Here is a 461,373-nt window from a genome sequence, read left to right as displayed (position 1 = left end):
GCATGCTCTAACGGGGTAACACCATCATGGTCTGGAATATTTACATCTGCACCGTGCTCAATAAGAAGGCGAATGACTTGTTGCTGTGTTTCGTTTCCGTTACTTAGTACGATGGCTTCCATTAAAGCTGTCCATCCGAGGTTATTTACATGATTTACATCAATAGTTGTTCGAGTGAGGAGTTCTTTTATAACGTCAATATAGCCATGTTCTGAGGCTGGGATAAGAGCTGTTCCGCCGTAACGATTTGTAATCATAGGATCTGCACCAGCATCAATTGTTAGCTTTAAAATGTCTAAGTAACCTTCCGCACCGGCGTATAGAAAGGGATTGTTTTTCATGTCATCTTGGATGTTTACGTCAGCACCAGCTTCGATAAGCATTTTTGCGGTTTTTACATCATTTTTGTATGTTGCAATCATAAGCGGAGTGCGTCCTTGATTATCCGTCGCATTTATATTTGCGCCTTGTTTTAGTAAAGATATAACAGTATTCGTTTCATTTTTTTCAGTAGCTGCTAGTAGTGCAGTCTCTATGTTTGTCATCTCCTTTTTTACTTCTTGTTCTTGCGAGCATCCTTGTAAAAAAATTACGCAACATATCATACTGAATGTTTTTTTGAACATGGAATTTCAACCTCCTAATTTCAACTGTAAAATAGGAACATTAAATTTTTATAAACTGACGCTAAAATTACTATAAAATCGCTTGAGTATTTGAACATATATTTTTATGCTTATGAATATGAAGGATGGGTAAAGTGAGGATGTAAATGATGTCTATTAAAACAAGGTTTTTATTTTCTTATATTGCTGTAATTCTCGTTTCTATTATGCTCATATTAGTCGCGGGATTTTTAATTGTTTTTTCGATAACAGGTGACTTGGAAGCAGTGAAAAATTTCTATAAAAGTTCTTACATTCAAAAGCCGCTTACAGCAGAAGAAGAGAATGCCTATCTTGAATTAAAATTAGCGGCAAAGCAACATCAATCTCAATTATTAGATGAATCGTTCGTTTCATTAATTGAAAAAGAAGGCGTGAAAATAATTGTAAGAAAGGGAGAAAACATTTCTTATGCTACAAAGGGTTTTGAAAGTTCGACTTTAACAGAAGCCCTTCCGAAATTTGAAGCAGCAAATATTAATAGTCGTGGTACAACGGAACTAGGTGATACATTTTATCGATATGTAAAATTTGATTTTTATTTTGCAGAGAAAGAAGAAGGGAGTATATTTGTACTAAAAAAGCAAAGTTCATTTGTAGATCTTACACAAAAATTATTTCCAATCTTATTCGTATCGCTTTTACTATTAGCTATTTTACTTATTGGGCTATTAAGTTATCTCGTTTCAAGAAGTGTAATAAAACCAATTTTTGTATTGAAAGGCGCAACAGAGAAAATTAAAGAAGGAAATTTAGATTTTCAAATGCCAGTTACATCGCACGATGAAATAGGTCAATTAAATCAAGGATTTGAGGAAATGAGGAAGAAGTTAAAAGAATCGATTGAAGTACAAACGCAGTATGAAGAAAATCGAAAAGAACTTATTTCAAACATATCGCATGATTTAAAAACACCGATTACATCTATTATCGGATATGTAGAGGGAATAAAGGACGGGGTAGCAAATACGCCAGAAAAAATGGATAAGTATTTAACGACAATTCACACGAAGGCAAAACATATGGACACACTCATTGATGAACTCTTTTTGTTTTCAAAGCTCGATTTGAATCGAGTTCCATTCCAATTTGAGACAGTTGAATTAAATACGTTTATGCAAGAATTAATAGAAGAGATGCAGATGGATTTAAGTGAAGAAGGTATAGAAGTTAACTTACAATTACATTCATCGCCATTATATGTAACGGCTGATTGCGAAAAGATAAATAGAGTTATATCAAATTTAATTCATAATAGTGTGAAGTACATGGATAAAGAAGAGAAGAAAATTACTGTAACAGTATCGAGTGATAACAATAAAGTTATTGTGAAAGTGATGGACAATGGATCAGGTATAGAATCTGATACGCTACCGTATATCTTTGAACGTTTTTATCGTGCAGAACAATCGCGAAATTCTAGCACAGGTGGAAGTGGACTTGGTTTAGCAATAGCGAAGCAAATTGTTGAAGAACATGGCGGGGAAATTTGGGCGGAAAGCGAGCTTGGTAAAGGCACAAGCATTTTGTTCTCATTGGAAAAAGTAGAGGAATGTGGTGAGTAAATTGAAAAGAATTTTACTAATAGAAGATGAAGTAAGTATTGCAGAATTACAGCGAGATTATTTAGAAATTAATGATTTCCAAGTTGATGTAGAGCATTCAGGAGAAACAGGTTTACAAATAGCACTGCAAGAAGAATATGATTTAATTATTTTAGATATTATGCTCCCGAAAATGAACGGATTCGAAATTTGTAAACAAATACGTGCTGTAAAAGATATTCCGATTCTACTTGTTTCAGCAAAAAAAGAAGATATAGATAAAATTCGCGGACTCGGATTAGGAGCGGATGATTATATAACGAAACCGTTTAGTCCAAGCGAATTAGTTGCAAGAGTAAAAGCACATATTGCTCGTTATGAAAGATTATCAGGAAATGTAAGTAAGCAACGTGATACGCTATACATTCACGGAATTTCTATCGATCAACGGGCGAGGAAAGTTTTTATAAACAATGAAGAAGTGGCATTTACAACGAAGGAATTTGATTTATTAACATTCTTTGTAACACATCCAAACCAAGTATTAAATAAAGAACAGTTATTTGAACGCATTTGGGGATTAGATTCCGCTGGTGATTTAGCCACTGTTGTCGTCCACATTAGAAAGCTACGTGAAAAAATTGAAAGAGATCCTGCCCACCCGCAATATATTGAAACAGTATGGGGAGCTGGTTATCGTTTTAATGTGTAGGGAACCTGCCGAGTAATTGGCAGGTTTTTTTGTATGTTATTCGAATGAAAAGGAAGGAATAGGTAATTTATGTTAAAATGTAAAGAGAAACAAAACAGAGGAGAGCATGAGGGGCGTGCTATATGTTGGGGGATATATTAAAAGATAATAAATCAAACAAGGCTTTAAAGATTGGAACTAATATCGTACTTATCTTATTGATTATTGGTGCAATACAAATGTTTTATGATGAAGATTCTACGAATGATCATTTTGGTTGGTTCTTTTTTGTGATCTTTTGGGTAATTAAAAGCATTTCTAGCTCTAAGGTAAGTTTAAAAGATAGAGATAAAAAGTCGGTATTACTTGATGTGGGTTTAGTTGTTATTTCTTGTATTTTTTTAGTTGTTTTTAGTGTGAAATATTTCTTTTGAAAAAAGCTCATAGTCTTATAGAGGCTGTGAGCTTTTTGTCAGTGTTTAGGTTTTCTTAATAATAACGGTACTAACGATTTATAAAATGTTTGAGTAGTAGAAGTAAACTGAGTAGCCTCTTCTAAAAAAGGATAATGGTTGCTGTTTTCAAATGGAATGAAGATAGAATTACGTATCCCATCATGCATCTTGATAGAATACTGAATTGGGCACTGTACATCATATCTTCCGCATATAATAAGTGTCTTTGTTTGGATGGAAGGTAAATACTCTCTTAAATCAAATGAAGGATATTCATTGACGAAAGCATTCATCCGGCTAACGGACATTGTTTTTTTGATTGGTTTACAAAAATAAGAGTTGTAGTTTTCTGGTTTATACAATGATAATTTTGTTCTCTTAGTAGATAGTTCTTTCCGTTCTTCACTTGTAAGGTGAGGGCTTTTTAAGTTTTCGATGAGCTCTTGCATATAATGAAATTGTGAATGTTCGGGATGATAAATGCAAAATGGTGTTTCGGTATAGTTACTTGCTGCAGCTCCTACTACGGCTAATGATTGTAAGGAATTTGGATATGTAATCGTATATAAAAGTCCAAGCATACCACCTGTTGAATGGCCAGCGAAATGCCATGTTGGAAGTTGTAATGCTTCTCGTATGGCTTCCAAGTCGTGGATTGTTTCAATCATGCTTAATTCGTTTTCTGACTGGGCGGTTACAGAGCTACCAGTATCTCGTAAATTAATGAGAAATACACGATGCGTAGCAGTAAAAACATCCGCAAAGTAATCACCAGTTTCATTAAATTGTGAATAGTGATGTGTAATACAAAGCGATTCGCCATCTCCTTTTGTAAAGAGTTCAAATGTGCCACGTTTCGTGTGGATCATTTGTCGTTTCCACATAATATCACGACCTTTTCTCATAAAAGTTGGGCCAGGCTGTTATGAAATGAAAATATATCGGCGCATCTCGAAATATATCAGCGATTATTAAAATATATCGACTTACCGACAGAAACCGACAATAAATAAAAGGAGGCTATTCAAAAACGAGCCTCCTTTTCGTTTAGTACAAAGATTTTGTCATATTATTCCGAATAATTTCAAGGGATTTCGCTACAGTTAATGCGTTTTTTTCTTCAATTTCTGGTTTACGGGGGATAGGTTTATACATGTTGTCTGGATCTTCCCATGTGAGGGGAAGTTCTGTTTCTGCTTGTCCTTTCCAAGCTTCAATCCATTCTGGAGGGAGATAACCTGAGATGTTTTGGATGTTGTTCATTTCGAGCCAAATGAGTGCCCAAGCTCTTGGAACGACGCGCCAATGGTCATAGCCACCACCGCCGACAGCGATCCAGCGACCGTCGCAATATTCATTAGCAATTTCACGAGCGAGTTTCGGTATTTCGCGGTAAATATTCATGGTCGCACAAAGGTGTGTAAGTGGGTCGTAGTAATGTGCATCAGCACCATTTTGCGTTAAAATAATATCCGGTTTAAAGTATGCTGCAACTTCTTTTACAACAGTTCGATATGATTCTAAGAACGATTCATCTTCTGTAAAAGCATCGAGTGGAACGTTAAAAGAATAACTATAACCATTACCTTGTCCACGTTCGTTTACAGCGCCAGTTCCAGGGAATAAATAGCGACCAGTTTCATGTAATGAAATGGTGCATACGTTAGGGTCATCATAAAATGACCACTGTACACCATCACCGTGATGAGCGTCTGTATCAATATATAGGACGCGTAAACCGTATTTCTTCTGAATATACTTCATTGCGATAGAACTGTCGTTATAAATACAAAAGCCAGATGCTTTACCACGGAAGCCATGATGTAAGCCGCCTCCTAAGTTAAGCGCGTGTTTTACTTTTCCGGAAAGAACAGCATCGACAGCTGTTAATGTACCACCAACGAGCAATGCGCTTGCTTCGTGCATATTTGGAAACATCGGTGTATCTTCTGTTCCAAGTCCATATGTCATCGCAATTGATTTTTCTAACTTTCCTTCTCCAGCACGTTTTACCGCATTTATGTACTCCTCTGTATGAACGTAGGCAATCTCTTCATCTGTAGCCATCCGTGGTGAGATGATTTGGGAAGAAGAGATGAAACCGCCCTTTTGTAATAAATCATACGTAAGTGTGACGCGCAGTTGGTTAAAAGGATGATCAGGGCTAAATGAATAGCCCCGAAAGTCATCCGAATAAATAAACGCGCTACTCATGCTTGCATCCCCATGATGTTCGGCCATAATACGCGATAGCCTTCTGCTTCAAGTGCATCAATCACTTTTAGAGGATTCATCGTTTGAATGCGGAAAACAAGTACTTTATCATTCTCATCTTTTGCTGGATAGACGAGAACGCTCACGATATTTATTTGTAAATCACTAAAAATAGCAACGACTTTTCCAAGAATACCAGGTTCGTTTTTTACTTGAATTTCAATTTGTGAACTCGGTTGATGTGCCCCTGTTAATTTCACTAACGTGTGCAGTACTGTAGATTCTGAGATGATACCAACTAACTTACCAGCCTTTGTAACAGGAAGGCAGCCAATTTTATTTTCAAAAAATAAAGTAGCAATTTCCTCAACGAAATCGAGAGGGTGGCAAGTCATTACAGGATGTTTCATAATAAGTTCAAGCGGTTGCTGTAGCATATCGAGTGAAACTTGTTCATCTAGAATAGACGGACTTGCATCTCTTACATCCCGATCAGAAATAATGCCTACGACGTGATTATTTTGATCGACAATTGGAATGTGCCGAATGCCTTTCGTGCGAATCGTTCGGATTGCTGTTTCGATTGTATCGTTTGGATGTAGTGTAACTACATTTTGATTCATAATTTCTTCTACAATCATTCCAGTTGCCCCCTTTATTAATACATAAAACGATTGTGAAAACGTAGACGATCAAAAGCTTGAATAGAATCCGTATCAACGCGTTTACCGATGCGGACCATTAAACAGTTGGCGGGATGTGAACAAATTTCAGGATCGTCTGTAGCCATCCATTGTAACCCGCCGGCATTCATCATCTTTTCCATTACTTTTCGGTATTCCCACACATTCAATCCTGTTTGTTTCAAATCCCAGTGCCAATAATATTCAGTCGTCAATATAATGTAATCTTCCATATAATCGTCCATCATAGAAACCTCTAGTAAGTTCTTTCCGACAGAACTCCCGCGGAAGGCTGGGACTACTTCAATTGCCCCGAGCTCAATTAAGTTTTCCATTTTTCCTTCTGACCATCGTTCAAGTGGATCAGGATATAAATATGTAACATATCCAACAATCATTTGGTCATGTCTAGCAATAATGAGTCGAGCTTCTGGTAATTTAGAAATTTCGACAATTGCTTTATATTGCTGTTCAGCAGGACGAAATGCAACTAAATCTGGATGAAATTCATACATTTCAAGATTATGTGTAGAGACAGGACCTTCAATAATTAAAGTGCCTTTCGCTGTTTTTAAGTTTCTAGCATTGTATATTTTTTTATGAATCAATGTATTGCTCACCACCTTGAGGGTTTGTGAATCTATTAATATCGTACTTTATAATATATGCGATGTGAATCGAATTTTGTCATTAAAAATTTGTCTAAAAATCAACAAATATACTGAAAATTTTAAATAATATCATTATAATAGATAATAGAATACATAGGAGGGGGATGTAAAGTATGAAAGTAGAAACGCTTCCTGTCATTAAAGGAGAAAATAATTTGCCGAATTATGATGAGGCATACGCGAATTTTAACTGGGAAGAGGTTAATAAAAACTTTACTTGGAATGAAACAGGCCGAGTAAATATGGCGTATGAGGCAATTGATAAGCATGCGAAATCCGATCGAAAGAATAAAGTAGCTCTTTATTATCAAGATGGATCGCGAAAAGAGAAATATACATTTAAGGAAATGAAGGATTTTTCTAATAAAGCAGGGAATGTCCTGAAAAATTATGGCGATGTAGAAAAAGGCGATCGCGTTTTTATTTTTATGCCACGTTCTCCAGAGTTATATTTCGCACTTTTAGGTGCAGTGAAATTAGGAGCAATTGTTGGACCGTTATTTGAAGCATTTATGGAAGGTGCGGTTCGCGATCGTTTAGAAGATAGTGAAGCGAAGGTGTTAATTACAACGCCTGAGTTATTAGAGCGTGTACCATTAAATGATTTACCTGCTTTAAAAACAGTTTTCCTTGTTGGAGATAATGTAGAAGAAGGCGGTAAAACGGTAGCGTTCAATCCTTTATTTGAACAAGCTTCAAAAGAATTACATATTGAATGGTTAGGCCGTGAAGATGGTTTAATTCTTCACTATACGTCTGGTTCTACTGGTAAGCCAAAGGGTGTGCTTCATGCGCAAAATGCAATGGTTCAGCATTATCAAACGGCGAAATGGGTATTAGATTTAAAAGAAGATGACGTATATTGGTGCACAGCTGACCCGGGCTGGGTAACGGGAACTGCTTACGGTATTTTCGCACCGTGGTTAGTTGGAGCGTCAAATGTTATTTTAGGTGGACGCTTTAGTCCAGAAGCTTGGTATGAAGCACTGCAAGATTACGGTGTGACGGTTTGGTACAGCGCACCAACAGCGTTCCGTATGTTAATGGGAGCTGGACAAGACGCAATTAAAAAATACGACTTATCACAAGTTCGTCACGTATTAAGCGTTGGTGAGCCGTTAAATCCAGAAGTAATCCGCTGGGGTATGAATGCATTTGGACTTCGTATTCATGATACGTGGTGGATGACAGAAACAGGTGGACAAGTTATTTGTAACTACCCTTGTATGGAAATTCGCCCAGGCTCAATGGGTAAACCAATTCCAGGTGTGAAAGCAGCGATTGTTGATAATGAAGGAAATGAAGTTCCTCCATACACAATGGGTAACTTAGCAATTGCGAAAGGTTGGCCATCTATGATGCGCGGGATCTGGAATAACCAGCAAAAGTATGAATCTTATTTCATGCCGGGAGATTGGTACGTATCAGGTGACTCTGCCTATATGGATGAAGATGGATACTTCTGGTTCCAAGGACGTATTGACGATGTAATTATGACTTCAGGTGAGCGCGTTGGTCCGTTTGAAGTAGAAAGTAAATTAATCGAGCATGCTGCTGTTGCAGAAGCAGGTGTAATTGGTATTCCTGATCCAGTGCGCGGCGAAATTATTAAAGCATTTATCGCACTTCGAGCAGGATACGAACCATCTGATGAATTAAAAGAAGAAATTCGTCAATTTGTAAAGAAAGGCCTAGCAGCTCATGCAGCGCCAAGGCAAATTGAATTTAGAGATAAATTACCGAAAACGAGAAGTGGTAAAATTATGCGCCGCGTATTAAAAGCGTGGGAGTTAAACTTACCAACAGGTGACTTATCAACGATGGAAGATTAAGAGAGGAAGGTCTGAACGAAAAATGTTCAGACCTTTTTTTATGTTATTATTAACTTATATATATAAGTTGAAGGGGGAGTATGATGAAAACAGAAAAAGAAAAGATGATACTAGGAGAAATGTACATACCGGCTGATCCAGTTTTAGTACAAGAAAGAGAGCAAGCACGTATATTAACGAGAAAATTAAATGATACGCCAGAAGAGCAATTAAAAGAGCGTAGCGAAATCGTAAAAGAATTATTTGGAACGACAGGAGATAATATTCATCTTGAATCTTCTTTTAGATGTGATTACGGTTATAACATTCACGTTGGCGAAAATTTTTACGCGAACTTTGACTGTACAATTTTAGACGTATGCCCGGTAACAATCGGAGTGAACTGTATGTTAGCTCCAGGTGTTCACATTTATACAGCAACACACCCGCTTGATCCAGTAGAGCGCATAAGCGGATCAGAATACGGAAAACCAGTTACAATTGGCGATAACGTATGGATTGGCGGAAGAGCAATTATTAATCCAGGTGTAACAATTGGAGACAATGCGGTGATCGCATCTGGTGCTGTCGTAACGAGAGATGTACCTAATAATGTAGTAGTTGGCGGGAATCCCGCAAAGATTATTAAAAAAATAAAATAATATGTGAACGAAGTGCCTTCCTCGTCTGTATACATTTGTGAAAGAATAGATGAGGGAGGCTTTTTTATGTCTAATAAATTACTTCTTGCGACGTTATAAAGGATTGACAAGAAGAGAAACCGGACCTCTATTTGACACGCCTATATAAATGATGGTATAAAGAAAAGTATATGAATAATTGAGCGTGGAAAGGGAGAAGTAGTGATCATTTCCCTGTTTTAGAGAGCTGATGGTCGGTGAAAATCAGCACATAGATGATCGCGAATTACGCCCCTAGAGCATCTTTTTTCGATTGAATTGTATTCAAAAGGGAAAAGACGGTGCTAAGCCGTTATGTAAATAAGGTGGTAGGCTTTTTTGCCTGCAACTAGGGTGGTAACGCGATAATCAAAATCGTCCCTTATTTGAAGGGGCGATTTTTTTATGTTTTCAACCTTCACGCCAGTAATGAACTTAAAGGAGAGTATGTAGGATATGGGTATTTTACAAGATCTTGAATTTCGCGGTCTAATTAATCAGCAAACAGATGCTGAGGGCCTTGAGCAATTATTAGAAAAAGAAAGCGTTAAATTATACTGTGGTTTCGATCCGACAGCAGATAGCTTACACATCGGTCATATGTTACCAGTATTAATGTTACGTCGTTTCCAATTAGCTGGTCACCAACCAATCGCACTTGTTGGTGGTGGTACTGGTATGATTGGTGACCCAAGTGGTAAAAAAGCAGAGCGTACATTAAATACGAAAGATACAGTTGCTTACTACACAGAAAGCATTAAAAACCAACTTTCAAACTTCTTAGAGTTCGAAAACGTGGACAACCCAGCAACAATGGCTAACAACTATGACTGGCTTGGTAACTTAGATGTAATTTCATTCTTACGCGATATCGGTAAAAACTTCGGTTTAAACTATATGTTAGCAAAAGATACAGTAGCATCTCGTTTAGAAACTGGTATTTCATTCACTGAGTTCAGTTACATGATTTTACAATCATACGACTTCTTAAACTTATACCAACACCATAATTGCCGTCTGCAAATCGGTGGTAGTGACCAATGGGGTAACATTACAGCTGGTCTTGAATTAATCCGTAAATCAGAGGAAGATGCGAAAGCATTCGGTTTAACAATTCCACTTGTTACTAAATCTGACGGTACGAAGTTTGGTAAAACAGAAGGTGGCGCAATTTGGTTAGACCCAGAGAAAACAACTCCTTACGAGTTCTACCAATTCTGGATTAACACAGATGACCGCGATGTTGTTAAATACTTAAAATACTTCACATTCTTATCTCATGAAGAAATTCTTGAGCTTGAAAAGCAAGTAGCTGAAGCGCCAGAAAAACGTGCAGCACAAAAAGCATTAGGTTCTGAAATGACAAAACTTGTTCACGGCGAAGAAGCATTAGAGCAAGCAATCAAAATTTCAGCTGCACTATTCAGCGGTTCTGTAGCAGAACTAACTGCAAGCGAAATTGAACAAGGATTCAAAGACGTACCATCTGTAGAACGTACTGCAGAAGATACAGTATTAATCGACTTACTTGTAGAAAGCAAAATCTCTCCATCAAAACGTCAAGCACGTGAAGATGTAACGAACGGCGCAATCTACGTAAACGGTGAGCGTACACAAGCGTTAGACTACGTTGTAACAGAAAACGACCGCATCGAAGGTAAATTTACAATCATTCGCCGCGGTAAGAAGAAATATTTCTTAATTCGTTACTAATAAATAAAAAGCTTTGGGGAAATTCCTCAAAGCTTTTTTGTTTTAATCTCCTTTTCGAGTTCATACGGAAATCACATGTAAGCGGTATGATAAATGTATAACAACTAGAAAGGAGTGGTAAAACAAAATGTCACTAGAAGCGCTCATTATTTTTTCTTTGCTAAATGCGGGTCAGCTTGCAGAGAATTCGAAGGTTGATATACATAAAGAGCAGAAAGATGCTTATGTATATGTTCAAAAAGAGGAAAATAAATAACTTTATTTTATATATAAACTTCAAAAGCCAATCCATTGGATTGGCTTTTTGTCAGGTTGTTGGAAAAAGAGCGTACATTTTTCTCTTTTAAACATTAGCTAAAATTTGATCATAGCACGAAGTAATAAGTGCTTCCAGATTTTTTAAGTCATTAACGTTATCAATAAAAATTCTACTCACTCCCTGTGATTTTGGGGCTTGCCGGATGCCCTTAAAAAGAACAAGAAGGCAATATTGAGTATCAGTTTAATGGTCATAGAGATGTTAATGGGCATGAACAAGAATACCATTGCAAAGATGGAGATGTGAAGTTTTGTCTTTATGATAAAATAAATCAAAAAGCGTTGTTTTCTATGGACTTCTTTAAAAAGAGGCCTCCAATTATGAAAAGTAAAGAGGATGAAAGGGCAATAAAATTAAATTTATTATATGTTATTGATGATTCGTTGAGAGACAAAAGAATATCCACTTTTTATGTTAAAAAACTTCAGAAGAATGCGCTTGATAAGGAAATGAATTGCATTCATGTAGACCCAAACGTTAAAGTTGATATATTTGAAAATAACATGGCTAACGCATTAAGTCTAAGGAAATCAGAAAAATTTTACGACAACTTAAGCACTCCCGAGATGCCTATTAAACGTAAATATTAGTAAAATAAAATAATATTGAAGCAATACGAGAGCATCTATTTGGTTGCTCTTTTTATTATGTATGGAAGATAGAAGCTGGAAAGTAGAATTAAACAAAAAATCTTTTTTTGAAAAAAAAGAAGGAGTCTACTTTTTTTCTGTAAATAGAAAGGGGCAAGTAATTTTATTTATAGAAAAGGGGTAATTACATGGAAAGTTTATTAGAAGGGTTTTACATGTCTTTATGGACAATAGCTTTTGTCTCATTTTTGGTTTTGACACTTTATTGCTACGGAACTAAACAAAAGGCAGGTATCAAGTTTCGAGAATACATGGATGTAATGGGAAGTTTGTTGACTAGCGGTGGAGGTACAATTACTGTAATTATTTCAGTAGTACAAAATAAAGGTGCTTTATTGATTTATGTTGGTTTAATCGGATTATATGTAGGGGCTTTTAATTCGTTTAAGAAAATGATGGACATGTACGATAAAGTATCAACGGTAAAAGAGGAAGAAGAGGAAAAGGGTTTGTAAGTAAAATAAAAAGCATCCATAACGGGTGCTTTTATTTTGGAAGGATTGAGATAAATGACATGGTGAACATTCTTTATAGGATGTAGCGTTGGTATGACATTAACTGTATTAATCATGAAAGGTGTTATCGAAGCGAACTCATCCATATTAAAAATGAAATGTGCAGGTGATGATAAATTTAAAACTCATATCCAAGGTTATGGGATGTGAATTCGAAGGTTATAAATAAAAAAACAGGCTCATGAAATCTTCAAGAGGGGGAGCATTTGAACTTTTATTAATCTGATAAAATAACAAGTTGATTTTTATGATACAAATGGGCATTAGTATTTAAAAATTCTCTAACTTTCCCGCCATTCATACGAGGTGAACATAGTGAGCATACCGCAATATGTTGTCCGGCTTTTATATCGTCTGGTGAAAGTGTTCCAGCATCGAAAAAAATAGATGGTGAAGGAATTTGTTCTATTCCTTTGCTGTTAATTCCCTTTTTTCCCCAGCGAAGGTTTATAGCATATTTATCTGATATTTCTATATACCGCACACTGTCTACAATACCCTCTATGCAAATAGGGTGTCTGTTTTTCCATTCTAGTTGTTTTATGTAATTGAATGCTTGTATATAACGATTTGGTTCGTAATAAAAATCACTCCACTTTATTCTTTTTCCATGCATTTCAATTTCAATAATAGAGTGTAGTTCGGTTTGTTTTTCTAGAATATTCCGTAACTCAATTATCTTTTTCATGGTTGATAAGTATGAGTTTAAGCTCCCGCTAGAATGATAAGTTCTATCTTTTTTATTCAGTGCCTTGTTTTGATCATTCTTTGGCTTTGTAGTTTGATTTTTCAATTCTTCTAAAGGCTCATGGATCATATTTAAGCGAAATAAAAAAGTTTTATCCTCTACACTTTTTAAAATGTCATCATCGGAATCACGTGCGATAACTTTAATCTGACCGAGTGTATTGTATGAACAGAATTCCTCGTGGTTTATGCCGCCTTTTCGGTAAAAAAGCGCTGGAATATCTACTTCATTTCTCATATGTCTTGTGCGATGCGCCACAGGTATTCTACAAACTCCACATTCTAATTCTTGTTTTAAATGCTTATTTACAGGTTCATCTATTTCTTGCGCTGAAACCTTTTCATTCAAAATTGTCGAGTAAGCTTCTTTCATTGTTACTGCCATTTTCCTCTCCTCCTAATAAAGAAAATTTAACACCATCATAAATTGTATTTATATAGGATATTTTACCATTATCAGCATTCGAAGTGGCTAAGTTTGGAATTTAATATTTGACGTATGAAAGAAAGTTGGTATCTGAAGATAATCTGATTTTTATTACGTTATTTTGAAAAGAGGGGGGTTATTTAATTATAAGTAGATTCTTTTTGCGCTTTTTTTAGGGGTATTAATATAACTCAAAGAAAACTTATCCATATTCAAAATGAAAAAGAAGAACGTTAATCCTTATAATAAGGCGTTCTTCTTTTATTTTTTATTCCTCGTCTTCTAAATCGCGTAAGCTATTAAGTAATTCGGTAAAAGACGAACAAACAGGATAAATTGCTTTTTCGATATCTTCTTCTTCGTGTTCCCAAAATACAACAGTTGGTGATTCAGGATTGTTTCGATAGTCAAAACATAAGTGATTTCCAAATGAATCTTTACCAAAAGGATATGTTTTATTTGCTAATCGATCTTTTATATCTTCATAAACTTGAATAATTGAATTTCTACTTTCTAAATCAAAAGTTAAAAGCTTACTAAATACATTTTCATCCCGTCCAGGCACATCAAATATTTTAGGTCTCGGATAACCTCCATCGTATTTCTTTACACATGCAATGAAATCTTCAGGAAATTTAATACCAAAATATTTTTCTGCTTTTTGGATTTCTTCATCTGTAATTGGTGTTTTACTCATAAAGGACCATGTAATATTCTTCATTTTAATACTCCATATTAAAGGAGGGCTGTTTTCAATGCTTCTTCAAGCATTGTATTGAAATCATTATATGTGTTCATCACTGTTCCAGATGGTTTATCAAGTTCTAAATAAGTACTGTCAGATAAGTTTTTACAAAACCACGCAATATTTGAATCTCCAAAGAAAAGATACTCTTTTTGAAATTCATTTTCATACCAAATCTCATTCGTTTCTATAAAGCCGCAAATTTGTTCATCTTTTTCTGTTTCTAGTAAAGAAGAATCGACTCCATAAAGTACCAGCCCATTAAAATCTAAACCATTTACAGTTTTAAGAAACTCTACGTATTCACGCGGTAAATCAATACTAATTTTCTCTTTTGCATGTTCTCTTAATCTCTGAATTTCAGTATCCGTTGCGGGTGTATTCAATTTATCATTAAAACTTTTCTCTATTTTTTCAATTTCTAAAACTAGATTTTTCCACATACAAAAACCTCTTTCTAAATTTATTTATTCCCCTTTAGGATAGATGTTGTATTTTGGGATAGGCCAGCTTATGTCTACACTATCTCCTGGTTGCAAGCCTTTAGTTAATGTACGTTGTGTATTAGTTATAACTTTATGATATGGATGATTTTGTATTAAAGTTAAATTTTCAAATGTATTTGTTCCTCCATCGTCTAAGGGGAGGTTATGATGTACCTGCCACCCTTTTGGGTTGTTTCCTCTTTTCATCCTTTCTATATCAGCATCTGTTATCCCCGCTTTTTTGAGTTCTTCCAATTTAACAGGGTCATTTACCAATGCATTAAGAAAATCTTTTCTCACACTTCTATCAAATTCCTTCCGAAGTTGTTCAGCTTCTTCTCTAGTTCTCTTAGAATAAGTAATATCTGCAACTTTGACATCGTCGAGATGTACATCTTTTCCATATAATTTACCAACAAAAGTGTCTCCATCTGTGTTGCTTTTAGTATATTGATAAGGCGATAGTTTATCCTTAGCTGTTTGATAAGTATCAACAAGGCTAGTTTTTAAAGAATTCCCCCCAACACCAGCATAAGCAAAACGGTTTCCGGTGTTCAATTTAAAATTATTTAATGTATACAATGCATCTCTGTATGCAGGGGCAGTAGTTAGAAGCGATTTTCCTTTTGTAAGACTTGTAACAGCTGCTATTTTTCCTACTTGTCCAACTTTATCCAGACCTTTGCTACCAATAAAACCTGTGAGTAGCGAGGTGACCGCATAAGCTGCATAATGTTCTCTACTTTTCATATCCCCATTCCATAATTCATTCATGAATGAATCGGATAGGGCATTCCATGCCACAGGTAGGGTTTCTTTATAATTTACGATTGCATCTTTCATGTTTAACCAGGTCTCTTTATCTCCTAAAGCGACAAATCCGTCCCATGCGTCTACAACCCCATCTACAACCCCAGTAGAAATCCCAGTCCACGCATCATTCAAGTCCTTTTTATTTCTATCCCAAAAGGTCTCTTCTGATTTTGGCGGAATTTTGCTACACATTGCACCTTCTTCTAGTGTAACATCTTGATTATCCGCATTGCGGAATTTTTCAGCAATCCTTTTCAATTCTTCTTCCACATTTGTGATTGCATTGATAGAGGTAAATGCTTTTGGTCTTGCATCATTGAACATTTGGATGAAATTTTGATTAGAAGCACCTATCCATTGATAACATAAATAATCAATTTGATTACATAAGTCGTTATGTATGGATTCTAACGCGTTTCTAGTGTTATTTGCACGGTTTGCAACTTCTTCTAGCATTTCGGGTGTTACTTTGATTTGAACCATATAGCCCCTCCTCTCCCTAAAATTTACCAATGAAATTATACCATATAGGCATTTTTCTGTTACAGGGATTTTGGGTGAAATCTAGTATGGCTCTTTATTATGTATTGGATGTAGAAGGAGCCGGCGATATTAGATAATTCACCTAATAAAAAAGTGAACGAGTGTGAAAAATATTCGTTCACTTTTATTTTACCCTTTATAAATGCAATTCATAATTTCCGTCCGTACTATCGGGCTTTCTAAAAATTTCCTCGAATGGATCAATCTTTTTTGAGAAACCATTTTTTAATGCAAAGTGGTAACCTTCTTCAGTTATAACTTCTTGTAATACTAATCGTTCGAATCCTTTTTCTTTAGCGAATGTTTTAAACCATTCAAGAACAATACTTCCCTTACCTTGATTACTTGGTGTAATGTTTATAGCAGTAATCGCCAAGTATGGATCGGGGAAAAATTCGCTTCTAAGGTTAATGGTGACTTTAGATTTTTTAGAAGAAATATCTAAAGAATACTTAGAAAGGCCTTCTATGAACATTATTTCATCTTGCACTAATTCTTCTAATAACAATTTAAATTTTTGAAAGTCTTGTACATGGAGAGGGATCTTGTTGGATTTTTCTTTCAAAACAAGTAACTCCTTTTACCATCTATTTTGTGTACTTATCCATTTCTATACACACGCCAGCCTTTTTTATTGTGACCCCAAACTAGCCCCAATTACATTCTTTTTTATGCCTTATCTTGCATTATTAAATAAAATAAAAAAAGCCCAGGCTCCTTGATAAACAAGGTTCCTAAGGCTTTTAATAATACTCTTTGCAGAGTACCGAGATTAACGAGAGTAGAACTCTACGATTAATGCTTCGTTGATTTCAGCTGGTAACTCAGCACGCTCAGCGTGACGAGTGTAAGTAGCTTCTAATTTGTCAGCATCGAAAGTTAAGTATTCTGGTACGAAGTTGTTAACTTCGATCGCTTCTTTAACAACAACAAGGCTGTTAGATTTTTCGCGAACGCTGATAGTTTGACCAGGTTTTACACGGTAAGATGGGATATCTACGCGAGCGCCATCAACCATGATGTGACCGTGGTTTACTAATTGGCGAGCTGCACGACGAGTGCGAGCTAAGCCCATACGGTAAACTAAGTTGTCAAGACGAGCTTCAAGAAGGATCATGAAGTTTTCGCCGTGCTTACCAGGCATTTTACCTGCTTGGTCAAATGTGCGACGGAATTGACGCTCAGTCATGCCGTACATGTGACGAAGTTTTTGTTTCTCTTGTAATTGTAAACCGTATTCTGAAAGTTTCTTACGTTGGTTAGGACCGTGAGGACCTGGTGCGTAAGGGCGTTTTTCTAATTCTTTTCCTGTGCCGCTTAGAGAGATTCCAAGACGACGAGACAGTTTCCAAGCTGGACCTGTATAACGAGCCATAGTTGACTCCTCCTTTAAAAATGTTTTTATTTACGTAAAATAAAAACAGACGTAATCGATATTTACGGGCATTTTGTTTTCATGTACCTTCGCTCCAGCAGCAGGGAGTTACGAGATACACCTCCGTAGAGGAACAAAATACAAACGATAAACTCACATTACAAGGCTGCCTTTTTATTTTACACAAACGCTATTATATCTTTTACCCAGAGTTTCGTCAAGCGAGTACGTTTTTGTTTTATGCATATAAATTTTGGAAATTAATATAAGAAGGAATTTAAAACAATATAAAAGAAGAGATAGAAACACAAATAAAACGCTTACATAAAATGTAGTAAAAACGTTCATCAGTTTTTTACTGGTGAATATGCGGTAATAAAAACATAAAGGGGATGTTTTTATGAAAAAGAAGCATATGGAGACAGCGTTAATTCATCACGGTTATACACCTGAGGAACATAAAGGAAGTTTAACACCACCTTTATTTCAAACCTCTACGTTTACATTTGAGACTGCGCAGCAAGGAGAGGCGAGTTTTGCGGGAGTGGATCCATCTTATATTTACTCAAGGCTTGGAAATCCGACTGTGAAATTATTTGAAGAACGTATGGCGGTGTTAGAAGGAGGAGAAGAAGCACTTGCCTTCGGATCTGGTATGTCAGCTATTTCAGCAACTTTAATCGGTTTTTTAAAGGCTGGAGATCATATTATTTGTTCAAATGGATTATATGGGTGTACGTACGGTTTTTTAGAAGTGTTAGAAGAAAAATTTATGATTACGCATTCGTTTTGTGAGATGGAGACAGAGGTTGATATTGAAAATAAAATTCGTCCAAATACAAAGCTTATTTTCGTTGAAACACCGATTAATCCAACAATGAAATTAATCGATTTAAAACAAGTTATTCAGGTTGCGAAGCAAAATGGTTTACTTGTCATTGTTGATAATACGTTTTGTTCACCTTATTTACAAAGACCGCTTGAGCTTGGCTGTGACGCTGTTGTGCATAGTGCGACAAAATATATTGGTGGCCATGGTGACGTTGTAGCGGGTGTAACAATTTGTAAAAAGAAAGCGTTAGCTGAAAAGATTCGCCCGATGCGAAAAGATATCGGCGGCATTATGGCGCCGTTTGATGCATGGTTATTATTACGCGGGTTAAAGACGTTAGCGGTAAGAATGGATCGTCATTGTGATAATGCAGAAAAAATTGTATCGTTCTTAAGAAAACATGATGCGGTAGAAGGTGTTTGGTATCCAGAAGGGGAGTTAGCATCTCGTCAAATGAAGCGCGGGGGCGGTGTTATTTCTTTTTCAGTAAAAGGCGGAAAAGAAGAGACGCAAGCATTTATTAATGACCTCCACTTTATTACAATTGCGGTGAGTTTAGGAGATACAGAAACGTTAATTCAGCATCCAGCAACGATGACGCACGCTGCGATTCCAGCTGAACTAAGAAAAGAAATGGGCATTTTCGATAATTTAATACGCTTATCGGTCGGTTTAGAATCTTGGGAGGATATCGTTTCTGATTTAGAGCAAGCATTAAAGAAAATATCTACTGTTAATCAATAAAAAAAGAGTGAGCTATCGGTTTTGTACAGGACGTACTAAATCGATAACTCGCTCTTTTCTTTTTACATATGTTTTAGGAGTGTTTCCACAAACTTTTCTAAATAGCGCTGATCTACTTCATCAAAACGATTCTTTTCAGGACTATCAATGTCAAGTACACCAATGACAGCTCCTTCTTTCACAATCGGTACAACGATTTCTGAATTAGAAGCACTATCGCAAGCGATGTGACCTGGGAATTGGTGAACGTCCGCTACAAGCTGAGTTGTTTTCGTTTCAGCTGCTACGCCGCAAACGCCTCGTCCAAATGGAATGCGTACGCAAGCAGGCATTCCTTGGAACGGTCCAAGGACAAGCTGATTTCCTTCTGTTACGTAAAAGCCAACCCAATTAACGCGATCTAAAAATTGGTTTAATAATGCGGACGCATTTGATAAGTTTGCGACTACGTTTGATTCGCCAGTTAATAACGCATCCAGTTGTTTAATTACTGTCTCATATTGCTGCACACGAGATCCTGCATAACTTTCTTTAGTAAACATGGAAACAGCTCCTTTTTTATCGAGATGTGTAAAATATTAGCAAAATACGATGTATTTCACATGACTTTGTCGATAGAAAATTAAAGGAATTTGTCTTAAAAGTCAAGAAATTTAAACTATAGCTGTTCATTGAGAGGAAGTGAGCGCATGAAGCAGACGAAACAAAAAGTAATTGATGCGGCAATATCGTTGTTTAATACGAAAGGTTATGATGGAACGTCGGTGCGAGACATTGCAAAGCGAGCGGATGTGAATGTAGCGAATATTTCATATTATTTTGCTGGGAAGCAAGGTTTATTAGAACAGCTTATTACTGATTTTTTAGAAGGGTATATTCATGTGATTGAAATTTCGTTTGAACAGAGAGAGTATTTGTCGGCTAAAGATGTGATGGTGCAAATGGTGCGTGGGATGTTACGATATCAATTTGAAAATAGAGAACTAACACGTTTCTTCTACCGAGAGCTTTCGCTTGATACGACATTAATTCGTGAAGTGATGACCGTTTATTTTTCTAAAGAAAGATATTATATAGAGCAAATTATTAGACAAGGACAAATGAAACAAGAATTTCAGAAAGTATCATTTACAATGTTTATGACGCAATTAAAAGGCATGATAAATATGCCGTTTTTATATCCACAATATATATCAGAAGTACTGCATTCTTTCCCGTCCGAGACATTTTTCATAGAAATGTACACGAAAGAGATTGAGCAATGGATGGAACAAGCATTATGTAAAGTGAATATGTACCATGAATGGCCAAGAGCTGTTCATATGTGAAGAATCCCCACCTAACGAACTGAGGTGGGGATTCTTATGTTTACTTTTCTTTGCCATAAATTGTTACATAATAGCGCGATAATTGTTAATGCAGCTCCAGCAATTTCAATTTTATCGACTGTATAACCTCGAAACATAGAACCAATCAGTGCAAGGATAGGAACTAAATTCATAAATAATATGCCGTTAATAGATGAAATATAGCGATTTCCCATATTCCAGCAAAATACAGCGATAACCCCTGCGATAATCGCCATATAAAAGAGCTCAAAACGAACACTCACAACTGTACGCAGTGACGGCATAGTAACTATATTTGTATACGTTAAGAAAGTAACAATAACGATGAGTGAAATGGAGCCAAATAAACAAGTTAATGTCGTATATCGAAGTGGTGACCAAGATTGAAAACGAGCACCCCCGTTTGTATAAATGACCCAGCAAGTAACGCCGCATAGCATCAATATATTTGTCGATAAGTGGCTTGCAGCTCCAAATAATAAGTGAATATTTCCTTTTGAAATGACGAGCATAACACCGAGTAATGCAACGAACATACCAAGGAATGTGTAGTTTTGTGGGCGCTTGTTTTTTGTTATCCATTGTAATGATAAGGCAATTAGTGGCATGAGAGACTGAATCATCGCTGCATGGATTGCTCCAGAAGGCCCGGCAAGTTGTTGTCCGTAGAAAACGAGAAAACCATATCCTGCGAAACCGACTGTCCCGTAAAAGAACAGAGAAAGTGTTCTTTTTTCTAAGCGGAGTGAAGTCTTCCCTTCAGTAATTAATAGCAAAATAAGAAAAATAATAGCTGCTGATCCATAGCGAATCGTTGTGAAGAAGAACGGATCGATAAATTGCAGGGCATTTGCCATTACAGGAAACATAAATCCCCAGGCAGTGACGGCGAGTAAGCATAGAAAGGATCCGAGTAGCATTTGTTTTTTGTTCAAGAGTATCTTTCCCCTTTACATTTCGTTATAGTAAGTTGATGAAATAAGTATAAAGAGTAATTGTTTATAGGAGGAAATATCGATTTCTTATAACGGTTATAACTTTTTGTTAGAGGTGTGTACGATGGATTTGGAGGCAGTACGATCTTTTATCGAAGTGAAGCATACGCGAAGTTTATCAAAGGCAAGTAAGATTTTACATATATCTCAACCAGCGCTTAGTAAGCAAATTCAAAAGTTAGAAGCGGATTTAGAGGTTACTTTACTTAAGCGTTCTGCGCAAGGAGTGGAGTTAACGGAGGCAGGAGAGTTATTTATAAAAAGAATGCTACCGATTTTGGAACAAATAAATGAAGTGAAAACAGAAATGAGGGGGTATCAAGAGAACCGAAAGTTTTCAATTGGTATACTACCGAGTTTAGCAGAGCATTACATATTAGAGTGTAAAGATGTATTAGGTGATGAGTTCGAAGTAGAGTGGCAAATCGGACATACGGAAGTATTAAGAGATTTATTTAAAGCGCGGGAGATCGACGCGATGTTCATCGATTCAGTAGTAGAAGGTGCTACGTATATAAAAGAAGTGCAACAAGAGAAAATTGTTTGTGTCATTTCAAATAATCATCCGTATAAAGAGAAGAAAGTCATTCAAATAGAAGAGCTGCAAAATGAAAAATTAATTGTATATCCAGAAATATGCGATGTAAGGAAAATGATTATGAACATGTTTCATGAGAAAGGTGTAAAACCAACTATAGCTGTGGAAACATCTTACGCAGAACCGATGCTTGCAATGGTAAAAGCTGGCCTTGGCATCACTTTACTTCCAGAAAGGGCAGTAGAGCAGTCTGTAAGGCAGGGAAATGTACATGGAATTTCTGTTGAACCACCACTCATGCGGAAAATTTATTTCGTATCTCATACGAAAGATTGTTTGTTATTACAATCATTTGAGGATAGGTAGTGAGGTAGGCGGAATATTGAGAAAGATTACAATCGCATTGAAAGAAACATGAAATTTTAAAAAAAACTAGGTCAAAAACAAGCCATTACATGGTATGATTAGTACATTGTTAGTTGTTAAATATAGGGGAATTCCCTTTTTATACATAATGCCTTCCATTTCATAAACGGAACGGACAAAAAAAGAGATATAACTAGGAGGCTTTTTTGCATGGATTCTATCCTGACGATCGTTATCATTGTAGTAAGCTCTATTCTAGTGCTGCTCATGATAGAGCTTGTGATAAGAAATCGTTCATATAAAGATATTGAAGCACTGGAGCAGTGGAAACAAGAGATAAAAGATAAACCTGTGGCAGATGAACTAAAACGGGTAAAAGATTTAAACATGACGGGTCAAACAGAAGAACTGTTTGGTAAATGGCGTGAAGAATGGGATGAAATTGTATCAACAACCCTTCCGAAAGCTGACAAAGATTTAGCGCAAGCGCGAAAATTCGCCTCGCAATTCTCCTTCCGAAAAGCAAAGCATGCGATGAACGAATCCATAAGTGGTTTAGATGACGCTGATAATCGTATTACAGGTGTTTTAAATGAATTACAGCAATTGTTAGAAAGCCATGAGAAAAATAGCTCGGAAATTGAAGGGTTACGTGATACATATCGTAGTATGAAAAAGAGTGTTCTTGCTCATAGACATATGTATGGTGCAGCAGAGCAGAAAATCGAAGAGATGCTAGACGCTGAATCTAATAAATTTAAAAGTTTTGAAGAAGCAACAGATAATGGTGACTACTTAAAAGCGAGAGAAATTGTTATTAGTTTAGAAGAAGGTTTAGCTGGTTTAGAAATCATTATTCACCAAATTCCAGATTTATTAGTAGAGTGTCAAGCGACGCTACCAGTTCAACTGGAAGATTTATTACAGGGTCATAATGATATGGTAAGACAAGGTTATGTATTAGAGTATTTGGAAGTCCCTAAAGAAGTTCGTGATATGACGACACAACTAAACACATGTTTAATGGATATACAGGAGCTTCATATAACAGAAGCGGCTGAAAAAGTGGAAGACTTAAAAACTCGTTTAGATGGTTTCTATGATCAACTTGAGCAAGAGGTGCATGCGAGACATTATGTGGAGCAAAAAACACTTTCTGTTTATGAAGACTTAGAAGAAATACGTATCGAAACGATTGAAACGAAAACAGAAACACAACTTGTGAAACAAAGCTATCAATTGCAAGATAAGGATATTGAATCTCAAAAAGTAATTGAAAAGCAAATGCACATTTTAACGAAACGTTTTGAAATGCTACAATTACGCGTTGCTGAACAAGATATTGCCTTCTCTATTATTCGTGAGGAACTAGAAGAGGTTTATGAGCAATGTGAAACATTAAAAGTACTTCATGCAGAATATAAAGAAATGCTGCAAACGATGCGTAAAGAAGAATTTGAAGCGCGTGAGAAGTTACAAGAAATGCGAAATACTATTTTCGAAACGAAACGCTTTATGCAAAAGTCGAATTTGCCAGGTCTTCCAGAGAGTATTATGGAAGATTTAAAAAGAGGGCAAATGGCAATGCAAGCTGTATATGAACAATTAGAAGTGAAGCCGTTAAATATGAACGCTGTAAATAGCAGTTTAGAAGAAGCATACACAACTGTGAACGGTGTAGCTGAAATGACAGAAGAGTTAATTGGACAAGCGTATTTAGTTGAAAAATTAATTCAATACGGTAACCGTTACCGCAGTCATGATGAAAGCCTTGCAGAAAGCTTAAATTATGCGGAGAAATTATTCCGTGAATATCAATACGATGCAGCTTTAGAACAAGCAGCTTCTGTACTAGAGCAACTTGAACCTGGTGTTGTTCAAAAAATAGCTGAATATGTAGACAATGAACAAACCCTTTCATAAAAGGGTTTGTTTTTTTGTGTAATTTTGCAGGCGATGTTGCTATAATGAATAGCGGAATACAGTAAGGTTATTCGTTTCAAAATAAAGTGAAACTGTAATCAGTGGGGGTATCTCACTAATTATTATTATTCACTAATCGGGATAAAACGGAACCTTTGCGTAGTCTTAGCGTAATGACACGTATTTATGATATGATTATATGATGTGATAGCGCTGAAAGGGGAAGAACGATGATCTATTTTGATAATAGTGCGACGACGAAGCCATATCCAGAAGCTCTTCAATCGTACGTGACGGTTGCTGGGAAATATTTTGGTAATCCTTCTTCTATTCATTCGCTTGGAGGAGAGGCAGAGCGTCTATTAACACAATCAAGAACGATTGCAGCGCAGCTTCTTCACGTTAAACCTTCTGAAATTATTTTCACATCAGGTGGAACGGAAGGGAACAACCTTGCGATTAAAGGGATAGCGATGAGGAATCGTTCGCGCGGCAAACATATCATTACAACAAATATTGAACACGCGTCTGTGTTTGAGGCATATAAGCAATTAGAAGAACTCGGATTTGATGTAACATATTTACCGGTTAACGAGCACGGTGTCGTATCGGTAGAGGATGTAAAACGAGCACTTCGTGAAGATACGATTCTTGTGTCAATTATTCATGTGAACAACGAAACTGGAGCAATTCAGCCCGTTGCTGAAATTGGAACGTTATTATCGAATCATCCGAAAATAAGATTCCATGTAGATCATGTACAAGGGATAGGAAAAGTACCGCTTGATTTATATGCTTCTCATATTGATCTTTGCTCAATATCTGGACATAAATTCCACAGTGTAAAAGGAACGGGTCTTCTTTATATACGTGATGGCGTAAGATTAGATCCGATTTTATCAGGTGGTCAACAAGAGCTTAAGTATCGCTCTGGTACAGAGAATTTACCTGGCATTGTAGCAATGGTGAAAGCACTTCGCATGACAATGGAACAAGTGAAAGAAAAGGTAGCTCATTTGCAAAGTTTACAAGCAGAGCTTGTCAGCTTCTTTAAAGAGATGGAAGATGTGACGATTAATACATCGCTTGCATATGCAGCACCGCACATTTTAAATGTATCATTTGTTGGTTTAAAACCAGAAGTAGTCGTTCATGCTTTAGAAGAGAACGGTGTATATGTATCGACGAAGTCTGCTTGTTCTTCAAAAGCAAATGAAGTGAGCAGAGTGTTAGTGTCAATGGGAGTGCCGCATGCAGCAGCTGCAAGTGCTATTCGTATTAGTTTGGCACCAGACAACACGATGGAAGAAGTAAAACAATTTGAAGGTATTGTGAAAGAGACGATGCCAAAATTATATGAAGTGATGAGGTAAAGAAATATGATGACATATGAATATATTTTAGTGCGTTACGGAGAAATGACGACAAAAGGTAAAAACCGTTCTAAATTTGTAAGCACATTAAAAGATAACGTGAAGTTCAAACTGAAAAAGTTCCCAAATATTAAAATTGATGCAACGCATGACCGTATGTACATCCAGTTAAACGGTGAAGATCATGAAGCAATCTCTGAAAGATTGAAAGACGTATTTGGTATTCATAAGTTTAACTTAGCGATGAAAGTACCATCAGAATTAGAAGACATTAAAAAAGGTGCATTAGCAGCGTTCTTACAAGTAAAAGATGATGTGAAAACATTTAAAATTACAGTGCACCGTTCTGATAAGCGCTTCCCAATGAAGACGATGGAGTTACTTCCAGAAATCGGTGGGCACATTTTAGAAAATACAGAGGATATCACAGTAGACGTCCATAATCCAGATGTGAATGTACGTGTAGAAATTCGCAGTGGTTACAGCTATATTATGTGTGGTGAGCACATGGGAGCTGGCGGTTTACCAGTTGGCGTTGGCGGAAAAGTAATGGTACTTCTTTCTGGTGGTATTGATAGCCCAGTAGCAGCGTACTTAACGATGAAACGCGGCGTATCTGTGGAAGCAGTTCACTTCCATAGCCCACCTTTCACAAGTGAGCGTGCAAAACAAAAAGTAATCGATTTAGCACAAGAGTTAACGAAATACTGTAAACGTGTAACGCTTCACCTTATTCCGTTTACAGAAGTGCAAAAAACGATTAATAAAGAAATCCCATCTAGCTATTCAATGACGGTTATGCGCCGTATGATGATGCGTATTACAGAGCAGATTGCTGAGGAGCGTAACGCACTTGCAATCACAACTGGTGAAAGTCTTGGACAAGTAGCAAGCCAAACATTAGATAGCATGCATACGATTAACGAAGTAACAAACTACCCAGTTATTCGTCCGCTTATTACGATGGATAAATTAGAAATTATTAAAATTGCTGAAGAAATCGGCACGTATGATATTTCAATTCGTCCATACGAAGATTGCTGTACAGTATTCACACCAGCTAGCCCGGCGACGAAGCCGAAGCGTGAAAAAGCAAATCGATTTGAAGCGAAATACGATTTCACACCGTTAATCGAAGAAGCTGTAGCGAACAAAGAAACAATGGTATTACAAACGGTTGAAGTAGTGGCGGAAGAAGAAAAATTTGAAGAACTTTTCTAAAACCATAAATTACCATATTTAAAACGTGTATGAAGTCATGTTATTTATCACACTCTATACTCACAAGGAGGTGATATAACATGTCACGTAGCACAAATAAATTAGCGGTTCCTGGTGCTGAATCAGCATTAGACCAAATGAAATACGAAATCGCTCAAGAGTTTGGTGTTCAACTTGGAGCTGATGCAACAGCTCGCGCTAACGGTTCTGTTGGTGGTGAAATCACTAAACGTCTAGTTTCACTAGCTGAGCAACAATTAGGCGGTTACCAAAAATAATCCCATATGATGGCTTAGAAAGAGCGGGTTCTCCCGCTCTTTCTTTTTGTTGTTCATATTAGTATAAATTCATTTCGACAAAAGCATAAAAAAATTGTCAAAAGAAGAGGGTTCAAAATTTACTGAAAATTCTTTATTATATAAGGGAGGCATAAAGAAAAAGGAGGATGTTTATGAAGAGAGAGGAATTGTTGGCACCACCATCTTATAATTTAGTTTCAGAAATAGAGAAATATACAGACGATAAAGAGAAGCTTGCTTTAATTTGGCAAGATGATAAAGGGAATAGACGAGAAGTTACATATTTTGAATTAATGCAAGGGGCAAATAAAATTGGAAACGCTTTTATAAAAAGTGGCTTACAAAAAGGGGACAAGCTCCTTATTATGATGCCGCGTTTAATTGAAGCGTACATGACGTATATCGCTGCGATTAAAGCGGGATTTGTCGTAATTCCAAGTTCGGAAATGTTGCGTAAAAAAGATATTGAATATCGAATTGGACATGGCGAAGTAAAAGCGATAGTAAGCTATGAGCCGTACATTGGACAGTTTGATGATATAGAAGCAATGGAATCCCTTCAAAAATTCGTCCTGAGTGAGCAGTCAGTAGACGGGTGGATCAATTTAAAAACAGCATTAGAAACAGAAAGTGACATGTTAGAAATGGCGAAAACAGATAAAGAAGATATGGTCTTTTTATCTTACACGTCTGGGACGACAGGAAACCCGAAAGGTGTTGTTCATACGCACGCGTGGGCATACGCTCATTTACGTACAAGCGCCCCGAATTGGCTCGGAATTGAAGAGAATGATGTTGTATGGGCAACGGCTAGTCCAGGGTGGCAAAAATGGATTTGGAGCCCGTTTTTAGCAACTCTCGGTTCAGGGGCAACAGGATTTGTGTACAACGGTAAGTTTGAACCGAAAACGTATTTAAATTTATTAGACGATAATAAGGTGAATGTGCTTTGTTGTACACCGACTGAGTATAGATTAATGGCAAAGGTAGAAGATTTAAGCGAGTACAATTTAGAGGCGTTACATAGCGCTGTATCCGCAGGTGAGCCGTTAAATAGAGAAGTCATTGGAACATTCCAAAAGCACTTTGATATTACAGTAAGAGACGGCTATGGGCAAACGGAAAATACACTACTTGTTGGTGTAATGAAAGGGATGGATATTAGACCAGGATCAATGGGGAAACCAACGCCAGGTAACCACGTCGATATCGTAAATGAGGAAGGTATTCCAGTTAAAGTAGGCGAAGTTGGTGATATTGCAGTTCACATTGAAACGCCGGCACTCTTTAAACAATATTATAAAGACAATGAGCGTACAGCGATGCAATTCCGCGGTGATTATTATATTACAGGTGATAAAGCGAAGAAAGATGAAGATGGCTACTTCTGGTTTGAAGGACGTGGTGATGATATCATTATTAGCTCTGGTTATACAATCGGGCCGTTTGAAGTAGAGGATGCGCTTGTAAAACATCCTTACGTAAGAGAATGTGCGGTTGTCGCAAGTCCTGATGAAATTCGCGGAAGTGTCGTGAAGGCATTTATCGTATTAAGAGAGAATATAGAAAAGAACGAAGAAACATTAATTCCAACACTCCAACAACACGTCAAAGAACTCACTGCACCATATAAATACCCTCGCAAAATTGAATTTGTAGATGAACTACCAAAAACGATTTCTGGAAAAATTCGCCGTATTGAACTTAGAAAACAAGAGATGGAGATTCCGTCAAAATAATTTTGAAAACAGTGAAGTAAATAGTTGAATGAAATGTAAAACAATGATAATATAAAAACGAACACAAGTTCGATTTTATAAACTTAAAAAAGAGGTGTCCGTATGATTTTAGGTATTAATCCGTACTTAGTTTTAGATGGTAGTGGGCAAGAAGCTGTACAGTTTTATAAAGAGGCTTTAGATGCAAAAGTAGAAGTCATGCAAACTTTTGGTGACATGCCTGAAAATCCAGAATACCCGATTCCAGCTGAAGCGAAAGAGCGCGTTTTACACGCTACTTTAAAAGTTGGTAATACGGATCTTATGATTTCTGATACATTCCCAGGTCAAGGACATGCAATCGGATCTCAAGTAACAATCGCAATTCAAATTAGTAATGCAGAAAAAGCAAAAGAAGTATTCGATAAGTTACAAGAAGGTGGAGAGGTTATCATGCCACTTCAAGAAACATTCTGGAGCCCAGCATACGGACAAGTAAAAGATAAATTTAATATTGAATGGCAAGTTACAACGTCTACTACTGAACAAAAGTAATTTTTAGAAAAGCACCATGTTTTGAAATGGTGCTTTTTTTTATACAATAAAAAATAAAGGAGATGGGATATATGGGAGAAATTTGGTATGGCGGTACCATTTACACAATGAGAGAAGAAAATGAAAAAGTGGACGCTGTTTACATTGAAAACGGTACGATCGTTGATTTTGGAAGTAAAGAAGAGTTAGAAAACCAATATGCCGCGGTTACATTGCACGATTTAAAAGGCAAAACAATGATCCCAGGTCTCGTTGATAGCCATATGCATCTTATTGGGCATGGAGAGAGATTACTCCGTCTAGATTTATCAAATTGTACATCTTATGGTGAAGTGCTTACTCTTGTTCAGAAGCGAGTGAAAGAAGCTCCAAAGGGCTCTTGGATTATTGGAGAAGGATGGAATGAAAATAACTTTACAGATACGAAAGATGTTCACGCGCGTGATTTAGATGAAATTTCGAAAGAACACCCCATTTTATTAAAGCGAGTTTGTCGTCACGTTACATGGGTGAATTCATACATATTGCAAGAAGCGAACATAACAGAAGCGACGCAAAATCCAAAAGGCGGGAAAATCGGTAGGGATTCATCAAATAAGTTAACAGGACTTTTATATGAACAAGGACAAGAATTAATTAAACATGTTCAGCCTGAAATTGATGAAGCGTATTTACAAAGAGCTTTGCAAACAGCGATTAAAGATTGCTGGAAATACGGACTTGTTGGCGGGCATACGGAAGATTTAAATTACTATGGTGGTTTTAGAAAAACGCATAATGCGTTTTCTCACGTTATAAAAAAAATGCCATTTAAAGCACATTTGCTCGTTCACCATGAAGTAGCACATGAACGAAAAGAATATGAAAATGAACATTATATTGAATTTGGGGCAATGAAAATTTTTTCTGACGGCTCTTTTGGAGGAAGAACAGCATTATTAAGTGAACCGTATGAAGATGCAAAGGAAACGGATGGGGTTGCAATTTTCTCGCGTGAAGAACTTGCAGAATTAGTGAAGAAAGCACGAGACTTACATATGCCAGTTGCGATTCATACTATCGGTGACTTGTCGCTTGAATATGTTATTGATGCACTCGAATTATATCCACCAGCAGAAGGGTTACGTGACCGTATTATTCATTGTCAGCTTGCTCGTGAAGAGTTGATAGAAAGAATGAAAAACTTGCAAGCCATTATCGATATACAGCCAGTCTTTCTTTCATCAGATTTTCCATCAGTCATTGAAAAACTGGGAGAACGCCGTCTTCGTTATGCGTATGCTTGGAAGACATTACTGGAAGCAGGACTACATTGTAATGGTGGCTCAGATGCTCCTATTGAACAAGTAAATCCGTTTCTAGGCATATATAGCGCTGTTACACGTAGAAGTTTTATTGACGGTGTATGCTATATGCCTGAGGAAAGATTAACGGTATATGAGGCTGTTTCTTTATTTACAACAGGGAGTGCCTATGCGATCGGAAAAGAAGCGAAACGAGGGCAAATTACAAAAGGATATGAAGCAGACTTTACAATATTAGACCACAATATTTTTGAAATTGAGGCAGAAGAAATAAAAGAAGTACAAGCAGAAATGACCGTAATAGATGGCCGAGTTGTCTATAGAAAAGATGTGTAAAAATATATCAGCGATTTTCGGAATATATCGACCGTAACTCGAAATATATGAGCGATTATTAAAATATATCGACTTACCGACAAAAACTGACAAGAATAACGGCCGGATAGTAAGAGATTATTGTTCGCGTCAATCGGGGGAAATAAATAACCGCAGAATTATGGAATTCCATAATTCTGCGGTTATTTTAATCCTATAAAAACGTTCTCTGTACTTTTTCCCAGAACGAATTATTTTTTAATTTAACTGTTTTAATTTGTTTATCGCTTAAGCGTACAACAGCTTTTTCCACTTGTTTAATGCTAAGCGCTTCGTTATCCATGCCGATAACAGGATAATCGTTACCGTCTGGTCTTAGTTTTAAAGTTAATGTACGTTCGTGATTTAAAATGAACGGTGAACCGAGCGTACGGTAAGTGTTGTTGTTTAAAGATGCTAGTTCGCTTACTTGGAAACATGGAATAAGTGGGTCAACAACTGCACCATGCAATGATTTATTGTAAGCAGTACTTCCTGTTGGGGTAGAAACTACTAAACCGTCTCCTCTAAATGTTTCGAAATATAAATCATCAACGTGAACATCTACAACGAATGTTTTAATAATGCTAGAACGTAATGAGAACTCATTTAAACAATGGAAAGATGTACTGTGATCTACATCTACCTGAATTGTTGGATATTTTCGCACTTCAATTTCATTTTTTGTAATTTCTTGAAGGGCTGTATCAACGTGATCAATGTGGAAATCGCAGTAGAACGAAGTTTCATCTTTCGTAGAAATCCCTGCGTATAAGCAATCTTCCCTAAAACCAGTTTTACGAACGGCTTGTAAGAAGGTTGCATCATCTCCAACACTGACGATAGCGTTTGCATTTTTTGGATGATCTAATATGGTAAATCCATTCTCTTCTAAAATACGATAGATTGGTTTCATTTTTTCAACGAGCGTTGCTTTGTCATCACCATAAAAGAAAAATAAATTGCGACGATCTGCCATTATGTATCCCTCCACTGCAGTTAAATTTTCTGTTTTTCGTGCTACATATCATTAGAGTCCGTTCCCTGATGATATGTTCAAATAATATATTTCGATACAAATTGTCAAAATACCTTTTTATTTTTAGAAAAATTTTTATATTCAATCTTATGGAACTCTGTTTAATGATGAATAAAGTTGTCGATAATGGGTACGGAGTGAAAGGATGATACGTATGAAGTGGCTCGTAATTGGAATAATAATTCTTCTCCTTTTTATTTTGCTTATACTATTGTCGAAAATATCGCTTAAGGTGACATTTTTATATTCAGAAATGGAAAAGCAATGTTTATTTCAAGTGAAAATATGGATGATTCGATATACATTTGATGTATTGGAAAGAATTGAAAAACAGCAGAAAAAAACAGGACAGAAAATCGAAAAAGCTGAAGAGGACGGCGGACTAGATAATAAAATTATGGCGCAACTTGACAGTATTGGGGAACTGATAAAAAGGCTTCAAAAAGTTCATACTATCGTTAAAGATTTTCTCAAACGAGTGAAAATCAATGGTTGGAAATGGCATACGCAAATTGGAGCAGGCGACGCAGCTAGTACTGGAATTGTCACTGGATATGCATGGGGGACAAAAGGAATGGCTGCTGGAGTTGTCGGACAATATATGCATATTGTCGATGTACCAGAATTTGAAATTACTCCTGTTTTTCAAGGGAAGGGATTTGCATCGAGATGCGAGTTAACAGCATCTTTTCGTATATTTCGTACTATAAAAACAGCGGTGAAATTGCTCATATTTATGAGGCAGCAAAAATCTGGTATGACAGAAAAATCTGTTCAAGCATAGGGGGGATATAGAATGGACCATCCAATTCAAGGTTTAATGACAACCGCAATGCAGCATTTAAAACAAATGACCGATGTAAATACAATTGTTGGTGACCCAATTAAAGCGGCAGATGGAAGTGTAATTCTTACTGTTTCGAAAGTAAGTTTCGGATTTGCTGCTGGTGGAAGTGAATTTGGTAGGGTAGAACATTCAGGCCGTCATCCATTTGGCGGAGGAAGTGGAGGAGGAGTTTCTATTAATCCTGTTGCCTTTCTTGTTATAAATGGAGATGGTGTAAAAGTATTACATTTAGATAAGCAAACGCATGTCATCGATAAAATAATTGAATTAGCGCCACAAGCTGTTGATAAAGTGAAAGAAATGATGGATAAACGAAAAGAAGATGATCCTGAATTTCAAATTTAACGAATAAAGAAGCTAATCAATAGGTTAGCTTCTTTTATTTTTTGTAAATAAAGCGATTTTATTTGCATTATCGATAGGGACAAACTATCATTTACATTGTACATATTTTGTTTAAATAAGGGAGGATTTTCAAGTGGCAAACGTAACTTTTAAAGGTAATCCAATGACTTTAGTTGGGACAGAAGTTAAAGTTGGCGATCAAGCGCCAAACTTCCAAGTATTAGCAAACGACTTATCTCCAGTAAGTTTAGAAACATACAAAGGCGAAGTAAAATTAATTAGTGTTGTACCTTCAATCGATACAGGTGTGTGTGATGCACAAACACGTCGTTTTAACCAAGATGCAGCAGGTATTGAAAACGCAAAAGTATTAACAATTAGCGCTGATTTACCATTCGCTCAAAAACGCTGGTGTGCAGCAAACGGTTTAGAAAATGTTGTAACACTTTCTGACCACCGTGACCTTTCATTCGGTGAAGCTTACGGCTTAGTAATGAAAGAACTTCGTTTACTTGCTCGTGCAGTATTCGTAGTAGATAGCAACGACAAAGTAGTTTACGTAGAATACGTAGGCGAAGGTACAAGCCATCCAAACTATGAAGCAGCATTAGAAGCAGCTAAATCTGCAAAGTAATGTGAAGGAAATGACCTCTTATAAAGAGGTCGTTTTTTCTCATATATCGCTGCGTAACGGTGCCGATATATGAGAAAAAACGTTATATCATATATAACTTGAGAGGGAGCTCTTTACAGGAGGTCGCTTTTTCTTTTTGGAAAAAATCACTTTGTGGTATGATATAAGTTATGTGTAAAAGAGAGAAGGAGGAATGTACGTGAGTCAGACAGTGGAAACATTATTTTCTATTTTTGATTCTTCTGCGGTAGTTTTACGTAAAGAATTAGATGTGACATATTTAGAGGCGCTTGTAGAAACAGGTGATAACTTGTTTGAAGGAGCGATTTTACAAGAGGAATTATCCGAATCAGCAATTGAAAGGCTGAATCGTGAATATAGTACGTTTAATGAAGAAACATATAAAGGTGAAGAAATTCGTAAAGCATTTCAGTTAGCCATCTTAAAAGGAATGAAAGAAGGCGTACAAGCCAATCATGAAATGACGCCTGATGCAGTTGGGATGTTCATGAGTTACTTATTCCATAAATTTATGCAAGGTCAAAACGAAATTACAGTTTTAGATCCTGCAATTGGAACAGGAAATTTAATGACTACAGTGTTTAATAGCGCCAAAGAAGGACTAACAATGAGTGGATTTGGTGTAGAAGTGGATGAAGTGCTAATTAAACTTGCTTTAGTAAATGCAAATTTACAAAAGCATGCAATCGAATTCTTCCATCAAGATGGACTAGCACCACTTTATATCGATCCAGTTGATGCAGTCGTTTCAGACTTACCGATTGGTTACTATCCAAACGAAATCGGTGCCAGTGAATATAAATTAAAAGCAGATGAAGGAATGTCGTATGCTCATCACTTATTTATTGAACAAAGTGTGAAACATACGAAAGAGGGCGGGTACTTATTCTTCTTAGTACCAAACTTCATTTTTGAAAGTGACCAGGCACCAAAATTACATGCATTTATTAAAGAAACATGCTTTATTCAAGGGTTATTACAGCTACCTGTTTCCATGTTTAAAAACGAGAAAAATGCAAAAAGTATATTTGTTCTCCAAAAGAAAGGCTCTAATGTAACAATGCCAAAACAGGCGTTATTAGTGGAGTTGCCTAAATTCTCTAACATGAAGGCGATGGAGAACATTATGGATCAATTAAATACTTGGTTTGCAACACATAAATAAAGCTGGGTATATGTAACAGAGTTAGTGATTCATGTAGTACAGTTTTATATAATATGTCATATTTTTAAATATATACTAGATTTAACTGAATTTTTTTGAAATCTGTAATATATATTTTTTCTTGGTGTTACAATTTTTTCACTTGAAATATATGTCGGACGATGTTTAAATTAAAATCGTGAGTATAAAATTTGCTAATGATGAAACGTTTTCATATTTAGTAAATTTGATTAGATAAAATCGAGCGGTTTGTGGAAACATCCACACAACTACCAAGAGAAAAAGGGGCGAAAGACTAGATGTCAAAAATCATCGCGATTAACGCAGGAAGCTCTTCCTTAAAATTCCAATTATTTGAAATGCCAAGTGAAACAGTATTAACAAAAGGTTTAGTAGAACGTATCGGTTTAGAAGATAGTATCTTCACTATTACTGTAGATGGCGAAAAACAAAAAGAAATTACAAACATTCCAGATCACGCAGTAGCAGTTAATATGCTTCTTAAAAAATTAACTGAAAACGGAATCGTTAAATCTCTAGATGAGATTGGCGGTATCGGTCACCGTGTTGTTCACGGCGGCGAAAAATTTGCTGACTCTGTTTTAATTACTGATGAAGTATTAGCTGATATCGAAGAATTAAGCGATTTAGCACCACTTCATAACCCAGCAAACGTTGTTGGTATTAAAGCATTCCAAGAAGTATTACCAAACGTACCAGCAGTAGCAGTATTCGATACAGCATTCCACCAAACAATGCCGGAATCTGCATTCCTATACAGCTTACCATATGAGTACTATGAAAAATTCGGTATCCGTAAATACGGTTTCCATGGAACTTCTCATAAATATGTAACTGAGCGTGCGGCTGAATTATTAGGTCGTCCAATTGAAAGCTTAAGCTTACTTTCTTGTCACTTAGGTAACGGTGCAAGTATCGCAGCAGTAGAAGGCGGTAAATCTATCGATACTTCTATGGGCTTCACTCCACTTGCTGGTGTAACAATGGGTACACGTTCTGGTAACCTTGACCCTGCTTTAATTCCATACATCATGGAAAAAACAGGCCAAACAGTAGAAGAAGTAGTTAACGTATTAAACAAGAAGAGTGGTATGTTAGGTCTTACTGGTTACTCTAGTGACCTACGTGACATCATTGCGAAAGAAGAAGAAGGCGACCACCGTGCGAAAGTAGCACTTGATGTATTCGTAAGCCGTATCCACAAATACATCGGTTCTTACACAGCTCGTATGAAAGGTGTAGACGCAATCATCTTTACAGCTGGTGTAGGTGAGAACAGTGCGATTATTCGTGAGCGCGTATTAGAAGGCCTTGAGTACATGGGCGTATACTTCGATGTAAAACGTAATAACGTATTCGGTGAAGAAGCATTCATCAGCTTCCCACACTCTCCAGTAAAAATTATCGTAATTCCAACTGACGAAGAAGTTATGATTGCTCGTGACGTACTACGTCTTGGAGATATTGGTTAATATATGAAAAGAAAGACGAGATCCTACAGGATTTCGTCTTTTTTCTTTTGGATGTATTTTAAAACACCATCCGGATATAATATTTTTTCTTTCTGAATGAATGCCGTAATAGGAATCCATTTCGCATACGCTACTGTTTGCTCATCTTGTATATTTAATATTTTCATTTCATATAGTGATGTGTCTAATAAACGCAAAGAATATAGTTGAATGATTTCATGACCAATGCCCCCATCTAGATGAAAGACATTTTCTAAACAACCTAAATAATTGATGATTTCTATCTCCGTATGAAGCTCTTCTGTAAACTCCCGAATAACAGTATGTGCTGATTTTTCACCAAGTTCAATGGAACCGCCAAGAGGACGATAATATGTTTCGCCTTCTGTATGATATTCTTGTACGAGAAGGCGATCTTGGTGTACAGCAAGACCGAAAGCTTTTGCACGTGGATACATATAGAATCACTCCTTATTTGTTTTGTATAAGGACGATTATAATGTATGGTGTGATAAAAGTATCGTGTATTTAAGTGTGTGGTCTAACTGTAATTCCATCAAATAAGTCTTTCCAAAATGCTTCATTGTATTGGTATACATCCATAATAGGACATTTCATAATGCAAGTACGTTGTAATCCCCAATCTTCTTGGGTGATAGTTGGTATATCGGCAGGAATTAGTAATAGGACAGAGAATGTATGTGTAACGATTTGAGATAAAATTTGTTCTAGGGAACATGCTTCTTTATATGTTCCTCCAGTTCGAATAAACAATATGGATTCTGCCGTTTCAATTGTAGTTAGAAAACGATTAATTCGATGTTCATAGTTTAACTTAATTTCTGTATAAGAAGGCCAATAATTTGGTGTGTTTACATCTGTTTTAAAGTCATGACAGGAGTCAATTTCATAAAGGTTGTCCCTTAATCTTAATTTGGCATCATCATCCCAAAATGAGATGAAGGATAGATTTTCGAAATTTAAAAAACGGTCAAATCGATTTTGTAATAATAAATTTACTTTCGTTAATGAAGGACTTAGCATAAAATCAATAACGCCAAAAAATGGTGATAATTCTAATTGATATAATGCCCAAGCAGGCCAACAGTTTTGTCCTAAGCTGAATACTGCGTTATAGTTTTGTTTTAGATTGGATAGATTCATGTGAAGTATCTCATCCTTTTTGCTATTATTTTATGTCACTCATAAAGGGTATGTGAAAAGAGATATACAAGCATATTTGTAAAGAATAAGCAGAAATATGTTACAATAGAAAAAAATCGAACGAGGTGGTTGTTACGATGCGATCGAAGCGAGAACAAGCCATTTTAGACAATATAAAAGAATGGGAAGCGCAATTAGTTGAGCAAGAAGCGACCGATTTTCAAAAAGTGTTTGATAAATGGTTACATACTACAGTTGCGAAATTACCTGAGAAAAAGCGAAAAGAATTCTTCACGAAAGCAGATGGATGGCTCTTTCATTTGCATGCATTTATTCAAAGTTCACAAGCACAGTTAGACGCACGTAATCGGATTTTAGGAACATCGAGATTATTTGATGAATCGATTGAACAGCTTGAAGATTTGAAAGCATTATCTATTGATCAGTTAACATACATAGCAGAGCAGCAAACAGCACGTCATCGTCTATATTCATTTGTGCAAGGCGGGGCGACAGGTGCTGGAGGTTTATTATTATTAACGGCGGATTTTCCGGTTATGATCGCGTTAAATGTGAAGGCGGTCCAACTTATTGCAACATCATTTGGACATGATGTGAACAAGCCATATGAAATGATGCTTGCGTTAAAGGTGTTTCACGCGTCATTACTACCAGGAAGACTTCAGCAATACGCATGGTACAATTTATTGCAAGAGCTGGAACAAGAAGATTCGTTCTTTTATGAAGGAGACGAAGCAGTGTTACAAACAGCTTCTACTGAAGTTGTGTTAAAACAAATTTTGAAGACATTTTCGATTTATGCTCTTCGTCGTAAATTATTCCAAGGTATTCCGGTAATTGGAATGGCAATTGGATCTACAGTGAATTATCGTTTAACAAGAAACGTTACTGAATTTGCAAATAGATTTTATCAAGTGCGCCATATAGTCGAGAAAGAAAAAAGAGCATAAAAAAAAGCGAGAGGCCGAAGCCTTTCGCTTTTTTAATTTGTTGCATGTTTTTTGGACATTGGAACAGATACTGGCTGTTTTTCTGCTGTTTTTTCTGTTTTTGGATAATAAATTAAATCCAATGTTTTTGCCTGTACGGCAATCGAAAGAATAGTAAAAGCAATTTCTGTCCAATTTAAATAATATAATGAAAGCGCAAGAACAATCGCGTCAAAGACGAAGAAAATTTGCCCAATTGTAAAACGAGTTCGTTTACTTAATACAATTGTTAAAATATCGTCTCCACCGGTTGCACCGCCAAATCGCAATATAAAACCGAGTCCAATACCAGCTAACGCACCGCCAACTACTGCAGCTATAAATAAGTTATTTGATAAATCTACCGTAAATGGAGAATAATTTTCCATAAAGGAATAAAATACTCCGAATGAAATTGAACCTAAGAATGAATAGCCAACCATTTTTTTACCTAAAAATGAAGCACACAGTAAAATAATTGGGATATCCATTAATACAGTTGAAATAGATGGTGAAATATCATAAAAGTTTTGAATGAATAGTGCAATTCCTACAAATCCACCTTCTGTTAAGTGGTTTTGAAAGTGAATATGATATAGCGCTGCTGCTAAAATAAATGAACCGATTAAAACCATAAAAATTTCTTTAATAATTTGCCGACTTTGGATGTTCCTCATCGTTATTCCTTCTTTCCGTAGTTAGTAGTCCTTTTTGTGTTGTAAACTAACTACGAGCTCACATGTAGCTTTCAGTTAGTTTACGAAAAAACTAACTACGCTATATGTCGCTGAAGAAATAACGAATAATCCTCTCGTCCATCAATTCTCCCTACCTTCGTTTTAGTTTAAGTCTTAAAACGACTAAACAAAACGTGGAGTAGGATTCGTCATTTAGCAATCCTGCTCTTCTTTGTTTTGTTTAGTTAGTAACAATTAAGTCCTAAACAAAACGCTATGTGTAAGAAGAGTCTTTTTTTTGCCAAATTATCCTTCGGGCAATCATAATTTCCCCACTCTCGTATTTTTTTCGCTAGACTAAAGTATCTGAGCTAAAAAATACGCTACGTGTATGATTCGTCAATACGATGCCACATGCTCCTTCGAGCGATCATGATATCAAAATCCCTTCCTTCAAGATTTATACTATTATATCATACTTTTAAAAAATGTATGCGGATGGAAACCGACAATAAACGGAGGGAATCTACAAAAAATGTTATGTTTAAATATTTTTGTAGAAAAGCCTAAGTTATTTCGGAGGATTGGACAGTTTGTAACGGTTTGTCCAATAAGTAAGAAAAAAAGGGTTTTATTCAGTTGTATTCTTTTCATCACTTTTATCTTTAAAAAACGCATCCCAACTAATCACACTTAAAAAAGTTAAAGCGATAATAACGAAAGCACGCATAAGCTTTAGACCCCCCTTTGTACATAGTATATGAATCATTCGATTCGGAATGTGTCATTTTTTTACAAGTCTTAACTATTATGAGAGTATATTAATATAGATAGATGAAGGGGAGAGTGAAGATATGCTAAAAGACATGTTCAAAAGAAAAGAATTAATATGCATTTCATGTCAGAAAAAAATTCAATATGAAGAAGAGCTTGTTGCTTTTGTAAAGTTGCCGAAAGAAAGAAGTATATTAGTTGGTCCATTCGATGTATGTTTGGCAAAAACAGCACAAGAAATATATTGTAAATCATGTTACGACAAAAAAGCATGACCCAAAGTAATTGAGGGGCATGCTTTTTTCATTGGTGTGCTTTCCCCTCAGATACATTTTGAGTGAGTCGATACCAAAGCCAAAGGTCATTAATGATGGAAGCAAGATCGGCAATTTCTGAATTTAGTTTACAAGAAACTTCGAAATCTTCTTCGTTATTTAAATAATGTTGTTTTGTATTAATATAGTGCTCAAGTTCTTTTATACGCTCAGGAATTTTCCCGCGAACTTGTTCCCATTTTAATAAAATAGCATGTTGCATTTTTTCGGGGATTTCTTCCCAGTCTTCTTGTAAATGCGGAATTTCAATTCCTAGATGTTCGTCGTATAAGAAATACTTTTCCATAAGTTCACCCCCGTTTTCCTGCTTATATTGTACAGAAAAACAGAAAGAAGTTCGACGAAATTGTTTGAAAAAATTTGAAAATGACTCTTGATACATTTTGTGAAAGGTGGTAAAGTGTGAATTATTATAAAAGAAAATGAATATTTATTCTTTAGGGGGATGCAAAATGGAGAAGAAAAAAGTTGTATTAGCATATTCCGGAGGTCTTGATACTTCCGTTGCAATTAAATGGTTACAAGAGAAGAATTATGATATTATCGCGCTTTGTTTAGACTTAGGGGAAGGTAAAGACTTAGCATTTGTAAAAGAAAAGGCACTTTCAGTAGGTGCAATTAAATCATATATGATTGATGTTCAAGAAGAATTTGCAAACGAATATGCATTGATGGCGATGCAAGCACACACATTATACGAAGGGAAATACCCTCTTGTCTCTGCATTATCTCGTCCGCTTATTGCGAAGAAATTAGTGGAAATCGCAGAACAAGAAGGCGCAACTGCAGTTGCACACGGATGTACAGGGAAAGGAAATGACCAAGTTCGTTTTGAAGTTTCTATCCAAGCATTAAATCCTTACTTAGAAGTGATTGCGCCTGTACGTGAATGGAAATGGTCACGTGAAGAAGAAATTGCATATGCAAAAGAAAACGATGTACCAATTCCGATTAATTTAGATAGCCCGTTTTCAATCGATCAAAACTTATGGGGACGCAGCAACGAATGTGGAATTTTAGAAGATCCATGGGCAGCGCCGCCAGAAGATGCATATGAGATGACATTGGCATTAGAAGATACACCGAATAAACCAGAGTTTGTAGAAATCGGATTTGAAGCAGGAGTACCGACTACTTTAAATGGCACTGCATATTCACTTGCAGAATTAATTAAAACGTTAAATGCGCTTGCTGGAAAACACGGCGTTGGACGTATTGATCACGTAGAAAATCGTCTTGTCGGTATTAAATCTCGTGAAGTATACGAATGCCCAGCAGCAATGACGTTAATCACTGCGCATAAAGAGTTGGAAGATTTAACACACGTAAAAGAAGTAGCGCATTTTAAACCAGTGATTGAACAGAAAATAACAGAACTTATTTATAACGGTTTATGGTTCTCACCTTTAAAACAAGCGCTTCATGCATTTTTACAAGAAACGCAAAAGAATGTAACAGGTACAGTGCGTGTGAAATTATTTAAAGGTCATGCGATTGTAGAAGGACGTAAATCTGAATACTCTTTATACGATGAAAAATTAGCAACATATACTGCTCAAGATGAATTTAATCATGATGCAGCAGTTGGATTCATTTCATTATTCGGTTTACCGACGAAAGTATACAGCCAAGTGAATCAAAAGAAGGTGGAAGCGTGAGCAAACTTTGGGGCGGACGTTTTACAAAAGAAGCGGAAGCATGGGTTGAAGAGTTCGGAGCATCCATCTCCTTCGATCAACAATTAGTAAATCAAGATATAAAAGGAAGTATTGCGCACGTCACGATGCTAGCAAAGCAGGGCATCGTGACGAAAGAAGAGGCAGAGAAAATAAAGATAGGTCTTCAATATTTATTAGAAGAAGTGAAACAAAATAAATTACATTTTTCGGTTGAAGCTGAAGATATTCATTTAAATATTGAAAAGATGTTAATTGAAAAAATCGGTGAAGTAGGAGGGAAACTTCATACAGGCCGAAGTCGTAACGATCAAGTGGCGACAGATATGCATTTGTATTTAAAAGAAAAGGTAGAACATATTATAAAAGCTACAAAACAATTGCAAACTGTTCTTGTTCAACAAGCAGAAAATAATATTGAAACCATTATGCCGGGCTATACGCACTTGCAGCGTGCCCAGCCGATTTCATTTGCTCATCATATTCTTGCTTACTTTTGGATGTTAGAGCGTGATGTGAATCGTTATGAAGATTCATTAAAGCGTATTAATATCTCCCCATTAGGAGCAGGAGCGCTAGCTGGGACGACATTCCCGATCGACCGAGAATATAGTGCGGAACTTCTTGGGTTTAATGGAATCTATGAAAATAGTTTAGATGCAGTAAGTGATCGTGATTTCATACTGGAGTTTTTAAGTAACTCATCTATGCTTATGATGCACTTATCACGCTTTTGTGAAGAACTTATTTTATGGAGTAGCCAAGAGTTTCAATTTATTGAAATGAGCGATCAATACGCGACAGGAAGCAGCATTATGCCGCAAAAGAAAAATCCGGATATGGCGGAACTAATCCGTGGTAAAACAGGCAGAGTATACGGTAATTTATTCAGTTTACTTACAGTAATGAAAGGATTACCACTCGCTTACAATAAAGACTTACAAGAAGATAAAGAAGGAATGTTTGATACAGTCAAAACAGTAGAAGGATGCCTTCATATTATGGCGGGCATGCTTGAAACGATGACTGTAAACAAAGAAAAAATGGGGCAAGCTGTGACGCAAGATTTCTCCAATGCAACAGAAATTGCCGACTACTTAGCAAACAAAGGACTACCATTCCGTCAAGCTCATGAAATTGTTGGGAAGTTAGTGCTACATTGCACACAAAAAGGAATTTATTTATTAGATGTCCCGCTTGAAACATATCAAGAAATGAGCTCTTTATTTGAAGAAGATTTGTATGAAGTTCTTTCACCATATGCGGCTGTAAAGCGTCGTAACAGTGCTGGTGGGACAGGGTTTGAACAAATCAAAAACGCTTTGGAGAAGGCGAAGGGGTTAGTTGGAGAGTTTGTTAGAAGTTGATTGATTTTATAGGGAAGAAGGTACGCTAATCTTGATGGAGAGAAGCTTACCTTCTTTTTTTTATAGCCCAAAATTAATCATACTTATGTCGATCTTCTGTAATTCGAATATACTCAATATCCATCAAATCACGAAGCAATGCACCATTACTTAGTTCAACGCCATGTTTCTCTTTAAAATGAGTGCGAATTGTATCTAGCATTTCAATTTCTTTTCCGTTCACGTCTAAAATAATGCGTTCAGAATCATCCATATAGCATCCTCCTTTTTTACACATATATATTTTGTCCGTCTATTTCTAAAAAATGTATGTTAACGTAATGTTAGGAAATAAGAAAGGGATGAAAAATGAGACGTATTTATTTTATAGGGCTAATCTTGTACACGCTAATTGTATTGCATGTTGCATTCCCAAATATCTTTTCATTTGAGGATTTAGAAACAGTACACGTTGCGATATTTATTTTTGCTCTATCTGTAGTAGATTGCTTTATTTCTATATGGATTTCGAAAAGAAAAGATATACAAGGCAAAAAAGAAATGGAACGGAAAAAGAGAAAACGTTCATTTTGGATGATGACATACTGTTTGTCTGTAGTGCTTACTGCTGCTTTTTTTAGTGAGCATATTCCATTAGAAAGATTAAATATTGGATTTGGAGCGTTCGTATTCGCATACTATTTTTTTATGCACTTTCTTCCTTATATAAAAGAAAAGCGAGGAGAAGAGGAAGACCCACTTGTAGAAGAAGCGAAAGAACAAGAGCATAAGAGAATAGAAGGGGATATAAAGAAACTTGGAGAACAAAAATGGTATTTAAAATCAAAAATCATATATGTTCTTTGCTTCATTACGCCGCCAATTGGCTATTTGTACGTCTTCTTACTTCGTAAAAAAATGACAGAAGATGCAAAGCAAACGTATTTAACAGTTGCGACAATCATGATGGCATTATGGTCTTTGAAGTTTCTGCCGCCTTATGTATTGGCAATTACCGTTGTTGTCGTAGCATGTCTTGTGTTTATAGTGAAGTTGATAAAATGAAAAACACCAAGCCTATGTGGACTTGGTGTTTTATCTATAAATTAAAGCTCACCTTGCTCCTCATCACCACGAACAACAAGGACATCGCATTTCGCATAGCGAATAATATGTTCAGAGACGCTACCAATTAGGAAACGCTCAACAGCATTTAAACCAGTCGCGCCACACATAATTAAATCTACTTTATGGTTTGGAGCGATTTCTTTTGAAATTTTAGATTTAGGATTACCAAATTCTAATACAGTTTCAATTTTTTCAAGACCAGCTTCAAGAGCAGTTTTTTTGTAGTCTTCTAATAAGTCTTCTGCAAATAGATTTGCACGTTCAGCAATTGCACGGCTATAAGCCTCTACAGCTGAGTACGCTTTTACATCAACGATATGAGCAATTGTTAATGTTGCATTGTTGCGCTTTGCGACTTGGATTGCTTTCTTAAAGGCTTTTTCTGCTTCTTTAGAACCATCCACCGCGATTAAAATATTTGTATATGTATTATTCATAGTAAATTCCTCCCAATCTGTTTTATAACTGTTTACAACTTAATTATAAAACAAATTTTGGTAACGTGCTTGCCAGAAACGTTACAGAATTTTGAAAACTCTGTTTCAATTCATTTTAGTTGTAATTGGAGCGAGAACTTGTTACATATGAAGTATAGCAATTTAAAAGGGGGCAGTTTTGTGAGACATGCGCTCATTACAGCCGGTACGAAAGGTTTAGGAAAGCAAGTAACAGAAAAGTTATTGGCTAAAGGCTATTCAGTAACAGTAACGTATCATAGCGATATCACGGCTATGGAAACGATGAAAGAAACATATAAAGATGTGGAAGAGCGTCTACAATTCGTGCAAGCAGATGTCACGAAAAAGGAAGATTTACATAAAATAGTAGAAGAAGCGATGAGCCGTTTTGGCAAAATTGACTTTTTAATTAATAATGCTGGTCCATATGTATTTGAACGAAAAAAGTTAGTTGATTATGAAGAAAATGAATGGAATGAAATGATTCAGGGAAATTTAACAGCGGTATTTCATTTATTAAAACTTGTTGTTCCGGTCATGAGAAAACAGAACTTTGGCCGTATTATTAATTACGGATTTCAAGGGGCGGATAGTGCACCGGGATGGATTTATCGTTCAGCTTTTGCCGCAGCGAAAGTAGGACTTGTTTCATTAACGAAAACAGTTGCTTATGAAGAAGCGGAGTATGGTATTACTGCGAACATGGTATGTCCTGGTGATATTATTGGCGATATGAAAGAGGCAACTATTCAAGAAGCACGTCAGATGAAAGAGCATAACACACCGATTGGTAGATCTGGAACAGGTGAAGATATTGCAAGAACCATTTCGTTTTTATGTGAGGACGATTCCGATATGATTACCGGTACAATTATTGAAGTGACTGGTGCAGTGGATGTTATTCATAGACATCGATAGAATAAAATAAGATGAAGTTTCGAATAATTGGACAGTTTATCCATTGTGCTGAGAGGTGCGGATAATACTGTCCTTTAATATAAAATTAAATCTATCGGAAAACTTGTATTATTTTTTGTCAAATATTGAGATATTATGTTAAAATATAAGAGCGTAGAAAGCGCTTTAAAAAATGATTCAGGGGTCATTTCATAACTCAAGGGGGAACTAATCATGCGTATCGGTATTCCAACAGAAATTAAAAACAATGAAAACCGTGTGGCAATGACGCCAGCGGGAGCAGTACATTTAGTACAAAATGGTCACGAAGTTTTTGTTCAAAAAGGAGCAGGTTTAGGATCTGGCTTTACAGATGAAGAATACGTACAAGCTGGTGCGAAACTTGTAGAAACTGCTGAAGAAGCATGGAATCAAGATATGGTTATGAAGGTAAAAGAGCCAGTAGCAAGTGAATACGGCTATTTCCGTGAAGGTTTAATTTTATTCACATACTTACACTTAGCTCCAGAACCAGAATTAACGAAAGCATTAATCGATAACAAAGTTGCATCAATCGCATACGAAACAGTACAATTAGACAATCGTTCTTTACCATTACTTGCACCTATGAGTGAAGTAGCTGGTCGTATGTCTGCACAAATCGGTGCACAATTCCTTGAGAAAAACAAAGGCGGTAAAGGTATTTTACTTGCAGGCGTTCCAGGGGTAAAACGCGGCAAAGTAACAATCATCGGCGGTGGTCAAGCTGGTACAAACGCAGCTAAGATTGCAGTAGGTTTAGGTGCAGATGTAACAATCATTGACTTAAGTGCAGAACGTCTTCGTCAATTAGATGATATTTTCGGTAACCAAGTAAAAACATTAATGTCTAATCCATACAACATTGCAGAAGCTGTTAAAGAATCTGACCTTGTTATTGGAGCAGTATTAATTCCAGGTGCAAAAGCGCCAAAACTTGTAACTGAAGAAATGATTCAATCAATGGAACCGGGTTCTGTCGTTGTAGATATTGCGATTGACCAAGGTGGTATTTTCGAAACAACTGATCGTATTACAACTCATGACAACCCAACTTACGAAAAACATGGCGTTGTTCATTATGCAGTTGCTAATATGCCAGGTGCGGTTCCACGTACGTCAACTCTTGCATTAACAAACGTAACAGTACCATATGCAGTACAAATTGCGAACAAAGGCTATAAAGATGCTTGCCTAGGCAACTCTGCATTATTAAAAGGTATTAACACATTAGATGGATATGTAACATTCGAAGCAGTTGCAGAAGCTCACGGCTTACAATACGCTGATGCGAAAGAGCTACTTGAAAAAGCTCCTGCTTTATCATAATAGAAATACATTTGAGACCTTCCTTTTCATAAGGAGGGTCTTTTTTATATGGGGAAATAACATGTGAATAATTGTTATTTATTGGTGTAAATCGATTTTTATTATGATAATTTAGAATTATATAATAAAAGAGGGGATTCAATGGGGAGTAAAAAAAGGAAGCAAAAGCAAGCTAAAAGACAAAAGTACATAAAGAAAAAACAGGAACAGAACATACCTTTTTCACAAAAAGTAGTCATTATGATAGAAAAAACATTCCGGTATATTTGTATGGCTCTGTATGTAATTTTGTGTATGTATTCATTTGGAGTGTTTTACAGTTTTGGGATAACTCCCAATATTATTGAGAGCATTCTAGAATTTATACTTGTTGTAATAGAATTAGCCTTATTTGTTATACTCTTTGCTACAGTATGGCCTAGTCATGAAAGTAAAAAAGATAGAAAAAGAAGCAAAAAATCTTCATACGCTTCAAGCTCATCAAGTGGATTCGGTCACTACAGTAGCAGTGATTGTAGTAGCTCAAGTGATGGTGGAGATTAAGTTAATTTTTCAGAAGAACGACTAACGAAAGGATGGGATGAAATATGGAAACTGTGAACTTAATAGAATTAACAAAAGACATTCAAGATCAACATAAAAACTTCGTCGTTTCAAATATAAACAGTCATTGTTTACGAATCGCTGTATTTACTGGTGAATATGATTGGCACTATCATTCTAATTCGGATGAATTATTTATTGTGCTAGAGGGAGAATTACTTATTGATTTTGAAGATGGAGAAACAGCGGTTTTAAAGCCAAATGATTCTATTTTAATTCCAGCATGTACGATTCATAGAACAAGAGCATTAAAGAGAACGGTAAATCTTTGTTTTGAACATATAGAGGCTGATACGATTAAAGTGGAGCAATTATGAAAAAATTATCTGTAGCCGATTATAGAAAAGTTCTTCCGGTTTTAGAAGGTAATACAAGAACGACGACGTTTGCTTATGCGGTATGTGATCAAATGATAGATGGTGAGGTTTTTATAAACGGGCAATTAACAGCAGGATTAATTATTACAGCTAATGGTATCTATTATTTATTTGGTGATACGGATGATCAAAATTATAACGAAGAGTTATTTTCATATTTAAAAACGGCTATTGAAAAAACAGAGAAGAGATTTACACTGTTCACTTCGAGTGAAGAGTGGGAAATGATGATAGAAGAGCGTTTTAGTAATGTACTTCGGAACATCCCGCGAATGAAATTTCAAAGCGTAACCTTTGAAGAGAGTCAACGAGATTTTAACAAAAATACATATGAAGTGAAGCGTATTGATAGAAGAGATATAGAGCGCAGCAGTGAATTTAAAGAGGAGTACTACAAAGAGTATTGGGGATCAAAAGAAACGTTTTTGAACAGTGGTTTTGGATTTTGTATAGAACAAGATGGGATAATTGTAGCTGAATGTGTCTCAATATTTAGCGGGAATGGTTTTGCTGAAATAGATATTGCAACACATGAAGCGCATCAAGGGAAAGGATTAGCTCAAGCTGTTGCGACAAGGTTCATTGAACATTGCATGCAAAATGACATTATACCGAGCTGGGAATGTTATGTAGACAATATTCCTTCGCGAAAATTAGCTAGTAAATTAAGTTTTTATCATCCAATAGAATATAGTTTGTTTGTACGTAAGAAAACGGGGGAATAAAAATGAATGTAGAATTAACAAGATTTAAAGTTAAGCCTGGTAAGAGTCATCGAGTAGATGAATGGATGCAGCTTCTTAATGACAATTTGAAAGAAGTGCTTTTGACATTAAACGACGAAAAAATGTACGTTGAGACAATTTTCCGGGAAATAAGAGATGGAGAAGAGTACTTATATTGGTATTCTGTGCAAGGAGAAGGTGGTATTTTTGTCGAAAATTCGCATCATGAAATTGATAAAAAGCACTTAGCATTTTGGTATGAATGTATCGATGAAGAAGCACAGTCTATTGATATGAAAACAGAAGTTGTTATGATTCAAGATGTTGTGAAGGAAGCGATGAAATAATAGAATAGTATTTCAGAGAAGCGCATCAAAATGGATGTGCTTTTTATTATGAAACAATTTATAAAAGCTGCATTTGGATGTCTTTAAGTGAAAATAAAGAGGGATACTGAGAATATTTTAGGATAAACTATAAAGGGAAACTTTAATCAGTGTGGGGTTCATCCCCCATCTAACTTCTTGCTTCCGCTGAATTTTGATGTGAGGTCTTACTGCCCGTTAATGCGGGATAAAGAAATAAAAAACACCAAACCAAAAGACTTACCAATATACGGTATAGTCGTAACAGGAAAAACAGAGGATTTACAAAGTTTACAAGGGTCACCGTATATTAAGGCTGCTGTAAGAGGTGTAACAGTTGAGAAATATTGATTACAAGTAATTAATGTGAATAATCAGAAAATTTATGTTATAATATGGGAAAAGGAGGTTTATATGAGGCAAATACATGGAGCAATTTATATTTACATAACAATGTTTTTCGTGGCGATATCCTATGGGTTGGGGCACGTGTATTCGCATCCTATACTAACTTTTTTAAGTGGAGCATGTATGGCGTTTGCGCTTCTTGTCCACCTTTTCTCAGTTTGGATCGTGAAATTTCAATTAAATATTAGTGAGATAGAAGAAGGCACTTTTTGAGTGGCCTTCTTTTTTAATAATATTTTGGAAGCTCTTGTAGCAATTTTTCAATTTCGAATTCGGTTTCTTCACATATAGAAAGTGTGCGTAGTCTGAAAAATAAGCTACGTAAGAAAGATTTTGTATTTCCATATAAAAACTCGTACGATTCAATAGGTAGTGCTTGTTTTTGGACCGGTAATTGAGCTACTAAGTCACGAAGGGCTAATATGAGTATTTCTTCTTTCAGACCATTTTGCAGCATTGCGACAATCGGATAAACGAGACGCTCGTCTTCTTCGTATTTATAGTAAATAGAATGGACAAAAACTTTGTTTAACAAAGTTTTTAATATCTCTTCGTAATGTAAAGTTTCTAGTTTAGGACTATGAACAAGCGCCTCAAATGTATCGGAAGCATGTGCGATACTATGTGCCCAGCCGTGGTCTTGCACATATCCGCGGAAATCATGTTCATTGTTCATATATAGAATTAATTGATCTTTTACAGTTAAAATATCATTCTGTGATAAGAAATTATGAGTTGTATCTGCATCTATAATGAGCGCAATTAATAAGGTCGTAAATGCACGAGTAAATACAGCATCTTCATCATCTGAATGAATCTTATACAATAAATATTTTTCACCGATGCTTTCTAATAATAGTTTCTGTAATTGTGTGTGTGAAAGGTAGCGATTTTTGATGAGATGATAAAAAGTAGAGTAGATGAGTTTGTCCCTTAAGTAGCTATCAGTAACACCGATATGTTCAAGCATACTGGAACTTAAAGAATCAATATGAAGTGTGTTATCTATGATGTAATTATTATTACGAATTTTTTCTAACTGTTGTTGTAACATATAAACCCCCTGTTTTAGAAAATTCTGTATTTTTATAATATAATAAGAGGAAGAAATAGACAATAAATAAGTGCATTTGAATGGAGGGGGCATTATGAAGAGAGCATTATTCTTTTTTATTAGTATTTTCTTTTTAGGAAGCTGTTCCATTTCGTATGTTAATTTTTTTAGCGAGAGCAAAAGTTGGACTGGACAATATAAAGGGCATATTAAGGATGACAGTGAAGATGGAATGTTTACGTTTCAATATAAGGGTGGGGATGGAAAGACAGAATTTAAAAACTTAGAGATTGCTATTAATGGAGCCTTTAGTACAATGACACAAACGTCAGAAGTTCATAAAGGAGCAAGGGTTGAAATAAAATCTTCTTGTGTAAGTTGTGCACCTCTATCTAAAGATGAACCGATAGAAGTTGTAATTAAATGGGATGATAAGTATGAGGAGAAGATGGTGTTAAATTTGAAATAGCCTAAAGTAAGGAGTTAAAAATGAATAGGCATGTGAAAATTGTTATGTTTTTAAGTGTATTTCTAGTCATATTATCAGCTTGTACTACAAAACAAGTAGAGCAGGTAACGGTAAAAGAAGTCCCTAAAGAAGGGTATATCATATTAAGAAATGACACGGTATTTTTTGCCGATGATAAAACGTTTGAAACAAAAGTAGAGTTGCAAAATTATATAGAACAACAAATGAATAAAGAGCATCCATCACATATAGTCTTGAGCTTTAAGGACAAAGACGCATATAAACAGTTAAAAACAGGGGATAAAATAAAAGTATGGTTTTCTCAAATACTTGAAAGCTATCCAGCAAGAATGATTGTAGAGAAATTTGAAATAGTAGAGGAATAAAAAAAGGCAGCATTCACGCTGCCTTTTTATTATTTTACAAATTGTAATTCTTTCGGGAATTTCGTTAAAATTTCTGATCCGTCTTTTGTAATGTAAATATCATCTTCAATACGAACGCCACCTACGTTTGGTACGTAAATACCAGGTTCGATTGTGAAGACCATACCTTCTTTTAATGGAGACTCGTTACCAGCTTTTACATCTGGATATTCGTGTACGCTAATTCCAAGTCCATGACCAAGTCGGTGCGGGAAGAAGTCTCCGTAACCTGCATCTGCGATAACAGAACGAGCAGCGTTATCGATTGCGCCAAGTGTAACACCTGGTTTACATGCTTCAACTGCTTGTAGTTGTCCAGCAAGTACAGTGTTGTAAATGCGAGTTTGCTCTTCAGAAATCTCACCGAATGCTACTGTACGTGTAATATCAGAGCAATAACCTTCAATGATTACACCTAAATCAAATAGTACGAAATCACCGCGCTTCATTTTGTTTGCGCCAGGAATACCGTGTGGAAGAGCAGAGTTTGCACCCGCTAATACCATCGTATCAAATGACATCTTATGTATGCCTTTTGTTTTTAATTCGTGTTCAATAATTGCTAATACTTCTAGCTCGCTACGGTTTTCTTTAATTGCATTTACACCAACTTCAACAGCGTAGTCCGCCATTTTAGCTGCTTCGCGTAAAATAGAAAGTTCTTTTTCATCTTTAATTAAACGAAGTTCGCGAACTTTCTCCTCAGCTGATTTGAAAGCTGCATTTGGGAATAATTTCGTTAATTCTTCGTAGCGCTCTACGTTTAAATGTTCTTTTTCAATTGCAACTGCATTTGCATTGATGCCGCGGTCTTTAATTGCTTTTGCAATCATATCCCATGGTCTGTCAGTATCAGTAAATCCGATAATTTCATGTGCCCAGCCAGCTTTACGTGCTTGACCTTCTTCCATTTTAGGACAAATTAAAATAGGTTCTTTTTCTTGGAATACAAACATACCAAGTAATCTTTCATGCGGTTCACAGTGGAAGTTCGTCATGTAGAAGACGTTCGGTGTAGAAGTTAAGAACGCAGCTTCTACGTTTTTTTCTTTTAGCCATTGCATTAAATTTTCTAATCTAGCATTCATCGATTGGCACCCCCGAGATATTTAATTACAAATATAACTTTAACTCGGAAGAAAGCGTTATGACAAGTAAATAGATGTTAGAAAAGACAGGGAATTGAAAAATCATGTAGAATAAAAAGTGAGAATGTGAATAGGGGAGGAATGTAATAATGAAAGTATCTTATCATGGGCATTCAGTTGTGAAAATTGAGGCGAATGGAAAAGTTATTTTAATTGACCCGTTTTTAACAGGTAATCCGAAAACAGATTTAAAAGCTGAAGATGTAAAAGTAGATGCAATCCTTTTATCGCATGGACACGGTGATCATGTTGGAGATACAGTAGAACTTGCGAAGAAAAATAATGCAGTTGTTGTAGCGCCATTTGAACTAGCAACATTTTTAAGTTGGCAAGGTGTAAATACACATCCGATGCATATTGGTGGTTCACATGAATTTGACTTCGGAAAAGTGAAGTTTACACAAGCATTCCACGGCTCTAGTTATATTGATGAAGCAAATAAGACGATTACATATACAGGTATGCCAGCAGGTATTTTATTTACAGCAGAAGAGAAAACAGTGTACCACGCAGGAGATACTGCACTATTCTCTGATATGAAGTTAATTGGGGAATTAAATAAAGTTGATCTAGCATTTTTACCAATTGGTGATAATTTCACAATGGGACCAGAAGATGCTGTACTAGCGGCAAAATGGATTAATGCGAAAACTGTTGTACCGATGCATTACAATACGTTCCCAGTTATTGAACAAGATCCATATCAATTTGTAGAAAAGCTACAAAATTGTACAGGGAAAGTATTAGAAGCTGGAGAAAGTATTACACTATAGAAAAGAAACCCTTCATTTGAAAAGAAAAGTGAAGGGTTTTTTACGTGTGTAGGACAGCTTTTAATGCTTGTATTTGTTTTGGTGATTCTTTTCTTTTGGTACGTGGTTGTTCAGGTGTTTCATTCAATTCCATTGCAACTTTTTTCCCATCTACGAAAGCTAAAAATACAGCACCTACAACCTCTAAAAATTTTTTCATCATGTGTACGCTCCTTTGTTTTATTTCTTGTCTTCATTGTATAGGGAATCAAGTGGGCGAACTATCGAATGAGATGACAATAGCATTACATTGTTGTAATAGAATGACTGGTGGAATGTAAGAGTCATTTTGTTATAAAAAAAATAGTACAGGTATGCAAAGAGAGAGTGTAACAGTTTTGAAAATATAGTATACTGAAAGTACAACACATGAAGAATTTAGGGAAAAGAAAGTATGGTGAAACCATTTGGCTACCAAGCATAACCAAATTTTAGAACATATTAATAGCCTGCCAGTAGGCCATAAAATTTCTGTAAGACAAATTGCGAAAGATTTGAGTGTAAGTGAAGGGACAGCTTACCGTGCAATTAAAGATGCAGAAAATAAAGGGTATGTTAGTACAATTGAACGTGTCGGAACAATTCGAATTGAACAAAAGAAGAAAGAAAATATCGAAAAACTGACATATGCAGAAGTCGTTAACATTGTCGACGGTCAAGTACTTGGGGGCAGAGAAGGACTACATAAAACATTAAATAAATTCGTAATCGGAGCTATGAAATTAGAAGCGATGATGCGCTATACAGAAGCTGGGAATTTACTCATTATTGGTAACCGTACGAATGCACATCAATTAGCGCTAGAAACTGGAGCTGCTGTATTAATTACGGGTGGATTTGATACGGAAGATCATGTGAAGAAATTAGCAGACGAATTAAAGCTGCCGATTATTTCAAGTAGCTACGATACATTTACGGTCGCAACGTTAATTAACCGTGCAATTTATGATCAACTGATTAAGAAAGAAATTGTACTTGTTGAGGATATTTTAACACCAATTGAAGAAACGTTATATTTAAAGCCACATGATACAGTACAGCAATGGCATGCATATAATGAAGAGACAATGCACGGAAGATATCCAATTGTCGATGAAAATAAAAAAGTGCTAGGAATCGTAACTTCAAAAGACATGATCGGTGTAGCGAAAGAAACACCAATTGATAAAGTAATGACAAAACACCCAATTACAGTGAATGGTAAAATGTCTGTCGCAGCTGCGGCACGTATGATGGTGTGGGAAGGAATTGAATTACTTCCTGTCGTTGAGGAAGGAAATAAACTGCAAGGTATCATTAGCCGTCAAGATGTACTTCAGGCACTGCAAATGATTCAACGTCAGCCACAAGTTGGAGAAACAATTGATGATATTGTAACGAATCAATTTATGACGCCAAAAGAAGCGAAAAATGAGCATCTATATCAATTTTCAGTGACGCCGCAAATGACGAACTCAATCGGAACGTTATCGTACGGTGTATTTGCAACAATTGTGACAGAAGCGACAAATCGCGTTATTCGTGCGCAAAAGAAAAGCGATTTAATTGTTGAAAACTTAACAATTTATTTCGTAAAGCCGGTTCAAATTGATAATGTTGTATCCGTTCATCCGAAAGTATTAGAAATTGGGCGTAAATTTGGTAAGGTTGATGTAGAGGTGCATCATGAAGGTAATGTCGTTGGAAAAGCATTACTTATGGTTCAGTTAATTGATAAATAAAAAGATGGAACAAATCGTTTTGATTTGTTCCATTTTTTTTGTTGTTTTAAATTTGAAAGGCATGATTTTAGATGAGAGTTTTAGTGAAATATGTATGGGGTGGAGTGGAAAAGTAACGCAAGAAAAGACAGAATAGTAATTCAATTTGGTTGTATATTGTGTTATGATTATATTGTAAGAAAATGGATTTGTGGAAGGTGGTATACATTATGTCGTCAGCCGTACTCTTTTTTGGTAGTATCGCACTATTTTACTTTCTTGTAATGATACCGATCCAATATTTATATTTACAAGGTTTACATGAAAAAAAGGAAAAGACAGGATTATCTCAGCGAGAGCTATATGAAAAAATGTCTTTTGGAGAAGAACAATTACATTTTCACGTACAAGGTAACCCATTTAATATACCATCTGCGTTTGTCGCATATATGATTTTAAAAGTTAGAGGACGTAAAAAAGCATCACAATTTTGATGCTTTTTTACGTTGTTTCATAGACTTCTGCTTCTTTAACTGCTAATGGTAAGAAATGTTTGTATTGGCGAAATCCATTAAATACACTTGCACTACCAAATAGAACGAATAAGATACCAACGATAATACGAGCGGTTGAAAGTTCTAAAAAGAATTGGTTTATCCCGAAGAATAAGACGAATGAACCGAGTGCCATTGCGGATTTTCCAGAGAGCCAACCTTTCTCCATTGGGCGGTTTGTACGAAAGTATTTTGTTTTGTAGAAGAGATACAACATAAATGAGACGATAATACAGAAGACTAATACTGGCATAATGAACACTCCCATCGTTTTATGAAAAAAATAGTGGAGAAAAAAGAAATATCTAAACTTTCTAACTTTTATTATAAAGCAATTGTTCGCATGTATGAAATACTTTCCGTTATAATGAGAGATAAAGTGAAGAAGTTGATTAAAAAGGAGATTATACATATGCATGAGCAAATTTTAGGAGCAATTAAAGAGTTTGATACAATTATTATTCATCGCCACGTGCGTCCGGATCCAGATGCATTAGGTTCACAGGGTGGCCTTGGTACAATTCTAAAAGAATCGTTTCCAGAGAAAAATATTTATACGGTTGGGTACAATGAACCGTCGTTAGCATACTTACGAGTAATGGATGATATTGAAGATAGTATATACGAAAATGCGCTTGTTATTGTTTGTGATACTGCGAATCAAGAACGTGTTGACGATCAACGCTATACAAAAGGGAAGATGTTAATTAAAATTGATCATCATCCAAATGAAGATCCATATGGAGATATTACGTGGGTAGATACGACAGCGAGTTCGACAAGTGAAATGATTTATGAGTTTTATAACTATGGAAAAGATAAAGGATTAAAAATAACAAAAGAAGCAGCCCGCCTTATTTTAGCAGGAATTGTTGGAGATACAGGTCGTTTCTTATTCCCAAATACGACAGCAAAAACACTTCGTTACGTAAGTGAGCTTGTTGACATGGGTGTGAAATTCACAGATTTATACAATGAAATGTATAAGACAAAAGAAAAAATTGCTCGTTTAAACGGTTATATTTTACAAAACTTTACGATGGTAGAAGAAGGAGCAGCTTACATTAAATTAACGAAAGAAGTATTAGAAGAATTTGATGTACTTCCTTCTGAAGCATCTGGTGTTGTTGGAGCGCTTGGCAATATTGATGGATTAAAGGCGTGGGTTCTATTTTTAGAGGAAGACGACGTAATTCGTGTTCGTCTTCGTTCAAAAGGACCAGTTATAAACAAATTGGCAATGCAATATAACGGCGGAGGACATCCGATGGCTTCTGGTGCCAAGGCATCTTCTTGGGAAGAAGCGGATCGTCTTTTTGCTGATTTACGTGAGATTTGTAAATAAGGGACTATATGTTAGAACGAAAAGAAGGAGCGGCGCTAAAGCCCTCCTTCTTTATTTTTCCTTTTCTATAGTAATGCTAATTTCAAGCACTGTATCAAAAGATATTGTATCGACTTTAAAACGGTATAGTCGATCGTAATGTTTGTACGTTTTGTTTTCGATTACCTTTTTGAGTAGGTCTTTATTTTTTGCGATACTTTGAATGTTTTTCGTTAAAAGATGCTGGAGATCATTATGGATAGATGTAGTCATATTTTCGAGTGTAAGATTGTCTAAATCGTATTTTTCTCGATTGATAAGTTTTATTTTAATCTCTTGAATGGTTAAGAGCCGTTTATTTTCAGTGTTCAATTTTTCTTGATCTTCGAGAAGGACGTGGAGCTTTGCTTCTTGTTTTTCTATAATTTCTCTTTGTTCTGCTATTTTACTAGCTTGTTCTTCTTGAAAAACACCGTATATGTACAAAAAAATAAACCAGCTCAACACGCCTCCGACGGCAGCACCAGCTAATACTAAGTACCATCTTTTTGCTGTATTGGCACTTGGTACTCTCATACATGTTCCTGCGTTAGCCATTTAATAATAATGAGACCTGTTTGCATACCACCAGTTGCGAAAAAAATAAGGAGAATTTGTTTTACGATATCTTTCATATCTCCGCCAAAGAAACTTCTTTCAAAGCTATAAAAGGTATCGAATGTTCCACCAATTGCTGCAACGAGTGCCCAAATTCTTAAATTTTGGGCGAATTGATTAATGTAAGTTAGAGCTGGTTTTCCGATAAGAAACGCACCAAATCCACCAATTAATGAACCGCCAAGTATAACCCCAAAGGCAATAAAATAACTAATAATAAGCAGAGAGAAAAAAGTATGTTCTCTTACATCCATCGTCATTCCCCTTTCTTCTTCATATATATGGACAAAGTATAAGAAGTATGTTTTGATTTCCGCTTTCCTCATCACCTATAATAAAAGTAGTCAAATAGGTAAAGAGAGGGTACAACAGTGAAGTTTGTGCATTTACAATGTCAAACCGTTTTTAGTTTATTAAAAAGTGCTTGTAAAATTGATGAGCTTGTAGTCAGGGCGAAAGAACTTGGTTTTTCATCGCTGGCTATTACGGATGAAAATGTTATGTATGGCGTTATTCCGTTTTATAAAGCATGTAAGAAACATGGTATACAGCCTGTTATTGGATTAACCGCTTCTATTTTTAGTGAAGAAGAAGAAAGGTCTTATCCACTTGTATTACTTGCTGAGAATGAAATAGGCTACCAAAATTTATTAAAGATTTCTAGCAGTATTATGACAAAATCCAAAGAAGGTATTCCTAAGAAGTGGCTTGCGCATTATGCGAAAGGATTAATTGCTATTTCACCAGGTAAAGATGGCGAAATTGAGCAATTATTACTAGAAGACAATGAGAGTCAGGCTGAAGAAGTAGCTCGCACATATCAAAATATGTTCGGCCATTTTTATATGAGTTTGCAGCATCATGCGATTCAAGATGAGTTGCTTTTACAAGAGAAAATACCTGAATTTATTAGTAGGGTTAATATTCCAGTCGTTGCAACAAACGATGTGCGCTATATCAATCAAAGTGACGCACTTGTTCACGAATGTTTACTATCTGTTGAAAGTGGAACGAAAATGACTGATCCAGATAGGCCGAGGCTGAAAACAGATCAATATTATTTAAAGTCATCGGATGAAATGGAAGCACTATTTTCCCATGCGCCGGAAGCAATCCAAAATACAATGAAAATTGCAGAGCGTTGCCAAGTAGAAATACCGTTCCATGTAAATCAACTTCCGAAGTTTCCTGTTTCGTCTAATGAAACGAGTGATATATACTTGCGTCGTGTTTGTGAAGAAGGTTTACGGAAACGATATGGTGCGCCGAAAGAAGTGCATATAAAGCGTTTAAATCATGAATTAAATGTTATTTCTCGTATGGGATTTAGTGATTATTTCCTCATCGTATGGGATTTTATGAAGTATGCACATGAAAATCATATTTTAACAGGACCAGGTCGTGGATCGGCAGCTGGTTCACTCGTCTCATACGTATTAGAAATTACAGATATTGATCCGATTGAATACGATCTATTATTTGAAAGGTTTTTAAATCCTGAACGTGTGACGCTTCCCGATATTGATATTGATTTTCCAGACGTAAGACGTGATGAGATGATTCGCTATGTGAAAGATAAATACGGTCAGCTCCGTGTTGCGCAAATTGTAACGTTTGGTACGCTTGCAGCAAAAGCGGCAATTAGAGACATTGCCCGCGTAATGGGGCTTCCGCCGCGAGATATTGATATATTTTCAAAACTTATCCCATCAAAGCTTGGTATAACGTTAAAAGATGCATATGAAGAATCACAATCACTTCGTGAGTTTATACAAGGGAATCTTCTGCATGAGCGTGTGTTTGAAATCGCAAAACGTGTAGAAGGTTTACCACGTCATACGTCTATTCATGCGGCTGGCGTTATTATGAGTCAAGAACCGCTAACAGGCAGTGTAGCAATTCAAGAAGGACATAACGATGTTTATGTTACGCAATATCCAGCCGATGCGCTAGAAGAACTTGGGTTGCTTAAGATGGACTTTTTAGGATTACGTAATTTAACGTTACTTGAAAATATTATAAAATTTATCGCGAACAAAACAGGAAAAGAAATCGATATAAGAAACTTACCTCTTCAAGATGAAAAGACGTTCCAATTATTAGGGAGAGGGGATACAACAGGTGTATTCCAGCTTGAGTCAGGTGGTATGCGAAATGTACTTCGCGGGTTAAAACCGAATGAGTTTGAAGATATCGTAGCTGTTAACTCATTATACAGACCGGGACCGATGGAACAGATACCGACCTTTATTGAATCGAAACATGGAAAAAGAAAAATTGAATATTTACATCCGGATTTAAAGCCAATTTTAGAAAGAACATACGGCGTCATTGTATACCAAGAACAAATTATGCAAATTGCATCGAAGTTAGCAGGGTTTTCGCTTGGTGAAGCAGATTTACTGCGCCGTGCAGTGAGTAAAAAGAATCGTGATATTTTAGATCAGGAACGTAAGCATTTTGTCCAAGGTTGTTTGCAAAATGGTTACGATGAGACGTCTGCTGAGAAAATTTATGATTTAATTGTAAGATTTGCGAATTACGGTTTTAACCGAAGTCACGCTGTAGCTTACAGTATGATCGGATATCAGCTTGCCTACTTAAAAGCGAACTATACGCTGGAATTTATGACGGCACTATTATCAAGTGCAATTGGAAATGAAGATAAAATTGTACAGTATATACGAGAAACGAAGCGAAAGGGTTTTCATGTTTTGCCGCCGTCTCTTCAAAAAAGTGGTTACAACTTCCAAATAGAGGGGAATGCGATACGTTACAGTTTACTTTCGATTCGAAATATTGGAATGGCTACAGTGACGGCATTATTAGAAGAACGAGAGAAAAAAATGTTCGAAGATTTATTTGAATTTTGTCTCCGTATGCCGTCAAAGTTTGTAACAGAGCGCAATTTAGAAGCTTTCGTCTGGTCGGGATGTTTTGATGATTTTGGTGTTTCGAGAACGAATTTATGGAAAAGTCTTAAAGGGGCGTTGGAGTACGCAAATCTCGCGCGTGATTTAGGGGATGCTGTTCCAAAATCAAAATACGTACAAGGAGAAGAGCTATCTTTTATTGAACAACTAAATAAAGAGAAAGAAGCACTTGGCTTTTATTTATCAAGTTATCCGACTGCGCAGTATGTAAAGTTATCAAAAGAATTAGAAATTCCATCTCTCGCTCAGGCGATGCGACACAAGAAAAAAGTACAAAGAGCTATTGTGTATATAACAAGTGTGAGAGTGATTCGTACGAAAAAGTTTCAAAAGATGGCATTTATTACATTCTGTGATCAAAATGATGAAATGGAAGCGGTCCTCTTCCCGGAAACGTATATACATTTCTCGGATAAGCTACAAGAAGGAGCAATTGTTTTAGTTGACGGCATGATTGAGCTAAGAAATCATAAGCTGCAATGGATTGTAAATGGACTATATCCGCTAGAGGAAATGGATGTTTATGAAGAAAAGAAAGATGCATCTGTTTACGTGAAATTGCCGTCTCAGTATGAGAAAAAGCTTTTAAATCAGGTTACGAAAATATTGTTCGACTATTCAGGTTTTGCGAAAGTACTAATTTATTATGAAAAGGAACATAAAATGGTACAATTATCTCGAAGTTTATCGATTCATCCAAGTGAAGAATGTTTAGGAGCACTTCGTAAAATTGTCGGGGAAGAAAATGTAGTTGTGAAAATATAATGGACAATTTCCCTACACTTCGATTATTATAGTAGTAGTGTTCGTGGTCAGACCACTTGGAGAAATTGATATCAGCAAGAATAATTTGAGGAGAGTGGATAGTTTGTCAACACTTCGTGAAGAAGCACTTCACATGCATAAAGTGCATCAAGGAAAATTAGAAACTGTATCAAAAGTAAAAGTAGAAAATGCAAAAGATTTAAGTCTTGCATATTCTCCAGGGGTTGCAGAACCTTGTAAAGAAATTTATGACGATAAAAGTAAGGTATATGAATATACGATGAAGGGAAATATGGTAGCAGTTGTGACAGATGGAACAGCTGTACTTGGTCTTGGTAACATTGGACCTGAAGCATCTCTTCCAGTAATGGAAGGTAAAGCTGTATTATTCAAGAGCTTTGCTGGTGTAGATGCATTCCCGATTGCCTTAAATACAAACGATGTAGATAAAATTGTTGAAACTGTAAAATTAATGGAGCCAACTTTTGGCGGCGTTAACTTAGAAGATATCGCAGCACCAAACTGCTTCATTATTGAAGAGCGTTTGAAAAAAGAAACAAATATTCCTATCTTCCATGATGATCAACACGGAACAGCTATCGTAACAGTAGCAGGTCTTGTAAATGCACTGAAATTAGTTGGAAAGAAAATGTCTGACATTAAAGTTGTCGCAAATGGCGCAGGTGCAGCAGGTATTGCAATTATTAAACTTTTATATCGCTATGGTGTACGCGACATTATTATGTGTGACCGTAAAGGGGCAATCTATGATGGTCGTCCTACAGGTATGAATCCGGTGAAGGATGAAGTTGCAAAATATACAAATAAGAATCGTATAGAAGGTTCTTTAGCTGATGTTGTACAAGGTGCGGACGTATTCATTGGTGTATCTGCAGAAGGTGCATTAACAGAAGAGATGGTTCGTACAATGAATGACAATGCGATTATTTTTGCAATGGCAAATCCAGTTCCAGAAATTATGCCAGAATTGGCAAAAGCAGCGGGCGCAGCTGTTGTTGGAACAGGTCGTTCTGACTTCCCGAACCAAGTAAATAATGTACTGGCGTTCCCTGGTATTTTCCGCGGTGCACTTGACGTACATGCGACACAAATTAACGAAGAAATGAAGATGGCAGCTGTACAGGCTATTGCTGAGCTTGTAGCAGAAGACGAGTTAAATGCAGACTATATTATTCCGGCACCATTTGACGCGCGTGTAGCGCCTCAAGTAGCGGCTTACGTTGCAAAAGCAGCAATGGAGACAGGAGTAGCTCGCCGTCAAGTAGATCCAAATGAGATCGCTGAAAAAACAAAACAATTAGCGCTGATTGGTAAAGAATAAGCGAGGAATTTCCATTGACATCATCAAATACAAAAGTATATCTCGAAATTGTAAAAAAAATTCGTTCCATTATGGAAGAGGATGGATTGGTAGCGGGGGATCGTTTGCCGTCTGAGCGCGAGTTAAGTTCACGTTTAAACGTAGGACGTTCCTCTGTAAGAGAAGCATTGCGTGCTTTAGAACTGGTAGGATTGATTGAAACGAGACGTGGTGAAGGGACGTTTATTCGAAACTTTTATGATAACGGTCTTGTACAATTAATTGCTCCGTTCTTACTGCAAGATGAGAAAACAATTCGTGATTTATTACAAACAAAACGATTGCTTGAGAAAGATATGATTCGAATTGTATGTAATTTACCGAAAGAAACGTTTTCTAAAGTACTAAGTAGATTACACCAAGTACTTGAAGAAAATGAAAGCTCAATCCCAACGCTTCATCAAACGTTCTTTAAAACACTTATTGAACAAGTCGATAATTATTTACTATATCGCATTTGGATGATCGTAAATGATTACGTAGCAACTCTTTCTTGTAAAGTTTCAAGAGATTCTATCGATATGTATAGAAAGCTTTATGCTACTTTGGAAGAAAAACAAGAAAATGATGCACTAAAAATTTACGATGAATTAGTAGAGAATATACAGTTTCACTCGTAATGTATAAAATTTGTCGAAATGACCATGACACGTTATGACAAACATTCTACCGCGTAGCGGTTAAAGTTAAACGTAAAGAGTGAGGTTATTAGACAGATTGAGAAGATAAGGCTAACATCAAACTTTGGTGTTAGCCCCATTTTCTTCTTACGCTAACCTTAGCTCTCAACGAAGGGGGTCAAATTGTGCTAAGAGATTTATTCGTGAAAAAGAAAAAGTACGCTGCAATACCTTCAGAACAAGTACGAAAAGATGTGCCAGATGGCGTTATGACAAAATGTCCGGAATGTAAAAAAATCATGTATACGAAAGAACTTCTAAAAAATTTAAAAGTATGTGTGAATTGTGGATATCATCATCCTATGAATGCATGGGAACGTCTTGATAGTATATTGGACGAAGGGTCATTCCGTGAGTATGACAAAGAAATGGTTTCATTAAATCCACTCGAGTTTCCAGGTTATGAAGAGAAACTAGAGAGCGATCGTAAGAAGACTGAATTGAACGAAGCGGTTGTAACTGGTGAAGGAACAATTGATGACATGCTTGTTGTTGTTGCAGTAATGGATTCTCGTTTTCGAATGGGGAGCATGGGCTCTGTAGTAGGAGAAAAAATCGCCCGTGCGGTTGAAAAGGCGTACGACTTACAAGTTCCATTTATTATCTTTACTGCTTCGGGTGGTGCCCGTATGCAAGAAGGGATATTAAGTTTAATGCAAATGGCAAAAACAAGCGTAGCTTTGAAAAAGCATAGTAATGCAGGAGGGTTATTTATTTCTGTTATGACTCACCCAACGACGGGCGGGGTTTCAGCGAGTTTCGCTTCACTTGGTGATTATAATCTTGCAGAACCAGGTGCACTTATCGGATTTGCTGGTAGACGTGTAATTGAACAAACGGTGCGTGAGAAACTACCGGAAGATTTCCAAACGGCAGAATTCTTACTAGATCATGGTCAATTAGATGCGGTGGTGCATCGTGATGATATGAGAGAATCGCTTCGCAAGATTTTAGAAGTTCATCAAGGAGGGGAAATGGCTGTATGGCAGAGCTAGAATTTGAAAAACCAGTTGTTGAGCTAAGAAATAAGATTCGTGAACTGAAAGACTATACGAAAAACAGCCAGATGGACTTCAGTGAGGAGATTCGTATTTTGGAAGAAAAGCTAGAAAATTTAGAGGAAGATATATACGGCAATCTAAAAGTATGGGACCGTGTTCAAATTGCTCGTCATGCAGAACGACCGACAACGCTCGATTATATTGAGCACTTATTTACTGATTTTTTCGAATGTCATGGAGATCGTCTATTTGGCGATGATGCAGCGATTGTCGGCGGCATTGCGAAATATAAAGGGATGCCTGTAACTGTAATTGGGCATCAGCGCGGAAAAGATACGAAAGAAAATATTCGCCGTAACTTTGGAATGCCTCATCCAGAAGGATATCGAAAAGCACTGCGTCTCATGAAACAAGCGGAAAAGTTTAATCGTCCTATTATTTGTTTCATCGATACGAAGGGAGCTTATCCTGGTAAAGCAGCTGAAGAACGTGGACAAAGTGAAGCTATTGCCCGCAACCTATTTGAGATGGCAGGTTTAACGGTACCAGTTATTTGTATCGTTATCGGTGAAGGCGGTAGTGGTGGTGCGCTAGGTCTTGGAGTAGGAGATTACATTCATATGCTAGAAAATTCCACTTATTCTGTTATTACACCAGAGGGTGCAGCGGCAATTCTTTGGAAAGATGCAGGAAAAGCAAAGGAAGCTGCAGAAGCAATGAAAATTACAGCAGCAGATTTGAAAGAATTAGGTGTAATTGATGAAATTATTCCAGAGGCAAAAGGTGGAGCTCACCGTAATCTTTTAAAACAGTCAGAAAATATAGACTTAATGATTAGAAAAACTTTTGAACAATTAAACGGAATTTCGAAAGATGAATTAATCGAAAAACGTTATGAAAAATATATGAAAATTGGGCAAGTTTCGTTTTCAAACGCTTCCATTGGGATAAAATAAGAAAAGCGTGCGTTCCTCTTCGCGAATGCACGTTTTTATTATGAAAAGACACATCTTCTCCATTGTGTTTTTATATTTTTTCGTGTTATTTTATTATAAGGCAAATAATCTTTATGAGGTGAGTACAAATGAAACGTATTGGTGTATTAACAAGTGGTGGAGATTCACCTGGTATGAATGCTGCCATTCGTGCAGTTGTTCGTAAAGCGATTTTCCATGATATTGAAGTATATGGTATTTACCATGGATACGCTGGATTAATTTCTGGTCACATTGAAAAATTAGAACTTGGTTCTGTTGGCGATATTATCCACCGCGGTGGTACGAAATTATATACAGCAAGATGTCCTGAGTTTAAAGACCCAGAAGTACGACTAAAAGGTATCGAGCAATTAAAGAAACATGGTATCGAAGGACTTGTTGTTATTGGTGGAGATGGTTCTTACCAAGGCGCTAAAAAATTAACTGAACAAGGATTCCCATGTGTTGGTGTACCAGGTACAATCGACAATGATATCCCTGGAACAGACTTCACAATTGGTTTCGATACAGCTTTAAACACTGTTATTGATGCAATTGATAAAATCCGTGACACAGCTACATCTCATGAACGTACATATGTTATCGAAGTAATGGGACGTCACGCTGGTGATATTGCATTATGGGCTGGTTTAGCTGATGGTGCAGAAACAATCTTAATTCCAGAAGAAGAGTATGACATGGATGATGTTATCGCTCGTCTGAAGCGCGGTAGTGAACGTGGTAAAAAACACAGTATTATCGTTGTAGCTGAAGGTGTTGGAAGTGCAATTGACATCGGTAAGCACATTGAAGAAGCAACAAACTTTGATACTCGTGTAACTGTATTAGGTCACGTACAACGTGGCGGATCACCAAGTGCACAAGACCGTGTATTAGCAAGTCGTCTTGGCGCAAGAGCAGTTGAATTATTAATTGCTGGTAGAGGTGGACGTTGTGTAGGTATTCAAGATAACAAACTTGTTGATCATGATATTATCGAAGCGTTAGCTCAAAAGCATACAATCGATAAAGATATGTATCAATTATCTAAAGAATTATCCATCTAATCGGCGTAATGTCAGATATTTGGGAACGGTTTCATAATTTTCGGAGGTGCAATATGCGTAAAACTAAAATTGTATGTACTATAGGTCCTGCTAGTGAAAGTATTGAAAAATTAGAGCAATTAATCGAAGCAGGTATGAACGTTGCTCGTTTAAACTTCTCTCATGGTAGCCATGAAGAGCACGGAGCTCGTATTAAAAACATTCGTGAAGCTTCAAAGAAAACTGGTAAAACAGTTGGTATCTTACTTGATACAAAAGGTCCAGAAATCCGTACTCACGACTTCGTAGACGGACAAGCTGAGCTTGTAACAGGTGCAGAAGTAGTTCTTTCTACTGAGCAAGTATTAGGTACTGCAGAGAAGTTCTCTGTATCTTATGCTGGTCTTTATGACGATGTAGACCCAGGTTCTCGCATTCTAATCGATGACGGTCTTATCGAACTAGAAGTAATCGAAAAAGCTGATGGAAACATCCGTACAAAAGTTCTTAACAGCGGAACTGTAAAAAATAAAAAAGGTGTTAACGTACCAAACGTAAGCATTAAGCTTCCTGGTATCACTGAAAAAGACGTAAAAGATATCATCTTCGGTATCGAGCAAAAAGTTGATTTCATCGCAGCTTCATTCGTACGTAAAGCGTCTGACGTATTAGAAATCCGTGAATTATTAGAAGAGCATGGCGCTCAATACATCCAAATCGTACCGAAAATCGAAAACCAAGAAGGTATCGACAACATCGATTCAATCTTAGAAGTTTCTGACGGTTTAATGGTAGCTCGTGGTGATATGGGTGTAGAAATTCCACCAGAAGAAGTACCATTAGTACAAAAACGTCTAATCAAAAAATGTAACGTGTTAGGTAAACCAGTTATTACTGCGACACAAATGTTAGACTCTATGCAACGTAACCCACGTCCAACTCGTGCTGAAGCAAGTGACGTAGCTAACGCAATCTTCGATGGTACAGATGCAATCATGCTTTCAGGTGAAACAGCTGCTGGTCAATATCCGGTAGAAGCAGTAACAATGATGGCTAACATTGCAGTACGTGTTGAAAAATCATTACAATACGAAGATATGTTCAAAAAACGTATTAAAGAGTTCACTCCAACAATTACAGATGCAATTAGCCAATCTGTTGCGCATACAGCACTTGCTCTTGATGTAGCTGCAATCGTAGCTCCAACAGAAAGTGGACATACTGCGAAAATGATCTCTAAATACCGTCCAAAATCTCCAATCGTAGCTGTAACATCTGACGAGCAAGTAGGACGTCGTCTTGCACTTGTTTGGGGTGTACAAGCATTTATGGCTGAGAAGCGCGCAGCTTCAACTGACGAAATGTTAGATACAGCAATTCAAACAGGTATGGATGCAGGTCTAATCGGCCTTGGAGATACTGTAGTAATTACTGCTGGTGTTCCAGTTGCTGAAACTGGTACAACAAACTTAATGAAAATCCACGTTGTTGGTGAAGAAGTTGCTAAAGGACAAGGAATCGGTCGTAAAGCTGCAAAAGGTAAAGTAGTTGTAGCAAAAACAGCTGCTGAAGCTGTAGCGAACGTAAACGAAGGTGATATCCTTGTTACAACAAGCACTGATAAAGATATGATTCCTGCAATCGAAAAAGCTGCTGCTTTAGTTGTAGAAGAAGGTGGCTTAACAAGCCATGCTGCTGTTGTAGGCGTATCAATCGGTATTCCTGTTATCGTTGGTGTAAACGGCGTAACAGCAACTTTAAAAAATGGCCAAGAAGTAACAGTTGATGCAGCACGCGGAATTGTTTATAATGGACATGCGGAAGTGCTATAAGTAATACGGAGAGAAGGATCGGAGTCCTTCTCTTTTTTTTACACAAAAACGAGATAGAGTTAGCTTAAAACGCCTAGAATTGCTTTTAAAAGCTGTTTGTTATGGGTTTTAATATGAAAGGGTATTATATTTCATATGATGTATATAGGCGTTGTGAGGGCGTTAAAAGTGAGTTGTGAGAGAGGTGTAGAACTATGAAGTGGTTACTATTCTTGTTTATTTTAATACCGGCGATTGAGATTACGGTCTTAATCGGATCAAGTCATGTAATAGGTTTATGGTCTACGTTCGCTATGATTGTATTTACAGGTGTAGTAGGTGTGTATTTGGCGAAAAGACAAGGATTTAAAGTGCTTGGAGAGATTCAATCTAAGTTGAATAGAGGGGAAATGCCAGGTGAGGCAGTACTAGATGGTATTTTTGTATTTGTAGGAGGTATTCTCTTAGTGCTTCCTGGTTATGTGACAGATGTGCTAGGGTTTATCTGCGTGATCCCTATTACGAGAGCTTTATTGAAGCCGCTTGTTATGAAGTGGATGGAATGGAAGTTTAGAAAGAACTCTACTATTATCATTCAGAAGTAGCGCTTAGATTATAACGATCTAAGTGCTATTTTTTTGTCTTGTAAGAGGAGGGGAGCTTTCTGATTGAGGCTTTGCTTTACCGCACTATTTGTGGGGGGATGATGAGTGGGGATGAACAAAATGTCCGCTTATTATATTTGCTATATAATTTTCGTTTGAACTCTTGTTGTGCTTCGATTAAACGTGTGATTTTTTAGTGCTATTAATTTGGATGAATAAGATGGTGCGAAATGCAGCCAAATTAAAGTTTTGCTTTTGTATATAAAGGAGCGATTGGTGTAAAGAATTCATATAAAAGGTGGTGATTGTTAGTTGAAGCCTTATTTTATGCCATTTTGTATATTTATTCATTTACATAAAAAGTAATAAATGTAAGTAATAATTATAGATAAAATAGAATAAAAATGTATTTTTAGCTAGAATATGTGTTTTTTTTATGCAAAAAAACAAGAGGATTATCCTGTTTCTGGGTAATGCTCTTGTTGCGTGTGAGTAGTGTGAAAAATAGGTAAAAGGAATAATCAGTGGGAATTTCCCACTGATTATAGCGTGATTTTTTGTATGAATTAGAAACTGTTATTTTGAAGGTGAACCTTTAATATATTTCCACAAGTCATGGAAGACATTAGCTTTGTGTAATGTATTAAGTAGTACTAAGGTGACTGGACCGATGATTAATCCTAAAAAGCCAAAAAGTTTAAAGCCGACAAATAGAGCGACGAGTGTTGCTAATGGATCGAGACCGATGTTAGATGAAAGTACTTTCGGTTCCATAATTTGTCTTTGGACAATCACGACGATGTATAAAATGAGAAGACCAATGGCGAATGCGGTATCGCCAGTGAAAAATACGTATATAACCCATGGAACGAAGACTGCGCCTGTTCCTAAATATGGTAGTAAATCTACAACTCCTGTAATAATCGCAATAGTAATGGCGTATGGTACGCGTAATATTAAAAGTCCGATCAGTACAATAACGGTTGTCATAGATACGAGTGTAAGTTGTGCTTTCACAAAACCGAATAAAGCTTTTTTTAAGTCGACAAAAATAGTTTTTCCGTAGCCATGTACACGATTTGGTAGTAATTTTCTTGCTTTTTGAGCAAGACGGTGCCAATCGTAACTAATGAAGAAAGTGGCTAATAAAATGAATACAAGGACAGTTAAAGTTGTTGGCAGTGCACTAATGAAATTCGTTAACCCGCTTATAATGGCGGTTAAAAGTTCTTTCATTTGTGTTGTTGCCTCTGTTCCTAAGTTTTGAATGTTTTGTGTAATTGTATAGCGCTGTGGTTCTCCAAGATGATTAAATTTAGAGATTAAATCATCGTAGAGAGGCATAATATGATTAAGTGCAAATTGCTGGGCGAATGTAACGATATCTGGAAACTTTACTGTAACAATTTGTAGTAAGTATGTTGTGGCAGATATTGCTTCAGTCACAAGATATGTAACAAGTCCAACGATAGCTCCAAATACGAGAATTAAGCTAACGAGTACTGCTAGTGCGCGAGGAAATTGTAGTTTTTGATTAAGGAAATTGACGACAGGATTAATCAAATAAGCAAATGCAAAAGCGATAATAAAAGGATAGATAAGCCCTGACATGTATAGTAATACATAGAACCCAGCTACCGTTGCTACAATGACAAATATGAGTCGCAATATCATATATAGTAAGTTTCGGTTCAAAGATGTATACCTCCCATTCCAATTTGGATTATCCTAATTCGTTCAACTTATAACGAGTGTGCCCCACTGATTAAAGTTTCACTTTACCCCGCATTAACGGGCAGTAAATCTCCTACCCGAAGTGCGGCTGGATCAAAGGAGTTAGATGGAGATAAACTGCCCGTAAAAGCCCGATTGGTTCAACTAATAATCAGTGGAAAATGCCCCACTGATTAAAGTTTCACTTTATGTTATAGTGGAATGATGGATTTTTCTTGCTTTTTCAGTATGTGAGTGACTGTGAAAGCTTGGTGTTGATGCTTCTACTATATGGTAAAAACTTCATTTTCTCTTCTTTTTATTTTACCTGTTTCTAATTAGAAAAGAAAGAAGAGACGCCTGTTTTTTAAAATGTATACATGCTTAAATTTTTATGGTGAAAGTCTCAATTTATCATTTTAAAATACATAAAAAATGAAGTGATTCATGTTGAATAGGCATCGATATATCATGTATAACGATAGGTTTAAAGGTATTTTTGTTTGGAAATGAGTTCATTATTTTCAGAAAGGAAGTGCAAACATGATTAGTCAGTCAACGTTATTTTTATTCATACTACTTATTATAGGACTTATTGCGAAAAACCAATCGCTTACTGTGGCTATTGGTGTGTTATTTTTATTGAAGTTTACGTTTTTAGGAGATAAGGTCTTTCCTTATCTACAAACGAAAGGAATTAACCTAGGTGTAACGGTCATTACAATAGCGGTGCTCGTACCGATTGCGACGGGGGAAATAGGTTTTAAACAACTTGGAGAAGCGGCAAAATCTTATTATGCGTGGATTGCTTTAGCTTCAGGTGTAGCGGTCGCTTTGTTAGCGAAAGGCGGCGTACAATTGTTGACAACGGATCCTCACATTACAACTGCGCTTGTTTTTGGGACAATTATAGCGGTTGCGCTATTTAATGGGGTTGCTGTTGGTCCGTTAATTGGGGCTGGAATTGCCTATGCGGTTATGAGTATTATACAAATGTTTAAATAAGGAATTTTATAGTAATATAAAATTTTTGAATTCTTTCTGTTCACAAAAGTCAGATAATTGTTTATAATAGGATTAGAAACTTTGAAAAGTTACATAACAGCAGAGACTTTACACCAGATAAAATAAAAACAACATAAAACAATTTTATAATGATATTGTTTTATGTTGTTTTTATCATAAAACTCTTCGGAATGTATTTTCCTCACTAACTTGTTGTTTTGAGCGTGAGGATTCGGGGAGACATTCACGCTCATGCTTTCCATGTAAACAATGGACAATAAGAGGGGAACATCGCAACAAATTTGCATGATCGTGCATTTTGCTTGCCTAAAGAGTGAACGGGCGTTCATAATTCATAAGGGGAGCAAATAGATATAAGGAGCAAGGTTGGGAGAATTTTCAGGAAAAGGAGAGAATGTCATGACTGTTATTCGAGGTTTAGAAGGGGTAGTAGCAACAACATCATCTGTGAGCTCTATTATTGATGATACATTAACTTATGTTGGGTATAATATTGATGATTTAGCTGAGAATGCTACGTTTGAAGAAGTAGTGTACTTATTATGGCACCGCAAGCTTCCTAATGAAAAAGAACTAGCGGAATTTAATGAAATTGTATCTGAATACTATAAAGTTCCAGGTGAGATTTTAACATATTTGAAACAAGTAGATTTAAAAATTGCACATCCGATGTCTGTTTTACGAACTGCAGTTTCCATGCTATCATTATACGATGAGAGCGCTGAAATTATGGATGAAAAGTCCAATTATTTGAAAGCGGTTAAATTACAGGCTCAAGTGGGAACTTTAGTTGCTGCTTACGCGAGAATCCGTAAAGGTTTAGATATTGTTGAGCCAAGAAAAGATTTATCATTAGCTGCAAACTTCTTGTACATGTTAAATGATCGCGAGCCAAATGAAGTTGAAATTGAAGCTTTTGATAAGGCACTTGTACTTCATGCAGATCATGAGTTAAACGCTTCTACATTTACTGCACGTGTTTGCGTAGCTACACTGTCAGATGTATATTCTGGTATTACAGCAGCAATCGGTGCATTAAAAGGTCCTCTTCACGGTGGGGCAAATGAAAATGTAATGAAGATGTTAACTGAAATTGGCGAAGAAGAAAATGTAGAGTCATATATTCATAATGCTCTTCAAAATAAAGTGAAAATCATGGGCTTTGGCCACCGTGTGTATGAGCAAGGTGATCCACGTGCAAAACACTTACGTGAAATGTCTAAGAGATTATGCGTGCTTTTAGGAGAAGAGAAATGGTATAATATGTCTATCAAAATTGAAGACATTGTAACAAAAGAAAAAGGTCTTCCACCAAATGTCGATTTCTATTCAGCTTCTGTATACCATTGTTTAGGAATTGACCATGACTTATTTACACCTATTTTTGCAATTAGCCGTATGTCAGGCTGGTTAGCTCATATTCTAGAACAATATGAAAACAACCGTTTAATCCGTCCGCGTGCTGATTATAATGGACCAACGCATCAAGTGTATGTTCCAATCGCACAAAGATAAGTGAAAAACACTATTTCGATAGTGAAAATACGCTTTCAAAAGTCTGATTTTTTCGGAAAGATGTAATGATTAGAATATTTTAATTTGACTAACGGTTTGAACTGAGGGGTTATTCCCTCAGTTTCATACATATGAAATTTCAAACATGGGGGTTATCACATTGACGACAGGTGAAAAAATTACTGTAACTAATGGTGTTATGAATGTACCAAACAATCCGATTATTCCATTTATTGAAGGAGATGGAATTGGTCCTGATATTTGGGCAGCTGCATCTCGCGTAATAGAAGCAGCAGTTGAAAAAGCTTATGATGGTGAGAAGAAAATCGTTTGGAAAGAAGTGCTTGCAGGGGAAAAAGCATTCAACCAAACAGGCGAGTGGTTACCAGAAGAAACTTTAAATTTAATTCGCGAATATTTAATCGCAATTAAAGGTCCACTTACAACTCCAGTTGGCGGTGGTATTCGTTCTCTAAACGTAGCACTTCGTCAAGAATTAGATCTATATGTATGTCTACGTCCAGTTCGTTATTTTGAAGGTGTTCCTTCACCTGTAAAACGTCCGGAAGATACTGATATGGTTATTTTCCGTGAAAATACAGAAGACATTTATGCTGGAATTGAATATGCACAAGGATCTCCAGAAGCAGAAAAAGTTCTTACTTTCTTAAAAGAAGCAATGGGTGTTAATAAAATCCGCTTCCCAGAAACATCTGGTATTGGTATTAAACCAATCTCAGAAGAAGGGACAAAGCGTCTTGTTCGTGCTGCAATTCAATATGCAATTAATGAAAAACGCTCTTCTGTTACATTAGTTCATAAAGGAAACATTATGAAATTTACAGAAGGTGCTTTCAAAAACTGGGGTTACGAAGTAGCGGAACAAGAATTCGGCGACAAAGTATTTACTTGGGCTGAATATGATCGCATTGTTGAAAAAGATGGTAAAGATGCAGCAAATAAAGCGATGGCAGACGCTGAAGTGGCTGGAAAAATCATCGTAAAAGATTCTATTGCAGACATCTTCTTACAACAAATTTTAACTCGTCCACGTGAGTTCGATGTTGTTGCAACAATGAACTTAAATGGTGACTATATCTCTGATGCACTTGCTGCACAAGTAGGTGGAATTGGTATTGCACCTGGTGCAAACATTAACTATGTGACTGGACATGCTATCTTTGAAGCTACACACGGTACAGCTCCAAAATATGCAGGTTTAGATAAAGTAAACCCATCTTCAGTTCTTCTTTCAGGTGTATTATTATTAGAACACTTAGGATGGAATGAAGCAGCGAAATTAGTAACAGATTCAGTTGAGAAAACAATTGCATCAAAAGTAGTAACATATGACTTCGCTCGCCTAATGGAAGGCGCAACAGAAGTGAAGTGTTCTGAGTTTGCTAATGAGCTTATTAAAAACATGGATGTAGCGATAATCAAAAACGCATAATTAAAGCGGGGGGTAAATTATGACAATCAAACGCAAGAAAGTTTCAGTCATCGGTGCAGGATTTACAGGAGCAACAACGGCATTCTTATTAGCACAAAAAGAACTTGCAGATGTTGTATTAGTGGACATTCCACAACTGGAAAATCCAACAAAAGGGAAAGCGTTAGATATGTTAGAAGCGAGCCCAGTACAAGGTTTTGATGCTAACATTATTGGAACATCTGATTACGCAGATACTGCTGATTCTGACGTTGTCGTTATTACAGCAGGTATTGCACGTAAGCCTGGTATGAGCCGTGATGACTTAGTAGCAACGAACTCTAAAATTATGAAAAGTATTACGCGCGACATTGCAAAACATTCACCAAATGCAATTATTGTTGTGTTAACAAATCCAGTTGATGCAATGACATATTCTGTATTTAAAGAAGCAGGATTCCCGAAAGAGCGTGTAATTGGCCAATCGGGCGTATTAGATACAGCTCGTTTCCGTACATTCATCGCACAAGAATTAAATCTTTCTGTGAAAGACATTACAGGATTTGTTCTTGGTGGACACGGTGACGACATGGTACCTCTTGTGCGTTATTCTTATGCAGGCGGTATTCCGTTAGAAACGTTAATTCCGAAAGAGCGTTTAGAAGCAATCGTAGAACGTACACGTAAAGGTGGCGGTGAGATTGTAGGCTTATTAGGAAACGGTAGTGCATATTACGCACCAGCAGCTTCTTTAGTTGAAATGACAGAAGCAATCTTAAAAGATCAACGCCGTGTATTACCAGCTATTGCGTACCTTGAAGGTGAGTATGGTTATAGTGACCTTTACTTAGGGGTACCAGTAATTCTAGGTGGTAACGGAATTGAAAAAATTATTGAATTAGAACTTCTTGCAGATGAAAAAGAAGCGTTAGATCGCTCTGTAGAATCTGTACGTAACGTAATGAAAGTTCTTGTTTAATAATTGAATAGTAGTGAAAAAGATTCGGGATTCCGAATCTTTTTCTACTATTTACCGAATTGTTTTTTTGAAATAATATGAAAACGCTATCATTTGTAGTATCCTATAATGAAACTATAGATTTATACTATACATTGCCCTCATCATAGTAAATTTCGGATAAGGTATCGCTTTTAGTAGGATAATAAGGTGAAAAAATCGGAGGGGGTTGTAACATGTTAAAGAAAAAAGTTCAAATTGGTCGTAAAATGGATGAAATTACAGTAGGAGAGAAATTATCTATCACTGAAAAAATTGAGGATAAAGATTTGTTATTGTACTTAGGGTTAACGAATGATGCCAATCCATTATATATTCAGCATGATTACGCATCCCAAACTCCGTATGAAAAGCCGATTGTACCAAGCATTATGCTAACGGGAATGATTACAACGGCGGTTACGAAATATTTACCGGGTCCAGGAAGTCATATTACGAGAAAGGACCTTACGTTCGTGAAGCATGTTCACCATTATGAAACGTTACAAATCCACTTTGAAGTTGTGGCTGTTTCTGAGGAGGAACATACAATTGATATGCTTGTATCTGCTCATGATGAAAAAGGAGAAACTGTTGTAAAAGGTTCATTAACAGTCACGCCGCCTTTTAAATCTGTTTCCATTATGGAAAAAGCATTAGATAATTTTTAAAAGATGAAAATATGAATAGCGCTAGCATACCTTGAATAAGGATGCTAGCGCTATTTTTAGTTGAAAAATCCTTCTTTGAACCCTTCAGCAAATTCTGAGCACCCCGTTTTAATCGTATCCCAGCTCGGTACGTTAAAAGTAAGGAAACATGTTACTACTAAAGTTAAAATAGGTAGTAATAGTCGCATAATAGACCCCTTTTTATATTCAGATTATTGGATTAACAATATTTACTATATTATAATTTAATAATTTAAGTCAATGGAAGGAGTGATTCTTTAAGATGAGGTGGAAAGGAGAAAACGTTATCTTTGAAACGGTAAGAGAAGCTGAAGTGTGGGCAGACGGGGTTGCGAATGAAATGTACGGGAGAGTATTTGATGGATATGAAACACCGGATTATAAAATAGCGTATGCTCTTTCGTTTTTCCTAGCACAAAATCAAGATTTTATAGTTCATACGGAAGTGAGCTTTAAAGAAGAGAGAGTAATCTATAAAGTTTGGCAAAATCCTGTATAGTTGCAGGTGAATCGTAATTACTTCTATTTTCTCAATTCTACACAAACGATCTCCATGAATAGACAATTATATTGAGAGGGACCTTGTTTTCTAGTATGATGAGAATAACGGGGAAAATACTAGGATGAAGAAGGTTTCAAGTCTATAACTTGGAGGAAAAGAATGAACAATCGTATTTTAGTAGTTGATGATGAGGAATTTATCTTAACTTTAATCGAATTTAATTTACAACAAGCTGGGTTTGAAGTTATAACAGCGATGGATGGAGAAATGGCGCTTCAAAAAGCGACAACAGAACGCCCAGATTTAATTATATTAGATTTAATGCTTCCGAAAATGGATGGTATGGAAGTGTGTAAAGAATTACGATTGCAGCGCGTTATGACGCCGATTTTAATGTTAACGGCAAAAGATGATGAGTTTGATAAGGTGCTAGGCCTTGAACTTGGGGCAGATGATTATATGACGAAGCCATTTAGTCCAAGGGAAGTTGTTGCTCGTGTGAAGGCGATTTTGCGCCGCACGAAATTACAACAAGAAGAACAAGTTGCAGAAGCGCCAGATGAAGATAGCATCACAATTGCAGAACTTAAAATTTTACCGGAGTTTTATGAGGCTTATTTCCAAGGAAGAAAGCTTGAATTAACACCAAAAGAATTTGAACTACTTGTGTATCTTGCGAAAAATAAAAGTCGCGTGTTGACGCGTGATCAATTATTAAGTGCTGTATGGAATTACGATTTTGCTGGTGATACACGAATTGTTGATGTTCATATTAGCCATTTGCGCGATAAAATTGAACAAAATACGAAAAAACCGACGTACATTAAAACGATACGTGGTTTAGGATATAAATTAGAGGAGCCAAAAGGGAATGAATAAATTTCGTTCCAGGCTTCTTTTTACATTTGTTTCTCTTATTGTATTTATTTTAGTTGGACTAGGTTTATTGCTAGAAACTGTGTTTGAAAACTACTATATAGATCATGCTAAAGAGAGAATGGTAAAAGAGACGGAGTATGTTGCGGCGTTAGCAGAAGAGCAAGGTTTTGATAATGTCTTAAAAAATCCATACGTATTTGAAAAGTTAGAAGAAAAAATACCAGCTTCTATCGTATTTGTGGATGAAAAAAAGAAAGTTCAATATAGAAAAGGACAAGAATTGGCATTTAGTCCAGAGACGATTAAAGAACTTACTTCGGAATTGGCAAAACAACGAAGTAAAGTGATTACGAAAGAGACAGATCGAAAGAATGAATTTTATCATGCGGTGTTCGTTCAAGATGTAGAAGGAAAACAAGGATACGTTTTGGTGAAAAGTACAATCGATCCTTTAAAAGACGTACATCAAAAAACGTGGGGATTATTAATTATCGGATTTGTTATTGCTTGTCTCGTAGTTGTATTTTTAGGTATGAAAATTACAGGGCAATATATTAGGCCGATTGAATCGGTTACAAAAGTTGCAATTGAATTGGCAAAGGGTAATTATAAAGCACGTGCATACGAAAGTCATTCGGATGAAACAGGAATGCTGAGTAAAGCGATTAATATTTTAGCTCGTAACTTACAAGAGATGACACTTGAACAAGAAATGCAGCAAGATCGTCTGCATACGTTAATTGAAAATATGGGAAGCGGAATGATTTTAATTGATAGCCGCGGGTATATAAACCTTGTAAACCGCTCTTATAAGGAAACTTTCCACGTAACAGATGAAGAATATTTAGATCGCTTATATTATGAATCGTTTCATCATACAGAAATTATTGAGCTTGTAGAAGAAATCTTTATGACAGAAGTGAAAGTGCGTAAACAAATGTTATTGCCACTTGGAATTGAGCGGAAGCATTTCGAAGTATATGGAGCGCCGATTATCGGGACAAACCATGAATGGAAAGGGATTGTTCTCGTATTCCATGACATAACAGAGTTAAAGAAATTAGAACAAATGAGAAAAGACTTTTTAGCGAATGTTTCTCATGAATTAAAGACACCGATTACTTCTATTAAAGGTTTTTCAGAAACACTCTTAGACGGAGCGATGGATAATAAAAAATTCTGCGAACATTTCTTGCACATTATTTTAAAAGAAAGTGAGCGCATGCAAGGATTAATTGAAGATTTATTAGATTTGTCAAAGATCGAACAACAAGGATTTAAATTAAATATGGGAACCGTTGACATGAAGGGGCTGCTTGAAGATATTCATATGGTGCTTGATAATAAAGCAGGAGAAAAAGAAATCTCTTTACAAGTGAATGTATTAAAACGTGCTTCTGTTATTGGAGATCCAAGTCGTTTGAAACAAATCTTTATTAATTTAATAAATAACGCGATCGTATATACACCGGCTGGAGGCGTTGTTTCAGTAGAGTTAGCGGAAGATAAGTATAATGCTTATATAAAAGTATCGGATACTGGAATTGGTATTAGTAAAGAGGAAATTCCGCGTATTTTTGAACGCTTTTACCGAGTGGATAAAGCGAGAAGTAGAAATACTGGTGGTACAGGCCTCGGATTATCAATTGTAAAGCATTTAGTAGAGGCGCATCACGGTACAATTACAGTGGATAGTGAAGTTGGGGAAGGGACAACATTTACAGTTGTTTTACCAAAATCAGCAACTGAAAAATAGGATGAAGGATGTTTACAATATATTAACAATGGCTTAATTAAATATTAATAAAGCTCTGTTAATATAATACATGAAAACCCCTTCATCCAAGGAGTAATTTTGGACGAGAATAGTTAAGCTGTTCTCGTCACTTCCCTTTATGCCAATATAAGTCTGTTTTATATATGAAAGAAAATAACCGTTATTTTTCTTCTCTCTATTAGTCATGTTAATATAGAGAGAGGAAAGGAACGGTTTTTTTCTGTGAAAAAAATCATTTCAAATTTGTATGGGGAGGTTTCAATTTTGGAAAAAAAGGTCGTATTAGTAGATGGTAATAATATCGCGTATCGTGCTTTCTTTGCACTACCGCTTTTAAATAACGACAAAGGTATACATACGAACGCAATTTACGGTTTTACAATGATGTTAATGAGAATATTAGAGGAAGAAAAGCCAACTCATATGTTAGTGGCGTTTGATGCAGGCAAAACAACCTTCCGTCATAAAACGTATAGTGAGTATAAAGGAGGACGTCAAAAGACTCCACCTGAATTATCAGAGCAGTTCCCGTTTATTCGTGAGATGCTGGATGCATTCAACGTACCGCGTTATGAATTAGAAAATTATGAAGCGGATGATATTATGGGAACGCTAGCAAAAGAAGCGAGTGAACAAGGAGCAAGTGTAAAAGTTATTTCAGGAGATAAAGATTTACTTCAACTTGTTTCTGATAACACGCTTGTATGTATTCCGCGAAAAGGGATTACGGAAGTAGATGAATATACGAAAGAAGCTTTATTTGAAAAATATAGCTTATCACCAAAGCAAATTATCGATATGAAAGGTTTAATGGGAGACCAATCAGATAATATTCCGGGTGTACCAGGAGTTGGTGAAAAAACGGCGATTAAATTGTTAACACAGTTTGGAACGGTTGAAGAAGTGTATGAAAATCTAGATCAAGTAAGCGGGAAGAAATTAAAAGAAAAACTAGAAGAAAATAAAGAACAAGCTCTTATGAGTAAAGATCTTGCGACTATTATTACAGATGCGCCGATTACAGTTCATGTGGATGATATGGCGTATAAAGGATATGAAGCAAGTGATGTGATTCCAATGTTCGAGAGTTTAGGATTTACATCTCTTTTAAATAAATTAGGCGTTACGCCAGAAGAAACAGCTCCAGCTGAATTAGATGATATTACATTTGATATTGTGGAAGAAGTTACAGAAGAAATGCTTCAGCAAGATAGTGCGCTTATCGTAGAAGTGCAAGAAGATAATTATCATAAGGCGGACATTCAAGGCTTTGGTATTCAAAATGAAAATGGTTGCTACTTTATTCAGAAGGATATTGCTCTTGCATCGGATGCATTTAAAGCATGGCTTGCAAATGGAGAAATGAGAAAGCATACATTTGATGCGAAGCGAGCAATCGTTGCACTGAAATGGAATGGGATAGATATGCAAGGGATTGACTTTGATCTATTAATCGCTGCTTATTTACTTGACCCGGCTGATACAGATAAAGATTTCCGTACTGTAGCGAAAATGAAAGAAACGCATGCTGTGAAATCAGATGAAGAAGTTTACGGAAAAGGTGCGAAGCGTGCTGTTCCAGAGTTAGAAGTAGTAGCGGAGCATGTGGCTCGTAAAGTGCATGTATTATATGATGTAAAGCAAACATTCGTTGAAGAGTTAAAGAAGAATGAGCAATATGAACTGTTTACAGAGTTAGAACTGCCACTTGCGCGTGTATTAGCTGATATGGAAGTAAAAGGTGTAAAAGTTGATACGGAGCGTCTTCGTAATATGGGAGAAGAACTCGCAGGTAGATTAAAGGAAATGGAACAGGAAATTTATAAGCTTGCGGGAACAGAATTTAATATTAATTCACCGAAGCAGCTTGGTGTAATTCTGTTTGAGAACTTAAACTTACCGGTTATTAAAAAGACGAAAACAGGTTATTCTACGTCAGCTGATGTATTAGACAAGCTTATGGATCGCCATGAAATTATTCCAAACATTTTACATTATCGTCAATTAGGGAAGCTAAATTCAACTTATATTGAAGGTTTACTGAAAGTTGTACATGAAGATTCATCTAAAATTCATACTCGCTTTAATCAAGTGTTAACGCAAACAGGTCGATTAAGTTCAACGGATCCGAACTTGCAAAATATCCCGATTCGATTAGAAGAAGGAAGAAAGATTCGTCAGGCATTTGTTCCATCAGAAGAAGGTTGGATTATGTATGCGGCTGACTATTCACAAATCGAACTGCGTGTATTAGCTCATATTGCAAATGATAAAGGGCTAGTTGAAGCATTCCAGCATGACATGGATATTCATACGAAAACAGCTATGGATGTATTTGGCGTTGAAAAAGATGAAGTCACTTCAAATATGAGACGACAAGCGAAAGCTGTTAACTTCGGAATTGTGTATGGTATTAGTGATTATGGTCTTTCACAAAACTTAGGAATTACAAGAAAAGCAGCAGCGGAATTTATTGAAAAGTATTTAGAAAGTTTCCCTGGTGTACAAGAATATATGGAGGACATCGTAAAAGATGCGAAACAAAAAGGATATGTGGCTACATTATTAAATCGTCGCCGTTATATTCCAGAAATTACGAGTCGTAATTTCAATTTACGTAGCTTCGCTGAGCGTACAGCGATGAATACACCAATTCAAGGTACTGCAGCAGATATAATTAAAAAAGCGATGATTATTATGGCAGATCGTTTAGAAGAAGAAGGATTACAAGCGCGTCTTCTTCTGCAAGTACACGATGAATTAATATTTGAAGCACCAAAAGAAGAAATTGAAAAATTAGAGCAGCTTGTACCTGAAGTAATGGAGCATGCAATTGAACTCGCAGTTCCGCTGAAAGTTGATTATTCTTACGGTCCAACTTGGTACGACGCAAAATAAGGAAGTGATGAAATGCCTGAATTACCAGAGGTTGAAAACGTCAGACGGACACTTGAAAATCTTGTAACAGGAAAAACGATTGAAGATGTTATTGTTACTTATCCAAAAATAGTGAAACGACCGGATGATGCAGAAATCTTTAAAGAAATGCTAAAAGGCGAGAAGATTGAAAATATAAAGCGAAGAGGAAAGTTTTTGCTTCTATATGTAACAAATTATGTTATTGTTTCACATTTGCGTATGGAAGGTAAGTTTTTACTACATCAAGAGGACGAGCCGATTGATAAACATACGCACGTCCGTTTCTTATTTACAGATGGAACTGAATTACATTATAAAGATGTGAGAAAGTTTGGTACGATGCATCTCTTTAAGAAAGGTGAAGAGATGAACCAAATGCCTCTTGCTGACTTAGGTCCGGAGCCGTTTGATGCTGAAATGACACCACAGTATTTACAAGAAAGATTGCAAAAGACAAATCGTAAAATAAAAGTTGTGCTATTGGACCAGCGTCTTTTAGTAGGGCTTGGAAATATATATGTAGATGAAGTTTTATTCCGTTCTCAAATTCATCCGGAACGAGAAGCTTCGTCTTTGACAATAGAAGAAATTGAGCGAATTTATGAGGCTACCGTTACAACGCTAGGCGAAGCAGTGAAGCGTGGCGGAAGTACAATTCGAACGTATATCAACTCACAAGGGCAAATTGGTTCGTTCCAAGAACTCCTAAATGTATACGGAAAAAAAGGAGAACCGTGTGTAACTTGCGGTACGATATTAGAAAAAACAGTTGTTGGCGGAAGAGGAACGCATTACTGCCCAATTTGTCAGCCAAGAATATAGAAAAGAGATAACATCGGATAGGCATTTGTCATATACATACAGCAGAGCTATGTATAAGGGAGGAGCTTACCGATGTACCTTTATTTATCTCTTATTTTATTAGCTTTTACATTAAGCTTAGATAGCTGTAGTGTAGGGCTAACATATGGTTTAAGAAGCGTAAGAATTCCACTAAGATCAATTATAATTATCGGAATGTGTTCAGCGGCTGTTATGCTTGTTTCAATGGGAATTGGACATATGATCGCGAAAGTATTTTCACCTGTTATCGCAACGCGTATCGGTGGGCTTGTTCTTATTGGAATAGGGATTTGGGTATTGTATCAATTTTTTCGAAGTGAAAAAAAAGAAGAACCGAAGCAAGAGGAGAAGGTCTGGAAATTAGAGATTGCCTCGCTAGGGCTAGTGATTCAAATTTTACGGAAACCGACTGTAGCAGATTTTGATAAATCAGGCACCATTTCTGCAGGAGAGGCATTGCTTCTTGGTATCGCTCTTTCTGTAGACTCATTTGGTGCCGGAATTGGTGCATCTTTATTAGGGTATGCACCCGCTATGATGGCGATATTAGTTGCGATTATGAGTTCTTTGTTTTTATTTATTGGAATGAAACTTGGAACGGTTTTATCGAATATGAAGTGGTTACAAAAATTTACATTCCTGCCTGGGGTATTACTCATTATAATTGGAATTTGGAAAATGTAAGTATGGGCGTGGAACATTAGTTTCGCGCCTTTTATTATGAGGAGGCTTATTATGACAGTAGTAATTGGATTAACAGGAGGCATTGCAAGTGGAAAAAGTACAGTATCTCAAATGTTTCGTGAACTAAGCATACCGGTTATTGATGCAGATATTATTGCACGAGAAGTTGTAGAGCAAGGAAAACCAGCATATAACAAAATAGTAGAAGTATTTGGAACGGAAGTGTTACAAGAAGATGGAGAACTAGATCGTCCAAAACTGGGAAGTGTCGTTTTCTATAATGAAGAAAAACGATTGCAGTTAAATAAAATTGTTCATCCTGCAGTGCGTGAGGAAATGAATAGGCAAAAGGAGATGTACATAAAAGAAGATATGCAAGCGGTTGTGTTAGATATTCCTCTCTTATTTGAAAGCAAATTAACAAGTCTTGTTGACCGCGTTTTAGTTGTAGCAGTTAAGCCGCATACGCAATTAGAGCGTTTAATGAAACGAAATAACTTTTCAGAAGAAGAAGCAACAGCTCGTATTCAATCTCAAATGCCGTTAGAAGAAAAAGTGAAAAATGCAGATGAAGTGATAAATAATGATGGCACAATTATGGGAACGAAAACACAATTGCAGGTAATTTTAAAGAAGTGGAACATTATTGACTAAAAAATTGTGAAATTAATGAAAATGCTTAGTGACATATCTTCTTTTTGTGTTATACTATTATTGGGATTGGAGATAAATAGTATAACGCATTCAAGGGGGATAACATATTATGACTCGTGTGGCAATTAATGGATTTGGACGTATTGGGAGAATGGTATTTCGTCAAGCAATAAAAGAAAGCGCATTCGAAATTGTAGCAATCAATGCAAGCTATCCATCTGAAACGTTAGCACACTTAATTAAATATGATACAGTTCATGGCAAGTTTGACGGAACAGTAGAAGCATTTGAAGATCACTTATTAGTTGATGGAAAAATGATTCGCCTTTTAAACAACCGCGATCCAAAGGAATTGCCTTGGACAGATTTAGGTGTTGAAGTTGTAATTGAAGCAACTGGTAAATTTAATTCGAAAGAAAAAGCAATTCTTCACGTTGAAGCTGGAGCGAAAAAAGTTATTTTAACAGCGCCTGGTAAAAATGAAGATGTAACAATTGTAGTTGGTGTGAATGAAGACCAATTAGATATTACAAAACATACTGTTATTTCAAATGCATCTTGTACAACAAACTGTTTAGCGCCTGTTGTGAAGGTGTTAGATGAGCAGTTTGGAATTGAAAACGGTTTAATGACGACAGTTCACGCTTATACAAATGACCAAAAAAATATTGATAACCCACATAAAGATTTAAGAAGAGCACGTGCTTGCGGACAATCAATCATTCCGACAACGACAGGTGCTGCGAAAGCGCTAGCAAAAGTTCTTCCGCACTTAAACGGAAAACTTCATGGTATGGCACTTCGTGTACCAACACCAAACGTGTCTCTTGTTGACTTAGTAGTAGATGTAAAACGCGATGTGACAGTTGAAGCTATTAATGATGCATTCAAAACTGTTGCAAACGGTGCGTTAAAAGGTATTGTAGAATTCAGCGAAGAGCCTTTAGTATCTATCGACTTTAATACAAATACACATTCAGCTATTATCGATGGTTTATCTACAATGGTAATGGGTGATCGTAAAGTGAAAGTACTTGCTTGGTATGATAACGAGTGGGGCTACTCTCGTCGTGTTGTAGATCTTGTAACGTTAGTTGTTGAAGAGTTAGCGAAACAAGAAAATGTGCAACACATTTAAGTGAATAAGGGAGGAGAGGGCAAGGCAATATTTGCCCTCTTTTTTTATTTTTTTCTGAAAAGGAAAAAAATTATATAAGTATATTTTAAAAAGTGGACATACCACGAAACGTTGTGATTACTGCATTTGTGAATCGTTTATTTTTTTTAGGGAAAAGTAAAGAGGAAAATATGACAGAAAATCGAAAAAACTGTTGTTGCAAAATGAAAATAAACAAAGTATACTAACACTCGTAAACTTAAGAGCTGAGGTACGTAGTCACTACTTAAAGGGTTAGGACCTCTCTGGACTAACTTTCCCCCGTGGTAGTGGAGCAAGCCAAATTGCAAATTAGTTTTCAATTCGAACAGTTAGAATAAATTTACAAGGGGGAACTGTAGAATGGATACTATGGATACGATGGGTCGTCACGTGATCGCTGAACTTTGGGATTGCGATTTCGACAAGCTTAATGACATGCCGTATATTGAACAATTATTTGTGGATGCAGCACTAAGAGCTGGTGCTGAAGTGCGTGAGGTTGCTTTCCATAAATTTGCACCACAAGGTGTAAGTGGAGTAGTAATTATCTCAGAATCACATTTAACAATTCATAGCTTTCCGGAGCACGGTTACGCAAGTATTGATGTTTATACTTGTGGGGATCGTATTGATCCAAATGTTGCTGCAGAATATATTGCAGAAGGTTTAAACGCGAAAACGCGTGAGAGCATCGAGCTTCCTCGAGGCACTGGTAGCTTCGAAATTAAGCAGAGAGAAACAAAAGCTCTTTAAAAAAGAACATAATTGATTTAAAATGTAAAGAGGTGTATAATGCACCTCTTTTTTAGTTTATAAAAAAGGAAAAATATAACGTACTCGTTAGTTGAATACATTGGACTCTTGCAAATGAGGTAGTGCCCTATATACCATCTTATTTTTAAGTATGAGATGATAAAGTGATGCGCTGAAACTTAAAGTGGTAAGAGAGTTAGAATGAGTTATATAATATTGTATATATATTTTAGGTGAATTGAGTAGAGAAAAATAAAGAGTATAGTGTAAAGGAGTGAATGAATTGCGTTGTCCATCCTGTTCTCATAATGGTACAAGAGTGTTAGATTCGCGTCCGGTAGACGAGGGGCGCTCTATTCGAAGAAGAAGAGAGTGTGAAAGTTGTTTAAGTCGCTTTACGACCTTTGAAAGGGTAGAAGAGTCACCTCTTATCGTTGTTAAAAAAGAAGGCACACGAGAAGAGTTTAATAAAGAAAAGATTTTACGCGGTTTAATTAAAGCGTGTGAAAAAAGACCAGTATCTTTAAGACAATTAGAAGAAGTAACACAAAGCGTGGAACGTGAACTGCGTAATTTAGGTATATCAGAAGTGAAAAGTGATATGATTGGTGAAATTGTTATGGAAGAACTTCGCGATATTGATGATGTTGCTTATGTACGTTTTGCTTCTGTATATCGTCAATTTAAAGATTTAAATGTATTTATTGAAGAATTAAAAGATATACTGCAAAAAGAAAGAGAGTAGAAGTTGTATTTTATTCTCTTTACATACCGTAAGTAATAGGATAAGAGAGCTAGAAGCGAAAGCTAATAGCTCTTTTTCACTAAGAATTTATATAATGAAGATAGAAGGAATGAAGTAGAGGATAGATTGGATGAGAGAAAGGAAAAGCAAGAATGGAAAAACAGTCATGGATGGAGCTATTGCCGATTGATCGTTATAAAGTAAGTGCGAAAGGGCTACTGCATAATTACGACCGAAAAGTATTGACGATGTTGTATCAGCCGTTAATAGGTAGTAGAGCTTTTAGCTTATACATGACACTATGGGGGGAGCTAGAGCAAGATCGTGTATTTGGAAAAGAGAATACACATCATTCCCTTATGGTGACTATGCAAATGCAACTTCCTGAAATATATGAGGAACGAGTAAAGTTAGAGGCAATTGGGCTTTTGAAGGTATATATTAAGAAAGAAAAAGATATTCGAATGTTCATATATGAGTTGCAACCACCTTTATCTCCGAAGCAGTTTTTTGATGATATTGTTTTAAGTATCTTTTTATACAATCGATTGAGTCGGACAAAATATAATCAAGTAAAGCAATATTTCTTAGAAGAAGAATTTGATTTTGCTTCTTATGAAAATGTTACGCGCTCTTTCAATGATGTGTTTGGTTCGTTTAATCCAGGACAGCTTGAGCATGCGCAAGAAGACCTTCGTATTCCAAAAACGACAACTATGCCAAGTAACGAGAAGGGAGACGCTCCGAAAGTTTGGAATGATTTCTTTGATTTCTCTTTATTTGTAGATGGATTGTCCGCTCTTGTTCCTAAAAAGGCGATTACAGATCAAGTAAGAGACTGCGTTATAACACTTGCTTACGTGTATGGTGTAGATGTGTTATCGATGCAAAATATCGTTCTTGGTGCGGTGACGGAGATGCAAACAATTGATATGGAAAGGCTTAGAAAAGGAGCGCGCGATTGGTATCAATTTGAAAATGGTCAAGCATTACCGGTACTAAGTGAAAGAGTACAGCCTCATGCTGCACGTACGATGAAAGAGAAAGAGCCTTCATCACAAGAGGAGATGTTAATAAAGCAGCTAGAGGAAATCTCGCCAAAACAACTATTGAAAGAGATTTCTGGTGGTGCAGAGGCAACGAAAGCGGACTTGCAAATCGTTGAAGATGTCATGATTAATCAAAAATTGACACCAGGAGTTGTGAATGTACTTATTTATTACGTTATGCTACGCTCAGATATGAAACTTGCGAAAACGTATGTCGAGAAGATTGCTGGGCATTGGGCACGTAAAAAGGTCGGTACAGTAGCGGACGCGATGGCGTTAGCGAAAGAAGAGAACCGTCAATATCAAGAGTGGGCTGAGACGAAGAAAAAAGGCCGTACGGCGAAGAAAACGGTACGAAAAGAAATGGTGCCAGATTGGCTTAAGGAAGAAGAGCCGAAAGAACAAGAGAAAGAAACGGCGAAGAAAGATGTAAGTGTAGAAAAAGATGCAAGTACGCTAGAAGATGAACGAAAACGATTAGAAGAAGTGTTAAAAAAATATAAGCGTGATTAATAGAAGAGAATGAACGCTCTTTGAGGTGAGAAAATGGAGCATATTCAAAATTCATTTACAAAATTAATGGAAAATGAAAACTTTAAAAATAGATATGAAGTATTAAAGGCAGAAGTAATGGCGCACCCGCGTGTGAAAGAATTTATAGACGAACATAAAGGTGAAGTAACGACTTCTATGATTGAGCGCAGTCTTGTGAAGTTATATGAATATATTGGACAAAGTGTAGGTTGCGTGGATTGTCCGGATTTAGGTGCATGTAAAAATATGCTGCAAGGATACGAGCCAAAGCTTGTTATTCAAGGGAAGATGATTGATATTCAATACGATCGTTGCGTTAGAAAAGTAGCATATGACGAGAGAAAGAAATATGAAAAACTCGTTCAAAGTGTATATATGCCAACGGATATTTTACAGGCAACTATGGAAAACTTAGACCCTTCTGACTTAAATGCACGTATCGATGCAATTGGCGCAGCGAATGAATTTTTAAGTACATATGAACCAGGTAAAAAAGCACAAGGTTTATATTTGTACGGTAAATTTGGTGTAGGAAAAACGTACCTTTTAGGAGCAATTGCGAACGAGCTTGCTCGAAAGAAAATAAGTTCGATGCTCGTATACTTCCCGGAATTTTTACGTGAAATTAAAAGTTCGATTCAAGATAATTCGATTGGCGAAAAGATTGATGCGGTTAAACGCGTGCAAGTTTTAATGTTAGATGATATCGGGGCAGAAGCGATGTCGAGCTTTGTGCGTGATGATGTGCTTGGTGCAATCTTGCAATTCCGTATGTTAGAAAACTTACCGACGTTCTTTACGTCTAATTTTGATTTTAAACAATTGGAACATCATTTAACGTATACACAACGTGGTGAGGCTGAAGAAATGAAGGCAGCACGTATTATGGAACGAATTAAATATTTAGCGAAACCAATTCCAATTGGTGGGAAAAACCGTCGTCATAAGTAAAAGAGCAAGCTGAGAAGCTTGCTCTTTTGTATTATAGTGATATTTTCTTTTCAAATATGAGATCGAAATATTCAGGTTGTCCAGAACTGCCAATCGTAGGGGCAACAATCTGTACGAACCTCCAGTCATCTCTAGCATGTTCTTGAATAATTTCTTGGTAGTCTTCAGCTAGTTTTGAGCGAGTGAGCCCCCAATGAAATTCGACTTTTACGAATTTATATTCAAACATTCAGATACCTCCCTTTAGTAATAAGTAAAGTATACAATAAAAAAATTCATAGTAGCTTGTATCATTTTTTTCTCCCTCCCTTAATATATATAAAATTAGCAAGCCATATTGAGTGGATTTTCTAACGATAGGAAATGTAATTCTACTAAGAGTGAACTTCACGCGGGACGGACTCTTATAGGATTTGTAACGTATAGATACAGTCCTTTAGAGCAGGGATAAAAGGGGGGACAAAAGTGATTGAAATTTGCTTCGAAGAAAAAAATGATGCTATGCACGTATATAGACAATTGCTGAAAAGAGCGGAAGTATTATATAAGGAAACGAGTGTGTATTTACAGGAACAAAAAGTGGTGATTCACATACCAGTACGTGAATCAAATTATATTGAAAAGATCTTATTGCCGGTAATGGTGTATTTTATTGTGAATGTGAAACAAAATGAGTGGATTTATACGATCTTAAAAGAAAAGTTTTTTTATGAAGAACAAGAAGAGTGTCATCAAATATTGCACATGGCACATGAGATTTTAAAGGGAAGAAGAAAAGGGGTAGCTCAGGATTTAACGCGTAACGCATTTGAGTCATATATTAAGTCTTCTTTAAATAATTGGCTTTGTGATCCGCTCTCATTCTCGTTTTCATCATATATCCGTTTTCGTCTTCGTACATATAGGGAAATGGTGGCTAAACTTGCGGAAGTGGCAATTGATGAATATAAGATGGAGCAAGAATACCAAATGTTCATTGAGACGCTTCGGCAACAAGTAAGTAGCCGTAAATCACGCTTGTCCTGCGTGCATCTTATTTTTGATGAAAGCTTTATCTTTTATGATGATAAAGGTAGACGTTTAAAACAGGAGAAGTTGGTCCAATATATAGATGAGGAATTGTTAAAGCAAAATGATGTATATATTGATACGAAAGTAATTGCGCCGCTTCTTTCTATTTCGCCCAAAAAGATTTATTTATATACGAAAGAACAAGACCATAATATGATTATTACTTTGCGAAATGTGTTTCAAGAACGGGTCCAATTACATGGATTACATGATTTTGAGCGCAATGTGAAAAATTTAAAAAATAAAGGTAACGCCCTTGATTTTCTAAGTTTTTGAGCATATAATTACCTACATAAATGAAATATATCGAAATGTTATGATGAGGACATGAGTAGTTTTCTACGATTTTCAGAGAGGGAAGCCTTAGGGTGTGAGCTTCCTAGTACGGGATTATTACTTACCACCTCTAAACTTTAGCAGTGAACGGTTTTTCTAGTAATTGCTAACGGACAACACCGTTATGTTGAACTTGAGCAATTAACAATTATGTTAATTGGAACAAGGGTGGAACCACGAATTCAACACTCGTCCCTTTTTACGGGATGAGTGTTTTTTATTTTGAGAAAAAGAGGAGTGACCAGTGATGGCAGATGTAGTTAAAATTACTTTCCCTGATGGAGCTGTGAAGGAGTTTCCAAAAGGCGTAACAACTGAAGAAATCGCAGCTTCTATTAGCCCAGGCTTAAAGAAAAAAGCTGTAGCTGGAAAATTAAACGATGAGATGATCGATCTTGTTACACCAATCGAAGAAGATGGTGCAGTTTCTATTATTACATTAGATTCTGAAGATGGCTTATATATTTTACGCCATTCAACAGCCCACCTTTTAGCACAAGCGTTAAAACGTTTATATAAAGATGTTAAGCTTGAGCTTGGCATTGGTCCAGTAATTGAAAATGGCTTCTATTACGATATCGATATGGAAGAAGCAATTACAGTTGAAGACTTCAAGAAAATCGAAAAAGAAATGCAAAAAATCGTGAACGAAAACTTAGAAATCGTTCGTCATGAAGTACCACGTGCAGAAGCACTTCGTCGCTTTGAAGAAATTGGTGATGAGTTAAAATTAGATTTAATTAACGATCTTCCAGAGGATGCAGTTATTTCAATCTATGAGCAAGGCGAATTCTTCGACCTTTGCCGTGGTGTTCACCTTCCATCTACAGGGAAAATTAAAGTGTTTAAATTATTAAGCGTTGCAGGTGCTTACTGGCGCGGCGATAGCAATAATAAAATGTTACAACGTATTTACGGTACTGCATTCGTTAAGAAAGCAGAATTAGATGAGTATTTACGTATGCTTGAAGAAGCGAAAGAGCGCGATCACCGTAAATTAGGTAAAGAATTAAAACTATTTACTAATAGCCAAAAAGTAGGACAAGGTTTACCACTTTGGTTACCAAAGGGTGCAACAATTCGTCGTATTATCGAGCGTTACATCGTTGATAAAGAAGCAAGCTTAGGCTATGATCACGTATACACTCCAGTATTAGGAAGTAGAGAGTTATATGAAACTTCTGGTCACTGGAATCACTACCGTGATGGCATGTTCCCATCAATGGAAATGGATAATGAAGAATTAGTTCTTCGTCCAATGAACTGTCCTCACCATATGATGGTTTATAAAAATGATATTCACAGCTACCGTGAATTACCAATCCGTATTGCGGAACTTGGAACAATGCACCGTTATGAAATGTCAGGTGCGTTATCTGGGTTACAACGTGTACGCGGAATGACTTTAAACGATGCGCACATTTTCGTTCGTCCAGATCAAATTAAAGAAGAGTTAAAACGTGTTGTAAACTTAACTCTAGAAGTGTACAAAGATTTCGGTTTAGAGAACTACTCATTCCGTCTATCTTATCGTGATCCAGCAGATACTAAAAAGTATTATGCGGATGATGAGATGTGGGAAAAAGCACAAGGTATGTTAAAAGAAGCTATGGATGAAATGGGTCTTGATTACTATGAAGCTGAAGGTGAAGCAGCATTCTACGGTCCAAAACTTGATGTTCAAGTTCGTACTGCTCTTGGAAAAGACGAAACACTTTCAACTGTACAATTAGACTTCTTACTTCCAGAACGCTTTGAATTAACTTATGTTGGCGAAGACGGTAAGCAACATCGTCCAGTTGTAATTCACCGTGGTGTTGTATCAACTATGGAACGCTTCGTAGCCTTCTTAATTGAAGAATACAAAGGTGCATTCCCAACTTGGTTAGCTCCAGTTCAAGTACAAGTAATTCCAGTTTCTCCGCAAGTACATTTAGACTATGCGAAGAAAGTACAAGACGAATTGCGTCGTGCTGGTATCCGTGTTGAATTAGACACTCGTGAAGAGAAGATCGGTTACAAAATCCGTGAAGCACAAATGCAAAAAATTCCGTACATGCTTGTAGTAGGTGATAATGAAGTAACTGAAAACGGCGTAAACGTACGTAAATATGGTGAACAAAAATCAGAAACAATCGCATTAGATGCTTTTGTTGATATGATTAAAGTAGAAGGAAAACGATAAGAAAAAGCCGCGGTATACCGCGGCTTTTCTTTGTAATATAAAAGAGAAAAACTAGAAAAAATAACCATGTAACACTTATCATAAAAAAGTATTGCAAGTATGTTAGTTGTTTGTTACAATATTTCTTGTTGTTAGTAAAACACATCGCGTCTTCTTGACAGACGTCATGTCCTATGATAAACTCATCAAGGATAATAGAATATTGTTTTGTGGAACAAGTAGAAGCACCCGCTTCTCACCTGATGGACGCATTCGCAGTTAGCAGGTAAATGTATTTCTTACTTAAGATTTTACAAGTGTGGGTGTCGTATGCCCGCACTTTTTTTGTCGGGTTCTATGACTACAAAATATGTTCTGAGAAAACCTTGGAGGTGGCTTACTATTAGCAAGGATATGATGATTAACGAGCAAATTCGTGCACGTGAAGTACGTTTAGTTGGCGCAAATGGCGATCAACTTGGAATCAAGTCTCGTAATGACGCTTTAGACTTAGCTGCAAATCTTAATCTTGATTTAGTATTAGTTGCTCCAAATGCGAAACCGCCAGTATGCCGCATTATGGACTACGGTAAATTCCGCTTTGAGCAACAGAAGAAAGAAAAAGAGCAGCGCAAAAATCAAAAAGTAATTAGCATGAAAGAAGTTCGTTTAAGTCCAACAATTGATGAACACGACTTTAACACAAAACTTCGTAATGCTATCAAGTTTTTAGAGAAAGGCGACAAGGTTAAAGCGTCAATTCGCTTTAAAGGACGTGCCATTACTCATAAAGAAATCGGTCAACGTGTTTTAGATCGCTTCTCAGAAGCTTGTGCTGAAGTTAGTACAGTTGAATCTAAGCCTAAAATGGAAGGACGCAGTATGTTCTTAGTTTTAGCACCGAAAAACGATAAGTAATAGATAGAGGAGGAAATACCTATGCCTAAACAAAAAACTCATCGCGGCGCTGCAAAGCGTTTCAAAAAGACTGGATCAGGTAAACTGAAACGTTCTCACGCTTACACAAGCCATTTATTCGCTAACAAATCTACAAAAGCTAAACGTAAACTACGTAAAGCTGGTGTAGTAAGCGCTGGTGACTTCAAACGCATTCGTCAAATGCTTGACAACTTAAAATAAGTTCGGCTGATATATAGAACAATTAGGAGGTAATATTATGCCAAGAGTAAAAGGTGGTACAGTTACTCGTCAACGTCGTAAAAAAGTAATTAAATTAGCAAAAGGTTACTACGGTTCAAAAAATACATTATTCAAGGTTGCTAACCAACAGGTTATGAAATCTCTAATGTATGCATTCCGTGACCGCCGTCAAAAGAAACGTGACTTCCGTAAATTATGGATTACACGTATCAACGCAGCAGCTCGTATGAATGGTCTTTCTTACAGCCGCTTAATGCACGGTCTTAAAAATGCTGGCATCGAAGTTAACCGCAAGATGCTTGCTGACTTAGCTGTTCATGACGAAAAAGCTTTCGCTGAATTAGCAACAGTTGCAAAAAACAACATTAACTAATTAATTAGTTGAAACCTTAGAAGAATTTTCTTCTAAGGTTTTTTGTTTGTGTTCAGAGAGAAGTTTGAAGTTCTAAAGATTAACGGATGTGTTGTTATCGATATGACAAAATCAACATAAAAACTATAGTGATATAGAAGAATATACATATGAAGTCAGGAGAATCCTCCTGGCTTTTTTTAATTATGCACGTTTGGAAAGAAGAGTATCTTTCCTAGCCGAAACGACACTGCTATAATGGAAAGATGATATGGAACTTTCATCAGATGAACAATTTAAGAGTGATGACTGAAACGTATTTGCAAATTAAGGACAAGCTATTTTATAAAGAGGTAGATAGCTGACTTATTCATAAGAACTGAAACATAATAATGAACTTTGAGATGAAACAACATTGTTGCGTAAAATGCGATGTTGGAGGAGGACAATAGAATGGACTTACTACAACTATTTAAATTACAAAAAGAATTAGATGACCGTATTGCAAAAGAACATGACTTACAACCGAAAAAATTGTTAAAAGAAAAAATGTTAGCTCTTCTTGTAGAAATTGGTGAACTTGCAAATGAAACACGTTGTTTTAAATATTGGAGCAACAAACCAGCTTCGGAACGTGAAGTAATATTAGAAGAATACGTAGATGGTTTGCATTTTATTTTATCAATCGGAATTGATTTAGGTATTGATAAAAACTTCTTATTCTATAAATGTGCACAAACGAATAAAACACAAGTGGAAATTTTCTTAGACACATATGCGAAAGTAATTCGTTTTACAGATCAACCATCTATTACAAACTATATTGAATTATTTACGAGCTATCTTCGACTTGGACAAGCACTTGAATTTGAGCAAGAAGAGATTGAAAAAGCATATTTAGATAAAAATGAGGTAAATCATCAGCGTCAAACACAAGGATACTAATTTAATTTTTGAATATTTCAATTTAATTATTGTATAATGAATTGACTGAAGAAAAAGGAGGGTGTTGGCAATGACAAAATTAGACGCGACATTGACAATGCTAAAAGAATTAACGGATGCACGTGGTATTGCTGGTAACGAACGTGAACCACGTGAAGTAATGAAGAAATATATCGAGCCGTTTGCGGACGAACTTTCTACTGATAATTTAGGGAGTTTAGTTGCGAAAAAAGTAGGGGAAGAAAACGGTCCGAAAATTATGGTTGCAGGTCATTTAGATGAAGTTGGATTTATGATTACACAAATCGATGACAAAGGTTTCCTTCGCTTCCAAACGGTTGGTGGCTGGTGGTCACAAGTTATGCTTGCACAGCGCGTGACGATTGTAACGCGTAAAGGAGATGTAACAGGTGTAATTGGTTCAAAACCACCGCACATTTTACCTCCAGAAGCTCGTAAAAAGCCAGTTGAAATTAAAGACATGTTCATCGATATCGGTGCTTCTAGCCAAGAAGAAGCGATGGAGTGGGGCGTACGACCAGGAGATCAAGTTGTACCGTACTTTGAATTCCAAGTGATGAAGAATGAAAAAATGTTACTTGCAAAAGCGTGGGATAACCGAATCGGTTGTGCAATTGCAATTGACGTATTAAAACAACTAAAAGATGAAAAGCATCCAAACGTTGTATACGGCGTTGGAACTGTACAAGAAGAAGTTGGTCTTCGTGGCGCAAAAACATCTGCGAATTATATTAAACCAGATATCGCGTTCGCAGTAGATGTTGGTATCGCTGGAGATACACCGGGTGTAACGTCAAAAGAAGCGCAAAGTAAAATGGGCGATGGACCACAAATCATTTTATATGATGCTTCTGTTATTGGACATACAGGTTTACGTGATTTCGTAGTTGATGTTGCTGATGAATTACAAATCCCGTATCAATATGATTCAGTAGCGGGCGGAGGAACGGATGCGGGTGCGATTCACATTGCTGTAAATGGTATTCCTTCTATGGCAATTACAATTGCAACGCGCTATATCCATTCTCATGCGGCAATGTTACATCGTGATGATTATGAAAATGCAGTGAAGTTAATTGTAGAAGTTATTAAACGTCTTGATAAAGAGGCTGTACATAACATTACATTTAATTAATAGAAAAAGCGAAGGAGATTCTCCTTCGCTTTTTTATGTTTTAAAAAGGCCGTTCTAATCCCGCTGCAGTATGAGCGCCTAAAATAATTAAACGAGTTAATTGCATCGCCATAAAATGCGGGGTATATATCATTCCTCTTTTAAGCCATGACATAATCATCCCTAGATGGGCACCAGTAACATAACTAATGAGAATATCGCGTGGAACCATTAGTTTTTCATCGTTAGGTTGTGAAATAGAGAGGCTTAATGTTAAATGCGTTTGAATTGCTTTCATCATCTTATACGTATAGTTTCCGGCAGCTTTATCACCAAGCATGACGTTATAGAAGTTAGTGTTTTCTGCAATATGTTCGAACAAGGCCAAAAAACTTGGATGTGGCGAATCAAATGTTAGTTGGAAATCTTCTTTATTTCTATTTCTCGGTTTAATTACTTCAGTTAGCTTTTCTAACATTTCTTCAATGCTTTTGTCTAGTAAGTCATATTTATCGTGGTAATGGCTATAAAATGTAGCGCGGTTTACAGGAGCGCGTTCTGCAATATGTTGAACAGTAACATTTTCAAAACCTTTTTCGCCTACTAAAGCGACAAAAGCATCCTGTATGAGTTGTCTCGTCCGTTTTACACGTGGATCATTTGTATTTTTAATAGACATTTTTATTTCCCCTCGTTTAATTTTCTGTACTTAAACAACATATTGGTATTATATTGTTGTTTAAACGACATTTCATACGTAAATTGTCGGTTGTAGATTCAAAATAATTATTTATAATTATAAACGATAGTCCTTCAGAAATCAGCACCGCTCGCAGGTAGATAAATTTCGATTTACGCTGCAGATGGTGTGATTTTTTTGTTAAAAGGTTAATATAATTAACAATTAAACAATCTAAACAATAAGGACATAAATAGTTTAGAAAAAAATTATATGCGATATAAGGAGAGGAATGCAATGAATCAGTTTCGAAGAATGGTAATTATCAACATTATCACATTAATTGTACTAGTTGGCGGCGGTATTGGCGGTTATTACTATTACAATCAAACGGAAAATTACTTAAAAACAGACAATGCAAAGATTGATGGAAAGGTAATTCCGGTTGCTTCACCAGTAGCAGGTAAACTAACTGACTGGAAAGCTGAAGTAGGAAAAAATTATAATGAGAACGATAAACTAGGTACTGTTACTGTAGCGGCAGCTAATGGAGAACAAACAGTAGATGTAACAATTCCACAAAATGCAACGGTTGTACAATCAAACGCAACAACAAATGCTTTCGTTGGAGCTGGTAGCCCGATTGCTTACGCATTCGATATGAACAATTTATGGGTAACAGCAAACATTGAAGAAACAGATGTTGATGATGTTCAAAAAGGTCAAGATGTAGATGTGTATGTAGATGCATACCCAGATACAACGTTAACAGGAAAAGTAGAACAAGTTGGCTTAACAACAGCGAATACATTCTCTATGTTGCCATCAAGCAACGCAACAGCGAACTATACGAAAGTAACACAAGTAGTACCAGTTAAAATTTCTTTAGATCATAGCAAATCAGTAAATATTGTTCCTGGCATGAATGTGACAGTTCGTATTCATAAGTAAGGGGGAGATGAGATGTCCTCAATTGTAATTGCAGGATATGCACTATTTTGTATAATCGTCTTCTTCCTTGTAAATCGTCTTTTACGAAAGAAAAAAACGAAAATGGGAGAAGAACAAGTCCCAGCCGTAAGTAAAATAGAAGTAAGTAAAGTTGAAACAGAAGAGAAAGAAATTGAACGAAAGCAAGAATCGGAAATTTCTAATGTAGTTGAGTTAGAAACAGGAAAGCAAGAAGAAGTAAAACAAGAAAAAGAAGTGCCGAAAAAACAAATGTCTATGCCTGTAGAGAATGTGAACGTAAAAGCAGTTGTAGCTGTATTAATTCTCGGTATGTTCGTTTCTATTTTAAACCAAACAATCATTAACGTTGCATTACCTCCGTTAATGAATGAATTTAATGTATCAACTTCAACAGCACAATGGTTAATTACAGGCTTCATGCTTGTAAATGGTATTTTAGTACCGATTAGTGCCTTTTTAGTTTCACGATTTACGTATCGTAAATTATTCGTAGCAGCAATGTTATTCTTCACGGTAGGATCTATCATTTGTGCTACTTCAGGAAACTTTACAATGATGATGACAGGTCGCGTAATTCAAGCAGTTGGTGCGGGTATTTTAATGCCGGTTGGTATGAATATCTTTATGACGTTATTCCCGCCTCATAAACGCGGAGCGGCGATGGGATTACTAGGTGTAGCGATGATTTTAGCGCCAGCTATCGGACCAACTGTAACAGGTTGGGTGATTGAAAACTATAGCTGGAACTTAATGTTCTATGCGATGTTTATTATTGGTTTAATTATTACGTTCCTATCTTTAAAATTCTTTACACTAGCTCAGCCAGTGTCTAAAACGAAATTAGATATATTCGGTGTGGTTAGTTCAAGTATTGGACTAGGAAGCTTATTGTACGGATTTAGTGAAGCTGGAAATAATAGTTGGACTAGTGCAGAAGTCATTATTTCACTTGTTATCGGTGTAATTGGTTTAGCGTTATTTATTTGGAGAGAGTTAACAACGGACAATAAAATGCTTGATTTACAAGTATTTAAATATCCAGTATTTACTTTTACTTTAGTAATTAACGCAATCGTTACGATGGCATTATTCGGAGGTATGTTATTGCTTCCAGTATATCTGCAAAACATTCGTGGCTTTACGCCAATTGAATCTGGTTTACTACTTCTTCCAGGATCATTAATTATGGGGATCATGGGACCAGTAGCGGGTAAATTATTCGATAAATATGGCATTCGTCCATTAGCGATAATTGGATTGGCAATTACGACGTATGCGACATATGAATTTACAAAATTATCGATGGATACACCGTATAGCGTTATTATGACGGATTATATTATACGTTCAATTGGTATGTCATTCATTATGATGCCAATTATGACAGCTGGTATGAACGCGCTACCGATGAAATTAATTTCTCACGGTACAGCAACGCAAAATACGTCAAGACAAGTAGCTGGTTCAATCGGAACAGCGATTTTAATCACACTTATGACGCAACAAACGACTGCTCACGTAGCAGATTACGGCAACATGTTAACAACATCAAACCCAATTTTAGTTGATAAAGTACACGGCATGGGTCAAAGCTTAGCGGCCTTAGCTGGATCAGCTCAAGCAGGAGACGCGATGAGCACACAACTATTATATGGACAAATTTCAAAGCTATCTGCAATTAACGGTATTAACGATGCCTTCTTAATTGCAACGATACTTGCAGGGATTGCTTGGGTGTTATCGTTCTTCTTACCATCAGGCAATAAACCAAATAGAAAAGCAGGGAATTAATTTCCCTGCTTTTTTGCCTTTTTAAAGAGTGAGATATAAAAAATGATAACCAGTTACGGAGCACAGCCCTGTTATAAACAAAATTGTCCCCATAGAACAAATACTCGATATTTGCCTGCCGCTTATAATAGCTAATAGTCCAGCTAAAGAGAAGAAGCACCAATATAAAGTTCCCGAAATTGGAAGCATCCCCTCTAAATCTATTCCAGAACCTATACAAACAATAGGAACAACGATGAGTAATATGCTAGTGAAACCAGCTATAATGGTAAGTAATTTACGATGTTTCATGCCAGCAATAATTAAAAAAATACCAACGATAAATACGCATAACATTAAAGTAAGAGCTAAAATCATCCAAGTTAATATTCCAAACACTTCTGTATTACCTCCGATTTGTAGGTTGCTAAAAAATATTATATATAGAATGAATCACCTACAGACATGAGCTCCCAGAAGATAACACCTAATATTCCAATGGTAAAAATAATGAATCCCATATTACGTATACTTTTAATTTTGGCTTGTACTCCACTTACCCCTGCTAATAATCCAGTTAAAGAAAATAGGGTCCAGTAAAGAGCAGTTGGAATCGGGAAAATTGTATCGATATGAATCCCTACACTTAAAAGAACAAAAGGTAGTGTGACAAAGGATAGGCTAAGTAGCCCCATTAAACCAACGAATAATTTCCGATATTTAATCCCTGTTACTATTAAAAAAATACCACCAGCAATCCCGCATAGTAAGAGAAGTGGCGTGAAAAGCATCCAAATAATACTGAACATATGTAAACTCCTTTATGTGAATTAAGTTATATTTTACTACATGAGGTTTATTTTGGATATTATTAATGAGTATATATAAATTGAAGGAAATGGGTAATAACGATACGGATTATCAAAAACGCTAACCGCAGAAGAGTTTGAAGTTATGATAAAAGAGTAAAGAGAGGTATCGCGATGATACCTCTTTTTAACTCAAGAATGCCAACATGTTATTCATAATATGAAATAACATAGCTGGAATAATGGACTTTGTTTTTTTACATAAAATGGCCATTAATAATCCCATAAAGAAAGTAATTACCATTACCCCAAGTGAGTATGTATGAGCGATACCGAAGAAGAAACTTGTTACGATGGCTGCAATCCAAAATGGAAAGCGTTCTGAGAAGAAGCGAAGTATAAAACCACGGAAAATAAGTTCTTCAAAAATGGGTGTGAGTATTGCAAAGCTGAGAAGTAATAATATTTGATATTGCTTAAAGACGTCTAAGCTTAGTGCGGAAGATTGCTGCTTTGTTGCGTCTTGGAACACATAATTTAACAAGATGTAATTGAGTATGATGTTGATAACGAAGAAAAGAAGTAAGTATACGTATGTGCGCCATTCTTTCAGTGTTTTAAAGTTAAAAGATTTTAGTAGTAATTTTTTTGCGGGTTCGAATTTAAAAATGAAGAATAACAATACAGCTAGTTGTAATACGGTACTCGCAGTATTTGCAATAGATTCATACAGGGCAACTTGTTTTTTATCTGTAAGACCTGCTGTATAAATTGTTAATGGCATTGCGAGGAACACAGTAATAAGTCCAGTTCCAAAAAAGGCGAATAAAACAGAGCTAATAAATTGTCCCCATGACATCGAGTGTTTTTGTTCATTAGAAAGCTGTGTAGCGGGTTGCATTTGTAAAATCACCTCTTTTATATTTGTATATTTAATTATAAAGTAAAATGTTTTTGAATGTAACATTTAAATATTACATATAAAGTGAAACTTTAATCATTGGGGAGGTTCATCCCCCACTGATTATCAGCCCTCACCAATCGGGCTTTTACGGGCAGTTGATTCTCCACCTAACTTCCTCGTCTTTGCTGAATTTCGAGGTGGGGGTCTTACTGCCCGTTAATGCGGGATAAAGGTTTATTTTCCATAAAATAATAAAAGAGGTATCACCCTGTAGTGATGCCTCTTTCTCATTGATAACTATGTTTTGTCTTGTTATTCAATTTTGCTTGCTCTATTTGCAATTCACGCTCTACCAATCGATCTAATTGCTGAATAGCTTTAAGTGCTTTTTCATAAGAAATCGTTCTATAATGATGAGCTCCGCCTGGTTCTTCATCTGCTTCGTCTGCCCATTTAATAATGTTTTGAAGAGATGTTCTTTCAATTTCTTGTTCTACTAAGAAAGAATCTGTATGAAGAAGAATTGCGATAGAAATTTCTTTTGCTAGTTTTGGATGTTCTCCTAATCTAATAAGCAATTTATGTGCTCTTTCAGCACCTTTAATTGCATGGATATCATTCTTTTTATATAAGTCATAGTCCCATTCGCCGCCTGTATACCACGTATGATGTCCGATATCATGAAGGAAACCGGCTTTTGTCGCAGCATCGACTGAGGCGTGATGCTTTTTGGCTAGGTGAAACGCATGGTAAGCGACAGCGATCGCGTGGACCATTCCAGAACGGTTTACGTATTTTTGTGTAATGTGATGTTTAAAAACTTGTTCAAGCGTAATACGGTGCATAAAACATTCACTCCTTTTATCTAATGATGTATACGAAGAAAAATCGATCGGTTTAAATGTATTTTGAACATTGTACTCCATCATAGTTCGTTAGTAAAGTAGAAATGTTTAGGAGAAGAAAAATTTTTTTCGTAAAAAAATCACCTTAGCTTATGCGAAGGTGATTTTCAAATTGCTTATTTTTTTAATCCTTGCTCTAGTGTTTCTAACATTTCGTGCTTTTCATTTTCATCAGCGTTTTTCCAAATGACTTCAAATAAAACGCCAAGACCTGGAAGCATTTTTTCTTCACCGCTTTGAATTGCATCGACAATTGTTTCTTGTAATTGATCTTGTGAATTACCAGATACATTCGCTAATACGGCACCGCGTAAATTAAAACTCATTGCTTTCACCTCTTCTTCAGAATTGAAACTGACGTTAGTTTTTGTTCTTTTTTATGTAAATATGTATGAAAAATAGGCTATAATGATAAGACAAGAAGAGAGGGAAATACATATTATGAAAAACATTGATTCAGTACAAAATCCGCGTGTAAAGCAGTGGAAAAAACTGCAAACGAAAAAAGAACGCGATAAAAAAGGTTTATTTTTTGTAGAAGGATTTCACTTAGTCGAGGAAGCTCTGAAGGCAGGAATTGTAACAGAACTTATCGTTTCAGATCAGACAGACCTTCCGAAAGATTGGACAGTTAATGATGTGGAAATGTATATCGTGCCTGAGGCGATTGTAAAAATACTTCGTGAAACAGAAACGACGCAAGGTGTATTTGCTGTTTGTGAGAAGCATGAGAAAGAAGTAGCTCTTACTGATGGGAAATTCCTTTTATTAGATGGCCTGCAAGACCCAGGTAATTTAGGAACAATTATTCGTACAGCTGATGCAGCTGGTATTCACGCCGTTGTGCTTGGAGAAGGTTGTGTTGATGTTTACAATAGTAAAGTACTCCGCTCTACACAAGGTTCTATTTTCCACTTGCCAATTGTAAAAGGGAACTTAGAAGAATGGGTAGACAAGTTAAAAGAAAATAACGTTCCTGTATATGGAACAGCTCTTGAAAATGGAGTTCCGTATGGTGAAGTAACTCCAGCCGGAAGTTTTGCATTAATTGTTGGAAATGAAGGAAATGGCGTACGCCAAGAAATTCTTGCAAAAACGGATCAAAACTTGTATATTCCGATTTACGGTAGGGCAGAATCATTAAATGTTGCGGTTGCAGCAGGGATTTTAACGTATTATTTGCAAAGCCCGGTTGCGAACAAATAAAAAACTTCTTATAATAAGTTGAAGTACATTATATTAAAAGTTAAATAACGAAAAACGTTGATAGAGAAGAGTAGCTTACAAAATCGCCATATAGGGAGAGAATGCCGTAGACTGAAAGCATTCTTATGGTAGACGGAAGTGAATTCACCTCTGGAGTTGACGCCAGGACCATGTATATGTAAAGGCGTTCCGGTCAGAATTGATCGTTATAACTAATGAGTGGGCAGACTTGTTCTGTCAATTTAGGGTGGTACCGCGAATTTACCTCGTCCCTTTTTGGGAGCGAGGTTTTTTTATTTTTAAAATTAGGAGGGTTCCAAAATGGAAGCACGTTTAAAAGAGCTAAAGCAAAAAGCGTTAGAGCTTATTGAAGAAGCGAAAGAGCTAAAGGGCTTAAACGACGTACGCGTAGCGTATTTAGGAAAAAAAGGTCCAATTACAGAAGTATTACGCGGCATGGGAAAATTATCAGCAGAAGAGCGTCCACGTATGGGAGCATTAGTAAATGAAGTACGTGAAGCGATTCAAACGCGTCTAGAAGACAAAATTGGTAACTTAGAAAAAGCAGTAATTGAAGCGAAATTGGCTACGGAAACAATTGATGTTACATTACCAGGTCGTCCTGTTGAAACAGGTTGTCACCATCCGTTAACAGCTGTTGTTGAACAAATTGAAGATGTATTCATCGGTATGGGTTATGAAGTAGCTGAAGGAACAGAAGTAGAAAAAGACTACTACAACTTCGAAGCACTAAACTTACCGAAAGATCACCCAGCACGTGACATGCAAGATACATTCTACATTACAGAAGAAACGTTACTACGTACACATACATCTTCTGTGCAAGCACGTACGATGGAAAATAATAAAGAAAAAGGCCCAATCAAAATTATCTGTCCTGGTAAAGTGTATCGCCGCGATGATGATGATGCGACGCATTCACATCAGTTCATGCAAATTGAAGGTCTTGTAATTGATAAAAACATTCGTATGAGTGACTTAAAAGGTACACTGCAAGTATTCGTGAAAAAGATGTTCGGTGAAGATCGTGAAATCCGTCTTCGTCCAAGTTTCTTCCCATTCACAGAGCCATCTGTAGAGATGGATATTTCTTGTATGATGTGTCATGGCAAAGGTTGCGGCACTTGTAAAGGAACTGGCTGGATTGAAATTTTAGGCGCAGGTATGGTTCACCCGAACGTACTTGAAATGGCTGGTTATGATTCAAAAGAATATCAAGGTTTCGCATTCGGTATGGGCGCAGAGCGTATCGCAATGTTGAAATACGGCGTAGATGACATTCGTCATTTCTATACAAATGATGTACGTTTCTTACAACAATTCAAACGAGCGTAAGGGAAGGAGAGGATAAATATGTTCGTATCATATCGTTGGTTACAAGAGTATGTAGATATTAAAGATGTAACAGCACAAGAACTAGCAGACAAAATCACGAAAAGTGGTATTGAAGTAGAAGGCGTTGAAGTATTAAATAAAGGTGTAAAAGGTGTTGTAGTTGGTCACGTATTAGAATGTGAAAAACACCCAGAAGCTGATAAATTAAGCAAATGCTTAATCGATATCGGTGAAGAAGAGCCAGTTCAAATTATTTGTGGAGCTGCTAATATTGCAAAAGGTTTAAAAGTACCAGTTGCAAAAGTTGGTGCTGTACTTCCTGGTAACTTCAAAATTAAAAAAGCAAAACTACGTGGTGAAGCTTCTCACGGTATGGTTTGTGCTCTTCAAGAGCTTGGCATTGATGGAAAGTTAGTTTCAAAAGAATATGCAGATGGTATCTTCATCTTCCCAAGTGACACTGAAGTTGGTGCAGATGCACTTGAAATTTTAAACTTACACGATGAAGTACTTGAGCTTGGTTTAACACCAAACCGTGCAGATTGCTTAAACATGTTAGGTGTTGCATATGAAGTGGCTGCTATTTACGGGCGAGAAGTAAAACTTCCAGCTATCGAATTACAAGAAACAGCAGAAAAAACTTCTGATTATATTTCTGTAAATGTAGAAGCGAAAGAAGAAAACCCATTATACATTGCAAAAATGGTTAAAAACGTAAAGATTGGTCCATCACCAATGTGGATGCAAACTCGCCTTATGGCAGCTGGCATTCGTCCAATTAGCAACGTAGTTGATATTACAAACTACATTTTAATGGAATACGGTCAACCGTTACATGCATTCGATTACGATAAATTAGGTTCAAAAGAAATCGTTGTTCGTCTTGCAAAAGAAGGCGAAAAAATTGAAACGTTAGATGATCAAGAGCGTACATTACAAAGCCACCACCTTGTAATTACAAACGGAACAAAAGCTTTAGCTGTTGCTGGTGTAATGGGCGGAGCGGATTCTGAAGTTACAAATGAGACAGTAAACGTTCTAATTGAGTCTGCATACTTTGCAGGTCAAACAGTGCGTCGTACATCAAAAGACTTAGGTCTTCGTAGTGAATCAAGTGCACGTTTCGAAAAAGGAATCGACCCAACACGTACATTTGAAGCAATTCAACACGCAGCTGCTTTAATGGCGAAATATGCTGGCGGTGAAGCGCTTGAAGGTGTAGTAGAAGCTGACAACTTACAAGTACAAGAGCGTACAGTATCTGTTACTGCTGAAAAAGTAAACCGTGTATTAGGTACAAATATTTCTGCGAGTGAGATGGGTACAATGTTCACAAACTTGAAATTCCCATTCACAGAAGTAGAAGGAACATTCCATGTAAATGTACCAGCACGTCGTCCTGATATTACAATTTCCGAAGACTTAGTAGAAGAAGTGGGCCGTCTATACGGTTATGACCACATTCCAGTTACATTACCTTCTGGAACGATGACTCGTGGTAAATTAACATCAGCACAAACGAAACGTCGTAAAGTACGTCGTTTCTTAGAGGGTGCTGGTTTATATGAAGCAATTACGTATTCATTAACAAGCGCTGACAAAGCGAAACAATACATGGTTGAGCCAAACGAAAAAGCACCTGTAAACCTTGCGCTTCCAATGAGCGAAGAGCGTAGCCAACTTCGTTTAAGCTTAGTGCCGCAATTGCTAGAAGCAGTTTCATACAATGTTGCTCGTAAAAACGACAGCGTTGCTTTATATGAAGTAGGTTCTATCTTCTTACCAACAGAAGCAGGGGAACTTCCGAAAGAAGAACAACACCTTGCAGGTGTTATGACAGGTCTTGCTCTTCACCATGCATGGCAAGGTGAGAAGAAAGTAGTAGACTTCTTCGTTATGAAAGGTGTACTAGAAGGACTATTCGACGTACTTGGCGTTTCAAACCAAATCACATATGCACCAGCAAAACGTGAAGGTATGCATCCAGGCCGTACAGCTGATATCGTATTAGATGGCGAAGTAATTGGTTTCATCGGTCAATTGCACCCAGAAGCAGAAAAACAATTAGATGTGAAAAATACATTCGTATTTGAACTATCTCTTGTAAAAGTATTCGGTGCAGACGCTGAAGAAACTTACTACTCATCAATTCCACGTTTCCCATCTATGACACGTGACATGGCTGTTGTGGTAACAAAAGAAACAAAAGCTGGTGAAATGAAGCAAGTCATTGCTGAAGCTGGCGGAGAACTTCTGAAAGACGTAACACTATTCGACTTATACGAAGGTGAAAAAATGGAAGAAGGCAAGAAATCACTTGCATTCTCTATGACTTACTTCGATGCAGAACGTACGTTAACAGATGAAGAAGTAACAGAAGCGCATAACCGTGTATTAACAACGGTAGAAGAGAAATTTGGTGCGGAGTTACGTAAGTAATTAGAAAATTGCCGGATTCATTCCGGCAATTTTTTTTATTGCACAATCGTCGAAAGATGTCGGTAAGTCGATATATTACAAAAATCGCTTATATATTTTCTGGCATCTTGCATCTTTCTCTCGAATGTAGTACATTAATTTTAGTTTAACAAAATGAAAGACGATGATAAGGAAAAGTAGTATATACTATAATCCAAAGCGAGTCAGGGGCGGTGAGAGCCTGATGAGGCGGTATATGTGAAGAACACCTTGGAGTTGCTAACCGAAATTGAATTTTGTATTCAAGAGTAGACTTAGACGGGAATCCGGCCTGTTACAAACCGGGAAGTATGTATTACATACGAGTTAAAGTTGGTCTTTATGACAAATTGGGTGGTACCGCGAAGTTTAACCTTTCGTCCCTTTATGGATGAAAGGTTTTTTTGTATTTAAATATATCAGCAAAGGAGAATTTTACTATGGAAAACACATTAGTAAAAAGTCTGTATAGAGATACAGAAAAGTATGCAGGTCAAACAGTACAAGTATCAGGGTGGATTCGTAACTTACGTGATTCAAAAGCATTTGGTTTCATCGAATTAAACGACGGTAGCTTCTTCAAAAGCGTTCAAATCGTTTTCGATACAGAATTAGAGAACTTTAAAGAAATTGCAAAGCTTCCACTTAGCTCTTCAGTGAAAGTAGAAGGTAAAGTAATTGCAACGCCTGGGGCGAAGCAACCATTTGAAATTAAAGCAGAAAAAATTGATATCGAGGGCTTATCAGATTCTGATTACCCACTTCAAAAGAAGCGTCATACGTTTGAATACTTACGTACAATCGCTCACTTACGTCCAAGAACAAATGCATTCTCTGCAACGTTCCGCGTACGTTCTATCGCAGCATTTGCGATTCACCAGTTCTTCCAAGAGCGTGGATTTGTACATGTTCACACACCAATCATCACTGGTAGTGATACAGAAGGTGCTGGCGAAATGTTCCGCGTAACAACACAAGATTTAAACAACGTACCAAAAGGTGAAGACGGACAAGTTGATGAATCAAAAGACTTCTTCGGTAAAGAAACAAACTTAACAGTAAGTGGACAGCTGAACGCTGAAGCGTATGCATTAGCATTCCGTGATGTATATACATTCGGACCTACATTCCGTGCGGAAAACTCAAACACAACTCGCCACGCTGCTGAGTTCTGGATGGTTGAGCCTGAGATTGCATTCGCTGAGTTAGGCGATGTAATGGATCTTACAGAAGATATGCTGAAATATGCAATGAAATATGTATTAGAGCATGCACCAGAAGAAATGGACTTCTTCAACAGTTTCGTTGATAAAACAGTTCTAGAGCGTATGAACAACGTGATTAACTCTGACTTCGGTCGCATCACATATACAGAAGCAATTAAAGTACTTCAAGAATCAGGTGCTGACTTCAAATACCCAGTAGAATGGGGTATTGACTTACAAACAGAGCATGAAAGATACTTATCAGAAGAGATCTTCAAACGCCCTGTATTCGTAACTGACTACCCGAAAGACATTAAAGCGTTCTACATGCGTATGAATGAAGATGGAAAAACAGTAGCTGCTACTGACCTTCTAGTTCCTGGCATCGGCGAATTAATCGGCGGAAGTCAACGTGAAGAAAGAATGGACGTTTTAGTAGACAGAATTAAAGAATTAGGTATGAACGAAGAGGACTACTGGTGGTACTTAGAACTTAGAAAATACGGCGGTACAAAACACGCTGGATTCGGTCTAGGTTTCGAGCGCTTCCTAATGTACATCACTGGTATGGCTAACATCCGTGACGTAATTCCATTCCCAAGAACTCCAGGTTCTTCTGAGTTCTAAAATATGAAAAAAGCGAGAGGATTTCCTCTCGCTTTTTTGTTTGCATAGTTTATGACCCCGTAGCAAAAAGTAACGCGAAGGGGTGAATATAAATGAGTAAAAAAGTGAAAAAAGATCATTCAAGGTCAAGCCTTGGTTCTCCAGAAGTAGAAGGACAAGGAACGACGACACGTGAAACAGGTTCACATAAAGTACCTTCATCAAATAAGAAGCAGAAACGAAGCTAACATAAAAAAGGAGAGTCTTGGCGACTCTCCTTTTTTCATGTATTACATCTTCTTATCGTTAATTTCTTTTGTAATGTTATCGACATCTTTGTCTAATCGATCGAAATAGAAAAACCACAGTAAACTCATGAACACGTAATAGATGGCCATCACGCCAAGATTATCAGATATATTTTCGAATGTGGATTTAGTAGTGAAAAAAGCTCCCCAAATGGTAGAAATAGTGAAGTAAGAAAGTGGACCTACGAGGTGTATGAAAACATATAATAATTTTTTAACTTTCACAGCGTCCATATGAATTCCCTCCTTATGTAAACAATCCTTTTCTTCTAATCATGAATTCAAATTCCTCACAGAAGTGTTGTAGCTTGTTGTGCATCGTGTTTCACGATAAATTTTCGAATCCGAAAATTTAATAGGAATGATCTACCATATCTTTCGATTAAATTTTGGAACTCCTGTTGCTCACTTAATAGTTGGATATTCTCCCTAATTTTGAATTGTCTTTCATGGGATTACCTAGTAAGATGTTTAGAATCATTTATAGAAATAGTAATAGGAATTATCTTCTTTAATTTTAATAATATGTATAATTATGTTGTGACATAATTACAAGGACAATAGTAGGGTGAAACAAAAAACAGGAGTTTGTAGGCTCCTGTTTTTGTCGATACTATTTTAATAAGCGAAACGCCTTCTCTGTATTAGCAAAATGCAGTTTCACAAACTCAGGTAATCGTTCTTTACCAAGCTTTTGAATTAATTTAGCAGCGGCGATATCAACTTGTTTACCAGCACCTTTTGGAAGTGGCATACCAGCTTTTTTACTTAGTTCGTCAAACTGTTTTACGAATGAGTAGCGAGCTAAAATAGAAGCAGCGGCTACTGCTAAATGGACGCTTTCACCTTTCGTAGCGAAATAAACATTTTCACGCTGTACCTGTTTTTGTTTTGCTAAATATTTATAGTATGTATCAGGTTGTGTGAATTGATCGATTAAGACGCCTTCAGGTTTTGTAGGTGCCATTTTAGCTAATAAGTTTGTAATAGCTTTATTGTGTAGTAAAGCTTTTAACTTACCTTGATTGTTTCCTTTATCAAATAGCTCGTTATATTTTTCATTATGAAGGACAAGAGAGCTGTAAGGAACAACGTGTAGAAGTTGTTTCGCAATGGCAGTAATTTGATCGTCATTTAAGTTTTTAGAGTCTTTTACACCAAGTTCTTTTAGCAGTGGGATTTGCTTTGCATCCACATATACAGCAACGACTGTCATCGGTCCAAAGAAATCTCCCGTACCAACTTCATCAGACCCTACAATAGACATTGTACCGATGGAAGCGGGCGGCGCATAACGATGGGAATCGACAGATTTTTTTACAGCTGTTTTCGGTGTTTGAGAGACAGTTTGCCAACGAGAAGCTTCTGCTTCAGCGCGGCCTCCTTGGAACATTACTTTTCCAGATTTATACGCTGTAATTGTGCAAGATGGTACCTTTGCCATGAAGATTCCGCCTTGTGGAATTTTTGGGCTAAGCGAATGTTTATATTGTTGTTTCATGTCTTCAATTACTGTAGAATTTGTTTGAATTACGATAGAATTTGACATAATGGTCGCCCCTTTTTTTATATTGTTATTTTTATCATATCGGATTGTTCTTTCTGTTTCCATATTATGAAGGTTCATGGTATGATAAACTTTAGGATTCTGTACGTGATTGGAGGCCGGTGAGTTGTCACAACAAAAGGGAAAGAAAAGTCGAATTAATGTAGAAATCTATGGTCAGCAATATTCAGTTGTTGGCGATGAAAGTACAAGTCATATCCGCATGGTAGCAGCGATTGTGGATGATAAAATGCGCGAACTCAATGCCAAGAATCCTTCGCTTGACACGAGTAGACTAGCGGTATTGACGGCGGTAAACGTCATACACGATTACATAAAATTAAAAGAAGAACATGAGAAATTGAAAGAAAGTATGACAAAAAAAGGAATGGAATAACATGATTGATATTATTATCATTTTACTGCTTGTTATGGGATTTTTCCTCGGCTTACGCAGAGGGTTTATTCTGCAACTTGTAAAGTTAACAAGCTTTATTATCGCATACCTTGTTGCATACTGGTACTGTAAAGATTTAGCGCCAGCACTTGCGAAATTTATTCCGTATCCATTTGATAAAAACGTATCTGTTCCAGAATGGATTGATGCAAATAATATTGAGACAGTATTTTATCAAGCGCTTGCGTTTATCATATTGTTTATTATCACTAAAATTGCACTTTCATTACTTGGTAATTTGTTAAATATGTTTGCAGAAATACCGGTTTTAAAGCAAGTAAATGCGTTTGCGGGGGCAATCCTCGGATTTTTAGAAGTATATATTATTTTGTTTGTCTTAATTATCATTGGAAATATTCTTCCGATTGAACAAGTACAAACACCATTACAAAAATCATCAATTAGCAAAATAATTGTAGACGATACACCGATTCTATCTGAAAAGGTGAAGGAACTATGGCAGACAGGTAGCAGAGTATAACTTCTCTTTTTTCGGAAAGAGAAGTTTTTTTCTATGAAAGAAAGGCGGGGCAATGATGAAAGTAAATAAAAAACAAGTTATCAAATTATTAGAGACAATCGGGCTTTTTATGGAACTAAAGGGTGCGAATCCATTTAAAATATCTGCATTTCGTAAAGCGGCAGCAGCATTAGAAAGTGACGATCGTAGTCTTTCTGAAATTGAAGATTTCACAAAGATTCCAGGAATCGGAAAAGGAACAGCAGCCGTTATTCAAGAATATATAGAATCGGGAACATCTGAAGTATTGCAAGAACTTGAGAAAGAAGTACCAAGTAGCTTATTGCCGTTATTAAAACTACCAGGACTTGGTGGTAAAAAGGTGGCTAAGTTATATAAAGAACTTGGTGTTGTTGATATGGAATCGCTAAAAGCTGTTTGTGAGGAAAATAAAGTACAGGCTTTAGCAGGTTTCGGTAAGAAGACAGAAGAGAAAATATTAGAAGCAATCGATCAAGTAGGCTCTCGTCCAGAGCGTTTACCAATTGCGATGGTATTGCCTATTGCCGGGGAAATAGAGGAGAAATTGTCGAATATTGCTGAAGTAATTCGTTTCTCTCGCGCTGGTAGCTTACGCCGTGTTCGTGAGACAGTGAAAGATTTAGATTTTATCATTGCAACGACAGAACCAGCAGCGGTACGTGAGCATTTACTACAATTCGATAACATGATTGAAGTAATCGCGAGTGGAGATACGAAAGTTTCTGTCCGTCTTCAATATGAATATGATATTTCAATTGATTTTCGTTTAGTAAAACCAGAAGAGTTTATTACAACTCTTCACCATTTCACAGGATCAAAGGACCATAACGTAAAAATGCGTCAAATCGCAAAAGATAAAGGCGAGAAAATTAGTGAGTACGGTGTAGAGAACTTGGAAACAGGTGAAGTGAAAACATTTGAGACTGAAGAAGACTTCTTCGCTCATTTCGGTCTGCCATTTATTCCGCCAGAAGTGCGTGAAGATGGAAAAGAAATTGAATTAATTAAAGAGTATCCAAACTTAATTCAGTTTTCCGATATACAAGGTGATTTACATATGCATACAACTTGGAGTGACGGTGCTTTTTCTATTGAAGAAATGGTACAAGCGTGCCGTGCTCGTGGATACAAGTTTATGGCGATTACTGATCACTCGCAATACTTGAAAGTAGCGAATGGTTTAACGAAAGAGCGTCTTCGTGAGCAAGCGAAAGAAATTGAACGTATGAATGAAAAGTATCCAGACATTACAATTTTACGCGGAATTGAAATGGACATTTTACCAGATGCCTCGCTTGATTTTGATGATGAAGTATTAGAAGAATTAGACTATGTCATTGGAGCGATTCACTCTAGCTTCTCACAAGACCGTGAAACGATTATGAAACGTCTGCGTACTGCACTTGAGAATAAACATGTCACAATGATTGCCCATCCGACAGGACGTCTTCTCGGGCGCCGTGAGGGTTATGATGTAGATACAGATTTATTAATTGAACTCGCAAAAGAGACAAATACAGTTTTAGAATTAAATGCGAATCCGAACCGTCTAGATTTAAGCGCGAAATTATTAAAACAAGCACAAGATGCTGGTGTAAAAGTAGCGATTAATACGGATGCTCATACACTTGAAATGTTAGAAGATATGGAAACAGGTGTAGCTGCAGCACGTAAAGGTTGGATTCAAAAAGATAACGTGATTAACACATGGGATATTGAACGTTTATTAGACTATATTAAACGTAATAAGTAACACAAGGGGGACCTGCAACATGTTAGAAAGAACGTTGCGTGTATTAGAATACAATAAAGTAAAAGAACAATTACTTGAACATACAGCCTCTTCACTTGGCCGTGATAAAGTGAAGAATTTAGTGCCGAGCACTGATTTTGAAGAAATTGTAGAAATGCAAGATACAACGGATGAAGCAGCGAAAGTCATTCGTTTAAAAGGTAGTGCACCATTAGGTGGCATTACGGATATTCGCTCAAATGTGAAGCGTGCAAAGATTGGAAGTATGTTAAGCCCTAATGAACTACTTGATATTGCGAATACGATGTATGGTAGTCGTAATATGAAACGTTTCATTGAAGATATGGCTGATAACGGTGTCGAGCTTCCGATTTTAGAAACTCACGTCGCTCAAATTGTATCTTTATATGATTTAGAAAAGAAAATTACAAATTGCATCGGTGATGGCGGTGAAGTAGTCGATAGCGCGAGTGATAAACTGCGTGGTATTCGTACTCAAATTCGTACTGCGGAAAGCCGTATTCGTGAAAAGTTAGAAAATATGACGCGTTCTTCAAACGCACAAAAGATGCTGTCTGACTCGATTGTAACGATTCGTAACGAACGTTACGTAATCCCAGTAAAGCAAGAATACCGCGGCGTATATGGCGGTATTGTTCACGATCAATCTGCTTCTGGACAAACGTTATTTATTGAACCACAAGTAATTGTAGAATTAAATAATGCACTACAAGAAGCACGAGTGAAAGAAAAACAAGAAATTGAACGCATCTTATTAATGTTAACAGAAGAAGTGGCAGTAGAAGCCGATATCGTTTTATCAAACGTAGAAGTAGTTGCAAATCTTGATTTCATCTTTGCGAAAGCTTTTTATGCGAAACGAATTAAAGCAACGAAACCAATTGTAAATAACGAGCGTTATATGGATTTAAGACAAGCTCGTCATCCGCTAATCGATCCAGAAATTATTGTGCCAAATAACATTATGCTAGGTAAAGATTTCACAACAATTGTTATTACAGGACCGAATACAGGTGGTAAAACAGTTACGCTGAAAACAGTTGGTATTTGTGTATTAATGGCGCAATCTGGTCTTCACATTCCAGTAATGGATGAGTCAGAGATTTGTGTATTTAAAAATATCTTTGCTGATATCGGTGATGAGCAGTCGATTGAACAAAGCTTAAGTACGTTCTCCTCACATATGGTGAACATTGTAGATATTTTAGAAAAAGCTGATTTTGAAAGCTTAGTTTTATTTGATGAATTAGGTGCTGGAACAGACCCGCAAGAAGGTGCTGCACTAGCAATTTCGATTTTAGATGAGGTATGTAACCGCGGTGCTCGCGTTGTTGCTACGACGCATTACCCAGAATTAAAAGCGTACGGATATAACCGTGAGCAAGTTATTAATGCGAGTGTTGAGTTTGATGTAAATACATTAAGTCCAACTTATAAGTTATTAATCGGTGTACCAGGTCGCAGTAACGCCTTTGAAATTTCGAAGCGCCTTGGATTATCTGATCGCGTTATTGACCAAGCACGTAACCACATTAGTACAGATACAAATAAAATTGAAAATATGATTGCGAAGTTAGAAGAAAGCCAGAAGAACGCAGAGCGTGACTGGAACGAAGCAGAGGCACTTCGCAAACAATCTGAGAAACTTCATCGTGAGTTGCAACGTCAAATTATTGAGTTTAACGATGAGCGTGATGAAAAATTATTAAAAGCGCAAAAAGAAGGGGAAGAAAAAGTCGAAGCTGCGAAGAAAGAAGCAGAAGGTATTATTCAAGAACTTCGTCAATTGCGTAAAGCACAGCTTGTAAATGTGAAAGACCATGAGCTTATTGAAGCGAAGAGCCGTCTAGAAGGAACAGCGCCAGAGCTTGTGAAGAAACAAAAAGTAAACGTGAAAAACACTGCGCCGAAACAACAGTTACGCGCAGGTGATGAAGTAAAAGTATTAACGTTCGGTCAAAAGGGTCAATTACTTGAAAAAGTAAGTGATACAGAGTGGAGCGTACAAATCGGTATTCTGAAGATGAAAGTAAAAGAATCTAACATGGAATACATTAACACACCGAAGCAAACAGAGAAAAAAGCAGTCGCAAGTGTGAAGGGTAGAGATTACCACGTTTCATTGGAACTTGATCTTCGCGGTGAACGTTATGAAGATGCAATGATGCGCGTTGAAAAATATTTAGACGATGCCCAGCTTGCAAGTTATCCTCGTGTATCAATCATTCACGGTAAAGGAACAGGAGCGCTTCGCCAAGGTGTACAAGATTACTTGAAGAAGCATCGCGGCGTGAAGAATTACCGTTACGGTGACATGGGCGAGGGAGGCCTAGGCGTAACAGTTGTCGAATTAAAATAGCAAACAACGAAACAAAGGGGAAACCATTATATGTTTATGGACAAACTTGCAAAAGTATTGTTAGCTTGTTGTGGAATATTTTTGGTGATTGGGGTTATTTATTTAGTTGTTTTTGCGAAGTGAAAAAGCGTCAATCGTGGCATAATGATATTGCCATAGATTGACGTTTTTATTATATATGAAAAGGAATAAAACATGAAAATCAACCAATACATAAGCGAAGCAAAATCATGCTCAAGACGTGAAACAGACCGCCTTATTAAAGCTGGACGCGTGGCTATTAATGGCGAAATATGTACGCACGGTGCACTTGTGAGCGATGGTGATGTTGTAACGATTGATGGACAGGTTATTGCGAAAGAAGAGAAAGAAAAGGTGTATATCGCATTCCATAAACCAGTCGGAATTACTTGTACAGCAGCTGATCATATTGAAGATAATATTATTGATTATATCAATTACCCAGAGCGAATCTTTCCAGTTGGGCGATTAGATAAAGCATCAGAAGGACTTATTTTATTAACGAATGATGGCGCGATTGCCAATCAAATTTTACACGGTGATCACGAACACGAGAAAGAATATGTTGTCACAGTCGATAAACCTTTTACGGACTGGTTTATTGATGAGATGTCCAGCGGTGTAAAGATTAAAGATGGTATGACGAAGCCGTGCAAAGTGACGAGAGTCGATCAATCAACATTTCGTATCGTTTTAACGCAAGGAATGAACAGGCAAATTCGTAGAATGAGTCGTGCTTTCGGATTTACTGTAATAAAGCTAAAGCGAGTGCGCATTATGAATATAGAGCTAAATGAGCTTGGAGTAGGAAAATGGCGGAACATTGCAACTGAGGAATTAGAGATATTAAGAGGGCAGTTATAGGGAGGAAAAATTTTCTCCCTATATTTTTTTGTCAGAAAAAATAAAACTATTGATTTTTTAAAAAATAGCCCATATAATAAAAAACAACAAGTTTCGACAAGATATTTTATAAAAGTAATGATGAGGACATGAGTTGTATTTTACGATTCTCAGAGAGGGGAGCCTTAGGCTGTGAGCTTCCTAATACGAAAAGACAAGCTTACCACCTCTAAACTTCAAGAGTGAACTGCATACATGATGCATTGTAATTCTTGACGGATAAAACCGTTATCAATTTACACGAGCTATAAAATGAGCTTATTTTGCTATAAATTCATTTTATTAGAATAAGGGTGGAACCACGATTTCAACACTCGTCCCTTTGTTAGGGACGGGTGTTTTTTGCGTTCTTTTACGGGGAAGTATGCTTGAAAGAGGATATGTGACGGATTAAAAATCAGAATATTTTGTCAATTAATTATTTTAGGAGGTTAGTAGAAATGAAATCATCTTTAAAGTTTTCAGAGATGTTTGCAATAAGTTTAATGTTATTTGCACTGTTTTTTGGTGCAGGCAATATGATTTTTCCACCAGCGTTAGGGCAAGGTGCTGGAACGGACGTATGGATCGCGCTGTTTGGTTTTATCGTAACAGGGGTTGGACTACCTTTATTAGGAGTAATTGTTATAGCTTTAAAGGGAGATATTAATGAGCTAGCAGGACGTGTACATCCTATATTCGCACTTGTTTTTATCACTGCAATTTATTTATGTTTAGGCGTATTCGTAAGTGTGCCGCGTACAGGAACAGTAGCTTATGAGATGAGTGTTGCACCGTTTTTACCAAGTGAGATAGCTGGTCAGTCATATCCACTTGTTATCTTTACACTTATTTTCTTTGCAGTCACTTTCTATTTAGCTTTAAATCCTTCGAAATTAGTGGGGCGTATTGGTAAAGTACTAACTCCAATATTATTAGCAGTTATTGCAATTATCGTAGGTAAAGCACTTATTACACCAATTGGAGAATTTGGTGCACCGACAGAAGCGTATAGTGCTCCTCTCTTCAAAGGATTTATTGATGGATATTTAACTTTAGATGGACTTGCAGCACTTGTTTTCGGAAATGTTGTAATTCATGCGTTAAAAGAAAAAGGCATTACAAATAAAAATAGTATTGCAAAAGTAACAATCTTTGCAGGATTTATTGCAGCACTTGGTTTACTACTTGTATATTTAGCGCTTGCGTATCTTGGAGCTTCTAGTGTATCGCTTGGAATGGGCGCAAACGGAGGAATTATTTTAACAAATGTCGTGAATCATTTATTTGGTAGCTACGGAACTTTATTACTAGGGATCGCAATTACAGCAGCATGTTTAACAACTTCTGTAGGTATTGTTGCAGCTTGTGGTGATTACTTCTCTTCCTTATTACCAAAGCTTTCTTATCAAAAAGTCGTTTTTATTTTCTGTGTATTAGCATTTATGGTAGCAAACCTTGGGTTAACTCAGTTAAATGCATTAGCATTACCAATCTTAATCGCCATTTATCCAATTGGAATCGTACTTATCGTATTATCACTTGTTGAAAACTACGTTCGTCTTCCATTAGCGATGTATGTGGGCGGGATTGTAGGAGCATTTGCAATAAGTTTCTTTGATGGGTTACACAATGCAAACCTTCAAATTGCAGCGCTAGCACCTATTTTAGATAAGATTCCATTATATAGTGTAGGAATTGGTTGGTTAGTTCCAGGCATAATCGGTATAGGATTTGGTTATATAGTTTCTAAGTTTCAAAAACAGGAAATTGCTGTAGAAAAATAGAGAAAAGAGGCTTTCTATAATAGAAAGTCTCTTTTTTTGTAGAAAAAGCCACATATAGAGAAATTCAGATATTAAAAATTTTATACGTAATATAGTTGACAAAAAATTTATGAGTAGGCTAAGATTGACTTAGTTGTGGAAATATTGGAAGGGAAGTGAGGGAAAGGGTTTTCTATAACTAAAGTGTTGTTAGGGGGAAGAGGTGAAAGAAGAGGAGAAGAGATAGTTTATTTTTTTTGATTTATATTGAGAATGATAATCAATAAATAAGTTTTGAAATTTTTTCTCAGTTTCTATGCCTTCATATAAGGAATAGGGTGAGATATTATTTTTAACATTCAATGAGAATGATAATCAATAATACTTATATTACATAAAAGAATGTTAATTAAATAATAGGTAGAAGAGATTATTTTTTTTCTTATAAATTGAGAATAATTATCATTTTCAAAAAGTGAAGTGAAAGATAACAAAGGAGGAAACAAGAAAAATGAAAAAGGTTTCTGTATTACCCGCTTTTATTATAACGTTCGTATGTATGCTAGCTTTTCTTGTAATGCCATACGGGAATGCTTCAGCAAAACTAGCTGATGGTACTTACGATATTAATTACGTAATTCAAAAAGCGGAAAATGATTCAGCTTCAATGGCAAATGACTATTTTGAAAAGCCAGCAAAATTAATAGTGAAAAACGGTGAGATGAGAGTACAAGTTCCGATGAATCATAGTGCTTGGATTACAGAATTTAAAGCACCAGAGAACGGGAATTTTGTTGATGCGAAAGTTGTTAGTAAAGATGAATCGGCAGATAAAAGAACAGTAGAGTTTAAAGTAGATGATTTATCCAAACCAGCAGCTGTAAAAATTCATGTTGTTGTACCAAATGCAAACTATGACCACCACTACACAATTCGTTTTGCTTTTGATGCAAATGTAAAAGCTGTAGGTGGCGATAACGGCGTAGCTGCTACAACAAAAAATAATGATCAAGCGAAAACAGATACACAAGTAAAAGAAGAGAAAATAAAAGTAGAGAGTAAGGAAACAGCTAAAGAAGCGAACAAAGAAACAAAAAATGAAAATGGAAAAGCTGAAAAAACAGATAACCCAAAAACAGGCGATGAAGCACGTATTGGATTGTTTACAGCGTTAATTCTTATTTCAGGTGCTTTCTTAATTCGTAAAGTGAAATTGAGTAAATAAATCTTTTGAAGGGTGATGAATATATGTTTAAACAATTTAAAATGATTATTGCCGTATTTGCTGTTTTATTTACGTTTATCGCAACACTAGGTTTACAAGATGCAAAGGCTGCTACAAAACTAGCTGATGGAAAATATAATATTGCTTTTACTGTATGGAAAGGCGATAAAGATGAATCGTCTAGAATGAATAGTTATTTTGAAAGCCCAGCAACATTAACAGTTAAAAATGGAAAACAATATGTTTCATTTAAAGTGAAAGATAGTGCTTCTATTAAAAGTTTCCAAGTAGAAAAAGATGGTCAATTTGTAGAAACAACCGTGTTAAGTGAAAACAAAAAAGATAATACTAGAGTTGTAGAATTTGAAGTTGCTGACTTGTCAAAAAAACTAAATGGCAAGGTGAAAATTAATATTCCAATTATTAATTATAATGCTTCGTATGATATTCGCTTTGTATTTGATGGGAACAGTATTAAATAATTTTCAAAAGGGAGAGTCGTTCCATTGAACAGGTATACAAAAATTATTGTTGCTATGTTTTTAATGATATTTACATTCGTATCAACATTACAACCACTTGCAGTTCAAGCAGCTACCAAGTTGGCTGACGGTGAATATTCAATTGGCTTCAAAGTTTTAAAAGATACATCAGATGAAGAATCGATGATGAATCAATATTCAGTAAGCCCGGGAACTTTAAAAGTGAAGGATGGGAAAAAGAAAGTATCCTTTACATTAACGAATAGTTCATGGATTACGAAGTTTGAAACAGAAAAAGCAGGTAAGCTAGTTGCGACAAATGTAATTAGTGAAGATAAAGAAAAAGACACAAGAGTAGTAGAATTTGATGTAGAAGATGTAGAGAAGGTATTAAATGCAAAAGTAAAAGTAGATATTGATTTTTTAAATTATCATCATGAGTACGACGTTCGTATTGCATTTGATCAAAATAGCATTACACCAATTCATGTAGAAAAACCAAATGAAAAAGAGGACCCAGCTAATAAGCCAGATCCAAATGAAACTACCGATCCAGGTCAGAAGCCCGACCAAAAGCTTGACCCAGATCAACAACCAAATTCTAACACAATTACAGATGGTGCGTACAGCATTCCATTTAAAGTATTAAAAGATCAAACAGATGAAGAATCTAAGATGAATACTTACATGGTAAATCCAGGAGTATTAAAAGTAGAAAACGGTAAGAAAAAAGCAATTGTAACACTAAAAAGTAGCTCATTAATTAAAAATTTCCAAACGGAAAAAGATGGCGCATTTGTTGATGCAAAAGTAGTGAGTGAGGATAAGGAAAAAGATACAAGAGTAGTAGAGTTTGAAGTAAACGATTTATCTAAAAAACTAAATACAAAAGTATTTATCGAAATGGCATCAAGAAATTATAAGCAAACGCATGATGTACAACTTTTATTTGAACAAGATAAACTTGAACAAATTAAAAATGAAGAGAAACAACCAGAAGTAGAAAAACCGGAAGTAGAAAAACCAGAAGTAGAAAAACCGGAAGTAGAAAAACCAGAAGTAGAAAAACCGGAAGTAGAAAAACCAGAAGCAGAAAAACCAGAAGTAGAAAAACCGGAAGTAGAAAAACCGGAAGCAGAAAAACCAGATGAAAATAAAAAACCAGATGCTGAAACAATTAAAGATGGTGAATACAGCATCAATTTTAAAGCATTAAAAGATCAAACAGACGAAATTTCAATGATGAACACATATACAAAAAGTCCAGGTGTGCTAAAAGTAAAAGATGGTAAGAAGTATGTATCATTTACGTTAACGAACAGTTCTTGGATTACAAAATTTGAATTTGAGAAAAATGGTTCGTTTGTTGATGCGAAAGTAATAAGTGAAGATAAAAAAGCTGATACACGCGTAGTGGAAGTAGAAGTACCAGATTTATCGAAAAAGTTAAATGCAAAAGTAAAAGTAGATATCGATTCAATGAATTATCACCATTTTTACGATATTCAATTTGCATTTGATAAAGGTAGCATTAAGCCGTTAGATAACCAAGGAGGAAACGACAACCAAGGCGGAAATAACAACCAAGGAGGAAACGACAACCAAGATAATAACACAACAATTGATCCAAAAGCTCTTAAAGATGGTGAATACAGCATTGGCTTTAAAGTGTTAAAAGATCAAACAGATGAAATCTCAATGATGAACACATACACAAAAAGCCCAGGTGTATTAAAAGTAAAAGATGGTAAGAAATACGTATCGTTTACATTAACAAATAGTACATGGATTACGAAATTTGAATTTGAGAAGAATGGTTCTTTCGTTAATGCAAAAGTGTTAAGTGAAAATAAAGAACAAAATACAAGAGTAGTAGAAGTAGAAGTAAACGATTTGTCTAAAAAATTAAATGCAAAAGTAAAAGTAGATATTGATTCAATGAATTATCACCATTTCTACGATGTTCAATTTGTATTTGATCAAGACAGTATTAAAGCTTTAGGGAACCAAGGTGGAAACGACAACCAAGGAGGAAACGACAACCAAGGCGGGAATGGAAACCAAGGTGGAAATGACAACCAAGGTGGAAATAATAACCCGAAAGTAATAGTTGATCCGAAAAATTTAGTAGATGGCCAATATGATATTACATTTAAAGTATTAAAAGATAAAACAGATGAGATTTCAAAGATGAATGACTATGTTGTAAATCCAGCGAAATTAATCGTAAAAGATGGTAAAAAATACATTGAGATGACGCTGAAAAATAGTGCGTGGATTACGAAATTCCAAACGGAAAACAAGGAACTATTCGCTGATGCGAAAGTAGTAAGCGAAGATAAAAATGCAAATACGCGAGTAGTACAGTTTGAAGTAGAAGATCTATTTAAAAAATTAAACGCAAAAGTAAAGGTAGATATCGATGAGATGAACTACCATCATTTCTACGATGTACAAATTCAATTTGATACAAATAATATCGGCGCGTTAGGAACTATTAAAGAGGAACCGAAAAATGAACCGAAAAATCCAGTGACTACACCGAAAGTAGATAATGTAAAAACAGTAGGTACTCCTGATTTTAACCGAAATGCAGATGATCAGAAGAAAAAAGAAGATACAAAAAATGATTCAAAAAAAGAGAAAAACTCAAAAACTGCAGATACAGCACAACTTGGTTTATACATGGTGTTACTGCTAGGTTCACTTGCTTTACTAGTTCGTAAATATAGAGCAGGTAGATTGTAATTTTTGGAGTCTTGATGCATGTTCGCGTGCATCAAGACTTGTTTCATATTGTATGGAAGGGAGTGGTGATTGAGAGTGAAGAAAATCGTAAGTGTACTAATGGCTATCATTTTGTTAATGAGTATAGCCGGGTGCTCATCACCAAAAAAAGAAACAGCAAAGCAGGTAAAGAGTGAGAGTAAAGAGCGCGTTGTTGCAACAACAGTGGCTGTTACTGAAATTATGGATGCGTTAGAAGTAGATTTAGTCGGCGTTCCAACAAGTTCTAAAACTTTACCGAAGCGATATAAAGGTTTACCTGAAGTTGGGAATCCAATGAGTCCAGATATGGAAAAGGTAAAGTCATTAAAGCCTTCAGAAGTGTTATCTGTGACAACACTTGAATATGAATTAAAGCCAGTTATTGATGGTGTGGGTATGAAAGCAAACTTTTTAGATTTAACGAGTTTAAAAAATATGCAAAGTTCTATTAGCGATTTAGGTAAGAAATATGGACGTGAAAAGCAGGCTGAAGCAGTAGTAACTAAGTTAGATAAAAAGGTTGCTAGCATTCAAAAGGAAGTAAAAGGAAAGAAAGAACCGACAGTGCTTATATTATTAGGTGTGCCGGGCAGTTATTTAGTAGCAACAGAGCATTCTTATATTGGAGATTTAGTGAAACAACTAGGTGGTAAAAATATTGTACAAGGTGAACAAGTAGAATATTTAGCTTCTAATACAGAGTATTTAAAGAAAGCTGATCCAGATATTATTTTACGAGCAGCTCATGGTATGCCTGATGAAGTTGTAAAAATGTTTGATAAAGAATTTAAAACAAATGACATTTGGAAACACTTTGCTGCGGTTAAAAATAACCGTGTTTACGATTTAGAAGAGCGTTTATTTGGAACGACAGGCAATTTAGCAGCAATTGAAGCGTTAGATGAATTGAAAAAAATGATGTATCCGTGATGCATTTTAATATAAAGGAAGAGCAGAATGAATAAAAAAACTTGGAGTTTCCTCATTGTTACTGCATTGCTCATTGTTATGACATCATTGTCAGCGATGAAAGGGAGTTTAGAAGTAGGTATTGTTGAACTTGTGCAAGGGATATTTACAGGTGGGAATGAAGATGTTGAAGTCATTAAAGATTTACGTTTCCCGCGTATTATTATTGCGCTGTTCACTGGAGCGGCTCTTGCTGTTTCAGGGGTGCTTTTTCAAGCTGTTATGAAGAATCCACTCGCTGATGCTGGGGTAATCGGTATATCTTCAGGAGCTAGTTTTATGACACTCGTTATTATTACATTGTTCCCGCAATTCTTTTTCTGGACACCCGTATTCGCCTTTTTAGGTGGTGCGTTTGCGTGTTATCTCGTTTATTCGTTTTCATGGAAGTCAGGGTTAAGCCCGCTTCGCATTATTTTAATTGGTATTGCCATTAATGCGATGTTTACTGGATTAAATGAATCATTCGTTACGATTTGTGGGTATTTTATTAAGAGTATTAAGCAAACGACGACTTCTAACATAACAATGAAGACGTGGGGCGATGTAGAAATAATGGTGACTTATGGAACGATTGGTCTTATTCTTGCTCTGTTCGTAGGAGCTTGGTGTAACTTATTATCGCTACAAGATAAGACTGCGAAAAACTTAGGCTTGCACGTGACGAGAGTTCGTCTTATTATTTCTGCCATTGCAGTACTCTTAGCGGCAGTATCAACAGCGATTGCAGGTGTTATTGCTTTTGTAGGATTACTAGTTCCGCATATTTCAAGACAATTAGTCGGTTCAGACCATAAAGTATTAATTCCATTTTCTGCTCTTGCAGGCGCGTTATTAATTTTGACGGCGGATACGATTGGAAGGTTAATTGTGCCACCTAACGAAATTCCAGCAGCAACAATTATGGCGGTTATTGGTGGTCCATTCTTAATATTCTTGCTTAGAAAGAGTGATAAAGTTCATGGAAATTAAAAATGTAACCTTTTCATACGATAACGTAACAAATCGTTTAAAGTCTGTTAGTAGTGAAATAGAAATTGGGAAAATTACAACAATCATCGGCCCGAATGGATGCGGGAAATCAACATTACTTAGTGTCATGTCTAGAAATCACGTTCCTAGCAGTGGAGAAGTAATACTTGATGGGAAAGCGATTAGTGAATATAAACCGAAAGAGTTTGCTAGAAAGCTAGCAGTTGTCCATCAACAAAATGAGGCTCCAGCAGATATTACAGTGGAAAAGCTAATAAGCTTTGGGCGTATGCCATATAAAAATATTTTCTCTCCGCAAACAGATGAAGATAGAGAAGCGATAGAGCGCGCACTAGTATGTACGAATTTACAAAGTAAGCGTGATAAGCCAATCTATGCTTTATCTGGTGGAGAGAGGCAGCGAGTTTGGATCGCAATGACATTAGCTCAAAATACACCAATGCTTTTCTTAGATGAACCGACAACATATTTAGATATTTACTATCAGCTAGAAATATTAGAGTTAGTGAAAGAGTTAAATGAAGTGTATGGGCTAACGATTGTAATGGTATTACATGATATTAATCAAGCCATTCGTTATAGCGACCATATTATCGTTATGAAAGATGGAGAGATCATTACGAAAGGTAATCCTAATGATGTAATAACAGAAGAAATGGTTAAAGCAATATATGGTGTAGATGTCATTGTAAAGCAGGATGAAGATACCGGATTGTACATGGTACCTATGGGAATCTAAAGGCTGAGCATAATCCGTTTTGAGGTGATAATTTGAATAGCAAGAAAGGACGGAAAAAGAATTCTTTTTTTCAACGCATACTTACAATTGCGTTTTTAGGAATCTTTTTCTATTCAATGTATGAGTTGGGCGGGATTTTCATGGATTATTATGAAAATCGTAAAGTAATGGCTGAGGCACAACATATTTATAAAAGAAGTCCAATGGAAGAAAAATCGGAAGACGGAGAGGTACGTAAACAGTTTCAGGATCTCCAGAAAATTAATCCAGAGATAGTCGGATGGATTACGATGGATGATACACAAATTAATTATCCAATCGTTCAAGCAAAAGATAATGAGTACTATTTATTTCGTAATTATAAAGGTGAAGATATGAGAGCGGGCAGCATTTTTATGGACCATCGTAATGATGTGAAATCTCGAAATCGCAATACGATTTTATATGGTCATCGTATGAAAGACGGTTCTATGTTTGGTAGTTTAAAAAAGATGTTGGACGAAGACTTTTTCATGTCCCATCGTAAATTATATTACGATACATTATTTGAAGGATACGACGTTGAAGTTTTTTCAGTATACACGACAACAACGGACTTTTATTACATTGAAACGGATTTTGAAAATGATGCAGCATATACATCGTTCTTAAAGGAAATTCAAGAAAAATCACTGTACAAAACGGATACGGAATTGACGGCTAATGATGAAATTGTAACACTTTCTACTTGTGACTATGCGCTTGATCCAGAGGCTGGAAGGCTAGTTGTACACGCAAAATTAGTAAAAAGAAATTAAAGAAAAAAGTATAGAATATGAGAAGTGATAGATAACGCTTCTCATATTCTATACTTTAAAAAAGAACTGTATTTACTGTGCTGCAGCCATTGGCATACGTACAACTTTTACATCATAGTAAGCAATTTTATTATCAAGAATATATTCTGGCATCCCGCCTTGATGTGAGTGAGCATCTTTAAATGCGGCGCTCTTTGTCCAACCTTGGAAATCTTCTTTTGCATTCCAGCGAGTGCTAATTGTTACTTCATCATAATCAACGGTATTTTGCGTTAAAAGAACTTCTAGACCTAAAAAGCCTGGCATCGTTTCAACTTTACCTACTTTATTAAAACGCTCAATTAATTTATGTCCATTTCCCTTTGTAATTTTAGCTGTATTTGTAACAATAATCATGTTTATTCCTCCTATAAATGTAGCTATATTTTCAAGAACTCATATACATTAAATGATAATGAAAATCATTATCAATGTCAATGGTAAATGTGAAATATATAATTTTTTTCTATTATTTTGGACAGTGAGAGTTCCATTTCAAAACGTAGTAAATATGTGGCGGTTAAGTGCGAGAATGAGCGAGTTGTACTAGCAAAGCAATAATATGGTATAGTGAAACGAGGCTGTTTTTTCAGGCTCGTTTTTTAAATGCTTCCTATAGAGAAAGCATGCAAATGGAAAGGAAGTTATTATATGCGATCAGAAGTAACTATAAAAATAAAACCGAAATTTATAAAAGAAATTAAAAGTGGATACCCACTTATTTTAAAAGATGCAATTCAAAATTTAAACGATGTTCGTGAAGAAGGGACAATCATCAAAGTAGTAGATGAGAAGAACAACTTTGTCGGAAAAGGTTATTATGGAAAACAAAATAAAGGGTACGGCTGGATTTTAACGAGAAAAGAGAGTGAACAAATTAATCAATCTTTCTTTGAAAGTAAAATCAAATCTGCCTTACATAAACGAAAACAATTTTATAAATCAAGTGATACGACAGCATTCCGTGTGGTGAATGGTGAAGGTGATGGTCTTGGCGGATTAATTATTGATTACTATGACGGCTACTACGTAGTAAGTTGGTATAGTGAAGGGATTTACACTTTCAGAGATGAGATTATAGCAGCTCTTCAAAAAGTAGCAAACTTTAAAGGCATTTATGAGAAAAAGCGTTTTGATACGAAAGGGAAATACATTGAAGGTGATGATTTCGTAGCAGGAGAGCGCGGTGAGTTCCCGCTTATCGTAAAAGAGAATGGTGTGAACTTCGCTGTATATTTAAATGACGGAGCGATGGTTGGTGTATTTTTAGATCAGCGTAACGTGCGAAAACAAATTCGTGATAAATATGCAAAGGGAAGAACAGTGTTAAATATGTTCTCTTATACAGGTGCTTTCTCTGTATTTGCAGCGCTGGGCGGAGCGAGTAAAACGACGAGTGTTGACCTTGCAAATCGTAGTTTAAGTAAAACAATTGAGCAGTTTAGTGTCAATGAAGTTGATTATGAAGCACAAGATATTATTGTAGAAGATGTATTTCTTTACTTCAAATATGCAGCGAAGAAAAAGATGAAATTTGATATGGTCGTACTTGATCCTCCAAGCTTCGCCCGATCAAAAAAATATACATTTAGTGCAGCAAAAGATTATAAAAATTTATTAAAAGAAACAATTGCTATTACAGAAAATAACGGTATTATCATTGCTTCTACAAATTGTAGCGCATTCGATATGAAAAAGTTTAAAGGCTTTATCGATACAGCCTTTAAAGAAATGAATGGCAAATATAAAATATTAGAAGAACATTCTTTACCAGAAGATTTCCGTACCATTGATCAATTTAAAGAAGGAGACTACTTAAAAGTAGTTTTCATCGAGAAAATTAAAGGTTAATAAAGAAAAGGAGCTCGAGTTTACTTGAGCTCCTTTTCTTATTGAACGATATTTTGTACTCTACCGACTTGCCCGTCCTGCAATCGTACTTTAATGCCATGCGGATGAGAAGGGGATTTTGTTAAAATATCTTTTACAATTCCACGTGTTAATTTGCCTGTTCGTTGATCTTGTTTTAATACAATATCAACTTCAAGACCGGGCGCGATATTAGAACGTTTTTGTCCGTTCATTTACACACCTGTACGTCTACGTTGGTTGTTTGTTTTCTTCGTTTGTTGGTTTTGTAATTTTTTCGTTTCTTGGCTTTGATTTTTTGCATTTTGACCATTTCCATTTCCTTGCTTTTTCTTAGCAAGTTGTTCGCGCATTAAATCAGCTAAGCTTACTTTTTTATTCTCTGACATGATAAGTCTCCTTTATATAAAGTTAATTATGAACAATCGTAGTGAATTTCATCATATCATTGTTAAGGAAGGAAGGGAAGTTGGTTTGAAAATTCATATAATTGTTTCCAGTCTGTAGTAGTTACGATACAATTGGATTGTTAACGTTTGTAAAAAGGGGATAGACATATGTCACATCATATTTTATTAGTTGAAGATGATATCTCAATTCAAGAGATGGTGGAAAAGTATTTAATAAAAGAGGGCTTTCAAGTAACAATTGCGTCTGATGGAGAAGAAGGTGTGAACACATATTTAAAAGGTTCATTTGATTTGATTATCCTTGACATTATGATGCCAAAGCTAGATGGCTTAGAGGTTGTACGAATCATTCGTGAAAAAAGTGCAGTTCCGATTTTAATGATGTCGGCAAAAGATACAGATGTTGATAAAGCTGTTGGATTAGGACTTGGAGCAGATGATTACATTTGTAAGCCGTTTTCTATGATTGAATTGGCTGCACGTGTAAAAGCAGGTATTCGGAGGTCTACGAAATACTCGGCTACAGAAACAATAGAAAAAATGATTCAAATTGGTGATTTAACAATTGATCCAATTAATTTTACAGTTGAAAAAAACGGGAAGCCTCTCAAACTTACTTTAAAAGAATTTGAGATTTTAAAGCTATTCGTAAAGAACCAAAATCGTGTATTTACAAAAGCGCAAATATATACGTTAGTTTGGAATGAAGAGTATTACGGTGATGATAACGTTATTAATGTTCATATGAGAAGATTGCGTGAGAAAATCGAAAGTGATCCATCTAATCCAGAATATATTAAAACGTTATGGGGCATCGGCTATAAGTTGGAAGTGATGTAATATGGTCAATTTGTTAATAGGTATTATTTTTATATTGTTATGTGTTATTTATATGCAATATAGAATGAGAAAAAATAGTAGTAAAAATTTACGATACACATATGAAAAGTTAGAAAGTATTGTAAATGACAAAACAGGCGAGACGTTACTCGTTATGACAGATGATCTAGAATTGCAAAAATTATTAGTGGCAATTAATCAATTATTAGATGCAAAACAGAAAACGAATGCAGATCATGCAAAAGTAGAAATTTCGATGAGAAAAATGCTTTCAAATATTTCGCATGACTTGAAAACACCACTAACAGTTATTCTTGGATATACAGAAATGTTAAATAAGGATAAAACGATAAATAAAGAAGAACAACAAATATTACTTGAAAAAGTGCATACGAAAACACTAGAAGTGATGGAGTTAATTCATAAGTTTTTTGACTTGGCAAAATTAGAATCTGGTGACAAAGCAATTGAAATGACAAAAGTAAATATGAATGAAGTTTGCCGCGAGAAGATTTTATCTTTTTATGATTTAGTGACGACGAAAGGTTTTCAGGTTCATATTGATGTACCAGAAAGAAATATATACGCACTTGGAAATGTAGAAGTATTAGGTAGGGTATTGAATAATTTAATATCAAATGCGATTACATATGGAGACGATGGAAAGGCACTTGGTATGACGTTAAGAGATGATGAAACGAGTGTGTATATAGACGTATGGGATAAAGGAAAAGGGATTGATGAATCTCATATTGATAAAGTATTTGAGCGTATGTACACACTTGAAGATTCAAGAAATAGATTGTACCAAGGAAGCGGTCTAGGATTAACGATTACGAAACGGCTTGTGGAAGCGATGGACGGAAAAATTCACCTTTCTAGTAAACCGTATGAAAAAACAATTTTTACAATTGTATTAACAAAGATGCAGTTTTAGCTTGTAGAGCAGTAGATTCTACAAGCTTTTTTTCAGCGTAAGGAATTTGTAAGAAACGGGTAAGAAAAAAGAGATTTCCGTTGTCTATTATAGAAATATAGAGTATTGCGAAAGGGGAAAGTAACATGACATATATATTAAAAACAAACCAGTTAACGAAAGTGTTTAAAGGGAAAGAAGTTATTTCCGGTGTTAACATGCATGTGAAAAAAGGAGAAATTTACGGTTTTTTAGGACCAAACGGTGCTGGTAAAACAACGATTATGAAAATGATTACAAATTTAATAAAACCGACGAGTGGTGATATTGAAATCTTCGGTGAGAAATTAACAGATACATCTTATGAAGTATTAAAAAGAATGGGGACAATTATTGAATACCCAATCTTTTATGATAAATTAACGGCGAAAGAAAACTTAGACCTGCATTGTGAATATATGGGCTACTACGATAAAAATGCAATTGACCATGCTTTACATTTAGTGAAACTACAAGGGATAGATAATAAAAAAGTAAAAGATTTTTCATTAGGAATGAAACAACGACTCGGTATTGCAAGGGCAATCGTGACAAAGCCAGAATTGCTCATTTTAGATGAACCAATTAACGGTTTAGATCCAATTGGTATTAAAGAGTTACGAGAATTATTTAAAATGCTCTGCAAAGAATACGGTATTACATTATTAGTTTCTAGTCATATTTTAGGTGAGATGGAACTAATGGCCGATACAATTGGTGTGATTCAAAATGGAAAACTAATAAAAGAAGTTTCAATGAAGAGTATTAACGGAAAGCAAACAGAGTACATTGAAATCACTGTTCCTGATGTGAAACGTGCAGCTTATATTTTAGAAGATAAACTTGGTATAAAAAACTACAAAATAATGAGTGGAACCATGATTCGTGTGTATGATACGTCAGCGTCTCAGCAGGCCATTTCAAAAGCACTTATTATGAACGATGTGGAAATTGAAAGTATTAATAAGAAACATAGTTCCTTAGAAGAATATTTCTTAAATGTAATGGATGGAGAAGGTATTCATGCTTAATGGACTGTGGCTGAACCTGGTAAGTGGATTTATCGTAATGCTAATAAGTGGAATTTTATATTATAGAAAACCAGAGCGGAAATGGTTGTTAATTCTACTAGTGATAGGAATGTTAAGCTTCGTTACTGCTGGAATTAGAATGTTAGCTGCATAAAGACAGTTATATAAAGAATGGAGGAGTGGTTTGTATGCTTAGATTAATGAAGCTCGAATGGAAGAAACATAAATTATCTAGTTACTTTAAAGGGGTAGCAATTTGTATTATAGCAATTTTCGCTGCAGTAAGCCTTATGGCATTGGGAATGAAAGCCGAGGAAGACATGCTCTTCTCTGACTTCACACAGAATATGGCTTTAGTAAATATTTTTATTAGGATAACATTCATTATTTTTAGTTCGGTCATTTTATCACGTTTAGTAATTGATGAGTATAAGAATAAAACGATACAACTATCATTTATGTATCCGCTTCAAAGGAAAATGCTAATGAGTGCGAAATTAACAATTGTTTTTTGTTTTTGTTTTGTGAGTACCATTATCGCGACTTTCATTATTAGTTTGCTTGTTTATTTTGTGAGTCCAATGATGGGACTGATTGAAAGACCAGCTACGATAGGTGAAATAATAGCTATCGTTCCAGGTACTATTATAAGTGCATTTATGATATCTGGTATAAGTTTAATTCCTTTGTTTTTTGGAATGAGAAAGAAATCGACACCGACAACGATTACTTCGGCAGTAATAATTGGTATGCTGATTAGTGGTAACTTTGGACCTGGAAACGGTCAAGTAAGTATGTTTGATTTTATAGCTATCCCAATCGTGCTCTGTTTATTAGGAATTTTCATTAGTTATCTATCGTTTCGTAAAATCGACAAGATCGATGTGGCGTGAAGCAAGCTTAAAACAAAAAACGAACTGGGGTATGAATGGTGAAAAAAATAATAGTAATTGCAATATTATTCATTACAATTGCTAGTGCGGTTTTTGGTTTTAAGGTGTTTCAGGGGAAAGATTTTAAGAAAGAAAAGTCTTTTGAAATCAATAATATAAAAGAAATAGAAGTAGACAATGAAAATTGGAATCTTGAATTTAAAAGTAAAGACGCTAATAAAATAGTAATTTCCGCTCAAGGTGAACAAGTAGATAAAGAGATAGATCCTGTCAAAATAGAAAATGATGAAAATAAAATTATGATTAAACAAAAACAAAAGATGAACAGATTTTTTAATGGTTTCACGTTTAGGAAGAAAAATAGTATATCTATAGCTATTCCGAAGAAAGAAATAGATAAAATTGTAGTAAATAATAAATCGGGTGATGTGAAAATAAGAGATATAGTAGTAAAAAGCATCGTGACAAAAGGAAAATCTGGAGATGGAATGATTACAGGGTTATCGGCAGAGAAGGGTGAATTTACATCCGAAAGCGGAGATTTAATGTTAAAAGATAGTTCATTACAAGAAGTAAATATAACTTCCACTACTGGAGATAATTATGTAAAAAATGTAAAAAATAAAAATATGAACATCAATTCAACATCTGGGGAAGTATTACTGAAAGATATGACAGAAGGAAAATCATTATTTGTAGAAACAGAATCAGGGGATATTGGCGTACGGTATAAAGGTGTCTCTACATCATTGAAGCTTATGGCTAAAAGTAATTCGGCTGACGTAATAGTGGATTTAAAAGGACTTAAGAAAGATAAAAATACAGACAAAATAAAAGTAGGAACGATTGGTGATGCAAAAAATGAAGCGAAGATTTTAAGTGAAACAGGATTCATTTATATTGATTAAGTCCAAGGAGGAAGGAGGAATATCATGCTACGTCTTATGAAGTTAGAATTGAAGAAATTTAAGTTTGGATGGTATGTGAGGGGAGCAGTTATTGCAAATATTATTATACTGGCATTATTAATCTTTGTTAGTTTCATTGCACAAATAGAAGGAGATCCAGAAATAAGAGATCCGCAGATGATTTTGTTAATGGCTAGTACAGTAGTAAGAGCAACATTTATTATTTTTGGTAGTGTATTAATAGCAAGGTTAATAATTGGCGAATATAAAAATAAAACAATACTACTCATGTTTTCTTATCCCATTAACCGAAAGAAAATGATGGCTAGTAAGTTGGCTATTACAGCGATAGTAACATTTATAACAGTTATTGTATCTAACATTTTAGTAGTAGGAATCTTCTTTGGGATAGATAGTTGTTTTTCAATTCTTCCTAATTCATTCACAGTAGATCAATTGGTGCAAGAAGGAATAAAACTAGTTCCTTTAGCCATTGCAACTGCGGGGATGAGTTTAATCCCATTATATTTCGGAATGCGTAAACGTTCAGTGCCAACTACAATTGTTTCATCTCTTATCGTTGTCTCAATTGCAATGAATACCAACCCAGAGTTTCCTACAGCAACTTTACTTCCCCTTCAACTAGCACTCGCAGCAATTGGAGTTGTGATTGCGTATTACGGCATTAAAAATATAGAGAAGGAAGATATAACTGTATGATAAGAATATGTGAAAAAGAGTTGGCGTTACACCAACTCTTTTTTGTATATGTACGCTTCGTTACTACTCTGTAAATTTAGAGTGTGTGCTTAAATACTTTTGCACGTCTGGAGAAATGTTAAAGTTATTAGGACTTTTATATTCGATAGTAAACTCGCCGTCGGTACTTGTTTCAAAGGAGATTGCATAGCTATTCATTTTAGCATCGTAAGAAGTATTTTTGACTTCTGCATCTAGATTAAAATATTTTGTAATATACTCTTTTGAGTCCGTAATTGCTACTTGTTTTCCCCAAGGGGTACCATAATAGGTGAAATAAAGAGATACACTAATAACTCCAATAATAGAAGTTAGTAAAATAGTTCCCATAGCTATTTTTTTATTTTTTGTATTCAATTTGGTTACTCCTCTTCGTAATATGTATTCATTTTAACCTATCTTTTCCATAAAACAACCATTAAGAAAAAATAGTTTCACATGAAACAAGTTACAGAAAAAGACAAGATATGTAAACATCTTGTCTTTTTTGTCGTTACATTTTAGGAGCTTCCATTCCAGCCGCAGCCCATTCTTCTTTTGCGGGGCCATATACGCCAGGAACTGTTAAGCCAGCTTGTCGCATTAAAACCGTCATTTGTCCGCGGTGGTGATTTTGATGATTAATGAGTGTCATTAGAAATATAGAATTCGGCATAGGGCGACCAAAGAAGTCATTAATAGTAGCTAAGTCTTTATCAGTCCATTTACTTTGAAGTGTTTCAACAAAAGCCGCGTTTACTTTACGGTATTCATCTGCAATTGTTTTTGCAGAAGTTGGAACAGGATAATCTTTCAATTCTCCTTCAAACTTTAGCCCTGTGCCAGATAGTATAACAGGAATTGCCGTCACGATGTGCCAAGCAACTCTACCTAACGTCCAGTGCCCAGGTGCAATTTCTTGTGATAAAGATGCATCGGTTAATGAATCAAGCATTTTCTGAGTAGACTCTGCTTCGTATGTCCATGATTGCAAGAAGCCTTCAATTGTTTGGTACATAGTTATCCCTCCTATTTTTGTTCATAGATTAAATTCGTGAGAGATAGTATAATCCCTGTTCCATAAGAAATAATTACTTAAGCATTGCTACAATATGAAAACAATTAGAAAATATTTGTAAAAGTGTCAGGAAACGAATGTGCTCATTCGTATATATAATGAATAAAGAATTGGATAAAGAGTGGTGATAAGGGTGAAGGATATAGAAATAGTAGAAGGTCTTCGAAAACAAGATATGTTAGCATTACATACAGCAATTGATCGATATGGAGATTTAATTTATAAGGTAGTTCATAGTGTTTTAGATACGGCACAGAGTAAGGTGTTAGTGGATGAATGTGTTGACGATATTTTATTAATCGTTTGGTACAACATTAGTAGCTATGATGAAAATCGTGGGAAGTTTAGAAACTGGCTTATATCTGTCGCTAAGTTTAAAGCCATTGATTATAAACGAAAAAGTAATAAGGTTTATCAATTACAAGAGTTTCAGCAAGAAATATATGAAGATAGAAAAAATATCAATTTAACAAAAGAAGAGCGAGATTATAATTTTTACGTTTTAATTAAAGAATTGAATGAAGAAGATAAGAAAATTTTTATAAAAAGGTATTTAGATGAATATAGCGTACAAGAAATAGCGCTTGAATTCGGTATGACACGAGATACGGTATATAGTAGGCTTTCAAGAGGGAGAAAGAAATTGAAGAAGCTGCTGGGGGGGGAAAGGAATGAATAAAGAAAAGTTACTTCAGGAATTAAATAACTTACAGTATAGCGATAATTTTGTAGATGATTATAGAAATGATGAGAAAATAGATAAAAAGAAAATAGATCGTACAAAAGAAGTTGTAACAAAAACAATTTTAATGAAACGTTGTTATGAGGTTGTACAAGAAGAGTTACAGGGAAGCGAAGAGATTTTATATAGTATGCTTGCCGAAAATCATCGTGTGAAAAATTGGCAGACAGGCACAGCCATGACATTAGGGATAGGCGTTCTTGCAATGAACTTTGGTATTAATAATGTGTTAATCGTTACAAATAAACGGTTGTATGTGTTTTTTATGGATCGTTATTATAATGAAGTTGATTTAAAAGTATGTGTATTGAATGAAGTAGCTTATATGAAAACAATATTAGACCGTAAAGGTGGAAGTGAGTTTCTGCATATAAAGTATAAAAATGATAACGAATACGTATTATTGGGAAATGCTGATGATTACAGAGAGTTATTTCAAATAGTAGGTAGGTTGAAAATAGCGAATGGAATAGAATTGAGATTACAAGATAAGAAATTAAAGAGAAAGTTAACTTTAAAACGAAGTGTGTTCAATATAATCATGTATTCACTTGTTATATATATTATGTACAAAGCCTATGCTAATTTTATGCCATAATAGGAAAAGACGGCTTCACATATATGAAGCCGTCTTTTAATTAACCTTCTTCCCACTCTTCCTCATCAACCATAAGAAATAAGGCGCTCCAAGTACAGCGACGACAAGGCCAGAAGGGATTTCTTTCGGATATGCGATTGTACGTCCAAGTAAGTCAGCAACAGAAAGAAGGATTGCTCCAAATAGTGCTGAACAAACGAATAGTCTTTGATGGTTCATACCAACAACAATTCTTGCTAAGTGAGGTGCGACAAGGCCTAAAAAGGCAATTGTACCGACAGCAGCGATATTTACTGATGCAAGTAGTGTCGCTAGCACAATTAGAGCAAGACGTGTTTTATTTACTGGTTGCCCAAGTCCAGTTGCTAAATCGTCTCCCAGTACGAGAACGTCAAGTTGTTTTATTAAGAAAAAGATAATTAATACAAGAATTAGAGATGGATATAGAATGATATTTTCTAAGTGATTCCACCCTCTTGCATACGTACTGCCAGATAACCATGTTAAAGCAGCGGCAACATTCAAATTGGCTCTAACGATAAAGATTTGAATAATTGCTGAGCCAAGTGCAGAAATACCAATCCCTATTAAAGCAAGAGCTGTGGGGCTAAACCCTGATTTCCATGAGAAGAAGAGGACAATTCCTACTGCAAGTAGTCCACCAATAAATGCACCAATTGGTAGGAAGAAACCAGGAAGTGCAGGAAAGACATACATAACAGTTAAAGCACCGACACCAGCTCCCGATGAAATACCAATAATAGAAGGATCGGCAAGTGGGTTTCGTAGTATACCTTGGAAAACAAGCCCACTTATTGCAAGGCATGCACCAGCAATAGCGGCAACGAGCATTCTTGGTAATCGAAGATTCATCATCATGTTTTTGTCAAATTGTGTTAATTGACCTGATATAACATTTGTAATGCTTTCGATATAAGCGTTACTACCGATTGTAACACCAAGAGCAATCGTCACAATACAAAGTGTGATAGATATAATGATTACCTTTTTATAAGAGTAATAGCGGGAACTAGCTCCAGCTGCATTCGCACCGTTATCATTCATATATTGTTTCGACTTCATCATTCGATAAACTAAGTAAATAAGCCAAGGAGATCCAATCATTGCTGTGACTGCCCCAACAGGAAGTTCTGCACCGGTTGGATCTATTAATCTACCGACAACATCTGCTCCAAGCAATAATACTGCCCCCCATAAGAAAGAAGAGAGAAGAAGAGTAAAGTGTTGACGGTATCCGATAAGGCGCATTAAATGAGGTGCAACTAAGCCGACAAATCCAATTGGTCCAACAACAGTAACAATTACTGCTGTTAAAAAGATTACAGCAATGAAGGCGATAAGACGTGTTACTGCTGTTTTTTCACCAAGAGAAACAGCAACATCATCACCAAGTAAGAGAATGTTGAGTTTACGAGATATAAATAGTAAAACTAGGAAAGAAATAATGATAAATGGAAAAGCAAATTGAACGCCATCCCAGTTATTTTGAATAAGAGATCCAGCTCCCCATAAAAATAAACCAGCTGTTTCATTTTCATAGAAAAGCTGCATCGTTCCGGTAAAGGCAGAGAGCATTAATGTAACGACCATACCAGCTAATGCCATTCTGAGTGGGGTTCCCTTTTTTCCACCAGAAATACGGTATACAAATAAAGCAGTAATAGCACCGCCGATAAATGTGAACAGAAGAGAATTAATTTGTAAACCTTTCGGTAAGAAAATTGTAGCCGCTACTAGAAAGAAATATGCGCCAGAGTGAATACCCATTGTACTGGATTCAGCAAGTGGATTTTTCGTTAACGTTTGTAAAATAACCCCTGATGCAGCAAGAGCGCCTCCAGCTAAAATGGCAATTACGGCTCTAGGTAATCGAAGCATGATTAAAGTTTGATGTTCTAGCGATTGGTTCGGTGAGATAAGAGCATCAATAATCATACTATAGGAAATGTTTGCTTGACCTTGTCCGATATGAATAAAGAAAAGGAGGAGCAAGAGAGCTGCTCCTCCTCCGAATACAAGACTTGCTCGAAGTGTATGTTGTAAGCTATTCATCGTGTAATCACTTCTTCGCTGTCATTACATCTGCTACTTGTGTTGCTAAAGATGTTGCAGACTCAGGACCACCGAAAATCCAAGTGTCGCCTTTTAATTTATACATTTTGTTTTCTTTTTTGAACTTTAATTCTTCCCAAGCAGGGTTGCCTTTTAGTTGCGTGTCAAAAATGTTATCTTCATCCGCTACAATGTAAATGAAGTTTGAATCTTGTACACTTTGTAATGATTCTACAGTTGTTTGTTTGAAACCATCTGGCTCAGATTTTCCTGCTTCAAAAGTATTTGTTAAACCTAATTTTTTTGTAACTTGTAAAGCTAAAGAATTGTCAGTTAAGATACGGAACGTTGGTACGTTTTTAGCAGTAAATGCTTGTGCCATTGCGATGTTTTTATCTTTTAAGTCTGCTTTCTCAATTTTTGCTTTTGCATCAGCGAATGCTTTATCCATATCAGCTAATACTTTTTTACCTTCTTCTTCTTTTCCAACTGCTTTTGCAATTTGTTTAAATGTTTCTGTCATTTCAGCAAAGTGATCGTTATTGCTTGTTGATGGATCAAACATAACTGTTGGTGCAATTTGCTCTAATTCATTTTTAATTGCTTTACCACGGAATGAAGCTGTAATAATTAAGTCTGGTTTTAAACGGCTAATTTCTTCTAAGTTTGGTTGTTGACGTGTCCCTACATCTACAACATCTTTACTCGGTTTTGTTTTTGTATTTACCCATTTATTATAATTCTTAATGTCTGCCATCCCTACTGGCTGAACACCAAGTGCTAATAAGTCTTCTGAATATACCCACTCAAGTACAACTACTTTTTTCGCTGGTTTATCTAACTTCGTTTCCCCTTCAGCGTGTTTAATTGTTATAGCTTGATTTTTATTGTCCGCTTTTGTTTCTTTTTTCTCCTCTTTTTGCTGTCCGCATCCAACAGCGAATAGAAGAACTACTATGAAAATACTGAGAATTTTCTTCATCTTCTGCCCCCAAATTAAGTGTTTTTTGTAACTAGTACCATAAGTGAAAATGGTTATCAATTACAACACCCAAATCATACTATGAGGGTATTTTAAGTGTCAATATATTTTTAAAATTTTGATGAAAAATAACGAATTATACGGATTTTTATATATTATAGTCGCTATTTATGAAGAATAAGCCTCTTTACTAAAAATATTGGCGAATGTGGAAAGTTTAAATGGGAAAGTGGCTGTGTACGATAGTGTAATGTGTATTGTGAATAGTCTGTGGAGATAAGGCGAAAGTACAAGCAAAAGGAGAGTGAATCGCATGTAATAATTACTAGAATGTATGGAGGAAATCTGTGTTTTATCCCCGACTAGGCAAAGTATTTCTTTGTTATTTAGATAGGTGTTTTTTAAGTCGGTGATTGCGCTAAAAAGATCGAATGTAAAGGAAGTGATCAACATGTCTTCATGGAGCAATAACGTAAATGGATATTGTGGGTGTAATAATCAAAATGGTGTACATGTTGATTCATGCTGTTTTAGTTGCGATGGGACAGTTCCTAAGGTTGGTCCAACCGGTCCGACGGGAGCAACAGGAGCAATAGGTGGCACAGGCCCAACGGGGGCGACAGGAGTAACAGGCGACACAGGTCCAACGGGAGCGACGGGAGTAACAGGCGATACAGGGGCAACGGGTCCAACAGGAGCGACAGGAATAACAGGAGCAACAGGCCCAACGGGAGCGACAGGAATAACAGGAGCAACAGGCCCAACGGGAGCGACAGGAATAACAGGGGCAACGGGTCCAACTGGGGCGACAGGAGTAACGGGAGCAACAGGCCCAACGGGAGCGACAGGAATAACAGGGGCAACGGGTCCAACGGGGGCGACAGGAGTAACGGGAGCAACAGGCCCAACGGGAGCGACAGGAATAACAGGGGCAACGGGTCCAACAGGAGCAACGGGTCCAACGGGGGCGACAGGAGTAACGGGAGCGACAGGCGATACAGGTCCAACAGGAGCAACAGGCACAAGTATAACGGCAACATACGCATTTGCAAATAATACGTCGGGTACAGCAATATCGGTACTACTAGGTGGAACAAATGTCCCGCTTCCAAACAATCAGAATATTGGTCCAGGTATTACAGTGTCTGGGGGGAACACAGTATTTACGGCTGCAAATGCAGGGAATTATTATATTTCATATTCAATTAATATAACGGCTTCATTATTAGTTAGTTCACGAATTACAATTAATGGGGCACCGCTTGCTGGGACTATTAATTCTCCTGCATTAGCAACGACATCATTTAGTGCGACAATTATTACGACTCTTGCGGCGGGGAGTGCAATTAGTTTGCAATTATTTGGTTTGTTAGCTGTTGCAACATTATCAACAACTACCCCAGGAGCGGTATTAACAATTATAAGATTAAGTTAATGACAAACTCTCTTACTCTTTTAAGATTAAGAGAGTTTCTACATATAATAAGAAGTTAATGAAGTAAAGCATAGTTATACAAAAGTCAGAATATTATGATTGTAACGCTATGGTGACTATAATATAATGAAAATAACCATCATGAATGAACATTCATTTATTTTTTATGTATTTGAAGGGGGAATGAAGGTGGAAAAATCATGGTTGAAAAGTTATCCAGAGGAAATTCCGAGTACGATTTCTTATGATATTCAGCCGCTTCATAGATATGTAGAACAGATGGCTTCTCGCTACCCAGAAAAGAAAGCGCTTCACTTTTTAGGGAAGGATATTACGTTTTCGGACTTCCATGATAAGGTGAAGCGGTTTGCAAATTATCTTCAAAAACTCGGTGTGGAAAAGGGTGATCGAGTTGCTATTATGTTGCCGAATTGTCCGCAAGCTGTAATTGGTTATTACGGTACATTACTTGCGGGAGGTATCGTAGTACAAACCAATCCACTGTATACAGAAAGGGAATTAGAATATCAGCTTCATGACTCGGGAGCAAAAGTAATTCTTTGTCTCGATTTAGTGTTTCCAAGAGTAACGAATGTTCAATCTGCTACAAAAATTGAGCATATTATCGTAACTCGTATTGCAGACTTTTTACCATTCCCTAAAAATCTATTGTATCCATTTGTGCAGAAAAAACAGTCGAATTTAGTTGTGAAAGTATCAGAGAGTGAAACAATTCATCTTTGGAATTCAGTAGAAAAAGAAGTGAATACGAATGTTGAGGTGCCTTGTGATCCTGAAAATGATCTAGCTCTTTTACAGTACACAGGAGGAACAACCGGATTTCCGAAAGGAGTTATGTTAACGCATAAAAACCTCGTCTCTAACACGTTAATGGGAGTTCAATGGTTATATAATTGCAAAGAAGGAGAAGAAGTCGTTCTTGGGGTTCTTCCATTTTTCCATGTTTATGGTATGACAGCTGTTATGAATTTAAGTATTATGCAAGGATACAAAATGGTCCTTATTCCAAAGTTTGATATGAAAATGGTTTTTGAAGCGATTAAGAAGCATAAAGTGACATTGTTTCCAGGGGCACCAACTATTTATATCGCTCTTTTAAATAGTCCGCTTTTAAAAGAATACGATATTTCTTCTATTCGTGCTTGTATTAGTGGATCAGCACCACTGCCAGTAGAAGTACAGGAAAAGTTCGAAAAAGTTACAGGTGGTAAACTAGTAGAGGGATATGGTTTAACAGAATCCTCTCCGGTTACACATAGTAATTTTTTATGGGAAAAGCGAGTGCCAGGTAGCATCGGAGTTCCGTGGCCAGATACAGAAGCAATCATTATGTCGCTTGAAACTGGTGAGGCATTACCGCCAGGAGAAATAGGTGAAATTGTAGTGAAAGGCCCTCAAATTATGAAAGGATATTGGAATAAGCCAGAGGAAACAGCGGCTGTATTGCAAGATGGCTGGCTCCATACAGGTGATGTTGGCTACATGGATGAAGATGGATTCTTCTATGTAAAAGATCGCAAGAAAGATATGATTGTCGCGAGTGGATTTAATGTGTATCCTCGTGAAGTTGAAGAAGTATTATATGAGCATGAAAAAGTGCAAGAAGTAGTGACAATTGGAGTTCCAGATCCGTACCGAGGAGAGACAGTTAAAGCATTTGTTGTGTTAAAAGAAGGTACGGAATGCTCTGAGGAAGAATTAAATCAGTTTGCACGTAAATATTTAGCGGCTTATAAAGTTCCGAAAGTATATGAGTTTAGAGATGAATTGCCGAAAACGACAGTAGGGAAAATTTTGCGCCGTGTTCTAATAGATGAAGAGAAGAGAAAGAATGAGGATGAGCAAACGGGCTAAGGCCCTTTCTTTTTGAAAAAATAGGATTGACACTTTTCTAAATAGTCAGTATTATAAGAATATGAATGACTATTCATTCAGTCATCTTCTTGAAGGGGACAGTAAAGTGAAGAAAAATAGACCGAAATACAATCAAATTATTGATGCGGCAGTCATTGTGATTGCGGAGAATGGGTACCACCAAGCGCAAGTTTCTAAAATCGCAAAGCAAGCTGGGGTAGCTGATGGTACGATTTATTTATATTTTAAAAATAAAGAAGATATATTAATATCCTTATTCCAAGAGAAGATGGGAGAATTTGTCGAAACAATTCGTCAAAAAACAGCAGGAATTGAAAGCGCTGTATCGAAGTTATTCATGTTGGTAGAAACGCACTTCTTGCTGTTGTCGCAAAATGATCCGCTTGCTATCGTTACGCAATTAGAGCTAAGGCAGTCCAATCAAGACTTGCGCCTTAAAATAAATGAAGTATTAAAAGGCTACTTACAAGTTATGGATGAGATTTTAGAGACTGGTATAAAACAAGGTGAATTTCAAGCAGATTTAAATGTTCGCGTGGCAAGACAAATGATCTTTGGAACAGTAGATGAAGTTGTGACCAATTGGGTAATGAGCGATCATAAGTATGATCTGGTCGCACTTTCAAAAACGGTACACGGGCTACTTATTGCAGCTTGTGGTTATCGTCAATAATGGGAGGGATCATGTTGAAATTCCTATCTGTAAGAGTTGAAGATCATATCGCGGTGGCGACGTTAAATCACGCACCAGCGAATGCGATGTCTTCACAAGTTATGCATGACGTTACTGAATTAATTGATCAAGTGGAAAAGGATGATAACATTCGTGTTGTTGTTATTCACGGTGAAGGACGTTTCTTCTCAGCAGGAGCAGATATTAAAGAATTTACATCTGTTACTGAAGCGAAGCAAGCAACAGAATTAGCACAGCTTGGACAAGTTACGTTTGAGCGTGTTGAAAAATGTTCAAAACCAGTTATTGCGGCAATTCATGGAGCGGCACTGGGCGGCGGCCTTGAGTTTGCTATGTCTTGCCACATGCGCTTTGCAACTGAAAGTGCAAAACTTGGTTTACCTGAATTAACACTTGGATTAATTCCTGGCTTTGCAGGTACACAGCGCTTACCACGTTATGTTGGGAAAGCGAAAGCTTGTGAAATGATGTTAACAAGTACACCAATTACTGGTGCAGAAGCATTAAAGTGGGGACTTGTTAACGGATTGTTCTCTGAAGAATCATTTTTAGATGATACGCTTAAAGTTGCAAAACAAATTGCTGGAAAAAGTCCAGCAACAACTCGTGCTGTACTAGAGTTATTGCAAACGACAAAATCGTCTCATTACTATGAAGGTGTACAACGTGAATCACAAATTTTTGGTGAAGTATTTACGAGTGAAGATGGAAGAGAAGGTGTAGCCGCATTTTTAGAAAAGCGTAAACCTTCATTTAGTGGCAGGTAGTTCAATTATTTTTTTAATATAAATTAACAGAAAATTAAAATTGATAGAATCTTTCTGAAAAACAAGGGGGTAAATGGAATGAACATCTACGTACTCATGAAACGAACATTTGATACAGAAGAAAAAATCGTAATTAAAAACGGTGCAATTTACGATGGCGAAGCGGAATTCATCATCAACCCTTACGATGAATATGCAATTGAAGAAGCAATTCAAGTAAGAGACGCACAAGGTGGAGAAGTTACAGTTGTAACAGTCGGTGGCGAAGATAGTGAGAAAGAACTTCGTACTGCATTAGCAATGGGCTGTGATAAAGCGGTATTAATTAATATTGAAGATGATGTAGAAAATGGTGACCAGTTCACGACAGCAAAAGTACTTGCTGAATATTTAAAAGATAAAGATGCAGATTTAATTTTAGGCGGAAACGTTGCAATTGATGGTGCATCTGGACAAGTAGGGCCACGCGTAGCTGAAGCGTTAAATATTCCATATGTAACGACAATTACAAAACTTGAAATTGACGGTACAAATGTGAAGATTGAGCGTGATGTTGAAGGTGATACAGAAGTGATTGCAACTTCATTACCAGTTTTAGTAACAGCACAGCAAGGTTTAAATGAACCTCGTTACCCATCGCTTCCAGGTATTATGAAAGCGAAGAAAAAGCCACTAGAAGAATTAGAATTAGATGATTTAGATTTAGAAGAAGATGATGTGGAAGCAAAGACAAAAACAATTGAAATCTATTTGCCTCCTAAGAAAGATGCAGGAAAAGTGTTACAAGGCGAGCTGCAAGATCAAGTAAAAGAACTTGTATCGTTGCTCCATACAGAAGCGAAAGTAATCTAATAAAATACGAAATTATATATGCAGGAGGGAAAATCTATGGCTCGTAAAGTATTAGTAATGGGTGAAGTTCGTGATGGATCGCTACGTAACGTTTCGTTTGAAGCGGTAGCAGCAGCAAAAACAATTGCAGAAGGCGGTGAAGTAGTAGGTCTTCTAATTGGAGACAGCGTTGCCTCTTTTGCAAATGAATTGATTCATTACGGTGCAGATCGCGTTGTGACAGTTGAAAATGATAAATTAAAATCATATACATCTGATGGTTATGCACAAGCGTTTTTAGCTGTACATGCTGAAGAAAATCCAGAAGGTATTGTCTTTGGACATACGGCACTTGGTAAAGATTTATCACCAAAATTAGCAGCGAAGCTTGAAGCTGGTTTAGTTTCTGACGTAACTGCTTTAGAGGTTGAAGGTGGAAATGCTATCTTCACTCGTCCAATTTACTCTGGTAAAGCATTCGAGAAGAAGATTGTAACAGACGGCATCTTATTTGCGACAGTGCGTCCAAATAACATTGCAACTCTGGAAAAAGATGAGTCTCGCAGCGGTGACGTATCTTCTATTACAGTTGATGTGAAAGATTTACGTACAATTATTCAAGATGTTGTCCGTAAAACAGCAGAAGGTGTGGATCTTTCTGAAGCGAAAGTTATTATCGCTGGCGGACGCGGTGTGAAGAGTGAAGAAGGATTTAAACCATTAAAAGAGTTAGCTGACGTACTAGGCGGCGCTGTTGGGGCATCTCGTGGTGCTTGTGACGCTGAATACTGTGAGTACTCATTACAAATTGGTCAAACTGGTAAAGTTGTTACGCCAGACTTATACATTGCATGTGGTATTTCTGGTGCGATTCAGCATTTAGCAGGTATGTCTAACTCAAAAATAATCGTTGCGATTAATAAAGATCCAGAAGCAAGTATCTTCAAAGTAGCTGACTACGGTATTGTTGGTGACTTGTTCGAAGTTGTACCTCTTTTAACAGAAGAGTTTAAAAAGTTAAAAGTACATTCATGATTTAAGTACCCTTGAGTTCCAAGTGAAGTACCCCTATATATAGAAAAAGGTGAGAGATCCCCTGTCTCTCATCTTTTTAGTATTTAATCCATATTTTTATATAGTATAAAGGAACATTTTTTTGTTACAATACATAACGATACATATTATTCGCCACGTATATAAGTTAATGATATACTCTTGGTAGAATATACTTGAAGGAGGAAATAAAATGGCAATTGTAAACGCAAATGACCAAAGCTTCGCAGCTGAAACTAGCGAAGGTGTTGTATTATTAGATTTCTGGGCACCTTGGTGTGGACCTTGTAAAATGATCGCTCCTGTATTAGAGGAAATCGATGCAGAACTAGGCGAAAAAGTAAAAGTAGTAAAAGTAGATGTTGATGAGAACCAAGAAACTGCTCGTCAATTCGAAGTAATGAGCATTCCAGCTCTTTTCGTATTAAAAGACGGTAAAGTAGTTGATCAAACGTTAGGTTACAAACCGAAAGAAGCGTTAGTAGAATTAGTTTCTAAACATTTCTAAAATAAAAAAGCTACCAGTTGGTAGCTTTTTTTATTTTCTTTTTTACAGTCTTTCCGTTACAATAAAAGAACGTATGTTGGGTGTTTGAGCATAGTATGTTTTCAAGGGAAAATAAAAATGCTAAGTATGTAGAAATGGAGGGAGACGAGTGCACGAACATTTGAAAGAGAAGTTGGCTATTTTACCAGATCAACCTGGTTGTTATTTGATGAAAGATAAGCAAGGAACGGTTATATATGTTGGAAAGGCAAAAGTGCTTAAAAATCGTGTGCGCTCGTACTTTACTGGTTCACATGATGGGAAAACACTGCGGCTTGTAGGAGAAATTGTTGATTTTGAATATATCGTAACCTCTTCGAATTTAGAAGCACTTATTTTAGAGTTAAATCTAATTAAAAAATATGATCCGAAATATAATATTCAATTAAAAGATGATAAAACATATCCTTTTATTAAAATTACGGCGGAGAAGCAACCGCGCTTACTCATTACTCGAAATGTAAAAAAGGATAAAGGAAAGTATTTTGGTCCTTATCCAAATGCACAATCTGCTCATGAAACGAAAAAACTGCTAGATCGTATGTATCCACTTCGGAAATGTACGAATATGCCAGATAAAGTTTGTTTGTATTATCATATGGGTCAATGCTTAGCACCGTGTGTGAAAGAAGTGACGGAAGAACAAAATAAAGAAATTGTAGATGAAATTATTAAGTTTTTAAATGGTGGACATAAAGAAGTTCGTTCAGAATTAGAAGTAAAAATGTATGAGGCCTCAGAGAAACTAGAGTTTGAACGTGCAAAAGAGTTGCGTGATCAAATTGCTCATATTGATGCAATTATGGAAAAACAAAAGATGATTATGAGTGACTTAGTGGATCGTGATGTGTTTGGATATGCAGTGGATAAAGGATGGATGTGTGTTCAAGTTTTCTTCGTTCGAAAAGGAAAGCTAATTGAACGTGATGTTTCTATGTTTCCAATTTACGATGAACCAGAAGAGGGCTTTTTAACGTTTATCGGCCAATTTTATGAAAACAGTAGTCATTTTAAGCCGAAGGAAATTGTCGTTCCAGGAAGTATAGACTCGGAATTAGTAGAGCGCTTTTTAGAAGTAGAAGCGACACAGCCGAAACGTGGTAAGAAAAAAGACCTTGTAGAATTAGCAAATAAAAACGCGAAAATTGCTCTTGAAGAGAAGTTTTACTTAATTGAACGTGATGAAGAACGAACGATTAAAGCAGTAGATCATTTAGGGAAGCAGCTTGGGATTGAAACGCCGTATCGTATTGAAGCGTTTGATAACTCAAATATTCAAGGAACAAATCCTGTTTCTGCAATGATTGCTTTTATCGATGGGAAACCGGCGAAGAAAGAGTATCGAAAATATAAAATTAAAACGGTTCAAGGACCAGACGATTATGAGTCTATGAGAGAAGTTGTGAGGCGCCGTTATACAAGGGCCCTTAAAGAAAATTCACCTTTACCTGATTTGATTATTATTGATGGAGGAAAAGGCCATCTAGCGGCTGCAAGTGATATTCTAGAGAATGAGCTCGGATTATATATTCCGATGGCAGGTCTTGTGAAAGATGATAAACATAAAACCTCCCATTTAATTATTGGGGACCCACCGGAACCTGTGATGCTTGAGAGAAATAGCCAAGAATTTTATTTATTGCAGCGTATTCAAGATGAAGTGCATCGATTTGCGATTACATTCCATCGTCAATTACATGGGAAATCTGTCATTCAATCAGCATTGGATGACATTCCAGGAATAGGTGATAAACGGAAAAAGGTATTGTTAAAACATTTTGGTTCATTAAAGAAGATGAAAGAAGCTTCTATAGAGGAATTTGTCGAAGCGGGTATGCCGAAAAATGTCGCGGAGACGATTTATACGTATTTAACAGATAAGAAGACGTTGTAGTTTACAACGTCTTCTGTTTTTTGGTATAATTTCTGAAGATTTAAAATAAATGCATCTGAATGAAAATACAAAAAAGTCAACTAAACTGATATGTCTAGTTGACTGTAGGTAATGCTTACACTTCAATGAGATCTTTTATATCCCATTTTACAAGAAATGTAATAGAGTCAGAACGTTTTTTCTTTTCTTCGTATGACTCTGCAACGACGTTCCGTTGCTTTTGAATTTGTTCAGCGATGAATCCAGCTTCTAGTTGATAAGAAGAATGTCGTTTTTGTTTTTGACGTTCTGCAATGAGTGTGCCTTTAAGTTGGAACTGCATTTCACGACGCTTATGTTCAATAATGCTTAAAGTGCCCCAGCCAGCTTTTTCAAAGAACTGAATGACTTCTTCAATTGTTTCTAGCGGATATTTTCTTGCAAGGTTTCTACCAGACCAGTATAAAATACCATCTAAATCGTTGCCGATTAAATCAGGTAGTAATTCTTCACGTAGCAATTCATAAGCGAAGGCGTTCAATGAAACATCTTCTAAAGATGTTATATCGATTGTATTTTTACTCACAATATTCCCCTCTTTCTATAGGGATTATTATATAACATTTTTCATTTATAAAAACAGATTTTTCTTTAGGGAAATCTGAATATCTAAGAAGAAAAAAAGAATTGCCAAATTATATGCAAATTATGTATACGTTTTCTTGACGCTTCGACAAAAATAGGGGTAAAATGAACTTGTTATCAAATTATGCTGAAATATTTCGAATAATTTTTTCAGTTTTTCTTATGCCAATAGTGAAAAAACATTATTGTTATAAATTAATCTGAAAACAGCAGTCAAACATTCAAGGGGGTAATGGGGACATGAAAGGCCGCGAGTATACGTTTCGTAAGTGGCACTCATTAATGGGGGTCATCCCGGTTGGTGTCTTTTTGACGCAACATCTAATTGTAAACAACTTTGCAACAAGAGGAGCAGAGGCTTTTAACAAAGCTGCAGGCTTTATGGAGCTCCTTCCATTCCGGTATGCGCTAGAAATTTTCATCATCTTTTTACCGATACTGTACCATGCTATATATGGCTTATATATTGCATTTACAGCTAAGAACAATGCGGTTTCTTACGGTTATTTCCGTAACTGGATGTTCGTTTTCCAAAGAATTTCAGGTATCGTTACGCTGATTTTCATTTCTTGGCACGTCTGGGAAACTCGTATTCAAGCAATGTTAGGTAAAGAGGTAAACTATGATATGATGGCAGATATTTTAAACAATCCAGCTATGTTTGCATTCTACTTAGTTGGTGTTGTTTCAACAATTTTCCACTTTGCAAATGGACTATGGACATTCTGCATCAGCTGGGGAATTACAGTATCTCCACGTTCACAAAGAATCTCTACTTATGTAACATTAGCTATTTTCTTAGGTCTATCTTATGTAGGTGTGAGTGCATTATTAGCGTTCATCGATCCACAGCTAGCAAATCAGTAAGGAGTGGGAGAGCATGAAAGGGAAACTTATAGTAGTCGGCGGTGGCTTGGCTGGCTTAATGGCAACGATTAAAGCGGCAGAAGCAGGAGTAAATGTTGAACTGTTTTCTTTAGTACCAGTAAAACGTTCACATTCTGTATGTGCTCAGGGCGGAATTAACGGTGCCGTAAATACGAAAGGTGAAGGGGATTCTCCATGGATCCACTTTGACGATACAATTTATGGTGGGGACTTCTTAGCGAACCAACCACCAGTTAAAGCAATGTGTGAAGCAGCACCTGGTATCATTCATTTAATGGACCGTATGGGTGTTATGTTCAACCGTACGGAAGAAGGACTTCTTGATTTCCGTCGATTTGGTGGAACGCAACATCACCGTACAGCATTTGCTGGTGCAACAACTGGACAGCAATTACTTTACGCATTAGATGAGCAAGTACGTCGTCACGAAGTAGCAGGACTTGTAACGAAATATGAAGGCTGGGATTTCTTACGAGCTGTTGTTGATGATGAAGGTGTGTGCCGAGGAATCGTTGCACAAGACTTACAAACTATGGAGATTAAAAGTTTCGGAGCTGATGCCGTGATTATGGCAACAGGGGGCCCTGGTATCATTTTCGGAAAATCAACAAACTCCATTATTAATACAGGTACAGCAGCTTCTGCTGTATATCAACAAGGTGCATATTATGCAAATGGTGAGTTCATTCAAATTCACCCAACGGCAATTCCTGGAGACGATAAATTACGTCTTATGAGTGAATCTGCACGTGGTGAAGGTGGACGTGTTTGGACATATAAAGATGGTAAACCATGGTACTTCTTAGAAGAAAAATATCCGGCTTACGGAAACCTTGTACCTCGTGATATCGCAACGCGTGAAATCTTTGATGTTTGCGTAGAGCAAAAACTAGGTATTAACGGTGAAAACATGGTGTACTTAGATCTTTCTCATAAAGATCCGAAAGAACTAGATATTAAACTTGGTGGAATTATTGAAATCTATGAGAAATTTACAGGGGATGATCCTCGTAAACTACCAATGAAAATCTTCCCAGCTGTTCACTATTCAATGGGTGGACTATGGGTTGACTATAAGCAAATGACTAGTATTCCAGGTTTATTTGCAGCAGGTGAGTGTGATTATTCTATGCACGGTGGTAACCGCCTTGGTGCAAACTCACTATTATCAGCAATTTACGGTGGTATGGTAGCAGGACCAAACGCAATTGAATATATGAAAGGTCTTTCTAAATCATCAGATGCTGTTTCATCTACTGTATATGAGCAAAATGAATTAATCGAAACAGAGAAATTTAACAATATTTTAACGATGGATGGTAATGAAAATGCATATGTTCTTCATAAAGAGCTTGGAGAATGGATGACAGATAACGTTACAGTAGTTCGTGAAAATAAAAAGTTATTAGAAACAGATGCGAAAATTGAAGAGTTAATGGATCGTTACAAACGTATTAACATTAACGATACAGCGAGATGGAGTAACCAAGGTGCTTCATTTACACGTCAACTTGCAAATATGTTTGAGTTAGCACGTGTTATTACAATTGGCGCATATAACCGTAATGAGAGCCGCGGGGCGCATTACAAACCTGAATTCCCAAACCGTGATGATGCAAACTTCTTAAAAACTACTATGGCAAAATTTGAAGGAGAAGGAAATGCACCAGCATTCCATTACGAAGACGTTGATGTTTCATTAATTAAACCACGTAAACGTGATTATTCTTCAAAACATGATGTAGCTGCTAAGGGTGAAGAGAAGGGGGATAAACAACATGTCTGAGAAAACAATCCGCCTCATCATTACGAGACAAGATGGACCAGATGCACAAGAGTTTGACCAAGAGTTTGAAATTCCATATCGTCCTAATATGAATATTATTTCGGCGCTTATGGAAATTCGTCGTAATCCTGTTGATTCAAAAGGAAACCAAACAACTCCGATCGCATGGGATATGAACTGCTTAGAGGAAGTATGCGGTGCATGTTCGATGGTTATTAACGGAAAGCCACGTCAATCATGTACGGCTCTTATTGACCAATTAGAACAGCCAATTCGCTTAAAGCCGATGAAGACATTCCCAGTTGTACGTGATTTACAAGTTGATCGCAGTCGCATGTTTAATGCTCTAAAACGCGTTAAAGCTTGGATTCCAATTGATGGTACGTATGACTTAGGTCCAGGACCAAGAATGCCTGAGAAAAAGCGTCAATGGGCTTATGAGCTTTCAAAATGTATGACATGTGGTGTTTGCTTAGAATCATGTCCAAACGTAAACAGTAAGTCTGACTTTATTGGACCAGCGCCGTTATCACAAGCTCGTTTATTCAACTCACATCCAACGGGTGAAATGCATAAAGCAGATCGCTTACGTGCAATTATGGGAGATGGAGGACTAGCAAACTGTGGTAACTCTCAAAACTGTGTGCAATCATGTCCGAAGGGTATTCCTTTAACAACTTCAATTGCGGCATTAAACCGTGATACAACAATTCAATCGTTCAAAGATTTCTTTGGTAGCGATAATAACTATTAATAAATATTGCCTCTTCATCTTGAAGGGGCAATATTTATAACTTCATTTTTCAGTTTATTCTGTTTTTTTCAGAAAGGGGAGATAGCGTTGAAGAGAATTTCTTATATTGAAGACTTCGAGAAATGGGAAAGTGGTTTTTCATTTTACAATCCTGTAAAGGTTCGTTTTGGTGAAGTAGATATGTTTGGACATGTAAATAATGTCGTTGCTTTTACTTATTTTGAAGAAGCTCGTATCGCGTTGTTTAAAGAACTTGGATTTATGCAAGAGTGGACACATGCATCATCAGAAACGATGATCGTTGTTGCGGATTTACAATGTAATTTTATTAAGCAAATATATTTTGATGAACAGTTGAAGGTGTATGTAAAGGCAGGATCGGTTGGGAACTCTTCTTTAGATCTACATTATATGGTGAAGAATGCAGAAGGAGAGGTTTGTTTAGTAGGTCGTGGAATGATGGTTCAAGCGTCGAAAAAAACAGGAAGAGGCGAACCATGGCCTGAAGAATGGAAGAAGAAATTACTACAATGATAGAGTGAAAGAAAAATAAGAGAGCAATTTGCTCTCTTATTTTTTGTCTTCCATCGCTTCTTCTAATGTTAAGTGATGTTTATATAGGTATGTAGCGTATGGATTACCAACGTAGCGTAAGTGCCATGGTTCATATGCATATTCTGTTGTATCTGTTTTATCTTCTAAGTAACGAATGACAAAGCCGAATTCATGAGCGTGTTCCGCGACCCATTTTCCTTCTGCTGTCTCCCCGAAAATAGGCTCTAATTGAAATTTAGCTGTTTTTGAACTAATATCCATTGCTAAACCCGTTTGGTGTTCACTCGTACCAGGAATTGCGCTTACTGAATTAGCCTCAGCTTTTCCTTGACGTCTAACGTATGTATCATGCAACGATTTTTGGCGTTTGTATGAACGATAACCAGATACAGCTGTAAGATCAAGCCCTTCTTTTTTCGCAGCTTTGAACATGTTTTCAAGTGCCTCCGCAGCATCTTTGCGTAGCAATGTTTTTTCTTTATCTTTTGGACTAGAAAATGGTACGTTTGGTCTCGTTAAGTCTTCAGGAATGTATCCATCTGGTAGTTTTCGATGTTTATTAATTAAGACAAGATTAGATTTTGGATTTGTTACAACTGAAAAGTCATTGTCTATTTTCTTTGCATTATGATCAGCTTTTGGAAAAGCAGGAATCTCTTCTTTTGGGTGGTTAGTATGTTTTTGACTTTCGACAGCTTTCGCTTCATTATGTAGTGGTGATTTAGAACCAAAGTAAGTGAAAGATGTGATACCGATTACAATAGTAGTGGCAGAAATAATTATTATCTTTTTCATAATGCCTTGTAATCACAGTCCCTTCTTAATAAAATGTGTATCGTTTTTTTTTATTATAAGTCTAGTTTGTTGGAAAAGGAATATAAGAGTCATAACGTAATAGAAATGCAAAGAAAATGTCAGAAAATGTGTGAATTTGTAGTATTTTTTTATATAATTCATTTCTTATCTTTCATGAATTGCATTTTTTATGTAATATATATACATAAGAAGATGTAGCGATTATCGAGAATAAAGAACTTCTTGTATAGACTAGGAGTGAATGGGAATGGATTTTGCAACAATTATTGGACTTGTTTTAGGATTTTTAGCAGTGGTAGTAGGGATGGTCGTCAAGGGCGCTGACGTAACAGCCTTATTAAATCCTGCCGCAGCATTAATTATTTTTATCGGTACATTTGCTGCAGTATGTATTGCATTTCCGATGAATCAACTAAAAAGGGTTCCAAAACTATTTAAAGTTCTTTTTGGTTCAAATAAAAAGGATTTAAGTTATGAACAGTTGCTAGAATTATTTGTTCATTGGACATCTGAAAGTAGAAAATACGGTATTTTGTCTTTAGAGCAACAATTAGACAAAATTCAAGATGAATTTCTTTTGCGCGGTATGAAATTTGTGATTGATGGCGTATCCGCAGAAGATTTAGAGCAGATTTTGGAATCTGAATTAGAGGCAATTGAAGAAAGACATGCAAAGGGAGCTGCTATTTTTTCACAAGCTGGTACGTATGCACCGACATTAGGAGTTTTAGGTGCTGTTATCGGTCTTGTAGCTGCGCTTGGTAACTTAACTGATATTGAAAAGTTAGGTCATGCTATTTCGGGTGCGTTTATTGCAACGATTTTTGGTATTTTTTCAGGTTATGTATTATGGCATCCATTTGCAAATAAGTTAAAGCAAAAATCTTCAGCTGAAATTGAGAAAAAACGTTTAATCATTGATTGTTTATTAATGTTACAAGAAGGTACATATCCGTTTATTATGAAGAACCGCATTTTAGGTGCACTTTCTGCAACTGAGCGTAAAAAGCTAGAAAAAGGAGCAGAAAAAAATGCGGAGTAAGAAAAATAGAAGAGGCAAAAAGAAAAAACATGATGAGCATATCGATGAAACGTGGTTAATTCCATATTCTGATATGTTAACGTTGTTATTTGCATTGTTTATCGTTTTATTCGCAATGAGTAGTATAGATGCTGCGAAGTTTAAACAGATGGCAGTTGCTTTTCGAAGTGAATTAGCTGGGGGAACAGGTAACAAAGAATTTTTAAGTGATCAAAAGCCAAATGAGGAAAAAGAATTATCAGCAAGTAGCCTTGAGGCAGAACAAGCAAAAAAACAAGAAGAAGCTAGAGCTAAAGAAAAAAAAGAGATGGATGAATTGAAAGCATTACAAAAAAAGATTGATCAATATATTAATGAAAAACAATTATCCTCTTCTTTTCAAACTAAATTAACTGAAAAGGGATTAATGGTGACAATATTAGAAAATATACTGTTTGATTCGGGGAAAGCAGATGTGAAATTAGAATCTTTAGGGATTGCGAAAGAGATGTCTAGCTTACTTGTTTCAGCGTCACCTCGTGAAATTACAGTATCGGGTCATACGGATAATGTCCCTATTGCCAATGCGCAGTTTGCGTCGAATTGGGAATTAAGTACGCAGCGGGCAGTTAATTTTATGCAAGTATTACTGCAAAATAAAGAATTACAACCAGAAAAATTTAGTGCGATTGGATACGGAGAATACCGTTCAATTGCTCCAAACGATACACAAGAAGGAAAGGCAAAGAATAGACGTGTGGAAGTGTTTATCTTGCCTTTAACAGAGAAAGTAAAATAAAAGAGGATGGCGAATGCCATCCTCTTTTATTTTACTTCAAATGATTTTAAGTTGTTGCGACGGATTTTATCTTTTTCTGCATCTGATTTTTTGAAATCATAATCATATAAAGCGCCTTCCCAATCGCCATACATTGGATTCGGGAAAATAATGAATTTCTCACCAAATTGTGCTTTTGAATCTTCTACTGTTTGGTTACGATCTTTTACAGATTTTCCATCAAAACCTGTGAAATCAGATAAGTTATCACCGAAGAATAAGACAATATCATGGGTTTGAGAAACGAGTTCACGGCGTTTTTCTTTTCCTTTTTCTTTCGGATCTTGTAGTAATATATGTTCTTTCGTTGCTTGAGGAGCACCTACACGCTCAAGATTTTTAATTGTTGCATCTAGTTGGTTCGTTTTACGATTTGAGATGTAGTAAATATCTACACCTTTAGACTCTGTATATTTTAAGAAATCAATTGCGCCTGGAAGGGCTTCAGCCTCAGCTTTATTAATCCAATCATCCCATTTGTAAGGATAGCCTTTGCCTGTTTTTACGCTCATTGCTTGATGAGGACTGTTATCTAAAACAGTTTCGTCTAAATCAAGTACGATAGCAGGTTTTTTCTCTGTCCCTTTTGCAAGAACTGCATCAAGCTTTAATTGACCGATATTGTACCCTTGGTAGTAAAGTGCTTTCGTTTCGCCAGCTGTTTGATACCATAAATCAGCCATTAATTGCTGTTCTGTTAATTTTACTTTCTCTTCTTTCGCCACTGTTTTCTCTGGTGTTCCTGAACATGCTACAAGTGATGTAGATAGAACCGCTACAGATAATAGAGTGGTAATGCCCCTCTTCATCTTCATATGTACCCTCCTTGATGTTAGAAAATCATTTTATATTATATATTAAAATATAATATTTTTATATGAACATTTGCATATTGTCTTTTGTATATATAGTAGTATGTCCTATATTAGAAAGATGAGCAAAATAATAATAGTTATTTTGACAAGTTTTATTGTCGTAATGACAATTATAATTGACAAAAAGAGTTTTGTTATTTACAATTTTAACTAAATAGAACAAATGATGGATTAATGACGGTGTTTACATATAAGAGGATGAAGTGTAGTGCTATATTTTTTCTTGAATAAACATAGTCTTTGAAAGAGAGTACGAATGATACTAAAGGGGAGGCTTTATACTTTGAGTTTACAAATTCAAAACTTAACGAAACAATTTGGGGAATCAAAAGCAGTTAACGGTTTGCAAATTTCGTTACCAAAAGGTGAAGTACTAGGATTACTTGGACGAAATGGTGCAGGGAAAACAACAACAATCAAAATGCTTCTCGGATTATTAACGCCTAATGAAGGTACGATTACGTGGGATGGAAAAGCATTTGGGGATAGTGGCGTAACAATTGGGTATTTACCAGAAGAAAGAGGTTTATATACAAAAAGTAGAGTAATAGATCAGTTGCGATATTTTGGTAGATTAGAAGGAATGTCGAAGAAAGAAGTAGATCAAGCTATTGATCATTGGTTAGAGCGTTTAGCGATACCAGAATATAAATTTAAAACGGCTGGAGAGCTTTCAAAAGGGAATCAGCAAAAAATCCAATTAATTGCTGCTCTTCTTCATAATCCGGAACTTCTCATTTTAGATGAACCATTCAGCGGCCTTGATCCAGTTAACGCCGGGATGTTAGCTAGTATTATTGAAGAACAAGTACAGAGCGGAAAGACGATTATTTTATCAAGTCATCGTATGGAACAAGTAGAGGCTTTTTGCCAACATGTATGTATTTTGAAAAAAGGTGAAGCAGTCGTAAAAGGACAGCTAAGTGATATTAAGAAAGAATACGGTTTCCGTAATTTAACGATTGAAGATACAGTAGAGAATGAAAAGGGATTAGAGGCTATACATGTATCGTATGAAAAACAACAAGGCCTTCTTTATGTGAAAGTACAAGACGATGCGGAAGCTCTCAAGATTTTGCAACAGTTGCAAGAGCAAGGTGTTAGCTTACGACAATTCAAAATGTTAGAGCCGACGTTAAATGAAATCTTTGTAGAGAGGGCGAAATAACGATGCGTAAATTTTCTCACGTATTTTCATTTTATTTTAGGGAAGCATTTTTATCTAAAAAATCATTAATTACGAGTGCCATTTTATTTTTAGTTGTGTTTGGGATTTTTGCATTTAATCATTTTACTTCAGGCGATGATAAAAATAAGGATAAAGATAAAATTGCAGTTGTAGTAGAGAGTTCCACATATAAAGTACAAAAAGATGAGCTAAATAAGCTATTGCCATCAGCAAAAATAACACTTGGTTCAAAGGATGATTTTGATAAACTGCATAAGCAAGTAGAAGAAGGCGATTTAGATGGTCTATTCCATGTGACGGAAAAGGGTGGGGCTCCATCGATTACATATATGTATAATGGATTTCCAAGCCAAGCAACTTCTGCAATTATGGCAGGATATTTAAAGCAACAATATACGATGGTGACAATTGCCAAAAATAATGTTTCACCAGAAATTGCACAGCAATTACAAACAGAAATTCAAGTAAAGCAAGAAGCGATAAAAGATCGTACATCTTCTTTCGGAATTGCCTATTTCTTTACATTTGCTTTATATATGTTTATTGTAGCGTTCGGAAATACAATCGCAATGAATATTGCATCTGAGAAGGCGTCACGTGTAATGGAAGTAATGCTTCCGAAAGTGAAACCTCTTACGATGATGTATGCGAAAATTTTAGCGGTTGTTTCAACGGCTTTATTGCAACTTGTCATATTGGCGTGTGGTTATCTTATTCCATATTTGTTAGGTTGGGTCGATTTAGAAAGTGCCTCACTATTGGGTATTCCAATTGACTTTACGAAATTAGATGCAAAGGTTGTAAGCATGTTTCTTGTTTATTTCATTACGGGATATTTACTTTATGCAATGATGTATGCTGCTGCTGGAGCTGTCGTGTCTAAGACGGAGGATTTACAAGCTGTATCTTTCCCGATAATGATTTTAATTATGGCTGCATTCTTCATTAGTATTAAATCATTAAGTGATCCGAATAGTACTATCGTTGTTGTAAGTTCTTACGTTCCATTTTTTACACCGATGGTTACCTTCTCACGTATTGTAGCTGGTGAAGCAGGTATGCTAGAAATTACGATAACATTAGCAGTCTTATTGGCGACAATTGCGATATTAAATGCTGTTACAAGCCGCATTTACGTAAATGGCGTAATGAATTACTCAGATAAAGTGAAATTTAAAGATTTAGCGAAATTTATAAAGCGTCAATAATGAGAGAAAAGCATGATTTCCTATTGAAATCATGCTTTTTCTTTATGTATAAATTAAAAATAGTATATAATAATAAGAGTCGTCTTTTAATAGAATGAATAAAAAGGAGGGTGTGCAGATGGGGATTAGTAGTCGTTTTACAGTAGGTGTTCATATGCTGACATTACTTGCGATAGATCGAAACTCTCGCTGTACCTCTGAATGGATTGCCGGTAGTGTGAATACAAATCCAGTTGTGATTCGTCGCATTACAGGAATGTTGAAGAGAGCAGGACTTGTTGATGTACAAGCTGGTAAAGGTGGTACGACACTTGCTCGAGATTTAGAAGAAATTACATTACTTGATGTATATAAAGCAGTGGAAGTTGTAGAAGAAGGACAGCTATTTTCCTTCCATGAAAATCCCAACATTGAATGTCCAGTAGGAGCTAATATTCAATCAGTATTAGAAATTATTTTAATGCAAGCGCAAGAAGCGATGGAAAACGTGCTTGCAAATGTAACGGTAGATCAATTAGTTACAAATTTAAAGTCTAAAATGAAAGAATAAAAAAGCGAGCTTCCTCATAATGAGGGCTCGCTTTTTTTTATTCAGAAATATTGAAAATTCTATTTTTCAGTATTTAAAATGAATTTACCTACGATAGCTGCGAAGATACCACCAAGAATTGGTGCTACGATGAATACCCATAGTTGAGAAAGTGCTTCTCCACCAACAAATAAAGCTGGTGCGATACTACGAGCTGGGTTAACAGATGTTCCAGTTAACGGAATTCCTAATAAGTGGATTAAAACTAATGTGAAACCAATTACTAGTCCAGCTAAAGAAGAACTTCCTTTTTTACCTGTTACAGCGACGATAACTAAAATAAATACGAAAGTTAAAATGAACTCAACTAAAAATGCTCCAGATAAACCAAGAGTTCCGAAACCATTTTGTCCTAAATTATCTAAAGGTGTTTTAGCAGATTTTAAAATTGTTACTAACGTTGCAGTTCCTAATAAACCACCTAAAATTTGAGCTAATACATAATAACAAAGTTCCATAGCGTTCATGCGTTTGTTGATGAACATAGCTACTGATACTGCTGGGTTAATGTGACATCCAGAAATTGTTCCGATGCTATATGCCATAGCTACAATAGATAAGCCGAAAGCCATAGCGATTCCTAATGTTCCAATTCCTTCGATTCCGCCGCCAGTGACAGCTACTCCAGTTCCGAATAATACAAGTACAAAGGTACCAATAAATTCAGCGATTGCTTTTTTTAACATAATTTACCTCCTATTAATGCGCATGAAACGTATTATAACATACGTTTTAGTATAAACAGCCAATGAAATACTATTCTGATAAGGCAAAATAGGGGGACAATAAAAAAGAGTATGGTTCATCTCTATAGAACCATACTCTTTTTTTATGCTGGTTTTTTCTGTTTAACGGCTGGAATAGATCGGTTTAAAATACTATTTGCAACCATTCCTAACATAATAATAATCATTCCAAGTAGGGAAAGCCCGCCAGGAAACGAACCATTCAAGAAAACAATTTCTCCAAGTACGGTAAAGACCATCGTTCCAGCTTGTGTTGCTTCAACAGCTCCAAGTAAAGCCAGGTTATCTTTTGCTAAGTCAGTAGCAAAGAAAAATGTCATCGTTGCAATAACGCCGGAACATAATGCTAACAAAAATCCTTGAAGCATTTGGCTAGATGTTGGAATACCCGTAGTAGAAAATCCGTATACACCAAGCAAAATTGTTATAGGAAGACTTCCAATTGCCATTCCTAATACACGTTGGAACGTATCAAGGCGTCCGCCAACAAGCTCCATCATTTTTCGGTTACCGAACGGATATAAGAAAGCGGCTAATACGACAGGTAAAAAACCTGAAATGAACTGAGTCATTGTAATATGGCCTGCGGCAGTTGCTTGCATACAAATTACACCAAGTAAAATAAATAAAGCAACATATAAGCTACGAAGTGGAATTTTTCCACGTACAAGTTTCGTACCTGATTTTGTTTCTATTTTCACAAAAAATAGTGGTGATAGTAGTAAACCAGCTAAAATCGTAACTTGCCAAGTTCCAGCAACGAGCCAAGCTGGAGAAAAGACAGCTGCGAAACTTAATAAAGAATAAAAACCAATACCGGCAACAGAACCCCATCCGATCCACGCCAATGGATGTTTTTTTAACTCTTCCCATAATCCCCTAAAGTTTTTGCGAAATAAAACGATAAGGAATAAAATAGGGAGAGCAAATAAAAAACGGAAGGAAGCTGTCCAAGCCCAGCTCGTTCCAGATACATTCATTGCTCTATTAATAATAAAGGTTGCAGAAAAAAAGGCCGATGATAAAAGACCTAATAAAATTGCGCGCATGAAGTATAGCACTCCTTTCAAAATAAATAATTATGTATAGTATGATATACTTTAATTGAATAAAAGTAAACTATTTTATACTTAGAGGTGGTTTTATATATGAAAGAAAATGAAGATATGCAAACGAAAGAAGTCATTCAACAAGTTGGACAGTTATTGAGACAAATTCGAAATGAACAGAAATTAAGTTTAGAAGAATTAGCTCATAAAACAGGAGTTAGTAAATTAACATTAGGAAAGATCGAAAGAGGGGAAACAAATCCGACGCTAGCTGTCATTTGGAAAATAACGAAAGGGTTATCAATTCCTTTATCTAGATTAATGGTTTTTGGAGAACCAGTAGCCGTTGCGCGCTGTGGAGAAGGATTTGCAGTAGATGTAGGACAAGCATGGCATTTAGAAACGATGTTCCGTTATACGAAAGAAACAGGGATGGAAATGCACCGTGCTTGTTTACGATCAAATAGTATATATGAACCAGAAGCTCATCATGAAGGTGCGATTGAGCTTGTAACGGTAATGAAAGGGAAAGTGTCTATTCAAGTGGAGAATGATGTATATGAATTAAATGAGTTTGATTCCATTCAATTTGAAGCGAATAAGAAGCATATTTATAAAAATGAAGAAGAAGAAGTGGCGGTATTACATTTAACGATGAAATATTCTTCATGAAAAAATCCCCTATAGAAAAATCTATAGGGGATTTTGTATACACTATGCTCAAATATATGAAAGAATGTTATTAGTAAGAGCGTGGCATAAGTAATAAAAAAATAAAATAAACTAAAAACCCCGTCCCAAAACATAAAACTGCAATGACCCAAAGTATGCGAATGAGAGTAGAGCTAATATCAAAATATTCTCCTAAACCACCGCATATACCAAATAGCATTTTATCAGTTTCGGATTTACATAATCTTTTTGACATCTTCCAATACACTCCTTTTTATAGCAAACTCTATACTTCTATTCTATATGGAAATCTATGAGGAGACTATGAGGTTGTATGACATTTTTTTAGGGAACAGTCATATTAATTGTCTTAATTTTCAGTTTATATTAAAGTTATAGTAAGAGGTAACTTTTAATAAAGGGTGGGGAAATAGAGATGACGGTATATTGGTTGACTAATGTAACGCTTGAATCGGGGTATACATATGAAGAGGGGAGAATTTCAAAAACAGAAACAGAGTTATGTAGTTTACTTATTGAAGAGGGACGAATTAAAAAAATTATAGCAGGGACTGTTCAAGAGGAAGGGGTACTCATTCTTGATGCTAATCGTTTATTAATTTTGCCCGCTTTCGAAGAGATGCATATTCACATTGATAAGACATATTATAGTGGTCCTTGGAAAGCTTGTATGCCAGCAGAAAGTATTTTTACACGTTTTAATGAAGAAGAAAAAATTTTACCAAAGCAATTAGCGACTGCCCAAAATAGAGCGGAAAATATGCTAGAGTTACTACTGCAAAATGGTGCAACGAATATTAGAACGCATTGTAATGTTGATCCAATTATTGGGCTTGGTAATTTGGAGGCGACGTTAGCGGCATTAGAAACATATAAAAATCGAGTGTCTAGTAGAATTGTTGCGTTTCCGCAACATGGATTATTGCGCAGTAATTCTGTGCAACTCGTGAAAGATGCGATGCGTATGGGTGCTCATCTAGTCGGAGGCGTAGATCCAGCTACAGTGGATAATGACATTGAAAAATCATTACATACAATTATGGATATCGCAGTAGAATTTAATGCGGATGTTGATATTCATTTGCATGATGCGAATAATCTTGGAACATTTACGATGAAGAGATTGGCAAGTTTAACAGAAGAAGCAGGATGGCAAGGTCGTGTAACAATTAGTCATGCACTTGGACTTGGTGGTGTTACTGATAAAGAGGCTGAAGAAGTGGCAGAAAGACTCGCAAATGTAAATATTGATATTACTTCAACGGTACCAATTGGTAAACAAGTAATCCCAATTCCGTTATTAGATAAAAAAGGTGTTAAGGTTTCATTAGGAAATGATAGTATTACAGATCATTGGTCACCGTTTGGAACAGGTGATATGCTTCAAAAGGCGAATCGATTAGCAGAGCGTTTTGGGTGGAGTGACGAAAGGTCTTTAGGAAAAGCACTTCGCTTTATTACAGGAGGAAAAGAAACGTTAAATAATGAAGGGAAGCGAGTATGGCCGAATGTAGGGGATGAAGCGAGTTTTGTTTTGACAAATGCGACATGCGCTGCTGAAGCAGTAGCGCGTCAAACAGAAAAACGTTTAGTCGTGTATAAAGGAAATATTGTTGTTGGAAGTTTAAATGAGGTGGAATTAAATAATCTTGTGTAGAAGAATCGTTTAAATATTTTGAGGGGGGTTCTAATGGTAAGTCTAGAACTCTTCTTTTTTATTCTTACAGTATATTTTTTATAGGAAAGCTAGAAGGGATGAAAATTTTGGACAATCAACATAACCAAAATCATATTATGGGAACTTTGCAATGGTTTATATTTTTATTAGCAAATTCAATCGCACTACCAATTGTCGTTGGCGGATTATTTCATCTTACGACGGAAGAAATATTTTATTTAATGCAGCGTACGTTTTTGGTAGTTGGTATATCTTCTTTTTTACAAGGCTGGCTTGGGCATAGACTGCCAATTGCGGATGGGCCGGCTGGATCTTGGGTTGGTGTATTTACCGTGCTTGCTTATGCAACGGCCGGACAGGATCAATTACATAGTACACTGCAAATTTTAGAATTAGGAATGATAATCTCCGGTGTTATTTTAATAGGATTAGGAGTAACTGGTTTTATAGGACGTATTTTATTTTTATTTACGCCGCTTGTGACAGGGACGTTTTTACTTTTATTATGTTTACAATTAAGTGGTGTATTTTTAAAAGGAATGTTAGGGATTACAGCTACTATTTCTCAAATTGACGGATTTACAGCAATGATCGCGTTTAGTATATTTTTGTTCGTTATTATACTATCTAATTTCGGAAAAGGCTTTGTCAAAAGTTATGCAGTTTTAATAGGATTAATTAGTGGGTGGATTATTTTTCTCATTGCAGGAAAAGTGACAATCCCATCTCAAGTAACTCATTTTGTGCAACTTCCACATATATTTGCTTGGGGACTTCCAAAATGGAATACAGGTATGGCTGTATCAAGTTTCGTTATGGTATGTATTTTAGTTTCGAATACGGTGGCAGCTATTATAGCAATTAATCAAGCAACTATTCATAAAGCGACTATTGAACAAAAACAGTTGAAAGCTGGAACATGGGTTGGGGGGATTTCACATATCATCTCTTCTGTATTTTCAACTGTAGGTGTCGTTCCGTTACCAGCAACGGCAGGATTTATACGTTTAACAAAACAAAAGTATATACGATCGTTCTTAATGGCATGTGCGTTACTAGTCGTAATGTCTCTTTTTCCAAGTATTATTCGTTACTTAGCATCTTTACCATCTGCTATCGCATCGGCTGTTTTAATGGCTTCGTTCGTACAGTTAATTGGAATTGGATTTAATAATATAAAACAAGTGCCGATGAGTGAAAGGAATGTAACGATTTTAGGCGTTGCAGTATTATTTGGCAGCGGCGTTATGTTTTTACCGTCTGGAGCACTCCAATCCTTGCCGTCTGTTATGCAATATATATTCGGTAATGGTTTATTTGTAGGTACGGTTGTAAGTATATTGCTAGAACAAATATGGCGCGTTGGAAAGTAAGTGGATAAAAAGAGTGTACGCACTGTATAAAAGTCTAAAATAACATAGGAAATAAAGCCCATTTTCATTCACCACCTGCACATTTCGTTCATACAATATCTTGACTAAATAAACACCCAACTTACACATACACAGCTCTGGCTTAAGCAAGGAGGGTTATACCAGTTGAAGGAAAAAGCGTATCAATCTAAACCTTTACTCACAAAGAGAGAAAGAGAAGTATTTGAATTACTGGTTCAAGATAAAACAACGAAGGAAATTGCAGGTGAACTTTTTATAAGTGAAAAGACAGTTCGCAACCACATCTCAAATGAAATGTATAATTGTAACTAGTGATTACGGTTATAAAAACTTTCTCAATATTTTTCAGAAGAATAGGAGAATACATGTTCTCATTTATATGGTAGAATATTTTGTAAATACAGGGAGAAGGCGTTATTTGTTTGAAATGAAGGGGGCTTTTCAATTGAGATTTCACAAAAAGATTATCGGAATAATTGAGGATCGGGAAGATTTAAGCCTAAGCTATGTAGCAGAACAAATCGGAGTTTCTAGACAATACATGTCAAAATTTAAAAATAAAGGCGCAATTGGATTTTGTCAGCTCGTTAAGCTGTCACATATATTAAGTGAGAAAGATAAAACATTTAAAGAAACAATGGCCGAATGGTGTCTAGAACTAGATACTACTGAGGCTATAAAACAAAGTTTTGAATATGCTTGTGTAACACGGAATATTAATCTTTTAGGGAAATTACTTACAAAGCATAAAGATGAAACAGGAACTATACGTGAATATGTTTCTGTATATGGAATCTTGTATCAATATATCATCGGAGAAGTTCATGGAACGGAAATTGTTAACCAACTGAAAAAAGTTGGACAACCCAAAGATAAAGTTCTAAACATTCTTATGGATATAATGAAGTGTTACAATTATTTCCACTTAAAGAAGTACAATTTAATGTTGGAATTAATCCAAGAAATCGAAGCTCAAGTTGAGGCTGTTGATAGCGATAGAAAATCTTATATTAAAGAATGTTATATATATCGAGTGGCAGAAATTTTTGCCCCAGTATATTTACACTATAATCATTTAGATTTAGCTAGAAAATTTGCTAATGTAATAATAGATGCTAATATCAGCGAAAAGACCATCTCAGACGCATTGTACATACTAGGAATGTCTTATCTAGGTGAGGACAAGGAAAAGAGTCTCAAATACTTTGAGGACAGTTACACGCTATTTAAAAAGGTCGGAGACAAAACGTACGAAAAAGAAGTGCGTTATAATCTAGATTTTGCTAAGATATATTTAGGCGAACCCTTAGCAAAGGATTCAGACCCACACTTAATACAATTTCAAAGTAGTCCAGATACTCAAATGTTAAAATTGCTTCAAGAATCCCTATATGATGGGGAAGAAGAAGACTTTCTGGTATACTATAAGGGAATTGTAAGCAATTCACCGAATGAGATATATGAATGTTTTCAAAAGTTTCTGCTGCAATCTAATTATTTTTTTACAAGTTTGGTTGCAAAAGAGATTTACAAAAGAGGAGATCAATCGGGGTTAATTAAATCGATGATGAATTTTAAGGGGAACATAGGAAAGGGAGTGTTTTGCAGTGAAAAAGATAGCTTCTACAATCTTAATTGCATTAACAGTATTCACAGCGTTGAGCGGATATACCGCAGAGAAACCAGATCACTACAAACAAAATGAAACGATAACATATATGCAAGAAACGATTAAGCCCGGTGGTTGAATCGTTTGGAAATTAAAGACTGAGAAAATTCTCAGTCTTTTTCTTATGGTCAACTAAAATGAAAAAACGAAAAGTAATGTACTTTTCAGAATATTCCCGTGGGGAAATGTTATTATATACCTACAGAGGACGGAAGGGGGATATATTTATGGGAACAGAAGAGATATTAAAATCGTTCCTAAAATGTATTGCTGAAGCTTCTCAAAATGAAGAAGATATACAACGATACATTGAAACAGCATTTAATATTAAAACAAACTAAAAAATAGTGATGATCCAGTTGCCACCACTATTTTTCAGTTGGATTATTTAATTTTTCAAGACTTTCCATGATCGATAGCATATTTTGTAGAACGATTTCTTGATGTTCTTCAGGTAATTGTTCTAATCGAGACTTTATACCGTGGTATTTCTTGTTAAAATCCTCATCTACTTCGCGAGAGTCAGACCTCCCTAAGATAAAATCAATAGGTACTTCAAAGAAATTAGCAGCACGTTCCACGGTTTCGCGAGAAGCTGGTTTAAGACCTGTTTCGAATTTAGAAACACTGCCAGCAGTAACGCCAATTGCCTTGCCAACCTCGGTCTGAGTTAATTTACGCTCTTTTCGTAATTGACGCAGTCGATCTTTAAACTCCACAATAATCACCTCATATAAGTGGTTTGTTGAGTTTATTATAATGTTTCCTGTAGGGAAAATCAATGATATAAAACAGTCGATTATTTAATAAAATGCAAAAAAAATATGTCTTGAATTTTCCCTCAGGGAATGTTAAGGTGATTTACACAGATATAGGAAGGAGTCATCAAATGAAAACAAATGTAGAAGAAACAAAACTGAAAACAGCATTTAAAAATTCTGGATATAAATATCACGAATTAGCTGATGCACTTGGTATTTCTTGTAGTTATTGTTACAAGCTCATTAATAACCATCATTATAAGAAGAAAATTTCTTATAACTTAGCTTCTAGAATGGCGAATGTGTTGAAATCAGATGTAGTTGATTTGTTTGAGGAACAGGTCGATTTTTTTTAGGCTTAAATGTTCCCTCAGGGAATATTTTTATAAAAATTTTTGAGTGTTGTCTCAGTGAAAATGAATCATATGGTGTTATCAAGAGGTGATGAGGTTGGTGGTTAAACAAACGAAATTAAGAATTATTGAAGAAGTCTATGGAGACCAAAGAATTGAAGATGTGTTTGAAGAACTATACCAGTTGCGATTTGGCATAAAAGTAAAAGTTACAAGAAAAAATCCAAGCTTAGTTGCAACTGAACAAGAAAAGTAGGCTTTAAGCTTCATTGAGCATAGCTTAATGAAGTGAGGAGATATAGTGGACAAGCCTGAAAGGAGAGTAATGAATGAAAAACGGAAAAAGATTGACTAAACGTGAAAAAATGCATCTCAAATCGTACAGCTTAAATCCTGATAATTGGTTGGTTTTCAAGAAAACGGATGGAGAAATGCATTTAGTACACCGTTATACTAGCGCAACTCGTGTAATTCCAAGTTTATAAGTTTAGGAGGGAATAAGATGGATCAGTTAACAGTAGCAAGTGAAATACGTCTTTTAGGAAGAAGAAACATAGCTGGATATGAATTTACTGGAATTGAGGGGGGATTCGGTGAAGGTAAGAAAGCAATGTTAGTTAAGGATATAGCCGTTATTCATGGGAGACAATCATCACGAATCAATGAACGTATTAACGAAAATAGAAAACGGTTTAAAGATGGGATAGACATTATTGATTTGTTAGGTGTCGGTTTGACGGATACCGAGATTAAAAAATATGGATTTACACAACAAGCCGTAAATTCTTATCGTGGGCGTAACGGTAATATTTATTTACTTTCTGAAAGAGGATATTTTAAATTACTAAAAATTTTAGAAGATGAAAAAGCATGGGATATCTACGATCAATTTGTTGACGGATATTTCAACATGAGGGAAAAGAATCAAGTGGCTACAGACCCAATGAGCATTTTAAAACTTACATTCGAAGCATTAGAAGGCCAGCAGCAAGCAATCGAAGAGATAAAGTCGGATGTACAAGACTTGAAAGAAAATACACCATTATTCGCAATTGAATGTGATGAAATCTCTACAGCCGTAAAGCGTCAAGGAGTCATATTGCTAGGCGGAAAACAGTCTAATGCCTATAGAAATCGTGGATTAAGAGGAAAAGTGTACCGTGATATTTATAACCAATTATACCGCGAATTTGGCGTGAAAAGTCATAAGGCAATTAAACGTTGTCACTTAAATGTAGCAGTAAAAATAGTTGAGGAATACACGCTACCAATTGTATTAAGCGAGGAAATATCGTTTTTAAATGCACAAATGGATTTTATAGAAATGCAGTAAGTAAGGCTATTTTCATTCGTTTTTTTCTGAGTCAAAAACTTAAAAAGAAAAGGTGGCAAAGGTAATGGATCAGTTACGGGTTATTGAGGGAATACACGAGAGTAAGCCAGATTATGTTGAGATATATCTCAGAATGTTTATGAATGCAGTTAATGAGTTAAAGGAACAAGATAAGGAAACAAAATCATTAAGCAAGGATACGTATAAAAAAGCAATTTTTTCAGGAGTTAGATATATTTCAAGGTCAAAAAATGATATTTCGAATTATGACTACCTAATGAATAGATTTCTTTTAATAAGCTATTTAGAAAATTTAATGAAGGTGTTAACGCCGCGGGATTTTATAAATATATTTCCAATCGATAAAAATTATGATGGCGCTCGTTATGAAATGAAAGATTACTTTTTTACCATAAATGAAATTAAAAAAATCGGAATGGATTCACCTATTGGAGAGAAAATCATGGAGTTTTTATGGGATTACCAAAACTTTAAAGATATAACACTATTCAACTTAGCCTCTGTAAGCATTTTGAATAAATTGCAGAAAATGCAAGGTAAAAAAACGTTAACCGAAGAGTTTGCCGAGCGATTAGGCATCGATACTTACACAAAGCATAAAGAAAAGGGCGGAAAAGAATATATTACAAATGACCGTACTGGTGAGATCCAAGAAGTTAAAAAATATAGACCAAGATATTTAAAACCAGTTCAATGATTCATGTTATTAAGGCTTATAAACAAAGAAAGTAACTTGCGCCAACAAGTTACTAAATAAAAATACTTATAAAAATATACTTATTAGAAATATAACATACACGCTCGATGTATGGAAAGGGTGTTATTATGGCTCTTTTTAGAAAAGTGCATACAGAATTTTGGACAGACGTAAAAGTATCAGAAGATATGACGCCAGAAGACAAATTGTTTATGGTGTATCTTTTGACTAATCCCCACACAACTCAATTGGGAGTATATGAAATCACACCTAAGATGATAGCTTTTGAAATCGGACTATCAATAGAATCGGCTAGAGCACTACTGGAACGTTTTGAAAGCCATCATAAATTAATCAAATATAACAAAACGACAAGAGAAATAGCTATAAAAAATTGGGGCAAATACAACCTGAATAGAGGCGGGAAACCAATTGAAGATTGTCTTAAAAGAGAAATTGATAAAGTGAAAGATTTATCTCTAATAAAATTTATTTTAGAACATACAGATCATGCAGTTTTAAAAAGAAAAATCAATCTTTATTCGGGTTTTAACGATACGTCCTACGATACGTTAACGATACGTGACCAAGAAGAAGAACAAGAAGAAGAAGAAGAAAAAGAAGAAGAAGAAAAAGAAAAAGAAGAACAAAAAGAAAAAGAAAAAGAAAAAGAATCGGAAGAAGAAAAAACAAAAACAAAAGCAAAAGCGTCTTTAAAATCAGACGCAAAGTCCAATCCAATACCATATAAAGATATATTGGATTACTTCAATGAAAAAGCAAATAAAAACTTCAATCCTAAAGCAGAAGGACATAGAAAGTTGATTCGCGCTAGATGGAATGAGGGGTATAAGTTAGAGGACTTTAAAAAAGTTATCGATAACAAAACCTCACAATGGCTTGGTAAGAAAAGTTTTGATGGAAAACCACTAGATCAATTTTTAAGACCAAGCACGTTATTTGCACAAAAACATTTTGACAACTACTTAAATGAAACGGTCAACATGTCTAATCAACAACATGGAGATCAGATAGTTATACCTGGATTTAGGGGGAAAATGCCGTTTTAGAAAGGAGTAATAAATGTGAAAAGGATACAAGATTCTTTTGAAAAACTCACCAATTTAAAATTTGCAGATGAAAACTGTGATAAACACACCTTTAATAAACACGGGAAAGAAGTTGTTAAATTGGTTAGGAAAATGATTGATGATGCAGGAACTGTATATTGCCCCCGCTGCATGGTTGAAGAGCAAAATTCGGTTTTATTTCAACAAGCAAATAATCACTATAAAAAGATTAATAGAGAACGGAAGAAAAACGTACTCTTTCAACACAGTATCATTGAAAACCAATCCATTACAGAATCAAGATTGTCTACATACAACACAGATTGTCAAGAAACGAAAGAAAACAAAGAAAAAGCTATGAAAATTATTGAACGTATAAAAAACGGTGAGTTTTTAAATGTATACATTGCAGGGATTCAAGGAGTAGGAAAAAGCCATTTAGCGTATGCGATGCTGTATGAATTAGTCAAACACTATTGGGTAATATCAGACGGTGAGAAATTAAATGATGAACATGCTTTTAAAAATATGAAAAGCTGCTTATTCGTAGAGATTGAAAAGCTAATTCGATTAATACAGCATTCATTTAGAAATGTAGAGTCAAAATACACAATGGATTATTGTATCAGTTTAATGGTGGATGTAGATTTCCTTGTAATTGATGATTTAGGGGCTGAAAGTGGTTCGATGAATCGAAACGGAGAAGCAAGCGATTTTGTTCATAAAATACTTTATGGTGTGACGAATGGACGACAAGGGGCAAATAAAACAACAATCACAACTTCAAATTTATCAAGTGCTCAATTATTTCAAAAATACGATCCGAAGCTAGCAAGTAGATTGTTAAATGGTGTATCAAAAGATGAAACGATTGTTTTTAAAACAACCACTGACAAACGAATTGTAAATTTAGACATTGGATTCTAATAAAAGGGGTGCGGAGAAATGAAAGAAATAAAGGGTCAAAATAATAAATTGATGGAAGAGTTTGATATGTTGTTAAGGCAACTGCTAATTAAATGTAAAACAGATGAAAGGGTAAAAAACTTTGTGGATAATCTGTTTGAAATGCTAAGTGATAATAAGCTACAGTCTGATATTGATTTTAAAACGGCATTAAATAAGTTAAGAGAAAAGCACTTTCCTAAATTTGAAAAAGGAGAGAGCAAAAATGACTGAAGAAAAGGGACAAGCTAAGGAAATAGTTAGTGTTCGTGAAATGTCAGATGATGAGTTTATGGATAAATACGGAAGACTTGTACATCATTGCGTATGGAAAAGGTATGCGAAAAAAAAGGCCAGTATAGAGCGTGATACTGGTTTAGATATTGAGGATTTAACACAATTCGGAATGATCGGTTTGATAAAGGCACGAGATAATTTCGACCTTGAATTTGGATGTGCGTTTTCAACGTATGCTGTTCCGAAAATTCTTGGGGAAATAGGAAGGGCGATTCGGGATAATCAAAAAATAAAAGTGCAAAGAACCGTATATGGAGTAAAAGGAAAGATTTTAAATCAACAGTTAGCGGATAAGGAGCCAGAAGAAATAGCAGACATTTTGAATGAACCGGTAACTTTAGTGAAAATGGCTTTGGAGTATCAGCCTAGCACGGATTCGCTTAATAAGGTTGTATATGCATCTGGAGCTAATGAAGAACTGACATTAGAAACAATGATAGAAGATACTAAAACGGAAGATATTGAAGAAACAACCATTAATCGAGCTGTAATAAGAGGATTTAAAGCTGCATTGCCTCCTAAAGAATATATCGTTTTAGATATGCGTTTACAAAATATGACGCAACAAAACATTGCAAATCAAATGGGATACAGTCAGGTGCAAATTAGCCGTATATTAGCAAAGATTAATCAAAGAGCTGCTCAATTTGGTAAAGAAGGAGGGCTTCAAGATTGAGTGTTACGAGAGGTGTTTGTATCGATGTAGACCACTCAGACTTGTTAAAGGAGAAAGTAGAGTACTTTTTATTCCCTGCTAAACCAAGTCATTATTATGTAAGCAGATTTAATCGTAAAGGAGCGCATTTTGGTTGCTATCCAGCTGAAAGGTTTCAAATCACGGAAAAGGAAGTATGGACACCAGAACCTCAACCGAATCCACCTGAGTTAAATGCAAACCTATTCTATAGAGCTCAGTTGATTTGGCGAAAAAAGGGGTATAAAGATAAACCACTTAAAGATTACATCGTACAGCCGATGGGGAAACATTGCCGCTTTTGGCATGATCGGGAGCGCAAGAAATTTTGTGGTTGTTTTCCGATACATTGGTTTACTGATTTTGTACCAGTTCAAAATCATCATATAGAAGAAAAAACTAAAGAAGAGGTTAAGTTATTACAACGGCCAGATGGACAACTTGCATTTTTTTAACGAAAGAAAGCGAAGGTTTTTTTGCCCAGTCATCGATTAAAAAAGGAGTGTTCTTAATGGATATTAAAAAGTTATTTGCAACGCAGAACGTTTTGGATAAAAGAGTTTTAGAGTCAAAAAATCTTTCTAGAGAAGAAGTATTTGAATTTAGGATACTAGCGTTTTTAGATGAATTAGGCGAATGCATGAAGGAATGGAGAGTATTTAAGTTTTGGAGCAATGATCGTAAACCGAGAACTAGCATACCTACAGGGAAAATCAAAGTATTAGATGATGGTTGTAAAGTAGAAGTCTATAAAAATCCACTTTTAGAAGAATACGTTGATGGATTACACTTTGCAATTGGACTTTGCATAGATTTGAAAACAGAAATCAACTTTCCTGCTTCTATGCGTTGCGAGACAGTTACAGAGCAGTTTTTCGAATTGTATCAACTAGCAATACGATTAAAAGAAGAACCAACAGCATTTAGGGCAGATGTCCTATTAGCCCATTATCTTGGTTTAGGGGAAATGTTGGGCTTTTCGTTAGAAGAAATTGAATATGAATACATTGAGAAAAACAAGGTTAACCATGAACGTCAGAACAATGGATATTAAGTGAGAAAGTGACATGGAGCAGCTATCGATATTTGATATAGATGAAACTAAAATCAAGCTATATGAAGTCTTGGAAGCTAATGGCTACCATCACGAGATTAAGAGTTATTACTTACACAATGATTACATGGGCGAAGTTAAGTATTTCTACATTAGAACAACAGAGGACATGATTATTGATATGTGTTTGAGTCAGTTTCCTGAAGTGTTTATGGTATACGAGGGATTCAATGAAGTCCAGATCAAGAAGATATACAAAGGGCGATTGTAAAAGTGCGTATATTTTGGAATTAAGGCGGGTGAAAAGTGTGGATATTTACTCAGGATTTAATTGGAATCCATATGACGCAAAGGTTGGAAAGGGGATTATTGAAAGGGAGGGCACTCCAGAGGCAATAAAGTATTTTTCTGAAGTGTGCGAGGGACTTACTAACTATGGATATTGGTTTTTTCTTTCTACATTGTGGGTGAGTTATTCAGGCCATTCAGATTTAAAGTTATGGAAACAACTGTTTAATAGTAAGAGGCCAAAACGGAAGAAATGCATTATGAAGCCCAGTGAACTTAAAATGTTCGAACGATTACCCTATTTCATTACGGTATATAGAGCACATAGGCCAAATGAAAAAGACTGGATTGCATATACTCTTGATTCGTTGATTGCTACAAGATTCGCAAATGAGCGGGGAGTTAATACAATCGTGGAATACAAGGTGAAGAAAAGGGATGTTCTTGCGTTATTTTTAAGACGAGGGGAACAAGAAATAATCGTTCTTGATAAAACAAAAATACAGTTTATCTCTAGGATATTTATTTGAATTTTGTTAAAGAATGGGGGAGAAATAATGAAAGAACTTAATTGGATAAATGCCATTGAATGGGGAAAAATTCATTGTCCGATGTTAGGCAAAGAAGTTATGACTTATTATCCAGAAGGAAGTAAGCCTTATGACACATATACAAACCCTTTTGTAAATGAAGATGGAGAGATTTTATACTATCGTTTCGATCAAGATGAAGGGCATTGGCTTGAAGAACCTTACTGGTTAGAGGATTTGTGTGAAAGATTTTAACCAAAGTGTTATTTTAATCGAAAAGGGGACTGAGAGATGGAAAGCCAAGAGAAATTAGTTGTTTTAAATGCAGATCAAAAGGCAGTTGCTTTAAAAGGGTTAAAGGATTTGTTCTTTGCAGCACAACAAATGCATGAATGGTTATCAAAAGATAATTTAACTGAAGAAATGAAAGGGATATTAATTTCACTATCAGAGTCCCACATTTCGGATGTAGCAAAAGCAACAAACTATGACTCTAATCTTGCTAAGGAAAGAGCAGAGCGTCACGCAGAGATTCGTAATGCCAATATGCGTATTCGCGAATTGGAACAACAGATGGCAGAAATGAAGCCAATTGATGGATTAAAAGAGCAATTAGCAGGTTTAACTCGCAAAATTGATGAGTGGTGGGATGAACTTGGATTCAATTACATTTCGGAAATGAGTTTTAGCAAATGGGGCGGATTAGATATAAAGTTTGGATTTCAATTAGGTAGGCTTTCAAGATCATTTAGTAGTACACCTGTATCGGATAAGGAAGAAGATGAAGACAAAATACAACAACTGCGCAATAAAGGATTTATTTTCACAGAGGAAGATAGAGAAGCACATTTAGCTGACAATGATACAAACAAGCAACTACTGGTACAACTTTTAGAAGAGAGATTTCCAAGCATACAAATTACAGGGATGGAAACTTGGAGTGGGAGAAGAAACAGAGAAGCGCACATTCGAAATGTCACAGCCTATCTTGGCGAATTACATGAAATTTAAACAAAATAGTTATTTGGTAGGGGGTAGAAAGAATGGACTTAAAATGTAACCAATGCAGAAAACGCGGTAATCATAATGGTATATGCAAAGAGTGTTTTGAAAAGATTCTTGTTAGAAACGGAGAAAAAGAAGGAGATAGAGGTTTGATACAGTTAGCAGATCTAGAACCAGGTAAGTTATTTAGATTCGGAGAAACTGTTGGTTTTAAATCAGAGTACAGGTCAGGTGGAGTAATTGAAGCGTTTATTGTAGGAAGTGGCGAAATGTTTTGGGGTGGAACAAGTACAGCGGATAAACAGCGTGAATTAATGGTTGAGCCTATTGATTTGAAAGAACTATTGTGAGACTAAACAAAATTCTTATTTGATTGGAGGAGACAAAATGGGCTGGGAAAAAACAATTGAGCAAAAGGAAATGACAACAATCGAAAAGCTACACCTGATATGTGATGCCAGTTTGGTACAAGGTAAATGCATATTAGTTGAAGCGAACAGTTTTGCTTGGATGATTCGGACTATTAAGGAACTTAGTAAGGAGGGAAATAAGTGATTTATGAAGTCATAGATTATTGCTCTAGATGTGATGAGAAACTAGAAAACTGCGAATGTGAATGTAGTAAGTGTGATGAATGGCTACACGATTGTAAATGTGAAGAAAACTAAACAAAATTGTAATTTTAGAGAAAGGGAGTCGAAAGAATGAAAACATTTAATGTGACTTTCACAGAATTAAAGGTATATGAGGCAGTTGTTGAAGCAGAGTCGAAGGAAAAAGTTATTGATACGATTAAATGCTTAAAAAGAACCGAGGATGATTTAGTAGACAAAGGGGTCATCATAAATGAAGTCAGTGAGATAAATGTTAGTGAAGAACAAAAGTTCGAATAAAGTGACTTCTCAGATTGTCCATTTTGAGGCGGAAATAACTTTTTGAATATCATAAGACCTTATCGGTGAAAAAGCTCTTATTCGAGTGTACAAGCCTGTTATACACATTGCGTGGGGATTGGAATGGATTTATTAAGAAAGGGAGTATAAAAAATGAGAACTGGGAAGAAAAAACATGTTAAAAGAGCTATTTTGAATCGTCAAAAGGAAATCGATAAAGAACGGACTGCGGCAGCTTGGAGAAATATTTTTGTGAAATCAGGAATCATAAAATAAAAAGAGGAAAAGCAACTCATTGGGGACAAGTCACTTTTCCAGATGGCAATGTAAATCCATTATAGCAAAACATATGTACAAGTTGTAGGAATAAACAACGAGGCATTTTGACACCTATCGACAATCAGAAATGCGGTTGTTGATCTGGAAATATGAAAGTAGGTGAATCATCATTTGTTTAACTGGCTGAGAGATTACCAAAAGTTAGAAGAAGACATAGCCTATCTGGAATACAACTTAGATAAGACAAAAGCTGAATTAAGACGCTGGGTCAGTGGTGATTTGAGAGAAGTACGTTTAACAGCAGAATCTGAAGGTGCAAAAGTTGAAAAACGCATTGAAGCGATTGAATACGAATTAGCACATAAGATGAACGATATGTATAAATTAGAAAAGTTAATTAGTAAGTTTAGAGGATTAGAAAATCAGATACTCAAATTGAAATATGTAGATGGTATGACGTTAGAAGAAATAGCAGAGGCAGTAAATTATAGTTCTAGTCATATAAAAAAGAAACATGCTGAACTTGTTCGATTAATTAATTTCGTGGAGCGAGAAGGTATCATTTAGGTTCACTCCTAAAATGAATCGAAACGGTTGAAAAAATGATTTATATTGATAGCATACAATTTTAACAGAAGGGCAACTGGTGCACGGTTGCTCTTTTTAGTTTTGGAGGTTATTAGGCGATGGATGTACAAGAATTGTCGATGCGATTAGAATATCTAGAACGTAAAGTGCTTCAGGTAGAAACGAAGGCAGATGCGCTAGGCCAAGCTGCTATACGAAAAGGCGATAAAATAAAAGTGGTGTACCCTCATTTAGGGATACAAGGTGAGTACTTAGTGAAGAAAATAGATAATGGTGTGATGGAATTAGTAGCAGAAGAAACAATGAAAAAGATTCAGGAGTGATTAGAATTGAAGAAGCTATCTAAACAAGAACTAGCAGCTGTAATGACATATTGTATTTCAACGCTTGGCGAGAAAATGGTTAATGAGCATATTGATGCCCAGAAGTTAGCGCAAGCAAGTGCAATCCATAATGATCTCTTTGATAATACAACTCCTAAAGAACGTAGAGAAGCGACAATCAGTTTACTAGGGAAAGCGATTGACGAGTTTTTAGAGAGTAAGGAGTGAGATTTATGAATGACGATTTACAAAAGAAAATTGTCGCTCTTGGTTTACTCCCTGTAGATGAATCGATATATGTCAGATATCTTAAAATTAGGGAAGATATAGGATTAAATGCAAGGTGTTTCACCCATTACAAAATGTATAAACATGTTTTTATGCCATACTCAAATGACTATCTTATCGGAACATCATTAGAAGAATTATTGAAGAAGGATAAAGAAAACTACAAACAGTTTTGTCCTTCTTTTTTTGTGCGGTTAAAAGATAAGTATTTTATCTGGAAGTTCAAACGAATATTAAAGAAATTAAAAAAGGGATATGAAAAGGAGAATAACTGAATGAACGCATTTAATAAAATCGTTAACGATATGCAAAATGAACAAGTGGGAAATGCAATGTTAGATTTCGCTTTGGCTGCAAAAATGACATTCGCTGCCTTCACGCAGTTTAAAGAAGCTGGATTCACTGAAGCGCAAGCATTTGAGTTAACACGCGAGATATTAATTAATTCATTCAATAATAATCAATGATCCATAGACTGGCGAGGTGGGAATGAATGCAGGTGTATTGCTCTAAATGTGATAAGAGTTATGACATACAGCCGCAAGTAGAACAACTTCCTAATCGTATTGAGAAGTGTTTCTTTATTTGTCCTCATTGTAATCATGAACATGTAGCTGCGTATGTGAATGATAAGATTCGTAAGTGTCAAGCAGATATAGCAAAGTGTCATGAGCGGATCAATAAAAAGAATCTCGCTATTGAAGATGAAATGAAACGGTTAAGGAAGAGGTTTGAAAGAGCAAAGCGAGAGGTGAAGCAGGTTTGAAAATGCCATTAACAAAGCATTGGTGTTTAGACAGAAACTGCGGATTTGAAGAGACTTCTCATAAGATACGTGACGGTTGGAAATGTCCTCATTGCAACGGGCCAATGATGTTTCAACAGGTGAATAAGAAAAAAGAAAGCGCCAAGTGATGGTGCTTTTTTATTTTGGAGGAGGATGCAGAATGAACTATAAAACACAATTAGAATGTAGAGATAAAGAATGTCGTACAGTAATGTTTGGTCATTTTTTAGAAGGAATGAACTGCGTTAAGTGTGGCGGCCCGACAATAGAGAAACCATATAGACCAGTCGAGAAGCAAGTAAATCAAAATAAGAATAGTGAACTAACAATACAAGTTGGTGTAGATACAACTGAGGCATTAGAAGGAATTAAAGAAGTGATTGAAGCTGCTAATGAATGTACAGATGCACTGGACAAATTAGAAAAGATTATGGATAAGTTTACAAATAGAAGTGATACAGTGGAACTCTATTGTGAAGGTAAATTGTTATCGAAGTCCACAGTTAATCATACAGTTGATTCAATTCAAGGTCGCATAATCAAGGGGGAGGAGCTTGGAGGAAGTGAACGCTGATGAAGAAACCGCTCAGACCATGTTGCGAATTTCATTGTTATAATCTCACACGTGAAAGATATTGTGAGGAACATAGATACAAAGAGAAGGAAACGCAGCAGGATAAGAATAGATACTATGACCGATTCAAACGGGACAAAGAGAGCACGGCTTTCTATAAGTCAAAGGCATGGGAAAGGTTAAGAGAGCAGGCACTAATGAGAGACAAAGGGTTGTGCCTGCATTGTAAGAACAACAGAAAGATTAAAGTTGCAGATATGGTTGACCATATCATTCCAATAAAAGTTGATCCAAGTTTAAAATTAAAATTAGAAAACTTACAATCACTCTGTAATCCATGTCACAACAGAAAAACAGCAGAAGACAAAAAGAAATACGGGTAGGGGTGGGTCGAAAAACTTTCAGGGTGGTCTTCCCGTACCGCCGCCCCCTCAACTTCGCAGAAAAATCCGTTTTTGCATATTTTTTTAAGGGGGTGTAATCATGGCTGGAAGAAATAAACAACCACTCTCTGTTATACAGGGAAAAGGTAGATCAAATCACATTACAAAAAGTGAGAAAAATAGACGAGAAAAACAAGAAGAAGCATTGCGGGGGCATACTGATAAAATTGAAGCTCCTTCTTATTTGACTGCGGCACAAAAAAGAGAATTTGATACTTTAGCCGCTGAATTAGTCAGGTTGAAAATTTTCAGCAACTTAGATGTGGACAGTTTAGCAAGGTATATCGATTCTAAAGACCAGTATATAAAAATAGTTCGCCTACTAAGAAAAACAAAACCTACAGATGATTTTAAATTGTATTCTCAAATGCAAAGAAGTAAGAATCTTTTATTTAATGAATGTCGTTCTTCAGCTAGTGATTTAGGTTTGACCATTACATCCCGCTTAAAATTAGTTATTCCAGAAGCAGATACTTCACAACAAAAACAAAGTGAAGCGCAAAAGCGTTTTGGTGATCGTATATGAACTGGATAATGGAACGGGTTTTTGCATATTGCGAGGATATTTTAAGCGGAAAAATAAATAGTTGTAAAAAACATCGTTGGGCCATCGAACGATTTATAAGGGATTATGAGGAGTGTCAAAGTGAAGACAGTCCTTTTTATTTTGATGGAGAGATAGCAGAGGATTTTTACTGGTTTGCAAAGGAATTTAAGCACGTTGAAGGGATTTTGGCAGGTGAATCCATAGAATTAACTGATTTTCAATTGTTTTTAGCGGCTAATATTTTCGGATTCAAAAAGAAAATAAATGGAGCAAGGCGATTTAGAAAAGTTTTTATTCAATTAGCGCGTAAAAATGCTAAATCTCAGTTTCTTGCTATTGTAGCAGCTTTTTGTACATTTATTGGAGAAGAAAAACAACGTGCTTATATCGCTGGATGGACAAGGGACCAATCATCTGAAGTTTATGAGGCTGTAAAAACAGGGATTAGTTCTAGCGAATTGTTAGAAGGGAAATGGAAAGAAGCTTACAGTACTATTGAAATATTTAAAAATGGCTCAGTTGTCGTTCCACTTTCAAAAGAAGCTAGAAAAACTGGTGATGGTAAAAACCCGTCTCTTGGAATTGTCGATGAATATCATGCACATGAAACTGATGAAATTTACGATGTTTTATCGTCTGGTATGGTGGCAAGGAAAGAGCCGTTAATGTTTATTATAACAACAGCTGGTTTCGACTTATCAAGGCCTTGTTATAGAGAGTATGAGTATGTCAGTGATATCTTAGACCCGTCAAAAAGTGTAGAAAACGATGATTATTTCGTTATGATCTGCGAATTGGAAAAGAATGATGATATCAAAGATGAGTCGAATTGGATAAAAGCAAACCCAATCGTAGCAACATATGAAGAAGGTTTGGAAGGTATACGTTCAGATTTGAAGGTTGCTCTTGATAGACCTGAAAAGATGAGGGCCTTTTTAACAAAAAATATGAATATTTGGGTCGATAAAAAGGACAACGGATACATGGATATGTCAAAATGGCAAAAATGCGAAGTAGATAACCTTGATTTTTCAGATGCAACTCTTTGGATAGGTTGCGACTTATCAATGACAACGGATTTAACAAGTGTTGGTTGGGTTGGAATGGATGATGAAGGTGATTTTATTGTTGGACAACATTCTTTTATGCCTGAAGCGCGTTTGAAAGAAAAGATGGCTACAGATAAAGTGCGTTATGACTTATGGGCTGAACAAGGATATTTGACTTTAACACCTGGTGAAATGGTTGATTATACAATAGTTGAATCTTGGATAGAAAACTTTTCTAAAGACAAAGAAATTCAAGAGTTTGATTATGATAAATGGAATGCATTGCATCTAGCGCAAAATTTAGAGAATAAAGGGTTTGTTTGCGTGGAAATCCCTCAAAGGATAGCTAATTTATCCATTCCAACTAAAACTTTTCGAGAAAAAGTATATGAAAAGAAAGTTAAACATAATGGAGATCCAGTCCTTTTTTGGGCGCTTAATAATGCTGTTATTAAAATGGATGATCAGGAAAACATTATGATTTCGAAAAAAATAAGTAAAAATCGTATCGATCCAGCAGCAGCGGTATTAAATGCGTTTGCTAGGGCTATGTATGGAGCAAGTGTCAGGTTTGATGTATCTGAATTTGCAAATAAAGACTTTCTAGGCAAGTTATGGAACTAGGGAGGGGGTGAACATGTGAAAATAGTGGATTCAGTTAAAAAGTTCTTTAATTTTGAAAAACGTCAAACATCGCAGGTAATAGAGTTAAATAAAGATGATGAAAAATTATTAGAATGGTTAGGGATTTCTCCAAGTGATATTAGCGTTAAAGGCAAAAATGCTTTAAAAGTCGCTACAGTCTTTGCATGTATCAAAATACTATCTGAATCTGTATCAAAGTTACCCTTGAAAATATATCAGGAAGATGAATACGGAATTCAACGCGGGACTAGGCATTATCTCAATAATTTATTGAGACTAAGGCCTAATCCATACATGTCTAGCATGAACTTTTTTGGGGCATTAGAAGCTCAAAAAAATTTATATGGCAATAGCTACGCTAACATAGAATTTGATAGAAAAGGGAAAGTGCAAGCTTTATGGCCGATAGATGCCTCTAAAGTGACAGTGTACATTGATGACGTTGGTTTATTAAATTCCAAAACTAAAATGTGGTATGTGGTAAATATGAATGGACAACAAAGAGTGTTAAAGCCAGAAGAGATTCTGCACTTTAAAAACGGAATAACTCTTGATGGTCTTGTTGGTGTCCCTACAATGGAATATTTAAAGTCCACATTAGAAAATTCAGCTTCAGCTGATAAATTCATAAATAACTTTTACAAACAGGGGTTACAGGTAAAGGGATTAGTTCAATATGTTGGTGATTTAAATGATGATGCGAAGAAGATTTTCCGAGAAAATTTCGAGTCAATGTCTAGCGGTCTTCAAAATAGCCATCGTATCGCATTAATGCCAGTAGGATATCAATTTCAGCCTATTTCATTAAATATGTCAGATGCTCAATTTCTTGAAAATACCGAACTTACTATTAGGCAAATCGCCACTGCATTCGGCATTAAAATGCATCAATTAAATGATTTGAGTAAAGCGACTTTAAATAATATTGAGCAGCAGCAACAGCAATTTTATACCGATACATTGCAAGCTACTTTAACGATGTATGAGCAAGAAATGACGTATAAGCTATTTTTAGACAGTGAGTTGGATAAAGGGTTTTATTCGAAATTCAATGTAGATGCTATTTTAAGAGCGGATATCAAAACGAGATATGAAGCTTACAGAACAGGTATTCAAGGCGGTTTTCTTAAACCTAACGAAGCTAGAAGTAAGGAAGATTTACCACCAGAAGCTGGTGGAGATCGGTTACTTGTTAATGGGAATATGTTGCCGATTGATATGGCTGGACAGGCATATTTGAAGGGAGGTGATACTAGTGGAGAAGTCAGCAAAGAAGGAAATGAAGGAAATTAGAGCTTTACCAATGACTATTGAAGTCCGTGAAGTTAATGAGGACGAAGGAAAACGAACAATTTCTGGATCGATAAAATATAACAATGAAAGTGCTGAAATGCGTGATTGGTGGGGCGATACTTTCGTAGAAGAGATTGCTGAAGGGGCTTTTGATGAAAGTTTAAAAGTTCGTGATGTTGTAGGTTTATGGTCTCACGACACATCTCAAGTATTAGGAAATACTAAAAGTAAAACTTTACGAATCGAAAATGACAAGAAAGAATTACGATTTGAATTAGATATTCCTAATACAACTGTCGGGAATGACGCATGGGAATTAATTAAGCGTGGAGATGTTGATGGAGTTTCTTTTGGGATGAAGGTTACAAAAGACAAATGGTCATCGGAAGAACGTGAAAATGGAAAGCTTTATAAGCGTTCGATTTTGAATGCTGAACTATATGAAATATCACCGGTTGCATTCCCTGCATATCCAACGAATGAAGTAAGTGTACGTTCATTGGATGATTTTAAAGCTGGAGAAAAGCGAGTAGCTGATGAGTTTAGGAAAAGAAAATTACAAATCGAACTAGAGCTTATATAAGGCTCTTTTTTTATTGATAAATTTAAGGAGTGATTTGAATGTCAAAAGAATTACGTGAATTATTAGCTAAGTTAGAAGGGAAAAAAGAAGAAGTGCGCTCTCTTATGGGAGAAGATAAAGTGGCAGAAGCAGAACAAATGATGGAAGAAGTACGATCACTTCAGAAAAAGGTTGATTTACAACGTTCATTAGATGAAGCAGAAACGGAAGAACGAAATAACGGACGAGAAGTTGAAACACGCAATGTAGATGGTGAAATGGAATACCGTGATGTATTTATGAAAGCATTGCGTAATAAACCATTAAATGGTGAAGAACGTGAATTTCTTGAGAATGATTTAGAAAAACGCGCAATGTCTGGGTTAACTGGGGAAGATGGAGGGCTTGTTATTCCTCAAGATATTCAAACAAAAATCAATGAATTATCTCGTTCTTTTGATGCACTTGAGCAATATGTAACTGTTGAGCCAGTGCGTACACGTTCAGGGTCAAGAGTATTAGAGAAAAATTCAGAAATGATTCCATTTGTTGAAATCACTGAAATGGGCGAAATTCCAGAAACTGATAATCCGAAATTCTCAAATGTACAATATGCTGTGAAGGATAGAGCGGGTATTTTACCGTTATCTCGTTCATTGCTTCAAGATAGTGATCAAAACATCCTAAAGTATGTAATTAACTGGTTGGGCAAAAAATCTAAAGTTACACGTAATGTGTTAATCTTGAACGTAATAGAAAAATTAACAAAGCAAGCGATTAAATCGCTGGATGACATTAAAGATGTATTAAATGTTAAATTAGACCCAGCGATTTCCCCGAATGCAATTTTACTTACAAATCAAGATGGGTTTAATTACTTAGATAAATTAAAAGATAAAGATGGAAAATATATTTTACAGTCAGACCCAACGCAAAAAAATAAAAAGCTATTTGCTGGTACTAATCCAGTCGTTGTTGTTTCGAATCGTTTTTTAAAAACAAAAGGAACTACAAATAAAAAAGCGCCACTTATTATCGGTGATTTAAAAGAAACTATTGTCTTATTTAAACGCGAAGATATGGAATTAGCTTCTACAGATGTAGGTGGTAAAGCATTTACTCGTAATACATTAGATTTACGTGCAATTCAACGTGATGATGTACAAATGTGGGATAACGAAGCAGCCGTTTATGGAGAAATCGATTTAAGTGCTCCTGTTGAACAACCTCAAGGATAAACAAGGGAGGCATTTGAATGCTTGTTACCTTAGAAGAAGCTAAAGAATGGATTCGAGTGGATGGGGACGATGACCAAACCATCACTATGTTAATTAAAGCAGCTGAATTATATATTTACAAAGCAACTGGCAAAACATTTACTCAAACAAATGAAGATGCTAAGTTGCTTTGTTTATTTCTGGCAGCTGATTGGTATGAAAACCGACTACTTGTAGGTGAAAAAGCCAGTGAAAAAATCAGAGCCATTGTTCAGAGTATGATATTACAGCTTCAATATGCTCCAGAGCCTCAGGAGGAAAGAAAATGAATCCTGCAAAATTAGATAAAAGGCTTACATTTCAAGTAAAAGATGAAAATAAAAAAGGGCCTGACGGTGATCCAATAGATGGCTATAAAGATGCTTTTACCGTATGGGGCTCTTTCGTTTATTTAAAGGGAAGGAAATATTTTGAGGCAGCGGCTGCTAATAGTGAGGTTCAAGGGGAAACAGAAATCAGAAATCGGGATGATGTAAGTGCAGATATGAAAATTAAGTACAAAAACGTGATTTATGATATTGTTTCCGTTATCCCAACTCAAGATCATACTTTATTAATCATGTGGAAACGTGGTGAAATGAATGGCTGATGGTATAGATTTAGATTTATTAGGATTTGATCGTTTAGTTACTGAATTAGATCAAATGGGGTTACGAGGAGAGAAAATTGAAGATAAAGCTCTTGCAGCTGGCGGTGAACCTATTCGTAAAGCCATTGCAGAACGAGCTCCAAGAAGCACAAGCCCCAAAAAACGATCTAAAAGTGAACCGTGGCGTACAGGACAACATGGTGCGGATCAGATAAAGGTAACAAAAGCTAAACTTGAAGGTGGAATAAAAACAGTAAAAATTGGTCTTAATAAAGCGGATCGTTCCCCGTGGTTCTATTTGAAGTTCCATGAATGGGGTACATCCAAAATGCCAGCACATCCATTTATAGAGCCTGGTTTTAATGCCTCAAAAGCGGAAGCTGTACGTGCTATGACAGATATTTTAAAGAACGAAATGAGGTTGAATCTGTGATAAATTTAAGGCCTGATATTTTACAAGCTCTTGAGAATGATCAAGAGCTTGTTTCATTGTTGGGTGGAAAACGAATTTATTACCGTAAAGCAAAAAAAGCAGAAGAGTTTCCGCGAATTACGTATTTTGAATTAGATAATAGGCCAGATGGATTTGCAGATAATCAAGAAATTGAAAGTGAAATCTTGTTTCAAATTGATGTTTGGGCGAAGAGCAGTACAACGGCAATCCATCAAAAAGTGAATGAAATTATGAAAAAAATTGGTTTCTCACGATATGCGGTTGCCGATTTATACGAAGATGATACAGAAATCTTTCATTACGCGATGCGATTCGCGAAAGGAGTGGAGTTATAAATGGCTGGAGAAATTATTACAATTAGTTCGACTGTCGGTGTAGATAGTCTTGTTTATGCAAAACTATTAAAAGATGATGCATCAGGTGTTTCATATGCAGATGTAAAGAAGTTAGAAGGGGCAGTAAAGGTTAAAACTTCTAAAAAAGTAGCTTCAGAAATTATGTGGAGTGATAATAAAAAATCAGAGATTGCTGAATCTGACGGAGAAGTGGAAGTTGAAATTGAAGTTCGTGGACTTTCCTTATCAGCGAAAGCAGATATTGAAGGGTATCCAGAAGTTACGGATGGCGTATTAGATGAAAAACGAGAGGGAGAAAAGCCATATTTAGCAATTGGATGGCGCTTTTTAAAGGCCAATGGTAAATACCGTTATGTTTGGTTACTCAAAGGGAAACTTTCGCAAGAGGAAGAAGAAGCTGAAACTAAGAAGGATAAACCAAACTTCCAAACTACAAAACTTAAAGGTTCATTCATTGAACGTGACTTTGATGATAGACCTAAATTTACAGCTGATGCTGACGAACCTACATTCACAAAAGCTATCGGAGACAATTGGTTTAAAAAGGTATACGAGAAGCCTGTAACACAACCACCAACAGGAAAGTAAGAGGGAGCAAAAGCTCTCTCTTTTAATTATTTAAGGAGGAATAAATTATGAGATTAACTTTACGAATCAATAACGAAGAAAAAACTTTTAACTTACCAGCATTCATTCCAGCTCGTTTAATTCGCCAAGCTCCTGAACTTGCAGATATCCCAAATAATCCTGAAGCGGCAGATTTAGATAAGATGGTTCAATATGTAGTACAAGTTTACGGTGAACAGTTTACAGTGGATCAGTATTGGGATGGTGTAGACGCTCGGAAATTTTTATTAACGACAACAAATGTAATTAATGCTCTGGTTAGCGAAACCGTAGAGGCAGCGGGTGCGAATCCTGTAACTGATGGAGCAGAAAACCCAAACGTATAGAGGGAGGAGGGTTGACGTTCAGCGAGTTTATGGATGAACTCTACCTCTCTTTATTGCAACAAGGGTACAAACACCATCACATTGATAACGAGATGGATATATGGCATTATTTGAGGCTTAATCGGAAAATGCGTGAAAACGGAAATGAAAATCATGAAGGCTCCAATTCAAACGAAATAGAAGTGCCAGCGGAAAACATTATTTAACGAGGGAGGTGAGACTATGGCGAACGAAATAAATAATCTAGTCGTTAGACTTTCCCTTGATAACGTAAACTTTCGACAAGGTATCTCGAATTCAGGCCGTGCAGTCAGGACGCTGCAGAACGAGTTAAAATCTGTAAGTACAGGAATGGGTGGTTTTGCTAACGCTAGTCAGCAAACACAAGCGAAATTGAATACGCTCACTCGACTAATTGAAGCTCAGAAAGAAAAAGTTAAGGCATTACGCCAAGCTTATGATCAAAATAAAGCTAAATTAGGAGAAAATGATGCTGCTACTCAGCGGTACGCTGCACAAGTCAATAAAGCCGTTGCGGATTTAAATAGATTTGAGAATGAACTCAAACAAGTGAATCGTCAGGCTCAACAAACAGCAATGGATAAATTAAATAATTCATTGAAATCTTTACAAGCGGAATTCCAAGCGGTTACAACTGGAATGCATGGATATACCAATGCTACTGAACAGACGCGAGCAAAAATTGATGTTCTATCTCGTATGGTAGATAAACAAAAGGAGAAAATTAGGGAACTTCAGTCAGCTTATAATCGAGCCAAAACTGAAGAAGGGGAAGCAAGTCAGTCAGCGCAACGTTATGCAGAACAAATTCATAGGGCAACCGCTGAATTAAATCGATTTGAACAAGGATTACGACAGTCAAATCATGAACTTGAGCAACAAGGGAATCGACTACTGAATTTTGGAAATCGTATGGAAACACTGGGCAATCATTTGCAAAATGCAGGAAGTCAAATTGGTATTGTCTTTGGTGGAATGACGTATGCAATAGGGCGTGGTTTAAAGTCCGCAATTACAGAATCTATGAATTTTGAACAGCAAATGGCCAATGTTAAAGCTGTATCTGGTTCTACTGGAGAAGAAATGAAAAAATTAAGTGAATTAGCTGTCAACATGGGGGAAACAACAAAGTATTCTTCTGTAGAAGCGGGGAAAGGTATCGAGGAATTAATAAAGGCCGGTGTCAGTTTAACAGATATTATTAACGGAGGTCTATCAGGCGCTCTGAATTTGGCAACTGCTGGGGAACTAGATTTAGGTGAAGCAGCAGAAATTGCATCAACAGCCTTAAATGCGTTTAAAGCAGACCATCTTTCAGTAGCGGATGCAGCTAACATATTATCAGGTGCAGCAAACGCATCAGCAACAGATGTACGCGAATTAAAATATGGCCTTGCTGCTTCTTCAGCAGTAGCGGCAGGAGCAGGGATGACATTTAAAGATACAGCTACAACTTTGGCGGTATTCGCCCAAAATGGTTTAAAAGGTTCAGATGCAGGTACTTCATTAAAAACCATGCTCATGCGTTTAAATCCAACAACAAAAGAAGCATATAACAAAATGAGAGATTTAGGCCTTATAACATACAACGCGCAAGCTGGATATGATTTTCTTGTTAAAAACGGTATACAACCAGCATCAAGGAGCGTTGGCGATATTGAACAAGCTCTAGAAGGATATGTAATGAAAATAGAAGGTGCGAAAAAGTGGAATGACAAGTGTGATACGACATTCCGTGAATTAGCCACGAGTTCAGCTTTCTTATCATCAAAATTTTATGATCAACAGGGGCATATTCAAAGTTTAGAAAATATTTCAGGGACACTTCATGAATCGATGAAAGGTTTAACAGATCAGCAACGAAGTATGGCTTTAGAAACATTATTCGGTTCGGATGCCGTACGTGGTGCGACTATTCTCTTTAAAGAAGGCGCAAATGGGGTCAATGAGATGTGGGATGCAATGTCTAAAGTTACGGCTGCTGATGTTGCAAAAACAAAGATTGATACTCTCCAAGGAAGAATTGTTTTATTAGATTCAGCATTTTCTACAATGAAAAAGACAATTGGTGATGCACTTGCTCCTGTAGTTAGTGCTTTTGTTGCTGGTTTGCAAAAACTTGTCGATGGATTCAACTCTTTACCTGCGCCTGTACAAAAGGCAATAGCAATTACAGGTGGTATTGTACTTGCTTTAACAGCTGTTGCTGCTGCAATCGGTGTGGTTTTAGCTGCAGTTGGGATGGTTATGTCAGGTATTGGAGCGTTAGCAACATCATTAGGAATTGCTGGTGGTGCTGCAGGTCTTGCTGGTGCTGCGGTAGGTATGTTAGGAAGCGCATTAGGAGTGCTTCTTGGGCCTGTTGGTTTAATAGCAGCCGCTCTTATTGGAACTGGAGTTGTCGCATATAAGGCGTATCAAAAAGCAACTGAAGATAGTATTGCTTCAGTTGATCGCTTTGCTACGAATACAGAAGGGAAAGTAAGCGCATCGACTAAGAAAGTTCTTGGCGAGTATTTCAAGTTATCTGATGGTATTAGACAAAAGTTAACTGAAATTAGATTGAATCATGAGGTAATAACTGAAGAACAGTCACAGAAGTTGATTGGTCAATATGATAAATTGGCTAATACAATCATTGAAAAAACCAATGCAAGGCAGCAAAAAGAAATAGAAGGACTTAAAAAGTTCTTTGCTGATTCATATGTATTAACTGCTGAAGAAGAGAACAAACGAATTGAACAGTTAAATCAGCACTATGAACAAGAAAAGCTAAAAACACAAGAAAAAGAAAATAAAATTAAAGAAATTCTACAAACAGCCGCTAGGGAAAATAGAGAATTAACAACATCCGAACGCATCTCGTTACAAGCATTACAAGATGAAATGGACAGAGTTGCTGTTGAGCACATGTCTAAAAATCAAATGGAGCAAAAGGTTATTCTTGAAAATATGCGTGTGCAGGCTAGTGAAATTTCAGCTAGACAGGCAGCGGAAGTCGTAGAGAATAGCGCTAAAGCAAGGGATAAAGTTATTGAAGATGCGAAAAAAACACGTGATGAAAAAATTGCTGAAGCGATTCGTCAGCGTGATGAAAATAAAACAATTAATGCTGATGAAGCGAACGCAATCATTGCTGAGGCAAAACGTCAGTATGATAGTACAGTTTCTACAGCGCGAGACAAACATAAAGAAATTGTTAGTGAAGCAAAAGCACAAGCTGGTGAACATGCAAATCAGGTAGACTGGGAAACTGGCCAAGTGAAATCGAAATATCAAGTTATGAAAGATGATGTTATTCGAAAAATGAAAGAAATGTGGTCAGATGTTACTAACAAATATGAAGATATGAAAAACTCTGCAAATAGCAAGGTAGAAGAAATAAAAAATACAGTTTCAAGAAAATTTGAAGAGCAGAAAAAAGCTGTTAGTGATAAAATGCGGGAGATAAAGAACGATATTGAAGAAAAGTGGAATACAGTTGAAAAATTCTTCAGTACTATAAATCTACGTTCCATTGGTAAATCCATTATAGAAGGTCTCGAAAGAGGGTTGGATGATGCGACAGGTGGTTTATATAGTAAGGCGAAAAGCATTGCTGGAGAGATTAAAAAGACTATTTCTGGAGCACTAGAAATTAACAGTCCGTCTAAAGTGATGATTCCAGTCGGTAGCGCAGTTCCAGAAGGTGTTGGGGTTGGTATGGATAAAGGAAAACGGTTTGTTGTTGATGCAGCGAAAAATGTAGTCGGAACCGTTAAGAAGCAGATGGGGAATATGCCATCTATTTTTGATTTTGGATTCCAAACAAATCAATATAGTATTCCACAAAATACGTTTGGCAATTTTAGCGGATACACGCAACCGCAATTAGCTTATAACAACCCATCTATGGCAAAAACTATATTCCCAGATAGAGTGGGTAGAGAGCAAGAACTGAAATTAACTGTAAATATGACAAATGTTTTAGATGGAAAAGAGCTTGCAAATGGAAGTTACACCTACACTACAAAACTTCAAGATCGTGAACAAAAAAGAAGAGCGGAATTTTAAGGGTGGTGAGCACGTTGGGGAAACTTAGTTTTACTTTTAATAATATTAGAAAAGATTATATTCAAATGCTGGTTGGAAGAAAACGTCCTTCATGGGCTCCAGTTAAAAGAAAATTAGTAAGAGTCCCTCATCGTGCAGGGGCTCTTTTTATTAATACAGAAACGGAGGAACGTCGTATTGATGTTCCTCTTGTCATTAAAGCAAAAAAAGATATGGCGGATTTGCAAAAGATAAAAGAAGATTTAGCAGATTGGCTATATACAGAGCAACCAGCTGAACTTATTTTTGATGATGAGTTAGACAGGACTTATTTAGCATTAATTGATGGTTCTGTCGATTTGGACGAAATAGTCAATAGAGGTAGAGGTGTTATTACTTTTGTTTGTCCAATGCCGTATAAATTAGGTAAACAAAATACTCATACGTTTACTCAAAACTGGTCCACTGAAATCACTACTTCTTTCGTCAATCAAGGTAATGTAGAAGCGCCTCCAATTATTGAGATTGAGGCCAAGAAACCGAGTACATTTTTAGATGTATGGTTTGGAGAGTATCCATATAATCGTGACTATTTCAGAATTGGTTATCCTTTAAAAACCGAACAACTACCTGTTGAAAGAAATCAAAGGCTTATATGGGATGAAATGGCTACTACTGTAGGTTGGAGTAAAGTAAGTGCAATGGAAGATGGCAACCCAGTCGGTGAAATGAAATCAGACGGTTATCAATTTTATTGCTCTAATTATGGTACAGGGACAGGAAAAGGATGGAATGGTGCAGCTGTTAAAAAAAATATACCTAATGGGCCAGTGCAAGATTTTATTATGCAGGCTTATGTTACATGTAAAAGTAAACGTATCAATGAGATGGGTCGAGTGGAAATAGCGATATTAGATGAAAACAGTAAAGTGCTTTCGAAAATAGCTATGACTGATGTATTTTGGCAAGCTGAACAAAACTTCGGAACAATGGTAATCGGTTATGATAATAAACCAGGAAGAAGAAGTTTAATTCATGAAAGTGGAGATTATCCAAACACTTGGAACCAATATCAAGGGCGATTGTGGATAGCTAGAACAGGAAATGTATGGGAAGCGTATATTTCGAAATTCCTCCCGGGGACGGAAAAAGATGATTCTGAACGATTTGTGCGGTGGACGGATGAAAATAACTATCACATGGAAAAAGCGGCGCAAATTCAAATCAGTATTATGCAATGGCAAGATGTACCGCCAGTAGAAGCGATGACCGTTTCAGATTTAAAGTTTTGGAAAGTGAATTTAAATACTCAAAATAATCCGCCTTACATTTTTGATACGGGAGACAAGATTATAATTGATACAGAAAAAAGTCTTGTAACCATTAACGGTAAAAATGCAATTAATTTAAAAGACATTTTTAGTAATTTTCCAACTGTCATACGTGGTGAGAATCGTATCGATATAATGCCACCAGATGTTAAAGCAACTGTTAGTTATAGGGAGAGATACAGATGAGAACACCAAGCGGGATTTTGCATGTTGTGGATTTCAAAACAGATCAAATCGTTGCAGCTATCCAGCCAAATGACTATTGGGATGACAAAAGGCATTGGGAACTGAAAAACAATGTTGATATGTTGGATTTCACTGTTTTTGATGGAACTACTCATTCAGCCACATTACAACAACAAAATCTTGTTCTAAAAGAAGTTCGTGATGGAAGAATTGTACCATATGTCATTACAGAAACAGAGAAGAATTCAGACAAACGATCCATTACCACATACGCTTCAGGAGCTTGGGTTCAAATTGCTAAATCAGGCATTATAAAACCACAAAGGATAGAAGGCAAAACAGTAAACGAATTTATTGACATGGCTCTTGTAGGTATGAAGTGGAAACGTGGGAAAACAGATTATGCGGGTTTTCATACTATGACCATTGATGAATTTATGGATCCGTTAACTTTTTTAAAGAAAATAGCTTCCTTGTTCAAATTAGAAATTCAATACCGTGTTGAGGTTCAAGGGTCACAAATAGTTGGATGGTATGTTGATATGATTCAAAGGCGTGGCCGAGACACTGGTAAAGAAATAGAGTTAGGTAAAGATTTGATAGGTGTTACACGTATTGAACATTCAAGAGATATTTGTACAGCGTTAGTCGGATTTGTAAAAGGCGAAGGCGATAGTGTAATTACCATTGAAAGTATTAACAGGGGACTTCCGTATATTGTTGATAACGATGCATTTCAACGATGGAACGAACGAGGTAAGCATAAGTTTGGTTTTTACACGCCAGAAACAGAAGAGTTAAATATGACGCCACAACGTTTAATGACGCTAATGGAAATAGAACTGAAAAAACGTATTAATTCTTCCGTTTCGTATGAAGTAGAGGCACAATCAATCGGTCGCATTTTCGGACTAACACACGAACTAATCAATGAAGGAGATACAATCCGAATCAAAGATACAGGCTTCACACCTAAGCTATATCTTGAAGCGCGTGTTATTGCTGGTGACGAATCATTCACTGATCCTGCACAAGACAAATACGAATTTGGGGATTATAGAGAGATAGTAGACCCAAACGAGGAATTACGAAAGATTTACAATCGAATCCTTAGTAAATTCGGTGAGAAACAAGAAATGCTGGATCAGTTAGATAAATTAGTGAAAGATGCAAATGAAACAGCTAGTAATGCTAAGAAAGAATCCGAAGCAGCGAAAACATTGGCTGAAAAAGTTCAAGAGAATCTTAAAAATAACACGGTAGAAATAATTGAAGCTAAGAATCCACCGACAACAGGGCTTAAACCTTATAAGACACTTTGGCGTGATATTAGTAATGGAAAGCCCGGCATTTTAAAAATATGGACAGGTACAGCTTGGGAATCAGTTGTTCCTGATCCAGAAACTATCAAGAAAGAAACAATAGAGCAGGTAAATAAAGATATTGAATCAACAAAAACAGAATTAAACAAGAAGGTTCAAGAAGCACAAAATCAAGCGACAGGACAATTCAACGAAGTGCAGGAAGGTTTACAAGGTGTCAACCGCACAATTTCTAATATCGAAAATAAACAAGGTGAAATTGATAAGAAAGTAACTAAGTTCGAACAAGATTCTAATGGATTTAAAACTTCTATTGAATCGTTAACAAAAAAAGATACTGATATCAGCAATAAATTAAATACAGTCGAACAAACTGTAGAAGTTACAAAGAAGACTATTTCTGATGTACAGCAAACAACAAGTGAACTAAAGAAAACAACTACTGAAATAGAAGAAAAAGCTGGGAAAATCAGTGAGAAGTTAACGAGTGTAGAAACAAAGGTTAATAGTGATAAAGCTGGTGGACGTAACCTTGTATTAAAATCAAATGTTAAATATGAAAAAACAGACTATCTAATCAATCAATATTCTCTAACTGAAAATTTCTTTGCGGGTGAGGAATATACCTTTGTAATTAAAGGGAGTGTCCCACAGGGGCAGAAATTTGGAATTTGGCAGAATGGCGGGTCTAGTAATGTTGGATATGCAACAAGTGTTTATGCTAATGGAATAACGTATGTAACCTTCAAAGCTGTTGCAACTACAAGTGGAAATGAACGAAAGTTAAGCTTATATAACTATCCGAGTGGTACTACGAAATCTATTGTGGAATGGGTTGCCTTGTATAAAGGGAATAAGCCGCAAGATTGGACAGCACCGCCTGAAGAACAGGTAACAACGGATGAGTTCACTCAGAAAACAACTGAAATTGCAAAAAGCGTGGATGGAATTAAAGAAACAATTACAAAAGTAGAAAACAATCAAAGTGGATTTGATAAGCGTGTTGCTACTGTAGAAAAAGATGCAACTTCCATTAAACAAAATGTCTCATTAATACAAAATACGCAGACAGAACAAGGAAAACAATTACAAGAGGCGAAAGCTGGCTGGGAAAATACTGCGAAAGCACTTGAAGGTAAAGTTGAGCTTAAACAAGTAGAGGATTATGTAGCTGGGTTTAAGATTCCTGAGTTGAAGCAAACAGTTAATCAGAATAAACAAGATTTATTAGATGAATTAGCTAATAAGCTTGCAACTGAACAATTTAACCAGAAGATGACTTTAATTGATAACCGTTTCACTATTAATGAACTGGGGATCAATGCAGCAGCGAAAAAGACAGAAGTATATACAATAGAGCAAGCAAATGGACAATTTGCAAAAGATTCTTATGTAAGAGATATGGAAACCCGTCTTCAGTTAACTGAAAAGGGTGTTAGCATATCTGTAAAAGAAAATGATGTAATCGCAGCATTCAATATGAGTAAAGAAAATATTACTTTGAATGCGAACAGAATTAACTTAAAAGGTTTTATTACAGCGAGCCATATTAAAGGACAAGTTTTAGAAGGAGTAACACTTAAAACAAGCGGAAACAGATTTGTTGAAATAAATAAGCAAGACATGAAGATTTTCGATGCAGATAAGCCACGTGGCTATATAGGATTTATGGAAACAAATGATGGAAGTATTCAACCTTCACTCGTCCTTGGTTCTGACAATATTAAATACAGGGGTACAGGATCGTTTTATATTTATCAAGTCATGCCGCGAATTAATGGAGTTGATCAACCTTCTAAAGCATATGCAAAATTTGGGGTTTCTAAAGGAGAAAATGCAGAAGGAACTAATATTTGGTCAAATTATATTCAAATGCAGAATGACGGTGGACATCTGAGCGTATATTCAGATGGACAATTTCGTTTTAAAAACTTGAATGATATTATTTTTGAATCTGAAGGATGGGCTCCAGGATATGGTCACTTCTTTGTAACTACAACTGAACCACATTCTTTTACAAATAACTGGGGGCAATTTACTTTCAGAAGAAAAGGTAGTGACTATGAAATACATTTCGTAAACGGCGCCAGTGATCATGATTTAATCATGGGTAATGCAATGATAAGATCAAGCATTGTGCAAGGTTATAACAATGGCTTGCAGATTAAAGATATGTTGGGTAAGGGATGGAAAGATATAGAATTAAGAACATTACGAGCGCAAGAAAATATTTATGCTACTGGTCAAATGTGGGCGAAAGCGTTTAATCCTACGTCAGCTAGAAATATGAAAGAAAATATAAAAGATATCCCTTTCTCAGCTCTTGATAAAATCATGAGTTTAGCTATTAAACAGTACAATTTCAAGGACGATATGTATGATCTGTATCAAATGCGTATGAACAAGTCAGAAGAACAAACAGAACCATATACAACGAGAGATATCGAAACCTATTTCGGTATGATTGCAGACGATACTGAAGATATATTTACAGATAAAGAGAAACGAGCCATTAATCTATATAATACTGTCTCTATTTTCATTGCAGCTTTTCAACAACAGTATCGTGAATTTATCCATTTAACAGAACAGGTTAAAAAGAATACCGAAGAGCTAAATGTAGTTAAAGAAGAAAATATACAATTAAAAGAGCAGGTTAATATACTTACAATTAACGTGTCCACATTAACTGATTTAGTTCAAAAATTAATAAACGAGAAACCAGAGCAGCAGTTATAAGCTGGTCTTTTTTTATTGCCTAAAAAGGGGTGATCAAAGTGGAAGGGTTACAAGATGTGAGGAACGATGTTCAAGAAATAAAGCAAGATATCAAGGACATTCGTTTAGAAATGAAAAGTCTAGAAATTCGAACGACAGGTAACGAAAAAGACATTATTAATATCAATAAACAATTAGATAAAATCAGTGCCAATACAACTTGGATTTTACGTTTAATTGTTGGGGGAATTATTGGAGCCGTTCTCACTTTCCTATTGAAAGGAGGTGGTATGTAATGGTTAATATTGCTGTAATAATTGGCGTTGTTGTTGGACTATCGCAAATTGTAAAAACAATCGGGTTACAAACAAAATATGTTCCGTTATTGAATTTAACGCTTGGCATTGTGCTAGGCGTTTTGTTTTTGGACGGAGACATCAAAACAAATGTATTTCAAGGGATCATCATCGGATTGTCAGCAAGTGGACTGTTTGACCACACAAAAATTATGAAAAAGGATGCTGATGTAAAATGAAAAAGACATTAAAACACATTTCTTCTATAGTTCTTACAGCTATTCTAGCGTTATCCATTACAACAAGTGCTTTTGCTGACAGAATATTAATCATTCCTGATTTACCGAAGCAAGGATATAGAAATGGAGTAGGAGCGTATGAAGGTGTAGTTGCACATAGTACAGCGACTCCAGAAGCTCCAGCAATCAATATCCAGCGTTATGAAACACGTACTTGGAGAAATGCATTTGTACATTATGCAGTTGATTGGGATGAAGTCATTCAAATTGCAGATACACGTTATATTGCGTATGGCGCTGGGCCAGCTGCTAACGCACGTTTTGTACACGTTGAACTTTGTGAGACTTCAGATTATAGCAAGTTTAAGCAAAGCTATGACAAGTATGTAAAATTATTAGCAAAGATTTTACGTGATCGTGGACTTTCAGTAGAAAAAGGACTATGGACACATGACGACGTAAGGAAATATCTAGGCGGGACTACTCACACTGATCCACTGGATTATCTAAAAAAACATGGTATATCTGAAGCTCAGTTCCGAGCGGATGTAAAACGTGCATATAATAACACGGGTATTTCTATTCCTGAACAACCTTCTAAACCAGCGGAAAAACCAACAGCCAATGTAGAAGGTATAGCTTACATTGAAGGATATAATGTGAATTTACGCAAAGGCCCAGATGCAAGCTATTCTGTTATTCGTCAATTAAATAAACCAGAGGCTTATAAAGTTTGGGGAGAAAAGGACGGATGGCTAAATTTAGGTGGAGATCAGTGGATAAAATATAATCCATCGTATATCCGATTTGAAAAGAAAGAGGCTGTAAGTTCAGTTGCCGGAAAACGTGTAGTGTCGAAAGTGAATAATCTCAGATTCTATAGTGCTCCATCGTGGGAAGATAAGCATGTTGCAGGTACTGTAGATACGGGATTAGGCTTTAAAATTGATGCAACAGTAACGGTAAATGGTTCCTCACAATACAAAGTGCACAATAGTAAAGGCACAACATACTATATCACAGCAAGTGAAGCCTATGTGTATGTGAAGTAAAAAGAGGGATTCCTAAATTATTGGGAATCCCTCTTTTTTTATTGTTTCCATTCAATCAGAGTACGTTTATTACATCTATGACAAATAAACGCTTCAGCTTTATGTACAACAGTTTGTTTTTTACTACAATTAGGGCATTTTACAAGTTGTTTTCCCATTGCTTTATACATGAAAATAACTGAGAAAAATGCTAATCCAATAGCAGGTAAAATTCCAATGATAGTAAAGAATAATGCTACTGAGATAAGCAGTCCTAATATACCGATTGAGAGGTATACAAATCTTTTTAATTGATTACCGGTAGAACTTTTCTTTTCCTGCAACTCGATAATAAAGGTTTCCCCATCAGCAGTTTTACGTAATTCCATAAAATAGCCTCCTTAAATAAATCATACCGAACAATGCAAAAGTTGAAAACTTAATCAATATTTTTCCATATATCCTCAACCTGCATATCAAGCGCTTTTGCTATACGCATAGCAACTCGTAATGTCGGTTCGCTTTTCCCTCTAACTATCATACTTAATGTTTGATCTGTTATGCCAGCCCTTTTTGCTAATGCAGATTGTTTAATCATTCTATCGGCTAAAATCATTTTTAATTTGCACTCCATAAAATCCCTCCCTTTAAAACATTCAATCAATTTTTTGAAAAACCTTTTGATTTTTTTGTTGTTGGACAAACAAGTTTTTGTTTTCTGGTTCATATACCTATATTACTTCCACTTGGAAGACCACAAGGAAGAAGAGACAACAAGAGGGGAGAGGTCTATATGCGTTGGCAATATAACCATCTAAATACAACTCCATATTTACATCCTTCAAAAGAGTTACGATCTATGTACAACGAATCAAGATCAAGAGCAGAAACTGAATCAATTTTAAATCACATGAGAAACCATAAAGTTTTTAATAACAAAGAGTACAAAGGGTATTTTAATTTATCGCAGGTAGTGGAGGAAGATTTATATGGTGAGGAAGAAGATGTTTTAAATTGGGAGATTTTAATGGATTGTTATGATGTTGTCCTTACCAGAAAAGGTATTGTATTTCGTGAAAAGGAAGAGGAGGAATAATCATGACACTTGCAGGAGAAGCAGTGGTTATTTGGACTGCAACAGGATTATCTGTAGTCGCTATGAAAGTAGCTGAAAAAATGGGGAAAAGTGTTCCACATTGGCTTCCACGTGTCACCTTGTACACAACACTTACAGGCTCGTTTCTATACCTTCTACGTTATGTTCTCGTGTTATTTCTATGAAGGAATACGATGTGGAAACCTTTTGTTCCTTATGTCATAAGGAGTTTAGCTTGTATACACGTATTCCTTGAAACAGGGATATATACCCTCTATAAGAGGGATATAGGGAGTGATTATATGCTGGAGTTGTTATCAGTACCATTCGCAGGTTTAATTTTCGCCATATTTGGTGGGAGGCTCAAAGGAAGAGAGAGTGATCGAAAGAAAATACAAGTTTTTTTCGAAGTAAGCGGAATTGCGATACGTAGAGAGGACAGATTACAGTATCCAGTTTTTCTTGAACAAAAAGAGGATGATCGAAGTACAACTTATATATATCGATTACCTGTAGGAATGCCGAGTAAAATTATTCAGAAGGTGGAGGATGTTGTCTCTGAAGGGTTAAGTAAACCTGTCCGAATTGATTATGATAATTACAAGTTAAGGATTCGTGTGTTTCATAGAGATATACCGAAAAAATGGTCATGGTCAAAAGATTTGGTGGCAAAAGGAAGTTGGTGTGTTCCAATGGGCCAAAGTTTAGAAAAACTTATCTATCATGATTTTGATAAAACACCACATATGACACTAGGTGGTCTCACTCGAATGGGTAAGACGGTGTTTCTAAAGAATGTAGTTACTTCACTTACATTGGCACAACCAGAACATATTAATTTATACATTATTGATTTAAAAGGCGGTTTGGAGTTTGGGCCGTATAAGAATTTAAAACAAGTAGTTTCTATTGCTGAAAAACCCACAGAAGCTTTTATGATATTAACTAATATTCTCAAGAAGATTGAAGAGAAAATGGAATATATGAAAGGTAGACATTACACAAATGTTGTGGAAACAAATATCAAAGAGCGTTGCTTTATTATAGTAGACGAAGGAGCTGAACTTTGCCCAGATAAAAGTATGAAAAAAGAACAACAAAGGTTATTGGGAGCGTGTCAACAAATGCTTTCTCATGTAGCGCGCATAGGTGGTGCTTTAGGGTTTAGATTGATTTTTTGTACACAGTATCCGACAGGGGATACATTACCACGCCAAGTGAAACAAAATAGTGATGCGAAATTAGGCTTTAGATTACCAACTCAAACGGCCTCAAGTGTTGTTATAGATGAAGCAGGATTAGAAACAATAAAAAGCATTCCCGGACGCGCAATTTTCAAAACTGATAGACTTACAGAAATACAAGTGCCTTACATTAGTAACGAGATGATGTGGGAGCACTTAAAAGGATACGAGGTGGAGAAACATGAGAATGCAAACGCATATGCAAATCAACCGTCAAATGGCGATACTTGCGACGATTAGAAAGCTACAGTTTGCAACTAGAAGGCATTTAATGAGTGTTCATGAAATGGGCGGAATAAGAAATGCAAATCGAATCATGAAAGATTTATCTACGTATACAAGTAAGGTAGTATACAATAAAGAGCATGTATATTATTTAAACCAATTAGGGCATAAGCTGTTCGGTGAAGGTAAAGTTGTACATCATGGTAAAGTTGCACACGCTATTTTACGTAATGAGGCTTGGCTACATTTATTTTGTCCAGATGATTGGCAAGTAGAAACAGAAATTAAATATATAAAAGATAATAAAAAGAAAAAAATAATTCCAGATGTGAAATTTCGTGATGAAGACGGAATACTTCATGCTGTAGAAATAGATCGTACTCAGAAAATGATAGTAAACGATGAGAAATTTAAAAAATATGAAGAGTTAACTCAGATTTATAAACGGAAGCATAACGGAAAAGTGCCAGTTATTCATTTCTTTACAGTCACAAAATACAGAGAAAAGAAGTTAGAACAACTGGCAAATAAATATAAAGTGTTTGTAAAAGTATATGTAATCGCTGCTACTTAATGATGAAAAAAAGAGCTGATCACTTCGAATGATTAGCTCTTTTTTATTTCACTTCCTTAATTTCAAACAGTTCATCAATAGATATTTTTAAAGCGCGACTTATGGCAACTAAATGAATATCTCTGTGCTGTTCATTTTTATCGAATCTTGATATTGAAGACTGAGGTATATTTGCTAATTCTGCAAGTTGAGATTGAGTTAATTGACGTTCTTTCAGTATTTCTCCTAAACGTGGTTTAACTATGTATGTTACATTCTCCAAAATAATCACTCCTCTATATCCATTATGCAATAAGTGATATTCAATAATCAATATTTTTTTCAATCCTGTATTGACTATCCAATAGTGGATAATGTATATTAGTGGTAACAAATATTGAAAGGGGTTCGATATAATTGGAGAAGTTCAATGATTATTTTGGTTTAGAAGGCAAATCAGATTTTGTATGGTTTTATGGTTTCTACACAGTTTCTGCAATTTTAATTGTAATTAATATGATCATTGTACTTATATAACTGGGGGTAAGAAGATGCTTAGTTCAGCAAATTATACACAATACAAAGAACTACAATCATTTCAATCAATAGAAGAGATGAATGAAGCAATATGTTCTTTTTTATACAAACATACACATGAATTATCTGAGTCAGCAATAAAAGTATTGAAATTTCTAGCAAGGCACTCATGCAAGATTCCAGGTGTATCTTTCCTGAAGGTAGGAACAATTGCTAAGGCATTAAATATAAGCGATCGAACTGTCCGTAGGGTATTGAAAGTGTTGGAAGATTTCGAGGCAATAACTAGACATAAAACGATTCGAAAGGAAGGGAAATTACGTGGAGGAAATGGACATAACGTCTATGTCCTTCTAAAAAAATATAGTGTCACACCGAGTGTCCTACCGAAAATGTCACAGCGACAAGATGCAGAAAAACCTACAGAATCAAAGGTTTCCGATGCAAAATCGGACAAGGAAACTAAACTTTCTGAATCACACCCTCTAGAAGAATTAAAAAACGAATTAAACGTAAAAGAAACGTCAGTAAGGGACTCTAAAGAAATCGAATTAGAAGATTTAGATGAAACTTTCACACCAGAAAATGTACCGAGCCAATTCAGAGATGTGGTAGCTCCTTTCTTCAAATCGGCAGATAAAATTTATAAACTGTATCATCGGGTATTAATGGCTTATAAGCGTTCAAAAATAGACAAGCCTATTGAACAAGTGATAAATCAAGCCGTTCAAGCATTCAAAGAAACTGTTTTCGCAGAAAAAGCAAATAAAATTAGAAGTACTTTTGAAGGTTATTTTTATAGAATTGTTGAAAGTAAATTTGTAGTGGAACGAAGAAAAGAGTGTAGAGAAACCTTATATGATTGGCTTACAGAATAAGTAAAAAGGATTGTAGGGATAAGGTTTTGTTTGTATACTTTAATCATTCACATTTTATTGATATCAGTAATTATAACTAGTAAAGATGGTGATTTGATTGAAGTATGCAGTTTATGTTCGGGTATCTACAGACAGGGACGAACAAGTCTCATCTGTAGAAAATCAAATCGATGTATGTCGATATTGGTTAGATCAGCATGGGTATGATTGGGATGAAAACTCAATATATTTTGATGATGGTATTACGGGCACGGTTTTATTAGAACGACATGCAATGCAACTTATACTAGAGAAAGCTAAAAAACGTGAATTACAGATGGTGTTATTCAAATCAATCCATCGTTTAGCGCGTGATTTAAAAGATGCTCTAGAGATTAAAGAAATACTTATTGCTAATGGGATTCGATTAGTCACAATCGAAGAGGGATACGATAGCCATTATGAAGGAAAAAACGATATGAAGTTTGAAATGTTTGCTATGTTCGCATCGCAATATCCGAAAACTTTATCTGTATCTATATCGGCAGCTTTATCAGCTAAAGTTAGGAGAGGCGAGCATACAGGTGGGCGTTTGCCTTTTGGTTACTCTGATCGTGAGAAGAAATATGTAATTAACGAGGAAGAAGCCGAGATTGTTAGAGAAATCTATAATATGTATTCAAAAGGAATTGGATATATAGGAATTGCAAAAATATTAAACGAAAGAGGCATTCCATCAAAAACTGGCGGTAAATGGCAAATGTCTTCCGTGCAAAGAATTATTAAGAATCCAATTTATAAAGGTGACTATATATTAAATCAGTACACTACAGTAAAGATTTCAGGTCGTAAGAAACAAATAAAAAATCCTGAAGAAAAATGGACAATATTTAAAAAGCATCATCCTGCCATTGTATCTGAGGAACAGTGGGAATTAGTAAATAAGCCGCGCTCTGCTAAAAAGAGAAGGCCTGCACTATGGAATGAATTTCGAGGGATAATGTTTTGCGCGCATTGTGGCTCAGCGATGCAAGTAGTATATAGCGCTAAGAAAAAGAAAGATGGAACTAAGGAAGAGTGGAGATACTTAAAATGCTCTAGATATAAACGATACGGAAGTGATGAATGTGTACGCCACACTCCAATTCAATATCATGAATTTCGTGAGTTTATATTAGAGAATTTGAAAGAAAAAGAAAAACAGTTAGAAACGGAATTCAATTTGAATGAAGAAAGTTCAAATGCAGAGAAGAAAAACAAATTAAAAAGAGAAATACAAAGGATTGAAGAAAAAAGAAAAAAACTGATTGATTTATATATGGAAGAACTTATTGAAAAAGAAGAATTTTTGAGTCGTCGCAATGAATTAGAAAAGACTATAAAGGAAAAAGAAGTTCAATTTGTGTCGATGGAAGATAAGAGCGAAGTTAAACGAACTCAAGATGAATTCAGAAAAGCTTTTGCTTTGTTAGATGAAAGTAAGAATTTGTATGAAGAGTTTAAAAGGATTATAGATAGGATTGAGATATTTGAAAACGGGGATATAAAAATCGTCTACAGGATAGAAATGTAGTCTTCACTATCTACAATTATGCATAACAAACGCAATGCAAAAGCTAGGGGTTAAAGGACGTTCACAAGCAGTTGTGGAGCTTCTTCGTATGGGAGAGCTCGAACTATAAGAAAGCAGCCGACTTTTATACAAAGAGTCGGCTATTTTTTTGTTTGCTTCACTTGCTATATGAATGATAAGAACACTCCATACATAAATAGGTAATAAGGAGGGGATATGTTGAAAAGGATACTGTTAGTTTCAACAAGTGCTCATGATATGAATGGACACCCGACTGGTTTGTGGCTTGAAGAGCTCGCAGCTCCTTATCATTTATTTAAAAAGGCTAAGTTTGATGTTGATATTGTGTCAATAAAAGGCGGGAGAGTACCTATAGATAGAGTGTCTATTCCGAATGGTATACCTCGTGAATTCAAGCACGTAGCTTCTTTATTGCAAAATACAAGGCCGATTTCAAATGTTCATTTTTCGGATTATGATGCGGTTTTATTTGGTGGTGGGCACGGGGCGATTGTAGATTTTCCAGGTAATCCATATGTAGCAAATTTGATTGAGAATATGTATAAGAATAACCGGATTGTAGCGGCTGTTTGTCACGGAGTAAGCTCCTTAGTCGGTGTGAAAAATAAGGATGGCTCGTTTTTTGTTGCCGGTAAGCGTATAACAGGTTATACAAACGATGAAGAAAAAGCTGTACATTTAGAAAAGCGCGTTCCGTTTTTGTTAGAAAGTAAGTTGAAAGAAGAAGGAGCTTTGTTTTATGTAGCGCCTAATTTTACGCCGCATGTGGTAGTAGATGGGCATTTAATTACAGGGCAAAATCCACAGTCTAGCGTGGAAATAGGTAAGGCTATAAAAAGGGCTGTAAATAAATTATAGAAAAAGTACCCGCTACTAACAAAGGTAGTGGGTATTTTTATCCTAAAATTCCCCCTCAAAATTGGTTTGTAACCGTCCAGTTGGTGATAATGGATTCTAGTTCTCTATGTATAGTATATGAAAATGTAATAAACTAAAAAAGCATAATGAGTATAATAACTTCATTTATAATCATTCGTGAATTTGCTATACTATTTTGTATGGACAAAAGGGGAGGCTCTTTTAAATGAGAAAAGTCGCATGTGCAAATACTTATATTAATAAAATAAAGCCCGTTATTAGAAAGACGAGTTTTAGCCAATTGAAAATAGATGAAATTGCGAAATATATGGATATTAGTAAAGCTACTTTATATAAACGTTTTTCTTCGAAAGATGAAATTATTGAGGCGGTAGTAGAGGATTTTATAAATTATCTACTCGAAGGTGATGCGGACAATCAAGATGAAAGCATGTCTTTTGCAGAACGTTTCCAAAAGACGTTTATCCACTCTTTAAAATGTGTGACATATATTTCGGATGTTTTTTTGCAAGATTTGAAAGAAGCATATCCGCATTTGTCAGATCAATTAGTCGCTGCACAACAAAATCGTAATCATAATTTGCAAATGTTTTTTGAAGCGGGTATGGAACAAGGTTATTTTAATAAAATGAATGCACAATTATTTATGGTACAAGATGATGTGATGTTACGACGTATTATAGATCATTCTTTTTGTATTCAGTACGATATTACTTTAAAGAAAGCGATATTTGATTTTTATCAATTAAAGAAGTATCAACTTTTTAAACCAGAGTATATAGAAGCAATTGATGATTCTGAAATTGAAAAAGAAGTTATTGCTATTTTGCAAATGATTTCGTAAAAAAGCAGATCTCCCTTAATAGAGGGGAATCTGCTTTTTTTAGTACATAATTATTTTTGCAACTGTTTTAATACTAATTCGGCTACTGGACCACCTGAAGCTGGGTTTTGACCAGTGATAACACGATTATCTTCTAGAGCAAAAGCTTCCCAAGGCTGTGCAGCTTTTTCGTAAAGTCCTCCATTTTTAATGAGTTCATCTTCTGTTAAAAATGGAACGAATTGATCTAATTCAGCTAATTTTTCTTCTTCATTTGAAAAGCCTGTTACCTTCTTACCGCTAATTAAACGATCCCCATTACTTAATATAATATGAAATAAACCAGCAGCTCCATGACAAACGGAAGAAACAATACCGCCGTTTTCATAAATATTACGGCTAATATTTTGAAGTTCTTTATTTTCTGGGAAGTCCCAAATAACTCCGTGACCACCTGCGTAATAAATAACAGCGTAGTCTTCTGGATTCACTTCACTTGGTTTCATTGTAGAACCGAGGCGATTCATAAACTCTTTCTTTTGGTACCATTCCCAATCGATGCTCTCCGCCATTGCTAAACTATGTGGATCAATTGGTGTATAACCGCCTTGTGGACTGACGTAATCAACTTCGTAACCCGCTTCTTCTACTTTTTTTACGAAATGTACAGCTTCACCGAGCCAAAGTCCGGTAGCCCTATTTAAATTTGGGTATTTTTCTACGCTTGTTAATACAACTAACATTTTTTTCTTCATCATAATCCTCCTATAATGTCTCTTCTATATAAAAGTTCTGTATTCGTTTCATTTTATTAAGTTAAAAAATGCAAATTTGAATAATTATGCCAGTCCTCCTTATATCAGCTTCGAAATTAGTGTATAATAACTTTTGAACAAAGTAAACTAAAAAGACTTAATTAGTTTACTTTGTATGTTTTTCGTTGACAAACTGTAATGTTGAAACTATGATAGTTCCATGAATATCGAACAACATACGTGTTTCGTTTCGAATTCAATTTATCGCGCGATAAATTAGCACCATTTATACATTTAATGAAGTTGTTTAGTGGTGATACAACATTTAAATAACTTCATTTTTTTATCTATAGTTTGACAGTTTTAAAATTGCAATCAGGAGAGTGTTACACATGGGGAAAGATATAAGTAACCATTCGAAATGGTTTGTTTTTACATTATGTTTTATTGTTTTGTTAGGACCGATGAACGCTGTGTTATTTAATGTAGCGCTAGAGGATATTGCTAATGATTTATCAATTAGTCAATCGAAAGTAAGTTGGGTTGTAGTAGGGTATTCTTTAGTCGTCGGTATCGGTTCGATGATATATGGAAAACTGGCTGATCGTTACAGTGTAAAAAGGCTATTAATTATTTCTATTATCATATTTGTAGCTGGTTCTATTGTTGGGTTTGTGAATCAATCTTATGAGATTATCATTTTCGCAAGGTTAGTGCAGGCGAGCGGAGGAGCAGCGTTTATTGCGCTTAGTATGATTGCGGTGGCGAAATTAGTTGCTCCAGCTAAAAAACCGGGTGCGTTAGCAATGATTAGTTCTTCTATTGCATTAGCGGTTGGTATTGGACCTTTAGTTGGTGGGGCAATTACAAATACGTTAGGGTGGCCGTATTTATTTTTATTTATGGTTATTTCAATGGTTGGTATTTTCTTGCTCGTAAAATTTATGCCAGAAGAGGTGCAACATACCGATGAAGTGTTTCACTTTGATTTCATTGGAGCAGTTTTATTATTTGTATTGATTACGACCGTTTTATTAGGAGTGAATATTAATAGTTGGCTTTTTGTGTTATCTGTTGCTTTCTTATTTTTATTCAAGGCTCATATGAAGAGAGCAGAGTCGCCGTTTATTGATATTGAGTTGTTTACAAATAAACCATTACTGCGTTTAATAGCGGTCGGATTTATCATTAATGTGGCGTTATGTGCTAGTTTATTATTATTACCATTACTGTTAGGAAGAGGGCACGGATTGTCTCCGTTCGTTATTGGAATTGTATTGTTTGTTGCATCTCTCTTTGGTATTGTATCTAGTTTTATTACCGGAAAGATTATTCCTGCGTTTGGGAATGTGAGGATGATGTATGTAGCGTCTGTAGTTATGATCATTGGCTTTTTAATTTTAGGGATTATTCCAGACGGGAACTTACTCTTTATTTTATTTGCGGTTATTTTAACATTTATGAGTTATTCGGCAATTCAAGTATCATTAAACACATTTATTCCGAAAACATTAAATCCAGCTAAAGTTGGAGTTGGCCTTGGTTTATATAATTTAATTAACTTTTTCGGTATGGCATTCGGACCAGCTGTAGCAAGCAAAATTATGGAATCTACAAATAGTTATCGATTGAATTTTATTTTGATCGTCATTTTAATTTTTGTTCATTTCGTCTTATTAATGGGAATGTCTTCTTTTCAAAAAAAGATGGATCAATGAATATGCACTTTATATAGAAGAAACCGACTTTCTTATAGAAGGTCGGTTATTTTTCTATCTTGCAAATTATGAAAAAAAGGAGCAAAATAAAAAAGGTCCTAGTCTATACATGGGCAAATGAAAATTTTCATACAGAAGCATTTGAAGTGAGCGAACTTAAAGTGTGTAAAATATAATGATAAACATAAAAGATGATGAATGAGAAAACGGGTGATGAAGTTGAATAGAGCAATCGGTGTTATCGATTCAGGAGTTGGCGGTTTAACAGTAGCGAAGGAATTAATTCGTCAGTTGCCGAAAGAGCGTATCATATATTTAGGAGATACAGCACGTTGTCCTTATGGTCCACGTTCTCGAGAAGAAGTACGTCAATTTACGTGGGAAATGACGGAGCATTTACTAGATTTAAATATTAAAATGTTAGTTATTGCGTGTAATACAGCAACTGCAGTTGTATTAGAAGAGATGCAAAAACAATTACCAATTCCAGTAGTAGGAGTTATTCACCCAGGATCACGTACAGCTTTAAAAGTGACAAACACGTATCACGTTGGGATTATTGGAACGATTGGAACGGTGAAAAGTGGTGCATACGAAGAGGCGTTAAAGTCTATTAATAACCGTGTTATGGTAGAAAGTTTAGCTTGTCCACCTTTCGTTGAACTTGTAGAGAGTGGGAATTTCGAAAGTGAAATGGCGTATGAAGTTGTAAGAGAAACGCTGCAACCACTGAAAAGTACCGATATTGATACACTTATATTAGGGTGTACACACTATCCAATTTTAGGACCTGTTATTAAAAAAGTAATGGGAAATAAAGTACAACTAATTAGTTCTGGTGATGAAACAGCACGTGAAGTAAGTACAATCTTATATCATAGTAAAATGTTGAATGAAGGAGAAGAACAAAGCGATCATCTCTTCTTAACAACGGGAAAAATAGGCTTGTTTAAAGAAATTGCATCAAAATGGTTCGGTCAACCGATTGAAAATGTGAAGCATATTCATTTAGAAAAAGAATAATAGTAGAATTCATATAGGTGAGCTCCTGAGAAATCAGGAGCTTTTTGTTTTATCTTGCTATTTGTTGGGCAGTTAGACTCTCCACTGATTAAAGTTTCACTTTATAAGAGGCACAGCTTGTTCTAAAATGTGAAACGGCTCGTATACATAATAGTACAAACTTAGATTTTAGGGGGGAATGGCATGCCTAAATCCACTTTTAAATGGGTTGTTGGTGCTACTGTGAGCGCTGTTTTACTAACAGGGTGTGGCTTTATAAATCAGGAGAAAGCGACTGAACAAATTGATCCGCCAAAACAAGTTACGTATACAGAGGGTGGGAAGAAAGAAGTAGCTAAAAAAGATAAGCAAGGGCAAATGGTAAATAGAGAACTATACCTTGTTGATAAAAATGGTTATGTTGTACCACAAACGTTAGCTATACCTACTCCGAAAGCAAATGAGACTGTGAAGCAAACGTTAGAATACCTTGTGAAAGATGGACCGGTAACGAATTTATTACCGAATGGGTTTCGTGCAGTCATTCCGGCGAATACAACGATGACTTTAGATTTGAAAAAGGACGGGACGGCAGTTATTGATTTCTCTAAAGAAATGAAAAACTATGCGAAAGAAGAAGAGCGTCAAATCATTGAATCTATAGCGTGGACGTTGACGCAATTTACAGAGATAAAACAAGTGCAGTTCCAAATAAATGGTGAGAAATTGGCGAAGATGCCGGTTGCTGGTACACCGCTTGGTGAAGGAGTGAGCCGTGCAAATGGTATTAACTTCGATGATGAACAAGTAGCAGATGTAACGAATACAAAACCAGTCACACTGTATTTTATGGCGCAAAATAATAATAAACAGCAATACTACGTACCAGTCACACGCCGCGTTGCGGAAGGAAAAGAAAATGATTATGCAGCAATTATAGATGAACTTGTAAAAGGTCCGATTCATCAATCGCTCCTGAATGATTTTAATCCAGGCGTTAAGCTTATTACGAATCCGAAATTACAAGACGGAAATCTTACATTAAACTTTAATGAAAATATATTTGTAAACCCAGATAAAAATATGATCTCAAATTACGTATTGAAGTCGTTAGTTTTATCTTTAACAGAAAAGAAAGGTGTGAAAAATATTTCTATTGAAGTGAATGGAAAAGCAAATCTTATAGATGAAAAGGGCGGAAAGTTAATAAAACCTGTAGATCGTCCAGAAAACGTGAATACAGGTAGTTTTTAATCTTGAATAATTTGATATACTTAAGTAAGAAAGGAGAATTGCTTTTTGGGTTCTCCTTCTTTTATTGTATACATATCATACATTTAAATTTGGCTATACTAACGAGTAGTAATTAAGAGGAGGTTATTTTTATGCGAGTAGATGGTAGAGAGAAAACAGAATTACGCCATATACATATTCATACGAATTATTTAAAACATCCAGAGGGATCTGTATTAATTGAAGTTGGGGATACAAAGGTGATTTGCTCAGCGACAATTGAAGAGCGTGTCCCGCCATTTATGCGTGGAGAAGGAAAGGGCTGGGTAACAGCTGAATATGCGATGATTCCACGTGCGACAGAACAACGTACAATTAGGGAGTCAAGTAAAGGGAAAGTAACAGGACGTACAATGGAAATTCAACGTCTAATTGGACGAGCATTACGTGCGGTAGTTGATTTAGAAGCGCTTGGCGAGAGAACAGTTTGGATTGACTGTGATGTTATCCAAGCAGATGGTGGAACGAGAACAGCGTCTATTACAGGTGCATATGTAGCGATGGTATTAGCTTTCGAGAAATTATTACAAGCAGAAAAAGTATCTAAAATTCCAGTAAAAGATTATTTAGCAGCAACGTCAGTAGGAATTGTTGAAGAGCAAGGTGTTGTTTTAGATTTAAACTATGCAGAAGATTCTAAAGCAGACGTTGATATGAACGTAATTATGACTGGAAAAGGCCAATTTGTTGAAGTGCAAGGAACTGGAGAAGAAGCGACGTTTAGTAGAGCGCAGTTAAATGAACTACTTGATGCTGCGGAAAAAGGCATTTTCCAACTGATTGATATACAAAAAGAAGCTTTAGGTGACATCGTATCTCATATAGAGTAGAGGTGGAAAGTATGAAACAAGTTGTTGTAGCGACAAAAAATATGGGAAAAGTACGTGAGTTTGCTGAGTTATTTGAGCGATTTGATTTAGAAGTGAAATCATTACACGATTTTCCTCATATTGAAGAAGTCGAAGAAACTGGTGAAACATTTGAAGAAAATGCGATCTTAAAAGCGGATAGTTTGAGTAGACAGTTGAATTCTATTGTAATTGCGGATGATTCGGGTCTTATTGTAGATGCTTTAAATGGAAAACCAGGAGTGTATTCAGCGCGTTTTGCTGGTGAACCGAAAAATGACCAAGCAAATATCGATAAAGTGTTACAAGAATTAAATGGCGTTGACTTTGAAAAGCGTAAAGCTCGTTTCTATTGTGCATTAGCAGTTGCTTTCCCTGAAGGTGATAAAAAGCCTGTCATTGTAAATGGGACATGTGAAGGATTTATCTTAGAACAACGCCGCGGAGAAAATGGCTTTGGATACGATCCGATTTTTTATGTGGAAGAATACAAAAAAGCAATGGCGGAATTAAGTTCAGATGAAAAAAATGCTATTAGCCATCGTGGCCGTGCTCTTCGTAAGTTAGAAGAAAAAATCCCGGAATGGTTTTTAGGAGAATAAGGGAGAGAGAATGATGAAAGCTTTAATCGTAAGCGATAGTCATAGCTCTGTGAAGGAATTACAGCAGTTGAAAGAGAAATATGAAGGGAAAGTAGATATCATGATTCATTGCGGTGATTCAGAGCTAACGCCTGCTCATGAAGAACTGCAAGGTTTCCATGTTGTAAAAGGAAACTGTGATTATGCTAACTTTCAAGATGAAATTGTAACTGATGTAGATGGAATTCGCTTCTTAGTAGTGCATGGACATCGCCATAATGTGAAAATGACATTACAAACACTAGCGTACCATGCTGAAGAAGTGGGAGCGCAAGTTGCATGCTTCGGACATTCTCACGTATTAGGTGCGGAATTAATCGAGGGCGTTTTATTTATTAATCCAGGCAGTATTTTATTACCACGTCAGCGTGTAGAAAAGACATTTGCTTTATTAGAAATGGATGAAAATCAAATGGAAGTTCGTTTTGAAACGTTAGACGGACAACTAGTTGAACAAGCAGTTTTTAAAAGAGGATAAGAAAATTTATCCTCTTTTAAAAAAGGTGTTGACTTTATGTGTGGTTATACATATAATAAATATTGTCGATAGGGCAATGGCGCTAACGAAGAAAAGAAAATAACATATGCGGGTGTAGTTTAGTGGTAAAACAAGAGCCTTCCAAGCTCTGGTCGAGAGTTCGATTCTCTTCACCCGCTCCATGTCCCAGTAGCTCAGCCGGATAGAGCATACGCCTTCTAAGCGTACGGTCGGGAGTTCGAATCTCTCCTGGGACGCTAAAAAAACCTTTGCGGTGACGTCAAGATCCGCGATATATAAGCCTTCTAATTCGTAAGTTGAATCGTACAATGTGCGGTCACTAACGAGTTAGGAGGCTTATTTTTTTATGTCCAAAAGACGTGATTCTTTAACGATTAGTGAGGACTTATCGAATGTTTTTGGCGATAGATTGAAAAGCGATCAACGAAAGAAAGAGAACGCAGAAAATCGTTATACGTTCAATTTAACAATCGACAAAGCGCTGGAGATAATTGTGCGTCAAATGAAAGCGACAGGCTTACGTGAGCGTACGATAAATGATTATTACATACACGTTAGTCATTTTGCGAAAATAACAGACACGCACTATATAGAAGAGTTGAACGTTAATCATATTTACGAGTGGTTGTCGTCTATGAACGTTAGTAATCAAACGAAATTAACTCGTTTAAAGTGCTTAAAGGCGTTTCTAGGACGTTGCCACGATAACGGATGGATTGATATTAACTTTTGGCGAAATGTGAAGATCAAAGTGGATACGCCTGTTAAAGAAGGTGCGACAGACCGCGAAATTAATATCTTGTTATCGGTTCTTGATTTAACACGATTCTTAGATTTAAGAGATGCTACCGCTATTCTACTTATGTATCAGACGGGAATACGGGTCGGAACTTTAGCACAACTCGAACATAAACACGTCGATTTAGACGCGAAAGTATTAAGTGTTGATGGCGGCATTATTAAGAATCATGAATCGATATATCTGCCGTTTGATGACGCTCTCGCACGGTTGCTAGACGTTCTTATGAAACAAAACGAAATCATTCGCAGAGAGTACCAAGCGAAAAATGATTATCTCTTTATTACGAAGAGCGGCGGAAGTGTTTTAACTAGTCCGACGAATAACATTATATCAAAACGAATGACTAAACATGCGAAGGAATACGGGCTTAAAAATATTAATCCGCACGCCATACGTAGAGGGTTTGCGAAGAATCTTCTAAAGAAAGGTGCAAATGTTGCGCTGATATCTAAAGCGTTAGGGCATAGCGATATATCTGTTACAACACGCTATCTACATTTAGATAAAAATGAAGTAGCGGAAAGTCTAAGGAATTTCTTATAAATAAAAAGTCCCCAGCGCCAACTGGAGACTCAAAACTACACACATCTAAACTGAATACAGGACAAGCCGTATCAGTCCGATCATCTACTTTGCAGTATATCGAAAAAATTCGAAGATTGCAAGGCGTCTTTAGTAATGTCTTTTTTAGGTACTGATGCGGTAAGTCACGACATGGAAGCCGTACCAAGTCGATAAATAAAAAACGTAAAAGGGGAGCTAGACCGCTGCAAACACTAGCGCTATATAATTCAACGCATATCATTCCCCGTGCGTCGTATAGGACTAGCCGATTGCGGGCATTGTACGGCAAGGGTGGAAATACGTTGTTACTACGGTAACAGGGTGTATCGAAAGATTTACGCACTACGGGACGTTTTGTAGTGTAGAAAGTCGATATGTGCGAAAGCACAAGGACGGGGAATGCGTTACTGAAAACCTCACACAACGAGCCGACGCTAGTTGTTAACGCCTTACCTCTATTCGCATTGACGTTTATTTTTATCTCTGCGAAATAGGGGTTCAAACTGCGCCCTGCTTCCTACAACTTCCTCACCTCTGCTAGTCGATGTGTCACCGCTTGTCAATCGCATAAATTCGGTATTTAACGTCACTAGCGGAAGTGAGTTAAACATCGAAGGTCGACACAGGGCGCTACAAGAGGCGGAGGACTTACGCATGGAAAACAGGCTTACTATAAGACGATACGCCAATAAAGGCGAAGACATAGGCACAACATTAAACAGAACCGCAATATTAGCTAAAAAAGAAGTGGAAGATTATTACACTGGAATATGCGATAATAATAATAAATATATAACGAGGATCAAGGCGCACTACATACCGTTGATCGAACAACTGACCATAGATAATTGGTATCGTATAAACAATGAAACACAATTTATCGAGGATTGCTTCCGTAAGATAGAATATGCGGTCAGAACGTTCGATGTAGGTCGAGGGGATTTCGATAATCGAGTAAAATGGCTATTATATCAGAGCGTACGACATTATTGCGGAAGTAGAGGAAAGAAGCGAGATGTTTTAAAGCTGATAGGAGATATTAGCGTATTGGAAACACTAGGGCGGTGCGTAGAGGATACAGAAGAAAAAGCAATCTATAATGTAATAACTAACAAAGAGACTTGCGCAAGTTTATACAAAAATATATGCAAAAAGGAAATAGATTTCATTGTACTAGATACTATGATACATACGGCGGAGAATTACGGTAAGGTTACGGAGGCTGAAATCTCTAGAGCATTATCGAAAAAGACTGGACGCTCGTTTGATAGCGCTAGAAATATGATAAGAAGCTTTAAGAGGAGACTGCGTAAAAGGAACGTCAGAAGGGAGAATATAGCATGAAAAATAATCGTAAAGTAACGTACCTAATCGTATTCGCATTTTTATTTATGTCCGCAGCGAAGGCATTCGGTAATCTATACGTAGCAGCGTTCGGCGTAGCGTTTGGGCTTTCGGTGGGTTTGGCGTGTTTAACCGACATCATATTGAGAAGAAGAGGTAAAGATACTCGCAAGTGATCGGATTAATAATTTTAATGTGTGAATGAAAGTGGGGTAATTATGAACGAAGATAAAGTAACTCTAATCATGATAGCGGTTTTGACAGTAGCTTTAATTTTCGTAGGAATCTCGTATAAATTTAATAGCCTAGTCGTTGACATTATCGCCGTACTATTCTTATTGATATCTACTGCGATAGGTGCAGCGATTCTAACAGAACGTAGGCGACGTAAGAAGAGTGAAAGATAAGTGAAGATTTTACGCGAAGAAAAAGAAAATAAAATTAGGAGATAAACAGTAAAGAGGTTTAGTGATTTTATCGCCTTCCCTCTTTACTTATTAATTTGGTTCTATTTATGATGAGGTACGTACATTCATAAGAAGCGTACCGTTTTGATGTTCTTTCATGCTCTTCCAAAATTCTTTCATGGCATTACTGTATTTTCCAAATGATATTTTATCAACATCTAACACTCGTTCCAAATTTGTTGTACGATATAAGTCCATTAAACGAGTGCTATTTACTTTTTTAAAGTATTGAGGATATGCCTCATATAAGTTGGTAGCGGAGTGACCACTTCCATGCTTATAAGTATTGGAGAGTAGATTGCATTCTCGAATCATTTTCCAAATGTCAGTTTCTACTATAAGTTCTTCATCGCCAAAAGGATTAGTAAATGTTAGTTTTAATGCGGTGAATAAGTCAGTTAATTTACCGAAATTATTGAAAAAGTTATCATATGCATTCTTATTTTTATTGTCAACATGGGTAAATTGAACTTGATTAATATATTCATTAAAATGATGAGTCATCGCTTCATACAACCACTTCCTTAGTTGTTGTTCGAAAACTTGATATAGATTGCTTAGAGACATTAATTCGAATTGATAATGCATTAGAAATTGTTCATCAAGCCGTTCATATACATATTCACGAATTGAGTCTGCATAATCACCGTAATCAAAGTAATCTGGGTCAATGTAATTAAAATCGATTAGTACATTTTCAGCTTCTTTCACCAATTCAGCTTCTACTTCATCTGTACGAGTATTTAATCGTTCATATACTGCTTTAAATGTATAGTCGTGTGTGTCTTTCAATACGTCATAAATCCGTATGTATTGATCTTTTGTAAAAGTATTAAGATAGAATTCAAAGTTTAAGTTTCTTTTTACAGTGACATAATCTTTAAGTTTGTTACTATGTTTCCCCAAACTCCCACAACCTTTTTTGATAATTATTAATCTTGTTCAACTACATTAAAGTATTTTATCGTGTTTTGTAATTCTCGAATTTTTAATATAAGCTTCAAACTCATTATAATAAATGTCTATTTCTTTAATTTTCCCTTCCTTAATGAATTGACTCATACGAGTATATGTAATGCTTAATGAGCGAACTGCATGTTCATTTTAAAAAGGAAGTTCCAAAACATAAGAGTTCACTACTCTTCGTATTTGATTTTTTCTTGCATTAGTTAACTGACGCAGTTGATTATATAAAGCTATAGGCATAGCATACAATCTTACATTCCCTTCACTAGTATACTCCTTTGCTTCGATAAGTCCTCGGTCACAAAAATCATCAATAACCAAGTTATAGTCTTTCCATAAATTACATGTCAGGGAGTTAAATTCTTCCCACCTTTTTATGCGCTCTATAGTCTCTGTTTCCATCCATCGGGATCCGAACTTCCTAGTTTCAGTATCAAGCATAAATCCTAACATGAGTATTTCTCTTGTAGTCAATTCGTTTGATGTTATTATCTCTTCTAAAGAAATGGGATTTGTTACTTGAGGTTCTAGTGATGGTTGTATTGCCGTTTCAATTACAGTTCCAACCTCTACCCCATTACCAATTCTTTTATATTCTACTACTTTCCTGTACAAGTGATCCCTTATTCTGTCTATATCATAAGGAGAGTAAATCCCTTTTTGTCCATATTCTCGCCTATACTCATCCACTCTTCCAACTTCTACTAAATCAGTAGTTCTTGGAATATCTTTTTCAACAAAGTAAACCATAACTTCTTTTCCCTGCTCAATAAAAATATTAATTTCTTCAAGCGTACCAGATGAGTGGTTAAAGGTAGGAGTCCCAAGTTTTGTCCAGAAAACCCCCATAAGGATATCGCATTTATTCACCATTTGTTCATTTATGATTTGCTGCGGATCATGACCACGGTAGGTAGGTACAACATCTTCCTCCCAACGACTGGGTAGAAGAACGACATTCATTTGTTCAGCATATTGAATATTCCATTTAAAGATAGCGGTTTCAATTTCGTTACGCTCTTGTTCTACATCTGATGGTGAAGCAATTAATACACGTAATACATCTGCTTTAAAACTCATTTTATCGACCTCACTCTATAATTAATAAAATCTTTATAATATATTCCAATTTTACCATCTATACAGTGAATCAAAAAGAGAGTTTTTTATCATCGTCTAATCGAGATAATACTGGTCGGCCTATGTTAAACATAGTGCGTTCGTCCGCATCAAGATATTAATCTTATTTCTGTATTAGAATGTAGCGCAACAAACCGATTTACAAATATTTGTAACGGAATGTAGGATCATCCATCGATTTAATCGGAATATGAATCGTAAAAGTGTAGTCAAATGTAGCGTAATGAAGTGGAATGTAAACTATGCGCGTATTTGAAGTAAAGTAACCGAATCCCTTGCGGCCCTAGGCGTTAGACGCACGTGGATTGGCGTAAGTGCGTTTGCAGGGGTTTACAATTTAGCGAGAAATTTTCGTGTGAATTACGGTAAATTAACGTTGAGTTATCGCCTTTATATTAGCTGGAAAGGCCGAGAGAAAGACCGATCTCAAAAACCAGGGGGTGCAGCGAGACAAGCTTCATGATAAATAAAAAGACCGACCAAAAGCGGCCGATCCTTCACGCATTATAATACGAATTCATTTAAACTATTTTCGATTTCTTCGCTAGTAATTCCGATATATGTCAATGTAACTTGCGGGTGTGAGTGGTTTAATATCGTTTGAAGTTTCGCAACGTCCTTCGTTTGCTTATAGAACCAGTAACCGAACGTTTTTCTCATCGTATGAGTTCCGATGCTTTCCACTTCTGCGAATTCAGCGGCTTTTTGTAACTGTCGATATGCCTGCGTTGTCGTGATCGGCTTATCACCTTTTCTTGACGGAAATAACCATTCACTATCGTTAGCCTTCGCATAGGCTTGTACTTCTTCGTATATGTTTAATAGATTAACTTCACGGACTTTCTTTGTTTTTCCCTCTGAAACCTTTACGATCTTTCTACGAATAACATCCGATGTTTTCAACTTCAAAAGATCTCCGACACGTAATCCCGTATTAATACCGATAAGGAATAATATGTAATCTCTTTCCGAACAATGACGTTTCAAAGCCCACTTCATATCCTCTATTTGTTCTTTACTGCGGATCGGCTGCACGTCCTTAAGTTGATTCATGTTATTTCCTCCTATTATAAACCCTCTATTTATAAGGTTTTGAATGTACGTTTTTTTAATTTGTTTATAGAATATCACCGAATCACGTTCGCGTCAACAATGACAACGATATGAATGTACGTTTTTATCTAAATTCATACATTCGACCAAGACCGCAACTTATACGAAGATAGGCCGATATATGTTCCCGAATAACCAGGCCGTAAAATCATATGGAACCAGGCCCGCATATCATCCGACCAACAGGCCACCATCTATTGACAACAGCCCGATACTATATCCCGTTATACAATGGCCCGACATATGGAGCCATAAGAGGATGCGTAGTACGTCGTATATGTATACGAATACAATCGTAATAGAAAGCGAATAGAAGGTATTCTCGAAGCAACTGGAAAGCCTATCGCTATCAGATCGCAGACTATCATATGTAATCAAGTGGGCTATAACACTACACGGTATCATGGCTGCGGCTGGTGTATCACATCGTGTCATCGTTGTTGGTTGCTGCTGCCACGATCTTTCTTCGTTCATTCTTTTTTCTTCTTATTTATATTATCGAAAAGGAATTGCAATTGAATCGTTTGTTTGATCAGAAAGGATTCAAAGATCATTCGTTTGTTGTTGCGAGTTCTTTCTATTATAGAAACGTTTGATCAATCGTAATTGATTTCGTTTTGTCGAAACGTTTGTCAATCGCATTACATTTCGTTTGATTCTTTTTGTTGTTTAAATCTGCGTTGAATTTCGAGATAGAAAAAAGCGATCTTGTTTGTGAGTCGTTGCCACAGATAATTTTCATTGAATCGAAGTGATCGGATTACGACACGGCGTTCCCACTTTTCGAAATCGATAAAACCCCCATCGGCCTGTCAATATCCTCAGCAGCAATCCCAAAAGTATACTAAATTTCATTTTGAAACTCGGGTAGTTAAATCACGCACCAACTGTCGCAGCCTATCGCCAATCCTTTGCTTATCCTTCGTTGAACAATCATATAAAATTTTCGCAGCAATTTTCGAAAACCAATGCCCAGGATCGGACGAAACTGCGCCTATGTTTTTGTAGGCGAGAATAATCGCATATTGAATCAACCAGAAACGCATATGTAATGGCGTATATGTTCAAGAGGGCGGCAGCTATTATTTATAAGTTCTACACACTCTTATTAACATCATTATCTTATGCGTGAATCCTATAACGAGAATACGTTAGTATTCGAAGTTATCTTACGAAGTAAGACAAGATATAACTATCGTTATATCAATCTACTTAAAAGATAAATCTCGTTATAAATATAAATCTTTTTACCATGAAAATATGTGTAATTTTTATAGAGCCAAATACGGACTTTAACCCAATCACATATGAAAATAAGTGTGTTTTCTGTATGAAAATATGTGTAACGCACTTATCGAATGTAAATCCAAGGGGGAAATAATATGAGTGTGGACATTATAAAGCACTTGATCGAAGGAGACACGCTAAAGGCGGTCAATGATGAAATTCAATTCACTAAAGATCAACTAGACGAAACTGCAAAGGATATAACTGCACGATATAAGAAAAAGGGTGAAGGTCAACCGCTATATGATAAGTCGGTGAAGATTCCGAAGAAGGAAAAGCCCGAAAACGAATCGGTAACAAGCGAAGGTAATAACGAGCCAAAAGACAAGCACCCGCTAACATTCATTAAAATGCCTATGAATCTTCGATATTATTCGTACATGATCGATTACGGCATTAAAGATTCTGCGATTCTAATGTATGAAATGATTATCGATTTCTATAACAAGGAAAAAAGATGCGCTTTTCCATCTCAATATACACTAGCGATGCACACAGGCAAGTCGGTTCGTTCCGTCGTTTCTACGTTAAAAGCGCTTCGTGAAGTCGGTTTAATCGAAGTTAGAAAGCGCAGCGGTGGTTCAAATAACGAATACAGACCGCTATTGCCATTACCGCCAGAAGAATTATTTAAGCGGTATCCTAGGGCATTAAAAAGACTCATCGAGCACAATGCGAAGGTTTCCGCACTAAGAGAGCGTGATTATGAAAGAAAGCAAGAAAAGAAAGACTCTGGTGAATGGAAATAAAAATTTCATGAAATCAGCCGATTCAAATACACGTGTCGCACCTATTAATACAGAAAAACGAAATAGAGCCAATGAAATGAAAGTACAAAAATTTGGAGGCGATCAAAATGCAACATAATAAAAAACAATGCACGTACTGTAAAAAATCGAAGGATCTCGATCAGTTCCACCACTGCGAAGGAAATCCCGATGGATTACAATATCGCTGCAAACCGTGCAACAACCACACGAAGAACACAAACAGGCGTGTTTTAATCGTTCCCTTGGAAATCGGTGGCGAAACGATAGACCATCGATATTGCAAAGACTGCGAAGAATTGAAACCGCTCGATAGGTTTAATAGAAATGGTCGTGGCGGAAAGAAGACGCTATGCAAACCATGTGATCGATTGAAGCAGCGGAAATCAAGGGCGGTAAAAAGGGCGCTCATTGCAGCCAATACAACAAAATCATAAAAAAATATAGAAATATGCGTGTTTTGCGGAAATTCGACAGTGGTTAGAAATACATATGTATTGAAGAGCAATACATACGAAAGGAAGCGATATAATGCACGATAAAAAATATCATCTAACAGGCGATAAACTACGACTGATAAGGGCCTTCGCCAATATAAAACAAAAGCAACTGGCGGAATTATTAGGGATTGAAAGCAGATCAATATCAACCTGGGAAACTGGGAGATTTAACCCAACTGCGGAAAGTGCTGCGAAGGTCGTCAGCTTCGTTGGAGAGCGAAATTTTCAGCGTATAGAGGCGATTTTGTCCGATCTCAACAACGTGGAAATGATGGACGAACTACGATTAAAAGTTAATAACAAACTATAAAACAAGCGGAGGAAAGGGTGCGTGCAATGAATAAAGTCGGAGTATCAAAGCCGCTAATAGTTGCGAATATCCATCGAGTAGAAAATAAGTACGATTATCTTGTAACTCTTCTATATGAAAATGGACAGTTATTGGCGCAGACAATCACACCAATCTATCAACCCGAAGATATCGCACATAAGTTACGTGAGGTAGTATGCGTTAACTGCGATCGTGAAACTACGTTCGACACATGGACAAGCTGCGATCTTGTGTATACGCAGATGTTAGCCGAGTCAGACATATTATGCGAATTACGACCAGAAAGTGACACGGTGGAAACCACGCGAGCCATCACAGATCCAATCGTATTATCTGCGCTTAGCGATCTCTATCACATTGAAGGTGATAAAGTGTACGTTAAAAGCCAGGCAAAGTGGGAACTTATTTTAATAAAGATTTTAAATAAGGTAACAGATTTCTTAAACGGAATCACAAATAAACTAAACTAACGGGGGAATTTTAATAATGAAAGCACTAGCAAACTGGGAACTAATCCAAAAATGGGAAGTACAAGCAGACAAGGCCAATGAAATGAAAGCACGATACGCTCAAAAGATAGAAGATGCGAAAGCCGTTGTACGTGAAGCAACAGTGAAATACGAAATGATCCTTCGTCAAGAGTTTGAGGGCCAGGACGTAGCAGCAGAAAAGGAAAAGGCGTTATCTGATATTGAAAAAGCGAAAGCAGCCGTTCAAGTTGCAGAGGAAGAAGAGAACAAAGCATTCAAGTATGCTAACGAGCATCTACACGGAAAAATCACGATACATGATCTCGTAAAAGATTTTCGTTCGAATGTTGCACCGCAGATTCAAAAAGAAGAATTGCAGCCAATCATTGACCGAGCAGACAAAGCACTATTCGAATATTACGAAGCATTAGCGGAATTTTATCAGAAGAGAGAAACGGTACGACATACGGTTGAATGGTTAAATGAGCGAGGCAGAAAAGCGAAACCATATGCAGGATCAACGCAAAATCCGATGAATGTGCGATACATGCCGAAGCCGACCAACAAAGTATTAAAACAGGTCGAGGACTATCGATACGTTCCGAAAGGCTATGCGGCGGCTGAATTAACGTTAAGTAATACGAAGTAACAAGCGAGAGCGGAATCAGATGAAAATATAACTAAATAACGACATTTGGCGCTATCCAATACGGGTAGCGTCTTTTTTTGTTGTTTATAAATCGAAAGGGAGAGGATCGGAAATGTCAGCAAATGCGGGTGAAGTGCGGGCGAAACTAACGTTAGACAATACGCAGTTCCGACAGGGAATGCAGCAAGCGCAACAACAAATGCAGCAAATGGACAAGGGGGCACAAAGTGCAGCGAAAGGCGTTTCGATGTTGAACGTGGCATCGGCAGCAGCGGGTGTCGCGGTAGTAGCTTCCGTAGGTGCCTCCGTTAAAGCTGCGGCAAACTTCGAACAATCAATGGCGAAAGTAAAGGCGATTTCTGGTGCGACGGATACCGAATTCGCCGCGCTTTCCGCTACTGCAAAAGAGATGGGAGCAACGACTCAATATTCTGCGTCACAGGCTGCGGACGGTTTGGCCTTCCTGTCATTAGCGGGATTCAAGGCACAAGATAGTATCGATTCGATTCCATCTGTTTTAAACCTGGCGGCCGCTGGTGCGTTAGATCTAGGAACCGCAGCCGATATCGCATCGAATATCATGACTGGGTTCGGACTATCAGCGAAGGACACGGGATTCGCAACGGACGTGCTAGCAAAGACGTTCACGACTGCGAATACGGATATGAATCAGTTAGGAATGGCGATGAAATATGTTGCGCCAGTAGCAAATGCACTGGGCTGGGATATTACCGATGCAGCAACGGCCGTGGCGAAGATGTCCGACGCAGGTATTCAAGGTTCGCAAGCAGGTACGTCACTACGTGCGGCACTGTTATCGCTAGCGAATCCGACAGGCCAAACGGAAAAGGCGTTCGAAAAGTTAGGAATTTCAGTAACAGATGCAAATGGACAGTTCAAACCATTACCAGAATTGATCGGTCATATCAGTTCGAAAATGGAAGGAATGACAGAAACACAAAAGACCGTAACGGCGGCCCAGTTAGTCGGAACCGAAGCGTCAGCAGGTTTCCTGGCATTACTAGCGCAAGGACAACCAGCATTAGAGAAATATAAAAAATCACTAGAAGAATCTGGCGGAACTGCGCAGAGAGTAGCGGAAACAATGCAAAATACGCTATTAGGTGCATGGAATCAAGTCACGTCAGCGGCCGAAGGTTTAGCGATTAACCTAGGACAAGCGCTACTTCCTGCGTTCACTTCGGTAGCACAAGGAGCGGCAGTATTAATCGGTGAACTAGCGAAGTTAGATCCTGCATTTTTAGCGGGGGGACTAGCGGCAGCAGCCTTCGCATCTGGCGCGATGTTAGTTGCTAATAACATGTCGAAGGTTATTGGAGCAGTTAAATTGCTAGGCACTACGTTGTTAACGAATCCTGCTACGGCGTGGATAGCTGGTGTTTCGCTGGCAATTGGGGCATTAACAACGGTATTAATGAAAGCATCTGGTTCTACGCGTGAATACAAAGAAGTATCGCTTGACGCTTACAGATCAATTGGTGAGCAAGCAGAAACGATGAATAATCTCGCTAATAGATATGATGAGTTAAAAGGTAAAATCAAACTAAGTACCGATGAATTACTGCGATACAAAGATCTACAAAACGAAATTGCAAAAGCCGAAGAGGGCGACAGTAAACAAAAAATGATCGCAGAGTACGAGCAGTTAGGTCAAAAAGCGGGCGTAACTAAAGAGGAAATGGACGAATACTTATCGGTCAATTCCGAGATTATCGCAAAAGCACCTGCTACGGCGACAGCGTTCGATAGCAAAGGAAATGCAATCGTTAAGACTGCCGATGAAGCACGTAAGCTATCTGAATCATACAAGGAAATGCAACGCATCGAATTAGAGTTGCAACAAACGCAACTTATGATTAATCAGAAAAAAGATCTCGAAGACATGGTCGAGGCATCGAAGAACTATCAAGAGTCGCTAAAAGAGCGCGGGAATCTAGAAAAGGCGCAAGCCGAAGCCCAATCTCGCTACGATAGTATGCGTAAACAACACCAAGACGCTATCAATCGCGGAGATGAAAAAGGGATCGAGAATACATTGAAGTTATTAGATAATCGCAGAAATACATTAATGAATGCTAACGCGGAACTGGCCGCAAACAAGGCAGCAGGTACAGAACTACGTGGTCATTTGAATTCTGCGCAACAAAAGTTACAAATGAGCGAAAGAACTACGGATCTAATAGTGCAAGAACAACTAGCATCAGTAGGTGTAACCGCAGCGACAAAAGATGCAGTATCGGCGATTCAAGAGAAGTTAAATGCGGAACAGAACGTCGTAAAAGAACTCGAAGCCCAAAAAGATGCGGCTGGCGGATTAACTGACGAGCAACAAAAGACATTAGACGCAGCTTCGAAAAACGTTGATAAGTTAAACGAAGCGAAAGACGCAATAAACAACGCTAAATCTAATCAAGACATGTATAAGCAAGGTTTCGAAGATACATTAGAAGTTATCGAGGATATGAACGACGGTCTCGAAAAACCTGCCGATAAGAAAGTAAAGACGAATCTAGACGAAGAGAAGAAAAAGGCGGAAGAACTTCACGAAAAGTCCGAAAAACCTGCGACAAAGAAGACAAACGGTGATAACAGTCATGTAAACGCTGAAATCGATAAGACAGACGCAAAAGCAAAGAAAGAAAATACGAAGAAAACAAAAGGTGATAACTCGCATGTTAACGGGGAAATCGATAAAACCGATAAGAAAGCGCAGAAGGAAAACACAAAGAAGACGAAGGGTGATAACAGTCATGTGAATTCCGAAATCGATAAAACCGACAACAAGGCGAAGAAAGAAAACACGAAGAAGACAAAGGGCGATAATAGTCATGCGAATTCTGAAATTGATAAGACAGATCAAAAAGGTAAACAGGAAGTAACGAAGCCGTTGCAAATGGACGCATCGCAAGCTAAAGCACGTCTTGACGAAGTTAAACGAGAGGCACAGAAATCGGAAACAAAGAGCGTATTCGTTAACATCTATGAGTCGGTTAAACGTACAGTGACGAGCGCCTTCGGTGGTGGTTCCGAAAAGCGCCATAACGGCGGCACGCTGGGGAATATCGTGGGTAGGCCGAAATACCACAACGGTGGAACACCGAGAGGCCAGCGACAACCAAACCAGGCGAAGTTTGACGAAGTAGACGTTCGATTGCGCGATGATGAAATGGTGTTAACGCAAGCGCAACAAAAGAACCTATTTAACATGGTTCGAACGTTCAATTCTGCTACTGCTGCGCAATTGGCGAAGGTTAATGAAGGCGGCGGAAATGGTGGAAGACAAATCGTCAATAACTTTAACATTGCGGAATTGCATGTCCGTGAAGAAGCAGACGTCGAGAAGGTGGCGAAAGAGTTAAAGACAATGGAGCGTACGAAAGATCGCGCACGCGGTATATAGTAACGAAGATTGGCGGGAGGATTCTCGCTTTTCTTTTATTTTATATGAAATTATGCATTTATATTTATTTCGCAATTTGCGAAACATTATAATAGAAAGAGAGGCATAAAAGGGGGAAACAACTATGAATATAAAAGAGTTATTACAGATGTTGAAAGAAAAGAGAGTATTAATAGTAGCAAAAGAAATTGGGATAAGTCATAAGAAGTTATCGAAGGCACTGAAAGCAGCGGGTTACGAATATAACCGCGGTTTAGGTTGGCACTTTACGTCTAAAGGTGAACAACCTTTGGAGGCGGATATTAGAGAATTTATAGTAGATACTGATAATTTGCGATCGAAAACTCTAAACGATGGTTTAACGGAAAATGAAGTGAACGTGCTACGGGAGATAATTAGCGGATGGGATACGACTCAAAACACCGTTAATGCAATCTCGCACCAAAAGGAGAATGGTTCGAAATCTAGTGATTCTCAGAAGAATACAAGTCCGATTCATTCGTTGTATATGCGTATTAGAGAAGGTGGGGCGAAGGAAAAGGTTAGTAGGACGGTGAATCTCGACAAGGAGACATGTTCGAAATTAGGTACCTTCGAAGATGTGCATCGATTCAATCGTGATGATATTATAGAGGCGGCACTTCGTGAGTTCTTTGAGAAGTATACGGCGTAGTTGCTGAGAGAGGGCGTGGATTTTATTATCTACGTCTTTTTTTCGGCTATAAGTTCGGAAAGGTACGCCGAGAAACGTAATTTGAGGCTATTATCTTTTTTTTCGTGGGGATAGTATCATTTAAATGCGTCAGAATTGCGCATAGGAAAATCGGTAGAACAAAAGGCATTCAACATTGACGCAGAACTACTATGTAGCGTATAATATTAATTAATAAAAACGGTCAGTTGACCGCACAAATGAACGTTCAGCAAGCGATGAAAGAATCGTTTATATATCGTAGGTAATTGACGGGTCGGGAGTTCGAATCTCTCCTGGGACGCTAAAAAAACCTTGTTATCTTTTGATAACAAGGTTTTTTGTTTGTCTATAAATTGATGTATGTGCAAGAGGTTTAAAAATATTATAACGGGATATATGATAATGAGTATATGCAACAGATTAAAGTGCATTAAAAAGAGCGCTTAAAAACGCTCTTTGCTAGTCAGTTATATTATTTGTTTGTTCAGGCTCATCAAATGGTTTATGCACGTATTGAAAACCATATCCAGATTCTCTTAATTGTTTATTTACAATATTATCAAACTCTTTACCATTCTAGTACGATTGAGCAGCAGTTATCGGAACTTATCCCCGGCAGTGTGTTACAATTAATAGAAGCGGAAAACGAGAATCTCCAATTGACTGGACCTGTGATTGGTTAGAGGGTTTAAGAAGGTCGTATAAAAAAGGGAGATGGCGCAAAGATGGCGAGATCAAACGAGAATAATTTAACGGAGAAATTGGCAGAAGGTCACCGAAAATATGGTGACGGCAACTTTACAGTACAGAACATCGGTGATGAAACTAACCCGAATTGGACTGTTGTAAAAAATGTGAGGAAGGGATCGGCAGGCATTCGCGAAGGAGAAGATATATTAAGACTGCGATCAAAATATATAAAATAGTACGGAAATGGGCGGAGCGGGAGTTCGAATCTCTCCTGGGACGCTAAGAAAACCTTGTTATCTTTTGATAACAAGGTTTTTTGTGTATTTTAAATTAGTTGTTAATAAACTTGTCAAAGACAAAACCATAATCTTTCACATTATATTGTTTCTTCGTATCAACAAGCCAGTTAAAGGCAATCTCGTTCATTTCTTTAAATTGCTCTGCTAAGTTTACTTGTGCGTTTGAAATGCGGCTAAAGGCATTAGATGCCATATCTAAACTTTTATGTGCATATTGTAATGTAATATCGTTGTCGTATGAAATTTCTTCGATTTTAAGTAAAGCCTTATATAAATCTTTTAATTCTTCAATATGTTTTTTATGAACATCAATTGAGTAATGTTCATCGCCCATTTGAAACTTAATTTCTACATCTAAATCAATCGTTCCTGCAGTTTCAAGTGCTACGTTTTTAATTTGATATTTGCTATAACTAAAGCGGCGTAGTGTACGTTTTTTACTTGTTGCGCTTGTACCGTCTAAGTGAATTAACCCTTTGTTTGTGAAGCAATATTCATCTGATTTGGATTTAATTAGAAAGTAAATTTTCTCCCCATCTTCATGCATCACATAATCATCAGCATCGACCTTATCATAGTCTTTAGGTGTAATGACAGAACCTACATCGCTTAGTCCTAATACATCTGCCGCCATTTTTTTAAACATATATAATCCCCCTTGTAAATTAAATTCTTAATTGTACAAAAATATATTAACACGATTTTCACCAGTTGTTTTCTTCTAATACGAAAATATCTGAAAGTAAGTTAAGAAAAGTAACGAATAATTATTTTGATTCTAAATTATTTAGTAAATCTATTAGTTTAAGAGTCGATTCGTTCAAAAATAACTAAAAGAAAAAAGTTGATTTTACAAGTGATTATAGAGAAATTCCGTGAAAGCACCTCAAGCGATATGAGGTGTTTTTCAATCTCTTTTTGAAATCTTACAATTCTGTAAGGTAACTGTAAGGTAGTTCGATGGTAAGAAATTGCTAATCTTTTATAATGAAGATAACAACGATAAAACGAGGAGGAAGAAATGATGAAAGGATTAGTTGTAACGGGCTTAACGGTTGCTTTTGGATTTGTAGCGTATGAGAAATTAACGTATGTAGTTGATGTTGTGAAACATTTGATCGCTTAGAGAAAACAGCCATGAGAGGGAAAGGGAATGAGTGAATGAATGGAATGGTTATTTGGAATTATAGGTACTTGTAGTGTAGTGTTATTGTTCTTTGTCCCAAGTGGTATACTTAGTTCGACAACAAGTTTGTTCTTCTTAAGTTTGTTTGCTTGTACGATGCTTATTATTATGTTTTTAATGAAGCGAAGTAAACCAATCTTCTATTTTAGCATGATTGTTATGGCAATTATTGTTCTCCAAATTATTACCCTTGTAATATACCCCACAATTATAAAAGCTTTCCATTAATGATGAATCCTCTGCGCTTGTTGCTGGGGATTTTTATTTGTACAATTTTAATTTTTAGTAGAAATTTATTCGTATTGGAATGTAAAAATTAAATATTTTTATATTTCAAACAAATAGTTTAGGGATGTTGTGTTCTCATTACGCATTTGATATATTTACTTTGAACATAATTAAAATCAAGAAAAAGAGGCGGACGTATGGATAAAAAAGAAAATACGGTCGTATTGTTTCCACAACTATCAGAGCGCTATATTGATGAAGGTTTTTTAGCGCTGAAAGAGCGGGAATTCGAAGATGCATTGCGTTGCTTTGAAATATTACGTCAGTATAATGCGGAAACGGAACAAACGGAATTAGCTTCAGTTATTTGTTTACTCGAATTAAAACGTATGGAAGAAGCGAAAGACAAATGTGAACAGTTGCTTAAAACAGGAGTTGTCTTATTTGGTGATATTCTTGAAACGTACGTAACTATTTTAGTTCAAACAAATGATTATGAAGGTGTTATTGAAACTGTTGAAAAGGTTTTACAAACGAAAGATATAATGCCTGATCAAAAGGAAAAATTAGCGCAGCTTGCTTTATTTGCAGAAGGTATGCTAAATGAGGGAGACGCATCGCTAGTGGATTCAAATTTTGAATTGGATGAGTTTACTAATGAAATTTTTGGAGAAAACTTTGGACAGAAGCTAAGAGCGATTCAGCGACTTTCGTTAAAAGACTTAGATCTTGCATTACCTGTTTTAAAGAAATTTTTAATAGACGAAGAGCAGCACCCCTATTTGAAAACTTCTATTTTGTATAAAATGATAGAAAGTCAGGTAGAAGAAGAAATAGAGGTAGAAAAGTTTGGAAATACGATTAAGGTGATTCCAGCATTTACAGGTCATAATGAGGAGCAATCCAATAACATTATACATAAATTATCAAGCCGATTAGAGCAAAATTATCCCGATATATTTGAAGCAATGGTTACATATTGGAAAGCGTTGCAAATTAGCGTTTTCCCATTCGCTCTATTAATGGATAAAGAAGAGATTTGGTCAGCTGTTTTAGAGAGAATTGGAAGAAAGCGTTTCGGATTGGCTATAGATGAAGAAGAGCTTATGGCAGCATATAATATCGAATTGGAAGAGTTTCATATTGCCTATCAATGGTTATTACGTGTTGAAAGAGAAGGATATTTGCCCGTATAATTATGAAAAAGAATCGTTCAGTTCTTGAAACGAGCATATTCTATGTTATAATGTAAGGGTTGCAAAAGGCAGAAATCTGCCTGTTTGTAAGAGAAGAGAAGTGTAATTCTCTTACTTAATATGTTTCATATTATTCTCGAACAAAATATACCGTAGTTGTCTTCTGGGCAATTAGTAGATTGGAACATTATATCTGAAAGCTTTTGCTAGAGGATTATTTGTGTATTTGTTATTTCAAAAAAGAGATAATGAAGATCTTAATCTATAGAGGTATGTGCATACATTATTATAGTTGGAGGGAAAGAATAAATGTCTACAAAATGGGAAAAATTAGAAGGTAACGTTGGCGTTTTAACAATCGAAGTTGATGCTAAAGAAGTAAACAACTCTATCGACGCTGCGTTCAAAAAAGTAGTAAAAACAATTAACGTACCAGGTTTCCGTAAAGGAAAAATGCCTCGTCCATTATTCGAACAACGCTTTGGTATTGAATCTTTATACCAAGATGCTTTAGATATCATTTTACCAAAAGCATACGGTGAAGCGATCGAAGAAGCTGGTATCTTCCCAGTTGATCATCCTGAAATCGACATCGAGAAGTTCGAAAAAAATGCTAACCTTATCTTCACTGCAAAAGTTACAGTGAAACCTGAAGTTAAATTAGGTGAGTACAAAGGTTTAGCAGTAGAAAAAGTTGAAACAACTGTAACTGACGAAGATGTAGAGAACGAATTAAAATCTTTACAAGAGCGTCAAGCTGAACTAGTTGTTAAAGAAGAAGGAACTGTTGAAAACGGTGATACAGCTGTAATCGACTTCGAAGGTTTCGTTGATGGCGAAGCATTTGAAGGCGGAAAAGGCGAAAACTACTCTCTAGCAATCGGTTCTGGTACATTCATCCCAGGTTTCGAAGAGCAAGTAATCGGTCTTAAATCTGGTGAGTCTAAAGACGTTGAAGTATCATTCCCAGAAGAGTACCATGCTGCTGAATTAGCTGGCAAACCAGCAACATTCAAAGTAACAATTCACGAAATCAAAACAAAAGAACTTCCTGAGTTAAACGACGAGTTCGCTAAAGAAGCAGACGAAGCGGTTGCAACTCTTGATGAATTAAAAGCAAAACTTCGCACAAACTTAGAAGAAGGCAAAAAGCACGAAGCTGAGCACAAAGTACGTGACGAAGTAGTAGAATTAGCTGCTGCTAACGCTGAAATCGAAATTCCAGAAGCTATGATCAACACTGAGTTAGATCGTATGGTTCGTGAATTCGAGCAACGTTTAAGCCAACAAGGTATGAACCTTGAGCTTTACTACCAATTCACAGGTACTGACGCTGACAAATTAAAAGAGCAAATGAAAGAAGATGCACAAAAACGTGTAAGAATCAATCTTGTTCTTGAAGCTATCATTGAAGCTGAAAACATCGAAGTTACTGAAGAAGAAGTAACTGCAGAAGTTGAAAAAATGGCTGAAATGTACGGTATGCCAGTAGACGCTATCAAGCAAGCTCTTGGAAGCGTAGACGCTTTAGCTGAAGATCTTAAAGTGCGTAAAGCTGTAGACTTCTTAGTAGAAAACGCTGCATAATAAAATAACAAGGCACGATTTTAATCGTGCCTTGTTTTATAAATATAGAAATATATTTATAAAACTTTTCGATGGAGAAGGAAAAGTTCCTTTACAAGTCGAATATACATATTTCAAAAGTTTTAAAATTTTTTTATTTGTACATAACTAGTCATATTATTTGTATTTCTCGCCACGTAGTGACATAATATGTATTTACATACGATACATTTATCGTGTACATACGAAGGCAAGAGGTTAGCACTTTGTAAGGGGTGTGAAAATATGTTTAAATTTAATGATGAAAAAGGGCAATTAAAATGTTCTTTCTGTGGTAAAACACAAACGCAAGTTCGAAAGTTAGTAGCAGGTCCAGGTGTTTACATTTGTGACGAGTGTATCGAACTTTGTACTGAAATTGTACAAGAGGAGCTTGCGAAGGACGAAGAAGTAGAATTCAAAGATGTACCGAAACCGGTAGAAATTCGTGAAATCTTAGATGAGTATGTCATCGGGCAAGATAGCGCGAAAAAAGCACTAGCGGTAGCGGTATATAACCATTACAAACGCATTAATTCTAACAGCAAAATTGATGATGTAGAATTAGCGAAGAGTAATATCGCACTTATCGGGCCAACAGGTAGTGGTAAAACATTACTTGCACAAACGTTAGCGCGTATTCTAAATGTTCCATTTGCAATCGCGGACGCAACATCTTTAACAGAAGCTGGATATGTTGGGGAAGATGTAGAAAATATCTTACTAAAATTAATTCAAGCAGCTGATTATGATGTAGAGAAAGCGGAAAAAGGAATCATTTATATTGATGAGATTGATAAAGTGGCACGTAAGTCCGAAAATCCATCAATTACACGTGATGTATCTGGTGAAGGTGTGCAGCAGGCACTTCTGAAAATTTTAGAAGGTACTGTAGCAAGCGTTCCACCTCAAGGTGGTCGTAAGCATCCGCACCAAGAGTTTATTCAAATTGATACAACGAACATCTTATTCATTTGTGGTGGAGCGTTTGATGGCATTGAGCCGATTATTAAACGTCGCCTTGGTGAGAAAGTAATTGGATTTGGTTCTGAGAAGAAAAATGCTGATGTAAATGAGAAGCATGTTTTATCTCACGTATTACCAGAGGATCTTTTAAGATTTGGTTTAATTCCAGAGTTTATCGGTCGTCTTCCAGTTATTGCGAACCTAGAGCCACTTGATGAAGATGCTCTTGTTGATATTTTAACGAAACCGAAAAATGCACTTGTTAAGCAATTCCAAAAACTATTGGAGCTTGACGATGTTGAGTTAGAGTTTGAAGAAGGTGCACTAATCGAAATTGCGAAAAAAGCAATTGAACGTAAAACGGGTGCTCGTGGACTTCGTTCTATTATTGAAGGCTTAATGCTTGATGTAATGTTCGAACTTCCATCTCGTAAAGATATCGAGAAGTGTATTCTTACAAAAGAAACGGTAGCTGATAATGAACCGCCAAAATTGGTGTTACAAGACGGTACTGTACTTGATACAAAAACATCTGCATAATGCGAAAGGGAAACAGCAATTTTTATAATTGCTGTTTTTCTTTATGTTTAGCTACGTTCCTCCGCGGAAATACTAAGAGATAAAATATTGCGGGAGGAAATAAATAATGAGCTGGACAAATATATTTTTAGTTGTTCAACTTGTTTTTGGTGTAATTGTCGGATTATATTTCTGGCATTTACTTCGAAATCAACGAACACAAAAAGTTTCAATTGATCGAGAATCGAAAAAAGAATTAGAACAGCTTCGTAAAATGCGTGAGATTTCTTTAACAGAGCCGCTAGCAGAAAAGGTGCGTCCTACAACCTTTTTAGATATTGTAGGGCAAGAGGACGGGATTAAGTCCTTAAAAGCGGCTCTTTGTGGTCCGAATCCGCAACATGTAATCATATATGGCCCGCCAGGTGTTGGGAAAACAGCGGCAGCACGTCTTGTATTAGAAGAAGCGAAACGAAATCCTAAATCTCCATTTCGTACGAATGCAACATTTATTGAACTTGATGCGACGACAGCTCGGTTTGATGAACGTGGTATCGCAGACCCTTTAATTGGTTCGGTGCATGATCCGATTTATCAAGGTGCTGGGGCGATGGGGCAAGCAGGTATTCCGCAACCGAAAAAAGGTGCTGTAACAGATGCGCATGGTGGTATTTTGTTTATTGATGAGATTGGCGAACTCCATCCGATTCAAATGAACAAAATGTTAAAGGTGTTAGAAGATCGAAAAGTATTTTTAGAAAGTGCGTACTATAGTGAAGAAAATACGATGATCCCAACATATATACATGATATTTTCCAAAAAGGCTTACCGGCAGATTTTCGCTTAGTTGGAGCAACGACACGTTCGCCAGAGGAAATTCCTCCTGCTATTCGGTCACGTTGCTTAGAAGTATTTTTCCGTGAATTAGATACGGAAGAGATTCAAAAAGTAGCGAAAAACGCCGCGGAAAAAGTGGAAATGCAAATAGGTGAAAATGGTATTGAAATGATTGGGATGTATGCAAGAAATGGACGAGAGGCGATTAATCTCGTACAAATTTCTGCTGGTATGGCGATAAATGAAGAACGTTCTTTCATTAAAGATGAAGATATAGAGTGGGTTGTTCACTCAAGTCAGCTTACGCCGAAATACGAAAAGCACATTTATCCGATTCCAAGGATTGGTCTTGTAAATGGTCTTGCTGTATACGGACCAAATACAGGAGCGTTATTAGAAATTGAAGTAACAGCAATTCCGGCGAAAGATAAAGGATCGGTAAATGTTACCGGAATTGTAGAAGAAGAAAGTATTGGTAGTCAAACGAAATCGATTCGCCGTAAAAGTATGGCAAAAGGCTCTGTTGATAATGTATTAACAGTACTTCGTTCTTTAGATGTGTTGCCAGAAGGATACGATATACATATTAATTTTCCAGGTGGTATCCCAATTGATGGACCTTCTGCAGGAATCGCTATGGCAACAGGTGTATATTCTGCGGTGCATCGCACATATGTAAATAATGAAGTAGCGATGACAGGTGAAATAAGTATACACGGAGAAGTAAAGCCTATTGGTGGCGTGTACGCAAAAATAAAAGCTGCGAAAAAAGCGGGAGCTAAGAAAGTCATTATTCCTGCTGAAAATATGCAACCATTTTTGTATACGATAAAGGGAATCGAAATTATTCCTGTCCGTAAATTAAAAGAAGTATTTGAGTTAACGTTTATGCAAGAAAATATGCATAGAGAGCTAGATGTACATACTAACGTAGACGAAACAGATGCACAATCTATGTAAAAATAAACAATAATAAAATTTGCCAGACTTCGTTTAAGTTTGTATGCTTAATCGGAGTCTTTTTTCTTTTCGTGAGGTAGAAAAACAAGCTATTTACAATTGCGAGGAATCTCAGCAATTGCATCTAGGTGTATTGTAATATAAAATAGTTGAACAGGAGTTTAATTTATTATGGAGGTGCTATGTCTAGTATGAATACGAACGAAAGAATCGTGCCCCTCCTACCATTAAGAGGCGTTCTCGTATATCCAACGATGGTTTTGCATCTTGATGTAGGACGTGATAAATCGATACAAGCACTAGAGCAGGCGGCAATGGATGAAAATATCATCTTTTTAGCAATGCAAAAAGAAATGAATATCGATGATCCGAAAGAAGATGACATATATAGTGTAGGTACAGTGGCGAAAGTAAAGCAAATGCTAAAATTGCCGAACGGTACGCTTCGTGTCCTTGTGGAAGGTTTACATAGAGCAGAAGTAATAGAGTTTATCGAAGAAGAAAATGTAGTACAAGTGTCTATTAAAACGGTAACTGAAGAAGTAGAAGATGATTTAGAAGAGAAAGCTCTTATGCGTACGTTACTGGAGCATTTCGAACAATATATTAAAGTTTCGAAAAAAGTTTCAAATGAAACATTTGCAACGGTAGCTGATGTAGAGGAACCAGGGAGATTAGCTGATTTAATTGCTTCTCACTTGCCGATTAAAACGAAGCAGAAACAAGAGATTCTAGAGATTGTATCTGTAAAAGAACGATTACATACACTTATTTCAATTATTCAAGATGAACAAGAGTTACTTAGCCTAGAAAAGAAAATTGGGCAACAAGTGAAACGTTCAATGGAGCGCACGCAAAAAGAATATTTCTTACGTGAGCAAATGAAGGCGATTCAAACTGAACTTGGCGACAAAGAAGGTAAGGGCGGAGAAGTAGAAGAACTTCGTGAAAAAATTGAACAGTCAGGAATGCCTGAAGAAACAATGAAGGCTGCGCTGAAAGAATTAGATCGTTATGAAAAGTTACCAGCAAGTTCTGCGGAGAGTGGTGTTATTCGCAATTATATTGATTGGTTATTAGCGCTTCCGTGGACAGAGGCAACAGAAGATATAATTGATCTTGCTCATTCGGAAGAGATTTTAAATAACGATCATTACGGTCTTGAAAAAGTGAAAGAGCGTGTACTTGAATATTTAGCTGTACAGAAGTTAACGAATTCATTAAAAGGACCTATCCTTTGTTTAGTAGGCCCTCCTGGGGTCGGAAAAACTTCGTTAGCGCGTTCAATTGCAACATCATTGAATCGTAACTTTGTCCGTGTATCTCTTGGTGGTGTGCGTGATGAATCTGAAATTCGTGGTCACCGCCGTACATATGTTGGAGCAATGCCAGGACGCATTATTCAAGGTATGAAAAAGGCGAAAACAGTTAATCCAGTCTTCTTATTAGATGAGATTGATAAAATGTCTAACGATTTCCGTGGAGATCCATCAGCAGCATTACTTGAAGTATTAGATCCAGAACAAAACCATAACTTCAGTGATCATTACATTGAAGAACCATATGATCTATCGAAAGTTATGTTTGTAGCAACTGCTAATACACTTTCAAGTATTCCAGGTCCGTTACTTGACCGTATGGAAATCATTTCGATTGCTGGCTATACAGAACTTGAAAAAGTACACATTGCTCGTGAGCATTTATTGCCGAAACAATTAAAAGAGCATGGCTTACGAAAAGGTAATTTACAAGTACGTGATGAAGCGCTTCTTGAAATTATTCGTTATTATACACGTGAGGCTGGTGTTCGTACGCTAGAACGCCAAATTGCAAAAGTTTGCCGTAAAGTAGCGAAAATTATCGTTACAGCAGAACGTAAACGTATCGTTGTGACAGAGAAAAAGATTGTTGATTTACTTGGTAAACACATATTCCGTTATGGGCAAGCTGAAAAAACAGACCAAGTTGGTATGGCAACAGGTCTAGCTTACACAGCAGCAGGCGGCGATACACTTGCAATTGAAGTTTCTGTAGCGCCAGGAAAAGGGAAACTAATTTTAACAGGGAAACTTGGGGATGTTATGAAAGAATCCGCACAAGCTGCGTTTAGTTATATACGTTCTCGTGCAGAAGAGCTTCAGATTGATCCGAATTTCCATGAGAAAAATGATATTCATATTCATGTTCCAGAAGGAGCAGTTCCGAAAGATGGACCGTCAGCAGGTATTACGATGGCAACGGCACTTATTTCTGCACTAACAGGTATTCCTGTAAGTAAAGAAGTAGGTATGACAGGTGAAATTACACTTCGTGGTCGTGTATTACCAATTGGTGGCTTAAAAGAAAAAACATTAAGTGCTCACCGCGCAGGCTTAACAAAAATTATTTTGCCAGCAGAAAACGAGAAAGATTTAGATGATATTCCAGAGAGCGTAAAAGAAAACCTTACGTTTGTGCTTGCATCTCATTTAGATGAAGTATTGGAGCACGCATTAGTAGGAGTGAAACAATGAAAGTAACAAAAGCAGATATTGTAATTAGTGCTGTTAAACCAGAACAATATCCAGACAGTGATTTACCAGAAATTGCATTAGCAGGTCGTTCAAATGTCGGGAAGTCTTCCTTTATTAATAAAATTTTAAATCGTAAAAAGTTAGTGCGTATTTCTTCTAAACCAGGAAAAACGCAAACGCTGAACTTTTTCTTGATCAATGAGATGATGCATTTTGTTGACGTTCCAGGTTATGGATATGCGAAAGTGTCTAAATCGGAGCGCGCGGCATGGGGGAAAATGATTGAAACGTACTTTACAACGCGTAAGCAATTAGACGCAGCTGTATTAGTAGTTGATTTACGTCACCAACCGACAAGTGATGACGTGATGATGTATGATTTCTTAAAGCATTATGAAATCCCAACAATTATTATTGCGACGAAAGCTGATAAAATCCCGAAAGGGAAATGGCAAAAGCATTTAAAAGTTGTAAAAGAAACGCTTGCTGTTGAAATTGGCGATGAAATCGTTCTATTCTCTTCTGAAACAGGACTTGGAAAAGAAGAAGCGTGGAAGGCAATTCATAAAATGACAAAAACAAAAAACGCGTGACGAATGTCGCGCGTTTTTTTCTTTATATAAGCTGTTAACGTACGTTTAATGTAACTTCAATATTACCTCGTGTTGCTTTAGAGTAAGGACATACACCGTGAGCCGCTTCTACAAGTTCTTGTGCTTCGCTATGTGAAACGCCAGCGACATGTACATCAAGCACGGCAGATAGGCCAAAACCACCATCTGTATCTTTTCCGATAGAAACGTGAGCGGTTACTTCTGTACTTTCTACTTTCATACGTTTTGTACGAATGACAAGTTGTAATGCACTATCGAAACAAGCTGCATAACCAGCTGCAAATAGTTGTTCTGGATTTGTTGCTTCTCCACCTGCACCACCTAGTGCTTTCGGCATTTTCACATCAAGATTTAATATGCCATCATCTGAAACTACTTTCCCATTTCTTCCACCTGTTGCTGTTACTGAAGCAGTATATAATTTATCCATATTTATTCCCCTTTTCCATCATTAATTGTTTTCATTGTTTCAATTAGTTTATTTAGTTGAATTAATAAAGAGCGATATTCTTGCTCTGTAATTCCTAAGTTTGTAGCCATTGTTGTCGGTAATGAACAAGCCTTTTCCTTTAAATTTTTACCTTGTTCTGTTAATTCAATACAAACTTTTCGCTCGTCTTCTTTGGAACGAACACGTTTTACAAGTGTTAATGATTCCATTCGTTTTAACATAGGTGTTAACGTACCGGAATCTAAAAATAGACGTTCTCCAATTTCTTTTACTGTTAGTCCATCTTGCTCCCATAGTACGAGTAAAGTAATGTACTGGGGATACGTAATACCCATCTCTTCTAAATAAGGTCGATAAAAACGAGTAACCTCTCTAGAACAGGCATAAATAGAAAAACAAAGTTGGTTATCTAGATGCAAAGAGTCCTCTGTCATACATAACTCCCTTCTTATTAAGTTGTGCACAATTTAATTTTGTAAAATCAATATAACGAAAAAGAAATAAAATGTCAAATACATTGTATTGAGAAAGTGTTTGCTACATTTTGGAACAATCATACATATTTTCCTTCATGATGAAAGAAGATAGGAAAGATGATGTTATAATTTATATGGAATAGTTTCCATCACTTGATTATGAGGACTTTTTTTGGTAACGTACAAATAGAGTTATTAATTTATAATCATTATAAAGTAGAAGTTTTTTTATTAGTTTGCTGAATCTCCTTTATTACATACGGAGAATAATTAAAAAATAATCGGTTGTTCACACGATTGTCAGATTCATAAGAGGAAAGTTGTATTATGATAGTAGATAAAGTGATAAAACGGGTGAAGGGGGACATGCTGCGTGCATATTCTTGTTGTTAGTGTAAATTATCGAACAGCCCCTGTAGAATTTCGTGAGAAACTCACATTTCAGGCAGCAGAGCTAGAGCGAGCGATGACTACATTACAAAATCAAAAGAGCGTGTTAGAGAATGTCATTGTATCAACTTGTAATCGCACTGAGATTTATGCTGTTGTCGATCAATTACACACGGGACGGTATTATATTAAGAAATTTTTAGCTGATTGGTTTCAGCTTGAAATAGAAGAAGTCGCACCATATTTAACTATTTTTGAACAAGATGGTGCAATAGACCATTTATTCCGCGTAACGTGCGGTTTAGATTCTATGGTAGTGGGAGAAACACAGATTTTAGGCCAAATAAAAGATAGCTTTTTAGAAGCACAACAAGTTAAAGCAACAGGCACAATTTTTAATGAATTGTTTAAGCAAGTCATTACATTAGCAAAACGTGCCCACTCAGAAACAACAATTGGTGAAAGTGCGATGTCTGTTAGTTATGCTGCTGTTGAGCTTGGAAAGAAAATATTTGGCGAGTTAACGGATTGTCACGTGCTTATTCTTGGTGCTGGTAAAATGGGCGAACTTGCATTGCAAAACTTATATGGAAGTGGTGCTCGTAAAGTAACAGTTATGAATAGGACGCTTTCGAAAGCAGAAGTAATGGCTGAGAAATATATGGGACATGCAAAATCATTAAGCGAATTACAATGTGCATTATTAGAAGCAGATATTTTAATTAGTTCAACTGGTGCATCTGAGTATGTCATTACGAAAGAGATGATGACAAAGGTGGAGAAAATGCGCTCTGGTCGTCCTTTGTTTATGGTTGACATTGCAGTGCCACGTGATATTGATCCAGCGATTGATGAGCTAGAAGGTTCTTTCTTGTATGACATTGATGATCTGCAAGGAGTGGTGGAGGCAAACCGTGCTGAGCGTTTGAAAGAAGCAGAGAAAATTCAATTTATGATTGAAGAGGAAATTGTTCTATTTAAAACGTGGTTAAGTACACTTGGTGTTGTTCCATTAATATCAGCTCTTCGTGATAAGGCACTTGCAATCCAAAGTGAAACGATGGTAAGCCTAGAGCGAAAAATACCAAACCTTAGTGATCGTGAGAAAAAAGTTATTAGTAAGCATACGAAAAGTATTATTAATCAATTATTAAAAGACCCAATTTTAGTAGCAAAAGAAATAGCTGCTGAAGAGGGAGCGAGCGAAAAACTAGCGTTATTTGCAAAGATTTTTGATTTAGAAACGGAAGAAGTAGAGAGTCGTGCGGAAGAAGTAGAACATAAAAGAGTGTGGACACCATCCGTTCCATCTTTATAATTTGGAAGGATGATCGGATGAGTTTTTTAAATAACAGTATTATTTATCATATTGCAATTATTTTATATGCTTGTAGCATTAGTTTATATTTTATAGATTATTTCCAAAGTAACCGAAAGGCGAACCGATTTGCTTTTTGGTTACTTTCGATTGTATGGGTATTGCAGTCTATTTTTATGTTGCTTAGGGCGACAGATTCAGAAACGAATCCCATTTTAACTTTATTATCAGGGATTTATTTTTATGTTTGGTTATTGATTACGATGTCGTTAGTCATAAATCGATTTATGCGCGTTGACTTTTTAGTCTTCTTTACAAATGTTGTTGCATTTGGCGTAAGCGCTTTTTCTATTTTTACACCGCTCGGAAAGATGTCGCCAGTACTTGCAGAGCAATTAGTTTCAGAACTTGTATACGTGCATGTTGGAATGGCGATTATTTCTTATGCAACGTTTACGGTATCGTTTATTTTTTCTATTATGTATTTACTGCAATATCGCCTATTAAAAAAGAAAAAGTGGAATGCGAGATTAAGAAGGTTAGGGAATTTACCGAAGCTTGAATCTACGTCTTACGAATTAAATTTATTTTCTGTTCCATTTTTCTTATTAGCAATTTTATTGGGGTGTATATGGGGATATACAAAATTGGACAATTTCCATTGGTATGATACGAAAGTAATCGGATCTTTTGTCGTTCTATTTGTGTATTGCACAGGTTTATATTTACGAGCGGCAGATGTGTTGCAAGGTAAGAAAATTGTACAGTGGAATATCGGATCGTTTCTCGTAATGCTAGTAAACATTTTTCTATTAAGCAGTTTATCCAATTTCCACTTTTGGTATTTATAATGAGGAGAGAGAATTATGCGCAAAATTATTGTAGGGTCACGAAAGAGTAAACTAGCATTAACGCAAACAAACTGGTTTATTGATCAGTTAAAAGCGCTAGGTCTACCATATGAATTTGAAGTGAAAGAAATTGTCACAAAAGGTGATGTTATTTTAGATGTTACTCTTTCAAAAGTAGGCGGAAAAGGCTTGTTCGTTAAAGAAATTGAGCATGCGTTACTTACGAAAGAAATCGATATGGCTGTACATAGTATGAAAGATATGCCGGCCGTACTTCCAGAAGGTTTAATGATTGGCTGTATACCAAAGCGTGTTGACCCTCGGGATGCTTTTATCTCAAAAAATGGAGCATCGTTTAAAGAGTTAGCGGAAGGTGCTATTTTAGGTACGAGTAGTTTAAGACGTAGTGCACAGCTACTCGCTGCGAGACCAGATTTACAAGTGAAGTGGATTCGCGGGAATATCGATACACGTTTACGTAAATTAAAAGAAGAAGATTACGATGCGATTATTTTAGCGACAGCTGGATTACAAAGAATGGGCTGGGATGATGAAGTTATTACAGAACATTTAGATGAAACGTTATGTGTACCTGCTGTAGGACAAGGTGCATTAGCGATTGAATGTCGTGAGGATGATAAGGATTTATTGCAATTGTTAGCGCATATTAATGATGCGATAACAGAAAGAACAGTGGCAGCGGAGCGAGTATTTCTTCATAAACTTGAAGGTGGATGCCAAGTTCCAATCGCTGGATATGCAACCCTTACAGAAAACGATGCAATCGAATTAACAGCTCTTGTCGGCTCTATGGATGGCTCTGTTTTATTAAAAGAGACAGTAGTGGGTACTAATCCTGAAGAATTAGGATTAGAGGCCGCGGACCGTTTAATTAAACAAGGCGCCAAAGAACTCATTCTTGCTGCAAATAAGGAGCAACAATAAATATGAACGCTCTCGCTGGAAAAACGGTATTGATTACACGTGCCCAGCATCAAGCGAAACAAATGAGTGTAGCAGTGAAAGAAAAGAGCGGAATTCCATTGGAAATTCCGCTTTTGCGTATGGAAGGTATGTCTCATAGGCAAATTCAACATATTGAAGAGCAGCTACATTCATACGACTGGGTTATTTTTACGAGCAGAAATGGTGTAGCTTTTTTTCTAGATAGTTTAAAAAAGAAACTACCACTAACCATTAAAATCGCTGCGGTAGGTGTGAAAACAAAATTAGAGTTAGAAAAAAGGGGCTATCAAGTTCATTTTGTTCCGACTTCATTTGTTGCAGAAGCATTTGCCGAAGAGCTTCTAAAAGAATTAAATGGAAACGAACGTATTTTATTTCCAAAAGGCAATTTAGCAAGAGATGTAATACCAGTTAAACTGCGTGAAATTGGTGTTTCTCTAGATGAGTTGATCGTATACGGTACGAAAGTGAATGTAGAAAAAAAGCAAGAGCTTATAGCAGCGTTGAAGTTAGGAGAAGTAGACATTATTACATTTACGAGTCCTTCAACTGTTACTAGTTTTGTTCGTTTACTTGAGGGTGCAAACTGGAGAGTATGGACAAAAAAATGTACAATTGCTTGTATAGGACCTATTACGGAAAAAGAGGCAAGTCGTTATTTTCCGTCTGTTATTGTGCCGAAAGAGTACACTGTAGAAGCATTACTACAATGTGTTTGTGAATCTATAAAATGAAAGAATGGGGATAGAAATCTATGAACTCTTTACAATTTAATCGTCATCGTCGTTTAAGACAAAGCGGGGGCATGCGTGCGCTTGTGCGTGAAACGTTTTTACATACGGAAGATTTTATTTACCCTATTTTTGTATTAGAAGGTGAAAATGTTCGTAATGAAGTTCCTTCTATGCCAGGCGTATATCAAATTTCTTTAGATTTATTGCAAGCTGAAATGCAAGAAGTTGTTGATTTAGGTATTCGTTCTGTTATTGTATTTGGTTTACCTGCTGAAAAGGATGAAGTTGGATCATCAGCATATTGTGATCATGGAATTGTACAACGTGCTATTCAGCAAATTAAAGGTGATTTCCCTGAGCTAGTAGTAGTTGCAGACACATGTTTATGTCAATTTACAAGCCATGGTCATTGCGGTGTAATTGAAGATGGTATTATTTTAAATGACGAGTCTCTTGCAGTTCTTGCGAAAACAGCTGTAAGTCAAGCGAAAGCAGGAGCGGACATTATTGCGCCATCAAACATGATGGACGGCTTCGTAACAGCAATTCGCCATGCATTAGACGAAAATGGTTTTGGACACGTGCCAGTTATGTCGTACGCTGTGAAATATTCATCAGCATTTTATGGACCATTCCGTGATGCTGCGCACGGTGCACCGCAATTTGGTGACCGTAAAACATATCAAATGGATCCGGCAAACCGTATGGAAGCATTCCGTGAAGCAGAATCAGATGTAATGGAAGGTGCAGATTTCTTAATCGTAAAACCAGCTCTTTCTTACTTAGATATCGTTCGTGATGTGAAAAATAACTTTAATTTACCAGTTGTCGCTTATAATGTAAGTGGTGAATATTCGATGATTAAAGCGGCAGCGCAAAATGGCTGGATTAATGAAAAAGAAGTTGTTCTTGAAAAATTAATTAGTATGAAACGTGCAGGAGCAGACTTAATTATTACGTATCATGCGAAAGATGCAGCAAGATGGTTACAAGAAGGAGGCGCTAAATAATGAAAAAGTTTGATAAATCGATTGCGGCGTTTGAAGAGGCACAAGACTTAATGCCTGGTGGCGTAAATAGCCCGGTTCGTGCTTTTAAATCTGTTGGGATGAATCCGTTGTTTATGGAGCGTGGAAAAGGCTCTAAAGTATATGATATTGATGGGAATGAATACATCGACTACGTATTATCATGGGGGCCTTTAATTCATGGTCATGCAAATGATCGTGTTGTAGAAGCGTTAAAATCTGTTGCTGAAAGAGGTACAAGCTTCGGTGCACCAACAGAAATTGAAAATAAATTAGCAAAACTTGTTATTGAGCGCGTGCCATCAATTGAGATTGTGCGTATGGTTAACTCTGGAACGGAAGCAACAATGAGTGCACTACGTTTAGCTCGTGGTTATACAGGTCGTAATAAAATCTTGAAATTTATTGGTTGTTACCACGGTCATGGTGATTCGCTATTAATTAAAGCTGGTTCTGGTGTGGCGACTTTAGGTTTACCAGATAGTCCTGGTGTACCAGAAGGTGTAGCGAAAAATACGATTACAGTAGCTTATAACGATTTAGAAAGCGTAAAATACGCGTTTGAACAATTCGGTGATGATATTGCTTGTGTAATTGTAGAACCAGTAGCAGGAAATATGGGGGTTGTTCCTCCGCAGCCTGGATTTTTAGAAGGTCTTCGTGAAGTAACAGAACAAAACGGTGCATTGCTTATTTTTGATGAAGTAATGACAGGGTTCCGAGTAGCTTATAATTGTGGCCAAGGTTATTACGGCGTAACACCTGATTTAACATGCTTAGGTAAAGTAATCGGTGGTGGTTTACCAGTAGGAGCATACGGTGGTAAAGCAGAAATTATGCGCCAAGTTGCACCAAGCGGACCGATTTACCAAGCTGGTACTTTATCAGGTAATCCACTTGCAATGGCAGCAGGTTATGAAACGTTAGTACAGTTAACGCCAGAATCATATGTAGAATTTGAGCGTAAAGCTGAAATGTTAGAAGCAGGATTACGTAAAGCAGCTGAAAAACATGGCATTCCACATCATATTAACCGTGCAGGTTCTATGATTGGTATTTTCTTTACAGATGAGCCTGTTATTAATTACGATGCAGCAAAATCTTCAAACTTAGAATTCTTTGCGGCTTACTATCGTGAAATGGTAGAACAAGGTGTATTCTTACCGCCATCTCAATTCGAAGGTTTATTCTTATCGACAGCACATAGTGACGCGGATATTGAGGCGACGATTGCAGCAGCTGAAATTGCAATGTCAAAATTAAAATAATGTATTAGAGAAAAATCGCTCTCCATAAGGGGAGCGATTTTTTTTTATTCATAAAGTAAGCTTTCCCTACATAAATCTGTAATGACATATAGTTTGGGAGGGGGAAAAGAAGTGGCTGCAGATCATTCGTTACGATTTTCATTAAAAGAATCTGTTTGGTTCCAAAAGGGACAGGAAGTCGATGAACTTTTGTCAATTTCGTTAGATCCAGACGTTGAGATAGAAGAGCTTGATCATGAAGTAATCGTGAGAGGGCAATTAGATTTAACGGGAGAGTATGTTGCACGAAAAGATGATTCGGCGTATTCATTAAGAGAACTATCGCCAGCAAAGTCAATTGATTATGTAGAAACAAGGGAGGATGGGGTTAATGAACTTGTTCATTCCTTTCCGCTTGAAATATCAATTCCGAGAAATCGAGTGAAAGTAATTGAAGAGCTATATGTATCAATTGAGGAATTTGATTATGAATTAAAGGAAAATGGTTGCTTACAATTATTAGCGGATATATCTATTACCGGTTTGTGTGATGAAGAGAGAAACGAGGATGAAGCTGAAGAGGAAGAAACGGTGTATGCTGAGTTAGAAGAAGATTCAGCACAAGAGGATGAAAATAGACCGGCGCCGCATGTAGAAGAACCAGCATATAAGGAATCAGATGAGTGGGAAGATTACGCATTTGAACCGTTCCAATTAGAGGAAAGAAAAGAGCAGGAATTAGAAGAAGAGAAGATAGAGGAACATGAATTTGTGGAGCGTGAAGAGGAGCAAGAAACAACGCCGCAATTTGAATTGTTTGGGCGAAAAGATTTCAAGAAAGAAAAAGCGAAAAAGCAGGAAGAACAAGAAGAAGAGTACTCACAGCGAGATGAAAATGCGCTTTATTTAACAAAACTATTTACGAAAGAACCGGAAGAAGAATTTACAAAGTTAAGAATGTATTTCGTGCAAGAAGGGGATACAATTGAATCTATTGCAGAACGTTATGAAACGTCTGTGCAAAATGTGTGCCGTGTCAATCAAACAGAAGATATATTTTTAAATACGGGGCAAATTATTTATATTCCCGTTTCAAGGGTAAAGGCGAAATAAGGAAGTGAGTGTTTTCACTCGCTTCTTTTCTTAGAGGCTATGTTTTGAATAGAAAGGGTTATTCGTATGGATATTGAATTACGAAATCACTATGAACCTATCGTGAGGCAATATAGATTGGATACGCAGCATATGGAAGAGCACGGAAGCGTAATGAAAATTTATACGAATCAAGGTCCATATGCACTCAAGAAAATAGAAGGCAGAAAGTTAGAGCGGAATAATTTTCTGCATCATATTCAATATTTGAAGGAGAAAGGTTTTTCAAATTATGTACCTATATACCACGCGACGGATGGAAATTATATTTTAAGTGACGGGACGTATAATTATTATTTAATGCCTTGGTTAGAACGTGCAGAAGGAAACGGCGAGGATAATGATCAATACCATAAAATGTTTCAGACACTTGGAACGTTGCATCAAAAAACTGTGAAGGAAGAAACATATACGGAAGAAGATTTAGAAAAACATTATACAACTATATCCGATCGCTGGGAAAATGATGGTGAGATGTTAGAAGAGTTTCTCGTAGAATCTGAATCAAAATGGTATATGTCCCCGTTTGAATTACAATATTGTACGTACTATCATCATGTAATGAGAGCGCGTGAATTTGCAACGAAGCAATTAAATGAGTGGAACGATGCGATGAAAGAAAAAGAGAAAACACGTATTACTTTTGTGCATGGTAACGTGTCACTTAATCATTTTTTATTTGACTATGAGCGAAATGGCTATTTTATTAGTTTGGAAAAATCGAAGTTTGCAACGCCTGTGCAAGATATAGTAGGTTTTTATTCACGGTCTTTAAACACATATCCAATCGCAAGAAGTGATCGGTTTGAATGGTTTCAAATGTATCAAAAAAATTTCCCTTTTACGAAAGAAGAGCAACTACTTATGTTTGCGTATATGACGTATCCATCGCAATTTATTCGGCAAATCCAGTCTTATAAGAAAAGAAGAGATAATCGCAACGAGGAAAATGAACTGCGCGGAGTAAAGAGTTTGCAACAATCGCATTGGCTCGTTAGCAATATAGAATATTTCCTGTCACAATTACAAGCTGCCCAGCAAGGGAACGGGTAAAGTAAAACTTTAATCAGCGGGTGGCTCCAATCTAACTTCTTTGCTTCAGCTGAATTTTGAGGTGGGGTCTTATTGCCCGCAAATAGCGGGATAAAGAAGATAAGTAGAGAATGCTACTTATCTTCTTTATATTCACCCGAAAAGTCATAGTTTTAAATTTATCTTGACGAATAAGGTTTCGTTTTTTACACTATTGTATATAATAATTAACAATCATATAAATGCCTTGAAGGGGAAGAGTATAACATGAAACGTCTTCAGAGAGGAGAATCAGTAGCTGGGAGATTCTCTAGATAGTTATGTTAGAAGGTAGCCCTGGAGCATCTTTTCTGAACAGAATAGTTCTCATTAGGAAAAGACGGATTTGTCCGTTATCAAATTAAGAGTATAAGCAAATTATGAATTTGTTTGTAAATAAAGGTGGTACCGCGATGTCCCTCGTCCTTTTTGGATGAGGGACATTTTTTATTTTAAGGAGGGAAAATAATGTCAAACACGGAAAAGAATTTACCAACTAAATATGATCATATGTCCGTTGAAGAAGGCCTTTATCAATGGTGGCTTGAAGGCAAATATTTTGAAGCAACAGGAGACGAGAAGAAACAACCGTATACAATTGTAATTCCACCTCCGAACGTAACTGGTAAGCTACACTTAGGTCATGCTTGGGATACAACTCTTCAAGATATTTTAACTCGTACGAAGCGTATGCAAGGTTACGATGTGCTATGGCTTCCAGGAATGGACCATGCTGGTATCGCAACACAAGCGAAAGTAGAAGGAAAACTTCGTGAAGAAGGTATTTCACGTTACGATCTTGGCCGTGAGAAATTCCTTGAAAAAGCTTGGGAGTGGAAAGAAGAGTACGCTTCTCACATTCGTCAACAATGGGGGAAAGTTGGTTTAGGACTAGACTATTCTCGCGAACGTTTCACATTAGACGAAGGTTTATCTGATGCGGTTAATAAAGTATTCGTTCAATTATACGAAAAAGGCTTAATTTACCGCGGTGAATATATTATCAACTGGGATCCAGCAACACGCACAGCTCTTTCTGATATTGAAGTAATTCATAAAGAAGTTCAAGGTGCATTCTACCATATGAACTATCCGTTAACAGACGGTTCAGGTCACATTCGCCTTGCTACTACTCGTCCAGAAACGATGCTTGGTGATACAGCGGTAGCAGTTCATCCAGAAGATGATCGTTACAAACATTTAATCGGAAAAACAGTTACACTTCCAATCGTAGGCCGTGAGATTCCGATTATTGCTGATGAGTACGTAGAAAAAGACTTCGGAACAGGCGTTGTAAAAATTACACCAGCTCATGACCCGAACGACTTTGAAGTAGGTAACCGTCATGACTTACCACGCATCTTAGTAATGAACGAAGATGGATCGATGAACGAAAAAGCTGGTAAATATAACGGTATGGATCGTTTCGAATGCCGTAAAGAATTAGTGAAAGACTTACAAGAAGCTGGCGTATTAGTAGAAATCGAGCCACATATGCATTCAGTAGGTCATAGTGAGCGTAGCGGTGCAGTTGTTGAGCCTTACTTATCAACACAATGGTTCGTAAAAATGGCTCCACTTGCTGAAAAAGCAGTAGCGCTTCAACAAAAAGAAGAAGAAAAAGTAACGTTCGTACCAGAGCGTTTTGAAAACACATATTTACGATGGATGGAAAATATTCATGACTGGTGTATTTCTCGTCAATTATGGTGGGGACACCGTATTCCAGCTTGGTACCATAAAGAAACTGGTGAAGTATACGTAGGTACAGAAGCACCAGCAGATATTGAAAACTGGAATCAAGATAACGACGTACTTGATACATGGTTCAGTTCAGCGCTATGGCCATTCTCAACACTTGGTTGGCCAAATGAAGATTCAGCAGACTTCAAACGTTACTATTCAACAGATGCACTAGTAACGGGTTATGACATCATCTTCTTCTGGGTATCTCGTATGATTTTCCAAGGTTTAGAGTTTACAGGCGAGCGTCCATTTAAAGATGTATTAATTCACGGTTTAGTTCGTGATGAGCAAGGTCGTAAGATGAGTAAATCTCTTGGTAACGGTATTGACCCAATGGATGTTATCGAGAAGTACGGTGCAGATGCAATGCGCTATTTCTTATCAACAGGAAGTGCACCAGGTCAAGATTTACGTTTCAGCATGGAAAAAGTAGAATCTACTTGGAACTTCATTAATAAAATTTGGAACGCATCACGTTTCGTATTAATGAACATGGATGATATGAAGTATGAAGAAATCGATTTAACTGGTGAAAAATCAGTTGCAGATAAGTGGATCTTAACTCGCTTAAACGAAACAATCGAGAGTGTAACACGTAACATGGATAAATATGAGTTCGGTGAAGCTGGTCGTTCATTATACAACTTCATTTGGGATGATTTCTGTGACTGGTACATTGAAATGGCGAAACTTCCACTATACGGTGAAGATGAAGCAGCTAAGAAAACGACTCGTTCTATTTTAGCTTACGTATTAGATCAAACAATGCGTCTATTACACCCATTCATGCCATTCGTAACAGAGAAAATTTGGCAACATTTACCGCATGAAGGCGAATCTATTACAGTAGCTGCGTGGCCAACAGTTCGCGAAGATTTACAAGATACGGAAGCTGCGGCAGAAATGCACCTTCTAGTTGATATCATTCGCTCTGTTCGTAATATTCGTGCAGAAGTAAATACGCCAATGAGCAAAAAAGTTCAAATGCAAATTAAAGCAAAAGATGAGGCTGTACTTGCTCAACTTACGAAAAATAGCTCTTACATTGAGCGTTTCTGTAACCCAAGCGAATTAACAATTCAAACGGACTTACAAGCGCCAGAAAAAGCAATGACTGCAATCGTATCAGGTGCAGAGTTATTCTTACCGTTAGCTGATCTTATCAATCTTGATGAAGAGAGAGCTCGTCTTGAGAAAGAACTTGAGAAGTTCGATAAAGAAGTAGAACGTGTACAGAAGAAACTTTCTAACCAAGGTTTCGTAGCGAAAGCTCCTGCAGCGGTTATTGAAGGAGAGCGTGCGAAAGAGCAAGATTACCTAGAAAAACGCGAAGCAGTTCGTCAACGTCTAGCAGATCTTGAAAAGTAAAAATATTTTTAGAGACTCACTATATTGGTGAGTCTCTTTTCTTTGCGTATAATAGAACTATGAAAGTTGTCTTTTGAAAGGGGAAAAGCATACGTGATACATACATACGAAGAAGCGATAGGGTGGATTCATAGCCGATTGAAATTTGGTATTAAACCAGGATTAGAAAGAATGAATTGGATGCTAGAAGAGCTCGGAAATCCAGAGCGTCATATAAAATGTGTTCATCTTGCTGGTACAAATGGAAAAGGTTCAACGTTAACATATATGCGTTACATGTTAGAAGGCGCGAAATATAAGGTAGGAACGTTTACCTCTCCTTACATCGAAACATTTAATGAACGCATTAGTGTGAATGGAACACCAATTGCAGATGAAGAGATTACTGAACTCGTAAAGATGGTAAAACCAGTCGTGGAAAAACTAGATGAAACGGATTTAGGGGAAGCGACTGAGTTTGAAATTATTACTGTTATGGCAATTTGCTATTTCGGTAAAGTCAATTTCTGTGATGTTGTTTTATTTGAAACAGGGCTCGGTGGACGTTTTGATTCTACCCATGTTATACACCCTGTTCTCACGATTATTACGAATATCGGTCACGATCATATGCATATTTTAGGGAATACCCTAGGAGAAATTGCATATGAAAAGGCGGGGATTATTAAGTCTGGTGTGCCGGTAATTACTGGTGTAAAAGATGAAGAAGCTTTGCAAGTCATTCAAAATGTTGCAAAGGAAAACCATGCAAACTTATACGAACTTGGCAAGCATTTTACAGCGTTACATAAACAGTCTAACGAAGATGGGGAACAGTTTGATTTTACTTGTCCTTTTACCGCATTTGAAGATTTGCAAATCTCAATGAAAGGTATTCATCAAGTAGGAAATGCAGCGCTAGCACTTATGGCAGTAATGTATGTAAAAACATATTTATCATTTTTAATTGAGGAAGAGGGAATAAGAACGGGATTACGGGAAGCGTATTGGATTGGGCGCTTTGAAAAGCTACAAAGTAACCCGGATATTATTATAGATGGTGCTCATAATCCAGAAGGTATCGAAAGCCTTGTGAAAACAGTAGAAGCGCATTACAAAGATAAAAATGTAATAGTTTTATTTACTGCCCTTGGTGATAAACAATTGCATAACATGGTAGGCCGATTAGAAACCATTGCAGATGAAATGATTTTTACAACATTCGCCTTTGATCGTGCTATTTCTGCAGACAAGCTTGCATCATATTCACAAAAAGAATCAAAATTAGTTTTTGAAAATTGGAAAGAGGCAATTGATACAAAAGTTGAAATGATAGGGGAAAATGATGTTTTTATCATAACAGGTTCTCTTTATTTCATTTCTGAAGTTCGAAAATATATTCGAGAGAAAAACTAGATAGTCTTTGCTATCTAGTTTTTTGTTCTACAAATGAAGTCAAATGCATACATATAAGATAAATATATAGGGTTATTTGGCGAATTCCTCTGACAAATATCTCGTTTTTTTGTGAAATGAATATGATATGATGCGGACAACGATAAGAGGTGAGGTGTGAGTGTATGGACAAGCAATCACGAACGATCTCAGTGAAAGTGAATGGAACAGAAGCGAAGTATGAGGAAAAGAAGAAAGATGAATTTGAATGGATGGTAGTAGAAAGTGAACGACCTAAAAATGTTGTTCCGTTTCAAAAAGCGAAATCAGTGTCTGTGGAAAAATACCGAAAGAAGTGGAGTAATACATTAATTGCAATCGTTGCAACCGCAATTATTATCGGTACGGCGTTTGGAATGGGGATGCTTCATTTACTTACTGGACAAGGAACAACAGGAGGAAGTGAAGTAACTGCTTCAAGGCCGACTGGAAATGGAGAATCAAAGGTGGGTGGAACGGCAGAACAAACACCAGCACCGAAAGAAGAAAAACAAAAGGCGCAGACAGGAACGTCATTGGATCCGATGAAATTATTCTTTGTTCAAGGGGGGCTTTATTCTTCTGAAGAAAAGGGACAGGCAGCTCTTGAAGAATGGAAAGGCAATGGGGGCATTGGTGCTTTGAGACCGAGCGGGGATAAGTATGCAATAGTTGTTGGTATTGCTAGCGATGAACAGGCTATAAATCAATTAATGACTAAGTATAAAAATGATGGTGTCTCCGTTTTAAAAAAGAACTGGGATATAACAGATAAAGCATTGCTGAAAGATGATAAAGAAGTAGGAACATTTTTAACAAAAGTGCAGCCATTATATACTCATTTAGCAAAATATGCTTCTAGCGTACAAGTTGGTGGAAAAAGCAGCGCAAAAGATATAGAAGTGATTGAAAAAGAATGGAAAGCGATTGAAAAAGAAGGGAAAAGTATGAAGCGAGAAGAAGCAAAGAAACTGTATATGTATACGTCGGTAGCTGTACAAACAGTAAAAGATGGGAAAATGGATAAGGAATCTTTGGCGAAATTAAATCAAGTTATTATTGATGGCTTACTCTCGTATGAAAAAATTGTTTCGTAGAAAGTGAAATGATAGGATAATAAAATGAGTAAGAAAGAAGTACATGTACTTCTTTCTTTTCTTTTGAATTTAGAGCAAAGTGCTTTCTCTATGACAGGAATATAATCGTATGCAATAAAGAAGTGTTATTTTTAGTTAGAGAAATTAATATTTCTTTCATTTGTGGGCAAACTATTCCTTTGATACGATTGATATAAATTGTTCTGCTTCATGTGAGAAAGGAAGGAGAAAATATGAAAAAAATAATTTTAGCTTCAGGGTCACCTCGGAGGAAGGAATTGCTTGAGTTAGCTAGCGTACCATTTGAAATCGTTGTAAGTGAAGTAGAGGAAACAATTGGTGCATATTCATCGCCTTCTGATATTGTAATGTCGCTTGCCTTGCAAAAAGCATCAGCGGTTGCAGAAAATAATAGTGATCACATTGTGTTAGGTGCAGATACAATTGTTACATATGAGTCGCGTATCCTTGGTAAGCCTTCTAATGAGGATGAGGCGAAAGAGATGTTACAATTACTATCTGGGAAAACACATGAAGTGTATACAGGTGTTGCGATTATATCAAAAGAAAAAACGGTTACTTTTTATGAGCGTACAGAAGTTACATTTTGGGAGTTAACAGAAGAGGAAATTGATACATACGTCGCGTCGAAAGAACCTCTTGATAAAGCAGGTAGTTATGGGATTCAAGGTAAAGGATCTATTTTCGTTCAACATATTCAAGGGGACTACTATAGTGTAGTTGGCTTACCAATTGCACGTCTCGTTCGGGAATTAAAACAATTTGATATTGATGTAACCCATGCGTAAAATTGCATGGGGTTTTCTTTGAGAGAACAAATAAAGGGGTGGAGAAATGAACGGTATTCGTGATGTTGTAAGAGAAGAACAGCCACGGGAGCGTTTATTGTTAGAAGGTGCTGGAAGTTTATCAAATCGAGAGCTTCTCGCAGTGTTACTCAGAACAGGTTCTAAAGAAGAAACAGTTTTAAAGTTGTCAGATAAAATTTTACACCAATTTGATGGCTTACGTATGTTGAAAGATGCAACATTAGAAGAGCTAATTAGTATACATGGTATTGGGATTTCAAAGGCATCGCAACTTATGGCAGCCTTTGAACTAGGCAGAAGAATGGTACGTTTAGAATATCAAAATAGATATAGTATTCGAAGTCCAGAAGATTGTGCGAAATACATGATGGAAGAAATGCGTTTTTTACAACAAGAGCATTTTGTTTGTTTATATTTAAATACAAAAAATCAAGTTATACATAGGCAAACGATCTTTATTGGAAGTTTAAACACGTCAATTGTACACCCGAGGGAAGTTTTTAAAGAAGCCTTCCGTCGTGCAGCAGCCTCTATCATATGTCTTCATAACCATCCCTCAGGAGATCCCACGCCGAGCCGTGAAGATATTGAAGTAACCAAACGCTTAGTAGAATGCGGTCAGATTATCGGAATTGAAGTGCTTGATCATATTATAATAGGTGACCATAAATTCGTGAGTTTAAAGGAAAAAGGTCATATTTAAGACTATGCTTTTTACTTATTTTGTTTTATAATGTGATTTATGAGTTTTTTGTAGAAATTTATCTACAAAAAGGATAAAGATATAAAAAACGTACTGTTTTTATAATATAAAGTAAGAAAAAATGAGTCCGTGAAAACAAGAAAGGAAGATAAATAATATGTTTGGATTTGGTGGATTTACTCGCGATCTTGGAATAGACTTAGGAACTGCGAACACGCTTGTATATGTAAAAGGAAAAGGTGTAGTTTTACGTGAACCTTCAGTAGTTGCGTTACAAACTGATACGAAACAAATCGTTGCTGTAGGTAGCGATGCAAAACAAATGATTGGTCGTACACCAGGGAACGTTGTGGCACTTCGCCCGATGAAAGACGGTGTAATTGCTGATTATGAAACAACTGCAACAATGATGAAATATTACATTCAACAAGCTCAAAAATCAAACGGTTTCTTCTCACGTAAGCCGTATGTAATGGTATGTGTACCATCTGGTATTACAGCTGTAGAAAGACGTGCAGTAATCGATGCGACTCGTCAAGCGGGTGCTCGTGATGCTTATCCTATCGAAGAGCCATTTGCAGCAGCAATTGGTGCAAACTTACCTGTTTGGGAACCAACTGGTAGTATGGTTGTTGATATCGGTGGTGGTACAACAGAAGTTGCAATTATTTCTTTAGGTGGTATTGTAACAAGCCAGTCAGTTCGTGTTGCTGGTGATGATATGGATGATTCAATCATTCAGTACATTAAGAAAAGCTATAACTTAATGATTGGTGAAAGAACAGCTGAAGCATTAAAATTAGAAATTGGTTCTGCAGGCGAGCCAGAAGGTATCGAGCCTATGGAAATTCGCGGTCGTGATTTAGTAAGTGGTTTACCAAAAACAGTACTAATTCAGCCAGAAGAAATTGCAGATGCATTAAAAGATACAGTAGATGCGATTGTAGAATCAGTTAAAAATACGTTAGAAAAAACGCCACCTGAATTAGCGGCTGATATTATGGACCGCGGTATCGTATTAACAGGCGGCGGGGCATTACTACGTAATTTAGATAAAGTAATTAGTGAAGAAACGAAAATGCCAGTTCTTGTTGCAGAAGATCCATTAGATTGCGTAGCAATTGGAACAGGTAAAGCATTAGACAATATCGATCTTTTCAAAACTGCTGCTCGATAATATTGCAAAATAAAAATCAGTGAAATTAAGAGGGTGTGAACGTGCCACAGTTTTTCTTAAACAAAAGATTAATTGTTTTGTTGGTTAGTATTATTCTTCTCGTGGCATTGATTGGAATCTCATTGAAAGAACGGAACAGTTTAACATGGCCAGAGCAGTTTGTTAAAGACACTGTGGGTGTTGTAGAACGTGTATTCCAAAAGCCAGCGAAATACGTAGCTGGATTCTTCGAAAATGTAGAAGATGTAAAGCGCACGTATGAAGAGAATAAAGAATTAAAAGCAAAATTAGATAATTATGCAGGTCTATCAGGGAAAGTAAAACAACTAGAAGATGATAACAAGAAGCTACAAGAGCTAACTGGTAAAAAAGAGTTAAATAGCGGGTATACTGAAATTCCAGCTACTGTTGTTTCTCGTAATCCAGATAAATGGTACGATTTAATTGGAATTGATAAAGGGGCACAGCAAGGAATTAAAAAAGATATGGCTGTAGTAACTTCACAAGGGTTAGTTGGAAGAGTGAAAAGTGTATCTCAGTTTACATCATCAGTAGAATTACTAAGTTCTATGAGCCGAACAAATCGCGTTTCTGCTATTGTACAAGGGCAAGAGAAAATCTTTGGTTTGATTGAAGGTTATGACAAAGAAAAACAATTACTTCTTTTCACAAAGATTGGCTCTGATGCACCGGTAGAAAAAGATCAACTAGTTGTAACATCTGGACTTGGTGATATTTTCCCGAAAGGTCTTGTAATTGGAAAAATCGTTGATGTTCAGCCGGATGCATATGGCTTAACAAAAACAGCTTATGTAAAACCTGCCGCTGATTTAAATGACGTAGAGCATATTACGGTTGCTAAACGTGCAACACCTTCAGCGCCATTAGAATAGGAGGAGAAGAAGAGATGATGAAGATATTAAAAAGAGCAGCTCTTCCTCTTTTGCTCCTTTTTGTGTTTCTATTTGAAAATATGTTTGCTACTGTTGTTCCAACGGATGTGTTTTGGAAAGACAGTATAGCAGCACCGCATTTCTTTATAATCGTCTTATGTTTTATTACAGTGTATTATAGTCCGGTCCAAGGGATTTATTACGGACTATTATTTGGCTTCTTATTTGATACCGTATACACAGAACTTGTCGGGATATATATTTTTGCTTATCCGATTTTAGCTTATTTAGTTTATAGTGTGATGAAAGTATTACAATTGAATTTATTTATTGTTGTTTCTATCATATTAGCTAGCATTGTAGCACTAGAGTATTATGTGTATGGCTTCTTAACTTTGTTAGGACGTACTCATATGCCAGCGCATGTCTTTTTCACAGATCGTCTCCTTTCTACTTTATTGTTAAATGCTATTTTCTTATTGATAGTTTGTTTCCCACTGAGACGATATATAGTGCGTCTTTCAAAAGCGATGGAAGAAAAAGAAAAAAGGATTTTCTAATTTTATGTCGAATTGAATCGGTGGGGTGAACTTTAGTGGAAGAAAAAAAGCAACAAAATGTAACGATAAAAGGGACAAAAGATGGGATAACGCTTCATTTAGATGATTGTTGTTCATTCTCAGAATTATTGATGGAATTAGACGAAAAACTTTCTACACATTACTACGATGGTGATGGGCGCTCTTTAATTGAAGTGCATGTGAAAGTAGGAAATCGTTATTTAACAGAAGTCCAACAAGAAGAGATTCGTACGTTAATTCGTAATAAAAAGAATCTTGTTGTGGATTCAATTGAAAGTGATGTTATCACTAAAGCAGAAGCAATAGCTTGGAAAGAAGAAACAGAAATTGTCCCTATTTCCAAAATTGTTCGCTCTGGACAAGTTTTACATGTAAAAGGAAATTTGTTGTTAATTGGAGATGTTAATCCAGGCGGAACGGTTATCGCTGGGGGGAATATTTTTGTCGTAGGATCATTAAGAGGAATTGCACATGCTGGGTATTATGGGGATTCAGATGCTGTAATCGCTGCATCTGTTATGAACCCGATGCAACTTCGAATTAGTGATGTGGCAATGCGGGCTCCGGAAGAGAAAGAAGACGGAGCGGAGGCGGCAGAATGTGCGTATATTAATGAGAACAATCACATTGTTGTCGATCGCCTGCAACTTCTCACTCATCTTAGACCTAATTTAACAAAGTTAGAAAGGGGAATTGTATAGCTGTGGGAGAGGCAATAGTAATTACATCTGGAAAAGGCGGAGTAGGTAAAACTACTACATCTGCGAACATTGGTACGGCCCTAGCGTTATCTGGAAAGAAAGTGTGCTTAATTGACACAGATATCGGTCTTCGAAATTTAGACGTAGTAATGGGGCTGGAAAATCGTATTGTATTTGATCTTGTTGATGTCGTTGAAGGGCGTTGCCGTTTACCTCAGGCTCTTATTAAAGACAAACGTTTTGATGATCTTTATTTATTACCTGCAGCACAAACGAGTGATAAATCAGCGGTAACACCTGAACAAATGGATGAATTAATACAAGTATTACGTCAAGATTATGATTACATATTAATCGATTGTCCTGCGGGGATTGAGCAGGGATTTAAAAATGCGGTAGCTGGTGCGGATAAAGCAATCGTTGTTACGACTCCAGAAGTATCCTCAATGCGCGATGCGGATCGTATTATTGGGCTTTTAGAAAAAGAGGATATTGAACCACCGAAACTTGTTATTAACCGTGTACGTAGTCATATGCTTCATGAACAGGATATGTTAGATGTTGATGAAATTGTACGTACATTGTCAATTGAGCTTCTTGGTGTTGTCGAAGATGACGATGAAGTTATTCGAGCTACAAATACAGGTGAACCTGTGGCGTTGCAACCAAGCGGAAAAGCAGCGTTGGCTTATCGTAATATTGCAAGACGCTTGTTAGGTGAGAATGTACCATTACAAGCATTTGAACAAGAAAAGGTATCGGTATTTGCAAAGGTGAAAAACTTCTTTGGAATCCGTTAAGAGCACTTCGCACATATGCGAGGTGCTTTCTTTTTTCTTCACACGAATATCTTTCTTTCTTAGCTCATACATATGTACAAACTGTATACAACTGTTTCTATTGAAATTAGCTTAACGAAAGAAAGGAGACAGTATGAAGAATAGACGCGTAGAAGAAATTAAAAAGCGGATTGCAAAAAGGAAGGCCGAGCAAGAAAGGATGGAGGAAGAACAGTATTTTACCGGAGGGAATTTTGATAGCGAAACAGTAGTTATTGAAGATGGAGAAAAGGAAATGCATCCTTTATTTCGAAAGGAAGTCTTTTTCTTCAAAGTTTTATTATCGGCCATATTAGTTCTTTCGGTTGCTATTTTATATAAGAATGCTCCTTCTTCATTCAATGGAGCTAAAGCTGTTACAGAAAAAGTGATGAAAGAGGAATTTCAGTTTGCTACTGTAGCGAAATGGTACGAAAAGCAATTTGGAAAACCGCTCGTATTCTATTCGCCAAACGAGAAAAAAGAAGGAAGTATTCAGCAAAAAGATTATGCAATTCCCGCTTCTGGAAAGGTAATGCAAGGGTTTCAAAAAAATGGCCAAGGTGTATTTGTCCAAACAGCTACAAATGCAACGGTTGAGTCAGTGAATGAAGGATTAGTTGTTTTTGCGGGTAAGAAAGAGGAACTTGGAAATACAGTTCAAATTCAACATGCAGATGGTACGGAGTCATGGTATGCAAACTTAAACGATATGTCAGTGAAATTATATGATTACGTTTCAAAGAAACAAAAAATTGGAACGGTGAGTAATGATACAAATGATAAAAATGGAAAGTTTTATTTCGCGATAAAAAAGAATGAAAAATTTATTGATCCGATCCAGGTGATATCATTTGATTAAATATAGAGACGTTTTGACGAAAATTTCCGTGCATCCATTATTTTGGGTTATTATTGTCATTGGTATTTTTACTGCACGTTTTAAAGAGTTACTACTGTTATTTTGTATCGTTCTTATTCATGAACTTGGGCATGCTATTGCAGCAGCACACTATAATTGGCGTATAAAAAGAATTCAGCTTTTGCCGTTTGGTGGCGTGGCCGAGCTTGAGGAACATGGTAATAAGTCATTGAAAGAGGAACTTGTTGTCGTAATTGCAGGGCCGATTCAACATGTTTGGATGATGCTGGTAGGTTATATGTTGTTTGAAGCCGGTTGGTTGAATGCAGATTTATATTATTTCTTTATGTGGAATAATATAATTATTTTAGCGTTTAATTTACTCCCTATTTGGCCGTTAGATGGCGGGAAAGTATTGTTTAATATACTATCATATCGTTTTCCTTATTTACAAGCACATGAAAAGATGATGAAATTGTCATGTGTTTTTTTTGGTGTAATATTAGGATGGCAGTTGCTCTGGAATAGTAACAATATTATGATGTGGGTACTACTCATATTTTTGGCAGTGTCGTTATATCAAGAGTGGAAACAAAGACGGTATGCATTTATGCGTTTTTTATTAGAACGTTATTATGGAAATAAAAGAGGGATTGAAAAGATTGCACCTATTGAAGTGCAATCAGAAGATCATTTATATAAGATATTCACAAAATTTCGTAGAGGATATAAGCATTCTATTATCGTCCGTGGAAAATATAAAGAGCATTACACATTGGATGAAAATGAATTGCTCTATGCATATTTTACTGAAAAACGAACAACCTCATCAGTTGAAGAATTAATCGGTTAGTGTTGACGATAGCACTAACCTTTTATTATTGTAAAAGCAAAGAAGATTATAAAGTGAGGAAATAATTTTGAAAACGTTATATGTGAATTACGCTGGTTCGGAAAAGCGCGTTGCAATTGAAGAGAAGAAAAAGATTGTTGAGTTTTTATGGAAACGTAATGAAGAGCAAGAGATTGTTGGGCATATTTATGTTGGACGTATCGTAAGAACAATTGCTGGAATGAACGCAGCTTTTGTAAATATAGGTTTAGAAAAACATGCGTATCTTTCATACGATGATGTACCACCTTCTTATCGTATACATGAAGGGCAAGCGATACTCGTACAGGTTGTGAAAGAGGCAATTGATACGAAAGGGCCTAAATTGACAGCGAATATAGAATTTACCGGGAAATATGTCGTTTATATGCCGTTTGATGAGATGCGAGCTGTTTCTCGGAAAATAAAAAATAATAAAAGAAGACAACAGTTACTTGAAATTGAAGTAGAAGGAACGGGAGGTTACATTTTCCGCTCTGCTTCTGAAAAAGGGGAAATTGAAGAAATACAAGCTGAAATGCAAGGGTTACAACAGTTGTATGAAGAGTTAAAAAGAAAAGAGGATCAAGGAAAGGCGCCGTTATTACTTCATCGACCGGCGACCTTTTTAGATCGTGTATTTCAAGAGAATCCAATTGAAACAATTGAAAAAGTAGTTGTAGATACAAGAAGTATAGTAAAAGAGTTAGAAGACAAAGTTGGAAAAGAAAAAGTATCTTTTTATAATGAAAAGTCTTCGATGTTTAACCATTTTGGAATAGAGCGTGAAATTGAGAAAGCACTCCAAAAAATTGTGTGGCTTCCAAATGGTGCTTATTTAATTGTAGAGCAAATGGAGACGATGACTGTAATTGATGTGAATACGGGCAAGTTTACTGGAAAACAAAATTTACAAGATACAGTACTTCGCACAAATGAGATGGCAGCTGAAGAAATTGCACGCCAATTAAGACTTCGTGATATTGGTGGTATGATATTAATTGATTTTATTAATATGAAAAAAAGAGAAGATAAAGAAAAGGTAAGAGAATGTCTCATAGCTGCTATGAAAGATGATCGTACTTATACAAGAGTACTTGGATTTACTGAGTTAGGAATTTTGGAGATGACACGAAAACGTAAAAAACATTCTTTACGTGACGTATTACTAGAAGAGTGTGTATCTTGCAAAGCGACGGGTTATGTAATGTCGTATGAAACAATTGCGTATGAGCTAGAGAGAGAATTAATCACATATGGCAACATAGAGGATGAGGCAGTATTAATCGCTGCGCCTAAAGAACTGCAAAAACAATTTTTGCAAAAAGAATTACAAAAAAATATTCCATTTGAAATTTATTTCAAAGATGATATTATCGAAAAGTACGCTATTATCCGTTTTGGAAGTAAAAAAGAAATTGTAGAACGGAAAAAATAGTTAGTAGAAGATTCATTGACAATACTCAATGAATTATGGTAACATCTTTATGTTATAGTTTATAGCACCTAAACGGCTATATGCTACAACCGCACAAGACAGGTTCCCTAAAGGCATTTATGTCTACCTCGTTTTTGGCGAGTCTTAGTAATTAAGAGGAGGTGCAAGTATGTACGCAATTATCGAAACAGGTGGAAAACAAATTAAAGTTGAAGCTGGTCAAGCAATCTACATTGAAAAATTAGATGTTGAAGCTGGTGAAACTGTTACTTTTGACAAAGTTCTTTTCGTTGGTGGCGAAAACGTTAAAGTTGGTAGCCCAGTTGTAGAAGGTGCAACAGTTACTGCGAAAGTTGAAAAACAAGGTCGCGCTAAGAAAATCATCGTTTTCAAATACAAAGCGAAAAAGAACAATCGTAAGAAACAAGGTCATCGTCAACCTTACACTAAGCTAGTTGTTGAAGCTATCAACGCTTAATTCTGGTTAACATGATTAAAATTACGATAAGTCGCACGAAATTAGGAAGTATCCAATCATTTAAAATGACTGGACATGCCGATTATGCGCCACATGGACAAGACCTTGTCTGTGCTGGAACTACAGCGGTTGTGTTTGGTTCTATAAATGCAGTGGAAGAACTTTGTAATGTGCAGGCAACTATTGAACTCGGAAGTGATGGCGGATTCTTAACGTATGAATTGCCTAATGATTTAGACGTTCATGCAGCAGAAAAAGCACAGATACTTTTAGAAGGATTGGTTGTTTCGCTTAAGACGATCGAACTTGATTACGGAAAGTATATCCGTTTAATAGAAAAAGTGCAGGAGGTGTAACGTATGTTAAGATTAGATCTTCAGTTTTTCGCATCTAAGAAAGGTGTAGGTAGTACAAAGAACGGTCGTGACTCTCAGTCAAAACGTCTTGGTGCTAAACGCGCAGATGGTCAAACGGTTTCAGGTGGTTCAATTCTTTACCGTCAACGCGGTACAAAAATTTATCCAGGTGTTAACGTTGGTCGTGGTGGCGATGACACTTTATACGCGAAAGTTGACGGCGTAGTACGCTTTGAGCGTCTTGGCCGTGACCGCAAACAAGTGAGCGTATATCCTGTTGCTCAAGAAGCATAAGAACTCACGGAAAACTCTAACCTGAGTGCAGGTTAGAGTTTTTCTATATTAAGGGGTATCTAAATGAATGAAAAATGGACAATTATAGATGCATTGCGCCATTCAAGACATGATTGGCTCAATCGTATGCAGATGGTGAAAGGAAACCTTTCACTTGGAAAAGTGGAAGAAATTCATAGTCTCATCGATCGTTTTGTCCAAGAAGCGAGACAAGAATCCAATCTGATGGGGCTATCAATGCCTTTATTTTCAGAGTGGATTTTAACATATAATTGGAAACAGCAGCCGTGCTTATTGGAGTACGAAGTATTAGGGAAATTACATAACTTATCTCACTTAGATGAGACTGTATGTACATGGACGAATCAATTTTTCTCAATGCTTCAGCATAGTTTAGACGTATATGTTGAAAATTATGTTTGTATCACAATTGAATGTGACGCGGAGAATGCTCGTTTCTTTTTTGATTTTCGTGGTAAGCTAACGAGTGTAGAAGAACTACAAAATTGGCTTGCGACCCAAAACAATAAATGGTATTCCATTTCTTATACAGTGCGAGACGAAGAAGTCTCAGTTATATTACAACCAATTGAAAAAAGTGTGGTGAAATAATGTTTGTAGATCAGGTCAAGATATATGTAAAAGGCGGCGACGGTGGTAACGGTATGGTTGCGTATCGTCGTGAGAAGTATGTTCCTAAAGGTGGCCCAGCAGGTGGTGACGGCGGTAAAGGTGCAGATGTTGTTTTCGTAGTTGAGGAAGGCTTACGTACATTAATGGACTTCCGCTACCAACGTCATTTCAAAGCTGATCGCGGTCAGCACGGAATGAGTAAAGGTCAGCACGGGCGTAAATCTGAAGATTTACTTGTAAAGGTTCCGCCAGGAACAGTAGTAAAAGATGAAAAAACTGGTCAAATTCTTGCCGATTTAGTAACGCATGGACAAACTGCTGTAATTGCAAAAGGTGGCCGTGGTGGCCGTGGTAACTCACGTTTTGCAACAGCTACGAACCCAGCGCCAGAAATCGCTGAGAACGGGGAACCAGGTCAAGAGCGTGATGTCATTCTAGAACTTAAAGTACTAGCAGACGTTGGACTTGTTGGATTCCCAAGTGTAGGTAAATCTACATTATTATCTGTTGTATCATCAGCGCGTCCGAAAATTGCAGAGTATCACTTCACAACAATCGTTCCGAATCTTGGTGTTGTTGAAACTGGTGATAACCGCAGCTTCGTTATGGCTGACCTTCCAGGACTAATTGAAGGCGCACATGCTGGCGTCGGACTTGGACACCAATTCTTACGTCATATTGAGCGTACACGTGTAATCGTGCATGTTATTGATATGTCTGGTTTAGAAGGCCGTGAGCCATATGAAGATTACGTAACGATTAATAATGAATTGAAAGAATACAATCTTCGCTTAACTGAGCGTCCACAAGTTGTTGTTGCAAACAAAATGGATATGCCAGATGCAGAAGAAAACTTACAAGCATTTAAAGAGAAAGTGGGAGACGAAGTAAAAATCTTCCCAATCTCAGCTGTAACAAGACAAGGTGTTCGTGACTTACTGTTTGAAGTAGCAAACTTAATAGAAACAACACCAGAATTCCCAATACATGAAGTTGCGGATGAGTCTGATACAAGTGTAATGTACAAATTTGATACTGAAGGTGTTAAATTTGAAATTACACGTGAAAGTGATGGCACGTTTGTTATCTCTGGTTACGATATCGAGAAAACATTCAAGATGACAGACTTCTCACGTGATGAATCTATACGTCGTTTCGCTCGTCAAATGCGCGGAATGGGTATTGATGAAGCGCTTCGTGCACGTGGTGCAAAAGACGGAGATATTGTGAAAATTCTTGAATATGAATTTGAATTTATCGATTAAGACTGCCGAAATACGGCAGTCTTTTTTTATATCGTAAAAATCGGATTTATATAGGAAAAAATCCCCACTAATTAAATTTTCAATTTATAATGGAAAAAGGAGTAAATGTAGAAGAATTCTTTTATGGGGAGAAAAAGAACATGTATAAAATATTAATTGTAGAAGACGATGAGAAAATTGCGGGAATATTAGAGGAGCATTTAGAAAGGTATGGCTATCAATCATTTAGAGCAAGTGATTTACGTCATATAAAAGATGAGTTTGTAAAAATAAATCCTCATCTTGTGTTACTTGATATTAATTTACCGTACTTTGACGGTTTTTATTGGTGTCGTCAAATTCGTACTGTATCGAATGCGCCGATTATTTTTGTTTCTGCAAGAACAGGGGAAATGGATCAAGTAATGGCGATTGAAAATGGCGGCGATGATTATATTACGAAGCCATTCCATTTAGATATCGTAATGGCAAAGGTGAAGAGTGCGCTTCGCCGTGGCTATGGAGAGTATGCCTCTGCTGCTGAGAGTGATTGTTTAGGTGTAAATGGACTGTTGTTATTCCCGTCCCAGCATATCGTTGAGTGGCAGGGACAACAAACTGAACTGACAAAAAATGAGTTTTACTTATTAGAGTGTTTAATGAAACAGGTGAATCAATATGTAACGCGTGAAGAACTGTTAGAAGCTCTATGGGATGAAGTAGCATTTGTGGATGATAATACATTAACCGTAAATGTAAAACGTGTAAGGAAGAAACTAGAAGAGCTAGGCATTAAAAATGCAATTGTAACGAAACGTGGATATGGTTATGCGCTTCTTACAGAGTGGGGCGAAGGGCATGAAGGTTAAAAATTACCTCATGGACCGCTTTTCTTTAATTCTTTCTTATATTGTTAGCCTTTGTTTATTTGGGCTTGTTTTGCAGTTGCAAAGTCTTTTAGAAAAGAAATCCATTGATTGGAGTACGTGGTTATATGGACTTTTATTAGGAACAGTTGTGTTTACTGTATACCTCATTTACGATTACCGAAAACGGAGTGTGTTTTTAAAGAGTATCAAAAAGTATGTTACTGGCGGAAATACATTACATGACTCTTTACTTATTGATGAATCTTATACATTAGAGCAAGAAATGGTCGTTGAATCTTTTACGTTATTAAGACAGCAATATATGAATGAAGTTCATAAACAGCATGCGAAAGAGCAACAGCAAATGATATTTATGAACCAATGGATTCACCAAATGAAAACACCAGTATCTGTTATTGAATTATTGTTGCAGAAGTTTGGCAAGGAGCATCGTGAGGCAAGAGCAACAGTTGAAAGTATTCGTGAAGAAAATAACCGTATACTAAATGGTTTAGATTTAGCGTTACATATGGCAAGGCTAGAGCAGTTTGCGAAGGATTATAAAGTAGAAGTAGTAAATGTTATAGATGTCGTGCGAGGTATTATTAATGAAAATCGAAAATCCTTCATTCAATCGTCTGTATTTCCGAAAGTGATGTTTGAAGAAGATACTTGTATGGTTGCATCTGATAGAAAATGGCTGAGTATTGCTATAGGTCAAATTGTTGTAAACGCAATCAAGTATACAAAAATTTCAGCGGCAGAGAAAAAAGAAATTCAATTTCAAATTGAAGAGAAAAATCAAAAGGTGTTATTACATATTAAGGACAATGGAATTGGTATTCCAGAGCAAGACGTAAAGCGCATATTTGATCCATTCTTTACGGGAATAAATGGACGTAAAACGAGAGAAGCGACTGGGATGGGCTTATATATTACGAAGGAAATTTGCGATAATTTACATCATGGAATATATGTTCAATCGGCTGAAGGAGAAGGAACAACATTCACGTTCCAATTTGCAAAAGATGAAGAGTATCATACATTAATGAGAAAAATGACAAAACTGTAAGATAACAAAACGTTTTGTAAGGGAAATCACTCGTTTCTTTTTCTTATTTTTCTTATAGTAAATGTAAGAAGAAAACACATAGGGGGATTAGAAATGAGTGTTCTTGAAGTAAAAGGATTAACGAAGGTGTACCAATCAAAAGGTTCAGTAGCGACGACTGCTTTAAACGATATAAATTTTAAAATAGAAGAAGGCGAATTTGTAGGGATTATGGGTCCTTCAGGAAGCGGGAAAACGACGCTTTTAAATTTATTAGCAACAATTGATAAGCAAACTTCAGGTCATGTGCTTGTAAATGGTGAAGAAATTAATCAAATGCGTGCTGCAAAATTAGCGGAGTTTCGCCGTACACATTTAGGGTTCATCTTTCAAGATTTTAATTTACTTGATACGTTATCCATTAAAGAAAATATTATTTTACCACTTGTAATGGCGAAGAAATCTGTAAATGAAATCGATGCGAAAGTACTGGAAATTGCGAAGTTTTTAAACATCGAAGAAATTTTAAATAAAAAAGTATACGAAGTATCTGGGGGACAACAACAACGTGCAGCAGCAGCGAGAGCAATCATTCATGAACCGACGTTAATTTTAGCAGATGAGCCAACTGGAAACTTAGATTCGAAGTCAGCGAAATCGCTAATGGGCGCTCTGCAAGATTTACACGAGCAAAAGAAAGTAACGATTGCAATGGTTACGCACGATCCAGTAGCGGCTAGTTATTGTGAACGTATCCTTTTCATACGCGATGGAGAAATTTTCTCGGAAATACATAAAGGAAGAACGAAACAAGCCTTTTTCCAAGAAATTCTGGACGTACTTGCGATGCTAGGAGGAGAGTATCATGAACTTTCGCCAGCTCGCGCTTAATAATGTAAAAGGAAATTGGCGTAACTATAAAGCGTTTCTTATAAGTAGTTGTTTATCGATTGTCGTATTTTTCATGTATGCTTCTTTTATTTATCATCCAGATGTCGTAAGCGGTAATATTAGTATGAGGAAGATGATCACAAAAGGATTAGAATCGATGAATTATATTGTGGTCATCTTCTCGGCACTCTTTATTTTATATGCAAATTCAACGTTTTTTACGAGCAAGAAAAAAAGAGTTTGGTCTACTAACATTAATTGGCGGAACGAAATCGCAGCTCGGCCGAATGATTATATTAGAGCAACTGATGTTAGGTAGTATTGCAATTGTAGTTGGTATTGGGGCTGGAATGCTTTGTTCAAAATTATTTTTCCAAGCGTTAAGCGTATTATTGAAAATAGATAAGACACTTCCACTCGTTTGGAATAGTAAAGCAATTCTTATTACAGCTGGTGTATACTTTATTCTATTTTTAATCCTATCATTGTTTAGTGTTTGGACAGTCGGGCGCTTGCAAATTATTGATTTATTAAGAGAAGCAAGAAAGCAAAAAGTAGAGCCGTTTGCATTTACATGGTTATGTGTAGTTGGTATAGGATGTATTATTGCTGCGTATGTACTTAGCTTCCAAGTAACGTTTCTGAATTTCCTCATCCTCTTTTTACCGGTGGTAGGACTGACAATTGGCGGAACGTATTTACTATTTACACAAGGTAGTACAGTCGTATTAAAAGCATTGCAAAAACGAAAACAATCTTTTTATACGTACCCAAATATGTTCGTCCTTAGTAACCTTATTTATAAAATGAAAGATAATGCTCGTTTTCTATTTGTAATTTCTATTATTACGGCGGTTGTATCCTCGGCAGTTGGCACGCTTTACGTATATTTTGAGGATATGAGTTATAAAACGGTAGTCAAAACTCCACATGCTATTTCATATGAGGAAAAGGGGTTAAATACGCATAACCTTATTAATGAAGAAAAGGTACAGCAGCTTGTGAAGAGACACGGGTTTGAAGATGCGCGAAAAGTAACCTACGTTAAACTACCGGCAACACAGAAAATAACGTTGTTTAATAGTGAACATGAAGTACCGATGACGATTATTTCAGAAAAAGAATATAATGCAGAAGTGCGTGAACAAAAGAGAGAGCAAGTTACAGAAGTTCATAATGCACCAGGCAGTGCAACGATGGTTATGGTCGATATGGCAAATGAACTGATGAAGATAGACCGTACGAAACCGTATGAATTTACAATTAACGGACAAAAGCAGTCTGTTCAGTTAAATAGCCCAACTTCATTTTCTGTTTTTAATGATAGTGAATATCTCGTTGTAAATGATCAAGATTTTGAGAAGTATGCAAAACTTGTACCAGATGAAGAAAAGACGAAATATTACGGTTATTATATTGAGGATTGGAAAAGTACAGAAGATCTTGTATTAGATTTGAAAAATGAAATTGCACCAGAAAAGCAAGGAGAATTGAGAAATTCAGTGTTTGCGTATAAGGATATAAGAGAAGGTGGAGCGATTACAATGTTCATCGGTTTCTTCGTGGCGGTACTATTCTTCTTCTTCGCTTGTAGTATGACATACTTTAAATGGTTTAACGATAAAGAACAAGATCGTATTCAATTTAAATCGTTAAAGAGAATCGGTATGACAGATAAAGAAATTCGCAAAATTGCGATTCGACAAATGGGAGTTATCTTCTTTATACCAATTTTAATCGGTTCAATTCATAGTGGATTTGCTCTTCATACGTTAGGGAAAATGCTTTATATTAATTTGTGGAAATCAGGTGCGCTTGTAATTGGAGCATACATTTTAGCTTCTGCCATTTACTTTATGATCGCGCAAAGAGGATATTTAAAACACGTAAAAAGCTAGGGGAACCTCTAGCTTTTTGCCTATGTAGTAAGTTACAGGAGGAAGATAGATGAACATTCGGCAACTAGCGCTGCAAAATATAAAAGGAAATTGGCGTAATTATAAAGTGTTTTTCTTAAGTAGTTGTTTTGCAATATTTGCATCTTTTGCATATATGTCTATCATTGTACATCCGTATATGCAAGAGACGATGTGGTATCAAAACGTACGCTGGGGACTTATCATATGTAATGTTATAATTATTTCTTTTTTCGTCATATTTATTTTGTACTCTACTTCTATTTTCATAGAAGCACGTAAGAAAGAATTAGGGTTATATATGTTAATGGGAGCAACGAAGTCTAACGTAATAGGAGTAATTATGACCGAGCAAATATTAATTGGAATTTTTGCTAATATTTTCGGTATAGGGCTGGGCTTGATCTTTTTAAAGCTCTTCTTCATGGTGTTTAGTATGTTACTGGGGCTTCCGAAAGAACTCCCTGTTATATTTGACGTAAGTGCGATTGGTGTAACATTTATTACATATATGGTCGTTTTTATTCTGTTATCTTTTATAAGTGCTTTACGTATATGGAATATAAAAATCATTCGGTTATTGAAAGAATTTCGAACAGATAAAAAAGAGAAGAAAACATCAAAGTGGCTTTGTATATTCGGCTTTATTTGTTTAGGGATAGGATATGCGTTAGCGCTACAAGTGACGATGGCTACGATAGCAATATACTTTTTCCCTGTGTCTATACTTGTCTTTTTTGGAACGTACTTTTCTTTCGCGCATGGAGCTACCCAAGTGTTAGAAATGATAAAGCGAAATAAAAAGATTATGTATACATATCCGTATTTATTTATAGTGAATCAATTGTCACATCGAATGAAGGAAAATGGTCGCTTTTTCTTTCTGATGTCTATGGCAACGACGTTTGTAGTTACGGCAACAGGTACGGTGTTCTTGTATTTTTCTAGCATGCAAGATATGTGGCGAACGGGAGGGGTACACTCGTTTTCGTACATAGAAAAAGGTATTTCTACTTATGAAGTCTTTGAAGAAGGTGCGGTTGAAAAATTACTGAATCAATATGGGTATGATGATTTTCAATATATGAGTTTTGTTGGAGTGTATGCATCCTTTCAGTCTAATAAAGGAGAAACAACAATAGCACCGCTTATAAAAGAAAGTGATTATAACCAAGAAGCGAGGAAACAAAAACAGAAAACATATCATCCTAAAAAAGATACAGTGACACTCGTTTATTATAATAAATACAATAATTCGAATGTATATAATCAAAAAGAGATTCAATTGCAAGTAATGAATCAACCATATCAATTCGTATTTAACGGTCAGAAAGAAGGGGTTCAATTTAACTATCACCCTTCGTACATTAATGGTCTGTTCTTCGTTATGAATGATGAAGACTTTGACAATATAGCAAATAAGGTTCCTGATTCTGAAAAGATGATATATAGAGGCTACACATTATCAAATATCGAAAAGACGAAGAAATTGAACGAAGATTTACGGAAACATATGAAACAAGATAATAATAATGCATTTCGAAGTAATATGGAGTTATATGTAAGTATGAAAGAAGGCGGCGATATTACTCTATTTGTGGGCTCGTTTATTAGTATATTATTCTTTCTTACTTCATGTAGTATCGTGTATTTTAAATGGTTCCATAATATTGCATCGGACCGAAAGCAGTATGGTGCACTCTCTAAACTTGGAATGACGAAGGAAGAAGTATGGAAAATTTCTCGTTGGCAATTATGTATGCTATTTTTTGCGCCAATTATAGTAGGGAGTATGCATAGTGCAGTTGCGTTATATACGTTTCATAATACTTTTTTTATGGATGGATCATTAAAAAAAGTAGGTTTGTTCATTCTGTTTTATATCGTAGCATGTATCATTTATTTCTTTTTCGCTCAAAGAGAATATAAGAAACATTTAGACTAGCAAATGCTAGTCTTTTTTTTAATATTCGAAATTTACATAGAAGAATATAAAAAAGTATGGTATAACAGTAAGAAAACGAAAAAGAGGGGAAAAGACGATGATTCGAGTAGGATATTTAGGGCCAGAAGCAACATTTACAAATATGGCGGTGAGTCGTTTTTTTCCGGAAGCAGATCATGTACCGTATCGAACGATTCCAGATTGTATAGATGCAGCTGCAAATGAAAATGTAGACTTCGCAGTCGTACCGTTAGAAAATGCAATAGAAGGTTCAGTGAATATAACGGTTGATTATCTTGTACATGAGCAGCCGCTTTCTATTGTAGGAGAAATTACAGTACCAATTCAGCAGCATTTACTTGTACATCCGCAGTATGCAGAAGTGTGGGATGAAGTATATGCGGTGCATTCTCATCCGCATGCCATTGCACAGTGCCATAAGTTTTTAAATGAAGAATTAAAAGGAGTAACTGTTCGAGATATGACATCCACAAGTGCCGCTGCGCAATATGTGAAAGAACATCCTGAAGAAAAAATTGCTGCTATTGCAAATGAAGCAGCTGCAGAAAAATACGGATTAACAATTGTAAGACGTAGTATTCATACGCATAAAAATAATCACACACGTTTCCTAGTACTTCATAAGAAAAAGAAAGCAATACTCCCGAATAACGGAGAAAACCGCGGAGAGAAAACGACGCTTATGATAACGTTACCTGCAGATTATGCAGGTGCCCTATATCAAGTGTTATCAGCTTTCGCATGGAGAAAATTAAACTTATCAAAAATCGAATCGCGTCCGATGAAAACAGGTCTTGGAAATTACTTTTTCTTAATCGATGTCGATAAAGCATACGATGACGTATTGTTACCAGGTGTAACGATGGAACTTGAAGCGCTCGGTTTTTCTGTTACTGTACTGGGGAGCTATTCTTCTTATTGGTTGTAAGATGTAGATGGAATATTTGTATTTGTCTAATCGTCCATATCATTTCATTGCCTAGTATATTTTTTGATAGATTAATAAAATCCCACCTGCAAAAGGTGGGATTCTTTATCCCGCTATTTGCCGGGCAGCCTGATTGGTGAGGGCTGATTAAAGTTTCACTTTATTTTAACTTCGCAAGACGATCTTCTAACTGACCACGCCAAATATCAGCTAGTTCTGGAACAGCAAGAATTTTTTCAATGCCATCTTTATCTTTTCTATTATGAAAATAAATTTCGTTAGAGAACAAAACAGAAACATTGCTCGGCTGACGTTCTAGTAATGTAATTTTAGAATCTTTACGTACAGTACCTTCTTGAAGAACACGGCATAGGTAACCAGTAAATCCAGTTGCTACAATACGCGGCAGTATGCCAGGGATGCCAAGACGTTTTGAAATTGTGCTACAAGGTACGCGCGCTTGTGTCACTTGAATAATCGCTTCACCTAATTTGTATGTATCTCCGATGCAAACATCATGCTCTAACATATTTGTTACGGTAATGTTTTCGCCAAATGCGGAAGCTGGAAGTGTTGTTTGAAATTCTTTTTCCCATAGTGCGTAATGCTCGTGTGAGTACACACAAACTGCGCGATCAGGTCCACCGTGGTGTTTTAAATCTGCTACATCATCACCAAGGAAGCCATCTTTTGATAGGAAAGCTTCTTCGGTAAGTTCTTTACATATACCGGTAATCATTTCTTTATCTTCGCCATATTTCATTTGTTTCGGTTTGCCAATGCTAAAGTGAACGAGTTCAATTCCCATATTTGATCTCCTTTACGATTGATTACAATATTATAGCATTAAAAAAGCACAGAGAATGATAAAAACTCTGTGCTTTACATTAATAAACGAGAAATCCTGCTTTATCTAACGCCTCACAAGCAGCATCTAATTTTTCTTTAGAATCTGCCTCGATTGTATGTAAGTGAATACCATCTGTTAGTTGTGAAAGATAGGAAGCATTTGTGTTTTCGATTTTTTGTAAATATTGCTCTACATCAAAGCGATTGCTTACCATAATGGATGCTGTTAAGTCGCCGTATACAGGATGCTCAACTTTTACGTCTTTAATCGTAACACCATGGTCAACAAGCGTTGTGAGTTCCTGACGTACTTCTGCTGGTTTATGTTGGCATACAATTACGCGTTCGAAAGTTTGTTGCTTCTCTTGTGGCTTTAAATATAAATAACCTTGAGCAGTCGCAATAATTGGTTCGTTTCGTGCTTTAAGCAAGGAAATATCTTGCACGATAACTTGTCTACTTACGTTCGTCTTTTTCGATAGTTCATTCCCCGATAACGGTTCATTTGCAGCAAGAAGCCACTGGAGGATAAGCTGTCGTCTTTCTTCACCTAAAATCTTTTTTTGTTCATTTTGTTTCATTATGATTTAACACCTCTATAAAATTGATTTCCAATTGTGTGTAGTGCATGAATAGTAGTATCAATTTGATCTTTCGTTGTTTGTTGTCCGAAAGAGAAGCGGACATATTGTTTGGCCTCTTCATACGTTTTTCCAATTGCAAGCATAGTTTTCGAAGGTTCTTGTTTACCGACTTGGCAAGCACTTCCGGTGGAAATGGCAATACCATGACGATTACATTCTAGCATAGTATATTGACCTTCTATTCCTTTTATTGTAACCCCAACAATATGTGGTAAACAAGAAGTAGAATGACCTTCTACTTCAATTTCTAGCGGAAGTGTTTGTATTTGCTCTAAAAAGTAGGATCGTAACTCTTTAAAACGTAAACTTTCTTCCCATTGAGTTTTTAATATATTTTCAGCAGCTGTTAAAAAAGATGCGATGCCGGGAACGTTCACTGTACCTGGGCGAAATCCTTTTTCGTGAGAAGTTCCTGGAAATACTTGTTCCCAGCGAGATTGCGGATTTATGTAGCAAGCGCCGACACCTTTTGGGCCGTATATTTTATGTGCTGAAACAGAAAGACTATCAATCCCCATCTCAAAAACATGGATAGGCAGTTTACCAAATGTTTGCACACAATCCGTATGAAATAAAACATTATATGTTTTTAAAAGTGCACCGATTTCTGTAATGTTTTGAACGGTTCCGATTTCAGAGTTTCCATGCTGTATACTTGCTAGCACAGTATCCTCTGTAATAGCTGCCTCTAAATCTACTAAACAAATGAGTCCGCTTTTATCAACAGGAATTTCAGTGATCGTATAGCCTTTTGATTTTAGAGATTGAAAATAACTTCGAATGGATGCATGTTCCATAGGTGTCGTAATAATATGCTTCTTATTTCGGGCATTTAGAAGTGATTGAATCGCAAGATAGTTCGATTCCGATCCACCGCTTGTGAAAAATACTCCTTGTTCTTTGCCTCCAATCATTTCTGCAAATGTTTTTCGGCAAACTTGTAATAAAGAAGAAGCTGTTCCTCCAATATCATGTAAACTTTGTTCATTTCCGAAGTATTGCGAAGCTGCTTTCATATATGTTTGTAACGCTTCCTCGCTCATAGGTGTAGTAGCTGCATAGTCAAGATATATCATCATGTAAGTTCCTCTCTCTAGTAAGAGTTACATTTCTTTTACTTTTTAAATGGTAGTGAAAATAAGAATTATAAAAAAACTCTTGTCATTATTTTAAAACTATGTAAATATAGGTGTCAAGACAGTTGAAAAGTGTAAAGTAGGAGGCAACAATTATGCCAAGTGCAGATGTCTTAATTATTGGAAGTGGCGTTGCGGCACTTCGTGTTGCAAAAGAGATTTGTCACGAAAAGAATGTGATTATTATCACAAAGGAGACGAAACGTAATAATAATACACATTTAGCTCAAGGTGGAATTGCCGCAGCGGTAGCTACATATGACAATCCTAATGATCATTTTGAAGATACGTTAGTAGCAGGGTGTCGTTATAACAATGAAGAAGTGGTCCGTTATTTAGTCGAGGAAGGACCGAAAGAAATTAATAACCTTATTGAAAGAGGAATGAAATTTGATGGAGATGAAACAGGTCCTCATCTTGGAAAAGAAGGAGCGCATCGAAAACGTCGTATTTTACATGCAGGTGGCGATGCAACAGGAAAGAATTTATTAGAGCATCTTATTCAAGAAGTAGCTCCATACGTTACGGTAGTGGAACAGGAAATGGTGCTCGATTTTATTATAGAAAAAGATAAATGTGTTGGGGCTTTAACTCGCAACAATAAAGGAGAACTGAAACGTTACAATGCAGATTATACGGTGTTAGCTTCAGGCGGTATTGGCGGTTTATACGCCTTTACTTCTAATGATGAGACAATTACAGGCGATGGACTTGCAATGGTGTACCGTGCAGGCGGAGAGCTTGTAGATTTAGAGTTTATACAATTTCATCCGACGATGTTATACGCGGGTGGGCGTTGTTCCGGCCTCGTGTCCGAAGCCGTTCGCGGAGAAGGAGCTGTCCTTATAAATGGCAAAGGGCAGCGTTTTATGATGGATATACATTCCGAACAGGATCTAGCACCTCGTGATGTAGTCGCAAGGGCTATTCATGAACAGCTACTTGCGGGTGAAAAAGTGTACTTAAACATCGAAATGATTCAAAACTTTGAACAACGCTTTCCGACCGTGTCATCGATATGTAAAACGAATGGAGTCGATATAAATAAAAACCTTATTCCAGTCGTGCCCGGTACTCATTTTCACATGGGTGGCGTGAAAACGAACTGTGATGGAGAGACGTCTATTCCGAACCTATACGCAGTCGGAGAAGTAGCTTGTAATGGGGTTCATGGTGCAAATAGATTAGCGAGTAATTCATTATTAGAAGGTCTTGTGTTTGGAGGAAGAATCGGAAGGCACATTTTATCTAGAGAGACAAAAGAAAAGGTGAACATGCTAGCCGACAAAGAAGCAAAGTTTATCGTTCTGAATCATTTACCGACGAAAGAAGAAATACAAAAATGCATGATGAAATATGTTGGGATTGTGCGAACAGAGCAAAGTTTATCTTATGCGAAGAGATGGCTTAGTAAGTATGGTGTTCGAAATATGATATTACAACATGATGTTCTTACGAATGAAGAGATAACGCTTATTAATATGTTAACAGTTTGTGAGCTTATAGTTGTTTCAGCCCTGCAAAGAGAAGAAAGTATTGGCGGGCATTACCGAAGTGATTATCCAGATAGAAATATAGGAAAGAAAGAGATTGTTCGAGTAAAGAGAAAACTACAACTTGTGTGATGAGGGGAAGAGGGGCTTTATGAACACGATAAAAGTTAAAGAAGCATTAAATCGATTTTTTTTAGAAGATATAGGAGAAAGAGATGTAACATCTCAGCTTATTTTTCCAGATAACTTACTTTCGAAAGGAACGTTTCTTGCAAAGGATACAGGGGTCTTTGCAGGACGTTTAGTAATTGAATCAGGATTTAAATTAATTGATGAGAGAATTGAAGTAGAGCTTCATAAAAAAGATGGGGATCTTGTAGAAAAAGGCGAAATCATTGCAACTGTGCAAGGGCCAATTGCATCGTTATTAACAGCAGAGCGCGTTATATTAAACGTTATTCAGCGTATGAGCGGAATAGCGATGATGACGCGTAAAGCGGTTCTTGCTTTAGATAGTAGCCATACTCGCATTTGTGATACGCGAAAAACGATGCCAGGACTACGTATGTTTGATAAGTATGCAGTCGTGTGTGGTGGTGGATTTAATCATCGCTTCGGTTTATATGATGGTGTCATGATTAAAGACAATCATATTGCGTTTGCTGGTTCTATTACAAAAGCTGTTACATCAGTGAAAGAAAAGTTAGGACATATGGTGAAAGTAGAAGTAGAAACAGAAACTGAGGAACAGGTGAGAGAGGCTGTTGCTGCTGGTGCGGATATTATTATGTTCGATAATCGTACGCCAGATGAAATCCGGGAGTTTTCGAAAATTGTACCAAGCGCTATCGTTACAGAAGCTTCAGGGGGCATCACAATTGAAGATTTATCAAAATACGGAAAAACAGGGGTAGATTATATTTCACTTGGAGCGTTAACACATTCAGTGAAAGCACTTGATATTAGTTTCAATATTAAAGGGTAAGGAAAGTGGCTTAGAGGGGGAGAAACGTATATGAGTATTTTAGAACAAGTACAGCCAATTGAAACGATGTTACCAGAGCCTTATTACACGATGTCAACGGAAGATATGGAAAAGCGTGTTCGTGAAATTAAAGAGAAGATGGGGAAAATGTTATTCATTCCAGGGCATCATTATCAAAAAGATGAAGTGGTACAATTTTCAGATGCAGCAGGGGATTCACTTCAGCTTGCGCAAGTTGCAGCGAGCAATAAAGACGCAAAATATATTGTGTTTTGCGGGGTGCACTTTATGGCGGAAACAGCAGATATGTTAACGACAGATGATCAAGTTGTCATCTTACCAGATATGCGTGCAGGTTGTTCGATGGCGGATATGGCAGATATTGAACAAACAGAAAGAGCGTGGAAAGAGTTAAAGAAATTATTTGGAGATACGATGATTCCGTTAACATATGTGAACTCTACAGCTGCAATTAAAGCGTTTTGTGGTCGTAACGGAGGAGCAACAGTAACTTCTTCTAATGCAAAGCAAATGGTATCTTGGGCGTTTACTCAAAAAGAGCGTCTCGTCTTTTTACCAGACCAACATTTAGGGAGAAATACAGCGTACGATTTAGGTATCCCGTTAGATAAAATGGCAGTATGGGACCCACACACAGATTCATTAGAGTACGATGGGGATATAGAAGAAATTCAAGTGATTTTATGGAAAGGGCATTGTTCTGTTCATCAAAATTTTACAGTGAAGAACATTGAGAGCGTACGAAAAAATCATCCTGATATGAATATTATTGTACATCCAGAATGTTGCTATGAAGTGGTAGCTGCTTCAGATTATGCAGGCTCAACGAAGTATATTATTGATATGATTGAATCGGCGCCATCTGGTAGCAAATGGGCGATTGGTACAGAAATGAATTTAGTGAACCGAATTATTCAGCAACATCCAGATAAAGAAATTGTTTCACTTAATCCATTTATGTGTCCATGCTTAACGATGAACCGAATTGATTTGCCTCACTTATTATGGGTACTTGAAACGATAGAAAGAGGAGAAGAAATTAACGTTATTAGCGTAGATAAACAAGTAACGGCAGAAGCGGTTCTTGCATTAAATCGTATGTTAGAGCGTGTGTAAAGCAACGGTATTCCCGTTGCTTTTTTTCATACATATAATCATAACAAGAACAAAATGGGCATACATTGTTTTGAAGAAATCATTGTGGTTCTTTATGCTTATTCCACTTCGAATGATATTGAAAATCGAAGAAGTGATAAAAGTGAAAAGAAGTTAATGTTATTTAGAAAGAGTTACTTCATGAGATTTGTTACTTATAGATAAGTTATACAGGAGGGGGAAAATTTGAAAATTCATATCGTGCAAAAAGGGGATACCCTTTGGAAAATTGCGAAAAAGTACGGAGTGGATTTTGATACGTTGAAAAAAACAAATACACAACTTAGTAATCCAGATTTAATCATGCCAGGTATGAAAATTAAAGTGCCATCCAAGAGTGTTCACATGAAACAACAGGCTGGAGCAGGTTCAGCGCCTCCAAAGCAATACGTAAAAGAAGTGCAACAAAAAGAATTTGCAGCAACACCAACTCCACTTGGAATAGAAGATGAAGAAGAAGTTACGTATCAATCAGCACCAATTACACAGCAGCCAGCTATGCAACAAACACAAAAAGAAGTGCAAGTAAAACCGCAGAAGGAAATGCAGGTAAAGCCGCAAAAAGAAGTACAGGTGAAACCGCAAAAAGAGGTGCAAAAAGAACAGCCAATTCAAAAAGAGAAACCAATTGAAAAACCGTCTGTTATTCAAAAACCACCTGTGATAGAAAAACAAAAACCGGCGGAAAAAGAAAACACGAAGTTTTCGGTAAATGTATTGCCACAGCCGCCACAACCACCAATAAAACCGAAAAAAGAATATAAAATTTCAGATGTAATAAAAAAAGGAAGCGAGTTAATTGCTCCTCAAATTAGTAAAATGAAACCTAACAATATCATTTCTCCGCAAACGAAAAAAAATAATATAGTATCGCCGCAAGTGAAGAAAGAGAATGTAGGTAATATAATAACGCCGCAAGTGAAGAAAGAAAATGTAGGGAATATAGTGTCACCGCAAGTCAAGAAAGAAAATGTAGGAAATATAATGTCACCACAAGTGAAGAAAGAAAATGTAGGGAATATAGTGTCACCACAAGTGAAGAAAGAAAATGTAGGGAATATAGTGTCACCACAAGTGAAGAAAGAGAATATAGGGAATATAATATCGCCACAAGTGAAGAAAGAAAACGTAGGGAATATAGTGTCACCACAAGTCAAGAAAGAAAACGTAGGGAATATAGTGTCACCAAATGTATCGAAAGAAAATGTAGTTATTCCACAAGTCATACCGCCAAATATTCAAATGCCAAATATAATGCCAATCATGGATAACAACCAACCACCGAATATAATGCCAATCATGGATAACAACCAACCACCGAATATGATGCCGATAATGGATAACAACCAACCACCGAATATGATGCCGATAATGGATAACAACCAACCACCGAATATGATGCCGATAATGGATAACAACCAACCACCGAATATAATGCCAATTATGGATAACAATCAAATGCCGAATATGATGCCGATAATGGATAACAATCAAATGCCGAATATGATGCCGATAATGGATAACAATCAAATGCCGAATATGATGCCGATAATGGATAACAACCAACCACCGAATATGATGCCAATTATGGATAACAATCAAATGCCGAATATAATGCCGATAATGGATAACAATCAAATGCCGAATATGATGCCGATAATGGATAACAATCAAATGCCGAATATGATGCCAATTATGGATAACAATCAAATGCCGAATATGATGCCATATCAAATGCCGTATCAACAGCCCATGATGCCGCCGAATCCGTATTATCAACAACCAAATCCATATCAAATGCCATATCAGCAAGGAGCGCCGTTTGGACCACAATATACGTCTATGCCAAATCCGAATATGATGCCAATGGATAATAATATGCCGCCGCTTGTGCAGGGTGAGGAAGATTGTGGATGCGGAGGAGAAAGTAGACTATATAGTCCACAACCAGGTGGTCCGCAATATGCGAATCCTTTATATTATCAACCAACTCAGTCTGCATATGCACCACAGCCAGGAACGATGTATTATCAACCAGATCCACCAAATGTATTTGGAGAGCCCGTTTCAGAAGAAGAGGACGAAGAAGTTTAAAAAGGCGGGAGTATTCCCGCCTTTTTTGCATGCGTGTTAATTAAGAAAATGTAGTTTTTTTATGAGGTGCTAGAAAATTCCCAGTGAAATATTAACAGTGTAAAAACCTTCTCTGTTACTCATCATAAGAGGGAGCTTTTCAGTAGAGAAGCTCATTCTAACAGAGGGGGTTTTTGTATTGAATACGAAAGTAAAAGTGATTGCTGCTTCTTTGTTAGTTACCAGTGCATTAGCTGCATGTGGTACACCAAAAGATAACAATGCAATGGATGGACGTAACTACAATTACGAACGTACATCTTATAATGATACACACCAGTATCGTGATAATGTGACACGTAATGATCGTTATACAGATTATGTAACATATAGAAATGGTCGTAACGATACAGGATACAATTATTATCGAGATGTAAATTACAATGGACAAATTGCTAATCCGCATCCAACTCGTAATATTACAATGAACAATTCATACATTAACAATGATGGTAAAACAGCTGAAAGAATAACAAATCGTGTGAAACGTATGAATAACGTAGACCGTGTGTCTACAGTTGTATATGGAAACGATGTAGCGATTGCGGTAAAGCCACGTAACACAGTGACAAATGAAACGGCGATGGCGAACGAAATTCGTCAAGCGGTTTCAAATGAAGTTGGAAACAGAAACGTATATGTTTCTGTAAGAAATGATATGTTTACTCGTGTCGATGCAATGAGTACGCGTCTACGTAACGGTACAGTTACAAACGATTTTAATCGTGACATAGTGAATATGTTCCGAGACATTCGTTACGGTTTAACTGGTACAGTGCGATAACAAAACAAAAGAGGAAGGGTGAGCCCTTCCTCTTTATTCATCGTTGTCTTGTAAACGACGTTTTTTAATAAAATAACTAACGGAGTAAGAAACTAAAAAGCATATGAAAAGAATACTACCTGTTAAAATAGCTTCAAACAGTGGTCTTTCTGGACTGAAAATAATATAAATAATAGCCATAACGATTCCTACAATAAGGGAGCGGAAGACAAGTTTATAATAAGGAGTTAACTTTATTTCCTTTTCACTTTCTTCTACATCGATTGAAACACTTAACTGTAAATAACTAAGGACGATACTTGTAAGAATAAATAATAGCCATAATGGAGATTTCGTAATTTGATCCATTCCTTCAGTGAATCCGATATAGCCTAAAATGCCAATTATACCAAGCGATTGAAAAAGAAAGGCAATACGTATGTTTTTTAATGTTTTCAGAATGAGACGTTCATCCTTTATTTTTTTCACAATATCCATCTCCTGTTTATTATGATTTCGCTGTTATATTAATTGTAACATATATGTTACTTTTATCAATTTATAATTTGCATATTATTCAGTTGGATAAAAGAGGGAATAAAATATTTTTATAAACATGTTGCACTTATAATTTATTAATGTTATATTAACAAAGCGATGAGCTAATTTACGTAAGACGAGAGATATGCTTAAGTGCTAAACACGCGAATGTGGTCGCCTGGTCTCTCGCCGTAAACGCATCAAGACGCCTGCTTTGCAGGCGTCTTTCATTTTATATAAAAGTAAATGATACATGCAGATGAGGTAAACCCTTATCTGCATTTTTTATTTTTCGAAAGAAATGTAATATGGATAAAACCCCCATTTCCGGAAAAACTACTAATGAAAGTATGATCTTGCCTAAAAGAGGTGAACGGAAATGAAATGGATACTGATTGCGATGCAAGCTTTCGTTATGATGTTTTGTTTCGTTTATGAAACGAATGTGAAGGCGGAAGGGCCAGTACCAGAAGTAACGGAAAAAGAACCTGAGGTTACAATTTTATTAGAGCGTATGTATGTTGATGGAGAAGTAAGTGAGGAAATACTTACAGAAAAAGTAGCGGATTTAGAAAAGTTTTTACAGCAATATAAAGAATGGCAACTTGTTGATCGTGATGATGTACAAATCGTATTACAAAAGAAAGTTGATGATATTTCTCCGTTATTGAAAACGAGCGGATATTTTGGTGTTTCAGAGGAAGGGATATTACAAATTTTCAAAGGTGTGCCAAAAAGTGATAATGCGATCCATTCTTTCTTTCAAATTGATATGAAAAAGCTTGAGAGTTATGAGCGTGCGAAATTGAAGCGTGGTATTCGGATTAAATCAAAAGAAGGTTTTGTAAAGACGATTGAAAAAATGAAACAATACGCAGTGCAAAATAAGAAAAAAAGCAGCTCATGGTGAGCTGCTTTTTCTTACTTATTTTTAGCTAAAATTTCTTTTGCGATTTCATCAATTAGCATATCTTTTCCAATTGGATTGAATGCTTTCGTATTGAAGACTTCATTTGATACTTCATATACGTGATTATTTTTAACTGCTTTATTGTCTTTCCAAACGGCACTGTTTTTGTAGTCTTCGTACACTTTATCAGCTTCGCCGCCGAAGTTTACAATAAACATTTGATCAGGCTGGAATGCAACTAGACCTTCTAGTGATACTTGCGCCATCGTTTGTTTTAAATCTGTACCTTTTGTTGCAGGAAGTTTTAAGTCGTTAAAGATGATGTCACCGTATCCGAAGCTGCCGTATACACGGAAGTTTTGAGGTGTAACTGCAACGAACATAAAGTTCTCATCTTTTGTTTTCTCTTTAATTTTTTTAGATAAAGAGTCTGCTTTCTTATCGTAGTCTGCAATCCATTTGTCTGCTTTCTTCTCTTCGTCAAATAGCTTACCTACTTCTTTAAACTTACCACGCCAGTCTTCTAAGTTTGTTTCTAGAACAACTGTAGGTGCAACCTTTTCTAGTTGATCATAAATTTTTAATTGACGGTTGTTTAAAATTATTAAGTCTGGTTTTAAAGCAGTAACAGCTTCTAAATCAACTTTAGGTGCCCAGTACCAACCAACTGCTTTTACTCCATCTAATTTGTCTGTTAAGTGATTTTGGATTTTATCTTTATATGTATTTGCTGTGCCAACAGGTTTGTGTCCAAGAAGTAATAGTTCTTCTGTTGATCCAGATAAGTCAACAATTCTCTTTGGATTTACTGGAATTGTAGCTTCACCTTTAGCATGTTTTACAACTTTTGTTTTCGGTTGTTCTTTTGCTTTTGATTCTTCTTTTTGAGAAGAACAGCCAACGATAGAAAGAACAACAAGCATAATAGTAAATAAAATAAATAGCTTACGTTTCATCCTGATGTAACCCCTTTAATTAATATTGATAATCATTATCGACCTCTGTATATTAAGGTGCTTTAACCTTTCTGTCAATGGAAAATAACAGAAGTTTCAAGTGGAGAACATTTGTTGGGGCAGTCTCGCTTTTCTATCATTAAATATGTTAAAATGGAATACATGATTTAAGAGGGAGAGATCGTATTTTGTTTGAATATGTTACAGGTTACGTGGAGTATGTAGGGCCGGAATATGTCGTAATTGACCATAATGGAATTGGTTATCAAATTTTCACACCGAATCCGTATGTATTTCAAAGAAGTAAGCAAGAAATCCGTGTCTATACATATCATTATGTGAGAGAAGATATTATGGCACTTTACGGGTTTAAAACACGTGAAGAGCGTTTATTATTTACAAAGTTGTTAGGCGTGTCTGGCATTGGGCCAAAAGGCGCTCTTGCAATTTTAGCTTCTGGTCAAACAGGACAGGTCGTTCAAGCGATTGAGCATGAAGATGAGAAGTTTTTAGTGAAATTCCCAGGCGTCGGAAAGAAAACAGCACGCCAAATGATTTTAGATTTAAAAGGAAAACTAGCAGATGTCGTACCAGATGCATTTGTGGATTTATTCTCAGACACAGAACGTTTTGATGAGAAGAAAGGTTCATCAGCTGAGCTTGATGAGGCACTGGAAGCTCTGCGCGCACTTGGATACGCAGAACGCGAAGTTTCTCGCGTTGTACCAGAGTTATTAAAAGAATCATTAACGACGGATCAGTATATTAAAAAGGCACTTAGTCTTTTACTAAATGGTAAGAGGTGAGTATAATGGACGAACGTCTCCTTTCAGGGGAATCTGCATATGAAGATGCGGATTTAGAATATTCATTACGGCCACAGACGCTCCGTCAGTATATTGGCCAAGATAAAGCGAAACATAATTTAGAAGTATTTATTGAAGCAGCGAAAATGCGTGAAGAAACGTTAGATCACGTGCTTTTATATGGACCGCCAGGTCTTGGTAAAACGACGCTTGCGAATATTATTGCAAATGAAATGGCCGTTAATGTTAGAACAACTTCAGGTCCCGCGATTGAAAGACCAGGAGATTTAGCTGCTGTATTAACAGCGCTTCAGCCAGGGGATGTATTATTTATTGATGAAATTCATCGTTTGCATAGATCAATTGAAGAAGTATTGTATCCTGCGATGGAAGACTTTTGCCTTGATATCGTAATTGGAAAAGGGCCTTCAGCACGTTCTGTACGCCTAGATTTACCGCCATTTACATTAGTTGGAGCAACGACACGCGCCGGAGCATTATCGGCACCGCTTCGTGACCGCTTCGGTGTACTTTCAAGGTTAGAGTACTACACAGTAGATCAGCTTTCTGCGATTGTTGAACGTACAGCAGAAGTGTTTGAAGTTGAAATCGATTCGTTAGCTGCATTAGAAATTGCAAGACGTTCTCGTGGTACACCTCGTATTGCGAATCGTCTTTTAAGACGTGTACGTGATTTCGCGCAAGTTCGTGGTAACGGAACGGTTACGATGGAAATTACGCAAATGGCATTAGAGCTACTGCAAGTAGATAAATTAGGTCTAGATCATATTGATCATAAATTACTGCTTGGTATTATTGAGAAATTCCGTGGTGGTCCAGTTGGATTAGAAACGGTTTCAGCAACAATTGGAGAAGAATCTCATACGATTGAAGATGTGTATGAGCCGTATTTATTACAAATTGGCTTTTTACAACGAACGCCAAGGGGCCGAATTGTAACGCCGCTTGCGTATGAACATTTCGGAATGGAGATGCCAAAAGTATGATGGAGATGCCCAAAATGCTTATTACAGCGGGAATCTTACTCATCGTTGTTGGATTAGCTTGGAAGTTCATTGGCAGGCTTCCAGGCGATATTTTTGTGAAAAAAGGAAACGTTACCTTTTATTTTCCTATCATTACATGTATTGTGTTAAGTATTGTACTATCTTTTATTATGTATATAATAAATCGATTTAAATAAGAAATAGGTGGATATAGCTATGGATATAAATCTGTTTGATTTTCATTTACCAGAAGAACTTATTGCACAAGTCCCGTTAGAAGATCGTGAAACATCAAGATTAATGGTGTTAGACCGTGAAACAGGTGATATTGAGCATAAACATTTTACGGACATTCTTTCTTACTTACATGAGGGGGATTGCTTAGTTTTAAATGAAACGAAAGTTATGCCTGCTCGTTTGCACGGTGTGAAAGAAGATACAGGCGCGCACATTGAAGTACTTCTTTTAAAACAAGAAGAAGGCGATAAGTGGGAAACGCTTGTAAAGCCAGCGAAACGTGTAAAAGAAGGAACTGTTATCTCTTTTGGCGAAGGGAAATTAAAAGCAACTTGCACAGGAACTGCAGATCAAGGTGGACGTCAGCTTGAATTTTCATATGACGGCATCTTCTATGAAATTTTAGATGAACTTGGGGAAATGCCACTTCCTCCATATATTAAAGAGACGCTAGAAGATCGCGATCGCTATCGCTATCAAACAGTATATGCGAAAGAAATCGGTTCAGCAGCAGCGCCGACTGCGGGACTTCACTTTACAGAAGAGTTACTTGAGAAGTTAAAGCAAAAAGGCGTTCAGTTGGCATTCATTACACTTCACGTAGGGCTTGGAACATTTAGACCAGTTTCTGCAGACACGATTGAAGAACACCATATGCACGCAGAATATTACCATATGTCTGAAGAGACAGCGGCATTATTAAATCGTGTGAAAGAGAATGGTGGACGTATTATTACTGTAGGTACGACATCAACTCGTACGTTAGAAACAATTGCAACAGATCATGACGGTAAGCTTTGCGCCGCTTCTGGATGGACAGATATTTTCATGTATCCGGGATATGAATTTAAAGCAATTGATGGTTTAATTACAAACTTCCACTTGCCGAAATCAACATTAATCATGCTTGTAAGTGCATTTGCAAATAGAGATAATGTACTTCATGCTTATAATGAAGCAGTAAAAGAAAAATATCGTTTCTTTAGCTTCGGTGATGCAATGTTCGTTGCATCTCACGCTAAAATGAGAAACAAATAAAAGGAGTAAGTTATGACAGCAATTCGTTATGAATTTATTAAGACATGTAAACAAACGGGTGCCCGTTTAGGTCGTGTGCATACACCGCACGGTTCATTTGATACACCAACATTTATGCCAGTTGGTACACTTGCGACAGTTAAGACAATGTCACCGGAAGAATTAAAAGCAATGGATTCTGGCATTATTTTAAGTAATACGTATCATTTATGGCTACGTCCAGGTCATGAAATTATTCGTGAAGCAGGCGGCTTGCATAAATTTATGAACTGGGATCGTGCAATCTTAACAGACTCTGGTGGTTTCCAAGTATTCAGTTTAAGTGACTTCCGTCGTATTGAAGAGGAAGGCGTTCACTTCCGTAATCACTTAAATGGAGATAAATTATTCTTATCACCAGAAAAAGCGATGGAAATCCAAAATGCATTAGGTTCGGATATTATGATGGCATTTGATGAGTGTCCGCCGTTCCCGGCTACTTTTGAATATATGAAGAAATCTGTAGAGCGTACGAGCCGCTGGGCAGAACGTTGCTTAAAAGCGCATGAACGTCCGCAAGATCAAGGTTTATTCGGTATTGTACAGGGCGGGGAGTACGAAGAGCTTCGTCGTCAAAGTGCGAAAGACCTTGTTTCAATGGACTTCCCTGGTTACGCTGTAGGTGGTTTATCTGTTGGTGAACCGAAAGATATTATGAACCGTGTACTTGAGTTTACAACACCACTTCTTCCAGATAATAAGCCTCGTTACTTAATGGGTGTAGGTTCTCCTGACTCATTAATCGATGGTGCAATTCGTGGTATTGATATGTTTGACTGCGTACTTCCAACTCGTATCGCTCGAAATGGTACATGTATGACAAGTGAAGGTCGACTCGTTGTAAAAAATGCGAAATTCGCAAGAGACTTCGGTCCGCTTGATCCAAACTGTGATTGCTACACATGTAAAAACTACTCACGTGCGTATATTCGTCACTTAATGAAATGTGATGAAACGTTCGGAATTCGTTTAACGTCTTATCACAACCTTCATTTTCTGTTAAACTTAATGGAGCAGGTGAGACAAGCTATTCGTGAAGACCGTCTTGGCGATTTCCGCGAAGAGTTCTTTGAACAGTATGGCTTTAATAAACCGAATGCTAAAAACTTCTAATACATAATTTAAAAGGAGGAACAAAAGATGAATGCAGGTATGATGAATATCGTTATGATCGTTGCGATGTTTGCGATTTTCTATTTCTTATTAATTCGCCCGCAACAAAAACGTCAAAAAGCAGTTGCTCAAATGCAAAGTGAGTTAGCAAAAGGTGATGCTATCGTAACAATCGGTGGTTTACACGGTACAATCGAATCAGTAGATGAGACGAAAATCGTTATTAAATCTGGTGGTTCACACTTAACTTTCGATCGCAATGCGATTCGTGAAGTTGTGAAAAACTAATGTGGAAGGCCCTGCATGAAATGTGCAGGGCCTTTTTTAGTTACTTTGCTTTGACATATTTACACCGAAAATACCACCGAGTGTACTCGCCCCCATTAATGCTAATTGATAAAGTAATTGTGAGTTCGATAAGGTTTGAGAAAAGCCTAAATAGTTAACTAAAAAGACGAGTATAGTGAATGTGAGCCCTGTTGTGAAACCTACTAGCCAACCTTTTCCTTGAGCCTTTTTGCCGGCAGTAAATCCAGACATAAGCATAGATAAAAGAGCGAGTATAAAAATAGTAACGGTTAATGTCCCTTCATTTATATTTGTAAACTTTAATAAAAGAGCCATAATCATACTAGTAATAGATGCGAGAATTAGTAGTGTAACAATACCGAAGCCAATTGCAGTTGATAATTTTTTCGTTCCATCCATTTATGCATTCCCCCTTTTTAATACAAGCATATTTTCCTTTTGCCCAAGTTAGACTAGTTTCTTTTTTATAGGGGAGTCTATACGTAAAAAAGGAGATGTAGAAATGGAATGGATATCAATAATTGGACGGACAATGCTTTTGTATATCATCATCTTAATTATTTTTCGTCTTATGGGTAAACGTGAGATAGGAGAGCTAAGTGTATTAGATTTAGTCGTATTTATTATGCTTGGAGAAATGGCTGTAGTGGCAATTGAAAATACCGATAAATCACTTTGGCATCAATTAGTTCCGATGACTTTTCTTATGTGCATCCAAATTATTTTGTCAGTCATTTCCCTAAAGTATCAACGCTTTCGGCATTTAATAGAAGGTGAGCCAGCTATTCTTGTAAACGCGGGGAAGATTGATGAAAAGAAGATGAGAAAGCAACGGTATAATATAGATGATTTAATGATGCAATTAAGGGAACAAGGAGTTGGAGATATTCGGGATGTAGAATATGCTATTTTGGAACCGTCTGGGAAGTTATCTGTCTTTCAAAAACAAAAAAATAAACAAGATACATTACAGTTTACGCTTCCTCTTATTATTGATGGAGAAATTCAATCTAGTCATTTACAAATGATTGAGCATACAGATGAATGGCTTATTGAGAAATTAAAAAACTTAGGTTATAACGATGTAACACAAATTTTATACTGTAGTTTTCAAAACGGACAATTTTTTGTTGATGTAAAAGAAAATTAGAGATTTATCCTTTGAAAGAGTAAGAATGATTGGTTTAACTAATAATCAGTGGAGATTACCCCGCTGATTAAAGTTTCATCTTATTTCAAAAATGAAAGTTTACGAATGATAGGGAGACGACTTAACTCTTCTTTTCGAATGAGTTTGAAAGTGAAGAGAAGTACGATATAAACAATTGTTGTTAAAGTGATTTCCCATAATGTTTGTATGCCAAGGGAATGAGAGAAAATAATATATTTATGGAGATAAAAACCGAAGGCGCCTGCGATACCGATGGCAAGTCCGCCGAAAATATAGTCTTTTGCGTAAATGGTAAATGTAATCTTTTTTAAAACAGTAGCGTAGTGAAGAAATGTTACTGTTACAATATTTGCAGCGATAGCAAGTGCAACCCCCATCATTTGAAATTCTGGCCTTGATGCTAGTACAAAAATAACGATTAATTTCACGATGGCACCAATAAATGTATTCATCATTGCAGCCCTTGCTAAGTTTAAAGCTTGCAAAACAGAGGTAAGTGGACTTTGGAAATAATGAAATAAAAAGCAAGGCGCAAGAAGTTGAATGAATGCTGTTGCGCTGTCTGATCCATACATAAGAGTTAAAACAGGAGAAGCGAATACGTATAATATAACGACAGACCATCCGCCGGTAATTAATGAAATTCGAAGTGCTTGTTGTAAACGGTGCTCCACTAATTTATGTTGTCTTTTTGCCATTGCTTCACTAATAGAAGGGACGAGCGCTGTAGAAAGAGCGTATGTAATAAAGGCGGGTAGTGATAGAAGCGGGAATGCATAACCGTTTAATATACCGTATTGCTGGGTTGCAACAGAAGCAGCGACACCAGCGATTGCTAAGCTTTGCATAACGACAATAGGTTCAAAAAAATATGAAACGGAGCCGATTAAACGACTTCCTGTAGTTGGAAGGGCAATATCCATCAGAGAATAAAATGTCCCTTTGCTTTCCTTTACAGTAGTGAAAAATCCAGAGCGTATTGATAAATGTTTTTCTCGCTGAAATAACGTGAGTAAAAATAATAAGGATGCAACTTCACCGAGAACAGCTGATAACATAGCGCCTGCTGCAGCGTATTCTATGCCGTAAGGTAAAAATAATTGAATGCATATAGCGATAATGGTAATGCGGACGACTTGTTCTAGAACTTGCGCATAAGCGCTAGGTTTCATGTTTTGTGTCCCTTGAAAGTAACCACGCAAAACAGAAGAAACAGCAATAACCGGGACAACGGGCAAAATGGCCATTAATGGATAGTACGTTCTTTCGTCGGTTAATAATGTTTTTGCTAAAATAGGCGTGAGGAACATAATTCCGATTGTTAAAATGATACTAATAACGGATGTAACAGCTAGTGATACGGTTAATATTTTTTTAACTCTTTGTTTATCGTTTACAGCTTCCGCTTCTGCTACAAACTTTGCGATTGCGACAGGAAGACCAATTTGTGTCAATGTAATTGCTAAAATGAATGTAGGAACGGCCATCATATAAAGACCAACGCCTTCTTCTCCTAAAATACGTGCCATTACTATGCGGTTGATAAAGCCAAGTATTTTTGTAATAAAGCCGGCTATCATTAAAATAAATGCGCCTTTTAAAAAGCTTTGTCTCGTCATGTTCTTCTCCTACCTTCTCAAAATCAATGGAATGATTTACAATAATTTATATGCACGTACGAGACAAGAATGACAAGCATTTAAGAGAGTGAAGTATGATAGTGCTCTTGAAAGTAGTTATTGCTGTCCATTAGAGCGGGATTAAAGCGACTTTTTCGTGCTGAAATAAGAAGGAGATGTTATAAATGTTAGATAGAGAGGCTTTGGTAGAATCATACCGCGGACAGTTACAAGTCGTTTTAGAAAGTAAAGTAGAAGAGTTTCAAATGTTCGGTTACGACCGAGTAACAGATGATGACATTTGGAAGTTTCTCAAAGTGAAAAAGTGGAAGAAGATAGACAGCGATGTTAGATTGTATGAATTAGTTAATGACGTATTAACAGTAAGTACTAATGAATATATGACATATTTAACTGTTGAAGCTTACCAAGCACCGCTTTGGTCATTTGATGAGTACGAAAATAAATAACCGACTGCAATTGGTTTGTTCTTCCTTTTGCAGTATAATGATATGTATTGATAAAGAGGAAATAATTGTGTCTAAGATTATATATAAAGGAGGTAGTGAAGAGGAAAATAAATGATGAAAGTGTAGGGAGTGTAAAAGCTTACCTATACAGCTAGTGATGAGCTAGCAAAAATTATAGAAAGGAAGTCTACTAACTAGGCGTATGCACACGTATAGCAGTGAATCGTAAAAGATTTATTGAAAGTGTTAGTAGCAGAAAGAGGGTACATATGGCAAAGCGTGGTACGAGAATTGCCGCCTTTTTCCTCATCGTCTTATTAATCGGTGGAGTAATTGGTGCGGCAGGAAAAGACATAGCAAAAGGAATTAGTCTAGGACTAGACCTTCGCGGTGGTTTTGAAATTCTGTATGAAGTAAAACCAGCCAAAAAAGGTGATAAAATCGATCGAGACGTACTTGTAAGTACAGTAGGTGCTCTTGAAAATCGTGTCAATGTTCTCGGTGTAAGTGAGCCGAACATTCAAATCGAAGGGCAAGATCGAATTCGTGTACAGCTTGCTGGTGTACAAGATCAGCAAAAAGCACGTGAAATGTTATCAACACAAGCGAAATTAACATTCCGTGATGTGGATGATAACCTTCTTATGGATGGAACGGATTTAAAAGGCGGCGGAGCGAAGCAAACATTTGATGAGCAAGGCCGTGCGAGCGTAGGTCTTACACTAAAAAGCGCTGAAAAATTCCGTGAAGTAACTGAAAAAATTTCTAAAATGCCACCACCAACGAATTTAATGGTAATTTGGCTTGATTTTGAAGAAGGAAAAGATTCGTATAAAGCAGAATCTGCAAAACCGAATCCAAAGTTCTTATCAGCAGCAACAGTAAACCAAGTATTTAACCAAGCTGAAGTATCTATCGTAGGTGGAAACTTCACAGTTGAAAGTGCGAAACAACTTTCATCTTTATTAAATGCAGGTGCACTGCCTGTTGATTTAAAAGAAATGTATTCAACATCTGTTGGAGCGAAATTTGGTCAACAAGCATTAGACCAAACAATTTTCGCTAGTGCGATTGGTATCGCTCTTATTTTCTTATTTATGCTTGTGTATTACCGTTTACCAGGACTTGTAGCGGTTATTATGTTAGGTCTATACATTTTTGTTACATTACTTGTCTTTAACTGGATGCATGCGGTTCTGACATTACCAGGTATTGCCGCATTAGTGCTCGGGGTAGGTATCGCAGTTGATGCGAATATTATTACGTACGAGAGACTGAAAGAAGAGCTGAAAATTGGTAAGTCCATGATGTCAGCATTCCGAGCTGGTAACCATCGTTCATTAGCAACAATTTTAGATGCGAACGTTACGACTCTTGCAGCTGCAGGTGTGTTATTTGTATATGGTACAAGCTCAGTACAAGGGTTTGCAACAAGTTTAATCGTAAGTATTTTAGTCGGTTTCATTACGAACGTATTCGGTACTCGTTTCTTACTAGGTTTACTTGTAAAGAGCCGTTACTTCGATAAAAAACCATCATATTTTGGTGTGAAACAAAAGGATATTATTCCGTTAACAAAAGGTGTAGTACATCCACCAACGAAATTTGATCGTATTAACTTCGTGAATATCGGTCATAAATTCCTTATCTTCTCAATTGTAGTTGTAATTGCAGGTGCAATTATCCTGCCAATTTTCAAATTGAATCTTGGGATTGACTTTGCAAGTGGTACACGTATGGACTTGCAATCAAAACAAGCACTTACTGTAGCTGATGTTCATAAAGATTTTAAAGAGTTGAACATTGATGTGAAGGAAGAAAATATTGTACCGACTGGGGATGACAATAAAGGTTTCGCAGTTCGTACATTAGGTGTTTTATCAAAAGATGAAATTGCGAAAACAAAAACATTCTTCCATGATAAATATGGTACGGATCCAAACATAAGTACAGTTTCACCGACAATCGGTAAAGAAATTGCACGAAATGCATTTATCGCTGTACTGATTGCTTCTGCAGTTATCATTTTATACGTAAGTATTCGATTCCGATTTACGTATGCGTTATCTGCAGTACTTGCATTATTACATGACGCATTCGTTATGGTTGTTATGTTTAGTATTTTCCAATTAGAGGTAGACTTAACGTTTATCGCTGCAGTACTAACAATCATCGGTTATTCTATTAATGACTCGATTGTTACATTTGATAGAAACCGTGAATTATACAAACAGAAAAAACGAGTGCGCGATATAAAAGACCTAGAGGAAATTGTAAATGCAAGTATTCGCCAAACGCTTGGTCGTTCGATTAACACCGTATTAACAGTGTTACTCCCAGTAATTGCACTACTTATCTTTGGTAGTGAGTCACTACGTAACTTCTCGTTTGCGTTACTTGTTGGATTAATAGTAGGTACGTACTCTTCTGTTTTCGTTGCCTCTCAAATTTGGTTAATGCTTGAAAACCGTCGTTTGAAAAAGGGGAAAAACAAGAAGAAGGTTGAGAAAGTAGAATCTGAACCGCAAGTATAGAAAAGATGATGCCTTATTATGAGGCATCTCTTTTTTCGTTTGTGGATACAATAAGATAGCAACTTTTTGATGGGAAGAAGATGGAAGAAAGTGGTGGTGTTATCGCTGTTTTTGTTAAAATAAAAAGATAGGTTAAGAAAAGAAGGGATTTTAATTATGGAAAAAGATGAACGTTTTAAACAGGCCGAGTTTGGTGCTATTGTCGGGATCGTTGGTAATATTATATTAGCAATTGTAAAGGCGGTAATTGGTTATATTGGGAACAGTAAAGCACTGCTAGCAGATGCGGTGCATTCTGCATCAGATGTAATTGGTTCGCTAGCTGTACTTTTTGGATTGCGAGCGGCAAAGCAGCCACCTGATGAAGATCATCCGTATGGTCATGGTAAAGCGGAATCGATTTCAGCGATTATTGTTGCGGTATTATTATTTATTGTGGGACTTGAAATCGCGATTTCATCTATAAAAGCTTTTTCGCAAGAACTAGAACCGCCGAAAGGAATTACGATTTTTGCTGTTGTTCTTTCAATCGTCGTGAAAGAAGGAATGTTTCAATATAAATTCCGATTAGGGAAAAGGGTAAATAGTGATGCAATTATTGCAAATGCATATGAGCACCGTTCAGATGTATTTTCTTCAATTGCAGCTTTAATCGGTATTTGTGCAGCTATACTCGGTGGTAAGCTTGGTATAGACTGGCTTGTATATGCTGATCCGATTGCAGGATTAGTTGTTTCGCTTCTTGTTGTAAAAATGGCATGGAGCATTGGAGCGGAAGCAATTCATGCAACGCTTGACCATGTTCTTCATGAGGAGGATGTTATTCCGCTTAGAGAAGCAGTTCTTCAAGTAGATGGTGTGAAAAAAATTGGTTCTTTATATGCACGGGAGCATGGTCATTATGTTATTGTCGATATTAAAGTGTCTGTAGATCCATACATTACTGTAGAAGAAGGACACCGTATTGGAAAACATGTGAAAGAAATACTTATGAAACAAGATAATGTACAAAATGTATTCGTACATATAAATCCGTATTCTCCAAATTAAACATCATTAACATTTTAGTATATAGATATTGCATCGTAGTTTGCATTATATTGTCACCCCTTAATCTGTCTTGTATAATGAACAGGTTAAGGGGTGATTTCGTGTTACAACCGAAGACGCGTTGGAAAGAAAAAGAATATAATGACGAACGAGTGAGTGAATTAGCAAGTAAATTACAGTTATCGCCACTTGTCGTTTCATTATTCCTCGGTAGAGGACTAGATACAGAAGATAAGATTTTAGATTTTTTAAATACAGAAAATCAAGAATTTCATGATCCATTTTTATTAGAAGGAATGGATAGAACGGTAGAACGTGTAAATAAGGCGATTCAAAATGGAGAACAAATATTAATATTTGGTGATTACGATGCAGACGGAGTAAGTAGTACAACTGTGTTATATCTTGCTCTTCAAGAATTAGGTGCAGAAGTAGAATTTTATATTCCAAATCGTTTTACAGAAGGGTATGGGCCGAACGAAGAAGCGTTTCGTTGGGCGCATAGCGCAGGGTTCTCACTGATTATTACTGTCGACACTGGCATCGCAGCAGTACATGAAGCGAATGTAGCGAAAGAGCTTGGAATAGATCTAATTATTACAGATCACCATGAGCCACCGCCAGAATTGCCAGAAGCACTTGCGATTATACATCCGAAATTAGATGGCGGTGTATATCCGTTTCACTATTTAGCTGGTGTAGGTGTTGCGTTTAAAGTTGCACATGCACTATTAGGCCGTGTACCAGAACATTTATTAGAGATTGCAGTAATCGGTACAGTAGCCGATTTAGTGTCACTTCATGGTGAAAATAGGTTGCTAGTGAAACGCGGTTTAAAACATATGCGTATGACGAAAAATATTGGTTTAAAGGCATTGTTTAAAGTTGCTAACGTTTCGCAAAGTGAAATTACAGAAGAGAGTATTGGCTTCTCAATTGCACCGCGTATTAATGCGGTCGGGCGTTTAGAAGATGCAACGCCGGCTGTACACCTTTTATTATCAGATGATCCTGAGGAAGCAAAAGAGTTAGCCGAAGAAATTGATGAGCTGAACAAACTGCGAAAAGATATTGTAAAGCAAATTACAGAAGAGGCTATCGCTGAAGTTGAAAATAACTTCCCGCCAGAAGAAAACAAAGTGTTAGTACTTGCAAAAGAAGGTTGGAATCCGGGTGTAATTGGGATTGTCGCTTCTAAATTAGTTGAACGTTTTTATCGTCCGACTATTGTATTATGCATTGATCCTATAAAAGAAACAGCAAAAGGCTCAGCGCGTAGTATTGCAGGATTTGATTTGTTTGCAAATTTATCAGATTGTAGAGAGTTATTGCCACACTTCGGAGGGCATCCGATGGCAGCGGGAATGACGCTACATATGAATGATGTAGATGAATTACGTCGCCGCTTAAATGAACAAGCAGATGCAATTTTAACAGAAGAAGATTTTATTCCAATTACAGCAGTTGATGTTTTTTGCAAAGTAGAGGATGTAACACTAGCGGCAATTGAAGATATGCAGAAGTTAGCACCATTTGGTGTTGGAAATCCGAAACCACGTATTGCAGTGAAAGATGCAGAGTTAGAAAGTATTCGCGCAATCGGATCAGATGGCTCTCATTTAAAAATGGCTCTTCGTGATGGACAAGCAACACTGGATACAATTGGATTTGGTTTTGGTGCATATGCGAAAGAAATCTCTCCAGTTGCAAAAGTATCTGTAATAGGAGAAGCATCCATCAATGAATGGAATAATTTTAAGAAGCCACAATTAATGGTACAAGATATTGCTGTAGAGGCGTGGCAATTATTTGATTGGCGTAGTATGCGTAATGCAGAAGCAAATTTAGCAGAACTTCCGAAAGAAAAAATAACAATGGTGTATTTTTCTGAAGAGGTATTGAATAAATTTTCTTTAGAGAGCTATAAAGAGAAGCTCATGCATGCTTCAGAAGTAACGCATTTAGATGATCAATATATCGTGTTACTTGATTTACCAAAAGGAACAGATGAATTAAGTGAGCTATTTAAAGTAGGATTCCCAGCGCGAATTTATACGCTATTTTATCAAGAAAATAACCATCTATTTAGTACAGTTCCTACGAGAGAACACTTTAAATGGTACTATTCTTTCTTAAGCCAAAAAACACCATTTTCTTTAAGACAATATGGAGAACAACTATGTCGCCATAAAGGTTGGTCAAAAGATACAGTAAATTTCATGACACAGGTGTTTTTTGAGTTAGAATTTGTTACAATAAAAGATGGCGTCATTTTTATGGCAGACAAAAAACAAAAGCGTGATTTAATTGAATCGAACGCATATCGTGAGAAAATGAACCACTTACAATTAGAAAAAGAATTGGTTTATAGCACATATCAGCAACTATATACATGGTTTGAAACGATTCGTAATCATAAAGAAGTAGAACAGTTAGGGTAAAGGATTTGTATTTACAAACCTTTTAGATCTGAGGAGGATTCAGAAATATGGATTTCAAGCAACATATCGCAATTGTACCGGATTATCCGAAAGAAGGTATTGTGTTTAAAGACATTACACCTTTAATGAATGACGGTAAAGCATACAAAGCAGCAACAGATGCAATCGTTGAGTACGCAAAAGAAAGAGATATCGATGTTGTAGTAGGACCAGAAGCTCGTGGTTTCATTATCGGTTGCCCAGTTTCTTATGCGTTAGAAGTAGGATTTGCGCCAGTTCGTAAATTAGGAAAATTACCACGTGAAGTAATTACAGTTGACTACGGTAAAGAATATGGTAAAGATGTTTTAACAATCCATAAAGATGCAATTAAGCCAGGTCAACGCGTATTAATTACAGATGATCTATTAGCTACAGGTGGAACAATCGAAGCGACAATTAAGTTAGTTGAAGAGCTAGGCGGAGTTGTAGCAGGGATTGCATTCTTAGTAGAGCTTACTTACTTAGATGGTCGTAAAATGTTAGATGGTTACGATGTATTAGTATTAGAAAAATACTAATCACTATATAGGTAAAACTACGGTGATAAAAAGTACCCGTGAATCTCTTGGAGAGGAGCGGGTACTTTTGTATAATTGAACAAAAAATCATGGTGAAATGTCAGTAAAATCTTTTCCTTTTCACAATTCACAATCATTGGGTTATAATGATAGAATATAATTTATTCTATTAAATAAAGATAAAGTCAATTTTCAATAAAAGGTGATTCGATGGCAAATGAGCAGGTACTAACAGCTGAACAGGTACTCGAGAAAGCAAGTCAATATTTAGCGGATGAAGATATTGAGCTAGTGGCACGTGCTTATGAATATGCACGTGATGCGCATAGCGAACAATATAGAAAATCGGGTGAACCGTATATTATTCATCCGATTCAAGTTGCAGGTATTTTAGTTGATTTACACATGGATCCAGCTACGGTATCAGCAGGTTTCTTACATGATGTAGTGGAAGATACAGAGATTACGTTAGAAGATATTGAACGGGAATTTAACAAAGAAATTGCTATGCTTGTTGATGGTGTTACAAAGCTTGGGAAGATTAAATATAAATCTCACGAACAACAACAAGCAGAAAACCATCGCAAAATGTTTATTGCAATGGCTCAAGACATTCGAGTTATTTTAATTAAACTAGCTGATCGTCTTCATAACATGCGTACATTGAAACATTTGCCTCAAGAGAAGCAGCGTCGCATAGCGAATGAAACGTTAGAAATCTTTGCACCTTTAGCACATAGACTCGGAATTAGTACTATTAAATGGGAGCTAGAGGATACGTCACTTCGCTATTTAAATCCCCAACAATATTATCGTATTGTAAATTTAATGAAGCGTAAACGTGCAGAACGTGAAGAATACTTAGACGAAGTAATGACTGGTATTCGTGAGAAATTAAAAGAAGTTGCAATTCAACCTGAGATTTCTGGAAGACCGAAACATATTTACAGTATTTATCGTAAAATGGCACTGCAAAATAAGCAGTTCAATGAAATTTACGATTTATTAGCTGTACGTGTCGTTGTAAATAGTATTAAAGATTGTTATGCGGTGCTTGGAATTATTCATACGTGCTGGAAGCCGATGCCAGGTCGTTTTAAAGATTATATTGCAATGCCAAAAGCAAATCTATATCAATCTCTTCATACGACTGTAATTGGACCAAAAGGTGATCCACTTGAAGTGCAAATTCGTACGAAAGAAATGCACGAAATTGCAGAATTCGGGATCGCGGCACACTGGGCGTACAAAGAAGGAAAAACAGCAGAAACAACAGGTACATTAGAGAAGAAACTCACATGGTTCCGTCAAATACTAGAATGGCAAAATGAAGCTTCTAATGCAGAAGAATTTATGGAGTCATTAAAAATTGATTTATTTTCTGACATGGTATTCGTCTTTACACCGAAAGGCGATGTAATGGAATTACCACTTGGATCGGTTCCGATTGATTTCGCGTATCGTGTCCATTCGGAAATTGGGAATAAAACAATTGGTGCAAAAGTAAACGGTAAAATGGTGACGTTGGATTATAAATTAAAAACAGGCGACATCATTGAAATTTTAACGTCGAAACATTCATATGGCCCAAGTCAAGATTGGGTAAAACTTGCTCAAACATCTCATGCGAAAAATAAAATTCGTCAATTCTTTAAGAAACAACGTAGAGACGAAAATATTGAAAAAGGTCGTGAACTTGTTGAAAAGGAAGTACGTGGTCTAGAGTATGAGATGAAAGAAGTATTAGCGCCTGATAACTTAAAACGCGTCGCTGAGAAATTTAACTTTGCAAATGAAGAAGATATGTTTGCAGCAGTTGGATATAGCGGAATTACAGCTTCGCAAATTGTTACGCGACTAACGGACAAGTTCCGCAAACAACGCGAAGAAGAAGAAATTGTTGAAGTTAAAGAAGTTCGTAAACCGATGAAAATTCGAAAATGGGATTCTGGTGTAAAGGTAAGCGGTGCTGATAATTTATTAATCCGTTTATCGAAATGCTGTAACCCAGTTCCAGGCGATGATATCGTTGGATATATTACGAAAGGCCGAGGTGTATCGATTCACCGCCGTGATTGTGTAAACGTTCATACAGAAGAAGCTGTAGAACGTTTATTAGAAGTAGAGTGGGAAGGTAGCCCTGAAAAAGAAATTGAGTATAACGTTGATATTGAAATTTCGGGTTACGATCGCCGTGGTTTATTAAATGAAGTACTGCAAGCTGTTACAGAGACGAAAACGTATATTTCAGCTGTTTCTGGTAGAAGTGACCGTAATAAAATGGCAACAATTAATATGTCAATCTCGATTCGTAACTTACAACACTTGAAAAAAGTAGTAGAACGCATTAAACGCGTTCCAGAAATTTATGCAGTACGACGCATGATGCATTAATAGGGAGTGTAGAAAGATGAGAGTTGTTTTACAACGATCAAAGAAAGCGTCTGTCACAGTAGACGGTGAGATCGTAGGACAAATTCCGTTCGGTTTAACATTACTAGTTGGCATTACGCATGAAGATACAGAAAAAGATGCAACTTATATTGCGGAAAAAGTTGCAAACTTACGTATTTTTGAAGATGAGAGCGGAAAGATGAATCATTCTGTACTTGATGTAGAAGGACAAGTTCTATCTATTTCGCAATTTACATTATACGGAGATTGTCGCAAGGGAAGACGTCCAAACTTTATGGATGCTGCGAAACCTGACTACGCAGAGCGTTTATACGATTTCTTTAATGAAGAAGTTCGCAAACAAGGATTGCATGTGGAAACAGGGAAGTTCGGAGCAATGATGGACGTTTCTTTAATCAATGATGGTCCGGTGACCTTAATTGTAGAAAGTAAATAGTGTTGATAAAAAAGAGAGGGTTATATAATCCTCTCTTTTTTATACATTGTTGTATGTTTTGTTCATTTATTTGGAATCAATAGCAGTTTCGGTTATGTATAACTCTCTCATCAATATGGAACAATAAAAAGTAAAACATCCATATTGAATGTGAGGGATATACGTATGCGTATGAATGAAAAAGGGCATTCTGTTACAAATGGTGCAAATCAACTGTTTAACGTGAATTTTCATGATTTTATTTCAAAAGAGCAAAATAATACTTCAATGGAGCTTGCTTCCGAGTTTGGGATTTCTCTTCAAGATGTAAAGCGTTTAAAGAAGCAGATTGAACGTTCTTAGAGCACTTGACAATCCTACTTAACAAACGTATAGTAATTTTATATTTACATATGAATATAACCGTTGATAGAGAAGAGTAAATGAGATACACATGGAAAGAGAAGGAATGTCTTAGGCTGAAAACATTTCTGCATGATGACTGATTGAATGACACTCTAGAGGTTTCAACTTGAACGGCATATATGCTTAGTAGGGATGAACGCATATTTAAGCGTTATTAAAAAAGTGGAAGCATACGTGCTTCAATTAGGGTGGCACCACGGGTATAATACTCTCGTCCCTACTGTTTAAACAGTAGAGGCGGGAGTTTTTTTATTTTTATTAAGATTAAAACAATTTGAGGAGGAACTGAATATGTCTATTCAAATCCCACGCGGAACGCAAGATATTCTTCCAGGCACTGTTGAGTTATGGCAGTATATCGAAGGGCAAGCACGCGAAATTTGCCGTCGTTACAATTATAAAGAAATTCGTACACCAATTTTTGAGCACACTGAGCTATTTTTACGCGGTGTTGGTGATACGACAGATATCGTACAAAAAGAAATGTACTCATTCCAAGATCGTGGAGAGCGTAGCTTAACATTACGTCCAGAAGGTACTGCACCTGTTGTACGTTCTTACGTTGAAAATAAAATGTTTGGTGATGCAACACAACCAACGAAATTATACTATATCGGTCAAATGTTCCGTTATGAAAGACCACAAGCAGGTCGCTATCGTCAATTCGTACAATTCGGTATCGAAGCAATCGGCAGTAATGACCCTGCAATTGATGCAGAAGTAATTGCACTTGCTGTTGAATTTTACCGCGGCATGGGCTTAAAAAATATTAAAGTTGTATTAAACAGTTTAGGTGACGCAGCGAGTCGTCAAGCACACCGTGATGCATTAATCGCACACTTTGAGCCACGTATCGGCGAATTCTGCTCTGACTGTCAATCTCGCTTAGAAAAGAACCCACTTCGAATTTTAGACTGTAAGAAGGACCGTAACCATGAATTAATGGCAACAGCTCCATCTATTACAGAATACTTAAACGAAGATTCAGCAGTATACTACGACAAAGTACAAGAACTATTAACGATGATGGATGTTCCATTTGAAAAAGATCCGAACTTAGTGCGTGGTTTAGACTACTATCAACATACTGTTTTTGAAATTATGAGTGAGGCAGAAGGTTTCGGTGCGATCACTACATTAAGCGGTGGTGGCCGTTATAACGGACTTGTACAAGAAATCGGTGGACCAGAAATGCCAGGTATCGGTTTTGCAATGAGTATTGAACGTTTAATTATGGCGCTAAAAGCTGAAAACATTGAATTACCACTTGAACATAGCATTGATTGTTACGTTGTAGCGCTTGGTGAAAAAGCGAAAGACCATGCTGCAAAAGTGGCATTCGATCTTCGTAAAGCTGGATTGTCGGTTGAAAAAGATTATTTAGATCGCAAAATGAAAGCACAATTTAAATCAGCAGATCGTCTAAAGGCGAAATTTGTAGCTGTATTAGGAGAAGATGAGCTAGATAAAGGCATCATTAACTTAAAAGATATGGCAACAGGTGAACAAGAAGAAGTAGCGTTAGATGTATTTGCTTCATACGTAGCAGAGAAATTAATATAGGGGGAACTTACAGTGGCTGAAAGAACACATGCATGTGGAAAAGTAACAGTAGAAGCTGTTGGACAAACAGTTCAATTAAAAGGTTGGGTACAAAAACGCCGTGACTTAGGTGGATTAATCTTTATCGATTTACGTGACCGTACAGGTATCGTACAAGTTGTATTTAACCCAGAAACATCAAAAGAAGCGTTAGAAGTAGCAGAAACAATTCGTAGCGAATACGTATTACACATAGAAGGTACAGTTGTTGAACGTGGTGAAGGCGCAATTAATGACAATATGGCAACTGGTCGTATTGAAGTACAAGCAACAAAAGTAAATGTACTAAATGCAGCGAAAACAACACCAATTATTATTGCTGATGATACAGATGCATCAGAAGATGTGCGTTTAAAATATCGTTATTTAGACTTACGTCGTCCTGTAATGTTCAACACATTCAAAATGCGTCACGACGTAACAAAAACAATTCGTAACTTCTTAGATACAGAAGAGTTCTTAGAAGTAGAAACACCAATTTTAACGAAAAGTACGCCAGAAGGAGCTCGTGACTATTTAGTACCAAGTCGTGTACATGACGGTGAATTCTATGCATTACCACAGTCACCACAGTTATTTAAACAGCTTCTTATGGTCGGCGGATTTGAGCGTTACTATCAAGTAGCACGTTGTTTCCGTGACGAAGATTTACGTGCAGATCGTCAACCAGAATTCACGCAAATCGATATTGAAGCTTCATTCTTAACACAAGATGAGATTTTAGAAATGATGGAGCGTATGATGACGAAAGTTATGAAGGATGCAAAAGGTGTAGAAGTTAGTGCACCATTCCCTCGTATGAAATATGCTGATGCAATGGCTCGCTACGGTTCTGATAAGCCAGATACACGCTTTGAAATGGAACTAACAGACTTATCTGAGTTTGCAGCAGGTTGTGGCTTTAAAGTGTTTACAAGTGCTGTAGAAAGCGGCGGACAAGTAAAAGCAATTAATGCAAAAGGTGCTGCAAGTAAATACTCTCGTAAAGACATCGATGCATTAACTGAATTCGTGAAAGTATACGGTGCAAAAGGTCTAGCTTGGCTTAAAGTTGAAGAAGACGGCTTAAAAGGACCGATTGCGAAATTCTTCGGTGAAGAAGATGCAAACGTGTTAATGAGTACATTAGAAGCTACTGCTGGCGACTTATTACTATTCGTAGCAGATAAGAAGAGCGTTGTTGCAGATAGCTTAGGCGCACTTCGTTTACGTCTAGGTAAAGAGCTTGAGTTAATTGATGAAAGTAAATTTAACTTCCTATGGGTAACTGATTGGCCACTTCTTGAGTACGATGAAGATGCAAATCGTTATTTCGCAGCTCATCACCCATTCACAATGCCATTCCGTGAAGACGTTGAGCTACTAGAAACAGCGCCAGAAAAAGCACGTGCACAAGCATATGACCTTGTATTAAACGGTTATGAGCTTGGTGGTGGATCACTTCGTATTTACGAGCGTGACGTACAAGAAAAAATGTTCAAAGCACTTGGATTCTCACAAGAAGAAGCGCAAGAGCAATTCGGATTCTTATTAGAAGCATTCGAATACGGTACACCACCACACGGCGGAATCGCATTAGGTTTAGATCGTCTTGTTATGTTACTTGCAGGCCGTACGAACCTTCGTGATACAATTGCATTCCCAAAAACAGCAAGCGCAAGCTGCTTATTAACAGAAGCTCCAAGCCCAGTTGCAGAAGCACAGCTTGAAGAGTTAAACTTAAAATTAAGCTTAAAAGAAGAAAAGTAAGAATAGGGTCTAGATGGTTATACTATAACCATCTAGACTTTTTTAATGGATAATTAAAAGAAGAAACAAAATCCCGGTTTACACTATGTTTTCATTATCGAAATATGTATTTTTAGGAATTCTATAACTTTTTCTATACAAATAGTCGGAAAAACGCTAGAATACATGGTAGACCATTTTTGTAATAGGAGTGTAGAGCTGAATGTTACATCAATTTTCACGTAATGAATTAGCCTTCGGTAAAGAAGGACTTGAAATATTAAAAAATAGTACAGTCGGTATTTTAGGAATTGGCGGCGTAGGTTCATTTTCAGCTGAAGCGTTAGCGCGTTCTGGAGTAGGACGTCTCGTATTAGTTGATAAAGACGTTGTAGATATTACAAACGTAAACCGTCAAATTCACGCTTTAGTATCTACTGTAGGACGTTCAAAAGTAGAATTAATGAAAGAGCGTATTGCAGACATTAATCCGGAATGTGAAGTAATTGGATTAGAAATGTTTTATACAGATGAAACATATGAAGAGTTCTTTAAACACGGTTTAGATTTCGTAGTGGATGCATCTGATACGATTACGTTCAAAATCCATTTAATTAAACAATGTTTACGTCGTAAAATTAAAATTATCTCATGTATGGGTGCAGCAAATAAAATGGACCCAACTCGTTTCCGTATTGCGGACATTTCTAAAACACATACAGATCCAATTGCGAAAGTAATTCGTACGAAGCTTCGTAAAGAGGGTATTAAAAAAGGTGTAAAAGTTGTCTTCTCTGACGAAAACCCAATCGTAATTCGTGAAGAAGTACGTAAAGAAATCGTACCAGACGAGAATGCAAAAATTCGTAAAGCGAAATTACCGCCTTCATCAAATGCATTCGTACCATCTGTGGCAGGCTTAATTATGGCAAGTCACGTTGTACGTGAACGTATTAAAAATGTAGAAGTGAAACGTGTAGGGCAAGAATAAAAGAAAAGCATATATCCATTTTGGATATATGCTTTTTTATATGTATTAAAGAAATATGGATATTTGCATCACTACTAGTTCAAATGTAAGTAAGGTTAGTAAGTAATAATCATATTTATCTGATTTATAGGCGGATGTCTTTTTTAGACTGTTAATGGTGAAAAGAGCTAAAGTCAGGACGAGAAGGCCAAGAGTTATTTTGAAGATTATTAATGAAATAGCAACCATCTCCCTTTAAAGATATATGGTTATAATAACATTTTAGTAAAAATTATCCAATATGTTTTAGGAGTTTTCTTGTATGACAGGGAGTAATGTTATTGTAAATCTTTGTCATTAAATCGATCTCCTTTATTGAATCGTTGATATATTGCAAGTTGTGATAGATATATTTGAAAAATCGTTGATATATTGCAAGTTGTGATAGATATATTCGAAAAACCGTTGATATAAATTCATTTACCGACATGTATATATATATATGGTTTACCGAAAACAAACAAGGATGTCACTTAGTCAAAAAAGTGACATCCTTGTTTTTAATTCTCTGCAGAATATATAATATCTAAATTTCCATTTTGATCTGTCTTGAAAATGGGAGCAATCTGTTCTTCTTGTTCTTCAACCGAAACAAGTTTTCGAGCGCGATCCATAATTCGAACAAGCATCGCGTAATCTTCTTCGATTGCTTGTTGTTTTTTTGTGAGTACCGCTAATTTCGTTTCAAGTTCATGATTCGTTTTTTGCAGAGAAGTGAGCTGAGCTTGTAATACATCATTTTCAGTTTGCAACTTTGCAAGTGAAGGATTGTTATGTTCTAAATTTTGTAAAAATGAGATGACATTTTGCATTGTAAGATCTTGTTTACTTGGCGTAATATCTTCTGAAAAATCGGCGTCAATTACGAGTTGTTTCGTTTTCGTGAACCGATCTTTTTCTATATTAGCTTCAGAACGTTTTAATTCTTTACGTTGTTTTTTTGCAAGCTGCACCGCATCTTCGTAATTCGGTCTTACTTCAGCATTCCATCTAAAACCACAAGCTGCGGAAGTGCGGTTTAAAGCGTCGCCAACTTCATCAAACGCTTTTATTTGTGTACTTCCGCTGCGAATATGTCGCAAAACAGTTTCTGCTAAAAGGAGATCATCTTCTTTTGTCCATGCATCTTGACGTGTTTTCATAAGCGAAGCCTCCATAATGGTGACGTTTTCGTTTATGTTACCCTTTATTTTTCGTTTTATTCGAAGTTTGTAATCTTTCATAAACAGTAGAAAGTGCTTGCTCAAATTTCCCTGTCGTTTTCGGTTTATAATATTGCTTGTTTTTTATTTTATCAGGTAAGTATTGTTGCCTTACCCAGCCATTTGGATGGTCGTGTGGATATAAATATCCAATGCCTCTTCCGAGTGATTCTGCGCCTTTGTAATGACTATCTTTTAAATGGCTTGGAATGTCACCTGTTTGACCGTTGCGTAAATCGTGTAATGCAGCATCAAGTGCTTTATAAGCTGAATTTGATTTTGGTGATAAGCATAGCTCTATAACGGCATTTGCAAGTGGGATGCGTGCTTCTGGGAATCCAACTCGTTCAGCTGATTCAATTGCAGCTAGTGTACGCGGTCCAGCTTGTGGGCTAGCAAGTCCAATATCTTCATAGGCCATAATAAGAAGGCGTCTGCCAATACTTTGTAAATCACCTGCTTCAATAAGGCGTGCTAAATAATGGAGCGCTGCATTTACATCACTTCCGCGTACTGATTTTTGAAATGCTGATAATACGTCATAATGAGCATCGCCGCCTTTGTCGTGAACGAAGCTCTTCTTTTGTAAGCATTCTTCTGCAATCTCGAGTGTGATTTCAGCCGCTTGATCGTCTGTAGTAAAGCTAGATAATACAGCAAGTTCAAGTGCGTTATAAGCGGAACGCATATCACCACCAGAGGCATTTGCAAAATGATGTAGTGCTTCATCTGTTACCGTTACAGCATATTCTCCAAGGCCTTTTTCTTTATCTTCTAAAGCTCTTTTTAACCCAATTAAAATATCATCTTCTGTTAGTGCGTGTAATTCGAAAATTTGACACCTGCTTCGAATAGCGGAGTTTATTGCATGGAATGGATTACTTGTCGTTGCACCAATTAAAGTAAGAAGTCCGCTTTCTAAGTGAGGTAATAGAAAGTCTTGCTTTGCTTTATCTAGACGGTGAACTTCATCTAGAATTAAAACAAGGTGTCGATGCATCTTTGCTTCTTGTACGACAACTTCCATATCTTTTTTATTGTGAGTAACAGCGTTTAATAGACGAAACGGGGTACCGGTACTTCCTGCAATTGCACTGGCAATGGATGTTTTTCCTGTACCTGGAGGACCGTATAAAATCATAGATTGAAAATGATTTGCTTGGACCATTCGCCATAAAATCTTTCCTTCACCAACTAAATGTTGTTGCCCAATAATTTCTTGAATATTTGTAGGGCGCATTCGATGTGCGAGTGGTTGTTTCATTTAGACCGTCTCCCTTAATATATAATCTCGTTCTATCGTATCATTTTTTTCTACGAAATTTGAAATAGGATGCTGTTTTATGGGAAAAATGAAGAGGAATATTTTCATTTTTCTTTCAATTGTAATAATTTCCGAGTTTTTCAATGTGATTTTATGTTATCATTTTGATACACAAGTTGAAATTTCTTATAATACTATATTATGCTATAATTTCATAGGATTTTAAATTGTGTTCTTTTTATAAATAAGATATAACCAATAGAAGTGAAAATTTGAAAAGAGGTGCAAAATAGATGAAGATTTCAACAAAAGGCCGCTATGGCTTAACAATTATGATTGATCTTGCAAAAAAGTTTGGTGAAGGTCCGATTTCATTAAAATCAATTGCGCAGGCGCATGACTTATCCGAGCATTACTTAGAGCAATTAATTTCACCACTTCGTAACGCTCGTCTTGTAAAGAGTACGCGCGGGGCATATGGCGGATATGTATTATCTGATCAACCGGCTAACATTACAGCTGGGGATGTAATCCGTGTATTAGAGGGACCGATTAGTGTTGTAGAAATGATAGAAGAAGAAGAGCCAGCACAGCGCCAGTTATGGATGCGTGTTCGTGATGCGGTGCAAGAAGTGTTAGATAGTACAACGTTAGAAGATTTAGTACGTTATGAGGAAGAAAATCACGGGGGCTATATGTTTTACATTTAATTCCTTGTGAAACGATTTGGAAAGAAGGAGATTTAATGGAACGCATTTACTTAGATCATGCTGCGACATCTCCGACTCACCCAGAAGTGGTCGAAAAGATGATTCCATATATGACAGAAATATTCGGGAACCCGTCTAGTATTCACTTTTATGGACGTCAAACTCGTCACACAGTAGATGGGGCGAGACGAGTGTGTGCACGCAGCATTCATGCGAATCCGAATGAAATTATATTTACGAGCGGTGGTACAGAAGCTGATAATTTAGCGCTTATAGGTGTAGCACGTGCGAACCGTCATAAAGGTAACCACATAATAACGACGCAAATTGAACATCATGCGATTTTGCATACGTGCGAATTGTTAGAGCGTGAAGGGTTTGAAGTGACATATTTACCTGTCGATGAAACAGGACGCATTCAAGTTTCTGACATACAAAAGGCATTAACAGAAGAGACGATTCTTGTATCTATTATGTTTGGGAATAATGAAGTAGGGACAATGCAACCAATTGTGGAAATAGGAAAGCTGCTAAAAGAGCATCAAGCTTATTTCCATACAGATGCGGTACAAGCTTACGGTTTAGTAGAAATTAATGTGAAAGAGTTTGGTATTGATTTATTATCAATTTCAGCTCATAAAATTAATGGGCCAAAAGGTGTAGGGTTCTTATTCGCTGGTGCAAATGTGAAATTTGAGCCGTTATTAATAGGCGGAGAGCAAGAAAGAAAACGCCGTGCTGGTACGGAAAATGTGCCTAGTATTGCTGGGCTTCAGCATGCAATTCTTATAGCTGAAAAAACTCGTGAGCAAAAAAATGCCCAATATGAAGAGTTTAAAGATATAATGGTATCTGTCTTCAAAAATGAAGGCATTACTTTCGAGGTAAACGGAAACTTAGAACATCGCTTACCGCATGTACTTAATGTAAGTTTTACAGGAATGAACATTGAACCGTTTCTTGTGAACTTAGACCTAGCTGGCATTGCAGTATCAAGTGGTTCTGCTTGTACAGCTGGTTCGATTGATCCATCACATGTATTAGTAGCGATGTTTGGAAAAGACTCCGATCAAATACGTTCATCCGTACGCTTTAGTTTTGGACTTGGAAATACGAAAGAGCAAATTGAAAAAGCGGCGTACGAAACAGTGAAAATCGTGAAGCGATTAACACAAAATTAGCATGGGAGGTGACATGATGAACAAACTACCTCACGAAACACGCGTTGTCATCGGAATGTCCGGTGGCGTCGATTCATCTGTAGCAGCACTTTTATTAAAAGAGCAAGGTTATGATGTAATCGGAATTTTTATGAAAAACTGGGATGATACAGATGAGAATGGTGTCTGCACAGCAACAGAAGATTACAATGATGTAATTGAAGTGTGTAACCAAATTGGTATTCCGTATTATGCAGTAAACTTTGAAAAACAATACTGGGATAAAGTATTTACGTACTTCTTAGATGAGTACCGAGCTGGTCGTACACCAAACCCAGATGTAATGTGTAATAAAGAAATTAAATTTAAAGCATTTTTAGAGCATGCAATTGCGCTTGGTGCCGATTATGTAGCAACAGGTCATTATGCACGCGTTGCTTATATGGACGGCGAATATAAAATGCTTCGCGGCGTTGATGACAATAAAGATCAAACATACTTCTTAAATCAATTAAGCCAAGAGCAATTATCAAAAACAATGTTCCCGTTAGGTGAACTGAAGAAACCACAAATTCGTGAAATGGCGAAAGAAGCTGGCTTAGCGACAGCGGCGAAAAAAGATAGTACAGGTATTTGCTTCATTGGTGAGCGTAACTTTAAAGATTTCTTAAGTAACTACTTACCAGCACAACCAGGTGTAATGCAAACATTATCTGGTGAAGTGAAAGGGAAGCATGACGGTTTAATGTATTATACAATTGGACAACGTCATGGTCTTGGAATTGGTGGTAATGGTGATCCATGGTTTGCTGTTGGAAAAAATCTAAAAGAAAACATTTTATATGTTGATCAAGGATTCCATAACGAACTTCTATATGGTGATGAAGTTATTGCTACGAATGTAGGATGGGTAAGTAACAAAGAAAAAGAAACAGAATTTAAGTGCACGGCGAAATTCCGTTATCGTCAAGAAGACAATAAAGTAACGGTTCAAATCGTTGATGAAAATACAGTTCGTATTCTTTGTGATGAGCCAATTCGTGCAATTACACCAGGACAAGCAGTCGTTTTCTATGATGGAGATGAGTGCTTAGGCGGTGCTACAATTGATGAAGTATACCGTAGTGGTAAGAAATTGGATTATTTAGGATAAATGAGAAGCCTCTGCCGATTAGCGGTTAGAGGTTTCTTTTACATAAAGCGAATTTTCGTTCGCTTGGAAAATACATTCTTTGTTATAATTTGTTGTAGAGGTGAAGGACATGTCAAACAAACTTGAAACAGGTATTCAATATATGCAAGAAGGAAATTGGGAAGAAGCAGCTAAAAATTTTACAGAAGCAATTGAAGAAAATCCGAAAGATGCGCTTGGATACATTAATTTTGCAAATTTATTAGACGTATTAGGAGATAGTGAGCGAGCGATTTTATTTTATAAACGTGCATTAGAGTTAGATGATAAATCTGCAGCTGCTTATTATGGCTTAGGAAACGTATATTATGGCCAACAGCAATTTACTGAGGCGAAAGTTGTATTCGAACAAGCAATGCAAGCTGGATTACAATCAGCTGATGTAACATTTATGTTAGGTATTACACATGTACAGCTTGGAAATGATCGTCTTGCACTACCATTCTTACAAAGAGCAACAGAATTAGATGAAAACGATGTAGAAGCTGTATTCCAGTGCGGACTTTGCTTTGCGCGACTAGAACATATTCAAGAGGCGAAACCTTATTTTGAAAAGGTATTAGAAATGGATGAAGAGCATGCAGATGCGTATTACAATTTAGGTGTTGCTTACGTATTTGAAGAAAATAACGAGAAAGCTCTCGCTTTATTTAAGAAAGCAACTGAAATTCAGCCAGATCACTTTTTAGCTGGTAATGGCGTTCGTTTATTAGAGCAAGAAGCTGAATAAGATAAAAATATAGTTTAATGGGTAGTTATCCCTCATCTAAAAAGGTGGGGGATGTACTGCTCATTAAAGTGAAAATATCGGAAAGGAGAGGAAAGATGGGAAATCAACATGCAATGGATTTGTTTGAGGAAGAGAAAAAATTTATAAAAGCGCAAGTTCTTCATACCATTTTCCACAACGAAGAAAACCTCTATTCCGTTGTCAGTATGAAAGTCATTGAAACGAATGAAACGTATGACGAAAAGAAAGTAATGATAAACGGTCATTTTCCCCGCATGCATGAAGATGAAGTGTTTACATTGACAGGTCACTTTAAGGACCATCCAAAGTATGGAAAACAATATATGGTTGAAACATTTAAAAAAGAATTGCCGCAAACAAAAGCAGGTATGGTGCAATATTTAGCGAGTGATTTATTTAAAGGGATAGGAAAGCGTACAGCGGAAAAAATTGTGGATCATCTCGGGGAACATGCTATTTCTAAAATTATGGATGACCCTGAGGCGTTAAATGGTGTTGTTAACAAACAAAAGGCTCAGGAAATATATGAGACAATTGTTGAACATCAAGGATTAGAGAAAGTAATGAGCTTTTTAAATGGTTACGGTTTTGGAACGAAACTTTCTATTAAGATTTACCAGCAATATAAAGAGATGACATTAGAAGTGATTCGTAATAATCCGTATCAACTTATTGAAGAAGTGGACGGGATTGGTTTTGGACGAGCGGATGATATAGGGCGTGCGTTAGGGATATCGGGTAATCACGACGACCGTGTACGAGCGGGATGTTTTTACACATTAGAGAATGTCTCATTGCAACTTGGTCACGTTTATATGAGGAAAGATCAACTTGTAAGAGAAACGATGTCACTTTTAAACAATCAAGAAGGAAGAGTGACTGAAGAAGATATTATAGGTTGTATTGAAACGATGCAAAGTGAAGGGAAAGTCATCATAGAAGAAGAACGAGTGTATTTAGCAACTTTATTCTACTCTGAAAAAGGTGTTGTAAAGTCTATTCGTCGATTGATGAATCAAGAGGAAACACCTTCATTTCCTGAAGCAGAAGTGTTAAAAACATTAGGTGAAATTGAAGAACAGTTGAATGTACAATATGCACCATTTCAGCAAGAAGCGATTCAAACGGCACTTCATAAACCGATGATGTTATTAACAGGTGGACCAGGAACAGGAAAAACAACCGTTATTAAAGGGATTGTTGAAATGTATGCGTCACTTCACGGATTATCGTTAAATCCGAATGAATACAGTGATGATAATCCATTTCCAATACTATTAACAGCTCCAACAGGAAGAGCAGCGAAGCGGATGAGTGAATCGACAGGACTTCCAGCTTGCACAATTCACCGTTTGCTTGGCTGGACGCCAGAAGGATCTTTCCAGCGTAATGAAACGGATCCTGTCCAAGGTAAGCTCCTTATTATCGATGAATTTTCAATGGTTGATATTTGGCTCGCAAATCAGCTATTTAAGTCGCTACCAACGAATATTCAAGTTATCGTTGTAGGTGATGAAGATCAGTTGCCATCTGTAGGACCTGGACAAGTATTAAAAGATTTATTAAATGCAGGTGCAGTTCCGACAGTGAAGCTTACTGAAATTTATCGTCAAGCAGAAGGCTCATCTGTTATTCAACTTGCCCATGCGATCAAAGACGGCACACTCCCGCCAGATTTAGCGCAAAATAAAAAAGATCGTTCGTTTATCAGCTGTACAGGGGCTCAAATTGTTGAGGTTGTGAAAAAAGTTTGCGAAAACGCTAAAACAAAAGGCTTTAGTGCAAGGGATGTTCAAGTATTAGCACCGATGTACCGCGGGCCTGCTGGTATTAATGTATTAAACGAAGCGCTGCAACAAGTATTTAACCCGAAAAGGGAAAAGAGTAAAGAAATCCAGTACGGTGATGTTGTATACCGAAGAGGCGATAAAGTACTGCAACTCGTTAATCAGCCGGAGAGCCAAGTGTTTAATGGGGATATCGGAGAAATTGTTTCGGTGTTTTATGCGAAAGAAAACGTTGAGCAACAAGATATGATTATCGTTTCATTTGATGGAATTGAGGTAACGTATACAAAGCCGGATTTAAATCAAATTACACATGCATATTGTTGTTCGATTCATAAATCACAAGGTAGTGAATTTCCGATTGTTATTATGCCGATTGTGAAAAGTTACAACCGTATGTTACGCCGTAATTTAATTTACACGGGCATTACAAGAAGTAAGAAGTTCCTTATTATTTGCGGGGAGGAAGTAGCTTTCCAATCTGGTGTAAATCGCCTTGATGATGCAATGCGTCAAACAACTTTAGCTAGTCGCTTGCAGGAATCACAAGGAGAAGTACAGATGGTCACAGTTAATGGCGAGGAAATGGACGTGGAAAACATTTCACCGTATGATTTCATGTAACAAGGTGAAATTATATAGTGAAACTTTCAAACGCATAGCGTTGAAAGGCTCCAGCAATGTATAAATGAATGCGGTTTGGACATAATGGCGAATAGAATCTGGGAGACTGTAAGGAGATGAAAGCCATATGTTCATTTGTCCAAATTGCAAAGGGAAAGACATTGGGAAAATAGGTGTCAACCAATTTTATTGCTGGAATTGTTATATCGAATTATCGGTTTCAAAGGGGAAAATCCATACGCATCAAGTTGAGGAAGATGGTTCATTAAGCTCTCTTGATGATTTATTTGATGAGAATGAAAGAACGATCGGATAACGAAAAGGGGGATTTACTTTGAATCTACGCAATTCATTAATCGCATTAGGTGTTGGAGCTGCAGCATATCAATATGCTCGTAAGCAAGATGTATTTTCAAAACGCAATATGAAAAAAGCACGTAAGATGATTAAGTCTTACTTATAATCATTTCGATAAAGTGAAAACTCCCTTATAGACAAGGGAGTTTTTTTATGCACTCATATGCAAATAAAAAAGTCCAATTTCTGAGAAAAGATAAGATAGACCGTAACAGCCGACGCCAAGTATTCCATACTGCCATAATTGCTTCGCTTTTTCTTTACGTGAGGAACGAATAAAGAACCCCTTCCAAATACCAAAGCCGATACAAATCCATTCAAGAATCATAAAAAGTGCTGATAATCCAAGCATAAACAAAACCATAATTAGCCCTCCTGATTACATTATTTCATGCTGTATTCTCAGGGGTGGTTGTCCTTGTTATGTTATTTATATGTACGTCTTTAAAAAACAGTATGGTCCGTATGAAAAGATTTTAAAAGTTTCACACATAACCTAACCCATTTATTTTCAAAATAAAGGTGGAGGAGGTTTTTCATGTGAAGAATCTTAAAATCATTTGGATATATCGTTTAGGATTATTGTTACTTGTTTTTCTTTGTTTGCTCGTCTTTTTAAAAATTAAGCCACTATGGGCACCGATTATTTTTGTATTTAAAGTAGCGATTACGCCGTTTCTTATCGCCTGTTTTATTGCGTATTTATTGCACCCTTTAATTGAAAAAATTCATAAGGAAGGGATGCCCCGTACACTTGCCATTTTGCTCATTTATATCCTTTTCTTTGGCGGAATTGGTTATGGGATTTATAAAGGAACACCAGTCGTTATTAAACAGTTACAAGAGATTAATGAACAATTTCCGCAGTTTACAAAGATGTACGATTCGTGGATGGATGGCGTTACAGAACAAACAGCGAATTTCCCTTCGTTCATTCATGAAAAGGTGAAACAACTTTTTGTGGGTGTGGAAACGAAGATTCAAGCGCTTTTAAATAAAGTGATGAGTACAGCTCGTGGTGTACTCGATTCATTGCTCATTATTTTCTTAATACCGTTCATTGTATTTTACATATTAAAAGATTATGGTGAGTTTTATCATATCTTTTGGAAACTAGTCCCAAGTAAATGGCGAGGTACGGGGCAAATGCTTGCGAAAGAAATTGATAAGTCACTTGGAAGTTATATTCGAGGACAGTTATTTGTTTGTTTAGTATTAGGGGGAGTATCAGCTCTTTCTTTTTGGTTTATCGGTATGAAATATCCATTATTGCTTGGCATTATTATTGGGGTAACGGATATAATCCCGTACTTTGGTCCTATTTTAGGAGCGATCCCGACGTTAATGATTGCAGCAACAGTATCAACGAGTTTACTTATTAAGGCGGGGATTACGATTGCTATTTTGCAATTTGTGGAAAGTAACATTTTATCGCCTTACATTGTTGGCAAGTCACTTCGTATGCATCCTGTTATTATTATGCTTGCATTACTAGTTGGGGGGGAAGTAGCTGGTATTGTAGGATTACTAATATCGGTTCCGATTTTAGCAGTTATTCGTACTGTCATTGTTCATGTGAGACCTCTCTTGAAAAAAGAAAATGTGTAAGTATAGAAGCCCTCTATGTAAGAAATAGAGGGCTAATCATATATTTATTGAGAAAGCTGCTCGTGTATCTTTTGAACGAGGGAGCTCACATCATTTGTTTGAATATGTTTTATTTTTTTCCATTCGTTATCATACATAAATACAATTTGATTGTTGAAAAGACGCTTTTGTTCTTTTAGATTAGAAATTTTTGCGAAAGAGTACTCTTCAAATATTGGATTCTTACTTACATCTGGCCCGTAAAAGAATAGCCTTTTGTTCGTTAAAATTAGCAATCCTGGCCTTGCGACGGAACGATAAATAAATATGTCTAATGAACATGCTGCGTAAAATAATATCGTTTCGTCAGTTGCTAATATGTTTTTAGCTTTGTTAAGTAAGGTTGTCATTGTGATCGCTCCTTTATTTTATTAACAATAATTTAATTATAGCAAAAAAAGTAATATTTAGAAATTTTTATAAATTATTATTGTAAGGAGATTCCAATTTATTTATAAACGCATAATATATGAAAAGGCTGTTAAGAATGAATAGTAGAATACCTATGATTAATAAGCGATTAATACAATATAAATGATTATCTACATTGACAAACTTAAGAGAATTCTATTATATTTAGTCATATAATACATTAAATCAATGACGGAACAAGTACGTTACAGTCCATTTATAGAGAGAAGCTTCCATATGGCTGAAAGAAGCTTTAAATGAAGGGTAACAGAAAGCTAATCCTGAGAGCAGCTAATCACTGCCGTCTTGCCACGTTACGGCACCATGAGGTGATGAATTGATTGTTATTGTAATCAATTCATAATTAGGGTGGTATCGCGAGTTAACTCTCGTCCCTTTTATAGGGACGGGAGTTTTTTATATTTAAGGAGGAAAATACAATGAAACAACTAACAGGCGCACAAATTCGTCAAATGTTTTTAGACTTTTTCCAAGAAAAAGGACATGCAGTAGAACCTAGTGCATCACTAGTTCCACATGAAGATCCATCTCTTCTATGGATTAATAGTGGTGTAGCAACATTAAAAAAATATTTTGATGGACGTGTAATCCCACAAAATCCACGTATTACAAATGCTCAAAAATCAATTCGTACAAACGATATTGAAAACGTAGGGAAAACAGCTCGTCACCATACATTCTTTGAAATGTTAGGAAACTTCTCAATTGGTGATTACTTCAAAGAAGAAGCAATTACATGGGCTTGGGAATTCTTAACGAGCGACAAATGGATCGGATTCGATAAAGAATTACTATCAGTTACAATCCATCCAGAAGATGAAGAAGCATTCACAATTTGGAATGAGAAAATGGGCGTTCCAAAAGAGCGTATTATCCGCTTAGAAGAAAACTTCTGGGATATCGGTGAAGGACCAAGTGGACCGAATACAGAGATCTTCTATGACCGCGGAGAAGCTTACGGTAATGACTTTAGTGACCCAGAATTATATCCAGGCGGAGAAAACGAGCGTTACTTAGAAGTATGGAACCTTGTATTCTCTCAATTTAATCATAATCCAGATGGTTCATATACACCACTTCCTAAGAAAAACATTGATACAGGGATGGGTCTAGAACGTATGACATCTATCGTTCAAGATGTGCCTACGAACTTTGATACAGATCTATTCATGCCGATGATTGGTGCAACAGAATCAATTTCTGGTGAGAAATATCGTAATGGCGATTTAGAAAAAGATATGGCGTTTAAAGTAATTGCTGACCATATCCGTACAGTAACATTTGCTGTTGGTGACGGTGCTCTTCCTTCTAACGAAGGCCGTGGTTATGTATTACGTCGTTTATTACGCCGCGCTGTTCGTTATTCGAAGAAATTAAACATTAACCGTCCATTCATGTTTGAATTAGTACCGGTTGTTGGAGAAGTAATGAAAGACTTCTATCCAGAAGTACTTGAAAAGAAAGATTTCATTGCGAAAGTTGTGAAAAACGAAGAAGAGCGTTTCCATGAAACACTTCATGATGGTGAAGCAATTTTAGCTGAAGTTATTACAAAAGCAAAAGAAGAAAAAACAACTGTTATTTCTGGAGTAGATGCGTTCCGTCTATATGACACATACGGTTTCCCAATTGAATTAACAGAAGAATATGCAGAAGAAGCTGGCATGACAGTTGATCATGAAGGTTTTGAAAATGAAATGGAAAAACAACGTGAGCGTGCACGTGCTGCTCGTCAAGACGTTGACTCAATGCAAGTTCAAGGCGGTGTACTTGGAGAAGTTAAAGTAGCGAGTGAGTTCGTTGGTTACGGTACAGTTGCAACAGAAAGTAACGTTGTTGCACTTGTGAAAAACGGCGAATACACAGACAGCTTACAAGCTGGTGAAGAAGGACAATTAATGCTTGATGTAACACCATTCTATGCTGAGAGCGGTGGACAAATTGCAGACCGTGGTTACCTTCTTGCTGATGGCGTGAAAGTTCTTGTAAAAGACGTGCAAAAAGCACCAAATGGTCAAAACTTACACAAAGTTGTTGTTGAAGAAGGTACATTAACGAAAGATGCGGCTGTGAAAGCTATTATCGATACGAAAAACCGTAGTAGCGTTGTGAAAAATCATACAGCAACTCACTTACTACACCAAGCATTAAAAGATGTACTTGGAACACACGTTAACCAAGCAGGTTCTCTTGTAACTTCTGAACGTTTACGCTTTGACTTCTCTCACTTCGGTCAAGTACAAGCTGACGAATTAGAAAAAATTGAGCGTATGGTAAACGAGAAAATTTGGGAAAGTATTGATGTTGAGATTTCTCAAAAAGCAATCGAAGAAGCGAAAGAAATGGGCGCAATGGCATTATTCGGTGAAAAATACGGTGATGTTGTACGCGTTGTACAAGTTGGCGATTACAGTTTAGAGCTTTGTGGTGGTTGTCACGTTGATAATACAGCTTCTATCGGTATTTTCAAAATCGTTGCTGAGTCTGGTATCGGTGCAGGAACTCGTCGTATTGAAGCAGTAACTGGTAAGTCTGCATACGAATTAATGAACGATCAAGTAGGTTTATTAAAAGAAGCAGCAGGAAAAATGAAAACAAATCCGAAAGATATTTTAACAAGAGTTGATGGTCTATTTGCCGAAGTAAAACAACTGCAAAAAGAAAATGAATCTCTTGCTGCGAAATTAAGCAATATCGAAGCTGGAAACTTAACTGATTCTGTAATGACAGTTGATGGTGTGAATGTATTAGCAGCGAAAGTAAATGTTGCAGATATGAACAACTTACGTACGATGATGGATGATCTAAAAAATAAATTAGAGTCAGCAGTTGTTGTATTAGCGTCTGTTAATGACGATAAAGTAAACATCCTAGCAGGTGTAACGAAAGACTTAATTGGCCAAGGTTACCATGCTGGTAAACTTGTGAAAGAAGTAGCTTCTCGTTGCGGCGGTGGCGGTGGTGGCCGTCCTGATATGGCACAAGCAGGCGGTAAAAACCCAGCTCAAGTCGAAGAAGCTTTAGCATTTGTAAAAGAGTACGTTAAATCTGTTTCAAAATAAAGAGATAGTAGTGTACAATGGTAGGGAGAGGAGAAGTTCTTCTCCCTATACTTACTATATAAGTGAGGTGCTTGAAATGGACGGTTTTGATAAAACAATGAAGTTTAGCATTCAAGATGAAAAACAGAGTGTCCATGTAAATGATGTACTTTTAACTGTGTATGATGCACTTCAAGAAAAAGGCTATAATCCGATTAACCAAATCGTCGGTTATTTATTAAGTGGAGACCCAGCATACATACCTCGCCATAAAGATGCACGTAGCATCGTTCGCAAGCTTGAACGTGATGAGATTATTGAAGAGCTTGTGAAGTCTTACTTGAAACATCATCGTGAGGAGTAGTTTATGCGGATATTAGGTTTAGATGTAGGTACAAAAACAGTCGGAGTTGCAATTAGCGACGAAATGGGCTGGACAGCACAAGGATTAGAAACAATTAAGATTAACGAAGAACGAGGTCACTTTGGTTTTGATCGTATTTCTGAGTTAGTAAAGCAGTACAATGTGGATAAAATAGTAGTAGGTTTACCTAAAAATATGAATGGTACAATTGGCCCACGTGGTGAAGCGTGCCAACAATTTGCAGAAAACCTACGAGAGCTGTTACAATTAGACGTTGTAATGTGGGACGAGCGTTTGTCAACGATGGCAGCGGAACGTCTACTCATTTCAGCTGATGTAAGTCGTAAGAAGCGAAAGCAAGTAATCGATAAGATGGCTGCAGTCGTAATCTTACAAGGATTTTTAGATAGAAAATAAGAGGTGACCAAAATGGAAGAACGTCAAATTACAATTGTAGACGAAAAAGGTAACGAACATTTATGTGAAATTATTTTCACTTTTGATGCTGAAAAATTTGGTAAAAAATCATACGTAATCTTCTCTCCAATCGGTGAAGTAGATGAAGATGGAGACCCAATTTATGATGCAATGGCTTATGAGCAAAATGAAGAAGAGGGCGGAGTTTTACTTCCAATCGAATCTGAAGAAGAGTGGGAAATGGTACAAGAAACGTTCAACACTATTGCTGATGAGCAAGAAGCTGAATAATAAGTACTGAAAAGATGGACGATATACAGTCCATCTTTTTTTGTATTTATATGTAAAATGAAAGATTTTTTGTCGAAACTGTGTAAGTCTTTGTAGTATAATGAGACGGATTGTAGAAAAATAAAGTGTCTATTAAAAAAGATAAGTGAATTTGTTGCATTTTTACATCGTGCTGTATAGAAAGGTGTACATACGGTCTACAATTAAGTAAGGAGGAAATGTTTTGATAGAGAATCAAGTGAAAAAGAAGCGTAGACGCATCTTTTTATTTTCGATTATTGCACTGCTTTTAGTTTGTGGTTCAGTCTATGCGTATATTTCATCCGCATTAGGACCAGTTGATAGCGGGAATAAAAAAGAGATTGAAGTAGAAATTCCGAAAGGATCATCTACAAGTAAAATTGGAGAAATTTTAGAAGAAAAAGGCGCTGTAAAAAACGGTACAGTTTTTAGTTTTTATACAAAGGCTAAATCGAAAAGTTTACAAGCAGGTACATATTTATTAAACCCTTCAATGAATGCTGAAGATGTGATCGAACAAATGTCATCTGGCAACGTGCATCGTCCAGCTCTTTATAAAGTGACGATTAAAGAAGGGGCGCAAGTAACTGAAATTGCAGAAACGATTGCGACAGAACTAAAGTGGAATAAAGATGATGTTACGCGTCAATTAAACGATAAAGCATTTATTCAAAAAATGCAGCAAAAGTATCCGAAGTTATTAACGGATAAAATCTTTGATAGTAATATTAAATACCCATTAGAAGGTTATTTATATCCTGCAACGTATTCGTTTTATAAGAAAGATACAACGTTAGAAGAAATTGTAATTCCGATGCTTGAGAAAACAAATGCAATCATTGTTCAAAATGAGGCGAAAATGAAAGCGAAGAACTGGGATGTTCATCAGCTTTTAACATTATCTTCACTTATTGAAGAAGAGGCAACTGGTTTTACAGATCGTCAAAAGATCGCTAGTGTCTTTTATAATCGTTTAGCAAAAGGTATGCCGCTTCAAACGGATCCAACGGTATTATATGCACTTGGAAAGCATAAACAACGTGTATTATACGAAGACTTAAAGGTCAACTCACCGTACAATACGTATGTTGTAAAGGGATTGCCGGTAGGGCCGATCGCAAACTCTGGTAAACATTCAGTGGAAGCTGCGTTAGAACCTGCGCAAACAGATTATTATTATTTCTTAGCTGCACCAAGTGGTGAAGTGTACTATGCGAAAACATTAGAAGAGCATAATGCATTAAAGCAAAAATACATTACGAAAAAACAGTGAAATGGGGAGGGATAGCGAAAAAAGTCGCACATCCCTCTTTTTTGTGGTAAAATATATCGGGTTAAAAACTGGCAGAAGAATCGTTTTTAATATCAAAACGGGACGTACAAGCTAAGGGTAAAGCTGGCTTGTATTTTTATTGCATTCTATGTGGGAAAAGACGTCATAGAGGCACTTCTCCATGTAAATAAGGAGGACCATTTATGGAGGATGCAGTTAACGAGTACCTATTATCATTTATTGATCCGAAAGATAAATTAATTCTTGAAATGGAAGAATATGCAACAGAAAATCATGTGCCGATTATGGATCGACTTGGAATGGAATTTATGCTGCAATTTTTACGTTTAATTGGACCGAAAAGCATTTTAGAACTTGGAACAGCAATCGGTTATTCTAGTATTCGTATGATGCAAGCTATTCCAAATTCACGTATTGTGACAGTTGAGCGCAATCGTGAGCGATATGAAAAAGCACTTGAATATATAGAACGTTCCCCAGTAACAGATCGTATTTCAGTTATTTACGGTGATGCGTTAGAAACAGGTGAACAAGTAAAAGAACACGGGACATTTGACGTTATTTTTATTGATGCAGCAAAAGGACAGTATCGTCGCTTTTTTGACTTATATGAACCGTTATTAAATCCTGGTGGCGTAATTATTTCAGATAATGTTATGTACCATGGTCTTGTAACGACAAAAGAGAAGATTGAAAACAGACGTACACGTGGTTTAATCCGTCGTATTAAGACGTACAATGAGTGGCTTATGAACCATGAAGGATATGATACAACGATTTTCCCAATTGGTGATGGAGTAGCTGTTAGTAAAAAGAGAGGGTGACCAAGGTATGAAGAAACCTGAATTGTTAGTAACGCCAAGAGTGGTGGCGGATATCGAACTTCTTGCGAAAGCAGGAGCAGATGCGGTAATGATCGGTGAGCAAAAGTTTGGTTTACGTTTAGCAGGGGAGTTTTCACGTGAAGATGTAAAACAAACTGTGAAGATTGCGCATGAAAATGGTGTGAAAGTATACGTAGCAATGAACGCTATGTTCCACAACGATAAAGTAGAAGAATTAACAGATTACGTTTCATTTTTAAATGAAGTAAATGTAGATGCAATTGTTTTCGGAGATCCAGCAGTATTAATGGCTGTTCGCGAAGTAGCGCCAAATATGCAGTTGCACTGGAATACAGAAACGACAGCAACCAATTGGTTCACTTGTAATTACTGGGGCCAAAGAGGAGCGAAGCGTGCTGTATTAGCTCGTGAGCTGAGCTTAGATGAAATTGTTGATTTAAAAGAAAATGCTGAAGTGGAACTAGAAGTACAAATTCACGGTATGACTTGTATGTTCCAATCGAAGCGTTCATTAGTAGGAAACTACTTTGAGTATCAAGGACGTAATCTTGACATTGAAAAGAAAAAATATGAAGAGAATATGTTCTTATATGACCCAGAGCGTAATAATAAATATCCAATCTATGAAGATGAAAATGGTACTCATATTATGAGTCCGAACGATATTTGTTTCATCGATGAATTAGAGGAACTAATCGAAGCTGAAGTTGACAGCTTAAAAATCGATGGTGTACTAAAAAGTTCTGAATACATTATTGAAGTAACGAAGAAATATCGTCAAGCGATTGATTTATGCGTAGAAGATCGTGATGCGTATTATGACGTGAAAGATGCTCTATATAAAGAAATAGAAGAAATGCAACCAGTAAATCGTCCGTTAGACACAGGATTCTTCTTTAAAGAAACGGTTTACTAAACGAGGAGGGTGTAGGAAATGACTGTACAAGAAATTTCACGAGTGATCGATGGCAAGCGCGTTATTGTGAAGAAACCTGAACTGTTAATCCCTGCGGGTAACTTAGAAAAATTAAAAGTAGCTATCCATTATGGGGCAGATGCTGTATATTTAGGTGGACAAGAATTTGGTCTTCGTTCGAATGCAGGTAACTTTACGCTGGAAGATATGGCAGAAGGCGTTGAATTTGCAAAGAAATATGGAGCGAAAATATATGTAACAACAAATATTTTCGCACATAATGAAAATATGGACGGGCTAGAGGAATATTTAAAAGGGATTGAAAAAGCTGGCGTAACGGGAATTATCGTTGCTGATCCGCTTATCATTGAGACGTGTAAACGTGTAGCGCCTTCTGTTGAGGTGCATTTAAGCACACAGCAATCACTATCCAACTGGAAAGCAGCACAGTATTGGAAAGAAGAAGGTTTACATCGTCTTGTATTAGCTCGTGAAGCAAGCTATGAAGAAATGAAAGAAATTAAAGACAAAGTGGATATTGAAATTGAAGCATTCGTCCATGGTGCAATGTGTATCGCATATTCAGGAAGATGTACACTAAGTAACCATATGACAGCGCGTGACTCTAATCGTGGCGGTTGTTGCCAATCTTGCCGCTGGGATTATGATTTAGTTCAAACAGTATCACAACATAAAGATGCAAAAGAGCTTCCTCTATTCCAAGAAGAAGATGCTCACTTTGCGATGAGTCCAAAAGATTTAAATTTAATTTTATCAATTCCGAAAATGATTGAAATTGGAATCGATAGTTTAAAGGTAGAAGGACGTATGAAATCAATCCATTACGTAGCGACTGTAGCAACTGTATATCGTAAAGTAATTGATGCTTATTGTGCGGATCCGGATAACTTTGAGTTTAAACAAGAATGGTTAGATGAGCTTGATAAATGTGCAAATCGTGATACAGCTCCTGCATTCTTTGAAGGGGTTCCAGGACATCAAGAGCAAATGTTTGGAAATCATAGTAAGAAAACAACGTATGATTTTGCTGGTTTAGTGTTAGATTATAATGAAGAAACGGGCATCGTAACGCTTGAGCAACGTAATCATTTCAAACCAGGACATGAAGTGGAGTTCTTTGGACCAGAAATAGAAAACTTTACGCAGACGGTGGAGAAAATTTGGGATGAGGATGGAAACGAATTAGATGCAGCGAGACATCCGTTGCAAATCGTGAAATTCAAAGTGGATCAACCAGTGTATGTGAATAATATGATGCGCAAAAGCATACTTCAATAAGAAAGAGTGGTAGTCGAATGGGGACGAATAAGCCTGTTGTAATTGGAATCGCTGGTGGTTCAGGATCAGGAAAAACAAGTGTAACGAAAGCGATTTTTGACCATTTTAAAGGTCATTCCATTTTAATCTTGGAGCAAGATTATTATTACAAAGATCAAAGCCATTTACCAATGGAAGAGCGTTTAAAAACAAATTATGATCATCCGCTTGCGTTTGATAATGATCTGTTAATTGAACATTTGCAGCAGTTGCTTGCATATGAGCAAATTGATAAGCCTGTATATGACTATACATTGCATACGCGTTCAGAAGAAATTATTCCAGTTGAGCCGAAAGATGTAATTATTTTAGAAGGAATTCTTATTTTAGAAGACCCACGTCTTTGTGAGTTGATGGACATTAAGTTATTCGTTGATACAGATGCTGACCTTCGTATTCTGCGCCGCATGCAGCGTGATATTAAAGAGCGCGGTCGTACGATGGATTCAGTTATTGATCAGTACGTAACTGTTGTACGTCCAATGCACAATCAATTTATTGAGCCTTCTAAGAAGTTTGCGGATATTATTATCCCTGAAGGTGGACAAAACCATGTTGCAATTGATATTATGGTGACAAAAATTGCAACAATTCTTGAACAAAAAGTAAATTTGTAATAGCATAGTAAAAGATATACGGTAGGAAGGGATTTTTTCCCTTCCCATCGAATACAATGAAACATGCAACCTCATCTATATATAGGTGAGGGCATATTTATATCAACTTTCCATACATATCTTCTTTATATAAAGAAGAATTGGAAATACGGGGTTGTATGTGACAACTCCGCTAGTGCAAGGGTACTAGAAACCTCCGCTAACAATGGAAGCGGAGGAGTTTTCATATGGAACTCCTCTTTTTTTCGGGGGATTGGTATATAAAAGGAGTGGAAAATATGTCAACAGAAAAAACATACCCTATGACGCAAGAGGGTAAGCAAAAACTAGAGAACGAACTTGAGCAATTAAAAACAGTAAGACGTAAAGAAGTAGTGGAACGTATTAAAATCGCACGTAGCTTCGGGGACCTTTCTGAGAACTCTGAGTACGATGCAGCAAAAGATGAGCAAGCGTTCGTAGAAGGACGTATTACACAATTAGAAAATATGATTCGTAACGCAGTTATCATTAAAGATAATGGCGAAGTATCTACTGTTGTTACATTAGGTAAAACAGTAACATTTAAAGAATTACCAAATGGAGATGAAGAAGCGTACACAATCGTAGGTAGTGCGGAAGCTGATCCATTTGAAGGAAGAATTTCTAACGATTCTCCAATCGCAAAAAGCTTATTAGGTAAGCAAATTGGTGAGAAAGTAACAATCCAAACACCAGGCGGAGAAATGCAAGTAGAGATTGTCTCTGTAAAATAATAAAAAAATCACTCGTGTAAAAACGAGTGATTTTTTTATTTGTATAAAAGATGAAACACTCCGTCCAAACTATAATAGACGAGGTGTTTTTTTATGAAAATAAAACGGAGAATTACAATTGTTTTAATTTGTTTTATGGGCATTATGTTTTTATTGCTTTGTCGTTTAATTCAAATCCAAATTATAGATACAGAATCATTTACTGATCGCAAAATAAATTTAATTGAAAAAAGTGTTACGCAACGTACGCAATCCATTGCAGTAGACGATGGACGTGGGCAGTTTATAGATCGTAGTGGTAAAGAAATAGGTGAGGAAAAGTATCCTGTTTTAATTGTTTTTCCATTTTTACAAATAAAAAATGACATGTTAGAGAAAATCGCGCATATCATTGGTGTGTCGAGACAAGAGATCAGAAGACAAATGAAAAATAAAAAAAATGCATTTATACTGCAAGGGGAAACTGCTCCATTTCGAGTGACACGAGAGCAGATGGAGAAGGTGAATCAATTACATGTATTAGGTATTGTAGCAGCTGAAGTGCGATTAAAACAAACTGGGGAGATAAATCATTTAATTGGTGATGTAGGGGAGAACGAAAGAGAATTTCAAAAGCGATATGGAGAAGTGAAAAAAATTTCAAAACAAACGCCGATAGGTATTTCAGGATTACAGCAATCTTTTGATGAATTTTTATTGACTGATGGAGAGGCAAAAGTATTGTATCAAGTAGATCGGCAAGGAGAACCAATTTTCGGAAAGCAAGCGAAATATACTTCACCAGGAAATCCATTTTACCCAGTTAGGATTCAAACTACTTTACATAAAGGGTTGCAGCAAAAAGCAGAAGAAGTGATTGAAGCAAATGAAATAAAGAAGGGGGGATTAGTATTACTTGATGTAAAGACAAATGAAATATTAGCGATGGTCAGTAAGCCGTCTTTACAAGTAAGAGATAAGAATTTATATAAGACTACACTTGAAAATCAAATGTTAACGCCGCATTTTCCAGGCTCTGTTTTTAAAACAGTAGTTGCAGCTGCAGTCATTGATCAAAAAGTAAATTTGTTTAATCGGACATTTAATTGTAATAAAGATTTATATGGTGAAAACGACCCACAAGTTATGATGGGTACACTTAACTTCAAAGAGAGCTTTGCTAGGAGCTGTAACAGGACATTTTCCGAGTTAGGTAACGAGCTATTACAAAAGGATAGGACGGTGCTAGAAACATACGTAGCAGCTTTAGGAGCAAATGAAAAGGTCGGCTGGAAAGGTTCTGTATTTCATACACCTCATTTCGAGCAAATGCCAGAAGAAAAAGGCACTACTATTTGGGGGAATGAAGAAAACAAAAATAGTAAAAAAGCGGTAGAGCAAACAGCGATTGGACAGAAAGATGTACGTATATCACCTCTAGCAATTGCTAATATGATGGCGACGATTGCGAGGAATGGAGAAAAGATGGAAGTGAAAGCTGTTGAAAAAATAGTATATAAAAATGGAGCGGATTTTTTTACATTTGAGAACCATACGTTACATGGAAAACAGCTTTCGTATGAAACAGTGAAAACATTACAAGAGTTATTAAGAGGCGTTGTAACAAGGGAGAAAGGAACAGGAACGGCATTCCGCTCGTTACCGCTCAGTGTCGCTGGAAAATCCGGGACAGCGCAAACAGGGAAAGGGACGAGGGTGAATCGCTGGTTTGCAGGTTATTTTCCGTATGAGAATCCAAGATATGCTTTAGTTGTTGTTGATCTAGAGACTGATAACAAAGTGAATAAAGTCACACCTATTTTTAAAGATATGGTAGGAGCAATCTATCAATTGGAGAATGAAAAGTAATCTTGCAATTTATAGTGAATTGTTTTCATTTCATGAAAATATCATTGTAAATGTTCAACCTTTCTAGATTTAATGTTACAATAGCAATTAGGAAAAACTGCATGGAGGTTTGGAGAATGGCAGGAGGATCAAGATTCCAACAGAAACAACAAAAACGTCGTCAAAACGGTGTTTTAAATATTGCAATCGCTATTGTATTACTATTAGTAGCTATTGTAGCATATCAATTGTTCGTTCCTAGTACGAAAGAGCAAGCATCTTCTACTGATAAGAAAGTCTCTCAACAAACAACAAAGAATGAGAAAGCTGGAAAATCAGAAGATAAAGAATCTGCTAAGAAAAAAGAAAAAGAAAAAGAAAAAGAGCAAGCAGAAGCTAAGCAAAAAGCTGAAGAAGAGAAGTTAAAGGCTGAGGAAGAAAAGAAAAAAGCTGAAGAAGAAGCGAAAGCTAACGAGAAAGTATCAGCTGAAAAAACTGTATCCAAGGCAAAAGAGGCTTATACAAAACCTTCTTGGAAAGCTGTAGGAACAGAACAAGGTTCATCACCAGCGATGACGTTTAAACAGGGGTCATCAGATTGGAATGAGATGCAAAGTGCAATTGCTGCAGGTATTGAAGTACCGAAGGAGCAATTAGTATTCCATTTTGTTGGAAGAGACAAAACTGGAAAGAGTAAAGCTTATGGTGACGTTCAAGATAAGCAAAGTGGAAAAAGATATTACGTAAATATTGATTGGGTAGACAATGAGGGCTGGAAACCAGTACTTGTTCAAACTCTAAACTAAAAAAGAGAAGCTCCTTAGGAGCTTCTCTTTTTTAGTTAACGCAATTTTTTTAATTTAAAATGAACAACCGCGCTATAATACGGTCTTTTGCTTTCAGGATCCATAACCATTTGATGTGAGATGTGATGAACTTCAAGCATAAGTGCTTTATTATTATCGATTTGTTCACTAATTTTTCGTTCTAAAGAAGCTAAGTCTCCCGCTTCAAAAAATTCTACTTTATCTTCTAACATTTCAAAGGTAAATGACATGAAGACGGCCCCTCTCCTATGTAATCAACTATAGTGTAACAAAGAAAAGAAGGAAATACCATGTACATTTCAATTGACATTTTTAGAAAGAGGGAATATCATACTGATAAAACCGATAAGAAAAAGGGGAATTTTTATGGGCACAGAATTTAATGGTTTATTTGATGAGTGGGCTCATACGTACGACTCATTCGTACAAGGCGAAGATATACAATATAAAGAAGTTTTCGCCCATTATGAGGATATTCTAGAGGATGTAGTTAACAAGTCATTTGGTAATGTATTAGAATTTGGTGTCGGTACAGGTAATTTAACAAATAAATTATTACTTGCTGGCCGCACAGTTTACGGTATAGAACCGTCGCGTGAAATGCGTATGATTGCAAAAGAGAAATTGCCAAAAGAATTTTCGATTACAGAAGGTGATTTTCTTTCGTTTGAAGTCCCAAATTCAATTGATACCATTGTAAGCACCTATGCATTTCATCATTTAACAGATGATGAAAAAAATGTAGCGGTTGCGAAGTATAGTCAATTGCTAAACAAAGGTGGTAAAATAGTGTTTGCTGATACGATATTTGCAGATCAAGATGCATATGATAAAACTGTTGAAACAGCAAAACAAAGAGGTTTTCACCAGTTAGCAAACGATTTGCAAACGGAATACTATACACGTATTCCAGTTATGCAGACTATTTTTGAAAACAATGGCTTCCATGTAACGTTTACGAGATTAAATCATTTCGTTTGGGTAATGGAGGCAACTAAGCAATAGAAAGAGGGATTAGATTGAGAATTGCTGTAATTGGAGCAATGGAAGAAGAAGTACGTATTTTACGTGACAAATTAGAACAAGCAGAAACAGAAACGGTTGCAGGTTGTGAATTTACGAAAGGACTATTAGCAGGACATGAAGTAATCTTGTTAAAGTCTGGTATTGGTAAAGTAAATGCAGCGATGTCAACGACAATTTTATTAGAAAAATATAAGCCTGAAAAAGTAATTAATACTGGTTCAGCTGGTGGATTCCATCATTCTCTAAACGTTGGTGATGTAGTTATTTCCACTGAAGTTCGTCACCATGACGTAGATGTAACAGCATTTAACTATGAATATGGTCAAGTACCAGGAATGCCGCCTGGATTTAAAGCTGATGAGGCGTTAGTTGCATTAGCTGAGAAATGTATGCAAACTGAAGAAAATATTCAAGTTGTAAAAGGCATGATTGCAACAGGCGATTCATTTATGAGTGATCCGAACCGCGTTGCAGCCATCCGTGATAAATTTGAAAATCTTTATGCGGTAGAAATGGAAGCAGCAGCTGTCGCACAAGTATGCCACCAATATGAAGTTCCGTTTGTTATCATTCGCGCACTTTCTGATATTGCTGGTAAAGAATCAAATGTTTCATTTGATCAGTTTTTAGATCAAGCAGCTCTTCATTCTACAAACTTTATCGTAAAAGTGTTAGAAGAGTTAAAGTAATGTAACAAAAAGGCAACTGTCTCATATAAAGAAAATACATACAGTTGCCTTTTCTTTATTGGCAAACAAGGGGGAGAACACGATGAATGTATATCGTGGAGTTCATGAGTTAATTGGTCATACACCAATTGTAGAAATTACTTGTTTTTCACTTCCGAAAGGGATCCGCTTATTTGCAAAGCTTGAATTTTATAACCCAGGCGGAAGCGTTAAGGATCGTTTAGGAAGAGAATTAATCGAAGATGCGCTAGAAAAAGGGCTTGTTACCCAAGGTGGAACAATTATTGAACCGACTGCTGGGAATACTGGTATTGGACTGGCACTTGCAGCATTAGAACATGATTTACGTGTTATCGTTTGTGTACCAGAGAAATTTAGTATTGAAAAACAAGAATTAATGAAAGCACTAGGTGCAACGGTCGTGCATACACCGACTGAGCAAGGAATGACCGGTGCAATTGCAAAAGCAAAAGAATTAGTAAATGAAATACCGAATTCATACTCTCCAAGTCAGTTTGCGAATGAAGCAAACCCGCGTGCCTATTTCAAAACACTAGGTCCTGAACTTTGGGATGCACTGAATGGAGAGATTAACATATTTGTTGCTGGAGCAGGAACTGGCGGTACGTTTATGGGGACTGCATCTTATTTGAAAGAAAAAAATATAGATATTAAAACAGTTATCGTAGAGCCAGAAGGATCTATTTTAAATGGTGGTAAGGCTGGTTCACATGAGACCGAAGGAATTGGACTGGAATTTATCCCGCCATTTTTGAAGACATCTTATTTTGATGAAATTCATACGATTTCTGATCGAAATGCATTTTTACGAGTGAAAGAATTAGCGCAAAAAGAAGGACTTCTCGTTGGGAGCTCTTCAGGAGCAGCATTTCATGCGAGCTTACTTGAGGCAGAGAAGGCAGCACCAGGTACAAATATTGTAACCATTTTTCCTGATAGTAGTGAGCGCTATTTAAGTAAAGACATATACAAAGGATGGGAATAAAAAATGAGAGCAAAGACAAAGTTAATTCATGGTATTCGCATAGGAGAACCTTCAACTGGATCTGTAAACGTACCGATCTATCAAACAAGTACGTACAAACAAGAAGCGGTTGGTAAGCATCAAGGATATGAATATTCACGTACAGGTAACCCAACACGTGCAGCTTTAGAAGAAATGATTGCTGTATTAGAAAATGGTCATGCTGGATTTGCATTCGGTTCTGGAATGGCTGCTATTACAGCGACAATTATGTTGTTCTCAAAAGGTGACCACGTTATTTTAACAGATGATGTTTATGGTGGAACGTATCGTGTTATTACGAAAGTATTAAACCGCTTCGGTATTGAACATACATTTGTAGACACAACAAACTTAGAGGAAGTTGTAGAAGCAATTCGTCCAAATACGAAAGCGATCTATGTGGAAACACCAACGAACCCATTACTAAAAATTACTGATATTAAGAAAATATCTACTCTTGCTAAAGAGAAAGATTTATTAACAATTATTGATAATACATTCATGACGCCATATTGGCAGTCGCCGATTTCTTTAGGAGCAGACATTGTACTTCATAGTGCAACGAAATATTTAGGAGGTCATAGTGACGTAGTTGCAGGTCTAGTAGTGGTAAATAGCCCACAACTAGCAGAAGACCTTCACTTTGTACAAAACTCAACAGGAGGTATTCTTGGACCACAAGATAGCTTCTTACTACTTCGCGGTTTAAAAACATTAGGAATTCGTATGGAAGAACATGAAACGAATTCACGCGCTATTGCTGAATTCTTAAATAATCATCCAAAAGTAAATAAAGTATATTACCCAGGTCTTGAATCACATCAAAACCACGAATTAGCAACAGAACAAGCAAATGGATTTGGTGCTATTATTTCGTTTGATGTAGATAGTGAGGAAACATTAAATAAAGTACTTGAGAAACTGCAATACTTTACACTTGCTGAAAGCTTAGGAGCAGTAGAAAGTTTAATTTCTATCCCATCTCAAATGACACATGCATCAATCCCAGCAGATCGCCGTAAAGAATTAGGAATTACAGATACATTAATTCGTATTTCTGTCGGTATTGAAGATGGTGAAGATTTAATTGAAGATTTAGCACAAGCGCTAGCGTAATAAAAAATGCACTGCTAATGTGGAGCAGTGCATTTTTATTATGTTAATTTGTGAAACATTTCACAAATTAGACATACACAAATGAAATGATTTCATGTATATTGAATTCATGAAATGTTATTCACGAGTAAACTTGTGAAATGTTTCACAAAAAATGGGATTCATGTAGGACGGTAACTCTATTTTTTTTCGCTAATCGGGACTTATTATGACCTATAGGGACTTATAAAGACCGTGATAACAGAATAGGAGGAAATTTACATGGTAGTCAAAGAGAAAGTTGTAAATGAAATGCAAGAGGTAAAAGAGATGATTGATACGTTAGTAAATAACGGTCAACAAGCTTTACAAGCATTAGAAAGTTTTACACAAGAGCAGATTGACAACATTGTTCATGAAATGGCATTAGCAGGTGTTGATCAACATATGCCACTTGCAAAATTGGCTGTTGAAGAAACAGGCCGTGGTGTCTATGAAGACAAATGCATTAAAAATATTTTTGCCACTGAATATATTTGGCATAGTATAAAGCAAAATAAAACGGTAGGAATTATTCACGAAGATCCTCATGAAGAAATAATAGAAATTGCAGAACCTGTCGGTGTAGTAGCTGGGGTAACACCAGTAACGAATCCAACGTCGACAACAATGTTTAAAGCGTTGATTGCGATAAAAACGAGAAATCCAATTATTTTCGCATTTCATCCTTCTGCACAAAATTGTTCGGTGGCAGCAGCGAAAACCGTATATGATGCAGCAATGAAAGCTGGTGCACCAAAACATTGTATTCAATGGATTGAAAGACCGTCTGTCGAAGCGACGAAACAATTAATGAACCATGAGGGTGTGGCACTCGTTCTAGCAACTGGAGGCGCTGGTATGGTGAAATCAGCTTACTCTACTGGAAAACCAGCGCTAGGTGTAGGTCCTGGTAATGTACCGTGTTATATAGAAAAATCAGCACATGTAAAACGAGCTGTTAATGATTTAATTTTATCGAAAACATTTGATAACGGTATGATTTGTGCATCGGAACAAGCAATCATTGTCGATAAAGAAATCTATGATGATGTTAAAACAGAAATGATCGAAAACAATTGTTACTTTGTAACAGAAGAAGAAAGAAAAAAATTAGAAAAGCTCGTTATAAATGAAAATACATGTGCAGTAAATAGTGATATTGTAGGAAAATCAGCACAGTATATTGCCGAATTAGTTGGGATTACTGTTCCTGAACATACAAAAATGCTTGTAGCTGAAATTCAAGGTATCGGAGCAGCATACCCGTTATCTCGTGAGAAACTGAGCCCAGTATTAGCCTGTGTGAAGGCGAATTCATTAGAAAAAGGATTTACATATTGCGAAGAAATGTTGAACCTCGGTGGTTTAGGACATTCAGCAGTTATTCATTCTACAAATAAAGAAGTGCAAAAGCAATTTGGATTACGTATGAAAGCTTGCCGTCTCATTGTAAATGCACCTTCATCACAAGGTGGAATAGGGGATATATATAACGGATTTATTCCATCACTTACACTTGGTTGTGGTTCTTACGGAAAAAATTCAGTTTCCCAAAATGTAACGGCGACTCATTTATTAAATATAAAAAGGCTGGCAAATAGAAAAAAGAATATGCAGTGGTTCAAATTGCCACCAAAAATTTATTTTGAAAAACATGCTACAGCGTATTTAGCAAATATGCCTAACATTTCACGTGCATTTATTGTAACGGATCCTGGAATGGTTGAACATGGCTATGTGGATACAGTCACGCACTATTTAAACAAGCATGCAAATGATGTGAAAATTGAAGTTTTCTTTGAGGTCGAACAAGATCCATCAGATGAAACTGTCTTTAAAGGTGCGGAAATGATGAGAAGCTTTAAGCCAGATGTAATTATCGCACTTGGTGGTGGTTCAGCTATGGATGCAGCAAAAGGAATGTGGTTATTCTATGAGCATCCAGAAACGACATTCTATGGCATTAAACAGAAGTTTTTAGATATAAGAAAACGTACATGTAAATATCCGGAATTAGGAAATAAGGCGCAGTTTGTTGCGATTCCAACAACATCAGGAACAGGATCAGAAGTGACACCATTTGCGGTTATTACAGATAAGAAAAATAATATAAAGTATCCGCTCGCAGATTATGAATTAACACCAGATGTAGCAATTGTTGATCCGCAATTTGTAATGACAGTACCACCACATGTAACAGCAGATACTGGTATGGATGTTTTAACACATGCAATTGAGGCGTATGTGTCTGTTATGGCAAATGACTATACAGATGGATTAGCATTAAAAGCTATTGATCTCGTATTCAAATATTTACCGAGAGCATATAAAGATGGAAATGATGAAGAAGCACGGGAAAAAATGCATAACGCTTCTGCAATTGCAGGGATGGCATTTGCAAATGCTTTTCTAGGTATTAATCACAGCTTAGCACATAAAATTGGTCCAGAATTCCATATTCCGCACGGACGTGCAAATGCAATTCTTATGCCGCATGTAGTCCGCTATAATGCTATTAAGCCAAGAAAACACGCATTGTTCCCAAAATATGAGCACTTTGTAGCAGATGAACGCTATGCACATATTGCGAGAATGCTCGGGCTTCCAGCAAGCTCAGTAGCAGAAGGTGTGGAATCACTCGTCAAAGCAATTATTGAGCTTGGAAAAAGCTTAAATATTAATATGAGTATTGCCGGACAAGGGGTAGATAAAGAGCAATTTGAAGAGGTTGTTGGAGTATTAGCAGAAAGAGCTTTTGAAGATCAATGTACAACTGCTAATCCAAAGTTACCGCTTATTTCAGAGCTGAAAGAAATTTATATGGAAGCATATAAAGGTGAATAATGATTAAAAAAGAGCCGCAGTAAAGCGGCTCTTTTTTTGTTGGAAAACATCTCCCAGAATGGCTGTATTTACTGGTCTTTCAGTTTCATAGAATATGATAAAGTGAAATGGAGGAGTGAGAATATAATGAAAGAATTACAAGGGAAAATAGAAGATTATACTAGGTTCGGACAAATTCTTCTCGCTGTAAGTACATTGTTAATGGTTGGCTTGTTGATTCCGGATGGAGCAAAAGAGACAATCCAATTTTTTGTTATGATGGGGAGCATCGTTATATTTTTAAGTTTATCGTTCTTTTTCTTTCAGCGTGTGAAAGTGATGCGTGACCAGTTAGAGGAAAATGAATGTGAATAATATTGTTAACTAGAGCGCGGCGAAAAGAAAGAATCTTTTTGTCGCGCTTTTTGTTTTTTGTAGAAAAATGTATGCGTTTCATGTTGACAATGATAATCCTTATCAATTAAAGTAGAATAGTAGTTAATGATTATCATTATCAATTAGAGGTGAAGGAATGAAAAAATCTATTACGCTATTTACAGCGATTTTATCTATTTTTTTCTTGTTAATAGGTTGCAGTGCCAAAGGGGACGAAAAAGCGTCTGCAACCAAAATAGAAAAAGGAAAAGAAAAAATCGAAATTACCGACCTGTCAGGGAGAAAGGTAACATTCGATAAAGTACCAGAAAGTTTTGCAACATTAAGTATGGGAGACATGGATATTATTCATGCTTTAGGTGGAAAAGTAGTAGGTCGTCCGGATACGAAATTAACTCTTCCAGAGGAGTTAAAGAAAGCAAAAGTAATCGGGAATGCACATCAACCGAACTTTGAGCAAATTGCTAGTTTAAAGCCCGATGTACTTGTTGCTAACAATGGATTCCAAAAGAATGTGCCAACGGTTGAAGGACAGGGAACGAAAGTAATCATTTCTTCTGCGAATTCTGTACAAGATATTCAAAAGAATATTGAATTATATGGAACGGTAATGAAGAAAGAAGATAAAGCAAAAGAACTTAATCAAAAAATCAATGATCAAATGAAGAAATATGAGAAAAAGAGCGATGTGAAAGCATTGCTAGTGTATGGCGCACCAGGTACTTATTTAGCGGCATTACCAACATCTTTATCAGGTGATGTTTTAGAAAAAACAGGCGGGAAAAATATTGCTTCTGATTTTCCAGAAACGAAAGAATATCCGCAATATGCACAGCTAAGTGTAGAACGTATTATTGAGGCGAATCCAGATGTCATTTATTTAATTACACACGGAGATCCAAAAAGTGTGAAAAAAGCATTCGAAGGCGAAATGATGAAAAATGAAGCGTGGAAAAATTTAGATGCAGTAAAACAAAACCGCGTAGTTATTTTGCCACCTGATTTATTTGGATCTAATCCTGGGACAAAAGTTACAGAAGCAATGGACTTTATGTATAAAAGTATACAAGATGTAAGGAAATGATACGTATGGAAAGTAGTGAAGTAGTAAGAGAAAAGGAACATCCTTTTGCGAAAAAAAGATGGATAATAGCAGTTACTTTAGTTGTATTAACAATTCTAGGCCTCTTTTACGGACTTTTCGCAGGAAGTTTATCTTTTTCTGTACGAGACATTCTAACAGGTATACAAGATGAAGGTTCGACAGTTCATCGAATTGTATGGGATCTTCGCATACCGAGAGTTCTCGTTGGGTTTATAGTAGGAACATGTTTAGCTGCATCTGGTACACTGCTGCAAGGGGTTATGAGAAACCCTCTTGCAGATCCTGGTATTATCGGGGTTTCATCTGGAGCAGGCCTTGTAGCAATTGTCATCATGATTTTATTCCCACAGCATCTAGCTTTTTTACCACTAGGGGCGTTTTTAGGAGCTTTCATAACAGCGATGGTTATTTATGCTTTATCATGGCAAAAAGGGGCACCACCTTCAAGAATCGTCTTAGTAGGAGTGTCAATCAATGCATTAATTGGTGCAGCAACGTCAGCTTTAATGTTATTACATAGTGACAAAGTACAATCCGTGTTACCGTGGCTAGCGGGCGGCATTGGTGGTGTAAGTTGGGCACATTTAAACATGATTATTTATTATGCAATATTCGCCATTATATTAGCTTTCTTTGGTATTAAGCATATTCGAGTGTTAATGCTTGGAGATGAAATGGCAAAACTATTAGGACATAATGTGGAAAAAAGTCGGTTTTATTTAATCGTAGTAAGTACATTATTAGCTGGAATTGCGGTAAGTGTGTCTGGTCTTATTGGATTTGTCGGTCTTGTCGTACCACATATGCTACGTTTATTAGTTGGAAATGATTATAGATATTTGCTACCTTTATCATGCCTTGGCGGCGGGGTATTACTTGTTTTTGCAGATGCAATAGCTCGAAGTTGGTTTGACCCAATCGAATTGCCTGTTGGTATTTTACTGTCCTTCTTAGGTGGTCCTTTCTTCTTATATTTAATTCATAGAGGAGGAAAACAACGTGATTTCCGTTAACAAAGTGTTTTATGCACACTCTGAAAGATTTCAAATGCAAAATATGAATGTACATATTAAGGCTGGAGAAATCGTTAGTTTAATTGGTCCGAATGGATCGGGAAAATCTACTTTGCTTCGTTTAATAGCAAGGCTACTGAAACAAAGCGAAGGGGACATCATTTTAGATGGGAAAAATATTCATATAATGAAGAGTGCTGATGTAGCGAAGCAATTAGCGATGTTACCACAAATGCATGATCATCAATTAGATTTGACAGTGAAAGAACTAATTGAGTTCGGAAGAGGTCCACATAAATCATGGAGTAGCCGCTTAAATAAAGAAGATGAAGAAATTGTTGATTGGGCATTGTCTGTTACAAATCTTGAAGGGTATGAATATCGTCTTTTACATTCTTTATCAGGAGGGGAACGGCAACGTGCTTGGATTGCGATGACGCTAGCGCAACGTACAAATGTCTTATTATTGGATGAACCAACAACCTTTTTAGATATCGTTCACCAGTTGGAAGTAATGGAACTTGTGAAACGATTAAATGAGGAGTTTGGAATGACAATTATAATGGTTTTACATGACATTAACCAAGCTGCTCAATATAGCGATCGTTTACTCGTATTAAAGCGAGGAAAGATTCAGTATGATGGTATACCAGAAGAAGTACTATGCCATGAAATGTTTCAACATGTATTTGGCATAGATGTAGATATTTTTCAAGGAAATGACAAACCGTTTTTTACACCGAAACGAATTTCTAGAAGGGGAGAAGAGCGATGCAAACAGAAGAGCGTATTACCACTGAATTAGTAAGAGAATTTGTTATGGCAGCTCACGGGGATTTAGAGAAAGTACAAGAGCTATTAGCTGAATCGCCAAGCTTACTTCACGCCTCTTATAATTGGGGTGGATCAGATTGGGAAAGTGCGTTAGGCGCATCGGCACATGTAGGTCGTAAAGATATTGCTCTTTATTTACTAGAAAAGGGTGCTCGGATGGATATTTTTGCAGCAGCTATGCTTGGTGAATTAGAAGTTGTACAAGCTATTTTAGTAGCTCAACCAGAAGCATTGCGTGCATCTGGCCCTCATGGTATTTCTCTTCTTCAACATGCACGAATGGGTGGAGAGAAATCTAAGCGTGTATATGATTATTTAGCAATACTATCTTAATGAACGAAGGAAGTTCTTATGTGCGGTAAACTTTTCACTTGAAACAATTGGAAAGTTTACCGCCCGTTAGAACGGGATAAGTATCTAGTATATTTGAAAATCCTACACCCCCCTCAATTGTAGTTTTCTTTATGCTAGTTATGATATGGATGCAGTGGACAATATTTGTCTACTGCTTTTTTTAGTTATTAAGAATGAATATTCTGTATTTTATTGTTGGTTCATTTATCCCGCTATTTTCCAGGCAGTAAGACTCCCGCCTAAAAATTCGGCTAAAGCAAAGAAGTTAGACGGGAGATACACTGCCCGTAAACGCCTGGTTGGTGAAGGCTAATAATCAGTGGGGATGAACAAAATTTCCCACTGATTAAAGTTTCACTTTATAATAAATAGTAACATTTCGTATACACACAAAACGTGATCGTGAAATGAAGAAAAAATTAGTGGAAAGGAGTGCCAGCATGTTTCATACAGAACGTTTACAAATTCGCAAATATACAATGGATGATTTACAGTTCTACGCTTCACTGTGGGGGAACGAGAAGGTAATGCGTTATATTGGAAATGGGACGTTAAAAACATATATGCAGTGTAAAAAAAGTCTGGAGGAATGGGTGATTCCTAGCTATAAAAACGGTCTCGGTTTATTTGTATTGATTGAAAAGGAAACGGGAACAAGAATTGGTCATGCAGGGCTGGTAAAGCAGAAGATAGATGGAAAAGAGGAAATTGAAATTGGTTATTGGTTACTTCCTCAGTATTGGGGAAAAGGGTATGCAAAAGAAGCGGCGGCAGCATTTCGTGACTATGGTTTCCAAGCATTACGAATGAATAAATTAATTTCTCTTATTAATCCGAATCATCCCGCCTCAATATTTGTTGCTAGAAAAACCGGGCTCAGCTATGAGAAAACAACGTCATTTCATGGAATCGATGTTCTAGTTTATTCTATTAAGCGTGTTGGATGAAAAAATTACTTTTTTAAAGGTAAATTGCATTTTTTGAAGAATGGTATATGAAAATAAAGGGAGGGGTTACATGTACATTTATCATAATGGACTTATTATTCGTGAGGGAACGAGTAGCGTACCAGCATATGCAATTAAAGCTTTGTTTGAAGATGCTGGTTGGAGTAATGATAATATCCCTTCTTGGCAAATTGAAAAATTTACGATAGCATTCGAAAATTCAACATGGGCTTTCACAATTTGGGATGAGGAAGAGATGGTTGCGATGGTTAGAGTCATTTCTGATGGAATTATGATTGCGAACATAGTAAATTTAGTTGTGAAGTGTGAATATAGAGGGAAGGGATTAGGTAAGAAGCTTGTAGCTCTTTGCCTGCAAAAACTTCCCCACGGTGATTGGTTTGCGCATACATCAGCGAACAATTTTGATTTTTATAGAAGTTGTGGATTTGAAGTTAGAGAGCTATCGAGAAATGGAACATGTGCGTATTATGGATACCAAGTCGCGAAAAGAGATGGTCACCGATAAATGAATGGAAAGTAAAAAAGTATAGCGAGGTAATTTTGAGACTTTTGATAATAGAGAATGGATTGAGGCTCGTTTTATGATAAAATAAAAGAAAATTCTGTTTATTATTAGGGGGATAAAAATGAGTGTAAAAGCTGGGGATGTATTTAAATATGAAAGAAGATTTACTGAGGAAGAAGTTTTTGAATTTGCAAATATTACCGGTGATAAAGGTAGACACCATGTGGAATACGATGAAAATGGAAGATTAATGGTTCATGGTTTATTGACTGCTAGCATTGGGACGAAAGTGGGAGAAGAGTTACATTACATAGCAAGAGAATTAGTAAGTGAGTTTATTAGACCAGTTTTCACAGGAGATACGATCACTTGTGAACTAACTTTAACAAATGTTGAGCAAATGGAAGGCTATAAAAAAGTTTCAATCGAGTCAGTTTATCGCAATCAGCATGAAAAGACTGTACTAGTTGGGACAAGTTATGGAATTATAAGGGGATAAAAAAGAAGCCTGTTTAACAGGCTTCTTTTTTTATTATTTAATAAACACGTTTTCGATTTTCCGCATAACTAGAGATGAGTAATAATGCAGTTTCTTCTCCTATATTACGAACAATATGAGGAACGCATGCATTCCATGAGAAAGAATCACCTTCTTCTACAATTGCAATATCTTCACCGTGCTGAACTTCTAGTTTTCCGCGTAATACAAGGTGACATTCTTCCCCTTCATGGGCATTTGGTGAGTTTTCTTTCGGGAATCCAGTAGGGATTTCTACTAAAGATAGGCGAAGGCCCCCTTGCTCCGCAACATGTTCAATTCTTTGCTCATCTTTGCCGTATACACTGTATTTCCGTTCTTCTTTTTTGACAATTTTTAATCGATCTTTTTGCTCTAACAATAAATAGGGAAGGGGAACGTTTAAAAAATTGGAGATCGTTTCTAAAGTTGAGATAGATGGTGATGTTTTATTATTTTCAACCTGACTCATAAATCCTTTAGAAAGACCTGTTCCCTCGCAAATTTGTGCAATTGTTATGCCTCTACGTTGACGAATTTCACGTATTGCAGAACCAATATTCATAAAATCAAGCTCCTTTTTGTAAACAACTATTTGTATCATAGCAAAAAAAATATATTTTTTCCCAGTGAAAATGAATTGACGAATAAAAAAATTAGTGTATGTTTTGTAATGTAAATAAAAGTTTTGTATAATAAAACTATAAAGGAGAGAATGAAATGAATCAACATATTGGTAACTTAATTATTCGTATCGTGTTAGGGGTAACATTCTTCATGCACGGTTTAACAAAATTCCAATCAGGAATTGACAATATTGCAGGATGGTTTACAAGTATTGGTTTACCAGGAGGACTTGCATACGGTGTAGCAACGTTTGAATTAGTTGGAGGTCTATTATTAATTCTAGGTTTAGGTGTAAGATATATTGGATTATTATTTGCACTTGTTATGGTTGGAGCAATCGTAAAAGTGAAATGGTCAGCTGGTTTATTGGGAGATGGAAAAAATCCTGGTTTCGAATTAGAACTTGCATTATTAGCAATGGGTGCATACTTATTTGTTGCAAAAGCTGATGGTTTTGTAGATAATTTCTTAAAAGAAAAAATGTCAAAAAAGAACTAATTTAAATGGGGGGGTTAACAAGATGAGTTTTCAACTTCATCCCGATACAACACTTGATGTTGTTCATTTATATGTATCTAATGTAAAGAAATCACTAGAGTTTTATACGGAAGTACTAAGTATGAAGGTGCTAAGAGAAGAAGAAGCAGTCGTTACATTTGGGAATGAAAATGATGAACCACTTCTTATCATTGAAGAAAAGAAAGAAGCTTTTCCGAAGCAAAGAGGAAGAACAGGGTTATATCATTATGCAATTTTATTACCAAGTAGACAGGATTTAGCGAATGTTCTTCGTCATCTTGTAGAGATGGTATATCCACTACATGGCGGAGCCGATCATTACTTTAGTGAAGCTCTTTATTTAGCTGATCCAGATGGAAACGGGATTGAAATTTATCATGATCGACAAAAAGAAGTTTGGCGTGATGAGAATGGAGAACTCCCATTTGTTAGTAACCCGTTAGCTGGTGAAGAATTATTACAGCAAGGAAGTACATGGAATGGCTTTCCAGCTGGTACTGTGATGGGGCATATTCATTTTCATGTAGCTGATTTAGAGGAAGCGAAACGTTTCTATGTTGATGGTCTTGGTTTTGAAGTAACGATTCCAGCTCGTAATGGAGCATTGTTCGTATCTGCAGGTGGTTATCATCATCATATCGGTTTAAATACATGGCAAGGTGAAGGGGTACCACCGCAAATGCCAGGTTCTGTTGGTTTGAAATATTTCACAGTTGTACTAGCGAATGAAAAACAAAAAGAGCAAGTATGTGAAAGCTTAAAAAATATTGGCAAGATTGCTACGTACAAAGATGGAATATTACAAGTCGAGGATCCATTTGGACATTGTATCCATTTCAAAATAAAAGGAGAAGCCTAAAAAGGCTTCTCCTTTTATTTTCTTATAATTGCTTTTTCGTTTTGTAAAAATAGTTCATCAAATTGTTTTGCAAGCTCAAAATCTAGTTTCGTTAAACCTTTTGCATTCCAAGATGACAAAGTAATAATAACTGCTTTATACTGGATAAGGATAAATGGATGGTGATTATGTTCTTCTGATAGTTTGGCGGCTTCAGAGACAAATTCGACTCCTTTTAAGTAGTCGGAAAACATATATTTTCGTTCAATCCATTTCTCATCTTTTACCATCCATTTATCTACCTTCAATAATTCTTCGTGAACTTGTTCTTCAGTTAATCTTAGCATCATTTTTCACATCCTTTACTGGAAGTAACGCAAGACCATTGTTAATAAGGCGTGTTACAGCTTCGTCAGTTGTGAAAGTAGAAAGTTGATGTAGTAATGCTGCCGATGTTTCATGCCCTTTGTTATGCTCTAAAAGTAACTCTAATACTTCAAGGCGCAGCAACCATTCTTTCGCATAAAATTTATTTAATACTTCTTGAATTGCTACTAATTGATCGATATGCGCGTCGTGTAAAATCCCCTCACTTCGAATATCTCGAACTGTTTGATACATACGTTCAAGTTCATTCAGTACAAGTGGAGCAGGAATTTCGTGAACTTCTTCATCCATTGGGAAAAATGCTGCGGCATCTGCGGCACCTGGGAATACTGAAGTGATTTGTGAGCCAACAGCCATATCAAATGCGCCCCATGAAGCATCAAATAAAACGCGGGCGTTATAAGTAACTGTGCAATCGATAAAGGAAATAAGAGCAATTTTCTTATCATTTTTTACAATATCTGTTACTGTTCCTTTTACATGAATACCACTTGCAAAAGTAAACTCAGCGATAGTTCCAATTGTAATTCCTAATGATTGTAGTTGTTCGTCTGTACAATTTTCTAATGCAATATTTTCAGTGAGTAATCCAATCGGTGTTCCAAATCCGTCACTGTGTACAGAAGTAGAATGATTTGCTAACTGTTTATTATGAAGCGCTAATGCCGTTGGCGAATTTGTTCGCATGTAAATTAATTCACCTGCATCGTTTTCAATTGTCTCGCTAAATGTACCTGTAATTTGTAATCCACTATTTAGCTCAGCTGTTGCATAGTTCTCAGAGCGAATTGCTTTTTCTAAACCTTCTTTTCCACCTGTTTTAAAGGCCATTGTTTTAGAAAATGTTTCAAGCGCATCTGTTAATTCTTCAAAGGATTCACAAACAAATAGTTGTGGTTGCATTTTTGTTACGTCATAAGTTGTCCCTATACATGCTTCGATAGAAAATGGAACCTTTTCTACAGCGTCTGTTAAGCAATGTTTGCTTTCGCCAACAGAAGAAAGGAGACCAGCACCATATATCTTTGGATCATCTATATTTCCGATCAATCCATATTCTACTGTCCACCAGAAAAGACGTGAAATTTGTTCAGCTTCTGATAAACCAGAAACTAAGTTTTGTTTTTCAATTACAGCATTTTCAGCAGCCTTAACTTCATCAGGAGTAGAAGTAGGGCTTTCTTTCACTATCGTTAATGTACGAACAGCTTCAAATGCATCATGTTCTTCTTTTGTAGAGAAAGCTTTTGCACCAATTTGCCCAAAACGTTTCACATATTTTGCATATGTAGGATCAAGTAAAATCGGTGCGTGTCCTGCGGCTTCGTGTACGATATCTGGAGCTGGTGTGTACTCGATATTTTCTACTTTCCGAATATCTGTTGCGATCGGTAGTAATCCGTGTCCTTGAAAATCGAAGAATGCTACGCCGGGAATAAGTCCGTCAATCGTTACAGCGCCCCAGCCACTTGGTGCCAAACACTCATTCATTTCTTCTACTTTTGGAATTGCATCTATATTAATACCAGATGATTGTAGTCCGTTCACATAGGCTGGATGAGCAACGTCTTTTAAGAAGCTATGATTTTGTCTCATAATGTAACGCCACACAGCGTGATTCACCGGTGTGTATTGATCATAATGTTGTGTGGATACGAATGTTTTTAAATGCGATGGAATTTCTGTTTTCTTTGTCATTTAGACATCCTCCTTTTTTTCTATAAAATTGAATATCGATTTCGTATAGCTTGTATCACCTCCCTTCATTATTTGTAAGCGCTTATAAAATTTTATCATAAGATTCGGAATTATTTAACATCTGTTTCTGTGAGAAATAGAAAAAGCCCCTATCGGAAAATCCGATAGGGGCGAAAGAATCGCGGTACCACCCTATTTGTAAGTGAAAATATACTTACATCTCAATTAATGATAACGGAAAAATTCCGTCTTTTCCTTCATGCATAAAAGCACTACGAAAAAGAAGCTCCAGAATTGTAATTCATACTTATATATGTGCTAATTTCCACCGACCATTAGCTCTCTGTAACAGGGATATAAGATACTACTGCGATTCTTTCAACGCGTATATATGAAATTGTGTAAGAGGATGGACGCAAAAAAGTCCCTATCGGAAAATCCGATAGGGACGATAAAAATCGCGGTACCACCCTATTTGTAAACAACTAATTGTTTACCACTCACTTTACGATAACGGAAAGATCCGTCTTTCTCTTCATGCATAAAAAGCATTACGGGAAAGAAGCTCCAGAATTGTAATTCACGCTTGTATATGTACTGATTCGCACCAACCATCAGTTCTCTGAGACAGTGATATAAGTCGCTACTAGTATTCCTTCAAAGCCGATATATAATTCGTTCAACTAAACTATGTTTTGTATTATAAAACTATATTAAAAAAATTGTCAACAAAAATTTTTTATCCAGTGTTAATGAGCAGTAAAATTCCTACCTCAAAATTCGGTTGGAGCAAAGAAGTGAGATGGGAGATTAACTGCCCGTAACTCCCGATTGGTGAAGGCTAATAATCAGTGGGGATGAACGAAATCTCTACTGATTAAAGTTTCACTTTATTTCACTTCTAAATTAACAGTTAAATTAGAGGTATTGCCAGCTGCATCAGTTGCTACAATGTGAATAGTATTTTTCCCTTCTTGTAATTGAGTGCGATCGAAATAAATGTCATAGCTTTTCTCCCAAGGGTTCAGGAATGCCTGGTCCCATACACCATTTCCGTTAATTTCATATTGCATTCTCACTGGAATACCAGGTGCTATCCAACCAGATTCTGACATCCAATCTAGTAGAATATCATCAACTTTTCCTCTAATTACGAGATTTTCTTGGTCAACTTCGTATGTTAACTTAGGTGCAGTTCGATCAAGAAATACAGCAGCTGTTTGTTTTGTTTCTCCGCCAGAATTAGAAGCAACTGCTTCGATTTGATATAGCCCGTCAGCTAAAGGAGTTCCATCGGTTTTTGTACCATTCCATTTGAAAGGTTTGTATCCAGGAGTTGCATTTTTAGCTTGATGGATAATCCCTTGATACGTTACACGTTCTTTCGTAACTAAATTTGCATGCAATGTTACATCATCCACAGGCGCAACTAAATAGTAGTTGATGAGATTATCATCTAGTACGTGGTCGCCATTTGGGCTAAAAGTAGAATTAATAATTTCAAGTCCATCGATACGTTTATAATCTTTAGGATCGATACTAAATGTGAATGGAATTCGAATTTCTTCTTTTGCCCCTTGTTCTTTTACATATACATTTCCAGTATACACACCTTGTGGTAGTGAGCTATCTACAGTGATAGTAAATGGTTTTTCGGTACTACTATTCGGTTGAATGCTAATCGATGAAGGGACAGAAGCTTTTACTTTTGTGTTTGTGTTTGCATCTAGTAACTCCACACGAGTTGAAAAACTTTTCTTTTTACTAGAAAGGTTTTGTAATGTAACATTTTGCGTCAGTTTTACTTTTCCGCTATTTGGCTTAATAAGACCAAAGCTGACATTGTTAGGTTTTACTAATACATTTGTTTGAGCTGCTTTCGGAATGTTAATTAAACCTGATCCTTGTGCCATAACAGGGTATGTATTTTCATTGACATCATGTAATGTTTTTGCATTGTTAGCAAGAGCCGCTTTCAATTGTTCTGTCGTCCAATCAGGATGCATTTGACGCAAGAGGGCAACCGCTCCAGCTACTTGCGGAGCAGCCATACTTGTTCCGTTATGCGATTCATAGCCGCCTCGCGGTACTGTACTAGTAATTTGTACTCCAGGTGCAACAACATCAGGCTTTATTAGCCAACTTCCTTGTGATGGTCCTCTTGAACTAAAGTTACCGATAAGTTCTGTTTGCTTTGGTTGTCCAATTTTTATATTTTTCTTTCGTTTTGTAATTAAAGTTTTTAATTCTTCCCCATTTGTATTTGATAATTGCATTACTGGGACAGCTAGATGTTCACGTGAAAAATATTCCGGCATCATATTAATTTCTTTTTCGCTAGAGATTAATAACACACCAAGTGCCCCAGCTTGCTTCGCTTGTTCTGCTTTTACTAATGTACTAGAAGTACCTTGTAAAATAAGTGCGAATTTCCCTTTCACATCTTGTTTTACATAATCACTTGGATTGCCATAACCAACGTATACAAGAGGGGAATCATTTCCTATTGGAAAATCGGATTTTGATAACGGTAACCCTTGATATGTTTTGCTGGAACCAGCTACTTGGAATGTTGGAAACGGGATAGAAACCGTAGATGCTCCAACAGAAATGACACTACTTGCGTTACCGGGAGCATCAACAGACCAAGGTTTTGGTCCGTCATTTCCATTTGAAACGACAGTAGTAACACCAAGTTTCGCTGCTCGTTCTAACGTTAATGTTACAGGCTGATCAGGTACATTTAAATCCTGCCCAAGGGAGAGGTTTAACACATCTGCACCATCTTGAATCGCTCGCTCAATCCCTTGGATAATATCATCTGTTGTACCAGTTCCACCGTCATTCATTACACGATAGGCTAGAATAGAAGCGTTTGGAGCAACGCCTTTAATTTTTCCATTACCCGCAATAATTCCAGCTACATGAGTACCATGTACGTTACCATCCATTGGATCGCTATCTTCATCAACCGTGTCATATCCACCGATATAATTTGCCTTTAAGTCAGGGTGTGTATAGTCTACGCCAGAGTCGATAATGGCTACTTTCATGCCTTTTCCATCAAGCGGTTTGCCAGATGGATCTTTTAAATTCCACGCTTCAGGTGCACCAATTGTCGGTCCACCGATATTTGGTGCTTCTTCGTTAATAGTACTTTTTGATGTTTCATGCAATTTATATGTTAAGTTCGGATAGACTGCTTTTACTTCAGGTAAAGAGGCAAGAGAGGTAATTTGATCTCCAGGAACTGAAATAGAGAATCCGGAAAATAACGTATTATACACTTCTTTAATTTTTGCACCAGGTGCTTTTTCTTTTATTTTCTTAGTCGTATCTTCTTGTGCTTTTTTTAGCTCAGCATGATAAGACTGCGCATTACTATTTTGTAAATCTGGAGCATGCTGAATATTACTTTGAGCAGCGAGAGGTGCATGTTGCAATTCTACAATTACTGATATTTCTTTTGTTGTTTTCGTTTCAACATTTTGAGCAATTTTATGTTCTCCCCACTGTTCAATCGTTGTTTTTAATTGTGGACTAAATTGCTTCTCCTTTTGTAGTGATTCAGCATGAGTGCTTAAAGCTCCAAAACTAGAAAAGACAAGCGCCATGCTTAATAGTGTAGATGTAGTTTTTTTCATTGATACTCCCCCTAATAAAAAGTGCTAATATTCAGAAATAAAATCTTACATTTTAGTTAGAACTTATAAATATAAATGTTGGCTAAACTATACTTTCGACATAATTCATACCAATCCTCTATGAATTGAAAGTTTCTTGGGAAATTTTTTCTGATTATGTCGAATCGATATTTTTCACATATTGTAGGAAGAAAGTGAGGAATGCTATGAGGGAAATGGAGTGATGGTATGAAAAGGCTAATAGTAAGTGGTAGTGTAGTTTTGTTTATGTTTTTATATTCTATCGCTATTACTAGCGCAGAAAATAATAGTGTGAAAGTTGCTTTTATTCGTCATCATAACCTTTGGATTAAAGTTGATGGGAAAGAAAAACAACTTACAAAAGGAGAGAACATAACAGGGCCAAAGTGGTCACATGATGGAGAATGGCTGGCATATGTAAAAGGGGAGAAACAAAATATTCTTGAGTTATATCGGCTGAAAGATGGAAAGAAAGTTACGCCGTTTCACTCAGAAGCATCGAATTATCAATGGTCACCAACAGAAAATATAATTGCATTTATATTTACAGGTACATTGAATACATTTGATGTAGAAAAAAAGAATGCAGATTTTGAAAATGTATCGGCTGGTGTGGGTGATTATGCATGGTATCCTGATGGAAAGAACTTTCTTGTATCCTCTGAAGCGCACTTACTTCCAACAGGATGGACAGGGGCTCAGCTATATGAAGTGCAAAAAGATGCACATATGAATCCTCACAAAATGAAGCATTTGTATGCATTGCCAAATGAACATGATGATTTTCTAGCGCTAGTAGCAAGTGGCTTTAAGTGGTCACCAGATCAAAAGTGGATTTCATTTTTAGCGGTACCGACAGCTTCATGGTCAGCTGATAGTAATACGCTTTGCTTAGTTCGAGCAGATGGTAGTCGGTTTGAAATAGTAGATCAAATGCTATTAAATACAGAATGGTTCAAATGGGCGCCATCAAAAAACATATTGGCTTATATTGAAGGAAGCGGGAGAGTTGCATTAGAGAATAAACATTTAAAAATAAAAGAACTGCCAGCACTCCAGCAGCAAACATTTACGCCGAAAGGATATGTGGATTGGGATTTTACATGGAAGAACGATAATGTAATTATCGTTTCACGAGCAAAAGAGGGAGGGTTTGAAACTCTGCCAGAAAAAAGGCCATTCCCATCTTTATATGAGATAAATAGCACAAGCGATAAACAATATCAAATTACAAAGTCATCTAATAAGCAAGGCGATTATCATCCAATTTTCATGAAGAAGAGCAATCAATTAATATGGATACGTTCAGATCGTAAGAAAGCTAATATATGGATAGCTCATAGTGATGGAAAACATGAAAAAAAGTGGATTGAAAATGTAGATATACCAGAGTGGTATTATGAGAAATGGAATTGGGAAAATGTTATCTCGGTGAAAGAAGAATAAAAAACTGCCTAAAAGATTGTTTTAGGCAGTCTTTTACTGTTATTTATGTGTTTTATTTGGCTTTTTTTTCGCTGGGTTTCCGTTCCCTTGGCGCTTTCTATTTTGTTCATCTTTTGCTTGTTTTTCATGTAGTGTATCTAAAAATTCATTCGAGTTACTCATGTTTATATCTCTCCTTTCATTTTGTCATGATTACTATAACCATTTAGGAGGATAATCATGAGTTAGAAGTTAGGCACTTAATTTTCTTCGATAATGTAAGTAAAATATTCCATACATAACAAATAGCATGAGTAAAACTTGTAACTCTACATTTGCCTTTAAAATAGCTGCGATAGGGTCTGGTAAGTACGGTGATTTATCATTTGTGCTTAAACCTAACCATTTATTTAAGAGGCTAATGGTACAAAACATAAAAACACCGGACCAGCTTGCCGTAATTGCTTTTTGTTTCACGTTCATCATCTGTAATCCAAGGATTAGCAGTTTTATCACTACTAAAGAAGCCGTTTATATATCCCCATATAATCATTCCAATAAAGACAATTATCCATTTCATATATGTAATTCTCCTTTCGGTGTAAAAAGTATTTTACATGTAATATTGTAATATTGTAATATTTTACAAACCTTCGTGTCAAACATTTTTTACATATCGGTTTTTATACAGCAGGAATAAAGAATGCAATAGGGAAGAAATATGTGTGAGGATTTTATAGTAAGAGGAGACTGAATATGAAAATCGTTTTTGTTCGGCATGGTGAAGGTGAACATACAACGGATTTAACAGAAAGTTTACAAGTGTTTGACCCACCATTGACGAGAGTAGGAAAGGCTCAAGCTAAATTACTTCAACGTGATGTATCATTACAAGAAACGGATATATTAATTGTTAGTCCTACACTTAGAACTTTACAAACGGCGACAATATGGAGTGCGAAAGTAGCTTGTCAAAAAATAGTCCATCCATATGTATCTCCGCGTATTTTTCCTTATCGAGAAGGAGCGAAAACATTACCGTGCGATTATATAGTAGATCAGGAAATGATAACAAAGTTATTTCCGCATTTTTCGATAGAGAAAAGCTCAAATAATCAGTTATGGAAGGAAGGTATAAACACTATTTCAGAGAATAGTTTTCAGCAAATAGTAGATGAATTTCTTCTTTGGTGTTATGAACTGGGTGCGGAAAGAATTTGCATTGTATCTCACGATGGAACAATTACAGCATATAGGCAATATTTACAGAAAGTCGTTTTAACTAGATCAGATTTTTTGAAAGAAACAGGTATATATGAAATGGATTTATCCCATAAAAGTCTGATTGATAAGGGCTGATTATAGGATGGAGGTTGTTTGTTGAATATTGCATTAGTAGTTGGTTTTAATTCGGATTTAGAGGCGCAATCAATACGAGCATCTCTTGAGTATTTTGGTGCAAGAGTTGTGACATATTGGATTGGTAGACCGAAAGATTTTGTGGAAGTTCTTTCTGGAAAGAACTTATTTAACGATATTAATTATATTATTTTTTGCTTTCATGGTGAAGAAGGGAAGTTTGTCATGGAAGAGTTAGGCGAAGAAGTATATGAACAAGATGAACCGAGAGGGTATTTTGGTAAAGCAGAAATTTATAAATATGCAAAATTGCATAATACACATATTGTAAATAGCGGGTGCACATTAGGGGAGCAAAAACTTGCAAAATCTTTTTTACATAGTGGTGCGAAATCATATATTGGATCGATTGATTATGTAGATGGAAATGCAGCACTTATGTTTACTATACGCTTATTTTATGGGGTTATTAACCATGGGAAAACGTTAGAAGAAGCGTTTCAAGAAGCGAGTTTAATTGATGAGGAGACACATACATTTCGATTCTATAATTAGTGTGAAACACGTTTATTCTATATTCGAATAAACGTGTTTCACATTTAACTCACATTTTTTTTACGTTTTTTTCAATGAAAATGGTTATCACTTGTGGTATGATATGTTCAAGTTTTTACAGGTAATAAAAGTTACTATATAAACGTTAGTTTTTAATGTTTCATACGCATGTCACAGATTATTCATAATTAACGTTTGAAAAATAAGTAACTAATGTTATTATATTATCTGTAACTAGCTTAATTACAACTTTAGGAGGAAGATATGGTTATTCAATTTTTAAGAGAAAACAAAGCAGTTTCTTTTGTATTAGCAGTAATTCGAGTATATCTTGGTTACACATGGTTAATGGCTGGAATCGGTAAACTACAAGGAAAAGGATTCGATGCAACAGGTTATTTGCAAGGCGCAATTGAAAAATCTAAAGGTGCACAACCGGCTGTTCAATCTTGGTGGGCATCATTCTTACAAGAATTTGCAATTCCAAATGTAGATTTGTTTAATACACTTGTAACATGGGGAGAAATTTTAGTAGGAATTGGTTTAATTGTAGGCTGTTTAACAAAAACAGCGGTCTTTTTTGGTCTTGTAATGAACTTTTCCTATATGTTTAGTGGGTCAATTGGTGTGAACCCTGAGATGGTTATCTTATCTATGTTTGTTCTTGTTGCCGGTATGAACGCTGGGAAATTTGGAATGGATGGCTTTGTTATCCCGAAAGTATTAGGATCAAAAACTCAAAAACGCCAAAAGCAAGCTGCTTAATATATGAAAACGGGTATCTCAAAATGAGATACCCGTTTATGTTATTTTTCAACTTTGATCGGATTGTTCTTAAAGAAGTCTTGTACATACCCGACAAATTCTTGTGGTTCTTGGCGAAATGGTGCATGATAACCTTTTTCAATAATATGCAAAGTGCTATTTTTTAAGAATTGATGATACGTTTCTCCTTCTTTCCAAGAAACGCTACTATCATTTCTGCCCCATATAATTAAAGTCGGCTGTTTCATTTCATTCGCATTAATTTTAAGACGTCTAGGCCATAGTTTCATTTTGTTATAATGCTCTTCATCGTTACGTTTGAATTTCACTTTGCTCTCATCATAATCAGTAATAGAAGAAACGGCATTTAAATCAGTCGGCAATTGTGGTTTTGGTGAGCCTTGTTTAGTAACGAATGTATGAGGACCACCTGTAGCATCAGTTAAAATAAGGTGAGTAACTGCTTCAGGATATAAATATGTTAAATTTAGAGAAATTTCTCCCCCCATGGAATGCCCCAGTATTGCGAATGAATCATACCCTAGTTTTTTCATTAATTTATAATACAAATTTGCATGAGTTGGAAAAGAATAATAAAAATCCATTGGCTTAGATGAGCGCCCGAATCCTAAAGCATCTACAGAAATAATTGTATGATCTTTTGCTAAATCGGAGTAAATCTTTTGAAAACCATCTGATGACCCTCCAAAGCCATGAATCATAAGTAAAGGTGGTTTTTCATTACCAATCTTTTTAAAGTAAATGGTTTGACCATCTATTTCTACCATTTTTTCCTCGGTAGCTAGTTTAGCTGTAATTGTATTTTTCACTTGCTTTACTTGTTCTACTGGCTTTTCTGCTGCACTACATCCTACTAATAGTGTAAGAGTAAGACAACCTACCATGAAATAGCTAAATCGCTTCAATTAGGTGTCTCCTTTCTAACATAACGCTGTATCTATCATAGCAAATAGCATATTACGATTTCCAGGAAGTTGGCTACCATTTTTTATCATAAGAGGTGAAAGGAGCGTTTCTTGGAAATTTTCTGTTTGAAGAAATTTACGAAATATAAATTGTGAATGTGGGACATCAATTCGTACTATACCATTCCAACATTCACATATCTTTTTTAATAATTGAATAGCATCTTCTTCTTGCTTGGCGATAAGTGGATGGATACATAATATATTGCCCTTTTGTATGCATAATGAAAAAGCTTCTATACGGTTATTTCTTTCAATTTTAAAAGCGTGTATGGCCCTTGGTAATAGCAAAGAGTAAAGTAGAGAACGATTCACACCAGTTGCAATTTGATCAAGAGAAGTAAGAGATATAAGGTCTTCTTCTCGTACTTGTTGTAAGTGAGAAGGATACGTCTTAGTAGTTTGCTTTTCAAAACGATGAATTGTTGTTGCTGTTTGAAATCCACATGATGTGTATAGAGGTTCGCCAGCTTTTGTCGCAATAAGTGCAATTGGTTGTTTTGGATGAATTTGTTCCAAGCAATGATTTAGCAACATGCGCCCTATTCCTCGTCCTTGAAAATTAGGGTGAACGATTAACATACCAATGGAAGTGAAGTTACTTGTAAAAGGAAATACTCCTCCAGTCGCAATGAGTTTGTTTTCATGAATATAACCTACAAGTGTGCCGATAGAAAGATACATTTCGAATTGCTTTTTCATAAAAATTTCATCGTGTAACCATCCAACAGATTTGCAAAGATTAAGTAATTCAAAAATAAAAGACTCATTTAGCTTTACTATTTTCATAAAGGCTCACCGCATTTCTATTTAATTTCATAAAAATAGAGTCAAAATGTAAAAAAAAGAGATTTACGTTAAATGAAATCCAACCTGTTTATATTTAAATTGTAAAGGGCAGGATGGCTGATACGAAGAGACAAAGTTATACAAATTATAACTGATATTTACATAAGTTAACAAAAAATTTACATACAGCTAATTTTCTCTTAATAGTCTTCCATTAAATTTGATAGTGGGAAATGAATAACCTAATTAGGGGGACAAGACAGTGAAAAAGTTTGTGAAAAAAGCATGGCCATTTGCAGTTGTGGCATCATTAGCAGTTACTTCGGTAGCAACATGGAATTTTACTCGTTCTAGTGAGGTTAATGCAGATGAGAACGGAAGCAATGCAAAGATTAAAAATGTTATCGTATTAATTGGGGATGGTATGGGCCCTTCATATATGACGGCTCACCGTTATATGAAAGATAATCCAAAAACCTTTGAAATGGAATCTACAGAATTTGATAAGCATCTTGTAGGAACACAAAAAACATACCCAGAAGATGAGCATGAAAATATTACAGACTCTGCATCAGCAGCAACAGCTATGTCAGCAGGGATTAAAACATATAATGCTGCAATTGCAGTTGATAATGATAAAGCGGAAGTGAAAACGGTTCTTGAGCAAGCGAAAGAAAAAGGGAAATCAACGGGACTTGTTGCAACTTCTGAAATTACACATGCAACACCAGCTGCTTTCGGTGCGCATGACATTAGCCGTAAAAATATGGACGCAATTGCAAATGATTATTTTGATGAGAAAATTAAAGGGAAGCATAAAGTAGATGTTATGCTTGGCGGCGGCGTAAAGAACTTTGTTAGAAAAGATCGTAATCTTACAGAAGAGTTTAAGAAATCTGGTTATAGCTATGTAACGGATCGAGATCAATTGTTAAATGATAAAAATGATCAAATTCTTGGTTTATTTGCACCAGGTGGATTAGATAAAATGATTGACCGTAATGATAAAACACCTTCATTAGAAGAAATGACTAATGCAGCAATTGAGCGTTTGAACAAAAATAAAAATGGTTTCTTCTTAATGGTGGAAGGAAGTCAAATCGACTGGGCTGGACATGATAATGATATCGTTGGTGCAATGAGTGAAATGGAAGACTTCGAAAAAGCTTTCAAAGCAGCGATTGAGTTTGCGAAAAAAGATAAAAATACGTTAGTTGTTGCAACGGCAGACCACGCTACAGGTGGATTATCTTTAGGGGCCAATGGCGAGTATAACTTTAAAGTAGATCCAATTAAAGCTGCAAAACGCACACCAGACTTTATGGCAAATGAGATTGCAAAAGGTGCAAATGTAGAAGAAACATTGAAAAAGTATATTGATTTACAATTAACTCCAGAAGAAATTCAAGCTGTAAATGATATAGCTCCGTCAAAAGATGTAACAAAGATTGATAATGCAATTGAAGATATTTTCAATAAGCGCTCGGTTACAGGCTGGACAACTGGTGGACATACAGGGGAAGATGTGAACGTGTATGCATTTGGTCCAGGTAAATACTTATTCTCAGGCGTTCAAGAGAATACAAATATAGCGAAACGTGTCTTTGATATTGTTGGCGGTGGCGATCCGAATAAAGGAAGACGTTAATTAAGAGCGAAAGTGAGGCGAAATGCCTCACTTTTCTTTTTAGGAGTTGGGAATATGGAAAAAATATTTAGGAAATTAAGATTCCTTCTAGTGTTTGTAGTATTACTAGTTGGATGTCAACAAGAAGAGAATAACGTAGAACAAAAATCTACTACTAAAAAATCTGAGGAAAAGGTACAAATAACAAAAGAAGAAGAGAGATCTATTCAAGATGTTATTACTACATTTGTGCGAACGACGAATGAAAAAAATCTTGCAGAACATATGGAGTTATTTTCAAAGAAGATGCCTAGTGCTGAAGACTTAAAAACACAAAAAGAAGCCGCATTTCAAAAGGGAAATAAGAAGATTGAATTGGAACATATAGATATGAAAGCTAGTAAAGTAGGGTATGTTATTGTTGAAACGAAAGAAAAGGAAGTAGACGATAGTGTCACTCTTCAAAAGAAAGTACAGTACGCTCTTGGAAAAGAAGATGAGAAATGGAAGATTGAAGAGGTTCGCACGATAGAGAAAAAATAACGTGAAACTTTAATAAGCGTGGGAGTCACACCTCCAAAAAAATGGTATAAAAAAGGTTCTCATTGGCGAGAACCTTTTTTTATAGTGGTAGCATAATTTGATTTGAGCATGCCTCAATATCATCAATATCTTGACGAATTGTGGCCATTTTATTATCAAGATCTTCAGCTTTCATTGCTGCATCATGTAGTTCATCTTTTAAATACTCCGGTATTTTCCCTTCATATTTATAATAAAGTTTGTGTTCTAAACTTGCCCAAAAGTCCATTGCCAGTGTACGTAACTGAATTTCTGCAAATACATCTTTTGTACCAGAATTCAGTGATAAAGGATATTTAATAATCATGTGTAAACTTTTATAACCGTTTCGTTTTGGGTTAGCGATATAATCTTTTACCTCTATGATTTCCATATCTTCACGCTTTTGAATGACTTCTTTTAAATGATAAATATCTTCTACGAAGCAACATGTAATACGAATACCAATAATATCTTGTAAATGCGTTTGGGCATTTTCAACTGTCGGTAATAAATTTTTACGTTCAAGCTTTTTAATAATACTTTCAGGTTGTTTTAGTCTTGTTTTTATATGTTCAAACGGGTTGTAATCCTCTAAAAATTGAGCTTCCCGGTTCATAATTTCAAATTTAGTTTTTAACTCTTCTAAAGCAAATGTATATGGTAATACAAAAGCTTTCCAGTAGTTAACTGTTGATTGATTATATTCCATTTATATACACACCTTTTCCTATTTACAAGTGAGGTTGTTATTATACTAAATACCAAATCATATAAGCACAAGCAGCAAATGATGAGATCATAAAGCGATATTTAGTTTTCATACTTTCAACTCCTTTCGAGTAAGATTCTATATAAATAAACGTGATTGTTAATAAGTTCACTATGTACAATTTCTATAGTAATAGATTCGTGTGAATTTCGTATGAACTAATTGTTTCAGCTTTTTGTCTTTTTTGCTGTTAATCATAATTATTATTCGGATTTAAAGTGTTTTTATTTGATTTATCCATTTGTATAAATTAATGTATATTTAAATTTATAGTTATTAAGGAGGATATACGGTGAACTTTGAAGAATTAGCAATTGCTAGACGTTCTGCAATGAAATTTATACAAGGTATAGAAATCCCTGATGAGGATTTTAAAAAAATATTTGAGTTAACTAAGCTTTCTCCATCTTGCTATAATTTGCAGCACACACATTATGTTGTAATTCGTGATCAAGAGCGAAAAGAAAGATTAAAAGAATTAGCGTTCGGTCAATATAAAGTATCGAGTGCATCAGCGGTAGTGCTCGTTTGTGGTGATAAAAGAGCATACCAAAATGTTGAAAATATTTACTTCGGTATGAAAGTTTTAAAAATGATTGATGAATGCGAATATGAAGATACAATTAGGCAAACGAAAGGTTTATATGAAGGAAAAGGAGAGCGTTTCATGGAGGATGAAGCGATTAGAAATGCTTCGTTAAGCGCGATGACTTTTATGTACGCAGCTAAATATTATGGCTATGATACATGTCCAATGATTGGTTTCGATGAAAAAGCAGTACAAAGTGAATTAAATATGCCAGAGCATGTAATACCTGTTTTAATGATTACGATAGGGAAAAGTGATACGACTAAAGTTCGTCCAAGAGGATATCGAAAGCCAATTAGTGAGTTTGTTACATACGAATCGTTTTAATAAAATTTATTTAACTATAAAAACAAGGGGATTCTAAATGGAATCTTCTTGTTTTTGCAATTGACAAATAGAATGAAGTTTTATAATATATAAATCGTAATCATTACGTTTTAGTTTGCGATCTTTGAAAGAAAGGAGAATTACCTATGCGTGTAAATATTACATTAGCTTGTACGGAGTGCGGTGATCGTAATTATATTTCTAAAAAAAATAAACGAAACAATCCAGAACGTATCGAACTAAAAAAATATTGTCCACGATTAAAGCGAGTAACGTTACACCGTGAGACGAAGTAGAAGACTAGAGATATCTCTAGTCTTTTTTTTTGTTAATAAGTTTTGGTTTTCTTTGTTATAATTACCTTAAATTGTAACAAAGGAGAGGGCATGGTGAATCAAAAAGATAAAGAAAGAAAAGAGCACGTAGCTCATATTATTGAAATTCCAGATGAATATAGGCTTGTTGTAGATGATCAAGAAGGGGTTGATGACCCGTATCATCTATTATGGTGGGGACATAAAGATGATGAGGAGAAACAGATACAAATTACATTAAATAGACATACTGGTAATTTAATTGAATTTAGGATAGATGATGGAAATTCTTTTTCGAGTGATAAGGGAGCGATAGAGGAGAATAAAGCAAGAGAGGTTGCAAATACATTCTTAAAAAAATATACAAAAGAAGGATATGAATTCTATACATATGTAACGGTTAAGGACGACAGGCGCGGTTGGAAAGAAGTAAATTATATGCAAGAAGTGAATAGCTATCCATTGCCGAATACTGGGTGTGTTGTGCGAGTGCACCCTTCAGATAATGTTGTGCATTTTCATTATAATGGACAAAAAGCCATAGAGAAAAAACCGTTATGGCCAAGTGAAATTGTTGGGGAGAATATCGTTTTAGAAAATTTGAAAGCTAGACAAGATATGAGACTTGTATTTGTAGATTTAACATACTCTTCATGTGAGTATGAAAACGAGGAAGAAGTAAAAGGGTACCATCTTGTATATGAACCAGAGCCTAGTCATGCGTTTATTGATGCAAGTACAGGTAAAGATTTATATGGGCCAGAACACTATAAATTACCTTCTACAGTACTTGTTGATAAACCGCTAAAGAGTAGTCAAAAAAAAGATGTGTTTGATTTATTTGATTGGGACAAGGAGAAGTTTGTCAAAATAGATGAAAAAGTAGATGAGGATGAAGTCCGGATAAAATTTGTATTAAAAGAAGAATTACAAAAAGAAATAGAAGAGAAGGATTCATATTCAATGGATGAGTTTTATAAAAAACATTTTCCAATGTTGAAACATGATGAATTCGTTGTAATTACTCTAGATAAAGAAACAAATCAATTGCTTTCTTTTTTTATGTGGAAGGATGAGAAAAAAAGGAAAACAATCTTATCGAGAGAGCAATGTTTAAGCAAGGCACTTCAATTTTTAGAGCATATTATCCCAGATGCGACAAAGTATGTTCAACTTTGGGATAATTATGAGGAGGAAGAGGGGATAGAGAGGTTTTCCTTTTCAATCTATGTAAATGACATTCATGTAGAGCGGAAATATATTATGATCAACATCAATGCAGAAAATGGTGCTGTGATGCACTACTCTGGAGAGTCTGGCAACTTTATAAAAGAATTACTTGCATATGAAACAACACCAAAAGTAACAAAAGAAAAAGCGTTAGAAATATACAGAGAGGCTATCCGAGTTAAATTAGAATGGTTTGTAGATCATGATGCAGAGGAAACGAAATACAAACTACTGTACAAACAAACGACAGATGAAAAACATAAAGAACCTTTTGATTGTAGTCGGGAAATTCGTTATATTGATGCCCAAACTGGGAGAAAGATTTGGAGTAAGTAAAGTAAAAAGAGTTATTTTTCAAAGAAAATAACTCTTTTTATTTTTATAATTTGCCTGTTCGTTTTTCAAAATTAAATGTGATAGGAAGATTGGAAGAAGAATTATCACTTTTAAATGTTACTTTCCATTCTTTAGTATGGGCTTTAATTTCAAAATTAAGAAGATTCATCGCTCTACGTTTATCTATTTCTAAAAACATATTATGAATTTCTGGTTCTTGCTGTAAATTAAGAGCCTTTAGTGTGACTGTTAATGTGAAAAAATTTTGCCCTTCATATACTATTTTTGATATTTTTGTTTTTTGTGTATTTAACAGTATATAAAAACGGTCTGATGGAGTTAATTGTACAGAGTCATCAGTAATTTCATTCTCGCTATTATAAAGTTCAACTAAGAAAGATGTACTATGGGAAGAATGTTTTTTGCTTGTAATCTGTAATTCAGTAGGAATCATCGGTATTTCATAAAAATCATTCCTTATTATGTTATTGTAATCCTCTGAAAATTTACGGACTTCTTTTGGAAAAGAGTCTTCTTGTGTACTTAAAAAAGTTTTATGTTGCTTTGGAGTTTTTTTACTAAAATTTAATGTTTCTTTAAAGTAATAATTGGATCCAGTTAAAAATAAAAAACTACAAATTAATAAAAAAATTCGATACGGATTTTGAAAGTTAAAGAACAGTAGTATACATGTAATAAATCCAATTACATAGAAAATAAAGATAAGTAGTTCTAGTTTTGAGTGAAAGGAGAAACCATAATTATGAAAAAATTTCATTCCAATTATAATTTGAGCTCCAAAAAACAAAGAAATTCCAAATTGAAAAAATAATAAATCAGGCCCTCTCTTAATAACAAAAGTAATGAACGAAATGAAAAGTAAAAATACCCCTAAATAAATTGTTACATTTAATAATCGATCTAATGTAAGCATGAATAGTTTCCCCTTTAATAGCATATTCATATATAAATAACAATTTTATATAATTATAATATAACAATAAAATATTTTAAATGTTGGAAGTGTTGAGTTTTATAAATAAACTGTACAGACACAAACAACCTCAAGCCCACATACACATAATAAAGACCACTATTTTGGCGGAGGTGAAAGGTTTGAGTCTATTCGCCGCAATTGGATATATGGTTCGAGAAGTGTTTGTCTTTGTTTCTTATGTGAAAAATAATGCGTTTCCGCAGCCGTTATCATCAGATGATGAGAGAAAGTACTTAGAGTTAATGGAGCAAGGTGATGCTCAAGCGAGAAATCTTTTAATTGAACATAATTTACGGCTTGTAGCTCATATCGTTAAAAAATTTGAGAACACAGGAGAAGATGCAGAAGATTTAATTTCAATTGGTACGATCGGGCTCATTAAAGCGATCGAGAGCTATTCTGCAGGAAAGGGAACGAAGCTTGCGACGTATGCAGCACGCTGTATTGAAAATGAAATTTTGATGCATTTACGTGTACTAAAGAAAACGAAAAAAGATGTTTCACTTCATGATCCGATCGGGCAAGATAAAGAGGGCAATGAAATATCGCTTATTGATATATTAAAATCAGAGTCTGAAGATGTAATTGATATGATTCAGCTTAGTATGGAGTTAGAAAAAATTAAAGAGTATATCGATATTTTAGACGAAAGAGAAAAAGAAGTGATTGTGAAACGTTTTGGACTCGGGCTAGATAAGGAGAAAACACAGCGGGAAATCGCTAAGGCACTTGGCATTTCTAGAAGTTACGTATCACGGATCGAAAAGCGTGCTTTAATGAAAATGTTCCACGAGTTTGTAAGGGCAGAGAAAGAGAAAAAAGCGAAAGAGTAAAGTGTATTAGAAGCAGCCATATTTTAAAATAGGCTGCTTTTCTTATTGTAAATAAGAAAAGAAAACGAGTTATGCTAAGAAGAAATACATGTTCACTGTTGAAAATGACGGATTCTATCTGTAATATTAGAAGGTGCTAAATAATTTAAGAATAATACCATACTTAGTTTTCTGTATGTATAATAAGGCTGCTTTATATGATATGTGGGAATAAGAACCAATTTTACGTATGATATAGAAAGAAAATAAGGGAAAACTAAAGTTATAGACTGATTAGGGGGTTTCGCAATTTGCGACGTACATTATATCGACTTATGATAGAACTTACAAATGGTCGCTTTACTTCTTATATATTACGTAAATTTGCACAATCTCGTTTGAGCTCTATCATTATTCCATCGTATGCGAAAGTTTTTCAAATTAATCAAGATGAGATGGAAAAGGGTTTGAAGGAATATAGAACATTGCATGAATTATTTACGCGTAAGCTAAAAGAAGGAAAGCGTAGTATTGATACAGATGCATCGAGTATCGTTAGTCCTGTTGATGGTGTTTTTGCAGATCATGGTCCTATTGAGGATACAAAAACATTTGATATTAAAGGAAAGCGCTATTCAATCGTGGATATGCTAGGTAATGAAGAACGTGCAACGCGATATGCAGGCGGTACATATATGGTAATTTATTTGAGTCCAAGTCATTATCATCGCATTCATAGTCCGCTTTCTGGTTCTGTGACTGAAAGATTTGTACTCGGTAGAAAATCATATCCGGTAAATGCAGCTGGTATGGAATACGGGAAAGAACCACTGTCAAAAAATTATCGTTCTGTTACAGAAGTAAGCAGTGATGGCGAGCATATGGCTCTTATAAAAGTAGGTGCTATGTTTGTTAATAGTATTGAGCTTTTGCATGAGAGAGACACTGTTCAAAAAGGTGAAGAAATGGCATACTTTACATTTGGTTCAACAGTTGTGTTATTGTTTGAAAAAGATATGATAGAAGTAGTGCAGGAATTAAAGAGTGGACAAGAGCTTCGTCTTGGTGAAAAAATAGCTACTCGCTTAGCTCATAAATAAAGAAAAGCTTTTATAACCGTAAGTAAGAGTTATGGGCAAAGATACTTAATGATGAAATCCCCTAGATGGGAGTACTTGTTTATTCGAGAGCCATCGTAGGATGGCTCTTTTTACAGGGCATCTAATAATTTATCCTTTAACTGTTTGATTGGTAAGGGCTGATTAAACTTTCACTTTATATGTAATCAAGATGATTTGACAAGCTTGTCCTCTAATGAGCGTCTAATGATTTCTTGTTTTATAAGTAAAATGAAGTCGGGATTTAATTTTAGTTCTTTTGCTTTATAATAAGACTCAGTGAGTAACTCAGTGGATAACTGTTCCATATGTTTTGTTTTCAAGGTGAGTCACCTCCTAATAATATAAGGATTGATTCGTTGATGCATTTAATGTACCAAAAAAATATGACAGTCACAAACGAGTGGTTATCCACATACCTAGGTGGATAAAGTGTGTATAGTTTGTTAGTAAATTCCAAATTAACTGCAAAATTAATGTGGAAAATGTGTACAATTTTATCCACAGGTTATATATCGAAAAATGTTGTCGAAAAATTTTATGAAAAATCCTCAAAGAGGTGAAAGAAATTGAAACTATTTTTACCAAATGAATATGTGAAAAATGTATATCATGTTCAACCAGAAGATTTAAAAAAACGTGGGATTAAAGGCGTTATTACTGACTTAGATAACACTTTAATTGAATGGGATCGTCCCAATGCAACGCCGCAACTTGAAAAATGGTTCTTGGAAATGAAAGAGCAAGGCATTCAAGTAACGGTCGTTTCAAATAATAATGAGCAACGTGTGAAAGATTTTGCTGATCCATTAGGTATTCCATTTATTCATAGTGCACGTAAACCATTTGTTCGCGCATTTAAGCGTGCGATACAAGAGATGCGTTTGCAGCCAGATGAAGTTGTAGTAATTGGAGATCAGTTACTGACTGACGTGCTTGGTGGAAACCGAGTAGGCCTTCATACAATTTTAGTTGTACCGGTAGCACAAACGGACGGATTAGTAACGCGCTTTAATCGAAAAATTGAACGAAGAATTATGAAAAATATGAAGAAAAAAGGTTTAATTAACTGGGAGGAATAAAGTTTGACTGAAACAATTAAATGTATTGGTTGCGGTGTAGAAATTCAAACAGAAAATAAAAATGAAGTGGGGTATGCTCCTGCCTCATCTTTAGAAAAAGAACAAGTCATTTGTCAACGTTGTTTTCGCTTGAAGCATTACAATGAAATTCAAGATGTATCGTTAACAGATGATGACTTCCTACGCATTTTAAATGGAATTGGAAAATCAGATGCATTAGTAGTCAAAATTGTAGATATTTTTGATTTTAATGGTAGCTGGTTACCTGGCTTACATCGTTTCGTAGGGAATAATAAAGTATTACTTGTTGGAAATAAAGCTGATTTAATTCCAAAGTCAGTAAAACATGATAAAGTAAAGCATTGGATGCGCTATAGTGCAAAGCAGCTAGGATTAAAACCAGAAGATGTCTTTTTAATTAGTGCAGCGAAGGGACAAGGAATTGCTGAACTAGCAGATGCTATTGAGTATTATCGCGGCGGCAAAGATGTTTACGTTGTTGGATGTACGAATGTAGGGAAATCGACATTTATTAATCGTATGATTAAAGAATTTAGTGATGAGACTGAAAATGTAATTACAACATCTCATTTCCCAGGAACAACACTGGATTTAATTGATATTCCATTAGACAAAGAATCTTCTTTATATGATACGCCAGGTATTATTAACCACCACCAAATGGCTCATTATGTTGGGAAGCAAAGCTTAAAGCTTATTACACCAACAAAAGAAATTAAGCCGATGGTATTCCAATTAAATGAAGAACAAACGTTATTCTTTAGTGGATTGGCACGTTTTGATTATGTAAGTGGTGGTCGTCGTGCGTTTACTTGTCACTTCTCGAATCGTTTAACAATCCATCGTACAAAGCTTGAGAAAGCAGATGAATTATATAAAAATCATGCTGGAGATTTACTAAGCCCGCCAACGCCAGAAGAATTAGCAAATATGCCTGAGTTAGTGAAATACGAATTTAATATTCGTGAACCAAAGACGGATGTTGTATTCTCTGGATTAGGATGGGTTACTGTGAACGAACCAGGCGCAAAAATTGTTGCACACGTACCAAAAGGAGTAAGTGTTTCACTACGTAAATCTTTAATTTAATATGGAGAGGGATTTATGAAACAATTATATGGTGTAATCGGAAATCCAATTGGACATTCATTATCACCCGTTATGCATAACGATGCATTTGAACACTTGAATATGGATGCCCATTATCATGCATTCCTTGTTGAAGAGGAAGCGCTAGGGGAAGCAGTAAGAGGTTTAAAAGCATTAGGTATTTCAGGATTTAATGTAACAACTCCGCACAAGGTTGCTATCATGGAGTATTTGGATGAGATTGATCCATTGGCAAGGAAAATCGGTGCAGTAAATACAGTGGTTCATAAGAATGGAAGGTTAATTGGCTACAACACAGATGGAATTGGTTTTGTTCGAGCGCTGCAGTCAATTAGTAATGAACCACTTCAAGGGAAACGTATTTTGTTACTTGGTGCAGGTGGTGCTAGCCGAGCTATTTATTTTTCTCTTGCTGATGTAGGTGTAAAAGAGATTGATGTAGCCAATCGTACAGTAGATAAGGCGAAAGAACTTATTGCTGCACGTACGGCCGATGTTAATTCTGTTGCTTTGTCGTTAGAAAAAGCGACAGAAGAACAAGGAAATTATGATATTATCATTCAGACGACAACGATAGGTATGCATCCACACGTCGAACATACGCCATTACAAATGTGTTCGTTAAAAAAAGGAACGATTGTATCAGATATAATTTATAATCCATTTGAAACGAAAATTTTATGTGAGGCAAAAGAGCAAGGCGCAATCATTCAAAATGGTATTGATATGTTTGTTTATCAAGGAGCGCTTGCATTTGAAATGTGGACAGGACGTGTACCAAATATTAATCGAATGAAACAATTAGTTATAGAAAAGCTTGGAGGCTAACATATATGTTAACAGGAAAACAAAAAAGATTTTTACGTGCACAAGCACATCATTTAACACCAATTTTTCAAGTAGGAAAAGGCGGAGTAAATGAAAATATGGTAAAACAAATTGGAGAAGCGTTAGAAGTTCGTGAACTATTTAAAGTGAGCGTATTACAAAACTGTGAATTTGATCGCCGTGAGGTTGCGGAAGAACTTGCAAAAGGTGCACGTGCTGAAATCGTTCAAGTAATTGGAAGCACAATCGTTTTATACAAAGAATCAAGAGAAAATAAACAAATTAAGCTTCCTCGATAAAAAGATTAGCATGCGCTATTTTTTATCGCTGATGCGTAATGATGTAGAGAGCGAAACCAATTGAACTTTTATTAATAGCAACTCTCTTCGTTCCTAACCAAGGAGAGTTGCTGTATATAAAAGGAAGGGGCGTTTCTTTTGAGGAAAATTGGCATCATTGGCGGTACATTTGATCCGCCTCACTATGGACATTTGCTAATTGCAAATGAAGTATATCACGCTTTGAACTTGGAAGAAGTATGGTTCTTGCCAAACCAGATTCCGCCACATAAACAAGGGCGTAATATTACAAGTGTAGAAAGTCGTTTACATATGTTAGAGCTCGCGACTGAGGCAGAAGAACACTTTTCTATTTGTTTAGAAGAGCTAAGTAGGAAGGGCCCATCTTATACGTATGACACTATGTTACAATTGACGAAGAAGTATCCGGATGTGCAGTTTCACTTTATTATTGGTGGGGATATGGTTGAATATTTACCGAAGTGGTATAACATTGAAGCTTTACTTAATCTTGTAACTTTTGTTGGAGTTGCAAGACCTGGGTATACATTGCATACACCATATAAGATTACTACAGTGGAAATTCCGGAATTTGCAGTTTCTTCATCCTTATTACGTGAGAGATATAAAGAGAAGAAAACGTGTAAATATTTACTTCCTGAAAAAGTACAGGTATATATCGAGAGGAATGGGTTGTATGAATCGTGAGAATGCACTGCATATTGTCAAACAACAAATGCATGAAAAACGTTATATACACACAATTGGTGTAATGGAGACAGCGATTGAGCTTGCTAAGTTATACGGTGTGGACGAGAAAAAAGCAGAGATGGCAGCTATATTCCATGATTATGCGAAATGTAGAGCAATTTCAGAAATGGAAGAGATTATTAAACGTGAAGATTTGCCGAAAGATTTACTTTGCTATAACAAAGAGTTATGGCATGCACCTGTTGGGGCATACTTACTAGAAAAAGAAGTAGGCATTACGGATTCTGAAATTTTGCAAGCTATTACATATCATACAAGTGGTCATGAGAATATGACGATGTTAGATAAAGTGATTTATGTAGCTGATTACATTGAACCTGGGCGAAAGTTTCCAGGAGTGGAAGAGGCTCGTAAACTCGCATATACGGATATAAATCAAGCCCTATTATTTGCGTTAAAAAGAACAATTCAATTTTTAATGGAAAAAGATCAGACGATTTATCCATTAACATTCCAAACATACAATGCAGTTATCAAGGAGGAAATGAGTAAATGAACGATAAAGAATTATTAGTATTAGCGGCAAAAGCAGCTGATGATAAGAGAGCAGAAGATATGGTTGTCCTAAATATGCAAGGTATTTCACCAATTGCAGATTATTTCATTATTTGTCACGGAAATTCAGATAAACAAGTGCAAGCAATTGCACGTGAAATTAAATCAAAAGCACATGAGTTCCAAATCGACGTACAACGTATGGAAGGGTTTGACGAAGCACGTTGGGTATTAGTTGATCTTGGAGATGTAGTTGCTCATGTATTCCATAAAGATGAGCGTAATCACTATAATTTAGAGCGTCTATGGGGCGATGTGCCACGTGAAGATATTACAGAAGAGTTAGGACAATGAAATACGAACAATTTGCATTGTTGTACGACGAACTAATGAATGATGTCCCTTATGATAAATGGGTGGAATTTACAGAGGAAAGTTTACAGCAGGCAGGTATGAAAGAGGCAAAAATTCTTGATGTAGCATGCGGTACAGGTAATGTAACCCTGCCGCTTGTGCAAAAGGGTTACGATTTAATAGGTGTCGATCTTTCAGAAGAAATGTTAACAGTCGCTCAGCAAAAACTAGGCGGAGAAGGGCATTTTATTCCTTTTTACCAACAAGATATGCGCGAGCTTGATGTTCCGGGTGAGTTTGACTGTGTAACGATTTTTTGTGATTCATTAAATTATGTATTGCAAGAAGATGGAGTACAAGAAACATTTAGAAGAGTGTTTCACCATTTGCGTCAAGATGGTTTGTTTTTATTTGATGTACATTCTTTATATAAAATACATCATGTATTTCAAAATGAAACGTATACAGTGAATGGAGAAGAAATATCTCTTATTTGGAATTGCTTCCCTGGTGAAGAATCAAATAGTGTAGAGCATGATTTGACATTCTTTGTTCAAGATCCGGAAGAAGATGTGTACCATCGGTTTGACGAATGTCACGTGCAACGTGCATATCAAGTGGAAGAGTTAACGAAATGGCTTGAAGAAGCAGGTTTTACAGTTCTTCGTGTAACAGGTGATTTTGAGCGACTTGAAGTTACAGAACAAACAGAGCGTATTTTCTTCATGGCGAAGAAAAACGGATAAAACAAATAAAACAAAAGCAACCGAGAAGGTTGCTTTTGTTTTATAAAGAAGATGTATTTTTAGTTCTAGCATAATCTGAAGATCGTATGCGTAAAGTGTGGGAATAGTAGTTGAAGTGAAAATGTATTGTAAAAAAGTAAGTATTTATAAAAAGGATTTGGAATGAAAATGACGTATTTATTATGTGTGTTTATTGAATTGCTGATCAACGCATTCTAAATCTTCATCAAATTTTTCATGTGTTCGCTCGATTAACTTATGGAACATATCTCCAACGTGTTCTTCTAAAACCCGAATGCCTTCCCCGGTAACGCCGCCTTTCACGCAAACCTTTTCTTGTAAGGTAGGTAATGTGAAGATTTCTTTTTCAAGTAATTTCCCCATCCCCACGACCATTTCACTTACTAAAGTAGTAGCCTCTTCGTGTGTAATATTTGTTTTATCTACAGCAGCGTTAATGAAGCATTGTAGTAAATAACTAAAGAAAGCAGGACCGCAACTTGCTATATCAGATGAAACACGTGTTATATCTTCTTCTATTACAAGAGGTGTAGAAATATTTTTGAATAGACGAAGTAGTTTTTGTTGCCATTCTTCAGAGCAATTATCTCCAAATGTAAATAGTGAGGCGCCAGAGAGGGCGCGATTTGTGATACTTGGAATGATACGTGCGACGTGGCACGGTACGAGAGTCTCTAATTGTGATGGAGATATTGGACTTGTAATAGAAACTAAGCACGTTTCATCAGAAAAATGTTCAGCGTATTTTTTTAGGATAGGGTATATATCTATCGGCTTAACGCAAATAAAAATAAGTTGTGATTGTTCGATTACTTCCGGGATTGTTTTTGCTATATGAACAGAAGGGTATTTTTCTTTTATATGATATGCTTTGGCAGGCGTCCGATTAATGATTGTAAGGCACGAAGGTTTGACAGCACGGGTTTCTAAAAATGCATCGATTAGTATATTCCCCATGTTTCCTGTCCCTATAATTCCTATGTTCAAAGTTTCATCCCTCCTTCGTAACAGCTTTCTCCTAAACAATATGAATGATGTTATAAATTTATGATTAGAGGTGTAAAATGATGTGGGATTTTCCGAAAAAGTGGTTAGGTTTAGTAGCTATTATTGGAACTTTACTTTTTCTTGTTTTTTGGAAAACGAATCAGAGTGTAGAACGAACGCCTATTACAATGAATGTGCAAGAGAAGGAGATAGAAAAAAAGGGTAAACCGAAAATATCGGATACAAAGGAACAGAAAAGAACAATTATAATTGATGTGAAAGGAGCGGTTAATAAAGAAGGGGTATATGAAATGAAGGAAGGGGATCGCGTAAAGGATGCGGTTCAAAAGGCTGGTGGTTTTTTATCAGAAGTAGATATGAAAAAAGTGAATTTAGCACAAATTGTACAAGATCAAATGCTTCTTTATATACCGAGTAAAAATGAGTCAGAACAAGGGATGTTTACTTCTTCTAAGGAAGATGGCAAGATTCGAATAAATACAGCAGCGAAAGAGCAATTGGAAAAAATTACAGGGATTGGCTCTCGAAAGGCAGAAAGTATTTTGAAATATCGAGAAGAACATGGTCCGTTTCAGAAAATAGAAGATTTATTAGAGATTGATGGGATTGGTGCGAAGTCTCTTGAAAAGATAAAAGATCAAATTATTATTCCGTAAAAGATTGACGAAGTTTTTCTTCTTTCGCTACACTACAAGTAGACAAAAAAGTAGGTGAAAAATATGGAACGAATTTCATGGGATCAATATTTTATGACGCAAAGCCATCTACTATCGTTACGTAGTACATGTACAAGGCTTGCGGTAGGAGCGACAATCGTTCGCGATAAACGAATTATTGCTGGTGGATATAATGGTTCGATTAAAGGTGGCGTACATTGTATAGATGATGGTTGTTACGTAATCGATAATCATTGTGTTCGGACAATTCATGCCGAAATGAATGCTTTATTACAATGTGCCAAGTTTGGTGCGAAAACAGAGGAAGCAGAAATTTACGTTACGCATTTCCCTTGTTTACAATGTTGTAAGGCAATTATTCAAAGTGGTATTACAGCGGTTTATTATGCGCAGGATTATAAAAATCATCCATACGCCATAGAGTTATTTGAACAAGCGAATGTAACAGTGAAGCACGTTCCGCTAGAATATGATATCGCTGCATTAGAGGAGCAAAAACGTTATACGGAGTTAAAAGAATTATTTGCGTCTTTAGAAAAAGATAATTTATCAATGGAAGAATTACAGCATGTATTCACGAAAGCAAAAATGATGCTATAAGGAGTGAGTATAAGTTGCAGGAACAATGGGGTTATGTTGCAATCTCGTTTATAATAGGGATTGCAATTGCCTTTTCCTCGTCACTTTTATTGATAGTTTTTTGCCTCTTTTTAAATGTTTTCTTCTGTTTATATCGCACTTCGCGTAAAACCTTCTTTTTTTGCATTGTAGCGTGCTTTAGTGGCGTTATATACACTTCCTATGTTCAAGGGTGGAATAAGTCTCTAGGAGAGCCCTATGGAGTTACAAGAGGGGTTATACAAAATACACCGCTTGTTAATGGGGATCGCCTATCTTTTCAGTTTGAAGATCACAATAAAAATATAGTGCAGTTAAGTTATAGAATAAAATCAGCCTTGGAAAAGGAAAAAATGCAGCAATTATACGCAGGGATATCATGTGTATTCGAGGGTGAGAGGAAAGAACCGCAAACAGCTCGGAATTTTCATGGTTTTAATTACCGTGATTATTTATACAAGCAACATATTCATTTCACATTTGAGGCTACATATATTTCTGAATGCTATAAAACATCACTGTCGCTCATGCAACGGATTCTCCTTTTGAGGCAACAAGTAATCTCGAAAGTTACAGAGATGTTTCCAGAGCAATCAGGTGCTTTTATGAATGCTTTACTATTTGGTGATAGACAACAAATGACGTTTGAAGTGGAAGAGCAATATCAACAGTTTGGTCTTGTACATTTGTTAGCAATTTCAGGTTCGCACATTGTATTGTTAATGGTGATAGTATATTTTATTTTGCTAAGAAGTGGTGCGACGAGGGAGGTAGCAACAATTTGCCTTATCATTTGTATTCCTTTGTATATGGTTTTAGCAGGGGCGTCACCCTCTGTTATAAGGGCTTCTATAACAGGAGTTTTGACGTTGATTGCTTTTATGTGCTCGATTCGTTTATCTAGTTTAGATGCTTTAAGTGTAACAGCTATATGTATGCTTATATATGACCCTTATCTTGTTTTTAATATTGGATTTCAGTTTTCTTTTGTAGGTAGCTTCGCTTTACTTTTGTCTGCTCCGTTATTGTTAGTGAGTAGCAACGGAGTAATCCGAAATTCTATTTATATTTCTATCATTTCACAGCTCGTTAGTACTCCGATTTTGTTATATCACTTTGGTTATTTTTCTCCATATAGCATTTTCCTCAATCTTTTATACGTTCCGTTTTTATCTATCATTGTATTACCATGTAGCATTATTATTTTACTGTGTATGCCAATTGTCCCGTTTCTCGCAAAAGGATTTGCGGATGTGTTATCAATAGGCTTGAGTATGTCTAATGTTTTTCTAAGTTATTGTGAAAGTTTACCATTTAACCAGCTTATTTTCGGGAAAACGTTCTTCAATCTTGTAGCTGTATATTGCGCGAGTATTGTCAGTATATTGATGGTTTGGGAAAGGAGAGCGCCGAAAAAAATGGTTTGTATAGTTGTGAGTATATTTCTTTTTATTAGCACGTGTCATTATGTATATCCATATTTTAGAGGAAGTGGAAGTGTAACATTTATTGATGTTGGACAAGGTGATGCAATATTAATTCGCCTTCCGTATGATAAAGGGGTTTATCTTATTGATACAGGTGGAACGCTTCGTGTCAATAAGGAAGAGTGGCAACAAAAAAAGCATGAATTTTCTGTTGGAAATGATGTTTTAATACCCTATTTACAAAAAGAAGGTATTAAAACAATTGATAAATTAATCGTAACGCATGGAGATGCAGATCATATAGGTGCTGCGCAAGAATTATTATCATATATACCTGTAAAAGAAGTTGTATTTGGCCGAAAGGGAAAAGATGCAGTATTAGAAAAAGTAGTAAAGAAACAGGCATTAGAAAAGGAAATGAAAATAACTGAAGTGGGGGAAGGGGAAAGTTGGAGTGTAAATGAAGCTGAATTTTTCGTTTTAGCTCCAAAAGGAAAAGAAAAAAGTGAAAATAATGCTTCAATTGTAATATGGGCAAAATTTGGAGGATTGACGTGGCTATTTACAGGCGATTTAGAAGAAGAAGGAGAGCAGTTTTTAGTATCTGCTTATCCAGATTTGCGAGTAGATGTTTTAAAAGTTGCTCATCATGGAAGTAACACGTCATCTATAGAGTCTTTTTTGAACGTTATACAGCCCCGTGTAGCGATTATATCTGTTGGTAAGCAGAATAGGTATGGACACCCGCATAAAGAAGTGATAGAGCGTTTTGAGAAGATGGGGAGTGCGATATGGCGCACGGACAAGCAAGGTGCTATTTCCTATGTTTTTAAAGGGGAAAATGGAACCTTTAAAAGTAAAATCACATATGATAAAACACATAATAGATGAAAAAGAGAAGACTGCCATGAAGTGGCAGTCTTTAAGAACCGATAAATTTAATAACAGTTGCAATGATGAAAAGTGTTGCGAAAAAACCAAATGAGACGATAAATCCTACCCCTGAATCAATAGCGTCATTGCGTTTACTTTGAACGTTTTGTTCAAAATCATTCATTTAGAATCCCTCCCCAACATTCCACTTTAGTATAAAATATTGTCAGAAAAAAATCTACAATTTCCATATGAAGAGAAAACGAGCTTTTTTGTTACTTGTAAATCATGAAGTAATGTGAGTTTTTCGTTTCCAAGCATGTTAACAGTTGGCACTTATACTCAAATTTTTATTGCGAATAATAAAGGGAAGGTGATTACCGCACACCAATAAGAAACCCGGGGCTTATTGCGTGGCGTTTAATATAAATAAAGGGACGGGTTATAAAGCCTGTTCCTTTGTACTTGTAAAACAAAAGCTAGGGCATTAGTATAAATATATATTGCCAAGTTAGGGAGTAGGAAAAAGTATGAGTGATATACATAAAAAAATTAAAAAGAAACAGTTTGCTCCGTTATATTTAATATATGGAACGGAAGCTTTTTTTATAAATGAAACGATAAAGCTTATTACGACAGAAGCACTTGAAGAAGAAGATCGAGAGTTTAATGTTGTGACATACGATTTGGAAGAAGCATATTTAGAAGATGTGGTTGAGGATGCGCGTACGCTTCCTTTCTTTGGAGAACGGAAAGTACTGTTAATAAAATCACCGCTATTTCTGACTTCGCAAAAAGAAAAGTTAGAGCAAAATATAAAAATTTTAGAAGAATACATTGGTGAACCTTCTCCATTTTCTATTCTTGTTTTTGTTGCGCCTTACGAAAAACTTGATGAGCGAAAAAAAATTACAAAACTATTAAAGAAAACAGCAGATGTAGTAGAAGCGAATGCGATGCAAGTGCAGGATGTTCAGAAGTGGATTATTGCTCGTGCAGATGAAGTGCATGTGCACATTGATAACGCGGCTGTTAGTTTGTTGCTAGAGCTTGTGGGAAGTAATGTAACGATGTTGGCGAAGGAAATGGACAAGTTAACGTTATACGTTGGTATGGGCGGAGAGATTACGACGAAACTTGTTGCAGAGCTTGTGCCAAAATCAGTTGAGCAAAATGTATTTGCTTTGACAGAAAAAGTGGTGAAAAAAGATATTGCAGGTGCAATGCAAATTTTGGATGGATTATTTACGCAGCAGGAAGAGCCGATTAAATTGCTTGCGTTATTAGTGAGTCAATTCCGTTTGTTGTATCAAGTGAAAGAGTTACAGCAACGTGGTTATGGGCAAAATCAAATTGCATCTCATATTGGTGTACATCCGTATCGTGTAAAATTGGCGATGAATCAAACGAAATTTTTCTCTTTTGAAGAATTAAAAAAAGTGATTATAGAATTAGCAGAAGCTGATTATAGTATGAAGACGGGAAAGATGGATAAGAAACTTGTGCTCGAGTTTTTCTTAATGCGATTAAATCATATGTGATGACACAAAAAAAAGTTCATGTACCTAGTGCATGAACTTTTTTTGTATATAAAAAAACGATCCAAATGGATCGTTTTTTAAACGCCTTACGCGTTTACTTGTTTCGCTAAGCGAGATTTTTGACGAGATGCAGCGTTTTGGTGGATAAGACCTTTACGAGCTGCTTTGTCAAGTTTTTTAGAAGCAGTTTTGAAAGCTTCTTTAGCATTTTCAAGATCGTTATTAGTAACTAAAGCTTCTACAGTTTTAACAGCAGAACGCATGTCAGACTTGATAGAAGCGTTATGTGCACGACGCTCTTCGCTAAGTTTAGCGCGTTTGATAGCAGATTTGATGTTTGCCATACTTTTCACCTCCCTGGTGCAATCGAATGACTCGATTCTTACATAGAACAAGTGATATTCTATCAAACGGTGAAGAGAATTGCAATAGTATATCCATGAAATTTCACGTAAAGGAAAGAATGGCCTTATATAACTTTGGGAAATCTAACGATATTTACTATGAATTACGGAGGAGATACGATGAAAGAACCATTGGATTTAAGTAAATATAGCGTTAGAACTGACCTTGCTGTAGAAGCTCATCAAATGTTGCAAGAAAGCCAAGAAGAACAAAAAGGGGTACAGGGGGTAATTGTAAAAGAGAGGGAAGAAGAAGGTACTATAATTACAAAAGTAACAATTGATGAAGCTGCCTCTGAAGCGATGGGTAAAAAACCTGGAAATTATTTAACGCTTGAAGTACAAGGTATACGTCAGCAAGATACAGAACTTCAACAAAAAGTGGAGCGTATTTTTGCAAAAGAATTTTCTTATTTCTTAGAAGAGGTTGGTGTTACCAAAGAAGCGAGCTGTTTAATTGTAGGCCTTGGGAATTGGAATGTAACACCGGATGCTCTTGGGCCAATAGTTGTAGAAAATGTATTAGTAACGAGACATTTGTTTCAATTGCAGCCTGAAAGTGTAGAAGAAGGATTCAGGCCTGTTAGTGCAATTCGGCCGGGGGTAATGGGGATTACAGGCATCGAAACGAGCGATGTTATTTATGGGATTATTGAGAAGACAAATCCAGACTTTGTAATTGCGATTGACGCATTAGCTGCCCGTTCTATTGAACGAGTAAATAGCACGATACAAATTTCTGATACTGGAATCCATCCTGGATCAGGGGTTGGGAATAAACGTAAGGAACTAAGTAAAGAGACATTAGGTATCCCTGTTATCGCAATTGGTGTTCCGACTGTGGTCGATGCCGTTTCGATTACAAGTGATACAATTGATTTTATTTTGAAACATTTTGGTCGAGAGATGAAAGAAGGAAACAAACCTTCAAGATCTTTGTTACCAGCGGGATTTTCATTTGGAGAAAAGAAAAAATTAACAGAAGAAGATATGCCAGATGAAAAGAGCCGAAATATGTTTTTAGGTGCTGTTGGTACGTTAGAAGAAGAAGAAAAAAGAAGGTTGATTTATGAAGTGCTATCGCCCCTTGGTCATAACTTAATGGTGACCCCAAAAGAAGTAGATACTTTTATTGAGGATATGGCGAATGTAATAGCGAGTGGTTTAAATGCAGCGCTGCATCATCAAATTGATCAAGATAATACGGGAGCGTATACACATTGAGGGAGAAAGATGATAATAGTTTGAGTCGTTTTGCGCTTTTGTGTATATGTAGTGTAGCTTTATGTTTACTTATGATGATAGCAGGAGTGTCACTTGCTAATCATGGTTTGAAAAGTATGAAAGGTTATCGGCAATTGTCGTATGAACAAATAGCTCATATGACAGGGACAGAGAGTACAGGTGCTGAATCAGAAATTTTGGGTAGTTCGTTTTCAGCTTCAGAAAAACAACAACAATTAGAACGTTTAAGAAGTTTTAATGTTGTAGAAGGAATTGGGATGGCGGTAGCAAGTGTAGCTTATGAAATGACGAAGTTCGGAACGGATATAGTTGTTGGGAAAATAAAGGGGATTTTTAGCTAAGAGTAGCATGGGAGATGGTTGTTTTACTGATTTGTAAGACAACCGTTTTAAAATTTGAAAAGGGTTTGTCTCTTATGGTTTATTCGCATAAGATATAGATAGAATGATTTGTATCGTAAGCAGCACGAGTTTTCATTGAATCTTTGTTGCTCTATTGATATAATCAGTGCTAGTGTATATTGGCGAGACTATTAGGAGTTGAGAACATAGATGAACAAAGAAGAAAGAGCAAAAAGACAGTCCAAAATTCGTAATTTCTCTATTATTGCTCATATTGACCACGGAAAATCAACGTTAGCAGACCGTATTTTAGAGAAAACAAATGCGTTAACACAACGCGAAATGAAAGCTCAGTTGCTTGACTCTATGGATTTAGAGCGTGAGCGTGGTATTACAATCAAATTAAACGCAGTTCAATTAAACTATAAAGCAAAAGATGGTGAAGAGTATATTCTTCATTTAATTGATACACCAGGACACGTCGACTTTACGTACGAAGTATCTCGTAGTTTAGCGGCTTGTGAAGGCGCGATTCTTGTAGTAGATGCAGCGCAAGGTATTGAAGCTCAAACGTTAGCGAACGTATACTTAGCGCTCGATAACAACTTAGAAATTTTACCAGTTATCAATAAAATCGACTTACCAAGTGCGGATCCAGAACGTGTACGTCAAGAGGTAGAAGATGTAATTGGTTTAGATGCATCAGAAGCGGTACTTGCTTCTGCGAAAGCTGGAATTGGTATTGAAGAAATTTTAGAACAAATTGTTGAAAAAGTACCAGCTCCGGCAGGTGATTCAGAAGAGCCGTTACAATGTATGATTTTCGACTCTTTATATGATCCGTACCGTGGTGTAATTGCTTATATCCGTGTTGTAAATGGAACGGTAAAAGTTGGCGATAAAGTACGTATGATGGCAACGGGTAAAGAATTTGAAGTAACAGAAGTAGGTGTATTTACACCGAAAACTACGCAACGTGACGAGTTAACAGTAGGTGATGTAGGTTTCTTAGCAGCATCTATTAAAAACGTAGGTGATACACGTGTTGGTGATACGATTACACATGCGAAACGTCCAGCTGCAGAGGCGTTACCAGGTTACCGTAAATTAAACCCGATGGTATTCTGTGGGCTGTATCCAATTGATTCTGCTCGTTATAACGATTTACGTGATGCGTTAGAAAAATTAGAGTTAAACGATTCTGCTCTTGAGTTTGAACCAGAAACATCTCAAGCGTTAGGATTTGGTTTCCGTTGTGGATTCTTAGGACTTCTTCACATGGAAATCATTCAAGAACGTATTGAACGTGAATTTAAGATTGACTTAATTACAACAGCGCCAAGCGTTATTTATAAAGTTTATTTAACAAACGGTGAAGATGTTATTGTTGATAATCCATCTAATATGCCAGATCCACAGTCTATCGATCGTGTAGAAGAGCCGTTTGTGAAGGCTTCAATTATGGTTCCGAATGACTATGTTGGAGCTGTAATGGAAATTTGCCAAGGTAAACGTGGAACGTTTATTGATATGCAATATTTAGATGAAACGCGTGTTACATTAACATATGAAATCCCGTTATCAGAAATCGTATATGACTTCTTCGATCAATTGAAATCAAATACGAAAGGGTATGCATCATTTGACTACGAGTTAATTGGTTATAAACCATCTAAACTTGTGAAAATGGATATTCTTTTAAATAATGAACAAGTGGATGCTTTATCATTTATCGTACACCGTGATTCAGCGTATGACCGTGGTAAAGTAATTGTAGAGAAATTAAAAGAATTAATTCCGAGACAACAGTTCGAAGTACCAATTCAGGCGACTATCGGAAATAAAGTTGTAGCACGTTCTACAATTAAGGCGATGCGTAAAAACGTACTTGCAAAATGTTACGGCGGTGACATTTCTCGTAAGCGTAAACTTCTTGATAAGCAAAAAGAAGGTAAAAAACGTATGAAGTCTGTTGGTTCTGTAGAAGTGCCACAAGAGGCATTCATGGCTGTACTGAAAATGGATGACAACTAATATTTGAAATAAAAAAGAAGTCGTTTGTGCGGCTTCTTTTTTCTGTATAATTACTTTTTAGACATCTGAGCAGCTCTCATTTACAATAATGAGAGAGCTTTTTAGTTCATATAGAGTTAGGAGATTGTTAATGTCCGAAAATATTCGAAAAGATATTCAAGATAAAATACAAAATGGCAATTTTAATTGTGAAAAGGAATTGACGCTTTCTATTATTAGTGGAAAGTGGAAAGTTGTGATACTGTGGCATCTTGGTGTGGAAGGGCCTCATCGTTTTAGTGAATTACAACGGTTATTCCCAAGCATTTCTCATAAAGTTTTGTCGAACCAATTAAAAGAGTTAATGGAAGATGGGATTGTTGATCGAACAGTATATCCCGAAATTCCTCCTCGTGTTGAGTATTATATGACGGAACTAGGCATGTCACTTTTACCGATCGTTGAAATGATGTATGATTGGGGAAAAATGCGAATGGAACAAATTCGTAATACGTTAGAGAAGTAGAGAATCCTCCGGAGTGCGGAGGTTTTCTTTTTAGAAAGGTAGGAGTTATATTTGGTACAAGCTGCATATATTCATATTCCGTTTTGTCAGCACATTTGTCACTATTGTGATTTTAATAAAGTGTTTATTGAACGCCAACCGGTTGATCAATATTTAGATTATTTAGAGAAGGAAATAATAAATACGGTTCAAAAAGTTCCGTTTGATAGTATGAAAACGATTTTTGTGGGCGGTGGAACTCCGACAGCGTTAAATATGGAACAGACAAAAAAATTACTCGAGATTATTAATCGTCATTTGCGTCCGTTTGCTCCGAATTGTGAATTGACATTTGAAGCGAATCCAGGAGATCTACCGAAAGAGAAGTTGAATGTACTACTAGAAGGTGGAGTGAATCGAATTAGTTTTGGTGTGCAAACGTTCCGTGATGAACTGCTTGAGAAAATCGGGCGCAAGCATACGAGGGAAGATGCATTCCTAGCGATTCGAGAAGCTCAGGAAGTAGGCTTTAAAAATATTAATGTAGATATTATTTATGCTTTGCCAGGACAAACGATAGAAGATGTGAAGGAAACATTAGACATTGCTTTTATGCTTGGTGTACAACATTTCTCGGCATATTCATTAATTGTGGAACCTAAAACAGTGTTTTATAACTTAATGAATAAAGGGAAATTGCGTCTTCCGGGTGAAGACCATGAAGCTAAAATGTATGAAATGGTAATGTATGAAATGGAGAAACACGGTTATAACCAGTATGAAATTAGTAATTTCTCAAAAGGTGACAATAAAAGTAGACATAATCTCACATACTGGAATAATGAAGAGTATTATGGCTTTGGAGCTGGAGCTCATAGTTATGTGAATGGGGAACGTATTCAAAATGTAGGTCCGCTGAAGCAATATTTTAATAAAATTGATGAAACAGGATTTCCGTATTTAGATGTTCATAAGGTGACGGAGAAAGAAAGAATGGAAGAAGAACTGTTCTTAGGACTTCGAAAAACAAAAGGTGTTTCTAAAACGGCATTCCGCAATAAATTTAATGTGGAGATGGATCAAGTTTTCGCGAAGCAGTTACAAAGCAATCAAGAACAAGGATTACTTGAAGAGGAAAATGGACATGTGCGTTTAACGCGAAAAGGAAAATTATTAGGGAATGAAGTATTCCAATCATTTTTGATTGACTAATTAAATGTTCCATAGGCGTGAAAAAGTTTCATTATTTCGTGACGTTTCCGTTGACAATTGAATGTCAATTTTGGTAAGTTATTAATAGATTTAGCACTCAAAGACAAAGAGTGCTAACAGAGGTGATGATGAGATGCTTACGGAACGTCAGCTCTTAATTTTACAAACAATTATTGATGACTTTATTGGATCAGCGCAGCCTGTTGGGTCTAGAACGTTGGCTAAAAAAGATGAAATTACATTTAGTTCAGCTACTATTCGAAATGAAATGGCGGACTTAGAAGAATTAGGTTTTATTGAAAAAACGCACAGTTCTTCTGGACGTGTTCCTTCTGAGAAAGGCTACCGATTTTATGTAGACCATCTTTTAGCGCCGCAAAACTTACCGAACGCTGAAATTGTACAAATTAAAGATTTATTTGCTGAAAGAATTTTTGAAGCGGAAAAAATTGCACAGCAATCTGCTCAAATTTTATCAGAACTTACGAATTATACGGCCATTGTTCTTGGACCGAAGTTAAGTACAAATAAACTTAAAAATGTACAAATTGTGCCGCTTGATCGTCAAACTGCAGTCGCTATTATTGTAACTGATACAGGGCATGTACAAAGTAAAACGATTACCGTTCCGGAATCTGTTGATTTATCAGATTTAGAAAAAATGGTTAATGTTTTAAATGAAAAGCTATCTGGCGTACCGATGGAAGAACTTCATAATAAAATCTTTAAGGAGATTGTTACAGTTTTACGTGGGTATGTTCATAATTACGATAGTGCAATAAAAATGTTAGATGGTACATTTCAAGTTCCGTTATCGGAAAAGATATACTTTGGAGGAAAAGCAAATATGCTTTCGCAGCCAGAGTTCCATGACATTCAAAAGGTTAGATCTTTGCTTACCATGATTGATAATGAAGCCGAATTTTATGACATTTTGCGTCATAAACAAGTCGGGATTCAAGTGAAAATTGGTAGGGAAAACACTTCGACGGCTATGGAGGATTGCAGTTTAATTTCTGCAACATATTCGATCGGCGAAGAGCAACTTGGAACAATTGCTATTTTAGGTCCTACGAGAATGCAATATTCTCGTGTAATTAGTTTGTTACAGTTATTTACGAGACAATTTACTGATGGACTTAAAAAGTAAATGAGAGTAATACATTCGCTCAAGTGATGAAATTTTCATTGCTGTGTGTAATATATAATGCTTAGGTAATCATGCTATGCATGATACCTAATACCTTTTAAGGAGGTGAATATTGTGGAAGAGCGTAACGAACAAGTGGTAGAAGAAGTAAAAGAAGCGCAAGTTGAAGAAGCTGTCACGCCAGAAAACAGTGAAGAAACTGTAGAAGAAAAAAGTGAGGCTGCTCTTTTACAAGAAAAAGTAGATGAGTTACAAGCGAAACTAACGGAAACGGAAGGTCGCACATTACGTCTACAAGCTGATTTTGAAAATTATAAGCGCCGTGTCCAAATGGATAAACAGGCTGCTGAAAAATATAGAGCACAAAGTCTAGTTTCAGACATCTTGCCAGCTCTTGATAATTTTGAAAGAGCAATGCAAGTGGAAGCGACTGATGAGCAAACGAAATCCTTGTTACAAGGTATGGAAATGGTGCATCGTCAATTGTTAGAAGCGCTGACTAAAGAAGGTGTGGAAGTGATTGAAGCTGTTGGTAAACAGTTTGATCCTAATGAACACCAAGCTATTATGCAAGTGGAAGATAGTGAATTTGAATCAAACGCGGTTGTGGAAGAATTCCAAAAAGGTTATAAATTAAAAGACCGTGTGATTCGCCCATCAATGGTAAAAGTAAATCAATAATTTACATAAAACTAGGAGGATTCGCCATGAGTAAAATTATCGGTATTGACTTAGGTACAACAAACTCTTGTGTAGCTGTTATGGAAGGTGGAGAACCAAAGGTTATCCCAAATCCAGAAGGAAACCGTACAACACCTTCTGTTGTAGCTTTCAAAAATGAAGAACGTCAAGTTGGGGAAGTTGCAAAGCGCCAAGCAATTACAAACCCAAATACAATCATGTCTGTTAAACGTCATATGGGTACAGACTACAAAGTAGAAGTTGAAGGTAAAGATTATACACCTCAAGAAATTTCTGCAATCATTTTACAAAACTTAAAAGCTTCTGCTGAAGCATACTTAGGTGAAACAGTAACGAAAGCTGTTATTACAGTACCTGCATACTTCAACGATGCAGAGCGTCAAGCAACGAAAGATGCTGGTCGTATCGCTGGTTTAGAAGTTGAGCGTATCATTAACGAACCAACAGCAGCAGCACTTGCTTACGGTTTAGAAAAACAAGACGAAGAACAAAAAATCTTAGTATATGACTTAGGTGGCGGTACATTTGACGTATCTATCCTTGAGTTAGCAGACGGCACATTTGAAGTTATTTCAACTGCTGGTGACAACCGTCTTGGTGGCGATGACTTTGACCAAGTTATCATCGATCACTTAGTAGCTGAGTTCAAAAAAGAAAATAACATTGATTTAAGCCAAGATAAAATGGCGCTTCAACGCTTGAAAGATGCAGCTGAAAAAGCGAAAAAAGATCTTTCTGGTGTAACACAAACTCAGATTTCATTACCATTCATTAGTGCTGGAGCTGCTGGTCCATTACACTTAGAATTAACGTTAACAAGAGCGAAATTCGAAGAGCTTTCAGCAGGTCTTGTTGAAAGAACATTAGAGCCAACTCGTCGTGCATTAAAAGACGCTGGTTTTGCTCCAAGCGAATTAGATAAAGTTATTCTTGTTGGTGGATCTACTCGTATCCCAGCTGTACAAGAAGCTATTAAACGTGAAACTGGTAAAGAGCCATATAAAGGTGTAAACCCTGATGAAGTTGTAGCATTAGGTGCTGCAGTTCAAGGTGGCGTACTTACTGGTGATGTAGAAGGCGTTCTATTATTAGACGTAACTCCACTTTCTTTAGGTATTGAAACTATGGGTGGCGTGTTCACGAAATTAATCGAGCGTAACACTACAATTCCAACAAGTAAGTCACAAGTATTCTCGACAGCTGCTGATAATCAACCAGCAGTAGACATTCACGTATTACAAGGTGAGCGTCCAATGTCAGCTGACAACAAAACGTTAGGTCGTTTCCAATTAACTGACCTTCCACCAGCACCACGTGGTATTCCACAAATCGAAGTAACATTCGATATTGATGCGAACGGTATTGTTAACGTACGTGCGAAAGACTTAGGAACAAGCAAAGAGCAAGCTATTACAATCCAATCTTCTTCAGGTCTTTCTGATGAAGAAGTAGAACGTATGGTACAAGAAGCGGAAGCAAATGCTGACGCTGACCAAAAACGTAAGGAAGAAGTTGAACTTCGTAACGAAGCTGACCAACTTGTATTCCAAACAGACAAAGTTGTAAAAGATTTAGAAGGTAAAGTAGATGCAGCTGAAGTTGCAAAAGCAACAGAAGCGAAAGAAGCATTACAAGCTGCAATTGAGAAAAACGAGCTTGAAGAAATTCGTGCGAAAAAAGATGCTTTACAAGAAATCGTACAACAATTAACTGTTAAATTATACGAGCAAGCTCAAGCAGCTGCTGGTCAAGCAGAAGGTGCGCAAGACGCTGGCACGAAGAAAGACAATGTAGTTGACGCTGAGTTTGAAGAAGTAAAAGAAGACAAGTAATTCAACTGTAAACATAATAAGTAAGATGACAAAAAGTCAAAGTCAAGCGTGCCTTGACTTTGGCTTTTTTCACGAATGAGAAGCGATGTGTGAGGATCTTAAGTTTTTCGCTTTGCATACTGTAAGTGAGGAAACTTTGTTGCAAAGCACTTTCTTTCGGTGTTAAAATTACGTTTATGTGAAAGATTCGGGGGTTGTAAATTTATGAGTAAACGAGACTATTATGAGGTCCTTGGACTTAGCAAGGGCGCTTCAACAGATGAAATAAAAAAAGCGTATCGTCGTTTGGCTAAAAAATACCATCCAGACGTAAGCAAAGAAGAAAATGCAATTGAAAAGTTTAAAGAAGTACAAGAAGCATACGAAGTGTTAAGTGATGATCAAAAGCGTGCGCAGTACGATCAATTTGGTCATGCTGGTGCAAATCAAGGATTCGGTGGATTTGGCGGCGGAGGAGACTTCGGCGGTGGCTTCGGTTTTGAAGATATATTTAGTTCTTTCTTTGGCGGTGGCGGCGGCAGACGTCGTGATCCAAATGCTCCGCGCCAAGGTGCTGACTTACAATATCAAGTCACTTTAGATTTTGAAGAAGCTATTTTTGGTAAGGAATTAAATGTGGAAATTCCAGTAGAAGATCCATGTGATACTTGTAAAGGTAGTGGAGCAAAACCAGGAACTTCAAAAGAAACATGTAAACATTGTTCAGGCTCTGGTCAAGTGAGTGTAGAACAAAACACACCGTTTGGTCGTATCGTAAACCGTCAAGCTTGTGGTCATTGTTCAGGAACTGGACAAATTATTAAAGAAAAATGTACGACATGTCACGGTTCAGGTAAAGTTCGTAAGCGTAAAAAAATCAATGTTAAAATTCCAGCAGGTATCGATAATGGTCAACAAATTCGTGTGTCTGGAAAAGGTGAAGCCGGCGTAAATGGCGGACCAGCAGGAGACTTATATGTTGTCGTTCATGTAAGAAATCATGAATTCTTCGAGCGTGAAGGAGATCACATTATTTGCGAAATGCCATTAACATTTGCGCAAATGGCGCTTGGTGATGAAGTGGAAGTTCCTACTGTTCATGGTAAAGTGAAGCTGAAAATTCCAGCAGGAACACAAACTGGAACAGAATTCCGCTTAAAAGGAAAAGGTGCTCCGAACGTACGTGGATACGGCCAAGGAGATCAATATGTAGTCGTTCGTGTTGTTGTACCGACGAAATTGACTTCACAGCAAAAAGATTTATTACGTGAATTTGCAGGACAAGAAGAGCAGGATGATAGTTTATTCGGAAAGCTTAAACGTGCTTTCAAAGGGGAATAATGGAAATAAAAAATGGAGTTGGTAAATTGTGAAATGGTCAGAAATTAGTATTCATACAACAGAAGAAGCAGTAGAAGCTGTCTCTCATATTTTACATGAAGCTGGTGCTAGCGGAGTTGCGATTGAGGATCCAGCGGAGTTAACGAAAGAGCGCGAGCAACAATATGGTGAAATTTATGCATTGAATCCAGATGAATATCCGGCGGAAGGTGTATTAATAAAAGCATATTTCCCGCAAACGGATTCTTTACATGAAACGATTGCAGGTGTAAAATCATCTATTGATGTGCTTCCATCTTACGACATTGAAATTGGTACTGGAAATATTACCGTTAACGAAGTCAATGAAGAAGATTGGGCTACTGCTTGGAAAAAATATTACCATCCAGTACAAATTTCTGATACATTCACAATCGTACCGACGTGGGAAGAATATACACCATCTTCTCCTGATGAAAAAATCATTGAATTAGACCCAGGTATGGCGTTTGGTACAGGAACTCATCCAACAACAACGATGTGTATTCGTGCTTTAGAAAAAACAGTACAGCCAGGTGACACTATCATTGATGTAGGAACAGGTTCTGGTGTGCTTAGTATTGCAGCGGCAAAATTAGGTGCGTCTTCTGTTCAAGCATATGATTTAGATCCGGTTGCAGTTGAAAGTGCAGAAATGAATGTGCGTTTAAATAAAACAGATGATATCGTGTCTGTTGGGCAAAATAGTCTTTTAGAAGGTATTGAAGGTCCTGTTGATTTAATCGTAGCTAACTTATTAGCAGAAATTATTCTTTTATTCCCTGAAGATGCAGCGAGAGTTGTGAAGTCAGGTGGATTATTTATTACATCGGGCATTATTGCTGCGAAGGAAAAAGTAATTTCTGAGGCGTTAGAACAAGCTGGATTTACAATTGAAGAAGTGTTACGAATGGAAGATTGGGTAGCAATTATTGCACGAAATGCGTAATATAGATTTTAGTCTATAATGAAAAGGGGAGTCTCTCACTATAAGGTGAGGGACTTGCCGTTTGTTATATGAAAAATGATAATGTTTCGTTCTTTTCGTAAGTGTTGACTTACGAAAGGAACGAAACTCTACTAAGGTGATTATATGCAACGTTATTTTGTAGAAGAAAAACATGTAAGTGAAGCAAAAATTCGCATTGTAGGTGATGATGTACATCACATTGCGAGAGTAATGCGTATGACAGCTGGCGATCAAATTTATTGCTGTGTAAACGGAAAAACAGCAGTATGTTCAATTGATGAAATTACCAGTGAATTTATTAATACGGCTATTGTAGAATGGGTAGAGGCGTCAAGTGAACTTCCTGTTTTCGTGACGATTGCAAGTGGACTGCCAAAAGGAGACAAGCTAGAGTTGATTTTTCAAAAAGGAACTGAGCTTGGGGCAGCTGCATTCTTACCATTTCAAGCATCTCGCTCTATCGTAAAATGGGATGCGAAAAAAGCTGATAAAAAAGTTGAGCGTTTAAGAAAAATTGTGAAAGAAGCTGCGGAACAATCACATAGAAGTGAAATTCCGGAAGTACATGCTCCGGCATCATTTAAGCAACTGCTTACAATGAGTGGTGAGTATGATGTTTGTCTTGTTGCTTACGAAGAGGAAGCGAAACAAGGCGAGAAATCTAATTTTGCGAAAGCTTTAACGACAATGAAACCAGGTCAAAAGCTATTGATTGTATTTGGCCCAGAAGGCGGTTTAGCTGAGGAAGAGATTACAGCGCTTCGTGAACATAAATTTGTACCATGTAGTTTAGGACCAAGAATTTTAAGAACAGAAACGGCGCCGTTATACGCGTTAAGTGCTGCTTCGTATCATTTTGAATTGATGGGGTGATGATCAATGTCAACTGTTGCGTTCCATACGTTAGGTTGTAAAGTAAACCACTATGAAACAGAAGCCATTTGGCAATTGTTTAAACAAGGTGGTTATGAAAGAACAGAATATGAAAAGAAAGCTGATGTATATGTTATTAACACATGTACAGTAACGAATACTGGGGACAAAAAAAGCCGTCAAGTAATCAGACGTGCTGTGCGTCAAAATCCAGATGCAGTTATTTGCGTAACGGGATGTTATGCACAAACATCTCCAGCTGAAATTATGGCGATTCCAGGTGTAGATATTGTAGTTGGTACACAGGATCGTGAAAAGATGTTAGGTTACATCGAAGAATTCCGTAAAGAGCGTCAACCAATTAATGCTGTCCGCAATATTATGAAAACACGTGTGTACGAAGAACTTGATGTACCTTATTTCACGGATCGTACACGTGCGTCTTTAAAAATACAAGAGGGTTGCAATAACTTCTGTACATTCTGTATCATTCCTTGGGCGCGTGGTTTAATGCGTTCTCGTGATGGAAAAGAGGTTATTAAACAAGCACAACAATTAGTGGATGCAGGCTATAAAGAAATCGTATTAACGGGTATTCATACAGGTGGATACGGCGAAGATATAAAAGATTATAACTTAGCTGGATTACTTCGTGATATGGAAGCGGAAGTAGGCGGATTAAAACGTCTTCGTATTTCTTCTATTGAAGCGAGTCAAATTTCAGATGAAGTAATTGAAGTGTTAGATAAATCTGAAGTAGTTGTACGTCACTTGCATATTCCGTTGCAATCTGGTTCTAATACTGTATTAAAACGTATGCGTCGTAAATATACGATGGAATTCTTCCAAGAGCGTTTAGATCGTTTGAAAGAAGCGTTACCAGGCCTTGCGATTACATCTGACGTAATCGTTGGTTTCCCAGGTGAAACAGAAGAAGAATTCATGGAAACATACAATTTCATTAAAGAGAACCGCTTCTCTGAGTTACACGTGTTCCCTTATTCAAAACGTACAGGAACACCTGCAGCACGCATGGAAGATCAAGTTCCTGAAGATGTGAAGAACGATCGTGTTCATCGTTTAATTGAGCTATCTAATCAATTAGCGAAAGAATATGCATCAGCGTTTGAAGGGGAAGTGCTTGAAATCATTCCAGAAGAGCAATTTAAAGACGGCGACCGTGAAGGGTTATATGTAGGGTATACAGATAACTACTTGAAAATTGTATTTGAAGGATCAGAAGAATTAATTGGTAAGCTAGTGAAAGTGAAAATTACGAAAGCTGGCTATCCATATAACGAAGCGCAATTTGTTCGTGTTCTTGAAGATGATGTGAAAAAAGAATCAGCAAGCGCATAAAAAAGAGCGTGCAACCGGAAACGGTTTGCATGCTTTCTTTATTTGAAGCGGTTAAGTACTAGAAGGTGGAGAGGCGTTTCGTGCATCCCTGTATGAAAAAAGTTGAAATGATAAAAATATATAGTTGTCTTCATGAAAGAAGGATACTAGCTATTTGTATAACTTTTGAAAAGGAAATGCTTCTATTCTTCTTTTATTCTGCCAAATAGTTGACCTGAAGTGATAAAATGTATTATAATCGTAAAAGACATGCTGAAGAAGTGTTTCTTTTTGCATGCTGAAGTTAGTATGTAAGTGTGATGTTTCGGAGGGAGGGAAAGAGAATGTCAAAAACAGTCGTTCGTAAAAACGAGTCTTTGGAGGATGCACTTCGCCGTTTTAAAAGATCGGTTTCTAAAACTGGTACACTTGCTGAAGCAAGAAAGCGCGAGTTTTATGAAAAACCAAGTGTAAAACGTAAGAAGAAATCTGAAGCGGCAAGAAAGCGTAAATTCTAAGAGAGGGTGTAAGTTATGAGTCTTCTCGGTCGTTTAAACGATGATATGAAACAAGCGATGAAGAATAAACAAAAAGAAAAATTAACCGTTATTCGTATGGTTAAGGCTGCTTTACAAAATGAAGGTATTAAACTGCAACATACTCTTACTGAAGAAGAGGAAGTAACAGTTTTAGCTCGTGAAGTAAAACAGTATAAGGACTCCCTCCTTGAATTTAAAAAAGCTGGTCGTGAAGACCTTGTTAATAAACTGCAAAGTGAAATTCAGATTTTAAGCGCATATTTGCCAGAGCAATTAACTGAAGAAGAACTAGTTGATGTAATCAAGCAAGTTATTTCTGAAGTTGGTGCGACTTCTAAAGCAGATATGGGTAAGGTGATGACTGCTGTTATGCCGAAAGTAAAAGGTAAAACAGACGGATCACTTGTGAATAAGTTGGTTATCCAGCTATTAGCATAAAAAAACGTCTCATTTCGTATGAGACGTTTTTTTATTGTTCTTATTAAGGAAAAACGCTATATTGCTTAAAAAGCGTTTCTGTAAGTGATAGAAACGCCTCTGGTATGTAAAAAAAGGTAACGGCCTTAGTTATGATTAATCCCACCATAAAAAAAGCTTTTTCGTTTTCTTAATTTCTTCGACTAACTCCTCAATGCTTTCTGTTCCTTGTTCCACTATATCTGGACAAAATTCATACATTTCTTGCGCGAAAGATTGCATTTCTTCGTCTGTAGGTAACGCGCTAAAAATGGCATCAACCCAGTCATGATCTGCACCGATTATGATAAAAGGATAGCGATCATTCCATTTTCTTAGTTTAAAAATAACATCTATATTGCTAACTTCGTAATTAACGCCATTTGTTTGTTGGATTGTAAGGATATCAAATTGGTCATTTCCTTGTGTAATTGCAATTCTACACTCACTCTTACTTCCTTGACTAAAACTTCTTTCGCAAATAAAAGCTAAGTATCCAAGTTTCTTAACCTCAGATTGAAGTTTTATAACTTGCTGTTCAGCAGAATCCTCAAAGGTAACGAAAGAGACTCCGGCTATTTTAGATTTTGAATCAGTTGCATAAAAGGGCTGGATGCTGCTGTTAGTAACTTGTTTTATAACATTCAAAATTTCTTGACTAAATCCAATTTCCTTTCGTATTTCCTCGCTTATTAATTCATTTTTTTGTTTTTTAATGAATCCTAATATTTTTTTGGAATTCATATAACAACCACCTATAAAATATTCTTACTTACACCGCAAAATTCAGAGTGGAGCAATTTCCTTTTTCGGATTTTATCTCATTTGTCTAATGAATGACAACTACTTATTCTATGGTCAGTATGTCACGTCCAGAACGAATTGTAACAGTTTTTTTCAAGTTTCCAACTTCTTGCTAGGCTCAATTTCTTAATTTAACTTGTACTGATATCCCCTGAGGGCGCATATTCTTGTATTAATACTTCTATTATTATGGGTAACATTCTCTGATCCATCATTGTCCTGATAAATATGATTTCATATAGCGACTGTTTTAATTAACATGAGATGAACTCTTACAGAATATAGTTATGTTAGTGAAGTCGTTATAACACGATAGGCACTTGTGAAGAAATACATATATATGGGATGAGGAGGGGGTCTTTCGAGATGAAGAAATTAGAACAAATGAAAAATTGGTTAACAAAACAAGTAGACCTACCAGTGGATGTATTAATGGATCTGCCTCGGATTACTCTTGTTGGGCAAATACATATTTATATAGAAAATCATCGGGGGCTATTAGTGTTTTCAGATAAAGAAGTGCGATTGCTGTTAAAACATGGTCAATTACTAATTAAAGGACAATCCTTTGTTATTAAAACGATTCTTCCAGAAGAGCTTTTGCTCGAAGGGATAATTGAGCAAGTAACATTTTTAGAAAATGAAAAAAAAGGTGATTGAAGTGAAACTTCCATTTGTGAAGTTTTTCTTCTTTATCCTGTAAAAGTTTCGTTGATAGAGACCGATTACAGTTTTAATTTGTTTCATTTTAGTACGAGCTATTTTAATGCTTCAAATAAAAAGTAGTATATCTACTTTTAGAAAGGCAGTGAAGGTGGTAAATGAAAAATAAATGGTTTATAAAGTGGCTTGGATATGTAAAAGTGCGGATTGAAGGTAGAGGAGCGGAACGGTTTGTTAATGAATGTGTACGGAGGAATTTGTTAGTTTGGGATGTTAAGAAAATAGCTGATGAAACGTTAGTTTTTTGTATGTTGTTACGCGATGTGAAAAAAATAAAACCAATTTATAGAAAAAATGAATGTAAATTATATTTTATTGGACGTTATGGTTTTCCTTTTTGGAATAAGCGTTTAATTAAAAATAGTGGATTTTTAATTGGGTTTTTAATTTTCTTTTTTGGCGTGATTGCAATGTCAAATATGGTTTGGAAAATTGAAATTACAGGAGCAAAACCCGAAACAGAATATATATTGATGAAAGAATTGGATAAAATGGGTATTAAAAAAGGGAAACTACAATTTCAAATGCCGAATGTAGAAGATGTACAACGCCATTTGACAGATAATATTAATGCCATTACTTGGGCGGGACTAGAAGTAAGAGGAACGACGTATCATTTTAAAATTGTTGAAAAAAACGAACCAAAAAAAGAAAAGGAACAAAGGCCGCAAAATTTAGTAGCAAAAAAAGAAGCGATTATTACAAAAACGTTTGTAGAAGTTGGAAAGCCGGTTGTACTGAAGAATGATCATGTAGAAAAAGGGCAGATTCTCGTATCGGGAATATATGGTAATGAGGAAAGTCCGACGATTGTTTCAGCGAAAGGTATTGTGTATGGCGAAACGTGGTATACATCTAAGGTAGATGTTCCGCTAAAGACGCAATTCCAAGTGTATACTGGTAATGTATACAATGAACATTTTCTTAAATTCGGGGATACGAAAATAAAAATATGGGGATTTCAGCATGATAAGTATAAACGCTCTCGTACTGAAAGTGTAAAGCATGATGTGAAATTATTTGGTTTTACACTGCCAATTGCATATGAAAAAGATGTTGTGAGAGAAGAGGAAGAAGCGAATCGAGAATATACAGAAAAGCAAGCGCTGAAAGTAGCGAAGGAGATGGCCGAAAAAGAACTAAAGAAAAAATTGGATGAACATGCTATGATTGTAAGTGATAAGATTTTGAGTAAAGAGGTTGAGGCGGATCAACTAAAAGTCACATTGCATTATACTGTGGTTGAAAATATTGCAGAGCCACAACCAATATCCGAATCCGATATTCAAGGAGACTGAGTAATGGCAGAACAATTAGTAGAAATGAACCAACAATTGGAAAATACTAACGAAGCAATCGCTCTTTTTGGAGTCAATGATGCACATTTAAAAGTAATTGAACGAGAACTGAATGTATCGATCGTAACTAGAGGAGAAACTGTTCATGTATCTGGAGCAGTTGAAACGGTGACACTCGTAGAAAAAATCTTACAGCAATTACTTGTTGTAATTCGTAAAAGTATATCAATTTCAGAGAGAGATGTTGCGTATGCAATTCAGCTCGCGCAACAAGGGAAAATTGCTCAATTTGAAGAGTTATATGAAGAAGAAATTTTCAAGACTGCAAAAGGTAAATCCATTCGTGTAAAAACAATGGGGCAAAGAAGATATATTCATGCGATGAAGAAGAATGATATTGTCTTTGGGATAGGGCCTGCAGGAACTGGAAAAACATACTTAGCTGTAGTAATGGCTGTGAGAGCTTTAAAACAAGGATATGTAAAGAAAATTATTTTAACAAGACCTGCTGTAGAAGCTGGAGAAAATTTAGGTTTTTTACCAGGGGATTTGAAAGAGAAGGTAGATCCATACTTACGTCCATTATATGATGCCTTACATGATATTCTTGGACAAGAATATACGCAGCGTATGATGGAGCGAGGAGTAATTGAAATAGCTCCGCTTGCTTATATGAGGGGGCGTACGCTTGATGATTCATTTGTTATTTTAGATGAGGCTCAAAATACAACGGGTGCTCAAATAAAAATGTTTTTAACAAGATTAGGTTTTAGCTCTAAAATGGTTATTACAGGGGACCCTTCACAAGTAGACTTGCCAAAAGGGGTAAAATCAGGGCTATCTATAGCTGCTAATATTTTATCTGGTGTATCAGGTCTGTCATTTATTACATTAGAACAAACGGACGTTGTGAGACATCCATTGGTGCAACGTATTATTGAGGCATATGATAAAATGGAATGATCCTATTTGTCAGGATCATTTCTTTTTGTATGATAAGGTTGGCGAATGTCATATTTTTTACTATCATGAAAGATAAGGAAAATAAACTATAGGTACTGGTGTGTAAAATGTTGCCTCAAAGTATCGTTGGGTAGAAGAAATGAAAGCTATAAATAGTTTCACTTTATTTCTGGAGAGGAGAAGGTATTGAAATCATGTCAAGATCTCAAGAAATTTCTAAGTGGTTTCGTAATTTACAACATTCGAAAAAACTAAGTTGGATTTCTTACGTTGTGTTAGGAGCAGTGCTGTTTTTTGCGCTTATGAATAATGTAAAACCAGAACAATTAGATGTTAATATGTATTCTATTGCGAAAAAGACAATCCATTCTCCTATAAAAATTGAAGATAAAGTTACAACGGATAAAAAGAAAAAAGAAGCCGCTACAAAAGTTGAAGATCAATATACATATAAAAGTGAGTATAAACAAAATAAAGTTGATATTGTGAATGACGTCTTTGCTAAAGTGGATGAAGTGGTGCAAGAGATTAAAGCTGTTGGACCGGATGATCAAAAAAAGATGACTGATGCTGAGAAAGTGGATAAGTTAAAAAAGAAACTACCCGCTGACTTAACGAAAGAATTATCTGATTCAAACTTACTAAATTTGATTAATGCAGATTCGAGCCAATTAGTATTAGCGAAAGATGCTGCGGTCACAGCGATTAATAGTATCATGACTGAGCATATTAAAATGGACGAATTGAAAGATGCGAAAGAACGATATGTAAGTGAGATGAATAGTGTTAATGTTGATAATGGTTTAAAAGAATCAATTAAGGCGCTAGGAAGATATGCAATTTCAGCGAACTATTTTTATGACCCGATCTTAACGAAAGAGAAGAGAAAAGCAGAGGAAGATTTAGTTCCACCTGTTTATATTCTTCAAGGACAAGTTCTTGTTAGAGAAGGTGAAACGATTTCAAGTGATGTGTATAATCAGTTGAAATTAGTTGGTTTGTTAGAAAAAGGGAACGGCTTTCAACCTTATGTTGGATTAGCGGTACTCATTGGTGTATTACTATACTTTATGCATAAACAATTTGAATTATTTTTAAAGAGAAAAAGAGAAGATAGACCGTATGTTTTAGCGTATATTACAATTTTGTCTATCACAATCGTCTTAATGAAAATCATTAGTTTGTTTCAAAAACTTGAATACGCAGGGATTGCATATGTTGTCCCAGTTGCGATGGGAACAATACTTGTAAAACTAATGATTGGTGATCGATTTGTCTTTTTAACGAGTATGATTTTTTCTGTATGCGGAAGTATTATGTTTAATGAAGGAGTAACGAGTACATTAAATTATAGTGTAGGGATTTACGTATTGTTAAGTTCATTATCGGTTAGTATTTTCTTGCGAGAAAAAAATCGTCGTACAATGATTTTACAAGCTGGTATACTCGTTTCTGTATTAAATGTAGTCGTATTAGCGGCGCTCTTATTATTACGTAATGGGAATTTTTCGCCTCTTGAAATTGGTACGCAATTATTAATGGCTTCACTTTCAGGGATTATATCATCCGTTTTGGCTATGGGGATTTTACCATATTTAGAAAGTGGACTTGGAATCGTATCAAGTATGAAGCTTATGGAACTATCAAGTCCAAATCATCCGCTTTTACGCAGAATTTTGTTAGAAGCGCCAGGGACATATCATCATAGTGTAATGGTAGCGAATCTTTCTGAGGCTGCTTGTGAAGCAGTTGGGGCAAATGGTGTATTAGCGCGTGTAGGGGCATATTATCATGATGTAGGAAAAACAGTACAACCGCAATTCTTTATTGAAAACCAAATGGGAATTAAAAACCCGCATGATAAATTAGATCCTGTAACGAGTAAAGATATTATAATTGCTCACGTAACGGATGGAGTAAGAATGCTCGAAGAATATCATATTCCACAAGAAATTATTGATATCGCTGGGCAACATCACGGTACGACGTTACTGAAATATTTTTATTATAAAGCTATTAAAGAAGATAAAGAAAAATATACAGAAGAGATGTTCCGTTATCCAGGTTCAAAAGCAACTTCGAAAGAATCGGCAATTGTTGGTATTGCTGATAGTGTAGAAGCTGCGGTACGTTCTATGAATCACCCAACGCCAGAACAAATTAATAATTTGGTGCAAAGTATTATTAAAGATCGACTGCAAGACGGTCAATTTAGTGAATGTGATTTGACGTTTAAGGAACTACAAATCGTTGGAAAAACGTTGTGTGAAACGTTAAATGGTATTTTCCATTCGCGTATTACATATCCGGAACCTCCGGAAGAAAAGGAGAAAGAATGAGTTTGTTAATTGATTTTATTGATGAAACAGAAGAAGTAAAAGAAGAGTATATGAGTTTAATTCGTGAAGTGTTAGAAAAAGCAGCTCAAATGGAAAATATCGAGGATGGTGCGGAGGTATCGGTGACATTTGTAGATAATGAGCGCATTAGAGAAATTAATCGTGATTACCGAGATAAAGATCAACCTACAGATGTAATATCCTTTGCCATGGAAGAGATGGGAGAAGGAGAAATGGAGATTGTTGGTGCAGAGATGCCGCGCATGTTAGGGGATCTTATTATCTCTATTCCAAGAGCGAAAGAGCAAGCTGAAGAGTACGGACATTCTTTCGATCGTGAACTTGGATTTTTGGCGTTACATGGCTTTTTACATTTACTTGGTTATGATCACATGACAGAAGAAGATGAAAAAGAAATGTTCGGAAGACAAAAAGAAATTTTAGAAGCTTTTGGATTAGGACGATGAAAAAAGGAAAACTTATAGATAGTTTTGGATATGCTATAGCTGGTATATTCTTTTGTTTTCGTCATGAACGAAATATGAAAATCCATTATTTAGCCGCAGTCATTGTTATATGCTGCGGCTTTTATTTCCATATTACGAAAATAGAGTGGATGATATTACTTATTGTAATAGGGAGTGTAATGAGTTTAGAGATGGTAAATACGGCTGTGGAAAAAACGGTAGATTTAGCGACTGCCGATATTCATCCGTTTGCAAAAATTGCAAAGGATGTTGCGGCAGGAGCGGTTTTATTGTTTGCAATTATAGCTGTTATAATTGGTGCTATTATCTTTTTACCGTATATGGTATAGTTGCATTCCGAAGCTTTTATTAAGCTTTGGAAGTGCTGTAAGGGCCTTTAATGAGAGAGTGTATCTCTTCATAGCTGTGAACAGGAAGGATGCGGGAATATGAATAGTAAACAATTAATTCTAGAAGCAATCGAAGCGCGTAAACAAGCGTACGTACCATATTCTAAATTTCAAGTAGGTGCAGCATTATTAACGCGCGGTGGAAAAGTATATCGTGGATGTAATGTTGAGAATGCATCATATGGCTTATGTAATTGTGCTGAAAGAACAGCTTTATTTAAGGCGGTTTCTGAAGGAGATAAAGAATTTGTAGCCATTGCGGTTGTAGCAGATACAAAGCGCCCAGTACCTCCTTGTGGAGCATGTCGACAAGTTATGGTAGAATTATGTAAACAGGATACGAAAGTATACTTATCAAACTTACATGGTGACGTTCAAGAGACGACAGTCGGAGAATTGTTACCAGGAGCATTTTTAGCGGAGGATTTACATGAATAGAAAAGGTTATAAATCAGGTTTTGTCTCTATTATTGGCAGACCGAATGTTGGAAAATCTACATTTTTAAACCGTATTATCGGCCAGAAAATTGCTATTATGAGTGATAAGCCACAAACGACTCGTAATAAAATTCAAGGTGTATATACAGAAAATGATGCACAAGTTATTTTCATTGATACACCAGGAATACATAAACCTAAACATAAATTAGGCGACTTCATGGTAAAGATGGCGCAAACGACATTAAAAGAAGTTGATATTGTTCTGTTTATGGTTAATGCAGTTGAAGGATTTGGTCGTGGTGAGGAATTCATCATTGAGAAATTAAAAGAAACGAAACAACCAGTATTTTTAGTCATTAATAAAATTGACCAACTTCATCCAGAGCAATTACTAGAGTTAATTGATCAATATCGTAAACTACATGAGTTTGCAGAGATTGTACCAATTTCTGCGTTAGACGGTAATAATGTGGACGCTTTAATTGGAACAATTAAAAAGTATTTACCAGAAGGACCACAATACTATCCAGAGAATCAAGTAACGGATCATCCGGAGAGATTTATTATTGCAGAGCTTATTCGTGAGAAAGTACTACATTTAACACGTGAAGAAGTGCCGCATTCTGTGGCTGTTGTTATCGATGCGATTCAAAAGCGTGAGGGCGGGGCAGTTTATATAAATGCAACGATTGTTGTTGAACGTGCATCACAAAAAGGAATCATCATCGGAAAACAAGGGAAAATGTTAAAAGAAGTTGGTAAGCGAGCTCGTTTTGATATTGAAGCGCTACTTGGTTCTAAAGTATTTTTAGAAGTATGGGTAAAAGTGCAAAAAGATTGGCGTAATAAAATGTCTCAGCTTCGTGACCTAGGTTTCCGCGAGGATGAGTACTAAAATAGAGTAAAGTTGTAATCAGTGGATGGTTGGTTCATCCACTGATTATTGGTTTTTTATGAACTTTGATAAATTAGGAAAAATTTTTCTCACATGAAAATGGACAAAATGGGTCAATTTAATAACAACAAAGGAAATTGGTTTATAGGCTACGCTTATTGAGAAAGGTGGATTCTTATGCTAGATTTTACCTGGAAGTTTTTCTCCAAAACAGGAAGCATTGAAACGTACTTGCTTTTGAAAGAAATGGAAAAAGACGTAAACGATGAGATGGATCAACATGAAGAGGAGCTAGCGCATCTAGACTCTCCAATTTCTTGACCCGTTTTGTTCAAACCTTGGATGGTGACGAACATGTTTCAAAAAGTTGAGGGCATCGTTATCCGTACGACAGATTACGGAGAAACGAACAAGATTGTTACAATATTCTCAAGAGAACTTGGTAAGGTAAGTGCAATGGCAAGAGGGGCAAAAAAACCGAAAAGCCGATTAGCATCTGTGTCGCAATTAATGACACATGGCCATTTTCTTATTCAAATGGGATCTGGGCTTGGAACATTGCAACAAGGCGAGATTATTTCAACTATGAAAGAAATTCGCGAGGATATATTTTTAACTGCTTATGCATCATTTATTGTTGAGTTAACTGATAAAGCAACAGAAGATAAAAAACATAATCCGTATTTATTTGAAATGTTATATCAAACGTTGCATTATATGTGTGAGGGTGTTGATCCAGAAGTATTATCATTAATTTATCAAACGAAAATGCTTCCGGTATTAGGGATGCGCCCGTACTTTGATACATGTGCGATTTGTCATCAAGAAACAGACTTTGTCGCCTTCTCCGTAAGGGAAGGCGGTTTTCTGTGCTCACGTCATGCAGAGCAAGACCCATATCGTATACCGGTAGGAGAAGCTGTTCATAAATTATTACGTCTTTTCTTCCATTTCGATTTACATAGGCTCGGAAATGTATCGGTAAAGGATAGCACAAAAAAACAAATGCGTTTAGTATTGAATACATATTATGATGAATATTGCGGAATTTATTTGAAATCAAGACGTTTTTTAGAACAACTTGATAAGTTTCAAATATAATTTTGGGCCGTATACGGTCCTTTTTACATACTTTCTTTTTCGAATAGCATATTTAGTATATAATATTTAAGAGATAGTATAACTTTTTTCGTTGTGCATTAAAGGTGGTGATTATCATAGAGCTGAATAAACGGCAAGAACATATCATTCAGATTGTAAAAGATCACGGTCCTATTACAGGGGAATCAATTGCAGCGCAATTGGGTCTAACACGTGCGACGCTAAGACCAGACTTAGCAATTTTAACGATGGCTGGTTATTTAGAAGCACGTCCACGCGTAGGTTATTTTTATACGGGTAAAACTGGGGGGCAGCTATTATCTGAAGCTGTTAAGAAAATTAAAGTACAAGATTATCAATCTAGACCGGTTGTAATTGATAAAAATGTTTCCGTATACGATGCAATTTGTACGATGTTTTTAGAGGACGTTGGTACATTGTTCGTTGTAGATCAGATGACTCTATTAGTTGGTGTTGTGTCTCGTAAAGATTTATTAAGAGCGAGCTTAGGAAAGCAGGATTTAACCTCTCTTCCGGTTAATATTATCATGACAAGGATGCCAAACATTGCGATGTGTCGTAGAGAGGATTCTTTATATGATATTGCGATGGAATTAATAGAAAGACAGATTGATGCAATGCCAGTTGTAAAAGATACGAAACAAGGTTTAGAAGTGATTGGGCGAATTACAAAAACAAATATTACACGTGCGTTTGTAAATTTAGTAAATAACGAATAAGTGTAATTTGTTTAAAGTGAGGTAATGTAATGGATAATAAAATCGTATATGTCGTATCTGACTCTGTAGGGGAAACGGCTGATTTGGTTGTTCGAGCAGCAATGGGGCAATTCCCGTTTGCTCCTGATATTAGACGTGTACCGTATGTAGAAGATACAGGGACATTAAAAGAAGTGATTTCGATTGCTAAGAGTAATCAAGCACTTATATGTTTTACGTTAGTTAAGCCTGATATGCGCCAGTATTTAGTAACAGAGGCTGCAAAAGAAGGGGTAGAGGCATACGATATTATCGGCCCTCTTATTGATCAAATTGAAGAAATTACGGGGCAAGTGCCGAGATATGAGCCAGGTGTTGTCCGTAGGTTAGATGAAGAATACTTTAAAAAGATTGAAGCGATTGAGTTTGCTGTGAAGTATGATGACGGCAGAGATGCACGAGGTATTTTAAAAGCAGATATCGTGTTGATTGGTGTTTCGCGTACATCAAAAACACCACTTTCCCAATATTTAGCTCATAACAAACGCTTGAAAGTTGCGAATGTACCACTCGTGCCAGAAGTTGACCCACCTGAAGAACTATATCAAGTGGCAAAAGAAAAATGTTTCGGTTTGAAAATTACGCCAGATAAGTTAAATCATATTCGAAAAGAACGATTAAAATCACTTGGATTAAGTGATGGAGCAACATATGCAAATATTAATCGTATTCAAGAAGAAATTGATCACTTTGAGGAAGTAATTAGTAAAATAAATTGCCAAGTAATCGATGTATCGAATAAAGCGATTGAAGAAACAGCAAATATTATTGTGAATGCAGTGCAAAACCAAAAAATGTTTTAGCACATTTACCAAAGGTGAATGTGCTTTTTTCGCTCGTGTGAAATATGATACCTATGGATTTTGTAATAGATCGTAGTGTAATGGTTATACTTATACTCCTTTGTCTTTTAGTATATTCAAGGTGTGAGTTTGTCATCCTGAAATGTAAGCTGAAAAAATAAAGGGATATGTAGCGTAGTTGAAGAAAATATATTATAATAAAAAATTGTGATAAAAACCTATATTTTACGTTTAGACTTTAATTTTTCAGAATAAACTAGGGATAGGATTTACGAAAAAGACATGTAATTACGTTAAATCGACAAAATCTATACAAGAAAACGCACATTATGGAAGGATTCACAGAAGGGATGTAGAATACAGAAATATGCAAAACATCAACAACATATTAGTTGGTGTAGATGTATATCCCGTGAAGGCTGAAATTGTGCAAGTTGGAGCGGAATTTCATGTCGGAATTTTGTTTGTCGCATCATATGCTCATCCTTTAAGGAAATAGCAAGGCAATTGGATCTTTGTAGATACTGAACAAAATGGAGTTGATTGTTACATGGATCAACATGCAAATGTTACAGATCTCAAGATCAAACAGTATATGTGGCTTGCTACTCTTCTTGTAAAAAGGTGTATATGTATTGTTTCTAAGAGATACATTTGTAACAGATGAGCAAATGTATACAATTTTATATAGCAAGTATGTATATGCGATTTATGCAGATAAAGGACCTATAGGAAAGGTTCAAAATCGTTTATACAATGTAATCGGCAACACTTTCTAACAAGTTTAGAAAAATATTGTCGAATTATAAAGGAATTTTTTAATTTATATCGAATACAAAATACGACACGGAGATGGAGTTATGGGGAACAGAATTCCCGAAGAAGTTGTTGAACAGATTCGGACATCATCCGATATTGTAGAAGTGATTGGTGAATACGTTCAACTTAGAAAACAGGGGCGTAACTATTTCGGCCTTTGTCCATTTCATGGTGAGAATTCTCCTTCATTCTCTGTTTCATCTGATAAGCAAATTTTTCATTGCTTCGGATGTGGAGAAGGTGGAAATGTATTTTCCTTTCTAATGAAAATGGAAGGACTGGCTTTTACCGAGGCTGTTCAAAAGCTAGGCGAAAGAAATGGAATTGCGGTTGCAGAGTATACATCAGGGCAAGGACAACAAGAAGACATATCTGATGACACTGTCATCATGCAACAAGCTCATGAATTATTGAAAAAGTATTATCATCATTTATTAGTAAATACGGAAGAGGGAAATGAAGCACTTTCATATTTATTAAACCGTGGTATTACGAAAGAGATGATTGAGAAGTTTGAAATTGGTTATGCATCACCTGCTTGGGATGCAGCGACGAAAATTTTACAAAAAAGAGGTTTATCGCTGTCTAGTATGGAACAAGCTGGCCTTCTAATAAGAAGTGAGAAGGATGGTAGTCATTACGATCGCTTCCGTGGAAGAGTTATGTTCCCGATCTATACGTTACAAGGTAAGGTGATAGCGTTTAGTGGAAGGGCGTTAGGGGATGACACTCCGAAATATTTAAATAGCCCTGAAACACCGATTTTTCACAAAAGTAAATTGTTGTATAACTTCCACCAAGCAAGACCGTTTATTAGAAAGCGTGGGCAAGTGGTTCTTTTTGAAGGATATGCCGATGTACTAGCTGCGGTAAAAAGTGGTGTGGAAGAAGCTGTTGCGACAATGGGAACAGCTTTAACTGAAGAACAAGCAAAACTTCTGCGACGTAACGTTGAAACTGTTGTTCTTTGCTATGATGGTGATAAAGCAGGGCGAGAAGCGACGATGAAAGCAGGGCAATTATTGCTAAAAGTTGGTTGCCAAGTGAAAGTCACATCCTTGCCAGATAAGCTTGATCCTGATGAATATGTGCAACAATATGGGACTACCGCTTTTGAAAATCTTGTGAAATCAAGTGTGAGTTTTGTTGGTTTTAAAATAAATTATTTGCGTTTAGGGAAAAATTTGCAAGATGAGTCTGGCAAAGAAGAATATGTGAAAAGTGTTTTAAAAGAGTTATCGTTGTTACAAGATGCGATGCAGGCAGAGTCATATTTGAAGTCATTATCGCAAGAATTTTCGTATTCAATGGAAACACTTTTGAATCAATTGCACCAATATCGCAAAGAACAAAAGGTACAGCAAAAACAAATAAAGCAGGTTGCTAAACCGTCTCAAGTCGTTCAAACAAAACCGAAGTTAACAGGTTTTGAAAGAGCGGAAAGAGAAATTATTTACCATATGTTGCAAAGTGCAGAAGTAGCTGTTCGTATGGAATCCCATATAGAAGATTTTCATACAGAAGAACATAAAGGGATTTTATATGAACTATACGCATATTATGAAAAGGGAAATGAACCTTCAGTCGGAACATTTTTAAGTTGGCTCTCTGATGAAAAGTTGAAAAATATTATCACTGATATTTCGACGGATGAATTTATTAATCCAGAATACACAGAAGAAGTGTTGCAAGGCCATTTGGAGACGCTTAGACGGCATCAGGAAAAACTTGAAAAGATGGAGATCATCTTTAAAGTGAAACAAATGGAAAAAACAGATCCTGTAGAGGCTGCTAAATATTATGTAGCATATTTACAAAATCAAAAAGCGAGAAAATAGCTTTTTTGATAAAGTTTTAGTATAATGAATGTTTGTATCTCGCGTAAGGAGGGGAACAGATGGCTGACAAACCAGCTCGTTCTAAACAAATTGAAACTGAAATGACCCTTGAGCAAGTGAAAGAACAACTCACTGAGCTCGGAAAAAAACGTGGCGTTCTTACATATGAAGAGATTGCAGAACGCATGAATGGATTTGAAATTGAATCCGATCAAATGGATGAATACTATGAATATTTAGGTGAACAAGGCATTGACTTAGTTGGTGATAATGACAACGAAGAAGGCCCTAATAATCGCCAAATTACAAAAACAGAAGAAGAGTTTGACCTCAATGATTTAAGTGTACCACCTGGGGTTAAAATCAACGATCCTGTTCGTATGTATTTAAAAGAAATTGGTCGTGTAGACTTACTATCTGCAGAAGAAGAAATTCGACTTGCAACGCGTATTGAAGAAGGCGATGAAGAAGCGAAACGTCGTCTTGCAGAAGCAAACTTACGTCTTGTAGTAAGTATTGCAAAGCGCTACGTAGGCCGTGGTATGCTTTTCTTAGACTTAATTCAAGAAGGTAATATGGGTCTAATTAAAGCTGTTGAAAAGTTCGATTATCGTAAAGGTTTCAAATTTAGTACGTATGCAACTTGGTGGATTCGCCAAGCTATTACACGTGCGATTGCGGACCAAGCGCGAACAATTCGTATTCCAGTTCATATGGTTGAAACGATTAATAAGTTAATTCGTGTACAACGTCAATTATTACAAGATTTAGGTCGCGAACCGTCTCCTGAAGAGATTGGTGAAGAAATGGATCTTGCTCCAGAAAAAGTACGTGAAATCTTAAAAATTGCACAGGAGCCAGTTTCTCTTGAAACACCAATTGGTGAAGAAGATGACTCCCATTTAGGTGACTTTATTGAAGACCAAGAAGCAACATCGCCTGCGGACCATGCAGCCTATGAATTGCTAAAAGAACAATTAGAAGATGTGTTAGATACACTAACAGATCGTGAAGAAAATGTTCTGCGTCTTCGTTTCGGTTTAGATGATGGACGAACTCGTACGCTTGAAGAAGTTGGGAAAGTATTCGGCGTAACGAGAGAGCGTATCCGTCAAATTGAAGCAAAAGCACTTCGCAAATTAAGACATCCAAGTCGTAGTAAGCGTCTTAAGGATTTCTTAGAATAGGTTATTTTTTAAGTTTACTTCACCTTTGTGAAGTAAACTTTTTTATTTTGTTAATTTTTGTTAAAATTTAGCTATCGGCAACGATTACAATTTCTTGTAATTTATTTTACAGAATTGTCTTTTGATTTGCAAATGCTCATTTTTCGATTTTTCGATTAATTTTGTTTATTCTATACAAAAATATATGTAGAAAAGCGAAAAATATGATGAGAAACGTTAATAATTATCGAAATAATAAGCTATATGACAATAAAAAACAATAAACTGAATTTATGGAATATTTTTAACAAGTAGTAGTTTTCTCTTTTCTGATAGAGCGTTTTCAAGTACAATGGAAATGACTGAATCATCTAACTATTTAGGGGTATAGAGGGGGGAGAAGAGATATGAAACGTAATCCGCTGATTCCGTTCGCTCTTATTGCAGCATTGGGTATTATCGTTATGTTTGTATTTTCATTTCAGGGGCTAAATAAATCTAAAGAGTTAGCTGATGCAAAAAATGGCGGGAAGCCAGCACAAACAGCATCAAAACCAGAGGATATTGTGAAGCAAAGCTGTACGAGCTGCCACGGTGATCAGTTACAAGGGGCAGTAGGACCTAACTTACAAAAAATTGGTGGGAAACTTTCAAAGGATGAAATTAAAGAAATTCTTTCGAAAGGAAAGGGCAATATGCCTGCTAATATAGTTCCAGCTGATCAAGCCACTAAAGTAGCTGATTGGTTATCGAAGAAAAAATAAAGTTCCGTATGACAAGTCTTTTGCTTATGCAAAGGGCTTGTTTTTCTATATTTTCTAAAATACGATGAATGATAGAGAAGTGAATTGTTGTTATAGGCTTGCAACAACTACTATAAATTCATTATCATGGAGACAGACTGACAAGAGAAGGAGTAATGGAAATACATGAATGAAGTAAAGCTTTCAAAACGATTAGAAGAAGTTGTGCGTGAAATACCGGTAGGATCTACAGTTGCTGATATTGGATCGGATCATGCTTATTTACCGTGTTATACAATTATAAATAATATTGCTACAAAAGCAGTTGCTGGAGAGGTTGTAGATGGACCGTTTCGCTCTGCACAAGCAACTGTAGCTGAAAGTGGCTTGCAAGATAAAGTAGATGTGCGTAAAGGGAATGGATTAGCTGTTATAGCGCCAGGAGAAGTAGATGTAATTACGGTTGCTGGAATGGGCGGAGCGTTAATTCGTGACATTTTAGAAAGTGGTAAAGAAAAATTAGAAGGTGTAACACGTTTAATTTTACAGCCGAATATTGCAGCACATCATATTCGTGAATGGTTTGTTGAAAATGGTTGGGAGCTTATCCATGAAAAAATCGTAAAAGAAGATGGGAAAATTTACGAGATTTTAGTAGGAGAGCGAGGAAATGTCGAAGCACCTTACTCGGAAAATAAACAAGCGGGATTGTTTATGGGGCCATTTTTAATAAAAGAAAAAAGTGAAGCTTTCGTTGAAAAATGGGAAGGGGAATTGAAAAATTTCCAAAATATTTTAAAACAGTTAGAACGTGCGGCTAATTCTGAAGAAACAAAAGCGAAACGTGCAGAAGTAGAAGCGAAAATGAAAATGATAGGGGAGATTTTATCATGAGTAAAATTCCAAACGGCCATGAAATTATTTCTTTATTTGAAAGTATGTATCCGAAGCATCTGGCGATGGAAGGAGATAAAATTGGTCTGCAGATTGGAGCGCTTAATAAATCTGTACAACACGTATTAATTGCATTAGATGTAACGGAGGAAGTTGTGGAGGAAGCGATTCAATTAGGGGCGAATGTCATTATCGCGCATCATCCTTTAATTTTTAATCCGTTAAAAGCGATTCATACAGATAAAGCGTACGGAAGAATTATTGAAACGTGTATTAAAAATGATATTGCCATTTATGCAGCGCATACAAATGTGGATGTTGCCAAGGGCGGGGTAAATGATTTACTTGCTGAGGCGTTAGGGTTGCAAAATACAGAAGTTTTGGCACCGACATATGCAGAAGAAATGAAAAAAGTTGTTGTGTTTGTGCCAGTAACTCATGCAGAGGAAGTACGAAAAGCATTAGGAGACGCAGGTGCTGGTCATATCGGCAATTATAGCCACTGTACGTTTAGTAGCGAGGGTACAGGTACGTTTGTACCTCAAGAGGGGACAAATCCTTATGTAGGGGAAACTGGACAGTTAGAGCGCGTAGAAGAAGTGCGGATCGAAACGGTTATTCCAGTTTCACTACAACGAAAAGTGATTAAAGCAATGGTAACGGCACATCCATATGAAGAAGTAGCGTATGATGTGTATCCACTTGATAACAAAGGCGAAACATTAGGGCTTGGGAAAATAGGATACTTAAAAGAAGAAATGACACTTGGACAGTTTGCAGAACATGTAAAGCAATCATTAGATGTAAAGGGTGCACGAGTTGTTGGGAAATTAGATGATAAAGTGCGCAAAGTAGCTGTACTTGGTGGTGATGGTAACAAATACATCAATCAAGCTAAATTTAAAGGAGCAGATGTATATGTAACAGGTGACATGTATTATCATGTTGCTCATGATGCGATGATGCTCGGTTTAAATATAGTTGACCCAGGACATAACGTTGAAAAAGTAATGAAGCAAGGTGTACAAAAGCAATTACAAGAAAAAGTGGATGCAAAGAAACTCAATGTACACATTCATGCTTCGCAATTACATACAGATCCATTTACATTTGTATAAGAAAAATAAAAACCGTTGCTCATATAGGCAACGGTTTTTATTATTGTTCTTTTTTCACTTTTACACGGGGTAATATTTTTTGTAACGGTACTTTTCGAACTCTCTCCCATGTAGCGGGATTCATTGGGTCATATTGATCTAAGAAAGCGATAACTTCTTTTGTAATTGGAGTTGGAGTAGAAGCACCTGCTGTAACAGCTACGTTTTCTACACCTTGTAGCCACTCTAATTTAATCTCACTTACGTCTGCAACGCGGTATGCTTTCGTACCAGCAATTTCTTGTGACACTTGTGCTAAACGGTTTGAGTTGTTACTTTTCGGATCACCGACAACAATTGTTAAGTCTGCAACATCAGCTTGTTTAGCGACAGCTTCTTGGCGAACTTGAGTTGCTAAACAAATTTCTTTATGGAATTCTGCTGTTGGGAATTTTTTTTGAATGTCCTCCATTAAATGTTGAACATCCCATTGACTCATCGTTGTTTGATTCGTTACTAAAATTTTATCTGTTGGGATTTCTAATGTTTTTAAATCATCGGCTTTTTCGATAAGGTGAACGATGTCAGGTGCAATACCAACTGCGCCTTCTGGCTCTGGATGATTTTTTTTACCGATATAAATGACATGATACCCTTCCGCTTTCTTAGCTTCGATAAGGTCATGTGTCTTGGTAACATCTGGACAAGTGGCATCGATTGTTGTTAAACCTTTTTCTTTTGCGCGTTGTTTAACTTCTGGAGAAACACCGTGTGCAGTGAAAATAACAGTACCAGAATCAATTTTATCTAAAATTTCTAAGCGACTTGGACCGTCTAATGTGATGATTCCATCTTCTTCAAAAGCGTCTGTAACATGTTTATTGTGAACAATCATACCTAAAATATAAATGGGTCTCGGCAATGATTTATCTAATGCGGCGTTACGTGCAATTACCATTGCATCGACAACACCGTAGCAATAACCACGAGGGGAAATTTTAACAATTTTCATATGAGTAATCCTCTCCTTCTAAACAAGGGATACTTTTGTGCATAGTCTTTTACATTATAAAGGAGGAGTGGATAGAAAACAAAGGATTGTTACACATATAGTTTTGGTTTTGTTGCTGTTTTTTGAACAGGCTCCTCTCGTAATTCTTTTTCTATGACTGGCTCAATCACTATTTTTTTTCTTTTTCTTTTTTTTTGTGGAGGAGGTGGAGTTGCTACCTCAACCTTTTCTGTTATGTCTTCAGCCTGATTTTTAGTTGAATCTTCTTCCGTACTTTTTCCAGAGGTGAGGATTTTAACAATGCTTGGTAGGTTACGCATAATAGGGCCGTACTGTTCGACGACAGGGCTTACAGATTGAACGACTTGGGATACTTTTTCTATATTGTTTATCATATTAGTTGGATTCGAAATTAAATTCGCAAAAAAACTGCCGATGCCGCTACTGGATGCTGCTGTAGTTGTTGCACCGCCGCGCGTTTCGTTTGATTCGTACATTTGAGGGGGAATCATTTGCTCTGGATGCTGCTGCATGTATGGTTGATATTGCTGTGAGTACTGCTGTGGGTATTGCTGTTGATATTGGGGTTGATATTGTTGCCGATATTGAGGTGGCGGTTGCTGGTGCTGGTGCTGGTGCATCATTGGTGGCGGTCCTTCCATTTGTCGATAAGGCGGAACCATTTGCATGTAAGGTTCGGTTGGATCGTGTTTTTTAAAGAGTTTAGCAAGGAACCCTTTCTTTTTTTGTGCCATTGGTGGTAGTTGTGGAATTGGATATGGTGTATAAGGTTGCTGCCCTTGATTTGGATACATTTGTCTTGTAGGGGATTTTGGAAACATGTGAGAAATCCTCCTTTCTTCAGTTAGGTATATACACATACAATATGCAATAAGGGGGAAGAAGGTTAGTTTTTGAAGGGAAAACCTAAACTAAAGATGGATTTTACTTGTAGATTTCGATATAATGTAGACTTGACTGATTTGTGCGCGCAGTAGAAATTTAGAAAGAAGGTGTAACTTATGACACAACAAACTTTTACACAGTATGATTTTAAACCATTTTTAATAGATGCAGTTCGTGAACTACGCTTTACAGAGCCGACAGGAATTCAGCAGAAAATTTTCCCGGTCGTGAAAAAAGGTGTAAGTGTAATTGGACAATCCCAAACAGGTTCTGGGAAAACACATGCATACTTACTTCCTACATTGAACAGAATTAATGCAAGCCGTGAAGAAGTACAACTTGTTATTACAGCACCTACTCGTGAGTTAGCACAACAAATTTACGAAGAGATTGTGAAATTAACAAAATTCTGTGCGGAAGATCAAATGATTACAGCGCGTTGTTTAATTGGTGGAACTGATAAACAACGTTCAATTGAAAAGTTGAAAAAACAACCTCATATCGTAGTCGGGACACCAGGACGTATTAAAGACTTAGTAGAAGAACAAGCATTATTTGTTCATAAAGCAAATACGATTATTGTCGATGAAGCTGACTTAATGCTTGATATGGGATTCATTCACGATGTAGATAAAATTGCAGCACGCATGCCTAAAAACTTGCAAATGCTAGTTTTCTCTGCAACAATTCCTCAAAAACTAAAACCGTTTCTGAAGAAATATATGGAGAATCCAGAGCATATTCATATCAATCCAAAACAAGTTGCAGCTGGAAACATTGAACACTATTTAGTGCCTTCTAAACATCGTAATAAAATTGATTTAGTGAATAAAATGCTACTTCAATTTAAACCGTATTTAGCAGTTGTTTTCACGAATACGAAAAAAATGGCAGATCAAGTTGCTGATGGATTAATGGAACGCGGCTTAAAAGTTGGACGAATTCACGGGGATTTATCACCACGTGATCGTAAAAAAATGATGAAACAAATTCGTGACCTTGAATTCCAATATATTGTTGCGACTGATTTAGCAGCACGTGGTATTGATATTGAAGGAATTAGCCATGTTATTAACTATGAGCTACCATCAGATTTAGATTTCTTCGTTCACCGCGTTGGAAGAACAGCACGTGCGGGGCATTCTGGTATTGCAGTGACGATTTATGATCCAGCAAACGAAGAAGCATTAGATAGCTTAGAAAAACAACGTCATATCGAGTTTAAACATGTAGATTTACGCGGAGATGAGTGGGCAGATTTAGGTGAGCGTCGTCGTCGTAAGAGCCGTAAAAAACCAAATGACGAACTTGATGTTATGGCAACGAAAGTTATTAAAAAACCGAAAAAAGTAAAACCAAACTATAAACGTAAACTTGCAACAGAACGTGACAAAGTGAAGAGAAAATATAGCAATAAAAAAAGATAAGGGGTTTCCCTTATCTTTTTTTAATCCCGCTAATTTAAATGAAGAGTATAGTCTGTTTAAATACTCATATAAATTTGTGTAGTGCGTCTTTTATGAACAAACAATTCACTACATATTTCTACAAATTATGCTATCATTATATCTATTGTATATTGAAGAGGTGATTGTATGTTAAAGATTGGATCTCATGTTTCCATGAGTGGTAAGAACATGTTATTAGCAGCAAGTGAAGAGGCTGTTTCATACGGTGCAACAACGTTTATGATTTATACAGGTGCACCGCAAAATACACGAAGAAAACCAATTGAAGAATTGAACATAGAAGCAGGAAGAAAACATATGGAGCTGAATGGTATTGAGGAAATTATCGTCCATGCGCCGTATATTATTAATGTTGGGAATACGACGAAGCCAGAAACATTCCAATTAGGTGTAGACTTCCTTCGTATGGAAATTGAAAGAACATCGGCATTAGGTGTAGCGAAACAAATTGTTCTTCACCCAGGAGCGCACGTTGGTGCTGGAGCAGATGCTGGTATTCAACAAATTATTAAAGGGCTTAATGAAGTACTAACGCCAGAACAGACGGTTAACATTGCGTTAGAGACGATGGCAGGAAAAGGAACAGAATGTGGTCGTAGCTTTGAAGAAATTGCAAAGATCATTGATGGCGTAAAATATAATGAAAAGCTATCTGTATGCTTTGATACGTGTCATACGCACGATGCAGGATATGATATTGTAAATGACTTTGACGGTGTATTAAACGAATTTGATAAGATCGTTGGTATAGATCGTTTACAAGTACTTCATATTAATGATAGTAAAAATGTACGCGGAGCAGGAAAAGACCGTCATGAAAACATCGGATTTGGTCACATTGGGTATAAAGCATTGCATCACATTGTACATCATCCACAGTTAATGCATGTACCAAAAATTCTTGAAACACCGTATGTAGGGGAAGATAAAAAAGATAAGAAGCCACCATACAAATTGGAAATCGAAATGCTGAAAAACGGTACTTTTGATGAAGGGCTTCTTGAAAAAATTAAAGCGCAATAAGGAGGGGATTTCCCCTCCTTATTTTAGTAATTGCTGAAATAATGTATTTACTTGTTGGGCAGTGGCAGGGGAAGTTACTTTTGCAATCTGTTTTAAGAGCTCTAGTCGCTCGTTGTTATCGTAAATATTAATATTTTTACCTTTCATAAGTAAAACGATTTGGTCAGCTTGTGCAGTCGTAATAGAAACTTCATATTCTTTGCTATATTTTAATAACTCTTTTGTAGAAATATGATTTAATTTTTTATTAACAATTTGTTTAATGAGGTTCATCTTGTTATCCTCCTTCAGGCGTTCTTCTATCGAAATATATGAGCATATAGCTTGTACATATTCGTATAGAGTTTCTTTTTTCATGAGGAAAAGAAGCGTATGTTATAATATAAGGACAAAACTACAGAAAAAGAGTAAAGGGAGGACCTATGGAGCAAAAGCAACATCGAAAAGAAAGTGTTATTCATCTCATTTATCGTTTAGTTATGATTATTTTTGGGGCAGCATGCGCAGCGGTAGCGATTGAACTATTTTTAATGCCAAATAAAATTATTGATGGTGGAATTATTGGTATTTCTCTTATATTAGATTACCTTACTCCTAATATTTGGTGGTTAAGTTTTTCTACTTTAGTCGTTGTTCTCAATATCCCATTTATGTATTCGGGTTATAAGCAAATTGGAAAAACATTCATGTTATCTTCGGCATTTGGTATTGTAGCGTTAGCATTCATTGAGTCAACGTTACATGCGGTGCCACCGTTTACAACAGAGCCTATTTTAGCGACTGTGTTTGGTGGTCTTATTTTAGGTCTTGGTGTAGGACTTGTAATTCGTCATGGTGGATCGTTAGATGGAACTGAAATTATGGGGATTTTATTAACGAAGAAATTACCGTTCTCTGTTGGTGAATTCGTAATGTTTGTGAACTTATTTATTTTTGCATGGGCAGCATTTGTGTTTGGTGTGGAACAAGCGATGTATTCTGTTATGACGTACTATATTGCATTTAAAACGATCGATACAGTAATTCAAGGGCTAGATGAAACGAAAGCAGTTTTAATTGTATCTGATCAATATGAGGAAGTATCAAATGCGATTTTACATCGACTCGGCCGTGGAACTACAAAGCTTGTAGCAAAAGGTGGTTATACAGATAAAGAAAAAGAAGTTATTTATGCAGTTGTAACGCGTCTAGAAGTGACGAAGTTAAAGTCAATTGTGCATGAAATTGATGAAAATGCGTTTGTTACGATTATGAGCACGCAAGAGACAAATGGTGGTAAGTTTAAATCGGCTATTCACTAAACGTATATAGGAATATTTTTCGAAAGCAGAGAATTTTTCTCTGCTTTTTGTTATAATAGTAAGGTTTCTTGAAAAAATAGATATATTTTAGGCAGATTGGTTTACAACTATAATAAGCTGTACTATAATTCAAATAGATATAAATCGGAATCATTCTGAATTAAAATAGGTGAGATGCTATGAATAATATATTAGAGATTGAAGGTTTAACATTCCGATACGAAGATCGGAATGTGTTAGAAAATATTAATTTGCAAGTTCCGAAGGGAGCTTTTTTAGGTTTAGTGGGACCGAATGGTTCAGGTAAATCAACTTTACTTAAGTGTTTATTAGGCGTTTTAAAGCCAAAAGAAGGAAGCATTCGTGTGTTTGGCGTTGATAGTAAGAAGTTTAAGGAATGGAATAAAGTTGGTTATGTATCCCAAAAAGCAAATAGTTTCAATTCTGGTTTTCCAGCAACTGTTTCTGAAGTTGTGTCAATGGGACTTGTTTCGAAAAAAGGGCTTTTTCGCTTTTTCACAAAAGAGGATAAGAAAAAGGTAGAAAAAGCAATTGCTGATGTAGGGATGAGTGAGTTTCAAGGTCGTAATATTGGAGAGCTTTCTGGTGGACAGCAACAGCGTGTATTTATTGCTCGTGCGCTCGTTAGTGATCCTGAATTGCTTATTTTAGACGAGCCTACTGTTGGAATCGATGTAAAAAATGTGGAAAGTTTTTACGAAATATTAGAGGATTTAAACAAAAGGCTCGGGATCACATTAATTCTTGTTACTCATGATATGGGAGCTGTTACCGAAAAAGTAACACATGTTGCATGCCTAAACCAACATCTACATTTCCATGGAAATGTAGAGAAGTTCCGAGAGTTAGAAGATGCAGAAATGTCCGTCTTATATGGACATCATGTTCATCGTTTAGAACACGAACATGAGCATCACGGGAGGATATAATGATACAAGATTTTTTACAATATGACTTTTTACGTAATTCTTTATACGCAGGTATTTTAATTGGACTTGTTGCACCACTAATAGGTGTGTTTGTTGTTATTCGTCGTTTATCTCTTATTGCGGATGCATTAAGTCACGTGACGTTATCAGGTATTGCAGCAAGTTTATTACTTGAAAAAACCATTTTTACAGGTGGTTTTTTAAACCCCTTATATATGGGGATGGTTTTTTCAATTGGTGGAGCGCTATTAATCGAAAAGTTAAGAACTGTATATAAGCACTATCAAGAATTAGCAATTCCGATTATCCTTTCGGCAGGGATGGGAGTTGGAGTTATTTTCATTTCACTTGCAAATGGATTTAACACAGACTTATTTAGTTATTTATTTGGTAGTGTCAGTGCTGTAACAAGTACGGATTTAATTATTATTGGGATTGTAGCAATTGTTGTTGTTGCGACAATTATTTTATTATATAAAGAGCTGTTTCTACTATCATTTGATGAGGAATACGCAGTATCAACTGGTTTAAGAGCGAAATGGATTCACTTTATTTTCATTATATTAGTTGCTCTTGTCATTGCAGTATCAATGCGTGTAGTAGGGGTTCTTCTCGTATCATCATTAATGACGTTACCAGTTGCAGCAAGTATTCGTATTGCTAAAGGATTTAAACAAACAATTTTCTTTTCCATTTTATTTGGTGAAATTGCAGTAATTGGTGGAATGTTTGCTTCGTATCAACTTGATCTAGCACCAGGTGGTACAATTGTTATGATAGCAGTTCTTATTTTAATCGGTGCGATTTTATGGAAGAAGAAAAAAACTGCATAAAGTAGGGATAGGTATGAATCTAACAGAAGCTTTACGCCTAATGAAGGAAAAAGGATACAAACATACTGGAAAAAGAGAAGAGATGCTCAGATTATTTGCAGCACATAATCGTTATTTAACTGCGAAAGACGTTTTAGAGCATATGAAAGACGATTATCCAGGGCTTAGTTTTGATACGATTTATCGTAACTTAACAGTTTTTGCTGAGATTGGTGTTTTAGAACAAACGGAATTAAATGGTGAAAAACATTTTCGTTTCACTTGTTCTATTATGGAACATCATCATCATTTTATTTGTTTGGATTGTGGTGGGACGAAAGAGATTACTTCCTGCCCAATGGATTTTATGAATAAAGATTTTACTGGTTATGAAGTAACGGGTCATAAGTTTGAAATATATGGTCGTTGTCCAAAATGTGCAAAGTAAAAGCTCGTCGGTTATATAACTGACGAGCTTTTTTACGTAGAAAAGAAGGTTGCTCACAAATATTGTGGCAACCTTCTTTTTATTGTTCTTGTGTCTCTTTTTCTTTTTCTCGTTCAGCAGCCATTTCAGCAGCAATTACGTCGATTTCTTTTTTCAGTTCTTCTACCATTGTTTCTTCTGGTACTTTACGAACGACTTGCCCTTTACGGAATAATAATCCCTCTCCACGTGCACCAGCAATACCGATATCAGCTTCACGAGCTTCACCAGGACCATTTACAGCGCAACCAAGTACTGCAACTTTAATTGGTACTTGAAGTGTAGAGATGTATTCTTCCACTTCGTTAGCGATGCTAATTAAATCGATTTCAATACGACCACAAGTTGGACAAGAGATAAGTGTCGCTGCGTTAGACGCAAGACCGAATGATTTTAATAATTCACGAGCAACTTTTACTTCTTCAACTGGATCAGCACTTAATGAAATACGTAGTGTATTTCCGATGCCTTTACTTAAGATTGCTCCAAGACCAGCGGCACTTTTTACAGTTCCAGCAAACAATGTTCCAGATTCTGTAATACCTAAATGTAATGGGTAATCAAAAGCGCGAGCAGCTTTCTCGTATGCTTCGATTGCTAAGTTAACATCAGAGGCTTTCATAGATACGATAATATCGTGGAAATCTAAGTCCTCTAAAATTTTAATATGATGTAGCGCGCTCTCAACCATACCATCAGCAGTTGGGTATCCGTACTTTTCTAAAATGTGGCGCTCTAATGAACCAGCGTTTACACCAATACGGATTGGAATACCGCGCTCTTTTGCTGCATTTACAACAGCTTCTACTTTATGGCGACGACCAATATTACCTGGATTGATACGTACTTTATCAATGCCACCTTCAATTGCTTTTAAAGCAAGGCGATAATCAAAATGAATATCAGCAACAAGTGGAATGTTGATTTGTTTTTTTATATCAGCAATAGCATTAGCTGCGCGCTCATCTGGAACGGCAACGCGGACGACTTGACAGCCAGCTTCTTCTAAACGCTTGATTTCAGCAACTGTTGCTTCAACATCATGTGTTTTTGTTGTTGTCATACTTTGTATAATTAATTCATTATTACCGCCAATTGTTAAATTACCGACTTTAACTGGACGTGTTTTTGTACGATGAGTCATTTCATTCACGAATAGATCGCTCTCCTTATAAAAGAAGTTTCTTATTTAGTCCCTCATATCAATGATAGTATACGTGATATAGGGCTATAGAAACCGAAGTGCTCGGTTTCACTTTTACTATTGTATCAGCGCCTTTATGTAATTGACAAGGATTAAGTGATGGCTTATTGATATAACGGGAATTTATAAGACTTTCCAATTTGTATTTTTGTAGCAGATGTACTTTTGTTTAATTGTTTAAAGTCGTCAATGACTTTTTCTATGGAAGGAATTTTTTTCTTGTTAATTTGTTCTGTAATAGAAAGAACTGTCTCGCCAGTTTTTACTTCAATTGTTTTATAAGATGTATCCGTTTCTTTTTCTGTTTTATTCTCTTTATTTTGTTGGCTGTCTGTGTTTTCTTTTTTAATCGTTTGGGCAGCAGTTGTTTTTTTATATGAACTTAACATCGGTAAAGTACCGATTTTTATATCGTAATAAAATATATAACCGAGAACAAGCACGAATAGAAATATACCTAACCTCTTCATATTCTTCACTCCTTTGCTAGGAATATATGCTTGTCCAAAAAAAAAATGCCTATTTAGGCATTTTTTTATTTTTCTTTCGGTTGGGGTACCTCTTTAATCGTTAAGTATAGAACGATTAAAACAACAGCGATATAAATGAATGTTGCGCCAGGTACGACGATTTTGAATAAATCCATAATCATGAAGAAAATGGTTGGGATTGTGTAGCTGTATGCAGTTAGTGTCCAAACTTGTTTATAGGATAGTTTACGTTGACCGCTCATAGCAGAACCGATGAACGCAAGTAAAGTCACGCCTACAAAAGTGATGAATAATTGGAATAGGTACACTAAGAATCCAATAACAAATAATAAAATTGGATAAATATTATCGAATAAAGAAATAAATTCTTGTAGATCTTTTTTCTCAAGAGATGCACCTAACAAATCGTTATAAGAATACGTTTGTGTTTGACCATTTCCCATAGAGACTACTTTATCTTTTAAAACAAATAAACCTGTTTTATTTTGATATTTTTCTAGGTCTGTTGAATTTGGATCAAATACGAAAAGTGCATTTCCTTCTTCTTTTTCAATAGGCTGATCAATATCGGCTTTTAGTTCGCCATTTTCAATTTTAAAATCAGGTAAATCTTTATCGATGACTTGATTTACCATGCCTACACCATCTTGGATAAAACTACCGTACAAAAAAGTTCTTGGAATAGTAGTAATTAAGCAAAGTAGCATAATATACAAAATGGTTTTACCGATTTTTTGAAAACGGAATAGCGCCATATCTTTAGGCGAGTATATGCTTTTTACGAATTGGGTAAATATGGACATAGATTCACTTCCTTTATGTATGTATAAAATCATTGTAACGTAGGAATCTAGAGAATCTCAAGATATATTATATTTACATATAGTTGAGATAACTAAATTTCTTTTTATTAACTTTCTTCTTTTAAATAAGAAAAATACAATTGACACTTTTCTTTTCTATATGGTAAATTTATCTTACATTTCTTAAAGGGCATATCCGATAGGAATTCCTTTATTTGATATGTTGTTACATACATAATTGTGGACCCTTAGCTCAGCTGGTTAGAGCAGACGGCTCATAACCGTCCGGTCGTAGGTTCGAGTCCTACAGGGTCCATATCCATTTCGCATGTTTATTATGTTAGCAGGAAGCTTCCTTGTAGAAGGAAGCTTTTTTTACGGAATATATGAGCATTTTAATTGAAAAGAAGTGGGAATTTTGCTACTTTAATGATAGCAAGACAATGTGATTTATTTGTTTGCACCCTATGGCAATTAGGGTAGAATGAAGTTGTATGTCACTTAAGTGGCAATACATAAACTGGGAGGAATATAACAATGGCAAAACACGAATTACCAAATTTACCTTATGCGTATGATGCTTTAGAGCCTCACTTTGACAAAGAAACAATGAACATCCATCATACAAAACATCACAACACGTACATTACAAACTTAAACGCTGCTTTAGAAGGTCATGCAGAATTAGCTGACAAAAGCGTAGAAGAATTAGTTGCAAACTTAAACGAAGTACCAGAAGCAATCCGTACAGCAGTACGTAACAATGGTGGCGGACATGCTAACCATACATTCTTCTGGACAATCCTATCTCCAAACGGCGGAGGACAACCTGTAGGTGAACTTGCAACTGCAATTGAAGCAAAATTCGGTAGCTTCGATGCATTCAAAGAAGAATTCGCAAAAGCTGGCGCAACTCGCTTCGGTTCTGGTTGGGCTTGGTTAGTAGTAAACAATGGTGAGCTAGAAGTAACAAGCACTCCAAACCAAGATTCTCCTTTAACTGAAGGTAAAACGCCAGTTATCGGTTTAGATGTTTGGGAGCATGCTTACTACTTAAACTACCAAAACCGTCGTCCAGACTACATCGGTGCATTCTGGAACGTTGTAGATTGGAACGCTGCTGAAAAACGTTACCAAGAAGCAAAATAATTGTAATAAATATAGAAAAAAGCTAGGGGAGAACCCCTAGCTTTTTTCTATGCTTTCCTTTTACATAATTGGGCTTGTCTTTGGAAGACTAGAACATGAAGTAAAGGAGAGTTGTGTATGAAGTGGAAACATATAATTGGTGACGTTGAAGTGAATCGGGATTTAGTGTTATTGCTCCTTATAGGAGGTTTATACACGCTCGCAATTTCTTTATCGAATACGTTTGTAAATATTTATTTATGGAAACAAACACAAAATTATGTGAATCTTGGCTTGTATAATTTGGCCAGCGTTATATTACAGCCTCTCACATTTCTTGTAGGGGGAAAATTAGCGAAACGTATCGATCGCTCGATTTTATTACGAATAGGAGTAGGAACGCTCGCAATTTTTTTTATTGTTGTCTTAGTAGCGGGGAAAAGTGCTTCTCAGTATATTTTATTAATGGGGGCTCTTTTAGGAGTAGGATACGGTTTTTACTGGTTGGCTTTTAACTTATTGACATTTGAAATTACAGAACCAGAAACAAGAGATTTCTTTAATGGGTTTCTTGGACTTCTTACATCCTTCTCTGGGATGATCGGACCAATAGCAGCAGGATACACAATTTCACGTATGGAGAAATGGAGTGGTTATACTGTTATATTCTTTCTTTCATTAGTTCTATTTGCAATTGCTGTCGTCTTAAGCTTCTTTTTATCTAAAAGAGAATGTGAAGGGCGTTATGAAATCGTGCAAGTATTGAAAGAACGACGGATTGATAAAAACTGGGGAAAGATTACACGAGCTCATTTTTTCCAAGGATTGAGAGAAGGAACGTTTATTTTTGTCATTTCAGTATATGTTTATTTAGCAACTAATAGTGAGTTCGCATTAGGGAAATATAGTTTAGTGAACTCTGCTGTATCCTTTGTATGTTATTACTTAGTTGCTCGTATGTTAAAGAAGGAGTGGCGAAAAAAAGCAATTTTACTTGGAGGCATTATTTTATATGCTGTCGTCTTTTTAGTTATTTTCAATGTTACATACACGAAATTACTTATTTATGCGGCATGTATTGCGATTGCATATCCTATTTTACTTGTTCCGTATGGATCAATGACATATGACGTAATTGGTAGAGCGAAAAATGCGAGAGAATGGCGTGTGGAATATGTCGTTGTTCGGGAGCTGTGGTTAAACGCCGGAAGAATCTGTTCCATTTTAAGTTTTTTATGTGCTGTACTATTCTTTCCACCTGAAAAAAGTTTACCTTACTTATTATGTATTTTAGGTGCTGGACATTTTCTTATTTATTTTGCAGTTAAAAATGTCAAATATGATGAGGGAAATGCGAGTAAAACAAGTGTTGTAACGCAAGGAAACGCGCAAAACCAAACTGAACCAGAAGGTTAACTTCTCGTTTGTTTTATGCTAGAATAGAAAAAGATGTAAGACAGCAGTGAGGACACCTGTATGAAGGTGTCCCTTTCACATTACATAGCTGTTGGTAGAGGGGGTTTGTATGAGCAAGAAGCAGAAGCAAAATAAGAAAAAGACCCACGTTCCTTTTCGGTTAAACGTGCTGTTTTTCTGCGTGTTTTTAATGTTCTCCGCGGTTATTGTAAGGCTCGGATATGTACAAATTGTTCGCGGTGAAGAATATAAGAATGAAGTGGAGAAGAAAGAAAACTCAACGATAAGTAATCCTGTACCGCGTGGGAAAATATTTGACCGTTATGGGCGATCTGTAGTAGATAATGCAGCCATTCGTACTATTACATTTACAAAAATGAAAGGATCAACTGCAGAGGATCGCTTAGAAACAGCGAAAAAGCTAGCAGATTTGATTGAAGTACCGACAGATAAATTAACAGATCGCGATAAAAAAGATTATTGGCTTGCTATGCATAAAGAGGAAGCTAAAGAAAAAATTACGAATAAAGATCGTCAAGAGTTTAAAGATAAAAAAATTGATGATAAAGAATTAGACGAGCGTCAGCGCAGTCGTGTAACAGAAGAAGAGATTAATCAATTATCCGCAAAAGATCTAGAAATACTAGCGATTAAGAGTAAGATGGATGGCGGATATGCAATGACACCTCAAGTTCTTAAGAAAAATGCAACAGATGAAGAATATGCGATTATTAGTGAAAATTTAGCGCAATTGCCGGGAGTAGATACAAGTGTTGATTGGGAACGAAAATATGCATATGATGGTGATTTGTTCCGAAGTGTACTTGGTGGTGTAACAACTTCTGACGAAGGTTTACCAAGAGAAAGACTAGATTACTATCTTGTTCGTGATTATAATCGAAATGACCGAGTAGGAAAAAGTTATCTTGAACAACAGTATGAAGATAGTCTGCACGGTACGAAAGCAGAAGTTAGAAATGTTACAGATAAAAACGGTAATATTTTAGAAACGATTAATGTATCAAAAGGACAAAGTGGTAATGACCTGAATTTAACGATTGATATGGAATTACAAAAGCGCGTGGAGGATATTCTTACGAAGAATTTAATGAGATTTAAAGGAAGCGAACCTCTTTTAGATCGCGCATTCGTTGTAATGATGAACCCAAAAAATGGTGAAGTTTTATCTATGGCTGGGAAACAATTAGTTAACGAAGATGGTCAAACGAAAGTAAATGACTTTGCATTAGGTACCATGACAAGTTCTTATCCGATGGGGTCAACTGTAAAAGGTGCAACAGTACTTACTGGATATCAAACTGGTGCGATTCAACCAGGTTCAGTACAATTGGATGAACCAATTAAATTAAAAGGTACACCTACGAAGTCATCTTGGAAAACGATGGGATATATTAATGATCTTACAGCTTTAAAAATGTCTTCTAACGTTTATATGTTTAAAACAGCGATGAATATCGCTGGTGTTCCATATGTGAGAGGTGGTACGTTAGATATACCTCAAAAAGCATTTGATACGATGCGTTATTATTTCGGACAGTTTGGACTTGGTGTAAAAACAGGAATTGATTTACCGAATGAATCTGCTGGTCAGATGGGGAGAGGTAGTCAACCAGGTTTCTTACTAGATTTATCAATTGGACAGTATGATACGTATACACCGCTTCAATTAGCGCAATATATTTCGACGATTGCCAATGGTGGATATCGTATGCAACCACAAGTTGTAAAAGAAATTCGTCAACCGGCAGTGAAACCAGATGAAGTTGGGAAAGTTGTTCAATCTATGGAACCGAAAGTATTAAATCGTGTTGATATGCCAGAATCGCAAATTAAACGTGTTCAAGAAGGATTTAGACAAGTGTATAATGATTCAGGTGGTACAGCTACCAAATACTTTACAGGTGCAAAATATAAAGCGGCAGGGAAGACAGGTACCGCGCAAACTGTGTATGGCGGAGATAAAGAGATTGGTAGAAAGGCAAATGGTGAACGTGTGGAAACATATAACTTAACATTAGTAGGTTATGCGCCACTTGAAGATCCAGAAGTAGCATTCTCTGTTGTTGTTCCATGGGTACATGATGATAAGACTGGTATTAATGGATATATTGGTCGTGAAATTATGGACGCCTACTTTGATTTAAAAAACCAAGAAGTAAATGGTGAAGCTCCAAAAGATGATAAAAACAATAAAAATAAAGATCAAGATGATGAATAAAAAAATTTAAAAAAAGCACACTATCTGAAAAGATAGTGTGCTTTTTTTTATGGTTTATGCATATCGTGTAATAAATGTGGACAAGTATACAATATTGGGAAACACGCGGCCTTATAAATGATACTTGTATATGGTGGGATAGGGGATAAATATTTTATAGGGTAAATCATCAGAGGAAATGAATAGCTACTACTGAATTAAAATTGTACCGTATGTTGATTTTTGTGGAACTTTACAAAACTTTTACAAACAATTAAAACCGAATTAATAGTTTAGCAGTATTCTTATATCTGTAATCCTGTTATTTCCGGTTACTTCTAGGAGGAAGAACACGTGAAATGGATGCGTACACCGATTATAATTTTCGTACTATCGATATGGTTCCTCTGTTTTGAAATGTCTACTGCATTTGCTTTAAATGATATGGGAGAAGTGAGAGTTGATGGATCCTCAACGGTTTTTCCTATTATAGAAGCAGTAGCGGAGGAATATACAAAGGTGCATCCAGACGTGAAAATTTCCATCAGTGTTTCTGGAACTGGAGGAGGATTTAATCGTTTCAGTAAAGGAGAAGTAGATATAAATAATGCTTCGAGAGTAATGAAACAAGTCGAGAAAAATGAGATGAAGAAAAACTCTATTCAGTTCACACCTTTTGAGGTCGCTAACGATGGTCTTACAATCGTTGTGAATCGGCACAATACATGGGTAGACGATATGTCAGTAGACGAGTTACGTTTACTGTGGAGTGAAGATGGAAGAGAGAAGCGATGGTCACAAATTCATTCAACATGGCCACGTGAACAAGTGAAGTTTTATGCACCAGGCGTAGACTCTGGTACTTATGATTATTTTCAAAATGTCATCTTACAAAATCATCGCATTGTAAAAAAAATCTCTTTGTCTGAAGATGATCAAGTTATTATGCAAGGGGTAATGAATGATAAACATGCCATTGCTTTTGTAGGATATGCTTATTATATGGCTAATCGAGATAAGGTGAAAGCAATAAAAGTGAATGGTGTATTTCCGACGAAAGAGACCATTCAGTCAGGTAAGTATAAGCCGTTATCTAGGCCGCTACTTACTTATGTGAATAATGCATCTATCCGAAATAAAATGAATGTAGCAAACTATGTTGAGTTTATGATTCAGCATGTTGGTAACCTCGCTGAAGAGGTCGGGTATGTAAAATTAAGAAAAGAAAAATACAATGAACAGCTGCGTATGTTAACAGAAATAAAAAGGTAATGTCAGGGTGGAAAGGGGTTTTCATCTTTGGCTCATAATGACAAAAGTCAAATTACATTTTCTGTACAATATTTGATTGAAAGAAATACAAAACAAAGAAAAAAAACGCAGCGAATCAATCGAATAATGCCTTTGTTACTAAAAATAATTGCTAGCGTTTCTATTGTTACGACACTTGGAATTGTTTTTACGCTCTCTAATGAAACAATCATGTTTTTTCAAAAAATATCATTGTACTCCTTTTTGACGGAGAAAGAATGGTTACCGTTTTTTGAAAATCCTAAATTCGGTATATTACCACTTATATGTGGAACGTTCCTTGTAACAGCAATCGCTATGTTTGTAGCAATTCCTATCGGTTTAGCGTGTGCCGTATTTTTAAGCGAATATGCTTCAAATAGTGCACGGAAAATATTAAAGCCGATGTTAGAGCTATTAGCAGGTATCCCGACAATTGTATATGGTTTTTTTGCATTAACAATTGTTACGCCGCTTTTACAAAGGATTATACCAGATTTACAGTTTTTTAATGCGATTAGCCCAGGAATCGTTATCGGATTTATGATGATGCCTACAGTTGCATCTCTATCTGAAGACGCGATGAGAGCTGTGGTGAAAGGGACGAAAGAAGCTTCATTAGCACTCGGAGCGACGCGGTTTGAAATGGTAAAACAAGTGGTGTTTCCGTCCGCTTTTACAGGGATTATGGCAGCAATTATATTAGCGGCTTCGCGTGCAATTGGTGAAACGATGATTGTTGTAATTGCGGCAGGATCCACACCAAATGTATCGCTTGATCCGACACATTCTATTCAAACGTTAACAGCCTATATTGTGCAAGTAAGTTTAGGTGATGCTCCGCATGGAACGATTACGTATTACAGCATGTATGCTGTAGGCGCAACATTATTTTTGTTTACCTTTATTATGAACATCATTTCGCAGTCAATTATGCGCCGTTTTAGGAGGATGACATAATATGCGAATGTTGAATCATAAAAAAATACAAAAAAATATGGCATCACGCTTTTTAAAAGATCGAATTTACAAATTGTTATTTTATATAGCAATTTTATTTTCAATCGTAATTTTGTTTTTGTTACTGTTTCAAATTGTTGAAAAAGGTATAAGTTATCTTTCAATAGATTTCTTTACAAATTTCGCTTCACGTAATCCGAAAGAAGCTGGTATTGCTGCAGCTTTGTCAGGGACAATATTATTTATGAGTATTGTTATACCTGTTTCTTTTATATTTGGAGTTGGAACAGCACTTTATTTAGAGCAATATGCGAAGGAATCTCTATTTAAAAAAATAATAGAGATTAATAATCAAACGTTAGCAGGAGTACCATCCGTTGTATTTGGATTGCTTGGTTTAACTATTTTTGTATATGCTCTTCATTTAGGAGAGAGTATAGTTGCAGCAGCACTGACGATGAGTTTACTCGTCTTACCAACAGTTGTTGTGGCGAGTCAAGAAGCAATCCGATCAGTACCAAGTGCATTATTAGAGGGTTCTTACGGATTAGGTGCTACGAAGTGGCAAACGATGTATCAAATTGTATTGCCATATGCTTTCCCGGGGATTATAACGGGCTGTACGTTAGCGATATCAAGAGCAATTGGAGAAGCAGCACCACTATTAGTTATTGGGGCACTTGCGTTTGCAAATTATGTTCCATTTAGTATGTTTGATAGATTTACAGTTTTACCAATTCAAATTTTTAATTGGATGAGTAGGCCACAAGAAGAATTTCAGTATGTAGCAGCAGCTGGGATGATTGTTTTGTTAGGTTTGTTGCTATTTATCAATATATTTGTTTTATGGTTACGAAATCGAAAATAAGTTGGAAGTGGATGAAAGGGGAATTCAAATGGTAGCAACAGTAGTAAATGTACAGGTGAAAAACGAAGAGAAAATCGAGACTGCGCCAAAGAAAGTAGTATTTGATACGAAAAACTTAAATTTATGGTATGGGGAAGACCATGCTTTAAAAGATATTAATTTAAGTATTCATGAGAATGAAGTTACAGCAATTATCGGTCCAAGTGGCTGTGGTAAATCAACGTACTTAAAAACGTTAAATCGCATGGTAGAGTTAGTACCGATCGTTCGAACTACAGGTGTAATTGAATATAGAGAACGCAATATATTTGATAAATCATATCCAGTTGAAGAATTAAGAACGCACGTAGGAATGGTGTTCCAAAAGCCAAATCCATTTCCAAAATCTATTTATGAGAATGTAGCATACGGTCCAAAAATCCATGGTATCCGTGACAAAAAGACATTAGATGAAATTGTTGAGAAAAGTTTACGCGGAGCAGCGATTTGGGATGAGTTAAAAGATCGTTTGCACGATAATGCATACGGTTTATCTGGTGGACAGCAACAGCGTCTATGCATCGCACGTTGCTTAGCTATTGAGCCAGACGTTATTTTAATGGATGAGCCAACATCGGCACTAGATCCAATTTCAACATTAAAAGTAGAAGAATTAATTCAAGAGTTAAAGAAAGACTTTAGTATTGTTATCGTAACGCATAATATGCAACAAGCAGCGCGTATTTCAGACAAAACCGCTTTCTTCTTAAGCGGGGAAGTTGTGGAGTATACAGATACAAACAAATTATTTACGACGCCTTCAGATAAGCGTACAGAAGATTATATTACAGGTCGCTTTGGTTGATATCGTTGCAAAGCTAAGAGAAAATGCCCTCTTAACAGAGGGCATTTCTTATTTTTATCTCACTTTAATAGGGAAGTAATACCTTCTCTTTATCTTAAGGTTTATTACAAGCGTAAGAGGTTATGTAGGAGATTTATCCCGCTATTTGCGGGCAGTAAGACCCCACCTCAAAATTCAGCAAAAGTAAAGAAGTTAGGTGGGCGGGCGGCCTGTAAAAGCCCGATTGATGAGGGGTGATTAAAGTTTCACTTTGTATATAATGGCACATAATATTGAGGGGGAAGAAAAAATGGTAAGAGAACAGTTTCAAGGTGATTTAAAAGTGTTACAGCAAAAGGTGATTGAGCTTGGCGAATTAGCAAATGCGGCTTTATTGATTGCTATGGAAGGTCTGCATACAAGGGATGTAGAGAAAGCGTTAGAGGTCATTGATGGTGATTACCGTATGGATAATTTAGAAGAGGAAATAAACGATCTTGCGCTTATGCTCATTACGAAGCAGCAACCTGTAGCAAGTGACTTAAGAAGAATCTTTATTTCAATTAAAACAGCGACAGATTTAGAGCGTATTGCAGATCATGCTGTTAATATTGCAAAGGCTACAATTCGTCTTGGGGAAAAAGAAGTGGCTGTTAGTTTGCACAACCTGGATGAAATGTTTGCGGTTGCAAATAAGATGTTGCATTTAGCGTTAGAAGCATATGAACAAGAAAATTTAACTTTCGCGAAACAAATTGCTGAAATGGATGATTCCGTTGATGAAATATATGGAAAAGCAATTCGTGAGTTTATATCTTCAGTTCCGGAACAACCAGAAGCAATTACGCAAATTACACAATTATCATTTGTGGCGAGATATATTGAGCGTGTAGCAGACCATATTACAAATATTGCTGAAAATGTATTTTATTTAGTAAAAGGAAAGCATTATTTATTGAATGAGTAGGAATAAAAGTAGGTGATGAGAAATCACCTGCTTTTTTTAGTCAAAACATGACAAAAAAAGCTCGTTGTTTCCTTTAGTTTATGATGATAAGATGTATCATAATGTAATGGGAAAATTAGTATATATGTTGTTCGTTAATAAGTATTATTTATCAATTAATAGTAAGCGCTTTCTTGTCGTTTGAAACGTACGTTTTTATAGGTGGGAAATTTAATTATAGGGTCTTTTAAATGAGGATTCGTTTAACTAATCAAGTTTATGCTGCTAGTTCATGTGGGATAGAGAATATACATATGGTATATGGAGCTACTGAACATTATATAAGTGGAGGCTGAAGTATATGAAGGGGGTTATTTTAGCTGGAGGAAAAGGAAGACGCCTTAGACCATTAACATGTAATACTCCAAAGCCGATGTTACCATTATTAGAAAAACCAGTTTTAGAATACAATATTGAGTTATTACGCCAGCATGGTATTCGTGAAATTGCAATTACTGTTCAATATATGAGTACTACGATTAAGCGATATTTTGGTGATGGTAGTAAATGGGGAGTTAACTTGTATTATTTTGAAGACTCTCCTCCACTTGGTACAGCAGGGAGTATTAAACAAGCAGAACAATTTTTAGATGAAACATTTGTTGTAATAAGCGGGGATGCATTAACTGACTTTCAATTATCAGAAGGAATTAGGTTTCATGAACAAAAGAAAAGAATGGTAACAATGTTTGTGAAAGAAGTAGAAAATCCACTCTCATTTGGATTGGTTGTAATGAATAAAGACCAGGAGGTTACACGATATATAGAAAAGCCGGGTTGGAATGAGGTAGTATCTAATGTTGTGAATACAGGCATATATATTATGGAGCCAGAAATCTTTTCTTACATACCGCCTAGACAATTTTTTGATTTCAGTCATGATGTGTTTCCTTTATTGGCAAACAAAAATGTGTTATTCGCATATTTGTCAGAAGGTTATTGGTTAGATATCGGCACATTTAATCAATATCGACAAGCACAATTTGATTTGTTAACGAAAAAGTTACAAGTACCTATTCCTTATACGGAAGTATTACCGATGGTATGGATGGGAGAAGGGGTGACGATTGGGAAAGGGACAAAAATTCATGGCCCCTCTTTCATTGGAGAAGGAGCAAAGATTGGTACAGGAGCTGTAATTGAGCCATATTCTATTATTGGAAAAAATAGTATCATTTCAAATTATTCTCATCTTCAAAAAAGTATTGTTTTTGCAAATGCCCATATTGGAAAGTATTGTGAACTATTAGAAACGACAATAGGAGAGCGTACAATAGTTGAAGATGACGTTACACTGTTTCAAAAAAGCATTGTAGCGGATCACTGTCATATCGGGAGAAGTACGATAATTAAGCAAAAAGGAAAACTATGGCCTTATAAGGCGATTGATAGTCATTCGATAGTAGGAGCGGCTGGTATTCAAGAGAGTGAAATGAGTGCAGGGTGGTTACAAAAAAGCCGCATTGTAGGAAGAGGGAATGTTGAAATTACTCCCCAGTTTATCGTGAAGATTGCGATGGCGTATGGCTCTCTTTTTACAAAAGGAGAAAGTATATTAATTGGAAGTCAAGAAAATATAGAAACAACCTCTTATAAAAATTTATTTTTACATGCTATTCATGGTATAGGGATTCATACGATGGAATGCAAAGAAATGAACGAGTCACTTTTTCAATATAGTGTTCATCATTTGCAATGTGCAGGTGGGGTTTTCATTCAAGTGGAGAATGAGAATGAGATTGTTATAAAGTTGTATGGTCAAGCTGGCATGCCGTTAACGTATAAGCAGCAAAAAGAGATAGAACAAGTATATATGTCCGAATTGTTTTATTACGTGCATGAGAAAGAGATGGGGCGAAATAAGCTGGTTCATGTTTCTATGAATGAGTATATAGAAGTTATATTGGGGCATATTGATATCGAGAAAATACAGATGCAGAAGTTTCATCTTCTTATTAATAAGAGAAATGATACGTTGCAACATTTACTTATGCTCTTTCTACAAAGACTTGGTTGTACAGTTACATGGATTTATGCAAGTGAACAAAAAGATCATGTGAAAGCTTTGATGAAATCAAGTAAAGCGAATATGGCTCTTATGTTTTCTGAGCAAGGAAATCATTTCGAGTTATACGATAAACATAGTAATATTTACCAGGGTACAGATTTAGAAGAGGTAGATATTCCAGATTTCTTACTCGAATCTACAGGAAATATTTACCCAATGTCTTTGAAATTAGGAGAATGTTATCTTCTGTTTTATACGCAGGATGAAAGGAAGTCGTTTCAAGTAAGGTGGAAGCGAGATATTTTATATCGAATTGGAAAATTATTTGAGCTAATAGCATTGCAAGGAAAAACGTTTCTCAGCATAGTAGAGCAATCACCTCCGCTCTATTTACTTTATGATGAAGTGGTATGTTCATGGAATGAAAAAGGGAAAATTATGAGGAAATTATTGGATGATATTGAAAGGAAGGGAGAAGGCATATTTGAAGGAGTACAGTTCAAATATACTGAAAAAGAGTGGTCTTATATCGTTTCTGACACAAAACAACCAAAATTTTTAGTGTATTCACATGCTAGAAACCCAGTAATAGCAAGGGAAAACATGAAAAATATTATAGAAAAAATTAGACAATATCAAAAGGTGTAGAATTTTTATTTTAAAAGTGGTATTATAGTATAGTCTGATTTAAGTTATTAGTACTGGAGGGAAATAAGAATGCGTGTGAATATTACTCTAGCATGTACAGAATGCGGAGATCGTAACTATATCTCAAAGAAAAATAAACGTAACAACGCTGAGCGTATCGAGCTTAAAAAGTATTGCAAGCGTGACAAGAAGTCTACGTTACACCGTGAAACAAAGTAAGCAGTAGGAATATTTTCCTACTGTTTCTTTTTTTATTCGATTCCTATGTTAAAAGTGATACACTATCATCATAGAGTAAAGTGTCACTGTAAGGAGGAGAATGTGTGAAAGAAGAGAAAGTGCGTTTGCGTAAACAAATAATAGAACACATGAATTCTTTATCAGAAGAACAGTATACAACTTTATCAGAACAGATTGCATTTTCGTTGTATGCGCAAAAAGAGTGGGTTGAAGCTAAAACAATTGGAATTACTCTTTCAATGGAAAATGAAGTGAATACATATCCTATTATCGAAAAAGCTTGGGAAGAAGGAAAGAAAGTTGTAGTTCCTAAGTGTAATAAAGGAACAAGAACGATGTCCTTCCGGAAAATTAGTGATTTTGATCAATTAGAAACGGTGTATATGAATTTACGTGAACCGATTCCGGGACTTACGGAAGAAGTCAGTGCGGATGACATTGATCTTCAAATTGTGCCAGGCGTAGCTTATACAGAGCGAGGAGAACGGATTGGATACGGCGGGGGCTATTATGATCGTTATCTCGTGCATTATAAAGGGAAAACGCTATCATTAGCATATGATTTTCAAATGGTAAAACACATTCCGGTAGAGCCATTTGATAAAAATATAGAAAAAATTATTACAGAAAAAGGAACAATGCTTATAAATGAGCTTGTATAGACAAATAAAAATTGACGAGACTTTTTCTTCTTGATTATAATAAAATATGTGAACGTTTTCTTATTATAATTTTTATAGTAAGTGAGCATAGAGGGTGATGAAATGGTATCTATTTATGATATTCAGCAATTGCTAAAGAAATTTGGTACGATTATTTATACGGGAGATCGAATTGCAGATTTACAATTAATGCAAGATGAATTGCGTGAATTAAATCAATCACAGCTAATCGATCCACAAGACTATCAAACAGCTTTATTTTTATTGAAGCAAGAAATTCAAAAAGAGCTAAATAAGAATTAGATAAAGGTAGGTAAGCAACATGGAAGAGAAATGGTTAGTTGGTGTTGACCTTGGTGGTACAACGATTAAATTAGCATTTATTAATGTATACGGCGAAATTTTACATAAGTGGGAAATCCCTACAAATACAGGTGAGCAAGGAAAACATATTACACTTGATGTTGCGAAAGCAATTGATAAAAAGCTAGAAGAATTAGGCGAATTGAAGAGCAAGTTAATTGGTATTGGTATGGGAGCTCCTGGCCCTGTACATGTGGCATCTGGAATGATTTATGAAGCGGTTAATTTAGGGTGGAAAAACTATCCGCTAAAAGATTTATTAGAAGTAGAAACAGGATTACCTGTTGTTATTGATAATGATGCAAACTTAGCAGCGCTTGGTGAAATGTGGAAAGGTGCTGGTGAAGGTGCAAAAGATTTAATCTGCATGACACTTGGTACGGGCGTTGGTGGTGGTGTAATCGCCAATGGTGAGATTGTACACGGCGTGAGTGGTGCTGCTGGTGAGATTGGACATATTACAGTAGTTACAGAAAATGCTTTCCCATGTAATTGCGGGAAGTCTGGTTGCTTAGAAACAGTAGCATCTGCGACAGGTATTGTACGTGTTGCTATGCAAAAAATACAAGAGACTAATAAAGAAAGCATGTTGCGTTCTATGTTAGCTGAAGAAGGACGTATTACATCAAAAGATGTCTTTGAAGCACTTGGACAAGGTGATGAATTAGCAGGCGAAGTAGTAGAAAAGGTAGCTTCTTATTTAGGGTTAGCTGTAGCGAACCTATCTAGTACGTTGAACCCAGAGAAAATTGTTATTGGTGGAGGCGTGTCTAAAGCTGGAGATGCGCTATTAGAACCAATTCAACGCTATTTCGAGCAATACGCTTTCTCACGTGCTGTAAAGAGCACGAAGTTAGCTATTGCAACACTTGGTAATGATGCAGGTGTTATCGGAGGAGCTTGGCTTGTAAAAAAGCACAAATACGAAGCGAAGATGATATAAGTTTTGAAATATGAAAAGAGGAAGGGGGAATCCTTCCTCTTTTTGTGTGAAATCTCGATGAAGAATAAAGTGTAAACGAATTAAGCTGCTGGTGGATACCCGTTATATAGAACAGTCATGATCGTAAACCATCCGAAAACGAGTACAGTTGCAATTGCAAAGCCGCTCGCGAAAAAGTTTTTTTCACGAAGTGTTCTAAGCGTAGCAAATACAGCTAACAGAGTGACAAGTGTAAAAATAATAACAAGGCCCATGCAATATCCTCCTCTGTCTACCCATTTCTTATTATGAGTTTTTGGAATATTTACTCTTTTATATTGTACATGTTTTAAAAATGATTGTCGAGATAGCATCCTTTCTTTTCCTAAGAGAAAGAAATGTTGTATCATTAAAAGTAAGTTTAATAACTGGAGGAGATTTTCATATGAAATGCATACAAATGCCGTTAGGCCCATTACAAACAAATGCTTATATTTTAATGAACGATCAAAAAGAGTGCATTATCTTTGACCCTGGGCACGAAGGTGAAAAGCTCGTTACATATTTACAAGAAGAACAATTAAAACCATTGGCTGTTTTATTAACGCATGCTCACTTTGATCATATCGGTGCTGTTGATGCGGTAAGAGACGCTTTTCATATTCCTGTATACGTACATAAAGAAGAAGCAGATTGGTTAGGAGATGCAACTGTAAACGGCTCTCAAATTTTTATGATGAACCGCAGTATTACAGCAAAACCAGCGGATCATATTATTGATGCAGAAGGTACATTAACAATTGGATCATTTAATTTTGAAATTTTTGAGACGCCAGGACATTCTCCAGGAAGTATTTCTTATTATAGTAAAGAGGCAAATGCTGTATTCTCAGGAGATGTATTGTTCCAAATGAGCATTGGAAGAACAGATTTGCCTGGTGGAAGTTTTGCTGAATTAATTGGAAGTATTGAAGAGAAATTATTTGTATTACCAGATGAGACAGCGGTGTTATGTGGACATGGTCCAGAAACAAGCATTGGTTTTGAAAAAGAAAATAATCCGTTTTTACAATAAGGAGTCATTATGGGAATGGAGCTCATTTTAAGAGAATGGATGGGGAAAGAAAAGGATTATTCAATTTCATATAGTACGTATATGAACCTTGTATTGTATACAGAAGGTCATGGATATTATATGAAAGAACGTGAAAAGATTGGAAGACAAGGGGATTTTTTTACAAGTAGCAATGTATCCTCTGTTTTTGCAAAAACTTTTGCTAAACTTTTTATTCGTCTTGTTGAAAATGGTGAAGTTGCTTCGAATATTTGTGAGGTTGGTGGGGGAACTGGAAAGTTTGCCTATGATGTTTTACAAGAATGGAAGCAATTATCTCCAAAAACCTTTATTGATTTAAACTATTCAATGATTGAAGTGAGCCCTTTTCATAGGAAATTACAGCAGGAGCAGCTTGGCTCATTTTCTAATGTATCGTACTATACCTCCTATAGTGAAATGGGAGATTCTTTCGAGGGAATTCTCTTTTCGAATGAGTTGTTTGATGCATTTCCTGTTGAAATAATTGAGAAAAGAAATGGTATGTTGTATGAAGTGCGTATTACATATACAGAGGAAGGAAACCTTTCAGAAGTATGTAGGCCGTTAGATAAAAGAATTGGTCGATATTTATTGAAATATAATATTCATATTGCTGAAGGGCAACGTTTTGAAGTACCAATTGTGATGGAGGAGTATATAAAAGAAATCGCGAAATGGTTTCAAAAAGGTATATGTATTACAGTTGATTACGGATACACAAAAGAAGAATGGATGCATCCAGCACACCGTGAAGGAAGTTTGCGAGGTTATTATCAGCATAAGCTAATACGTAACCCACTAGCGCATCCAGGTGAAATGGATCTTACTACTCATATTCATTGGGACGAGCTAAAGGAGATGTTTAGTATGCAAGGAATGAGTGCAGTATGGCATAAGAAACAATCTGAGTTCTTGTTAGCTGCAGGGATATTAGAACAGCTTACGAGCCATCAAGATATGAATCCTTTTTCTGAAACACAAAAACAAAATCGAGCAGTTCGTTCTATGATTTTGAATGGAGGAGTAGGGAGTGCGTTTGATGTTGTTATACATACAAAAGATATGCAACATTTACATTTGGAGCGGTATGTAACAATATAAAAAACAAGACACAGTATATACTGTGTCTTGTTTTTTAATACGACTTATGTAGTATTATATATTTCCTCTCATGATATATATTTATATTAAAGATATGAGATAAAAAATATAGAATACGTTCTTTTTCTTCGATTATTAGTCCCTAACCTAATAATACGCGAACGAGTTGAATTATTGTTTCGTTCTCTACTTTGTAATAAATTTCCAATCCTTTTCTTTCACTAGAAACGATTTTAGCGCTTTTTAATTTTGCTAAATGCTGTGAAATTGTAGATTGTGGCATGTTTAAGCCAGTGTACATTGTAGAAACGTTGCTTGGACCGCGCTCAATTAATCCTTTTACGATACATAAACGAACAGGATGAGCCAGCACTTTTAATAATTCTGCATTACTTTCATATAGTTCTAATTCTTTTTGAAAGGTTTCTAACATGTTCTTTTCCACCTCCGTGTGAGCTATTATACCATACTATACATACCAAAAATTTAAAGAAAAGAAAATAGTTGTTGCAGAAAAAAAGTCCTAAAGTAAAGAAATTGTAAGAAAAGAGACCATGATGTAAATAAAATAGGTAAATTAGCACGTTTTTGTAAAATGACATTTTTGGGTGAAAATTTCGATGCGTTTTAAAAATTGAAAGATATAGATATATTTGTAACACAATTTTATCATGATTTTCTTATTCTTTCAAATGAATATACTAAATTTTTAAAATAATATGACAAAGGAATTATAATGATATATATAGAATATAAAACAGGTTAAAAGAAAAGAAGCTGAATGTAATTCGCTTCTTTATGGTGATAATGAAATATTTGATTACGGCTGATAAATCTTAGGATAATCAAGTCATTAGTCATTTATTCTAAAATTCATCTTTTAGCAACGTTAAAAATCTGTGATTCCATATGTTCTCGTAAAAATCAATTGTCTCTTTTGCGGACATAAAAGGATTATTCAACGTAGAGGTTGTTTTCTGTATCATAAAGTTTTCGTATCCCAGTCCGTGGGCAAACTTAATCGTAGCATCCATACAGTACTCTGTTTGGGCACCGCAAAATTCAATGCGATTTACAGATAATTGATCTAAAATTTCTTTTAAGTTTGTTTTATAAAATGAATTAGCATGTGTTTTTCTTACAAAAAAATCTTGTTCTTGAACATCAAGATCGGTATGAATAGCCCAAAGTTCTTTCTCGGGTACTAAATCATCATCACAATGTTGAACAAAAAGGATTGGTTTATTTAATTTTCTGTATGAAGAAATTCTTTTATTTACTTTTGTTAGTAAGTTCTGTAAATCAAATAAATGCTCTCCGCCATAACATACGCCATTTTGTAAATCGATAACGATTAAAATATCTGCGCAAGTATCCATTATTTTTACCCCTTTTTTATTTTTTAATATATCAATTAATAAATTATTTAGAAATAGATGATATACTTTTATTTTTTATGGACTATAAGAAAAATTTCAAATGACTATAACTAAATCGCATAAAAAGAAGATATGAAAACCTATTCTCATATCTTCTTTTTTCTCTATGCATTTACAGGTTCTTCTACATAAGAAAGGGCATTTTCAAAATCGGATATTAAATCGTTAACATTTTCAAGACCGACTGATAACCGAAGTAATGAATTAGAGATTCCTCTTTCATCACGAGCTTCTTGCGACAGTGCTGCATGTGACATTTTTGCTGGATAAGAAAGAATTGACTCTACAGCTCCTAAACTAACTGCAAAAACAGGTAATTTTACTTTTGATAAAAATTGGCGGAGTGCATCTTCTGACTGCAAAGTAAATGATAAGACTGCTCCAGCTGATGTTGCTTGAGATTGTTGAATATCAAATCCGAGATGTGTTTGTAATCCCGGATAATAGACATTTTGTACTTTAGTGTGCTCTTGTAAATAATGTGCAATTTTATTGGCATTTTTAGCTGAATGCTCGAGGCGTACATGTAATGTTTTTAGACCGCGAAGTACGAGAGAACAATCTTGAGGTCCTAAAATAGCACCGAATGCATTTTGTGAAAATCCAAGCTTTTGAGCGAGTTCTGCATCTTTTACTACTGCTAATCCGGCAGTAACATCACTATGCCCAGCAATAAATTTTGTGGCACTATGAAGAACAACATCAGCTCCAAGTTCAAGTGGTTTTTGGAATAGTGGTGTCAAAAATGTATTATCAACAAAAGTAAGAGCCCCAATAGATTTTGCAAGTTTAGAAACCTCGCGAATATCTGTTACCTTTAAAAGTGGATTAGAAGGTGTTTCTACATAAAAGAGCTTTGTATTTGGTTTAATGCTTTGTTTTATTTCTTCTAAATTGGTCATATCAACAAATGTATGTGAAACACCGTAACGGGAGAGTACCTCAGTTATCACTCGGTAAGTTCCTCCGTATACATCTTCTGAAATGAGTACGTGATCACCTTGTGAAAGAAGGAGGAATGCAGTGGAAATCGCTGCAATGCCTGATGCAAAGGCGAATCCCTTTGTTCCACCTTCTAATAAAGCAATGATATCTTCAAGAGCTTCACGAGTTGGATTTCCTGACCTGCTATAGTCATATTTTCCGAACGTATCTACATCAAACTGGTGAAAAGTTGATGTGTTATAGATAGGAACGTTCACAGCTCCTGTTTGCGAGTCATGTTTATATTGGTTGTGTAGTAAGAGTGTATCTATAGAATAACTCATATTCTTACACCTTCTTTTACAAGTTTAATGGCTTGCTTTAAGTCTTGAATTAAATCGTTACTATTTTCAATGCCAACGGAGAATCGAAGAAGACGATTACATACACCGTTTGCTGTTCTAATTTCTTCAGGAATATCAGCATGTGTTTGCGTTGCTGGATAAGTCATTAAACTTTCTACACCACCAAGACTTTCGGCAAATGTAATTAAGGATAAAGATTGTAAGAATGGATTAATCCAAGCTTCATCTTTAAGGCGAAATGAAATCATGCCGCCTCTTCCAGGATAAAATACATCTGTCACCCCGTCTTCATCATTTAAATATGCAACAACTGCTTTCGCATTTTCTTCATGCTGTCTCATGCGAAGCGCTAACGTTTTCATACCGCGAATTAATAACCATGAGTCAAATGGGCTTAAAACTGCACCTGATGCATTATGATAATGAGCGATTTCTTCACAAAGTTCCTTTCCTTTTGCAACGACAAGTCCGCTTAGTACATCGTTATGTCCCCCTAAATATTTCGTTGCGCTGTGAAGTACAATGTCAGCACCTTCTGTTAATGGTTGCTGTATATAAGGTGTGTAGAATGTGTTGTCTACAATAAGAAGTAGTCCGTGCCTTTTCGCTACAGTTGCGACAGCAGCAATATCAGTAACTTGCATTAATGGATTAGTTGGAGTTTCTATGAAAATAGCCTTCGTTTCAGTTGTGATAGCTTGCTCAATTTGTTTAATAGACTGTGTATTTACGTATCTACATCGAACATTCCACTTTTTTTCATGTTCAGAAAATAATCGATACGTTCCACCGTATAAATCTTCAGATACAATAAGTTCGTCTCCAGAGCGGAATAGAGAAAGGACGAGGAGAACAGCCGCCATCCCTGAACTACAGGCATAACCTTGTTCGCCATATTCTAAGTCTGCGATTGCCTGTTCTAAAAGACCTCGAGTTGGATTGCCAGTTCGTGAATAGTCAAAGCCAGTAGATTTACCAATTCCTTCATGACGATAAGCGGTTGAGAAATAAACTGGTGGATTAACCGTTCCAGTTGTAGTTTCACTGCGATTGCCGATTTGTGCTAGTTTTGTTTCGATTGTTGACATGTGAAAATTCCTCCTTTTTAAATTGAAACATTAAGTGAATATAAAATAAAAAAAGCCTTCTAAGAAGAAGGCTTTCGGTTTGAATAGAGTCTTCTTCTCATCTGTCAAATCTTTCACAATTTGCTGGAATTAGCACCTTATTAACAAAATGTTAATGGTTGCTGAGGCGTCACAGGGCCAGTCCCTCTACCTCTCTAGATAAGAATGTTCGTATGAAATTTTTATTATGTTTTTAACTTTACAACAAAAGATAATTGAATTGCAACTTTATTTTTCCGCAAGTGTCATTGACTTTTACTTTTGTGCATGCTAAATTTATTAAAAAATTAACAAACATTGTTAAAAGGGGAACGCATTTCCTTTTAGCTACATAAATAAAATAATAAAGACAACTCTTATTGAGAGCGGTGGAGGGAAAGGCCCTGTGAAACCCGGCAACCTTCAAACGAAATGTTTGAAACGGTGCTAATACCTGCAAAACGAATGTTTTGCATAATAAGAGGAGGAACGATTATGTCCCCCTCTTCAAAGTGAAGAGGGGGTTTTTATATTGATAGAAATGAGGGAGATTCGTGAAATTACTAGATTTATTATCAAAAGGAATTGTAATAGGTGATGGTGCGGTTGGGACGTTATTGCATTCACATGGCTTGCAAAGTAGCTTTGAAGAATTGAATGTATCTGATCCAGACTTAATTATATCGATTCATAAACAATATGTAGCTGCTGGAGCAGATGTAATTCAAACGAATACGTATGGAGCAAATGAGGCGAAATTACGTATGTACGGCTTAGAAAATCAAGTTACAGAAATTAATAGAGCGGCAGTAAAACTGGCGAAAGCATCTGTTACAGATAAAAATGCAATTTTAGGAACAATTGGTGGTATGAAACATATCGGAGCCGTTACAACGACTGATATGGAAAGGGAGTTTATGCTACTTGAACAGGCAGGGGTTTTACTAGAAGAACAGGTTGATGGATTACTATTAGAAACTTTTTACGATGAATTTGAATTACTTCATGCTGTTAAAGTATTGCGTAAGCAAACGAACATTCCAATTGTTGCTCAATTAGCGTTACATGAAGCAGGTACGACTCAAAATGGAAATGATGTTAATGAAATATTAAAGCAACTTATAGATTACGGTGCAAATGTTGTTGGATTAAATTGTCAACTAGGGCCGCTTCATATGACGGAGGCTTTCAAAATGATATCGATTCCGCAAAATGGCTATTTATCAGCATACCCAAATGCAGGTCTCCCGAATTATGCGGAGGGACGTTACGTATATGAGGGAAGCCCAGCTTATTTTGAGGCGATGACGCCGAGATTTATTGAGCAAGGTATTCGGTTATTAGGTGGTTGTTGTGGTACGACTCCAGAACATATTCAAAGTATGAAGCACGCTGTTGCGAATGTTACACCTGTAATAGAAAAAGACACCATTCAAAGGCCGAAAGTTGTTCATACGCATGAGAAACGTTCGAAGGCTCACGTCACTCTAGCAGAGAAAGCGAAAAAACAAACGACAGTTGTAGTGGAATTAGATCCACCGAAAACGTTAGATACACAGCGGTTTTTTGAAGGAGCAAGAGCTTTAAAAAGAGCGGGAGCAGATGCTATTACTCTAGCAGATAATTCATTAGCATCGCCTCGTATTTCTAATATGGCAATGGGTGCGTTATTAACGAAGCATGATATCCCGGTATTGACACATTTAACGTGTAGGGATCATAACGTCATTGGACTACAATCTCATTTGTTAGGTTTATCGGCGTTAGGGATGGAAGAAGTGTTAGCTTTAACTGGTGATCCAGCGCGCGTTGGTGATTTTCCTGGTGCAACTTCTGTATACGATTTGTCCTCTATTGAGCTCATTAAAATGATTAAAGAAATGAACGATGGACGTTCAATTTTAGGGAAATCAATTGGACCGGCGACAAGGTTTTCTGTAGGCGGCGCATTTAATCCTCACGTGAGGCACTTAAAAGCAGCGGTTAAGCGAATGGAACGAAAAATAGATGCTGGAGCGGAATATTTTTTAACTCAGCCAATTTACGATATCGCGTTAATTGAAGAAGTGTATGAAGCGACAAAGCATTTGGAACAACCTATTTTTATTGGAATTATGCCGTTAGTAAGTAAGCGGAATGCAGATTTTCTTCATTTTGAGGTACCGGGTATTACTCTTCCAGAAGAAATAAGAGAGAGAATGGATGGACACGAAACGAAAGAGGCGGCAATTGAGGAAGGGATTCGCATTTCGCAAGAATTGATCGACGCAGCGATGAAATATTTTAATGGTATTTATCTTATTACACCATTTTTAAAATATGAAATTACAGAACATCTTGTTAAATATGTAAGAGAAAAGCAAGAAGTGAAAGAAGGTATTAATTGATGAAGTGTATAGAAGAAAAATTACAAAATAGCATTTTAATATTAGATGGTGCAATGGGAACAATGATTCAGCAAGAGGATTTAACTGCTGAAGATTTCGGAGGAGAAGAGTACGAGGGCTGTAATGAATATTTAGTAGAAACAAGACCAGACGTTATTTTAAAGATTCATAAAGCTTATATTGAAGCTGGAGCGGATATTATTGAAACAAATACATTTGGGGCAACGAATATTGTACTAAGTGATTATGAGCTGTCTCATTTAGATGAAGAACTAAATGAAAAGGCAGCACTTTTGGCGAAGCAAGCTGTTAAAGAAAGCGGTAAGGAAGTATATGTTGCGGGAGCGATGGGACCAACAACGAAAGCAATTAGTGTTACTGGTGGTGTGACTTTTGAAGAATTGATTGAGGCTTATACAAGGCAGGCACGAGGATTATTAAAAGGAGAAGTTGATGTATTACTCGTTGAGACGAGTCAAGATATGCGTAACGTGAAAGCAGCTTATATTGGAATTCAAGCTGCTTTTGAAGAACTGAAAAAAACGGTTCCTATTATGATTTCAGGAACGATTGAGCCAATGGGAACGACTCTGGCTGGGCAAACAATTGAAGCTTTTTATTTATCAGTAGAACATATGAAACCATTATCTGTTGGGTTAAATTGTGCGACTGGTCCGGAGTTTATGAGGGACCATATTCGTTCACTATCTGATTTATCGGAGTGTTACATTTCTTGTTATCCAAATGCAGGTCTTCCTGATGAAGATGGACATTACCATGAGTCTCCATCTTCTCTCGCTGAAAAGGTGAAGCGATTTGCTGAAGAAGGATGGGTTAATATTATCGGTGGTTGTTGTGGCACGACACCAGAACATATAAAAGCAATGAAAGAAGCACTAGCATCTCTTAAGCCTCGTGACCATCATGAGAGAGAAGGACATGGAATTAGTGGATTAGAGGCACTGCAATATGATGAGTCTATGAGACCGTTATTTGTAGGTGAAAGAACGAATGTTATTGGATCACGTAAATTTAAACGATTAGTAGCAGAAGGGAAATTTGAAGAGGCTGCTGAAGTGGCAAGAGCGCAAGTGAAGAAAAATGCTCATATTATTGATATTTGTATGGCAGATCCTGATCGTGATGAAATAGAAGATATGGAGAAATTTTTGACAGAAGTTACGAAAGTGTTAAAAGTACCGATTATGATTGATTCAACGGATGAAAATGTTATGGCAAGAGCACTTACTTATATTCAAGGAAAAGCTGTTATCAACTCTATTAATTTAGAAGATGGAGAAGAGCGTTTTGAAAAGGTAACACCGCTTCTTCGTAAGTATGGTGCTGCAATTGTAGTTGGTACAATCGATGAAGATGGTATGGCAGTAAGTGCTGAAAGAAAATTAGAAATTGCAAAAAGAAGTTACGAATTATTAACGACGAAATATGGGATACGCCCGTCAGATATTATTTTTGATGCACTTGTGTTTCCAGTAGGGACAGGTGATGAAGAATATATTGGTTCAGCGGCAGCGACTATAGAGGGCATTCGCCTTATTAAAGAAGCGTTACCAGAGTGTTTAACGATTTTAGGTGTAAGTAACATATCATTTGGTTTACCACCGGCTGGACGTGAAGTATTGAATTCCGTCTTTTTATATCATGCTACGAAGGCTGGATTAGATTACGCGATTGTTAATACGGAAAAATTAGAACGCTATGCGTCGATTCCAGAGGAAGAAAAACACCTTGCAGATGCATTACTGTTTGAAACGACGAAAGAGACGTTAGAAGAATTTACAAACTTTTACCGAGTCGCTAAAAAGAAAGATGTCGTTGTGCAAGAAACGTTAACGCTAGATGAACGACTAGCAAATTATATTGTAGAAGGTACGAAACAAGGATTACACGAGGATTTAAGTCTTGCACTTGAAGAAGGAAGAAAACCTCTTGATATTATTAACGGTCCGCTTATGACAGGGATGGATGAGGTAGGACGACTATTTAATAATAATGAACTTATTGTTGCTGAAGTATTGCAAAGTGCCGAAAGTATGAAAGCTGCTGTAAGTTATTTAGAGCCACATATGGAATCTAGCGATAGTGCAAAAAAAGGGAAAGTATTATTAGCAACTGTAAAAGGTGATGTGCATGATATTGGGAAAAATCTCGTTGAAATTATTTTAGCGAATAACGGATATGAGATTATTAATTTAGGAATTAATGTACGTTCGGATCGAATTGTTCAAGAAGTACAAGAAAAGAAGCCGGACATTATAGGCCTTTCAGGTTTATTAGTAAAATCAGCGCAACAAATGGTAACGACTGCTGAAGATTTAAAAGCAGCAAATATTGATGTTCCCATTGTTGTAGGTGGTGCAGCGTTAACGAGAAAGTTTACAGATAATCGGATTTCACCATCATATAAAGGGCTCGTTTGTTATGCGAGTGATGCGATGACGGGGCTCGATATTATTAATAAGCTTCAAAAAGAAGAAGAGCGTGAGAAGATGAAACAGGATAAAAAAGAACGTCATCTTCATATCGTAAAAAAAGAGGAGAAGAAAGTAGAAATTCCAGCAGTAATTGAGCCATTACCGAAGGCTGAGGTTATGGTGCCTGATTCAACAAAACGAATTGTATTACGTGATATTCCGGCTCTTCATCTCGCTCCATTTTTAAATAGACAAATGCTACTTGGGCATCACCTTGGATTAAAAGGAAATGTGAAGAAGCTTTTGAAAGAGGGAGATAAGAGAGCACATGAATTAAATGATTTAATAGATGAATTATTGCAGGAAGGACAATCTTGGTTAAAGCCGAAAGCAGTGTATCAATTTTTCCCAGCGCAAAGCGACGGACAAAACATTGTAATATATGATCCAGAAGATCATACGCGTGTTATAGAGCGTTTCACATTCCCTAGACAAGGAAAGGCTCCCTATCGTACTTTAGGCGATTATTTGCGCCCAATTGGAGATGAGATGGACTATGTTGCTTTCTTATCTGTTACGGTTGGGGAAGGAGTTCGGGACATTGCTGAAGAGTGGAAGGCGAAAGGTGATTACTTACGTAGTCATGCCATTCAATCGTTAGCGCTTGAATTAGCAGAAGGACTTGCTGAAAAAACACATATGCTCATTCGTGACCGCTGGGGCATTCCAGACTCACCTGAACTGACGATGGAAGAACGTTTCCGTACGAAATATAGAGGAATACGCGTGTCATTTGGTTATCCGGCGTGTCCAGAACTTGCAGATCAAGAAAAGCTATTTCGCTTAATTCATCCAGAGGAAATAGGTATTTCATTAACAGAAGGATTCATGATGGAGCCAGAAGCGTCCGTAACGGCTATGGTATTTTCTCACCCTGAGGCAAGATATTTTAGTGTATTATAGTCTAGAAGGGGGAGACGTATGAAGAAAATAGTCTTTACAGGTGGCGGTTCGGCAGGACATGTAACACCTAATTTAGCCATTATCCCATATTTACAGGAAGACAACTGGGATATCTCTTATATTGGTTCTCACCAAGGTATTGAGAAAACGATTATAGAAAAGGAAGGCATTCCCTACTATAGTATTTCGAGTGGAAAGCTACGTCGTTATTTTGATTTAAAAAATATAAAAGATCCTTTTCTTGTAATGAAGGGGGTTATGGATGCGTATGTAAGAATTCGAAAACTAAAACCAGATGTGATTTTTTCAAAAGGCGGTTTCGTATCCGTACCAGTCGTAATTGGAGGATGGCTAAATAGAGTACCAGTTTTATTACATGAATCTGATATGACGCCAGGACTAGCAAATAAAATTGCGCTTCGTTTTGCTTCGAAAATATTTGTTACATTTGAAGAAGCGGCGAAACATTTACCGAGAGAAAAAGTAATATATACGGGATCTCCTGTACGTGAAGAAGTGCTGAAGGGAAATCGTGAAACAGGTTTAGCATTTTTAGGTTTTTCACGTAAAAAGCCAGTTATTACGATTATGGGAGGTAGCTTGGGCGCGAAAAAAATTAATGATACGGCTCGAGAAGCATTACCAGAACTTCTTAAAAAGTATCAAATTGTTCACCTTTGCGGAAAAGGTAACCTTGATGAAAGTTTACAAAATAAAGAAGGATATAGACAATTTGAATATGTACATGGAGAACTGCCAGATATATTAGCGGTAACAGATTTTGTTATTTCACGCGCGGGCTCCAACGCAATTTTTGAATTTTTAACATTACAAAAGCCGATGGTTTTAATTCCATTATCGAAATTTGCAAGCCGTGGAGATCAAATATTAAATGCAGAGTCCTTTGAAAGGCAAGGGTATGCCTCCGTATTATATGAAGAAGATGTAACTGTAAAATCTCTTATAAAGTATGTCGAAGAATTGAATCAAAATAATGAGAAGTATAAAACAGCACTAAAAAAATATAATGGAAAAGAAGCAATTAAAACAATCATTCAAAATATTTCAGAGGCATGATGAAACAATCATGCCTCTTTTAGTAGGGTGAAAGATTCCAAGAATTGATATTTTTATGTTACAATAAAGTGAAACTTTAATCAGTTGGGGGCATCCTCCATCTAACTTCTTTGCTTTCACTGGAATTTGAGGAGGGGGTTTTACTGCCCTCAAATAGCGGGATAACAAATGGGTTAATAGGGAAATTCCAATTAATGAAGCGTGAAAATACGAATGGATTAGGAGTGACTGTGTTGGAGCTAAGTCTCTATGAAAATACTGCACTTATTATATGCTTTGTGTTGTACGTTGGTAGTGTTATTGTTTATATTTCAAGGAAATTTTCGCAAGAAAGAGAGCTTGAAAAATCAGAGATAACAGCTGAACTAGAAATGTTAGCTGATGAAAGTTATAAAAAACAAAAAATAAAAGAAGACCATGAAGCATCCCATCATTTAAACGCAAATAAGTTTTAAAGATGGGGATTTTTTTTGAAGTTGTTCTTTATTATAGCTATAACAATTAACGCTAAAAAGGAGTTTCCCCATACATAATGAAGGAGTGTATATAAATGAATTTTTATATCGCCTCAGGTTTCCAAAATAAACATCTTGTATGTTCCGTAGCAAATGAACTGAAACATGCAGGATGGCACCATACATATGATTGGACCAAAAACGAAAGAGCAGTGAATCAAGAACAATTAAGAGAAATTGGTCAGGCAGAAAAAAATGCTGTAAAAGAAGCGGATGTGTTTTTACTTATATTAGATGGCGGAAACGGGAGCCATACAGAGTTTGGAATGGCGATTGCACTAGAGAAAACGATATATGTATATCATGCAGGAAACCCGCTCCAAACAACGTTCTATCACTTGCCAGAAATAAATATTTTTGAAGGAGATGTAGCTGAGTTTGCATCTTATGTTATGAATCATGTGAAATAATAGTAACTACCTAAAAGGTTATAAAAGTGATCTTTTGGGTACAGTGATGATAAGAAACGTATATAAAGGAGTACATAATATGAAATTAGAAAATGGATGGGAAACGAGCTTTTTAGAAGTCGTACAAAATAGTGAATTTAAGAAAGAGGCACTTCTTAGTCAATTGCTTTGTCAGGATAGTGAAGAAGTAGAAGAGCTTGTGGATGATTACGGCTACGAAGAACTTGTTGAACGTGAACATGATGATGAGTTAGCTGAAATCTTAGGAGAAGAACTTTTTAGTGAGATGGAACGCCAAGTATTCTTATCTTCAAACCCAGAAGAAAAACTTATTGCATTCGTCAATGGATTAGGTTTTCATGTGTTAGATTGGATCGTTCTTCTTGAAACAGAATTTGGCATTGATAGTGCAACCTTTACATCAGATGCTGTAAAGGTGTTAGAAAAGCGTTTCAGACAGTTTCCGTACATAGAGAACAATACAATTTTTGATATGACATTTGGAGAATCGATGGATGTATTAGAATCTGTTACAGGATTACAACTAAAGGAAAAGATGAACATATAATGAAAAAAGAACGTGATTCAATCACGTTCTTTTTTTACATAATAATAATTTTATCATCTAGTTTTGTCTGCCCGGTAAGAAGTGCGTTTAAATATTCCACTTTTCTTATACAAGCTTGTATATGTCTTTCAACCTCTTGTAACTCTGCTTGGTGATGTGTTTCAATTGGATGAATTTGTACGTTGAATTTTTCAAATTGACTACTATATGTTATTTCTGCATAGCCGCTCATAATATCGGTTTCGTTATGAAATAAAAATTGCCTCGTTTTGTCACAGAATGATACATCCTGAAAGCCATATACTTTTAATGCTTCAATTACTTTTTTAATCATTTTTGTATTCATTTTTTTAACCCTCTTTACGAAGTTCTACTTTTATATTATAACATAAAAAATTACATAGAAAGCGCTTCCAAGTGTATTTTATTATAAACTTTACGTTTCAATCACAAAAATGAAACAAAGAAAAAATAATTGTAAAGAAGGAAGGACTCTTTTATTGTTTCGTCATATATATAGAGAAATAGTGCAATGAAAGGAAATTTTCCGAGGTGGAGATCGTATTTCCAATTTGAGCGCAGTAAAAGAGGTGAGAATCTTGAACTTTGATATTGTAGGACAAAAAGCATATATAAAAGATGGACCGCATCGGAACCGAATTGGAATTGTAAAGAAAAACGAGACAAAATTAGCATCGCAGTTTGCTATTGTAATTGGAGAACAAATTATTGATGTAGAGCTAAAGGATATCGTGTTAGTTGGAGTAGACGTAGGACAATTTCATAAATGGTGCGAACAAAATGGTTATTTGTGAAAAGGACGGGCTGTGAGATAATGAAATATATTTGAGGAAAGAGAATATATTATTGTATTCTCTTTTTCTATGTTTAAGGAGGCGAAAATGAAATATAAAGAACAGGAGTTTACGTTGGAGTTAAAAGAGAACATTCAATGTATGGAGAAGGAAATAGAGCGAATGGCACTTAAATTGTATAAAGAGTATTCGCATTTATACATAGAAAAAAACATGGAATTAGATATGGGATTTGCAAGAGAAAAAGAGAATCCCTTTGAGGTGGGTTATTATTCAACAGTTGCTATAGCTATATTAGATGAAGAAAAAGAGATGATTAAATTTCACAATATTCCAATTTAAGGATGTTAAAGAATCTTTTTAGGAATGCCAATTCAATCAAACATTTTGGGTAGTAAGAAAGTAGGAGAACTCGCTGATGAATCTTGTTATGAGATTGAGGAAGAGTTAAAAGAGCAATTAGAAGAATACTTGGAGTGATAATTCTCAAGATAAGATCTATAAAGAGGGAACGGAATAAAAAAGACGCTAACAATTGTATGTTAGCGTCTTTTTTTCATTATGAAGCAATTTCACCAGTTTTTGTATCATCTTGATTGTACGTATCTTGATCTAATTCACCAAGCCATTTACTTGAAATAAGACCTGCTGTCATAGAACCACTTACGTTAAGAGCTGTACGACCCATATCGATTAATGGCTCAACCGAGATAACTAGAGCAACAATACCGATTGGTAAGTTCATTGTAGATAGTACGATTAAAGCTGCGAATGTTGCACCGCCACCAACTCCGGCAACACCGAATGAGCTAATAGCAACAACAGCGATTAAAGTTAAAATAAATTGTGGTTGTAATGGATCAATTCCTACAGTTGGAGCGACCATCATTGCAAGCATTGCTGGATAAATACCTGCGCAACCGTTTTGTCCGATAGATACCCCAAATGAAGCTGCGAAGTTTGCAATTCCTTCGGAGATACCAAGCTTTTCTTTTTGAGCTTCAATATTTAATGGCATCGCACCAGCACTAGAGCGAGATGTGAATGCAAAAGTTAGTACAGGGAACACTTTTTTCAAATATTGAATTGGATTTAAACCAGACAATGCAATTAATAATAAGTGAATGATAAACATTACGATAAGTGCTACATAAGAGGCTAATACGAAGTTACCAAGCTTTAAAATAGCATTTATATCACTACCAGCAACTGTTTTTGCCATAAGAGCTAATACGCCGTATGGAGTAAGGCGTAAAATTAATGTTACCATACGCATTACGATTGCATATACAGCATCAAGCATTTTCTTAAATAGCTCTGCTTGTTCTGGATATTTTCGTTTTACACCTATAAAGGCAATGCCGATAAAGGCTGCAAATATTACGACAGAAATTGTTGATGTTGGACGAGCGCCTGTTAAATCAAGAAACGGATTTGTAGGCAATAGCTCTAATAATTTATCTGGAATTGTTGTCTTTTCAATAGAAGTAAATCTTTCTTCAACTAGTTTCAGACGAGCAGATTCTGCATCACCTTGTTGCAAGCCTGTTGCAGATACACCAAATCCTGCACTTGCAGCGATACCGACAGCTGCAGCGATTCCTGTAGTAAGAATTAAAATTCCGATAATAAGACCACTAATTTTACCAAGGTTTTTCGTTAACTGTAATTTTGTAAATGCTGAAATAATAGATACTAAAATAAGTGGCATAACGATCATTTGAAGTAATTTCACATAACCGTTACCAATTAAGCCAAACCAAGTATTTGATTCAATAATTACTTTAGAAGTTGGCTCATAAATGAATTGTAATATAAGACCGAATAAAATTCCGACTCCTAAAGCGGTAAATACACGTTTATTAAAAGATACATGCTTACGTTGCATATAATATAATACGCCAACTAAGATGAGCATGACTGCAACGTTAATTCCGACAAGCAGTGTATTCATGTTGATTCCCCCTAATTCCAATCTGTTATATAGAATATAAGGTAATAAAACCTATAAGTCAACTAGGAAATTGCGGGATTAAAAAAAAGATGGCAAAATGCCATCTTTTAATGTCCAGCCCCAGGGACAAGTAAAAATGTCGTGTAGTATGTAAATCCTATGAAGAAAACAGTTAAATATGCCCCAAATACGTATATATACATACGCTCTGTTAATTTTAAATAGCTTAAAAGTACGAAGAAACCTGTTTGTCCTAAAAATAGTAGTGCAGCCTGTTGCATATCTCCTACGTAAAACATAACCGAGAAAATTCCAGTCCAAAAGCCGAGAACGCGAAACATGCGATCCATGCTATTTCCCTCCTTTTCTAGAAAAAGTAAAACCTCTTTTCATTATAGTTTATTTTTCTTACTATTGTAAATATTCGTTCATATAAAAAGAAGCCAATTATTATTGGCTTCTTTTTATATGATAAATTAAATTGTTAGTTTATAATTACAAGATTTACATCCATCTAATAGACTATCATGTCGAGTTAATTCCATGTTAGGGAATAGGATTTCAAAAATGCCTTTCATCATATCTCCGTGCATGTTACAAATTTCAGTTGGATGATGAACAGCAACTTCTTTAAATGGACAATTGTGTACATCATAGAAAATTTTTGTTCCATCTGCACTTAATTCAAATGCAGGTGATAAGCCGGCTGTTGAGAAAGCTTCTTTTGCAATTTGAACTTTTTGCTCTACTGTTAAAGCATCTTCACTCACATTTAAACGTTGCATATGTTGTTGCATTAATTCGGCCCCGAATTGTTTTCCTGTTTCGTATAGCGCTTTTTCACCAGCAGCGCCAAGGCTAAGTAAAGAATTAAATGCTATTCTTGCTAACAATTGATAATCACGGAATGGAAATTGCAATTGAATAACATCTTCAGATAAGACATATAATCTGCTTGGTCTTCCGCCTTTTCCAGTTTTCTTCGTTTCCGATTTAAGCATATGAACATCTTCTAATTTAGATAAATGTAAACGCGCTACGTTTGGATGAATATCGAATTCATCTGCAATTTCTTGTACAGTTACGTAACTATGTTTTTGCGAAATATATTTATAAATGTAATAACGAGTTGGGTCAGCTAAAACACCTGTAATTTTTAAAGCTTGTTCCATGAGGATCTCCACCTTTATCACTTTATCCAAGATAATAACATTATAATACAGATAAACATGAGTATAGGTAATTTCAGACAATAATTCAGAAATTGTTCATAATTTCACAAACATATTTTTCCTTTTCGTTCTAGTGAAAATACAAAATTCCAAATTTTTATTGTGCATGTTTTCATGCTATATACATAGTGAGGAGGGAAAAGTGATGAATGGGATTGAAATTTTTGCGAATACAATTTTAAAAGAAGCGTGTAGGGTACAAGCGTCAGATTTACATATTGTGCCCCGGCAGAAGGATGTAGCGGTGCAACTACGTGTAGGAAAAGATTTAATGACGAGACATTGTATTGAAAAGGAGTTTGGAGAAAAACTTGTCTCACATTTTAAATTTTTAGCATCTATGGACATAGGAGAGAAACGGAAGCCACAGAATGGTTCGTTGTATTTGCAAATTGATGGACAAGAAGTGTATTTACGCCTTTCAACACTTCCAACAGTATATCAAGAAAGTCTCGTTATTCGCCTTCATTTACAAGCATCTGTTCAGCCCTTATCACATCTTTCGTTATTTCCAAGTACGGCAGCAAAACTACTCTCGTTTTTACGCTATTCACAGGGGCTACTCGTGTTTACTGGACCGACTGGTTCTGGGAAGACAACGACAATGTATGCATTATTAGAGGTAATTAGAAAAAAGAAAACACGTCGCATCATTACACTTGAAGATCCGGTTGAAAAAAGAAGTGACGATGTATTACAAATTCAAATAAATGAAAAAGCGGGTCTCACATATGAAACAGGATTAAAGGCTATTTTACGTCATGATCCAGATATTATTTTAGTCGGTGAAATCCGTGATGAAGAAACAGCAAAAATAGCTATAAGAGCAAGTTTGACAGGACATTTAGTCATGACAACGCTGCATACGAATGATGCGAAAGGAGCAATCATTCGTTTCATGGATTATGGTATAACGAGGCAAGAGATTGAACAGTCTTTATTGGCTGTAGCTGCACAGCGACTTGTCGAATTGAAGTGTCCGTTTTGCAGAGGAAAGTGCTCAACTTTATGTAAATCAATGAGGCAAGTAAGGCAAGCAAGCATTTATGAGCTGCTATATGGATATGAGTTAAAACAAGCGCTTAAAGAAGCAGATGGAGAATGTGTTACTTACAAACATGAGACTTTAGAATCGTCAATAAGAAAAGGATATGCTTTAGGTTTTTTAGAAGATGATGTTTATGTTTAAGAAAACTTGGAGTTTAAGTGATCAAGTAGTATTGTTGAAACGTTTAGGAGAATTACTAGAAAAAGGCTACTCTCTTTTACAAGCATTAGAATTTTTACAGTTTCAATTACCTGTAGAAAAGAAAGTACAATTGCAGCACATGATTGAGGGGTTAAAAGATGGGAAAAGTCTACACGATTCTTTTCATCAGTTAAAGTTTCATCAGGACATGTTAAGTTATTTATTTTATGCCGAGCAACATGGTGATATTTCTTTTGCTTTGCAACAAGGAAGTGCACTTCTTTATAAGAAAGATAAGTATAGGAGAGATATGATGAAAATCATGCAGTATCCTATGTTTTTAATGTTTTTTCTACTAATCATGCTTTTTATTTTCAACCTCATTTTATTACCTCAGGTTGAAATGGTTTATAGTTCGTTCGGTTCTAATACACCACTACTTACAGAACAAATTTTAAGTGCAATAAAACTGCTACCTTACATTATTTTAACCGCTATTTTAACTGTTATTATTGGATGTAGTTTGTATATGTTGTATTTTAGGAAACTTCCACATATTAGCCAGGTAAAAATCATGCTTCGTATGCCCCTCATCAAAACATTTCTTATTTTAAAGCATTCACATTATTTTGCTACTCAGTTGAGTGGTTTATTAAATGGTGGACTATCAGTATGCGAAGCTTTAACAATAATGATGGAGCAAAGATATCATCCGTTCTTTCAATATGAAGCGAGCCGGATTGAAAGACAATTAATTGGAGGAGAACGGTTACAATCTATCATTGCTAAAAGTGGGTATTACGAGAAAGAACTTTCTTATGTTATTACGCATGGACAAGCAAACGGCAATTTAGCGATTGAATTAGGTGACTATAGCGATCTTATTATGGAAAAGATGGAACGGAAAATTAAACATATGTTAGTTATCATTCAGCCTATTTTATTTATATGTATTGGAGGAATCGTTGTCCTTATGTATTTAGCGATGATTATGCCAATGTTTCAAATGATGAATTCTATTTAGGGGGCATTTGTATGCAGAATGAGGAAGGATTTACTCTGTTAGAGATGCTATTAGTAATGGTTGTCATAACTATATTATTACTATTAATTATTCCAAATGTAGTTACACAGCGTTCATCGGTCCAAGGAAAAGGGTGTGCAGCTTACGTGAAATCTATAGAAGCACAAATACAAGTATATCAATTACAACATAATAAAATTCCATCGTTAAAAGAACTGACAGATGAAAAGTATATTACAACTGATAAGTGCCCGAATGGCGAATCTATTCATATTTCAGATGATGGCGCAGTATCAATTAGGGCATTGTGAAACAACAGGGGTTTACTTTTTTAGAAATGTTACTCGTTTTATTTGCTATTTCTGTATTAAGTATAGTTACGTATTTTAGTGTTCATTCCTTATACGAGCGACAAAAAGTTGAACAATTTTTGAGACAGTTTTCAAATGATATTTTGTATATGCAGCAATTAGCGATAAATCGTCAAAAGCACTATACATTACGTTGGCATAAAGATAGAAATATGTATGCTATAAAAGAGTCAGGTACAAAGTATTATATCGTCAAGCGAGAGTATGAAGAAGATATACAAATTGATTTGCATACGTTTCCAAATCCGATGACATATAATCCAAGTGGGAATATTAATAGAGGTGGTACGATTATAATTTCATATCGAAATTATAAATATGAAATTGTATTTCAGCTTGGAAGAGGGAGATTTACGTATCGTGAAATGTCAAAAAGGATCCATAATGGCTGAAATGATTGTATCGTTAAGTATTTTAATGATGGCTGTATCGTTACTACTACCGCAAACAGTATTAGTTATGCAAGAAAGAAAAAATATACAAATTCGTTATAAGGCATCTGGATTATTAAAAAAGGAAGCAATTATATATATGTATGGAAATGAAGAAAAGCGAATAATAGAAAAGAATATAAATGGAATTGTGTATTACACATATTGGGGAGGAAATGAAGTTTGTACCATGTGGAGAGATGTGAAAGACAGAGTGATGGAACAATGCTTTTATGTAGGAGAAAAAATAAATTAGAATTTGGTTTTTCATTAATAGAAATGATTGTATGTCTGTTTCTATTATCAATATTTTTTTTGCTCTTTCCCCGCCTACATTTCATTGAAATGGAAAATAAACAGTCAAAAGGATTAAATGATTGGGAGTGGGATGTATTTTTAGGTCAAATGCAATTGGAGTTTCGTGAAGTATCATCTGGAGAACAGCTAGCATTTGAAAATGGAGAAAGTATTTTACGATTTCGATCGCGTAATGGGAGTGAAGTATCGTATGAAAAAGAGAATAGTCGTCTTATAAGAAAGGTAAATAGGCGCGGGAGGGAAGTTGTTTTACAAAATATTGGAACGGTTTCTTACAAACTAACACCTCATGTACTCATTATAAATGTGAAAGATACTAGCGGAAAAATATATGAAGGTGTAGTTATGCGATATAGTGAAATGGAAATGAATGTATGAGAGGGCAAAATGGGTTTACAATGCCTGGAACACTCATCTTTCTTATTTTATTAACTTCTTTTTTTATATACGAAACAAATATGTTGTTTACAGATAAAAATTTTTATATAGAAATAGAACAAAAGTTTTTACTGGATGAACTACTTAACCGATCTATTACAGATATAAAAAAAGACTTACAGCAAAAAGAAAAAGAAGGTGCATTTTTCTTTCAGTATGAAAAGGGAGAAGTGAGTGGAAATTATATCTTTGAAAATGATTTAATTCTCGTTGCGTTGCAGTGTACACTCAAACAGGAAGCTTTCTATACGGTGAGCTTTCGGTATAGAAAAAAGGATGGAAAAATAGTCGATTGGATAGAAGGATAATATGTAAAAAATACGAAGAAAAACCAGGGATTTCTATTGTAAATTGAATTGATTTTTTAGAAGAAATGGATAAATATAATGATTAAAAGTTTAAATTTTCTCAAAAAAGAGAAAGGTAGAAAGAATGTGATATATTCATGCTATCCAATCATTATTTTTAGGGAGAATAGGGAAATGACAAACAACAATCAAATAGGTGAAAATAAGGAACAAACTATTTTTGATCATAAAGGAAATACGATTATGACAGAAGATAGAGAAATACACATTATTTCAAAATTCGAAGAACCTCTTATTGTCGTATTAGCAAATGTACTAAGTGATGAAGAGTGTGATGAATTAATTGAAATGTCTAAAAATAAAATGAAGCGTTCTAAAGTTGGTTCATCACGTGATGTAAATGATATTCGAACAAGTAGCGGTGCATTTTTGGAAGACAATGAACTTACTTCAAAGATTGAAAAACGAATTTCATCTATCATGAATGTTCCTGCGTCGCATGGTGAAGGATTGCACATTTTAAATTATGAAGTGGATCAACAATATAAAGCACACTATGATTATTTTGCGGAACATAGTAAATCAGCTGCTAACAATCGTATTAGTACGCTTGTAATGTACTTAAATGATGTAGAAGAAGGCGGGGAAACGTACTTCCCGAAATTAAATCTTTCTGTACATCCTAGAAAGGGAATGGCAGTATACTTTGAGTATTTTTATCAAGATCAATCACTAAATGAGCTTACGTTACATGGAGGGGCACCTGTAACGAAAGGCGAGAAATGGATTGCAACGCAGTGGGTGAGAAGAGGTACTTATAAGTAAAAGCGAGTGTTACGTTTTGTTCTTCATAGTATAAGAACAAAACGTTTTTTTATTAAACAAAGTAGCATCTTTCGTTATAATAACAATTAATAAATGACGACTGAGAGGACAGAAAATGAAATCTATATACATAACCGGCTATATGGGAGCAGGGAAAACAACAATTGGAAAAGCATTAAGTCAAGAACTTCAAATGGATGTTGTAGATACTGATCAAAAAATCGAAGAGAAGCAAGAGAAGGCAATTCGTGATATTTTTGCCGAAGAAGGCGAAACGGCTTTTCGGGAATATGAAAGCGAAATGTTACGTTCGCTACCAGTCCATAATGTCATTATTACAACTGGTGGGGGAATTATTGAACGAGCGGAAAATCGCAAGTGGATGAAAGAGAACGGAACTGTCGTGTATTTATATTGTGATCCGCATGTAATTGCAGAGAGGCTTCGTGAAGATACGACACGTCCACTATTTCAAAAGAAAGATATAGATGCATTTGTAACGAAATTTGAATTACGCCGAGCTTATT

Annotated in this window: 492 protein-coding genes, 3 tRNA genes, 8 pseudogenes, 2 riboswitches and 12 other annotated features (2 of these 517 running past the window's edge); of the genes and pseudogenes, 397 read left to right on the top strand and 106 right to left on the bottom strand. The window is 36.3% G+C overall.

The genetic code is table 11. From position 1 onward, the window contains the following. A protein-coding gene (locus MHH27_RS24305) for an ankyrin repeat domain-containing protein (RefSeq protein WP_097946389.1) crosses the window boundary here: on the bottom strand, positions 1-626 show its 5' portion. Its footprint begins 55 nt before the window's first position; the window shows 626 of its 681 coding nt (coding positions 1-626); the start codon lies at positions 624-626; its stop codon lies beyond the left edge, outside the window. A gap of 149 nt (positions 627-775) precedes the next feature. Here MHH27_RS24305 and MHH27_RS24300 point away from each other — a divergent pair, with 149 nt between their 5' ends. The 3 genes from MHH27_RS24300 to MHH27_RS24290 all read left to right on the top strand — a co-directional run bounded on the left by MHH27_RS24300 (position 776) and on the right by MHH27_RS24290 (position 3,334). Continuing rightward, on the top strand, positions 776-2,230 hold the full coding sequence (locus tag MHH27_RS24300; protein ID WP_098508927.1) for a HAMP domain-containing sensor histidine kinase: 1,455 nt from the start codon (positions 776-778) through the stop codon (positions 2,228-2,230). A gap of 1 nt (position 2,231) precedes the next feature. Then, a complete protein-coding gene (locus MHH27_RS24295; protein ID WP_003271808.1) occupies positions 2,232-2,921 on the top strand; it encodes a response regulator transcription factor in 690 nt (229 codons plus the stop codon). A 122-nt stretch (positions 2,922-3,043) separates the two neighbouring features. Then, the gene (locus MHH27_RS24290; protein ID WP_090976884.1) at positions 3,044-3,334 is read left to right on the top strand and encodes a hypothetical protein; all 291 of its coding nucleotides are present in this window, start codon (positions 3,044-3,046) and stop codon (positions 3,332-3,334) included. A gap of 38 nt (positions 3,335-3,372) precedes the next feature. Here MHH27_RS24290 and MHH27_RS24285 read toward each other — a convergent pair whose 3' ends face one another. The 4 genes from MHH27_RS24285 to acuA form a co-directional block, all read right to left on the bottom strand. After that, on the bottom strand, positions 3,373-4,260 hold the full coding sequence (locus MHH27_RS24285) for an alpha/beta fold hydrolase (protein ID WP_369812828.1): 888 nt from the start codon (positions 4,258-4,260) through the stop codon (positions 3,373-3,375). Positions 4,261-4,402: 142 nt separating this feature from the next. After that, the gene (gene acuC, locus MHH27_RS24280) at positions 4,403-5,569 is read right to left on the bottom strand and encodes an acetoin utilization protein AcuC (RefSeq protein WP_082187973.1); all 1,167 of its coding nucleotides are present in this window, start codon (positions 5,567-5,569) and stop codon (positions 4,403-4,405) included. Beyond that, positions 5,566-6,210, bottom strand: a complete 645-nt coding sequence (locus MHH27_RS24275; RefSeq protein ID WP_000634583.1) for an acetoin utilization AcuB family protein — start codon at positions 6,208-6,210, stop codon at positions 5,566-5,568. The genes acuC and MHH27_RS24275 overlap by 4 nt, the downstream gene beginning before the upstream one ends. Positions 6,211-6,227: 17 nt before the next feature. Further along, positions 6,228-6,860, bottom strand: a complete 633-nt coding sequence (acuA, locus tag MHH27_RS24270; RefSeq protein WP_000581393.1) for an acetoin utilization protein acetyltransferase AcuA — start codon at positions 6,858-6,860, stop codon at positions 6,228-6,230. 176 nt (positions 6,861-7,036) lie between these two features. Between acuA and acsA the strand changes: the two genes are divergently transcribed. The 4 genes from acsA to MHH27_RS24250 all read left to right on the top strand — a co-directional run bounded on the left by acsA (position 7,037) and on the right by MHH27_RS24250 (position 11,383). Beyond that, a complete protein-coding gene (gene acsA / locus MHH27_RS24265; RefSeq protein WP_000862049.1) occupies positions 7,037-8,755 on the top strand; it encodes an acetate--CoA ligase in 1,719 nt (572 codons plus the stop codon). An 80-nt stretch (positions 8,756-8,835) separates the two neighbouring features. Then, positions 8,836-9,396 (top strand): maltose acetyltransferase domain-containing protein, encoded by a 561-nt coding sequence (locus MHH27_RS24260; RefSeq protein ID WP_075718471.1) that lies wholly within the window; start codon positions 8,836-8,838, stop codon positions 9,394-9,396. A gap of 176 nt (positions 9,397-9,572) precedes the next feature. Beyond that, positions 9,573-9,800, top strand: a binding site (T-box leader). A gap of 70 nt (positions 9,801-9,870) precedes the next feature. Next, positions 9,871-11,127: a tyrosine--tRNA ligase gene (gene tyrS, locus MHH27_RS24255; RefSeq protein ID WP_000512081.1), complete on the top strand. Its 1,257-nt coding sequence runs from the start codon at positions 9,871-9,873 to the stop codon at positions 11,125-11,127. Positions 11,128-11,254: 127 nt separating this feature from the next. Next, a complete protein-coding gene (locus MHH27_RS24250) occupies positions 11,255-11,383 on the top strand; it encodes a hypothetical protein (protein ID WP_000050940.1) in 129 nt (42 codons plus the stop codon). Between the two features lie 87 nt (positions 11,384-11,470). Here the strand turns inward: MHH27_RS24250 and MHH27_RS32075 are convergent. Further along, positions 11,471-11,590 (bottom strand): annotated as a pseudogene (locus tag MHH27_RS32075) (type I restriction endonuclease); the annotation flags it as partial. 176 nt (positions 11,591-11,766) lie between these two features. Here MHH27_RS32075 and MHH27_RS24245 point away from each other — a divergent pair. The 3 genes from MHH27_RS24245 (at position 11,767) to MHH27_RS24235 (ending at position 12,551) form a co-directional block, all read left to right on the top strand. Continuing rightward, positions 11,767-12,036, top strand: coding sequence for a hypothetical protein (locus tag MHH27_RS24245; protein WP_090976890.1), 270 nt, complete (start codon positions 11,767-11,769; stop codon positions 12,034-12,036). Positions 12,037-12,097: 61 nt separating this feature from the next. Next, complete coding sequence (locus tag MHH27_RS24240; protein ID WP_258375778.1) at positions 12,098-12,220, top strand: hypothetical protein; 123 nt, start codon at positions 12,098-12,100, stop codon at positions 12,218-12,220. A 4-nt stretch (positions 12,221-12,224) separates the two neighbouring features. After that, the gene (locus MHH27_RS24235; protein WP_090976892.1) at positions 12,225-12,551 is read left to right on the top strand and encodes a hypothetical protein; all 327 of its coding nucleotides are present in this window, start codon (positions 12,225-12,227) and stop codon (positions 12,549-12,551) included. 277 nt (positions 12,552-12,828) lie between these two features. On the opposite strand, the gene MHH27_RS24230 is transcribed toward MHH27_RS24235, so the two are convergent. The 6 genes from MHH27_RS24230 to rpsD form a co-directional block, all read right to left on the bottom strand. Continuing rightward, entirely contained in the window at positions 12,829-13,731 is a 903-nt protein-coding gene (locus MHH27_RS24230; RefSeq protein WP_340944380.1) for a hypothetical protein, read from the bottom strand. Positions 13,732-14,053: 322 nt separating this feature from the next. Further along, positions 14,054-14,506, bottom strand: coding sequence for an SMI1/KNR4 family protein (locus MHH27_RS24225; RefSeq protein ID WP_090976896.1), 453 nt, complete (start codon positions 14,504-14,506; stop codon positions 14,054-14,056). Positions 14,507-14,520: 14 nt separating this feature from the next. Continuing rightward, the gene (locus tag MHH27_RS24220) at positions 14,521-14,973 is read right to left on the bottom strand and encodes a YrhA family protein (RefSeq protein WP_090976898.1); all 453 of its coding nucleotides are present in this window, start codon (positions 14,971-14,973) and stop codon (positions 14,521-14,523) included. A 24-nt stretch (positions 14,974-14,997) separates the two neighbouring features. Further along, a complete protein-coding gene (locus tag MHH27_RS24215) occupies positions 14,998-16,311 on the bottom strand; it encodes a WXG100 family type VII secretion target (protein ID WP_255288284.1) in 1,314 nt (437 codons plus the stop codon). 196 nt (positions 16,312-16,507) lie between these two features. Further along, the gene (locus tag MHH27_RS24210) at positions 16,508-16,936 is read right to left on the bottom strand and encodes an N-acetyltransferase (RefSeq protein ID WP_098250727.1); all 429 of its coding nucleotides are present in this window, start codon (positions 16,934-16,936) and stop codon (positions 16,508-16,510) included. A 207-nt stretch (positions 16,937-17,143) separates the two neighbouring features. After that, a complete protein-coding gene (rpsD, locus tag MHH27_RS24205) occupies positions 17,144-17,746 on the bottom strand; it encodes a 30S ribosomal protein S4 (protein WP_000135315.1) in 603 nt (200 codons plus the stop codon). Between the two features lie 400 nt (positions 17,747-18,146). On the opposite strand from rpsD, the gene megL reads away from it, so the two are divergent. After that, the gene (gene megL, locus MHH27_RS24200; protein WP_090976902.1) at positions 18,147-19,322 is read left to right on the top strand and encodes a methionine gamma-lyase; all 1,176 of its coding nucleotides are present in this window, start codon (positions 18,147-18,149) and stop codon (positions 19,320-19,322) included. Between the two features lie 62 nt (positions 19,323-19,384). Here megL and MHH27_RS24195 read toward each other — a convergent pair whose 3' ends face one another. After that, positions 19,385-19,864, bottom strand: coding sequence for a GAF domain-containing protein (locus tag MHH27_RS24195; protein ID WP_000494340.1), 480 nt, complete (start codon positions 19,862-19,864; stop codon positions 19,385-19,387). 147 nt (positions 19,865-20,011) lie between these two features. On the opposite strand from MHH27_RS24195, the gene refZ reads away from it, so the two are divergent. Then, entirely contained in the window at positions 20,012-20,650 is a 639-nt protein-coding gene (gene refZ / locus MHH27_RS24190) for a forespore capture DNA-binding protein RefZ (protein WP_075718479.1), read from the top strand. Between the two features lie 11 nt (positions 20,651-20,661). Here refZ and MHH27_RS24185 read toward each other — a convergent pair whose 3' ends face one another. After that, positions 20,662-21,606, bottom strand: coding sequence for a DMT family transporter (locus MHH27_RS24185; RefSeq protein ID WP_340944375.1), 945 nt, complete (start codon positions 21,604-21,606; stop codon positions 20,662-20,664). A 124-nt stretch (positions 21,607-21,730) separates the two neighbouring features. On the opposite strand from MHH27_RS24185, the gene MHH27_RS24180 reads away from it, so the two are divergent. The 8 genes from MHH27_RS24180 to MHH27_RS24145 all read left to right on the top strand — a co-directional run bounded on the left by MHH27_RS24180 (position 21,731) and on the right by MHH27_RS24145 (position 31,299). Beyond that, the gene (locus MHH27_RS24180; RefSeq protein WP_090976905.1) at positions 21,731-22,570 is read left to right on the top strand and encodes a LysR family transcriptional regulator; all 840 of its coding nucleotides are present in this window, start codon (positions 21,731-21,733) and stop codon (positions 22,568-22,570) included. 210 nt (positions 22,571-22,780) lie between these two features. Beyond that, positions 22,781-24,493, top strand: a complete 1,713-nt coding sequence (gene ezrA, locus MHH27_RS24175; protein WP_000377315.1) for a septation ring formation regulator EzrA — start codon at positions 22,781-22,783, stop codon at positions 24,491-24,493. A 230-nt stretch (positions 24,494-24,723) separates the two neighbouring features. Then, positions 24,724-25,866, top strand: a complete 1,143-nt coding sequence (locus MHH27_RS24170) for a cysteine desulfurase family protein (RefSeq protein WP_090976907.1) — start codon at positions 24,724-24,726, stop codon at positions 25,864-25,866. 6 nt (positions 25,867-25,872) lie between these two features. Beyond that, complete coding sequence (gene thiI / locus MHH27_RS24165; protein ID WP_000989274.1) at positions 25,873-27,087, top strand: tRNA uracil 4-sulfurtransferase ThiI; 1,215 nt, start codon at positions 25,873-25,875, stop codon at positions 27,085-27,087. Positions 27,088-27,167: 80 nt separating this feature from the next. Then, on the top strand, positions 27,168-27,365 hold the full coding sequence (locus MHH27_RS24160) for an alpha/beta-type small acid-soluble spore protein (protein WP_000091640.1): 198 nt from the start codon (positions 27,168-27,170) through the stop codon (positions 27,363-27,365). Between the two features lie 173 nt (positions 27,366-27,538). Beyond that, complete coding sequence (mbcS, locus tag MHH27_RS24155; protein ID WP_098236195.1) at positions 27,539-29,125, top strand: acyl-CoA synthetase MbcS; 1,587 nt, start codon at positions 27,539-27,541, stop codon at positions 29,123-29,125. A gap of 102 nt (positions 29,126-29,227) precedes the next feature. Beyond that, positions 29,228-29,659, top strand: a complete 432-nt coding sequence (locus MHH27_RS24150) for a VOC family protein (RefSeq protein WP_000600350.1) — start codon at positions 29,228-29,230, stop codon at positions 29,657-29,659. A 71-nt stretch (positions 29,660-29,730) separates the two neighbouring features. After that, a complete protein-coding gene (locus MHH27_RS24145) occupies positions 29,731-31,299 on the top strand; it encodes an amidohydrolase (RefSeq protein WP_098236196.1) in 1,569 nt (522 codons plus the stop codon). A 193-nt stretch (positions 31,300-31,492) separates the two neighbouring features. Here MHH27_RS24145 and MHH27_RS24140 read toward each other — a convergent pair whose 3' ends face one another. Then, positions 31,493-32,296, bottom strand: coding sequence for an NAD kinase (locus tag MHH27_RS24140; RefSeq protein WP_000785186.1), 804 nt, complete (start codon positions 32,294-32,296; stop codon positions 31,493-31,495). A 205-nt stretch (positions 32,297-32,501) separates the two neighbouring features. On the opposite strand from MHH27_RS24140, the gene MHH27_RS24135 reads away from it, so the two are divergent. From MHH27_RS24135 to ackA, 5 genes are all read left to right on the top strand, one after another. Further along, positions 32,502-33,140: a DUF2953 domain-containing protein gene (locus tag MHH27_RS24135; protein WP_002094156.1), complete on the top strand. Its 639-nt coding sequence runs from the start codon at positions 32,502-32,504 to the stop codon at positions 33,138-33,140. 12 nt (positions 33,141-33,152) lie between these two features. Then, positions 33,153-33,548, top strand: coding sequence for a GerW family sporulation protein (gene ytfJ / locus MHH27_RS24130; RefSeq protein WP_000350007.1), 396 nt, complete (start codon positions 33,153-33,155; stop codon positions 33,546-33,548). Between the two features lie 133 nt (positions 33,549-33,681). Beyond that, complete coding sequence (gene tpx, locus MHH27_RS24125; RefSeq protein WP_000024527.1) at positions 33,682-34,182, top strand: thiol peroxidase; 501 nt, start codon at positions 33,682-33,684, stop codon at positions 34,180-34,182. A gap of 199 nt (positions 34,183-34,381) precedes the next feature. Beyond that, the gene (locus MHH27_RS24120; RefSeq protein ID WP_000084365.1) at positions 34,382-35,368 is read left to right on the top strand and encodes a class I SAM-dependent methyltransferase; all 987 of its coding nucleotides are present in this window, start codon (positions 34,382-34,384) and stop codon (positions 35,366-35,368) included. A gap of 299 nt (positions 35,369-35,667) precedes the next feature. Beyond that, positions 35,668-36,861: an acetate kinase gene (gene ackA, locus MHH27_RS24115; protein ID WP_053563553.1), complete on the top strand. Its 1,194-nt coding sequence runs from the start codon at positions 35,668-35,670 to the stop codon at positions 36,859-36,861. 23 nt (positions 36,862-36,884) lie between these two features. Here ackA and MHH27_RS24110 read toward each other — a convergent pair whose 3' ends face one another. Together MHH27_RS24110 and MHH27_RS24105 are read right to left on the bottom strand one after the other, a co-directional pair. Continuing rightward, on the bottom strand, positions 36,885-37,319 hold the full coding sequence (locus MHH27_RS24110; protein WP_016080077.1) for an NUDIX hydrolase: 435 nt from the start codon (positions 37,317-37,319) through the stop codon (positions 36,885-36,887). A gap of 70 nt (positions 37,320-37,389) precedes the next feature. Next, positions 37,390-38,025, bottom strand: a complete 636-nt coding sequence (locus MHH27_RS24105; RefSeq protein WP_340944367.1) for a DUF1796 family putative cysteine peptidase — start codon at positions 38,023-38,025, stop codon at positions 37,390-37,392. A 137-nt stretch (positions 38,026-38,162) separates the two neighbouring features. Between MHH27_RS24105 and MHH27_RS24100 the strand changes: the two genes are divergently transcribed. Then, complete coding sequence (locus MHH27_RS24100; RefSeq protein WP_001256853.1) at positions 38,163-38,996, top strand: EcsC family protein; 834 nt, start codon at positions 38,163-38,165, stop codon at positions 38,994-38,996. 32 nt (positions 38,997-39,028) lie between these two features. Here MHH27_RS24100 and MHH27_RS24095 read toward each other — a convergent pair whose 3' ends face one another. Next, the gene (locus MHH27_RS24095) at positions 39,029-39,691 is read right to left on the bottom strand and encodes a YitT family protein (protein WP_043935401.1); all 663 of its coding nucleotides are present in this window, start codon (positions 39,689-39,691) and stop codon (positions 39,029-39,031) included. Between the two features lie 854 nt (positions 39,692-40,545). On the opposite strand from MHH27_RS24095, the gene MHH27_RS24090 reads away from it, so the two are divergent. Then, positions 40,546-40,740, top strand: a complete 195-nt coding sequence (locus tag MHH27_RS24090) for a hypothetical protein (RefSeq protein ID WP_000910273.1) — start codon at positions 40,546-40,548, stop codon at positions 40,738-40,740. 28 nt (positions 40,741-40,768) lie between these two features. On the opposite strand, the gene MHH27_RS24085 is transcribed toward MHH27_RS24090, so the two are convergent. Beyond that, on the bottom strand, positions 40,769-41,086 hold the full coding sequence (locus MHH27_RS24085) for a radical SAM protein (RefSeq protein WP_340944365.1): 318 nt from the start codon (positions 41,084-41,086) through the stop codon (positions 40,769-40,771). A gap of 166 nt (positions 41,087-41,252) precedes the next feature. On the opposite strand from MHH27_RS24085, the gene MHH27_RS24080 reads away from it, so the two are divergent. Together MHH27_RS24080 and argH are read left to right on the top strand one after the other, a co-directional pair. Continuing rightward, positions 41,253-42,458, top strand: a complete 1,206-nt coding sequence (locus MHH27_RS24080) for an argininosuccinate synthase (RefSeq protein ID WP_000412315.1) — start codon at positions 41,253-41,255, stop codon at positions 42,456-42,458. After that, a complete protein-coding gene (gene argH, locus MHH27_RS24075) occupies positions 42,455-43,843 on the top strand; it encodes an argininosuccinate lyase (RefSeq protein ID WP_090976916.1) in 1,389 nt (462 codons plus the stop codon). Before MHH27_RS24080 ends, argH begins: the two co-directional genes overlap by 4 nt. A 73-nt stretch (positions 43,844-43,916) precedes the next feature. Here argH and MHH27_RS24070 read toward each other — a convergent pair whose 3' ends face one another. Beyond that, on the bottom strand, positions 43,917-44,096 hold the full coding sequence (locus MHH27_RS24070; protein WP_000342760.1) for a hypothetical protein: 180 nt from the start codon (positions 44,094-44,096) through the stop codon (positions 43,917-43,919). 95 nt (positions 44,097-44,191) lie between these two features. Here MHH27_RS24070 and MHH27_RS24065 point away from each other — a divergent pair, with 95 nt between their 5' ends. Beyond that, positions 44,192-44,887, top strand: a complete 696-nt coding sequence (locus tag MHH27_RS24065) for a hypothetical protein (RefSeq protein ID WP_090976918.1) — start codon at positions 44,192-44,194, stop codon at positions 44,885-44,887. Between the two features lie 41 nt (positions 44,888-44,928). Here the strand turns inward: MHH27_RS24065 and MHH27_RS24060 are convergent, their stop codons facing one another. After that, positions 44,929-45,387: a universal stress protein gene (locus tag MHH27_RS24060; protein WP_001066673.1), complete on the bottom strand. Its 459-nt coding sequence runs from the start codon at positions 45,385-45,387 to the stop codon at positions 44,929-44,931. 147 nt (positions 45,388-45,534) lie between these two features. On the opposite strand from MHH27_RS24060, the gene MHH27_RS24055 reads away from it, so the two are divergent. From MHH27_RS24055 to MHH27_RS24020, 8 genes and pseudogenes are all read left to right on the top strand, one after another. Then, positions 45,535-46,326 (top strand): SDR family oxidoreductase, encoded by a 792-nt coding sequence (locus MHH27_RS24055; RefSeq protein WP_033657532.1) that lies wholly within the window; start codon positions 45,535-45,537, stop codon positions 46,324-46,326. A 213-nt stretch (positions 46,327-46,539) separates the two neighbouring features. Continuing rightward, the gene (gene ald, locus MHH27_RS24050) at positions 46,540-47,673 is read left to right on the top strand and encodes an alanine dehydrogenase (RefSeq protein WP_001219401.1); all 1,134 of its coding nucleotides are present in this window, start codon (positions 46,540-46,542) and stop codon (positions 47,671-47,673) included. A 141-nt stretch (positions 47,674-47,814) separates the two neighbouring features. Then, entirely contained in the window at positions 47,815-48,216 is a 402-nt protein-coding gene (locus MHH27_RS24045; protein ID WP_017763649.1) for a hypothetical protein, read from the top strand. A 44-nt stretch (positions 48,217-48,260) separates the two neighbouring features. Then, complete coding sequence (locus tag MHH27_RS24040) at positions 48,261-48,593, top strand: cupin domain-containing protein (RefSeq protein WP_000450933.1); 333 nt, start codon at positions 48,261-48,263, stop codon at positions 48,591-48,593. Then, positions 48,590-49,378, top strand: coding sequence for a GNAT family N-acetyltransferase (locus MHH27_RS24035; protein ID WP_098236198.1), 789 nt, complete (start codon positions 48,590-48,592; stop codon positions 49,376-49,378). The genes MHH27_RS24040 and MHH27_RS24035 overlap by 4 nt, the downstream gene beginning before the upstream one ends. Positions 49,379-49,380: 2 nt before the next feature. Beyond that, positions 49,381-49,725, top strand: a complete 345-nt coding sequence (locus MHH27_RS24030) for a DUF6176 family protein (RefSeq protein WP_098236199.1) — start codon at positions 49,381-49,383, stop codon at positions 49,723-49,725. Positions 49,726-49,953: 228 nt separating this feature from the next. Continuing rightward, positions 49,954-50,094: pseudogene (locus MHH27_RS24025) on the top strand (anti sigma factor C-terminal domain-containing protein); the annotation flags it as partial. 63 nt (positions 50,095-50,157) lie between these two features. After that, positions 50,158-50,364: a hypothetical protein gene (locus MHH27_RS24020; RefSeq protein ID WP_001248905.1), complete on the top strand. Its 207-nt coding sequence runs from the start codon at positions 50,158-50,160 to the stop codon at positions 50,362-50,364. Between the two features lie 13 nt (positions 50,365-50,377). On the opposite strand, the gene MHH27_RS24015 is transcribed toward MHH27_RS24020, so the two are convergent. Next, positions 50,378-51,205, bottom strand: coding sequence for a DUF2785 domain-containing protein (locus MHH27_RS24015; RefSeq protein ID WP_075718711.1), 828 nt, complete (start codon positions 51,203-51,205; stop codon positions 50,378-50,380). Between the two features lie 94 nt (positions 51,206-51,299). On the opposite strand from MHH27_RS24015, the gene MHH27_RS24010 reads away from it, so the two are divergent. Together MHH27_RS24010 and MHH27_RS24005 are read left to right on the top strand one after the other, a co-directional pair. Beyond that, entirely contained in the window at positions 51,300-51,674 is a 375-nt protein-coding gene (locus tag MHH27_RS24010) for a hypothetical protein (protein WP_141533094.1), read from the top strand. A 20-nt stretch (positions 51,675-51,694) separates the two neighbouring features. Next, positions 51,695-52,060, top strand: coding sequence for a DUF3221 domain-containing protein (locus MHH27_RS24005; RefSeq protein ID WP_001079430.1), 366 nt, complete (start codon positions 51,695-51,697; stop codon positions 52,058-52,060). A 29-nt stretch (positions 52,061-52,089) separates the two neighbouring features. On the opposite strand, the gene pepQ is transcribed toward MHH27_RS24005, so the two are convergent. Continuing rightward, positions 52,090-53,187 (bottom strand): Xaa-Pro dipeptidase, encoded by a 1,098-nt coding sequence (gene pepQ, locus MHH27_RS24000; RefSeq protein WP_340944359.1) that lies wholly within the window; start codon positions 53,185-53,187, stop codon positions 52,090-52,092. Between the two features lie 149 nt (positions 53,188-53,336). Here pepQ and MHH27_RS23995 point away from each other — a divergent pair, with 149 nt between their 5' ends. Then, positions 53,337-54,020 (top strand): metal-dependent hydrolase, encoded by a 684-nt coding sequence (locus MHH27_RS23995; protein WP_000868922.1) that lies wholly within the window; start codon positions 53,337-53,339, stop codon positions 54,018-54,020. A 40-nt stretch (positions 54,021-54,060) separates the two neighbouring features. Here the strand turns inward: MHH27_RS23995 and MHH27_RS23990 are convergent, their stop codons facing one another. After that, positions 54,061-54,222: a hypothetical protein gene (locus MHH27_RS23990; RefSeq protein WP_000976017.1), complete on the bottom strand. Its 162-nt coding sequence runs from the start codon at positions 54,220-54,222 to the stop codon at positions 54,061-54,063. 244 nt (positions 54,223-54,466) lie between these two features. Here MHH27_RS23990 and MHH27_RS23985 point away from each other — a divergent pair, with 244 nt between their 5' ends. Together MHH27_RS23985 and MHH27_RS23980 are read left to right on the top strand one after the other, a co-directional pair. Then, a complete protein-coding gene (locus MHH27_RS23985; protein ID WP_000201579.1) occupies positions 54,467-55,780 on the top strand; it encodes a CBS domain-containing protein in 1,314 nt (437 codons plus the stop codon). Between the two features lie 209 nt (positions 55,781-55,989). Continuing rightward, positions 55,990-56,253 (top strand): DUF3949 domain-containing protein, encoded by a 264-nt coding sequence (locus MHH27_RS23980; RefSeq protein WP_000093046.1) that lies wholly within the window; start codon positions 55,990-55,992, stop codon positions 56,251-56,253. A 7-nt stretch (positions 56,254-56,260) separates the two neighbouring features. Here MHH27_RS23980 and MHH27_RS23975 read toward each other — a convergent pair whose 3' ends face one another. Beyond that, on the bottom strand, positions 56,261-56,566 hold the full coding sequence (locus MHH27_RS23975; protein WP_001144766.1) for a YtpI family protein: 306 nt from the start codon (positions 56,564-56,566) through the stop codon (positions 56,261-56,263). 159 nt (positions 56,567-56,725) lie between these two features. On the opposite strand from MHH27_RS23975, the gene MHH27_RS23970 reads away from it, so the two are divergent. Continuing rightward, entirely contained in the window at positions 56,726-57,658 is a 933-nt protein-coding gene (locus tag MHH27_RS23970; RefSeq protein ID WP_053563565.1) for a DHH family phosphoesterase, read from the top strand. Positions 57,659-57,709: 51 nt separating this feature from the next. On the opposite strand, the gene ytrI is transcribed toward MHH27_RS23970, so the two are convergent. Further along, entirely contained in the window at positions 57,710-58,213 is a 504-nt protein-coding gene (gene ytrI / locus MHH27_RS23965) for a sporulation membrane protein YtrI (protein ID WP_001265736.1), read from the bottom strand. Beyond that, positions 58,210-58,623 carry a YtrH family sporulation protein gene (locus MHH27_RS23960; RefSeq protein ID WP_002005839.1) on the bottom strand — a complete coding sequence of 138 codons (414 nt, stop codon included), beginning with the start codon at positions 58,621-58,623 and terminating at the stop codon, positions 58,210-58,212. The genes ytrI and MHH27_RS23960 overlap by 4 nt, the downstream gene beginning before the upstream one ends. Before the next feature lie 42 nt (positions 58,624-58,665). Between MHH27_RS23960 and dnaE the strand changes: the two genes are divergently transcribed. The 8 genes from dnaE to MHH27_RS23920 all read left to right on the top strand — a co-directional run bounded on the left by dnaE (position 58,666) and on the right by MHH27_RS23920 (position 69,493). Continuing rightward, a complete protein-coding gene (gene dnaE / locus MHH27_RS23955; protein ID WP_097913339.1) occupies positions 58,666-61,992 on the top strand; it encodes a DNA polymerase III subunit alpha in 3,327 nt (1,108 codons plus the stop codon). Positions 61,993-62,125: 133 nt separating this feature from the next. Beyond that, positions 62,126-63,334, top strand: coding sequence for an NAD(P)-dependent malic enzyme (locus tag MHH27_RS23950; RefSeq protein WP_161114790.1), 1,209 nt, complete (start codon positions 62,126-62,128; stop codon positions 63,332-63,334). A gap of 14 nt (positions 63,335-63,348) precedes the next feature. Beyond that, positions 63,349-63,993, top strand: a complete 645-nt coding sequence (locus tag MHH27_RS23945) for a FadR/GntR family transcriptional regulator (protein ID WP_000204444.1) — start codon at positions 63,349-63,351, stop codon at positions 63,991-63,993. A gap of 185 nt (positions 63,994-64,178) precedes the next feature. Further along, positions 64,179-65,048 carry an acetyl-CoA carboxylase, carboxyltransferase subunit beta gene (gene accD / locus MHH27_RS23940; RefSeq protein WP_000942856.1) on the top strand — a complete coding sequence of 290 codons (870 nt, stop codon included), beginning with the start codon at positions 64,179-64,181 and terminating at the stop codon, positions 65,046-65,048. Continuing rightward, positions 65,036-66,010, top strand: a complete 975-nt coding sequence (gene accA, locus MHH27_RS23935; protein WP_000818801.1) for an acetyl-CoA carboxylase carboxyl transferase subunit alpha — start codon at positions 65,036-65,038, stop codon at positions 66,008-66,010. The genes accD and accA overlap by 13 nt, the downstream gene beginning before the upstream one ends. A gap of 128 nt (positions 66,011-66,138) precedes the next feature. Further along, positions 66,139-67,098 (top strand): 6-phosphofructokinase, encoded by a 960-nt coding sequence (gene pfkA, locus MHH27_RS23930; RefSeq protein ID WP_000821158.1) that lies wholly within the window; start codon positions 66,139-66,141, stop codon positions 67,096-67,098. Between the two features lie 53 nt (positions 67,099-67,151). After that, positions 67,152-68,909, top strand: a complete 1,758-nt coding sequence (gene pyk, locus MHH27_RS23925; RefSeq protein WP_001232667.1) for a pyruvate kinase — start codon at positions 67,152-67,154, stop codon at positions 68,907-68,909. Between the two features lie 194 nt (positions 68,910-69,103). Then, positions 69,104-69,493, top strand: a complete 390-nt coding sequence (locus MHH27_RS23920) for an FxsA family protein (RefSeq protein ID WP_000871631.1) — start codon at positions 69,104-69,106, stop codon at positions 69,491-69,493. Positions 69,494-70,069: 576 nt separating this feature from the next. Here the strand turns inward: MHH27_RS23920 and ytvI are convergent. Continuing rightward, positions 70,070-71,188, bottom strand: a complete 1,119-nt coding sequence (gene ytvI / locus MHH27_RS23915; protein WP_100910437.1) for a sporulation integral membrane protein YtvI — start codon at positions 71,186-71,188, stop codon at positions 70,070-70,072. A 561-nt stretch (positions 71,189-71,749) separates the two neighbouring features. On the opposite strand from ytvI, the gene MHH27_RS23910 reads away from it, so the two are divergent. The 5 genes from MHH27_RS23910 to MHH27_RS23890 all read left to right on the top strand — a co-directional run bounded on the left by MHH27_RS23910 (position 71,750) and on the right by MHH27_RS23890 (position 76,847). Then, complete coding sequence (locus MHH27_RS23910; protein WP_000625507.1) at positions 71,750-72,211, top strand: DUF441 domain-containing protein; 462 nt, start codon at positions 71,750-71,752, stop codon at positions 72,209-72,211. A 387-nt stretch (positions 72,212-72,598) separates the two neighbouring features. Beyond that, entirely contained in the window at positions 72,599-73,747 is a 1,149-nt protein-coding gene (citZ, locus tag MHH27_RS23905; protein ID WP_327897854.1) for a citrate synthase, read from the top strand. A 160-nt stretch (positions 73,748-73,907) separates the two neighbouring features. Continuing rightward, positions 73,908-75,200: an NADP-dependent isocitrate dehydrogenase gene (gene icd / locus MHH27_RS23900; RefSeq protein ID WP_071731427.1), complete on the top strand. Its 1,293-nt coding sequence runs from the start codon at positions 73,908-73,910 to the stop codon at positions 75,198-75,200. A 19-nt stretch (positions 75,201-75,219) separates the two neighbouring features. Beyond that, positions 75,220-76,158 (top strand): malate dehydrogenase, encoded by a 939-nt coding sequence (gene mdh, locus MHH27_RS23895; protein ID WP_000153232.1) that lies wholly within the window; start codon positions 75,220-75,222, stop codon positions 76,156-76,158. 215 nt (positions 76,159-76,373) lie between these two features. After that, a complete protein-coding gene (locus MHH27_RS23890; RefSeq protein WP_000914180.1) occupies positions 76,374-76,847 on the top strand; it encodes a MaoC family dehydratase in 474 nt (157 codons plus the stop codon). Positions 76,848-76,903: 56 nt separating this feature from the next. Here MHH27_RS23890 and MHH27_RS23885 read toward each other — a convergent pair whose 3' ends face one another. Continuing rightward, complete coding sequence (locus MHH27_RS23885; RefSeq protein WP_001238014.1) at positions 76,904-77,035, bottom strand: hypothetical protein; 132 nt, start codon at positions 77,033-77,035, stop codon at positions 76,904-76,906. A gap of 95 nt (positions 77,036-77,130) precedes the next feature. Here MHH27_RS23885 and MHH27_RS23880 point away from each other — a divergent pair, with 95 nt between their 5' ends. From MHH27_RS23880 to dnaI, 12 genes are all read left to right on the top strand, one after another. After that, positions 77,131-77,367: a hypothetical protein gene (locus MHH27_RS23880; protein ID WP_053563568.1), complete on the top strand. Its 237-nt coding sequence runs from the start codon at positions 77,131-77,133 to the stop codon at positions 77,365-77,367. Positions 77,368-77,529: 162 nt separating this feature from the next. Continuing rightward, a complete protein-coding gene (gene phoP / locus MHH27_RS23875; RefSeq protein ID WP_001065220.1) occupies positions 77,530-78,249 on the top strand; it encodes a two-component system response regulator PhoP in 720 nt (239 codons plus the stop codon). Then, positions 78,242-80,005: a sensory box histidine kinase PhoR gene (phoR, locus tag MHH27_RS23870; RefSeq protein WP_001032099.1), complete on the top strand. Its 1,764-nt coding sequence runs from the start codon at positions 78,242-78,244 to the stop codon at positions 80,003-80,005. Before phoP ends, phoR begins: the two co-directional genes overlap by 8 nt. Before the next feature lie 285 nt (positions 80,006-80,290). Further along, positions 80,291-82,924 carry a DNA polymerase I gene (polA, locus tag MHH27_RS23865; RefSeq protein WP_053563570.1) on the top strand — a complete coding sequence of 878 codons (2,634 nt, stop codon included), beginning with the start codon at positions 80,291-80,293 and terminating at the stop codon, positions 82,922-82,924. Between the two features lie 12 nt (positions 82,925-82,936). Next, complete coding sequence (mutM, locus tag MHH27_RS23860; protein WP_090976929.1) at positions 82,937-83,767, top strand: DNA-formamidopyrimidine glycosylase; 831 nt, start codon at positions 82,937-82,939, stop codon at positions 83,765-83,767. A 72-nt stretch (positions 83,768-83,839) separates the two neighbouring features. Then, complete coding sequence (gene ytaF / locus MHH27_RS23855; RefSeq protein WP_000281743.1) at positions 83,840-84,472, top strand: sporulation membrane protein YtaF; 633 nt, start codon at positions 83,840-83,842, stop codon at positions 84,470-84,472. 51 nt (positions 84,473-84,523) lie between these two features. Further along, the gene (coaE, locus tag MHH27_RS23850; RefSeq protein ID WP_053563572.1) at positions 84,524-85,126 is read left to right on the top strand and encodes a dephospho-CoA kinase; all 603 of its coding nucleotides are present in this window, start codon (positions 84,524-84,526) and stop codon (positions 85,124-85,126) included. 109 nt (positions 85,127-85,235) lie between these two features. Beyond that, on the top strand, positions 85,236-86,264 hold the full coding sequence (locus tag MHH27_RS23845; protein WP_000198974.1) for a glyceraldehyde-3-phosphate dehydrogenase: 1,029 nt from the start codon (positions 85,236-85,238) through the stop codon (positions 86,262-86,264). A gap of 390 nt (positions 86,265-86,654) precedes the next feature. Next, the gene (gene speD, locus MHH27_RS23840) at positions 86,655-87,038 is read left to right on the top strand and encodes an adenosylmethionine decarboxylase (protein WP_002003660.1); all 384 of its coding nucleotides are present in this window, start codon (positions 86,655-86,657) and stop codon (positions 87,036-87,038) included. A 283-nt stretch (positions 87,039-87,321) separates the two neighbouring features. Beyond that, on the top strand, positions 87,322-87,783 hold the full coding sequence (gene nrdR, locus MHH27_RS23835; protein ID WP_001203687.1) for a transcriptional regulator NrdR: 462 nt from the start codon (positions 87,322-87,324) through the stop codon (positions 87,781-87,783). A gap of 152 nt (positions 87,784-87,935) precedes the next feature. Continuing rightward, a complete protein-coding gene (locus MHH27_RS23830) occupies positions 87,936-89,345 on the top strand; it encodes a replication initiation and membrane attachment family protein (RefSeq protein ID WP_000415025.1) in 1,410 nt (469 codons plus the stop codon). Positions 89,346-89,378: 33 nt separating this feature from the next. Next, entirely contained in the window at positions 89,379-90,317 is a 939-nt protein-coding gene (dnaI, locus tag MHH27_RS23825) for a primosomal protein DnaI (RefSeq protein ID WP_000400120.1), read from the top strand. Positions 90,318-90,348: 31 nt separating this feature from the next. Here dnaI and MHH27_RS23820 read toward each other — a convergent pair whose 3' ends face one another. Further along, on the bottom strand, positions 90,349-90,546 hold the full coding sequence (locus tag MHH27_RS23820; RefSeq protein WP_000464454.1) for a DUF4177 domain-containing protein: 198 nt from the start codon (positions 90,544-90,546) through the stop codon (positions 90,349-90,351). Between the two features lie 236 nt (positions 90,547-90,782). Between MHH27_RS23820 and ytxC the strand changes: the two genes are divergently transcribed. From ytxC to MHH27_RS23785, 7 genes are all read left to right on the top strand, one after another. Further along, positions 90,783-91,664: a putative sporulation protein YtxC gene (gene ytxC, locus MHH27_RS23815; RefSeq protein ID WP_000569629.1), complete on the top strand. Its 882-nt coding sequence runs from the start codon at positions 90,783-90,785 to the stop codon at positions 91,662-91,664. A gap of 31 nt (positions 91,665-91,695) precedes the next feature. Continuing rightward, positions 91,696-91,924, top strand: a binding site (T-box leader). Between the two features lie 47 nt (positions 91,925-91,971). Next, the gene (gene thrS / locus MHH27_RS23810) at positions 91,972-93,909 is read left to right on the top strand and encodes a threonine--tRNA ligase (protein ID WP_090976937.1); all 1,938 of its coding nucleotides are present in this window, start codon (positions 91,972-91,974) and stop codon (positions 93,907-93,909) included. A gap of 210 nt (positions 93,910-94,119) precedes the next feature. Next, positions 94,120-94,240, top strand: a sequence feature (ribosomal protein L20 leader region). Between the two features lie 62 nt (positions 94,241-94,302). Continuing rightward, the gene (gene infC / locus MHH27_RS23805; protein WP_000973215.1) at positions 94,303-94,806 is read left to right on the top strand and encodes a translation initiation factor IF-3; all 504 of its coding nucleotides are present in this window, start codon (positions 94,303-94,305) and stop codon (positions 94,804-94,806) included. A 21-nt stretch (positions 94,807-94,827) separates the two neighbouring features. After that, positions 94,828-95,028 (top strand): 50S ribosomal protein L35, encoded by a 201-nt coding sequence (gene rpmI, locus MHH27_RS23800; RefSeq protein WP_001125945.1) that lies wholly within the window; start codon positions 94,828-94,830, stop codon positions 95,026-95,028. 37 nt (positions 95,029-95,065) lie between these two features. Further along, entirely contained in the window at positions 95,066-95,422 is a 357-nt protein-coding gene (gene rplT / locus MHH27_RS23795; protein WP_001138362.1) for a 50S ribosomal protein L20, read from the top strand. A 432-nt stretch (positions 95,423-95,854) separates the two neighbouring features. Further along, on the top strand, positions 95,855-96,346 hold the full coding sequence (locus MHH27_RS23790; protein WP_000365050.1) for a dUTP diphosphatase: 492 nt from the start codon (positions 95,855-95,857) through the stop codon (positions 96,344-96,346). Positions 96,347-96,416: 70 nt separating this feature from the next. Continuing rightward, a complete protein-coding gene (locus MHH27_RS23785) occupies positions 96,417-97,502 on the top strand; it encodes a M42 family metallopeptidase (RefSeq protein WP_000163555.1) in 1,086 nt (361 codons plus the stop codon). Between the two features lie 40 nt (positions 97,503-97,542). Here MHH27_RS23785 and MHH27_RS23780 read toward each other — a convergent pair whose 3' ends face one another. Further along, a complete protein-coding gene (locus MHH27_RS23780; RefSeq protein WP_000023672.1) occupies positions 97,543-98,160 on the bottom strand; it encodes a TetR/AcrR family transcriptional regulator in 618 nt (205 codons plus the stop codon). A 297-nt stretch (positions 98,161-98,457) separates the two neighbouring features. Between MHH27_RS23780 and MHH27_RS23775 the strand changes: the two genes are divergently transcribed. Then, on the top strand, positions 98,458-99,111 hold the full coding sequence (locus MHH27_RS23775) for an HlyD family secretion protein (protein WP_001071419.1): 654 nt from the start codon (positions 98,458-98,460) through the stop codon (positions 99,109-99,111). A 12-nt stretch (positions 99,112-99,123) separates the two neighbouring features. Continuing rightward, positions 99,124-100,923, top strand: coding sequence for a DHA2 family efflux MFS transporter permease subunit (locus tag MHH27_RS23770; RefSeq protein ID WP_000095293.1), 1,800 nt, complete (start codon positions 99,124-99,126; stop codon positions 100,921-100,923). A gap of 21 nt (positions 100,924-100,944) precedes the next feature. Here the strand turns inward: MHH27_RS23770 and MHH27_RS23765 are convergent, their stop codons facing one another. The 5 genes from MHH27_RS23765 to sspI form a co-directional block, all read right to left on the bottom strand. Beyond that, a complete protein-coding gene (locus MHH27_RS23765; protein ID WP_340944343.1) occupies positions 100,945-101,301 on the bottom strand; it encodes an ammonia permease in 357 nt (118 codons plus the stop codon). 38 nt (positions 101,302-101,339) lie between these two features. Next, positions 101,340-101,711: a DNA-binding protein gene (locus MHH27_RS23760; RefSeq protein WP_340944341.1), complete on the bottom strand. Its 372-nt coding sequence runs from the start codon at positions 101,709-101,711 to the stop codon at positions 101,340-101,342. 187 nt (positions 101,712-101,898) lie between these two features. Further along, positions 101,899-102,612, bottom strand: coding sequence for a CPBP family intramembrane glutamic endopeptidase (locus MHH27_RS23755; RefSeq protein ID WP_001182112.1), 714 nt, complete (start codon positions 102,610-102,612; stop codon positions 101,899-101,901). 290 nt (positions 102,613-102,902) lie between these two features. Next, positions 102,903-103,460 carry an HD domain-containing protein gene (locus tag MHH27_RS23750; RefSeq protein WP_090976943.1) on the bottom strand — a complete coding sequence of 186 codons (558 nt, stop codon included), beginning with the start codon at positions 103,458-103,460 and terminating at the stop codon, positions 102,903-102,905. A 176-nt stretch (positions 103,461-103,636) separates the two neighbouring features. After that, a complete protein-coding gene (gene sspI, locus MHH27_RS23745) occupies positions 103,637-103,846 on the bottom strand; it encodes a small acid-soluble spore protein SspI (RefSeq protein ID WP_000009509.1) in 210 nt (69 codons plus the stop codon). Positions 103,847-103,928: 82 nt separating this feature from the next. On the opposite strand from sspI, the gene MHH27_RS23740 reads away from it, so the two are divergent. The 5 genes from MHH27_RS23740 (at position 103,929) to MHH27_RS23720 (ending at position 110,598) form a co-directional block, all read left to right on the top strand. Further along, positions 103,929-104,726: a TrmH family RNA methyltransferase gene (locus tag MHH27_RS23740; protein ID WP_139213252.1), complete on the top strand. Its 798-nt coding sequence runs from the start codon at positions 103,929-103,931 to the stop codon at positions 104,724-104,726. Positions 104,727-104,774: 48 nt separating this feature from the next. Then, positions 104,775-105,003: a binding site (T-box leader), on the top strand. Between the two features lie 44 nt (positions 105,004-105,047). Next, positions 105,048-106,082 (top strand): phenylalanine--tRNA ligase subunit alpha, encoded by a 1,035-nt coding sequence (gene pheS, locus MHH27_RS23735; protein WP_000388220.1) that lies wholly within the window; start codon positions 105,048-105,050, stop codon positions 106,080-106,082. Positions 106,083-106,100: 18 nt separating this feature from the next. After that, positions 106,101-108,521 (top strand): phenylalanine--tRNA ligase subunit beta, encoded by a 2,421-nt coding sequence (gene pheT, locus MHH27_RS23730; RefSeq protein WP_098329350.1) that lies wholly within the window; start codon positions 106,101-106,103, stop codon positions 108,519-108,521. 154 nt (positions 108,522-108,675) lie between these two features. Next, positions 108,676-108,927: a binding site (T-box leader), on the top strand. A 52-nt stretch (positions 108,928-108,979) separates the two neighbouring features. Continuing rightward, complete coding sequence (asnS, locus tag MHH27_RS23725) at positions 108,980-110,371, top strand: asparagine--tRNA ligase (protein WP_000432189.1); 1,392 nt, start codon at positions 108,980-108,982, stop codon at positions 110,369-110,371. A gap of 92 nt (positions 110,372-110,463) precedes the next feature. Further along, positions 110,464-110,598 carry a YuzL family protein gene (locus tag MHH27_RS23720; RefSeq protein ID WP_000039595.1) on the top strand — a complete coding sequence of 45 codons (135 nt, stop codon included), beginning with the start codon at positions 110,464-110,466 and terminating at the stop codon, positions 110,596-110,598. Positions 110,599-110,640: 42 nt separating this feature from the next. Here the strand turns inward: MHH27_RS23720 and MHH27_RS23715 are convergent, their stop codons facing one another. From MHH27_RS23715 to rnhC, 3 genes and pseudogenes are all read right to left on the bottom strand, one after another. Then, complete coding sequence (locus tag MHH27_RS23715) at positions 110,641-110,892, bottom strand: hypothetical protein (protein ID WP_097821753.1); 252 nt, start codon at positions 110,890-110,892, stop codon at positions 110,641-110,643. Positions 110,893-110,905: 13 nt separating this feature from the next. Then, positions 110,906-111,139: pseudogene (locus MHH27_RS23710) on the bottom strand (hypothetical protein). Positions 111,140-111,271: 132 nt separating this feature from the next. Continuing rightward, positions 111,272-112,207, bottom strand: coding sequence for a ribonuclease HIII (rnhC, locus tag MHH27_RS23705; RefSeq protein ID WP_053563578.1), 936 nt, complete (start codon positions 112,205-112,207; stop codon positions 111,272-111,274). Between the two features lie 124 nt (positions 112,208-112,331). Between rnhC and zapA the strand changes: the two genes are divergently transcribed. The 13 genes from zapA to srtB all read left to right on the top strand — a co-directional run bounded on the left by zapA (position 112,332) and on the right by srtB (position 127,939). Continuing rightward, entirely contained in the window at positions 112,332-112,601 is a 270-nt protein-coding gene (gene zapA, locus MHH27_RS23700; RefSeq protein ID WP_000082701.1) for a cell division protein ZapA, read from the top strand. Between the two features lies 1 nt (position 112,602). Continuing rightward, the gene (locus tag MHH27_RS23695) at positions 112,603-113,142 is read left to right on the top strand and encodes a CvpA family protein (RefSeq protein ID WP_000565409.1); all 540 of its coding nucleotides are present in this window, start codon (positions 112,603-112,605) and stop codon (positions 113,140-113,142) included. A gap of 55 nt (positions 113,143-113,197) precedes the next feature. Continuing rightward, positions 113,198-114,916 (top strand): DNA polymerase/3'-5' exonuclease PolX, encoded by a 1,719-nt coding sequence (polX, locus tag MHH27_RS23690; RefSeq protein ID WP_000867533.1) that lies wholly within the window; start codon positions 113,198-113,200, stop codon positions 114,914-114,916. 19 nt (positions 114,917-114,935) lie between these two features. Continuing rightward, positions 114,936-117,296 carry an endonuclease MutS2 gene (locus tag MHH27_RS23685; RefSeq protein ID WP_016080118.1) on the top strand — a complete coding sequence of 787 codons (2,361 nt, stop codon included), beginning with the start codon at positions 114,936-114,938 and terminating at the stop codon, positions 117,294-117,296. A 195-nt stretch (positions 117,297-117,491) separates the two neighbouring features. Further along, the gene (locus MHH27_RS23680; protein WP_090976956.1) at positions 117,492-118,181 is read left to right on the top strand and encodes a 23S rRNA pseudouridine(2604) synthase RluF; all 690 of its coding nucleotides are present in this window, start codon (positions 117,492-117,494) and stop codon (positions 118,179-118,181) included. Between the two features lie 108 nt (positions 118,182-118,289). Next, positions 118,290-118,545: a binding site (T-box leader), on the top strand. Between the two features lie 115 nt (positions 118,546-118,660). After that, the gene (gene brnQ6, locus MHH27_RS23675; protein ID WP_000842650.1) at positions 118,661-119,986 is read left to right on the top strand and encodes a branched-chain amino acid transport system II carrier protein BrnQ6; all 1,326 of its coding nucleotides are present in this window, start codon (positions 118,661-118,663) and stop codon (positions 119,984-119,986) included. 490 nt (positions 119,987-120,476) lie between these two features. Then, complete coding sequence (gene isdC, locus MHH27_RS23670; protein WP_090976958.1) at positions 120,477-121,190, top strand: heme uptake protein IsdC; 714 nt, start codon at positions 120,477-120,479, stop codon at positions 121,188-121,190. Between the two features lie 23 nt (positions 121,191-121,213). Beyond that, complete coding sequence (locus tag MHH27_RS23665; protein ID WP_000476164.1) at positions 121,214-121,672, top strand: NEAT domain-containing protein; 459 nt, start codon at positions 121,214-121,216, stop codon at positions 121,670-121,672. A gap of 24 nt (positions 121,673-121,696) precedes the next feature. After that, on the top strand, positions 121,697-124,420 hold the full coding sequence (locus MHH27_RS23660) for an NEAT domain-containing protein (RefSeq protein ID WP_340944333.1): 2,724 nt from the start codon (positions 121,697-121,699) through the stop codon (positions 124,418-124,420). 69 nt (positions 124,421-124,489) lie between these two features. Continuing rightward, a complete protein-coding gene (gene isdE, locus MHH27_RS23655; protein WP_071731436.1) occupies positions 124,490-125,371 on the top strand; it encodes a heme ABC transporter substrate-binding protein IsdE in 882 nt (293 codons plus the stop codon). A gap of 27 nt (positions 125,372-125,398) precedes the next feature. Continuing rightward, entirely contained in the window at positions 125,399-126,382 is a 984-nt protein-coding gene (locus MHH27_RS23650; RefSeq protein WP_001036841.1) for a FecCD family ABC transporter permease, read from the top strand. After that, complete coding sequence (locus MHH27_RS23645; RefSeq protein WP_000403765.1) at positions 126,372-127,142, top strand: ABC transporter ATP-binding protein; 771 nt, start codon at positions 126,372-126,374, stop codon at positions 127,140-127,142. The genes MHH27_RS23650 and MHH27_RS23645 overlap by 11 nt, the downstream gene beginning before the upstream one ends. Positions 127,143-127,174: 32 nt before the next feature. Beyond that, on the top strand, positions 127,175-127,939 hold the full coding sequence (gene srtB, locus MHH27_RS23640) for a class B sortase (protein ID WP_090976964.1): 765 nt from the start codon (positions 127,175-127,177) through the stop codon (positions 127,937-127,939). Positions 127,940-128,011: 72 nt separating this feature from the next. Here srtB and isdG read toward each other — a convergent pair whose 3' ends face one another. Further along, the gene (isdG, locus tag MHH27_RS23635) at positions 128,012-128,335 is read right to left on the bottom strand and encodes a heme oxygenase (protein WP_000587818.1); all 324 of its coding nucleotides are present in this window, start codon (positions 128,333-128,335) and stop codon (positions 128,012-128,014) included. Positions 128,336-128,629: 294 nt separating this feature from the next. On the opposite strand from isdG, the gene MHH27_RS23630 reads away from it, so the two are divergent. Beyond that, the gene (locus MHH27_RS23630; protein WP_335466980.1) at positions 128,630-129,829 is read left to right on the top strand and encodes a class I SAM-dependent rRNA methyltransferase; all 1,200 of its coding nucleotides are present in this window, start codon (positions 128,630-128,632) and stop codon (positions 129,827-129,829) included. A 38-nt stretch (positions 129,830-129,867) separates the two neighbouring features. Here the strand turns inward: MHH27_RS23630 and MHH27_RS23625 are convergent, their stop codons facing one another. Continuing rightward, a complete protein-coding gene (locus tag MHH27_RS23625; RefSeq protein ID WP_001014307.1) occupies positions 129,868-130,062 on the bottom strand; it encodes a YwbE family protein in 195 nt (64 codons plus the stop codon). Continuing rightward, positions 130,063-130,236 (bottom strand): hypothetical protein, encoded by a 174-nt coding sequence (locus MHH27_RS23620; protein ID WP_001293578.1) that lies wholly within the window; start codon positions 130,234-130,236, stop codon positions 130,063-130,065. 168 nt (positions 130,237-130,404) lie between these two features. Here MHH27_RS23620 and MHH27_RS23615 point away from each other — a divergent pair, with 168 nt between their 5' ends. The 7 genes from MHH27_RS23615 to MHH27_RS23585 all read left to right on the top strand — a co-directional run bounded on the left by MHH27_RS23615 (position 130,405) and on the right by MHH27_RS23585 (position 135,604). Then, complete coding sequence (locus MHH27_RS23615) at positions 130,405-131,097, top strand: response regulator transcription factor (RefSeq protein WP_000018029.1); 693 nt, start codon at positions 130,405-130,407, stop codon at positions 131,095-131,097. A gap of 1 nt (position 131,098) precedes the next feature. Then, complete coding sequence (locus tag MHH27_RS23610; protein WP_000247678.1) at positions 131,099-132,034, top strand: HAMP domain-containing histidine kinase; 936 nt, start codon at positions 131,099-131,101, stop codon at positions 132,032-132,034. A gap of 125 nt (positions 132,035-132,159) precedes the next feature. Next, positions 132,160-133,083: an ABC transporter ATP-binding protein gene (locus tag MHH27_RS23605; RefSeq protein ID WP_000221065.1), complete on the top strand. Its 924-nt coding sequence runs from the start codon at positions 132,160-132,162 to the stop codon at positions 133,081-133,083. Continuing rightward, on the top strand, positions 133,076-133,237 hold the full coding sequence (locus MHH27_RS23600; RefSeq protein ID WP_000931814.1) for a hypothetical protein: 162 nt from the start codon (positions 133,076-133,078) through the stop codon (positions 133,235-133,237). The genes MHH27_RS23605 and MHH27_RS23600 overlap by 8 nt, the downstream gene beginning before the upstream one ends. Before the next feature lie 34 nt (positions 133,238-133,271). Beyond that, positions 133,272-133,976 (top strand): ABC transporter permease, encoded by a 705-nt coding sequence (locus tag MHH27_RS23595; RefSeq protein WP_000945209.1) that lies wholly within the window; start codon positions 133,272-133,274, stop codon positions 133,974-133,976. Positions 133,977-134,011: 35 nt separating this feature from the next. After that, positions 134,012-134,884, top strand: a complete 873-nt coding sequence (locus tag MHH27_RS23590) for a DUF4097 family beta strand repeat-containing protein (protein ID WP_340944327.1) — start codon at positions 134,012-134,014, stop codon at positions 134,882-134,884. A gap of 24 nt (positions 134,885-134,908) precedes the next feature. Beyond that, positions 134,909-135,604, top strand: coding sequence for an ABC transporter permease (locus MHH27_RS23585; protein ID WP_000945180.1), 696 nt, complete (start codon positions 134,909-134,911; stop codon positions 135,602-135,604). Between the two features lie 63 nt (positions 135,605-135,667). On the opposite strand, the gene MHH27_RS23580 is transcribed toward MHH27_RS23585, so the two are convergent. Next, on the bottom strand, positions 135,668-136,000 hold the full coding sequence (locus MHH27_RS23580) for a YfjL-like protein (protein ID WP_097924998.1): 333 nt from the start codon (positions 135,998-136,000) through the stop codon (positions 135,668-135,670). A 136-nt stretch (positions 136,001-136,136) separates the two neighbouring features. Then, on the bottom strand, positions 136,137-136,640 hold the full coding sequence (locus MHH27_RS23575; RefSeq protein WP_000284979.1) for a DinB family protein: 504 nt from the start codon (positions 136,638-136,640) through the stop codon (positions 136,137-136,139). Between the two features lie 184 nt (positions 136,641-136,824). Between MHH27_RS23575 and MHH27_RS23570 the strand changes: the two genes are divergently transcribed. Together MHH27_RS23570 and MHH27_RS23565 are read left to right on the top strand one after the other, a co-directional pair. Then, positions 136,825-137,379: a sigma-70 family RNA polymerase sigma factor gene (locus MHH27_RS23570; RefSeq protein ID WP_097821746.1), complete on the top strand. Its 555-nt coding sequence runs from the start codon at positions 136,825-136,827 to the stop codon at positions 137,377-137,379. Then, a complete protein-coding gene (locus MHH27_RS23565) occupies positions 137,372-138,040 on the top strand; it encodes a septation ring formation regulator EzrA (protein WP_090976972.1) in 669 nt (222 codons plus the stop codon). The genes MHH27_RS23570 and MHH27_RS23565 overlap by 8 nt, the downstream gene beginning before the upstream one ends. A 36-nt stretch (positions 138,041-138,076) precedes the next feature. On the opposite strand, the gene fhuB is transcribed toward MHH27_RS23565, so the two are convergent. Both fhuB and MHH27_RS23555 read right to left on the bottom strand, forming a co-directional pair. Beyond that, complete coding sequence (fhuB, locus tag MHH27_RS23560) at positions 138,077-140,113, bottom strand: Fe(3+)-hydroxamate ABC transporter permease FhuB (RefSeq protein ID WP_098508944.1); 2,037 nt, start codon at positions 140,111-140,113, stop codon at positions 138,077-138,079. 7 nt (positions 140,114-140,120) lie between these two features. Then, the gene (locus MHH27_RS23555; RefSeq protein WP_000722821.1) at positions 140,121-141,095 is read right to left on the bottom strand and encodes an ABC transporter substrate-binding protein; all 975 of its coding nucleotides are present in this window, start codon (positions 141,093-141,095) and stop codon (positions 140,121-140,123) included. A gap of 451 nt (positions 141,096-141,546) precedes the next feature. On the opposite strand from MHH27_RS23555, the gene MHH27_RS23550 reads away from it, so the two are divergent. The 8 genes from MHH27_RS23550 (at position 141,547) to uvrC (ending at position 150,212) form a co-directional block, all read left to right on the top strand. Continuing rightward, positions 141,547-142,530, top strand: coding sequence for a BclA C-terminal domain-containing protein (locus tag MHH27_RS23550; RefSeq protein ID WP_340944323.1), 984 nt, complete (start codon positions 141,547-141,549; stop codon positions 142,528-142,530). Between the two features lie 189 nt (positions 142,531-142,719). Further along, complete coding sequence (locus MHH27_RS23545; RefSeq protein ID WP_063548716.1) at positions 142,720-144,405, top strand: long-chain-fatty-acid--CoA ligase; 1,686 nt, start codon at positions 142,720-142,722, stop codon at positions 144,403-144,405. Between the two features lie 106 nt (positions 144,406-144,511). Then, positions 144,512-145,099, top strand: a complete 588-nt coding sequence (locus MHH27_RS23540; RefSeq protein ID WP_000742223.1) for a TetR/AcrR family transcriptional regulator — start codon at positions 144,512-144,514, stop codon at positions 145,097-145,099. A gap of 11 nt (positions 145,100-145,110) precedes the next feature. Further along, the gene (locus tag MHH27_RS23535) at positions 145,111-145,887 is read left to right on the top strand and encodes an enoyl-CoA hydratase (protein ID WP_000911291.1); all 777 of its coding nucleotides are present in this window, start codon (positions 145,111-145,113) and stop codon (positions 145,885-145,887) included. Between the two features lie 78 nt (positions 145,888-145,965). Continuing rightward, entirely contained in the window at positions 145,966-146,739 is a 774-nt protein-coding gene (etfB, locus tag MHH27_RS23530) for an electron transfer flavoprotein subunit beta (protein ID WP_001029028.1), read from the top strand. A gap of 36 nt (positions 146,740-146,775) precedes the next feature. After that, the gene (etfA, locus tag MHH27_RS23525) at positions 146,776-147,753 is read left to right on the top strand and encodes an electron transfer flavoprotein subunit alpha (protein WP_340944320.1); all 978 of its coding nucleotides are present in this window, start codon (positions 146,776-146,778) and stop codon (positions 147,751-147,753) included. Positions 147,754-147,964: 211 nt separating this feature from the next. Then, positions 147,965-148,279 (top strand): thioredoxin, encoded by a 315-nt coding sequence (gene trxA, locus MHH27_RS23520; RefSeq protein ID WP_001018944.1) that lies wholly within the window; start codon positions 147,965-147,967, stop codon positions 148,277-148,279. A gap of 148 nt (positions 148,280-148,427) precedes the next feature. Continuing rightward, positions 148,428-150,212 carry an excinuclease ABC subunit C gene (uvrC, locus tag MHH27_RS23515; protein WP_000544300.1) on the top strand — a complete coding sequence of 595 codons (1,785 nt, stop codon included), beginning with the start codon at positions 148,428-148,430 and terminating at the stop codon, positions 150,210-150,212. A 115-nt stretch (positions 150,213-150,327) separates the two neighbouring features. Here the strand turns inward: uvrC and MHH27_RS23510 are convergent, their stop codons facing one another. Next, positions 150,328-150,777, bottom strand: a complete 450-nt coding sequence (locus tag MHH27_RS23510) for a YslB family protein (RefSeq protein ID WP_000042214.1) — start codon at positions 150,775-150,777, stop codon at positions 150,328-150,330. Positions 150,778-151,076: 299 nt separating this feature from the next. Here MHH27_RS23510 and sdhC point away from each other — a divergent pair, with 299 nt between their 5' ends. From sdhC to MHH27_RS23490, 4 genes are all read left to right on the top strand, one after another. Next, positions 151,077-151,703: a succinate dehydrogenase cytochrome B558 gene (gene sdhC, locus MHH27_RS23505; protein ID WP_000678354.1), complete on the top strand. Its 627-nt coding sequence runs from the start codon at positions 151,077-151,079 to the stop codon at positions 151,701-151,703. A 13-nt stretch (positions 151,704-151,716) separates the two neighbouring features. Further along, complete coding sequence (gene sdhA, locus MHH27_RS23500; protein WP_000676743.1) at positions 151,717-153,510, top strand: succinate dehydrogenase flavoprotein subunit; 1,794 nt, start codon at positions 151,717-151,719, stop codon at positions 153,508-153,510. After that, positions 153,503-154,264, top strand: a complete 762-nt coding sequence (sdhB, locus tag MHH27_RS23495; protein WP_001291830.1) for a succinate dehydrogenase iron-sulfur subunit — start codon at positions 153,503-153,505, stop codon at positions 154,262-154,264. Before sdhA ends, sdhB begins: the two co-directional genes overlap by 8 nt. Positions 154,265-154,351: 87 nt before the next feature. After that, the gene (locus MHH27_RS23490) at positions 154,352-154,798 is read left to right on the top strand and encodes an acyl-CoA thioesterase (RefSeq protein ID WP_000822727.1); all 447 of its coding nucleotides are present in this window, start codon (positions 154,352-154,354) and stop codon (positions 154,796-154,798) included. Positions 154,799-154,834: 36 nt separating this feature from the next. On the opposite strand, the gene MHH27_RS23485 is transcribed toward MHH27_RS23490, so the two are convergent. Continuing rightward, positions 154,835-155,614 (bottom strand): M15 family metallopeptidase, encoded by a 780-nt coding sequence (locus tag MHH27_RS23485; protein WP_053563591.1) that lies wholly within the window; start codon positions 155,612-155,614, stop codon positions 154,835-154,837. Positions 155,615-155,882: 268 nt separating this feature from the next. On the opposite strand from MHH27_RS23485, the gene motA reads away from it, so the two are divergent. Both motA and motB read left to right on the top strand, forming a co-directional pair. Beyond that, the gene (gene motA / locus MHH27_RS23480) at positions 155,883-156,677 is read left to right on the top strand and encodes a flagellar motor stator protein MotA (protein WP_000344862.1); all 795 of its coding nucleotides are present in this window, start codon (positions 155,883-155,885) and stop codon (positions 156,675-156,677) included. Next, the gene (motB, locus tag MHH27_RS23475) at positions 156,667-157,455 is read left to right on the top strand and encodes a flagellar motor protein MotB (protein WP_001256741.1); all 789 of its coding nucleotides are present in this window, start codon (positions 156,667-156,669) and stop codon (positions 157,453-157,455) included. Before motA ends, motB begins: the two co-directional genes overlap by 11 nt. 26 nt (positions 157,456-157,481) lie before the next feature. Here the strand turns inward: motB and MHH27_RS23470 are convergent, their stop codons facing one another. After that, positions 157,482-158,309, bottom strand: coding sequence for a 5'-nucleotidase, lipoprotein e(P4) family (locus MHH27_RS23470; protein ID WP_000782772.1), 828 nt, complete (start codon positions 158,307-158,309; stop codon positions 157,482-157,484). 343 nt (positions 158,310-158,652) lie between these two features. Between MHH27_RS23470 and MHH27_RS23465 the strand changes: the two genes are divergently transcribed. From MHH27_RS23465 to MHH27_RS23455, 3 genes are all read left to right on the top strand, one after another. Next, the gene (locus MHH27_RS23465) at positions 158,653-159,537 is read left to right on the top strand and encodes an ABC transporter ATP-binding protein (protein WP_000058130.1); all 885 of its coding nucleotides are present in this window, start codon (positions 158,653-158,655) and stop codon (positions 159,535-159,537) included. A gap of 2 nt (positions 159,538-159,539) precedes the next feature. Next, entirely contained in the window at positions 159,540-160,766 is a 1,227-nt protein-coding gene (locus MHH27_RS23460) for an ABC transporter permease (RefSeq protein WP_023523128.1), read from the top strand. A 118-nt stretch (positions 160,767-160,884) separates the two neighbouring features. Then, positions 160,885-161,316 (top strand): Rrf2 family transcriptional regulator, encoded by a 432-nt coding sequence (locus MHH27_RS23455; RefSeq protein WP_000512998.1) that lies wholly within the window; start codon positions 160,885-160,887, stop codon positions 161,314-161,316. Positions 161,317-161,375: 59 nt separating this feature from the next. On the opposite strand, the gene MHH27_RS23450 is transcribed toward MHH27_RS23455, so the two are convergent. Together MHH27_RS23450 and MHH27_RS23445 are read right to left on the bottom strand one after the other, a co-directional pair. Next, positions 161,376-162,041, bottom strand: a complete 666-nt coding sequence (locus MHH27_RS23450) for an aquaporin (RefSeq protein ID WP_000913213.1) — start codon at positions 162,039-162,041, stop codon at positions 161,376-161,378. Positions 162,042-162,184: 143 nt separating this feature from the next. Next, a complete protein-coding gene (locus MHH27_RS23445) occupies positions 162,185-163,150 on the bottom strand; it encodes a DMT family transporter (RefSeq protein WP_090976979.1) in 966 nt (321 codons plus the stop codon). A gap of 99 nt (positions 163,151-163,249) precedes the next feature. Here MHH27_RS23445 and MHH27_RS23440 point away from each other — a divergent pair, with 99 nt between their 5' ends. Beyond that, positions 163,250-163,822, top strand: coding sequence for a helix-turn-helix domain-containing protein (locus MHH27_RS23440; RefSeq protein ID WP_000661921.1), 573 nt, complete (start codon positions 163,250-163,252; stop codon positions 163,820-163,822). 70 nt (positions 163,823-163,892) lie between these two features. Here the strand turns inward: MHH27_RS23440 and MHH27_RS23435 are convergent, their stop codons facing one another. Further along, positions 163,893-164,078: a PspC domain-containing protein gene (locus MHH27_RS23435; RefSeq protein ID WP_097925187.1), complete on the bottom strand. Its 186-nt coding sequence runs from the start codon at positions 164,076-164,078 to the stop codon at positions 163,893-163,895. Positions 164,079-164,258: 180 nt separating this feature from the next. Between MHH27_RS23435 and MHH27_RS23430 the strand changes: the two genes are divergently transcribed. From MHH27_RS23430 to MHH27_RS23415, 4 genes are all read left to right on the top strand, one after another. After that, positions 164,259-165,500 carry an amidohydrolase family protein gene (locus MHH27_RS23430; protein WP_000219588.1) on the top strand — a complete coding sequence of 414 codons (1,242 nt, stop codon included), beginning with the start codon at positions 164,259-164,261 and terminating at the stop codon, positions 165,498-165,500. Positions 165,501-165,598: 98 nt separating this feature from the next. After that, positions 165,599-166,894, top strand: coding sequence for a purine/pyrimidine permease (locus MHH27_RS23425; protein ID WP_340944312.1), 1,296 nt, complete (start codon positions 165,599-165,601; stop codon positions 166,892-166,894). Between the two features lie 165 nt (positions 166,895-167,059). Continuing rightward, entirely contained in the window at positions 167,060-167,227 is a 168-nt protein-coding gene (locus MHH27_RS23420; RefSeq protein WP_000659485.1) for a helix-turn-helix domain-containing protein, read from the top strand. A gap of 67 nt (positions 167,228-167,294) precedes the next feature. Further along, positions 167,295-168,620: an AimR family lysis-lysogeny pheromone receptor gene (locus MHH27_RS23415; protein ID WP_340944310.1), complete on the top strand. Its 1,326-nt coding sequence runs from the start codon at positions 167,295-167,297 to the stop codon at positions 168,618-168,620. 332 nt (positions 168,621-168,952) lie between these two features. Here MHH27_RS23415 and MHH27_RS23410 read toward each other — a convergent pair whose 3' ends face one another. Then, positions 168,953-169,303, bottom strand: a complete 351-nt coding sequence (locus MHH27_RS23410) for a helix-turn-helix domain-containing protein (RefSeq protein ID WP_000394560.1) — start codon at positions 169,301-169,303, stop codon at positions 168,953-168,955. 137 nt (positions 169,304-169,440) lie between these two features. Between MHH27_RS23410 and MHH27_RS23405 the strand changes: the two genes are divergently transcribed. The 45 genes from MHH27_RS23405 to MHH27_RS23185 all read left to right on the top strand — a co-directional run bounded on the left by MHH27_RS23405 (position 169,441) and on the right by MHH27_RS23185 (position 200,729). Beyond that, positions 169,441-169,701, top strand: a complete 261-nt coding sequence (locus MHH27_RS23405; RefSeq protein ID WP_340944308.1) for a helix-turn-helix domain-containing protein — start codon at positions 169,441-169,443, stop codon at positions 169,699-169,701. An 88-nt stretch (positions 169,702-169,789) separates the two neighbouring features. Continuing rightward, positions 169,790-169,954: a hypothetical protein gene (locus tag MHH27_RS23400; RefSeq protein WP_042883179.1), complete on the top strand. Its 165-nt coding sequence runs from the start codon at positions 169,790-169,792 to the stop codon at positions 169,952-169,954. A gap of 73 nt (positions 169,955-170,027) precedes the next feature. After that, positions 170,028-170,183 (top strand): DUF6906 family protein, encoded by a 156-nt coding sequence (locus MHH27_RS23395; protein WP_000788394.1) that lies wholly within the window; start codon positions 170,028-170,030, stop codon positions 170,181-170,183. A 17-nt stretch (positions 170,184-170,200) separates the two neighbouring features. Next, positions 170,201-171,031, top strand: coding sequence for an ORF6C domain-containing protein (locus MHH27_RS23390; RefSeq protein ID WP_000372564.1), 831 nt, complete (start codon positions 170,201-170,203; stop codon positions 171,029-171,031). Between the two features lie 52 nt (positions 171,032-171,083). Further along, on the top strand, positions 171,084-171,749 hold the full coding sequence (locus MHH27_RS23385; protein WP_340944300.1) for a hypothetical protein: 666 nt from the start codon (positions 171,084-171,086) through the stop codon (positions 171,747-171,749). Positions 171,750-171,877: 128 nt separating this feature from the next. After that, on the top strand, positions 171,878-172,819 hold the full coding sequence (locus tag MHH27_RS23380) for a conserved phage C-terminal domain-containing protein (RefSeq protein ID WP_340944297.1): 942 nt from the start codon (positions 171,878-171,880) through the stop codon (positions 172,817-172,819). Positions 172,820-172,834: 15 nt separating this feature from the next. After that, the gene (locus tag MHH27_RS23375) at positions 172,835-173,746 is read left to right on the top strand and encodes an ATP-binding protein (protein WP_000822421.1); all 912 of its coding nucleotides are present in this window, start codon (positions 172,835-172,837) and stop codon (positions 173,744-173,746) included. An 18-nt stretch (positions 173,747-173,764) separates the two neighbouring features. Next, on the top strand, positions 173,765-173,998 hold the full coding sequence (locus tag MHH27_RS23370; protein WP_340944294.1) for a hypothetical protein: 234 nt from the start codon (positions 173,765-173,767) through the stop codon (positions 173,996-173,998). Then, complete coding sequence (locus MHH27_RS23365) at positions 173,991-174,737, top strand: sigma-70 family RNA polymerase sigma factor (RefSeq protein WP_340944292.1); 747 nt, start codon at positions 173,991-173,993, stop codon at positions 174,735-174,737. Before MHH27_RS23370 ends, MHH27_RS23365 begins: the two co-directional genes overlap by 8 nt. Then, positions 174,734-175,210, top strand: a complete 477-nt coding sequence (locus MHH27_RS23360; protein ID WP_340944290.1) for a hypothetical protein — start codon at positions 174,734-174,736, stop codon at positions 175,208-175,210. Before MHH27_RS23365 ends, MHH27_RS23360 begins: the two co-directional genes overlap by 4 nt. Before the next feature lie 56 nt (positions 175,211-175,266). Continuing rightward, a complete protein-coding gene (locus tag MHH27_RS23355; RefSeq protein WP_340944288.1) occupies positions 175,267-175,809 on the top strand; it encodes a dUTP diphosphatase in 543 nt (180 codons plus the stop codon). 13 nt (positions 175,810-175,822) lie between these two features. Continuing rightward, complete coding sequence (locus MHH27_RS23350; RefSeq protein ID WP_044821898.1) at positions 175,823-176,080, top strand: hypothetical protein; 258 nt, start codon at positions 175,823-175,825, stop codon at positions 176,078-176,080. Next, positions 176,040-176,627 carry a hypothetical protein gene (locus tag MHH27_RS23345; RefSeq protein ID WP_340944285.1) on the top strand — a complete coding sequence of 196 codons (588 nt, stop codon included), beginning with the start codon at positions 176,040-176,042 and terminating at the stop codon, positions 176,625-176,627. The genes MHH27_RS23350 and MHH27_RS23345 overlap by 41 nt, the downstream gene beginning before the upstream one ends. A 27-nt stretch (positions 176,628-176,654) precedes the next feature. Then, positions 176,655-176,882 carry a hypothetical protein gene (locus MHH27_RS23340; protein WP_340944284.1) on the top strand — a complete coding sequence of 76 codons (228 nt, stop codon included), beginning with the start codon at positions 176,655-176,657 and terminating at the stop codon, positions 176,880-176,882. 36 nt (positions 176,883-176,918) lie between these two features. Further along, complete coding sequence (locus MHH27_RS23335) at positions 176,919-177,638, top strand: hypothetical protein (RefSeq protein ID WP_340944281.1); 720 nt, start codon at positions 176,919-176,921, stop codon at positions 177,636-177,638. 143 nt (positions 177,639-177,781) lie between these two features. After that, positions 177,782-177,982, top strand: a complete 201-nt coding sequence (locus tag MHH27_RS23330; RefSeq protein ID WP_340944279.1) for a hypothetical protein — start codon at positions 177,782-177,784, stop codon at positions 177,980-177,982. A 37-nt stretch (positions 177,983-178,019) separates the two neighbouring features. Beyond that, complete coding sequence (locus MHH27_RS23325; RefSeq protein ID WP_340944277.1) at positions 178,020-178,187, top strand: hypothetical protein; 168 nt, start codon at positions 178,020-178,022, stop codon at positions 178,185-178,187. A 164-nt stretch (positions 178,188-178,351) separates the two neighbouring features. Then, complete coding sequence (locus MHH27_RS23320) at positions 178,352-178,525, top strand: hypothetical protein (protein ID WP_340944274.1); 174 nt, start codon at positions 178,352-178,354, stop codon at positions 178,523-178,525. Positions 178,526-178,678: 153 nt separating this feature from the next. Next, complete coding sequence (locus MHH27_RS23315) at positions 178,679-178,801, top strand: DUF3983 domain-containing protein (RefSeq protein WP_001258960.1); 123 nt, start codon at positions 178,679-178,681, stop codon at positions 178,799-178,801. Positions 178,802-178,975: 174 nt separating this feature from the next. After that, entirely contained in the window at positions 178,976-179,371 is a 396-nt protein-coding gene (locus MHH27_RS23310) for a sigma factor-like helix-turn-helix DNA-binding protein (RefSeq protein WP_000483567.1), read from the top strand. A 119-nt stretch (positions 179,372-179,490) separates the two neighbouring features. Next, the gene (locus MHH27_RS23305; RefSeq protein ID WP_340944271.1) at positions 179,491-179,715 is read left to right on the top strand and encodes a hypothetical protein; all 225 of its coding nucleotides are present in this window, start codon (positions 179,491-179,493) and stop codon (positions 179,713-179,715) included. A 6-nt stretch (positions 179,716-179,721) separates the two neighbouring features. Continuing rightward, positions 179,722-179,943 (top strand): hypothetical protein, encoded by a 222-nt coding sequence (locus tag MHH27_RS23300; protein WP_340944268.1) that lies wholly within the window; start codon positions 179,722-179,724, stop codon positions 179,941-179,943. A gap of 5 nt (positions 179,944-179,948) precedes the next feature. Continuing rightward, entirely contained in the window at positions 179,949-180,278 is a 330-nt protein-coding gene (locus MHH27_RS23295) for a hypothetical protein (protein WP_340944265.1), read from the top strand. Next, on the top strand, positions 180,279-180,470 hold the full coding sequence (locus tag MHH27_RS23290; protein ID WP_340944263.1) for a hypothetical protein: 192 nt from the start codon (positions 180,279-180,281) through the stop codon (positions 180,468-180,470). A 26-nt stretch (positions 180,471-180,496) separates the two neighbouring features. After that, positions 180,497-180,769 carry a hypothetical protein gene (locus MHH27_RS23285; protein WP_340944261.1) on the top strand — a complete coding sequence of 91 codons (273 nt, stop codon included), beginning with the start codon at positions 180,497-180,499 and terminating at the stop codon, positions 180,767-180,769. A 181-nt stretch (positions 180,770-180,950) separates the two neighbouring features. Then, positions 180,951-181,364, top strand: coding sequence for a hypothetical protein (locus MHH27_RS23280; protein ID WP_340944258.1), 414 nt, complete (start codon positions 180,951-180,953; stop codon positions 181,362-181,364). Continuing rightward, positions 181,364-181,747, top strand: a complete 384-nt coding sequence (locus MHH27_RS23275; RefSeq protein ID WP_322371963.1) for an HNH endonuclease — start codon at positions 181,364-181,366, stop codon at positions 181,745-181,747. Before MHH27_RS23280 ends, MHH27_RS23275 begins: the two co-directional genes overlap by 1 nt. A gap of 100 nt (positions 181,748-181,847) precedes the next feature. Further along, on the top strand, positions 181,848-182,333 hold the full coding sequence (locus MHH27_RS23270) for a phage terminase small subunit P27 family (protein ID WP_044798131.1): 486 nt from the start codon (positions 181,848-181,850) through the stop codon (positions 182,331-182,333). After that, complete coding sequence (locus tag MHH27_RS23265) at positions 182,330-184,027, top strand: terminase large subunit (RefSeq protein ID WP_340944255.1); 1,698 nt, start codon at positions 182,330-182,332, stop codon at positions 184,025-184,027. The genes MHH27_RS23270 and MHH27_RS23265 overlap by 4 nt, the downstream gene beginning before the upstream one ends. 15 nt (positions 184,028-184,042) lie before the next feature. Next, on the top strand, positions 184,043-185,341 hold the full coding sequence (locus MHH27_RS23260; protein WP_340944252.1) for a phage portal protein: 1,299 nt from the start codon (positions 184,043-184,045) through the stop codon (positions 185,339-185,341). Continuing rightward, positions 185,304-185,924, top strand: a complete 621-nt coding sequence (locus tag MHH27_RS23255; protein WP_001982892.1) for an HK97 family phage prohead protease — start codon at positions 185,304-185,306, stop codon at positions 185,922-185,924. The genes MHH27_RS23260 and MHH27_RS23255 overlap by 38 nt, the downstream gene beginning before the upstream one ends. A 38-nt stretch (positions 185,925-185,962) precedes the next feature. After that, positions 185,963-187,141 (top strand): phage major capsid protein, encoded by a 1,179-nt coding sequence (locus MHH27_RS23250; RefSeq protein WP_086392737.1) that lies wholly within the window; start codon positions 185,963-185,965, stop codon positions 187,139-187,141. A 17-nt stretch (positions 187,142-187,158) separates the two neighbouring features. Next, complete coding sequence (locus MHH27_RS23245; protein WP_061684671.1) at positions 187,159-187,449, top strand: head-tail connector protein; 291 nt, start codon at positions 187,159-187,161, stop codon at positions 187,447-187,449. Further along, a complete protein-coding gene (locus MHH27_RS23240; protein WP_153597889.1) occupies positions 187,446-187,769 on the top strand; it encodes a phage head closure protein in 324 nt (107 codons plus the stop codon). Before MHH27_RS23245 ends, MHH27_RS23240 begins: the two co-directional genes overlap by 4 nt. Then, positions 187,762-188,202 carry an HK97-gp10 family putative phage morphogenesis protein gene (locus MHH27_RS23235; protein WP_000763167.1) on the top strand — a complete coding sequence of 147 codons (441 nt, stop codon included), beginning with the start codon at positions 187,762-187,764 and terminating at the stop codon, positions 188,200-188,202. Before MHH27_RS23240 ends, MHH27_RS23235 begins: the two co-directional genes overlap by 8 nt. Continuing rightward, complete coding sequence (gp17, locus tag MHH27_RS23230; protein ID WP_000609189.1) at positions 188,199-188,558, top strand: tail completion protein gp17; 360 nt, start codon at positions 188,199-188,201, stop codon at positions 188,556-188,558. Before MHH27_RS23235 ends, gp17 begins: the two co-directional genes overlap by 4 nt. Further along, positions 188,559-189,167 (top strand): major tail protein, encoded by a 609-nt coding sequence (locus tag MHH27_RS23225; protein ID WP_000896660.1) that lies wholly within the window; start codon positions 188,559-188,561, stop codon positions 189,165-189,167. It abuts the gene before it with no gap. Between the two features lie 47 nt (positions 189,168-189,214). Further along, entirely contained in the window at positions 189,215-189,532 is a 318-nt protein-coding gene (gpG, locus tag MHH27_RS23220) for a phage tail assembly chaperone G (protein WP_340944231.1), read from the top strand. A gap of 29 nt (positions 189,533-189,561) precedes the next feature. Next, a complete protein-coding gene (locus MHH27_RS23215) occupies positions 189,562-189,738 on the top strand; it encodes a hypothetical protein (protein ID WP_262728156.1) in 177 nt (58 codons plus the stop codon). A gap of 16 nt (positions 189,739-189,754) precedes the next feature. Further along, positions 189,755-193,606: a phage tail tape measure protein gene (locus MHH27_RS23210; protein ID WP_340944222.1), complete on the top strand. Its 3,852-nt coding sequence runs from the start codon at positions 189,755-189,757 to the stop codon at positions 193,604-193,606. Positions 193,607-193,620: 14 nt separating this feature from the next. Then, positions 193,621-195,102 carry a distal tail protein Dit gene (locus MHH27_RS23205; RefSeq protein ID WP_340944218.1) on the top strand — a complete coding sequence of 494 codons (1,482 nt, stop codon included), beginning with the start codon at positions 193,621-193,623 and terminating at the stop codon, positions 195,100-195,102. Then, on the top strand, positions 195,099-199,163 hold the full coding sequence (locus MHH27_RS23200; protein WP_340944216.1) for a phage tail spike protein: 4,065 nt from the start codon (positions 195,099-195,101) through the stop codon (positions 199,161-199,163). The genes MHH27_RS23205 and MHH27_RS23200 overlap by 4 nt, the downstream gene beginning before the upstream one ends. A gap of 38 nt (positions 199,164-199,201) precedes the next feature. After that, positions 199,202-199,438, top strand: a complete 237-nt coding sequence (locus MHH27_RS23195; protein ID WP_044798117.1) for a hemolysin XhlA family protein — start codon at positions 199,202-199,204, stop codon at positions 199,436-199,438. Next, the gene (locus tag MHH27_RS23190) at positions 199,438-199,677 is read left to right on the top strand and encodes a holin (protein ID WP_340944213.1); all 240 of its coding nucleotides are present in this window, start codon (positions 199,438-199,440) and stop codon (positions 199,675-199,677) included. The genes MHH27_RS23195 and MHH27_RS23190 overlap by 1 nt, the downstream gene beginning before the upstream one ends. Next, the gene (locus MHH27_RS23185) at positions 199,674-200,729 is read left to right on the top strand and encodes an N-acetylmuramoyl-L-alanine amidase (protein ID WP_340944210.1); all 1,056 of its coding nucleotides are present in this window, start codon (positions 199,674-199,676) and stop codon (positions 200,727-200,729) included. Before MHH27_RS23190 ends, MHH27_RS23185 begins: the two co-directional genes overlap by 4 nt. 38 nt (positions 200,730-200,767) lie before the next feature. Here MHH27_RS23185 and MHH27_RS23180 read toward each other — a convergent pair whose 3' ends face one another. Both MHH27_RS23180 and MHH27_RS23175 read right to left on the bottom strand, forming a co-directional pair. Beyond that, positions 200,768-201,097, bottom strand: coding sequence for a hypothetical protein (locus MHH27_RS23180; RefSeq protein ID WP_153597884.1), 330 nt, complete (start codon positions 201,095-201,097; stop codon positions 200,768-200,770). A gap of 50 nt (positions 201,098-201,147) precedes the next feature. Next, positions 201,148-201,342 carry a helix-turn-helix transcriptional regulator gene (locus MHH27_RS23175; protein ID WP_340944205.1) on the bottom strand — a complete coding sequence of 65 codons (195 nt, stop codon included), beginning with the start codon at positions 201,340-201,342 and terminating at the stop codon, positions 201,148-201,150. Positions 201,343-201,501: 159 nt separating this feature from the next. Between MHH27_RS23175 and MHH27_RS23170 the strand changes: the two genes are divergently transcribed. The 4 genes from MHH27_RS23170 to MHH27_RS23155 all read left to right on the top strand — a co-directional run bounded on the left by MHH27_RS23170 (position 201,502) and on the right by MHH27_RS23155 (position 203,847). Beyond that, the gene (locus MHH27_RS23170; protein ID WP_001267630.1) at positions 201,502-201,804 is read left to right on the top strand and encodes a hypothetical protein; all 303 of its coding nucleotides are present in this window, start codon (positions 201,502-201,504) and stop codon (positions 201,802-201,804) included. 2 nt (positions 201,805-201,806) lie between these two features. After that, the gene (locus MHH27_RS23165; RefSeq protein ID WP_000170787.1) at positions 201,807-201,989 is read left to right on the top strand and encodes a hypothetical protein; all 183 of its coding nucleotides are present in this window, start codon (positions 201,807-201,809) and stop codon (positions 201,987-201,989) included. Positions 201,990-202,106: 117 nt separating this feature from the next. Continuing rightward, complete coding sequence (locus tag MHH27_RS23160; RefSeq protein ID WP_340944202.1) at positions 202,107-203,288, top strand: FtsK/SpoIIIE domain-containing protein; 1,182 nt, start codon at positions 202,107-202,109, stop codon at positions 203,286-203,288. After that, positions 203,230-203,847, top strand: a complete 618-nt coding sequence (locus tag MHH27_RS23155; protein ID WP_340944200.1) for a replication-relaxation family protein — start codon at positions 203,230-203,232, stop codon at positions 203,845-203,847. Before MHH27_RS23160 ends, MHH27_RS23155 begins: the two co-directional genes overlap by 59 nt. A 43-nt stretch (positions 203,848-203,890) precedes the next feature. Here MHH27_RS23155 and MHH27_RS23150 read toward each other — a convergent pair whose 3' ends face one another. After that, positions 203,891-204,109, bottom strand: a complete 219-nt coding sequence (locus MHH27_RS23150; protein ID WP_169509422.1) for a helix-turn-helix domain-containing protein — start codon at positions 204,107-204,109, stop codon at positions 203,891-203,893. A gap of 134 nt (positions 204,110-204,243) precedes the next feature. Here MHH27_RS23150 and MHH27_RS23145 point away from each other — a divergent pair, with 134 nt between their 5' ends. From MHH27_RS23145 to MHH27_RS23120, 6 genes and pseudogenes are all read left to right on the top strand, one after another. Continuing rightward, the gene (locus tag MHH27_RS23145) at positions 204,244-204,363 is read left to right on the top strand and encodes a DUF3961 domain-containing protein (RefSeq protein ID WP_340944192.1); all 120 of its coding nucleotides are present in this window, start codon (positions 204,244-204,246) and stop codon (positions 204,361-204,363) included. 14 nt (positions 204,364-204,377) lie between these two features. Further along, complete coding sequence (locus MHH27_RS23140; RefSeq protein ID WP_340944190.1) at positions 204,378-205,241, top strand: helix-turn-helix domain-containing protein; 864 nt, start codon at positions 204,378-204,380, stop codon at positions 205,239-205,241. A gap of 97 nt (positions 205,242-205,338) precedes the next feature. Further along, positions 205,339-206,793: a recombinase family protein gene (locus MHH27_RS23135; RefSeq protein ID WP_340944188.1), complete on the top strand. Its 1,455-nt coding sequence runs from the start codon at positions 205,339-205,341 to the stop codon at positions 206,791-206,793. Positions 206,794-206,815: 22 nt separating this feature from the next. After that, a pseudogene (gene gerE / locus MHH27_RS23130) lies at positions 206,816-206,902 on the top strand (spore germination transcription factor GerE); the annotation flags it as partial. A gap of 107 nt (positions 206,903-207,009) precedes the next feature. Continuing rightward, positions 207,010-207,672: a type 1 glutamine amidotransferase domain-containing protein gene (locus tag MHH27_RS23125; RefSeq protein ID WP_090976983.1), complete on the top strand. Its 663-nt coding sequence runs from the start codon at positions 207,010-207,012 to the stop codon at positions 207,670-207,672. A gap of 226 nt (positions 207,673-207,898) precedes the next feature. Next, the gene (locus tag MHH27_RS23120; RefSeq protein WP_065229399.1) at positions 207,899-208,537 is read left to right on the top strand and encodes a TetR/AcrR family transcriptional regulator; all 639 of its coding nucleotides are present in this window, start codon (positions 207,899-207,901) and stop codon (positions 208,535-208,537) included. A gap of 50 nt (positions 208,538-208,587) precedes the next feature. On the opposite strand, the gene MHH27_RS23115 is transcribed toward MHH27_RS23120, so the two are convergent. Beyond that, on the bottom strand, positions 208,588-209,271 hold the full coding sequence (locus MHH27_RS23115; RefSeq protein WP_097925182.1) for a type 1 glutamine amidotransferase domain-containing protein: 684 nt from the start codon (positions 209,269-209,271) through the stop codon (positions 208,588-208,590). A 392-nt stretch (positions 209,272-209,663) separates the two neighbouring features. On the opposite strand from MHH27_RS23115, the gene MHH27_RS23110 reads away from it, so the two are divergent. The 12 genes from MHH27_RS23110 (at position 209,664) to MHH27_RS23055 (ending at position 218,389) form a co-directional block, all read left to right on the top strand. After that, positions 209,664-210,989 (top strand): MFS transporter, encoded by a 1,326-nt coding sequence (locus tag MHH27_RS23110; RefSeq protein ID WP_335466988.1) that lies wholly within the window; start codon positions 209,664-209,666, stop codon positions 210,987-210,989. Positions 210,990-211,202: 213 nt separating this feature from the next. Next, entirely contained in the window at positions 211,203-212,012 is an 810-nt protein-coding gene (gene racE, locus MHH27_RS23105) for a glutamate racemase (protein WP_016512279.1), read from the top strand. Between the two features lie 183 nt (positions 212,013-212,195). Further along, positions 212,196-213,245 (top strand): spore germination protein GerM, encoded by a 1,050-nt coding sequence (gene gerM / locus MHH27_RS23100; protein ID WP_001126743.1) that lies wholly within the window; start codon positions 212,196-212,198, stop codon positions 213,243-213,245. Between the two features lie 131 nt (positions 213,246-213,376). After that, the gene (gene rph, locus MHH27_RS23095; RefSeq protein WP_001261762.1) at positions 213,377-214,114 is read left to right on the top strand and encodes a ribonuclease PH; all 738 of its coding nucleotides are present in this window, start codon (positions 213,377-213,379) and stop codon (positions 214,112-214,114) included. An 11-nt stretch (positions 214,115-214,125) separates the two neighbouring features. Then, positions 214,126-214,734, top strand: coding sequence for an XTP/dITP diphosphatase (locus MHH27_RS23090; protein WP_000815949.1), 609 nt, complete (start codon positions 214,126-214,128; stop codon positions 214,732-214,734). A gap of 13 nt (positions 214,735-214,747) precedes the next feature. Then, positions 214,748-215,251, top strand: a complete 504-nt coding sequence (locus MHH27_RS23085) for a metallophosphoesterase (protein WP_000645488.1) — start codon at positions 214,748-214,750, stop codon at positions 215,249-215,251. Between the two features lie 108 nt (positions 215,252-215,359). Next, positions 215,360-215,433, top strand: a tRNA-Gly gene (locus tag MHH27_RS23080). 1 nt (position 215,434) lies between these two features. Further along, a tRNA-Arg gene (locus MHH27_RS23075) sits at positions 215,435-215,508 on the top strand. Positions 215,509-215,618: 110 nt separating this feature from the next. Further along, on the top strand, positions 215,619-216,617 hold the full coding sequence (locus MHH27_RS23070; RefSeq protein WP_340944176.1) for a tyrosine-type recombinase/integrase: 999 nt from the start codon (positions 215,619-215,621) through the stop codon (positions 216,615-216,617). Positions 216,618-217,292: 675 nt separating this feature from the next. Then, on the top strand, positions 217,293-217,982 hold the full coding sequence (locus MHH27_RS23065) for a hypothetical protein (RefSeq protein ID WP_340944174.1): 690 nt from the start codon (positions 217,293-217,295) through the stop codon (positions 217,980-217,982). Continuing rightward, complete coding sequence (locus MHH27_RS23060) at positions 217,979-218,158, top strand: hypothetical protein (RefSeq protein ID WP_270704939.1); 180 nt, start codon at positions 217,979-217,981, stop codon at positions 218,156-218,158. Before MHH27_RS23065 ends, MHH27_RS23060 begins: the two co-directional genes overlap by 4 nt. A gap of 39 nt (positions 218,159-218,197) precedes the next feature. Then, positions 218,198-218,389 carry a hypothetical protein gene (locus MHH27_RS23055; RefSeq protein ID WP_042514527.1) on the top strand — a complete coding sequence of 64 codons (192 nt, stop codon included), beginning with the start codon at positions 218,198-218,200 and terminating at the stop codon, positions 218,387-218,389. Positions 218,390-218,494: 105 nt separating this feature from the next. Here the strand turns inward: MHH27_RS23055 and MHH27_RS23050 are convergent, their stop codons facing one another. The 3 genes from MHH27_RS23050 to MHH27_RS23040 form a co-directional block, all read right to left on the bottom strand. After that, positions 218,495-219,355, bottom strand: coding sequence for a hypothetical protein (locus MHH27_RS23050; RefSeq protein WP_340944170.1), 861 nt, complete (start codon positions 219,353-219,355; stop codon positions 218,495-218,497). 198 nt (positions 219,356-219,553) lie between these two features. Next, positions 219,554-220,495 (bottom strand): hypothetical protein, encoded by a 942-nt coding sequence (locus tag MHH27_RS23045; protein WP_098649178.1) that lies wholly within the window; start codon positions 220,493-220,495, stop codon positions 219,554-219,556. 564 nt (positions 220,496-221,059) lie between these two features. Further along, positions 221,060-221,608, bottom strand: coding sequence for a tyrosine-type recombinase/integrase (locus tag MHH27_RS23040; protein ID WP_042514528.1), 549 nt, complete (start codon positions 221,606-221,608; stop codon positions 221,060-221,062). A gap of 463 nt (positions 221,609-222,071) precedes the next feature. Here MHH27_RS23040 and MHH27_RS23035 point away from each other — a divergent pair, with 463 nt between their 5' ends. Then, positions 222,072-222,200 (top strand): hypothetical protein, encoded by a 129-nt coding sequence (locus tag MHH27_RS23035; RefSeq protein WP_340944165.1) that lies wholly within the window; start codon positions 222,072-222,074, stop codon positions 222,198-222,200. A gap of 48 nt (positions 222,201-222,248) precedes the next feature. Here the strand turns inward: MHH27_RS23035 and MHH27_RS23030 are convergent, their stop codons facing one another. After that, positions 222,249-222,410 carry a hypothetical protein gene (locus MHH27_RS23030; RefSeq protein WP_340944162.1) on the bottom strand — a complete coding sequence of 54 codons (162 nt, stop codon included), beginning with the start codon at positions 222,408-222,410 and terminating at the stop codon, positions 222,249-222,251. A gap of 664 nt (positions 222,411-223,074) precedes the next feature. On the opposite strand from MHH27_RS23030, the gene MHH27_RS23025 reads away from it, so the two are divergent. From MHH27_RS23025 to MHH27_RS22990, 8 genes are all read left to right on the top strand, one after another. Further along, the gene (locus MHH27_RS23025; RefSeq protein WP_340944159.1) at positions 223,075-223,704 is read left to right on the top strand and encodes a helix-turn-helix domain-containing protein; all 630 of its coding nucleotides are present in this window, start codon (positions 223,075-223,077) and stop codon (positions 223,702-223,704) included. Between the two features lie 107 nt (positions 223,705-223,811). Next, positions 223,812-224,159, top strand: coding sequence for a hypothetical protein (locus tag MHH27_RS23020; protein ID WP_340944157.1), 348 nt, complete (start codon positions 223,812-223,814; stop codon positions 224,157-224,159). Between the two features lie 94 nt (positions 224,160-224,253). Next, positions 224,254-224,532, top strand: coding sequence for a helix-turn-helix domain-containing protein (locus tag MHH27_RS23015; protein ID WP_193410273.1), 279 nt, complete (start codon positions 224,254-224,256; stop codon positions 224,530-224,532). 26 nt (positions 224,533-224,558) lie between these two features. Further along, positions 224,559-225,023, top strand: a complete 465-nt coding sequence (locus tag MHH27_RS23010) for a hypothetical protein (RefSeq protein WP_340944151.1) — start codon at positions 224,559-224,561, stop codon at positions 225,021-225,023. Between the two features lie 16 nt (positions 225,024-225,039). Further along, positions 225,040-225,672 carry a hypothetical protein gene (locus MHH27_RS23005; RefSeq protein WP_340944149.1) on the top strand — a complete coding sequence of 211 codons (633 nt, stop codon included), beginning with the start codon at positions 225,040-225,042 and terminating at the stop codon, positions 225,670-225,672. Positions 225,673-225,784: 112 nt separating this feature from the next. Further along, a complete protein-coding gene (locus tag MHH27_RS23000; protein WP_340944147.1) occupies positions 225,785-229,093 on the top strand; it encodes a phage tail tape measure protein in 3,309 nt (1,102 codons plus the stop codon). Between the two features lie 124 nt (positions 229,094-229,217). Continuing rightward, positions 229,218-229,766 carry a CopG family transcriptional regulator gene (locus MHH27_RS22995; RefSeq protein ID WP_340944144.1) on the top strand — a complete coding sequence of 183 codons (549 nt, stop codon included), beginning with the start codon at positions 229,218-229,220 and terminating at the stop codon, positions 229,764-229,766. Between the two features lie 746 nt (positions 229,767-230,512). Beyond that, a complete protein-coding gene (locus MHH27_RS22990; RefSeq protein WP_088021607.1) occupies positions 230,513-230,713 on the top strand; it encodes a cytoplasmic protein in 201 nt (66 codons plus the stop codon). A 94-nt stretch (positions 230,714-230,807) separates the two neighbouring features. Here the strand turns inward: MHH27_RS22990 and MHH27_RS22985 are convergent, their stop codons facing one another. Beyond that, positions 230,808-231,422: a PH domain-containing protein gene (locus tag MHH27_RS22985; RefSeq protein WP_000473868.1), complete on the bottom strand. Its 615-nt coding sequence runs from the start codon at positions 231,420-231,422 to the stop codon at positions 230,808-230,810. Positions 231,423-231,941: 519 nt separating this feature from the next. Between MHH27_RS22985 and MHH27_RS22980 the strand changes: the two genes are divergently transcribed. From MHH27_RS22980 to ysxC, 7 genes are all read left to right on the top strand, one after another. Further along, entirely contained in the window at positions 231,942-232,190 is a 249-nt protein-coding gene (locus MHH27_RS22980; protein WP_001983650.1) for a hypothetical protein, read from the top strand. A 197-nt stretch (positions 232,191-232,387) separates the two neighbouring features. After that, complete coding sequence (locus tag MHH27_RS22975) at positions 232,388-233,386, top strand: hypothetical protein (protein ID WP_340944141.1); 999 nt, start codon at positions 232,388-232,390, stop codon at positions 233,384-233,386. A gap of 309 nt (positions 233,387-233,695) precedes the next feature. Beyond that, positions 233,696-234,973 (top strand): trigger factor, encoded by a 1,278-nt coding sequence (tig, locus tag MHH27_RS22970; protein ID WP_000105215.1) that lies wholly within the window; start codon positions 233,696-233,698, stop codon positions 234,971-234,973. 264 nt (positions 234,974-235,237) lie between these two features. After that, positions 235,238-236,497 carry an ATP-dependent protease ATP-binding subunit ClpX gene (clpX, locus tag MHH27_RS22965; protein WP_000472289.1) on the top strand — a complete coding sequence of 420 codons (1,260 nt, stop codon included), beginning with the start codon at positions 235,238-235,240 and terminating at the stop codon, positions 236,495-236,497. A 106-nt stretch (positions 236,498-236,603) separates the two neighbouring features. Then, positions 236,604-238,274: an ATP-dependent protease LonB gene (gene lonB / locus MHH27_RS22960; RefSeq protein ID WP_000119173.1), complete on the top strand. Its 1,671-nt coding sequence runs from the start codon at positions 236,604-236,606 to the stop codon at positions 238,272-238,274. Positions 238,275-238,456: 182 nt separating this feature from the next. Further along, positions 238,457-240,787 (top strand): endopeptidase La, encoded by a 2,331-nt coding sequence (gene lon, locus MHH27_RS22955; protein WP_000097288.1) that lies wholly within the window; start codon positions 238,457-238,459, stop codon positions 240,785-240,787. Then, positions 240,784-241,380, top strand: coding sequence for a ribosome biogenesis GTP-binding protein YsxC (ysxC, locus tag MHH27_RS22950; protein ID WP_000869118.1), 597 nt, complete (start codon positions 240,784-240,786; stop codon positions 241,378-241,380). Before lon ends, ysxC begins: the two co-directional genes overlap by 4 nt. A gap of 34 nt (positions 241,381-241,414) precedes the next feature. Here the strand turns inward: ysxC and MHH27_RS22945 are convergent, their stop codons facing one another. Further along, positions 241,415-241,831 carry an organic hydroperoxide resistance protein gene (locus tag MHH27_RS22945; RefSeq protein WP_000359774.1) on the bottom strand — a complete coding sequence of 139 codons (417 nt, stop codon included), beginning with the start codon at positions 241,829-241,831 and terminating at the stop codon, positions 241,415-241,417. Positions 241,832-241,833: 2 nt separating this feature from the next. Continuing rightward, positions 241,834-242,286 (bottom strand): MarR family winged helix-turn-helix transcriptional regulator, encoded by a 453-nt coding sequence (locus MHH27_RS22940; protein WP_016080166.1) that lies wholly within the window; start codon positions 242,284-242,286, stop codon positions 241,834-241,836. 415 nt (positions 242,287-242,701) lie between these two features. Here MHH27_RS22940 and hemA point away from each other — a divergent pair, with 415 nt between their 5' ends. From hemA to pheA, 32 genes and pseudogenes are all read left to right on the top strand, one after another. Continuing rightward, on the top strand, positions 242,702-244,036 hold the full coding sequence (gene hemA, locus MHH27_RS22935) for a glutamyl-tRNA reductase (RefSeq protein WP_000547868.1): 1,335 nt from the start codon (positions 242,702-242,704) through the stop codon (positions 244,034-244,036). Positions 244,037-244,053: 17 nt separating this feature from the next. Continuing rightward, positions 244,054-244,887 (top strand): cytochrome c biogenesis protein, encoded by an 834-nt coding sequence (locus tag MHH27_RS22930; protein WP_340944138.1) that lies wholly within the window; start codon positions 244,054-244,056, stop codon positions 244,885-244,887. A 15-nt stretch (positions 244,888-244,902) separates the two neighbouring features. Further along, positions 244,903-245,832, top strand: coding sequence for a hydroxymethylbilane synthase (hemC, locus tag MHH27_RS22925; protein ID WP_097925178.1), 930 nt, complete (start codon positions 244,903-244,905; stop codon positions 245,830-245,832). Between the two features lie 2 nt (positions 245,833-245,834). Continuing rightward, entirely contained in the window at positions 245,835-246,587 is a 753-nt protein-coding gene (hemD, locus tag MHH27_RS22920) for a uroporphyrinogen-III synthase (protein ID WP_340944136.1), read from the top strand. A 20-nt stretch (positions 246,588-246,607) separates the two neighbouring features. After that, positions 246,608-247,597 (top strand): porphobilinogen synthase, encoded by a 990-nt coding sequence (hemB, locus tag MHH27_RS22915; RefSeq protein ID WP_075716744.1) that lies wholly within the window; start codon positions 246,608-246,610, stop codon positions 247,595-247,597. Beyond that, a complete protein-coding gene (gene hemL / locus MHH27_RS22910) occupies positions 247,597-248,883 on the top strand; it encodes a glutamate-1-semialdehyde 2,1-aminomutase (protein ID WP_000712942.1) in 1,287 nt (428 codons plus the stop codon). The genes hemB and hemL overlap by 1 nt, the downstream gene beginning before the upstream one ends. An 81-nt stretch (positions 248,884-248,964) precedes the next feature. Continuing rightward, positions 248,965-249,975, top strand: coding sequence for a stage VI sporulation protein D (gene spoVID, locus MHH27_RS22905; protein WP_003271973.1), 1,011 nt, complete (start codon positions 248,965-248,967; stop codon positions 249,973-249,975). 66 nt (positions 249,976-250,041) lie between these two features. Beyond that, on the top strand, positions 250,042-251,067 hold the full coding sequence (gene ysxE, locus MHH27_RS22900; RefSeq protein WP_000350660.1) for a spore coat protein YsxE: 1,026 nt from the start codon (positions 250,042-250,044) through the stop codon (positions 251,065-251,067). A gap of 217 nt (positions 251,068-251,284) precedes the next feature. Then, positions 251,285-251,516, top strand: a binding site (T-box leader). A 37-nt stretch (positions 251,517-251,553) separates the two neighbouring features. Next, a complete protein-coding gene (locus tag MHH27_RS22895) occupies positions 251,554-254,199 on the top strand; it encodes a valine--tRNA ligase (RefSeq protein WP_000072222.1) in 2,646 nt (881 codons plus the stop codon). Between the two features lie 93 nt (positions 254,200-254,292). Next, positions 254,293-255,594, top strand: a complete 1,302-nt coding sequence (locus tag MHH27_RS22890) for a bifunctional folylpolyglutamate synthase/dihydrofolate synthase (RefSeq protein WP_340944130.1) — start codon at positions 254,293-254,295, stop codon at positions 255,592-255,594. Between the two features lie 164 nt (positions 255,595-255,758). Then, positions 255,759-256,709: a hypothetical protein gene (locus MHH27_RS22885; RefSeq protein ID WP_000361016.1), complete on the top strand. Its 951-nt coding sequence runs from the start codon at positions 255,759-255,761 to the stop codon at positions 256,707-256,709. A gap of 233 nt (positions 256,710-256,942) precedes the next feature. Then, entirely contained in the window at positions 256,943-257,518 is a 576-nt protein-coding gene (locus MHH27_RS22880) for a Maf family protein (protein WP_029443367.1), read from the top strand. Positions 257,519-257,564: 46 nt separating this feature from the next. Then, positions 257,565-258,242 carry a DNA repair protein RadC gene (gene radC, locus MHH27_RS22875; protein ID WP_001013391.1) on the top strand — a complete coding sequence of 226 codons (678 nt, stop codon included), beginning with the start codon at positions 257,565-257,567 and terminating at the stop codon, positions 258,240-258,242. A 157-nt stretch (positions 258,243-258,399) separates the two neighbouring features. Continuing rightward, entirely contained in the window at positions 258,400-259,419 is a 1,020-nt protein-coding gene (gene mreB, locus MHH27_RS22870) for a cell shape-determining protein MreB (protein WP_000466736.1), read from the top strand. A gap of 41 nt (positions 259,420-259,460) precedes the next feature. Next, positions 259,461-260,312 (top strand): rod shape-determining protein MreC, encoded by an 852-nt coding sequence (mreC, locus tag MHH27_RS22865; RefSeq protein WP_001135487.1) that lies wholly within the window; start codon positions 259,461-259,463, stop codon positions 260,310-260,312. A gap of 14 nt (positions 260,313-260,326) precedes the next feature. Then, positions 260,327-260,872: a rod shape-determining protein MreD gene (gene mreD / locus MHH27_RS22860; RefSeq protein ID WP_000975765.1), complete on the top strand. Its 546-nt coding sequence runs from the start codon at positions 260,327-260,329 to the stop codon at positions 260,870-260,872. Positions 260,873-260,907: 35 nt separating this feature from the next. Further along, positions 260,908-261,594 (top strand): septum site-determining protein MinC, encoded by a 687-nt coding sequence (gene minC, locus MHH27_RS22855; protein ID WP_000391521.1) that lies wholly within the window; start codon positions 260,908-260,910, stop codon positions 261,592-261,594. Positions 261,595-261,596: 2 nt separating this feature from the next. Beyond that, on the top strand, positions 261,597-262,394 hold the full coding sequence (gene minD / locus MHH27_RS22850) for a septum site-determining protein MinD (RefSeq protein WP_000503309.1): 798 nt from the start codon (positions 261,597-261,599) through the stop codon (positions 262,392-262,394). A 133-nt stretch (positions 262,395-262,527) separates the two neighbouring features. After that, complete coding sequence (gene spoIVFA, locus MHH27_RS22845; RefSeq protein ID WP_000797475.1) at positions 262,528-263,274, top strand: stage IV sporulation protein SpoIVFA; 747 nt, start codon at positions 262,528-262,530, stop codon at positions 263,272-263,274. Continuing rightward, positions 263,267-264,127 (top strand): stage IV sporulation intramembrane metalloprotease SpoIVFB, encoded by an 861-nt coding sequence (gene spoIVFB, locus MHH27_RS22840; RefSeq protein WP_000599064.1) that lies wholly within the window; start codon positions 263,267-263,269, stop codon positions 264,125-264,127. The genes spoIVFA and spoIVFB overlap by 8 nt, the downstream gene beginning before the upstream one ends. Before the next feature lie 67 nt (positions 264,128-264,194). Then, positions 264,195-265,583 (top strand): Rne/Rng family ribonuclease, encoded by a 1,389-nt coding sequence (locus tag MHH27_RS22835; RefSeq protein WP_016512286.1) that lies wholly within the window; start codon positions 264,195-264,197, stop codon positions 265,581-265,583. A 77-nt stretch (positions 265,584-265,660) separates the two neighbouring features. Next, positions 265,661-265,738, top strand: a sequence feature (ribosomal protein L21 leader region). A gap of 14 nt (positions 265,739-265,752) precedes the next feature. After that, positions 265,753-266,061: a 50S ribosomal protein L21 gene (gene rplU / locus MHH27_RS22830; protein WP_000270907.1), complete on the top strand. Its 309-nt coding sequence runs from the start codon at positions 265,753-265,755 to the stop codon at positions 266,059-266,061. Between the two features lie 11 nt (positions 266,062-266,072). Beyond that, on the top strand, positions 266,073-266,417 hold the full coding sequence (locus tag MHH27_RS22825; RefSeq protein WP_002094147.1) for a ribosomal-processing cysteine protease Prp: 345 nt from the start codon (positions 266,073-266,075) through the stop codon (positions 266,415-266,417). 3 nt (positions 266,418-266,420) lie between these two features. Then, complete coding sequence (gene rpmA, locus MHH27_RS22820; RefSeq protein ID WP_000944957.1) at positions 266,421-266,711, top strand: 50S ribosomal protein L27; 291 nt, start codon at positions 266,421-266,423, stop codon at positions 266,709-266,711. Between the two features lie 63 nt (positions 266,712-266,774). Further along, positions 266,775-267,323, top strand: coding sequence for a sporulation initiation phosphotransferase B (locus tag MHH27_RS22815; RefSeq protein ID WP_001003587.1), 549 nt, complete (start codon positions 266,775-266,777; stop codon positions 267,321-267,323). Next, positions 267,323-268,609, top strand: coding sequence for a GTPase ObgE (gene obgE / locus MHH27_RS22810; protein WP_000497130.1), 1,287 nt, complete (start codon positions 267,323-267,325; stop codon positions 268,607-268,609). Before MHH27_RS22815 ends, obgE begins: the two co-directional genes overlap by 1 nt. Positions 268,610-268,749: 140 nt before the next feature. Continuing rightward, positions 268,750-269,457, top strand: coding sequence for a response regulator transcription factor (locus tag MHH27_RS22805; RefSeq protein WP_002082113.1), 708 nt, complete (start codon positions 268,750-268,752; stop codon positions 269,455-269,457). Next, complete coding sequence (locus MHH27_RS22800; RefSeq protein ID WP_000865403.1) at positions 269,447-270,529, top strand: HAMP domain-containing histidine kinase; 1,083 nt, start codon at positions 269,447-269,449, stop codon at positions 270,527-270,529. Before MHH27_RS22805 ends, MHH27_RS22800 begins: the two co-directional genes overlap by 11 nt. A 93-nt stretch (positions 270,530-270,622) precedes the next feature. Further along, positions 270,623-271,399, top strand: a complete 777-nt coding sequence (locus tag MHH27_RS22795) for an ABC transporter ATP-binding protein (protein ID WP_000114529.1) — start codon at positions 270,623-270,625, stop codon at positions 271,397-271,399. After that, positions 271,374-273,297, top strand: a pseudogene (locus MHH27_RS22790) (FtsX-like permease family protein). Before MHH27_RS22795 ends, MHH27_RS22790 begins: the two are co-directional and overlap by 26 nt. 49 nt (positions 273,298-273,346) lie before the next feature. Continuing rightward, positions 273,347-275,260 (top strand): ABC transporter permease, encoded by a 1,914-nt coding sequence (locus MHH27_RS22785; protein WP_090976996.1) that lies wholly within the window; start codon positions 273,347-273,349, stop codon positions 275,258-275,260. Positions 275,261-275,357: 97 nt separating this feature from the next. Beyond that, positions 275,358-276,209: a prephenate dehydratase gene (pheA, locus tag MHH27_RS22780; protein WP_000621693.1), complete on the top strand. Its 852-nt coding sequence runs from the start codon at positions 275,358-275,360 to the stop codon at positions 276,207-276,209. Between the two features lie 160 nt (positions 276,210-276,369). Here pheA and MHH27_RS22775 read toward each other — a convergent pair whose 3' ends face one another. The 3 genes from MHH27_RS22775 to MHH27_RS22765 all read right to left on the bottom strand — a co-directional run bounded on the left by MHH27_RS22775 (position 276,370) and on the right by MHH27_RS22765 (position 278,781). Then, entirely contained in the window at positions 276,370-277,017 is a 648-nt protein-coding gene (locus MHH27_RS22775; protein ID WP_090976998.1) for an MOSC domain-containing protein, read from the bottom strand. A 79-nt stretch (positions 277,018-277,096) separates the two neighbouring features. Further along, complete coding sequence (locus tag MHH27_RS22770; RefSeq protein ID WP_053563610.1) at positions 277,097-277,639, bottom strand: transcription repressor NadR; 543 nt, start codon at positions 277,637-277,639, stop codon at positions 277,097-277,099. Beyond that, entirely contained in the window at positions 277,639-278,781 is a 1,143-nt protein-coding gene (locus MHH27_RS22765; protein WP_069356236.1) for an IscS subfamily cysteine desulfurase, read from the bottom strand. The genes MHH27_RS22770 and MHH27_RS22765 overlap by 1 nt, the downstream gene beginning before the upstream one ends. 152 nt (positions 278,782-278,933) lie before the next feature. Here MHH27_RS22765 and nadB point away from each other — a divergent pair, with 152 nt between their 5' ends. From nadB to MHH27_RS22740, 5 genes and pseudogenes are all read left to right on the top strand, one after another. Further along, positions 278,934-280,463, top strand: a complete 1,530-nt coding sequence (gene nadB / locus MHH27_RS22760; protein WP_090977000.1) for an L-aspartate oxidase — start codon at positions 278,934-278,936, stop codon at positions 280,461-280,463. Positions 280,464-280,482: 19 nt separating this feature from the next. Beyond that, on the top strand, positions 280,483-281,316 hold the full coding sequence (gene nadC, locus MHH27_RS22755) for a carboxylating nicotinate-nucleotide diphosphorylase (protein WP_340944123.1): 834 nt from the start codon (positions 280,483-280,485) through the stop codon (positions 281,314-281,316). 30 nt (positions 281,317-281,346) lie between these two features. Then, positions 281,347-282,453, top strand: coding sequence for a quinolinate synthase NadA (gene nadA, locus MHH27_RS22750; RefSeq protein WP_090977005.1), 1,107 nt, complete (start codon positions 281,347-281,349; stop codon positions 282,451-282,453). 225 nt (positions 282,454-282,678) lie between these two features. Further along, positions 282,679-282,835: pseudogene (gene safA, locus MHH27_RS32070) on the top strand (SafA/ExsA family spore coat assembly protein); the annotation flags it as partial. 1,929 nt (positions 282,836-284,764) lie between these two features. Continuing rightward, positions 284,765-285,409, top strand: a complete 645-nt coding sequence (locus tag MHH27_RS22740; protein ID WP_001093537.1) for a YhcN/YlaJ family sporulation lipoprotein — start codon at positions 284,765-284,767, stop codon at positions 285,407-285,409. A 33-nt stretch (positions 285,410-285,442) separates the two neighbouring features. Here the strand turns inward: MHH27_RS22740 and MHH27_RS22735 are convergent, their stop codons facing one another. Continuing rightward, positions 285,443-285,877: a hypothetical protein gene (locus tag MHH27_RS22735; RefSeq protein ID WP_023523099.1), complete on the bottom strand. Its 435-nt coding sequence runs from the start codon at positions 285,875-285,877 to the stop codon at positions 285,443-285,445. 430 nt (positions 285,878-286,307) lie between these two features. On the opposite strand from MHH27_RS22735, the gene MHH27_RS22730 reads away from it, so the two are divergent. Then, entirely contained in the window at positions 286,308-286,838 is a 531-nt protein-coding gene (locus MHH27_RS22730) for a BofC C-terminal domain-containing protein (protein WP_000871172.1), read from the top strand. Between the two features lie 11 nt (positions 286,839-286,849). Here MHH27_RS22730 and MHH27_RS22725 read toward each other — a convergent pair whose 3' ends face one another. Then, entirely contained in the window at positions 286,850-287,794 is a 945-nt protein-coding gene (locus MHH27_RS22725; RefSeq protein WP_000823606.1) for an iron-hydroxamate ABC transporter substrate-binding protein, read from the bottom strand. A gap of 188 nt (positions 287,795-287,982) precedes the next feature. On the opposite strand from MHH27_RS22725, the gene ruvA reads away from it, so the two are divergent. From ruvA to yajC, 6 genes are read left to right on the top strand one after another with little or no spacing between them, the layout of a single operon-like run. Next, positions 287,983-288,600: a Holliday junction DNA helicase RuvA gene (gene ruvA / locus MHH27_RS22720; protein ID WP_000464511.1), complete on the top strand. Its 618-nt coding sequence runs from the start codon at positions 287,983-287,985 to the stop codon at positions 288,598-288,600. Positions 288,601-288,605: 5 nt separating this feature from the next. Beyond that, complete coding sequence (ruvB, locus tag MHH27_RS22715) at positions 288,606-289,607, top strand: Holliday junction branch migration DNA helicase RuvB (RefSeq protein WP_340944117.1); 1,002 nt, start codon at positions 288,606-288,608, stop codon at positions 289,605-289,607. Then, positions 289,604-289,804: a DUF2905 domain-containing protein gene (locus MHH27_RS22710; protein ID WP_000970410.1), complete on the top strand. Its 201-nt coding sequence runs from the start codon at positions 289,604-289,606 to the stop codon at positions 289,802-289,804. Before ruvB ends, MHH27_RS22710 begins: the two co-directional genes overlap by 4 nt. 19 nt (positions 289,805-289,823) lie before the next feature. Continuing rightward, a complete protein-coding gene (queA, locus tag MHH27_RS22705; protein ID WP_000354020.1) occupies positions 289,824-290,882 on the top strand; it encodes a tRNA preQ1(34) S-adenosylmethionine ribosyltransferase-isomerase QueA in 1,059 nt (352 codons plus the stop codon). Positions 290,883-290,894: 12 nt separating this feature from the next. Further along, a complete protein-coding gene (gene tgt, locus MHH27_RS22700; protein ID WP_000125365.1) occupies positions 290,895-292,034 on the top strand; it encodes a tRNA guanosine(34) transglycosylase Tgt in 1,140 nt (379 codons plus the stop codon). A 27-nt stretch (positions 292,035-292,061) separates the two neighbouring features. After that, positions 292,062-292,322, top strand: a complete 261-nt coding sequence (gene yajC, locus MHH27_RS22695) for a preprotein translocase subunit YajC (protein WP_000991115.1) — start codon at positions 292,062-292,064, stop codon at positions 292,320-292,322. Between the two features lie 36 nt (positions 292,323-292,358). On the opposite strand, the gene MHH27_RS22690 is transcribed toward yajC, so the two are convergent. Then, positions 292,359-292,742 carry a TIGR04086 family membrane protein gene (locus MHH27_RS22690; protein ID WP_000349148.1) on the bottom strand — a complete coding sequence of 128 codons (384 nt, stop codon included), beginning with the start codon at positions 292,740-292,742 and terminating at the stop codon, positions 292,359-292,361. 103 nt (positions 292,743-292,845) lie between these two features. On the opposite strand from MHH27_RS22690, the gene MHH27_RS22685 reads away from it, so the two are divergent. Next, positions 292,846-293,493 (top strand): DUF421 domain-containing protein, encoded by a 648-nt coding sequence (locus tag MHH27_RS22685; RefSeq protein WP_000454821.1) that lies wholly within the window; start codon positions 292,846-292,848, stop codon positions 293,491-293,493. An 80-nt stretch (positions 293,494-293,573) separates the two neighbouring features. On the opposite strand, the gene spoVB is transcribed toward MHH27_RS22685, so the two are convergent. Further along, positions 293,574-295,133, bottom strand: coding sequence for a stage V sporulation protein B (spoVB, locus tag MHH27_RS22680; RefSeq protein ID WP_098235743.1), 1,560 nt, complete (start codon positions 295,131-295,133; stop codon positions 293,574-293,576). A gap of 185 nt (positions 295,134-295,318) precedes the next feature. Here spoVB and MHH27_RS22675 point away from each other — a divergent pair, with 185 nt between their 5' ends. The 11 genes from MHH27_RS22675 to MHH27_RS22625 all read left to right on the top strand — a co-directional run bounded on the left by MHH27_RS22675 (position 295,319) and on the right by MHH27_RS22625 (position 309,765). Beyond that, the gene (locus MHH27_RS22675; protein ID WP_000886979.1) at positions 295,319-295,603 is read left to right on the top strand and encodes a post-transcriptional regulator; all 285 of its coding nucleotides are present in this window, start codon (positions 295,319-295,321) and stop codon (positions 295,601-295,603) included. A gap of 269 nt (positions 295,604-295,872) precedes the next feature. Beyond that, complete coding sequence (secDF, locus tag MHH27_RS22670) at positions 295,873-298,137, top strand: protein translocase subunit SecDF (RefSeq protein ID WP_097821491.1); 2,265 nt, start codon at positions 295,873-295,875, stop codon at positions 298,135-298,137. 156 nt (positions 298,138-298,293) lie between these two features. Then, positions 298,294-299,187: a cation diffusion facilitator family transporter gene (locus MHH27_RS22665; protein WP_000409746.1), complete on the top strand. Its 894-nt coding sequence runs from the start codon at positions 298,294-298,296 to the stop codon at positions 299,185-299,187. A gap of 101 nt (positions 299,188-299,288) precedes the next feature. Beyond that, entirely contained in the window at positions 299,289-301,628 is a 2,340-nt protein-coding gene (recJ, locus tag MHH27_RS22660; protein ID WP_340944111.1) for a single-stranded-DNA-specific exonuclease RecJ, read from the top strand. Positions 301,629-301,675: 47 nt separating this feature from the next. Next, positions 301,676-302,188 (top strand): adenine phosphoribosyltransferase, encoded by a 513-nt coding sequence (locus MHH27_RS22655; RefSeq protein WP_000346215.1) that lies wholly within the window; start codon positions 301,676-301,678, stop codon positions 302,186-302,188. A gap of 210 nt (positions 302,189-302,398) precedes the next feature. Then, complete coding sequence (relA, locus tag MHH27_RS22650; RefSeq protein WP_001262795.1) at positions 302,399-304,582, top strand: GTP diphosphokinase; 2,184 nt, start codon at positions 302,399-302,401, stop codon at positions 304,580-304,582. Positions 304,583-304,598: 16 nt separating this feature from the next. Then, a complete protein-coding gene (locus tag MHH27_RS22645) occupies positions 304,599-305,039 on the top strand; it encodes a D-tyrosyl-tRNA(Tyr) deacylase (protein ID WP_098250903.1) in 441 nt (146 codons plus the stop codon). A gap of 171 nt (positions 305,040-305,210) precedes the next feature. Then, positions 305,211-305,381, top strand: a complete 171-nt coding sequence (locus MHH27_RS22640) for a hypothetical protein (protein WP_003280122.1) — start codon at positions 305,211-305,213, stop codon at positions 305,379-305,381. A gap of 54 nt (positions 305,382-305,435) precedes the next feature. Next, positions 305,436-305,666: a binding site (T-box leader), on the top strand. A 69-nt stretch (positions 305,667-305,735) separates the two neighbouring features. After that, positions 305,736-307,007: a histidine--tRNA ligase gene (hisS, locus tag MHH27_RS22635; protein WP_000027079.1), complete on the top strand. Its 1,272-nt coding sequence runs from the start codon at positions 305,736-305,738 to the stop codon at positions 307,005-307,007. Positions 307,008-307,019: 12 nt separating this feature from the next. Further along, positions 307,020-308,795: an aspartate--tRNA ligase gene (gene aspS / locus MHH27_RS22630; protein ID WP_090977013.1), complete on the top strand. Its 1,776-nt coding sequence runs from the start codon at positions 307,020-307,022 to the stop codon at positions 308,793-308,795. A 202-nt stretch (positions 308,796-308,997) separates the two neighbouring features. After that, positions 308,998-309,765: a tRNA threonylcarbamoyladenosine dehydratase gene (locus MHH27_RS22625; RefSeq protein ID WP_000903182.1), complete on the top strand. Its 768-nt coding sequence runs from the start codon at positions 308,998-309,000 to the stop codon at positions 309,763-309,765. A 539-nt stretch (positions 309,766-310,304) separates the two neighbouring features. Here MHH27_RS22625 and MHH27_RS22620 read toward each other — a convergent pair. Next, the gene (locus MHH27_RS22620) at positions 310,305-310,946 is read right to left on the bottom strand and encodes an RsfA family transcriptional regulator (RefSeq protein ID WP_000857709.1); all 642 of its coding nucleotides are present in this window, start codon (positions 310,944-310,946) and stop codon (positions 310,305-310,307) included. A 37-nt stretch (positions 310,947-310,983) separates the two neighbouring features. Further along, a complete protein-coding gene (locus tag MHH27_RS22615; RefSeq protein WP_000812919.1) occupies positions 310,984-312,270 on the bottom strand; it encodes a replication-associated recombination protein A in 1,287 nt (428 codons plus the stop codon). 293 nt (positions 312,271-312,563) lie between these two features. On the opposite strand from MHH27_RS22615, the gene cymR reads away from it, so the two are divergent. The 7 genes from cymR to MHH27_RS22580 all read left to right on the top strand — a co-directional run bounded on the left by cymR (position 312,564) and on the right by MHH27_RS22580 (position 318,957). Then, complete coding sequence (gene cymR, locus MHH27_RS22610) at positions 312,564-312,980, top strand: cysteine metabolism transcriptional regulator CymR (protein ID WP_000704116.1); 417 nt, start codon at positions 312,564-312,566, stop codon at positions 312,978-312,980. Positions 312,981-313,015: 35 nt separating this feature from the next. Then, positions 313,016-314,161: a cysteine desulfurase family protein gene (locus MHH27_RS22605; protein ID WP_053563619.1), complete on the top strand. Its 1,146-nt coding sequence runs from the start codon at positions 313,016-313,018 to the stop codon at positions 314,159-314,161. Between the two features lie 16 nt (positions 314,162-314,177). Beyond that, positions 314,178-315,293 (top strand): tRNA 2-thiouridine(34) synthase MnmA, encoded by a 1,116-nt coding sequence (mnmA, locus tag MHH27_RS22600; RefSeq protein WP_001038010.1) that lies wholly within the window; start codon positions 314,178-314,180, stop codon positions 315,291-315,293. 109 nt (positions 315,294-315,402) lie between these two features. Then, positions 315,403-316,062: a tetratricopeptide repeat protein gene (locus MHH27_RS22595; protein WP_340944108.1), complete on the top strand. Its 660-nt coding sequence runs from the start codon at positions 315,403-315,405 to the stop codon at positions 316,060-316,062. A 95-nt stretch (positions 316,063-316,157) separates the two neighbouring features. Beyond that, positions 316,158-318,494 (top strand): SF1B family DNA helicase RecD2, encoded by a 2,337-nt coding sequence (gene recD2 / locus MHH27_RS22590; RefSeq protein ID WP_000528080.1) that lies wholly within the window; start codon positions 316,158-316,160, stop codon positions 318,492-318,494. A 127-nt stretch (positions 318,495-318,621) separates the two neighbouring features. Continuing rightward, on the top strand, positions 318,622-318,810 hold the full coding sequence (locus tag MHH27_RS22585) for a hypothetical protein (protein WP_000469281.1): 189 nt from the start codon (positions 318,622-318,624) through the stop codon (positions 318,808-318,810). Between the two features lie 18 nt (positions 318,811-318,828). After that, positions 318,829-318,957, top strand: coding sequence for a YrzQ family protein (locus MHH27_RS22580; RefSeq protein WP_001053553.1), 129 nt, complete (start codon positions 318,829-318,831; stop codon positions 318,955-318,957). A 45-nt stretch (positions 318,958-319,002) separates the two neighbouring features. On the opposite strand, the gene MHH27_RS22575 is transcribed toward MHH27_RS22580, so the two are convergent. Further along, positions 319,003-319,215, bottom strand: a complete 213-nt coding sequence (locus MHH27_RS22575) for a hypothetical protein (protein ID WP_000242539.1) — start codon at positions 319,213-319,215, stop codon at positions 319,003-319,005. Positions 319,216-319,391: 176 nt separating this feature from the next. Here MHH27_RS22575 and MHH27_RS22570 point away from each other — a divergent pair, with 176 nt between their 5' ends. Continuing rightward, positions 319,392-320,459: an AI-2E family transporter gene (locus MHH27_RS22570; protein WP_000793129.1), complete on the top strand. Its 1,068-nt coding sequence runs from the start codon at positions 319,392-319,394 to the stop codon at positions 320,457-320,459. A gap of 44 nt (positions 320,460-320,503) precedes the next feature. On the opposite strand, the gene MHH27_RS22565 is transcribed toward MHH27_RS22570, so the two are convergent. Next, on the bottom strand, positions 320,504-320,848 hold the full coding sequence (locus MHH27_RS22565; RefSeq protein ID WP_053563621.1) for a PH domain-containing protein: 345 nt from the start codon (positions 320,846-320,848) through the stop codon (positions 320,504-320,506). 241 nt (positions 320,849-321,089) lie between these two features. Further along, positions 321,090-321,309 (top strand) — a binding site (T-box leader). A 40-nt stretch (positions 321,310-321,349) separates the two neighbouring features. Here MHH27_RS22565 and alaS point away from each other — a divergent pair. The 12 genes from alaS (at position 321,350) to MHH27_RS22505 (ending at position 333,462) form a co-directional block, all read left to right on the top strand. Then, complete coding sequence (gene alaS, locus MHH27_RS22560; RefSeq protein WP_075716650.1) at positions 321,350-323,992, top strand: alanine--tRNA ligase; 2,643 nt, start codon at positions 321,350-321,352, stop codon at positions 323,990-323,992. A 76-nt stretch (positions 323,993-324,068) separates the two neighbouring features. Further along, positions 324,069-324,335, top strand: a complete 267-nt coding sequence (locus MHH27_RS22555; RefSeq protein WP_000348591.1) for an IreB family regulatory phosphoprotein — start codon at positions 324,069-324,071, stop codon at positions 324,333-324,335. Positions 324,336-324,338: 3 nt separating this feature from the next. Continuing rightward, positions 324,339-324,752, top strand: coding sequence for a Holliday junction resolvase RuvX (ruvX, locus tag MHH27_RS22550; RefSeq protein ID WP_001221192.1), 414 nt, complete (start codon positions 324,339-324,341; stop codon positions 324,750-324,752). 12 nt (positions 324,753-324,764) lie between these two features. Further along, positions 324,765-325,043, top strand: a complete 279-nt coding sequence (locus MHH27_RS22545; protein ID WP_000392731.1) for a DUF1292 domain-containing protein — start codon at positions 324,765-324,767, stop codon at positions 325,041-325,043. Positions 325,044-325,266: 223 nt separating this feature from the next. Beyond that, complete coding sequence (gene mltG, locus MHH27_RS22540) at positions 325,267-326,337, top strand: endolytic transglycosylase MltG (protein WP_000572135.1); 1,071 nt, start codon at positions 325,267-325,269, stop codon at positions 326,335-326,337. Positions 326,338-326,540: 203 nt separating this feature from the next. After that, the gene (locus MHH27_RS22535) at positions 326,541-327,182 is read left to right on the top strand and encodes an O-methyltransferase (RefSeq protein WP_000389102.1); all 642 of its coding nucleotides are present in this window, start codon (positions 326,541-326,543) and stop codon (positions 327,180-327,182) included. A 7-nt stretch (positions 327,183-327,189) separates the two neighbouring features. Continuing rightward, positions 327,190-328,119 (top strand): peptidase U32 family protein, encoded by a 930-nt coding sequence (locus MHH27_RS22530; protein ID WP_340944104.1) that lies wholly within the window; start codon positions 327,190-327,192, stop codon positions 328,117-328,119. Between the two features lie 18 nt (positions 328,120-328,137). Next, a complete protein-coding gene (locus MHH27_RS22525) occupies positions 328,138-329,418 on the top strand; it encodes a peptidase U32 family protein (protein ID WP_000217961.1) in 1,281 nt (426 codons plus the stop codon). 17 nt (positions 329,419-329,435) lie between these two features. Further along, positions 329,436-330,074, top strand: a complete 639-nt coding sequence (gene udk / locus MHH27_RS22520) for a uridine kinase (protein WP_000537080.1) — start codon at positions 329,436-329,438, stop codon at positions 330,072-330,074. A 278-nt stretch (positions 330,075-330,352) separates the two neighbouring features. Further along, positions 330,353-330,829 carry a transcription elongation factor GreA gene (greA, locus tag MHH27_RS22515; protein ID WP_014894880.1) on the top strand — a complete coding sequence of 159 codons (477 nt, stop codon included), beginning with the start codon at positions 330,353-330,355 and terminating at the stop codon, positions 330,827-330,829. Positions 330,830-330,922: 93 nt separating this feature from the next. After that, positions 330,923-332,677: a peptidoglycan D,D-transpeptidase FtsI family protein gene (locus MHH27_RS22510; RefSeq protein ID WP_000695142.1), complete on the top strand. Its 1,755-nt coding sequence runs from the start codon at positions 330,923-330,925 to the stop codon at positions 332,675-332,677. 116 nt (positions 332,678-332,793) lie between these two features. Then, the gene (locus MHH27_RS22505) at positions 332,794-333,462 is read left to right on the top strand and encodes a YrrS family protein (RefSeq protein ID WP_017763609.1); all 669 of its coding nucleotides are present in this window, start codon (positions 332,794-332,796) and stop codon (positions 333,460-333,462) included. 35 nt (positions 333,463-333,497) lie between these two features. Here the strand turns inward: MHH27_RS22505 and MHH27_RS22500 are convergent, their stop codons facing one another. Then, positions 333,498-333,713 carry a YrzA family protein gene (locus MHH27_RS22500; RefSeq protein WP_000010984.1) on the bottom strand — a complete coding sequence of 72 codons (216 nt, stop codon included), beginning with the start codon at positions 333,711-333,713 and terminating at the stop codon, positions 333,498-333,500. Between the two features lie 136 nt (positions 333,714-333,849). Here MHH27_RS22500 and MHH27_RS22495 point away from each other — a divergent pair, with 136 nt between their 5' ends. The 13 genes from MHH27_RS22495 to MHH27_RS22435 all read left to right on the top strand — a co-directional run bounded on the left by MHH27_RS22495 (position 333,850) and on the right by MHH27_RS22435 (position 345,862). After that, entirely contained in the window at positions 333,850-334,488 is a 639-nt protein-coding gene (locus MHH27_RS22495) for a class I SAM-dependent DNA methyltransferase (RefSeq protein ID WP_000536323.1), read from the top strand. A gap of 14 nt (positions 334,489-334,502) precedes the next feature. Next, the gene (gene mtnN / locus MHH27_RS22490) at positions 334,503-335,198 is read left to right on the top strand and encodes a 5'-methylthioadenosine/S-adenosylhomocysteine nucleosidase (protein WP_001217027.1); all 696 of its coding nucleotides are present in this window, start codon (positions 334,503-334,505) and stop codon (positions 335,196-335,198) included. A gap of 82 nt (positions 335,199-335,280) precedes the next feature. Continuing rightward, on the top strand, positions 335,281-336,204 hold the full coding sequence (locus MHH27_RS22485) for an O-acetylserine dependent cystathionine beta-synthase (protein WP_340944099.1): 924 nt from the start codon (positions 335,281-335,283) through the stop codon (positions 336,202-336,204). A gap of 3 nt (positions 336,205-336,207) precedes the next feature. Continuing rightward, positions 336,208-337,341, top strand: a complete 1,134-nt coding sequence (locus MHH27_RS22480; RefSeq protein ID WP_001201921.1) for a bifunctional cystathionine gamma-lyase/homocysteine desulfhydrase — start codon at positions 336,208-336,210, stop codon at positions 337,339-337,341. 261 nt (positions 337,342-337,602) lie between these two features. Beyond that, a complete protein-coding gene (gene adhE, locus MHH27_RS22475) occupies positions 337,603-340,206 on the top strand; it encodes a bifunctional acetaldehyde-CoA/alcohol dehydrogenase (protein ID WP_327886455.1) in 2,604 nt (867 codons plus the stop codon). 126 nt (positions 340,207-340,332) lie between these two features. After that, on the top strand, positions 340,333-340,560 hold the full coding sequence (locus MHH27_RS22470; RefSeq protein WP_000661454.1) for a YrhC family protein: 228 nt from the start codon (positions 340,333-340,335) through the stop codon (positions 340,558-340,560). Between the two features lie 157 nt (positions 340,561-340,717). Continuing rightward, positions 340,718-341,665 (top strand): ABC transporter substrate-binding protein, encoded by a 948-nt coding sequence (locus tag MHH27_RS22465; protein ID WP_048558750.1) that lies wholly within the window; start codon positions 340,718-340,720, stop codon positions 341,663-341,665. Between the two features lie 5 nt (positions 341,666-341,670). Beyond that, positions 341,671-342,699 (top strand): FecCD family ABC transporter permease, encoded by a 1,029-nt coding sequence (locus MHH27_RS22460; RefSeq protein WP_002082127.1) that lies wholly within the window; start codon positions 341,671-341,673, stop codon positions 342,697-342,699. Next, positions 342,686-343,504 (top strand): ABC transporter ATP-binding protein, encoded by an 819-nt coding sequence (locus tag MHH27_RS22455; RefSeq protein ID WP_071729617.1) that lies wholly within the window; start codon positions 342,686-342,688, stop codon positions 343,502-343,504. Before MHH27_RS22460 ends, MHH27_RS22455 begins: the two co-directional genes overlap by 14 nt. Continuing rightward, positions 343,471-343,866, top strand: coding sequence for an ankyrin repeat domain-containing protein (locus MHH27_RS22450; protein ID WP_016080225.1), 396 nt, complete (start codon positions 343,471-343,473; stop codon positions 343,864-343,866). The genes MHH27_RS22455 and MHH27_RS22450 overlap by 34 nt, the downstream gene beginning before the upstream one ends. Before the next feature lie 428 nt (positions 343,867-344,294). Continuing rightward, on the top strand, positions 344,295-344,834 hold the full coding sequence (locus MHH27_RS22445; protein WP_002024815.1) for a GNAT family N-acetyltransferase: 540 nt from the start codon (positions 344,295-344,297) through the stop codon (positions 344,832-344,834). 70 nt (positions 344,835-344,904) lie between these two features. Beyond that, complete coding sequence (locus MHH27_RS22440; protein ID WP_000276127.1) at positions 344,905-345,363, top strand: GNAT family N-acetyltransferase; 459 nt, start codon at positions 344,905-344,907, stop codon at positions 345,361-345,363. 121 nt (positions 345,364-345,484) lie between these two features. Further along, a complete protein-coding gene (locus MHH27_RS22435) occupies positions 345,485-345,862 on the top strand; it encodes a MaoC/PaaZ C-terminal domain-containing protein (protein ID WP_000111564.1) in 378 nt (125 codons plus the stop codon). A 37-nt stretch (positions 345,863-345,899) separates the two neighbouring features. On the opposite strand, the gene MHH27_RS22430 is transcribed toward MHH27_RS22435, so the two are convergent. After that, complete coding sequence (locus MHH27_RS22430) at positions 345,900-346,445, bottom strand: helix-turn-helix domain-containing protein (RefSeq protein ID WP_001020693.1); 546 nt, start codon at positions 346,443-346,445, stop codon at positions 345,900-345,902. Positions 346,446-346,600: 155 nt separating this feature from the next. Here MHH27_RS22430 and MHH27_RS22425 point away from each other — a divergent pair, with 155 nt between their 5' ends. Beyond that, positions 346,601-347,005 carry a DoxX family protein gene (locus MHH27_RS22425; protein ID WP_001071553.1) on the top strand — a complete coding sequence of 135 codons (405 nt, stop codon included), beginning with the start codon at positions 346,601-346,603 and terminating at the stop codon, positions 347,003-347,005. A gap of 22 nt (positions 347,006-347,027) precedes the next feature. Next, positions 347,028-347,885, top strand: a complete 858-nt coding sequence (locus MHH27_RS22420) for a VOC family protein (protein ID WP_000009848.1) — start codon at positions 347,028-347,030, stop codon at positions 347,883-347,885. A gap of 14 nt (positions 347,886-347,899) precedes the next feature. Here the strand turns inward: MHH27_RS22420 and MHH27_RS22415 are convergent, their stop codons facing one another. The 3 genes from MHH27_RS22415 to MHH27_RS22405 all read right to left on the bottom strand — a co-directional run bounded on the left by MHH27_RS22415 (position 347,900) and on the right by MHH27_RS22405 (position 353,593). Then, on the bottom strand, positions 347,900-348,214 hold the full coding sequence (locus MHH27_RS22415) for a 4a-hydroxytetrahydrobiopterin dehydratase (RefSeq protein ID WP_000979553.1): 315 nt from the start codon (positions 348,212-348,214) through the stop codon (positions 347,900-347,902). Next, positions 348,195-349,949 (bottom strand): aromatic amino acid hydroxylase, encoded by a 1,755-nt coding sequence (locus tag MHH27_RS22410; protein ID WP_098250897.1) that lies wholly within the window; start codon positions 349,947-349,949, stop codon positions 348,195-348,197. Before MHH27_RS22410 ends, MHH27_RS22415 begins: the two co-directional genes overlap by 20 nt. A gap of 163 nt (positions 349,950-350,112) precedes the next feature. After that, positions 350,113-350,340: a binding site (T-box leader), on the bottom strand. Between the two features lie 50 nt (positions 350,341-350,390). Further along, positions 350,391-350,619, bottom strand: a binding site (T-box leader). A 220-nt stretch (positions 350,620-350,839) separates the two neighbouring features. Then, entirely contained in the window at positions 350,840-353,593 is a 2,754-nt protein-coding gene (locus tag MHH27_RS22405; RefSeq protein WP_098507982.1) for a S8 family peptidase, read from the bottom strand. Positions 353,594-353,821: 228 nt separating this feature from the next. Between MHH27_RS22405 and MHH27_RS22400 the strand changes: the two genes are divergently transcribed. Next, complete coding sequence (locus tag MHH27_RS22400) at positions 353,822-355,060, top strand: TolB family protein (RefSeq protein WP_098250895.1); 1,239 nt, start codon at positions 353,822-353,824, stop codon at positions 355,058-355,060. 39 nt (positions 355,061-355,099) lie between these two features. Here the strand turns inward: MHH27_RS22400 and MHH27_RS22395 are convergent, their stop codons facing one another. After that, the gene (locus MHH27_RS22395; RefSeq protein WP_000071866.1) at positions 355,100-355,222 is read right to left on the bottom strand and encodes a DUF4023 domain-containing protein; all 123 of its coding nucleotides are present in this window, start codon (positions 355,220-355,222) and stop codon (positions 355,100-355,102) included. Between the two features lie 69 nt (positions 355,223-355,291). Continuing rightward, a pseudogene (locus MHH27_RS22390) lies at positions 355,292-355,619 on the bottom strand (phosphoglycerate mutase). 176 nt (positions 355,620-355,795) lie between these two features. Here MHH27_RS22390 and MHH27_RS22385 point away from each other — a divergent pair. The 3 genes from MHH27_RS22385 (at position 355,796) to MHH27_RS22375 (ending at position 357,718) form a co-directional block, all read left to right on the top strand. Then, the gene (locus MHH27_RS22385; RefSeq protein ID WP_053563628.1) at positions 355,796-356,398 is read left to right on the top strand and encodes a phosphoglycerate mutase family protein; all 603 of its coding nucleotides are present in this window, start codon (positions 355,796-355,798) and stop codon (positions 356,396-356,398) included. 18 nt (positions 356,399-356,416) lie between these two features. Further along, complete coding sequence (locus MHH27_RS22380) at positions 356,417-356,953, top strand: hypothetical protein (protein ID WP_025118463.1); 537 nt, start codon at positions 356,417-356,419, stop codon at positions 356,951-356,953. A 264-nt stretch (positions 356,954-357,217) separates the two neighbouring features. After that, the gene (locus tag MHH27_RS22375) at positions 357,218-357,718 is read left to right on the top strand and encodes a DoxX family protein (RefSeq protein ID WP_000236608.1); all 501 of its coding nucleotides are present in this window, start codon (positions 357,218-357,220) and stop codon (positions 357,716-357,718) included. Between the two features lie 41 nt (positions 357,719-357,759). Here MHH27_RS22375 and MHH27_RS22370 read toward each other — a convergent pair whose 3' ends face one another. Further along, on the bottom strand, positions 357,760-358,644 hold the full coding sequence (locus tag MHH27_RS22370; RefSeq protein ID WP_000819813.1) for an alpha/beta fold hydrolase: 885 nt from the start codon (positions 358,642-358,644) through the stop codon (positions 357,760-357,762). 15 nt (positions 358,645-358,659) lie between these two features. After that, positions 358,660-359,493 carry a GNAT family N-acetyltransferase gene (locus MHH27_RS22365; RefSeq protein WP_000706702.1) on the bottom strand — a complete coding sequence of 278 codons (834 nt, stop codon included), beginning with the start codon at positions 359,491-359,493 and terminating at the stop codon, positions 358,660-358,662. 262 nt (positions 359,494-359,755) lie between these two features. Between MHH27_RS22365 and MHH27_RS22360 the strand changes: the two genes are divergently transcribed. Beyond that, entirely contained in the window at positions 359,756-361,141 is a 1,386-nt protein-coding gene (locus MHH27_RS22360; protein ID WP_000714908.1) for an alkaline phosphatase, read from the top strand. A gap of 54 nt (positions 361,142-361,195) precedes the next feature. Then, positions 361,196-361,663, top strand: coding sequence for a hypothetical protein (locus MHH27_RS22355; protein ID WP_090977040.1), 468 nt, complete (start codon positions 361,196-361,198; stop codon positions 361,661-361,663). A gap of 79 nt (positions 361,664-361,742) precedes the next feature. Here the strand turns inward: MHH27_RS22355 and MHH27_RS22350 are convergent, their stop codons facing one another. Next, positions 361,743-362,393, bottom strand: a complete 651-nt coding sequence (locus MHH27_RS22350) for a GTP pyrophosphokinase (protein WP_000456218.1) — start codon at positions 362,391-362,393, stop codon at positions 361,743-361,745. A gap of 352 nt (positions 362,394-362,745) precedes the next feature. Between MHH27_RS22350 and MHH27_RS22345 the strand changes: the two genes are divergently transcribed. The 3 genes from MHH27_RS22345 to MHH27_RS22335 all read left to right on the top strand — a co-directional run bounded on the left by MHH27_RS22345 (position 362,746) and on the right by MHH27_RS22335 (position 365,249). Continuing rightward, on the top strand, positions 362,746-363,369 hold the full coding sequence (locus MHH27_RS22345) for a nitroreductase family protein (protein WP_001008498.1): 624 nt from the start codon (positions 362,746-362,748) through the stop codon (positions 363,367-363,369). Positions 363,370-363,515: 146 nt separating this feature from the next. Beyond that, positions 363,516-363,665: a 50S ribosomal protein L33 gene (gene rpmG, locus MHH27_RS22340; protein ID WP_001265617.1), complete on the top strand. Its 150-nt coding sequence runs from the start codon at positions 363,516-363,518 to the stop codon at positions 363,663-363,665. A 90-nt stretch (positions 363,666-363,755) separates the two neighbouring features. Further along, positions 363,756-365,249 (top strand): YcdB/YcdC domain-containing protein, encoded by a 1,494-nt coding sequence (locus tag MHH27_RS22335; RefSeq protein ID WP_097925243.1) that lies wholly within the window; start codon positions 363,756-363,758, stop codon positions 365,247-365,249. Positions 365,250-365,292: 43 nt separating this feature from the next. On the opposite strand, the gene MHH27_RS22330 is transcribed toward MHH27_RS22335, so the two are convergent. Then, complete coding sequence (locus MHH27_RS22330; RefSeq protein ID WP_088022816.1) at positions 365,293-366,213, bottom strand: hypothetical protein; 921 nt, start codon at positions 366,211-366,213, stop codon at positions 365,293-365,295. 152 nt (positions 366,214-366,365) lie between these two features. Between MHH27_RS22330 and sigK the strand changes: the two genes are divergently transcribed. Together sigK and MHH27_RS22320 are read left to right on the top strand one after the other, a co-directional pair. After that, a complete protein-coding gene (gene sigK, locus MHH27_RS22325) occupies positions 366,366-367,079 on the top strand; it encodes an RNA polymerase sporulation sigma factor SigK (RefSeq protein WP_000051382.1) in 714 nt (237 codons plus the stop codon). Between the two features lie 290 nt (positions 367,080-367,369). Beyond that, entirely contained in the window at positions 367,370-368,158 is a 789-nt protein-coding gene (locus MHH27_RS22320) for a phosphatidylserine decarboxylase (RefSeq protein WP_090977044.1), read from the top strand. 185 nt (positions 368,159-368,343) lie between these two features. On the opposite strand, the gene MHH27_RS22315 is transcribed toward MHH27_RS22320, so the two are convergent. Beyond that, positions 368,344-368,499: a sporulation histidine kinase inhibitor Sda gene (locus MHH27_RS22315; protein ID WP_000850094.1), complete on the bottom strand. Its 156-nt coding sequence runs from the start codon at positions 368,497-368,499 to the stop codon at positions 368,344-368,346. Between the two features lie 246 nt (positions 368,500-368,745). Here MHH27_RS22315 and MHH27_RS22310 point away from each other — a divergent pair, with 246 nt between their 5' ends. The 8 genes from MHH27_RS22310 to MHH27_RS22275 all read left to right on the top strand — a co-directional run bounded on the left by MHH27_RS22310 (position 368,746) and on the right by MHH27_RS22275 (position 373,882). Continuing rightward, entirely contained in the window at positions 368,746-369,258 is a 513-nt protein-coding gene (locus MHH27_RS22310; protein WP_000765314.1) for a YqeG family HAD IIIA-type phosphatase, read from the top strand. Between the two features lie 3 nt (positions 369,259-369,261). Further along, positions 369,262-370,368 carry a ribosome biogenesis GTPase YqeH gene (yqeH, locus tag MHH27_RS22305; protein WP_090977046.1) on the top strand — a complete coding sequence of 369 codons (1,107 nt, stop codon included), beginning with the start codon at positions 369,262-369,264 and terminating at the stop codon, positions 370,366-370,368. Positions 370,369-370,383: 15 nt separating this feature from the next. After that, positions 370,384-371,217: a shikimate dehydrogenase gene (gene aroE, locus MHH27_RS22300; protein WP_053563633.1), complete on the top strand. Its 834-nt coding sequence runs from the start codon at positions 370,384-370,386 to the stop codon at positions 371,215-371,217. A gap of 5 nt (positions 371,218-371,222) precedes the next feature. Further along, positions 371,223-371,516, top strand: a complete 294-nt coding sequence (yhbY, locus tag MHH27_RS22295) for a ribosome assembly RNA-binding protein YhbY (RefSeq protein ID WP_000955227.1) — start codon at positions 371,223-371,225, stop codon at positions 371,514-371,516. Positions 371,517-371,654: 138 nt separating this feature from the next. Then, positions 371,655-372,224, top strand: a complete 570-nt coding sequence (nadD, locus tag MHH27_RS22290; RefSeq protein WP_001226048.1) for a nicotinate-nucleotide adenylyltransferase — start codon at positions 371,655-371,657, stop codon at positions 372,222-372,224. Beyond that, positions 372,214-372,783 (top strand): bis(5'-nucleosyl)-tetraphosphatase (symmetrical) YqeK, encoded by a 570-nt coding sequence (gene yqeK / locus MHH27_RS22285; RefSeq protein WP_075719079.1) that lies wholly within the window; start codon positions 372,214-372,216, stop codon positions 372,781-372,783. Before nadD ends, yqeK begins: the two co-directional genes overlap by 11 nt. After that, the gene (gene rsfS / locus MHH27_RS22280; protein ID WP_000998193.1) at positions 372,780-373,136 is read left to right on the top strand and encodes a ribosome silencing factor; all 357 of its coding nucleotides are present in this window, start codon (positions 372,780-372,782) and stop codon (positions 373,134-373,136) included. Before yqeK ends, rsfS begins: the two co-directional genes overlap by 4 nt. After that, positions 373,133-373,882, top strand: coding sequence for a class I SAM-dependent methyltransferase (locus tag MHH27_RS22275; RefSeq protein ID WP_000873074.1), 750 nt, complete (start codon positions 373,133-373,135; stop codon positions 373,880-373,882). The genes rsfS and MHH27_RS22275 overlap by 4 nt, the downstream gene beginning before the upstream one ends. A gap of 180 nt (positions 373,883-374,062) precedes the next feature. On the opposite strand, the gene comER is transcribed toward MHH27_RS22275, so the two are convergent. After that, positions 374,063-374,890, bottom strand: coding sequence for a late competence protein ComER (comER, locus tag MHH27_RS22270; protein ID WP_001020554.1), 828 nt, complete (start codon positions 374,888-374,890; stop codon positions 374,063-374,065). 77 nt (positions 374,891-374,967) lie between these two features. On the opposite strand from comER, the gene MHH27_RS22265 reads away from it, so the two are divergent. The 3 genes from MHH27_RS22265 to MHH27_RS22255 all read left to right on the top strand — a co-directional run bounded on the left by MHH27_RS22265 (position 374,968) and on the right by MHH27_RS22255 (position 378,524). Further along, positions 374,968-375,567, top strand: a complete 600-nt coding sequence (locus MHH27_RS22265; RefSeq protein WP_000989936.1) for a helix-hairpin-helix domain-containing protein — start codon at positions 374,968-374,970, stop codon at positions 375,565-375,567. 63 nt (positions 375,568-375,630) lie between these two features. Next, a complete protein-coding gene (locus tag MHH27_RS22260; protein WP_000439773.1) occupies positions 375,631-376,188 on the top strand; it encodes a ComE operon protein 2 in 558 nt (185 codons plus the stop codon). A gap of 14 nt (positions 376,189-376,202) precedes the next feature. Further along, positions 376,203-378,524 (top strand): DNA internalization-related competence protein ComEC/Rec2, encoded by a 2,322-nt coding sequence (locus MHH27_RS22255; RefSeq protein WP_340944082.1) that lies wholly within the window; start codon positions 376,203-376,205, stop codon positions 378,522-378,524. A gap of 31 nt (positions 378,525-378,555) precedes the next feature. Here MHH27_RS22255 and MHH27_RS22250 read toward each other — a convergent pair whose 3' ends face one another. Next, positions 378,556-378,690, bottom strand: coding sequence for a YqzM family protein (locus MHH27_RS22250; protein WP_000997609.1), 135 nt, complete (start codon positions 378,688-378,690; stop codon positions 378,556-378,558). Between the two features lie 346 nt (positions 378,691-379,036). On the opposite strand from MHH27_RS22250, the gene holA reads away from it, so the two are divergent. Beyond that, positions 379,037-380,047, top strand: coding sequence for a DNA polymerase III subunit delta (holA, locus tag MHH27_RS22245; RefSeq protein ID WP_075719075.1), 1,011 nt, complete (start codon positions 379,037-379,039; stop codon positions 380,045-380,047). A gap of 86 nt (positions 380,048-380,133) precedes the next feature. Here the strand turns inward: holA and rpsT are convergent, their stop codons facing one another. Continuing rightward, positions 380,134-380,391 carry a 30S ribosomal protein S20 gene (rpsT, locus tag MHH27_RS22240; protein ID WP_001274012.1) on the bottom strand — a complete coding sequence of 86 codons (258 nt, stop codon included), beginning with the start codon at positions 380,389-380,391 and terminating at the stop codon, positions 380,134-380,136. A 180-nt stretch (positions 380,392-380,571) separates the two neighbouring features. Here rpsT and gpr point away from each other — a divergent pair, with 180 nt between their 5' ends. The 14 genes from gpr to MHH27_RS22170 all read left to right on the top strand — a co-directional run bounded on the left by gpr (position 380,572) and on the right by MHH27_RS22170 (position 394,947). Next, on the top strand, positions 380,572-381,675 hold the full coding sequence (gpr, locus tag MHH27_RS22235; RefSeq protein WP_075719071.1) for a GPR endopeptidase: 1,104 nt from the start codon (positions 380,572-380,574) through the stop codon (positions 381,673-381,675). Beyond that, positions 381,672-382,037 carry a YqxA family protein gene (locus tag MHH27_RS22230; protein WP_001207094.1) on the top strand — a complete coding sequence of 122 codons (366 nt, stop codon included), beginning with the start codon at positions 381,672-381,674 and terminating at the stop codon, positions 382,035-382,037. Before gpr ends, MHH27_RS22230 begins: the two co-directional genes overlap by 4 nt. A 210-nt stretch (positions 382,038-382,247) precedes the next feature. Beyond that, positions 382,248-384,071: an elongation factor 4 gene (lepA, locus tag MHH27_RS22225; protein WP_001030948.1), complete on the top strand. Its 1,824-nt coding sequence runs from the start codon at positions 382,248-382,250 to the stop codon at positions 384,069-384,071. 130 nt (positions 384,072-384,201) lie between these two features. Continuing rightward, on the top strand, positions 384,202-384,576 hold the full coding sequence (locus tag MHH27_RS22220; RefSeq protein WP_001293539.1) for a winged helix-turn-helix transcriptional regulator: 375 nt from the start codon (positions 384,202-384,204) through the stop codon (positions 384,574-384,576). Positions 384,577-384,627: 51 nt separating this feature from the next. Beyond that, entirely contained in the window at positions 384,628-385,767 is a 1,140-nt protein-coding gene (gene hemW, locus MHH27_RS22215; protein ID WP_340944076.1) for a radical SAM family heme chaperone HemW, read from the top strand. A gap of 133 nt (positions 385,768-385,900) precedes the next feature. Then, entirely contained in the window at positions 385,901-386,917 is a 1,017-nt protein-coding gene (hrcA, locus tag MHH27_RS22210) for a heat-inducible transcriptional repressor HrcA (protein WP_000954942.1), read from the top strand. Positions 386,918-387,031: 114 nt separating this feature from the next. Then, a complete protein-coding gene (grpE, locus tag MHH27_RS22205) occupies positions 387,032-387,598 on the top strand; it encodes a nucleotide exchange factor GrpE (protein WP_000392711.1) in 567 nt (188 codons plus the stop codon). A 26-nt stretch (positions 387,599-387,624) separates the two neighbouring features. Then, the gene (gene dnaK, locus MHH27_RS22200; RefSeq protein ID WP_069356209.1) at positions 387,625-389,451 is read left to right on the top strand and encodes a chaperone protein DnaK; all 1,827 of its coding nucleotides are present in this window, start codon (positions 387,625-387,627) and stop codon (positions 389,449-389,451) included. A 204-nt stretch (positions 389,452-389,655) separates the two neighbouring features. Then, positions 389,656-390,771 (top strand): chaperone protein DnaJ, encoded by a 1,116-nt coding sequence (gene dnaJ, locus MHH27_RS22195; protein WP_000043947.1) that lies wholly within the window; start codon positions 389,656-389,658, stop codon positions 390,769-390,771. Between the two features lie 28 nt (positions 390,772-390,799). After that, on the top strand, positions 390,800-391,738 hold the full coding sequence (gene prmA, locus MHH27_RS22190) for a 50S ribosomal protein L11 methyltransferase (RefSeq protein WP_000872103.1): 939 nt from the start codon (positions 390,800-390,802) through the stop codon (positions 391,736-391,738). Positions 391,739-391,882: 144 nt separating this feature from the next. After that, positions 391,883-392,632 (top strand): 16S rRNA (uracil(1498)-N(3))-methyltransferase, encoded by a 750-nt coding sequence (locus MHH27_RS22185; protein WP_001190142.1) that lies wholly within the window; start codon positions 391,883-391,885, stop codon positions 392,630-392,632. 6 nt (positions 392,633-392,638) lie between these two features. Further along, positions 392,639-393,991, top strand: coding sequence for a tRNA (N(6)-L-threonylcarbamoyladenosine(37)-C(2))-methylthiotransferase MtaB (gene mtaB / locus MHH27_RS22180; protein WP_000108679.1), 1,353 nt, complete (start codon positions 392,639-392,641; stop codon positions 393,989-393,991). A 323-nt stretch (positions 393,992-394,314) separates the two neighbouring features. Further along, a complete protein-coding gene (gene rpsU / locus MHH27_RS22175) occupies positions 394,315-394,488 on the top strand; it encodes a 30S ribosomal protein S21 (protein WP_000048061.1) in 174 nt (57 codons plus the stop codon). 15 nt (positions 394,489-394,503) lie between these two features. After that, on the top strand, positions 394,504-394,947 hold the full coding sequence (locus tag MHH27_RS22170) for a GatB/YqeY domain-containing protein (RefSeq protein ID WP_000054582.1): 444 nt from the start codon (positions 394,504-394,506) through the stop codon (positions 394,945-394,947). Between the two features lie 135 nt (positions 394,948-395,082). Here the strand turns inward: MHH27_RS22170 and MHH27_RS22165 are convergent, their stop codons facing one another. Beyond that, positions 395,083-395,709, bottom strand: a complete 627-nt coding sequence (locus MHH27_RS22165; RefSeq protein WP_340944070.1) for a DUF4253 domain-containing protein — start codon at positions 395,707-395,709, stop codon at positions 395,083-395,085. Positions 395,710-396,135: 426 nt separating this feature from the next. On the opposite strand from MHH27_RS22165, the gene yqfC reads away from it, so the two are divergent. From yqfC to MHH27_RS22070, 19 genes are all read left to right on the top strand, one after another. After that, positions 396,136-396,429 (top strand): sporulation protein YqfC, encoded by a 294-nt coding sequence (gene yqfC, locus MHH27_RS22160; protein ID WP_000732269.1) that lies wholly within the window; start codon positions 396,136-396,138, stop codon positions 396,427-396,429. 161 nt (positions 396,430-396,590) lie between these two features. Then, entirely contained in the window at positions 396,591-397,790 is a 1,200-nt protein-coding gene (gene yqfD / locus MHH27_RS22155) for a sporulation protein YqfD (RefSeq protein WP_000792498.1), read from the top strand. 3 nt (positions 397,791-397,793) lie between these two features. Next, the gene (locus MHH27_RS22150; RefSeq protein ID WP_000840520.1) at positions 397,794-398,753 is read left to right on the top strand and encodes a PhoH family protein; all 960 of its coding nucleotides are present in this window, start codon (positions 397,794-397,796) and stop codon (positions 398,751-398,753) included. Positions 398,754-398,947: 194 nt separating this feature from the next. Then, the gene (locus MHH27_RS22145) at positions 398,948-401,092 is read left to right on the top strand and encodes an HD family phosphohydrolase (protein ID WP_000091513.1); all 2,145 of its coding nucleotides are present in this window, start codon (positions 398,948-398,950) and stop codon (positions 401,090-401,092) included. Then, positions 401,089-401,559, top strand: coding sequence for an rRNA maturation RNase YbeY (gene ybeY, locus MHH27_RS22140; RefSeq protein ID WP_000054684.1), 471 nt, complete (start codon positions 401,089-401,091; stop codon positions 401,557-401,559). The genes MHH27_RS22145 and ybeY overlap by 4 nt, the downstream gene beginning before the upstream one ends. Further along, the gene (locus tag MHH27_RS22135; RefSeq protein ID WP_000715464.1) at positions 401,556-401,909 is read left to right on the top strand and encodes a diacylglycerol kinase family protein; all 354 of its coding nucleotides are present in this window, start codon (positions 401,556-401,558) and stop codon (positions 401,907-401,909) included. The genes ybeY and MHH27_RS22135 overlap by 4 nt, the downstream gene beginning before the upstream one ends. A gap of 99 nt (positions 401,910-402,008) precedes the next feature. Then, positions 402,009-402,407, top strand: coding sequence for a cytidine deaminase (locus MHH27_RS22130; RefSeq protein ID WP_001086285.1), 399 nt, complete (start codon positions 402,009-402,011; stop codon positions 402,405-402,407). Further along, positions 402,400-403,305 carry a GTPase Era gene (era, locus tag MHH27_RS22125; protein ID WP_001080230.1) on the top strand — a complete coding sequence of 302 codons (906 nt, stop codon included), beginning with the start codon at positions 402,400-402,402 and terminating at the stop codon, positions 403,303-403,305. The genes MHH27_RS22130 and era overlap by 8 nt, the downstream gene beginning before the upstream one ends. A gap of 177 nt (positions 403,306-403,482) precedes the next feature. Beyond that, positions 403,483-403,626 carry a YqzL family protein gene (locus tag MHH27_RS22120; RefSeq protein WP_000883924.1) on the top strand — a complete coding sequence of 48 codons (144 nt, stop codon included), beginning with the start codon at positions 403,483-403,485 and terminating at the stop codon, positions 403,624-403,626. A gap of 33 nt (positions 403,627-403,659) precedes the next feature. After that, positions 403,660-404,406: a DNA repair protein RecO gene (recO, locus tag MHH27_RS22115; protein ID WP_000487009.1), complete on the top strand. Its 747-nt coding sequence runs from the start codon at positions 403,660-403,662 to the stop codon at positions 404,404-404,406. 107 nt (positions 404,407-404,513) lie between these two features. After that, positions 404,514-405,146, top strand: a complete 633-nt coding sequence (locus MHH27_RS22110; protein ID WP_000583756.1) for a helix-turn-helix transcriptional regulator — start codon at positions 404,514-404,516, stop codon at positions 405,144-405,146. 29 nt (positions 405,147-405,175) lie between these two features. Continuing rightward, complete coding sequence (locus tag MHH27_RS22105) at positions 405,176-405,988, top strand: pyruvate, water dikinase regulatory protein (RefSeq protein WP_000368944.1); 813 nt, start codon at positions 405,176-405,178, stop codon at positions 405,986-405,988. A gap of 367 nt (positions 405,989-406,355) precedes the next feature. Next, entirely contained in the window at positions 406,356-406,487 is a 132-nt protein-coding gene (locus MHH27_RS22100; RefSeq protein ID WP_002024806.1) for a hypothetical protein, read from the top strand. A 136-nt stretch (positions 406,488-406,623) separates the two neighbouring features. Beyond that, positions 406,624-406,767 carry a hypothetical protein gene (locus MHH27_RS22095; protein ID WP_000479733.1) on the top strand — a complete coding sequence of 48 codons (144 nt, stop codon included), beginning with the start codon at positions 406,624-406,626 and terminating at the stop codon, positions 406,765-406,767. 81 nt (positions 406,768-406,848) lie between these two features. Beyond that, positions 406,849-408,645 (top strand): DNA primase, encoded by a 1,797-nt coding sequence (dnaG, locus tag MHH27_RS22090; RefSeq protein WP_000528221.1) that lies wholly within the window; start codon positions 406,849-406,851, stop codon positions 408,643-408,645. 59 nt (positions 408,646-408,704) lie between these two features. After that, positions 408,705-409,832, top strand: a complete 1,128-nt coding sequence (rpoD, locus tag MHH27_RS22085) for an RNA polymerase sigma factor RpoD (protein WP_000764066.1) — start codon at positions 408,705-408,707, stop codon at positions 409,830-409,832. 386 nt (positions 409,833-410,218) lie between these two features. Further along, positions 410,219-410,575 carry a cytochrome c550 gene (gene cccA / locus MHH27_RS22080; protein ID WP_000828142.1) on the top strand — a complete coding sequence of 119 codons (357 nt, stop codon included), beginning with the start codon at positions 410,219-410,221 and terminating at the stop codon, positions 410,573-410,575. Between the two features lie 165 nt (positions 410,576-410,740). Next, on the top strand, positions 410,741-411,448 hold the full coding sequence (locus tag MHH27_RS22075; protein ID WP_001006547.1) for a tRNA (adenine(22)-N(1))-methyltransferase: 708 nt from the start codon (positions 410,741-410,743) through the stop codon (positions 411,446-411,448). Continuing rightward, on the top strand, positions 411,445-412,566 hold the full coding sequence (locus MHH27_RS22070; RefSeq protein ID WP_090977054.1) for a Nif3-like dinuclear metal center hexameric protein: 1,122 nt from the start codon (positions 411,445-411,447) through the stop codon (positions 412,564-412,566). Before MHH27_RS22075 ends, MHH27_RS22070 begins: the two co-directional genes overlap by 4 nt. Positions 412,567-412,606: 40 nt before the next feature. Here MHH27_RS22070 and MHH27_RS22065 read toward each other — a convergent pair whose 3' ends face one another. Both MHH27_RS22065 and vrrA read right to left on the bottom strand, forming a co-directional pair. Then, complete coding sequence (locus MHH27_RS22065) at positions 412,607-413,557, bottom strand: 4-hydroxy-3-methylbut-2-enyl diphosphate reductase (protein WP_000706657.1); 951 nt, start codon at positions 413,555-413,557, stop codon at positions 412,607-412,609. 89 nt (positions 413,558-413,646) lie between these two features. After that, the gene (vrrA, locus tag MHH27_RS22060) at positions 413,647-414,399 is read right to left on the bottom strand and encodes a VrrA/YqfQ family protein (RefSeq protein WP_065485287.1); all 753 of its coding nucleotides are present in this window, start codon (positions 414,397-414,399) and stop codon (positions 413,647-413,649) included. A gap of 180 nt (positions 414,400-414,579) precedes the next feature. Here vrrA and MHH27_RS22055 point away from each other — a divergent pair, with 180 nt between their 5' ends. Together MHH27_RS22055 and MHH27_RS22050 are read left to right on the top strand one after the other, a co-directional pair. Beyond that, the gene (locus MHH27_RS22055) at positions 414,580-415,890 is read left to right on the top strand and encodes a DEAD/DEAH box helicase (protein WP_000194023.1); all 1,311 of its coding nucleotides are present in this window, start codon (positions 414,580-414,582) and stop codon (positions 415,888-415,890) included. Between the two features lie 168 nt (positions 415,891-416,058). Continuing rightward, the gene (locus tag MHH27_RS22050) at positions 416,059-416,955 is read left to right on the top strand and encodes a deoxyribonuclease IV (RefSeq protein WP_000912471.1); all 897 of its coding nucleotides are present in this window, start codon (positions 416,059-416,061) and stop codon (positions 416,953-416,955) included. 18 nt (positions 416,956-416,973) lie between these two features. On the opposite strand, the gene MHH27_RS22045 is transcribed toward MHH27_RS22050, so the two are convergent. After that, positions 416,974-417,228, bottom strand: a complete 255-nt coding sequence (locus MHH27_RS22045; RefSeq protein ID WP_001048958.1) for a DUF2624 domain-containing protein — start codon at positions 417,226-417,228, stop codon at positions 416,974-416,976. A 149-nt stretch (positions 417,229-417,377) separates the two neighbouring features. On the opposite strand from MHH27_RS22045, the gene MHH27_RS22040 reads away from it, so the two are divergent. From MHH27_RS22040 to MHH27_RS22025, 4 genes are all read left to right on the top strand, one after another. Continuing rightward, entirely contained in the window at positions 417,378-418,256 is an 879-nt protein-coding gene (locus MHH27_RS22040; RefSeq protein ID WP_000435960.1) for a YitT family protein, read from the top strand. Positions 418,257-418,435: 179 nt separating this feature from the next. After that, positions 418,436-419,206, top strand: coding sequence for a metal ABC transporter ATP-binding protein (locus MHH27_RS22035; RefSeq protein WP_001059662.1), 771 nt, complete (start codon positions 418,436-418,438; stop codon positions 419,204-419,206). Then, a complete protein-coding gene (locus MHH27_RS22030) occupies positions 419,206-420,039 on the top strand; it encodes a metal ABC transporter permease (protein WP_000613817.1) in 834 nt (277 codons plus the stop codon). The genes MHH27_RS22035 and MHH27_RS22030 overlap by 1 nt, the downstream gene beginning before the upstream one ends. Positions 420,040-420,052: 13 nt before the next feature. Continuing rightward, positions 420,053-420,466 carry a Fur family transcriptional regulator gene (locus MHH27_RS22025; RefSeq protein WP_001054516.1) on the top strand — a complete coding sequence of 138 codons (414 nt, stop codon included), beginning with the start codon at positions 420,053-420,055 and terminating at the stop codon, positions 420,464-420,466. Positions 420,467-420,545: 79 nt separating this feature from the next. Here MHH27_RS22025 and ispG read toward each other — a convergent pair whose 3' ends face one another. The 3 genes from ispG to yqgB form a co-directional block, all read right to left on the bottom strand. Then, positions 420,546-421,649 carry a flavodoxin-dependent (E)-4-hydroxy-3-methylbut-2-enyl-diphosphate synthase gene (ispG, locus tag MHH27_RS22020; RefSeq protein WP_161114734.1) on the bottom strand — a complete coding sequence of 368 codons (1,104 nt, stop codon included), beginning with the start codon at positions 421,647-421,649 and terminating at the stop codon, positions 420,546-420,548. A 164-nt stretch (positions 421,650-421,813) separates the two neighbouring features. Next, positions 421,814-422,179: a protein YqfZ gene (yqfZ, locus tag MHH27_RS22015; RefSeq protein ID WP_000825415.1), complete on the bottom strand. Its 366-nt coding sequence runs from the start codon at positions 422,177-422,179 to the stop codon at positions 421,814-421,816. Between the two features lie 65 nt (positions 422,180-422,244). Then, positions 422,245-423,003 (bottom strand): protein YqgB, encoded by a 759-nt coding sequence (yqgB, locus tag MHH27_RS22010; RefSeq protein WP_000021895.1) that lies wholly within the window; start codon positions 423,001-423,003, stop codon positions 422,245-422,247. A gap of 242 nt (positions 423,004-423,245) precedes the next feature. Between yqgB and MHH27_RS22005 the strand changes: the two genes are divergently transcribed. The 14 genes from MHH27_RS22005 to glcK all read left to right on the top strand — a co-directional run bounded on the left by MHH27_RS22005 (position 423,246) and on the right by glcK (position 437,576). Continuing rightward, positions 423,246-423,319, top strand: a tRNA-Ile gene (locus MHH27_RS22005). Between the two features lie 221 nt (positions 423,320-423,540). Further along, positions 423,541-424,152 (top strand): superoxide dismutase [Mn], encoded by a 612-nt coding sequence (gene sodA / locus MHH27_RS22000; protein WP_001052031.1) that lies wholly within the window; start codon positions 423,541-423,543, stop codon positions 424,150-424,152. A 117-nt stretch (positions 424,153-424,269) separates the two neighbouring features. After that, on the top strand, positions 424,270-425,547 hold the full coding sequence (locus MHH27_RS21995; RefSeq protein ID WP_023523062.1) for an MFS transporter: 1,278 nt from the start codon (positions 424,270-424,272) through the stop codon (positions 425,545-425,547). Between the two features lie 109 nt (positions 425,548-425,656). Then, positions 425,657-427,786, top strand: a complete 2,130-nt coding sequence (locus tag MHH27_RS21990) for a peptidoglycan D,D-transpeptidase FtsI family protein (RefSeq protein WP_071713588.1) — start codon at positions 425,657-425,659, stop codon at positions 427,784-427,786. A 342-nt stretch (positions 427,787-428,128) separates the two neighbouring features. Continuing rightward, on the top strand, positions 428,129-429,037 hold the full coding sequence (locus tag MHH27_RS21985; RefSeq protein ID WP_202441590.1) for a PstS family phosphate ABC transporter substrate-binding protein: 909 nt from the start codon (positions 428,129-428,131) through the stop codon (positions 429,035-429,037). A 27-nt stretch (positions 429,038-429,064) separates the two neighbouring features. Next, positions 429,065-430,015, top strand: coding sequence for a phosphate ABC transporter permease subunit PstC (gene pstC / locus MHH27_RS21980; protein ID WP_053563644.1), 951 nt, complete (start codon positions 429,065-429,067; stop codon positions 430,013-430,015). 1 nt (position 430,016) lies between these two features. After that, the gene (gene pstA, locus MHH27_RS21975; protein ID WP_053563645.1) at positions 430,017-430,883 is read left to right on the top strand and encodes a phosphate ABC transporter permease PstA; all 867 of its coding nucleotides are present in this window, start codon (positions 430,017-430,019) and stop codon (positions 430,881-430,883) included. A gap of 28 nt (positions 430,884-430,911) precedes the next feature. Further along, positions 430,912-431,727, top strand: a complete 816-nt coding sequence (pstB, locus tag MHH27_RS21970) for a phosphate ABC transporter ATP-binding protein (protein WP_000226681.1) — start codon at positions 430,912-430,914, stop codon at positions 431,725-431,727. Between the two features lie 289 nt (positions 431,728-432,016). Continuing rightward, a complete protein-coding gene (gene phoU, locus MHH27_RS21965) occupies positions 432,017-432,673 on the top strand; it encodes a phosphate signaling complex protein PhoU (protein WP_000251246.1) in 657 nt (218 codons plus the stop codon). A 340-nt stretch (positions 432,674-433,013) separates the two neighbouring features. Then, positions 433,014-435,368 (top strand): sugar phosphate nucleotidyltransferase, encoded by a 2,355-nt coding sequence (locus tag MHH27_RS21960; protein WP_069604534.1) that lies wholly within the window; start codon positions 433,014-433,016, stop codon positions 435,366-435,368. A gap of 69 nt (positions 435,369-435,437) precedes the next feature. Next, on the top strand, positions 435,438-435,587 hold the full coding sequence (rpmG, locus tag MHH27_RS21955) for a 50S ribosomal protein L33 (protein WP_001265616.1): 150 nt from the start codon (positions 435,438-435,440) through the stop codon (positions 435,585-435,587). A gap of 104 nt (positions 435,588-435,691) precedes the next feature. Beyond that, positions 435,692-436,270, top strand: a complete 579-nt coding sequence (locus MHH27_RS21950; RefSeq protein WP_000656861.1) for a 5-formyltetrahydrofolate cyclo-ligase — start codon at positions 435,692-435,694, stop codon at positions 436,268-436,270. Positions 436,271-436,372: 102 nt separating this feature from the next. Next, entirely contained in the window at positions 436,373-436,573 is a 201-nt protein-coding gene (locus MHH27_RS21945; protein ID WP_000253699.1) for a YqgQ family protein, read from the top strand. 19 nt (positions 436,574-436,592) lie between these two features. Beyond that, positions 436,593-437,576, top strand: coding sequence for a glucokinase (glcK, locus tag MHH27_RS21940; RefSeq protein ID WP_000391701.1), 984 nt, complete (start codon positions 436,593-436,595; stop codon positions 437,574-437,576). Positions 437,577-437,656: 80 nt separating this feature from the next. Here glcK and MHH27_RS21935 read toward each other — a convergent pair whose 3' ends face one another. Beyond that, complete coding sequence (locus MHH27_RS21935) at positions 437,657-437,830, bottom strand: DUF2759 domain-containing protein (RefSeq protein ID WP_000524852.1); 174 nt, start codon at positions 437,828-437,830, stop codon at positions 437,657-437,659. Positions 437,831-438,000: 170 nt separating this feature from the next. Between MHH27_RS21935 and MHH27_RS21930 the strand changes: the two genes are divergently transcribed. After that, complete coding sequence (locus MHH27_RS21930) at positions 438,001-438,630, top strand: MBL fold metallo-hydrolase (RefSeq protein ID WP_340944059.1); 630 nt, start codon at positions 438,001-438,003, stop codon at positions 438,628-438,630. A 9-nt stretch (positions 438,631-438,639) separates the two neighbouring features. Further along, positions 438,640-439,752 (top strand): class I SAM-dependent methyltransferase, encoded by a 1,113-nt coding sequence (locus MHH27_RS21925; RefSeq protein ID WP_065229363.1) that lies wholly within the window; start codon positions 438,640-438,642, stop codon positions 439,750-439,752. Positions 439,753-439,894: 142 nt separating this feature from the next. On the opposite strand, the gene MHH27_RS21920 is transcribed toward MHH27_RS21925, so the two are convergent. The 4 genes from MHH27_RS21920 to metI form a co-directional block, all read right to left on the bottom strand. Next, complete coding sequence (locus MHH27_RS21920; protein WP_000894377.1) at positions 439,895-440,185, bottom strand: ArsR/SmtB family transcription factor; 291 nt, start codon at positions 440,183-440,185, stop codon at positions 439,895-439,897. Positions 440,186-440,618: 433 nt separating this feature from the next. Then, positions 440,619-441,131 (bottom strand): cysteine hydrolase family protein, encoded by a 513-nt coding sequence (locus tag MHH27_RS21915; RefSeq protein ID WP_069356200.1) that lies wholly within the window; start codon positions 441,129-441,131, stop codon positions 440,619-440,621. 164 nt (positions 441,132-441,295) lie between these two features. Further along, on the bottom strand, positions 441,296-442,459 hold the full coding sequence (gene metC / locus MHH27_RS21910; protein ID WP_340944056.1) for a cystathionine beta-lyase: 1,164 nt from the start codon (positions 442,457-442,459) through the stop codon (positions 441,296-441,298). Next, complete coding sequence (gene metI / locus MHH27_RS21905; protein ID WP_000103889.1) at positions 442,456-443,568, bottom strand: cystathionine gamma-synthase/O-acetylhomoserine thiolyase; 1,113 nt, start codon at positions 443,566-443,568, stop codon at positions 442,456-442,458. Before metI ends, metC begins: the two co-directional genes overlap by 4 nt. A 94-nt stretch (positions 443,569-443,662) precedes the next feature. Further along, positions 443,663-443,773: riboswitch (SAM riboswitch) on the bottom strand. A 187-nt stretch (positions 443,774-443,960) separates the two neighbouring features. Continuing rightward, positions 443,961-444,070: riboswitch (SAM riboswitch) on the top strand. Positions 444,071-444,140: 70 nt separating this feature from the next. Between metI and MHH27_RS21900 the strand changes: the two genes are divergently transcribed. The 6 genes from MHH27_RS21900 (at position 444,141) to MHH27_RS21875 (ending at position 451,941) form a co-directional block, all read left to right on the top strand. After that, a complete protein-coding gene (locus MHH27_RS21900; protein WP_340944054.1) occupies positions 444,141-445,973 on the top strand; it encodes a bifunctional homocysteine S-methyltransferase/methylenetetrahydrofolate reductase in 1,833 nt (610 codons plus the stop codon). Next, entirely contained in the window at positions 445,973-449,371 is a 3,399-nt protein-coding gene (metH, locus tag MHH27_RS21895; protein WP_023523018.1) for a methionine synthase, read from the top strand. The genes MHH27_RS21900 and metH overlap by 1 nt, the downstream gene beginning before the upstream one ends. An 18-nt stretch (positions 449,372-449,389) precedes the next feature. Continuing rightward, the gene (gene murG / locus MHH27_RS21890) at positions 449,390-450,448 is read left to right on the top strand and encodes an undecaprenyldiphospho-muramoylpentapeptide beta-N-acetylglucosaminyltransferase (RefSeq protein ID WP_089171761.1); all 1,059 of its coding nucleotides are present in this window, start codon (positions 449,390-449,392) and stop codon (positions 450,446-450,448) included. A gap of 194 nt (positions 450,449-450,642) precedes the next feature. Next, positions 450,643-450,903 carry a DUF3966 domain-containing protein gene (locus MHH27_RS21885; RefSeq protein ID WP_000817964.1) on the top strand — a complete coding sequence of 87 codons (261 nt, stop codon included), beginning with the start codon at positions 450,643-450,645 and terminating at the stop codon, positions 450,901-450,903. Positions 450,904-450,998: 95 nt separating this feature from the next. Further along, positions 450,999-451,373 carry a nucleoside 2-deoxyribosyltransferase gene (locus tag MHH27_RS21880; RefSeq protein ID WP_001012331.1) on the top strand — a complete coding sequence of 125 codons (375 nt, stop codon included), beginning with the start codon at positions 450,999-451,001 and terminating at the stop codon, positions 451,371-451,373. 79 nt (positions 451,374-451,452) lie between these two features. Beyond that, positions 451,453-451,941, top strand: a complete 489-nt coding sequence (locus MHH27_RS21875) for a hypothetical protein (RefSeq protein WP_141541665.1) — start codon at positions 451,453-451,455, stop codon at positions 451,939-451,941. A 34-nt stretch (positions 451,942-451,975) separates the two neighbouring features. On the opposite strand, the gene MHH27_RS21870 is transcribed toward MHH27_RS21875, so the two are convergent. Beyond that, positions 451,976-452,287: a hypothetical protein gene (locus tag MHH27_RS21870; protein WP_001093240.1), complete on the bottom strand. Its 312-nt coding sequence runs from the start codon at positions 452,285-452,287 to the stop codon at positions 451,976-451,978. A gap of 253 nt (positions 452,288-452,540) precedes the next feature. Between MHH27_RS21870 and MHH27_RS21865 the strand changes: the two genes are divergently transcribed. Together MHH27_RS21865 and MHH27_RS21860 are read left to right on the top strand one after the other, a co-directional pair. Continuing rightward, positions 452,541-452,756, top strand: a complete 216-nt coding sequence (locus MHH27_RS21865) for a DUF3912 family protein (protein WP_001008326.1) — start codon at positions 452,541-452,543, stop codon at positions 452,754-452,756. Between the two features lie 87 nt (positions 452,757-452,843). Further along, positions 452,844-453,236: pseudogene (locus MHH27_RS21860) on the top strand (hypothetical protein). Positions 453,237-453,315: 79 nt separating this feature from the next. On the opposite strand, the gene MHH27_RS21855 reads toward MHH27_RS21860, so the two are convergent. The 3 genes from MHH27_RS21855 to MHH27_RS21845 form a co-directional block, all read right to left on the bottom strand. Then, the gene (locus MHH27_RS21855; protein WP_098329263.1) at positions 453,316-454,710 is read right to left on the bottom strand and encodes an L-cystine transporter; all 1,395 of its coding nucleotides are present in this window, start codon (positions 454,708-454,710) and stop codon (positions 453,316-453,318) included. Positions 454,711-454,817: 107 nt separating this feature from the next. Then, positions 454,818-455,060 carry a DUF2626 domain-containing protein gene (locus MHH27_RS21850; RefSeq protein ID WP_000375619.1) on the bottom strand — a complete coding sequence of 81 codons (243 nt, stop codon included), beginning with the start codon at positions 455,058-455,060 and terminating at the stop codon, positions 454,818-454,820. A 126-nt stretch (positions 455,061-455,186) separates the two neighbouring features. Next, positions 455,187-455,882: a helix-turn-helix transcriptional regulator gene (locus MHH27_RS21845; RefSeq protein ID WP_000434107.1), complete on the bottom strand. Its 696-nt coding sequence runs from the start codon at positions 455,880-455,882 to the stop codon at positions 455,187-455,189. 205 nt (positions 455,883-456,087) lie between these two features. Between MHH27_RS21845 and comGA the strand changes: the two genes are divergently transcribed. The 9 genes from comGA to MHH27_RS21800 all read left to right on the top strand — a co-directional run. Next, a complete protein-coding gene (gene comGA, locus MHH27_RS21840; RefSeq protein ID WP_001013187.1) occupies positions 456,088-457,131 on the top strand; it encodes a competence type IV pilus ATPase ComGA in 1,044 nt (347 codons plus the stop codon). Then, the gene (gene comGB / locus MHH27_RS21835) at positions 457,124-458,155 is read left to right on the top strand and encodes a competence type IV pilus assembly protein ComGB (RefSeq protein ID WP_090977070.1); all 1,032 of its coding nucleotides are present in this window, start codon (positions 457,124-457,126) and stop codon (positions 458,153-458,155) included. The genes comGA and comGB overlap by 8 nt, the downstream gene beginning before the upstream one ends. An 11-nt stretch (positions 458,156-458,166) precedes the next feature. Beyond that, positions 458,167-458,466, top strand: coding sequence for a competence type IV pilus major pilin ComGC (gene comGC, locus MHH27_RS21830; protein WP_001178687.1), 300 nt, complete (start codon positions 458,167-458,169; stop codon positions 458,464-458,466). Continuing rightward, positions 458,463-458,918 (top strand): competence type IV pilus minor pilin ComGD, encoded by a 456-nt coding sequence (gene comGD, locus MHH27_RS21825; RefSeq protein ID WP_000813141.1) that lies wholly within the window; start codon positions 458,463-458,465, stop codon positions 458,916-458,918. The genes comGC and comGD overlap by 4 nt, the downstream gene beginning before the upstream one ends. Beyond that, entirely contained in the window at positions 458,911-459,213 is a 303-nt protein-coding gene (locus MHH27_RS21820) for a hypothetical protein (protein WP_000829462.1), read from the top strand. Before comGD ends, MHH27_RS21820 begins: the two co-directional genes overlap by 8 nt. Further along, a complete protein-coding gene (gene comGF, locus MHH27_RS21815; protein WP_000923097.1) occupies positions 459,183-459,653 on the top strand; it encodes a competence type IV pilus minor pilin ComGF in 471 nt (156 codons plus the stop codon). The genes MHH27_RS21820 and comGF overlap by 31 nt, the downstream gene beginning before the upstream one ends. Continuing rightward, positions 459,650-460,021, top strand: coding sequence for a competence type IV pilus minor pilin ComGG (gene comGG / locus MHH27_RS21810; RefSeq protein WP_023523011.1), 372 nt, complete (start codon positions 459,650-459,652; stop codon positions 460,019-460,021). Before comGF ends, comGG begins: the two co-directional genes overlap by 4 nt. A gap of 174 nt (positions 460,022-460,195) precedes the next feature. Then, positions 460,196-460,846, top strand: a complete 651-nt coding sequence (locus tag MHH27_RS21805; protein ID WP_141541666.1) for a 2OG-Fe(II) oxygenase — start codon at positions 460,196-460,198, stop codon at positions 460,844-460,846. A 115-nt stretch (positions 460,847-460,961) separates the two neighbouring features. Further along, a protein-coding gene (locus MHH27_RS21800) for a shikimate kinase (RefSeq protein ID WP_000836660.1) crosses the window boundary here: on the top strand, positions 460,962-461,373 show its 5' portion. 86 nt of this gene lie beyond the right edge of the window; only the first 412 of its 498 coding nucleotides appear in the window; it begins with the start codon at positions 460,962-460,964; its stop codon lies off the right edge, out of view.

The organism is Bacillus sp. FSL L8-0152 (assembly GCF_038006365.1).
Taxonomy (GTDB): Bacteria; Bacillota; Bacilli; order Bacillales; family Bacillaceae_G; genus Bacillus_A; species Bacillus_A cereus.
This window is presented reverse-complemented; position numbering and strand designations above follow the sequence as displayed.

Coding starts and splice junctions, on each gene's coding strand:
- MHH27_RS24300 (WP_098508927.1), top strand. CDS start 776: ATGTCTATTAAAACAAGGTTTTTATTTTCTTATATTGCTGTAATTCTC.
- MHH27_RS24290 (WP_090976884.1), top strand. CDS start 3,044: ATGTTGGGGGATATATTAAAAGATAATAAATCAAACAAGGCTTTAAAG.
- MHH27_RS24285 (WP_369812828.1), bottom strand. CDS start 4,260: ATGAGAAAAGGTCGTGATATTATGTGGAAACGACAAATGATCCACACG.
- acuC (WP_082187973.1), bottom strand. CDS start 5,569: ATGAGTAGCGCGTTTATTTATTCGGATGACTTTCGGGGCTATTCATTT.
- MHH27_RS24275 (WP_000634583.1), bottom strand. CDS start 6,210: ATGATTGTAGAAGAAATTATGAATCAAAATGTAGTTACACTACATCCA.
- acsA (WP_000862049.1), top strand. CDS start 7,037: ATGAAAGTAGAAACGCTTCCTGTCATTAAAGGAGAAAATAATTTGCCG.
- MHH27_RS24260 (WP_075718471.1), top strand. CDS start 8,836: ATGATGAAAACAGAAAAAGAAAAGATGATACTAGGAGAAATGTACATA.
- tyrS (WP_000512081.1), top strand. CDS start 9,871: ATGGGTATTTTACAAGATCTTGAATTTCGCGGTCTAATTAATCAGCAA.
- MHH27_RS24250 (WP_000050940.1), top strand. CDS start 11,255: ATGTCACTAGAAGCGCTCATTATTTTTTCTTTGCTAAATGCGGGTCAG.
- MHH27_RS24245 (WP_090976890.1), top strand. CDS start 11,767: ATGAAAAGTAAAGAGGATGAAAGGGCAATAAAATTAAATTTATTATAT.
- MHH27_RS24240 (WP_258375778.1), top strand. CDS start 12,098: ATGGAAGATAGAAGCTGGAAAGTAGAATTAAACAAAAAATCTTTTTTT.
- MHH27_RS24235 (WP_090976892.1), top strand. CDS start 12,225: ATGGAAAGTTTATTAGAAGGGTTTTACATGTCTTTATGGACAATAGCT.
- MHH27_RS24230 (WP_340944380.1), bottom strand. CDS start 13,731: ATGAAAGAAGCTTACTCGACAATTTTGAATGAAAAGGTTTCAGCGCAA.
- MHH27_RS24225 (WP_090976896.1), bottom strand. CDS start 14,506: ATGAAGAATATTACATGGTCCTTTATGAGTAAAACACCAATTACAGAT.
- MHH27_RS24220 (WP_090976898.1), bottom strand. CDS start 14,973: ATGTGGAAAAATCTAGTTTTAGAAATTGAAAAAATAGAGAAAAGTTTT.
- MHH27_RS24215 (WP_255288284.1), bottom strand. CDS start 16,311: ATGGTTCAAATCAAAGTAACACCCGAAATGCTAGAAGAAGTTGCAAAC.
- rpsD (WP_000135315.1), bottom strand. CDS start 17,746: ATGGCTCGTTATACAGGTCCAGCTTGGAAACTGTCTCGTCGTCTTGGA.
- megL (WP_090976902.1), top strand. CDS start 18,147: ATGAAAAAGAAGCATATGGAGACAGCGTTAATTCATCACGGTTATACA.
- MHH27_RS24195 (WP_000494340.1), bottom strand. CDS start 19,864: ATGTTTACTAAAGAAAGTTATGCAGGATCTCGTGTGCAGCAATATGAG.
- refZ (WP_075718479.1), top strand. CDS start 20,012: ATGAAGCAGACGAAACAAAAAGTAATTGATGCGGCAATATCGTTGTTT.
- MHH27_RS24180 (WP_090976905.1), top strand. CDS start 21,731: ATGGATTTGGAGGCAGTACGATCTTTTATCGAAGTGAAGCATACGCGA.
- ezrA (WP_000377315.1), top strand. CDS start 22,781: ATGGATTCTATCCTGACGATCGTTATCATTGTAGTAAGCTCTATTCTA.
- MHH27_RS24170 (WP_090976907.1), top strand. CDS start 24,724: ATGATCTATTTTGATAATAGTGCGACGACGAAGCCATATCCAGAAGCT.
- thiI (WP_000989274.1), top strand. CDS start 25,873: ATGATGACATATGAATATATTTTAGTGCGTTACGGAGAAATGACGACA.
- MHH27_RS24160 (WP_000091640.1), top strand. CDS start 27,168: ATGTCACGTAGCACAAATAAATTAGCGGTTCCTGGTGCTGAATCAGCA.
- mbcS (WP_098236195.1), top strand. CDS start 27,539: ATGAAGAGAGAGGAATTGTTGGCACCACCATCTTATAATTTAGTTTCA.
- MHH27_RS24150 (WP_000600350.1), top strand. CDS start 29,228: ATGATTTTAGGTATTAATCCGTACTTAGTTTTAGATGGTAGTGGGCAA.
- MHH27_RS24145 (WP_098236196.1), top strand. CDS start 29,731: ATGGGAGAAATTTGGTATGGCGGTACCATTTACACAATGAGAGAAGAA.
- MHH27_RS24140 (WP_000785186.1), bottom strand. CDS start 32,296: ATGGCAGATCGTCGCAATTTATTTTTCTTTTATGGTGATGACAAAGCA.
- MHH27_RS24135 (WP_002094156.1), top strand. CDS start 32,502: ATGATACGTATGAAGTGGCTCGTAATTGGAATAATAATTCTTCTCCTT.
- ytfJ (WP_000350007.1), top strand. CDS start 33,153: ATGGACCATCCAATTCAAGGTTTAATGACAACCGCAATGCAGCATTTA.
- ackA (WP_053563553.1), top strand. CDS start 35,668: ATGTCAAAAATCATCGCGATTAACGCAGGAAGCTCTTCCTTAAAATTC.
- MHH27_RS24110 (WP_016080077.1), bottom strand. CDS start 37,319: ATGTATCCACGTGCAAAAGCTTTCGGTCTTGCTGTACACCAAGATCGC.
- MHH27_RS24105 (WP_340944367.1), bottom strand. CDS start 38,025: ATGAATCTATCCAATCTAAAACAAAACTATAACGCAGTATTCAGCTTA.
- MHH27_RS24100 (WP_001256853.1), top strand. CDS start 38,163: ATGCGATCGAAGCGAGAACAAGCCATTTTAGACAATATAAAAGAATGG.
- MHH27_RS24095 (WP_043935401.1), bottom strand. CDS start 39,691: ATGAGGAACATCCAAAGTCGGCAAATTATTAAAGAAATTTTTATGGTT.
- MHH27_RS24090 (WP_000910273.1), top strand. CDS start 40,546: ATGCTAAAAGACATGTTCAAAAGAAAAGAATTAATATGCATTTCATGT.
- MHH27_RS24085 (WP_340944365.1), bottom strand. CDS start 41,086: ATGGAAAAGTATTTCTTATACGACGAACATCTAGGAATTGAAATTCCG.
- MHH27_RS24080 (WP_000412315.1), top strand. CDS start 41,253: ATGGAGAAGAAAAAAGTTGTATTAGCATATTCCGGAGGTCTTGATACT.
- MHH27_RS24070 (WP_000342760.1), bottom strand. CDS start 44,096: ATGGATGATTCTGAACGCATTATTTTAGACGTGAACGGAAAAGAAATT.
- MHH27_RS24065 (WP_090976918.1), top strand. CDS start 44,192: ATGAGACGTATTTATTTTATAGGGCTAATCTTGTACACGCTAATTGTA.
- MHH27_RS24060 (WP_001066673.1), bottom strand. CDS start 45,387: ATGAATAATACATATACAAATATTTTAATCGCGGTGGATGGTTCTAAA.
- MHH27_RS24055 (WP_033657532.1), top strand. CDS start 45,535: ATGAAGTATAGCAATTTAAAAGGGGGCAGTTTTGTGAGACATGCGCTC.
- ald (WP_001219401.1), top strand. CDS start 46,540: ATGCGTATCGGTATTCCAACAGAAATTAAAAACAATGAAAACCGTGTG.
- MHH27_RS24045 (WP_017763649.1), top strand. CDS start 47,815: ATGGGGAGTAAAAAAAGGAAGCAAAAGCAAGCTAAAAGACAAAAGTAC.
- MHH27_RS24040 (WP_000450933.1), top strand. CDS start 48,261: ATGGAAACTGTGAACTTAATAGAATTAACAAAAGACATTCAAGATCAA.
- MHH27_RS24035 (WP_098236198.1), top strand. CDS start 48,590: ATGAAAAAATTATCTGTAGCCGATTATAGAAAAGTTCTTCCGGTTTTA.
- MHH27_RS24030 (WP_098236199.1), top strand. CDS start 49,381: ATGAATGTAGAATTAACAAGATTTAAAGTTAAGCCTGGTAAGAGTCAT.
- MHH27_RS24020 (WP_001248905.1), top strand. CDS start 50,158: ATGAGGCAAATACATGGAGCAATTTATATTTACATAACAATGTTTTTC.
- MHH27_RS24015 (WP_075718711.1), bottom strand. CDS start 51,205: ATGTTACAACAACAGTTAGAAAAAATTCGTAATAATAATTACATCATA.
- MHH27_RS24010 (WP_141533094.1), top strand. CDS start 51,300: ATGAAGAGAGCATTATTCTTTTTTATTAGTATTTTCTTTTTAGGAAGC.
- MHH27_RS24005 (WP_001079430.1), top strand. CDS start 51,695: ATGAATAGGCATGTGAAAATTGTTATGTTTTTAAGTGTATTTCTAGTC.
- pepQ (WP_340944359.1), bottom strand. CDS start 53,187: ATGAATGCTAGATTAGAAAATTTAATGCAATGGCTAAAAGAAAAAAAC.
- MHH27_RS23995 (WP_000868922.1), top strand. CDS start 53,337: ATGAAAGTATCTTATCATGGGCATTCAGTTGTGAAAATTGAGGCGAAT.
- MHH27_RS23990 (WP_000976017.1), bottom strand. CDS start 54,222: ATGATGAAAAAATTTTTAGAGGTTGTAGGTGCTGTATTTTTAGCTTTC.
- MHH27_RS23980 (WP_000093046.1), top strand. CDS start 55,990: ATGTCGTCAGCCGTACTCTTTTTTGGTAGTATCGCACTATTTTACTTT.
- MHH27_RS23975 (WP_001144766.1), bottom strand. CDS start 56,566: ATGCCAGTATTAGTCTTCTGTATTATCGTCTCATTTATGTTGTATCTC.
- MHH27_RS23970 (WP_053563565.1), top strand. CDS start 56,726: ATGCATGAGCAAATTTTAGGAGCAATTAAAGAGTTTGATACAATTATT.
- ytrI (WP_001265736.1), bottom strand. CDS start 58,213: ATGAGAGTACCAAGTGCCAATACAGCAAAAAGATGGTACTTAGTATTA.
- MHH27_RS23950 (WP_161114790.1), top strand. CDS start 62,126: ATGCATAAAGTGCATCAAGGAAAATTAGAAACTGTATCAAAAGTAAAA.
- accA (WP_000818801.1), top strand. CDS start 65,036: ATGGCAGAGCTAGAATTTGAAAAACCAGTTGTTGAGCTAAGAAATAAG.
- pfkA (WP_000821158.1), top strand. CDS start 66,139: ATGAAACGTATTGGTGTATTAACAAGTGGTGGAGATTCACCTGGTATG.
- pyk (WP_001232667.1), top strand. CDS start 67,152: ATGCGTAAAACTAAAATTGTATGTACTATAGGTCCTGCTAGTGAAAGT.
- MHH27_RS23920 (WP_000871631.1), top strand. CDS start 69,104: ATGAAGTGGTTACTATTCTTGTTTATTTTAATACCGGCGATTGAGATT.
- MHH27_RS23910 (WP_000625507.1), top strand. CDS start 71,750: ATGATTAGTCAGTCAACGTTATTTTTATTCATACTACTTATTATAGGA.
- mdh (WP_000153232.1), top strand. CDS start 75,220: ATGACAATCAAACGCAAGAAAGTTTCAGTCATCGGTGCAGGATTTACA.
- MHH27_RS23890 (WP_000914180.1), top strand. CDS start 76,374: ATGTTAAAGAAAAAAGTTCAAATTGGTCGTAAAATGGATGAAATTACA.
- MHH27_RS23885 (WP_001238014.1), bottom strand. CDS start 77,035: ATGCGACTATTACTACCTATTTTAACTTTAGTAGTAACATGTTTCCTT.
- MHH27_RS23880 (WP_053563568.1), top strand. CDS start 77,131: ATGAGGTGGAAAGGAGAAAACGTTATCTTTGAAACGGTAAGAGAAGCT.
- phoP (WP_001065220.1), top strand. CDS start 77,530: ATGAACAATCGTATTTTAGTAGTTGATGATGAGGAATTTATCTTAACT.
- phoR (WP_001032099.1), top strand. CDS start 78,242: ATGAATAAATTTCGTTCCAGGCTTCTTTTTACATTTGTTTCTCTTATT.
- mutM (WP_090976929.1), top strand. CDS start 82,937: ATGCCTGAATTACCAGAGGTTGAAAACGTCAGACGGACACTTGAAAAT.
- ytaF (WP_000281743.1), top strand. CDS start 83,840: ATGTACCTTTATTTATCTCTTATTTTATTAGCTTTTACATTAAGCTTA.
- coaE (WP_053563572.1), top strand. CDS start 84,524: ATGACAGTAGTAATTGGATTAACAGGAGGCATTGCAAGTGGAAAAAGT.
- MHH27_RS23845 (WP_000198974.1), top strand. CDS start 85,236: ATGACTCGTGTGGCAATTAATGGATTTGGACGTATTGGGAGAATGGTA.
- speD (WP_002003660.1), top strand. CDS start 86,655: ATGGATACGATGGGTCGTCACGTGATCGCTGAACTTTGGGATTGCGAT.
- MHH27_RS23830 (WP_000415025.1), top strand. CDS start 87,936: ATGGAAAAACAGTCATGGATGGAGCTATTGCCGATTGATCGTTATAAA.
- dnaI (WP_000400120.1), top strand. CDS start 89,379: ATGGAGCATATTCAAAATTCATTTACAAAATTAATGGAAAATGAAAAC.
- MHH27_RS23820 (WP_000464454.1), bottom strand. CDS start 90,546: ATGTTTGAATATAAATTCGTAAAAGTCGAATTTCATTGGGGGCTCACT.
- thrS (WP_090976937.1), top strand. CDS start 91,972: ATGGCAGATGTAGTTAAAATTACTTTCCCTGATGGAGCTGTGAAGGAG.
- infC (WP_000973215.1), top strand. CDS start 94,303: ATGATGATTAACGAGCAAATTCGTGCACGTGAAGTACGTTTAGTTGGC.
- rpmI (WP_001125945.1), top strand. CDS start 94,828: ATGCCTAAACAAAAAACTCATCGCGGCGCTGCAAAGCGTTTCAAAAAG.
- rplT (WP_001138362.1), top strand. CDS start 95,066: ATGCCAAGAGTAAAAGGTGGTACAGTTACTCGTCAACGTCGTAAAAAA.
- MHH27_RS23790 (WP_000365050.1), top strand. CDS start 95,855: ATGGACTTACTACAACTATTTAAATTACAAAAAGAATTAGATGACCGT.
- MHH27_RS23785 (WP_000163555.1), top strand. CDS start 96,417: ATGACAAAATTAGACGCGACATTGACAATGCTAAAAGAATTAACGGAT.
- MHH27_RS23780 (WP_000023672.1), bottom strand. CDS start 98,160: ATGTCTATTAAAAATACAAATGATCCACGTGTAAAACGGACGAGACAA.
- MHH27_RS23775 (WP_001071419.1), top strand. CDS start 98,458: ATGAATCAGTTTCGAAGAATGGTAATTATCAACATTATCACATTAATT.
- MHH27_RS23770 (WP_000095293.1), top strand. CDS start 99,124: ATGTCCTCAATTGTAATTGCAGGATATGCACTATTTTGTATAATCGTC.
- MHH27_RS23760 (WP_340944341.1), bottom strand. CDS start 101,711: ATGTTCAGTATTATTTGGATGCTTTTCACGCCACTTCTCTTACTATGC.
- MHH27_RS23755 (WP_001182112.1), bottom strand. CDS start 102,612: ATGCAACCCGCTACACAGCTTTCTAATGAACAAAAACACTCGATGTCA.
- MHH27_RS23750 (WP_090976943.1), bottom strand. CDS start 103,460: ATGCACCGTATTACGCTTGAACAAGTTTTTAAACATCACATTACACAA.
- sspI (WP_000009509.1), bottom strand. CDS start 103,846: ATGAGTTTTAATTTACGCGGTGCCGTATTAGCGAATGTATCTGGTAAT.
- MHH27_RS23740 (WP_139213252.1), top strand. CDS start 103,929: ATGATAAGACAAGAAGAGAGGGAAATACATATTATGAAAAACATTGAT.
- pheS (WP_000388220.1), top strand. CDS start 105,048: ATGGAAGCACGTTTAAAAGAGCTAAAGCAAAAAGCGTTAGAGCTTATT.
- pheT (WP_098329350.1), top strand. CDS start 106,101: ATGTTCGTATCATATCGTTGGTTACAAGAGTATGTAGATATTAAAGAT.
- asnS (WP_000432189.1), top strand. CDS start 108,980: ATGGAAAACACATTAGTAAAAAGTCTGTATAGAGATACAGAAAAGTAT.
- MHH27_RS23720 (WP_000039595.1), top strand. CDS start 110,464: ATGAGTAAAAAAGTGAAAAAAGATCATTCAAGGTCAAGCCTTGGTTCT.
- MHH27_RS23715 (WP_097821753.1), bottom strand. CDS start 110,892: ATGGACGCTGTGAAAGTTAAAAAATTATTATATGTTTTCATACACCTC.
- rnhC (WP_053563578.1), bottom strand. CDS start 112,207: ATGTCAAATTCTATCGTAATTCAAACAAATTCTACAGTAATTGAAGAC.
- MHH27_RS23695 (WP_000565409.1), top strand. CDS start 112,603: ATGATTGATATTATTATCATTTTACTGCTTGTTATGGGATTTTTCCTC.
- polX (WP_000867533.1), top strand. CDS start 113,198: ATGAAAGTAAATAAAAAACAAGTTATCAAATTATTAGAGACAATCGGG.
- MHH27_RS23685 (WP_016080118.1), top strand. CDS start 114,936: ATGTTAGAAAGAACGTTGCGTGTATTAGAATACAATAAAGTAAAAGAA.
- MHH27_RS23680 (WP_090976956.1), top strand. CDS start 117,492: ATGAAAATCAACCAATACATAAGCGAAGCAAAATCATGCTCAAGACGT.
- brnQ6 (WP_000842650.1), top strand. CDS start 118,661: ATGAAATCATCTTTAAAGTTTTCAGAGATGTTTGCAATAAGTTTAATG.
- isdC (WP_090976958.1), top strand. CDS start 120,477: ATGAAAAAGGTTTCTGTATTACCCGCTTTTATTATAACGTTCGTATGT.
- MHH27_RS23665 (WP_000476164.1), top strand. CDS start 121,214: ATGTTTAAACAATTTAAAATGATTATTGCCGTATTTGCTGTTTTATTT.
- MHH27_RS23650 (WP_001036841.1), top strand. CDS start 125,399: ATGAATAAAAAAACTTGGAGTTTCCTCATTGTTACTGCATTGCTCATT.
- MHH27_RS23645 (WP_000403765.1), top strand. CDS start 126,372: ATGGAAATTAAAAATGTAACCTTTTCATACGATAACGTAACAAATCGT.
- isdG (WP_000587818.1), bottom strand. CDS start 128,335: ATGATTATTGTTACAAATACAGCTAAAATTACAAAGGGAAATGGACAT.
- MHH27_RS23630 (WP_335466980.1), top strand. CDS start 128,630: ATGCGATCAGAAGTAACTATAAAAATAAAACCGAAATTTATAAAAGAA.
- MHH27_RS23625 (WP_001014307.1), bottom strand. CDS start 130,062: ATGAACGGACAAAAACGTTCTAATATCGCGCCCGGTCTTGAAGTTGAT.
- MHH27_RS23620 (WP_001293578.1), bottom strand. CDS start 130,236: ATGTCAGAGAATAAAAAAGTAAGCTTAGCTGATTTAATGCGCGAACAA.
- MHH27_RS23615 (WP_000018029.1), top strand. CDS start 130,405: ATGTCACATCATATTTTATTAGTTGAAGATGATATCTCAATTCAAGAG.
- MHH27_RS23610 (WP_000247678.1), top strand. CDS start 131,099: ATGGTCAATTTGTTAATAGGTATTATTTTTATATTGTTATGTGTTATT.
- MHH27_RS23605 (WP_000221065.1), top strand. CDS start 132,160: ATGACATATATATTAAAAACAAACCAGTTAACGAAAGTGTTTAAAGGG.
- MHH27_RS23600 (WP_000931814.1), top strand. CDS start 133,076: ATGCTTAATGGACTGTGGCTGAACCTGGTAAGTGGATTTATCGTAATG.
- MHH27_RS23595 (WP_000945209.1), top strand. CDS start 133,272: ATGCTTAGATTAATGAAGCTCGAATGGAAGAAACATAAATTATCTAGT.
- MHH27_RS23590 (WP_340944327.1), top strand. CDS start 134,012: ATGGTGAAAAAAATAATAGTAATTGCAATATTATTCATTACAATTGCT.
- MHH27_RS23585 (WP_000945180.1), top strand. CDS start 134,909: ATGCTACGTCTTATGAAGTTAGAATTGAAGAAATTTAAGTTTGGATGG.
- MHH27_RS23575 (WP_000284979.1), bottom strand. CDS start 136,640: ATGTACCAAACAATTGAAGGCTTCTTGCAATCATGGACATACGAAGCA.
- MHH27_RS23565 (WP_090976972.1), top strand. CDS start 137,372: ATGAATAAAGAAAAGTTACTTCAGGAATTAAATAACTTACAGTATAGC.
- fhuB (WP_098508944.1), bottom strand. CDS start 140,113: ATGAATAGCTTACAACATACACTTCGAGCAAGTCTTGTATTCGGAGGA.
- MHH27_RS23555 (WP_000722821.1), bottom strand. CDS start 141,095: ATGAAGAAAATTCTCAGTATTTTCATAGTAGTTCTTCTATTCGCTGTT.
- MHH27_RS23550 (WP_340944323.1), top strand. CDS start 141,547: ATGTCTTCATGGAGCAATAACGTAAATGGATATTGTGGGTGTAATAAT.
- MHH27_RS23535 (WP_000911291.1), top strand. CDS start 145,111: ATGTTGAAATTCCTATCTGTAAGAGTTGAAGATCATATCGCGGTGGCG.
- etfB (WP_001029028.1), top strand. CDS start 145,966: ATGAACATCTACGTACTCATGAAACGAACATTTGATACAGAAGAAAAA.
- etfA (WP_340944320.1), top strand. CDS start 146,776: ATGGCTCGTAAAGTATTAGTAATGGGTGAAGTTCGTGATGGATCGCTA.
- trxA (WP_001018944.1), top strand. CDS start 147,965: ATGGCAATTGTAAACGCAAATGACCAAAGCTTCGCAGCTGAAACTAGC.
- sdhC (WP_000678354.1), top strand. CDS start 151,077: ATGAAAGGCCGCGAGTATACGTTTCGTAAGTGGCACTCATTAATGGGG.
- sdhA (WP_000676743.1), top strand. CDS start 151,717: ATGAAAGGGAAACTTATAGTAGTCGGCGGTGGCTTGGCTGGCTTAATG.
- sdhB (WP_001291830.1), top strand. CDS start 153,503: ATGTCTGAGAAAACAATCCGCCTCATCATTACGAGACAAGATGGACCA.
- MHH27_RS23485 (WP_053563591.1), bottom strand. CDS start 155,614: ATGAAAAAGATAATAATTATTTCTGCCACTACTATTGTAATCGGTATC.
- motA (WP_000344862.1), top strand. CDS start 155,883: ATGGATTTTGCAACAATTATTGGACTTGTTTTAGGATTTTTAGCAGTG.
- motB (WP_001256741.1), top strand. CDS start 156,667: ATGCGGAGTAAGAAAAATAGAAGAGGCAAAAAGAAAAAACATGATGAG.
- MHH27_RS23470 (WP_000782772.1), bottom strand. CDS start 158,309: ATGAAGATGAAGAGGGGCATTACCACTCTATTATCTGTAGCGGTTCTA.
- MHH27_RS23460 (WP_023523128.1), top strand. CDS start 159,540: ATGCGTAAATTTTCTCACGTATTTTCATTTTATTTTAGGGAAGCATTT.
- MHH27_RS23455 (WP_000512998.1), top strand. CDS start 160,885: ATGGGGATTAGTAGTCGTTTTACAGTAGGTGTTCATATGCTGACATTA.
- MHH27_RS23450 (WP_000913213.1), bottom strand. CDS start 162,041: ATGTTAAAAAAAGCAATCGCTGAATTTATTGGTACCTTTGTACTTGTA.
- MHH27_RS23445 (WP_090976979.1), bottom strand. CDS start 163,150: ATGCGCGCAATTTTATTAGGTCTTTTATCATCGGCCTTTTTTTCTGCA.
- MHH27_RS23440 (WP_000661921.1), top strand. CDS start 163,250: ATGAAAGAAAATGAAGATATGCAAACGAAAGAAGTCATTCAACAAGTT.
- MHH27_RS23435 (WP_097925187.1), bottom strand. CDS start 164,078: ATGTCAAAAAGATTATGTAAATCCGAAACTGATAAAATGCTATTTGGT.
- MHH27_RS23430 (WP_000219588.1), top strand. CDS start 164,259: ATGACGGTATATTGGTTGACTAATGTAACGCTTGAATCGGGGTATACA.
- MHH27_RS23425 (WP_340944312.1), top strand. CDS start 165,599: ATGAAAATTTTGGACAATCAACATAACCAAAATCATATTATGGGAACT.
- MHH27_RS23415 (WP_340944310.1), top strand. CDS start 167,295: ATGGTAGAATATTTTGTAAATACAGGGAGAAGGCGTTATTTGTTTGAA.
- MHH27_RS23400 (WP_042883179.1), top strand. CDS start 169,790: ATGAGGTTGGTGGTTAAACAAACGAAATTAAGAATTATTGAAGAAGTC.
- MHH27_RS23395 (WP_000788394.1), top strand. CDS start 170,028: ATGAAAAACGGAAAAAGATTGACTAAACGTGAAAAAATGCATCTCAAA.
- MHH27_RS23390 (WP_000372564.1), top strand. CDS start 170,201: ATGGATCAGTTAACAGTAGCAAGTGAAATACGTCTTTTAGGAAGAAGA.
- MHH27_RS23380 (WP_340944297.1), top strand. CDS start 171,878: ATGGCTCTTTTTAGAAAAGTGCATACAGAATTTTGGACAGACGTAAAA.
- MHH27_RS23370 (WP_340944294.1), top strand. CDS start 173,765: ATGAAAGAAATAAAGGGTCAAAATAATAAATTGATGGAAGAGTTTGAT.
- MHH27_RS23365 (WP_340944292.1), top strand. CDS start 173,991: ATGACTGAAGAAAAGGGACAAGCTAAGGAAATAGTTAGTGTTCGTGAA.
- MHH27_RS23355 (WP_340944288.1), top strand. CDS start 175,267: ATGGATATTAAAAAGTTATTTGCAACGCAGAACGTTTTGGATAAAAGA.
- MHH27_RS23350 (WP_044821898.1), top strand. CDS start 175,823: ATGGAGCAGCTATCGATATTTGATATAGATGAAACTAAAATCAAGCTA.
- MHH27_RS23345 (WP_340944285.1), top strand. CDS start 176,040: ATGAAGTCCAGATCAAGAAGATATACAAAGGGCGATTGTAAAAGTGCG.
- MHH27_RS23340 (WP_340944284.1), top strand. CDS start 176,655: ATGAAAGAACTTAATTGGATAAATGCCATTGAATGGGGAAAAATTCAT.
- MHH27_RS23335 (WP_340944281.1), top strand. CDS start 176,919: ATGGAAAGCCAAGAGAAATTAGTTGTTTTAAATGCAGATCAAAAGGCA.
- MHH27_RS23325 (WP_340944277.1), top strand. CDS start 178,020: ATGGGCTGGGAAAAAACAATTGAGCAAAAGGAAATGACAACAATCGAA.
- MHH27_RS23315 (WP_001258960.1), top strand. CDS start 178,679: ATGAGAACTGGGAAGAAAAAACATGTTAAAAGAGCTATTTTGAATCGT.
- MHH27_RS23305 (WP_340944271.1), top strand. CDS start 179,491: ATGGATGTACAAGAATTGTCGATGCGATTAGAATATCTAGAACGTAAA.
- MHH27_RS23295 (WP_340944265.1), top strand. CDS start 179,949: ATGAATGACGATTTACAAAAGAAAATTGTCGCTCTTGGTTTACTCCCT.
- MHH27_RS23290 (WP_340944263.1), top strand. CDS start 180,279: ATGAACGCATTTAATAAAATCGTTAACGATATGCAAAATGAACAAGTG.
- MHH27_RS23285 (WP_340944261.1), top strand. CDS start 180,497: ATGCAGGTGTATTGCTCTAAATGTGATAAGAGTTATGACATACAGCCG.
- MHH27_RS23280 (WP_340944258.1), top strand. CDS start 180,951: ATGAACTATAAAACACAATTAGAATGTAGAGATAAAGAATGTCGTACA.
- MHH27_RS23275 (WP_322371963.1), top strand. CDS start 181,364: ATGAAGAAACCGCTCAGACCATGTTGCGAATTTCATTGTTATAATCTC.
- MHH27_RS23270 (WP_044798131.1), top strand. CDS start 181,848: ATGGCTGGAAGAAATAAACAACCACTCTCTGTTATACAGGGAAAAGGT.
- MHH27_RS23265 (WP_340944255.1), top strand. CDS start 182,330: ATGAACTGGATAATGGAACGGGTTTTTGCATATTGCGAGGATATTTTA.
- MHH27_RS23250 (WP_086392737.1), top strand. CDS start 185,963: ATGTCAAAAGAATTACGTGAATTATTAGCTAAGTTAGAAGGGAAAAAA.
- MHH27_RS23245 (WP_061684671.1), top strand. CDS start 187,159: ATGCTTGTTACCTTAGAAGAAGCTAAAGAATGGATTCGAGTGGATGGG.
- MHH27_RS23240 (WP_153597889.1), top strand. CDS start 187,446: ATGAATCCTGCAAAATTAGATAAAAGGCTTACATTTCAAGTAAAAGAT.
- MHH27_RS23235 (WP_000763167.1), top strand. CDS start 187,762: ATGGCTGATGGTATAGATTTAGATTTATTAGGATTTGATCGTTTAGTT.
- MHH27_RS23225 (WP_000896660.1), top strand. CDS start 188,559: ATGGCTGGAGAAATTATTACAATTAGTTCGACTGTCGGTGTAGATAGT.
- gpG (WP_340944231.1), top strand. CDS start 189,215: ATGAGATTAACTTTACGAATCAATAACGAAGAAAAAACTTTTAACTTA.
- MHH27_RS23215 (WP_262728156.1), top strand. CDS start 189,562: ATGGATGAACTCTACCTCTCTTTATTGCAACAAGGGTACAAACACCAT.
- MHH27_RS23210 (WP_340944222.1), top strand. CDS start 189,755: ATGGCGAACGAAATAAATAATCTAGTCGTTAGACTTTCCCTTGATAAC.
- MHH27_RS23200 (WP_340944216.1), top strand. CDS start 195,099: ATGAGAACACCAAGCGGGATTTTGCATGTTGTGGATTTCAAAACAGAT.
- MHH27_RS23190 (WP_340944213.1), top strand. CDS start 199,438: ATGGTTAATATTGCTGTAATAATTGGCGTTGTTGTTGGACTATCGCAA.
- MHH27_RS23185 (WP_340944210.1), top strand. CDS start 199,674: ATGAAAAAGACATTAAAACACATTTCTTCTATAGTTCTTACAGCTATT.
- MHH27_RS23180 (WP_153597884.1), bottom strand. CDS start 201,097: ATGGAATTACGTAAAACTGCTGATGGGGAAACCTTTATTATCGAGTTG.
- MHH27_RS23175 (WP_340944205.1), bottom strand. CDS start 201,342: ATGGAGTGCAAATTAAAAATGATTTTAGCCGATAGAATGATTAAACAA.
- MHH27_RS23170 (WP_001267630.1), top strand. CDS start 201,502: ATGCGTTGGCAATATAACCATCTAAATACAACTCCATATTTACATCCT.
- MHH27_RS23165 (WP_000170787.1), top strand. CDS start 201,807: ATGACACTTGCAGGAGAAGCAGTGGTTATTTGGACTGCAACAGGATTA.
- MHH27_RS23160 (WP_340944202.1), top strand. CDS start 202,107: ATGCTGGAGTTGTTATCAGTACCATTCGCAGGTTTAATTTTCGCCATA.
- MHH27_RS23155 (WP_340944200.1), top strand. CDS start 203,230: ATGAGAATGCAAACGCATATGCAAATCAACCGTCAAATGGCGATACTT.
- MHH27_RS23140 (WP_340944190.1), top strand. CDS start 204,378: ATGCTTAGTTCAGCAAATTATACACAATACAAAGAACTACAATCATTT.
- MHH27_RS23125 (WP_090976983.1), top strand. CDS start 207,010: ATGTTGAAAAGGATACTGTTAGTTTCAACAAGTGCTCATGATATGAAT.
- MHH27_RS23120 (WP_065229399.1), top strand. CDS start 207,899: ATGAGAAAAGTCGCATGTGCAAATACTTATATTAATAAAATAAAGCCC.
- MHH27_RS23115 (WP_097925182.1), bottom strand. CDS start 209,271: ATGAAGAAAAAAATGTTAGTTGTATTAACAAGCGTAGAAAAATACCCA.
- MHH27_RS23110 (WP_335466988.1), top strand. CDS start 209,664: ATGGGGAAAGATATAAGTAACCATTCGAAATGGTTTGTTTTTACATTA.
- racE (WP_016512279.1), top strand. CDS start 211,203: ATGAAGTTGAATAGAGCAATCGGTGTTATCGATTCAGGAGTTGGCGGT.
- gerM (WP_001126743.1), top strand. CDS start 212,196: ATGCCTAAATCCACTTTTAAATGGGTTGTTGGTGCTACTGTGAGCGCT.
- rph (WP_001261762.1), top strand. CDS start 213,377: ATGCGAGTAGATGGTAGAGAGAAAACAGAATTACGCCATATACATATT.
- MHH27_RS23090 (WP_000815949.1), top strand. CDS start 214,126: ATGAAACAAGTTGTTGTAGCGACAAAAAATATGGGAAAAGTACGTGAG.
- MHH27_RS23085 (WP_000645488.1), top strand. CDS start 214,748: ATGAAAGCTTTAATCGTAAGCGATAGTCATAGCTCTGTGAAGGAATTA.
- MHH27_RS23070 (WP_340944176.1), top strand. CDS start 215,619: ATGTCCAAAAGACGTGATTCTTTAACGATTAGTGAGGACTTATCGAAT.
- MHH27_RS23065 (WP_340944174.1), top strand. CDS start 217,293: ATGGAAAACAGGCTTACTATAAGACGATACGCCAATAAAGGCGAAGAC.
- MHH27_RS23060 (WP_270704939.1), top strand. CDS start 217,979: ATGAAAAATAATCGTAAAGTAACGTACCTAATCGTATTCGCATTTTTA.
- MHH27_RS23045 (WP_098649178.1), bottom strand. CDS start 220,495: ATGAGTTTTAAAGCAGATGTATTACGTGTATTAATTGCTTCACCATCA.
- MHH27_RS23040 (WP_042514528.1), bottom strand. CDS start 221,608: ATGAATCAACTTAAGGACGTGCAGCCGATCCGCAGTAAAGAACAAATA.
- MHH27_RS23035 (WP_340944165.1), top strand. CDS start 222,072: ATGGCTGCGGCTGGTGTATCACATCGTGTCATCGTTGTTGGTTGCTGC.
- MHH27_RS23030 (WP_340944162.1), bottom strand. CDS start 222,410: ATGAAAATTATCTGTGGCAACGACTCACAAACAAGATCGCTTTTTTCT.
- MHH27_RS23020 (WP_340944157.1), top strand. CDS start 223,812: ATGCAACATAATAAAAAACAATGCACGTACTGTAAAAAATCGAAGGAT.
- MHH27_RS23015 (WP_193410273.1), top strand. CDS start 224,254: ATGCACGATAAAAAATATCATCTAACAGGCGATAAACTACGACTGATA.
- MHH27_RS23010 (WP_340944151.1), top strand. CDS start 224,559: ATGAATAAAGTCGGAGTATCAAAGCCGCTAATAGTTGCGAATATCCAT.
- MHH27_RS23005 (WP_340944149.1), top strand. CDS start 225,040: ATGAAAGCACTAGCAAACTGGGAACTAATCCAAAAATGGGAAGTACAA.
- MHH27_RS23000 (WP_340944147.1), top strand. CDS start 225,785: ATGTCAGCAAATGCGGGTGAAGTGCGGGCGAAACTAACGTTAGACAAT.
- MHH27_RS22995 (WP_340944144.1), top strand. CDS start 229,218: ATGAATATAAAAGAGTTATTACAGATGTTGAAAGAAAAGAGAGTATTA.
- MHH27_RS22990 (WP_088021607.1), top strand. CDS start 230,513: ATGGCGAGATCAAACGAGAATAATTTAACGGAGAAATTGGCAGAAGGT.
- MHH27_RS22985 (WP_000473868.1), bottom strand. CDS start 231,422: ATGTTTAAAAAAATGGCGGCAGATGTATTAGGACTAAGCGATGTAGGT.
- MHH27_RS22980 (WP_001983650.1), top strand. CDS start 231,942: ATGGAATGGTTATTTGGAATTATAGGTACTTGTAGTGTAGTGTTATTG.
- MHH27_RS22975 (WP_340944141.1), top strand. CDS start 232,388: ATGGATAAAAAAGAAAATACGGTCGTATTGTTTCCACAACTATCAGAG.
- tig (WP_000105215.1), top strand. CDS start 233,696: ATGTCTACAAAATGGGAAAAATTAGAAGGTAACGTTGGCGTTTTAACA.
- clpX (WP_000472289.1), top strand. CDS start 235,238: ATGTTTAAATTTAATGATGAAAAAGGGCAATTAAAATGTTCTTTCTGT.
- lonB (WP_000119173.1), top strand. CDS start 236,604: ATGAGCTGGACAAATATATTTTTAGTTGTTCAACTTGTTTTTGGTGTA.
- lon (WP_000097288.1), top strand. CDS start 238,457: ATGTCTAGTATGAATACGAACGAAAGAATCGTGCCCCTCCTACCATTA.
- ysxC (WP_000869118.1), top strand. CDS start 240,784: ATGAAAGTAACAAAAGCAGATATTGTAATTAGTGCTGTTAAACCAGAA.
- MHH27_RS22945 (WP_000359774.1), bottom strand. CDS start 241,831: ATGGATAAATTATATACTGCTTCAGTAACAGCAACAGGTGGAAGAAAT.
- MHH27_RS22940 (WP_016080166.1), bottom strand. CDS start 242,286: ATGACAGAGGACTCTTTGCATCTAGATAACCAACTTTGTTTTTCTATT.
- MHH27_RS22930 (WP_340944138.1), top strand. CDS start 244,054: ATGAGTTTTTTAAATAACAGTATTATTTATCATATTGCAATTATTTTA.
- hemC (WP_097925178.1), top strand. CDS start 244,903: ATGCGCAAAATTATTGTAGGGTCACGAAAGAGTAAACTAGCATTAACG.
- hemD (WP_340944136.1), top strand. CDS start 245,835: ATGAACGCTCTCGCTGGAAAAACGGTATTGATTACACGTGCCCAGCAT.
- hemB (WP_075716744.1), top strand. CDS start 246,608: ATGAACTCTTTACAATTTAATCGTCATCGTCGTTTAAGACAAAGCGGG.
- hemL (WP_000712942.1), top strand. CDS start 247,597: ATGAAAAAGTTTGATAAATCGATTGCGGCGTTTGAAGAGGCACAAGAC.
- spoVID (WP_003271973.1), top strand. CDS start 248,965: ATGACATATAGTTTGGGAGGGGGAAAAGAAGTGGCTGCAGATCATTCG.
- ysxE (WP_000350660.1), top strand. CDS start 250,042: ATGGATATTGAATTACGAAATCACTATGAACCTATCGTGAGGCAATAT.
- MHH27_RS22895 (WP_000072222.1), top strand. CDS start 251,554: ATGTCAAACACGGAAAAGAATTTACCAACTAAATATGATCATATGTCC.
- MHH27_RS22885 (WP_000361016.1), top strand. CDS start 255,759: ATGGACAAGCAATCACGAACGATCTCAGTGAAAGTGAATGGAACAGAA.
- MHH27_RS22880 (WP_029443367.1), top strand. CDS start 256,943: ATGAAAAAAATAATTTTAGCTTCAGGGTCACCTCGGAGGAAGGAATTG.
- radC (WP_001013391.1), top strand. CDS start 257,565: ATGAACGGTATTCGTGATGTTGTAAGAGAAGAACAGCCACGGGAGCGT.
- mreB (WP_000466736.1), top strand. CDS start 258,400: ATGTTTGGATTTGGTGGATTTACTCGCGATCTTGGAATAGACTTAGGA.
- mreD (WP_000975765.1), top strand. CDS start 260,327: ATGATGAAGATATTAAAAAGAGCAGCTCTTCCTCTTTTGCTCCTTTTT.
- spoIVFA (WP_000797475.1), top strand. CDS start 262,528: ATGAAGAATAGACGCGTAGAAGAAATTAAAAAGCGGATTGCAAAAAGG.
- rplU (WP_000270907.1), top strand. CDS start 265,753: ATGTACGCAATTATCGAAACAGGTGGAAAACAAATTAAAGTTGAAGCT.
- MHH27_RS22825 (WP_002094147.1), top strand. CDS start 266,073: ATGATTAAAATTACGATAAGTCGCACGAAATTAGGAAGTATCCAATCA.
- rpmA (WP_000944957.1), top strand. CDS start 266,421: ATGTTAAGATTAGATCTTCAGTTTTTCGCATCTAAGAAAGGTGTAGGT.
- MHH27_RS22815 (WP_001003587.1), top strand. CDS start 266,775: ATGAATGAAAAATGGACAATTATAGATGCATTGCGCCATTCAAGACAT.
- obgE (WP_000497130.1), top strand. CDS start 267,323: ATGTTTGTAGATCAGGTCAAGATATATGTAAAAGGCGGCGACGGTGGT.
- MHH27_RS22805 (WP_002082113.1), top strand. CDS start 268,750: ATGTATAAAATATTAATTGTAGAAGACGATGAGAAAATTGCGGGAATA.
- MHH27_RS22800 (WP_000865403.1), top strand. CDS start 269,447: ATGAAGGTTAAAAATTACCTCATGGACCGCTTTTCTTTAATTCTTTCT.
- MHH27_RS22795 (WP_000114529.1), top strand. CDS start 270,623: ATGAGTGTTCTTGAAGTAAAAGGATTAACGAAGGTGTACCAATCAAAA.
- MHH27_RS22785 (WP_090976996.1), top strand. CDS start 273,347: ATGAACATTCGGCAACTAGCGCTGCAAAATATAAAAGGAAATTGGCGT.
- pheA (WP_000621693.1), top strand. CDS start 275,358: ATGATTCGAGTAGGATATTTAGGGCCAGAAGCAACATTTACAAATATG.
- MHH27_RS22775 (WP_090976998.1), bottom strand. CDS start 277,017: ATGGGAATTGAACTCGTTCACTTTAGCATTGGCAAACCGAAACAAATG.
- MHH27_RS22770 (WP_053563610.1), bottom strand. CDS start 277,639: ATGAAACAAAATGAACAAAAAAAGATTTTAGGTGAAGAAAGACGACAG.
- MHH27_RS22765 (WP_069356236.1), bottom strand. CDS start 278,781: ATGATGATATATCTTGACTATGCAGCTACTACACCTATGAGCGAGGAA.
- nadB (WP_090977000.1), top strand. CDS start 278,934: ATGCCAAGTGCAGATGTCTTAATTATTGGAAGTGGCGTTGCGGCACTT.
- nadC (WP_340944123.1), top strand. CDS start 280,483: ATGAACACGATAAAAGTTAAAGAAGCATTAAATCGATTTTTTTTAGAA.
- nadA (WP_090977005.1), top strand. CDS start 281,347: ATGAGTATTTTAGAACAAGTACAGCCAATTGAAACGATGTTACCAGAG.
- MHH27_RS22730 (WP_000871172.1), top strand. CDS start 286,308: ATGAAATGGATACTGATTGCGATGCAAGCTTTCGTTATGATGTTTTGT.
- MHH27_RS22725 (WP_000823606.1), bottom strand. CDS start 287,794: ATGAAACGTAAGCTATTTATTTTATTTACTATTATGCTTGTTGTTCTT.
- ruvB (WP_340944117.1), top strand. CDS start 288,606: ATGGACGAACGTCTCCTTTCAGGGGAATCTGCATATGAAGATGCGGAT.
- MHH27_RS22710 (WP_000970410.1), top strand. CDS start 289,604: ATGATGGAGATGCCCAAAATGCTTATTACAGCGGGAATCTTACTCATC.
- queA (WP_000354020.1), top strand. CDS start 289,824: ATGGATATAAATCTGTTTGATTTTCATTTACCAGAAGAACTTATTGCA.
- tgt (WP_000125365.1), top strand. CDS start 290,895: ATGACAGCAATTCGTTATGAATTTATTAAGACATGTAAACAAACGGGT.
- yajC (WP_000991115.1), top strand. CDS start 292,062: ATGAATGCAGGTATGATGAATATCGTTATGATCGTTGCGATGTTTGCG.
- MHH27_RS22690 (WP_000349148.1), bottom strand. CDS start 292,742: ATGGATGGAACGAAAAAATTATCAACTGCAATTGGCTTCGGTATTGTT.
- MHH27_RS22685 (WP_000454821.1), top strand. CDS start 292,846: ATGGAATGGATATCAATAATTGGACGGACAATGCTTTTGTATATCATC.
- spoVB (WP_098235743.1), bottom strand. CDS start 295,133: ATGACGAGACAAAGCTTTTTAAAAGGCGCATTTATTTTAATGATAGCC.
- MHH27_RS22675 (WP_000886979.1), top strand. CDS start 295,319: ATGTTAGATAGAGAGGCTTTGGTAGAATCATACCGCGGACAGTTACAA.
- secDF (WP_097821491.1), top strand. CDS start 295,873: ATGGCAAAGCGTGGTACGAGAATTGCCGCCTTTTTCCTCATCGTCTTA.
- MHH27_RS22665 (WP_000409746.1), top strand. CDS start 298,294: ATGGAAAAAGATGAACGTTTTAAACAGGCCGAGTTTGGTGCTATTGTC.
- MHH27_RS22655 (WP_000346215.1), top strand. CDS start 301,676: ATGGATTTCAAGCAACATATCGCAATTGTACCGGATTATCCGAAAGAA.
- relA (WP_001262795.1), top strand. CDS start 302,399: ATGGCAAATGAGCAGGTACTAACAGCTGAACAGGTACTCGAGAAAGCA.
- MHH27_RS22645 (WP_098250903.1), top strand. CDS start 304,599: ATGAGAGTTGTTTTACAACGATCAAAGAAAGCGTCTGTCACAGTAGAC.
- MHH27_RS22640 (WP_003280122.1), top strand. CDS start 305,211: ATGAATGAAAAAGGGCATTCTGTTACAAATGGTGCAAATCAACTGTTT.
- hisS (WP_000027079.1), top strand. CDS start 305,736: ATGTCTATTCAAATCCCACGCGGAACGCAAGATATTCTTCCAGGCACT.
- MHH27_RS22625 (WP_000903182.1), top strand. CDS start 308,998: ATGTTACATCAATTTTCACGTAATGAATTAGCCTTCGGTAAAGAAGGA.
- MHH27_RS22620 (WP_000857709.1), bottom strand. CDS start 310,946: ATGAAAACACGTCAAGATGCATGGACAAAAGAAGATGATCTCCTTTTA.
- MHH27_RS22615 (WP_000812919.1), bottom strand. CDS start 312,270: ATGAAACAACCACTCGCACATCGAATGCGCCCTACAAATATTCAAGAA.
- cymR (WP_000704116.1), top strand. CDS start 312,564: ATGAAGATTTCAACAAAAGGCCGCTATGGCTTAACAATTATGATTGAT.
- MHH27_RS22605 (WP_053563619.1), top strand. CDS start 313,016: ATGGAACGCATTTACTTAGATCATGCTGCGACATCTCCGACTCACCCA.
- mnmA (WP_001038010.1), top strand. CDS start 314,178: ATGAACAAACTACCTCACGAAACACGCGTTGTCATCGGAATGTCCGGT.
- MHH27_RS22595 (WP_340944108.1), top strand. CDS start 315,403: ATGTCAAACAAACTTGAAACAGGTATTCAATATATGCAAGAAGGAAAT.
- recD2 (WP_000528080.1), top strand. CDS start 316,158: ATGGGAAATCAACATGCAATGGATTTGTTTGAGGAAGAGAAAAAATTT.
- MHH27_RS22585 (WP_000469281.1), top strand. CDS start 318,622: ATGTTCATTTGTCCAAATTGCAAAGGGAAAGACATTGGGAAAATAGGT.
- MHH27_RS22575 (WP_000242539.1), bottom strand. CDS start 319,215: ATGGTTTTGTTTATGCTTGGATTATCAGCACTTTTTATGATTCTTGAA.
- MHH27_RS22565 (WP_053563621.1), bottom strand. CDS start 320,848: ATGACAACCTTACTTAACAAAGCTAAAAACATATTAGCAACTGACGAA.
- alaS (WP_075716650.1), top strand. CDS start 321,350: ATGAAACAACTAACAGGCGCACAAATTCGTCAAATGTTTTTAGACTTT.
- MHH27_RS22555 (WP_000348591.1), top strand. CDS start 324,069: ATGGACGGTTTTGATAAAACAATGAAGTTTAGCATTCAAGATGAAAAA.
- ruvX (WP_001221192.1), top strand. CDS start 324,339: ATGCGGATATTAGGTTTAGATGTAGGTACAAAAACAGTCGGAGTTGCA.
- MHH27_RS22545 (WP_000392731.1), top strand. CDS start 324,765: ATGGAAGAACGTCAAATTACAATTGTAGACGAAAAAGGTAACGAACAT.
- MHH27_RS22535 (WP_000389102.1), top strand. CDS start 326,541: ATGGAGGATGCAGTTAACGAGTACCTATTATCATTTATTGATCCGAAA.
- MHH27_RS22530 (WP_340944104.1), top strand. CDS start 327,190: ATGAAGAAACCTGAATTGTTAGTAACGCCAAGAGTGGTGGCGGATATC.
- MHH27_RS22525 (WP_000217961.1), top strand. CDS start 328,138: ATGACTGTACAAGAAATTTCACGAGTGATCGATGGCAAGCGCGTTATT.
- udk (WP_000537080.1), top strand. CDS start 329,436: ATGGGGACGAATAAGCCTGTTGTAATTGGAATCGCTGGTGGTTCAGGA.
- greA (WP_014894880.1), top strand. CDS start 330,353: ATGTCAACAGAAAAAACATACCCTATGACGCAAGAGGGTAAGCAAAAA.
- MHH27_RS22510 (WP_000695142.1), top strand. CDS start 330,923: ATGAAAATAAAACGGAGAATTACAATTGTTTTAATTTGTTTTATGGGC.
- MHH27_RS22505 (WP_017763609.1), top strand. CDS start 332,794: ATGGCAGGAGGATCAAGATTCCAACAGAAACAACAAAAACGTCGTCAA.
- MHH27_RS22500 (WP_000010984.1), bottom strand. CDS start 333,713: ATGTCATTTACCTTTGAAATGTTAGAAGATAAAGTAGAATTTTTTGAA.
- MHH27_RS22495 (WP_000536323.1), top strand. CDS start 333,850: ATGGGCACAGAATTTAATGGTTTATTTGATGAGTGGGCTCATACGTAC.
- MHH27_RS22485 (WP_340944099.1), top strand. CDS start 335,281: ATGAATGTATATCGTGGAGTTCATGAGTTAATTGGTCATACACCAATT.
- MHH27_RS22480 (WP_001201921.1), top strand. CDS start 336,208: ATGAGAGCAAAGACAAAGTTAATTCATGGTATTCGCATAGGAGAACCT.
- adhE (WP_327886455.1), top strand. CDS start 337,603: ATGGTAGTCAAAGAGAAAGTTGTAAATGAAATGCAAGAGGTAAAAGAG.
- MHH27_RS22470 (WP_000661454.1), top strand. CDS start 340,333: ATGAAAGAATTACAAGGGAAAATAGAAGATTATACTAGGTTCGGACAA.
- MHH27_RS22465 (WP_048558750.1), top strand. CDS start 340,718: ATGAAAAAATCTATTACGCTATTTACAGCGATTTTATCTATTTTTTTC.
- MHH27_RS22460 (WP_002082127.1), top strand. CDS start 341,671: ATGGAAAGTAGTGAAGTAGTAAGAGAAAAGGAACATCCTTTTGCGAAA.
- MHH27_RS22450 (WP_016080225.1), top strand. CDS start 343,471: ATGCAAACAGAAGAGCGTATTACCACTGAATTAGTAAGAGAATTTGTT.
- MHH27_RS22445 (WP_002024815.1), top strand. CDS start 344,295: ATGAAGAAAAAATTAGTGGAAAGGAGTGCCAGCATGTTTCATACAGAA.
- MHH27_RS22440 (WP_000276127.1), top strand. CDS start 344,905: ATGTACATTTATCATAATGGACTTATTATTCGTGAGGGAACGAGTAGC.
- MHH27_RS22435 (WP_000111564.1), top strand. CDS start 345,485: ATGAGTGTAAAAGCTGGGGATGTATTTAAATATGAAAGAAGATTTACT.
- MHH27_RS22430 (WP_001020693.1), bottom strand. CDS start 346,445: ATGAATATTGGTTCTGCAATACGTGAAATTCGTCAACGTAGAGGCATA.
- MHH27_RS22425 (WP_001071553.1), top strand. CDS start 346,601: ATGAATCAACATATTGGTAACTTAATTATTCGTATCGTGTTAGGGGTA.
- MHH27_RS22420 (WP_000009848.1), top strand. CDS start 347,028: ATGAGTTTTCAACTTCATCCCGATACAACACTTGATGTTGTTCATTTA.
- MHH27_RS22415 (WP_000979553.1), bottom strand. CDS start 348,214: ATGATGCTAAGATTAACTGAAGAACAAGTTCACGAAGAATTATTGAAG.
- MHH27_RS22410 (WP_098250897.1), bottom strand. CDS start 349,949: ATGACAAAGAAAACAGAAATTCCATCGCATTTAAAAACATTCGTATCC.
- MHH27_RS22405 (WP_098507982.1), bottom strand. CDS start 353,593: ATGAAAAAAACTACATCTACACTATTAAGCATGGCGCTTGTCTTTTCT.
- MHH27_RS22400 (WP_098250895.1), top strand. CDS start 353,822: ATGAAAAGGCTAATAGTAAGTGGTAGTGTAGTTTTGTTTATGTTTTTA.
- MHH27_RS22395 (WP_000071866.1), bottom strand. CDS start 355,222: ATGAGTAACTCGAATGAATTTTTAGATACACTACATGAAAAACAAGCA.
- MHH27_RS22385 (WP_053563628.1), top strand. CDS start 355,796: ATGAAAATCGTTTTTGTTCGGCATGGTGAAGGTGAACATACAACGGAT.
- MHH27_RS22375 (WP_000236608.1), top strand. CDS start 357,218: ATGGTTATTCAATTTTTAAGAGAAAACAAAGCAGTTTCTTTTGTATTA.
- MHH27_RS22365 (WP_000706702.1), bottom strand. CDS start 359,493: ATGAAAATAGTAAAGCTAAATGAGTCTTTTATTTTTGAATTACTTAAT.
- MHH27_RS22355 (WP_090977040.1), top strand. CDS start 361,196: ATGGAAAAAATATTTAGGAAATTAAGATTCCTTCTAGTGTTTGTAGTA.
- MHH27_RS22350 (WP_000456218.1), bottom strand. CDS start 362,393: ATGGAATATAATCAATCAACAGTTAACTACTGGAAAGCTTTTGTATTA.
- rpmG (WP_001265617.1), top strand. CDS start 363,516: ATGCGTGTAAATATTACATTAGCTTGTACGGAGTGCGGTGATCGTAAT.
- MHH27_RS22335 (WP_097925243.1), top strand. CDS start 363,756: ATGGTGAATCAAAAAGATAAAGAAAGAAAAGAGCACGTAGCTCATATT.
- MHH27_RS22330 (WP_088022816.1), bottom strand. CDS start 366,213: ATGAATATGCTATTAAAGGGGAAACTATTCATGCTTACATTAGATCGA.
- aroE (WP_053563633.1), top strand. CDS start 370,384: ATGAAACAATTATATGGTGTAATCGGAAATCCAATTGGACATTCATTA.
- yhbY (WP_000955227.1), top strand. CDS start 371,223: ATGTTAACAGGAAAACAAAAAAGATTTTTACGTGCACAAGCACATCAT.
- yqeK (WP_075719079.1), top strand. CDS start 372,214: ATGAATCGTGAGAATGCACTGCATATTGTCAAACAACAAATGCATGAA.
- rsfS (WP_000998193.1), top strand. CDS start 372,780: ATGAACGATAAAGAATTATTAGTATTAGCGGCAAAAGCAGCTGATGAT.
- MHH27_RS22275 (WP_000873074.1), top strand. CDS start 373,133: ATGAAATACGAACAATTTGCATTGTTGTACGACGAACTAATGAATGAT.
- MHH27_RS22265 (WP_000989936.1), top strand. CDS start 374,968: ATGATGTGGGATTTTCCGAAAAAGTGGTTAGGTTTAGTAGCTATTATT.
- MHH27_RS22260 (WP_000439773.1), top strand. CDS start 375,631: ATGGAACGAATTTCATGGGATCAATATTTTATGACGCAAAGCCATCTA.
- MHH27_RS22250 (WP_000997609.1), bottom strand. CDS start 378,690: ATGAATGATTTTGAACAAAACGTTCAAAGTAAACGCAATGACGCTATT.
- holA (WP_075719075.1), top strand. CDS start 379,037: ATGAGTGATATACATAAAAAAATTAAAAAGAAACAGTTTGCTCCGTTA.
- rpsT (WP_001274012.1), bottom strand. CDS start 380,391: ATGGCAAACATCAAATCTGCTATCAAACGCGCTAAACTTAGCGAAGAG.
- gpr (WP_075719071.1), top strand. CDS start 380,572: ATGAAAGAACCATTGGATTTAAGTAAATATAGCGTTAGAACTGACCTT.
- lepA (WP_001030948.1), top strand. CDS start 382,248: ATGAACAAAGAAGAAAGAGCAAAAAGACAGTCCAAAATTCGTAATTTC.
- MHH27_RS22220 (WP_001293539.1), top strand. CDS start 384,202: ATGTCCGAAAATATTCGAAAAGATATTCAAGATAAAATACAAAATGGC.
- hrcA (WP_000954942.1), top strand. CDS start 385,901: ATGCTTACGGAACGTCAGCTCTTAATTTTACAAACAATTATTGATGAC.
- dnaK (WP_069356209.1), top strand. CDS start 387,625: ATGAGTAAAATTATCGGTATTGACTTAGGTACAACAAACTCTTGTGTA.
- dnaJ (WP_000043947.1), top strand. CDS start 389,656: ATGAGTAAACGAGACTATTATGAGGTCCTTGGACTTAGCAAGGGCGCT.
- MHH27_RS22185 (WP_001190142.1), top strand. CDS start 391,883: ATGCAACGTTATTTTGTAGAAGAAAAACATGTAAGTGAAGCAAAAATT.
- mtaB (WP_000108679.1), top strand. CDS start 392,639: ATGTCAACTGTTGCGTTCCATACGTTAGGTTGTAAAGTAAACCACTAT.
- rpsU (WP_000048061.1), top strand. CDS start 394,315: ATGTCAAAAACAGTCGTTCGTAAAAACGAGTCTTTGGAGGATGCACTT.
- MHH27_RS22170 (WP_000054582.1), top strand. CDS start 394,504: ATGAGTCTTCTCGGTCGTTTAAACGATGATATGAAACAAGCGATGAAG.
- MHH27_RS22165 (WP_340944070.1), bottom strand. CDS start 395,709: ATGAATTCCAAAAAAATATTAGGATTCATTAAAAAACAAAAAAATGAA.
- yqfC (WP_000732269.1), top strand. CDS start 396,136: ATGAAGAAATTAGAACAAATGAAAAATTGGTTAACAAAACAAGTAGAC.
- yqfD (WP_000792498.1), top strand. CDS start 396,591: ATGAAAAATAAATGGTTTATAAAGTGGCTTGGATATGTAAAAGTGCGG.
- MHH27_RS22150 (WP_000840520.1), top strand. CDS start 397,794: ATGGCAGAACAATTAGTAGAAATGAACCAACAATTGGAAAATACTAAC.
- MHH27_RS22145 (WP_000091513.1), top strand. CDS start 398,948: ATGTCAAGATCTCAAGAAATTTCTAAGTGGTTTCGTAATTTACAACAT.
- ybeY (WP_000054684.1), top strand. CDS start 401,089: ATGAGTTTGTTAATTGATTTTATTGATGAAACAGAAGAAGTAAAAGAA.
- MHH27_RS22135 (WP_000715464.1), top strand. CDS start 401,556: ATGAAAAAAGGAAAACTTATAGATAGTTTTGGATATGCTATAGCTGGT.
- MHH27_RS22130 (WP_001086285.1), top strand. CDS start 402,009: ATGAATAGTAAACAATTAATTCTAGAAGCAATCGAAGCGCGTAAACAA.
- era (WP_001080230.1), top strand. CDS start 402,400: ATGAATAGAAAAGGTTATAAATCAGGTTTTGTCTCTATTATTGGCAGA.
- MHH27_RS22120 (WP_000883924.1), top strand. CDS start 403,483: ATGCTAGATTTTACCTGGAAGTTTTTCTCCAAAACAGGAAGCATTGAA.
- recO (WP_000487009.1), top strand. CDS start 403,660: ATGTTTCAAAAAGTTGAGGGCATCGTTATCCGTACGACAGATTACGGA.
- MHH27_RS22105 (WP_000368944.1), top strand. CDS start 405,176: ATGGATAATAAAATCGTATATGTCGTATCTGACTCTGTAGGGGAAACG.
- MHH27_RS22100 (WP_002024806.1), top strand. CDS start 406,356: ATGCAAAACATCAACAACATATTAGTTGGTGTAGATGTATATCCCGTG.
- dnaG (WP_000528221.1), top strand. CDS start 406,849: ATGGGGAACAGAATTCCCGAAGAAGTTGTTGAACAGATTCGGACATCA.
- rpoD (WP_000764066.1), top strand. CDS start 408,705: ATGGCTGACAAACCAGCTCGTTCTAAACAAATTGAAACTGAAATGACC.
- cccA (WP_000828142.1), top strand. CDS start 410,219: ATGAAACGTAATCCGCTGATTCCGTTCGCTCTTATTGCAGCATTGGGT.
- MHH27_RS22075 (WP_001006547.1), top strand. CDS start 410,741: ATGAATGAAGTAAAGCTTTCAAAACGATTAGAAGAAGTTGTGCGTGAA.
- MHH27_RS22070 (WP_090977054.1), top strand. CDS start 411,445: ATGAGTAAAATTCCAAACGGCCATGAAATTATTTCTTTATTTGAAAGT.
- MHH27_RS22065 (WP_000706657.1), bottom strand. CDS start 413,557: ATGAAAATTGTTAAAATTTCCCCTCGTGGTTATTGCTACGGTGTTGTC.
- vrrA (WP_065485287.1), bottom strand. CDS start 414,399: ATGTTTCCAAAATCCCCTACAAGACAAATGTATCCAAATCAAGGGCAG.
- MHH27_RS22055 (WP_000194023.1), top strand. CDS start 414,580: ATGACACAACAAACTTTTACACAGTATGATTTTAAACCATTTTTAATA.
- MHH27_RS22050 (WP_000912471.1), top strand. CDS start 416,059: ATGTTAAAGATTGGATCTCATGTTTCCATGAGTGGTAAGAACATGTTA.
- MHH27_RS22045 (WP_001048958.1), bottom strand. CDS start 417,228: ATGAACCTCATTAAACAAATTGTTAATAAAAAATTAAATCATATTTCT.
- MHH27_RS22040 (WP_000435960.1), top strand. CDS start 417,378: ATGGAGCAAAAGCAACATCGAAAAGAAAGTGTTATTCATCTCATTTAT.
- MHH27_RS22035 (WP_001059662.1), top strand. CDS start 418,436: ATGAATAATATATTAGAGATTGAAGGTTTAACATTCCGATACGAAGAT.
- MHH27_RS22030 (WP_000613817.1), top strand. CDS start 419,206: ATGATACAAGATTTTTTACAATATGACTTTTTACGTAATTCTTTATAC.
- MHH27_RS22025 (WP_001054516.1), top strand. CDS start 420,053: ATGAATCTAACAGAAGCTTTACGCCTAATGAAGGAAAAAGGATACAAA.
- ispG (WP_161114734.1), bottom strand. CDS start 421,649: ATGACTCATCGTACAAAAACACGTCCAGTTAAAGTCGGTAATTTAACA.
- yqfZ (WP_000825415.1), bottom strand. CDS start 422,179: ATGAAGAGGTTAGGTATATTTCTATTCGTGCTTGTTCTCGGTTATATA.
- yqgB (WP_000021895.1), bottom strand. CDS start 423,003: ATGTCCATATTTACCCAATTCGTAAAAAGCATATACTCGCCTAAAGAT.
- sodA (WP_001052031.1), top strand. CDS start 423,541: ATGGCAAAACACGAATTACCAAATTTACCTTATGCGTATGATGCTTTA.
- MHH27_RS21995 (WP_023523062.1), top strand. CDS start 424,270: ATGAAGTGGAAACATATAATTGGTGACGTTGAAGTGAATCGGGATTTA.
- MHH27_RS21990 (WP_071713588.1), top strand. CDS start 425,657: ATGAGCAAGAAGCAGAAGCAAAATAAGAAAAAGACCCACGTTCCTTTT.
- MHH27_RS21985 (WP_202441590.1), top strand. CDS start 428,129: ATGCGTACACCGATTATAATTTTCGTACTATCGATATGGTTCCTCTGT.
- pstA (WP_053563645.1), top strand. CDS start 430,017: ATGCGAATGTTGAATCATAAAAAAATACAAAAAAATATGGCATCACGC.
- pstB (WP_000226681.1), top strand. CDS start 430,912: ATGGTAGCAACAGTAGTAAATGTACAGGTGAAAAACGAAGAGAAAATC.
- phoU (WP_000251246.1), top strand. CDS start 432,017: ATGGTAAGAGAACAGTTTCAAGGTGATTTAAAAGTGTTACAGCAAAAG.
- MHH27_RS21960 (WP_069604534.1), top strand. CDS start 433,014: ATGAAGGGGGTTATTTTAGCTGGAGGAAAAGGAAGACGCCTTAGACCA.
- rpmG (WP_001265616.1), top strand. CDS start 435,438: ATGCGTGTGAATATTACTCTAGCATGTACAGAATGCGGAGATCGTAAC.
- MHH27_RS21945 (WP_000253699.1), top strand. CDS start 436,373: ATGGTATCTATTTATGATATTCAGCAATTGCTAAAGAAATTTGGTACG.
- glcK (WP_000391701.1), top strand. CDS start 436,593: ATGGAAGAGAAATGGTTAGTTGGTGTTGACCTTGGTGGTACAACGATT.
- MHH27_RS21935 (WP_000524852.1), bottom strand. CDS start 437,830: ATGGGCCTTGTTATTATTTTTACACTTGTCACTCTGTTAGCTGTATTT.
- MHH27_RS21930 (WP_340944059.1), top strand. CDS start 438,001: ATGAAATGCATACAAATGCCGTTAGGCCCATTACAAACAAATGCTTAT.
- MHH27_RS21925 (WP_065229363.1), top strand. CDS start 438,640: ATGGGAATGGAGCTCATTTTAAGAGAATGGATGGGGAAAGAAAAGGAT.
- MHH27_RS21920 (WP_000894377.1), bottom strand. CDS start 440,185: ATGTTAGAAACCTTTCAAAAAGAATTAGAACTATATGAAAGTAATGCA.
- MHH27_RS21915 (WP_069356200.1), bottom strand. CDS start 441,131: ATGGATACTTGCGCAGATATTTTAATCGTTATCGATTTACAAAATGGC.
- metC (WP_340944056.1), bottom strand. CDS start 442,459: ATGAGTTATTCTATAGATACACTCTTACTACACAACCAATATAAACAT.
- metI (WP_000103889.1), bottom strand. CDS start 443,568: ATGTCAACAATCGAAACAAAACTAGCACAAATCGGCAATCGCAGTGAA.
- metH (WP_023523018.1), top strand. CDS start 445,973: ATGAAGTGTATAGAAGAAAAATTACAAAATAGCATTTTAATATTAGAT.
- murG (WP_089171761.1), top strand. CDS start 449,390: ATGAAGAAAATAGTCTTTACAGGTGGCGGTTCGGCAGGACATGTAACA.
- MHH27_RS21885 (WP_000817964.1), top strand. CDS start 450,643: ATGAAGCGTGAAAATACGAATGGATTAGGAGTGACTGTGTTGGAGCTA.
- MHH27_RS21880 (WP_001012331.1), top strand. CDS start 450,999: ATGAATTTTTATATCGCCTCAGGTTTCCAAAATAAACATCTTGTATGT.
- MHH27_RS21875 (WP_141541665.1), top strand. CDS start 451,453: ATGAAATTAGAAAATGGATGGGAAACGAGCTTTTTAGAAGTCGTACAA.
- MHH27_RS21870 (WP_001093240.1), bottom strand. CDS start 452,287: ATGAATACAAAAATGATTAAAAAAGTAATTGAAGCATTAAAAGTATAT.
- MHH27_RS21855 (WP_098329263.1), bottom strand. CDS start 454,710: ATGAATACACTGCTTGTCGGAATTAACGTTGCAGTCATGCTCATCTTA.
- MHH27_RS21850 (WP_000375619.1), bottom strand. CDS start 455,060: ATGGATCGCATGTTTCGCGTTCTCGGCTTTTGGACTGGAATTTTCTCG.
- MHH27_RS21845 (WP_000434107.1), bottom strand. CDS start 455,882: ATGGAACAAGCTTTAAAAATTACAGGTGTTTTAGCTGACCCAACTCGT.
- comGA (WP_001013187.1), top strand. CDS start 456,088: ATGAATGGGATTGAAATTTTTGCGAATACAATTTTAAAAGAAGCGTGT.
- comGB (WP_090977070.1), top strand. CDS start 457,124: ATGTTTAAGAAAACTTGGAGTTTAAGTGATCAAGTAGTATTGTTGAAA.
- comGC (WP_001178687.1), top strand. CDS start 458,167: ATGCAGAATGAGGAAGGATTTACTCTGTTAGAGATGCTATTAGTAATG.
- MHH27_RS21820 (WP_000829462.1), top strand. CDS start 458,911: ATGGCTGAAATGATTGTATCGTTAAGTATTTTAATGATGGCTGTATCG.
- comGF (WP_000923097.1), top strand. CDS start 459,183: ATGCTTTTATGTAGGAGAAAAAATAAATTAGAATTTGGTTTTTCATTA.
- comGG (WP_023523011.1), top strand. CDS start 459,650: ATGAGAGGGCAAAATGGGTTTACAATGCCTGGAACACTCATCTTTCTT.
- MHH27_RS21805 (WP_141541666.1), top strand. CDS start 460,196: ATGACAAACAACAATCAAATAGGTGAAAATAAGGAACAAACTATTTTT.